This window comes from Enterobacter cloacae, assembly GCF_011078175.1.
Lineage (GTDB): Bacteria > Pseudomonadota > Gammaproteobacteria > Enterobacterales > Enterobacteriaceae > Enterobacter > Enterobacter cloacae_Q.
Genome location: NZ_JAALCJ010000003.1, coordinates 1 through 461,373, shown reverse-complemented (window position 1 = coordinate 461,373; position 461,373 = coordinate 1). Strand labels below are relative to the sequence as shown.

Sequence of the window (461,373 nt, the reverse complement as noted above, 5' to 3'; positions counted from 1 at the left end):
TATCCACACGGGGAGCCAGGGATCCTGCGTTCCCCGCTGATCTTTTTAGAGAGGTTTACGCTTGTTTGACCGTTATGACGCCGGTGAGCAGGCGGTGCTGGTACACATCTATTTTTCGCAAGACAAAGATATGGAAGACCTCCAGGAGTTTGAATCTCTGGTCTCTTCCGCCGGTGTCGAAGCAATGCAGGTGATTACCGGTAGCCGTAAAGCGCCGCACCCGAAGTACTTTGTTGGTGAAGGTAAAGCAGTTGAAATTGCGGATGCCGTAAAAGCAACCGGCGCATCCGTTGTGCTGTTTGATCATGCGCTGTCTCCGGCTCAGGAACGTAACCTGGAAGCTCTTTGCGAATGCCGTGTTATCGATCGCACGGGGTTGATCTTAGATATTTTTGCTCAGCGTGCGCGTACCCACGAGGGTAAGTTGCAGGTTGAGCTGGCGCAGCTGCGTCATCTGGCGACGCGTCTGGTGCGTGGCTGGACACACCTTGAAAGACAAAAAGGCGGGATTGGTTTGCGCGGCCCGGGTGAAACCCAGCTCGAAACCGACCGCCGTTTGCTGCGTGGGCGTATAACCCAGATCCTTTCACGTCTGGAACGTGTAGAGAAACAGCGCGAACAGGGGCGTCGGGCGCGAACGAAAGCCGATATCCCAACGGTGTCGCTGGTGGGCTATACCAACGCCGGTAAATCCACCCTGTTTAACCAGATAACCGAGGCCCAGGTGTATGCCGCAGACCAGCTGTTTGCGACCCTGGACCCAACCCTGCGCCGTATTGACGTCGCAGACGTCGGTGAAACGGTGCTGGCGGATACCGTAGGGTTTATCCGCCATCTGCCGCACGATCTGGTGGCGGCATTTAAAGCAACGTTGCAGGAGACGCGTCAGGCGACCCTGCTGCTGCATGTGATTGATGCGGCTGACGTACGCGTGCAGGAGAACATCGACGCGGTGAACGTGGTACTCGAAGAGATTGATGCCCACGAAATCCCAACGCTGTTGGTGATGAACAAGATCGATATGCTGGACGATTTCGAACCGCGTATTGATCGAGATGAAGAGAACAAACCGATTCGGGTCTGGCTGTCTGCTCAGGCCGGGATTGGTGTGCCACTGCTTTTCCAGGCTTTGACAGAACGTCTTTCCGGTGAGGTAGCTCAGCACACGCTGCGACTGCCGCCACAGGAAGGCAGGCTGCGCAGCCGGTTTTATCAGCTTCAGGCGATAGAAAAAGAGTGGATGGAGGATGACGGCAGCGTGGGGATGCAGGTGCGTATGCCGATCGTTGACTGGCGTCGCCTCTGTAAACAAGAACCTGCGCTGGCGGACTATATCGTCTGATCAGAAAGGGGAAGCCTGAAAAATTCGCCCTTGCATAACAAATATGGAGCATATACATGGCGTGGAATCAGCCCGGTAATAACGGACAAGACCGCGACCCGTGGGGAAGCAGCAATAATCAAGGCGGCAACTCTGGGGGAAATGGCAACAAAGGTGGTCGCGAGCAGGGGCCGCCGGATCTGGATGATATCTTCCGCAAGCTGAGCAAAAAGCTTGGTGGCCTTGGCGGAGGAAAAGGTTCTGGCTCGGGTGGCAATTCCACTCAGAGTCCGCGCCCGCCAATGGGTGGCCGCGTGGTGGGCATTGTCGCCGCTGCGGTGGTAATCATCTGGGCAGCCAGCGGGTTCTACACCATTAAAGAAGCAGAACGCGGCGTGGTCACCCGTTTCGGTAAGTTCAGCCATCTGGTTGAGCCCGGCCTGAACTGGAAGCCGACCTTCATTGATGACGTGACCGCGGTTAACGTGGAGTCCGTCCGTGAACTGGCCGCTTCTGGCGTGATGCTGACCTCTGACGAGAACGTGGTGCGCGTTGAGATGAACGTGCAGTACCGCGTGACCGATCCTGAACGTTATCTGTTTAGCGTGACCAGCGCCGATGACAGCCTGCGTCAGGCGACCGACAGCGCCCTGCGCGGTGTGATCGGCAAATACACCATGGACCGCATTCTGACCGAAGGTCGTACCGTTATTCGTAGCGATACCCAGCGTGAGCTGGAAGAGACCATCCGTCCGTACAACATGGGTATCACCCTGCTGGACGTCAACTTCCAGGCTGCACGTCCGCCGGAAGAGGTGAAAGCCGCGTTTGACGATGCGATTGCCGCGCGTGAAAACGAACAGCAGTACATCCGTGAAGCGGAAGCGTACACCAACGAAGTTCAGCCGCGTGCAAACGGTCAGGCGCAGCGTATTCTGGAAGAAGCGCGTGCGTATAAGACCCAGACCATCCTGGAAGCACAGGGTGAGGTGGCTCGCTTCGCGAAGATCCTGCCGGAATATAAAGCCGCGCCGGAAATTACCCGTGAGCGTCTTTATATCGAGACCATGGAAAAAGTGCTGAGCCATACGCGTAAAGTGCTGGTTAACGACAACAAAGGCGGAAACCTGATGGTTCTGCCGCTGGATCAGATGCTAAAAGGCGGTTCTGCACCGGCAGCAAAAGACAACAGCGGTGCGAATAACCTGCTGCGTCTGCCGCCAGCCTCGTCTGGCAGCGCCAGCGCGAACACAACGCCTTCTTCGAACGATGGTGACATTATGGACCAACGCCGTGCTAACGCGCAGCGTAACGACTACCAGCGTCAGGGGGAATAAGGATGCGTAAGTCAGTTATTGCGATCATCGTCATCGTACTGGTCGTGCTGTATACCTCGATCTTTGTGGTGAAAGAGGGTGAGCGTGGGATCAAGTTCCAGTTCAGCAGCGTCGTGCGTGACGGCGACAAGCGTCCGGTAATTTACGAGCCGGGCCTGCACTTCAAGATCCCATTCATTCAGTCAGTGAAAACGCTTGATGCGCGTATCCAGACTATGGATAACCAGGCCGATCGTTTCGTGACCAAAGAGAAAAAAGACCTGATCGTTGATTCTTATATCAAATGGCGCATCAGTGATTTCAGCCGCTACTTCCTGGCAACCGGGGGTGGCGATGTTTCTCAGGCAGAAGTGCTGCTGAAACGTAAGTTCTCTGACCGTCTGCGTTCTGAAATTGGTCGTCTGGATGTGAAAGACATCGTGACCGACTCCCGCGGTCGTTTGACGCTGGAAGTGCGTGATGCGCTGAACTCGGGTTCTGCGGGCACCGAGGATGAAGTTGAAACCCCGGCGGCAGACGATGCGATTGCCAAAGCGGCTGAACGTGTTCAGGCTGAAACCAACGGTAAAGTGCCGGTGATCAACCCGAACAGTATGGCGGCACTGGGTATCGAGGTGGTTGACGTGCGTATCAAGCAGATCAACCTGCCAGCGGAAGTGTCCGAGGCGATCTACAACCGTATGCGCGCCGAGCGTGAAGCGGTAGCCCGTCGTCACCGTTCACAGGGTCAGGAAGAAGCGGAAAAACTGCGTGCCGCAGCGGACTACGAAGTGACTAAGACTCTCGCAGAGTCTGAGCGTCAGGGGCGTATCCTGCGCGGTGAAGGTGATGCGGAAGCCGCGAAGCTGTTCGCCGATGCGTTCAGCCAGGATCCAGACTTCTACGCCTTTATCCGTAGCCTGCGTGCTTACGAGAATAGCTTCCAGAGCAACCAGGACGTGATGGTGCTCAGCCCGGACAGCGATTTCTTCCGTTATATGAAGACGCCGACCAACGCAACGCGATAAACTCAGGCTCGTTTGAGTATTCAAACCACCGCTCCCCACGGAGCGGTGGTTTTCTTTTATAAGGATGAAAAATGAATTCCACCATCTGGCTTGCACTGGCCCTGGTTCTGGTGCTGGAAGGCCTCGGCCCGATGCTCTATCCCCGCGCATGGCGTCGGATGATCGCCACGATGAGCCAACTGCCGGATAATATTTTGCGTCGTTTTGGCGGCGGTCTTGTGGTTGCCGGTATCGTTATCTACTACATGTTGAGGAAAACGATTGGCTGATCAAAAACTAACCGCAATTGGCATATTTTAGGGTCAAAAAGTGCTGTATATCTGAAAAAGCGATGGTAGAATCCATTTTTAAGCAAACGGTGATTTTGAAAAAAATGGGTAACAACGTCGTCGTACTGGGCACCCAATGGGGTGACGAAGGTAAAGGGAAGATTGTTGATCTTCTGACTGAACGGGCTAAATATGTTGTACGCTACCAGGGCGGTCACAACGCAGGCCATACTCTCGTAATCAACGGTGAAAAAACCGTCCTCCATCTTATTCCATCAGGCATTCTTCGCGAAAACGTCACCAGCATCATCGGTAACGGCGTTGTGCTGTCTCCTGCTGCGCTGATGAAAGAGATGAAAGGTCTGGAAGACCGTGGTATCCCTGTTCGTGAGCGTCTGCTGCTCTCCGAAGCTTGCCCGCTGATCCTGGATTATCACGTGGCGCTGGACGTGGCGCGTGAAAAAGCGCGTGGCGCGAAAGCGATCGGCACCACCGGTCGTGGTATCGGCCCGGCTTACGAAGATAAAGTTGCACGTCGCGGTCTTCGCGTGGGCGACCTCTTTGACAAAGCCACCTTCGCTGAAAAACTGAAAGAAGTGATGGAATATCACAACTTCCAGCTTGTGAACTTCTACAAAGCCGAAGCCGTTGACTACCAGAAAGTGCTGGATGACGTCATGGCGATTGCCGACATTCTGACCGGTATGGTTGTTGATGTGTCCGATCTGCTGGACCAGGCGCGCAAGCGTGGCGATTTCGTCATGTTTGAAGGTGCGCAGGGTACGCTGCTGGACATCGACCACGGTACCTATCCGTACGTAACGTCCTCTAACACCACCGCGGGTGGCGTGGCAACCGGCTCTGGCCTGGGCCCGCGTTATGTCGATTACGTTCTGGGCATCATCAAAGCGTACTCCACTCGCGTGGGTGCAGGTCCATTCCCGACCGAACTGTTTGATGAGACCGGCGAGTTCCTCTGCAAGCAGGGTAACGAGTTTGGCGCGACCACCGGTCGTCGTCGTCGTACCGGCTGGCTGGACGCGGTTGCCGTGCGTCGTGCCGTGCAGATCAACTCCCTGTCTGGCTTCTGCCTGACCAAGCTGGACGTACTGGACGGCCTGAAAGAAGTGAAAATCTGCGTAGGCTACCGTATGCCAGATGGCCGCGAAGTGACCACCACTCCGCTGGCTGCTGACGACTGGGAAGGCATTGAGCCAATCTACGAAACCATGCCGGGCTGGTCTGAGACCACCTTCGGTGTGAAAGAGCGTAGTGGCCTGCCAAAAGCCGCGCTGGACTACATTAAACGTATTGAAGAACTGACTGAAGTGCCGATCGATATTATTTCTACCGGCCCGGATCGTACTGAAACGATGATCCTGCGCGACCCGTTCGACGCATAATCTTCGTGACTGCTGGCCTGCGGGGAGACCCGTAGGCCGGATAAGCATAGCGCCACCCGGCGACCGCTCCTGGATCTCCGCTTTTTCGCCCCGTCTGTCAAATAAATTAGCCGCTAACTATCTGGCTGGTTTATCATCATTAATGAATATCTCTGCGGTTTGACCGCGTTTTCCCTTTTTCCTGAGGTTGATGTGCAGTTAACAAGTTTCACCGATTACGGCTTACGCGCGCTGATTTACATGGCGTCGTTACCCGATGGGAAGATGACCAGTATCTCTGAAGTTACAGAGGTGTACGGTGTGTCCCGTAATCATATGGTCAAAATAATCAATCAACTTAGCCGTGCCGGATACGTTGCTGCCGTCCGCGGGAAGAATGGAGGGATCCGTCTCGGTAAACCGGCACAGAGTATCCGTATTGGCGATGTGGTACGTGAACTGGAGCCGCTCTCTCTGGTGAACTGTAGCAGCGCGTTCTGCCACATTACGCCCGCCTGCCGCCTGAAACAGGCGCTTTCAAAGGCCGTGCAAAGTTTTCTCAAGGAACTGGATAACTACACGCTGGCCGATTTGGTTGAAGAGAATCAACCGCTTTATAAATTATTGCTGGTGGAATGAAGAAAATTTCCACCGGAGCTGACAACGGAGGAACCGACATGTCACACGATCCTTTCCAGGAACGCGAAGCCGAAAAATACGCGAATCCTATCCCCAGCCGCGAGTTCATCATCGAACACTTAACAAAACGCGAAAAACCCGCCAATCGTGAAGAACTTGCCGTTGAATTAAACATTGAAGGTGAAGAGCAAATTGAAGCCCTTCGCCGCCGCCTGCGCGCCATGGAGCGCGACGGGCAGCTGGTCTTTACCCGCCGTCAGTGCTACGCGCTGCCAGAACGCCTCGATCTGCTGAAAGGTACCGTTATAGGCCATCGTGATGGTTTTGGTTTCCTGCGCGTGGAAGGCCGTAAAGACGACCTGTACCTCTCATCCGAACAGATGAAAATGTGTATTCACGGCGACCAGATCCTGGCGCAGCCGCTGGGTGCAGACCGTAAAGGCCGCCGCGAAGCGCGCGTGGTACGCGTGCTGGTGCCGAAAACCAGCCAGATTGTTGGTCGTTACTTTACCGACGCGGGCGTTGGCTTCGTCGTGCCGGACGATAGCCGTCTGAGCTTCGACATCCTGATCCCACCTGAAGAGGTGATGGGCGCACGCATGGGCTTTGTGGTGGTGGTGGAACTTACCCAGCGCCCAACTCGTCGCACCAAAGCGGTGGGTAAAATCGTCGAAGTGCTGGGCGATAACATGGGCACCGGCATGGCCGTCGATATGGCGCTGCGCACCCATGAAATTCCGTACGTCTGGCCGAAAGCGGTTGACGATCAGATTGAAAACCTGCGTGAAGAAGTGCCGGAAGAGTCCAAAGCAGGCCGCGTGGATCTGCGCTCCCTGCCGCTGGTCACCATTGATGGTGAAGACGCCCGCGACTTCGATGATGCCGTATATTGTGAGAAAAAACGCGGAGGCGGCTGGCGTCTGTGGGTGGCCATCGCGGATGTGAGCTATTACGTGCGTCCACACACGCCGCTGGATAACGAAGCGCGCAGCCGCGGGACGTCGGTCTACTTCCCGTCGCAGGTTGTACCGATGCTGCCAGAAGTGCTCTCTAACGGCCTCTGTTCCCTCAATCCGCAGGTGGACCGCCTGTGTATGGTCTGCGAAATGACCATCTCCAGCAAGGGACGTCTGACGGGCTATAAGTTCTACGAAGCGGTAATGAGTTCCCATGCGCGCCTGACCTACACCAAGGTCTGGCATATGTTGCAGGGGGATCAGGATCTGCGCGAACAGTACGCGCCGCTGGTTAAACACATTGAAGAGCTGCACAACCTCTACAAAACGCTGGATCAGGCGCGAGAAGAGCGCGGTGGGATCTCGTTTGAGAGTGAAGAGGCGAAGTTTATCTTTAACGCTGAGCGTCGTATCGAGCGTATTGAGCAGACTCAGCGTAACGACGCGCACAAGCTAATTGAAGAGTGTATGATCCTGGCGAACATCTCGGCGGCACGTTTCGTTGAGAAAGCCAAAGAGCCTGCGCTGTTCCGTATTCACGACAAGCCAACCACGGAAGCCGTAACCTCGTTCCGCTCCGTGCTGGCTGAACTCGGCCTGGAGCTGCCGGGCGGTAATAAGCCTGAGCCACGCGATTACGCCGAGCTGCTGGAATCCATCAGCGATCGTCCTGACGCGGAAATGCTGCAAACCATGCTGCTGCGCTCCATGAAACAGGCGATTTACGATCCGGAAAATCGGGGCCACTTTGGTCTGGCGTTACAATCGTATGCCCACTTTACCTCGCCGATCCGCCGTTATCCGGACCTGTCCTTGCACCGTGCGATCAAGTATCTGCTGGCGCACGAGCAGGGTCATAAAGGCAACACGACCGAAACCGGAGGGTATCACTACTCCATGGAAGAGATGCTGCAACTGGGCCAGCACTGTTCCATGACCGAGCGTCGTGCGGATGAAGCGACGCGCGACGTGGCGGACTGGCTGAAGTGTGACTTTATGCTGGATCAGGTGGGTAATGTCTTTAAAGGCGTGATTGCCAGCGTCACCGGCTTTGGCTTCTTCGTGCGTCTGGACGAGCTGTTTATCGACGGCCTGGTGCACGTTTCCAGCCTCGATAACGACTACTACCGCTTCGATCAGGTCGGACAACGTCTGATCGGCGAATCCGGTGGTCAGACCTACCGTCTGGGCGATCGGGTGGAAGTGAAGGTTGAAGCCGTAAATATGGACGACCGTAAAATCGACTTCAGCCTCATCTCCAGCGAGCGTGCTCCGCGTAACGTCGGAAAAACCGAGCGTGAGAAAGCGAAAAAAGGCGGCAACGCGAAAGCGGGCGGCAAGCGACGTCAGGCAGGTAAAAGAGTAAACTTTGAGCCAGACAGCGCTTTCCGTGGCGAGAAGAAACAGAAGCCTAAGGCGGCAAAAAAAGACGCCCGTAAAGCGAAAAAACCGTCGACCAAGACCCAAAAAATAGCGGCCGCGACCAAAGCGAAGCGCGCGGCGAAGAAACAGCAGGCGGAGTAATTTCCCCTCACCCTGACCCTCTCCCTGACAGGGAGAGGGTAAATATTTATTACGAGAACCATCAATGAGTGAAATGATTTACGGCATCCACGCGGTGCAGGCCCTGCTGGAGCGCGCGCCGGAGCGTTTTCAGGAAGTTTTTATTCTGAAAGGGCGTGAAGACAAACGTCTGATGCCGCTGATCCACGCGCTCGAAGCGCAGGGCGTAGTGATCCAGCTGGCGAACCGCCAGTATCTGGATGAGAAAAGCGAAGGTGCTGTACACCAGGGCATTATTGCGCGCGTGAAGCCGGGCCGTCAGTATCAGGAGAACGATCTACCAGATCTGATCGCTGAGCTGGAGAATCCGTTCTTCCTGATCCTCGATGGCGTAACCGATCCACACAATCTGGGCGCGTGCCTGCGTAGCGCCGATGCAGCAGGCGTGCATGCGGTGATTGTGCCAAGAGATCGCTCCGCGCAGCTTAACGCTACCGCTAAAAAAGTCGCCTGCGGCGCGGCGGAAAACGTCCCGCTGATCCGCGTGACTAACCTGGCGCGCACCATGCGTCTGTTGCAGGAAGAGAATATCTGGATCGTCGGCACGGCCGGTGAAGCGGATCACACCCTGTATCAGAGCAAGATGACCGGACGTATGGCGCTGGTGATGGGCGCGGAAGGCGAAGGTATGCGTCGTCTGACGCGCGAGCACTGCGATGAGCTGATCAGCATCCCAATGGCGGGCAGCGTATCGTCCCTGAACGTTTCTGTTGCGACGGGTATCTGCCTGTTTGAAGCGGTGCGTCAGCGCGGAGAATAAACACTAAAGGCCGTCCAAAGGACGGCCTTTAGTGTTTTCTCCCTCTCCCCGTGGGAGAGGGCCGGGGTGAGGGCACCAGACGGTGACAACCTCACTCCTCTAACGACCGCAAATGGTCATCCTTTCTCAGCGTCATCAGCGCGAAAATACTCACCACCGCCGTTGCCATTACGTAGTACGCCGGAATATCCAGATTGCCCGTCTCTTTAATCAGCCCGGTAATAATCAGCCCCGCACAGCCGGAGAAGATCGCATTCGACAGAGAATAGGCCAGCCCCAGCCCGGTGTAACGTACGCGCGTCGGGAACATCTCTGACAGCATTGCCGGACCCGGCCCTGCCAGCATTCCCACCAGACCGCCTGCAATCAGCACCACAATCGCTTTGACCGCCAGCGTGCTGGACTCCGCTTGCAAAATTTTCAGCAGCGGCAGGGCGAGGAGCAACAGGAGCACGGTGGCGATAATCATCACCGTTCGCCGCCCGATCCTGTCGCTCAACATGCCCGACGGGATGATAGTGAGCGCAAACCCAATGTTAGAAATCACCGCAATCAGCAGCGCCTGGTTAAAACCGGTGTGCAGCGCAGATTGCAGATAGGTCGGCATAATCACCAGATAGGTATAACCCGCCGCAGACCAGACCATCACGCGGCCAATGCCCATCAGGATGGTTTTGAACGTGGCGGCGGTGCTGGCCTGAGTAACAACCGGCTTTTCCCGTTGCTGCACAAAGCTCGGCGTCTCTTCCATGCTCACCCGCAGCCATAGCGCGACCGCACCCATCGGTAACGCCAGGAAGAACGGAATACGCCAGCCCCAGTCGTGCAGGGCTTCAGGGGAAAGAAGAACAGAGAGCAACGCGACAATGCCTGCGCCCGCTAACAGCCCGAGCGCAACGGTGAAGGACTGCCATGCGCCGTAAAGGCCGCGCTTGCCGCGCGGGGCGAACTCCGTCATCAACGAGACCGCACCGCCATATTCACCGCCGGCAAACAGACCTTGCAGAATACGCAGGAGCGTCACGATCAGCGGCGCGGCAATCCCGACACTGGCATAGACCGGCACAATCCCGATGGCAGCGGTGGCGAGCGTCATCAATACCAGCACAATAATCAGCGTCGGTTTGCGACCAATCCTGTCGCCAATGCGGCCAAAGACCACCGCACCCAGCGGGCGGAAGAAGAAAGCAATGGCGAATGAGGCCCAGGTGAGGATCAGGCTGGTGAGCTCCGCTTCCCCCTCAAGCTGGAAGAAATTTCTGGCAATCACCGTTGCCAGAAAACCATAGACCGCAAATTCATACCACTCGATGAAATTACCGATGGAGCCTGCAATTAATGCACGCTTGTGCGCATCCTGTTGCATAACGAGCCTCACAAAAACGGGGTAAGAATAAATTATTCAGCATTAGCGAAGTAATGAAATAGTTTATTCTTATGTTCTGTGAGCTATTTCACGAATGATATCAACACGATCGTCATCGTGTGACCCCCCTCCCATGCAGCGTGTATGCCCTCTGTCCATACTTACCTTTATTGCCAATGAAAGGAGGGAGACAGCATGCACTGGCAGACACATACCGTTTTTAATCAACCTGCACCGCTATCGAACAGCAACCTTTTTCTCTCTGATTGCGCCCTGCGCGATGCGGTAGCGCGCGAAGGGGCTGAGTGGGACGTGGATCTTCTTGCCAGCATCGGACAGCAGTTGGGTACGGCGGAGTCGCTGGAGCTGGGCAGGCTGGCGAACGTTAATCCGCCGGAACTGCTGCGTTATGACGCCATGGGAGAGAGGCTGGATGACGTCCGCTTTCATCCGGCATGGCATCTTCTGATGCAGGGGCTTTGCGCCAACCGGGTGCACAATCTGGCGTGGGAGGAGGAGGCGCGGAAAGGATCGTTCGTCGCCCGGGCCGCGCGTTTTGTGCTTCATGCTCAGGTGGAGGCGGGAACGCTATGCCCGGTGACCATGACCTTCGCCGCCACGCCGCTGTTGCAACAGTCGCTGCCCAAACCGTTTCACGACTGGTTAACGCCGCTGATGAGCGATCGCTACGATCCCCATCTCGCACCGGGGGCGCAAAAGCGTGGTCTGCTGATCGGCATGGGGATGACGGAAAAGCAGGGCGGTTCAGACGTACTCAGTAATACCACCAAAGCAGAGAAATGCAGCGATGGCAGTTACCGGCTGGTTGGGCACAAATGGTTTTTCTCCGTGCCGCAGAGCGATGCGCATCTGGTGCTGGCGCAGGCGAAGGGCGGGTTGTCCTGCTTTTTTGTGCCGCGTTTCTTACCCGACGGGCAACGCAATGCCGTGCGCCTTGAGCGTCTGAAGGAGAAGCTCGGTAACCGTTCAAATGCCAGCAGTGAGGCTGAGTTTCTTGATGCTTCCGGCTGGCTGCTGGGCGAAGAGGGTGAAGGTGTCCGGCAAATTCTGAAGATGGGCGGGCTGACGCGCTTTGACTGCGCGCTTGGCAGCCACGGACTGATGCGCCGTGCGCTCTCGGTGGCGCTTTATCATGCCCATCAGCGGCAGACCTTCGGCAAAAACCTCATCGACCAGCCGTTAATGCGCGACGTGCTAAGCCGTATGGCGCTGGTGCTGGAGGGACACACGGCACTGCTGTTCCGACTCGCCCGGGCGTGGGACAACCGCACCGACCCGCAGGAGTCCGCATGGGCGCGGCTTTTCACTCCGGCGGCAAAATACAGCGTCTGCAAAGCGGGCATACCGTTTGTGGCAGAGGCAATGGAGGTGCTGGGCGGTGCAGGCTATTGCGAAGAGAGTGAGCTTCCGCGGTTGTACCGCGAAATGCCCGTCAACAGCATCTGGGAAGGCTCTGGCAATATTATGTGCCTGGATGTACTGCGCGTGCTGGCGAAGCAGTCGGGCATTCTCGACTTGCTCGCCGATGATTTCGCGCAGGTAAAAGGCCAGGACAGGCACTTCGATCGCAGCTGGCGGCAGCTACAGCAGAAGCTGCGTAAACCGCAGGAAGCGCAGGGCAGGGAGATCGCGCGGCAGCTCTTTTTACTCGGTGCTGGAAGTCAGATGCTGCGGCACGCAACGCCGCCCGTGGCGCAGGCGTGGTGCCGCATGATGCTGGATACCCGGGGCGGCACGCTGATGAGTGAACAGGTGCAAAACGACCTGCTGCTGCGCGCCACGGGCCGGGTCGGTTAAGCTTTCAGCTGGAACAGGCTCACCAGCCGGGTGAGATGTGAACCCTTCTCGCGCAGCGTCTGTGCCGTCTGCTCGCTGCGCGAGATGCGATCGGCATTGATGTGCGATGCCTCACCGATGTGCGTCATCGCCAGATTCACCTGACCAATCCCCGCAGACTGCTCGCGGGAGGCGTGGTTGATCTCGGTGACAAGCTGGCTGATGTTATCGATATGAATAATGATGGCATCCATCGCCAGGCGCGTCTGTTCAGACAGCGCATGACCTTCGCTCACCTTGTTCAGCGTGTCGCCAACCAGCTGTTCAATCTCTTTAACCGCGTTAGCGCTGCGTGCCGCCAGGGCGCGCACCTCTTGCGCCACCACGGCGAAACCTTTCCCGTGCTCGCCCGCCCGCGCCGCTTCAACCGCCGCATTAAGCGCCAGGATATTGGTCTGGAAAGCGATGGACTCAATCACGCGGGTGATGTCTTCAATGCGTTTCGATGCATCACGGATATCATCCATGGTGGAAACTGCGTGGATCACCGTCTCTCCACCCTGATGCACCGCGCGCGAGGTTTCACCCACCAGCTGCTGCGTTTGCTCCATGTTGGCGGCATTTTGCTGCACGGTGGCGGCTAATTGCTCCATGCTGGCGGAGGTCTCCTCAACGCTGCTGGCCTGCTTGTTGATCTGTTCAGAGATCTCGCCAGTGTCTGAAGCCAGCGCGTTAGTCCCCAGATGGATTTCGCTTGCGGCCTCGCGGACCTGCAACACAATTTTTTGCAGGCCGCCCCCGATCCCGTTGATGGCATGAATCAGCTGGCCGACTTCATCCTGGCAGGTTACCGGCAGGCTGGCGCGAAGATCGCCTGCGGCATACTGCCGGGCAAGCGCAATCACTGCGCGCAGTGGGCGGGTGAGCATCCGGCGAATGAGGAGAACGAACAGGCCCGCGAAGAGCGCGGATAGCACCACGCCCGCCATCAGGAATCGATCGCGCAGCGTGGTGACGCTTGATAGCAGTACGGCTTTGTCCACTTCACCCACGATGGTCCAGTTCCAGCCCGGCAGCGGCGTGTAGGCAATCTTGAGCGTACGGCCATCTGCGCTCACGCGTTCCAGCGTGCCGGCTTTATCACTCAGAAGCTGCTGCTGTGTCGCCGTGTCCCAGTTGGGCAGTTTGCCCTCTTCGCTGGCATGGAACAGATACTGCCCGCGCGTTTTGCCGTTGCTGCGGTCCAGCACGAAGAAGTGGCCGCTTTCGCCCAGACGACGGTTAAGGATTTTCTGGCGCATGACGTTCCATGAATGGGTGATGTCCACGCCGACAAAGATGATCCCGATAACCTGGCCTTCCGCATTTTTAACAGGCTGGTACTGCGTGATATAGCGCTTGCCGAACAGCAGCGCGAGGCCACGATAGACCTCCCCTTTGGTGACAGCCGCAAATGCCGGGCTGGTGGTATCAAGAACGGTTCCGATGGCGCGGTCGCCATTCTCTTTGCGCAGCGACGTGGCCACGCGGATAAAATCGTTACCGCTGCGGACAAACAGCGTCGAGATGGCTCCCGTTCGGCTCAGAAAGTCATCAGAAAGCGTATTGTTTTCATGCAACGCCGTTTCGCCGCCTTTCAGCAGAGGAACGGTAAGCCCATTTATGGTCCGGCTCTGGCTGCTGTCGCTGGCCAGCGGCTGGGGCAAAAAGGTGGTGAACAGGCGGGTATAGCTTTCAACTTCTTCGCTCAGGCTGGTATTGAACATTTGCACCATATCCACCATGCCGGTGGACTGATTATGCAGGTCTTCAACCGCAAGATTTTCAAGCTGCTGGCTTGCGTTGTGGCTCAACAGGAAAGTGAACAGCAAAAAAAGCGTGGCGACACTTGCACCTGTAAGCAGCGATAGCTTCGTGCCCAGTCCTGCCCGGCGGAAAAAGGTGATCATAAATTGCTCATTATTGAAAAGTGATGGCTGTTCAACGGCAGAGCGGAGAGAACGTTTATCCGTTTAATGTAAAAAATTGTTACCCGTTTGTTTTTATTGAGTTTATGAAGATATAAAAAATTTGCAAAAGTGAAAAGCCACTAAAATTAAGTGGCTTTTATCGACGGGGGTTATGCATAGAGAATAGCCTGCACGCGCCAGTGATTAACATGATGATCTTCCTGCATCTGGACGATGCGATACCAGGATGCACCCTGTTCATCGGCCTTCAGGGCCACGACACGCTCAACGTCTTGCGGACTCCCCGTGATATTATTAACGGAGATCTGACCAATCTCGTTCAGGCCCGTGACGCAATCCGCGCTGGCAAATTCGGCCGACTGCGCCGTGGTGCTCAGCAGGCCCGCTGAAAGCAATAGCGTCGTTAAAGCAAGGGTTCGTTTCATCGTCAGCTCCTTTTCACGTATCTCCGGTATCCGCCGGGCAATCCTTCGCGAATAAACTCATTTCCATTGTTGCTGGCATGGAGTTTATTGTGGACAGGAAAATGTCTACGGACGCAAAGCAGTGTAAAGGTCATTCAAATGATAATGCTTATTTACGGTACAAAATGCCCTGCGCGTACCACTGTCCCGTAATAATGGTTTCATCAATCATCGTGATGACGTAATAATCTGCTTTTGCGGCAACGGCCTGTGCTTCAATTGCGTCTTCTGCATCATCCGGGGAACCACGAACCATTGCGGATACGGTGCCCAGGCGTTGTAATCCTTCCGTCTGATTACGACGAATTTCCTGAGGATGATCGGTAACCGGCGGCGCCGGTTCTGGCGTACCCTGCAATATGGAACATCCGCTGAGCAGTGAGGCCAGCAATAAAGCCGTAAGCCTGCGCATAAACCTGTCTCTTTTCCTGATAGCCATAGTGTAGTTGTCTGCGAATTTAGTTTTGGGGGAATGTTCCCGAAGTGTTATCTGGGGCGTAGATTTCGAATGAAAATATCGTGAAACCGTAATCCAGCTCTCAACATTATGAATCATTCATCAGCACAGGATCGACAATGATTGAAATTGAAACTCGCCAGCTAAGTGAGCATGAAATCATCCATGCTTTTCCGGCTGGTAAAGGTGAACAGCCGCTGCCGACGGTAGTTTTCTATCATGGTTTTCTCTCCTCGAAGCTGGTCTACAGCTATTTTGCCGTCGCGCTGGCGCAGGCCGGTTTCCGGGTGGTCATGCCTGATGCGCCGAATCATGGGGCACGCTTTACGGGCGATGAGCAGGCGCGGCTGGGGCTGTTCTGGCAAACGCTGCACGGCAATCTGACCGAGTTCGCCGGGCTGCGTGACGCGCTCTTGCAGGCCGGGCTGGTGGAGGGGAAACGGCTGGCGGTCGCAGGGGCATCAATGGGGGGAATGACGGCGCTGGGGATCATGGCCAGGCATCCGGAGGTGACGTCCGTGGCTTGCCTGATGGGATCGGGCTACTTTACGTCACTGGCAATGACGCTGTTCCCGCCTCAGGCCCCTCAGGAGGTGGAGGCCCTGTTGTCTGAATGGGACGTCAGCCATGCGCTTTCGCAGCTGGCCGATCGTCCGCTGCTGCTGTGGCATGGCGATGCCGACGACGTAGTCCCCCCGGGCGAAACGTTCCGTCTGCAACAGGCGCTACAGCGCGAAGGGCTGGACAGCAATCTGACCTGCCTGTGGGGAGCCGGTGTCCGGCACCGTATTACCCCGGCAGCGCTGGAAGCAACCGTGGAGTTTTTCCGCCAGAACCTTTAAACGCGCAGCACCGTGACACCCTGATCCTCGAGCTTGCTGAGGATCTCGGGGTTGGCATTTTTGCCGGTGATCACCATGCTGATTTGCTCGGCGCGGCTGAAAAGCATGCCGGCGCGTTCACCGACCTTGCTGCTGTCGACCAGCACTACCAGCTTGCCCACCACGTTAAGCATGTTTTGTTCCGCCATTGCGGTGAGCATATCGGTTTTATACAGGCCATCCGCCGTCAGGCCTTTGCCGCTGGTAAACATCCAGTGCCCGGCGTAAAGGCTGTTTTCACTGTCCTGCGGGCTGAGGGTTATGGACTGGCTCTTGTTGTACTGGCCGCCCATGATCACCACGCTTTCATGTTCCTGGTCAATGAGATAGTTGGCTAGCGGTAAATAGTTGGTGATGATTTGGACCGGCTTGCCGCACATCTCACGACCCAGCAAGAAGGCTGTCGAACCGCAGTTGATCACCACACTTTCTCCAGGATTTACCAGCTGTGATGCCGCTCTGGCAATCCGCACCTTTTCGTCGTGATTCTGCGCCTGGTGAATGTTCATCGGCGTCCAGCGTGGACGCTGCTGGCTGATGGCCTCTGCGCCGTTGCGGACTTTTTTTAGCTTACCGCTCTCATCCAGCTTGTTGATATCCCGCCGCGCGGTGGCGGGGGAAATCCCTAAACGTTCGATCACTTTCTCGACGGTGATAAACCCTGTTTGCGCCAGGAGTTCCAGTAAAATTTGATGCCGTTGCGCTTCCGTCATGAGCTATTCCGATAAGAATTGATTTGAAAAGATAATATTTGAAATAGCGTGAAATTACTAAAATAAAAATGACATCGCCAGATGCAGGGTCTGGCGATGGGGACCAGGAATCAGAGGAAGGACTTGAAGGGCAGGTCTGGTTCAATCGTGAAGCAATCATCGAAACCACGCGGGTAGTGGTACTCAAGATTGTCTTTATCCAGCGGCCAGGTGAACTTGCCGCCAACCTGCCAGATGAACGGCTTGAAGCCATACTTGAGGCGATCTTTTTTCATCTCCCACAGAACGCGAATTTCTTGTGGATCGGCCTGGAAGTTTGACCAGATATCGTGGTGGAACGGGATCACCACTTTGGTGTTCAACGCTTCGGCCATACGCAGCATGTCCGCGCTGGTCATTTTGTCGGTGATCCCGCGCGGGTTTTCGCCGTAGGAGCCAAGCGCCACGTCAATCTGGTGCTCGTTACCGTGTTTCGCGTAGTAGTTGGAGTAGTGGGAGTCACCGCTGTGATACAGGGAACCGCCAGGCGTTTTGAACAGGTAGTTCACTGCGCGATCGTCCATCCCGTCAGGCAATACGCCTGCGGCTTTCTGGTCGGCTGGCAGGGTGATCAGCGCGGTACGGTCAAAGGCATCCAGTGCGTGAATCTCAATGTCTTTGATTTTCACTACGTCGCCAGGCTTCATCACGATGCAGCGCTCTTTTGGTACACCCCAGCCAATCCACAAATCCACGCAGGTCTGCGGCCCGATAAAGGGTACGTCGTCCGCGCAGTTTTGCATTACCGCTGCCGCCACGTTCACGTCGATATGATCGTTGTGATCGTGGGTAGAGAGAACGGCGTCGATCTGGCGAATGGCAAAAGGATCAAGCACAAAAGGCGTGGTGCGCAGGTTCGGCTGAAGTTTTTCCACGCCAGCCATACGCTGCATCTGGTGGCCTTTTTTCATCAGAGGATTGCCATGGCTCTGTTTGCCGGTGCCGCACCAGAAATCAACGCAAATATTGGCACCACCCTCAGATTTCAGCCAGATCCCGGTGCAGCCCAGCCACCACATCGCAAATGTGCCTGGAGCAACCTGTTCCTGCTCGATCTCTTCGTTCAGCCAGCTACCCCACTCCGGAAAGGTACTTAAAATCCATGATTCACGGGTGATGGTTTTCACTTTACTCATCGTTTGACTCCTGGTTTTAATCAAAAGTAATCATAGTGTGATTTGTTGTGATTAATGCTGGCACTATTTGAACCTATTTGCAATGGCTAACTTACGTAAAATTCCCGTCTTCACATCACATTAAAAACGTTATGACGTTGTTAAGATAACAATATTAAGTGGATAACATCATGAATTATAAAGTTTTAATTATGATTTTGGTTTGATGGTGAAAATCCTTACTCGCCACGAGGAAATAAATTGCGTGATGCGTCACAAATAATCAAATGCAATCTTGTGGTGATTATTTGTGATTAATAGAGTGATGGCACCAACCACACAGGGATTACCCCTCGTGTTCTCATTTTCTGGAGAGAGTTATGGAGATCCTCTACAACGTCTTTACCGTTTTCTTTAATCAGGTAATGACCAACGCCCCGCTGCTGCTGGGTATCGTGACGTGCCTGGGATACATCCTGTTGCGTAAAAGCGTCAGCGTGATTATCAAAGGCACCATCAAAACCATCATTGGTTTTATGCTGTTGCAGGCGGGGTCTGGCATTCTTACCAGCACGTTTAAGCCGGTCGTTGCCAAAATGTCTGAGGTGTACGGCATTAACGGTGCCATTTCTGACACTTACGCGTCTATGATGGCCACCATCGATCGCATGGGGGATGCGTACAGCTGGGTTGGGTATGCGGTGCTGCTTGCGCTGGCGCTGAACATCATTTACGTACTCCTGCGCCGCATCACCGGTATTCGCACTATCATGCTCACCGGGCACATCATGTTCCAGCAGGCGGGGCTGATTGCGGTTTCTCTCTATATCTTCGGCTACCCCATGTGGACCACAGTCATCTGCACGGCAGTGCTGGTCTCGCTCTATTGGGGCATCACCTCCAACATGATGTATAAGCCAACGCAGGACGTTACGGACGGCTGTGGCTTCTCCATTGGTCACCAGCAGCAGTTCGCCTCCTGGATCGCTTACAAAGTTGCGCCGTACCTGGGCAAAAAAGAGGAGAGTGTTGAAGATCTCAAATTGCCTGGCTGGCTGAATATCTTCCACGACAACATCGTCTCCACGGCGATTGTGATGACCATTTTCTTCGGTGCCATCCTGCTCTCCTTTGGCATTGACGTGGTGCAGGCGATGGCGGGTAAAACCCACTGGACGGTCTATATCCTGCAAACCGGTTTCTCCTTCGCCGTAGCGATTTTCATCATTACCCAGGGCGTGCGTATGTTTGTCGCCGAACTGTCGGAAGCGTTTAACGGCATCTCTCAGCGCCTGATCCCTGGCGCAGTGCTGGCGATTGACTGTGCGGCTATCTATAGCTTTGCGCCAAACGCCGTCGTCTGGGGATTTATGTGGGGCACCATCGGCCAGCTGATTGCGGTCGGCATCCTGGTCGGCTGCGGCTCCTCAATTCTGATTATTCCTGGCTTTATCCCGATGTTCTTCTCCAACGCCACTATCGGCGTGTTTGCTAACCACTTCGGCGGATGGCGCGCTGCGCTCAAGATCTGCCTGGTGATGGGGATGGTTGAAATCTTCGGGTGCGTGTGGGCGGTCAAGCTCACCGGCATGAGCGCCTGGATGGGCATGGCGGACTGGTCAATTCTGGCGCCGCCGATGATGCAAGGCTTTGCGTCCGTTGGGCTGGTCTTTATGTCCGTCATCATCCTGATTGCACTGACTTATATGTTCTTCGCTGGCCGTTCGCTGCGAGCTGAAGAAGACGCAGAAAAACAAACAGCAGAAGTTTCTGCTCACTAAGGAGTTCCGATTATGACCGTACGTATCCTGGCTGTGTGTGGCAATGGGCAAGGCAGCTCCATGATTATGAAGATGAAAGTGGACCAGTTTTTAACCCAGTCAAACATCGACCACACGGTGAACAGCTGCGCAGTGGGTGAATACAAAAGTGAACTGAACGGCGCGGACATCATCATCGCCTCTACGCACATTGCCGGCGAGATTAGCGTCTCAGGAAACAAATATGTTGTAGGCGTACGCAACATGCTGTCGCCTGCGGATTTCGGGCCAAAACTGCTGGAAGTGATCAAAGAACACTTCCCACAAGACGTGAAGTAAGGGCATCCCATGAAATTACGAGATTCGCTGGCGGAGAATGATTCCATCCTGTTGCAGGCTGAAGCCAGCACCTGGCAGGAAGCGGTGAAGCTGAGCGTGGATCTTCTGGTTAAGGCGGAGGTTGTCGAACCGCGTTACTACCAGGCCATTCTGGATGGCGTGGCGCAGCACGGCCCCTATTTTGTGATTGCCCCGGGGCTGGCCATGCCGCACGGCCGCCCGGAAGAGGGCGTGAAGAAAACCGGCTTTGCGCTGGTCACGCTGAAAACGCCGCTGGTGTTCAACCATGAAGATAACGACCCGGTCGATATCCTGATCACCATGGCGGCCGTCGATGCCAATACCCACCAGGAGGTGGGCATCATGCAGATCGTCAACCTGTTTGATGACGAAGCCAATTTTGACCGTTTACGCGCCTGCCGCACCGCGCAGGACGTGCTGGATTTAATTGATAACGCCACTGCGGCGGCCGTTTAAGAGGAATTGAAAATGTCATTACCAATGTTGCAGGTCGCGCTGGATAACCAGACGCTGTCTCACGCTTACGAAACCACCCGTCTGATCGCGGAAGAAGTGGATATCATCGAAGTGGGTACCATTCTGTGCGTGGGTGAGGGCGTGCGTGCGGTTCGTGACCTGAAGGCGCTCTACCCGCACAAAATCGTACTGGCAGATGCCAAAATCGCTGACGCGGGCAAAATTCTCTCCCGCATGTGTTTTGAAGCCAACGCCGACTGGGTGACCGTGATCTGCTGTGCGGATATCAACACCGCCAAAGGCGCGCTGGATGTGGCAAAAGAGTTCAACGGCGACGTGCAGATTGAACTGACCGGTTTCTGGACCTGGGAGCAGGCGCAGGCGTGGCGCGATGCGGGTATCCAGCAGGTGGTTTATCACCGCAGCCGTGATGCGCAGGCCGCAGGCGTGGCGTGGGGCGACGGGGACATCAGCGCGATTAAACGTCTGGCCGATATGGGCTTCAAAGTGACCGTGACCGGTGGCCTGGCGCTGGAAGATCTGCCGCTGTTCAAGGGCATCCCGATTCACGTCTTCATCGCGGGTCGTAGCATCCGTGACGCGGCGTCTCAGGTGGAAGCGGCGCGTCAGTTCAAACGCTCAATCGCTCAGCTTTGGGGCTAAGGAGCGGGTATGTTGTCAAAACAGGTTCCGCTAGGCATCTATGAAAAGGCACTCCCTGCGGGGGAGTGCTGGCTGGAGCGGTTACAGCTGGCGAAGCAGCTGGGTTTCGATTTTGTCGAAATGTCGGTGGATGAGACGGACGAACGTCTTGCACGCCTGGACTGGCGCCGCGACCAGCGTCTGGCACTGGTGAGCGCCATTGCCGAAACCGGCGTGCGCGTACCGTCCATGTGCCTGAGCGCTCATCGTCGTTTTCCGCTTGGCAGCGAAGATGATGCCGTACGCGCCGAAGGGCTGGAGATCATGCGTAAAGCCATTCGCTTTGCACAGGATGTCGGCATCCGCGTGATCCAGCTGGCGGGTTACGATGTTTACTATCAGGAAGCCAACGATGAAACGCGCCGTCGTTTCCGTGACGGACTGAAAGAGAGCGTTGAGATGGCAAGCCGCGCGCAGGTGACGCTGGCGATGGAGATCATGGATTATCCGTTGATGAACTCCATCAGCAAGGCGCTGGGCTACGCGCACTATCTGAATAACCCGTGGTTCCAGCTTTATCCGGATATCGGCAACCTGTCGGCATGGGATAACGACGTACAGATGGAGCTTCAGGCGGGCATCGGGCATATCGTGGCGGTGCACGTCAAAGATACCCGTCCTGGCGTGTTTAAAAACGTCCCGTTCGGTACCGGGGTGGTGGAGTTCGAACGGTGCTTCGAAACGCTCAAGCAGACAGGCTATTGCGGGCCTTACCTGATTGAAATGTGGAGCGAAGCGTCTGACGACCCGGCGGCGGAAGTCGCGAAGGCGCGGGACTGGGTGCGCGAGCGCATGGCGCGGGCAGGGCTGCTGGAGGTGGAACATGCTTAAGCTGAAACAGCAGGTCTTTGAGGCCAATATGGATCTGCCGCGCTATGGCCTGGTGACGTTCACCTGGGGCAACGTAAGCGCCATCGATCGCGAGCAGGGGCTGGTGGTGATTAAGCCGAGCGGCGTGGCCTATGACGCCATGAAAGTGGACGATATGGTGGTGGTTGACCTGGAAGGACACGTCGTTGAAGGCAAATGGCGCCCTTCTTCAGATACGGCAACTCACCTGGCACTGTATCAGCGTTACCCGTCTCTGGGGGGGGTTGTGCATACCCATTCCACGCACGCCACCGCCTGGGCACAGGCCGGACTGGCGATCCCTGCTTTGGGTACGACGCACGCAGATTACTTCTTCGGCGATATTCCCTGCACGCGCGCGTTAACGCAGGCAGAGGTCGAAGGCGAGTACGAGCTTAACACCGGCAGGGTCATTATCGAAACGCTGGGTGAGACGGACCCACTGCATACGCCGGGTATTGTGGTGTACCAGCATGGTCCGTTCTCCTGGGGTAAAGATGCGCATGATGCCGTGCATAACGCGGTGGTGATGGAAGAGGTGGCTCGAATGGCGTGGATTGCGCGCGGCATTAACCCACAGCTTCAGGGCATTGATGATTATCTGATGAACAAGCATTTCATGCGTAAGCACGGCCCGAATGCTTATTACGGGCAGAAGTGAATAAGTGCTCTGGAATACCGAAACAGTTGTAACCGGTGGTATTCCGGAGCCATTCATAAAAAAGCCCCCGGACAGGGGGCAAATTATATATGGCTTTGATTTTCATTGGCTTTCCTGGTGCTAGCGATAAAGCGTTACTGGTAAATATCTGCACTGGCGTGCATATTACCGTTGCTGCCGGGCTCACGCGTCAGCATGACGTGATAGTATTTTGCGCCCTGCGCATCGGTTTCTTCATTAAGCGCCCGATCTGCTACACTTTCAGTGGCGAAGTTATGATTGATGTAAATAACGCCTAAGCTCTGCACATCATCCATGTTTCTGGCCTGGTGGCTGTCTATTCTGATGGCTGCCATCGCGTTTGCACTGAGCAAAAGCGCAGCCAAAATGGCGATTGCGATTCTTTTCATGATATACGCTCCACGACTGCGTGCTGTGATACGAGGTAATGTTCTCCTTCTCTGTTCAGGGTTACTGATTAAAGTGTAATCGCTACTCGGGTTGCGATGGGTGACCATTTCTGATGGTGTTGTTCAAAAAAACAGCGCTTCTGATGAGTGCGATTTTAAATCACCCGCTTAGAACAGCTTTACCCTTTGTGCGAATTATTTGTGCAATCAGCTTGAGTTTCCTGGGGTGCGCAAGTATTATGACGCGTCAATTTTTCAGCCGACCTTTAACACGTTCCTTGCCTCCCCGGGCCTCGGCTGACCCAGACAGGAGGCTGAATAATCCGTAAGGAGCAATTCGATGCGTCATTACGAAATCGTTTTTATGGTCCACCCTGACCAGAGCGAACAGGTTCCGGGCATGATCGAGCGTTACTCTGCTGCCATCACTGGTGCAGAAGGCACGATCCACCGTCTGGAAGACTGGGGCCGCCGTCAGCTGGCTTACCCGATCAATAAACTGCACAAAGCTCACTACGTTCTGATGAACGTTGAAGCACCGCAGGAAGTGATCGATGAGCTGGAAACTACCTTCCGCTTCAACGATGCCGTTATCCGCAGCATGGTTATGCGTACCAAACACGCAGTGACCGAAGCATCTCCGATGGTTAAAGCGAAAGACGAGCGCCGTGAGCGTCGCGATGATTTCGCAAACGAAACCGCAGATGATTCTGATGCTGGGGATTCTGAAGAGTAATTTCTGATGACCAACCGTCTGGTGTTGTCCGGCACCGTGTGCAGGACCCCCCTTCGAAAGGTCAGCCCATCAGGAATTCCGCATTGCCAGTTCGTGCTTGAGCATCGTTCTGTGCAAGAGGAAGCCGGGTTTCACCGGCAGGCGTGGTGCCAAATGCCCGTGATTATTAGCGGACACGAAAACCAGGCCATTACTCACAGTTTAACGGTCGGTAGCGCAGTAATCGTTCAGGGGTTCATTTCTTGCCACAAGGCAAAGAACGGTCTGAGCAAAATGGTTCTGCATGCCGAGCAGATTGATTTGATAGATTCTGGAGACTAGCCATATGGCACGTTATTTCCGTCGTCGCAAGTTCTGCCGTTTCACCGCGGAAGGCGTTCAAGAGATCGACTATAAAGATATCGCAACGCTGAAAAACTACATCACCGAAAGCGGTAAGATTGTCCCAAGCCGTATCACCGGTACTCGTGCAAAATATCAGCGTCAGCTGGCTCGCGCTATCAAACGCGCTCGCTACCTGTCTCTGCTGCCGTACACTGATCGTCATCAGTAATCGGGCACGGTCCATTAATACGACTTTAAGAGGATAAGGTAATGCAAGTTATTCTGCTTGATAAAGTAGCAAACCTGGGCAGCCTGGGTGATCAGGTAAACGTTAAAGCGGGTTACGCTCGTAACTTCCTGGTTCCACAGGGTAAAGCTGTTCCAGCTACTAAGAAAAACGTAGAGTTTTTCGAAGCACGTCGTGCTGAACTGGAAGCCAAACTGGCTGACGTTCTGGCGGCTGCTAACGCTCGCGCTGAAGCAATCAACGCACTGGGCACCGTTACTATCGCGTCTAAAGCGGGCGACGAAGGTAAACTGTTCGGTTCCATCGGTACCCGCGATATCGCTGATGCAGTTACTGCGGCAGGCGTTAAAGTGGCTAAGAGCGAAGTTCGTCTGCCGAACGGCGTTCTGCGTACCACTGGTGAGCACGAAGTTGACTTCCAGGTTCACAGCGAAGTGTTCGCTAAACTGGTTGTTAACGTAGTAGCTGAGTAATTTTTTACTCTGCTCGCGTCGAAGCGCCGGCCTTGTGCCGGCGTTTTGCTTTTTAGCGTGACCCTTCGTCATCTTTTTCTCTTGTAAGGTCGCTATTCCTGACGCATTCTTTGATAATAAATTGAAACGCAATTTTATTTATGAGAATTGTCATGGATACCGCTCTGCCCACGCCCGTTTTTGCCCGTCGAAATGTGGCCTATGCCTGCGCCACGCTCTGCTGTCTGCTCTGGGGAAGCTCGTACCCTGCCATTAAAAGTGGCTACGAACTCTTTCAGATCGCGACCGATGATATCCCCTCCAAAGTCGTCTTTGCCGGATACCGTTTTCTGTTTGCCGGCGCGTTGCTGCTGCTTTTTGCCCTGGCCCAGCGAAAACCGATTGGCAGGCTCACGCCAGCGCAGTTTGGCCAGCTCACGATCCTCGGACTGACCCAGACCTCGCTCCAGTACACCTTCTTTTATATCGGCCTGGCCTACACGACCGGTGTCAACGGCTCCATCATGAATGCTACCGGGACCTTCTTCAGCGTGCTGTTGGCGCACTTTATCTACCACAACGACAAACTCAGCTATAACAAAACGCTGGGCTGTATTCTCGGCTTTGCCGGGGTGATGCTGGTGAACTTCCACAGCGGGTTAAGCGATTTCCAGTTTGTCTGGAAAGGTGACGGATTTGTGGTGCTGGCGGCCTTTGTTCTTTCTGCCGCCACGCTTTACGGGAAACGCATTTCCCAGACCGTGGACCCGACGGTGATGACCGGCTGGCAGCTGGGGATAGGCGGGGCGGTACTGGTGGCGGGAGGCTATGCCACGGGCGGGACGCTGGAAGTGCACAGCATGAAGGCCGTCGCCGTGCTGGGGTATCTGACGTTGCTCTCATCCGTGGCGTTCGCCCTGTGGAGCGCGCTGCTGAAAGTGAATCGCGTGAGCATGATTGCCCCGTTCAACTTTGTTATTCCTGTTGCAGGGACAGTGCTTTCCGCCATCTTTCTCGGCGAAAATATTATGGACATTAAATACGCGATAGCGCTGGTGCTGGTCTGCTCGGGCATCTGGTGGGTGAATAAGCGGAGTGCCTGAGAACAAAGTTGCCGGGTGGCGGCTTCGCCTTACCCGGCCTGCGTCATTAACGTGCTCTGATAAAACTGCCGTCCGGCTGACGGGTAAACAGCACCTGTTGGCCATTCCCCGTGTCAATCGTCAGTCCGGTTACCACGCCGCTGGCATTCTGGCGGATTTGCACCATCTGGCCATTTTGCAGATTGCTAAGCGGTTTGCCTGCCCCTTCAACCTGCGCCATGGCATAGACATCCGTGGCTGGCAGATTGTGATCGCGGAACAGTTGGGCAAGGGTTTTCCCCGGCTCTACGCGATATGAACGCCACTGCTGCTCAATGCCGGTGGGCTGTTGCGCCTGTGGCTCTGAAGGGGCGGCGGCCTGCTCCTGATCTTCCTGAACCGGTTCAGGTTCAACCGGCGCAACCTGGCCCGGATCGTTAGACGGCGTGACCAGCTGCGTCTGCATCGGCTGTGAATCTGGCTGCGGCTGGCTTTGCGACTGGATATCCAGCTCAGCATTCCGGCTGACCGGCGCGGTATCAACGTTGTCACTGCCGGAAGGAAGCAGGAAGCCGATGACGATCAGCAACGCGCCGATGATAATGCCTCTGCGGTGCAAAGGCGGCAGCGGGTCCATGATGCGAAAGTTATCCGGCGCATGCCAGATTTTCGCCAGGGTAGGTTTCAGTTCAAATCGCCCGGGCATGGCTCTCCTCCTGCTCCGCGTCTTTTTATCCTGTCCTGAGAAGTGTAGTTTGCTAACTGCCTGATGGGCGTAACAAAGCCAGCTTTCGTGACATAAATTTGGGAAAATCCTGACGGCTACTATTGTTTCCGTTTCGTCGCAGTTTGTCACCTTTACTTAAGACAAAGTTTTACCCATAAGGGCATGGCTGATATGCTGCCCGCTACTTTAAATGTGATGGAAGGAAAACCCATGACCACCCCGACTTTTGACACTATCGAAGCGCAGGCAAGCTACGGCATCGGCTTGCAGGTAGGACAGCAGCTGAGCGAATCCGGCCTGGAAGGTCTGTTACCGGAAGCGCTGGTGGCGGGTATCGCTGATGCGCTGGAAGGCAAGCAGCCCGCTGTGCCGGTTGACGTTGTGCATCGTGCGCTGCGTGAAATCCACGAACGTGCTGACGCCGTACGTCGCGCGCGTTTCGAAGAGATGGCGGCAGAAGGCGTGAAATATCTGGAAGAGAACCGTGAGCGTGAAGGCGTGAACAGCACCGAGTCCGGCTTGCAGTTCCGCGTAATCAATCAGGGCGATGGCGCAATCCCGGCGCGCACCGACCACGTTCGCGTACACTACACCGGTAAGCTGATCGACGGTACCGTCTTCGACAGCTCCGTCGCGCGTGGCGAACCGGCTGAATTCCCGGTCAACGGCGTTATTGCAGGCTGGATCGAAGCCCTGACCCTGATGCCAGTAGGTTCCAAATGGGAACTGACTATCCCGCACAACCTGGCTTACGGCGAGCGTGGCGCTGGCGCGTCCATTCCGCCATTCAGCACCCTGGTGTTTGAAGTCGAGCTGCTGGAAATCCTGTAATCGGTTTTTCTTATTTTCCTCTCTCCGATCGGGGAGAGGAAAATAGCGATAAAACCCGGAGTTACGCCGGAATCAACATTTTGTATTGCAAACGAAACTGTTACGTGTATTTTTGTGAGCTGTTTCGCGCTGTATGAGTGATATGACACTCACTTTCAACATATTATTAACATAATATTCAAATCATAGTATTCATCCCGCCGATTCTTACCTACTATCGATTAGTCCTTACACAGGGGCCGTCATTTATTTGGCGTATATAAAGGCCAGAAGAGCCTTAACAACACAGACAGGCATAAACAGGAAAATAACACATGGTAGATCAGGTCAAAGTCGCCGCCGCAGAAGAGGCGGCGTCTGAACAGTCGCTACGGCGAAATCTCACGAACCGTCACATTCAGCTTATTGCCATTGGCGGAGCCATCGGCACCGGGCTGTTTATGGGCTCGGGCAAAACCATCAGTCTGGCCGGGCCGTCGATCATCTTCGTTTATATGATCATCGGTTTTATGCTCTTTTTCGTGATGCGTGCAATGGGTGAATTGCTGCTCTCGAATCTCGAATACAAATCCTTCAGCGACTTCGCGTCAGACCTGCTCGGCCCGTGGGCGGGCTATTTTACCGGCTGGACCTACTGGTTCTGCTGGGTGGTCACCGGCATGGCGGACGTCGTGGCGATTACCGCCTACGCGCAGTTCTGGTTCCCAGGGCTATCGGACTGGGTGGCCTCGCTGGCGGTGATTGTCCTGCTGCTGAGCCTGAACCTCGCCACCGTTAAAATGTTCGGGGAGATGGAGTTCTGGTTCGCGATGATCAAAATCGTCGCCATCATCGCGCTGATTGTCGTCGGGCTGGTGATGGTGCTGACGCATTTCCAGTCGCCAACCGGCGTACAGGCGTCGTTTGCCCATCTGTGGAATGACGGCGGCTGGTTCCCGAAAGGGATCAGCGGCTTCTTTGCCGGCTTCCAGATTGCAGTGTTCGCCTTTGTCGGGATTGAGCTGGTGGGAACCACGGCGGCGGAAACCAAAGATCCGGAGAAATCCCTGCCCCGCGCGATCAACTCCATTCCGCTGCGTATTATCATGTTCTACGTCTTCGCGCTGATTATTATCATGTCCGTGACGCCATGGAGCTCGGTGGTGCCAACCAAGAGCCCGTTCGTCGAGCTGTTCGTGCTGGTGGGGCTGCCTGCTGCCGCGAGCCTGATTAACTTCGTGGTGCTGACCTCTGCGGCCTCTTCCGCGAACAGCGGCGTATTCTCAACCAGCCGTATGCTCTTCGGTCTGGCGCAGGAGGGCGTTGCTCCGAGCGCGTTTGCGAAACTGTCTAAACGCGCGGTACCGGCGAAAGGGCTCACCTTCTCCTGCATCTGCCTGCTGGGCGGTGTGGTGATGCTTTACGTCAATCCGAGCGTAATCGGCGCATTCACCATGATCACCACGGTGTCGGCGATCCTGTTCATGTTCGTCTGGACCATCATCCTCTGCTCATATCTGGTGTACCGCAAACAGCGTCCACATCTGCATGAGAAGTCGATCTACAAGATGCCGCTGGGCAAGCTAATGTGCTGGGTGTGCATGGCGTTCTTCGTCTTCGTGCTGGTGCTGCTGACGCTTGAAGAAGATACCCGACAGGCGCTGATCGTCACGCCGCTGTGGTTTATCGCACTGGGGCTGGGCTGGCTGTTTATCGGTAAGAAACGAATGGCTGGCATAAGGTAAAAGCAAAACGGCAACGTCGGTTGCCGTTTTTAGTTTTTGCACCCTCTCCCCGTGGGAGAGGGCATCAGGCCGCAGCGGCCTTTTTATTCCCCGGCCAATGCACGCGGGAACAGAACATTATTCTCAAGACTGATGTGTTCCATCAGATCGTCAATCATCTCGTTGATGCCGTTGTACATGGCTTTCCAGGTGGTGCACGCCTCTGGCGGCGGTGTGACGTTGTCGGTGGTGTGTTTGATCACTTCGAGCAGTTCGCCGGCATCATCATGTTCGCTTTCCATCACGCTGATGGGCCCCATTGCCTGGCTGCCCATGCCCTGTTTGATCATCGGGAAGAGGATCTGCTCCTCTTTCATCATGTGGCTGGAAAGTTCTTCGTGCAGCATGGTCAGATATTTCGCCAGGCCGCGCGGTACGGAAGGTTTATCGGCATGAACGCGTTCAACTTTGGTCGCCTGCAAAATCAGCTCCGGCAGCTGCTCGCGGTGACGGTCGTGGTAACGCACAATGATGTGGTCGATAATTTCAGCCAGCGGCGCGGTGCGCCAGTCCTTGTCGACAGGCTGTTCGGCCAGCTGAGCCAGCTCTGCTTCTATAGCCTCTACATTCAGCTCTTTACGCGACGCTGCGCGCGCCAGCGTTTGCTTACCGCCGCAGCAATAATCCATATCGTATTTACGGAACAGCGCAGAAGCGCGAGGGATGGAGAGCGCCAGCTCGCCTAAGGGTTGGTCGCGGAAGGCCATAGCAGTTACCTCATCATCAGGAATATAAGATGCATTTTAAATGCATCTTTACGTGGATACTATAACCCTTTAGAGGCAAGGGTAAAAATGGGATGACGATCGCGAAAAAAACGTGCTTTTAACTTGCTGATTGAATACGGAAAAGGGCTTTCGAAAGTTTTTAAAGGTGGAGAAACAGTAAACAACCTGCCGGGCGTGCCGATAGATACAGGTCAGACAATACCTGTATATAAAAAAGGCAACGCATGTTTAAACGTATAAAAGTCATTACTCTTTTGATTTCGGTGCTGCTTGTGCTCGGCATCATGCAGCTGATCTCCGCTGGCATTTTCATTAACGCGCTCAATAACGATAAAGAGAACTTCACCGTTTCTCAGCTTTCCAGCCAGAACGTGGCGGAGTTTACCGACGCGTGGATCAGCCTGAACCAGGCGCGCGTCACCCTCAACCGCGGCATGCTGCGCCTGCAAAGCAGCATGGCGTCGCAGATTAACGGCGGTCAGTTGAACGAGCTGGTCAATACCGCGAAAAACCTGCTGGCCGATGCTCAGACCCATTACGATAAATACTACGCGCTGCCGGAAACGCCGGGAATGGACGAGCACCTGGCCGATCGTCTGGAAGAGCAGTACCGCATTTACTCCGCCACGCTGACGCAAATGAACGTTCTGCTGGGGCAGGGTAATCTGGAAGATATGTTCAAACAAAATGCCGAACAGAAGCAGACTGCGATGCAAAAGGTCTATCGCGAATGGCGTGAGGCGCAGGCCGCGCTGACCGCCAAAGGGATCCAGGACAATGAAAGCGACTACAAACGCATTCTGTGGATCCTCTCTGCGATGATGCTGCTGGTGATCGCGGTGATTATTTCCAGCTGGATTGCGATGCGCCGCGTGCTGCTGCTGCCGCTGGAAGAGGTGATCAACCACATCCGCGCCATTGCCGCAGGGGATTTAACCCAGCCGATTCAGGCTGAGGGTAAAAATGAAATGGCGATCCTGGCGCGCAACGTTCAGGAGATGCAGACTGCGCTGTCCAACACGGTGGGCGTGGTGCGTGAAGGTGCAGACACGATTTACACCGGCGCGGGTGAAATTTCGGCGGGCAGCAACGATCTCTCTTCCCGCACCGAGCAGCAGGCCGCATCTCTGGAAGAGACGGCAGCCAGCATGGAACAGCTAACCGCCACCGTGAAGCAAAACGCCGATAACGCGCGTCAGGCGTCGCGTCTGGCGCTGGAGGCCTCCTCCACCGCGAAGAAGGGCGGTAACGTAGTGGAAGGCGTGGTTCGGACGATGGACGAAATCTCTACCAGCTCCGGCAAAATCGCGCAAATTACTAACGTGATCGACGGCATTGCCTTCCAGACCAATATTCTGGCGCTGAACGCGGCGGTGGAAGCGGCGCGTGCGGGCGAGCAGGGGCGTGGCTTCGCGGTTGTGGCGGGCGAGGTGCGTACCCTTGCCCAGCGCAGCGCACAGGCGGCGAAAGAGATCAAAGCGCTGATCGATGATTCCGGCGAGCGTGTTAACGCGGGTTCTCAGCTGGTAAATGAAGCGGGCGCGACGATGGCGGAGATCGTCAACGCGGTTACGCGCGTGACCGATATCATGGGTGAGATTGCCTCGGCCTCCGACGAACAGAGCCGCGGTATCGACCAGGTGGGTCAGGCGGTGGCGGAGATGGATCGCGTCACCCAGCAGAACGCCTCGCTGGTGGAAGAGTCTGCGGCGGCAGCGGCGGCGCTGGAAGATCAGGCTGCACGCCTGAACGACGCGGTGGCGGTGTTTAAGATCACCCGCAACCAGGCGGTGAAAGCCGCGCCGGTCAAGACCTATGTCCCTAAAGCGCAGCCCGTCGCGGCGGCGTCTGAAGCGAACTGGGAAACGTTCTAAAGGCTTGCCCGGAGGCGGCTACGCCTTACCGGGCCTACGAGGCGTTATTCTGTAGGCCGGGTAAGCGTCAGCGTCACCCGGCAAAAATCACCCCTCCGACGCCGGAACGACCATCGGTTTTTCCGGCTTCGCTCTCACCGCAATCACCACCCCAACGACCAGCAATGCGATCCCGCAGGCCGTTAGCAGCGGCGGCACGCTCTGACGCATCAGGAAGGTATAGAGCAGCCCGGCCAGGGTCTCAAAGACAATCAGCGGGCCTAATATCACCGTCGGCAGCTTCTGGCTGGCAATGTTCCAGCACAGCGCGCCCACCCACGAACAGAGCACGGCAATGGCGATCATTAACCCAACGAACAGCCACGGGCGAGGTCCAAAGGGCAGGGTAAATTCCGGTTGCTGGCTACCCAGCCAGACACACGCGCCCACATAGCCCAGCAACGAGACAGGGAGTGTGACCAGCGCCTGCGCCGTCGCCCACATCATCGGATGTTTATCCGGGTTTTCCCGCAGCCAGCGTGCGTTGCGCAGGGCATACCAGGCCCAACAGACAACCGAAATAAACGCCAGAAAGATCCCTGAACCGTAACGCCATAAGCTGACGTTTTCCAGGCCGTGGCGTAGCTCGTCAATATTCACGCACACCAGCCCCACGGCGATGCAGGCCAGCGCGGGCACCATTTTTGACCACGCCAGTTTGCCGTCACGCTGGCTGTAAAGCAGGTTCGCGAAAACCGGGATGACTACCGGCAGCGTGCCGATAATCATGGTCGACACCGGCGCACCGGTGCGCTGAATGGCGCTTGCCAGACAGACGTAGTAGATCAGATTACCCATCATGGTCAGCGCCAGCGCGGTGAGCCAGTCCTGGCGGCCCAGCTGACGCAGACGTGCGCGCCCCAGCCAGGCCAGCGGCACGGCGATCAGCCCCAGCGCCAGATAACGTCCGGTCGATTGCAATATTGCCGGGTACTCCGGCACAATCAATGGGCCAACGAAAATCAGCCCCCACATCAAACCCGCAAGCAGGGCATACAACACGCCGCTAATCATCTTTCCATCCATATTGATTCATTTTGCATCCAGTGTAGAAGGCGAAAATGGAGGGGTATTGTATGAGGTTGCGCATTAACGCGGCATAACCTGCTTCTGATAACGCACGGGCGTAATGCCGTAGCGGCGGGTAAAGGCGCGGGTCAAATGCGACTGATCGGTCAGTCCGGTTGCGGCAGCCACCGCGGCGGCGGGCATGCCGTGGGTGAGGAACGCTTTGGCCCGCCACAGGCGGATGGCCATCAGCATCTGGTGCGGCGTAACGTGAAAATGGGCTTTGAACTGACGCTGGAAATGGAACGGGCTGAGCGAGACGACGTTGGCCAGCTCGTCCAGCGTCAGGGAGTGCATATAGTTGTCGTGCAGATACTCGCGCACGCGTTCGAAGCGGTGCGAACCTTCGTGAACCACCGGCGCGTGATGAGCCAGGGGCTGAAAGGTCTCAATCAGATCCAACAAGAGTCCTTTTTGCGCCAGCGGATCGTCCGTATGCCACAGACCGTAGATAAGTCTGCCGATTTGCTGCGAGCGCTGTGGGTCAAAACGGGTCACGTCGCTGAACCACCAGTGCCGGAGGCCGGTGACCTCTTCCAGCAGGTCAGGTTCGATGTAAACCATCCGGTAGCGCCAGCCGCCTTCGGTGGCGGATTCCCCGGTGTGGATCTCGTCCGGATTCATGGTCACGACGGATTTTTCTGGCGCGAGGTGCTGGGTGCCGCGATAGCGAAAGCGTTCGGCGCCGGTTTCAATCGTACCGATGCCGAAGGCTTCGTGGGTATGAGGCTCAAAGGCGTAGTCAGAGATATGGGCGTGATAAAGCTCCAGGCCAGGCAGCTGCGCCAGATGGCGAAAGCGCGCGCTGTCTCTCTCATCAATAAACTGTTCCGGTACGCCTTGCACGGTAAGCCTCCTTGGGGGTCATTGCTTCATTATCAGAGATGACCCAAGGGGATGCCACAAAAAATAACCAATTCGTAACAATTACAGGATGGCGTTGACGCTCTCCGTTGTCGGAGGGATGCAGGTATAAAAAAGACAGCTATGGCTCTCGGGCCATAGCTGTCTGGAGATGACATTTATCTCAAGTATAAAGCCTTACAGACGCGTTGAAATAACCCCACTCCCGTTTTGTGTCGAACGTACATTTGTATGTAAGCCAATAATATTTTCCTGAACACGAGGTTCGTAGATCTGATGTCTTCTGAGAACCGTTCTGAACATAGACGTTACACCCATGGCCAGCCCCCCGGCAGTGAGGGCAAGGCCCGCGATGCCTAATTGGGAGGCGGTCTCTTCATCGACAAACTCAGCAGCAAACGAAACGCCAATATAAGCCGCACCCATAGTCATTTCGGACCCGAGCATAAACATATCCAGGGGAGAACTACCGCTGATAGAACTGGTAAACTTACCCAGGCTATAAGCGTGGGTCGAAGCAGGAAGTTGCGCAATTTGTCGAACATTGCTAACCACCGAACTCACTGTACTCGCCACTCCAACGCCAAACGTGAATATTGTTGCTCCGAGGCCAATCATACTGAGGACATGGGAAGCCTGCGGATTCGACTCGGATGTCGCCGACGAAGCGAGATAGGCAGTGTTCGTAACCACGCTTCCGACGGCAGAAACCGCGCCCATCTTAGAACTCACCGCTATTGAGGCAAGAGCAGCAGATTTGGCGGCTACAGCTGGGATCGCAGCACCGAGAGAGAGTATTGATAGCAATAATCCAATCGCACTTAACGTAATACCAATGATCGCTTCGGTACTTAAGTGGCCACTCGGGTCAATATTATTAATGGGGTCATTAAGAGCATAAATATAAGGATTGATACCCCCTTCGCCAAAAGGACTCCAGTTATCAGGGCTATGAAAACGCATCAATACTGGATTGAAGACACGATACCCGTTACCCAGGAAGTACCAGCCTGTGACGGGATCCACCTGCGCACCGGATAAGCCTGGAGAGGATGAAAGCAGGCTTCTGAAACCGAAAGGCGTATAGGCATGGTGGGTCGTTTGACTATCGCTCTGACTCAGGCATGGAGTATTGTCTAACATCAGCCCATAGCTATGGTATTTTTCCCCACTTGAGTCTTGCTCGCTGTGCCCATATCGACGACCAGAACCATCGCTAATCCAGGTTAACTGTTTACCATTGATGTCAGCATTAAGCGTATTTTCACCAGCATAATAATAGCGATTCATTCCGGCCGTGTTAGCCATTTCTTGAGCAATTAATATGTCTTGCGAATCATAATGATAACGACAAATTAATTGATTATTTGGACTTCTAACCTCACGTAAGCGATTTTTTGCATCGTAAATAAGATGTTGACCCTTTTCATCACGAGTCAGGTTTCCTTTACGATCGTATTGCAGCACGATTCTTTGATTGCCTTCTGAGATAGCGATAAGCTGGCAAGGATCGACACTGTCATATTCATACTGAGTTAACGTCGTTACGTTAGCATGAATACTTTCCATGGTTGCAATGTTGCCATAACGATCGTATGTAAAACGTTGCCCGGAGAGCGCGCGTCCTTTATGATCGACGGGAAGATCCACTCCTGAACAACGATAATTACTCAATCGCGAGTTAACGTCATACTCAAATTCTTCTTTCCGAATGAGGCGGTTATCCCGTAATTCACGTGTTTTGATTTTCCCCTCAGGCGTGTATGTCAGAGAAAGGGTTGTTGTTGCGGTGGATGTTTTAAATATCCTGCGCACTTCGCGTCCAAATGAGTCATAGCTGATTGTGGTGACTAAATTTGAAGATTGACCACGTTGACCCGTCGTCATCGTGACTACACGGCTCTGTTTGTCATATTCAAATGTGACCTCCTGGCGATCCTGTATAGACAGAATAATTCGTCCAAAGGAATCATACTCATATCGATGTTCTTTGTTTTTACTGTCCAGAACCGTTTGTGGGCGACCACGCATAGAATATCGGTACTGATTTTTAGATGTCAAAGACTGGATGCCAGTGGTGTTTTCTTCTCTCACAAGACCAGAAGGAAAATAACTAAACGATTTCCTCAGTGAGTCCTCAGTGGCCCCTAAGAGTTTACCGGTGTTATTATCATAATGATATTTTTGGAGCAGCGATTCCGACTCTGAATGATTAACAACCCTTCCGAGGTGATATTCATATTTACGAGTGTGGTTTTTATTGTCCGCGGTTAAGAAAGTTTCAGGGAACTGTTTGCCTCCGTTGTAAGAAAAAGTTGTTTTACGTCCACCACAAACCTCTTCATTACTACGCAAAATTCCGTCGTATTTCGCCGTTGCATACGTTTTTCCTTGAATAGAGATCGAAGCAATATTTTTCTGATCGCTGAATGAGGCATAGGTTTGAGTAAGAACCGTCCCTTCAGGTAACGTTTTTTGCACGAGACGATCAAAATTATCGTATTCAAATGACGTGACGGCGCCAACATGATTTGTTTCGGTAATTTTGCGACCAAAACCATCATAGCTATTTTTTAAGGTTGCGTAAACAGTATTATTCGTATTAAGCAGTGAAATACTTTCAGGTTCATCAAATGCATTTTTCTGGGTGAGAATGACCGATTCCCCCGTCAACCCCTGACGCGTGGTATTGGTAACAGGATCATCAATCTCAAATTCTTCACGTCCATTATTGTAGCGTGTGGTGGTACGGTTTCCCCAACCATCATAAGTATAGTTTTTTACAATTCGAACAGGGGTCGCCAAACGGCGAGGCGTTCCAGGATTCAAATCCCAAAGCCAATCAATCTCCGTTTCAGAAGAAAGTTGCCCAAGTGCATTATAAGTACTCGTTTGCACTTCTCTCATTGTTCCTGAATAATGAGATACGTTGTTTGGCGCGTCATCATCCTGTTCCAGAATACGACATACGCGGCCAAGTCCGTCATATTCATAAGTCCGTTTTACACCCCCTGAGTCTGTTTCAGTCATGGTAGGCCATGTTGTCGTTGAGGTGGCAGTAGGGTATGTATAACGATATTGATGCCTGTTTGTATTCGTGCTGCTGTCAGTAATATTTTTTACAGCGAGTTTACCTTCAGGATTATAAATATAGCTACTTAATACCCCATTTTCATCGGTGCTCGCCAGTAAATGTTGGGTAAAGCGGGAAGTATTAGAGGTTTTTGAACTTTTCGAACCGTCATGGCCGATTGTCGTTTCCGTCACTTCAAGGGTACTATTCGAAATTTTATAGCTTAATGAGGTTATCGTCGTAATATTGCTTTTGATGACGTCAATTCTACTAATAAGCGAGTGTGTCGTGGTGTTGATTGCATTATTATAGGTATAGCGACGCGTTAACTCTCCATTAATCTCTTCGCGAGAAAGACAGACGTATCGAAAGTTAAGATCATTGGGAATAGAAGGAAGGTCATGCCAGTAATAGTTTGTGACCTTCGCTTTTGCCTGACCATATGCAGGGGATTTTGTGCACGAACGGATAAATCGTGAGAATCCTAATGGGTCAGCAGGGCATTGTCCCGACTGTCCTGCGGCACTATAGTATTCATTACGTTCACGAATCCCATCTGGATGGGTGACACTCAACGTGTTGCCCCAATCATCGGTGATATACGTCGTCTTTTCTTGACGAGAACGTCCCGTTGCCATGTCTTGATAGGTAACCGTTATCTCTGCGGGTAAGGGCAGATTTAATGGTTGTTGATAATAGTTCAGTCCTGGCAGTTCATTATAGACATACTGCTTAGAGACTTTCTTACCATCGCAAACCGTATCTTCACTGACCAAAAGATGGAATCTGTTGAACTGTCGTGTTGTAGAGGACGCTGGAGCGGAGTTCAAAAGAAGCGTTTCAGTTGAAGAATAGAAATAGTTTCCGGTGACAAGATAGAGATTATCTTGCTCAGGGTCGATATGGGTACGACCGGAAGAGAAACCGGTGAAATTGGTATTCTGACTATATTGCCAGGATTTTACAATTGAGGGCTGGCCATTCCCCGGGTTAAGTGAGGTTGTGGTTACGCAAGGAAGTGTACCTTGCATTGTAACACGCAGGCCTGTCGCATTATATTGAATAACCTCAGTGGCACCGGCCGGCGTTTTAAACTCTTGTATGCAGAGAAATTCATTTTGCAGAGTAATATAGCTTAAGGTGAATGAGGCAACAGCCTGGGCTCCCTGGGCATAAGGCAAGCTAATTGAGGTAAGAAGATTATTACGGTGGACCAGATTAATCTGTAACATCGACCCATTATCATCAGGGTACTGAATAAGGTGACAGTTGACGCCTGAATAAGAAAGCCTTAGCATGAGAACATTTGATTGTCGGCGATGAATCTCGGTCAGACAAGGTTGCCCGGCAATAAGATGACGATAGCTAAAATCATAGACTTCACCATTTTGAAAGGCAACTGACGTGACAATAAACATGCCACTCGAAATGTTAACCTGTTGTAAGGTTTCTATAATGCCATTTTTATAATACACCCTCACGGTGTTATTATTAACATAAAGAACACGGAAATTCTTAATTTTTTTATCTAAAAAGACGACTTCCGTACCGATGATTAAATTTTGGCATTTATAACGCTCGCCCTGGCTATTAGTAAAAATACGTCGACGTAGATCCAGACTGGTTGGTAACATCTTCCAGCCCGTTCCGAAACCTAAATTAGACGCGTTGAACGTCGAAAAGCTGAGTGAAACCGGATACGTAGCTTCATCTTCATTGGTTGGTGAAAGTGAAATAACATTTAAATCAGCGTTATATTGGCCTGTGCGTGGGTCCACACCCGATGACAGGAAAGAAGAAAAGTTAAAAGCATTTGAGTGAATATCTTTCAAGCTCATGATGATTCCTTTCTTATAAATTAAAGAATATGCATCGGCTTACCCTGGCAAGCCGATGTCTTTTCAAGTTTAATTAATAAAGATGTTTAAAATAGATTAATAGATAAGGTTCGTCCTGCGTCTTCCGGTGCGAGCTGGAAACGATGCCACGTACCGAAATTATCAAGGAAGGTGATACTGTGTGTTCCGGTCGAGGGCGTTGAGGTCCAGGAACATCCAGTAACATGCAGTACCTCTGCTACAATTTGCGTATCGGGAACGTCAACTCGGTAAGCATGATCCCAGACGCAACCACCACTCATCGAGTCACGCGCATTTACTTCTGATGTTCCGCTCTGGAACACACGACCTCGCGTCAGAAAACGATTATCTTCCTGGGTATTTCCGAGCGCGAAGAAGTGTCGTGTATTATTTCCTGAGATATAGTTTCGAATGCGAAGCCGATGGGGCAGTGTCCACCGGAAAAGTGTAATTCGCTGATGAGTTACATCCCACTTTGACACATCTTCACGGCGATCCTGAATCGTTTGTTGCGAGAGAGATAAATTCTGGGGGTGAATCGCAATAGGAGTGATTGCATTGAGCGAAACCCTACTATTGAAAACATTAGAGCCACTGGACATATTGGTTGTGACTGTGATGGTACGGGTAGTCTCATTATGATTCGCATCAAAAACAGAGACGTCGAGTTGTGCTTTTGCCATTAAAACTTGCATACCCGTTGAGCCGGAAGTTACATAGAGATTGATGATTTCCGGAACATTGTTATACGCTTCTGGCATTTCGTTCGTTGGCTCTGGCGTTGCGATGAATTGTGATACCTTATCTTCCATACAGGGAATGCAAGGTTCATCACGAAACTCTTGTTTGCGAAGTTCAGAATGCTCCTCTTCAAAATTTGTTTTTTCCGATACCCACGCTTTCTCTTGACTGAAAGCATTAGGAGAGGCCAGACCTAAATCATATTGGTTACGGGTACGTGAAAATCCCCAACCAACTGGCATGAGTAACGTACTATTATCTAACGAAGAAGACAGCTGAGAAATGCCGACAGAATCTCTCTCCCGCTGTGTTAGTGGAACACGGACAAATTGCCCCTGTGCATTTAGACCCTGCTTCATCACCTGAACGCGAACGTGACATTGGTGATTTCCGTTAGCGTAAAAACGCTCGGAAACGGACTCAATACTAAAATGTGTAATTTGTACTTGTGTAAAAGACATAGTTTATTTCTCCAGGATTATTCTTCGTTTATTCAGTTTTTTGGCATGATTTCAAAATAAGAGTAAGCGTCAGAAAGTTGTGTGGAATTCTTCACTTCGAAATAGTCTGACAAATCATGATTCTCTTTGGTTAATGTATTTCTTACCAGTTGATTATGTTTTCCTTTCCCTTCGAAGATAAAGGCGTTAACGCCAGGGGTTGATTTGACAAATTTGCAAACCGCTTCCTGCACGCATGAAATATATAATGGCGCCATTTCAGGTTTAGAGAAGAGAAGATCATCATCTCGAATAATATCCATAAAACCCGAATCATTTACCTTGTTAATTTTTAACAAGCGGTAATCGCGAGGCATTAAGAAATGCTCATTGATTCCACCTACAAAGAAAACTGGGGATTGCTGTGGATCCAGAATATGTTCCGGGATAACAAACTCTACAACCAACTTATTCTCGTCAATAATAAATGGAACGATTTCAGAACCTTTGCTGAAATAGCAAGGTTTTCCAGTCCATGCAGGTTTTTCGGCATCCTTAAAAAGTGCGTTAAAATGGCCAACAGATAATAATTTCATAATGTTTCCTTGTTTGTTAGTAAACTATTAGTCTCATAAATATATTCAACAACATCACCAACCGTAACGTTGCGGGTAAGCGTGAAAAAGCTATCTGGAATTTTTACTGAATACTCCTCCTGTGCAAAGATTTGCAGTTCTATGTAATCTAAACTATCAAAGCCTAGGGTAGATAAAGGACAAGCGATATCTATGCTTGCTCCGCTGACATCTTTCATAAGTAAAATTCTAACTTTGGTTTTTTCAAATATTTCTTCTTTCAGAATCATTTCTAATATCCTTAATATCTTCAGAGATTTGAAGTGTCGTGCTATAACTTAAAATCACCTCATTGCCATGTACGACGTCACATGTGATTTGTCGGATGTATTTATTTGCAGCTACTGGTATTAAAATGTCGTCTTTAATCAGTACTGAAATATCTGTAGGCCTAAACGTCTCCATAATGAATTCTTTAGTAAAGGTATAGGTTTGTCCCAGCACAAGAGTATTGGACGAATTAAAATAATCCTCTGCTGATGTATACTTCTTTCCCTTCTGCCGCAGGAACGTTCGAGAATTCAATAATGCGAAAAAGCTCAAGCTTATAATGTAAATGTTTTTATTAGATAGCCATGGGAGCCTATTTGAGCATCGTAATTTGTATGCTTCTCTCTCTTTATTATTAAAATTAATTAATTCGAGTTGGCTACCTAAATTTAAATCTTTTTTTCTCTGCGTTACTGTTCTTTTCATGCTTATAAAGCATTGTGAGTCTAGGTCTTCTAGTACATAAGTTTCATCTTTATTGTTAAGGAGATAGTTTCGATCAGTAAACGTTTGTTTGTGAAAACGAATGTTGACTGATAAGGCATCTTCCCCAGTAATTTTGGCGTTTAACAATCGAGTGAATAAGTGACATATCACGAGCATCCCTGGTAATATGTATCCCCCAGTCGTTTTTATATAGTGAACAGGATTAGTATCACCCGTAATCTCTGACCATTTTAAAATGTCATTGAAATCAAATTTGATCATGACTTTTTGTACCGGGTAATCACTAATGCTGAATTGTGCCCTCCAAACCCAGAACTGAGATTTATGACGTTATCTACATTTGCATTGTATAAGTGGTCTTTAGCTAAATAATTAAGATCGCATTGGGGATCCGGGTTTTTAAGGTTAATCGTGGAGGGTAAGGTATTCTCATTTAACGCCTTAACGCAGACGATCGTTTCATAACTTCCCGCAGCCCCGATTAAATGTCCTGTATAGGATTTAGTACTTGATACTGGAATGTTATAAGCTTGTTTTCCAAATGCTTTTTTTAGTGCTTTGGTCTCATACAAGTCATTCAGCGGTGTCGACGTACCATGGGCATTGATATAGCCGATATCATTTGCACCTAATTTCGCCAGTTTCAATGCTTCTGTAATGGTTTCGACTCTGCATGCCACATCCTCCGCTGGCCGCGAAATATGATCGCCATCTGAAAAACTGGCATATGCTGTTATCTCTGCAAGAATATTGGCTCCCCGATTTACGGCACTGTTATATTCTTCCAGGCAAATGACCGCGCTGCCTTCTGCAAGTACAAATCCAGAACGATCCAGGCTAAAAGGACAAGAGGCACGGGCGGGGTCTTCGCTCTCCTTTGAAAGCGCTTTTAGAACATCAATGCTCCAGATGCCAAGCTCACTTGTTAATGATTCCGCGCCTCCGGCCACCATAAACTTAGCACGACCCATTTTGATCGCGTTGAAAGCTTCTCCAATCGCCATGTTTCCGGTAGCGCATGCTGCTGCAATTGTATTTTGATATCCTTGCAGACCATACATGATCGCACACGCGGCTGTCATAGAACTTGGCATCGTAATAAAATTACTTCGCGGATGTGTAATACCCATCTGATCATATTTGAGCGTTAACTTGCTAATATCATCAAAAGGTCCCCAGCCGCTTCCAAGAATAACGCCGCATTCAAAAGGGTGATAATGCTCTGTAGGGCTGTTATTTTCTCCAAACGCCTGACTGATAGCCTGTCGGCAGCTTTCCAGCGCCAGTTTTCCGTGCTTTGACAAAATATTAGTGATGCTGTTCGGAAGTTTTGAAAACATATCATCGGTGGTTTCGATAAAAGAATAGAATGTCGATGCCACATTTTCAGGTTTATGAGCGATAGTCGAAAAAGAATGATTTTTCCGTAAAATGTTATCCCATGCTTCTGCTACGTTTTTGCCACCGGCACTCATCAGGCCCATGCCAGTGATAACGACTTTATGTTCTTTCATAATGCACCTAAATTTTTCACCTGTTGAAAGGAGGGTATGCTAAGGCTGGCTGAATAACTGCTCTTCAGCTTTACGTCTGCGTAATAGCCCTGGCGCTTGTTTGCCATTTGCATAAATCCATCGTTTAAACTCTTGTGATGCTCCTGCGAAATCATTCTGATTTATCTTCTGAAGCAGAGTTGAACGCCGAAAATTACCCTCTCCTAAATTGAAAACAAAGGAGACTAAAGCATCAAACTGCTGCTGATTTAAAGATACCATTACAAATTTTTTTACTATTTGTTCTTTCTGTAAAATTGACTCATTGAAATAGTGCTCGGCAGTCTCTCGCGTCATGACATCACCACGTGACACGTTTTTGGTATGGCCATAGCCAATCGTCCAGATACCTGCCAGGCATTGGTATGATTGAAGTCTTAAACCTTCAAAACTTTTAATTAATTCTTTACCTCTTTCACTCGTGCGCATATCTCTCTCCCTGAGAGGAATTACCAATTCGTGTTTTTTTGTTGCCACATAAAGTTATGTCACTTTCAATCAAAGTTTATGAGTGTCTATAAAGTTAATTATTTTAATCATTACTGAGACTACAAGTGAGCTACATATAAATGCACCTATATAGCGACTCTCGATCAAGTTATAACCTATAATAAACTCCGTTAATGCTAATGTTGTTTCCGCACCGAAAATCCCTACTACAAAAGATACAACAAATATAATTATCTTCTTTTGACCATTAAATTTTCTTTGGGTCACGATGAATAAGGTCGCTCCTGATAGCGCAGAAAATGCTAATTGGATCGAATCATACATTTCTTCCTCCCAGACATTCGACATCAAATAATCTATCTGAACTGTTTGGCTATGCCGCGTTAAGTTGGAATTAACTTATATAGCTGTTGAGGATAATAATAATGGATTATTCCAATTGATATTTTTTCGAGTGATAGCTGTTCCCTATCTAAAGAAGAAATTAACTTTATTGAGATTTAACGTGTTGATTAGCAAGGAAAATTCTAAATCTTAATGAATGTGTAATAATTCATAATATGCAATTTAAGATCTTGATAATAAAATTTCACATTCATCTATTTGTAATATATGCGCCATGTCACAAATAATAATACCAGTAGTGGTTCATATATTTAGAGAAAAGACCTTGCTGACAACAATGTGTTAGGCGTGTTGGGGGCATTGTGCGACACGTGTTATGATTGTATTTGAGCTGGATAGGCACACTCTTGATCTTCAGAACAACATTTTCTGGTTGTTCCTTCGATTCTCATTGAGTCTGATGTAGCGCTTTCAGGGGAGATTCATGACTTCTGTTATTGATGGGAAAATGAGAATCCAGCAAAGGGTGGAGGAGTGAGCAGATAAGCCCGTGGGGTAGAGCGCAGCATGTAGAGAGTCTTTAATTCTTTACACCAGGGAAAATTCATACCGATTATTATGCCCGATTGATTCACTGTCACCCTAAAGGGCATACTGCTTTTTGAAAATGAGTTCCTGTAACAGAGGTTATTTTGGAGAACAATATAAAACGGGTCTGCTTCCTACAAAAAACAGATATCCATTATTAGCTTGTTTTCTAATGGTATACCTCAGTTTTTTCTCGGGAAAGATAAAGAAATCTGGGAGAATGTTTTTTAGTTCAGAATTGGTAATGGTGTTTATTGGTTCTATGATCTCTACTTCGGTAGATTTTAATATATAATCGTCATCATCTCTCATGTATGAGAAATAGACGTCACGACGAATTAGTTTATTCCTGTAACTACCCTCCACAGATATAACCCCTGTGTTTTCCCCATGGGAAAGATTGACATCCAGTAGCATATCATATGAATGTCCTTTTTCAATTATATAAGTGTCAGCGGTGCAGCCATTTTTGTGATCATTTATGACTTGATGAAAAAATAATACGGAACAGAATATGATGACCAGAAGCAAGAGACCGAATAAGATTTTATTTTTCATAATTTACTTTCCGCAGAATGTACAATGAAATACATTTGTTTTTGACGTCCGATGTAAAGGGCCTTGCGCATGTCACAATTGTATTACTTCGTGCAGAGGGTTTAACATCAATATAGACATAACGAAAACTTTTGCAGCTTAAATGAGACTTAACTTCTGAAAGGATTCTTTGCAGTGCAATTTCATTGTTTTCATTGTAATGAAGTTCACATTCCTGAAAGGCTTTCTCGTATTTATATCCTTGATAAAAATTTTCCGTGTTATTTATTTTAGAATATATTATTATGAATAGTAAAAGTGGTAACAATAAAGTCGCCAGAGATATAATGTATTTCTTAAGTTTTGATTTCCTGGGTTTCTGTATGATTAAAGGTTTCTGTTTATCATCATTGGGACCTGCAATATTGTAATCTTGTATATGAGATTTGATATTATCACTACTTATCACAAAACCTTTTCTGGATACGGTAGTAATAATTTTATTTTCACAACCTATGTTTCTCAATTCCCTGCGGATGATGGATATATTTTGGTAAAGTGTATTTTTTGGAATAATCATCCCTTCACTTCCCCAAACAAATTCAATTATTTCTTTTTGCGAGACAATGTTTGGTGCATTTTCTAACAAAAAGAGAAAGCAACGACTTGCAGGAGCTGACAGTGTGACTGTCTGAGAATCATCCTCTAAATTTTTTAAAGTTAAACTATTTGGTTTAAATTCAAACTTGTCATCGATTAGAAAGTACATTTCAAGGTATTGTTCCGAATGTCCAAAAATTAATTATGCATACAAGGAAACGCTCTCTTAATAATATTAAGAGATTCCTTTATGGATTCTTTAATGAGAGGGTATACAGAGATTGAGGTGTATTTTAACTAATTATAACTACCTTAATCCTTCACATCACTTAATGTTAACGGTAAACCACATAATCTGCAATCCTCTATCATAAATTTTCCTTAAGAATAAACGCACATCTCATTTGTCTACTTTATCTCATTGTTTTTATTATTATTTTTATTTGTGGCTATTATATGAATACAATATATTTTGGCCTTTTTTTATGTAAAAGGAGCATGTGGATACTATTATTTTTTATTAACATATTAGGCAACATCTTAATAACTGCATTGCAATATTTTTAAAGTAATAAGTTATACAGTGCAACTTGGGTTATATGAGATTATTCATTCACGAAGAAGGTTCTGTGCGTTAAACGCTTACAGAACGTTATTTTAAGCAGCACTCGCGCACTCTCTGATGCGGCGTCTGACACCATTGCTAGCTTTTAGTAAATACGTATAAAGAGGTAAGTATGAAAACAACGATGCCGACGCGCAGCGAACAAATGCGCGTTGACAATAGAGGTCAGCGAGAAAGTGACGCTGGCGGAATGGAATGAGATGAATACGCCGAAAGTGATGGCAAATGAGGAGGAGCGGGCGGCGTGATGCTCTCACCCTGGCCCTCTCCCACAGGGAGAGGGAACAAACACCAAAAACGGCAACGTGCGTTGCCGTTTTGCTTTTACTTATTCAAATCCACCTGATAAATCGCGAAGCCAATATCATCCGTCGCGACCTTTTTCATCGGATACTGCGCCTTATCTTTAATGAACGCGGCAGCCTTATCGGATGGGGAGGTTTCAAAACGAATATCCAGCGTCGTGTCGCTTTGTATCGGCGCCAGATGCCAGTTGTTATCCACGGCCGGGTGAATTTCACCCGACTTCTTTGATTCCGCACTGATCCACGCCGCCAGCACCGAGCGGTTTTCGTCCGGCGAAGCAAAAGCGATGTGGTTATCCCCCGTACCGGCAAACTTACCGCCATAGGCGCGATAATTATTGGTCACCACCAGGAAGGTGGCATTTGGATCGATCGCCTTGCCGTTAAAGGTCAGGTTTTTGATGCGCTCGGCCTGCGGGTTAATGGTCTGGCATTCGCCGTCATATTTCGCCGGTTGGGTGACGTCAATCTGATAATTCACGCCGTCGATCACGTCAAAGTTATAGGTGCGGAAGCCCTCCCAGTTAATCAGCGACTGTGGTTTACTGCTGTGCGGATCGATCTGGTTGAACTGCCCGGCAGAGCACTCCAGCCACTCCTTCACCTCTTTCCCGGTGGCTTTCACCACCACGAGCGTGTTGGGATAGAGATAAAGATCGGCGGCATTACGAAACGTCAGTTGGCCTTTTTCAACCTCTACATAGCTTGCCGGATCGTTCTTACGCCCGCCCACTTTAAATGGCGCCGCGGCAGACAGAACCGGCAGCTCTGCCAGGTCTGGATCGCCCTGAATATAGTGCTCCGCATAGGCTTTCTGCGCCATGTTGACCACCTGCACGGTCGGGTCATCCTGTACCAGGGCCAGGAAGCTGTACATGTTGTCGGCGGATTTCCCAATCGGCTTGCTGACAAATTCACGCGTCGCGTCGTGGTCATGCTTCAGGACGCCGATCAGCTTTTTATCTTCTTCAGCCAGCGATTTTTTGGCCGCTGCGTCGTAGATCGGACGCGCTTCCGCTTTCGACTGCGTGACTTTCCAGCTTCCGCTGTCGTTACTCAGTACCAGATCCACGACGCCAAGGTGGTCCCCCCACATGCCCGGCATCACCGATGGCACACCGTTGAGCGTTCCTTTTTCGATGTCCGCGCCTTTGATACCGGCGAAATCTTTACCCGGGAAGACGGCGTGGGCGTGACCAAACAGGATCGCATCCACGCCAGGTACCTGACTGAGATAGTACACTGAGTTCTCAGCCATCACCTGATACGGGTCGGCCGAGAGGCCAGAGTGCGCCACGACGACGACCACATCCGCCCCTTTCGCCCGTATCTCCGGCACGTATTTGCGCGCGGTTTCGGTAATATCGTTGACGGTCACTTTCCCGTCGAGGTTGGCTTTATCCCACGTCATGATCTGTGGCGGCACAAAACCGATATAGCCGATTTTCAGCGTCTGCTTTTTACCGTCCTGGTCGACAACCTCGGTCTCTTTAATCAGATAAGGGGTGAAGAGCGGCTTCTTCGTCTTAACGTCGATGATATTGGCGTTAACGTACGGGAATTTTGCCCCTGCCAGCGCGTCGTGCAGGTATTTCAGGCCGTAATTGAATTCGTGGTTGCCCAGGTTGCCAACCGCATAATCCAGGGTGTTCATCGCTTTATAGACAGGGTGGATCTCGCCTTTTTTCAGCCCCTTCGCCGCCATGTAGTCGCCGAGCGGACTGCCCTGAATTAGGTCCCCGTTATCGACCAGCACGCTGTTTTTCACTTCACCACGGGCGGCGTTGATCAAACTTGCCGTACGTACCAGTCCGAATTTTTCCGTAGGAGTATCTTTGTAGTAATCGAAGTCCATCATGTTGCTGTGCAGATCGGTGGTTTCCAGAATACGGAGATCCACCGTCGCCGCCTGAACGCTTGCTGCAATCAGCGTTGCCAGGAGCGTTGCGCTAAACTTAATCATCTGAGGAGTCCTTTTTACGATCCAAGCCACAAAAGAATATGTATGGAGTATTTGTTGCTTACAGAAGTGTGAATGCTGCCAGAAAAAAGGGCGCTGAAACCAGAATTGCTTCACAGATAGCGGAATTGTTCACATTACGATATAACTAAAACAATAAGTTATGCCCACTGTGTTAACGAAGAGGTGGAGAATGTTAGATAAAATTTGTCAGCTCGCACGGGATGCGGGTGATGCCATTATGCAGGTATACGACGGTGCCACACCGATGGATGTTGTCAGCAAAGCGGACGACTCCCCGGTGACGGCGGCGGATATCGCGGCGCATGCGGTGATCCTGAGAGGTTTGCAGGCCCTGACGCCGGACATTCCGGTCCTTTCTGAAGAAGCGCCCCAGAGCTGGGACGAACGTCAGCACTGGCAGCGTTACTGGCTGGTCGACCCGCTGGACGGCACGAAAGAGTTTATCAAGCGTAACGGTGAATTCACCGTCAACATCGCCCTGATTGAAAAAGGCAAAGCGGTGCTTGGCGTGGTTTACGCCCCGGTGATGAAAGTGATGTACAGCGCGGCGGAAGGTAAAGCCTGGAAGGAAGAGTGCGGCGTGCGTAAGCAGATCCAGGTGCGCGATGCCCATCCTCCGCTGGTGGTGATCAGCCGCTCGCACAGCGACAGCGAGCTGGAGGAGTACCTGCAACAGCTGGGTGAACATCAGACGACGTCGATTGGCTCGTCGCTGAAGTTCTGTCTGGTGGCGGAAGGGCAGGCGCAGCTGTACCCCCGTTTTGGGCCGACTAACGTCTGGGATACGGCGGCAGGGCATGCGGTAGCGGCCGCCGCTGGCGCGCATGTGCATGACTGGCAGGGTAAGCCGCTTGACTACACCCCGCGCGAGTCATTCCTGAATCCAGGCTTTCGGGTGTCACTTTACTGAGTCAGCAGCTTATGCAGCAGGGCAACCACCTGCTGCACCTCATCCTGCGTCAGCGCGCCGTCTTTAACCCACTGTACGCGACCGTTTTTATCCAGCACGACAATCGCTGAACTCTCTTCTTCCAGCTGCCACGCCTTACGCGTCACGCCGTTGCTGTCGACAATAAACTGCGACCACGGATAGAGCTTCTTATTGCTTTCAAGGCTTGAGCGCACAAACATCCCGGAGCCGGGAATCGCGTCGTCGGTGTTCACGATAGTGGTGGTCTGGTAACGATCGTGCGGGAGTTTTGCGGCCTTGATCGCTTCCACAAGGGTAGCGTTTTTCTCTTTAGCGGATGTACGTCCGGCAATATGTTGTACAACTCTCACTTTGCCCGCAAGCTGCGCGCTGTTCCAGGCTTTATAGCTAAACTTATCATTGTCGAGAATCAATTCCCCCCGGTCAGCAATGCCGACAGGCGGGACACGTTGCCCTTTTTCAATGTTGTGTGCGGAAGCCATTAACGGCAGCAACAGGCAAGCTGCTGCCAGGAGGTTACGTAGGGTCATGGTGTTTCCTTATTGTTAGCAGGTGATCCGACCACTTGGTCATGCGCTTTTAATCATAAGTGCGATCAATAGGCTTTTCCCGCAATCCCGATGCCAGTTTGCGGGCGAACGCACATAACTATGCAAAAACGACGGCATATACTGCGCTGTATCACGCTTTGCAAAGATTATTCTGAATAATTGTAATCAAACGGTAAATAAACTTATGCACACTGGGTAAGTACAAGGTTCTGGTCTATAGTCATTGGGCATCAAAATTTGCGCTCAGGACAGTCGGGCCGATTGTGGCACCGCAAGAGCGTATGATTCGCAGGAGATACAAGAATGAAAATTTTCCAACGCTACAACCCGCTTCAGGTGGCGAAGTACGTGAAGATCCTGTTCCGTGGACGGTTGTACATCAAGGATGTTGGCGCTTTTGAGTTCGATAAGGGCAAAATCCTTATCCCGAAAGTGAAGGACAAACAGCACTTGTCTGTGATGTCCGAAGTCAACCGTCAGGTTATGCGTCTGCAAACTGAGATGGCTTAACTAACGTGCTATGCAGTAGTAGTTAAAAAGACGGCTCCCGATGGGAGCCGTTGATGTTTGCGGCACGTATAACGGATTACGCCGACACCTTCTCTTCCGCATCTGGCAGTTTCGGCACCAGCACGGTCGGTTTGCTATCAATACGCGTTACCAGCAGCTGGTCGATGCGGTAGTTATCAATATCCACCACTTCAAACTTGAAGCCTGAGAACTTCACCGAGTCGGTACGTTTCGGGATTTTGCGCAGCATGAACATCATAAAGCCGCCAATGGTCTCGTAGTTGCCGGACTGTGGGAACTCGTCGATGTCGAGTACGCGCATGACGTCTTCAATCGGCGTACCGCCATCGATGAGCCATGAGTTCTCATCACGCTGCACAATTTGCTCTTCCAGCCCCTGGCCGACCAGATCGCCCATCAGCGTCGTCATGACATCGTTGAGGGTGATAATACCCACCACCAGCGCGTATTCGTTCATGATTACCGCGAAGTCTTCCCCGGCGGTTTTGAAACTTTCCAGCGCTTCGGAGAGCGTCAGGGTGTCCGGCACAATGAGGGTGTTGCGGATCTGCACGCCGCTGTTCAGCGCCAGGCTCTGGTTTGCCAGCACGCGGTTCAGCAGGTCTTTGGAGTCCACATAGCCGATGATATGGTCGATATCTTCGTTACAGACCAGAAACTTGGAGTGTGGATGCTGCGCCACTTTGGTCTTCAGGCTCTGCTCGTCTTCATGCAGATCGAACCAGATGATGTTTTCACGGCCGGTCATGGAGGACGGCACGGTACGGGATTCCAGTTCGAATACGTTCTCAATGAGCTCGTGTTCCTGCTTGCGCAGCACCCCTGCCAGCGCTCCGGCTTCCACCACCGCATAAATATCGTCGGAGGTGATGTCATCTTTACGCACCATTGGCAGCTTGAAGATGCGGAAGATTACGTTCGCCAGGCCGTTAAAGAACCACACCAGCGGGCGGAAGACGTACAGACAGAAGCGCATCGGGTTGATGATACGCAAAGCCACAGCTTCTGGCGCAATCATACCGATGCGTTTCGGGGTCAGGTCCGCGAATAAAATGAACAAGCCGGTCACCAGGGAGAAGGAGAGAATAAAGCTTAACTGCTCCGCCAGCTCCACGGACATGTACTTAACAAAGAGGCTATAAAACGCCGGAGAAAACGCTGCATCACCCACGATACCGCCAAGAATGGCGACCGCGTTCAGGCCAATCTGCACCACGGTAAAGAACATGCCGGGGTTTTCCTGCATTTTCAGAATGCGTGATGCGTTAATGTTGCCCTCGTCGGCGAGCAGCTTCAGTTTGATTTTACGAGAGGCAGCCAGCGAGATCTCTGATATCGAGAAAAATGCACTGACGGCAATGAGACAAAGTATTACTAAAATACTGTTTAACATAGTTTATCCGGCTTCTCGCCAGATCCTCAGAAGGGGAGTTGATACATTCGTGTGAAGACACATTGAACGTCGGCTCGTAGCGTTGAGCCGATGATTTCAGCGGTAGTATAGCGTAAAGGCGTGTAAATCTGCCAGAGGTCACGTTTTCGACAAAAAAAGCCGGACCGGCACAGGGCGGATCCGGCGAGAGGGGCTATTTCACGGTGGATAAGTGTACGCCCACAGTCAGGCGTGTGGCATCGCCGCCCCAGACCTGATCGTACTCATAGCCTGTTAGTTGTTTGATGACCACGCGGGTGTCGGTATCGCAGTCGCGATAGTCGCCACCGAGCTTCCGACGCGCGATCTCTTTAAGCAGCACTTTGTGCGTTTCGCGGGTCAGCTTAAACTTGTAGGTGGCGAAGAAGCTCACCGCCAGCAGCGCAGCGGTGGCAAAAATCATCAGACCCATTATCGCTCCCAGCGCGCTTTCAGGCTGTGCGCCACTGCCTTTCACAAAACCGGACTCCTGCAAGACCAGGCCGATCATCATGATCGCAATGGCAACGGTGCTTTTGCGAGTCAACACCATTACGCCGGCAAAAATGCCTTCACGACGCTGCTGCGTGACGATCTCGTCAATATCCGGAATAAAGCTATAAATATTCCACGGGATGTAATAGAGGCCTGAGCGGGCCGCACCCAAAAGAATAAAGACGGCGGAGAACAATAGCGTCGGCACCTCTGTTTTGGTGAGATAAACCGTAAACAGGAATGCCAGCACCAGGAAGATACAGCTATAGGAAAAGCGCAACGCGGCGGAAGGGGTCATGTTCAGCCTGTTGAGTAGCAGCATAAATCCGTACGTGCCCGGCACCGAGGCAAACGCCGCAATACTCAGCCAGCCAGAAACTGCCGCTGCATCCTGACTCAGGCAATAAACAACGTAATAGGTAAATACAGAACCAAATACGTCCATCGCGGTAAATGAAAAGATATAAATAATAATATGCAGGCGGAACGCGCGAATGCGGAAAGAGGAGAAAAGATCCAGCACCAGATATTTCAGATGATTGCCCAGCCCGCTGCTGCGCTTAGTATCGACTTTGAAGTTATACTCCTGATGCACATCTTTTGCTTCCCAGGTGCTGTACCAGGTTATAAATACCGCTATGCAAAAAACGCAGGAAAATATCAGTCCGGTAAGCGTGTAGGTAAATGAATTATCTTTACCGGTAAACTGCATAATCACTCCCGGCACCGACACCGCCAGAAAACCGCCCAGCTGCGAGCAGATCATTCGCACCCCGGACAGGCGGCTGCGCTCTTCATATCGGTTGGTCATCTCAGCAGCGAGGGTTTCCCACGGTACCAGCACCATCGCTGAAAGCAGTTCGATGGAGAGATAGGTGCCCAGGTAATACCAGTAACCCATATCAGTCACCCACAGCAGGGCATACAGGAACATTAAAGGAGAGCTAAGTAATAAGAAGAAGCGACGACGGCCAAATTTACGTCCAAGCCAGGTATCACCAAAGTTATCGGTGATATATCCCATTATTGGGCTTAATATCGCGTCAATAACGCGGGCGATTGCAAATATAGAGCCGGCTTCCACGACGGATAATCCGCAATAGGTGGTGTAAAAAAATAACAGCCAGGTGCCGATAATAGCGAAAGCGCCTCCGCCAAAGAGGTCGGTTATGCCGTAGCCAAGCGCCACGCCATAACCCACTCTGCGTTCAGTTGGTTTAACCATAATAATATCCAGTGTAGGGTAGATGTAGAGGTTGTATTTTTATTGCACTGCTGGACTACACGTGACGTTCTAATTGTTAATATCTATCCATTGTCTTAACTGAGATGACCGATAAAAAGCCTCCACAAGCTTGAGTGATTTTCCGGCGGTACGAATATCGGTAAAATCCGTACTCTCCGGGTGATGAATGGCATGATAAAAACGGCGGATCGCCTGCTGGTGTCCTAATCCCCAGTAACTTTTTGCCGTGCCATCGGGAGAGGCATCGCTTTCAAGGCGAAGCCGTTCGCCAGGCGTTATGCGCCAGAGCGTGTTGTCGTTGAGCAACAGCGAGCCGCGCTCGCAGTGGATCTCCAGCCAGAGGGGGGAATCCATGGTGTTGCAGTTGCTGGCATAAAACAGGCCGCGGGCGCCGTTGGTGAAGTGCAGCGTGGCCATCGCGCTGTCTTCTCCTTCCGTAACGTCGGCCAGTTCACCGCTGTCGACCACCCCCTTCAGCCGCGTGACGCCACCCCCGAACCACTGCATCAGATCGAGAGTATGGATCGCCTGGTTGATCAGCAGGCTTCCGCCTTCCGTAGACAGCTGACCCCGCCACGGGCTTTCCGTGTAGTACGTCCCCGATCGGGACCAGGTCAGAACCGCTTTGATACTCAGCATCTTGCCCAGCCCCCCCTGCGCCAGCTCTTTCTGAATGCGAAGGCTGCTGGGGTTGTGCCGGTTCTGGTAGCAAACGCCGAGCCTGCCGGACGCCTGCGCCGTGGCAGTGGTAATATCGGCAAGCTCGCTGCTGTTCATGCCCACCGGTTTCTCGCAAAAAACATGCTTTCCGGCGGCCAGCGCTGCCAGAATCATGTTTTTATGTTCGAAGTGTGGCGTGCAGATATGCACTACATCGATGCTGTCATCCAGCAGCATTTCCCGGTAATCCTGATAAAAGCGACATTGATAGTTCATCGCCAGCTTAAGGCCTTTGACGCTGTCGATATCGACCAGCGCGCGCAGCGCGACATTCGGGATTTGCCTCAGGGCGTTCACATGGCAACGGTGAATAGCCCCGGCACCGATAATCGCCGTGTTCAGGATATTCATGACGCCCCCTTAGTCAGCTGCGTTTGCGAGCATTTGTGCCTTCACGCATAATTCGGCCGCTTTAAAAGCATGCGCCTGAGTCATGGCATTTTCGGTGCGGTGCAGGCAGTCGAGGATCAGTTCGCCAAAGTAGGGGAATCCAACCTGCCCGGCCACCGAATAGCGGAACTCGCCCTCGTTATTGACGAGGTAGACGACATCCTGCTCCCCACGGGTGAGATCGACGTATTTACGGATCTCGATATACCCGTCCGTACCGAGCAGCGTCAGACGCCCATCGCCCCACGTTGAAAGCCCGTCAGGCGTAAACCAGTCGCAGCGGAAATAGCCGCTGGCACCGTTTTCTCCTTTGAGCATCGCGTCGCCAAAGTCTTCGAATGCGGGATACTGCGGGTGGTTAACGTTGCGCACCTGACTGGCGACCACGGTGGCGTCGCGGTTGCCGGTATAAAAGAGAAATTGCTCGATCTGGTGGCTGCCTATATCGCACAGGATGCCGCCGAAGTCGCGACGATCGTAGAACCACTCCGGGCGTCCAGTCCCTTCACGGTGCGGCCCCATGCCCAGGGTCTGCACCACGCGACCAATGGCACCCTGTTGCACCAGTTGCCCGGCAAAGACCGCACTTTCCACGTGCAGACGCTCGCTGTAGTAGACCGCGTACTTTCTCCCGGTTTTCTCTACCATCGCTTTGGCGTCGGCCAGCTGGTCAAGGGTGGTGAGCGGTGCTTTGTCCGTGAAGTAGTCTTTGCCAGCCGCCATCGCCTTCAGCCCCAGCGCGCAGCGTTCGGAGGGGATGGCCGCCCCGGCCACCAGGCGCACGTTATCATCGGCGAGAATAACGTCCAGGGAATCAGCCACCTTCACGTGCGGGTACCGCTGAACAAATGTCTCCACTTTTGCCGGATCGGGATCGCAAACCCACTTCAGCGTGGCGCCTGCTTCAATCAGGCCATTACACATTCCGTAGATATGGCCGTGGTCGAGTGCGGCGGCGGCAAATACAAATTCACCCGCCTGCACCACCGGCTGCGGTTTGCCCACCGGTGCGTAGTTCATTCCGTCATTCTTGTTCATGGTTACAGTCCTCGATCCAGATTTTTACCCAGAGGGATAGCGCCCACTTCGCTGAAGTTGGCGACGCTTGTGGATTTTTCATAAAAACGGGGGGCGAGGGCGTTCGTCCCGCCGGTACGGTAAAACGGATCGTCGCGGCCAATGGGCAGGGAGACGACGCTACGGGTAATGGCTGATTTATACATCGCGGTAATCAACTCCAGCGAGCGCTTTCCCTGCACGCCGTCCACCAGCGGGGCTGTACCGCGCTCAATGCTCTGGAGCAGGTCGTTAATCTGCCCGGTATGCAGGGTCCATTCGAGATTGGGTGTCGCCTGGAAAACGGCATTAAGTTGAGCTTCTCGCTCAAGGTCGCGGGTCTCCTGCGGGAAACCGTTATCAGCACTTACGCTGGCATAAGCCTGCCACGGGGCGGAGATACGGGCTTTATCACCCTGGATAATGATTTTCTGATCTTCCCCGTGGTGCACCACCGAGGCGGTAAGCTGCGTAAGCGCGCCGCTGGGGTATGTAAAGATAGCGGCGCTCAGGTCTTCCACTTCGGCATTGTCATGCGCCACGTTGGTCATCATCGCCACCACCTCAGACGGGAAGCCGAGCATCCACTGAATGGCGTCGATATGGTGCACCGCGTGGTTCAGCGTACAGCCGCCCCCTTCCTTTTCCCACGTGCCGCGCCACCACAGGTCGTAGTAGCAATGTCCGCGCCACCAGAAGGAATCCACCTGCGCATGGCATATTTTTCCGGCGAGGCCGGAATCCAGCGCCGCTTTTAAGCGCCAGAAGGCGTCGGTAAAACGGTTCTGGGCAATAATGGAAAGTGTTTTTCCGCTGGCCTGCTGGGCGGTAATCATCGCATCACACTCCTCCAGCGAGGCGGCCATCGGTTTTTCGCAGAGTACATGGCAGCCAGCATGAAGCGCATCAATGCCGATCTCCGCATGCACATAGGGCGGGGTGCAGACGTCAACAATATCGATGGGAAGCGCGTCCTCCAGCATCTCCTGGTGGCTGGCATATACGCGGGCGTCCGTCAGGCCATACCGCGCTTTTTTCTCTTCCGCTTTCTCCGGATAGATATCAACCAGTGCAACAATCCGGCAGCGCTGGCCAAACTGCAAATAGCCCTGAATATGGTTATGCGAGATATTCCCTGTTCCCACGATGGCGACATTTAACATCGTTTATCTCCGAAGTTACCAGGTGCCAGAGGCATCCAGCGTGATGCTGGTGCTCTCTTTAGCCACTGAGGTGCTGATACGTTGCTGGAGCAGGCGCAGGTACTGCTTTTCATTCAGCGGTAGCTCAACCCAGTCGTCAGTCCAGGTGGAGAGGTGCATGGCGTTAGAGAGGGTTAAACCGCGAATACCTTCCAGACCCGGCGCAATCAGCGGCTCGCCGCGCAGCACGGCGGCGCAGAAGTTGGCGGTGATGACGTGGTGTTCGCTGTATTCCGGGGCAACAGGGATAGAAACTTCCCAGCATTCCGGCTCACCGAAGCCATTCTGCCAGCGGGCGTTAAACTCGGTTTCTGATTCGCGCAGCCGCCAGTAGCGCAGTTTTCCTTCTTCAACGACGACTTTGCCGCGATCGCCCGCGATCTCCAGACGGTTGGTGCCCGGCGTTTCTGCAACGGTGGTGATAAACACGCCGGTTGCGCCGTTGGCGTACTCCGCATAGGCGGTGACCTCGTCTTCAACTTCAATGTCGCGATGCTTCCCGAACTGGCAAAACGCACGCAGACGAACCGGCATGCCCACCAGCCACTGCCAGAGATCGAGCTGATGCGGATCCTGATTGAGCAGCACGCCGCCGCCTTCCCCTTTCCAGGTTGCGCGCCAGCCGCCGGAATTGTAGTAACTCTGCGAGCGATACCAGTTAGTGATGATCCAGTTGGAACGGCGGATTTCGCCCAGCTCGCCGCTGTCGATCAGACATTTGACTTTCTGATACAGCGGATTGGGCCGCTGGTTATACATAATGCCGAAGACCACGTCGCACTCCCGGGCACAGGCGTTCATCTCCTGGACCTGTGCGGTATAGACGCCTGCCGGCTTCTCACACAGGGTATGGATGCCGTGGCGCATCGCCAGCATCGACAGGCGCGGGTGATCGTAATGCGGCGTGGCGACAATGACCGCATCGATAAGCCCGCTCTGGAGCATCTCCTGCGCATCACTGAACAGCGGAATGTCGCCAACCAGCTGCCGAATGGCCGGGTGCTTTTCCGTCGCGTTATCGCACACCGCCGTAAGGCAGGCGTCGCTGACGGTTCCGGCCAGTAAATAGCGCGCGTGGACCGTACCGATATTGCCTATACCAATAATGCCAAAACGTACCTTCTCCATGTCTCACCTTAATTTCAGTCAGAAAGCGTGATGACCGAAAAATAGGAAAGGCGAGCCGTAGCGACAATGTGTTTTTGTGAGAATACTCGCAAGGTCAATAAGTAAACTCCAATGCTTTTGAAATTTGGTTTTAAAATCAACGCGCTGTTTCTGCAAATATTTGCAAAAACTGATTGCGAGCGAGGTCACACTATGCCGGGCAAGTTAAAAATGGAGGAGATCGCGTCCCTGACGGGCTATTCCGTGAGCACGGTTTCCAGGGTGTTGAGCGGCAAGTCTTATACCAGCGAGAAGGCCCGGGAAGCGATTGTCCGCACCGCGCGGGAGCTTGGCGTGCTGGAGTCGATGGCGAGCGGACGACTGTTAATTAACGGAATCGCTGTATTTGCGCCTGAAAGAACGTTTCAGGGACGTGGGGATATTTTTTATCTGGAAGTAACCAAAGGCATTGCGGAAGCCAGCGCGCGCCACAATGTCTGGATCAGTTATTGCGGACTGGAAGAACAAAATGCGGACGTGAAGTTATTTATGGAAAAGGCCAGCCATAAAAATATAAACGCAATAATTATCATTGGTACGGATGATTCAACCATATTTAAACTAGCCAGCACCCTGAATAAACCCTGTGTATTAATTAATTCCGTAGACCGGGACCGGGTGCTGGATTCGGTTTCGCCCGATCACCGCGCGATTGGCTTTACCACAATGCAATATCTCTTCGAACAAGGCCATCGCCGCGTGCTGACCATTACCTGTCTTCGCCGCGACACGCTCTATGCCAGGCTGGACGGCATTAAAGAGGCGTACCGGCATTTTCACGTGGCGTTCGAGCCGCAGCGGGATTTACTGGTCACGGAGTGGTTTACCGCTGAAGAGGCTGAGCGCGAACTGGATGCGTGGCTGTTACGTCACGACAGAGTGCAGTGGCCTGAGGTCATTTTTCCCAACAGCACCAGTATGACCGAGGGCGTGCTGAAGGCGTTACAGCGGCATGGTCTACGCGTACCGGAAGACATCTCCATCATCACCACTGATTTTGCCTGGAATCTGGCAAATCGGCTTGAAAAGCCCATCACGGGGATCACGGTGCCGTGTCGTGATTTGGGTATAGAAGCGGTGCATTTGCTGCAAACGCGGCTGAACCGACCACAGGCACCGGTGTTTAACCTGCTGTTGCAGGGGAAAGTTATTGATTACGGTTCGGTGAGTAATGCCACGCGCCACGCGGCTCGCGTGGCGCTGCTGGAGTAATCAGGCCTGCTGTGGGGGCAGGCAAACGCCGATGCCGCCAATTCCGCAATAGCCGTACGGATTTTTATGCAGATACTGCTGGTGGTCGTCTTCAGCATAGTAGAACGGTTTCGCGGTAGCGATTTCCGTCGTGACCTGACGTTTATCACCGGCCGCCTGCATCGCTTCCTGGAAACGCGTCAGGCTGGCGTGCGCCGCGGCCTCCTGTTCAGGGGTGAGCGGATAGATGGCCGAACGGTATTGGGTGCCGTGATCGTTACCCTGACGCATGCCCTGCGCCGGGTCATGGTTTTCCCAGAATACCTGGAGCAGCTGTTCATAGCTGATGATGCTCGGGTCATACACCACACGCACCGCTTCGGCGTGACCGGTCTCACCGGAACAAACTTCGCGGTAGGTTGGGTTAGGCGTATATCCTCCGGTGTAGCCCGCAGCGGTGCTGTACACGCCCGGCAGTTGCCAGAAGAGACGTTCTACGCCCCAGAAGCAGCCCATGGCAAACAGGGCGATCTCCATGCCATCAGGAACGTTTGTCATTGAATGGTTGTTTACGGCGTGTAACGTTGCCACTGGCATAGGGGTGTTGCGTCCCGGTAATGCATCGGCTTGTGATACCAGATGCTTTTTATCGAATAAACTCACGGTGGGGCCTCCCGGGTAGCGTTGTTTCGGTTAAGGTTGTCACGAAGCGTTTAATTGAACACAATAAATGCGATGAATGAGTCTAGATTTAATCATAAGAAATATTTGGGTGTTGCACCCTTTTTCAACCCGTGATTTGGGTTTTTGGCTATCAGGCCGTATTTTGCCGCGGAGCGGCACTGCATTTGCTTCCAGGGTGGAAACAGGGATATTCAGGAGAAAACGTGACAAAGATCCGCCAGTTATGTTTAGTCAGTTTAATGCTGACCAGCGGGATTGCCAGCGCGGCGAATGTCCGTTTGCAGGTTGAGGGGTTATCCGGGGCGCTGGAAAAAAACGTGCGTGCGCAGCTTTCTACTATCCAGAGCGATGAGGTCACGCCGGACAGGCGTTTTCGCGCGCGCGTGGATGACGCCATTCGCGAAGGCCTAAAGGCGTTGGGGTACTACGAACCCACCATTGATTTCGATTTACGCCCGCCGCCGGCGAAAGGACGCCAGGTATTGATTGCCCGCGTCTCGCCGGGCGAACCCGTCCTGATTGGCGGCACAAACGTGGTGCTGCGCGGCGGTGCGCGCACGGATCGGGACTACCTGGATCTGCTCAGCACCCGCCCGAAAGTGGGCACCGTACTTAATCACGGGGATTACGATCGTTTTAAAAAATCCTTAACCAGCGTTTCGCTGCGCAAAGGCTACTTTGACAGCCAGTTCAACAAAAGCCAGCTGGGCGTTGCGCTTGAGCGACGTCAGGCATTCTGGGATATCGATTACGACAGCGGCGAGCGCTACCGGTTTGGCGATGTGACCTTCGAAGGATCGCAAATTCGTGACGAGTATCTGCAAAACCTGGTGCCGTTTAAAAAGGGCGACTACTACCAGTCCAGCGACCTGGGCGAGCTGAACCGTCGTTTGTCCGCAACGGGCTGGTTTAACTCCGTGGTGGTGGCGCCGGAATTTGATAAATCCCGTAAAACGAAAGTGTTACCGCTGCATGGCGTGGTCTCTCCGCGCACCGAGAACACCATTGAGACCGGTGTCGGCTACTCCACGGACGTCGGCCCGCGCGTGAAAGCCTCGTGGAAAAAACCGTGGATGAACTCCTACGGCCATAGCCTGACCACCAGCGTCAGCCTCTCTGCGCCCGAACAGCAGCTGGACTTCAGCTACAAAATGCCGCTGCTGAAAAATCCGCTTGAGCAATACTACCTCGTGCAGGGCGGCTTTAAGCGTACCGATTTGAACGATACCGAGCAGGATTCGACGACGCTTGCGGTATCACGCTTCTGGGATCTCTCCAGCGGCTGGCAGCGCGCCATTAACCTGCGCTGGAGCCTCGACCACTTTACCCAGGCAAACGTCACCAACACCACCATGCTGCTTTATCCGGGCGTGATGATCAGCCGTACCCGCTCGCGCGGTGGCCTGATGCCGACCTGGGGCGATTCTCAGCGCTACTCCATCGATTACTCCAACACTGCCTGGGGCTCCGACGTAGACTTCTCCGTCTTTCAGGCGCAAAACGTCTGGATCCGCACGCTGTACGACAAACACCGCTTTGTGATGCGCGGCAATCTTGGCTGGATCGAAACCGGTGATTTCGAACGCGTCCCGCCGGATCTGCGCTTCTTCGCCGGGGGCGACCGCAGCATTCGCGGGTATAAGTACAAATCGATCTCACCTGAAAACGACAAAGGCCAGTTGACCGGGGCCTCCAAACTGGCGACCGGCTCGCTGGAGTACCAGTACAACGTCAGCGGCAAATGGTGGGGCGCCATGTTTGTCGACGGCGGCGAAGCGGTGAACGACATCCGCCGCAGCGATTTCAAAACCGGCGCGGGTGTGGGCGTGCGCTGGCAGTCACCGGTCGGGCCGATCAAGCTCGATTTCGCCGTTCCGGTGGGCGACAAAGATGAACACGGTTTACAGTTTTACATCGGTCTGGGGCCTGAATTATGAGTTTATGGAAGAAGATAAGCCTCGGGGTGCTGATTTTTATCGTATTACTGCTCGGTACGGTGGCGTTTCTGGTGGGCACCACCACGGGCCTGCATCTGCTGTTTAACGCTGCGAACCGCTGGGTGCCGGGGCTGGAAATCGGCCAGGTGACGGGCGGCTGGCGCGATCTGCGCCTGAAAAATATCCGTTATGAACAGCCCGGCGTGGCGGTCAACGCGGGCGAGTTTCATCTGGCGGTCAAGCTCGGCTGCCTGCGGGACAGCCAGCTGTGCGTAAACGATCTGTCGCTAAAAGATGTGAACGTGGCGATAGACTCCAAAAAAATGCCGAAATCTGAGCCTGTCGAAGAAGAGGACAGCGGCCCGCTGAATCTCTCCACGCCGTACCCGATTGCGCTCTACCGGGTCGCGCTGGATAACGTCAATATCAAAATCGACGACACGACGGTATCCGTGATGGATTTCACCTCCGGCCTGCGCTGGCAGGAGAAAAATCTCACCCTGACCCCAACCTCCCTGCAAGGGCTGCTGATTGCGCTGCCGAAGGTGGCCGACGTGGCGCAGGAAGAGATCGTCGAGCCGAAGATCCAGAACCCGCAGCCGGAAGAAAAACCGCTGGGCGAAACGCTGAAAGATCTCTTCTCGAAACCGGTTCTGCCGGAGATGACCGACGTGCATCTGCCGCTGAACCTCAATATCGAAGAGTTTAAGGGCGAGCAGTTGCGTCTGACCGGCGATACCGATCTGACGGTCTTCAACATGCTGCTTAAAGTCAGCAGTATCGACGGCAACATGAAGCTCGACGCGCTGGATATTGATACTAACCAGGGGTCGGTCAACGCTTCCGGCAATGCGCTGCTGCGCGACAACTGGCCGGTAGATATTACGCTGAATAGTGCCCTGAACATCGATCCGCTGAAAGGCGAAAAGGTGAAGGTGAAAGTCGGCGGCGCGCTGCGCGAGAAGCTGGAGTTCGGCGTGAACCTCTCCGGACCGGTGGATATGGTGCTGCGCGGGCAAACCCAGCTGGCAGAGGCCGGTCTACCGCTCAACCTTGAGGTTGTCAGCAAGCAGCTTTACTGGCCGTTCACCGGCGAAAAACAGTTCCAGGCTGACGATCTGAAGCTGAAGCTGAGTGGCAAAATGACCGACTACACGCTGTCGTTCCGTACCGCAGTGAAGGGGCAGGGGGTACCGCCTGCCGATATCACCCTGGATGCGAAGGGTAACGAGTTGCAGGTTAACCTCGACAAGCTGACCGTGGCGGCGCTGGAAGGAAAAACCGAGCTGACCGCGCTGCTCGACTGGCAGCAGGCGATCAGCTGGCGCGGCGAGCTGAAGCTGACCGGGATCAACACCGCTAAAGAGGTCCCGGACTGGCCGTCAAAACTGGATGGCCTGATCAAAACCCGCGGTAGCCTGTACGGTGGCACCTGGCAGATGGACGTGCCGGAACTCAAGCTTACCGGCAACGTGAAGCAGAACAAAGTCAACGTAGAGGGCTCGCTTAAGGGCAATAGCTATCTCCAGTGGGTGATCCCGGGCCTGCACGTGGCGCTGGGTCGCAACACGGCGGATATTAAAGGCGAGCTGGGCGTGAAAGACCTCAATCTGGATGCCACCATCGACGCGCCAAATCTCGATAACGCCCTGCCGGGTCTTGGCGGCACGGCGAAGGGGTTACTGAAGATTCGCGGTACGGTGGAGGCGCCGCAGCTGCTGGCGGACATCACCGCCAATAACCTGCGCTGGCAGGAACTTTCCATTGCCCGCGTGCGCGTCGAGGGAGACGTGAAATCCACCGATCAGATCGGCGGAAACCTGGATCTGCGCGTGGAGCGTATCTCTCAGCCGGACGTGAACATCAGTCTGGTCACACTGGCAGCAAAAGGGAACGAAAAGCAGCACGATCTCCAGCTACGCGTGCAGGGCGAGCCGGTCTCCGGGCAGCTGCACCTGACGGGCAGTTTTGACCGTCAGGCGACGCGCTGGAAAGGCGTGCTGGATAATACCCGCTTCAGCACGCCGGTCGGCCCGCTGGTGCTGTCGCGGTCTGTCGCGCTGGATTACCGCAACGCGGAGCAAAAGATCAGCATTGGACCACACTGCTGGACCAACCCAAATGCTGAGCTGTGCGTGCCGCAGACCATTGATGCGGGTGCGGAAGGACGCGCGCAGATCAATCTCAACCGTTTCGATCTGGCGATGCTGAAACCGTTTATGCCGGAAGCCACGCAGGCCAGCGGTGTCTTTAGCGGTAAAGCGGATGTCGCGTGGGACACCACCAAAGAGGGGCTGCCGCAGGGCAGCGTTACGCTCTCCGGGCGTAACGTGAAGGTGGCGCAGGAGGTCAATGACGCGACGCTGCCGGTGGCGTTCGACACCCTGAATGTGAACGCTGACCTGCGTAACAATCGCGCAGAACTCGGGTGGCTGATCCGCCTGACCAACAACGGTCAGCTTGACGGACAGGTGCAAATTACCGATCCGCAAGGCCGGCGCAATCTCGGCGGCAACGTCAATATTCGCAACTTCAACCTGGCGATGGTGAATCCGATTTTCTCGCGGGGAGAAAAGGCGGCGGGGATGCTCAGCGCCAACCTGCGTCTGGCGGGGGATGCGCAAAGCCCGCAGCTGTTTGGCCAGATGCGGTTAAACGGCGTGGACATTGACGGTAACTTTATGCCGTTCGATATGCAGCCAAGCCAGCTGACGATGAACTTTAACGGCCAAAGCTCAACCCTCAGTGGCTCAGTGCTGACGCAGCAGGGACAAATCAACCTGAGCGGTGACGCAGACTGGAGCCAGCTCGACAACTGGCGCGCCCGTATTGCGGCCAAGGGCAGCAGGGTGCGTATCACGGTACCACCGATGGTGCGCCTGGACGTGTCGCCAGACGTGGTCTTTGAGGCAACGCCGAGTCTCTTCACCCTGGACGGTCGTGTCGACGTACCGTGGGCGCGCATCGTGGTTCACGAGGTGCCGGAAAGCGCGGTTGGCGTCTCCAGTGATGAAGTTATGCTCAATGAAAATCTGAAACCTGTTGAACAGAAGAGCGCTGGCATACCGATCAATAGTAATCTTATCGTGCACGTGGGGAATAACGTGCGTTTGGACGCGTTTGGGCTGAAGGCGAGACTGACGGGTGACCTGAAAGTGGCGCAGGATCAACAGGGGCTTGGCCTGAATGGACAAATCAATATTCCTGAAGGGCGCTTCCATGCCTACGGTCAGGATTTGATTGTGCGTAAAGGCGAACTGCTGTTCTCCGGTCCACCGGATCAGCCGGTGCTAAATATCGAAGCGATTCGTAACCCCGATGCCACCGAAGATGATGTGATTGCAGGCGTACGGGTAACCGGCTCCGCCGACGAACCTAAGGCAGAGATCTTCTCTGACCCGGCCATGTCGCAACAGGAAGCGCTCTCTTACCTGCTGCGCGGCCAGGGGCTGGATAGTCAACAGGGCGATGGTGCGGCAATGACATCGATGTTAGTCGGTCTGGGGGTTGCACAAAGTGGTCAGGTTGTGGGTAAAATCGGCGAGACGTTTGGCGTAAGCAATCTGGCGCTGGACACGCAGGGCGTGGGTGACTCTTCGCAGGTGGTGGTCAGCGGCTATGTACTGCCGGGTCTACAGGTAAAATATGGCGTGGGGATCTTTGACTCACTGGCTACACTCACGTTACGTTATCGCCTGATGCCTAAGCTATATCTGGAAGCAGTGTCCGGCGTAGACCAGGCACTTGATCTGCTCTATCAGTTTGAGTTTTAGCAATGCGAATATTTGTTTACGGCAGTTTACGAACCAAGCAAGGCAACAGCCACTGGATGACCAACGCCCAGTTGCTGGGAAATTACACAATCGAAAACTATCAGTTGTACAGTCTGGGCCACTATCCAGGCGCGGTTCCGGGGAACGGAACGGTACAGGGTGAGGTTTATCGTATTGATAATGCTACGCTGGCCGAACTTGATGCCTTGCGCACCAGGGGCGGTGAATATGCTCGCCAGTTGATCCAGACGCCTTACGGCAGTGCATGGATGTACGTGTACCAACGTTCGGTGGAAGGGTTAACGCTGATTGAAAGCGGTAACTGGTTAGACAGAGACCAGTTCTGAAAAACGACAACGCCACCGTAAGGTGGCGTTGTCGTTTTGCGCCTCTTACTGATTGCAGGCCCGAGCGGCGCATCGACAGCCACAAAAAAGCCCCGACGCGCGGGGCTTAGTACCAGCAGTAAGAATTACTTCTTAGCCGCGCGCTCGAAGGACGCGATGATTTCTGCTTTCGCCGCTTCGGCGTTATCCCAGCCTTCAACTTTAACCCATTTGCCTTTTTCGAGGTCTTTGTAGTGCTCGAAGAAGTGGGCGATCTGCGCTTTCAGCAGCTCTGGCAGGTCGTTCACATCTTTAATGTGATCGTACTCTTTGCTCAGCTTGGTGTGCGGTACGGCAACCAGTTTCGCATCTTCACCCGCTTCGTCAGTCATTTTCAGCACGCCAACAGGACGGCAGCGAATGACGGAGCCTGGCTGCAATGGGTATGGCGTTGGAACCAGTACGTCAACCGGGTCGCCGTCCAGAGACAGAGTGTGGTTGATGTAGCCGTAGTTGCATGGATAGAACATGGCGGTAGACATGAAACGGTCAACGAACAGCGCACCGGTGTCTTTGTCGATTTCGTATTTGATTGGATCTGCGTTGGCCGGGATTTCGATAACAACGTAGATGTCTTCTGGCAGTTCTTTACCCGCAGGGACGTTGAGTAAGCTCATGTCGGTGTCCTTTAAAATGGATGGTAAACAAGTGGCAGGTATTATAGCCAACTGACGCTGAAAGTCTCCGCCTGTTTTCGTCTTCTCTCCCTCGCCCCTTCATTTTTTAGACCGTTGCCATGACAGGATAATCCATAAACTTAGCCGCATTTTAAATGTTGAAATGAAAGCGATTACAAACTTGTGATTAACGTTTTATTCACTTTTCTGAAGTGTGATGTAACGCAATCCGTAACATATTTCATTGGCTATAGTTCATCCGCGGAACATCTTTTAACCAACAATAATCTACCCTACGAGGACGTTCATATGTGGAAGCGCTTACTTCTTGTTACAGCAGTTTCGGCAGCCATGTCGTCTATGGCGATGGCCGCACCCTTAACCGTTGGATTTTCGCAGGTCGGATCAGAATCCGGCTGGCGCGCCGCTGAAACGAATGTGGCGAAAAGTGAAGCCGAAAAGCGCGGTATTACGCTGAAAATCGCCGATGGTCAGCAAAAGCAAGAGAACCAGATTAAGGCAGTGCGCTCGTTTATCGCTCAGGGCGTGGATGCCATCTTTATTGCCCCGGTTGTCGCCACGGGCTGGGAGCCGGTGCTTAAGGAAGCCAAAGATGCTGAAATTCCGGTGTTCCTGCTCGATCGTTCCATCGACGTAAAAGACAAATCTCTCTATATGACCACCGTCACCGCCGATAACGTGCTGGAAGGCAAACTGATTGGTGACTGGCTGGTGAAGCAGGTGGATGGCAAGCCGTGTAACGTGGTGGAGTTGCAGGGAACGGTTGGTGCGAGCGTGGCAATCGACCGTAAGAAAGGTTTCGCGGAGGCCATCGCCAAAGCACCAAACATTAAGATCATTCGCTCGCAGTCCGGCGACTTCACCCGCAGCAAGGGTAAAGAGGTGATGGAAAGCTTCATCAAGGCTGAAAATAACGGCAAAAATATCTGTATGGTTTACGCCCACAACGACGACATGGTGATCGGTGCCATCCAGGCTATCAAAGAAGCGGGCCTTAAGCCGGGTAAAGATATCCTCACTGGCTCCATCGACGGCGTACCGGATATCTACAAAGCGATGATTGACGGCGACGCGAACGCCAGCGTAGAGCTGACACCAAACATGGCGGGCCCGGCATTCGATGCGCTGGAGAAATTCAAGAAAGACGGCACGATGCCTGAGAAAGTGACCGTCACCAAATCCACGCTCTACCTGCCGGACACGGCGAAAGAAGAGTTAGAGAAGAAGAAAAATATGGGCTACTAAGCCCCTCACCCCGCACCCTTTTCCCTCTCCCCGGAGGGGAGAGGGAAAAGGGCGGGTTGGGCAGAAAATTAAAGATGGGCACGACACAGTCCCCTCTCCCCTCAAGGGAGAGGGTCAGGGTGAGGGGGAAACCATGACCACTGAACAACACCAGGAAATCCTCCGCACAGAGGGCCTGAGTAAATTTTTCCCTGGCGTTAAGGCGCTGGATAACGTTGATTTCAGCCTGCGGCGTGGGGAGATCATGGCGTTGCTCGGCGAAAACGGGGCGGGGAAGTCGACGCTGATTAAAACCCTGACCGGGGTCTATCACGCCGATCGCGGCGCTATCTGGCTGGAAGGTAACGCCATTTCGCCCAAAAACACCGCGCATGCGCAGCAACTGGGGATCGGCACGGTCTACCAGGAAGTGAACCTGCTGCCAAACATGTCGGTAGCGGATAACCTGTTTATTGGCCGCGAACCCAGACGTTTTGGCCTGCTGCGCCGTAAAGAGATGGAAGCGCGCGCCGCGAAGCTGATGGAATCGTATGGCTTCTCTCTCGACGTGCGCGAACCGCTGAACCGTTTTTCCGTGGCGATGCAGCAGATCGTTGCCATCTGTCGCGCGATCGATCTCTCGGCGAAGGTGCTGATCCTCGATGAACCCACCGCCAGCCTCGACACCCAGGAAGTGGAAATGCTTTTTACCCTGATGCGCCAGCTGCGTAATCAGGGCGTCAGCCTGATTTTCGTGACGCATTTCCTCGATCAGGTTTATGAGGTGAGCGATCGTATTACGGTGCTGCGAAACGGCAGCTTTGTCGGCTGCCGGGAAACCCGCGAGCTGCCGCAGATAGAGCTGGTCAAAATGATGCTGGGCCGCGAGCTGGAGACCAACGCGCTCCAGCGCGCGGGCCGTACGCTGCTGAGCGACAAACCGATCGCCGCGTTTCACGATTATGGCAAAAAAGGGACCATCGCACCGTTTAACCTGGAGGTACGCCCCGGTGAAATTGTGGGTCTGGCGGGGCTGTTAGGCTCCGGGCGCACCGAAACCGCCGAAGTGATCTTCGGGATCAAACCTGCCGACAGCGGAACGGCGCTGATCAAAGGCAAACCGCAAACGCTACGTTCACCGCATCAGGCATCGTGCCTCGGCGTGGGCTTCTGCCCGGAGGACAGGAAAACGGACGGGATCATTGCCGCCGCTTCGGTGCGGGAAAACATCATTCTGGCGCTACAGGCCCAGCGCGGCTGGCTGCGTCCGATCCCGCGTAAAGAGCAGAACGCGATTGCCGAGCGCTTCATCCGCCAGCTCGGTATACGTACCCCGAGCGCGGAACAGCCCATCGAGTTCCTCTCGGGCGGTAACCAGCAGAAGGTGCTGCTCTCTCGCTGGCTGCTCACCAAACCGCAGTTCCTGATCCTCGACGAGCCCACGCGCGGTATCGACGTGGGTGCGCATGCCGAAATTATCCGGCTTATCGAAACGCTGTGCGCCGACGGGCTGGCGCTGATGGTGATCTCGTCTGAGCTGGAGGAGCTGGTCGGCTATGCCGATCGCGTCATCATCATGCGCGATCGCAGGCAGGTGGCAGAGATCCCGCTGGATAAACTGTCCGTTCCGGCGATCATGAATGCCATCGCGGCGTAAGGAGTCAAATGTGATGTCCCGTTCTCTTTCGCAAACTGGCGAAGCGAAGCGTCGCTTCAGCTGGCCGGCCGGCACGCCGCAAATCCTGGCGCTGCTGCTGGTGCTGCTGGTGGATAGCCTGGTGGCTCCGCATTTCTTCCAGATCGTCGTCCAGGATGGCCGCCTGTTTGGTAGCCCGATCGACATCTTAAACCGTGCCGCGCCCGTGGCGCTGCTGGCGATTGGTATGACGCTGGTTATTGCCACCGGCGGGATCGACCTCTCCGTCGGTGCGGTCATGGCGATTGCAGGCGCTACCGCCGCCTCAATGACCGTTGCCGGACACAGCCTGCCGGTGGTCCTGCTCGCCGCGCTGGGCTCCGGCGTGCTAGCCGGGCTGTGGAACGGCATTCTGGTCGCGGTGCTCAAGATCCAGCCGTTTGTTGCGACGTTGATTTTGATGGTGGCCGGGCGCGGTGTGGCGCAGCTTATCACCTCCGGTCAAATTGTCACCTTTACCTCCCCGAGCCTGGCGTGGATCGGCAGCGGCAATTTTCTGTTCTTCCCGACGCCGGCGATCGTCGCGCTGGTGACGCTGGTGGTGTTCTGGCTTTTCACCCGCAAAACGGCGCTCGGGATGTTCATCGAAGCGGTGGGGATTAACATCCGGGCCGCGAAAAACGCCGGGGTGAATACGCGGCTGATGGTGATGCTGACTTACGTGCTGAGCGGCGTCTGTGCCGCGATTGCCGGGGTGATTGTGGCCGCCGATATTCGCGGAGCGGATGCCAACAATGCCGGGCTCTGGCTGGAGCTGGATGCGATCCTCGCGGTGGTTATCGGCGGTGGGTCGCTGATGGGCGGACGTTTTAATCTGCTGCTCTCGGTGGTGGGGGCGTTGATTATTCAGGGTATGAATACCGGTATTTTGCTCTCCGGGTTCCAGCCGGAGCTTAATCAGGTCGTCAAAGCGGTCGTGGTGCTTATCGTGCTTATCGTGCAGTCGCCGCGCTTTATCACTCTCATTAAGGGGTTCCGCGGTCATGATAAAACGTAATTTGCCGTTAATGATCACGCTGGGCGTGTTCGTGCTGGGTTACCTCTACTGTCTGACCCAGTTCCCGGGCTTCGCCTCCACGCGGGTGATTTGCAACATCCTGACCGACAACGCGTTTCTCGGGATTATCGCCGTCGGCATGACGTTTGTGATCCTCTCCGGCGGGATAGATCTCTCCGTCGGGTCGGTGATCGCCTTTACCGGCGTATTCCTTGCTAAAGCGATTGGCGACTGGGGAATTTCGCCGCTGCTGGCTTTCCCGCTGGTGCTAATCATGGGCTGTGCGTTCGGTGCCTTTATGGGGCTTTTGATCGACGCGCTGAAACTCCCGGCGTTTATCATCACCCTCGCGGGAATGTTCTTCCTGCGCGGCGTAAGCTATCTGGTGTCGGAGGAGTCGATTCCGATTAATCACCCGATCTACGACACGCTCTCCAGCCTGGCGTGGAAAATCCCCGGTGGGGGGCGCCTGAGTGCAATGGGGCTGCTGATGCTGGGCGTGGTGGTGGTCGGGATCTTCCTCGCCCACCGTACCCGGTTTGGTAATCAGGTTTATGCCATTGGCGGCAGCGCCACGTCCGCGAACCTGATGGGAATTTCCACGCGCAGCACGACCATTCGCATCTACATGCTGTCGACCGGGCTGGCCACGCTGGCGGGAATTGTGTTCTCGGTTTATACCCAGGCAGGTTATGCCCTTGCAGGAGTAGGCGTTGAGCTGGACGCCATTGCCTCGGTGGTCATTGGGGGGACGTTGCTCAGCGGCGGAGTGGGGACGGTGCTCGGCACGCTGTTTGGCGTGGCGATCCAGGGGCTGATTCAGACCTATATCAACTTCGACGGCACGCTCAGCTCCTGGTGGACCAAGATCGCCATCGGCATTCTGCTGTTTATTTTTATCGCTCTCCAGCGCGGTCTGACGGTACTCTGGGAGAACCGCCAGAGCTCGCCTGTTACTCGTGTGAATACATCTGTAACAGAGCGATAACATACTGAAATTGCTTAAACTCTAAACATTTTCCGGTAGCGGCCGATACTCTTTTTTTATGCCCAGAAATATCTCGCTACCGGAAATAACATCATGCTTAAAACGCTATCGATTCGTACCGGCTTGCTCTCTTTACTGGCCGTTATGACCCTTCTGCTGCTGATTGTCAGCGGCATCGGCATTTATGCCCTTACCCAAAGTTCCGCTTCTCTCCAGCGCATCAATCACCTTCAGGGTGAACAGATGGTGCAATTGAATGCCGGCTATACGCTGATCCTGCGCGCGCGTAACGAAGCGGGGCAGGCCGTCCGCATGATGGAGGTCGGCCTGCTGGACGATGCGGCCAATGCGGTCAAAAACATTAACCAGGAAGTGGCGCTGGCACAGAAAACGCTGAAGGGCGTGATCGGCAGTGGCGTGGCAGATGAGCAGGGACAAAAGCTGCTGGATAACGTCGCCGCCAGCCTGGCGGTGTACAACCAGCAGGGTATCAGCCCGATGCTGAAAGCCCTGAACGAGCAAAGTGCGGACAGCTATTACGATCTGCTGGAAAACAAGCTGGTCCCGGTGGCGAAGCAGTTTGATAACGCTATGCAGGCGTTCCAGGCATGGAGCGAGGCGCGCGGCAAAGCGGAGGTGAGCGCCGTGCAGGCGAGTAAAACCCGCGTGCTGATCCTGATTATCGTCGCGGCGCTGCTGACGGCTGGCATTATCGTGCTGGCCTGGCGGGTGCTGCGCCATATGCTGCTCACGCCGCTTTCAGCCTCGATTGCCCAGCTGGAACACGTGGCGGCCGGGGATTTAACCCATACCCTGAACGCGCCGGCGAGCCAGGAATTTAATCGCCTCAACGCGGCGATCGAAGAGATGCGCCAGTCGCTGATGGACTCGGTTCTGCGGGTGCGTGACGCCAGCTCGCAGATTGATACCGGCAGTCGCGAGCTGACGGCCGGGAATATGAACCTGGCCCAGCGCACGGAATCCACCGCCACCTCGCTGGAGCAGACGGCCGCCAGCATGGAAGAGATCACCGCCACGGTGAAGCTTAACGCCGACAATGCCGAGCAGGCGCACCAGCTGGCCAAATCGGTCTCTGATACCGCCGATCACGGGAGCGAAATGGTCTGCTATGTTATTGAGAAGATGCGCGACATCTCCGGCAGCTCGGCGCGCATCGCCGATATCCTGAGCGTCATCGACGGCATTGCGTTCCAGACCAATATTCTGGCGCTGAACGCCTCTGTTGAAGCGGCGCGTGCGGGCGAGCAGGGACGGGGGTTTGCGGTCGTGGCGGGTGAGGTGCGTAATCTCGCCAGCCGCAGTGCCGATGCGGCGAAAGAGATCCGCTCCCTTATCAGCGATTCACAAACTCACGTGAGCGAAGGCAGCGAGCTGGCACAGCAGGCCGGTGAGACGATGGACGAGATCGCCACCGAAGTGCTGCGTATGACCAAACTGATGCGTGAAATTGCGACGGCGTCTCAGGAGCAGAGCCGCGGTATTGAGCAGGTGAATATCGCCGTCAATCAAATGGATGAAACGGCGCAGCAAAATGCGGCGCTGGTGCAGCAATCCTCTGCGGCAACACGTTCGCTGGAGGCGCAGTCGCGCGAGCTGATGGAAGCGATGGCTTCCTTCAAGCTGACGATGCAAACGGCCTGAAAAAAAGGGAGCCTGCCTGGCTCCCCTTTTCGTGCGTTACGCGTCCGGGAATTCGCGGATCATGCGTTCAACGTCATCCACCATATGGCGGTTGCCGACGAAGAATGAACGGCGCTGGTGCAGGCTTTCCGGCACGATATCCAGAATACGCTCTTTACCGTCGCTTGCCTTGCCGCCCGCCTGCTCGGCCAGGAACGCCATTGGGTTGCACTCGTACAGCAGACGCAGCTTCCCGTCCGGGTGGCTGGCGGTGCTAGGGTAGAGGTAAATACCGCCTTTCAGCAGGTTGCGGTGGAAATCCGCCACCAGCGAGCCGATATAGCGCGAGGTGTATGGGCGCTGCGTGGCTTTATCCTCTTCCTGACAGAATTTGATGTACTTCTTCACGCCGTTCGGGAATTTGATGTAGTTGCCTTCGTTGATGGAGTAGGTATTGCCCTTCTCCGGGAAGCGCATACGCTCCTGGCACAGGCAGAACACGCCCAGGGACGGATCGTAGGTAAAGGCGTGTACGCCGCAGCCGGTGGTGTACACCAGCATGGTTGACGAGCCATACACCACATAACCGGCTGCGACCTGTTTACTGCCCGGTTGCAGGAAGTCTTCTTCCGTCACCGGTGTGCCAACCGGCGTGACGCGGCGGTAGATGGAGAAAATGGTACCGACAGAAACGTTAACGTCGATGTTGGAGGAGCCGTCCAGCGGATCCATCAGAACAACGTATTTCGCGTGTTCACACCCTTCGAATACGACGATCTCATCTTCTTCTTCAGAGGCGATACCCGCAACGATGTCGCGCGCGCGCAGTGCTGCTTTCAGTTTTTCATTGGCGAACAAGTCGAGTTTCTGCTGAACCTCACCCTGAACGTTCTCGGCACCGCTGGCACCCAGGATATCGACCAGACCGGCCTTGTTGATATCGCGGTGGATGATCTTAGCGCCCAGCTTTATTGCCGACAGCAAAGCAGTGAGCTCACCCGTAGCATGAGAGAACTCGTGCTGCTTTTCGACAATAAATTCACCTAACGTTTTCATAACACTTTCCCTGCATCTTATGTTGAGTAAAGCGGTTGATGTCCAACAATCTTAACAAACATTCAAATATTAGCGCAGAGGTGAATCGCGCCAGCAAAATACGGATTTACCTGAAATGCGTTTCACAGCCGCTGACATGTGAGTAAAATGTGCGCCACATTGAAGAAGGATAGTGACGTATGCGCATTCATATATTGGGGATTTGTGGCACTTTCATGGGCGGACTGGCAATGCTGGCGCGCTCGCTGGGCCATGAAGTGACAGGTTCGGACGCCAATGTGTATCCGCCGATGAGCACGCTGCTGGAGAAGCAGGGAATTTCTCTGATTCAGGGATATGACGCCAGCCAGCTGGAGCCGCAGCCGGATCTGGTGATCGTGGGTAACGCCATGACCCGTGGGAATCCATGCGTTGAAGCGGTGCTGGAACGCAATATCCCGTACATGTCTGGCCCGCAGTGGCTGCATGATTTTGTCCTGCATGACCGCTGGGTTGTCGCCGTAGCCGGGACGCACGGCAAAACCACGACCGCCGGTATGGCGACCTGGATCCTCGAAGCCTGCGGCTACAAGCCGGGCTTCGTGATTGGCGGCGTACCGGGTAATTTCGACGTCTCCGCGCGTCTGGGCGACAGCCCGTTCTTTGTGATTGAAGCGGATGAGTACGACTGCGCATTCTTCGACAAGCGATCCAAGTTCGTGCATTACTGCCCACGTACGCTGATCCTCAACAACCTTGAGTTCGATCATGCGGATATCTTTGACGACCTGAAAGCGATTCAGAAACAGTTCCACCATCTGGTGCGCATTGTTCCGGGTCAGGGCCGCATTATCCTGCCGGAGAACGACATCAACCTGAAACAGACCCTGGCGATGGGGTGCTGGAGCGAGCAGGAGCTGGTGGGCGAGCAGGGCCACTGGCAGGCGAAAAAACTCAGTGCGGATGCTTCCGAATGGGAAGTGCTGCTCGACGGTCAGAAAGTGGGCGAGGTGAAGTGGGGCCTGGTGGGCGAGCACAACATGCACAATGGCCTGATGGCGATCGCCGCGGCGCGTCACGTGGGTGTACTGCCTGCGGATGCGGCCAATGCGCTGGGCACGTTTATCAATGCCCGTCGCCGCCTGGAGCTGCGCGGTGAAGCGAATGGCGTGACGGTGTATGACGATTTCGCGCACCACCCAACCGCTATTCTGGCGACGCTCGCCGCATTGCGTGGCAAAGTTGGCGGCACCGCGCGCATTCTGGCCGTGCTGGAACCGCGTTCGAACACCATGAAAATGGGTATTTGCAAAGACGATCTTGCGCCGTCCTTAGGACGTGCCGACGAAGTCTTCCTCCTGCAACCGCAGCATATTCCGTGGCAGGTGGCTGAAGTGGCCGAAGCATGCATCCAGCCGGCGCACTGGAGTGCGGACGTGGATGTTTTAGCGGATATGGTGGTGAAAGCCGCACAGCCTGGAGACCACATTCTGGTGATGAGCAACGGCGGATTTGGTGGGATCCATCAAAAGCTGCTGGACGGCCTGGCGAAGAAGGCCGAGGCCGCAGAGTAAAAAAAGCCCGGTGGCGTTAGCGCTTACCGGGCCTACATTTTGCACGACCTTGTAGGCCGGATAAGGCGTTTACGCCGCCATCCGGCGCAAAACCGCACAGATTACTCTTCGTTCTCAGACAGCTCGCGCAGATACTGGAAAATCAGGCGCGCAGACTTCGGCGGCTTATTCCCTTCTTTCTCTTTCTTCGCGTTGCGGATAAGCGATCGCAGCTGCTGGCGGTCGGCATTCGGCCACAGGTTCAGCACTTCAGGTACCGCGTCATCACCTTGCTCGATCAAACGATCGCGGATCTGCTCCAGCTTATGGAACAGCGCAACCTGCTGGTTGTGGCGGTTTTTCAGTTTGTCCAGCGCCTGACGGATCGGCTCCACGTCGCGCTGACGCAGCAGTTTCCCGATAAGCTGAAGCTGGCGGCGACGCCCTTCTTTCTTGATTTTCTGTGCCAGTTCAATGGCATCACGCAGATCCTGGTCGAGCGGGATCTTATCCAGCGCGTTTTTACCCAGTTCTACCATTTCCGCGCCAAGCTGTTTTAACTCTTCGGCGTCACGTTTAATTTCACTTTTACTGACCCAGATGATCTCATCATCTTCGTCTTCGATGTCATCACCGGGAACGTCGTCGAGCCAGTCTTCGGGCTGCTTAGTCATGTCAGGCTCCTTAAAAAAAGAGGCTAATGTTACCAGTTAAGACGCGCACTGAAAAACGGTTCTCTGTTAGACTTCACATAACTCTCTCTTACAGTATGGCATTTGCGATGAAAGTAACCTCACAAGTTGAAGCGCAGCGTAAGATCCTGGAAGAAGCCGTCTCTACCGCGCTGACGCTCGCTTCAGGTAAATCAGATGGCGCCGAAGTGGCGGTCAGCAAAACCACCGGCATTAGCGTGAGCACCCGCTATGGCGAAGTGGAGAATGTAGAATTTAACAGCGATGGCGCGCTGGGGATCACCGTGTATCACCAGAATCGCAAAGGCAGCGCGTCGTCTACCGATCTCAGCCCGGATGCCATCGCCCGTACGGTGCAGGCAGCGCTGGATATCGCGCGGTACACCTCCCCGGATCCTTACGCTGGCGTGGCCGATAAAGAGCTGCTGGCGTTTGACGCGCCGGATCTCGATCTGTTCCATCCGGCGGAAGTGACACCGGACGAAGCCATTGAGCTGGCCGCGCGAGCCGAGCAGGCCTCTTTGCAGGCTGACAAACGCATAACCAATACCGAAGGCGGCAGCTTTAACAGCCACTACGGCATCAAAGTGTTTGGTAACTCCCATGGCATGTTGCAGGGGTACTGCTCAACCCGCCACTCGCTTTCCAGCTGCGTCATCGCCGAAGAGAACGGCGATATGGAGCGTGATTACGCGTATACCATTAGCCGCGCGCTGGGGGATTTGCAGTCTCCGGAGTGGGTGGGAAAAGCGTGTGCCGAACGCACGCTGTCACGCCTTTCGCCGCGTAAACTCTCCACCATGAAAGCCCCGGTCATTTTTGCCAACGAAGTGGCAACCGGCCTGTTTGGTCATCTGGTGGGGGCGATTGCGGGCGGTTCGGTGTACCGTAAATCGACCTTCCTGCTCGACTCGCTGGGCAAGCAGATCCTGCCGGAATGGCTGACCATCGAAGAGCATCCGCATCTGTTGAAAGGGCTGGCCTCGACGCCGTTCGACAGCGAAGGCGTGCGCACGGAACGTCGTGATATCGTTAAAGACGGCATTCTGACCCAGTGGCTGCTGACCAACTACTCCGCGCGTAAGCTGGGGCTGAAAAGTACCGGGCACGCGGGTGGCATCCACAACTGGCGCATTGCCGGACAGGGCCTGAATTTTGAACAGATGCTCAAAGAGATGGGCACCGGCCTGGTGGTCACAGAGCTGATGGGGCAGGGTGTGAGCGGTATCACCGGCGACTACTCTCGCGGTGCGGCGGGCTTCTGGGTTGAAAACGGTGAAATTCAGTATCCGGTGAGCGAAATCACCATCGCCGGCAACCTCAAGGACATGTGGCGCAATATTGTCACGGTTGGTAACGATATTGAAACACGCAGCAATATTCAGTGTGGTTCTGTATTACTGCCGGAGATGAAAATCGCCGGGCAATAATCCTCGTAAGAGCGTGATTAATAATAAAAAAAGGAAGTGAGCAATGCGTAAACACCTGTTAGCGATCGTCGCGGCTTCAACGCTGGTTCTTGGCTCGTCTGCGTTTGCTGCCGATCTCGAAGACAACATGGACATCCTCAGTGAAAACCTGAAGGTGGTTCAGAAAACGGACAATGCGGCGGAAATGAAAGGCGCACTGACCAAAATGCGTGAAGCGGCGCTGGATGCGCAAAAAGCGACGCCGCCGAAGCTGGAAAGTAAAGCGGCGGACAGCGCCGAGATGAAAGACTACCGCCACGGCTTTGACGTGCTGGTCGGCCAGATTGACGGCGCGCTGAAGCTGGCGAACGAAGGCAAAGTGAAAGAAGCCCAGGCGGCAGCCGATCAGTTTGTCGCGACCCGCAACACGTACCACAAAAAGTATCGTTAATTGGGTGCCTGAGCTGTACGTCCTCTCTCCGTATGCGGAGGCGCATTATGCGCCCCCGCATCGTTGCTCCCTACTGGCCGGAGCGACAATCCATCCGCGCTGTCACTTCAAGCGAGCCGTTACGAAAACGGATCTCGCACAGTGTTTTCCTCGTCACCAGCGTTAAAATGATTATTGTCAAAGCAACAATCATCAAAACCCGGATAATTGGGGATTGGCGTTTCATGGATGCCTCCTTGCATTAAAGCGGGCGAGGTAGCGAACTCCACGGTCCGACGTGTCGTTTCGAGCCCCCGCCCTGATTTTTTATCAGGCGGGGCTTTCCACTTTCCGTCCCATGCCTGAGACGGTCAGTCTCAAGCACCCGGCGCCACTCTAACGGATCCCTATAAGAAAACCTTATCCACGTCACATTTCTACGAGCCTGCTCGTAATCTTTTCCACTCCGCTTACCTGTTTAGTGCCGCGTATTAGCGTGATATTCATCACGTAAATATCTCGATCTCTCCAGATTCACCGCATTTATGTGGCACAGATCACTGCCGCTGCTCGCCTTTCCACTTTGAAGTGGAAAACAACTCGCTACAAACAATTCCCCCTCGCCGTTAGTTTTATTCCAGAGCCAATAACGGGGTAAGACGAGTGATTAACGGAGCGGTAATGAACGACGTTGGGGAACAGGCGGTGCAAACAGAACAGCTCGCGAACACCATGCTACAGCAGGTCTATGCCCTGCTGGCCCGGCACAACATCATCCCCAATGCAGTACAAGAGCAAATGCTCACCTCCCACGTTCGTGCCATGGCGCACCGGTCCGTGACCGGCGAGCCGCTGCCGGAGGTAGAAGCAGAACTGTTCGACGAAATTTCACCAGATTCAATGCAGCTTGCCCGTGAAGTGGTAGCGCAGTTTGGCAATCTTCCTGATGAAGAGGCCTGGCTGCTCTCCGTTCACTTCGAAGTCGCAAAAGACAACCTTTAAGGAGCAACACATGGAACAGATTACAGTCGTGATTGGCGATCGCCTGGGTAAAGGTCAGAAAGTGGCGGCCGGGGTGGAAAAAGCCGGTGGACGCGCGGTGGTGGTGCCGGGCATGGCCGCGGATATGAAGCTCGGTGACGTGATGAAAGCAGAAAACGCCACCTTCGGCATCTCTTTCTGCGGCAGCGGCGGCGCGGGCGCGATTACCGCACAAACCAAATATGGCTACAAGGCCAAATACGGCATGCGTTCGGTGGATGAAGGCGTCACTGCCATCAACGAAGGCTGCAACGTGCTGGGCTTCGGCTTTATGGATAAAGAAGAGCTCGGCGAGCGTCTGGTGCAGGCGTGGCAGAAGAAACACGGCGCATAAGCATGAAAGAACAGTTCACAACCACGGTGAGGGTGAAGGGGAAGGGCGACGCCAAAGCGCGCGCCTTTGCCGACGCGCTCAACCACGTTCAGGCCGCGGTGATGAAAGCCTCACCGCATATCTTACTGCGTATTGAGCCACAGGATGTGCAGGTCGTTCAGGCGCTAGAAGCGGTGCGGAAAGAAGCGTTTCTGTTCTTCTTTCTGCGCCGGGAGAGACGCACCTACAGCGTGGAGCTGGATGTGACCGTCAACGTGACCGCCATCAATCTCGATCGGGTGGATTTCGTCACGCAACGCTGATTATTCATAAAAGGGCAGACTGATGTTCTTAATTATATTAATAAAATCGCTCATCATTGGCGGCCTGGTTGGCGTCGGTGTTGGAGCCGGGGCTGCACGCATGTTTCATGCGCCTACCACTCAGGGTATGGGCGCGTTTCGTACGTTGGGGGAACTGAACTCCTGCGAAGGGGATCCGGCTTCTCACTTCTCCTTTGGGTTAGGTTTCTTCTTTAACGCCTGGGCCTCTTCCGTGGCCGCAGGTGCTTTCACACAGGACGTTGACCACCGCATCATCCCGAACTGGGGTGCTGCTGCACTGATGATCAAAAACCGTAACGTCGGCGAAACGCTGCACGATCCGCGCAAAATGGCGATTGCCTGTGGCGTGATCGGCATGATCGTCGTGACTTTCCTTAACCTGACGGCCTCCTCCGTTCCGGCAGCGCTCCAGGTCACCGCCGTGAAGGTACTGGTGCCCGCCGCGAACCTGCTGGTCAACACCGTCATGCCGGTGATCTTCTGGCTGGCGGCCATCGACGCGGGTAAAAAATCGGGCTTCTGGGCCACCATCTTTGGCGGCGCGGCGCAGCTGATTATGGGTAACGCCGTACCGGGCCTGGTGCTGGGGATCCTGATCGGAAAAGGCGTGGAAGAGAGCGGCTGGAACCACGTCACCAAAGTGATGATGGCGGCGATCGTCCTGCTGTTCGTGCTGAGCGGCTTCTTCCGCGGCTTCGACATGAAGATGATCGAATCCTTCCATCTGACCGTGCCGAACTGGCTCGACATGATCCACAACTCGCTCAGCGGTAAATAACAGGAGCCTCTAAATGGAACAGAATAAAGGTTTTTGGTATGCCGACTGGTCGTTCCCGATCTTCGTTGGCCTGCTCTCCTCCGGCGTCTTTGCCGGGACGCACATGTACTACCTCTACGGCATCGGCGCGTTTAACGAAGTGGCCTTCGTGGCGATGCTGAAAGCGGGCATTGATACCGGCGTTTACGGCGCGGTGGCGGCATTCGGCGCAAGCTTCCTGTTCGCCCGCATCATTGAAGGCTCACTGGTGGGTATTTTGGATATCGGTGGGGCGATCCAGACCGGCGTAGGCCTCGGCGTACCGGCGCTGCTGCTGGGCGCGGGGATCATGTTCCCGGTGACCAACTTTATTGCCTCGCTGATTACCGGCCTGGTGATTGGTCTGGCGATTGGCTACGTCATCATCCTGGCGCGTAAGTTCACCATCAACCAGAGCAACTCTACCTACGGCGCTGACGTGATGATGGGCGCGGGTAACGCCTCAGGCCGCTTCCTCGGGCCGTTGATTATCCTCAGCGCCATGACCGCCTCCATTCCTATCGGCGTCGGTTCCCTGGTGGGGGCGCTGCTGTTCTACATCTGGCAGAAGCCAATTACCGGTGGCGCCATCCTCGGCGCAATGATTTTGGGCTGGCTGTTCCCGGTCGCCCTTTAATCCCTGCGGGCGCCGCTGCGCCCGCCTTATCAGGAGAACCCCATGTTTGATCTACTCCTGCGCCGTGCGCGCCTCGCCGACGATACCCTGACCGATATCGCCATTCAGGACGGGAAGATCGCCATGACAGGCGAAATTGACGCTCCCGCCCGTAAAACGGTTGAGCTTAACGGTGACGTGTTCGTCAGCGCGGGCTGGATTGACTCCCACGTCCACTGCTACCCGAATTCCCCGATTTACCACGACGAACCGGACAGCGTGGGCATTGCCACCGGCGTTACCACCGTGGTGGATGCAGGCAGTACCGGGGCCGACGACGTGGACGATTTTTACGCCATCACCCGCAATGCCGCGACGGAGGTCTACGCGCTGCTGAACATTTCCCGCGTCGGGCTGATCGCCCAGAACGAGCTGGCCAACATGGCCAATATTGATGCCGATGCGGTGAAGCAGGCGGTTAAACGCCATCCGGATTTTATCGTCGGCCTGAAAGCGCGCATGAGCAGCAGCGTGGTCGGTGAAAACGGCATTACGCCGCTGGAGCGGGCGAAAGCCATCCAGAGAGAGAACGGCGATCTGCCGCTGATGGTGCACATCGGCAACAACCCGCCGAACCTCGACGAAATCGCCGAACTGCTCAGTTCCGGCGACATCATCACCCACTGCTATAACGGCAAACCCAACCGCATTCTGACGCCATCCGGCGAGCTGCGCGCCTCCATCACCTCCGCCCTGAAGCGCGGCGTGCGGCTGGACGTCGGCCACGGCACGGCGAGCTTCAGCTTTGAGGTGGCGAAGCGCGCCATCGCGATGGGCATTCTGCCGCACACCATCAGCTCGGATATTTACTGCCGCAACCGCCTCAACGGCCCGGTTGGCTCGCTGGCGAGCGTGATGTCGAAGTTTCTCGCCATCGGCATGTCGTTGCCGCAGGTGATTGACTGCGTCACCGCCAACGCCGCCGACGGCTTGCGGCTGGCCCATAAAGGCCGCATTCAGCCTGGCCTCGACGCCGATCTGACGCTGTTTATCCTCAAACGCCAGCCGACGGTACTGACGGATGCCGAAAACGACAGCCTACAGGCTGAACACATTCTGGTGCCGCTTGCAGCGATCCGCGCGGGCAAGGGGTACATGACCGAACAAGGGAGCACGGAACATGCCTTCGATTTATGAGAAGTACAATTTAAAGCAGGTTATCAACACCTCTGGCCGCATGACGGCGCTGGGCGTCTCCACGCCGCGCCCGGAAGTGGTACAGGCGGCAATGGACGGTATGAATCAGTACTTTGAGATGAAGGATCTGGTCAACAAAACCGGGGAGTACATCGCGAAGCTGCTGGAGGTGGAAGGGGCGACGGTGGTTTCGTGCGCCTCGGCGGGTATCGCCCAGTCGGTGGCAGCGGTGCTGGTCAAAGACAGCGACTGGCTGCTGGAAAACCTGCACGTTACCCCGATTGAGAACAATGAGATTGTTCTGCCGAAAGGCCACAACGTGAACTTCGGCGCGCCGGTGGGCACCATGGTGGCGCTGGGCGGCGGCAAGCTGGTGGAGGCGGGCTACGCCAACGAATGCTCTGCCGATCAGCTGGCGGCGGCGATCACTCCGCGCACGGCGGCGATCCTCTACATCAAATCGCACCACTGCGTGCAGAAAAGCATGCTCAGCGTCGGGCAGGCGGCGGTCGTGGCGCGCAAGCACGATCTCCCGCTGATCGTCGATGCGGCGGCGGAAGAAGATCTGCATACCTATTACCGATCCGGCGCCGATCTGGTGATCTACAGCGGCGCGAAGGCGATCGAAGGGCCAACCAGCGGGCTGGTGATCGGCAAAACCCAGTACGTTGAGTGGGTGAAGCGCCAGACGGCGGGCATTGGCCGCGCGATGAAGGTGGGCAAAGAGGGCATTCTCGGCCTGACCTGCGCTATCGAACACTACCTGACGGCGACCAAAGAGAGCGGCGACGAGATGGTGGCGAAGATGACGCCGTTTATCGATGCCCTGAATACTCTGAACGGCGTTACCGCGCGCGTGGTCTGGGACAGCGCCGGTCGCGACATCGCCCGCACCGAGATTAAGTTTGACGAAGCGACCACCGGCGTTGGCACGGGTGAACTGGTAAATGCGCTCAAGCAGGGCGAATACGCCATTTACTTCCGGGGCTACAAGGCCAATGAAGGGATTATCGAAGCGGACGTGCGCAGCGTAAGTGCTGACCAGCTGAACATCGTGTACCGCCGCATTAGCGAAGTGTTAGGACAGGAGAAAAACGCATGAAACTGACCCCCAACTTTTATCGTGACCGCGTCTGCCTGAACGTGCTGGCCGGCTCGAAAGCCAACGCCAGCGCTATTTACGAGGCGGCTGAAGGTCATGTGCTGGTGGGCGTGCTCTCCAAAAATTACGCTGACGTGGCGAGCGCCGTTGCCGACATGCGCGAGTACGCCGCGCTGATTGATAACGCGCTCTCCGTGGGGCTGGGCGCAGGCGATCCGAACCAGTCGGCGATGGTGAGTGAAATCTCCCGCCAGGTACAGCCGCAGCACGTTAACCAGGTCTTCACCGGCGTGGCCACCAGCCGCGCGCTGCTGGGGCAGAATGAGTCGGTGGTCAACGGCCTCGTCTCCCCGACCGGCACCGTCGGCATGGTTAAAATTTCCACCGGCCCGCTGAGCAGCAACGCGCCGGACGGCATTGTGCCGGTTGAAACCGCCATCGCCCTGCTGAAAGATTTCGGCGGCAGCTCAATCAAGTACTTCCCGATGGGCGGCCTTAAATGCCGTGACGAATACCAGGCGGTGGCAGAAGCCTGCGCCCGTCACGACTTCTGGCTGGAGCCGACCGGGGGAATCGATCTGGAGAACTTCGAGGCGATCTTGCAGATCGCCCTTGACGCGGGCGTGAGCAAAATCATTCCCCATATCTACAGCTCAATTATCGACAAGGCCAGCGGTGATACGCGTCCGGAGGATGTGCGTACGCTGCTGGCGATGACGAAGAAGCTGGTGAAGTAATAAAAACCTTACCCCTCACCCTAACCCTAACCCTCTCCCCAGAGGGGAGAGAGAACGATTATTCCGTCGCCCCAAAGGGCAGAGGGCACGATTACCCCCTCGCCCTTTTGGGGAGAGGGCCGGGGTGAGGGGAAACAAACCGTACACACCTAAAGGAGCCACCATGCACACCCGTAACCTGCTTGTCGCTTCACTCTCTTTACTTGCCACCGCCGCCGTTGCCCAGACGCAGTACGCCTGGGTAGGCACCTACAACCCCAACGGCGAAGGGCTGTACCGCTTTACCGTCGACCCGCAAACCGGTGCGCTCGACAACAAAACGCTGGTGAGTACGCTGCCGAACGCCGCGCAGTTAACCGTTTCACACAACGGCAAAACGCTGTATCTGGCAAGCGAAGTGGAGCAGGGCGTGGTGCAGGCGCTGCGCATCGGCGATAACGGTGCCCTGAGCGAGCTGAATCAGGTGGCCTCCGGCGGCGCGGGGCCGGTGTATCTTTCGCTGACGCCGAGCGGTAAACATCTGCTGGTGGCGAACTACGTCAGCGGTTCGATTGCGGTTCTGCCGATCAACGCTGACGGCAGCCTGGGGGACGCTACGGACAAACATCAGGATCAGGGCGATCCGGGTGCAGCAAAACCCGAGGCGGCGGCTGAAGGAAGTTTTGCCATCAGCGATCATAACGGCCCGCATGCGCATATGATCGCCGCCGATCCGAGCGGGAAGTATGTGTTTTCTACCGATCTGGGGCTGGATCGCATCTATCAGTACCGTTTTGACGATCAAGCCGGGAAGCTGACCCCGAACGATCCACCGTTTATCAGCGCCTCCTCAAAAGGGGCCGGGCCGCGCCACTTCGTCTTTACGCCGAAAGGCGATGCCCTGTGGCTGATTAACGAAGAGGCCTCTACGCTGACCCATTACGTACTGGATAACAATGGCAGGCTGAAAGAGGGCAAAACGATCTCTTCTCTGCCAGCAGGTTATAAAGGCACCAGTTTTGCGGCCGGGCTGGCGCTAAGCGCCGACGGGAAACAGCTGTATGTCGCTAACCGTTTGCATAACAGCATCGGGCACTTTACCGTAACGGCGGAGGGTACGCTGACGCATCAGGACGATGTCTGGACGCGTGGCGACTACCCGCGCACCCTGACGCTCGATAAGCAGGGACGCTGGCTGTACGTTATGAACCAGCGCAGCGATAACATTACCCGTTTCCGCGTGGCGCAGGATGGGAAGTTGAGCTTCGAGCCGGACTATACCCCGGTCGGCAGCCCATCCCAGATGGTTATTTCACCCTAAGCCGTAAGAGGACAACGACGTGCGATTTCCGAACCAACGTTTAGCGCAACTTTTCGACCTGTTGCAAAACGAGACGCTGCCGCAGGACGAACTGGCGCAGCGGCTGTCGGTCTCCACGCGAACCGTCCGGGCGGATATCACCGCCCTGAACGCGCTGCTGGCCAGCCACGGCGCGCAGTTCATTTTGAGCCGGGGCAACGGCTATCAGCTCAAAATTTATGATGTGGTGCGCTATCAACAATTGCAGGCATCCCACCCGCGCGCGCTGCGCATTCCGCGAACCGGAGCGGAGCGCGTACACTATCTGGTTGTGCGTTTTCTGACATCCGCCTTTTCCCTCAAGCTGGAGGATCTGGCCGATGAGTGGTTCGTCAGCCGGGCCACGTTGCAGAGTGATATGGTGGAAGTGCGCGAGTGGTTTCACCGTTACAACCTGACGCTGGAAACCCGGCCACGCCACGGCATGAAGCTGTTTGGCAGCGAAATGTCGGTTCGCGCCTGCCTGACCGACCTCCTGTGGGAGCTGGCGCAGCAGGATAGCCTGAACCCGCTGGTGACCGACGTGGCGCTCAACGCAGGCGTGGCGGAAAAGATGGTGCCCGTTCTGCACGACGCGCTAACGCGCCATCACATTCGCCTGACCGACGAAGGCGAGCTGTTCCTGCGTCTGTACTGTGCGGTGTCGGTACGCCGTATCAGCGAGGGGTATCCGCTGCCGGAATTCCACGCGGAAGACGTGGAAGAGAACGTGCGCGAGGCGGCGAAAGATATCGCGGTGGCTATCCAGGAGCTGGCGGGCAAAGCGCTGTCGCCATCGGAAGAGAGCTGGCTGTGCGTGCACATTGCGGCGCGGCAGATCCAGGAGATCGCTCCCAGCGCGATTAACGCTGACGACGACGAAGCGCTGGTCCAGTACATTCTGCGCTACATCAATACCCACTATAACTATAATCTGCTCAGCGATAAGCAACTGCATGCGGATCTGCTCACGCACATCAAAACCATGATTACCCGCGTGCGGTATCAAATCATGATCCCCAATCCGCTGCTGGATAACATCAAGCAGCACTACCCGATGGCGTGGGATATGACCCTGGCGGCAGTGTCGAGCTGGGGCAAATACACGCCGTATGCGATCAGCGAAAACGAAATGGGTTTTCTGGTGCTGCATATTGGCGTCGGGCTTGAGCGCCATTATAACATCGGCTACCAGCGCCAGCCGCGCGTGCTGCTGGTATGCGACGCCGGTAACGCGATGGTGCGCATGATCGAGGCGGTGCTTCAGCGTAAATACCCGCAGATTGAGGTAACGCGCACGCTCACGCTGCGCGAGTATGAGCAGGTGGAATCGCTCAGCGAAGACTTTGTTATCGCCACCGCGCGCGTCAGTGAAAAATCCAAACCGGTGGTGATGATCGCACCGTTCCCGACCGATTATCAGTTAGAGCAGATCGGCAAGCTGGTGCTGGTGGACCGCACCCGCCCGTGGATGCTGGATAAATACTTTGACGCCGCCCACTTCCGTATTATCGACACGCCCATTGACCAGCAAACGTTGTTCCGCGAGCTGTGCGAACAGCTTGAAGAAGAAGGTTTTGTCGGCGGGGAGTTTCTGGATTCGGTTATCGAACGTGAAGCCATCGTCAGCACCATGCTTGGCGACGGCATTGCGCTGCCGCACTCCCTCGGCCTGCTGGCAAAGAAAACCGTGGTCTACACCGTACTCGCCCCGCAGGGAATTGCCTGGGGTGACGAAACCGCGCACGTGATTTTCCTGCTCGCCATCAGCAAAAGCGAGTATGAAGAGGCGATGGCGATCTACGATATTTTCGTCACCTTCCTGCGCGAGCGCGCCATGGCGCGGCTCTGTAGCTGCGGCGATTTTGCCGAATTTAAGACAGTGGCAATGGAGAGTTTGAGTCGGTTTTGAGAGGCGTTATCCAGAATTCGATGTAATGCGAATGTAATGCTAAACTGCATTACACATTCAATTCTACTGGAGGCATAATGGCCACGCTTAACGTCCGTCTGGATGACAAACTCAAAAATGAGGCTTATGCCGTGCTGGAAAAACTCAATATCACGCCAACGGAAGCCGTACGGTTACTGTTTCAGTATGTCGCGGAGACGGGACGTATGCCGGTGAAGACGGTCACCATTAGCGACAGTGAAGATGAACTGATACAGACAGTCCGGGAGCGACTGGCGAATCCGCAAAAGGGAATTAAGGTTAGTCTGGATGACATATGAACTGGCATTTGACCCGAGGGCGTTGAAGGAGTGGAGCAAGCTGGGCGATACCGTAAAAAACCAGTTTAAGAAGAAACTTGCGGACGTGTTGGTGAGCCCCAGGGTTGAATCGGCTCGCCTGCATGGCCTGCCTGATTGCTACAAAATAAAACTCAGCTCCCAGGGTTACCGTTTGGTCTATCAGGTTCAGGACGACGTTGTAACGGTAATTGTGATTGCTGTCGGTACGAGAGAGAAATCAGCCGTTTATCAGGACGCAAACAAACGGCTTTAGCGATTAACGCAAATGATGCACAACCTGGTTACTGCTGCCGCGCCAGATTAGCGCAGGGTCTTTTAAGTCCTGAACGAACTTGCCGTCGACCAGCACGTTAATTAACTCCACCACTTCCATCTGAGCAGCATTCAGTTCATCCAGCCTGTATCCCGTCCAGACCCAGATATCTTTTCCTGCGCACTCGCGGCGGATGCGTTTTACCAGTTTCAGGATCTCCGGCACGTTTTGCGGGTGCAGAGGATCGCCGCCAGAGAGCGAAATTCCCTGTCGTTTGATGCGCGTGTCGTTGAGATCGTTAATGATCCGGTCTGCCATCCCTTCGGTAAACGGCATGCCGGAATTTAAGCGCCAGGTGCTTTTGTTGTAGCAGCCTGGACACTCGTGGACGCAGCCTGACACGAACAGGGTGCAGCGGGTGCCGGGGCCGTTGACGATGTCGACGGGGTAGTACTGATGGTAATTCATAGCGTTAACCTGATGCCCTCACCCCGGCCCTCTCCCACAGGGAGAGGGAGAAAACCGGAGCCGGGCTCAACAATATGCTCGATCGGTTCCCTCTCCCTTGAGGGAGAGGGGTAGGGTGAGGGGGAAACCCTGCGCAGAACTTACCCGATCTGCCCATTCCCCAGATGCTTCACGCGGCGTTTCACCTCTTCCTGCTTGCCAGCGTTAAACGGACGCGCATCCGGGCTACCGAGATAGCCGCACACGCGGCGGGTTACCGACACACGTGCCGCGTCGTGGTTACCGCATTTCGGGCAGGTAAAGCCTTTGCTGGTACACTCGAATTCGCCGGTAAAGCCGCACTCGTAGCACTCGTCGATAGGCGTGTTGGTCCCGTAATACGGTACGTGCTGATAGCTGTAATCCCACACGTCTTCCAGCGCCTTCAGGTTGTGCTGAATGTTCGGGTACTCGCCGTAGCAGATAAAACCACCGTTCGCGACTGGCGGATAGGCCGCCTCGAAGTCGATCTTGTCGTACGGGTTCACCTTCTTCTCTACGTCGAGGTGGAAGCTGTTGGTGTAATACCCTTTGTCGGTGACCCCTTCCACGATGCCGAACTCGGCGGTATCCAGACGGCAGAAGCGATCGCACAGGTTTTCGCTCGGCGTGCTGTACAGACTGAAACCGTAGCCGGTTTCCTCTTTCCACTGGTCAACCGCGTTGCGGAGGCGCTGCACAATCGCGATGCCTTTTTCACGCAGGGTCTCGTTGTCATAGATGTGCTTGTCGCCAAACAGCGCGTTAATCGTTTCGTGAATGCCGATATAGCCAAGAGAGATCGACGCGCGCCCGTTTTTGAAGATCTCCGAAACGTCATCGTCCGCTTTCAGGCGGACGCCGCAGGCCCCTTCCATATAGAGTATTGGCGCGACGCGTGCTTTGACCCCTTCAAGGCGTGCGATGCGGGTCATCAGCGCTTTACGTGCCAGCTGGAGGCGCTCATCTAATAGCGTCCAGAAGGCCGTTTCATTACCTTTGGCTTCCAGGGCGATGCGCGGCAGGTTCAGGCTGATGACGCCCAGGTTGTTACGCCCGTCGTGGATCTGTTCACCGTTTTCATCCTCGTACACGCCGAGGAAGCTGCGGCAGCCCATCGGCGTCTTAAATGAACCGGTGACCTTCACTACCTGGTCGTAGTTCAGGATGTCCGGATACATACGCTTGCTCGCGCACTCCAGCGCCAGCTGTTTGATGTCGTAGTTCGGATCGCCCGCCTTGTGGTTCAGGCCGTCGCGGATGGCGAACACCAGTTTCGGGAACACCGCGGTTTTACGGTTTTTACCGAGGCCGGAGATACGGTTGCGCAGAATAGACTGCTGGATCAGACGCGATTCCCAGCTGGTGCCGAGGCCAAACCCGAAGGTTACAAACGGCGTCTGGCCGTTGGCGGTGTGCAGCGTGTTTACTTCATATTCCAGCGACTGGAACGCGTCGTAGCACTCTTTCTCGGTGCGGGAACGGGCATAGCCGTCGGCGTTCGGGATCTGCCACTCTTCCGCCGTTTTACGGTGCTTGTTGAAGCTCTCGGTCACGAACGGGGCCAGCACTTCATCGATGCGGTTAATGGTGGTGCCGCCATAGATGTGGCTCGCCACCTGAGCGATGATCTGCGCCGTGACGGCCGTCGCGGTGGAGATGGATTTCGGCGGCTCAATCTCCGCGTTACCCATTTTGAAACCCTGGGTCAGCATGCCTTTCAGGTCGATCAGCATGCAGTTAAACATCGGGAAGAATGGCGAGTAGTCGAGATCGTGATAGTGGATCTCACCACGCTCGTGCGCCGATACCACATCACGCGGCAGAAGGTGCTGGCGGGCATAGTGCTTGGCAACGATACCGGCCAACAGGTCGCGCTGGGTCGGGATCACTTTACTGTCTTTATTGGCATTTTCATTGAGCAGCGAAGAGTTGGTTTGCTCTACCAGGCCGCGGATCTCCTGGTTCAGGCGACCGCGTTTCTCACGCTGAACGTCACGGTCGTGACGATACTCAATGTAGGCGCGCGCCAGCTGCTTGTACGGACCAGACATCAGCTGGTTTTCAACCGCGGTCTGGATCTCGTTGATATCGACCTGGCTGCGTTCATGCATCTGGCTGCTAACGACTTCTGCGACGGTGGCGCAGTAATCTGCGTCATCGACTCCCGCTGCTTTAGCTGCACGCAGAATGGCTTCTTTGATGCGCTCTGATTTAAACGGCACTTTACAGCCATCACGTTTCATCACATGCGGTGTCATGATCACTCCATTTTAAAAACAGGTTATCCACAAAGGTGGAGAAATATTCACCGGGCGCATTCTTCGCCGCGGCAAAGACTTCCCGCGTGCCCAGCTCGTGTTATCCACAATTCCGGCCAGCGTAGGCGCCGTCTTGTTGTTGGAATAGTAGACGATAAATACAAGATGTTGGGTCGGCGAGCATTTTAAGTGCTACATATAGTGATTTGCATCAAACAAGTTTGCGATTTTTTTGATGCAGGACAAAGTAAAAAGACGAGAGTACAAACGGCGGGCACTGGAGCCTTTGTAAAGACGTTAATCAAAAATATGATTAATTATTCAACAAAAACAAGCGCTCAGCATAGCCTGTACTGAGCGCTACTCGATTAATTCACCTCGCTGACCCAGCTCAATCCTGCCTGCAAAAAGGCTGCGGTAGCGATACTGCCCAGTAACAACGGGATGAGAAGAGAGCGTTCGGGGGCATCGTCCTGTTTTTGAAATTCTTCATCACCCAGGGCAGCCATCGCCTCTTCCCGGGTGCGTGCCGCCAGCAGCTGCTCACGCACCCGATCTTCCATTAGTCTGCTGGTCAGCGTCGTCAGCAGCTGCATATGCGTACTGCCTGCTTCTGCTGGTGGAATGGCAAGCAGAAAAACCATTCTCACCTCTTCATCACCTTCCAGCCCCGGCCAGCTTATCGGCTCGTCAAAGAGCGCCAGACAAAATGCCGCCTGTTGCACCGCCTCGGTTTTGCCGTGCGGGACGGCGAGTGTTTCACCCAGCGCGGTAGGGCCTTCACTTTCACGTTGTAATACGCTTTCGATAAATGCCTCTCGATCGTTGATGACATTCCGCCTGGCGAGCGGCTCGGCGAGCCAGCGGATCAATGCGTCAGGCTTACGCTGGGGCGGGTTAATAAACACCAGGTCGGGATGCGTCAATGCAAGCAAGTTCATGTTAAGCCTCAATTAAAAAATCGCAGGTCGCGGAAGGAAGGATTGCCGTTACCGGCTGCATCGGCTCTTCCAGATAGTTGATCTGCCGCAGCACTGCCAGACTTTCCGGGACGGGAACCGGCTGTGTCCCGGCATTAAACAGGCGCACGACGGTGCCATGCAGATGCTGCGCGTGGGGCAGCGCGGAAAGGATGAGCGGCTCCGGCAGGGTGAATAGCGAGAATTCTGTCGGAAGCCTGCGTTCGGGCAGGCGCAATGCAAAGCGCTCAAGACGGTGATCGAGCGTGTGTAACGTTTGCCGTTGATAGGTGAAGGGCTGTCCTGCCGCCTGATTTTCCAGCTGGCGCAGCGTGAGGTGGTCGGCGTTATCGGCCAGCGCGACGGTGAATGAAAAGTGCAGCGGTTTCAGCAACTGGGCATCAGGCGTCTCAACCACTGTATTATTGATGCCGGAGGCCCGACCCGGGCGCCATTCGAGATCGCTACGTCCGAGCACGCCCGTCGATTTAAACATCGTCAGGGCAATCGCTGCTGGTTCGCTGCCGATAATTTGAAATTCTTTCATGCCACGGCTTGTCACAACCAGCGCCTTACCCGGTTCCGTGATAGCGATAATTCCGTCGCTGGTTTCGATGTCCACGGGCATCTCGCGATAGCGTTCCTGCCAGTTTTCACCGTCAAATCCCGTCTCGCGCTGGATTATTGCGAAGGGCTGTGAAGCGATAGCGTGACGGGTGTGAATATCGCTGCCGATCAGTAAACGTAGCCGGTGATCGCAGTGGCTGTTCTCCAGCGAAGCCTCGACATACAGGTTCGGGTCGTCGTGGCGTAATTCGCACACCAGACGAATCGAGAACGGCGTTCGGGCATTTTCCTGACGACTGCTCAGATCCCTCGGCAGAAGCAACGTGGCCTCGAGGATCAGCTTTTCGATGAGCGGCGTTTTCCGGCAGTCAATGAGCGTGAAATGCGAACAGCGGTTCGGTGTATCGTCCACAAGCGGTGAGAAATCATAGCTGTCGCCCGCGTCCGCCAGGTCTTCGAAGGTAAAGAAAGAGGGGATACGTCTGCCGCTGCGTTTGTCATGCAGGGTCAGCGTTCCGGCATCCAGCGTCAGTTGATAATACGTATTTTCTATCCCCTCGCCCTTAATCTGTTCAGGCTGCCTGAACAGTGCAGGGTTATCTTCAATATTGACGGTAAGGTAGCCGACTGACGGCAAAATTGGCGTTTGCAAAGCCACCTGCCAGCGGAAATAGGGGGGGAGGGGCGTTTCACATTCACCTTCAGCGGTAAGGGAGATCGCTGTTCCGCCAGGCAACACGTCTCTTTTCAAAACGTCAAAGGAGATCGGCTGCCCCTGATACGTCAGCGCAATATTTTCCGCGCGGCTATACAGGGTGGTTTTCACCACGCGCTGTGTTGGGGTGGTCAGCGGATTAAAAATCAGCAGATCGCCTTCCTGTGCACAGGCGGCGGCCAGGGTTTTCACCACCAGGTTCCAGAGGCTATGGCACAGCTGTTCGGTTTGCTCCAGACGATGCAGAATGTCGCGGTTGGTGGCATCGCTATTACAGCCACCGATGGAGTCGTGGGCATGGTTTCGCAGCAATTTTTTCCAGAGGGTGTCGACTACAGAGAGGTTAACCTGAATCCCCTGGTGACGCGCCATTGCGATTGTCGGCTCCAGCTGGCGCAGGATGAACTGTTCAACCTCATCATTTTTCTTTTTGATGTCGTAACGCACGGAGCCGATCGTTTTATGGATACGGGTGTAGCGCGGCGATTTCAGCTCCCCTTCCCAGAGTTCAAACCGATCGCGCTGCGCGCGAAGGATATCGACGTAATGCTCCAGCGAACTGATAACGTATCGGTCCTCATCAGGGGAGTGTGCGCTGGCGGCTTGCAGGATTTTCGGCAGCGCCGGGTCAATACTGACCTGATCGCCACCGCAGGGCAGGAGCAGATCGTTTATATCGGCCCTTGAACGCAAAAGCGTGACCATCGGGTAGATTTTTCCCTGTAGATGGCAGGTATCCGAACGCATGTTTTTCGCTGCGCCATAACCGAACGCCATCGCACAGGCGATGACGGTCGCGCCGGACGGTGCGCGCCAGAGGAACTGGCTGCTGTTGGCATGCCTGTCGTGATCGATACCGCGCCAGAAGACGATATTATCGATATTGCAGCCCTGCAATATCGTCGGCATTTGCGCATTGTGACCGAAGGTATCCGGAAGATACCCGACCTGCATGGCATGCCCCAGCTTTCGGGCAGCGAAAATACCGTACTTCAGGTTGCGGATAATGGATTCGCCATGCACGTTGTAGGTGTCCGTCTGGGTATACCACGGCCCGACGAAGATCCTTTTTTCTCTGACCAGGGTTTCCAGCCTGGTGCGATAATCAGGATTGATAGCGAGAAAGTCCTCCACTACCGCCATCTGTCCGTCAAGGTGATAGCAGGCATAAGCCGGGTCTTGCTCCAGCGTGTTGATAACCTCCGCAAAGTTATATGACGCCAGCACCATGCTGTCCTGACGGGTGAAATACCACTCCTGATCCCAGTGCGTGTGGGCAATAACGTGGATCTGACTCATGTCGTTTTCCTCACCTGACGTTTTTTGGGCTGACATAAAGCACGCCCAGGGCGCAAATCAGGGCGCCAATAAAGACGCTCGCCAGGTAACCCGCCACATTGGTCGCCAGCGGCCAGCCCCAGATGGCGGGCAGAGGCAGCGTCTGCTTCACGCCAAGTGCAATCGCGACCAGTGCGCCGGCGACGGCACCGGTCATGAACACCGGGATCAGGCGTGGGTTTTTCAGAATGAACGGGATAGCGCCTTCAGAGATCCCAATCACGCCCAGCAACAGCGAGGTGCTGCCAACGGTTTTCTCCTCCCGGCTAAAGACATCCGGCAGACCGAAGCGGCCGTTGAGAAATGCGGCAAAGCCGACGCCAATGGAGGGGATCACGATGGAGAGTTCACGGGCGGTTAAATCAAACGTCCCGCTCATACCATTCAGGCCGAGCGCGACCGAGCCAGCCGCCTTGTTGACCGGTCCCCCCAGGTCGAACGCGGTACCCGCGGCGATCATCGCGGAATAGAACCCGCGTCCGGTGTCACCTGCGGAGGTAAAAAAGACCACCATTAGCTGATTAAGCGAGCCAAAAATCGGGTTAATCAGATATTCCATGACCATCACCAGCGTAATGGCGGTGATCAGCGGGACAATTAGCATGGTTTTAATGGTGGTGAGCTGCTGGCGGACATGAATCGAATCGTTGAGCCAGCGCACCAGATACCCCACAAAGAAGCCAATCCCAATCGCGCCAAAAAAGCCGGAGGGCATAAAGCCTTCGATATCAAAGAAGCGCTTGTAGACTTCGTCTGACATGATGCCGCCGATAAGCCCGGGGATGAGCGCCGGTTTTCCGGCAATGGCAAACGCCAGATACATGGCGAAGACCGGATACATGAACTTAATGGTCATAAAGCCCACTTTATCCAGCACGCTGAACGGCGAATGTTCAATGTTAATAAACTGGCCGGTAATTTTGGCCGTCGCCATCATCAGTCCGCCCATCACCACCACCGGCAACATATAGCTGATGGCCGCCATAATATGGCCAATAAAAATTTGGTAAGCCGAACGCTGGAGCTCGTCTTCGTGTGCGACAGTGGTGACGTTTTTTTCCATGGCCAGCGCCTGACGCAGAAAGCGATCGGTGTGCTTGATCAGCTCCTGGGTACGGGTCTGAAGGTGAGGGATGTTTTCAAAACGCTCGGCATCCTGAATCGGAACGTCGGTTGCCAGAATAATCGCGGTAGCAGAGGCAATATCCTGTTTTGTTAAGCGATTTTTAACGCCATCGCTGCCCTGTGTTTCGACTTTTACTTCAATGTTATGTGCTTTAGCCCATGCGATAATTTTATTTGCCGCCATAAAGGTGTGTGCAATACCTGTCGGGCAGGCCGTCACCGCGACAACTTTTTGTCTCGTCATTGTCATAATTCCCTGAATGTGAAAACAAGGGAAGTATAAAGAGAACCTAAAACAGTTTTTAATGTTTGCTAATACTAATTACGTATCGTGATACGCGTATATGCAATGTGTGAAGCGCCTTCCAGAGACTATTTCCCTGTTGTGCTAAAATCATGGCGGGATTAAATGGGGCGTAAGAGATGAATTCATTCCAGGGAAGTGAACGTTTGATATTTGAATACATTCAGAATCACGCGTGTAATATTTCTAATATATCGGCAAAAGAGATTGCGCGTGATACCTTTACCACGACAACATCCGTTAATCGTGTGTGTAAAAAAATGGGGTATAAGAGCTATACCGAGCTTCGGTATCGTTTTTTACGCGATCATTTCATACCTGCACCAGCCGCCCCCGAGGTGGGTCCGCAGGCGGATGATATTGTGACAGATGTATCCAGGTTGCTCACGCATTCCAGCCATATCTATCTGTACGCACGGGGAGCCTCGCTCACCAGCCTCAACTACCTGTCGCGCTTTTTATCGCTGGCGAGCCTGCCGCACCTTATTTTAAATGACATGCACCAGCTAACACGGGTATCGAAGGGGACGCTGGTGTTGGTCAGTAAATCCGGGGAGACGCAGTCGCTGATTGAAATGGCGCGTAACGCGCTGCGCAAAGGGTTGAAGATTATTGCGATTACCCGTCAGGGGTCGACACTGGCGTCGATCTCAACGTTATGCTGGCCGTTACCGATCGACATTAACGCGGTTTCGCTGTATCAGCGGGAAGGGCAACTTGAACTGTTAAGCGCTGTAGACCGTATCGGCTGTAGGCTGCTACAGCACGATACGGTGTAGCCAGGCCGTCAGAGCTGCTTCACTATCCCCAGACGTACGGCATAATCATTTTCATGGTTGCCATCATCGTTGATATAGGTTTTATCCAGCGAAACCAGTTCTACGTAAGGCGTCCAGCCATCGTCGAGCTTGTAGTTGAAAGCGACGGTATGCTCCCAGTAGGTGTCATCCCCGGTTCCCTGATCGACACCATCCTGCCAGCGGAAGCGCGGGTTGTAGGACATACCGAATTTGCCAATGTTATACGCAAACCAAATGTCGAACTGGTGTGACTGACGGCGGGTGTAGCCGCTGCCATCTAACGCTTTGTCGCTGTGTGCGTCATTGACGGTGTTATAGCGGTAACGGGCAGACAGGTTTAGTCCGTTATCGAAGGTTTTCCAGCCCTGAATAAAAGGGCGGTAATGCGTATTGCTGGTGGTGAAGACAGTGACCATGCCTGGCGCAACGGCGAAACCATTTCCCAGATCGAAGCGCCAGCGCGTTTCGACCTCCTGTGCCGCTTCCGTTAACCCTTTGTCGTCTGGATTATATCTGTCGGTATCACCAAAAAAGGTATCGTTGTGGTTTTGCGCGGCTTCAACGGAGAAGTAAAAACCGTTTTCCGCCTGATGCATAACCTTAATACGGGAATCATTTACGTCTGAGTTTGTATTATGACCAAAGCGAAGGTCGACGGAGGTATTTCCGCACCATCCCTGTGCGCTCAATAATAATGCGCTTATACATGTTGCTTTAATAATTGTCTTTTTCATAATGTCCTGCCGAGGTTATTTAATTGGCAGGACTATTTTTATTTTTGGTGCGCCACGATGTAAAAGTTATCGTCGTACATTTAGCGTATCGCTAAACAGAAAAAAGAGATACAGCATGCTGTATCTCCTGATGTTTATTCCTGCATCCACCAGATAGCTTCAAACGGGCGCAGTAGCAGCGTATCAGGACGGGATGGGACATCGTCATAGTTGCTGAGTGCGACCCGCCAGGCGCCCTGTACCGGGTCTGGTTGCCACTGCTGGCGCTCGCGGCTCAGGTTCGCCACCACCATCATCATCTGCCCCTGCCACTGACGGCGATAGCACCACAAGGAAGGATGTTCCGGAAGCAGATCCTTGTAGTCGCCCCACGTCAGCACTGAAAGGGTCTTACGCAGGCGAATCAGCGACTGATAGGTGTAAAACACCGAGTCCGGATCGTCCAGCGCCGCGCGGGCGTTCACGGTTTCGTAGTTGTTGCAGACGCCAATCCACGGCTCGCCCTCGGTGAAGCCCGCATTGTGCGAAGCGTCCCACTGCATCGGCGTGCGGCCGTTGTCGCGGGATTTACTTGCCAGAATCGCCAGTAATTCATCGGTATCGCGACCCTTAGCCCGCTGTTCAGCGAACATGTTCAGGCTTTCCACATCGCGATAGTCGGTGATGCGGCTGAAATGCGGGTTGGTCATGCCCAGCTCTTCACCCTGATAGATATACGGCGTGCCCTGCATCCCGTGCAGCACCATGCCGAGCATTTTCGCCGCCGCCACGCGGTGTTCCCCTTCGTCGCCAAAGCGCGACACGATGCGCGGCTGATCGTGGTTACACCAGAACAGCGCGTTCCAGGCTTTATTGTGCATCCCCTGCTGCCAATAACTGAAGAGGGCTTTTAGCGCCACGAAGTCCGGCTTCGCCTTCGTCCATTTTTCGCCGCCGGGGTAATCCACCTTCAGGTGGTGGAAGTTAAAGGTCATCGACAGCTCGCGGCCATCGAGAGAGGCGTACTGCTGGCAGTTCTCCAGCGATGTGGAGGACATCTCGCCCACCGTCATCAGGTTACGCGGGGTAAAGACGTCGCGGCTCATCTCCTGAAGATACTCATGAATGCGCGGCCCGTCAGTGTAGAAGCGGCGACCGTCGCCGAGGGTATCGTCCGGGAAATCCTGATCTTTTGAAATCAGGTTAATCACGTCCAGACGCAAGCCGTCCACGCCGCGATCGGCCCAGAACTCGCACACTTTTTTCAGCTCGGCGCGCACCGCCGGGTTTTCCCAGTTGAGATCCGCCTGCTCCGGCGCAAACAGGTGCAGATAATACTGCTCGCTTTCGGCGTGCCAGCGCCAGGCGTTGCCGCCAAACTTGGAGCGCCAGTTGTTGGGAAGCGTATCTGGCGTACCGTCGCGCCAGATATAGAACTGGCGGTACGGACTCGCTTTATCCAGCGACTCGCGGAACCAGGCGTGCTGCGTGGAGGTGTGGTTAAAGACCATATCCAGTACGATGCGAATGCCGTGCGCGTGGGCTTCGGTAATCAGCTCGTCAAAGTCATCCAGCGTGCCAAAGGACGGGTCGATGGCGGTGTAATTCGCCACGTCGTAGCCGTTATCCACCTGCGGGGAGATATAAAACGGCGTCAGCCAGATGGCGTCAATGCCAAGGGTCTTAAGGTAGCCCAGGCGCTGCGTCACGCCGCGCAGATCGCCCGTGCCGCTGCCGGTGGTGTCCTGGAAACTCTTTGGGTAAATCTGATAGATGACACCGTTCTGCCACCAGTGAGGAAGGGTATTCATAGTACGTTCCTGCAAATGCGAAGGGGCGCAACTGCGCCCCGAAAGAGAAAATTAAACAATCTGCAACGTGCCCTGACGGAACTTACGCTGGTAAACCACGGTAGTCAGCGCCATTGGGATGATAATCGCCACCGCCATCGCCAGCGCAAATACCTGCCAGAACGCGGGCTGAATGGACAGGATACCCGGCAGGCCGCCGACGCCAATCCCGTTCGCCATCACGCTGTTCAGGCCGCACAGTAAGCCCGCCAGACCGGAGCCGATCATCGCGCAGAGCATCGGGAAGCGGTATTTCAGGTTGATTCCGTACATCGCCGGTTCAGTGACGCCGAGGTAAGCGGAGATGGCAGCCGGAACGGAGATCTCACGCTCATTGTGCTTACGGCTGACGATGATGATGCCGGTTACCGCCGAGGCTTGTGCGATGTTAGACAGGGCGATGATAGGCCAGACAGGTGTACCGCCGAGGCTCTGGATCATCTGCATATCGATCGCCAGCGTAGTCTGATGCACGCCGGTGATCACCAGCGGAGCGTACAGGAAGCCAAACAGCGCAGCACCGATTGGCGCGAAGCTGCCGGTCATCAGGTGACGCACCGCGAAGGCCACGCCGTCGCCAATCATGCGGCCAAACGGACCGATAAAGGCATGCGCCAGGAACACCGCCAGGATCAGCGAGCAGACCGGGACCACCACCAGATAGAGGTAGTCCGGCACGATGCGCTTCAGTCGCGTCTCAATAAAGCCCAGCGCCAGGCCCGCCAGCAGCGCCGGGATCACCTGCGCCTGATAGCCCACTTTCGCAATGGTAAACAGGCCGAAATTCCACACTTCTGGCGTTTGTTGACCAAGTAAGTAAGCGTTCATTAACTGTGGAGAGACCAGCGTCACGCCGAGCACGATACCGAGAATTGGCGTACCGCCCATCTTGCGCACCGCGGACCAGCAGATCCCGACGGGCAGATAGAAGAAGATGGCTTCGCCAATCAGCCACAGGAAGTCATAGATGCTTTGCAGCGCCGGGTACATCTGCGCCAGGGTTTTGCCGTCGCTCATTGGCACATCGCCGATGACGTTACGGAAGCCCAGAATTAAGCCCCCGCTGATCAGCGCCGGCAGCAGCGGGAAGAAGATCTCCGCGAAGTGGGAAATGAGCTGCTCATGCCATTTCATATTCTGGCGCGCGGCCTTCTTCGCCTGCTCTTTATCGGCAGAAGAGTGCCCGGTAGTCGCCAGCAGAGCCTGATAGTAATCGCCCACTTCGGTACCAATCACCACCTGGAACTGCCCGGCGTTGGTGAAGCAGCCTTTAACCATGGAAAGCGCTTCAATGGCCTTCGGGTTGGCTTTGGCCGGATCGTTCAGCACGAAGCGCAGGCGGGTAATGCAATGGCTGACGGTGGCGATGTTCTCGCGTCCGCCGACAAGGACGATCAGCTGATCGATATCTGCTTGTTTGACTTTACTCATCATGAAACCTCATGACAGATGGTGATAGGGGTTATGACCTGTGCGCAAGCCTACTCCTTCAACGTGACGGCGAAAATGGGAACGTTCCCGAAATCGGGCGAAGATCACAATAATCCGTTTAGCGGGGGCTATCTGGATGCGTTTCTTGATATGTGTTCAAGCGCGTGTATGCCCTATGAGATTTATGTCTGAAGCTTATGTGTCTGTGAGGGGAGTGTATAGAAATATTCTGAATTCATGAGGTTAATAGTTAATGTTTTTGAATAAATACCGGGTCAATGTCTTAAAAATACAGTTACCAGACCTAAACGTGATCTGGCTGGAACATTTATATCGCGTTCAGGCATAGGCTGCTTTCAAATTGTGATAAAAGTCTGGGGCGCGTATGTACGGAAACAACGAGATCATCAGTTATCTACAGGCCAATAAAATACTTGCGTTAAAGCTCGACCAAGCTATTACAGGTGTAAGTGAGCAAGTTAAAAATCAGGTAGATACGATAAGTAAAGGCGCGACTCGTCTGTTGTATTACACCTCATGTTTCACGGATGAATACAATGACGTTTGCCAGAGACAAAAGACAGAAGATATACGTTTCAGGGATGCCGTTTATAAGGTGCTCAGTGGCGTTGATGTTGCCCATAACATGCTACAAATCTATTTCGAAGAAATTTTCAAAAACAAAACCTCAGACCAATTAGAATACATCAAGCAGCGCCTGATGGCCGTAAATGTTCATGTTGCAGGAGTTACTCTCACAGGTGCTGGATTTACATTAGCTGTCGCCTCTTACGTTCGACTTGGTTTAAACCTCAGTCTCGAACTCAGCGCCATTGCAGGAACATGGGCATCCCGGGGTATTGCCCTTATAGGTTTTTATGGTGTCGTGCAGAAAGCCGCAGACAGTGCTTATCGACTGCATATTCAATTCCCTGCCTATTATTCTGCACTTTATGCGCAAGGGCTGGAAATGCTCTATTTTCTCATTGAGCCGATATTTCATCGGGCGGGCGCGATGAAAGTGCAATGGGCGTCGAATGATCAAATTGCAGACATCATTAGCAGGATGATCCAATAGTCATGCTGAACTACATAAAACGTTTTTTACGTTGGCAAGGGAGAACTTTCTTTTCAGTTTACGGCCCAACCGCGCTAACAATTATATTCGCCATTATTCAGGCTCATTTCTTTCCAGGAAGCCCTGTCTGGCCAATCGGTGTTTTCTTCATTGCCGTAATGATTATTTTTGGCCGTTATATAAAAGGCTGAACACTCCAATATTGATATCAACTAATAAGGAAATTATATGTCTACTCCCGCACACTTATGGCTTGAAGATGAGAACGGTTCGCCGGTTGTCGGTAGCTGCATGATACCGCTGCGCCTGGGCTCTATTGAATTAAAATCATTCTCTCACGGTGTGACCATCCCGGTTGACTCCCATTGGGGAAAACTCACTGGTACTCGTGTTCATCGCCCAATCACAATAATTAAAGAATTCGATCAGACAACCCCCCTTCTGTATCGCGCGGTGTGCGAAGGCCGAACAATGAAGAAAGCGACAATCAAAATGTACCGTATTTTGGACTCAGGGATCGAAGCCGAGTATTTTAACATCATTCTTGAAAACGTGAAGTTCACAACGGTAGCGCCATATCTGTCACCGAACGGCACGAGCAGTACTCACCTCGAAACGCTCGAATTGCGCTATGAGGCGATTACATGGAAGTATACGGAAGGCAATATCCTCTATCGTGATTCATGGAACGATCGCTGTTGTGCATAATATCGAAAGAAATGGCGCAGGAGACATTGATACGCTAAATGATTTTCTTCTCCCTTCGATTACTTTCCTTCCTGACACGTTCTACGACAGGTGGGCAGGAATAACGATCTGACGGGGTTCGGTACGCCCGGTAATCTGCTCGATCAGCTGCGCGGCAGCCTGCCGTCCAGACTCAGCATAGCCCGGATCGACGCTGATGATCTCCGGATGCAAAAACTTCATCAGCGGCGTGCTTCCCACGCTCGCTAATTGCAGCTCCCCGATGCGCTGCTCCTGCAAATATTTGCTCGCACCTAATGCAAGGGTATCCGTGGCGCACACCAGGGCGGTGGTTTGTGGCGTCAGCACGCTGGCGACCTGCTCATATCCCTGTTTCATACCCAGACCGGGCAGCGCGGCCACGGCGGGGAGGTTGTGTTTTTTACAAAACGCCAGGTACGCTTCATGGCGACGCTTACCGGTGGTGATGTCGGTATGCGGCACGCCCAGATAGCTAATATGCCGATGGCCCTGTTCATACAGGCGCTGCATCAGGATCACGATCGCCCCTTCGTCATCGTAACAGACAGAGGCAAACCCGCTGGCGTCGCGCGCCAGCAGCACCAGCGACGGCTGCCAGGGTTTAAGGACGTCCTCTTTAAGGCCGGTAAACCCGAACAGCACCACGCCATCGATGTTGCGGCGTTGAAGCAGGCCGAGATGTTCCTCCACCATTTGTGCAGAGAACTTGCTCTCCATCATGATCGGATCGTAGCCCTGCTCGTAGAACGCAGGCAGCATGGTCTGAACGGCGAGGTTTTCGGAGAGGGAATCCAGACGCGAGACAATAATAGCGACCACTTTATCGCTCTGACCGCGCATAGCGCGCGCGGAGCGGGAAGGGGAAAAACCGTGCTGATTCATCACCGCCTCGACGCGCTCGCGTGTGCGCTCGCTGACACCGCTTTCGTTGTTCAGCACGCGTGAGACAGTCGATTTCCCCACGCCGCTTAAACGCGCGATATCTTTAATCGTAAGGCGGTTCTGCATGCTGTATTCCCTGTAACAACGATAAAATAATCAATTGAGCCTAATGCTATCCTGCGAATTCGCTATGGGCAAAGTCTGGTTTACGTTCGGTTTATTTGCAGGGCGTTATAATACCGCCCGATTCGTCACAAACGGTATGGATAAATCTCTATACTGCGCGCCGATACCCAACTTTTTACTTACCGGAGGCCACATGGATCCCGATCCCACACCTCTCCTGACCCGGAGAAAACCTTCTTACCGGTAAGCCAGCTTTTTGCTGTCTCACCGGCGTGAGGCAGCAACGTTCATACGTTCCTGCTTGATAAATTAAGTGCCTGACAGGTACGGCTTTGCCACGCCTGCGGGAAAACTGCGTCCGCCTTTGCGGATGCGGGGGAATGACTATGCTGAAAAATATCACCCGGCAGCTGCAAGCGCTGCTGAGCCGCCACCTGCCACATCGCCTGATTGCGCGCGATCCGCTGCCAAATGCCAACACCACGGCGGGAGCGCCAATCCCCACTTCCTTGACCGAGCGCTGCCTGAACGTGGCGGCGATGGATGAAAACGAAGTCTGGCGCGCCTTTGGCGGCCACCCGGAAGGGCTGAACGCGCAAGAAGTGTCAAAAATCCGCGCGGAACATGGCGATAACCAGATCCCGGCGCAGAAGCCCTCTCCCTGGTGGGTCCACCTGTGGCTCTGCTACCGCAACCCGTTCAACCTGCTACTGACGGTGCTCGGTATTATCTCTTACGCCACTGAAGATCTGTTTGCCGCAGGCGTGATTGCCCTGATGGTAGGGATCTCTACGCTGCTGAACTTTATTCAGGAAGCGCGCTCCACCAAAGCGGCGGATGCGCTGAAAGCGATGGTCAGCAACACCGCTACCGTGTCGCGCGTAATTAACGATCTCGGCGAGAACGCCTGGATTGAGCTTCCCATTGACCAGCTGGTGCCGGGCGATCTGGTGAAGCTGGCGGCGGGGGACATGATCCCGGCGGATTTACGCATCATCCAGGCGCGGGATCTGTTTGTCGCGCAGGCGTCACTCACCGGTGAGTCCCTGCCCGTAGAGAAGGTAGCGCGGACCCGCGATCCGCAGCAGATGAACCCGCTGGAGTGCGATACCCTGTGCTTTATGGGCACCACGGTGGTCAGCGGTACGGCGCAGGCCATTGTTACCGCCACCGGCGGCAATACCTGGTTTGGACAGCTTGCCGGACGCGTCAGCGAGCAGGAGAGCGAGCCGAATGCCTTCCAGAAAGGCATTGGCCGCGTCAGCATGCTGCTGATCCGCTTTATGATGGTGATGACGCCGATTGTGCTGCTGATCAACGGCTACACCAAAGGCGACTGGTGGGAGGCGGCGCTGTTTGCGCTCTCCGTGGCCGTTGGCTTAACGCCGGAAATGCTGCCAATGATTGTCACTTCCACGCTGGCCCGCGGAGCGGTGAAACTCTCTAAACAAAAGGTGATCGTTAAACACCTCGACGCCATCCAGAACTTTGGCGCGATGGACATTCTCTGCACCGACAAAACCGGCACCCTGACCCAGGACAAAATCGTGCTGGAGAACCACACCGATATCGCCGGTAAACCCAGCGAGCGGGTGCTGTACAGCGCGTGGCTGAACAGCCATTATCAGACCGGATTGAAAAACTTGCTCGACGTGGCGGTGCTGGAAGGCGTGGACGAGGAGTCAGCCCGTATGCTCTCCGGTCGCTGGCAGAAGGTGGATGAGATCCCGTTTGATTTCGAGCGCCGCCGTATGTCGGTGGTGGTGAGCGAGCAGCCGCACGTGCATCAGCTGATCTGCAAGGGGGCGTTGCAGGAGATCCTGAACGTTTCAACGCAGGTGCGCCATAACGGGGAGATCGTGCCGCTGGACGACACCATGCTGCGCCGCATCAAGCGCGTCACCGATAACCTGAACCGTCAGGGACTGCGCGTGGTGGCGGTAGCAAGCAAATTCCTGCCTGCGCGGGAAGGGGACTATCAGCGTATCGACGAATCCGATTTGATCCTCGAAGGTTACATCGCATTCCTCGATCCGCCGAAAGAGACCACCGCACCTGCGCTAAAAGCGCTGAAGGCGAGCGGTATTACCGTCAAAATTCTCACCGGTGACAGCGAGCTGGTGGCGGCCAAAGTGTGCCACGAGGTGGGGCTGGACGCGGGCGACGTTGTGGTGGGGAGCGACATAGAGCACCTGTCCGACGACGAACTGGCGCAGCTTGCCCAGCGAACGACGCTGTTTGCCCGCCTGACGCCGATGCACAAAGAGCGCATCGTTACCCTGCTGCGACGTGAAGGACACGTGGTGGGCTTTATGGGCGATGGCATTAACGATGCGCCAGCCCTGCGTGCGGCGGACATTGGTATTTCCGTCGACGGCGCGGTGGATATTGCCCGTGAAGCGGCAGATATCATCCTGCTGGAGAAGAGCCTGATGGTGCTGGAGGAAGGCGTCATCGAAGGGCGTCGCACCTTCGCCAACATGCTCAAGTACATCAAAATGACCGCCAGCTCCAACTTCGGTAACGTTTTTAGCGTGCTTGTGGCGAGCGCCTTTCTGCCGTTCCTGCCGATGCTGCCGCTGCACCTGCTGATCCAGAACCTGATGTACGATGTCTCTCAGGTGGCGATCCCGTTTGATAACGTCGACGACGAGCAGATCCAGAAGCCGCAGCGCTGGAACCCCGCCGATCTGGGGCGCTTTATGCTGTTCTTTGGGCCGATCAGCTCTATCTTTGACATTCTGACCTTCTGCCTGATGTGGTTTGTGTTCCACGCCAACACCCCGGAACACCAGACGCTGTTCCAGTCCGGCTGGTTCGTCGTGGGGCTGCTGTCCCAGACGCTGATTGTGCACATGATCCGTACCCGCCGCATTCCGTTCATTCAGAGCCGTGCCGCGTGGCCGCTGATTGTGATGACGGGCATTGTGATGGCGCTCGGGATTGCGCTGCCGTTCTCGCCGCTGGCAAGCTACCTGCAACTTCAGGCGCTGCCGCTGAGCTACTTCCCATGGCTGGTGGCTATCCTCGCGGGCTACATGGTGCTGACGCAAATGGTGAAAGGGTTCTATGCGCGTCGGTATGGATGGCAGTAACGGCAAGCCCGGTGGCGCTGCGCTTACCGGGCCTACGTTCGGATCGTAGGCCGGGTAAGGCGAAGCCGCCACCCGGCAACTGGCTTTCCTCCCAAATTCAACAACCTGTGATCGCCGTCGGCGCATTCGCTTGACGACAATTTGTACGCATGTTAACAGAATGTTTTGCCATTATTTGGCCCGTCAGATAAGGAACATTCATGTTACGGTACAGTCTCTTAACCGCCGGGTTGCTGCTCGGCGCTTCTGCTTTTGCTGCTCCGGCAGGCGATCTCCCCTTAATGCCCTGGCCTGCGAAGGTCGAACGCCCGACCACCCAGGGCGCGCTGGTGCTCAGCAACAACGTATCCATTAGCGTCAGCGGCGACGATCTCGGCGACGCGGTCAACCGCCTGCGTCAGCGTATCGCCCTGCAAACCGGCTGGACGCTACAGCCACAGGCGGAGCAACCGGATAAACCGACCATCCGCATCGCCATCGCCAAAAAGGTGAAGCCGCAGCCGCTGCCGGACAGCGATGAGAGCTACAGGCTTACGGTGGATGCCAACGGCGTGAATATCTCCGCAAACTCCCGCTTTGGTGCATTGCGCGCCATGGAAACGCTGCTCCAGCTGATACAGAACGGCGCCGAAAACACCGCGATCCCGTGGGTGACTATTGAGGATTCACCACGCTTCCCGTGGCGCGGGCTGCTGCTCGATTCAGCACGTCATTTCATCCCGTTACCCGATATCAAACGCCAGATCGACGGCATGGCTGCGGCAAAACTTAACGTTCTGCACTGGCATTTGACGGACGATCAGGGCTGGCGCTTTACCTCGAAGCGTTATCCAAAATTAACCCAGCTTGCCAGCGACGGGCTGTTCTATACCCCTGAGCAGATGCGCGAGATTGTTCGCTATGCCACCGCGCGCGGCATACGGGTGGTGCCGGAGATCGACATGCCGGGCCACGCCTCGGCGATTGCCGTGGCCTATCCGGAACTGATGAGCGCGCCGGGGCCGTACGCCATGGAGCGCCACTGGGGCGTGCTCAAGCCGGTGCTGGATCCCACCAAAGAAGCAACCTATACCTTTGCCGACGCGATGGTCAGCGAACTGGCGGCGATCTTCCCCGATCCGTATCTGCATATTGGCGGTGATGAGGTTGACGACAGTCAGTGGAAAGCGAACCCGGCGATCCAGAGATTCATGCGCGACAACACGCTGGCGGACAGCCACGCGTTGCAGGCGTATTTCAACCGCAAGCTGGAGACGATCCTTGAGAAGCACCACCGGCAGATGGTTGGCTGGGATGAGATCTATCATCCCGATCTGCCGAAAAGCATTCTGATCCAGTCCTGGCAGGGGCAGGACGCGCTGGGGCAGGTGGCACAGAACGGCTATAAGGGCATTCTCTCAACCGGTTTCTACCTCGACCAGCCGCAATCCACCGCCTACCACTACCGCAACGAAATCGTGCCGCTGGGGCTGAACGGCGTGGATGTGATAGCGGACACCGACAGCGCCCAGAGCTGGGCTTTCTCCATGCCGCGTCTGAAAGGCAAGCCGGTGGAAGGCAGCTTTACGCTTGTGAAAGGCGAAGAAGGCTGGCGCGGGTTCATTGATTTTGCCGGTAAATCCCGGCGAGCGGTGGATAACATTCAGTGGCGGGACGACAATCAGGTAACGTTTACCGTCGACACCTGGATGGGCGAAACACGTCCGGTCGTCAACGTTAATAACGACAAGCTCACCGGCTATTTCCTGGTGGGAAACACGCGCTATCCGATTAGCGGCACGCGTCTGGACGAGGTGCCAAAAGGCATGCTGCCGGTGGTGCCGGACCCGGCGAACGAGGCCAATCTGCTCGGCGGTGAAGCCGCGCTGTGGGCGGAAAATGTGGCAGCGCCGGTGCTGGATATCCGTCTGTGGCCGCGCGCCTTTGCGGTGGCGGAGCGGCTGTGGTCGGCGAAGGACGTGAACGACATCGACAACATGTACACCCGGCTCCAGGCGATGGACAACTGGTCTACGGTGTCGGTTGGGCTACAGCAGCATACCCAGCAGCAGGTGCAGTTCACGCGCCTCGCCAACAATGCGGATACCTTGCCGCTGCAAATCCTCGCCCAGGCGCTCGAACCGGCGCAGTATTACACCCGCCAGCATCTTAAGTTCCAGGCTGGAAATTATCATCAGTTTGAACCGCTCAACCGGCTCGCTGACGCGCTAAACGCGGAAAGTGCGACCGTGCGTCAGATGAATAAATGGGCAGACCGCCTGGTGAGCGACGCGGAAGACGCGGAAAGCGCCGACGCGCTGCGCCACGTCTTTACCCGTTGGCAGAGCAACACCAGCGACGCGCTGGCGCTAAGTGAAAACAGCTATCAGCTGAAGGCGATCAAACCGGTAATTCAGGAGGTGGATAAGCTGGCCTCGATTGGCCTGAGGCTGACGGATATGGTGGCGCGTCAGGGCACGCTGGATGATAACGAATTAGCGTCGATCCAGAGCGAGCTGGATAACGCGGCGAAGGTGCAGGACGAAGTGGTGATTGCGGCGGTTTATCCGCTGGAGACGCTGCTGCGCGCGACGCGGAATCAGTAACAAAAGCGCCCCTCGCCCCAGAGGGGCGAGGGGCGCGATCGGTACCCTCTCCCTTTGGGAGAGGGTTAGGGTGAGGGAATCAAACCACTCAGTTCTTCAGCACCCACGCCTCTTTCCAGTGTGAACCCACGCCGGGCTCGAACTGGGTAGAGGTCGAACTGTACTGCTTGCAGTACCCGCTGTACGGGAATGGCTTGCACTCGTAGGTCCTACCGTCTTTAGGCTGCAACACCACGGTGCCCGCCTTATAAGAGGCCAGGTTATCCGGGAAGATAAAATCAGATTTACCGGTATCTCCGGAGGTTGCTTCACCTTCGAGCATCATATCCAGCACGTCCTGCGCGAACAGGGTGCCTGCTTTGTTGGTGGCGTAGTATTTCAGCATGTGGTGCCCTGGCGTGACGTTTGTCAGGTTCATGGTCACATCCTGGTTGCTGTTATTCATATCCTGCTTCAGGTAGCCTTTTTCCGCGCCGGGATGGTTCAATACGTGCGCTTCAACGTTCACGTCACCCTGCGTATTGACGTGGAATGTCACCGTCGCGGCACCGTGAGTCACTTTGCTGTAATGCAGGTCAGTCACGGCAATGGATTCATTAACCACCGCTTGTTGCTCTTCATAAGAGATAGCCACCGACTTCAGCGTACTGCCTTCTTGTACGAAGACGCTGTTTGCGCCGTGAACCGGGTTAACGTCTCCGCTTTCATCCTTCACGCCGACGCGCACGTCGTTATGAGCGTGGTTAATTTTCTGCGCCAGATCGTAGGCCCACTGGTTAGCATCACCCTGCTGAGCCGTGGCAATCGTCAGCGCGGTCGCCATGGAGGCGATTTCGCCGTTAGCATCGAAGAAACGAGCAATCACTTTATCGCCCACGTTGAGGTTGTTACCTGCAACCTGGCCGCTTAGCGTTTTGCTCCAGACGGAGGCGGCGGCCGGGGTCTCATCCGGCGTGACGTTGCCCCCGTTACCGAAGTCCACGTCAATGGCCTGATAAAAACTGTTTGCGGTATCCGCAATTTCCCACACGCCGTAAATCACCTGATAACCGGTACGTTCCGGCACGTTACAGTTCATCGACTGGGTCATTGCGGGTGCCTGGCCGTTGCCGTTTACCGTGCAAAACGGCGTTAAGTCGAACTGGTCGCGGGTCAGCGGTTTATTCGGGTTCCAGTTTTGTTTGGTGATGTAATAACGCCAGCTGGTGGTTTTGTGCGGCGCGGTGTGGTGCCAGACAAACTGATGTACCCCGGCGGTCATCGGCGTTTTGGTCCAGGCATTCTGGCTTTGTTTATCAAGCTGCGAGTAGTTGGCAATCCCGGCGCTGGCGAGTTCGCCATCCGGCGGCAGGCTCCCTGATGGAAAACCGGAGGCGCGTTCTACGCTCTGGGGCTCATATTCCACCAGGCCGCAGTCAATATTTTGTCCCTGTTTACACATATAAGCGCGGCTGGCAGGGGATTCGATATAGCCGTGTGCAAGCGCAGAAGAGGTTATCGTAAGAGTTGCAATAGCCAACGCAATTCTGGAGATTTTCATTTGTGTCCGAAGCGGGAAGTTATAAAAGGTGTGCGAGTGTATTTATTCCCGAACCGCTTCGTCATCGTATTAAGAAGGTAAAAATAGCCAAATAAAAAGGGCAGCCGCAGCTGCCCAGGCTTGCCTGAAATACATTAGCGACGTACGGCAATCGCTTCAATTTCAATTTTCACGTCTTTTGGCAGACGGGCCACTTCCACGCAAGAGCGCGCCGGGAAAGAGGCGTTGTGCTCGGTGAAGAAGGCTTCGTAAGTGGCGTTAACGGTCGCGAAGTCATTCAGATCTTTCACGAACACGGTGGTTTTGACAATATCGCCCACTTTCAGACCGGCAGATTCAACGATAGCCTGCACGTTTTCCAGCGACTGACGCGCCTGTGCCGCTACGTCGGCCGGCACTTCACCGGTTTTTGGGTTCACCGGGATCTGGCCAGAAGTGATGATCATGCTGCCCAGATCAACGCCCTGAACGTATGGGCCGATAGCCGCTGGTGCATTTTCCGTCGCGAGTACTTTGGTCATGATTTCTCCAGAATAACAGCTGATTAAATGTTCCCGGCCATTATAGGGAGGCCGGGATCCTTTACCAACCTCAATTAGTTGGCCAGCACCACATAATGAGAAAACTCTTTTTCGCAGTATTTGCATTTGAGCGCGATGTCATTGGCGCGCTTTTTCACTGCAAAACTGGAGGAAACCGGCTCTGCATGACTGATGCAGTTGCTGTTCGGGCAGACCAGCACGCTTTCGATGCGATCCGGCAGGCTCGGGCGGGATTTACCCACCACGTCGTAATCGTCGATGCGGTTAACGGTGGCGTCCGGCGCGTACAGCGACAGCTGGTTGACCTGCTCGTCGGTCAGGAAGGTGTTCTCGATTTTAATCAGGTCCTTGCGGCCCATCTCGCCGGAAGGCAGGTTCAGGCCGATGGTGATGCGCTGGTCGGTTTCAGTCAGTTTGAACAGCGTCAGCAGCTTAAAGCCAACCTGAGCAGGGATGTGGTCAATTACGGTGCCACGCTTGATGGCTTCAACCTGGAGTTTGTTATCGTGTGTCATGGTCGTTTCCCCTTACAGTGCCAATTCGCGATTCAGAACCAGTGCCAGTAACGCCTGGCGGGCGAAGATGCCGTTTCCGGCCTGCTGGAAGTACCAGGCGTGCGGCGTTTTATCCACGTCTGTTGTGATCTCATCGATGCGCGGCAGCGGGTGCAGCACCTTCATGTTGTCGCGCGCGCCGTCGAGGTCGCTGGCGCGCAGCACAAACTGCGCCTTCACGTTGGCGTACTCGGAAGGATCCAGACGCTCTTTCTGCACGCGGGTCATGTAGAGAATATCGACGTTGCCCATCACCTCTTCAATGCTGGCGTGCAGACTCCACGCAATGCCTTTTTCGTCCAGCATGTCGAGGATGTACTGCGGCATCGCCAGCGCGTCCGGGGCGATGAAGAAGAAGCGGTTGCCGTTAAATTTCGCCAGCGCCTGGGTCAGGGAGTGGACGGTGCGGCCATATTTCAGGTCGCCGACCATGGCGATGTTCAGGTTCTCAAGCGTGCCCTGCGTCTCCTGAATGGTGAACAGATCCAGCAGGGTCTGCGTCGGATGCTGGTTAGCACCATCCCCGGCGTTCAGCACCGGAATACCGCCGGAAAACTCGGTCGCCAGGCGCGCTGCGCCCTCCTGCGGGTGGCGCATTACAATCGCGTCGACGTAGGTGCTGATCACTGAAATGGTATCCGCCAGGGTCTCGCCTTTTTTACCCAGCGACGTGTTGCTGCTGTCCGAGAAGCCCACCACGCTCGCGCCCAGTCGATGCATGGAGGTTTCAAAGGAGAGGCGGGTGCGGGTTGAGGCTTCAAAGAAGCAGCTCGCAATCACCTTGTGCTTCAGCAGCTCCGGTTGCGGATTGGCCTTCAGTTTTGCCGCGGTTTCCAGAACCAGTTCCAGCTCTTCGCGGCTGAGGTCGTTTATGGAAATGATGTGTTTTTGATAAAGCGGATTCATGTTTATCTCCTGACGCCGGGCAAAAAAAAGCCCCTCAAATGAGGGGCTCTGGGAATAGGTTTAGCAACGGGAAGAAAAACGGCAGGCCAGCGTCTGATTTCAGACGCGGTGAAACGTTATGTCGTACACGCTTGACCATGCTTCCTCCCGGCAAATTGTCGGGCATTATACGCAGCTCGCTTTTGGGATCAAGCGATTTAATGCACGCTTTACTCAATGCAAACGGTTCTTTGTGAATATTAATGCGTTCTGAGTAAATAATTAATTTGCTTATGCACCAGCGCGGTGCGCTTCACCACGCGGGGCGCGACCCAGACAATACTGCTTCCGGCCACCACACCTAAAATTTCCGGTAACTGGTGATAATCCAGAATACGTGCCACCGCGCGGCCATATCCGGCGACGGTATGGATAAGGATAAATTCGCTGTTGTGCTCCACGCTCACCACCATTTCAGAGACGGTACGCGCCGCGTCGGGGGCCGGGCGCAGCTGGGGATTCAACGAATAAATCTTTAGCCCTTTGGCATTTCGAATTTTTATGACACCAAGCAACCTGAGCAGACGTGAAACGGTGGACTGGCTGATGGTCTCAAAACCCCGCTCCTGCAAATCGCGGCGGATCTCTTCCTGGGAGAGATAGCTTTTTTCCGCGATCAGACGCTGGCAGACCGTTAGCTGTAGTTGCTCTTTGGGAGAGTACTCTTCGTAATCCATCATAGTTCCCATATCAGTTCCCGAAATAACCGGTGACACTGCACCGATCCGTAGGCCGGATTAGCGCAGCGCCATCCGGCAAATCACAACAAAGCACCCAGGCTTAATGCCACCATAATCACCACCGTTAAAATCCCCAGCAGCGGCGCCACCCATTTCAGATAACGCACGTAGGGCACGCGGGCAATAGCCAGCCCGCCCATCACGACGGCAGAGGTGGGAGTGATCAGGTTAACGATGCCGGACGCCGACTGGTAAGCCGTGACCACCAGGTCGCGGTTGACGTTAGCGAAATCGGCAAGGGGTGCCATGATCGGCATCGTCAGAACGGCCAGGCCGGACGAAGAAGGCACAAGAAACGACAGCACCACTTCCAGCCAGTACATCACGTTGATGAACGCCACCGTCGACAATCCGGTGACCATTCCCTCGGCGCTGTGCAAAATGGTGTGGGTAATCATGCCCTTATCCATGATCACTACGATACCGCGCGCGATACCGATAATCAGCGCGACGCCCAGCAAATCTCGCGCGCCATTGATAAAGGTTGAGGTGAGTTCCTCTTCGCTCATGCGGGCGATCAGGCCGACGATAATCGCGCTGGCGAGGAACACCGCCGAGATCTCCGCCATCCACCAGCCCAGCACCGCCACGCCGTAGATCATCACCGCGAAGGCGAGGGCGAAAATCACCAGGATGAGTTTGCGCACCGGGGTGAATTCCAGCGACTGCTCGCCCTTGTTGCCGAGGAAGTGGGCGAGGTTCTCTTCCTGCTTATCCGCAACGATCGACAGCGACGGATCCTTGCGCACCTTGCGGGCGTAGCGCATTACCCACGCCACGCAGATGACCCAGCCGATGACCAGCAGCGCCAGGCGCAGGGCGATCCCGTTGGTGAAGGGGATCCCGGCGGCGTTGGCGGCGATCACCGTTGCAAACGGGTTGATGGTGGAACCCAGGGTGCCGATCCCGGCGCCGAGCAGCACGGTGGAGGCAGCAACCACAGGATCGAAACGTGCGGCCAGCATCACCGGTACCAGCAGGGTATAGAACGGCAGCGACTCTTCGGCCATGCCGTAAATGGTGCCGCCTGCGGCAAACAGCGCCATCAGGATCGGGATCATCCACTCTTCGCGACCGCGCAATCGGGTGGTGACGCGCTCGATCCCGGCGTCAATCGCGCCAGTTTTGGTGACGATCCCGAGGAAGCCCCCGATGATCAGAATAAACAGCGCCACGTCGATCGCCCCGGCCTGGCCGGACTCCGGATCGTACAGCCCGGCAATCGGTGCCATCAGCACCGAAACCAGCCCCTGCGGATGTGATGCCACTTGTGCATAGGTCCCGGCGACCGGCACCTCTTTGCCGAGCGCCTCGTTCATCGCCATATGGTACTGGCCGGCCGGAACAATCCACGTCAGCACGGCAACCACGGCAATCAGAAAAAAAAGAATGGTGTAAGCGGAGGGAAACTTGAACTTGCCCATGATGTTCTCCTGAAACCCGGCGCCCCCTGCGGTGCGCCGGGCGGTGATTAGTCGCCGAGTGTCGCCACCATGACCGCTTTAATGGTATGCATGCGGTTCTCTGCTTCGTCGAAGACGATAGAGTTCGGGGATTCGAAGACCTCTTCCGTCACCTCCAGCCCTTTCAGGCCATAGGCCATTTCGATTTCGCGGCCCACTTTGGTGTGTTCGTTGTGGAACGCCGGCAGGCAGTGCATGAACTTGACGTTCGGGTTGCCGGTGGCTTTCATGACGTCCGCGTTGATTTGATAGGGCTTCATCAGGCTGACGCGTTCGGCCCAGGCCTCTTTCGGCTCGCCCATGGAGACCCACACGTCGGTGTAGAGGAAATCCGTTCCCCGCACGCCTTCTTCCACGTCGTCGGTCAGGGTGATGCGCGCGCCGGTCTCTTTGGCGATGGCGCGGCACTGCTCAACCAGTCCCGCTTCCGGCCAGAAAGATTTTGGCGCCACGAGGCGGATGTCCATCCCCATCTTCGCCGCGCCGACCATCAGCGAGTTGCCCATGTTGTTGCGCGCGTCGCCGAGATAAGCAAAGCTCAGCTCCGGCAGGGTTTTGCCCGGCGCGTGCTCGAGCATGGTCATCAGGTCGGCAAGGATTTGCGTCGGGTGGAACTCGTCGGTCAGGCCGTTCCATACCGGTACGCCCGCGTATTCACCCAGCTCTTCAACAATCGACTGGCCGTAGCCGCGGTATTCGATACCGTCATACATGCGGCCCAACACGCGGGCGGTGTCCTTCATCGACTCTTTATGGCCGATCTGCGATCCGCTTGGGCCGAGGTAGGTCACCTGCGCGCCCTGGTCAAACGCGCCCACTTCAAAGGCGCAGCGGGTGCGGGTGGAGGTTTTTTCAAAAATCAGCGCGATATTTTTCCCGACCAGCGTTTGCTTTTCGCGTCCGGCTTTTTTGGCCGCTTTCAGCTCGATGGCGAGGTCGATCAGGTACTGGATCTCGGCGGGGGTGAAGTCCAGCAGTTTGAGGAAGTTGCGGTTTTTCAGGTTGATGGTCATGGGTAAATCCTTTTTAAAATTTGTGCTGTCTGATGCCCTCACCCCGGCCCTTTCCCACGGGGAGAGGGGGCTTACATTCCCTCTCCCTCCGGGAGAGGGTTAGGGTGAGGGGAGGGGGTTAGTTACGAATCAACGTGCCTTTCTCGCCCGCCAGGATCTCTGCTCCGTCGGCCAGCGCGCCGATCCCGGCAATGCCGTTGCAGGCTTCAACAAACTCGCGGCAGGCGGCCACTTTCGGCCCCATCGATCCGGCGTCAAACTGCATGCCTCTGAGCAGTTCCGGCGTCACCTGCGCCAGCGGACGCTGGGTCGGTGTGCCCCAGTCGAGGTAGACCGCGTCGGCATCGGTGAGGATCAGCAGGGCATCGGCCTCGATCTGGCGCGCCAGCAGGGCAGCGGAGAGGTCTTTGTCGATCACTGCCTCAATGCCGCGATAGCCGTTGGCGTTTTCCACCACCGGCACGCCGCCGCCGCCGTTGCAGATCACCAGGTGGTCGCGCTGGATCAGCGCCGTGATGGCGTCGCTCTCGACGATGCGCTTCGGCTGCGGAGAGGGCACTACGCGGCGGAAGGCGCTGCCGTCGGCCTTGAAGATCCAACCTTTCTCCGCGGCCAGCGCCTTCGCCTGCGCGTCGGTGTAGATCGGGCCGATGTACTTGGTTGGGCTGGTGAAGGCCGGATCGGCCGGGTCCACTTCAACCTGGGTAAGCAGGACGCTCACCTCACGCTGCGGCAGGCTGTTTTTCAGCGCCTGCTGGAGCATGTAGCCGATCATTCCCTGACTTTCGGCGCCGAGAACGTCCAGCGGATAGGGGGCGACTTTGTCGTAGGCGCTGTTTTGCAACGCCAGCAGCCCGACCTGCGGCCCGTTGCCGTGCACCAGCACCACGCGCCACTGCGCCGTGAGCCCGGCGATGATGCGGGCGGCCTGCTCGATGTTCTGGCGCTGGATATCCGCTTCCAGCGGCTCGCCGCGCCTGAGCAGCGCGTTGCCGCCCAGCGCCACAACCAGAGTGGGTTTTCGTTCCATGATGGCTCCTTTAAATTCCTTCGCGTTCCAGTGGGCAGCTCATGCAGCGCGCGCCGCCGCGCCCGCGTCCCAGCTCGTCGCCCGGGATCGGCAGCACGGTGATGCCCGCTTTGTCGTACTTCTCGTTGGTCCAGACGTTGCGCTCGTAGCCAATCACCACGCCGGGGCGGATGGTCAGCACGTTGTTGGCGTCGTTCCACTGCTCGCGCTCGGCTTCGAAGGCGTCGCCGCCGGTGGTGATCAGGCGGATGTGGTTAATGCCGAGGGCTTTCTCGATGGCGTGCAGCAGGTCGGTTTCCTGGGTGCGCAGCAGGCCGCCGCGTCCGTCCGGAGTGAGCGTCCAGCACTGGGCGTCCTTGCGCACTACTTCCGGGTAAACGGAGAACGTGTCCACGTCGATGTGGGTCATCACGGTGTCGAGGTGCATGCAGGAGCGGTGTTTTGGCAGTTCAACGGCAATCACGCGCTCGGCCTGGCGGTGTTTGAACAGGCTGTTGGCGAGGAACTCCACGCCCTGCGGCGTCGTGCGCTCGGACATGCCGATCAATACCGCCCCGCGACCAATCACTAATACGTCGCCGCCTTCCAGGGTGGCGTGGTCGTAATTAATATTTTCGTCGCCGAAATACTTAATAAAATCGCCGTCGGCAAATGCCGGATGCCAGCGATATATTGCCCGAAGGTTATTGGTTTCACGCTGACGGGCGGGTTTGGCCATCGGGTTAATGGAAACGCCGTTATAAATCCAGCAGGAGGTATCGCGGGTAAATAAATGGTTCGGCAGCGGCTTCATAATAAAGTCATTCGCCGTGTGGGTATCTACCACCATATTTTTGATGGCCGCCGGAATTTCGCCGTAGGTTAATCCGCCGCTTAATCTGCGCGCCAGTTCGCGGTGCGGCATATCCGCCAGCCAGCCGCGCACGTCGGCGGCAAAGGTTGGGCCAAGGCGATAGTCGGAGATTTGCGTTTCAAGAAGCCAGGCTTTCGCTTCAGCAATATCAAGGGTTTGCGTAAGAAGGTCGGTCAACAGCAGGACTTCCACACCCTGCTCGCGCAGCGTGTTTGCGAAAATGTCATGCTCTTCACCCGCCCGTTCAACCGAGAGCACGTCATCAAATAACAGCTCCTGACAGTTTGAGGGCGTTAACCGTTTCAGACTTAAGTTAGGGCGGTGCAGCATAACGCTACGCAATTGACCAATTTCAGAACCGACGTAATGCTTTTCCATAATTATTCCTTTAACTGTTTTTCAGAATAAAAAGGGCATGCGCCATGTGATGTGTTTAATTTCATGGCGGCTAAGCTCAATTGATTTCGTGGTTTATAGTAGGCGGTTAAATAATCATTATTGTGACGCGGTTCACGCGAAAATGGATATTAAGGTGTTTGTTTTTATTTGCATGATTCGCATCAGATAATGATTAATTTCATATTATTGGCACGTGAATAGCTAAGCAGCATTCTGTGGCAATATTTGTGATTGTTATTATTTTGTAGAATTAAATGTTTAGAAATAATTGGTTATGTCTTTGATTTTAAATACTAGAATTTAGCGTCTGGAATAGCTATGCAATAATGGCAGTTAACTATTTTTGACTTAAGGAAAATCCATAAATAATTATGAGTTTATAAAGGAAATTATCAAAGTGATAAAATGTGATACGGCAGCAGGTATTGTGATTTAAGCTTTCGATTCAGGAGGTTATGCTGTCGCTATCACGCGCATGAAATGAGGTTATGCATAACCACTGCATAAATGCCTGTGAGCAATTAACAATGGATTAACACATTTTCCGATAAACATGCGCTGATGCAAATCTTGTCTAAAAAGGGCTGGTATGGAAGATGCAATTCTCGTATAAAAGATTAAAATGAAACAATGTTTTAATTCGAGGGTTGCATCATGATTATTGGCAATATTCATCATCTTCAGTCCTGGCTGCCAGAAAAGCTGCGCCAGGCCATTGAGCACGTTAAGGCGCAGGTCACCGACGCGACGCCGACCGGCAAGCACGACATCAGTGGTAACAGCCTGTTTTATCTGGTCTCGGAAGACATGACCCAGCCGTTCGCCGAGCGTCGCGCTGAATACCATGCACGCTATCTGGATATTCAGATTGTGCTGAAGGGTCAGGAAGGGATGACCTTCAGCACCCTGCCGCACGGCACGCCGGATACCGACTGGCTGGCCGACAAAGACATCGCGTTCCTGCCCGAAGGCGAGCAGGAGAAAACCGTGGTGCTGAGCGAAGGGGATTTTGTGGTGTTCTGGCCGGGCGAAGTGCACAAGCCGCTGTGCGCGGTGGGGGCACCGGCGCAGGTGCGTAAGGTTGTGGTGAAGATGCTGGTAGAGTAATCCCTCACCCCGGCCCTCTCCCATGGGGAGAGGGTGTAAAAGTTCCCTCTCCCTGTGGGAGAGGGTTAGGGTGAGGGCATCAGGCCGCACCCTTCAATCTGTGATCCAGCTTAAATTTCCCGCACTCCCTCCTCATCTCCCATTTACCTGCGCTTTTTCTGCGTCATAGTATGATCGTCAAATTAATGAACGCTGTTCTATAATGTAGAACAAAATCATTCAGCAAGGAGATCGCATGCCGCAGTCCGCGTTGTTCACGGGAATCATTCCCCCTGTCTCCACCATTTTTACCGCCGATGGCCAGCTCGATAAGCAGGGCACCGCCGCGCTGATCGACGATCTGATCGCCGCAGGCGTTGATGGCCTGTTCTTCCTCGGCAGCGGCGGTGAGTTCTCCCAGCTCAGCGCCGAAGAGCGTAAAACCATTGCCCGCTTTGCTATCGATCATGTCGATCGTCGCGTGCCGGTCCTGATCGGCACCGGGGGCACCAACGCCCGGGAAACCATTGAACTGAGCCAGCACGCGCAGCAGGCGGGCGCGGACGGCATCGTGGTCATCAACCCCTACTACTGGAAAGTGTCGGAAGCGAACCTGATCCGCTATTTCGAACAGGTGGCCGACAGCGTCACGCTGCCGGTGATGCTCTATAACTTCCCGGCGCTGACCGGGCAGGATCTCACGCCAGCGCTGGTGAAAACCCTCGCCGACTCGCGCAGTAACATCGTAGGCATCAAAGACACCATCGACTCCGTCGCCCATCTGCGCAGCATGATCCACACCGTCAAAGGCGCTCATCCGCACTTCACCGTGCTGTGCGGCTACGACGACCATCTGTTTAATACTCTGCTGCTCGGCGGCGACGGGGCGATCTCGGCCAGCGGCAACTTTGCGCCGCAGGTGTCGGTAAATCTTCTGAAAGCCTGGCGCGATAAGGACGTGGCGAAAGCGGCTGAGTATCATCAGACCCTGCTGCAAATCCCGCAGCTGTATCAGCTGGATACGCCGTTCGTGAACGTTATTAAAGAGGCGATTGTGCTTTGCGGTCGCCCGATCTCCACGCACGTTCTGCCGCCAGCCTCGCCGCTGGACGAGCCGCGTAAGGCGCAGCTGAAAACCCTGCTGCAACAGCTCAAGCTCTGCTGAGCCGGACGATAACGATGACCATTGAGAAAATTTTCACCCCACAGGACGACGCGTTTTATGCGGTGATCACCCACGCGGCGGGGCCGCAGGGCGCGCTGCCGCTGACTCCACAGATGCTGATGGAATCCCCCAGCGGCAACCTGTTCGGCATGACGCAAAACGCCGGGATGGGCTGGGACGCCAACAGGCTGACCGGTAAAGAGGTGCTGATCATCGGCACCCAGGGCGGCATCCGCGCCGGGGACGGACGCCCGGTTGCGCTGGGCTACCACACCGGACACTGGGAAATCGGCATGCAGATGCAGGCGGCGGCGAAGGAGATCACCCGCAACGGCGGGATCCCGTTTGCGGCCTTCGTCAGCGATCCGTGCGACGGGCGCTCTCAGGGCACGCACGGTATGTTCGACTCCCTGCCGTACCGCAACGACGCGGCGATCGTGTTTCGTCGTCTGATCCGCTCCCTGCCGACGCGGCGGGCGGTGATTGGTGTGGCAACCTGCGATAAAGGGCTGCCTGCGACGATGATCGCGCTGGCCGCCATGCACGATCTGCCGACCATTCTGGTGCCGGGCGGCGCGACGCTGCCGCCGACCGTGGGTGAAGACGCGGGCAAGGTGCAGACCATCGGCGCGCGTTTTGCCAACCACGAACTTTCCTTGCAGGAGGCCGCCGAGCTGGGCTGTCGCGCCTGTGCCTCGCCGGGCGGCGGGTGTCAGTTCCTCGGCACGGCGGGCACCTCGCAGGTGGTGGCGGAAGCGCTGGGTCTGGCGCTGCCGCACTCCGCGCTGGCCCCGTCGGGGCAGGCGGTGTGGCTGGAGATCGCCCGACAGTCGGCGCGCGCGGTCAGCGAGCTGGATAACCGCGGCATCACCACGCGCGATATCCTCACCGATAAAGCCATCGAAAATGCGATGGTGATCCACGCGGCGTTCGGCGGTTCCACCAATTTACTGCTGCACATACCGGCCATCGCCCACGCGGCGGGATGCACCCTTCCTGACGTCGACCACTGGACGCGCGTCAACCGCAGGGTGCCGCGCCTGGTGAGCGTGCTGCCCAACGGTCCTGACTATCATCCGACCGTGCGCGCCTTCCTCGCGGGCGGCGTGCCGGAGGTGATGCTCCACCTGCGCGATCTCGGCCTGCTGCATCTGGACGCCATGACCGTCACCGGCCAGACGGTGGGCGAGAACCTCGACTGGTGGCAGGCATCCGAGCGCCGCAAGCGCTTCCGCCAGTGCCTGCGCGAGCAGGACGGCGTGGAGCCGGATGACGTGATCCTGCCGCCCGAAAAGGCCAAAGCGAAAGGGCTGACCTCAACGGTCTGCTTCCCGACGGGCAACATCGCGCCGGAAGGATCGGTGATCAAGGCCACGGCGATCGACCCGTCGGTGGTCGGTGACGATGGCGTTTACCGTCACACCGGCCGGGCGCGGGTGTTTGTCTCAGAAGCGCAGGCGATTAAGGCCATCAAGCGGGAAGAGATCCAGCAGGGCGATATCATGGTGGTGATCGGCGGCGGGCCGTCCGGCACCGGCATGGAAGAGACCTATCAGCTCACCTCCGCGCTGAAGCATATCTCGTGGGGCAAAACGGTGTCGCTGATTACCGATGCGCGCTTCTCGGGCGTGTCGACGGGCGCCTGCTTCGGCCACGTGTCGCCGGAGGCGCTGGCGGGCGGGCCGATCGGCAAGCTGCGCGATAACGACATCATTGAGATTGCGGTGGATCGTCTGACGCTGACGGGCAGCGTGAACTTTATCGGCACGGCGGACAACCCGCTGACGCCGGAAGAGGGGGCGCGCGAGCTGGCACGGCGGCGGACGCATCCGGACCTGCACGCCCACGACTTTTTGCCGGACGATACCCGGCTATGGGCAGCATTGCAGTCGGTGAGCGGCGGCACCTGGAAAGGCTGTATTTATGACACCGATAAAATCATTGAGGTAATTAACGCCGGTAAAAAAGCGCTCGGCATTTAATTATTTTTAGAAAAAAAACGTCTGCGGGAAATATTCCGCGGGCGGCTTTCGCGTTTCTGTTATTTATTAATATAAACAATGCGTTGATATATATCGTCGGCGTCACAAAAGCAAAATAACATAATTCAGAAATAAGATATGGCCATTGCTGGTTAATTGAGCAGCTCATTACACTCCATTAACACGACGTTGTTATTCAGCGCACGACATAAGGGTGTAATTCTGATGACGCAATTAACCATGAAAGACAAAATTGGCTACGGGCTGGGTGACACCGCCTGCGGCTTCGTCTGGCAGGCCACGATGTTCCTGCTGGCCTATTTCTATACCGACGTTTTCGGCCTGTCGGCGGGGATTATGGGGACGCTGTTTTTAGTCTCCCGCGTGCTCGACGCCGTGACTGACCCGCTGATGGGGCTGCTGGTTGACCGCACCCGCACGCGGCACGGCCAGTTCCGCCCGTTCCTGCTGTGGGGCGCCATTCCGTTCGGCATCGTCTGCGTGCTGACCTTCTACACGCCGGACTTCTCGGCGCAGGGGAAAATCATCTACGCCTGCGTGACCTACATTCTCCTGACCCTGGTCTACACCTTCGTTAACGTCCCGTACTGCGCCATGCCGGGGGTGATCACCGCCGATCCGAAAGAGCGCCACGCCCTTCAGTCCTGGCGTTTCTTCCTCGCCGCCGCGGGGTCGCTCGCCATCAGCGGTATCGCGCTGCCGCTGGTAAGCATCATCGGCAAAGGAGACGAGCAGGTGGGCTACTTCGGCGCCATGTGCGTGCTGGGGCTGAGCGGCGTGGTCCTGCTCTACGTCTGCTTCTTCACCACCAAAGAGCGCTACACCTTTGAGGTGCAGCCAGGCTCGTCGGTGGCGAAAGATCTTAAGCTGCTGCTGGGCAACGGCCAGTGGCGGATCATGTGCGCCTTCAAGATGATGGCGACCTGCTCTAACGTGGTGCGCGGCGGGGCGACGCTCTACTTCGTGAAATACGTGATGGATCACCCGGAGATGGCGACGCAGTTTTTGCTCTACGGCAGCCTCGCCACCATGTTCGGCTCGCTCTTCTCGTCCCGCCTGCTGGGCCGCTTCGACCGCGTCACCGCCTTTAAGTGGATAATTGTCGCTTACTCTCTGATTAGCCTGCTGATCTTCTTCACGCCGGCGGAGCATATTGCCCTGATTTTCGCCCTCAACATCCTGTTCCTGTTCGTCTTTAACACTACCACGCCGCTACAGTGGCTGATGGCCTCCGACGTGGTGGATTACGAGGAGAGCCGCAGCGGTCGCCGCCTCGACGGGCTGGTGTTCTCCACCTACCTGTTCAGCCTGAAGATTGGCCTGGCAATTGGCGGGGCGGTGGTGGGCTGGATCCTGGCCTGGGTGAACTACTCCGCCAGCAGCAGCGTGCAGCCGGTCGAGGTGCTCACCACCATCAAAATTCTGTTCTGCGTGGTGCCGGTGGTGCTCTACGCGGGCATGTTCATCATGCTGTCGTTCTACAAGCTCACCGACGCCCGCGTGGAGGCCATCAGCCAGCAGCTGATCAAGCACCGCGCGGCCCAGGGCGAGGCCGTTCCCGACGCCGCGACAGCCGCATCCCATTAACCGGAGGCAATATGGAAATCACTAACCCAATCCTGACCGGCTTCAACCCGGACCCGTCCCTGTGCCGCCAGGGTGAGGACTACTACATCGCCACTTCCACCTTCGAGTGGTTCCCGGGCGTACGCATCTACCACTCCCGCGACCTGAAAAACTGGTCGCTGGTCAGCACCCCGCTGGACCGCGTGTCGATGCTGGACATGAAGGGCAACCCGGACTCCGGCGGCATCTGGGCGCCGTGCCTGAGCTATGCCGACGGCAAATTCTGGCTGCTCTATACCGACGTGAAGATTGTTGATTCGCCGTGGAAAAACGGCCGCAATTTCCTCGTCACCGCGCCGTCCATTGAGGGACCGTGGAGCGAGCCGATCCCGATGGGCAACGGCGGGTTTGACCCGTCCCTGTTCCACGACGACGATGGCCGCAAATATTACCTCTACCGCCCGTGGGGGCCGCGCCATCACAGCAACCCGCATAACACCATCGTGATGCAGGAATTTGATCCGCAGACCGGCACCCTTTCGCCCGAGCGCAAAACCCTGTTTACCGGCACGCCGCTCTGCTACACCGAAGGGGCGCACCTGTATCGCCACGCGGGATGGTACTACCTGATGGTTGCCGAAGGCGGCACCGGCTACGAGCACGCCGTTGTGGTGCTGCGTGCAAAAACCATCGACGGGCCGTACGAGCTTCACCCGGACGTGACGATGATGACCAGCTGGCACCTGCCGGAGAACCCGCTGCAAAAGAGCGGCCACGGCTCGCTGCTGCAAACCCACACCGGGGAGTGGTATATGGCTTACCTCACCAGCCGCCCGCTGCGCCTGCCCGGCGTGCCGCTGCTGGCCTCCGGCGGACGCGGCTACTGTCCGCTGGGGCGCGAGACCGGCATCGCCCGCATTGAATGGCGCGACGGCTGGCCGTACGTGGAGGGCGGCAAGCACGCGCAGCTAACCGTGCCTGGCCCGCAAATGGTGGAGCAACCTGCGGCCGCTCAGAACAGCTGGCGGGATGATTTCGACGCCAGTTCGCTTTCCCCTGAATTGCAGACCCTGCGTATTCCGTTCGACGACACCCTCGGCTCGCTCACCGCGCGCCCCGGCTATTTACGGTTGTACGGCAACGACTCGCTCAACTCAACCTTCACCCAGTCGACCGTGGCGCGCCGCTGGCAGCACTTTACCTTCCGGGCGGAGACGCGGATGCAGTTCTCGCCGGTCCACTTCCAGCAGAGCGCGGGGCTGACCTGCTACTACAACAGCAAAAACTGGAGCTACTGCTTTGTGGACTACGAGGAGGGGCAGGGCAGAACGATCAAGGTTATCCAGCTTGACCACAACGTGCCGTCGTGGCCGCTGCACGAGCAGCCGATTCCGGTCCCGGAACAGGCGGAGAGCATCTGGCTGCGGGTAGACGTGGATACGCTGGTCTACCGCTACAGCTACTCGTTCGACGGCGAGACGTGGCACACCGTGCCGGTAACCTATGAGGCGTGGAAACTGTCGGACGACTACATCGGCGGGCGCGGCTTCTTCACCGGCGCGTTTGTGGGGCTGCACTGCGAGGACATCAGCGGCGACGGCTGCCACGCGGACTTCGACTACTTTACCTACGAGCCGCTATAGCGGCTCAGGCCGGGTAGCCCAGCGCGCGTGAGAGCTGGAGCCCGGCCTGCTGAAGCTGCTCGCGGAAATTAGCCAGCTCGGCATCGTCCACGCGCGAGGTCAGCGTCGACAGGCTCAGGGCGGCAATCACGCGGGATTCGTGGTTCCATACCGGCACCGCCACGCAGCGCACGCCCTGCTCGTTCTCTTCGCTGTCCAGGGCGTAGCCCTGCTCGCGGGTTTTTTTCAGCGCATCCAGCAACGCTTCGCGGGTGGCAAGAGTGGAAGGGGTAAAGGTAGTGTACTGATAGCCCTCCAGCAGGGCTTTTAGCTCGGCTTCGCCCAGCCAGGCAATCAACACCTTGCCGATGGCGGTGGCATGAACCGGCAGACGGCGGCCAATGCGTGAATAGGCGATGGCGGCCAGCTTGCCTTTAATCTTCTCGATATAGACCCCTTCACGCCCGTCCAGGATCCCCAGATGGGTGGTCTGCCCGGTTCGCCGGGACAGCTCCGTCAGCCAGCCTTTCGCCTTCTGCCGAATATCCATAGAGCCCACGACAAAATGCCCGCGCTCGACCAGCTTCATGCCGAGGCGATACTTACCGTTTTCCGGATTCTGATCGATATAGCCGTGAAGCTGGAGGGTTTTCAGCAGCGAGTGGAGGGTACTCTTGCTCAGCCCCATCAGTTTGCTGATGTCGGTGATCTTAAGCTCGGTGGCCTGCTCGTTGAACAGGTCGAGGATCTGCAACGCACGTTCAACAGACTGAATAATCGGCATAATGCTGGCATGTCCACGCTGGAATGAAGGCGAAAACGTACCTTTTTCGGGGTGAAAAATCAATGAAGCAGAGCCGGTGTTCTCCCTCTCCCTGTGGGAGAGGGCCGGGGTGAGGGCACCAGACCGCAGAGGACTCAATCACTCCCCAAGCGTCGCCACCATCACCGCCTTAATCGTATGCATCCGGTTTTCCGCCTGGTCGAACACGATGCTCGCCGCCGACTCAAACACCTCGTCCGTCACCTCCATCCCGCCGTACAGATCGAACTCCTTCGCCATCTGCTTGCCGAGCGTGGTCTGGTCGTCATGGAACGCGGGCAGACAGTGCAGGAACTTCACGTCCGGGTTGCCGGTCAGCGCCATCATCTGCGCGTTCACCTGATACCCGCGCAGCAGCGCAATCCGCTCCGCCCACTTCTCTTTAGCTTCGCCCATCGACACCCACACGTCGGTATAGATAAAGTCCGCGCCCTTCACGCCCGCCGCCACGTCTTCCGTCAGGGTGATTTTGCCGCCGTGCTTCTCCGCCAGCGCGCTGCACTCCGCCACCAGGCTCTCTTCCGGCCAGCAGGCTTTTGGAGCTACTAGTCGCAGATCCAGCCCCGTCAGCGCCGCCGCTTCCAGCATCGAGTTGCCCATGTTGTTGCGCGCGTCGCCCGCATAAACCAGCGTCATCTCGTTAAACGCCTTGCCCGGCAGGTGCTCCTGCATGGTCAGCAGGTCCGCCAGCAGCTGCGTCGGGTGGAACTCGTTGGTCAGCCCGTTCCACACCGGCACGCCCGCATACTGCGCCAGCGTTTCGACCACGTCCTGGCCGTGACCGCGATACTGAATGCCGTCGTACATCCGCCCGAGCACGCGCGCGGTGTCCTTAATTGACTCTTTATGCCCAATCTGGCTGCCGCTCGGCCCTAAATAGGTCACGCGCGCGCCCTGGTCAAATGCGGCAACTTCGAAAGAGCAACGGGTACGGGTCGAGTCTTTTTCGAAGATGAGCGCGATGTTTTTACCAGTAAGCTTTTGTACTTCCTTGCCCTTTTTTTTATCGGCTTTGAGCTGTGCGGCAAGAGTCAGCAGAGAAGTGAACTGTGCAGGGGTAAAGTCGAGCAATTTCAGAAAGTGTTTCTTGTACAAATCGGACATTTTATCCTCGCATGGCGAACGCCACTTATTGAATTAAAATTCACTTTATATGTGTAATTATTCATTTGCAACCCCGTTTCACAATTCTTTCTTACAAAGGTGGAGGCAAACCCGTCCGTGTGTGAAAATAGAAGTATCTGCCGCACTTTAAAGAGGATTGAGCCATGGCAAACCCGGAACACCTGGAAGAGCAACGCGAAGAGACGCGTCTGATTATTGAAGAGCTGCTGGAAGACGGTAGCGATCCGGACGCGCTGTACACCATCGAGCACCATTTCTCTGCGGATGATTTCGACGCGCTGGAAAAAATGGCGGTGGAAGCCTTCAAGCTGGGTTACGAAGTGACCGAGCCGGAAGAGCTGGAAGTGGAAGAGGGCGACACCGTCATCTGCTGCGACATCCTGAGCGAAGGCGCGCTGAAGGCGGAGCTGATCGACGCGCAGGTAGAGCAGCTGATGAACCTGGCCGAGAAGTTTGAGGTGGAGTACGACGGCTGGGGAACCTACTTCGAAGATCCGAACGGTGAAGACGGCGAAGAAGGCGACGACGAAGATTACGTCGACGAAGACGACGACGGCGTGCGTCACTAAGCGTTTCAGGCGGTGGCCCGCGCCACCGCTTTTTCAAGGCAGAACCATGGATTACCCGCAGATACTCGCCCCCGTACTCAACTTTCTCCCGTGCCCGACCCCGCAAGCATGGATTGATAAAGCCCGCGACCCGGCAAACCTGCCGCTGCTGCTCACCGACCACATGGTGTGCGAGCTCAAGGCCGCCCAGACCGCGCTGCTGCTGGTGCGCAAATACGTCGCCGACGAAAGCGGTGCCGACGCGCTGCTCGACTGGCTCAAGCCCTACGAACAGTTCACCTTCCGCGACGGCCCGGAGCCGGACTTTATCGCCCTGCACAGGCAGATTGGCAAAAGCGTGATGCCCAAAACCGACGACCCGTGGGGCCAGGCGCTCATCGACAGCATGGTGCTGCTGATCAAAGAGGAGCTGCACCACTTCTGGCAGGTACGCGAGGCGATGCTGGTCCGCGACATTCCGTACGTCAAAATCACCGCCAGCCGCTACGCCAAAGGGATGCTGAAGGAAGTGCGCACCCACGAACCGCTGACGCTGATCGACAAGCTCATCTGCGGCGCCTACATCGAAGCCCGCTCCTGCGAACGCTTCGCCGCGCTGGCCCCGTTCCTCGAGGACGACCTGCAAAAGTTTTATCTCTCGCTGCTGCGCTCGGAAGCGCGCCACTATCAGGACTATCTGACGCTGGCCCAGCAGGTGAGCGACGACGATATCTCACCGCGCATACAGCATTTTGGCGAAATTGAAGCCACACTTATCTCGACACCGGACAACGAGTTTCGCTTCCACAGCGGCGTGCCGGTGTAAACCGGCATAACGCAAGGATAAGGATGCGAGATGAATAAAACGTGGACCCGTAGCGTAATTGTTGTGGTGGTAGCCGCCGCCGTGGCGTTCTGGGTGTTTTTCGACAGGCAGCGCGCGCCGGAACAGCAGATGGATGCTGCCCTCAACGCGATGCCCGCCTGGCAGGTGATTAAGGAGCAGGAACCTGCGCTGCATCAGCGCATCCTCGACCAGATGGCCGCCCTGCAAAAAGCGGGCGAGCCGGAGCAGCAGATTATCGACACCATCCAGCCGCAGATCCTGCATTTGCAGATGTCGCGTCTGCAAAACGCCCCTGACGCCAACGTGGTGAACTACATGACCATCAACATGGAACAGACCGCCGCCATCCAGAAGGTGAGCGACGACGCATGCTTCCGCTTCCTCTATCCGGCGGTGAAGGGCGGCGTGAATCCGATGCGCATGCTGGATAAAGACCTGATGGCGCGGCGCATGCAGGCCGACGCTGACATGATGCGCGCGGCCTACGGCAAAAACCGCCACACCGTGACACCGGCCGAACGCGAGGCGGCCGTCGAAGATGTGCGGCCGATTATGAAGGCGCTTGCCGATAAGTACGGCGAGGACATCCAGCTGCTGCAAATGCCGGAGAAGGCGGCGGGCAAGGAGAAGCTCTCCTGCGACATGGTGCAGGACATGTGGGCGAAGGTGCTGGCGCTGCCGGAGCAGAAGGCGGCAGGCGTGATTCGGCTAGCGGTGTCTGAGCTGGAATGACGAAGGGCGCTGGTTTTTTGGGCACTTAGCGCGGGTTTAGCGCGTCGCCGCTTGCATGGCGGCGCGCGACAGGTATAATCCACAACGTTTCCGCATCCCCTTCAGTGCCGAAGTGGCGAAATCGGTAGACGCAGTTGATTCAAAATCAACCGTAGAAATACGTGCCGGTTCGAGTCCGGCCTTCGGCACCAAAAAATTTTTTCAGAATGAATTTCTCAGCATTTGCAAACTAAATCAAATAGTTATGCAAGGTATGAGTTTTACTTCGTCTGTATTCTTCTTAACAAATCTCCGAAAATACTAACTTATCATTAAATCTCTGGTGGTTATCCATGAGGTTTAAGCTGAGATGTATCTCAATTAAAAAAATAATCGAGTAAGGAATGAGGATTCAGTCAAAATTTTTATCATGTGTCGCATTTTTAGCTAATTTTGCTAGGATATAAAACTCGTCTAAAAATCGTATCGAGTGTTTCATGAACAAAGTGATTGTAGAACAGATTAAGCAGGCTCTAGCCTCTGCTCCACGTAACGGGTTTATGGCTGAACTTCACCTACAGTCAATCAAGTATGCTGACGAGTTAGCTAACATAACCGCAAGAGAATTCTGTGAAGAAGTAGGTCTTAAACCTAGCTATGGGACTGAGTTTAGTAAGATGAGAAATCTTACAACTCGACTCAAAGCTGCTGGTCTAGTTACGGAGAAAATCTAATCACCATGCTCATTGATAACGTAACGACCAAAGTTTCAGATACACTTACCGATGCGATTCAACAGAACGATAAGCTTTCCGTAATGACGGGGCTTTTTTCTATCTTTGCTTTTGATCATCTCAAAGACTCTTTAAACAAGTTAGATTCGGCACGCTTGCTATTCTCGCAAGCAAAAGGATTTGATGCTCTTGATAGCTCTTCACCTTTTGGCTCACTCAGTGGATCTGAGCTAGAAAATAAGTTTCGTAATCAGCTAAACCAAAAAGCAATAGCAAAAGAGTTTTCGCGTTGGTTAGAGGAAAAAGCTTCTGTACGTTTGGTTAAACAAGCCGGGGTTGTTCATCAACACATAACGCACGTTTCCTCAACTTCAAACTCATTGGCGATTAGCGGTGCTCAATTCAATGGACAAGGTATTGGTCTCACTGAAACTAATAGTTTCGATATAATCAGCCTTGCTAGTTCCGAACAAGCACAAGAATTGCTTGGTTTCTTCAATCGGGTGTGGAGTAGTAAAGGGCAAGTTAATGAAGCTAAAGAACAATTAAAGGCCGAACTATCTAAACTGACAGCAGATAACACACCGCAGTTTATCTACTTCCTTACCCTATATAACATTTTTAAAGACTTTGTTGGCGATCTCCAGAAAGATAGCATTTTAAAAACCAAAACTGGTTTTAAAGATACGACGGTCTGGAATAAGCTTTATAAGTTTCAAAGAGATGGTGTGTTGGGAGCAATAGATAAACTTGAACATTTTAACGGATGCATCATCGCTGATAGTGTCGGTCTGGGTAAGACGTTTGAAGCACTTGCCGTCATCAAATACTACGAATTACGCAATGATAAGGTTTTGGTGCTATGTCCTAAGAAGCTGCGTGATAACTGGCTCATCTACACTCAGAACGATAAGCGAAATTTGTTAGCAAATGATCGTTTCAACTACGATGTGTTAAATCATACTGATATGAGCCGCAATAATGGCTTTTCAGGAGAGATAAACTTAGAAACTATCAATTGGGGAAATTATGATCTAGTTGTGATTGATGAATCTCACAACTTCCGAAACAACAATCCTAAAAAAGATGGTCGAAATCGTTATCAACGACTTCTTGAAGATATTATCCAAGCAGGTGTAAAAACTAAGGTTTTAATGCTTTCTGCTACGCCTGTGAATAACCGCTTGAATGATATAAAGAACCAAGTGGCTTTCATCACAGAAGCCAATGACCAGGCATTAATCGACCATGGTATAAGCAGCATCGAGAGCACGTTAAGACAAGCACAATCACGCTTTTCAAGTTGGGCTGAACAAGAACCTGATGTTCGAACATCGAAAGACCTTTTGGACTCGATGAATTTCGACTATTTCAAATTACTGGATATTTATACAATAGCTCGTTCTCGTAAACATATAGACAAATATTATGGAACTGAGGATATTGGTAAATTCCCTACAAGGCTTTTACCAATCAACTTGAAGCCTTCTATAGACCTTAAAGACCAATTCCCACCGTTGGGAGAAATGAATAATACAATCCGTAGACTTTCATTAGCGTTTTACTCGCCTATGAAATATGTACGAATGGATAAGAAAGCGGAATATGCAAGACGTTATGACCAAGAGGTAAAGGGTGGTAAAAGCGTGTTCAAACAAGTTGACCGTGAAGAAAGTTTGATCCACCTTATCCGTATCAATCTCTTAAAACGAATGGAAAGTTCAATTCATTCGTTCACGCTCACGGCAGAAAAAGTATTAGATCAAGTTGAAGCTTTACTGTCAAAAATCCATAACTTTAACGTCAATATTCAGCCGACACTTACTAACGAACTGACAGAAGATTTTGTTGCACCGCCAATTGAAGAAATTGATGACCTTGAGTTTGACTCACCAGAACTTGCGCCTTATATAATAGGCAACAAAACTAAGGTAAGGATTCAAGATCTTGATTTGGTGCGGTTAGCACAAGATTTAGAAGCAGATAGAGTATTTTTGCAAGAGATTGTTCGTGTCTCGAAGAACATTGACTCTAAACGTGATGCAAAACTCGGTATGCTAAAACAGGCGTATCTTGAAAAATGCCAGAAACCGTTCAATGGCAATAACAAGAAAGTCATTATCTTTACCGCATTTGCTGATACCGCAGAGTATCTCTATGAAAATATTTCCAGTTGGGCTTATCAAAACCTGGGACTTCATACTGCGATAATCACAGGACAACGCACAGATACAACCTTACGTTGCAATGATGGTAAGAAGTTCAAAACTGATCTGAATAGTTTGCTGACGCATTTCTCTCCTATATCGAAAGAACGTGAGAAGGTTTATCCAGAGTTTAAAGAAGAAATAGACATTTTGATTGCTACTGACTGTATTTCAGAAGGTCAAAATTTACAGGACTGTGACTATCTCATTAATTACGATATTCACTGGAACCCAGTTCGTATTATACAACGTTTTGGACGTATAGATCGTTTAGGCTCAATTAACGACACAATTCAACTTGTGAACTTCTGGCCAAATATGGAGTTGGACGAGTATATCAACCTGGAGGCTAGGGTTAGTGGGCGTATGGTACTGCTCGATATTTCTGCAACGGGAGAAGAAAATGTTATCGAGCAAGATCCTAAGCTCAACACGGAAATGAATGACTTAGAGTACCGTAGAAAGCAACTTGAACAACTCCAAAATGCTGTAGTTGATTTAGAAGAAATCTCAGGTGGTGTGTCCATAACCGACTTAACGCTGAACGATTTTAGAATGGATCTCTCAAGTTTCCTCAGTGATAAATCAAATGGAAACAGAGATACCCTAGAGCAAGCTTCATTAGGATTGTTTGCACCTGTCATTATCAGCAAAGAATCGTTTGAATCAGAGTCTAGCCAATTTGCAGGTCTAGAAGATGAAATTCAATCAGGAGTCATCTTCTGTCTCAAAGACATTAAAGGAAAAGTGCAGGTGGAAGAAAGCTATTCACTCGCCCCTTACTATCTCGTTTATGTTTCGAATGAAGAAGAAATATTGCTTTCATTTACTCAATCAAAAAAGATTCTGGATCTCTGCAAGAAAATAGGTTCAGAGTTCAAATCTATTGAAGATTCTGCATACTCTTATCAAGAATTTGAGAAGAGAACTCACAACGGAAGGAAAATGGAGCATTACCAGAATCTACTCAGTAAAGCGGTTGAAAATATTGCAGGTAAAAGTGAAGAAATCGGTGCGGCAAGCTTATTTAGCCGAGGAGGTACTGTTTTATCTGCGTCAAGCTCTCAAGATGTGAATGATTTTGAAGTAGCGAGCTATATGGTCATTCTGTAGGAGCAATGCAATGAGCAAGATCATAGATTTTAACAGCGGAAATTTGTTCGACAAGGTATATGAGCATCTGGCTTTACCTGAATCGACATTGCTTGGCACTAGAATCACTAAGAAGATGATTTTAGATAACAATGATCTCTCAAGTAGTGAGAAGAAGCTGGTAAATGATGTTATTCATTCCGTTGAATGGCTGAATACTCTTAAGCCTGAAACATTGAACATACCGACTTATGTTTCCGAAACGGTAGAGTATATCGAAGTGGCTGTTCTTAAAGTCATTCTCAAAGCTGACACAACAAACCGTGGAAAGTTAAAGAGCACAGCAAAGCTCTTCCATACACTGATCCCCTACCCGGTTATCTTGCTGTTTGAGCTAAATGGAGAATTGGCGATCAGCCTGGCAGATAAGCGAATTAATCAGGCAGATTGTTCAAAGTTGGTCATTGAGTTTTATTACAACACCCAGTGGTTCAAAAGTGGATTCTTGAAGGTCAATGAGAAAGAATTCTTGAATGATTTTTCGCTGAAGAATGTATCAAGCATCAACTACTATGAACTGTATCAAGACTTTATCGCTAAGCTCATTGCTCTTCAAACGAGTTATATTTCATGTACTTATTATAAACATATCTATACGGAAAGAGAACGCTATTCATCACAAGCAAAAAAAGTCAATGCATTTGTTGAACCTTTATTCACAACGATGAATAACGAAGAAAAGACTAGACTTCTTAAAGAGTTAGCATCACTTGAAGGTGAATTGAGCAATATTAGAAACAAGTTAAAGAAAGAGCTGCAAATGAGTGAGAAAATGCGTCTCAATGTAAAAGCAAGCAAAGTAAAACAAGCAATTTCAGCAATCACTTCTCAGTTCGTATAAAAAGAGCTGAAAAGTAGATTTTAAGAAATTTTGCTTAAGACGATAGAGCAGATTTGCATCAACACTGATTGTTAATAGGTAATCAACGTAATGAGCCAAATGGAAAAAATTATGGGCACCAGCCCAGAAGCAAAAAGCCTGGACATAACTTCTTACAACATTGAGCAACTTAAGCAGCTTTTCCCTGATGTTTTTTCAGAAGGTAAGATTGACTTCGATGCACTCAAAGCAGTGCTAGGTGAAGAGATTGACGATTCGGAAGAGCGTTACAATTTCACTTGGAATGGCAAAAAAAAAGCTCGACAAATAGCTCAAACTCCATCAATAGGCACACTACGCCCTTGTAAAGAGGAGAGCATTAATTGGGATACGACTGAAAATATATTTATTGAGGGTGATAACCTTGAAGTATTAAAACTACTTCAAAAGTCTTACCATAAAAAGATAAAAATGATATACATTGATCCACCTTATAATACTGGTAAAGACTTTGTTTATAAAGACAAGTTTCATGATAATATAAATAATTATCTTCAACAAACTGGTCAGTTAGATAGTAATGGTAATAAATTTAGTACAAATTCTGATACGTCGGGACGTTACCATTCAGCTTGGTTGAATATGATATATCCAAGATTGAAATTAGCAAGAAACTTACTGAGTAGTGAGGGCCTTATCTTTATCTCGATAGATGATAATGAGATTGATAATCTCAAGAAAATATGCACTGAGATCTTTGGGGAAGATAATTTTGTTGCACAATTTGTATTGCAAAGTGACGGTCATACCGACAATCAGTTTGAAGTAAAAGTAAATCATGAATATATTTTAGTTTTCGCAAAAGATATTGATCTTGTACAAATCGGTCATGTCGTTGATCCGAATACGAGAGAAGATAGCAATTTATGGAAAGGATTTGCTGAAAACTCTATTACGAAAAATGGTCATGCTAACCCGCCTTCAGTAATTAATTTACCTGTTGGGTTTCCTTGTAAAGCGGATGCAGTAAAAATTCCTAAAAGTGATGTGAGTGAAAACTATTTTCATGAAATTGAAAGCATTGGTTTTATTACAAGAGATATAACACGGAAATATGGTGTTTCTTATCCTGTTTTATTGGATGATTTACATGTATCCAATGGAGTACTTAGTAGTCAATGCCGTGTCTTTTCTGGTTGGGCTAATGCAAATAAGCTTAGGGAATATATTTTGGGGGGATGTATTCCGATTCAAGAAGAAAATGGAATTTTAGAATTTTATTTATCCGAAAATGGTGTTATTTACTATCGGAGAACAAGGTCAAAAGCACGGAATATATTATCCGTACTTCAGGGTTTTAGTACTACTGAAAAAAATCGTGCTGATTTAGAAAGGCAGGGAGTACTATTTAAGTTTCCGAAACCTGTTGACTTAATCAAGTATTTGATAAAAATTGGAATAGAAGAAAATGGCATTGTGCTTGACTTTTTCGCTGGTTCAGGGACGATCTGTCAAGCCGTCGCTGAGATTAACATTGAGGATGATAAAAATATAAACTATATAATGGTGCAACTTCCAGAGGTTTTAAATCAAAATATTTCCTCTCAAAAATATGAATATGACCATCTAATTAAACTAGGGCTCCGTCCTGTTGTTTCTGAAATTACCAAGTTACGAATTAAAACTTTTAATAAAGAAATTGGGTGCAGAATGTTTAAACTTGATGAGACTAATATTCGCCCTTGGGAAGCAGACTTTGATAGCTTAGAAAAAGTACTTCAACAATCTACCACGTCAATTAAACATGGTCGTTCTAGTGAAGATATTTTATACGAAATTCTCCTAAAATATGGCTATGAATTAACTACGTCAGTAGAAACACAAACGGTAAATAGTAAAACTGTTTTTGTAGTTGGTGCTGGTGCTTTAATTGTTTGCTTGGATGATGAAATTACGACTGAAACAGTTGAAGGTATCGTCAAGCTAAAAGCTGAATTAGATCCTGAAACAACACAAGTAGTCTTTAAAGATGAAAGTTTTGCTGATGACCGAGTTAAGACAAACGCAATTCAGATCTTGAAACAAGCTAATATCAATGATGTCAAAAGTATTTAAGGGGGAGATATGTCTGAGATGAAGATAAAATTTAACCCTGATTTAGCTCATCAGAGAGATGCCATTAATTCTGTAGTTGGGGTTTTTGAAGGACAAGAAATATTCCAATCGAATTTTTCTGTTTCCTCTAATGCACTTGCGAGCGAACAATTAGGATTATTTTCCAAAAATAATGATATTGGTGTAGCAAATGCTCTTACCCTTCTACCTGAAGAGCTTTATGAAAATACACGAAACGTTCAGCTTATTAATGGATTGCCTCAAACTGAAACGTCAAAACAAGCTCTTCCAAGCCTCGATTTTACTATCGAAATGGAAACGGGGACAGGTAAAACCTACGTCTATCTTCGTAGTGTATTCGAGCTGAATCAGAAATATGGGCTAACCAAGTTCATCATTGTTGTTCCGTCAGTTGCGATTAAAGAGGGGGTCTATAAATCCCTGCAAATTACAGAAGAGCATTTTAGAAAAGAATTTAAGAACGTTCAGTATGACTACTTTGTATACGACTCTTCAAAGCGTGAGCAAGTAAGAAACTTCGCAACGAATGATTATATTCAGATTATGGTCATCAACATTGACGCTTTCAGTAAGTCTTTCACTGATCCAGAGAAAGAGACTACTGCAAACTTGATTCACCGAACCGATGATCGATTGAATGGTATGAAGCCGATTGAGTTCATTCAAGCGACTAATCCTGTTGTTTTGATTGATGAACCTCAATCTGTAACATCTACAGCTAATCGTAAAAATGCTATTGCCAGTTTAAATCCACTGTGCACATTTCGTTATTCGGCAACGTTGACAGAAAAATTTAACTTACTTTATAAACTTGACTCGATTGATGCTTATTCCCGTCAGCTTGTTAAACAGATTGAAGTTGCTTCACTCGAAGTTCAAGACAATCACAACCAGGCATATATCAAATTGATTAGTGTCGATAACAAGAAGACACCAATTACTGCAAAAGTTGAAATTGACGCTCAAACTAAAACTGGAAAATTGCAGCCACGTAAAACCATCACGGTTAGGAGTGGAACGGATTTGTTTGAAGCGTCTGGTGGTCGGGCTGTTTACGAAGGTTATGTGATTAATGACATCTACTGTGAAGAAGGAAGCGAGTACATTGACTTCACAAGCCGTAGCGACATTATCGGGTTAGGAGAGGCAATAGGTGAAGTAGATGAAGACACCTATAAGCGTTTACAACTCTCTAAAACCGTCGAAGAACATCTAGAGAAAGAGCTAAAATTTTTCAAGAAAATCACGACTGGTGTTGATCCTATGGATCATTCAAAGGTGTTGAGTCAAAAGGGAATTAAAGTTCTCAGTTTGTTTTTTATCGATAAAGTAGCGAACTACCGTGGCTATACTAAAGATGGTGTACCAATCCAAGGTAAATTCGCGCAATGGTTCGAAGAAGAATTCATTCAGCAATTAAGAAAACCAAAGTATGGTGTTTTATATCCAACAGTGTGGGATAAAGATAGCTCTGGTAGGCCTGTATTGAACGAGCAAGCTCTGAAGGAATTAGCAAGCTCAGTTCACAACGGCTATTTTGCTCAAGATAAAAAGAATGATGCCTCAGGAAACCCTCTTTTCGCTGAATCCAAGCTAACGGCAAATGGTGAAGGTGGTAAAACTGCGGCTGATGAATCCGCATATAACCTGATTATGAAAGATAAAGAAAGGTTACTTTCTATTGATGAGAAGTTACGCTTTATCTTTAGCCACTCAGCATTAAAGGAAGGCTGGGATAACCCTAATGTATTCCAGATATGTACGCTAAACGAAACCAACTCAGTCATAAAGAAACGGCAAGAAATCGGTCGAGGTTTGCGTTTGGCAGTGGATCAATCAGGTGAACGTGTTCCATATGGCTTTGAGGTGAATACTCTTACAGTAATGGCGAACGAGTCTTATGAGCAGTTTGTATCGGAACTTCAAAAAGAAATTGAAAGAGAAGAAGGTATTAAATTCGGGGTCATTGAGAAGCATCAATTCGCAAATATCCTTATTTCTAAGGAATTTGAAAAGAAAGAGTTCCTTGGAGCTAAAAAATCTGAAGAGATCTATCAGCATCTAACCGGCTATGGTTACATCGATAAGAACGGTAAGATCCAGGATTCCCTTAAGGCTGACCTTGCTAATAATACTGTAAGTCTTCCTGAAAGCGTAGAGAAATATTCAGATGCGATTTTAGCCGTTTTAACGAAAGTTTCTAAAGGCTTGAGTATTAAGAAACACGAAGAAAAAAAGACTGCGACTCTACGTGAAGATAATGGTAAGCTGGTCGTCCTTGGTGATGATTTCAAGGCTCTTTGGGATCGTATCAAGTATAAAACGACTTATAGAGTAGATTTTAGCATTGCTGAATTGGTTGAGAAATGTATCAACGAAATTCGTGCCTCAGTAGCCGTTGCAAGTACGAAATTTGAATACAAAAAAGTCAAAGTTGCAGTAACACAAGCGGAACTTGAAACATTTGATGAAAAGTCAAAGATTCAATACTATCGTAATAGAAACTTCCAATTGCCTGATATTGTGACTTATCTGGAGTCGAATACAAACCTAACTCGTAAAACTGTAGTTGAAATCTTGCTCGGTTTGGGCGATAAACTTGAAGCATTCAAAAACAACCCTCAACGATTCATCGAACTGGTCAGCGAAGTGATTCGAAAACAAATGCGACTTGCAATTGTCGATGGGATAACTTACCACCGTATCGGTGAAGATGATTATTATGCCCAAGAGTTGTTCCAGGAAGAAGAGCTGACGGGCTATCTCAAAAATATGGTTGAGGCGAGAAAGTCGGTTTACGACTATATTATTTGTGATTCAGACACAGAGAGTGACTTTTCTTCAAAACTTGAAGAGTCGAACGATGTTAAGCTTTATGCAAAGCTTCCCTCTTGGTTTAAAATTGATACCCCGCTAGGCAGTTATAACCCCGATTGGGCTGTTTTAATCGACAAAGACGATGGTATGGGTGATCAGCTGTACTTTGTAGTAGAGACGAAATCCAGTATCTTCTCTGATGATCTGAGAGCATCTGAGCAAGCAAAAATTAACTGTGGTATGGCTCACTTTGCAGCCTTGTCGAAAGATAATGAGGGTAATGCCCTTGAGAATCCAGCTAAATTCATCAAAGCAGATTCTTATGACACTTTCGCAACGCATTTAGAAAAGTAAAATAAATGGGTAGTTACATTGTAACTACCCATTTATATTAGATGCTATTTGCTTCTTTTTTTGGCATTAATCTGGTTCGTATGAATGGTAGCCTTATCGATTAATCTTTTTGGTGCGGTTTTAAAAGTAGCTGTTTACGGGCTGTCTTGGATAACCCATTAAATCAAGAGGTGAGCGATTTCCCCATCGCTCTTTCAATTAAACTCAGTAATTCCTTTTGTCGCTGCTTGTAGAATTCTTCAAAGTTATCTTGACGTAGCGCACTCACTGGCATGTGATGGCTACGGAGCAGGGCATCCATTGCATCATCATCCAGCTGAACCTGTGAATGTGACTGGAGCGCTGCCAGATATATTGATGGCGCTGAACCACCAATCATTCTGTTGGCCTTATAAGAAATTGGCGTTTTATTGATGATAGAATCGTACTGACGACGAGGAATGCCTTGTTTTTCGCACCAGTCTTTCGGGAATATATGGTGGATGTCCAGAGCGACTTCATCCGCTTCAAGATTACGAATCTGGGACTTCCAGAACAAATCATGAGCACCATCTCGCAGAACAAGCACATTAATACCCTTATACGCCGCACTCAAACGGGAAGTGAGGGATCCCAGACGGTCAATCTGGAAATTAGCATCATTGATTGTTCTGGGCAGGTCCCCACCAGCTTCAATCCATGAAAGCAGTTCCTCGACGTCGTTAGCAATACGGGTTTCAACGGCGCCACCATAAAGTTCACCTAACACACCACACCAGAACCAGCGAGCAAGTTTCTGATGGATCTGCGGTTCTCTCCAGCGTTCATCATCTTTGCTACAAATAATGGTCATTACTGCAGCCAGGGGGGCAATTTGTGTGCGGTACGGTAAATCACGCTGAGAGCTGAAGCATTCCTGACGCAAGAATTTTGCGGCACATTTAAACCCTTTCTCAACTGCTTCGGCCCAGTCTTGGTAAGCAGTTAAAGGCAGCTCAAGAACTGAAGCCCTTTTGGCGCTAACGGGAGATACCTGCTTTCCAGTCTTACCCACCGCAAGGTCGGCTTTACGTTTTTCCAGCGTATGGAGCATCGTTACAGCTTGAAGGAAGTCCGTATTTTCAACCCCTTTAAGGATTGGCTCTACTGAAAGACGCTGCTTGCGAGAATCTACTTTGCGGATATCACTGCCGTACCAGTCATCCCTAAGGTTATATCCGTCAGCAGCATAACTGGCCGTTACCAGCTCAAACACCGACAACGGTACACCGCCGGTATTCACTTTTTCAAAAACAAGGCAAACGGCTTCTTTTGACGTATCTTTTTTCAGGACAATTAGTGGGATTTGGTAATCATTATAGGCATCCAGAACCTTCGTCTTGAATTCGAAGAAGAGCTGCACTGCTTCGGAATTGTGGGTATAAAGATCTTGCAGCCAGGCCATCGCTTCGAGGATTTCGGAGCAAGGAAAATAGAGCTGCTGGCACTCACGTTTTCTGTCTGAGAGATCAAGTTCAATCTTGCGGCCAAAATCGCTGCGGATCTGGCGGCTACCATCCGTTGCGATAATTGCATCGTCCAGCCGGTCTGCACCTTCGAGCGCGGTAGGGATATGGATATAGTAATGACGATCTATCGGTTTACCTTTGTCGGTCGTCGTTTTTACCGGACCCGAGAGCTTAAGTACCTGGGTTAATGTCGTCAGACGCTGCTGACCGTCCAGTATTAATTTTTCCGGGGCAGGAAGACCAACGGGAGAGACATTTTCAACAGGGCGAACCTGAAAACGTACTTCGCCACCCGTTTCAAGAAGCATTACGGCACCGACAGGAAATGAACGACCGAGGCTTACCAACAGACTACGAACATGTTCATCATCCCATACCCATCCTCGCTGAAAGTCAGGGAGCTGGATTTTACCTTCAACGATATCCTTTAACAGATCCTTCAGCGGCAGTTTCGTACTATCAAATGTCGACATTTTATATCCTTGCTGTGCGGAGCATAATAAATTCTGCGAAATTAATGCGTTTATGAATTTCTACATTCTGTATAATTTATCTTTATCAAATATAGGAACGAAAAACTTCTTTTCTGTGCCATTCCACAAACCCTTCCCCTGGATAATTCCCTTTTACCATCGGCAGCGCAATCTGCTTCCCGGCAAAATCCCAGAACAGTTGCCCAACAATCCCGCCCCCATTCACCGCCTCAGACACCAGCACCCGCATACTCTCATCCAGCCCAATTGACCCCTTATCAAACGCCTTATGATGAATCGCACATAGCGCCAGTCCGTTCGGGATCTCACACGGCCCGCCAAACTGCTTCCACTTAATATGCGCGGCTTCAAGTCCAACGGAAGCGTTATCGTGCCGCATGTTGAACCCGCAGATTGCGCACTCATAGTTATACGCACGCAGTACCTGCTGGCGGAATAGCGGATCGCGAACCTTACGGATTTGCTGGATATCAAAATCCATCTCATCCGCGATCTCTTCCTGAATGCTTTCAGGAAAATGCGCTTCAAGGATCTGCTGCGCCAGCGAGCCGATCAGGTTTTTGTTCTTATTCAGCAGCGCAAAGTGTTCTTCATCAAACCCGCCTGCGACGTTATGTTCCACAAGTTCTTTAACGGGCGGCTGCTTACTGCCAGTGGTCGAACAAAACTCTGTATTCTTCAGATCCCAAAAACCGTCCCCTTTGAGCCGCCAGAAGGGCATATTTGGGTAATGCGCCTTCCTCTGCGGGCCAAAGCGTTCTAGCAGGCTAAGCAACTGTTCGTGAACCTCAGTTCCGTAATCAAACAGTCGCGCATGTCCATGCTGATAGTTCGCCAGCACGTACAAAAGCAATAAAGGCTTATGCGGCGCACGCTGTTCGCCTTTGCGCCAGATGGTGATGTCGGCAATTGCCTGTTCGAGAGTTTTGCTGGAAGCCATCGCGTTACGGAAGAAAGTAAATAATTGCGATGATGCTCGCAAAACCCAAACCAATCAACACGTAATCAACAAAAACATGACATTACTGCACACTCAACTATTTCCTGAATCCCCCTCGCAAATTCTAAATTTACCCCACACCAAACCGCTGTATTTATATTCAGCCCTGTATAATGAGCACCAGAAATTACGCCGAACGGCAAAGGAAGTATCAAAGAATATTTAAAGAGAGAATTCGCGATATGAAGGTGCTGCAACACCCCCATACCGCTAACCACAACCAACTATAAGGGAGTTGAAAATGGCTGCGACGAATTTTAAGCCAGAGTTTACTGTTTGCAAAACAGAATCAGACGCTTTCACCGGCATGATTGAAAACCGCGAGCTGGTACGCAAAAACAGCGCCCGCCGTCTGCACGGCAACCAGCCCAACGCAGCACCAATTCATCCGCGCGCGGAAACGCCGCAGGACAGTGCCGCCTGCTGCGAACTCTATGCGCGCATAGACATGAAATATCTTCTCCTGGGCGGTGACTGGTTAACCCGCGCGGGCTTTATCAACGGCATGCCGGTGAAAATCCGCGCCATGAAAGACTGCATCGTGATTACGCCACAGCATACAAGAGAATTATGGGGATGTCTGGAAGGTATGAGTGTGGTGAATATCAATAAACAGAAAGTCGCGCAGTGGCTGAAGACGTTTCCGGGAGCGCTGAATGATACTGGAGATATCCCGGTAGTTAAGCGCAATATAGGGCAGGAAAAATAATTTCACATTGGAATGCCCTCGATCATGAATCGGGGGCTTTTATATTAGTTGAAGAAGTAATATGTTTTTTTAAACATTGTTGAACTGAATGTTACATCTGTATTTTTATCATCATGTTTATATAAGAACATTTTTCAGAAGTATGTTGTAGATCTCAAATTTATTATTATCCAGCATTTATGATTCTTTCTGGAAAAACTCAATGGAATGAACTATGGATACAACAGAAGAGTTAAATGGAACATATTTCTATTCTGGCAAGTCAAATTTAACTGCGGCCGAACTTATTTTTATGATTTTTTGTGAAAACACTGCAAGTCAATTTGGTATTGGGGGCGCTGATTTTGGTGCTATAGTTGCAATAGTTGCCGGTAGAAATAACCTTGGTACTCGTGGGAAATTTGCGAATGCCACTAAAGGTACATCCTACGCCTCTAAGGGGGCTCGTGCAATTTTCAGGAAAACTAAGTTTCCTTTTGGTATATCTTTACCAACATGGGTAGGTGGATATACTCCATGGACAGCGAACAAAGTTATGGTTCGTAACATTGCACCGTTTGTTGGACGTTCAATTCCATTGCTTGGAGTGGTCATTCTCGGAGCTGATCTTTCAGCGATTACTTATCGAACCATTCGTGACTACAATACGATTGCGAAGGAAAAAGATAAATTATGGTAGACAATATTGAACAGAGAGTGTACGCGCATGTGCGGCCTTATGCAGGTAAGTATCTGTTTAATTATAAGAAAGTATTGTTGACTCCAGAAACAGATCTTGACACTGATCTCAATATAGATGAGCTAGAAGCAGAAGATCTCATGAATGATTTTTTTAAAATCTTCAATGTCGAAAGAGGAAATTTTAACATTGAAACTTATTTTCCAAATATTCCTTTTACTTGGAATATTTTCAAAAAAACCGAGCCTATACCTGTTCCAGATTTCACCATCGGAATGCTTATCGAATCCGCAAAAGCGGGCAAATGGTTATACGACTAAAATGCAAGGAGCAATAGAATGGCCGTACCTGTACATCTTTTTTTAACCAATGACGGCGGCACAATGATTTGCGGTTCCTGTGACGTTGCACATAGGGAAGGCAGTATTGAGTTAAGAGGATTACAACATAACCTCAGCCTGCCAACCGACTCGGCAACGGGAAAGGTCACCGGCACTCGCCAACATTCGCCGTTTCAGTTTACCAAGGAGCTGGACAGCTCTTCGCCCTATCTGTTCAAAGCGGCAGCGACGGGTCAGACGCTTAAAACGGCTGAATTCAGGTTTTACCATATTAACTATTCCGGGCAGGAGGAGGAGTATTACCGAATCACGCTCGAGAACGTTAAGGTCATTTCTGTGAGTCCAGTCATGTACGACACCCGAGGCTGTCCGGGGACGGGGCATATGGAGGAAGTGGCGTTTAATTATGAGAAGATTACCCATTTGTACAAGGACGGTAACTTGTTAGCACACGATGCGTGGAATGAACGCCCAACCTCTGGCACTGCTGCATAACGTTATATAAACTTGCCCGCCAGCGTTTCGTATGCGCGGGCAGGGATTATCATTACTAATCTCTTTTCGTCAATGATGGCCTAAACATCATAAAAACAACCCACGCAAACATCCCAATAATCTTCATCGGCCAGGGTTCTAACACATGCAGACACACAATTGCTCCAATCACTAATAGCGGACCCTCTACCAGTTCAGCTATCCCCTCTAAAATATGTAACTTATGAGGCAGTACCCGATTAAGTAATGTCGCAATAAGCTGTGCACTTCCTAATATGATTGTTATTGCGATTGTACGGTCCTCCCAGTTATCAAAACTAACCAAAGAAATGAGGCATGTCGCCAGTACATAACCACAAAATAATATATTCAGCATGTAAATAATAAACTTGCTCATAACATTTGCTACGACGTTCGAAAAATATAAAGAGTCTATGAATATAGCGCTCTCAAAAGAATCACAAACGACATCGGCTAATAATGCATTTCAGAATTTATTGCGCCTCGCTGAGTTCCGTAATTATCAAGTTAGCGGCTTCATGCTAATCTCCCGCACTCCACCGCTATATCGACTTTAACTAAACACCGGCACCCCCAGCCCAACCTTCACCTCCCTCAACGTCTCTTGCGTCACCCCCTGCGCCCGTTCCGTCCCGCGCTTCAGCATCGCCATCAGCTCGCCCCTGTCACGCATATACATCGCCCTGCGCTCCCGCATCGGCGCAATCAGCTCCTGCAAACACCCCTCCAGCTCGTTCTTGCACGCCCGGTCACCCAGTCCGCCCGCCTGATAATGCGCCTTCATCGCCGCCACTTTCTCCTTGTCCGGATGAAACGCGTCGAGGTAGGTAAACACCACGTTCCCCTCAGTCCGCCCCGGATCGCTCACCTTCAGATGGTTCGGGTCGGTGTACATGGCGCTGACCGCGCGGTGAATCGTCTCTTCGCTGGCCGAAAGGTGCAGCGTGTTGCCCAGCGATTTCGACATCTTGGCGCTGCCGTCGATGCCGGGCAGGCGGCTGGTGTCGCTCAGCATCGCCTTGCAGTGGCGCAGCACCGGAGCGGGCAGCAGGCTGTTCATCTTGTGCACAATCTCGTTGGTCTGCTCAATCATAGGCAGCTGGTCGTCGCCGACGGGCACGCACTCGGCCTTAAACGCGGTGATGTCCGCCGCCTGGCTGATGGGGTAGGCCATAAACCCGACCGGCAGCGAGCGGGCGAAGCCCTTCTGCGCAATCTCGTTTTTCACCGTCGGGTTACGCTCCACGCGGGCGACGGTGACGATGTTCATATACAGCATCGTCAGCTCGGCGAGGGCGGGCAGGGCGGATTGCAGGCAGATGGTGGTCAGGTTCGGGTCGATGCCGGCGGCGAGGTAGTCGGCCAGCACTTCGGGAATGTTGTCGCGAATTTTTTGCGGGTTGCTGCCGTTGTCGGTCAGCCCCTGGAGGTCGGCAATCAGCACAAACTGGTTGTGCGTCTGCTGGAGCGCCACGCGCTGGCGCAGCGAGCCGACGAAGTGGCCGAGGTGCAACGGGCCAGTTGGGCGGTCGCCGGTGAGGATAGTTGGTGCGTTCATAAAGACTCCTTAATGTGCAGTTGCCGAAAGGGGTCTTAGATGTGAGAAAGCCGCCTTTCGGCGGCTATCTGAAAATGGGGAAAACAACTCCGAGCCGCCTTTAAGAAGGCAGCCACCAGCGGTTTACGGTGAGCACGGCGTGGTTTATGTTCATCTCTTTACCGTATCACGTCCGGCGCGAAAAACAAAAGGGCACGTCATGCTGCAATCACTCAACCACCTGACCCTTGCGGTCAGCGACCTGCAAAAAAGCGTCACCTTCTGGCACGAGCTGCTGGGGCTGACCCTGCACGCCCGCTGGAATACCGGGGCCTATCTCACCTGCGGCGATCTGTGGGTCTGCCTGTCGTACGACGAGGCGCGCCAGTATGTGCCGCCGCAGGAGAGCGACTACACCCACTACGCGTTTACCGTCGCGGAGGCGGATTTTGAACCGTTCTCGCACAGGCTTGAGCAGGCGGGCGTCACCGTCTGGAAGCAGAACAAAAGCGAGGGGGCGTCGTTCTATTTTCTCGACCCGGACGGGCACAAGCTGGAGCTGCACGTGGGCAGCCTCGCCGCGCGGCTGGCGGCGTGTCGCGAGAAGCCCTATGCGGGCATGGTGTTTACCTCAGACGAGGCTTGAGGCGCGCACCTTCAGCCTGCCCGCCAGCGTCACGTGCGTGGCGGCATCTTCCTGATTGCACAGGTACTCCACCGCCAGCCGTCCCAGCTCGCTGTAGGGCAGCTGGATACTGGTCAGCGGCGGGGTGAGCTGCTCGGAGATCTTCTGGTCATCGTAGCCCGCCAGCAGCATGTCCTGCGGAATGCGCACGCCGTTCACCGCCAGCGCCTGATAGCAGCCAATCGCCAGCCAGTCGCTGGCGCAGAAGATAGCGTCCGGGCGCTCGGCCAGTTCCAGCAGGGACGTGGTGGCGGTAAAGGACTCGCTGAACTGCCAGTTGGTCTGACGCACCAGGCCGTCGTCACACGCGAGTCCGGCCTGTTCCAGCGCCGCCTGGTAGCCCGCCAGACGCTGGCGGGAGGCCTCCATCCAGCTCTCCCCGGTGATGTGGGCAATGCGCGTCGCACCGCAGGCAATCAGATGTTTAGTCACCTGAAAAGCGTTGGCGTAGTCGTCCGGAATAAACGACGGCAGCAGCGGCGAGCCGGGGTCGCGCTGGTTGAGCAGCACCAGCGGGATGCGGGTGCAGTCCTGGAAGGCCGTCATATCGACGACGTTCGTGACTGGAGACGCAAGAATAATCCCGATACAGTTGCGCTTGTCCAGCTGGCGGATGATGTTCAGCGCCAGCTCGATGTCGTCGCCGTAGTCGTAGACGGTGAGCAGGGTCTCGTTGCGCCACGCCGCTTCCCGCGCCTGGCTGATGGCGTCGATAAACGGGTCGAAGCTCTGCATGGAGCTGACCAGCAGGGCGATCTCTTCCTGGTTGCGCGGGGCGTGAACGGCGGGGAGGCGGTCGTAGCCGAGCTCGGTAGCCACGTTAATCACCCGCTGACGGGTGTCGTCGCTGAGCTTGATGTTGCGGGACTGGTTAAGCACCAGCGATACCGTCGCCTGCGACACCCCTGCCGCCCGCGCAATATCGTTCATCGTCACTTTCGTTTTTCGCTTCATCCGTCCTCTCCCTTTCGCGAATTCGCATCATACCCTAACCGCACGCTTACGCGCCGTCGATCACGTTTCTTATTCGCGCCGGCGTGAACTTTGTGAAGGCCGTCGCTTTTCGGCGTGCCGTGGTTTGCGCATTTATCCTGCAACTAATATTTATTAGCTAAATATTATCAGTAAGAGGATGCATAATGAAAGAGCAGTGGAGCAGGGAGCAGGCACAGGCGTGGTATCAGCAAAAAGGCTGGCTGTGCGGGTTTAACTATTTGCCGTCGACGGCGGTGAACTGGACCGATATCTGGCAGGAAGAGACCTTCGATGCCGAGACCATCGACCGCGAACTGGGCTGGGCGGCGGACGCGGGCTACAACACCCTGCGCATCAACCTGCCGTTTATCGTCTGGGAGCATGACCGCGACGGGCTGATGGCGCGTATTGACCGTTTTTTGACGATTGCCGACGGTCACGGGTTCAGCACCATGCTGACCCTGATGGACGACTGCGGCTTCTCCGGCGATGAGCCGTACCTCGGCCCGCAAAAGCCGCCCGTACCGGGCAAGCACAACAGCCAGGCGGCGGCGAGTCCGGGGCGGGATAAGGTGTGCGATCCCGACTGCTGGCCGCAGATTGAGCGCTATATTCGCGACGTTGTCTGCCAGTTCCGCGCGGACAAGCGCGTGCTGCTGTGGGATCTCTACAACGAGCCGGGTAACCGCGGCATTTTCGCGACGGGCACTCAGGAGGTGCAGTACGACGCGAAGCTGGAGACCTGCGCCCATGAACTGATGAAGCTGGCGTTCCGGTGGGTGCGTGAAGAAGACCCGACCCAGCCGCTCACCGTCTGCGCCTGGCGTCTGCCGCCGGAAGAGGAGGGCGAGACGTTCTTCCGGCATCCGCTGGACCAGACCGCGCTGGCGCTCTCGGACGTAGTGAGCTTTCACGCCTACACCCACACCGGGCGCATGACGGCGATTATCCAGCAGCTGCAAACGCTCGGTCGTCCACTGTTCTGCACCGAATGGCTGGCGCGCCACGTGGGCAGCACCATCGAAGAGCAGCTCCCGCTGATGTACGCGGCGAAGGTCGCGCCGTACCAGTGGGGGCTGGTGCGCGGTAAAACCCAGACGTGGCTGCCGTGGCCGGTGGTGATGAAGGAGTCCACGGACTACTGCCGCCTCTGGTTCCACGACGTGTTCGAGGAGAACGGCATTCCGTTCTCGCGCCGTGAAATCGCCCTGATGCAGCAGCTGCGTAAGATCGCCCCGAAGGCGCAGGACTAATAATATCGACCCGGCGGCCCACCGCCGGGCAACCAGGCAGGCATATAACAATGGCTACGATAAAGGCTACTTTATCGCGGCGCTGGTGATGATGCTGGTGTACCTGCCGCTGATGCTCAACGGCTTTATACCCGTCATACTTCAAGTTGCCTGTGCGTTGGCTTCCTCGCTCACCCCAGTCACGTACTTATGTACGCTCCCGGGGATTCGCTGCGTCGCCGCCTTCATGCAACTTGAATTATTTTGGGTATATGCAGATCAAAGAGCGCGTGCCGCCGAGCCCGGAAAAGGTGACCATCCGCGACACCTTCCACAACCTGCGCCAGAACAAGCCGCTGTTTATCGTCCTGCTGTCGTTCTTTTTCTGCGTGTTCCATAACGTGGCGGGCGGTCTTTATATCTACTTCTTTATCAACAATATGGGCGACGGCAGCCTGCAAATGGCGATTGGCGTGATGGGCATTGTGGCGGCGGTGCTGTGCCTGGTCGCCCCGATGCTGACGCGGCGGATGCAGAAGCGGAAGCTGTTTATGATCCTCTGCGGGCTGGACGTGGCGGTGCGCGTGGTGATGTGGTTCACGGGTTATCAGCACACGGCGCTGCTGTTTATCCTGCTCGGCCTGAGCACGCTGTTTGTGATGATGACCAACATCCTCACCTCGTCGATGATTGCCGATACCATCGAGTACGCGGAATACCACACCCACAAGCGCTGCGCGGCGATCACCTTCTCCGGGCAGACCTTTACCGGCAAGATGTCGGTGGCGGTGGGCGGCGGATTAATCGGCGTGTTTCTGACGTTGATTGGCTACGTGCCGCAGGCGCAGATCCAGAGTGAAGGCGTGCTGGCGGGGCTGTTCTTTGGGATTTGCCTGCTGCCGGCGATTGGGTCGCTGATCCGCATGGGCTTTATGTCGCGCTTCAACTTTACCGAGGAGAAGCATGCAGAGATTTGTCGGCTGCTGGCGGAGCGTCGGCATCATGTAGAAAATAGCCGCGCAGAGGATGAGCGGCTGGAGCGTCCGGCTCCGGCGAACTAAGAGAAATGGGCGCCTGTCATGCAGGCGTCCATTTCAGAACTTAATTCACGTCAGTTATCCCACAGCAATCACGCGCTAATTTCAATAACTGCTGAGCCATTGTGACGGCATCTGCTGCTAAATCTACGGTGGCAAAGTGGATTTTATGCCCCTGTACCTCAACGAATTCGAAGAGCATGACATCGACGGCTGGATGAAGTAATAATCCAGCTGAACGGAGAGATAATGGGTCTGTCCGGTTCTCCTGCGTCCGCAGATAGGTATACATCTGGTAGATATAACCGCTGCGCAAGCTCTGATCGCGATACCAGCCTTTAGTCAGAATGTTATTGAATTTGGTGTCGATGATGATGCGCTGTGCAGGTTGCTTGTGCTCAAGAATAATGTCCGAGTTCATGGTTGGGAAAATACTCTCGCTCCCTACACTGTGAGACGTTAATCCCCATTTCAACTCTTTTCCGGCAGCGACTGTCCAGTCTTTTTTGGGAAGATGGAAGTGATAGAAACCTGCCATACTTTTCTCGAACAGCTTGCGCATCCAGTAAGGGTCATCAGACGGCGTTGGCAACAGTTTTTGCCCCGCAGTTTGGGTTGGTAGCCATAATTCAAATGCCAGCTTCGCGGCATCTACCATAGCTTTATCCGCCGCATCGTGGCGGCCAAAACGTGTGATTGACGGCAGTTCACCTTTGCTGGGCATAACTCCCTCGATACCACGACGACGCAAATTGGTTGCCATTGCTCGACATTGTGCAGCCAGCGGGTCGTTGCTGAGCAGCGGAACAAGGTGCTCTAACGCAGAGCGAACATAGCGATTTCGTGGTGTGTCCAGCGTCATTTCCTGAAACTGGCAGGCTACCTGTGCCCGCTCAAGCAATTGTCGACTGGTTGTGCGCAGAACATCAATGCGTCCCCTTACCCTGTTAAGCGTGGCGCGGCGAGTTTGGTACCCCATACTTAAATGCCTTAACAGCCGCTGCTCCACTTCGTGAAGCAGGATCCTGGCCACCAGCGCCGGGATCTCCTCCGGGTTGTTTTCAGCGGCAACCATGCTGCGCCCGTGGTGGCGAAACAGACTGGAGGCGTACAGCATCAATAGCCAGATATTCCGCAAAGGAATACGCGATACAGCTGCCCGAGCCTGCGTATCGTCACGTTCAGCAAGATCGGTCATACGCTGAGAAGTTCCTTTCTGGAATCCTGGACTTTCTCCGGCGCATCAAACCAGTATTCGGCAAGTAAAGGGCAGATTTCGGTTTCGACAACCTGCTCGTACCAGGCCAACCCGTCGTCAATTTTCAACCCCGCAGGTGGGGTAACATAGCTATGCCCGATACAAAATTGAGGGCCCAGGGCCGCATCCCTGGACAATTTTTCATTTAACGCGGTTAATTTGGATTTGATAAGGGCTAATGTTTCCAGGCTCACATTAAACCGTTGGTTAACCCATTTTTTCCACGCGTCGTTAAACTCGGGCTTTAGATCAATAAACGCAAAGCGGCGCCGTAATGCCAGGTCTAGCAGGGCAAGCGAGCGGTCAGCGATATTCATCGTCCCGATGATATACAGGTTTTCAGGAATATAGGTTTTTTCATCCATATCAGATCGATATGAGAGCTCAAGCGCCTCATTCGGCGTACGTTTATCCGCCTCCATCAGCGTCAGCGTTTCGCCAAAAATTTGCGCAGGATTGCCCCGGTTAATCTCCTCAATAATGACCACGTACTTAGTTGTCGGATCGTTTACTGCTTTGTCGATTGCGTGTAGAAAAGGCCCGTCTACCAGTGCTAAACGTCCTTCATTGTTAGGACGCCAGCCGCGAATAAAGTCTTCGTAGGAGAGGGTAGGGTGGAACTGAACCGCGCTGATGCGCTTAGAGGTTTCCTCGCCCATCAGACAATACGCCAGACGGCGTGCAAGCCAGGTTTTACCGGTTCCCGGCGGGCCCTGAAGGATCAGGTTTTTTTTGGCCTGTAACCGCTGAAGGATGAATTGGATTTTTTCCTCTTCTAAAAAGCAGCCCTCATCGATCAAATTGCTTATCGTGTAAGGCTTGTGGGGGATTTCCGCGGGCACGTTCTCTTCAACCGTTTCCTCGGTGATGCTCTGCAATTCACCTTTATCGAAGTTGAGGTATTCATAATTGCCGGGGGTCTGAAACTCCAGTTCATCATCATCACGTAGTTTTTGCAGATAATATGAAATGGACGATTCAATAGTATTGTTATTGGGATAATCCGCCTTAATCTCATCCAGATAGGCCTCTTTTAACTCCCTTAAAGAGAAAAATGGGCTGTCTTTTCGTAGGCACAGCGCCTTGATCTTATTGAGCAAATATGCTTTCCATGTCAGCCGCTCGACTTCATCATTTGACTGTTGCAAATCGATATTCCATGCCGCCAGAGAGAGTTCGGGGAAGGTGTGAACCGGATAGTTAGGCTGGGTAAAAGCCTTTTTGAGCGCCAGGGCTACGGTCTGATAGTTGTGTCCGCTACAGCGCCCTTTGGCACCTTTTTTAATGATTTTAATGTTCAGGACTTTCTGGATGTAGTACTGAGACTGGCTATCCAGCGTGGGGTAGAACCAGGGGCGTAGCCAGTACAATCCCATCGTCAGGTTCCAGCCCACATTGCGCACGTTAGATGCGGCGTCATAAGAAAAGAGGAAGTCAGCGGGATCGGCGTTTGGGGTGTCGGCGAAGGAGATTGCCTGAGAAAACATTTCCCACAGCGTATCGATGTCTTCAGGCTTACGTGATTTCTCATAGCCAAAGAACCATGATTTTTGATTGTTCAGTAGCGGAATACCTTCGAACGATTCAGGAACCTTTTCGCGAACGCCTATCAGTTTTGCCAGGCTGGCTGCGATATTTCTTCGGTTGGTAACGGTAAGCGAGCGATTAAACAAGCCCATAGTGGTGAAAGGACAAATGTCTTTCAAAGGATGGGGTACGCCATTAGCGGGCTTGTCCTGTAGGTGTGACATACTACCAATGTCAGCAGCAATGCGGTGAATACCCGCCACCAACTCTTCTCTTCGATTTCGCCAGGTCAGTAGCTGAGAGGCAAAAGCCTGATAAAAGTCTGCCCATTCGAATCTGACGTCTTGCTCAACTGCGTCCATATGCTCTCCAGTAAAATTACAGGCTTCAGTAACCTGGCGAATGAATTTTACGGGATTGTAAGCCTGAGTGAATAACTACCTAAAACAGTGATCTATAAGGGCATGCCGGATCGACATGCCCCTGGACGACTTTACAGCGACTTCACAAACGCCAGCAGGTCTTCGTTGAGCTGGTCCTGGTGGGTCAGCGCGAAGCCGTGCGGCGCGTTGTCGTACACCTTCAGCGTGGCGTTTTTAATCATCTCCGCCGCCAGCTTGCCGGTGGTTTCAAACGGCACGATCTGGTCGTTGCTGCCGTGAATAACCAGCGTCGGTACGTCGATTTTCGCCATATCCGGGCGGAAGTCGGTTTCGGCGAAGGCGGTTACGCAGTCGATGGTGCCCTTCAGGGACGCCAGCAGGGCGATGTTCAGCGTCTGCGTCAGGGCACCGGCAGAAACGGTCTGCCCGGCGTTGGTGCCGTAGAACGGAGTGGCGAAATCGCTGATGAACTGGGCGCGATCTTTACGCAGTCCGTCGCGAATGCCGTCGAACACGCTCTGATCCACCCCTTCAGGGTAGCTATCGGATTTGCCGAAAATGGGCGTTACCGCGCCCAGTAGCGCAAGACCGGCCACACGTTCAGTGCCGTAGTTATTGATGTAGCGCGTCACGTCGCCGCCGCCCATGGAGAAGCCCACCAGCATCACGTCGCGCAGATCCAGCGTGGCGATCAGGTCGTTAATGTCGGACGCAAAGGTATCGTAGTCATAGCCGTTCCACGGCTGATCCGAACGCCCAAACCCGCGACGGTCAAAGGCGATGGCACGGAAGCCGCGCTCGGCCAGGAAGTTCAGCTGGCTGTCCCACATATCTCCATCCAGCGGCCAGCCGTGGCTGAAGAGAACCGGTTTTCCCGCGCCGCCTTCTTTGTAGTAAATCTGCGTGCCGTCTTTTGCCTTAAACGTTGCCATAGTGTGTTCCTGTACAGGTGATGGTTATACCGGCGCGACCAGATAGCGAATGGCCGGTGATGTTGTGCCCTGATGAAAAGCCAGAACGCGGCTCTGCAACAGGAGGTCATTCATGGTGTGGCGTTCCTGCTGGCGCAGATGCTCGATCCAGGAACCCATCAGGAAGGTCTCGATGAACAGACCCGGACGTTCAATATCCTCGTATACCGCCCAGCTCATCGCCCCGGCGCGGCGGCGCACCCGGCGTAGCTCGTGCACGGCCTGCAAAAACGCGTTCGCGTTCTGCGGGTCGATGATGTACTCATGCGAGACCAGCACCGGGCCACGCTCGTTCGGGAGTTCAATCTCCACCCCGTCCAGCGGCTGCCCGCTCAGGTCGAGGTTTAAATCCGGATCTTTCTCCAGTTTCCAGCGGAACACCGTCGTGCTCGCCAGCACCATGCCCAGCGTGGCGACAACCAGCGAAGCCGGGGTGCCGAACTGCGAGGCTATCTGGCCCCAGAGGGCGCTGCCTGCGGTCATCGAACCGAAAAAGACCGTCAGATACACCGCCAGCGCCCGGGCTTTAACCCAGCGTGCGGCGCTGCGCTGCGCGCCAAGGTTGAGGGTAGAAAGCACCGCAATCCACGCGAAGCCGGTAAAGAACTCAAACAAGTTTAGCAGCCAAAAGTGACGCACAAATGCCAGCGCCAGCATGGTGATCGCAAACGTCAGGCTGGCAGCCACCATAAGCCGATCGGCGTTAAGCCGCTGGCGCAGGCGCGGCAGCAGGATGGCCCCGGCAATGGCGCCCAGGCCGATACATGCCAGCATCACGCCGTAGCCCGCCGGGCCTAAGCCGAGCTCGCGGCGCGCCACCAGCGGCAGTAACGCCCAGCCCGCGCTGCCGAAAACAAAAAAGGCCACGGTGCGCACCAGCACGTTGCGCAGCACCGGCGCGGCGTGCACGTAGCGAATCCCGGAGCGCACCGCGGAGAAGAAGTGCTCCGGTGGCAAACGCTGCACTGACGGCGCCGGACGCCAGCGCCACAGCACCCACGCCACGCCCACCACGGAGAGCGCGTTCAGGGCAAACACCATCCACGGTCCGGCTAGCGACAGCAGAAAACCACCCAGCGCGGGGCCAATCGCCCGGCTGATGTTTACCCCGAGCGAGTTTAGCGCCACGGCGGAACCCAGCTCGGGCTTGCTCACCAGATCGGGCACTATCGCCTGGAACGGCGGCGAGCTCATCGCCGCGCCGACGCTCAGCAGAAATGTCGCCGCCAGGAGCACGGTGGGGGTAACGTGTCCGGTAAAAGAGAGCAGCGTCAGCCCGGCGGCGGCAATGAATACCCACAGCTGGGAGAAGAGCAGGTATTTACGTCGGTCAACGATGTCCGCCATCACCCCGGACGGCAGGGCGAAAAGGAACATCGGCAGGCTGCTGGCCGCCTGTACCAGCGCGATGTCCAAAGGATCGGCGCTGAGCGTCAGCATGCTCCAGTTGATGCCGACGTCGCTCATCCATGAGCCGACGTTGGAGACCACCGTGGCGATCCACAGCATGCGGAAAACCGGCTGGCTCAGCGGCTGCCAGGGCGAAACCGTGGGTGCGGGCGTCGTCTCGACGTGTGCGTCGCGAACGTCGTTAACCTGGGTCATGCGAACCTCTCCGCTGCCTTACGCTGCAATCGCCACTGGCCCGGTCCGGTGAGGGCAAGGGTGGTGAAGATAATCAGCAATAGCCAGCCAAACTGCCCTTCGGCAATCGACCAGGTCGGGTGGACCGCCAGCATCGCCACCAGCAGCACGGCGATAATCGGCAGGCACGCCAGACGGGTGTAAACCCCCGCAATGATAAACACCGGGCAAATCACCTCGGCGACGATGGCCGGGATCAGACTGGCATACGGCCCGAAGCCGAACGGATCTTCGATGCGCGTCAGCTCTTCGCTAAAGTGCAGCACCTTCGGCAGGCCGTGCACGTAAAGCAACAGCAGGCTGCCGGTCAGGCGCAGAAAGAACAGCCCCGGATCGATCCGGGGCGAAGCGTCATTTTGTTTCATCAGAATGCAAAGCAGCTGCAACCCAGCGCCCCCCAGAAAGCGTTATCGTCGGAGACCGGCATCGCTGACGTGCGGGCAAAATCATGCTGGTGGCGGTGAACCCCGCACGGGCCGCTACAGTGGTGAGCCACACTCATACCCACGCGTGCGGCCTGCGGCGGCGCGCTGCGGTAGTGGCCCGGCACCTTGACCACCGGGGACCACTCGGGCAGGACCGGAATGGCCGGTGGGGCGAGCGGGCCAAAGGCGCCTGCCGCGTAGACGATATCGCCGTTCACTACGGTGAGGACGGACTCGATGCCCTTGATCTCCTCTTCCGGCACGCGGAAGTAGTCTTTGCTGAGCACCGCCAGATCCGCGAGCTGGCCGACTTTAATCTGCCCCTTTTGATCCTGCTCGCTGGAGAACCACGCGCTGCCCTGGGTCCAGAGCATCAGGGCGGTATCGCGATCCAGACGGGCGCTGTGATCGTACATCTGCATCCCGCCGACGGTGCGGCCGGAGACCAGCCAGTAGAGCGCGGTCCACGGGTTATAGCTCGCCACGCGGGTGGCGTCGGTGCCTAAGCCCACCGGCACGCCGGTCTCGAGCATTTTCGCCACCGGCGGCGTGTGGCGGGTGGCTTCGATGCCGTAGCGTTCGGCAAAGTACTCGCCCTGGAAGGCCATACGGTGCTGGACGGCAATGCCGCCGCCGAGCGCTTTGATGCGGTCGATGTTGGCCTGGGTGACGGTTTCCGCGTGGTCGAAGAACCAGTGCAGGCCGTTGAACGGAATGTCGCGGTTCACCTTCTCGAACACGTCCAGCATGCGGCTGATGGACTCGTTGTAGGTGGCGTGCAGGCGGAACGGCCAACGGTGCTCCACCAGATGGCGCACCACGCGCTCAAGTTCGTCCTCCATGCCCGGCGCGAGGTCCGGGCGCGGCTCGAGGAAGTCTTCAAAATCGGCGGCGGAGAAGACCAGCATCTCGCCCGCGCCGTTATGGCGGAAGAAGTCGCTGCCCTGGCCCGGCGTGAGCATGTCGGTCCATTTCTCAAAGTCCTCCAGCTCGTGGCCCGGACGCTGGGTAAACAGGTTGTAGGCGATGCGGATGGTCATCTGCTTCTTCTCGTGCAGCTCGGCAATCACCTCGTAATCTTCCGGGTAGTTCTGGAAGCCGCCGCCCGCGTCGATGGCGCTGGTCAGCCCCAGACGGTTCAGCTCGCGCATAAACTGCCGCGTGGAGTTAACCTGCTGCTCCAGCGGCAGCTTCGGCCCTTTCGCCAGCGTGGCGTACAAAATCATGGCGTTCGGACGAGCAATCAGCATCCCGGTCGGGTTGCCGTTGGCGTCACGCTGGATCTCGCCGCCCGGCGGGTTCGGCGTGTCTTTGGTGTAGCCGACCACCTTCAGCGCGGCGCGGTTGAGCAGGGCGCGGTCGTAGAGGTGCAGGATGAAAACCGGGGTGTCCGGCGCGGCGGCGTTGATCTCGTCCAGCGTCGGCATGCGGCGTTCGGCAAACTGGAACTCGGTCCAGCCGCCCACCACCCGTACCCACTGCGGCGACGGCGTGCGCAGGGCCTGCTCTTTCAGCATCCGCAGGGCATCGGCGAGCGACGGCACGCCTTCCCAGCGCAGCTCGAGGTTGTAGTTCAGCCCGCCGCGAATGAGGTGCAGGTGCGAGTCGTTCAGCCCGGGGATGGCGGTGTGGCCTTTCAAATCGACCACTTTCGTACCGTCGCAGTGGTGTTGCATCACCTCGGCAGCGGTACCCACTTCCAGAAATTTTCCATCGCGCACGGCAACGGCTTCCGCGATGGGATTTTCGCGATCGACGGTATGAAACTGGCCGTTAACCAGAATGAGATCGGCTTTACCGAGGGTAACCATAACTGCTCCAGACTGAGAGGGGGAATGGTCAGGATTATGGGAACCGGTTTCGGCAAAGATCCAGTTATACAATAGGATAGGTATACCAAAGTATAACTATACCTAAGGTTAACTATACGAAGAGATAATTACGCCCAGGGGCGATAAACCGCAGGATGAGGGTGACTTTATCGCCGCGGCACTCGCGACGATTTCTCCCCTTAACCACTGGAAAATGCTATGACCTCTTCAAAGCTCGAAGTGTTAACCCCTGCGAACTGTCAGATTATCTTTATCGATCACCAGCCTCAGATGGCGTTTGGCGTGCAGTCGATTGACCGCCAGGTGCTGAAAAACAACACCGTGGCGCTGGCGAAAGCGGCAAAGGTGTTCAACATCCCAACCATCATCACCACCGTCGAGACCGAAAGCTTCTCCGGTAATACCTATCCGGAGCTGCTGGACGTGTTCCCGGGCCAGGACATTCTGGAGCGTACCTCCATGAACTCCTGGGACGACCAGAAGGTGCGTGACGCGCTGAAGGCCAACGGCAAGAAGAAGGTGGTGGTTGCCGGTCTGTGGACCGAAGTGTGCAACAACAGCTTTGCCCTGTGCGCGATGCTGGAAGGCGATTACGAAATTTACATGGTGGCGGACGCGTCCGGCGGTACCTCCAAAGAAGCCCACGATTTCGCGATGCAGCGCATGATCCAGGCGGGCGTGATCCCGGTGACCTGGCAGCAGGTGATGCTGGAGTGGCAGCGCGACTGGGCGCGTAAAGAGACCTACACCGCAGTGATGGACATCGTGCGCGAGCACTCCGGCGCCTACGGCATGGGCGTGGATTACGCCTACACGATGGTACACAAAGCACCGTCTCGCCAGAAGAGCGAGCACCGTACCTTAGCGCCGGTTCCGGCCCGCTAAATCCCGGCGGCGGGCTGGTCCCTCATCCGGCTCGCCGCTGATTCTTTCTCTGGAGTTCACGATGAGTACAGGGTTGATATCCCTCGCGGCTGGCGTGCTGATTGGCCTGATGTATGCCGTGTTAAAGGTTCGCTCCCCCGCGCCGCCCGCGCTGGCGCTGATTGGCCTGCTGGGGATGCTGGCAGGTGAACAGGCAATGCGTCATCTTTTATCCCGCGATAATCCCGCTGGCGTGCAGGTGACGGTTCCCCACGTTCAGCCCCCGAGCGGAGCGTCATCATGAAGGCCTGGATTATTTCGCTGGTGTGCGGTGTCGCGGCTGGGGTAATTTACGCTCTGCTCGACGTGCATTCCCCGGCGCCGCCGGTGGTCGCGCTGCTTGGCCTGTTCGGTATGCTGGTGGGTGAACAGCTGATCCCCATCGGACGTCGCCTGGTGAGCCGCGAACCGCTGACCCTGGCCTGGTTTCGTCATGAATGCGTACCGAAGATCAGCGGTACCACGCCCCCAGCGCGCGCGAAGGAAAGCCGCGACGCGTAACGATTTGTTTGAGGAAAGACAGCATGACGCTGCCGTGGCGCATTGCCATCATTGATGACGAACGCTCTGTTCGCAGCGGACTCAGTAATCTGCTGCAATCGGAAGGGTATGCTACCGATACCTTCGATTCGGCAGAGGTGTTTTTGAGCCACCCTCTCGCCCTGTCCGGCGCGTCGCTGGTGATCACCGACATCAAGCTGCGCGGCATGAACGGCATCGAGCTGTTTGAGAAGCTACGGTTGCTGGTTACGCCGCCGCCGCCAATACTGTTTATCTCCGGTCATGCTGATGAAAATATGCAGCGGTATGCACTCAGTCTGGGGGCCGCTGCATTTTTGCGTAAGCCGATTAACATCGATATTCTGCTGGATCATATTCAGCGGGAGCTGACCCGCCGACAATAAGGATCGCGGATGAACGAACATACGTCGCCTGCATTTTGGCCCGCCCGGGGAAGTCTCCATGAAGGGCGGGCTTTTGTTCTGAAAGAGGATGTCATTTTTACCGTGCTGGCGCAGGAGGGCGGCATCTCCTGGATGAACGGGCGGCATCCCCAGTCCGGCGGTTCGTTTATTATTGCCACCGCGGTCAGCGATGAAGAAGAGGAACGGGCCACCCGGCTGCTGAAAAACGAGTTTGCCCTGCGCGATCGGCTTCATGACGGCTGGGCTATCCGGCCCGTCGCCTCGACCCAGTATCGAGGACGTTTTGCGCTGGTCTACGCGCCGTTCTGCTTTGAACTGCTGGCGTGCCGGGCAGGTAAGGCGATTTCCGGGATCTCACGCTTTATTGAGATGGCGATCCGCATCTGCGGTCCCCTGCGGCAGATGCATCTGCACAACCTGATCCACGGCGATATCAAACCCGGGTCGATCTTCGTTCATCACGACGCCACCTGCCGTCTGTGCAGCTTTGGCCTCTCCTGCGACACTTCCGACGCGTTCTCCCGGACCCGGCTTGCCGCGTCTGGCGGCACGCCCGCCTACATGTCACCGGAACATACCACGCGTACCCAACGTGCCGTTGACAGCCGGAGCGATCTCTACAGTCTGGGTATCGTGCTTTATGAAATTCTGACCGGGCGATTGCCGTTTGAACTGAGTGCCGATGACCAGACTAACTGGGCGCATTACCACATTGCCTCTGAGCCGCTTGCGCCGGGGCGTGTGCGTCCGGATGTACCCGGCATGCTGTCGACCATTATCCTTAAGCTGCTGGAGAAGAATCCGGAGAGTCGCTATCAGACCGTCGACGGGCTGATTGCCGACCTCAGGCGTTGCCAGGCGACGCTGACCGCCGAAGGCGAGATCGTCGACTTTATTCCTGGCCAGCAGGATCGCTCTCCGGCGATCCAGCTGGCCGATTCGCTTTTCTCTGCGCATCCGCAGGCCAGTGACGTCATTGCCGCGTTTGAGCAGGTCAGCCAGAGCGGTACGCCGGCGCTGGTGAAGATTGGCGGTCCGTCGGGGATCGGCAAATCTTCCGTGATTGCCACCACGCTGAAATCGCTGCAACAGCGCAAGGTGCTGCTGGCGGTAGGCAAGGTCGATCAATATTCACCCACGCTGCCCTACGGCGTACTGAGTTCGGCGTTTCGGACGCTTGCTCTGCACCTGCTCGGGCTGCCGGGTGGGGAGGTGGCGACGTGGAAAATTCGCCTGTCGCGTGCACTGGATGGCTACGAGGAACTGGCCGTCAGCCTGGTGCCGGAGTTGAATTTGCTCCTGGAGAATAAACCGCGTTTCTCGGCGGATACGTTTTCCATCGACGCGCGGGCGCGCTTCAGCCATATGGTGCTGGCGCTGGTGAAAACCTTCGCCACGCAGGGCGTGCCGCTGGTGCTGGTGCTGGATGATGTGCAGTGGATTGATGCTGCCAGCCTGCAAACGCTCGATCACCTGCTGCGTACCTGTGGCGCTATCCCGCTGCTGGTGGTGGTGGCGCACCGCGATCTCAGTTCGCTTTCCGATCCCACCTTGCAGGCCGCGCTGGCGAGCCTGCCGGGGGCGGCGCAACATGCCTCAACGATCGTCCCGCAGCCGCTGTCGGTGAAGGCCGTGGCGCGCTGGCTCGGGGGAATTTTTCATGCCCGCAGCGCCGGCACCACCGATCTTGCCACGTTGATCCATGAAAAAACCGGCGGCAACCCGCTGTTCGTGCAGGAGTTCTTCCGCCGTGTCGTCGATGACGGACTGGTGGTGCATAACAAATACCAGGGCAAATGGCATTACGATCTCCAGGCGATCCGCGCCCGGCACTACACTGAAAACGTGGTGACGCTGGTGCTGGAGCAGCTTAAGGAGATGCCTGACGAGACGCGTCGTCTGCTGGGCAGCATCGCCTGCCTCGGCTGCACCGGCGAGCTGGAGATGCTGTGCCGCGTGGTGGGGCAGTCGGCGGCGGAAATCCGCTACGCGCTTCATCCGGCGGTTACCGCTCAGCTGATTGTGCTGACGGAGAAAGAGTATGCCTTTACCCACGATCGGGTGCAGGAAGCCGCCTTTGCCCTGCTTGATGAGGGCGAGAAAGGCCATCTGCACCTGACCACCGCCAGCCTGCTGGCGGATGCCGTGCGGCAGACGGCGGGCAACGAACTGTTGTTCCGCGCGGTTCACCACGTCAGCGCCGCGCTGGGCTGCATCCAGCCTGCGCCACAGCGGCAGCGATTCCGTGAGCTAAGCCTTCAGGCCGCGCGGCGTGCGAAGCGTACCGGTGATTACCTCTCCGCCTTAAGCTATATCCAGACCGCCAGAGCATTGGGTAACGCGGGCCCGGTCTCGGACTTTATGCTGGATATCGAGGAGGCGGGCTGTGAGTTTGCGCTCGGCCACCTGGAGCGCACGCGCGCGCTGTGCGATGCGATCCTCGGTTCACCGGGCGGGCTGACGGAAAAAGCGCTGGCCGCCAACCTGCTGGCGGAAGTGTATATGCGCCAGTCGGAGATCCGCCTGGCGCTGGAGGCGTCACTATGCTGGCTGGGCGTGTTCGGGATCCAGATCAGCCGCCACCCGGAAAATGCTGAATGTGACGAGGCCTGGCAGCAGTTCTGTCAACGCACCGCCGACGCGCCGCAGAACCCGTTTTCTCAGCTTCAACTGATGGAAAGCGCAGAGACCGAAGCGGTGATGAACCTGCTTTACAGCGCCAGTATATTCGCCAGCTTTACCTGCCCCCGTCTGCATTTTTTACTCCTGTGCCGGATGATGCACCTGACGCTCGATCATGGCATAACCGGCGCTTCCACCACGGCGATGGCCTGGTTTGGCGTGCTGATTGGCCACCGCTACGCCGAATACCGTCTCGGGTTTGAGTATGGCACGCTGGCTCGCGAGCTGGTGAACCGCCACGGCTATGACGCCTATGAAGCCAAAACCCTGCTGCCGCTCGACCAGCTCAGCGTCTGGACCCAGCCGCTGTCGTACACGATTGAGTGTGCGAAAGCCTGCTTTACCTCGGCGGTGACCCACGGCGACATGACGATGGCCTGCTTCGCGGCCTGTCATCAGATCATTAACTTCCTCTCCCGGGGCGATCATCTGGATGGCGTGCTGACCAGCATCGATCGCGGTCTGGCCTTTGTGCGCAAAACGGATTTTCAGGACATTGAAACCGTTCTGCACATTCAGCGCCGCTACGTGGAGTTTTTACGCACGCCGGTGACGGGCACATGGAGCGCTGTCCAGGCGCTGCCTGATGATTTGCTGCCCGCGCCGCCGGAGCAGGCGCCCGAGCAGACCTCGACCATGCTGTTCTGGTACTGGCTCTATCGCGGGATGGCGCACTTTACCTGCGGCGAATACGCCGACGCGCAGGCGGATTTAGAGATGGCGGGCTGGTATGCGTGGTCCGCGCCGGGTCATATTCACCTGCTCGATTACCATTTTTACAGCGCGCTGGCCCTCTCCCGTCAGCTCACACCGGAGACCTTTTCGGCGGATTATCGCCGCAGTATTCATCACCATTACGACAAAATTGCCCTCTGGGCGCGGGTCAATCCGGGTACGTTTGCCGATAAAGAGGCGCTGATTTATGCTGAAATTGTCCGTCTGGACGGCATGAACAGCATCGCGCTGGAGCAGTATGAAAAAGCGGTGCGGCTCTCGCGGGAGGGCGGGTTTAACCCAATCAATGCCCTGGCGCACGAGCTGGCAGGGCATTTCTCGCTGGCCTGCGGCTACCCGACCGCCTCCGACGCCCATTTCCGCGGCGCGATTGCCGCCTGGGGGCGCGTTGGGGCGCAGGCCAAGGTGCGCCAGCTGGAGCAGGATTTCCCGCATCTGCTGGCCTCCGGGCAGAGCCGCGTGTATGACACGGCGGCGTTCGCCCAGAACGAGGTGATTCGCGATTTACAAAGCGTCATCAAAGCCTCTCGCGCCTTGTCCGAAGAAATCAATCTTGAACGTTTAATCGAAAACCTGATGACGCTGCTGCTTGAACGGGCCGGGGCGCAGCGTGGTCTGCTGCTGCGCGTCAGCGATAATCACATCCCGGAGATTGAAGCCAGCGCCTGGACCAGTACCGACGGGGTGCGGGTGCGCATCCTGAAAGCGTTACCGATGGCAACGGACATGCCGCTGTCGGTGCTGGCCGCGGTGATCCGCACCGGTCAGGAGATCCGCACCGGCAAACCGGAGGCGTTTCACCCGTTCAGCCAGGATCCTTATCTGGTGACGTCCGGCGCCGCCGTGATGTGCGTGCCCATGTTCAAACAGGCGCGGCTGGTGGGGGTACTGTATCTGGAAAACCGCCTGATGCCGGAAGTGTTTACCGCCGAACATTCGCGCGTGGTCAGCCTGCTGGGCGCGCAGGCAGCGGTTTCGCTGGAGACAGCGCGGCTCTACGCCGAGTTGCTGGCGGAAAACATCCAGCGCCGACGGGTGGAGAAAGAGCTGCGCGCCAGCCAGACCTCGCTGATGCTGGGCGAGCAGATCAGCCACACCGGCAGCTGGCGCTGGGAGCTGGTGCAGGATCTGATGTTTATGTCCGAAGAGTACGCCCGTATTCTTGGCCTGCCGGAGCAGCAAAAGATGATCTCCATGGCGGAGTTTTTGACCTTCGTACATGAGGACGACTATGGCCGGATCAGTACCCTCGTTAATCAGAGCGTGCGTGACGGGCTGTCGATGCGCGCGGAGTTTCGCATTATTCGCACCGACGGTACCGTTCGCTACATTCTTGGGATTGGCGATCCGGTGGGCGTAGGCAGCGAGGTGAATGAGTATTACGGCATCATTACCGACATCACCAGCCAGCGGGCGGCGGAAGATGCGATGCGGGTGGCGCAGGCGGATCTGGCGCGGGTCTCCCGGGCCACTACCGTCGGACAACTGACCTCCTCGATCGCCCACGAGATCAACCAGCCGCTGATGTCGATTGTCTCGAATGCCGGGGCAAGCCTGCGCTGGCTCAACCGCGATCCGGCGCGGCTGGACAAAGTGCGTGAGGGGCTGGAGGAGATTGCCGCCGAGGGCGAGCGGGCAGGGGAGATCATTCGCAGCATTCAGTCCCTGACGCGCAAACAGGACCCCACCTTCTTGCGCATCGACATGCACTACCTTATCCACCATATCCTCACGCTCTCCCGCAGCGAGCTGGAGCAGCGACACATTAGCGTTGATTATCTGTTGAACGCCAGCAACAGCTTTATCACCGGGGACAGTGTGCAGATCCAGCAGGTGCTGCTGAATCTGGTGATGAATGCGGTAGAGGCAATGGCCGAGGTGAGAGATCGCCCGTGCAGTATTACGATCTCCACCGCGAACTGTACCGAGGGGAAAGTGAACGTCGAGATCGCCGATACCGGCAGCGGCATTGAGCCGGCGCTCACCGAGCGGATCTTTGACTCGTTCTACTCGACCAAAGCGCAGGGAATGGGGATGGGGCTGACCATCAGCGCCAGCATTATTGAACGGCACCGGGGGAAGCTGAGCGCGCGTCGCAGAGAGCCGTACGGCACGGTGTTTACCTTATCGTTGCCGCTTGCCGGACAGGATGAGTAACGGTTACTCCGCTGGCTGATGTTTGGTCAGACGTTCGACCGCCCTGACCAGCTCGGCCACGGAGCGGACCTGCATTTTCTCCATCACCCGGCGGCGGTGCACTTTCACCGTAATTTCACTGACGCCCAGCTCGGCGGCGATCTGCTTGTTGAGCTTGCCGCTGATGGCAAGCTCTAGCACCTCACGCTCGCGCGGCGTGAGGGACATGTGGCGCTGTTTCAGGGCAAAGTGCTCTTTGACGCGGGCAGCGTTGTGCTGTGCCAGCCTGAGCGCGGATTCGATGGAGCCGATTAGCGCGCTGGACTCAACGGGTTTAGTGAGAAACTCGTAGGCCCCGCCTTTGATCGCCCGGACGGACATAGGGATGGTGCCGTGACCGGTGAGAAAGATGATCGGTATTTCCCGCCCGCTGGCTTTCAGCGCATCTGCGACATCAAACCCGGTTATTGTCGGCATTTGCATATCAAGGATCACGCAGGAGGGCAGATCCTCAAAGGGATAACTGAGAAAGGCTTCTGCTGAGGAAAAGCCAAGGGCGTGTATATCCGCTGATTCGAGCAGCCTGACAACGGACTGCCTGACTGTGTCATCGTCATCAACCACATAAACAATGTGTTCCATTCACCGCCCCGGTGTTGATTTAAAGGTCGAGGATGTAAACAATCACTACGGCTACGTAAGAGACTGTTTATGCTGACTTTCATCTTAACACATTAAATATCATTATCATTTAACAATATGATAACGGTATGAAGTATAGCGAGCTGGGGCGGTGGACGTGAAGGAACGAAACGCTGTTTTTATGCACCGACAAGCTCAATGCGGTTGCCGTCCGGGTCCGCGATCACCGCTTCATAGAAACCGTCCCCGGTCATGCGCGGGGCGCTGAGCAGGGAGCCGCTTGCCTGGGCCTGCGCTGCCATACTGTCCACCTGCGCCTTGCTGCCGACGTTGATGGCGATGTGCGCCCAGCCGAGAAACTCCGGGTGCGAAGGGGCTGCGGGCAGGCCCGGCAGCGTCATCAGCTCGATGGTCGGCCCGTCATCCAGGGTAATAAAGTGGGATTCGAATCCCGGACGATTTTTACTGACGTAGCGGTCATTACTGCGGCCGCCAAACACCGTTTCCCAGAACTGAACCTGTGCGTCCAGGCTGCGGGTCCAGAGTGCGACATGCGCAATATTCATAAGATACCTCGTTATTTGTCTGTGAGGACTTTCAACGGTAAAACAGGCTACACTCTGGTTTTGAGCGCGACAAGCTGAGGAAACAACAATGCACTACACACTGAAAGAAAGCGACAAGGAAAAAGCGGAAGGAACAAACGGCGCGGGCGCTCTACAGCAAAAACTGCTGGAATCCCGTTCGATTGTCATCTCCGGAGAGATTAACCAGGAGCTGGCCCAGAAGGTCATCACTCAGATGATCCTGCTGCAAAGCGTTAGCAACGATCCGATCAAGCTGTACATCAACAGTCAGGGCGGCCACGTGGAAGCGGGCGATACCATCCACGACTTCATTAAGTTTATCCGTCCGGAAGTGCACGTGATCGGCACCGGCTGGGTGGCGAGCGCCGGGATAACCATCTTCCTGGCGGCGAAAAAAGAGCACCGCTACTCGCTGCCGAATACCCGCTTTATGATCCACCAGCCGCTGGGCGGCGTGCGCGGTCAGGCAACGGATATCGAGATCGAAGCGCGTGAGATCATCCGCATGCTGGAACGCGTGAACAAGCTGATTGCTGACGCCACCGGCCAGCCGCTGGAGAAAGTGAAGAAAGACACCGACCGTAACTTCTGGATGTCACCGGCGGAAGCGCTGGACTACGGCATCGTGGGTAAACTGATCGCCCATTATGACGAGCTGAACCTGGATTAAGGTTTAGCCCGCGTGTGCGTCGGGTGGAGGCTTCGCCTTACCCGACCTACACGCGCTCGATTGACCCATGACAAGTTCCCCCTTAGCCGTCTCTTCTATAATCGCGCCTGTTTCCCCTCTCACTGGTGCTAACCATGGCGTATCAACTGAACCTGAACTGGCCGGAATTTCTTGAAAAATACTGGCAAAAACAACCGGTTGTGCTGAAAAATGCCTTCCCGAATTTTGTCGACCCCATTACCCCTGATGAACTGGCAGGTCTGGCGATGGAGCCGGAAGTCGATAGCCGCCTGGTAAGCCATGCTAACGGCAAGTGGCAGGCGAGCAATGGCCCGTTTGAGCATTTCGATAATCTCGGTGAAACGGGCTGGTCGCTGCTGGCGCAGGCGGTGAACCACTGGCATATGCCCGCCGCAGAGCTGGTGCGTCCGTTCCGCGTGTTGCCGGACTGGCGTCTTGATGATCTGATGATCTCCTTCTCCGTGCCGGGCGGCGGCGTAGGGCCGCATATCGATCAGTATGATGTGTTTATTATCCAGGGAATGGGGAGCCGCCGCTGGCGCGTGGGTGACAAACTGCCGATGCGTCAGTTCTGTCCGCATCCGGCTCTGCTGCATGTTGATCCTTTTGAGCCGATCATCGACGAAGATCTGGCACCGGGTGATATCCTTTATATTCCGCCTGGATTCCCGCATGACGGCTTCACCCATGAAACGGCGCTCAATTACTCTGTCGGTTTCCGCGGGCCGAACGGTCGCGATCTGATCAGCAGCTTTGCTGACTACGCGCTGGAAAACGATCTGGGCGGCGAACACTACAGCGATCCGGATCTGGCCTGCCGCGAACACCCTGGTCGCGTGGAGCAGTACGAGCTCGAACGTATCCGCCAGATGATGATCGATATGATTAACAAACCGGATGATTTCACGAAATGGTTTGGCAGCTTCGTTTCCACGCCGCGTCACGAACTGGATATTGCCGCCGCCGAGCCGCCGTATTCCGCAGAAGAGGTGCTCGACGCGCTGCAAGGGGGCGAAACGCTTTCCCGCCTGAGCGGGTTGCGCGTGTTGAACATTAACGGCAGCTTCTTTATCAACAGCGAACAGCTTGAAACGGTGGATGCGAACGCGGCGGATGCGCTGTGCCGCTATACCGAGCTCGGTCAGGCTGAGCTGGGCGAGGCGCTGAATAATCCGGCGTTTGTGGAAGAACTGACCGGATTAATTAACCAGGGATACTGGTACTTCGACGAGTAACAGAAGGCGGCGTTTAGCCTGGCTAAACGCCGCTACGTTCAAACCAGCATATTACAGGCCTTCCAGTAGTTAAGAAGCCGCTCATCATCGCGCTCTTTCTCCGCTTTGATTTTCATCGCCTGGGCGAGATTTTCTCGCGATAGTTCATGGCCTTTTTGCACGATGTCTAAAACCGCTTCACCAAGAGCCAGCGAAATTTCTGCCCGATTGTTGCGAATCGTCATAAATACCTCCTCGTTGGTTGCGATAATTTAATTATGAACGGGAATTAATCAGCCGGTAATAATTCATCTCATTCTTATTTTTTTAATTCGGCGCTAAATAGACATAATATTCGATTCTGTCAATGATGTTTCAAAATGCTAATACGCCTTTTAAGCCTGAATTTATGCGCTACAGTTAATTTCGTGCAACAGGCAAATAACCGAAACAGGAGAATGATTATGGTAGATAAAAGCGCAATTAAGGATCACACTCAGGTTGTCGCCAGCTGCGGAACGCACGTCGGGGTTGTTGACCATCTTGATGGCGAGCGTATCAAGCTTGCGAAGAGCGATCCGGAATCGGGCGGGAAACACCATTTTATTCCTCTCGGCTGGGTCGATAAGGTCGAAGATAATAAAGTAGTCCTGACCAAAAACCATAAAGAGGTTTTTGCTGAGTGGCAGGAAGCATAAATATATTTCCCGCAAGGAAATATACGCCTTCGCTCCGGCTTTGTCCGGAGCGTAATAGTGTGTGCGCGCGATGATTGCTGCCCTTGCGAAGGGATGGTACTGTTTTGCCTGTCCTTTTAACGATGCAGGCTCCAACCTATGCTCCAGAATGAAAATACATCAGCGAAACGCATATTTTTTGTTGAAGATTTTCAGGTATTCGGCGAGCGCTACGGCATCGACTACCGTTTCCCCCAGTTAAACGATGCGCAGGTTAGCGGCAGCCCCGTGTTGCAGGGGAATGTTGAAGAGATGACGCTCTCGTCCGGCATTTCACTGACCCATTCCGACGTGCATGTTTTACAGCCCTATGAAACAACTTCTCGCCACAGCAGCCCGCTTTATATGCTGGTGGTGCTGGAAGGGTGCGTTACGCTCGTGCTCGATGGCATCGATTATCACGTTCGTTCCGGCATGGCGTTCAGCTCACGTCTGAGTGAAGATCGGGTGATGAGCGCGCGTCACGATGCCGACAGCTCGCTGAAAACGCTCTCGTTTGGCGTATACCCGCACGTTGCCGGAAGGGAAGCCCTGCTTGAGTCGTTGCTGCTGGAATGGCAAAACCTGAATACACTCGCGTTTGTCTGGCACGTTCCCGAGTTTGTTATGTCAGGTATTCTGCACGCGCAGCGACAGGGGGTAAGCGTGCTCTCGCGTAAGCTATTGCTGGAGGGGCTGATGTACCAGCTGCTCGGCCATGGCCTCAACCAGCGCCAGCAGCCTTGCCCGAGCCGCCCTGATCATGCGCGCCTGGAACGCGTGCGGAGCATGCTGGAACAGTCTCCTGAGCGGGATCATACTCTCGCGCAGCTGGCAGCCCTTGCTGCAATGAGCCCCAGCAGCCTGCGCAGCAAGTTTCGCCAGCGCTACGGCTGCACGCTCTTCGATTATCTCCGCGACTGTCGACTTGCGCTGGCGCGTCGCTATCTGCTGGAAGGCCACAGCGTACAGCAGGCGGCCTGGATGTGCGGGTATCAGCATGCCACCAACTTCGCCACCGCGTTTCGTCGTCATTACGGCGTTTCGCCGGGTGACGTGCGAAAACTCCGCTAACGTAATTTCGTCCATTGCGCGAACGTATCCCGTGCGGTTTAGCATCGCGCATACATAACCTGGCGGCGCGCATAGCTGTTTGCACTCTCAAAAAGGTAATAATTCTTATTAACAATAAGAAGTATCTCTGGAGAGGGTTATGTTTGCTAAATCGCGTCTGGCATTACTGGTAGGATGGGTTACCGGTAGCGTCGCTTTTCCTTTACTGGCGCAGGATGCCCAAAAAATTGACACCGTGGTGGTGACGTCGCAGATGCAGTCTGCGGCTACCAAGATTGAAACGCCGGATATTGAAACCCCGCAGTCGGTCTCTATCGTCACCCGCGAGCAGTTCGAAGAGCAGGGCGCAACCAGCGTGCGTCAGGCCGTGAGCTACACGCCGGGGGTCTACAGCAACCAGATTGGTGCATCTAATCGCTTTGACTACATAGTACTGCGCGGGTTCTCGGACGGCAGCCTGGACAACGTTTACCTCGACGGCCTGAAGATGATGGGCGACACCAACTCCCACAGCTCGCTGGTGGTTGATCCGTGGTTCCTGGACAGTATCGAAGTCGTGCGCGGACCGGCCTCCGTGCTCTATGGCCGTTCATCACCGGGCGGGATTGTGGCGCTCACCTCCCGTAAGCCGTCGTTCGATCCTGGTGGGGAGATCAAGCTCTTCGCCGGGAATAATAGCCAGCGTGGAGCGATGTTCGACGTCACCGGCCCGGTTGATGATAACGACCGTCTGGCGGTGCGTCTTAGTGGAATGACCCGCTATGCCGATTCCCAGTTCGATCCGCTGAAGGAAGAGCGTTACGCGCTGATGCCGAGCCTGACCTGGCGTATCACCGATAATACCCGTCTGGATCTGATGGCCTACCTGCACCGCGATCCGGAAGGCGGTAGCCACTCCGGCCTGCCGTATGACGGCACCGTTGTACCGCACGGCGGTAAGAAAATCTCCAATACCTTTTTTGAAGGTGAAGACGATTACGACAAGTACGATCGTCGGGAAAATATGGTCGGCTATAACATTGAGCACCTGTTTGACAGCGGCTGGTCCGTACGCCAGAAGCTGCGTTACCTGCACACCAAAGTCGAGCTGAACCAGGTGTATGCCGCAGGGTGGCTGAATGACACCGAGCTGAACCGCGGCTATTCCGGCTCCGACGAGAAGATGAACGCCATCACCCTGGATAACCAGGTCGACGGCAGCTTCGATACCGGGGCGGTGAATCACCGCGTGCTGATTGGCATGGACTATCAGGACCGCACCAACAACGTTACCGGCTACTACGGCGGCTTCCCGCCGATTGACGCTTTCCATCCTGTTTACGGCGCAAAGCCGGACGACATCACCCAGTACAGCAGGGAAAAACATAAGCTTCGCCAGACCGGCTACTACCTACAGGATCAGATGTCCATTGACCGCTGGCGCCTCACGCTGGGCGGGCGTTACGACCAGGTGAGCGTGTCGAACGTCGACAACTTCAACCATACCCGCAGCGATCTGGATAAAAACAACTTCAGCAGCCGCGCGGCGTTGCTGTATCTGTTTGATAATGGCGTCGCGCCGTACGTCAGCTACTCCACCGCCTTTACGCCGACCAGCTTTGCCGACGAGCAGGGCAACATTTTGGACCCGATGAAGGGCAAGCAGTGGGAAGCGGGCGTGAAGTATGAGCCGGAGGGGATGAACAGCCAGTTCAGCGCCTCGGTGTTCCGCATCAACCAGAAGAACATTGCCACCAAGGAGGAGCCGACCGATCCGTACCGTTCCATCGGTGAAATCGAATCCGAAGGCGTTGAGCTGGAGGCGATTGGTCAACTGACCGACAGCCTGCGGATGCAGGCGGCGTACACCTACACGGATATTCGCTACAAGAAGAGCAGCCCGGAAGAGGAGGGCAAGCGCGCCGTTTATGCGCCGCGTAACATGGCCAGCGCCTGGGTAAGCTACGACGTCAAAACCGGCCCGCTGGACGGCCTGACCATCGGCTCCGGCGTGCGCTATGTCAACGGGATCGCCAGCGATCGCCAAAACACCCATACGCTTCCGTCGTACACGCTGGTGGATATGACCGTGGGGTATGACCTGTCGAAAGTCGGGCTCACGGGCGTGAGCGCGCAGCTGAACGTCAATAACCTGACGGACAAAAGCTACGTCGCGGCGTGTAACTCGCTCTCTTACTGCTACTTCGGTGCAGAGCGCAGCATTGTGGGCAGCGTTTCATGGAAGTTCTGAGCCATTAGCCCATGCCCGGTGGCGCTACGTAAGCCGGGTAAGGCGCAGCCGCCACCCGGCGATGTTCAGCTCAACAGCTCAAACGTCTGCCGTTTCGGTCTTTCCAGTAAATCCACAGCCTCCTGATACGTCCGCACGTTGTTGTAGCCCATCACCAGCCCGTAGCGTTTGCCCGAGCCGTGATACCACGCCGAGAGGGCATTTACCTGGAGCTGGTGTTCCTGCCAGCAGCGGGCAATCTCCCGGTCCGCGCTTCCCTTTGTGAGGAACGCGACAATATGCATCCCGCCGTCGTTTTGTTCGGTGAAGAACAGGTCTCCATAGACCTCACGCAGGGCGGCAATCATCCAGTCGCGGCGGGTCTGATAGAGGGCGCGCATCTTCTTGAGGTGGCGAAAAAAATGCCCTTCGTTGAGAAACGCGGTGAGGATCTTTTGCGTCAGCACCGGCTGGCCGCTGGTGGTGATGTCTGCGCAGTCGGTAAACGCCCCGACGGTGCTGGCGGGCATGACCACGTAGCCCATGCGCAGCGACGGCATGATGGTTTTGCTGAAGGTGCCCATAAAGATCACCCGTTCGTGCTGGTCGAGGCTTTTCAGCGACGGCAATACCTTGCGGGTGTAGTGAAATTCCCCGTCGTAATCGTCTTCAATAATCCACGCGTCGTTCTGGGCGGCCCAGTCGAGCAGCTGCTGTTTACGCGGCAGGGAGAGCGTGACCGCCAGCGGGCTCTGGTGCGACGGCGTGACGATGGCAAAGCGGGCATCGCGGTGGTAACGGAGCAGGTATTCCGTATCCATACCAGAACGATCGACCGGCACCGTGTGCAGGCGCGGCACGATCCGCTTCAGGAGCTGCTGGCCCATAAAATAGCCCGGATCTTCAAACACCACTTTGTCGCTGCGGCTGGCGAGGGTGTCGAGGATCAGGCGCAGGCTACCGCTATAGCCGCTGGTGATGAGCACCTGCCCGGCGGTGCAGGACAAGCCGCGCGAGATATTAAGGTAGCTGGCGATGGCCTGGCGCAGCGGGTACCAGCCCAGGACGGGCGGGTTAAGCATTTCTTCCTGACGCATGGCACGCGTCGCCTGGCCCGCCAGCAGCAGCCATTTTTTATACGGAAAGCTGTCGAGGGCAGGGATGCCGGGTCGCAGATACCCCGCCCGCTCGCGCTGGCTGATAAGCGATGCCGGAAGCGTACCGGTAGATTGTTCCGCCGGGGCAGGACTGGCCGGCAACAGTAAATCCGGGTTGACCCGCGTGCCGCGCGCGCCCTGGCTGACCAGATACCCTTCACCCGTCAGAATGGCATACGCCGTTTCGACCGTTTTACGCGCCACCTTCAGCTCTTCGGCCAGCACGCGGATAGCGGGCACTTTGTCGCCCGGCTTCAGCACGCCGCGCGTAATATTGTCGCGATAGCGGGAATAGATCTCGTGATAGCCCGGCTTCATGTCCTACCTCATTTCACGATTTTTGTGTCTTTTTACTATGTCATGAACGGCGTAGATTTGCCTCATCGCATCACCGATGCCGCACAAAAAAGAGGAAAGACAATGAGCACTCGCGTCAACCATCATAAAGTTACACCTGCCCTCGCTAACGCGCTGTCTGCCCTGAGCATGGAGGTAGCGAAAACCTCTATCGACCCGGCGCTGAAGCACCTGATCGACATTCGCGTGTCGCAGCTGAACGGCTGTACCTTCTGCCTGGATATGCATTCGAAAGAGGCCAAAATTGCCGGCGAACGCGAGCTGCGCCTGTACCATCTGGCGGCCTGGCGTGAATCCCCGCTGTTCAGCGCCCGCGAAAAAGCCGCGCTGGCCTTTACCGAAGCGCTGACGCAGATTGGCGTGCATGGCGTGAGCGATGCCCTGTACCGCAGCGTGGCGGAGCACTTCTCGGACGTCGAAATTTCAGAGCTGAACTTCGCCATCGTGGCGATTAACGCCTGGAACCGTCTGGGTATCACCTCCCGCATGGCGCCGGGCTCGCTGGATGCGGCTTACGGGTTGAATAAAGCTAACCTGGAATAATGCCGCGCTCGCGGATCATCGCCACCAGCGCCCGTAATCCAGGCGGGACGTGGCGATGGCCCGGGTAATACAGGCGCAGCCCGGCAAACGGCTGCGTCCAGTCGTTTAGCACGCTCACCAGTTCCCCACTCTCAAGCTCTTCCCGTATATACAGTTCCGGCAAAAATCCCACACCTAATCCCGCTTTTACGGCGCGGATCGAGGCGAAAAGATCGGACGTCGCAAAGCGCGGCGGCACGGCAAGCGCGTACGTCTCCCCCCGACGGGCCAGCTCCCAGCGGTAGATCCCGCCGTGGGCCATGCGCATGCCGATCCCCTGATGTTGCAGCAGATCGTCCGGCGTTTGCGGGATGCCGTGACGTGCAAAGTAAACTGGCGTGGCGGTGACGAGCTGGCGGATCTCCCCGGTCAGCGGCACGGCGATCATGTCCTGCGGGACGGACTCTTCGAGGCGGATCCCCGCGTCATAGCCTTCGGCGACGATGTCGATCATGCGTGCTTCACTGACGATCTCCACGCGCATTTTCGGGTAGCGGATCATAAAGTCGATCAGCAGCTGGTCGAGAAAAAGCGAGCCGATATGATTCGGCACGTTCAGACGCAGCGTTCCGGCAGGTTCCCCGGTGTCGCTGTGGATCTCCTCACCCGCGAGGCGGATTTCCTGCAAGGCCGGACCCACGCGCGCCACGTAGCGCTGCCCGGCGTCCGTAAGCGCTACGCTGCGGGTGGTGCGGTTAAAGAGGCGAGTCTCAAGGCGGCTCTCCAGCCCGGCGATGGCATTACTCACCGCCGTCGCGGACATCCCGAGCTCCTGCGCTGCGCCGCGAAAACTGCCGCGCCGCACCACGGCCATCACCACTTCCAGCTCTGTCAGACCTGAACGATGCATAGATTATCCTGAAAATCGAAACAACCCTTGCAGCATAGCGTGGATTATCGCAATGGAGAAGCCGTGCCAGACTGTGCTCACACAGCCTGAGGAGGTTTATATGCACCAGATCGAACAGATTTTTATTAACGGCGAGTTTGTTACCCCGCACGGCACCGAACGTTTTGATTTGTATAACCCGGCGACGGCGCAGGTTATAGGCCAGGTTCGTCTGGCGGATGAGGTTGACGCCGGGCGTGCCATTGCGGCGGCGAAGGCGGCGTTTCCGGCGTGGTCGCAAACGTCGAAACAAGAGCGCATCGCCGCGCTGAAACGCATGCACGCGGCCGTGGCGGCTCGCCATGATGCACTGCTGAACGCTGTCATCGAGGAGTACGGCGCGCCTGCCTCGCGTTCGGCGTGGATGGCACGCTATCCGGCAGAGGTGATTGCTCAGGCCATAGAGGCGCTGGAGGCGTTTGAGTTCGAGACCACCGCAGGAGCTGCGACGGTACAGATGACGCCGCTCGGTGTGGCCGGGCTCATTACGCCGTGGAACAGCGACGCGGGTTTTATCTGCGGCAAGCTGGCGGTCGCGCTGGCGGCAGGCTGTACGGCAGTGATTAAGCCGAGCGAAATGAGTGCCCTGCAAACCCGGATTGTCACCGAAGCGCTGCGCGATGCCGCTCTGCCGCCGGGCGTGTTTAACATTGTCACCGGACGCGGTGACATCGTCGGGGACACCATCAGCCGCCATCCGGACGTGGCGAAAATCTCGTTTACCGGCTCGACGAATACTGGCAAGGCCATTCTGCGTAACGCGGCGGAAAGCTTTAAGCGCGTGACGCTGGAGCTGGGCGGTAAATCGCCGACGATCCTGCTGGATGATGTGGATGCAGCGCAGGCGGTCCCGCTTGTGATTCAGGCCGGGTTTATGAACAGCGGGCAGGCGTGCGTGGCCGGAACACGCATTCTGGTGCCGCAGTCGCGTAAAGCGGAAATCGAAACCGCGCTGGCGCAGGCCGTGGCGGCGGTGAAATCCGGTGACCCGCGCGACAGTGCCACGGACGTCGGCCCGATGGTCAGCGAGAAGCAGTGGCTACGGGTGCAGGGTTATATTCGTCAAGGGCTTGACGCGGGCGCTCGGCTGCTGGCAGGAGGCGAAGGGCGGCCAGCGGGCACGCAGGACGGCTGGTTTGTGCGCCCGACGCTGTTTGCTGACGTAAATAATGACATGACGATTGCCCGCGACGAGATTTTTGGCCCGGTGCTGTGCGTGATCCCCTATCGTGACGAGGCGGAGGCTGTCGCCATTGCCAATGACACCGAGTACGGGCTGAGCGCGATGGTGCTAGGCGGGGATGTGGACCGCGCGCGCCGCGTGGCACAGCAGATTGTCTCCGGTCGCGTGCTGGTGAATACCCTGGCCCATGAACCGAAAGCGCCGTTTGGCGGGTTTAAGCACTCCGGCGTGGGGCGCGAGATGGGCGAGTGGGGGATTCGGGCGTTTATGGAGCCGAGGTCGATTCTGGGTTAAAACCTGCCCGGTGGCGCGGCGCTTACCGGGCCTACTGGTGCCCGCAGGCCGGATAAGCGCCGCGCCATACGGCACAATACTTCGCTCCTTACCGAAGCATTCGGCTTTTCCATCCTGCATTCTCTCCTCACTATCACAACGGAGAGACACTTATGATCGCAGTCCTTTTCGAAGCCAAAGCGGAGCCTCATCATCAGGCCCGCTACCTGCAACTCGTAGCCGAACTCAAACCTTTGCTGGCCGACATTGATGGCTTTATTGATATCGAACGCTTTCAGAGTCTGACCACCGACGGCAAAATTCTTTCCCTTTCCTGGTGGCGGGATGAAGAGGCCATCCGCAGCTGGAAGCAAAACGTCTTTCACCGCGCGGCGCAGGCCGAAGGGCGGGGATCCATTTTTGCGTACTATCGCATTCGCGTGGCACAGGTCATGCGGGAATACAGTTCCGAAAACGGAGGGCATGCGAATGTATGACGTTCACGTGATTTTCAGCGACAGGCCCGGCGAGCTGGCGCGCTTTGGGCAAATGTTAGGCCGTCACGGCGTGGGGCTGGAGGGGGGCGGCGTATTTGGTACCGATGCCCATTTCCTGGTGGAGGACGGGGAAAAAGCCTGCCGCGTGCTGATGGAGGCCGGATTTACCGTTCAGGCTGCGCGCAAGCCGGTTATCAGAAAACTCAGGCAGGAGCGGCCAGGCGAGTTAGGTGACATCGCGGCGGTGCTGGCGGCACGCGGTGTGTCTATTCTTACCCAGTACAGCGACCATGCGAATCACCTTATTCTGCTGACGGATGATGATAAGCTGGCCGCAGAGATCACCGAACCTTGGGCGCCCCATGTTAAAAACGAACCAGCCTCCTGAGAACAGCGCGGCACTGGAACAGGCCATTGCGGCGGTGGCGGCGGCAATGGCCGATCCCTCGCGCGTGAAGATGCTCTGCGCGCTGATGGACGGGCGAGCGTGGACCGCTACCGAACTGAGCACTGCGGCAGATGTTGCGCCGTCGACCGCCAGCGGGCATCTCGCCCGGCTGGTGGAGGGAAAGTTGATTACGTGTTTATCGCAAGGGCGGCACCGCTATTATCACCTTGCCGGGCATGACGTCGCGGCGCTGGTCGAGCAGATGATGGGGCTCTCCTGGCACCGCATTACGCCGCCGGAAACGTCTGCGCCAAAAGCCCTGCGTGAAGCCCGCACCTGCTATAACCATCTTGCCGGAACGGTGGCGGTTCAGATCTATGATTTTATGCAGGCGGAAGGCTGGCTGGAGGCTGACGGTTCCGCGCTCACCCTGTATGGCCGTGAGCAGTTCCTGAAACTCGGTATTCCATTACGTGCTCATCCCCGTCGCAAGGCCTGCTGCGCCTGCCTCGACTGGAGCGAGCGACGGTTTCATCTTGGGGGAGACGCTGGCACGGCGCTGCTCACTTATCTGGAGAGTAAAGGCTGGATCCAGCGGGTGATGGGGTACAGGGAGGTGGTGGTGACGGCGTCGGGGAAAAGTGCCATTACCCGATATTTTAGCTTTAGCCGTTAAATTCCGCTGCGGGCTGATGCCCTCACCCCGGCCCTCTCCCACGGGGAGAGGGAGAACCTCGTTTTCGCAATTCCTGCGCTTTAACTTCTCGTTTCTTGATACTTACCCTGATAACTATTATCGTAATGGCGTACTACGAGAGGACTCCCCATGAGTGAAGAAGATCTGTTTAGCCGCAGGCCGATGGGCATGCGGATGGCGATGGTCGTGCGTCAGTGGCGTGCGGTGATCGACGATGCCATCCTCGATACCGGGTTAACCCAGTCGAGCTGGACGGTGATGATGCAGCTTCATCAACTCGGGGATAACGTCTCGGTCAGCGAGCTGGCGGAAGTGCAGGGGATTGAACTGCCGCCGCTGATGCGCACGCTCACACAGCTGGAAAAACAGGGTTACCTGCTGCGTACCGTCTCGCCATATGACAAGCGCATCCGGCTGCTGACGCTGACGCCTGAGGGCAAGGCCATTCTTGAAAGGCTCACTCAGGTGATCGAGACGTTCCAGGCGCGGGTATCGCAAAACATCCCGCCGGAACATATCGACATTTTCAGCGCCACACTCAATCAAATCGCCTGCAATTTGCGGACAATCCGCGAAGAAGATAATAAGACCGAAAAATAATGACTCCTGAACAAAAGTTTGCCCGCTGGGTAAGGGTGAGTATTGCCTCTTTCCTGCTGATGTTTGTCTACTTTATCGTCGCGGATATCTGGATCCCGCTGACGCCAGACTCCACCGTGATGCGCGTGGTGACCCCGGTGTCTGCGCGCGTCTCCGGCTATGTGGCGGCGGTACATGTCCACAACAACAGTCAGGTCAAGAAAGGCGATCTGCTGTTTGAACTCGACGCAACGCCGTTTCGCAATAAGGTCGAAGCGGCGCAAATCGCGCTGGAGCAGGCGCGTCTGTCAAACGATCGGCTGGATGCGCAGATAGCCGCGGCGCAGGCCAGCCTGAAAACCGCCGTGCTGACGGCGCGTAACGACAAGGTAACCTTCGAACGCTACCAGAAGCTGAGCACATTACAGAACGTGTCGCAGGCGGATCTGGATAAAGTCCGCACCACCTGGCAGAGCAGCGAGCAGTCCGTCAGTTCGATTCAGGCGAATATTCATAACCTGCGCATTCAGCGCGGCGAGCGGGACGAGCACCGCAACGTGACGCTGCAAAAATACCGCAACGCGCTGGATGAAGCGGAGCTGAATCTTGGCTGGACGAAAGTCTACGCCGAGGCGGACGGCACGGTCAGTAACCTGCAATTAAGCCCCGGTTTTTATGCCTCGTCCGGTTCGGCTGCGCTGGCGCTGGTGAACAATCAGACCGATATCGTGGCCGATTTTCGCGAGAAGAGCCTGCGCCATACCCACCAGGGCACCGATGCCGCCGTGGTTTTTGACGCCTTCCCGGGGCAGGTTTTCCGTGCCCATGTCACCAGCAGCGACGCGGGGATCCTCGCGGGTCAGGAGGCGGTGAACGGCCAACTTTCTGAACCGGAAACCTCCAACCGCTGGGTGCGTGATGCCCAGCGTATGCGCATTCACGTGGCGCTGGATGAAGCCTTACCGAAGCCGCTGCCGACCGGCGCGCGCGCCACCGTGCAGCTCTATAATAGCGAAGGGCCGTTTGCGCGCTTCTTCTCCGGAATGCAAATCCATCTGGTGAGCCTGCTTCACTATGTCTATTAATACGCTGGCGCGGGTGTTTACCCCGCACGGTAACATCGTCTACACGGCAAACGACTTTCGCCAGACTCTGCGCATCGTCTTTGCCGGGATGATTGCGCTGAGTATTTCGAGTTTCTACAACACCAGCTACGGCGTGTTTTTTGTGGTCTATCCGATCATGCTGCTGTCGCTGGTACCGGTGTTTAATCGCCACGTGGCGAAGCAGTTTATCTTCAGCGCATCGCTTAACTGCGTTGAAATGGTGATTATCATCGGCTATCTGTCCCAGTGGCCGATCGTCATGACGCTGGTGGTGTTTGCCCTGTACGTGATGCGCTTTCGCTTTATGAGTAAGGGACCGCTGTTCCTGTTCGGTTCGATGGGCGTAGTCTGCCAGAGCGTGATGCTCAACTTTATGAGCTACCCCACCACCAACTGGCACACGCTGCTGTTTTCCAACATCGAAGCGAGCGTGATGGCGGTGTGCCTGAGCGCGCTGATGAACTATCTTCTGCCGGACGTGGAACCCCGCAAGCCGCCGCCATTGATTGAGAAAGACGACGCCCGCGTGCGCCACGAGTCGCTGCTCTCCGGCAGCGTCGCGACGCTGATATTCGTGGTGTTCCAGATTAGCGATTTAAGCGATTCGCTTTCGGCTCTGATGGCGGGCATTCTGATCCTGTTCCCGATGCACTATCGCGGCGCGGTGATCAGCTCTATCTGGCGCGTGGTCGGTGTGGTGCTGGGGTGTCTCTATATTCTTGTCGTCCAGCTTATTCTCTACGACCACAGCAGCCACATGCTGCTGATGATGCCGCTTATCGGCCTTGGGCTGGCGTTTGGGGCACGTCTGCACGTGATGGAGAAGGTCGGCGCCGGGGTAGGCTTCGCCAGTATTACCACCATCGGCATCATGTTCGGGCAGAACATGCACCCGGACAGCGACCTGGTGTTCAGCGATCTGTACCGCATCACCTCCGTTACCTTCGCGCTGGTGGTCACGCTGACGATGGTCTTTCTGGTGCACCTGATCCTGAACCGCTTCGAGGCGACGCGCTACGTTATCGCGCCGCCAAAAGCGGATTAATGCCCCAGCACGGCGGGGAGCTGAGAAAGTAAAAACAGGATAAGGCCAATCGTTCCGCCCACCAGCGTGCCGTTGACGCGAATGAACTGAAGATCTTTACCGATATTGAGTTCTATCTGGCGCGACATGTCTTTGGCGTCCCAGCTTTTCACCGTGTCGCTGATATGTCGCGTCAGGAACGCGGCGAAATCCGGCGCCACGCGGTGCGCGGCCTGCTCCAGATGCTCATTCAGCGACGCCCGCAGGCTGGCGTCGTTGGTCAGCGTTTCGCCAAACCACAGCCCGGCGTTGGCGATACGCTGCTTCACGCGGGAATCGTCGCTCTGCATGTCATTTTTCAGCCACTGGCGCAGGTCAGCCCACATTTCCCCCAGATAGCGGTTAAAGGCCTCGTCATTCTTCAGGTAGTGTTTGATATTCTCGGCTTTCGCCGTCATCTCCGGATCGTTTTTCAGATTGTCGATGAACGCGATCGTGGCGCGGTCGAACGCCTGACGGATCTGGTGCGTACGGTCGTGGCTGATATCGTCCAGCAGCGTGTTCACCGCGTTCGACACCATCTCCGCGCTTTGATCGCCCAGCCACTCGGTGGGCAGCACCATTGCCTTGCGCGGATGCTCGGTCTTAAGCCAGTGGACGATCTGGTCGGAAATAAATTCCCGCGTGCTGTCCCGCTGAATTAGCGTAATCAGGCGGTTAATGATCGCGTCCAGCAGCACCTGGTGGCGGTTATTTTTGGTCATGCTTTCCAGCATAGCGGCGCTGGTCTCGGTTAAATCGACCTTGTCGATAGCCTTATGCACGGCGCGTTTGAGCAGGCGCTGAATGCGCCCGTCGTCCGTGAGTTCCAGAAAACCGCTCATTACCTGAATCAAATGCTGCCCGACCCGCTGAGCATTGTCGGGCTGGCTGAACCAGCTACCAATCATCCGGGCCGGCTCGTAGCGACGGATAAGATCGACAAGGGATTGCGTATCGAGAAACTTTTCCTGCACGAACTGGCCGAGATTGTCGCCGATACGATCTTTATTGCGCGGGATAATCGCCGTATGGCGCGAGATAAAGGGAATGGGCACCCGGCGGAACAGCGCGACGACGGCAAACCAGTCCGCCAGCGCGCCGACCATCGCCGCCTCGGCAATGGCTTTCACGCCGCGCACCCAGAAGGTTTGCGGCAGGAACAGGGTAGTGATAAACGCCGCGACGGCAACCAGCAGCAGCGACAGCGCCAGAAGCTTGGCGCGTTTGAGTTCGGTATGTTTTTCCATGGGTTAAGGATAGAGGTTTGTGGGAAGGAAGTGCAAAAATTGCCACAGCACCCACCCGCCAAACCCCATCAGCACCACGCCCGCCGTGCGCTCAATCCACCATAGCGAACGGCTAAGCTTCTGTTGAACCGCCGATAGCCCTATCATCGCCACCAGAGCCAGATCCCACACCAGCACCACCATCACCATCCAGACGCCGCACGTTGTCTGCTGGAGCAGCGTCACGTCCGGCCCGAGTAACGCCGTCATAAGCGCCAGGTAGAACAGCGCATTTTTCGGATTTAACAGCGCCGACCCCAGCCCCAGCAGGATCTGCTTCATCAGAGAAGGACACCGCTGTCGGGTTTCTGCAAGCGCCAGCGTCTGCGGTTGGCTGCGCACCAGGTGCGAGCCGATCCACAGCAGGTAAAGCGCCCCGCAAAGCGCGATAAGCGTAAACAGCCACGTAAACTGGCGTAGCGCACTCCAGCCGATAATCACCAGAAGAATATAGAGCGCATTGCCTGCGGCGATGCCGAGGCACAGCCCGGCGCTGCCGCGCAGTCGATAGCGCGCGGCGTAGCCCACCAGCAGGAAGAAGTCTGGACCCGGGCTTAACAGGGCGACAAAATGCGCCAGCGCCAGGGCGAGAAAAGCGGAAGGGAATAACAGTTCCATAGTGACCTCAATGTAAACATCTGAGGCCAGACTACGAGGATCTAAAATCTATTTATTGTCTGATATTGATCGGCCCGTGGCGTACTGGCGAGGCGTGGCGGCGGTATAGCGAACGAAGGTCTTATGAAAATGACTCTGATCGGCAAACCCGCTCTGGTAGCCCACATCGGCAATATCATCCCCCGCGCGCAGCCGCCCTTTGGCGTACTCCACGCGCGAAATGTTGAGGAAACTGCCAGGCGTCAGGCCGGTATCCTTCCTGAAGGTACGGATCAGCGTTTCCTTGCGCAGCGAGAATCGTTGGGCGAGTTCGTCAAGGGAAGGCGGTGCGGCAAGGTCGGAGAGTAACGCCTGCTGAATCTGCTGGCTGGTTGAGCGAGGCGCATTGATCTCACCCGCCCGATGGGGAAGAACAGAAAGCAGCGCGTCCACAGAGGCGGAGGACATCGTCCGGATAACAGTGAGAAAGTGCGTGAAGAGCATTGGTTCGCGAATAACCTGTAGCGCCAGCGGAAGATCGGTGTCGATATAGAGCATATGATAACTGCGCGGCTTCCCGGCAACGGGGTTGCAGCTGTGTGGCGCATAAGCGGGGATCACAATCAGATCCCCGGGACGAAGGATGTACTCCCTGTCATGGCACACGCAGCAGGTCTGGCCTTCCATAATCGCGCCAATAGAGAGCTGGGGATGACAATGACGTTTGTAGGCCTGAATACTCTGCCAGGTGCTGCGCAGCTCAAGGCCCGAGGCGCGGTGAAAGATCTGGCGGATGTGGCGGGTATCGCTCATAAGTACTCCGGTGATGAGTGTTTTTTATACCATGTCTGTGCAACGCCTGGCAGCGTCTGGTTAAGAACACTCCGTATATACCCAACTTTACCTTCATAGCCAGTCAGATTGACTACCCTTAATACCCTAAGCGGTAAAACAAGGAGATTCGATATGGCTTACCAGACAGTAAATCCTGCCACGAACCAGCTCATCAAAGAATATCCCTCCCACACTGACGCAGATGTTGAAGCGGCGCTGAAGACAGCCGATGCGCTCTATCACTCCGACTGGGCCAAAGGCGACATTAGCCAGCGCCTGCCGGTACTGCATAAGCTGGCGGACCTGATCGACGAACGCGTGGAGGACCTGGCAAAAATCGCCAGCCAGGAGATGGGTAAGCTCATCGAGCAAAGCCGCGGTGAGGTGAAGCTGTGCGCGCAAATCGCCCGCTACTATGCGGACAACGCGAAGCAGTTCCTGGCCCCGGTGAAGTATGAATCTGAACTCGGGGAAGCATGGGTTGAACATCATCCTGTCGGCGTGCTGATGGCCGTCGAGCCGTGGAACTTCCCGTACTATCAGCTGATGCGCGTTCTGGCGCCAAACCTGGCAGCGGGTAACCCGGTCATCGCCAAACACGCCAGCATCGTACCGCACTGTGCAGAGACGTTTGCACAGCTCGTACGTGAAGCGGGCGCGCCGGAAGGGGCGTGGACCAACCTGTTTATCTCCTCCGATCAAGTGGCGAATATCATCGCCGACGATCGGGTTCAGGGGGCGGCGCTGACCGGTTCAGAAAAAGCGGGTAGCGTGGTTGCGGCACAGGCTGCCAAGCACATCAAAAAATCGACCCTTGAGTTGGGCGGTAACGACGTGTTCGTGGTGCTGGATGATGCGGACCTGGATAAAGCCGTCAAGACAGGTGTGAATGCCCGACTTAACAACGCCGGGCAGGTCTGTACTGCGGCGAAGCGCTTTATCCTGCACGAAAGCATTGCTGACGCGTTCCTGAGCAAATTCACCGAGGCGTTTAAGCAGGTGAAGATTGGCGATCCGCTGGACGAAACTACCACGCTGGGGCCGCTTTCGTCTAAAGATGCGCTTGAAACGCTGACCAAACAGGTCGACGAGGCGGTGAAAAACGGTGCCACGCTGCACTATGGCGGTAAGCCCGTGCAGCGTGACGGGAGCTTCTTCGAACCGACGATCCTGACCAATATCTCGCGCGATAACCCGGCGTACTTCGAAGAGTTCTTCGGCCCGGTAGCGCAGATCTATGTGGTGAAAAACGACGACGAGGCCGTCGCCCTGGCGAACGATTCCCACTACGGTCTGGGCGGAGCGGTGTTCAGCCAGGATATCGAGCGCGCGAAGAAAATGGCCTCGCGCATTGAGACCGGGATGGTGTACATCAACTGGCTCACCGATACGGCGGCAGAGCTGCCGTTCGGCGGCGTAAAACGTTCGGGTTACGGACGCGAGCTGTCGGACCTGGGGATCAAAGAGTTTGTGAACCAGAAGCTGGTTGTTGTTCGCAAGTAATGTCCAAAATAAAAAAACCTGCCGGATGGCAGGTTTTTTTATTAACAGTCTCATCGCCCTTCCTGCCGGGTGGCGCTGCGCTTACCCGGCCTACAATGTGCAATAATTTTACTCTATTGCACCCTTCATTGTAGGCCCGTGCAAGCGTAGCGCCTCCGGGCGAAACGGGCAAGCAGGCTTAGAAGGACACGCCACCGCCAACATATGCGCCGTCAATCAGCGTATGGTTTGGACGACCGTCTTTGCCATCAACGCTCACGTGGCGGTAGCCCACTTTCAGCGTAACCGGTTTGACCGGGGTCCAGCTTACGCCACCGTTCGCTTCAACGTAGTTTTTCACGCTGTTGTTCAGGCCGTCTGGCGCAACGTAACCTTCACCGAAAACCTTGATGCTGTCGGTCAGGGAAACATTCACGCCGCCACCGACTGGGAACGCCACGCCGTTATCGCCTTTTTTCGGGCCGATGTAGATGGCTTTCGCGCCAGCGTTCAGCATTACCGGGCCCACTTCCAGGTTGTAGCCTGCCCCAACGCCACCGGTCTGGGTGCCGTCATCGGTGTTTTTCAGCCAGTTGCTCTCCGCATACAGGCCTGATGAGGATTTCCCCATTTCCAGATTGAGGTTAGTAAAGTTTTTACCCTGCTCAATGCTGCCCCCCATGGCCAGTGCGGAGCCTGATACGGCGGTCAGAGCGGAAAGAAGGAGAATGTTGAGCTTTTTCATGAGTATTTCCTCGTCATCAAATTAATCTGAGGGCACCTTAACAAGAGCTGTTTATCTCTGCAAATGTGATGCTTGTCGCGTTTTTATGCTGATTTTGTTGGTTTTTTGAAATTTAAAGGTTGGTTGAATGTTGGTGCAACAAGGAGTCAATAGGTTATGCATTCGCGTTTAGGAATGGTTCAGGGTTTTAATTAAACGTACGCTGAACGAGCCGGGGAATTTAGTTAGTGATGAATTAATTGAGTTTCTAATAATTTCCAAAAATGTTTCAGTTGTCACAGATAAAGACACAGGTTTACATTTCTGGAGGTGGTTATACGTCTCGCAACGCCGAGGCGCTTTCCGCGATGTCATTTTTCTGACACGTTTCGTCATTACGTTGTTGGCTTCACTTACTGGATGCTAACAATATGAAAAGAAAAATCATTCCTGTGCTAATCGGTTATGCGCTCTCTTTCTCTGCCCTGGCGGCACAGCCAACCGCGGAGCGCTACGTCGTCAGCTTCCCCGAAGGCTCGCATGTCAAATACAGCGGTGCGTTTGCCAGCGCGTTTCCGAACGGGCTCCCGGTGGGGATTGGTTCGGGTTTGTTGTTTACGGGCAAGCAGGGCGATGCGCTGACGTTTGCGACCGTGACTGACCGCGGTCCTAACGCGGATTCGCCAAAAATGGGGAAAAATGACGCAAAAATCTTTGTTACCCCGGATTTTGCCCCGCTGCTGATGACGATCCGTGTGCAAAACGGTAAAGCAGAGGCCATAGATGGGCGTCCTCTGCATGACGATAAAGGCGAGATCAACGGTCTCCCGCTGCAAAGCGGGGTGATTGGTTCTACGAATGAAATCGCGCTAAGCGACACGTTAAGAGTACTGAAAGGTGACAACCGCGGGCTGGATACGGAGGGCATCACGCCAGACGGGAAGGGCGGTTACTGGCTGTGCGATGAGTATGGTCCGTTCCTGATTAACATCGACAGTAAAGGGAAAATCCTTGCGATACACGGCCCGCAGGCGGCGGAAGGGGAGAAATCCATCGCGGGCGGTCTGCCAAACGTCATCAAATGGCGTCAGGCAAACCGGGGCTTTGAAGGGCTGACCCGCATGCCGGACGGACGAATTATCGCCGCCGTGCAAAGCACGCTGGATATCGACGGGAAGAGCAAAAAACAGGCGCTGTTTACGCGTCTGGTGAGCTTCGACCCGGCGACCGGCAAAACTACGATGTATGGCTACCCTGTCGACAGCGCCGCCTACAGCAAAAACAGCGACGCCAAAATCGGCGACATAGTGGCGCTGGATAACCACACTATCCTGCTGATTGAACAGGGTGAGGATAAAAACGACGCAATGCGTAACCTCATCTACAGGGTGGATCTGAGCAAGGCGAGCGATCTGGCCGCCTTCGACAAGCCGGGCGAATACCCGGAGTTTGATGATGAGAAAACGCTGGCGCAGCGCGGCATCACCCTTGCGGAAAAAACGCAGGTGGTCGATCTGCGTGCGCTGGGCTGGCAGCAGGAAAAGGCCGAAGGGCTGGCGCTGATCGACAGCAAACGGCTTGCGGTGGCGAACGATAACGACTTTGGCGTGAAGGTGGCGATGCAGAAGCCAGTCGAAGGCAAGAAGCTCAAGGATTATCGGGTGAACGCGCAAGGTACGCTGACGCTGGATGATAAACCGGTTGAAACCACGCTTAGCGTGAAGCCGTTGAAAAAGCCGGAGTCCGACAGCGAGCTGTGGATTGTGACGCTGCCGCAGGCGTTGAAATAATCTCCTCCTCCTTCACCCTAACCCTCTCCCCGCAGGGGAGAGGGGATGATCGGTGCGGTTATTTCTTAAGACCTGCAAACGCTGCCCGAATTTCCTCTTCCGGCAGCTGTATGCCAATAAATACCATCACGCTGTGCGGCGCTTCTTCGCCCCACGGGCGATCCCAGTCGGCGCTGTATAAGCGCTGCACGCCCTGGAACAGCAGGCGGTTCGGCTCGCCGTCGATCCACAGCATCCCTTTGTAGCGCAGCAGCTTGTCGGCAAATGACAGCAGCAGGTTCTCCATTACGCGGGAGACTTCGCTGATGTCTACCGGGTAGTCCAGTTCCACTACAATCGACGCCACGTCGTTTTGCTTGTCTCCCATAAAGTGGAAACGCGGCTTCGCGGTGACGTTTTCTTCCAGCATAAAGCCGTTGGTGTTGAACAGCTGTGAGAGGTCGATATCGCCGTGCGTCACCGTGTAAATTGGCGCACGCGAGTTGATGCGCGTCAGGCGCTCGCGCAGTTTTTCACTTTCACCCGCCACGTCGGTTTTGGTCAGCAGGATGCGGTCGGCGTAGCCAACCTGGGACTGGGCGATGGTGAACTGGTTCATCTGATCGTTGGCGTGAACCGCATCGACGAGGGCGATGACGCCGTCCAACAGGTAGCGCTGGCAAAGAATATCATGGGAGAAAAAGGTCTGAATAATCGGGCCGGGGTCGGCCATGCCGGTGCATTCAATGACCAGACGGTCGAAGTCAATTTCACCGCGATCGCGGCTGTCGAGAAGGTCCAGCAGGGCGTCTTCCAGCTCGTTTGATCGGGTGCAGCAAATGCAGCCGTTGGTCAGGGTTTTGATCTGCGTGGCGCGATCGCCAATCAATTGATCGTCAACGGAGACCTCGCCGAATTCGTTTTCGATGACGGCGATTTTGAAGCCGTGTTGCTCGTTCAGGATGTGGCGCAGCAGGGTGGTTTTACCGGCGCCGAGAAAACCGGTCAGCAGGGTAACGGCAATCGGGGTCATGGTTTCTCCTTTAGCAGCAACGTACGCCGCCTTCTCCACTTCCGCCATAGCGTGCTTCCTGACGCTCGCGGAAGAATTCAGTGTAGGTCATGTACGGCTTATCCGGATGGTTGATCTTCATATGCTCAACGTAATTGTCATAGTCCGGAATGCCAATCAGCATTTTCGCCGCCTGACCGAGGTATTTTTTTGCTTCGCCTAAGTTACCAAACATTGAGGGTTCCAGACAGGAAAAGCCCCTCACCCTAACCCTCTCCCCATAGAGGAGAGGGAACGTTTACACCCTCTCCCCTATGGGGAGAGGGCTGGGGTGAAGGGGTGTTTGTGGATTAATGGTGTGAAGAGGTCTTCACGCCGCCTTCCGGCACCGGTACATACGGCGTTTCTTTATCCGTACGACCTTCGGCGTTGCGCACTTTCATCCAGGTTTTGATACCGTAGAAGATGATGCTGTACACCACCACCAGGAACAGAATGCTCAGACCCGCGTTGGTGTAGTTGTTCACCACGATATGGTTCATGTTGGCAATCTGCTGCGCGGTCAGATCTGCGCCGCCTGCTGCAATCTTCTCTTTGTACTGGTTAGCCATAAAGAAGAAGCCTTCCAGTTGCGGATTGGTGCTGAACAGCTTCAGACCCAGCGCCCAGGTGGTGCAGAGCAGCAGCCATAGCGCAGGAATGACGGTTACCCAGATGTATTTGGTGCGTTTCATCTTCACGAGGACAACGGTACCCAGTACCAGGGCCACAGCCGCCAGCATCTGGTTAGAGATGCCGAACAGCGGCCACAGGCTCTTCACGCCGCCCAGCGGGTCAACAACGCCCTGATACAGCAGATAACCCCACAGGCCTACACAACCCGCAGTACCCAACACGCCCGCCACCAGAGAGTCGGTTTTCTTCAGGAATGGCACGAAGTTACCCAGCAGATCCTGCAACATGAAGCGGCCTGCACGCGTACCGGCATCCAGCGCGGTGAGGATGAACAGCGCTTCAAACAGAATACCGAAGTGGTACCAGAAGCCCATGTCGGCCCACGGCAGCACTTTGTGGAACACGTGTGCGATACCCACCGCCAGCGTCGGTGCGCCACCTGCGCGGTTCAACACGGACGGTTCGCCGATGTCTTTCGCGGTCTGCATGATCTGCTCAGGGGAGATCACGAAGCCCCAGGAGCTGACGGTCGCCGCCGCGTGTGCGCTGGCATCTTTCAGCTGCGCCATGATCAGCGCGGTATTTTCGCCGCCCATCTCATGCAGGTTTGGCATGGTGATGCCGAGACCCGCCGGCGGGGTGTTCATCGCGAAGTACAGGCCTGGCTCGATGATAGACGCTGCAACCAGCGCCATGATCGCCACGAAGGACTCCATCAGCATCGCGCCGTAACCAATGAAGCGCGCGTCGGTTTCGTTGGCCATCAGCTTCGGCGTGGTGCCCGAGGAGATCAGCGCGTGGAAGCCAGACACGGCGCCGCAGGCGATGGTGATAAACAGGAACGGGAACAGGGCGCCTTTCCACAGCGGACCGGTACCGTCAATGTACTGCGTCACCGCCGGCATTTTCAGCTCAGGGTTGATGATCACAATCCCGATTGCCAGCCCGACGATCACGCCGATTTTCAGGAAGGTCGCCAGGTAGTCACGCGGGGCCAGGATCAGCCACACCGGCAGCAGTGCAGAGATGAACGCGTAGCCGATCAGCGCGAAGGTGATGGTGGTGTCTTTAAAGGTCAGCGCCGGGCCCCAGTACGGGTCGTGCGCAATTACGCCGCCGAAGTAAATGGAGGCAACCAGCAGGACGATACCGATGACCGACACCTCGCCGACGCGGCCAGGGCGCAGGAAGCGCATGTATATGCCCATGAACAGCGCAATCGGTACGGTAGAGCAGACGGTGAAGACGCCCCACGGACTTTCGGCCAGCGCTTTCACCACGATCAGGGCCAGCACAGCCAGGATGATGATCATGATCAGGAAGCAGCCAAAGAGGGCGATGGTGCCCGGCACGCGGCCCATCTCTTCTTTGATCATCTCGCCCAGCGACGAACCGTTACGGCGCGAGGAGATAAACAGCACCATAAAGTCCTGCACCGCACCCGCGAGCACCACGCCCGCCAGCAGCCAGAGCGTACCCGGCAGGTAGCCCATCTGCGCGGCCAGCACCGGACCGACCAGCGGACCCGCGCCTGCAATGGCGGCGAAGTGGTGACCAAACAGCACGTAGCGGTTGGTTGGCACGTAGTTCAGGCCGTCATTGTTAATGACCGCCGGGGTGGCGCGCGTCGGGTCGAGCTTCATGACCTTCTGCGCGATGTACAAGCTGTAGTAGCGATAAGCCACAAGGTAGACGGAAACCGACGCGACCACGATCCACAGGGCGCTTACGTGTTCGCCCCGGCGTAATGCGACAACCGCCAGACAGAAAGCACCGATGATCCCGAGTATGGCCCAGGGCACGTGCTTAAGTAGTTTTTTAGTATCCATAATAAGACCTGGTTTTTTATGTAAAGAAAAAAGGGTCAGGGTTCGTTGTGAGGAGGTATTGATTAATGCTGGAGCGATCGTGCCAGATCCTCGCGCGTGTAAAGCGCGCTAAATGGGTGAGTGGTTGAAAGCGATGCGTGAGCGGTCAAAAGCGAGGGTAAGTGGTTAAGGCTCACCCCCGGGGGGAGAAAATATGTGATTGAGATCACTGAGAATAATCTAACCCTGCGGGGTTTTGTCATTCGCTTCAGGGCAATACATACAGCGGCAGGGCTGATACGCGGGCAACAGCTGATAGCGCCCTTTGCCGTCGTGTTCGATAATCGGCGAAAGCGCCTGTAAATCGCGGTACACCGTGCGTTCGGTAATGCCAAATTTTTGCATCAGATCGCGGCGATTCACGCTTCCGTTGCGGTGCAGGGCAATAATGATGTCAACCAGACGTTCAGCCGAGCGGCTTCGGGGAGAAGGGACCATAAGACTTTCCAGCGTTAAGGGGGCGGCTGACGACGTCGCCAGCCGCCCCGGAAAATTTATCTTATGGATAGTTAACGGCGCACCTTTGCGGAAACCTTAGCGTTTTTTTGTGCAACGGGATCACACCGCGGCTTCCATCTCCATCATCACCGGGTGGAAACGGCGCTTGAAGTAGATCAGGCCGTGCCCCTCGCTGCTGAGGATGATGTTCTTAATTTCCACAAGATAGACCAGATGGGTGCCGATGGTTTGCACCTGGGTTATCTCACCTTCCAGACTGGCCAGAGCGCCCTTCAGCACCGGCTGCGCCAGCGGTCCTTTCTGCCAGCAGGAGAGAGCAAACCGCTCCTCCATTGTCATACCGGTCATCCCGGCAAAGTGGCGGGCCATGATCTCCTGCTCGTGGTTCAGCACGTTTATGCACAGTCTGCCGTTGCCCTGGAATACCGGGTTCATGGCGCTGGTAGCGTTGATGCAGACCATGACCGAGGGCGGGGTGTCCGTCACCGAACAGACGGCGGTGGCGGTAATGCCGCAGCGACCCGCATCGCCCTCGGTGGTGACCACATTCACCGCCGCCGACAGGCTGGCCATCGCGTCGCGAAAACGCAGGCGTTCTTCTGATTGCATTGAAACCTCCCGCTGCGTTATTTCAGCAGCTTATCCAGCATGTTGATATCAGTGTTGTTGTGCAGGTGCGGTACGGTCCAGCCGTGCTGGTCGTACTCGGACATGCAGCGGTCGACCATCGCCATCATCTTGTCCATGTTGCCGGAACTTTGCGCCTGTCGCAGGCATTGCAGGCGGATCTCATCCTGGCTACCGGAGTAGTTGATTTCGTACAGCTCGTGACGTCCGCCAAACTCGCTGCCGATGGCATCCCACATCAGTTTCAATATTTTGATGCGTTCGACATGATCCATCCCGTTGGAGCCGCGCACGTACTTCGCCAGATACTGGTCGATCTGCGGGTTATTCAGGTCACGGGCGCTGGACGGCAGGTAGATCAGCCCGGAGGTCACGTTACGTTCGATGATGTTCTTGATTTTCGCGTAGGCCATGGGTGCCATCACGCGGTAGGTCTGTAACGCCGCGTGGTCAGGCAGGTACGCGCCGTTTACCCACGGGGTGGCTTCAGAGCACATGGAGTCGCTCAGCGCCCAGAACATGTTGCGCCACGCCACCACTTCGCCGAGATCCGCCTGTACGCCGCGAAACTCGAGGGTGCCGGTGCACTCCAGCGACTTCTTCAGCAGAGCGGTGATGAAGTCGAGCTTCACCGCCAGCCGCACGCAGGCCTGAAGCGGGTACATGCGTGCGAAGCCCCCTTCCATCGTCCAGCGACGACAGCGGTCGAAATCGCGGTAGATCAGCACGTTTTCCCACGGGATCAGCACATGATCCATCACCAGAATGGCATCGTTCTCGTCAAAGCGGCTGGAGAGTGGGTAATCGTACGGGGAGCCGGTCGCCCCCGCTACCATCTCGTAAGAGGCGCGGGAGATCAGCTTCACCCCTTCGGCATCCATCGGCGCGACGAACATCAGCGCGAAGTCCGGGTTTTCCCCCATCACCTGCGCAGAGCCGAAGCCGATCATGTTGTAATGGGTCAGGGCGGAGTTGGTGGCCACCACTTTTGCGCCGCTGACAATGATCCCGGCGTCGGTCTCTTTCTCCAGCTTGATGTAAACGTCTTTCACCTCGTCCGCCGGTTTATGGCGGTCGATCGGCGGGTTGACGATGGCGTGGTTAAAGTACAGGCCGGTTTCCTGAATGCGGGTGTACCAGTTGCGGGCGTTCTGCTCGAACTGACCGTAGAAGGCAGGGTTCGCCCCCAGCGCGCACCCGAACGCGGCTTTATAGTCCGGCGTACGCCCCATCCAGCCGTAGCTCAGGCGCGACCACTCGGCGATGGCGTCGCGCTGCTGGCGCAGATCGTCGGCGCTTTTCGCCACGCGGAAGAATTTATGCGTGTAGCCGCCGCTGCCGGTGTCGGTGCCCCAGCAGAGGGTATCCTGCATGTCCGGCTTGTGCAGGGCATCGTACATCTGGGCGATGGACGCGGCCGCATTGCGAAATGCCGGGTGGGTCGTGACGTCCTTGACGCGCTCGCCGTAGATATAAATCTCACGGCCATCTTGCAGGCTTTTTAAATACTCTTCACCGGTTAGCGGACGTTTGGCATCAGCGCGGAAATCTTCAGGCTTCATAGGGACCTCGTATCGGAAGATGGTTGTTAAATTTATGTTTTGTTTTTGTTGTTTAATTGAAGCGTGCGCGGAGGGGAACGTGAAGGGACGATTGGGACAACGGCAGGTACTTTTCGTGAGAGATTTGGTTTTGTGATCGTTGTCCCCTCACCCCGGTCCTCTCCCCAAAGGGGCGAGGGTGTCATCGTTCCCTCTCCCCTTTGGGGAGAGGGTTAGGGTGAGGGGAAATTACGACACCGGTACTTTCTGCGCCCGGTACGCGCTGGGTGAGCACCCCGTCAGGCGATTGAAAAACCGGGCGAAATAGGCCGGATCTTTAAACCCCAGTTGCCAGGCAATCTCGCTGACCGCACTGTCGGAAAACAGCAGCAGCCGTCTGGCCTCCCGCAGCTGTCTGTCGAAGATCAGCCGTTTCGGCGAGCGGTTGGCGAAGCGGCGGCAGATGTCCGTCAGGCGAGATTCGGTGAGGTGCAGTTCGCTGGCGTATTCCGGCACCGTCCAGTGCTCATGGTAATGAGCATCTATCAGTTGATTAAAGCGCTGGAACAGCTTCAGCTCGCCGCGCATACCGCCTGAAGCGTGGTCGTCGAGCTTCGCGTTACGCAACAGCAGGGTAAACACCGCCTGCGCCAGAAGGACCAGCGTATGCTCACGGCCCGGCAGCTGGTCCGTGGATTCCCGGGCAATGAGCTGCCAGTAGTGCTTCAGCGCCGCCAGCTCGTCAGGCCTGTCGGCAAGCGACAGGCAGATCCCCGGCAGGCCGAACGCTTCCCGCGTGCCGGGGTAGAGTACTTCTAACAGTGGCCAGATGAGATCCTCGCGTACCGTCAGCACGTGGCCGTCGCTGTCGGATTCGGTGATAAACGCGTGCGGCACCGATGGCGGCGTCAGGACGAACAGCGGTGCCTGCACCGAGTAGCGGTGGTCGTCGAGCTGGAGCTCAATCTGCCCGGTGTCGAGAAAATGCATCTGAAAATACTGGTCGTGACGGTGCGCCTGCATGTCGCGGCCAAAAAAGGCCGCCATGCGGGCAAACGACTGGTAGTGCACGTCGTCGGTGCCCAGACTTTCATCGTAATCTTTACTGATGTCGATGTTGGTGATGGGGCTCTGGCACATAGCGGCTCCTCAGTGGATCTTCTGCGCCGCGATGTCCGGCTCGCGCTCCAGGCTCTCCTGTCGCGTCATCGGGATGCGCGTGAGCACCAGCGCGCCGACCACCAGCAGACCCGCCACGAACCACAATCCCGAGCTGAAGCTGCCGGTCGCGTCGCGCAGAATACCAATCAGCAGCGGGCTGACGGCAGACCCGACGTTACCGATGGCGTTGATCACCGCCAGCGCCACCGCGCGGGATTGCAGGCTAATCACCTGATCCGGCGTGGTCCAGAATATCGCCATGGCGGTAAACGATCCGGTTGAGGCCATGATGATGCCAAGCAGCTGGATCAGGCTGTGATCGGTCGCCGACGCCAGCATCCATCCCGCTGCCGCAAACAGATATGGCAGAATGGTGTGCTTTTTTCGCTCTTTCATCCTGTCGGAGCGGCGGCTCCACCAGATCATCCCGAGTATGGTGCAAAACTGCGGGATCGCCGCCAGCAGGCCAATCACGATATTGCTGCTGCCGGTGTTGAAGCTTTGCAGGATCTGCGGCGTCCAGATGTTGATCGCACTTAGCGTATTTGTCAGGCAGAAGTAGGCCAGCGTGTAGAGCAGGACGGCGGGCGTCAGCACTTCGCGCAGCGTCGATCGCGGCGTGGCGGCGTGCGCAATGGCCATTTCCTGCTCGCGGGCGATCATGGTTTTCAGCGCCTGCTTCTCGTCATCATCCAGCCAGGTAGCCTGGTCCGGCGTGTCGTTAAGGTAAAACCAGGTCACTACGCCAAGCACTACCGACGGCAACCCTTCAAGCAAAAACAGCCACTGCCAGCCTTTCAGGTTCCACAGCCCGTCCATCGCCAGAATGTATCCGGAGAGGATTGAACCGAGCATCATGGTGACCGGCATGGCGATCATAAACAGCGCGTTAGCGCGGGCGCGGTGATAAGCGGGGAACCACCAGGTGAGATAGACCAGGATCCCCGGCAGGAAACCGGCTTCGGCGATGCCCACCAGCATACGCAGCACATAAAGCGTTTCCGGGCTGGTAGCGAACATGGTGCAGGTAGAGGCGATGCCCCACACCACCATGATCCCGGCGATCCAGCGGCGGGCGCCGATCTTCGCCAGCATGATGTTGCTTGGGATCCCGCACAGTACATAGGTGACGTAAAACAGGGTTGCGGCCAGGCCAAACATGGTGGAGGTGAGGCCCAGATCTTTACCCATCGTCAGACCGGCAAAGCCGATGTTGATACGGTCGAGAAACGAGAAAACAAACAGGATAAACAGAAACACGATCAAACGACGGAACAGCTTGTTGATTACGCGATGTTCTAGTGCTTTTGAGGTCGTCATGCTGCGCTCCAGATCTTACGTTTAGTAGACGGATTTATTGTTATCAACTGCTGTGGTGACGTCGGTAAAGCGGGCCGCCAGCGCTTCCGCACCGCGGGCGAGCAGGGTGGTATCCACGCCGACCGCGACAAAAAGCGCGCCGAGGCTGAGATAGCGTTTTGCCAGCTGCTCATTCGCCATCAGGATGCCGGGCGCTTTGCCCGCGCGGAGGATCTGCGCGATAGCCTGTTCAATAGCGGCCTGCACCTCCGGGTGCTGCGGGTTGCCGGCAAAGCCCATGTCGGCGCTGAGATCGGCCGGGCCGATAAACACGCCGTCAACGCCTTCCACGTCGAGGATTTGCGGCAGGTTTTTCAGCGCCTCACGGGTTTCGATTTGCACCAGTACGCACATGGCGTCGTTAGCCTGCTGCAAATAGTCAGGAATGCGGTTCCAGCGCGACGCTCTTGCCAGCGCGCTGCCGACGCCGCGAATGCCCGCCGGTGGGTAACGGGTGGCACGTACCGCCAGCCGCGCTTCTTCGGCGTTTTGCACCATCGGCACCAGCAGGGTTTGTGCGCCGACGTCCAGCAGCTGTTTGATCTGCACCGGATCGTTCCACGACGGGCGCACCACCGGCTGGCTGGGATAAGGGGCGATGGCCTGCAATTGGGTTAAGACGGTCTGCACGCTGTTCGGCGCGTGTTCGCCGTCGATCAGCAGCCAGTCGAAGCCTGCACCGGCCAGCAGTTCGGCGCTGTAGCTGCTGGTCAGCCCCAGCCATAAGCCGATTTGCGGACGGCCCGCTTTCAGCGCCGCTTTGAATGCATTTTGCATGATGGTCTCCTTACACAAAGCGGCAGCTGATGGAGCCCATGTTGCCGTAGTCAACGTGGAAAGTGTCGCCTCTGCTGGCGGGCACCGGGCGGGTAAACGAGCCGCCGAGAATGATCTGCCCCGGCTCCAGCTGCACGTCGTACGGCGCCAGCTTGTTCGCCAGCCACGCCACGCCGTTCGCCGGGTGGTTAAGCACGCCAGCGGCAACGCCGGTCTCTTCGATCACGCCGTTGCGGTAGAGCAGGGCGGAGATCCAGCGCAGATCCAGCTCGTCGGGCTTAATCGGGCGGCCGCCGAGGATCACCCCCGCGTTGGCAGCGTTATCGGAGATGGTGTCGAATACCTTGCGCGGGCGCTGGGTTTCCGGGTCAACGTTGTGGCAGCGGGCGTCGATCAGCTCCAGCGCGGGAATAACGTAATCCGTGGCGTTATAGACGTCGAAGATCGTGCAGTTCGGGCCGCGCAGCGGTTTTGCCAGCACGAACGCCAGCTCCACTTCGATGCGCGGGACGATAAAGCGATCCGCGGGGATGTCGCTGCCGTCGTGGAAGAACATATCGTCCAGCAGCGCGCCGTAGTCCGGTTCGCTGATCTGCGAGCTGGCCTGCATTGCTTTGGAGGTCAGGCCGATCTTATGGCCTTTCAGCACGCGGCCTTCGGCGATCTTCAGGCTGACCCATTCGCGCTGGACGGCGTAGGCGTCGTCAATGGTGATCTCCGGGTAGTCCAGCGAGATCGCGCGGATCTGCTCTCGGGTTTGTTCCGCCTGATGCAGACGGTGGGCGATCAGGGTGTGGGTGTGTTTGTCGAGCATGGCGATATCCTGTTGTAGTGTTTTCTCCCTCTCCCCGTGGGAGAGGGGCGGGGTGAGGGCATCAGGCCGCAGCGATTTCCCCTCACCCTAACCCTCTCCCAAAGGGAGAGGGGACAGACCGAGCGCGATGTGGTTTTCTCCCTCTCCCCGTGGGAGAGGGCTGGGGTGAGGGCATCAGGCCGCAGCGATTTCCCCTCACCCTGACCCTCTCCCAGAGGGAGAGGGGACCGATCCGCGCGCTATTTAAACAATGCGTGCACGTTGTTTTGCTTGTAGTTGAGCGTCGGATGCAGCTCGTCGAGCTCAAACGACAGCGCCAGATAGCGGTTTGCCATTAGCTCCGCGAAGTGCGCTTTGATAAGCCCAAACAGCATCTCCCCCACGGCTTCCCGGCTCTCCAGGCTGCGCCCGGAACCAATCTTCAGCGTCATATGCACAAAGGCGTAATCGTGCTTACCGTCGGCCATCTGCCAGGTATCCAGCCAGTGGGCGCGGCTGCGGATGCCGCCAATCGGGAAGATGCCCGTGGCGGCCAGCGCCTCGTTCACTTTGGCGAACAATCCAGGCAGGTCGGCCTGCTCGCGGATGTTGTCGGTACATTCAGCAATAAAGTGCGGCATGGTGGCTCCTCACGCGGGCAGGGGGAAAACGGCGTTAACCTGGCCGGTGCCGGAGCTGGCGAACAGCTCGGTGAGAAACTCCACCTTACCGTCGTATTTGTCCCAGCCGAGCATGCCCAGCAGCATCACCGTGTCGTGCATGTTGCCCTCGCCGTAGCAGTAGTCGGCGTACTCCGGCAGCATGCTGCAAAACTCCTTAAACTGGCCTTCGCGCCATAGCTTCACCACGCGCTCGTCCATCTGACGGTCGAACTCGCGGGTGTAGCTGTTCATCCCTTCCTCCGCGCGCTGGTCGTCGATAAAGCGGTGCGACAGCGAGCCGCTGGCAAGCACCGCCACGGTGCCGTCGTATTTCTTGATGGCGCTGACGATGGCCTCACCAAGTTTGCGGCTGTCGGCAAAGTCGTGAACGGTGCAGAACGCCGAGATGGAGACCACTTTGAAGTGCTTATCCGGGTTCATGTAGCGCATCGGCACCAGCGTGCCGTACTCCAGCTTGAGGCTCGGGATGTTGTGCGCTTTGGCGCGCACGCCAAGCTTCACCGCCTCGTCGGCAATCAGATGGCCGAGCGCCGGGTTGCCGTCGTAGTCGTAGGTCATGTCGCGGATAAAGTGCGGCAGCTCGTTGCTGGTGTAGACGCCTGAAAAATGGTCCGCGCAGTTGATGTGATAGGCGCTGTTCACCAGCCAGTGGGTATCGAAGACGATGATGGTATCCACGCCCAGCTCGCGGCAGCGCTTGCCGATCTCTTTGTGCCCGTCGATGGCGCCCTGACGGCAGCCGTGGTTTTTCCCCGGCAGCTCGGAGAGATACATTGACGGGACGTGGGTGATTTTTGCTGCTAACGCTAATGTACCCATGATCAGATCCCCCATTTTGGAATCGGATGGTCGCCCATGGAGATGCAGACGTTCTTCATCTCCGCGAACACCTCAAAGCTGTACTCGCCGCCCTCGCGCCCGGTGCCGGAGGCCTTCACGCCGCCAAACGGCTGGCGCAGGTCGCGCACGTTCTGGGTGTTGACGAACACCATGCCCGCTTCGATGTTGCGCGCCAGGCGCAGCACTTTGTTGACGTCCTGGGTCCAGATATACGACGCCAGGCCGTACTCCACGTCGTTCGCCAGGCGCAGGCCTTCCGCTTCATCCTTAAACGGCAGCAGGCAGGCCACCGGCCCGAAGATCTCCTCCTGCGCCACGCGCATGCGGTTATCGACATCCGCCAGCACGGTCGGGCGCAGGAAGTTGCCGCCCTTCAGATGCGCAGGCAGATCGGTCGGTTTGTCCGGGCCGCCCGCCAGCAGGGTCGCGCCTTCTTCAATGCCGAGACGGATATAGCCGGAGACTTTCTCCCAGTGTTGCTGGCTGATGAGCGCGCCAATCTGGGTGGTCGGATCGGTCGGGTCGCCCACGCGCAGGCGGTTGGCGCGTTCGGCAAAGCGTTTGACGAACTCCGGGTAGATGCTCTGCTGAATGAAGATGCGCGAGCCGGCGGTGCAGCGCTCGCCGTTGATGGAGAAGATGGTGAACAGAGCGGCATCAAGCGCGCGCTCGATGTCCGCGTCTTCGAAAATCAGCACCGGGGATTTGCCGCCCAGCTCCATGGAATACTTCTTCAGCCCGGCGTTTTTCATAATATTTCGCCCGGTGGCCGTGCCGCCGGTAAAGGAGACGGCGCGCACGTCGTGATGGCGCACCAGCGCATCGCCTGCCGTCGCGCCGTAGCCCTGCACCACGTTCAGCACGCCCGCCGGAATGCCCGCCTCCAGCGCCAGCTCGCCCAGACGATCGGCGGTCAGCGGGGAGAGTTCAGACATCTTCAGCACCGCGGTGTTACCCAGCGCGAGGCACGGCGCAACCTTCCAGGTGGCGGTCATAAACGGTACGTTCCACGGCGACACCAGCGCGCAGACGCCCACCGGCTGCACCAGGGTGTAGTTGAGCATTTTGTCGTCAACCGGGTAGGTTTTGCCGTTCATCTGCTGGCATACCTCGGCGAAGAACTCAAAGTTGTGCGAGGCGCGCGGAATGAGCACGTTTTTGGTCTGGTGGATCGGCAGGCCGGTGTCGGCGGTTTCCATCGCGGCAATGTCCGGCACGTTCTGGTCAATCAGATCGCCCAGGCGACGCATCAGGCGCGCGCGCTCTTTCATCGGCAGATTGGCCCATTTCGGAAACGCCTCTTTCGCGGCGGCAACGGCCTGATGGATTTCGGCTTCGCCGCCGGAGGCCACTTCTGCCAGCACCTCGCCGGAGGCTGGGTTAGTGGTGTGGAAGTACTCACTTCCGGCGACGTTTTTCCCGTTGATCCAGTGGTTAATCTTTTTCATTTTGCTGTCTCCTCACTGACAATTCGGTTTACCAGGCGTCCCACGCCTTCCACTTCCACCACCACCTCATCGCCCGGTACCACGTCGGACAGTCCCTTCGGCGTGCCGGTGGCAATCATGTCGCCCGGTTGCAGGGTCATAAAATCGCTCAGATACGCAATCAGGTAGGGGATGCTGAAGATCAGGTCTGCCGTGGTGCCTTCCTGACGCAGTTCACCGTTGACGTAGGTGCGAAGACGAAGGTTGTGCGGATCGGGGATGGCTGCTTTTGGCACCACGTTCGGGCTGATGGGAGTCAGTCCGTCGCGGCTTTTCACCCGCAGGTTCGGGCGATAGTAGTTTTCGAGATAGTCGCGGATAGCATAGTCGTTGCACACCGTGTAGCCCGCAACATAGTCCATCGCCTCGGCTTCGCTGACCTTACGCGCGGTTTTACCGATGACCACCACCAGCTCCGCTTCGTAGTGCATGTATTCAATGTTGTTTGGGCGCACCGAGGTCTGGTTGTCGCCATTAAAGGTGTTCGGCGCTTTGATAAACACCAGCGGCTCGGTGGGCGGCTTGAAGTCCAGCTCGCTGGCGTGGTCGGCGTAGTTCAGGCCGAGGGCGAACAGCGTGGCGTGCGGCGGCGTGCGGTGAGCGATAGCGATGTCGCGTTCATCCACCACCGGATTTTCCAGCGGCGGAAACCCTTTTGCCAGAATGCGTACCCGGTCTCCAGGGCGGAGCTCGACGCGGCTGTGCTGGGTGCCGAGCAATATCGCATCGCCGGGATTGAGGGTCGCGAACTCGCTCAGGGCGCTCAGCAGTTCGGCAGCGTTACGCTGTAGATCGGCGGTGTTCCAGTGGTCCGCTTCGCGACCGTTAATCTCGGTGATGAGGGTCAGGTTATCCACGTTATCCACCTTGACCAGCTCGCCCAGCGGGCAGAATCCGTCCCGGCATTTCGCCTTGATCGCCGGGCGGTAGAAGCTCTCTTCCGGCAGGCTCACCTCGTTGGCCAGCGCATATCCGGCAATATACGCTGCGGCGTCCTCCACGCGAACCTTGCTGGCGGTTTTGCCTACCACCAGCGCCACCGTTGCGCCGCTTAACACCGTTTCCCCCTGCGGGAAGGGAATCGGATCGCCTGTGCGGATCACGGTGTTATGCGGTTTGATGAACCACACTGCCGTTTTCGGCGGCGTGTTGTAGGGGGCCTTTTCAAACGCCTCAGCCCAGGCTGTGCGCTGGCTTTGGTGGTTTAGCGCCACGGCAAAAACGGTACCTTTCATTCACCTGCTCCTCACCCCGGCAGTCCGGGTTTTGGTTTCATTAATATGTTAATGATCTGGTTTTATGCTTTTGCTGTTTGTTTCGCAATCAGAAGTGAATAATTTGTGATATGAGTAACAATAAATTTACATGGTTAATGTAATTTGTATTTAAATCATATGATTATAAAAATAACATTGTTTCTGCTAGACTTTTCAGGTTAAAGCGGGTTGTTTATAAAAGCATCTTTTTGGGATTGTTTACTTGTTAATGATGTAAGGAGAAGGTGATGCATGATTCATTAACCATCGCGCTGTTGCAGGCGCGGGAAGCGGCGATGGGTTACTTCCGCCCGATAGTGAAGCGGCATAATCTGACCGAGCAGCAGTGGCGTATCGTCCGCGTGCTGGCCGAGCATCCTTCTATGGATTTTCACGATCTGGCGTTTCGCACCTGCATTTTACGCCCAAGCCTGACCGGTATTTTGACGCGGATGGAGCGCGATGGTCTGGTGCTGCGCTTAAAGCCGGTGAACGACCAGCGCAAGCTGTACGTATCGCTGACGAAAGAAGGCAACGCGCTGTACCAGCGTGCTCAGGCTCAGGTTGAAGAGGCGTACCAGCAAATTGAGGCGGAATATACGCCGGAGAAGATGAAGCAGCTCACGGCGCTGCTGGAAGAGTTTATTGAACTCGGAAACCGACATATTGCCGCGCGGGACGAAGAGTAAAAACCCTAAATTCCAGGATGATTTTCGTAAAGTTTTCCCTTTCCAGGCCGAAAATTCTGTATCTGTCTGAGGAAAGAGAAAACATGTTAAATCGTATCAAGATTGTCACCAGTCTAATGCTGGTTTTAGCGATATTTGGCCTTTTACAACTTACATCCGGTGGTCTTTTCTTCAATGCCCTGAAGCATGACAAAGAGAATTTCACCATCCTGCAAACCATTCGCCAGCAACAATCCACCCTGAACGGTAGCTGGGTGGCGCTGCTGCAAACCCGTAACACCCTGAACCGCGCGGGTATCCGCTACATGATGGATCAGAACAATATCGGCAGCGGCTCAACCGTCTCCGAGCTGATGCAGATTGCGTCTGCGTCTTTGAAACAGGCGGAAAAAAACTGGGCGGATTACGAAGCGCTGCCGCGCGATCCGCGTCAGAGCGACGCTGCGGCACTGGAAATCAAACGTAATTACGATATCTACCATGGCGCGCTGGCTGAGCTGATCCAGCTGCTGGGGGCCGGCAAAATCAATGAGTTCTTCGACCAGCCGACCCAGAGCTATCAGGATGGCTTTGAGAAGCAGTACGTCAACTACCTGCAACAGAACGACGCGCTGTATCAGACCGCGGTTGAAGACAGCAACAGCTCTTACCGTCAGGCGATCTGGGTGCTGATTAGCGTGCTGGCTGCTGTGCTGGTGGTGATTGTGGCCGTCTGGCTGGGCATTCGTCAGGCGCTGATTTCACCGATGAACCGTCTGATTGACAGCATTCGTCATATCGCCAGCGGCGACCTGGTGAAGCGCATCGACGTGGAAGGCTCCAACGAGATGGGCGAGCTGGCCGACTCCCTGCGCCACATGCAGGGCGAGCTGGTGCGTACCGTGGGTGACGTGCGTAACGGTGCGAACGCCATCTACAGCGGTGCGAGCGAAATCTCGATGGGTAATAACGATCTCTCATCCCGTACCGAACAGCAGGCTGCTTCTCTTGAAGAGACCGCCGCCAGCATGGAACAGCTGACTGCCACCGTGAAGCAGAACGCCGAGAATGCACGTCAGGCGAGTAATCTGGCCCTGAGCGCATCCGAAACCGCGCAGAAAGGCGGTAAAGTGGTGGATAACGTGGTGCAGACCATGCGTGACATCGCGGGGAGTTCGCAAAAAATCGCTGATATTATCAGCGTTATCGACGGTATTGCCTTCCAGACCAATATCCTGGCACTGAACGCAGCGGTAGAAGCGGCGCGTGCGGGTGAGCAGGGCCGCGGCTTTGCGGTGGTGGCAGGTGAAGTACGTAACCTGGCGCAGCGCAGCGCCCAGGCGGCGCGCGAGATCAAGAGCCTGATTGAAGACTCCGTTGGCCGTGTGGAAGTCGGTTCAACGCTGGTGGAAAGCGCCGGTGAAACCATGGGTGAGATCGTGAATGCGGTTACCCGCGTAACGGACATCATGGGCGAGATTGCATCTGCGTCTGACGAGCAGAGCCGCGGTATCGACCAGGTTGGGCTGGCGGTAGCGGAGATGGATCGCGTGACCCAGCAGAACGCCTCGCTGGTGGAAGAATCTGCTGCTGCGGCGGCGGCACTGGAAGAGCAGGCGAGCCGTCTGACGCAGGCCGTTGCGGTGTTCCGTATTCAGCAGGAGCAGATGAAGGCGCGCGAGTTTGCCTCCGCGAAAAGCGTTGCTGCACCGGTAGTGGCGCGTAAAGCGGCAACCGCTGATGCGGGTGATAATTGGGAAACCTTCTAATCGTGCGTGTTGTGCCGGGTGGCGGCTTCGCCTTACCCGGCCTACGGCTCTGGGTTTTGTAGGCCCGGAAAGCGCAGCGCCACCGGGCGATTTTACAGAGGCAGGCGCATGGCGCAGCGGGAACCATACGCTAAACCGTGCGCCGTCTCTTCCTCGCGTTTCTGACGCAGTTCCGGCGTCAGCGTCGTCATCATTTCAAACCCTAATCGCCTGTAGAAGGGCGCATTCCAGGGGACATCACGAAACGTTGTTAACGTCAGCGAGTTCAGGCCGAGACTGCGGGCATGCGCGGCGGCACGGGCGATTAACTGGCGTCCGAGACCTCGTCCCTGCCAGTCCAGGTGAACCGACAGTTCCACAATAAACAGCGACGATGGATGAGCTTCGGCGAGAATAAAGCCCACGGGCCGGTCGTCAGCCAGCGCCAGCCAGCTTAATCCGCGTCCGGCGTAACCGAGGTGATCTTCAACGGAAATAACCTCATTGTCTGCCAGCCAGGCCAGTTCAGGAACGTCGCGAAACCGTTGCCCCGCCGCGCGTTCAATGGCGGGCAGGGCAGCGACGTCGTCGATGCGCGTCGGGCGAAGGGTGAACGCCGTCATCAGCCAGCGCTACTCACAATTTTAATCTCCACCATGCCGATCCCCAGCTTGCGCGGAGAGTGACCGAGAATATTCCCTTCGTTAGTGGACTGCGGATCGGGCGGCACAATGACCAGCGTATTGCTACGCGTTGGGTTATCGAAGTGCAGCGTGCTGGTGGTGACGTTATTGCTCAGCGTCAGCGTCTGTTCTTTATCGCCGACGCGTACCGGTATAGGACGGTTTGCGTTGGGACCAAATGCCCGGGCGGTGATCACCAGATCGAATTTCTCCGGCAGCGGATGGGTATACTCAATTTTCACCTCATCGCCCAACTGGGCGTTAGACCAGCGCCCCCAGGATTCCGGCCGTGAAATACCGCTGAACTGCTTCACCTCTTCCGGCGCGCCGGCAACGTTAAAAATGAAGCTGTCTGCTTTATAACGAATGTCGTTGTCGACGATTTTCAGCAGGTCAACGTTGCGCTGATAGCGTGCGGTATCAATCACCGTATCTTTAAACGCGGTTTTTCCCTGCCACTGCGGTTTGTCAACGTGTTGCACGGTCTGTTCACCGCCGAGTTGCCCCTGAGAGACGCACCAGTCGGTAGACAGCGACAGCTGTTGCGACCAGAGCTGGCCCATTTTGTAGCATTTGTCGACCCAGACGAAATTATCGCGCGGGGCAAATTCCGCCAGCTGGAAGCGCAGTGGCGCGGAGTATTCGCTTTCCGGCAGCGGCTCGACGCGGTTATCCAACACGCGCAGCAGCAAGGGCAGGCGGAAATGGCTGCCGGAGAACGCGATCATTTTTTTATCCTGATCGATGGTGAAATCTTTAATCTCTTTCGGGAAGTTCCAAAGACGAATGATATCCGGCTTCCAGGCGAGGATTTTTTCCTTCATGTTGAGGAAGATTTCCGACAGGGACTGGCCCGACAGCGTGCTGCGGCCCAGGCCAATAAAGTTATCACCGCCCAGAATATCCAGCACGGTCGCGCCGTTATCCATCGAGTTACGCTTAGCGGCAATGACCTCCTGCTGCGGTTTATCGCCGCGGAGGACAAAGAACAGGTTGCTGCGATCCTGCTTACTCAGCTCATCCCAGGCGCTGTTTTTCATCGCCAGATGGTCAGATGAGACGACGATGACCGTATTTTTAAAATACGGAGACGCTTTGATTTTCTCTATTAACGCCGCGATATGCTCCTGGCTACAGGTCACGGCGCTGAACGACTTGTTGTTTTTACCGTCAATGTCGTAGCGCTGACGTTTACAGGTGCGCGAAACGAAACCATCCGGATGGTGGGTATCGACGGTCAGCGCAAATAACGAGAAGCGCTTACCGGCACGAGAAAGTTCTTCGAATTTCTTCCAGGTTTCATCCAGAACGGTGTCGTCGTAAAAGCCCCAGTCATTGCGGTAAGCCGGATCGGCGACGGTGGTTTTGAGCTCTTCGGAACCATACAGGTGATCGAAACCGTGGGATTTCAGGAACACATCTTTCCCGGCGAAGCGCAGGTTAGCGCCCTGCATGAAGTAGTTTTCATAGCCCGAGTTTTTCAGGATATCGCCGAGGCAAATGTTCTGCGGGAAGAAGCTCGACATCGAGGCGGAGGCGTTGCCTTCAAACGGGGCGAACAGGGGAATACCGCACTGGGAGGCCACCATCCCGGCGATGGTGTAATCCGTGCCGGGCAACTGCATGGTGTGGCTGAAGTCGAGCCCCTGGTTTTTCAGCGCGCCAAGCTCCGGCGTCAGGTTCGGGAACGCCTCGTTGTCAAAGTAGGTGCGCTCCAGGCTTTCACCATAGATGTAGACCAGGTTGAGTTTGGGTGTGTCGATTTTTTTCGCCGGCTCTTTGTAATAGGCCACGAAGTCCGGATCGCCATCGCGCGACTGGGATTTTACCAGCTCGGTAATTTGATGGAATGCCGGGCTGGCGTCCACTGAGGCCAGCGCCAGGCACAGTGCCAGCAGGCTGTAGCCATGATGGTGTGGTCGGTGACGGCGACGGCGCAAAACCCAGGCCAGCGCGGCGAAGATGCCAACCAGTGCGACCACCAGCCCCAGACCCGGAAGGATGTACTTACCCACGCCAGCGCCGGTCAGGCTGTTGGTCAGGGTGTAGAGCACCGCGTCGTTAATACCGTCGCCGGTAAAGTAATCGCTGGCATATAAGGTAATGTTTAAAACGATAAAAATGCCGAGCACCACCAGGGTGGCCACAAACCACCAGGTGTGACGACCGGCTTTCCAGGCATAAACGCCGATAGAAGCCAGGAAAAGGACAAGGGACATTAACTCTGACAACAGCAGATCCTCATCATACCGGACGCTTAGCCGGCTAATTGCTTATTTTTTGGGTAATACAATGTAATTGCGATGTCGCTTAGCTGCAATTTTAGTGTCACGAAAGTGTGCTGTTGTTAGGATTTGGTTTATAAAATCGGATTTTTGCATAAGGTCGCATCGTGGCATACGGACGCTGAGGTGGTGACAAGGGGTAAAAAAACGCACTTCACGCCGCGGTGTAAGCCTAACGTAATAAACCCGGCGTGTTGTGGCAGAAAATGGGGGACGATCAGGAGAGGAAATTAACGCCTTGTTTCAACACCAGATCGCAGGCTTTAGTTTTCACCTGTTTTGCCAGCGTTGAATTTCCAAGGGTGCTGAGGTTCAGCTGCTGGCCATTTTGCGCATTCAGCAGGCCCTGGATACCGTCCATATAGTTGGTATCCGCCTTCTGCTCCTGGGTGTCCAGACCCAGTTTACCCAGCACCTGATTCTTGATGTTTTCGGTATCGGTGACGGAAGCCAGTTTCTGCTTCGCACAGTATTCCAGAATACCCGCCGCGTTATTCATCGTTCCGGCGCTCAGGCTTTGGGAGCTGTTACCCAGCAGGCCGGTGAGGGACGAGGCTGACAGCCCGCCCTGGGAAGTGCCGCTCTCTTTGGTCAATTCACTTGCTGCGCTGGATAGCGACTCCTGCCATGATGCGGCCTGCGCTGCGCCAGTCACCAGCAGAGCGCCAGTTAGGATGCTGATAAGAAACTGTTTTTTCATAATGATTTACTCAACAAGGTCCGTTTTGGGCCGGAAGTGGGTTCAGTATATACCTCTGCTCTTCCGGCGCTCCCTGGAAATATCTTAATACTCTTTGCCGGTGACGCGGCTGCGGTAGCTATCCCAGTCAAAGATGACGTACAGGCTATTACCCAGCTTCATGCGATCCATAACCCGCTCGCCAAGAAGTCGGGTCATCTCGTCGATATTGTGGTTCGTCAGCATACCGGTTGGGCGTTTTGATGACGAACGACGATCGACAATCTGGTTGATGATCACTTTCTCGTAGCGGGATTCCGTCTGGACGCCGATCTCGTCGATGACCAGTAAATCCACGTTACTCAAATCATTCAGCAGCTGTTCTTCGCTGGTTTCGCGGTTGCTGAAGGTGTCCTTCATGGCGGACATAATATCGGCCACGGTGATAATCAGCACTGACTTCCCGCGCAGCAGCAGCTCGTTGCAGATAGCGGCCGCAAGGTGATTTTTCCCCGTGCCGGGTTTTCCGCTAAAGATGAAGCTGGCGATATTGCCGTCAAATTCATCCACATACTGGCGCGCCTGGTTGAGGGCGTTCATCTGCCCCTGTGACTCGACCTTATAATTCTCGAAGGAGCAGTTCTGGTGCAAAGGGCGAATGCCCGAGCGGTTAAAGGTGCGCTGCATTTTCATCGCGCGGTTCTCGCGGGCAAGGGCCGCCGCGCGGATTTCACCTTGCTCTTTTTGCCACGCCAGCAGTTCTTCACCGGTAGTGAAGGCGGGCTTCACGTTAGCGGGCATCATTTTCTGCAAACGTTTCATCAGGTCGCCGACGTTTTTCATTTTGCACCTCGGAATCCATCAGGAATTTTTTTATCCGGTTCTGAAAAGGCATTGATATCACGTTTTGGCTGGCCGTTGTTGCTGGCGCGGTTGATTTGCAGACTGCGCGCGAGCTTTTGCTGCCACTGAACATGATGGAATACTTTCCCTTCAGCCTGCCAGTAAGCGGTAAAGGCCGCCAGCTCTTCCGGCGTTGGGGGCTGCGAGAGGGCTATTCCCCATAATGCCGCCTGCCGTTGAAAATCGGCGTCCGGCTGCCAACCGGCGTACATGGGAAATTTTCCCATTGGGATGCCTGCCGGGGCACTGGTGGGCTCGTCAAAAAACTGATTATCCAGCATGACATCGCTTGCCGGGCGCGCCAGCTTCGCTTCTATCTCCAGAAGCTGCGCCAGACGTTCCGGCGTGACCGCATAAAAGGCCGGGGCGTTGTCGGCAAATACCGCAAGCGTGCCGCCTTCGGCGTGCGTTAACACACCGCGAGGATCGCGCAAAAAGGCATCAATGCCAGCAATGCTGGTGGTCAGGATTCTGGAGGACATAACACTTTCTCAACTGATTACTACGGGCGTGATTGAGGGTTATGGTAGCACAGAGAGAGGGGAGGAAAGGAGAGGATTTCCCCGGCGGCGTTACGCTTACCGGGGCTATAATCACAGGTGTTGCTTACGCGATGATGTTCAGCGTCACGTCGATATTGCCGCGCGTCGCGTTAGAGTACGGACAGACGATATGCGCCGCATCCACCAGTTTTTTGGCTTCCGCTGCGTCCATCCCTTCAACGTGGATGTTCAGCTTCGCTTCGATACCAAAACCGGTTGGCAGCGGACCAATCCCTACTTCGCCTTCAATAAAGGCGTCTTTTGGCAGCGCGAATTTGTCGCGTGCCGCAACGAACTTCATTGCGCCCAGGAAGCAAGCGGAGTAGCCCGCAGCGAACAGCTGCTCAGGGTTGGTTACTTCTCCACCCATGCCGCCCATCTCTTTTGGCACACCCAGTTTGACATCCAGAACGCCATCGGAGGACGTGGCGCGGCCATCACGGCCTCCGGTTGCTTTGGCTTTGGCAGTGTAGACAACTTTTTCTAAAGACATGGCAGGTTCCTCATTATGTGTTTTTATGTGCTATTAAATAGCGCGCGATGTATTTGGCTCAAAACAGGCGCGTAAAGTATAGTCTTACGCGCGATGAAGCTGTTGGCGCAAAAGTTCCAGCTGTTGCTTGAGCGCCAGCATGGTGTCGGTATCACATTGTGCTGCACAGCCCACGGCGTGTGGGATCGTTACAGCCCGCTGTTGCAGTTCGCGACCCGCATCGCTCAGGGTGACGGCGACCTGACGCTCATCCTGGCGGGAGCGCTGGCGAAAGATCAATCCTGCGCTTTCCAGACGTTTCAGCAGGGGGGTCAGCGTGGCGGAATCCAGGAACAGCCGCTCGCCAATGTCTGACACCGTAATATCGTCCTGCTCCCATAGCACCAGCATTACCAGGTATTGCGGGTAGGTCAGGTTAAGCGGCGCCAGCAGTTGCCGGTAAAGCTTGTTAAGCGCCAGATTTGCCGAATAGAGGGCAAAACAGAGCTGGTTATCCAGCAGAAGCGCGTTGGTGGTGTCGTTCGTTTTTGCGTCCATGAAATGAATATAGATAGTGCACGATACAATTGCAAGCGATTTTATTATACGCGTGGACGTTTGCGGTAAAGCCATAAGCCGGGGATCGACAGGCCGATGGAAAGCGCGCCCACAATCGACGAGGCTTTGAGGAAGTTGCTCAGGAGCAGAATCATTTGGGGTTCGCTGTAGCCAAAGTGGCTGATTTTTACAGCTGAGATCATCGCCGTATAGGCAGAAATTCCCGGAAACATCGGGATCACCGCCGCCACGGTGAACACTTTCGGGTGCGCCAGATACCAGCGGGACCACTGAATTCCGATGCTGCCGACCAGCATGGAGGCGATAAATGTCGACCACTCAATATTAAAGCCCGACGTCATCATGACCATACGTGAGCCGTGCCCAATGGCACCCAGCAGCGCACACCAGGGTAACGCACGCTGCGGGACGTTAAACACCATCGCAAATCCAACGGCGGGAAGGGCGGCCAGGAGCATGTCCTGCACCAGAGCAAGCAGAAAATCCATCACGCCCATCCGCGTAACCCCCAGAGCGTCATGGCCATTACAACCCCGATACAGGTCGCCAGAGTCAGCAGGCTGGCTATCGCCCAGCGCGCCAGACCAGTGTTGATGTGGCCTTTAAACATATCAGCGACGGCATTGATTAAGGGAAAACCGGGCACCAGCAGTAATACGCTGGCGGCCATTGCAACAGTAGACGTGCTGGCGAAAAAGGGCTGGCGCAGAAGCAGGCCGGATACGGTTGTCGCCACAAATGCCGTGATGCAGAAGTTAATTTGTGGATGTAATTGCCTGTGCGTCAACAATTGGCGGACATACATCGCAAGGCTGCTGGCGAAGAAGGTCACGACAGCACCGTCCCAGCCGCCCGCATTGAGCTTGCAGAAGCAGGCGCAGGACAGTCCCACCATCAGAACAACGAGCCAGCGTGGATACCGGAGTGGTTTAATGTGGTTGAAGCGTTTCTCTATCTCCCGGAGATCGAGCAGCTTGTGTTCGGCAAGGATCACGATGTGTTGCACTTCCGTCACGACGTGCATGTTAATGCCGCGGTCATGATTTTTACGGGTGGAGGTCAGGCACTGTCCATCTTTAATGGTGGTCAGCACAATGGCATTAGACGAGATAGAGCTCTCAACGCTGTCCATCCCCAGCGCCAGCCCCAGGCGTGTGGAAAGTTCTTCCACGAGGGCGCTTTCTGCCCCGTGTTGTAAAAGAAAGAGCCCGCACTGAATACATAGCCGTGTGGTAGCACGTTGCGTAGACCGATCTGCCTGCATGAAACGCCCTGAAGAAAAGAGAGATTGCGTACTTTTAACACAAAGTGCAGGGCCCTTTGCGCTGGGCCAGATCAACCTTTGTGCGAACAGTTGCGTGTCGGGCATGGCGAAAAGCCGCATTTTGTTTTTTTTATGAATGTGTGATGTGAATTTATAGGAACAATGTATTAAGTATTTCTAATTTCATATTTTCGATCTTTTCACGCAATCTGAATTAAATTCTTGTAGTCTTTGTGCGATATTAAGACTGTATTGGGCGTTTCATAACCCATATGACATTTATACTGGTTTACGAATATTCAGCCGTTTAGTACTAAGGAATACAAACGTGTTTAATTTCGTAGGGTTAGTTCGTTCTTAAATAATGAATTCATGACATGGAGGGTCTATGTTGCCATTGAATGGTAAACACGGAGTTGTGATTAGTAGAGTACCGGTTATGCAAAATGGGTTAGGTAGCGTCATGTCGCATCACTTTCCCGGTTTTGAAATAACGTATTGCCGTTCGATGCAGGAGTTGACGCTACTACAGTTGCGTCGCGCTGGGGTCGTTATTGCCGATATTTCGGGTGAGTATCGCAATCCTCGCGGTACGCTTGAGCAATATTATGGATTAATGAATCAGTATCGGGATATTCACTGGATATTCCTTGTCTCGCGTCCCCTTTATCCGCTTGCAGTAGAGCTTCTTATGCGTCCGGAAAGCACGCTGCTTTCGGATATGGAACCTATTGAAGGCGTTATTAACGCTATTCGTGCGGGCAGTGAACGTGCCGAGCGAATAAGCCAGACGTTATTAATACCGGAAACGCCAGACATTGAAGAAGAGAGTGAGCAAATGATTGCGCTCACCCACTCTGAACGCAAGGTGTTGCGTTTACTAGGTAAAGGTTGGGGGATCAACCAAATTGCCACGTTACTGAATAAAAGTAATAAAACGATCAGTGCACAGAAAAACAGTGCAATGCGCCGTTTATCACTTCGCAGTAACGCCGATATGTACGCGTGGATAAGCAGTACCCAGGGAATGCGAGAACTCAGTTTAATGTCGGCTTATGGAGAGTTTGAGGAATGGAAAAGACCACTGCACCAAGACATATCGCCGTCATCGAAAGCTGCTCAATGAGCGCAGTGGGGCTGAAGCATCTCTTTGCGATGCCCACCCTGAGCCATTACCAGGTGCACCTGTATAGCAGATTCGATAGTTTTAAAGTAGCGCTCTCGGATATCTCATTCTATGCGGTTATCTATTCATTGTCAGATGAGCGTGAGGAGCGAAGAAACTGTCTGGCCTGCTTACGGGATCTCACTTTCACCCATAGCGACGTCCAGCGTATCGTGCTAGCTTCAGATGAAATGGAGGCGAGGCTGGTCAGCCATCTTTCGCCTTCTCGCTTGCATGGAATAATCAGTAAATCGGTTCCGCTAAAGCAGTTAATGGAGGGGCTAGAGACATTACTCAGCGAAACGCATCAGGTGAATGACAACCTCTACAACCATTGGTGTGTGAGCCAGAATCGTATGCTTAGTCCGACCGAAAGAGCGATTCTGCGTTATATGTCATCGGGTTTTTCAATCCCTGAAATTGCGGCACAGCTTGAACGCAACATTAAAACCATCCGGGCGCATAAATTTAACGCCATGGTAAAGCTGGGCGTCAATTCTGACGTAGGATTACTGGATGCGGCGGACATCCTGGCACATCTTCCTGCCCGGGAAGTACGTCGTACCGCTCTCACCGTTCCTTCATTCTCTTAACGTTAAGTGGTGCGCCAGAGTTCTTCTGGCGCAACGCTCAAATGCAAACATCCACCCATTTTGCTGCGGTCAACTCCGCCATTCTGTCGGGCGATATACGCACCGCACTGTGGATGGCGCCCGCTGCGGGTAATACTTCCGCGTACTGTTTTAGTGTGATGTCACAGTAAACAGCGAGCGGATTTTCCAGCCCGAAAGGGCAGACGCCGCCAACAGGATGACCTGTCAGGGTTACGACCTCATCGCAGCTGAGCATGCGGGCTTTTGCGCCGAATGTCTCTTTGAGCTTTTTGTTATCCAGACGCGCATCGCCTTTTGCGACCACCAGAATCACATCATCTTTGATTTTCAGTGACAGCGTTTTGGCAATTTGGCCAGGTTCAACGTTGTGCGCGGCAGCAGCAAGGGTAACCGTCGCTGTGCTTTGGTTAAGCTCAATGATCTCTATATCCGGAGCGTGTTCGGCGAAAAACTGCTGTACAGACTGCAAACTCATTGATTCCTCCTGACAAATATCCTGCGTAATCTGTCATAAGAATTTAGTCACTGTAAATATCCCTTAAGTAACAAATCTCCGCTGGGGCGATTTCTGGATCGCCTTCACATTCACAGAAACCGGTTACAGTAACCGGTTGCAGAGCGTGATGCAGAGATTAATACTAAGTGTGTAACTTCCCCTGTATCTAATAATAAGAGCTAATTATGAAACCATTCCGTTTGAGCAGTACCACAGGTACACGATCCGGCAAGGTTGTGACGCTGATTTATGGAACAACGTGTGACGTGAGAGCGTCCGGAACGAACGTCTGACAGGAGATCTGCTATGTCTGCCAACCATGCTGCATTTAATCTGATTTTCCGCTTCGTTGAAAATTACGTCAGCCCTATTGCCGGGCGCATCTCTTCCCAGCGCCATGTAATGGCTATTCGTGACGGGTTTATCTCAGCGATGCCGTTTATGATTGTAGGCTCGTTTTTATTAGTGTTCGCTTACCCGCCTTTTTCGCCTGATACCACCTGGGGTTTTGCTCGCGCCTGGCTGGATATGGCGAAGCAGTTTGAAGGACAAATTCTGACGCCTTTTGATATGACAATGGGAGTGATGTCCCTTTATATCTGTGCGGCTATTGCCTACAACCTGGGCAAACATTACGTTAAAACCTATCAGCTGGATCCGTTCATGTGCGCCATGCTGTCGCTGATGGCGTTTCTGCTGGTAGCCGCCCCTAAAACCAAAGGCGCTTTGCCGGTCGATAGCCTTGGAGGGACCGGTATTTTCACTGCGATTCTGGTGGCTATCTATTGCGTTGAGATGATGCGTTTCCTGAAAGCACATAATATCGGTATCCGCCTGCCAGACCAGGTTCCGCCGATGATCAAAAACTCGTTCGACCTGCTGATCCCGGTGCTGGTGGTGGTGCTGACGCTTTATCCGCTGAGCCTGCTGATCCAGTCGCAGTTCGGTATGCTGATCCCACAGGCCATCATGTCGATATTCAAACCGCTGGTCTCTGCGGCTGACTCGTTGCCTGCGATCCTGCTGGCGGTGCTGATTGGCCACCTGCTGTGGTTTGCCGGTATCCACGGCGCAGCGATTGTCTCCGGGATGCTGCAAATGTTCTGGCTGACTAACCTGGGGGCAAACCAGACCGCACTGGCGGCGAGCCTGCCTTTGCCACACATCTTTATGGAAGCCTTCTGGACGTTCTTTATTGTTATCGGCGGGTCGGGGGCGACGATGGGGCTGGTATTCTGCTATCTCCGCAGTCGCTCCGCACACCTGCGCTCCATTGGACGTCTGAGCGTGGTGCCAAGCATTTTCAATATCAATGAACCGGTGATATTTGGTACCCCGATTGTGATGAACCCGGTGTTCTTTATTCCTTTCCTGCTGGCGCCGATGGTCAACGCCGTGCTGGCATGGGCAGCGATGAAGTTTGATCTGATTGGCCGCGTGATTTCCGTTGTGCCGTGGACGGCGCCGGCTCCGGTTGGTGCCGCCTGGGCGCTGGGGTGGGATTTCCGGGCAGCCATCCTGGTGCTGGTTTTAGCCTGCGTTTCCGCCATTTTCTATTTCCCGTTCTTTAAAGTGTATGAGAAACAGTTGCTTCAGCAGGAAGCGGAAGAAGCACAGCGTAATGGGGAAGAGGAAAATCAGCAGGTCGCCTAGGTAAAAGCTAAACGGCAACGCAGGTTGCCGTTTAAGGACTACCAGAGCCGTATGTTCCCCCTCACCCCAGTCCTCTGCCTCAAGGGAGAGGGGGACGCCTGTGCAGGCATTATTTTGTGGGAAATCCTCAGCCCTGCGGGAGAGGCCATCAGGCCGGGCCGGACTACTTAAGCGTGCAATCGCCGCACTGTTGGACATCCGGCAGACGATAGCGTTGACAGCAGGTACGACGTACCAGAAGTCCCTCACGCGGAACCACGGTGCGGTAAAGAGGGTTATCCCGTCCATCCGACAGCTGTCTGTTAAAGAAGCAGCTCTGGCGCAGGGCATCAACTTTATCGTCGCCAAGCAGCGGCTTCATCTCCGTTAAATACCAGTGGATAAGATAACCGGTATTACTCCAGATCAGCTTGCCGTTAATCTCTCCCGTCGCTTCCAGCGCATCAATAACCGGGATCAGCGCTCTTGTGATCAACCGTTCCATCCGCGCCTGGGCTGACAAATGCATTGCGCTCGGATCTACATGTACATCGATCCAGAAACAGGCGGCGCGCCCGGTCTCATGAAATTCGACGTGGAAATGTTCCGAGGAGAGATCGAGCATAGTTTCCTGAGTCAACAATGCCAGCATTACTGGCGGCACCATCAGCCCGATATACCACTGTGCCCAAAGAGAAAGCAGCGGTTTGTTTTCCCGCGTGAGCGTCGGTTGGTTACGATAAATGTGGTCGGAATAGGTTGCCAGCAGCGATCGCAGTTCGGCAGGACGTTGCCACTGAGTCAGCGTCATAGCATGATGCGGGGGGGCTTCATCCAGTTTGATGAAATCCAGCAGATGGGCGCGTGTGACGGCGATTTTTTCCCGAATGGCATCCGCAAGTGTCGTTTCCCCGGCGGAGAGTGGAGCTCGCCAGATTAAAGGCTCAACGATGTGTGCAGTACGAGTCGCCATAGTGTGGATTACAAATCTAAATGATAATGATTGCCAATCCTAACTATAGATAAAACCCAGCGCAAGCGTTTTATCCTGACGCTGTGACGGCGATTTCAGGCAGTGTGAAGCTCTTCGCTCAGCAGAATGCTGTTGCGTCCCATATGCTTGGCTTCATAAAGCGCTTTATCGGCTTTCGCCAGCGCGCCCTCAACGTCTTCACCTTCGAACATGGCGATGCCAATGCTGATAGTCACGTTAGTGGCGACGCTTTCGTTAAACATGTGGGGAATTTTAAGATCGTAAACCTTCTGACGTATGCGCTCTGCCGTCTGGCGCGCTTGCTCCAGCGGGATGTTGCTCAACAGAACCATAAATTCTTCTCCGCCAAACCGGGCGACGACATCGCGTGAGCGCACAGCGTCGCGGATCGCAGCCGAGACTCTGATTAAGGCCTGATCGCCCATCATATGGCCGTAATGGTCGTTGTAGGCTTTGAAATGGTCGATATCCATCAGCAGCACGAAGTGCTCGCCACTGTCAGGTCTGGGGAGATTCGCCAGCCGGCTTTGCAGGCCGCGACGGTTATATAAGCCGGTGAGCGGGTCCATCATGCTGAGATCGGTCAGGGTTTCACGCTCTTCCAGCAGTTCAGAAAGTAACTCCTGAGCAAAACGGTCATTGCGTCGCTGAAGTACATGGTGAATACCAATGGCGACTACCGGCAGCGCGAAAAAATAGACCATTCTCAGCCAGTTTTCGGACGGGCTGAGCCACAGGCAGGATATAAAAGCGGGAAAGGAATGTAACGTAAAGGCTTTAATATTACTGGCGAACGCCAGAGACCCTATAAAAAGCACTGTTAATAGCACCATCATTAAATAGGTCGCATGATCGTGTGTTATTAAGCGAAATTTTGAGACGATCTGCCAGGCCCATAAAAGCCCAAAAATAGCTGAAACAACAGGGATATTTATTTTTCGCGTGCTGTTTTTCCAGTGCCAGATGAGTAAGCCTGCGCTGATAGTCAGTACGGCAAACAGGGGGACTGATAACGCACGGACGGAATAAAGGGGATTTGTTATCGAGAACAGTGCTGATGCGGCGTTCAGTAATAAAAACAAACGTAAAGATAGCTGATATTTCTTGTTGACTAAAGACAGCCAGGATTGTGATGTCATATGCGTGCGTTTTTATTAAAACCCATTTAAAACAAGGAGCAAGGTGTTGTTATGTAATAGTGGGCGCTACAAAAATGAATTTTTATTATCAGAAAAACTTTATAGAAAGTTAACAGGTGGGCAATTTATCACCTTACACATTCTCTGTCATTATGGGAAAGCACATGCTGACGCAATTTCTTATGTCGCATACTGACAAGTGATAATTACTGTCATATGATAGTGCTTATCATTATCAATGCGAAAGGTGAAACCATGCTGAGCAAAGCGCTGGGAAGTGGTTGGGGGATATTGTTGCCTGGTTCCATCATCAGTGGACTGATGTTTGCCGATCTCCCCATTGATGTCTGGAAAGCAATGATTGTCTCAGGGTTGCTGGTGACGTCCGCGATGATCTGGCACAAACAATTACGGCACTACGTACTGCTGCCATCATGCGTTGCGTTAATCAGTGGATTGCTGGTGATTCTGATGAGCTTGAAATAAAAGAGAAAAACGAGAGGTACGGCTGAAGGAATGTAAGATAATTGGTGCGAGGGGGGGGACTTGAACCCCCACGTCCGTAAGGACACTAACACCTGAAGCTAGCGCGTCTACCAATTCCGCCACCTTCGCACAGTCATCTTACTGGTTTGATATCGCCTCGTTGGTGCGAGGGGGGGGACTCGAACCCCCACATCCTAAGGACACTAACACCTGAAGCTAGCGCGTCTACCAATTCCGCCACCTTCGCCCAGTGCGAGCAATATCAACGTGATTTATGGTGCGAGGGGGGGGACTTGAACCCCCACGTCCGTAAGGACACTAACACCTGAAGCTAGCGCGTCTACCAATTCCGCCACCTTCGCATACCATCGACACTGTAAAAGTATCGTAACCACGGAGGCGCATTCTAGATGTTTTCAGCTTTACGTCAACAGAAAATTGCGCACGTTGTTTTGATTGCTGCAAAAATGGGCGATGGCTGCGTCAGCCATCGCCGGACCGGAGGATTACTTTTTCGCCTGGCGCGTCATCACGGTGCGATAAACCTTAAAGCGGCCCGTCTGGGCGATCACCTCATGGAACCCAAAGGTTTCATCCAGCACTTTCGGGTACGCGAGGAAGGCGTTCGCCACGATACGCAGTTCGCCGCCGCTGTTGAGGTGACGGGTTGCGCCACGGATCAGCGTTTGCGCCGCTTCAAGGCTGGTCTCCATCCCGTCGTGGAACGGCGGGTTGGAGATGATCATGTCAAAGCGACCGGTCACGTCGGAGAAGACATTGCTGGCAAGCACCTCACCTTCAATGCCATTCGCAGCAAGCGTGGCGCGGCTGGCTTCCACCGCTGGGGCACTCACATCACACAGGGTTAAACGCACTTTGGGTGAGTGGCTGGCGAGAACCGTTGACAGCACGCCCGCGCCACAGCCGACGTCCAACACTTTGCCTTTAGTGTGAGGCGTCAGGGTGGACAGCAGCAGTTTACTGCCCGTATCAAGCGCGTCACGGCTGAATACGCCAGGCAGGGTTTTAATGGTCAGCCCATCAAGCTGATACTCGTCCCAGAAGGCGTTGGCATCAAATGTGGTCTGTTTTTCCAGACGGCCATGATACAGGCCGCAGCGACGGGCGCTGTCGATTTTCGTCAGCGGCGCCCAGGCTTCGAGCATCTGCTCTGCGCTACGCACCCCGCTGCGGTTCTCACCGACAACGAAAATATCGCAGCCGACCGGCAGCAGAGAAAGCAGGTTCATCAGCTGGAACTGGGCTTCCGGCTTGTTCTTCGGCCAGTAGTAAATAAGCGTATCGCAGTCAGCAATATCGCGCTGCTCCGCCACCAGACTAAAGCGCGCGCGCTCGCCCATATGACGGCTCAGCACCTGCCAGTGGTGATAGTACTGGGTGTGGGCACGGCTTTCAGCACAGTCGAAACGTGCGGGCAGGTCATCCTGCATATCTCCGGCAAACAGAATACGGCTTTCTTCGAAATCATCACTGTGACGCAGCAAGACTTCACTTGCCGGGGTAAATGCAGACATGAATTGTTCCTCAATAAACTCAGGCGGGGATTATAGTAGGTAGATGGCGCAGTTTCGACACATTTGCTATATTTGCGCGCCTGAGAGACAGGAGTTTTTGCTATGACATCCCGACGAGACTGGCAGTTGCAGCAGCTGGGCATCACCCAGTGGGCTTTGCGTCGCCCGACGGCGTTGCGGGGCGAAATAGCCATCTCCATCCCTGCGCATGTCCGCCTGGTGATGGTGGCAGAAGCGCCGCCTGCCCTGAACGAGCCCCTGATTGAGGATGTCCTTCGCAGCCTGAAGGTGACCCGCGATCAGGTATTACAGCTGGCGCCCGAAAGCGTCGCGATGCTTCCCCCTGACAGCCGCTGTAACAGCTGGCGAATCGGGGCGGTGGACGAGCTACCTCTTGAAGGAAGCCAGATCAGTTCGCCAGCGCTGGATGAACTGAAAGCCAACCCAAAAGCGCGTAGCGCGCTATGGCAACAAATTTGCGAATATGAACACGATTTCTTCCCTCACGACGGCTGACCTGACCACCGCGTTCGCGATTGAAACCCGCGCCCATGCCTTTCCGTGGAGCGAAAAGACGTTTGCCAGCAATCAGGGCGAACGTTATTTAAATTTCCGCCTGGACGTGGACGGTGCGATGGCCGCGTTCGCCATCACGCAGGTCGTTCTGGACGAAGCGACGCTGTTTAATATCGCGGTCGATCCCGCTTACCAGCGCCGCGGGCTGGGCAGGGAACTGCTTGAGCACCTCATCCGTGAGCTGGAAACCCGTGACGTTTTCACCCTGTGGCTGGAAGTGCGCGCATCTAATGTCGCCGCCATCGCGCTCTATGAAAGTTTAGGCTTCAACGAGGCGACTATCCGCCGTAACTACTACCCCACCGCAGAGGGACGTGAAGACGCCATTATCATGGCTCTGCCAATTGGATAACGAAAATAAGGTTGTAACGATGAAATGGGACTGGATTTTCTTTGATGCCGACGAAACGCTGTTTACGTTTGACTCGTTCGGCGGCCTACAGCGGATGTTTCTCGACTATAGCGTCACCTTCACCGCTGAAGATTTTCAGGACTATCAGGCGGTGAACAAACCGCTGTGGGTGGATTACCAGAACGGCGCCATCACCGCGTTACAGCTTCAGCATCAGCGTTTTGACGTGTGGGCTGAACGGTTAAACGTCAGTCCAGGGGTGCTGAACGAGGCCTTCCTGAATGCGATGGCGGACATCTGCGCGCCGCTGCCTGGCGCCATTTCTCTGCTGGATTCGCTGAAAGGGAAGGTGAAGCTTGGGATCATCACCAATGGCTTTACCGCGCTCCAGCAGATCCGCCTTGAACGCACCGGCCTGCGCGATCATTTCGACGCGCTGGTGATTTCCGAACAGGTGGGCGTACCGAAGCCGGATACGCGTATTTTCGATTATGCGCTGGCGCAAGCGGGTCATCCTGACCGCGAGCGTGTGTTGATGGTGGGGGATACGGCAGAATCTGATATTCTGGGTGGTATGAGAGCGGGTCTGTCCACCGTCTGGCTGAATGCGCATGGCCGCGCGCTGCCAGAAGGCATCGAGCCGACCTGGACCGTTACGTCATTGAACGAACTGGAGCAGCTCCTGTGTAAACAATGATTGCCTGCCCCCTGTTGATGGGTAAAATAGCCGCATTTTTCGTATTCCATGATGCGCGGCCTGCTGCCGCGCTTACCTAAGAAGAATTGATTATGACGTTGTCTCCTTATCTGCAAGAGGTGGCCAAACGCCGCACTTTTGCCATTATCTCGCACCCGGATGCCGGTAAAACGACCATCACCGAGAAGGTGCTGCTGTTCGGACAGGCGATCCAGACCGCGGGGACCGTTAAAGGCCGCGGCTCCAGCCAGCATGCAAAATCCGACTGGATGGAGATGGAAAAGCAGCGTGGTATTTCGATTACCACCTCTGTGATGCAGTTCCCGTATCACGACTGCCTGGTGAACCTGCTGGACACCCCGGGGCACGAAGACTTCTCCGAAGATACCTACCGTACCCTGACGGCGGTGGACTGCTGCCTGATGGTGATTGACGCCGCGAAAGGGGTTGAAGATCGTACCCGCAAGCTGATGGAAGTCACCCGTCTGCGCGATACGCCGATCCTCACCTTTATGAACAAACTCGACCGTGACATCCGTGACCCGATGGAGCTGATGGATGAAGTGGAAAACGAGCTGAAGATTGCCTGCGCACCAATCACCTGGCCAATTGGCTGCGGCAAGCTGTTTAAAGGGGTTTACCACCTCTATAAAGACGAAACCTATCTGTACCAGACCGGTAAAGGCCATACCATTCAGGAAGTCCGCATTGTGAAAGGTCTGGACAACCCGGAGCTGGATGCCGCTGTCGGTGAAGAGCTGGCTGCGCAGCTGCGCGATGAACTGGAGCTGGTTAAAGGCGCGTCGCACGAGTTCGACAGAGAGCTGTTCCTGAGCGGTGAAATTACTCCGGTCTTCTTCGGTACCGCGCTGGGTAACTTCGGCGTTGACCATATGCTTGACGGTCTGGTGGAGTGGGCTCCGCAGCCGATGCCGCGTAAAACCGACACCCGCGAAGTTGAAGCGAAGGAAGAGAAGTTTTCCGGCTTCGTCTTTAAAATTCAGGCCAACATGGACCCGAAACACCGCGACCGCGTCGCCTTTATGCGCGTGGTTTCCGGTAAGTACGAAAAGGGCATGAAGCTGCGTCAGGTCCGTATTGGTAAAGACGTGGTGATCTCCGACGCGCTGACCTTCATGGCGGGCGACCGTTCGCACGTGGAAGAAGCCTATCCGGGCGACATCATTGGTTTACACAACCACGGTACCATTCAGATTGGCGATACCTTCACGCAGGGCGAGATGATGAAGTTCACCGGTATTCCGAACTTCGCGCCGGAACTGTTCCGCCGTATTCGCCTGCGCGATCCGCTAAAGCAGAAGCAGCTGCTGAAAGGCCTGGTCCAGCTATCTGAAGAAGGGGCCGTACAGGTGTTCCGCCCGATCGCCAACAACGATTTGATCGTGGGCGCGGTAGGTGTGCTTCAGTTTGACGTGGTGGTTGCCCGTCTTAAGAGCGAGTACAACGTGGAAGCGATTTACGAATCGGTGAACGTGGCGACCGCCCGCTGGGTTGAATGTTCAGACGTGAAGAAATTCGAAGAATTTAAGCGTAAGAACGAAGTTCAGCTGGCGCTGGACGGTGGCGATAACCTGACCTATATCGCCCCAACCATGGTAAACCTGAACCTGACGCAGGAACGTTATCCTGATGTTCAGTTCCGCAAAACGCGCGAGCATTAATTTCCTTTCAGGGCACGGCAGCCGCCGTGCTCTTCTTTAATTCCTGTGTTATTAAACCCTTGCGGAATGTTCTTAATTCACCGCAATTTTTCGCTATTCGTTCGTTTTTTCCCCAATTCTGAATGCACCTCTCTGATTGTGATCTATATTTAACTCAGTGTTTAGCACCGGGCGTGGATGAATTAACTGTTCAATGCATGTCGATTGGTTCTCCATTTTGCCCGGATGTTAATTCGCAATATATAAAACCAAGATTTAGGGAAGTATGCCGCCCAAATAATGGGCAAAACACAGGAATAAATCGATGAATATGACAAGACTGAAGATTTCTAAAACTCTGCTGGCTGTAACGTTGGGTAGTGTCCTGGTAAGCGGTTCTGCTCTGGCGGAAACCAGCACCATGGATAAAGCACAAAATACTGCCGATACCGCAGGGGAAAAAATCGATAGCTCTATGAATAAAGTCGGTAATTTCATGGATGACAGCTCAATCACAGCAAAAGTGAAAGCCGCACTGGTGGATCATGACTCCATCAAGAGCACCGATATTTCAGTTAAAACCGACAACAAGGTTGTTACCCTGAGCGGTTTCGTTGAAAGCCAGACCCAGGCCGAAGAGGCCGTTAAAGTGGCGAAAGGCGTTGAGGGCGTAAGCTCCGTCAGCGACAAACTGCACGTACGTGACAGCAAAGAATCGTCCGTGAAGGGCTATGCCGGAGATGCAGCAACTACCAGCGAAATCAAAGCTAAACTGTTAGCTGACGACATCGTGCCATCCCGTATGGTGAAAGTTGAAACCACCGATGGTGTGGTCCAGCTGTCCGGTACGGTTGAGAATCAGGCACAAAGCGATCGTGCCGAGTCTATTGCGAAAGCTATTGATGGTGTGAAAAGCGTCAAAAACGATCTGAAAACGAAGTAAAGCAGTACCATTCGCCCGTCAGGCTCAAAACCGCGGGCGAAATAAAAACGATTCTGGAAAAGCCGGTGAGTGACCTGAGCGCTCACGTTTAGCGGCCGACATTAACTATGGTAAAGGAGAGGCTTATGTTTCGTTGGGGCATTATATTTCTGGTTATCGCGTTAATTGCCGCCGCATTGGGCTTTGGTGGACTGGCGGGTACCGCGGCATGGGCAGCTAAAATTGTCTTCGTCGTGGGTATTATTCTGTTCCTGGTCAGCCTGTTTACGGGTCGACGTCGCCCGTAGCAAACGCAATATTTATTAAACAAACTCAAGCCAGTCCTCGTGACTGGCTTTTCTCATTTGAGAACCACCGGGGAAGTGCGTTACTGTGTCTCATCAAAATAATGAAAACAGGAAGGCAGAGGTGGGGCAACGAATTCCCGTGACGCTCGGCAATATTGCGCCGCTGACGTTAAAACCGTTTCATGTAGGCCAGCTTGCGCTGGTCTGTGAAGGGGGCGGGCAGCGCGGTATTTTTACAGCCGGCGTGCTCGACGAATTTATGCGCGCGCAATTCAACCCGTTCGATCTCTATTTTGGCACCTCTGCCGGGGCGCAGAACCTCTCTGCCTATGTCTGCAACCAGCCCGGCTATGCGCGCAAAGTAATTATGCGCTACACCACCTCCAAAGAATTCTTCAACCCGGTACGCTTTGTGCGCGGCGGGAACCTGATCGATCTCGACTGGTTACTGGATGCCACCTCCAGCCAGATGCCGCTGGCCATGGATACCGCGTCACGACTGTTCGATACCGGCAAAGCGTTCTGGATGTGCGCCAGCCGTGGCGATGACTATTCGCCGGGTTATTTTTCGCCGCAGAAAGAGAACTGGCTGGATATCATTCGCGCGTCCAGCGCGATCCCTGGTTTCTACCGCACCGGCGCCCTGCTGGAGGGGATAAGCTATCTTGACGGGGGTATCAGCGACGCGGTGCCGGTACAGGAGGCGGCGCGGCGCGGGGCAAAAACCATTGTGGTGATCCGCACGGTGCCCTCGCAGATGTATTACACCCCACAGTGGTTTAAGCGGATGGAACGCTGGCTGGGCGACAGCAGCCTGCAACCGCTGGTGAATATTGCGAAGCAGCATGAAACGACCTACGGCGCGATGCAGCGTTTTATTGAAAAACCACCGGGCAAGCTGCGCATCTTTGAAATTTATCCGCCTAAGCCGCTGCTGAGCATGGCGTTGGGCAGTCGGCTGCCGGCGTTGCGTATGGATTACAAAACGGGGCGGCTCTGCGGGCGTTACTTCCTGGCGACCGTCGGAAAAATGCTGGCCGAGCAACCGCCTGTTCAACGGCATAAAAGCATCATTTTGCCGCCCGCTATTGTGGCCAATGATGCGGTGGCGATGCCGCTGGTGGACGCGCCCCAGGCCAACGATGGCTTACTCGATAACGAGGATCTGGCGTGACGCACTGCTTTATCGATACCCATTGTCACTTTGATTTCCCGCCGTTTAGCGGGGAGGAGAGATCAAGCATTGAGCGCGCGGCTCAGGCCGGTGTGAAAGCCATTATTGTGCCCGCTATTGAAGCGGCAAGATTCGAGAAAGTCCTGGCGCTTGCCCGGGGGCACAATGCGCTGTACGCCGCGCTGGGTCTGCATCCGATCGTTATTGAGCATCATCTTGATGAACATATCGACAGACTGGATGCCATGCTACAAAACGCGCATACCAGGCTGGTTGCCATCGGTGAGATCGGCCTCGATCTCTATCGCGAAGATCCGCAGTTTGAACGCCAGCAGACGATCCTGGATGCGCAGCTTCGGCTGGCAAAGCGCCACGATCTGCCGGTGATCCTCCACTCCAGGCGTACCCATGACAAGCTGGCTATGCACCTGAAGCGCATCGACGTTCCGCGCAGGGGCGTAGTCCACGGCTTCGCTGGAAGCCTTCAGCAGGCGCAGCGATTTATCGACCTGGGCTATAAAATTGGCGTTGGTGGCACCATCACCTATCCGCGTGCCAGCAAAACCCGTGATGTGATGGCGCAACTCCCGCTGACCTCGCTCCTGCTGGAAACGGATGCGCCTGACATGCCACTGAATGGTTTTCAGGGCCAGCCCAACCGCCCGGAGCAGGCGGCGCGCGTTTTTGAAGTGCTGTGTGAGCTGCGTCAGGAGCCTGAAGATGTGATTGCCAGCGCACTGCTGGAAAATACCCGTGCGGTCTTCGGCATCACGCTATAGATAAAGAGCCGGGCGGATCACCGTAATTTGCTGCTGTTCCAGGGCCAGCGCCAGCGGCTCGATGTCCTCCGGCGTGGCGCTCCGCCATCGCGATGCCTCCCCGTAAACCCCATGGGCATGAAACGCATTGATCCGCACCGGAACGTTCCCCAACGCACGGATAAAAGCAGTCAGCGATGGCAGATGTTGCAGATAATCACACCGATCGGGGATCACCAGCAGGCGCAGCTCCGTCAGGCGATGGCGATCGGCCAGCCAGCGGATGCTGTGCTTAATCTGCGGATTTTCGCGCCCGGTCAGATAACGGTGATGCTCATTGCCCCAGGCTTTCAGATCTACCATCGCGCCGTCAAACACCGGTAACAGCTTTTGCCAGCCGGTTTCGCTTAACAGGCCGTTGCTGTCCACCAGGCACGTCAGATGGCGCAGGGACGGATCGGCTTTGATCGCGGTGAACAGCGCAACCACAAACGGCAGCTGCGTGGTGGCCTCACCTCCGCTGACGGTCACGCCCTCAATAAACGGCGCGGACGTGCGAACCCGGGAGAGGATCTCCTCGACGCTGTAGCGCTGCGCCATCGGCGTCGCCTGCTGCTGACACAGGTGCAGACAGGTGTCGCACTGCTGACAGTGACTCTCCTGCCACCAGACGCGCCCGGCCTGAATTGCCAGCGCATCATGAGGGCAGTGGGGAACGCAGTCGCCGCAGTCATTGCAGCGCCCTATCGTCCACGGGTTGTGGCAGGTTTTGCAGCGCAGGTTACAGCCCTGAAGGAAAAGTGCCAGGCGGCTGCCCGGCCCGTCCACGCAGGAAAACGGAATGACCTGGCTAACTAAAGCGCATCTGCTGTTCATGGCTTATCACGCGAGGCCGTCGTTCCATGATACGGGTATTGCGCGCGGCCTCCTCGCCGAGCCAGGTGGTGTTAGTGCGCGAGCCAGCCTCCCGATATTTCTCCAGATCGGAGAGCCGCACCATATACCCGGTGACGCGCACCAGGTCGTTTCCGGCTACATTCGCGGTAAACTCACGCATACCGGCGTTGAACGCTCCCAGGCACAGCTGCACCACAGCCTGAGGATTGCGTTTGACCGTCTCATCCAGGGTGAGAATATCGCTGATCCCCGAATGATAGTGCTTATGGTGCGGCGCCACGGCCAGCAGGTGGCTGATAGGATCCGGCTCATCACCGTACGGCAGTCGCGCTCCCGGCGTGGTGCCAGAATCGGAACTGATCCCTGACTGGGCATGCAGTAACGCGCGGTGCTGCCAGCCGTGTTTCACCGGCGTATTTTCAACAAACGCCGCAAGCTGTTCACTGATGCGGTAGCCCAGCGCATTGGCCCGTTCGTTTTTACCGTAACGTTCCGCCATGCCTGCTTTCTCGCACAGCACGTTCACCGCTTCGGCCAGACCGTACATGCCAAACATCGGCACAAAGCGATCGGCATCAATCAGTCCTTCTTTCACCAGGAAGCTATTCTCAAAGAAGCCGGACTGTTCATATAAAAAATCGCAGCGCGCGTCGATTATTGCGATTTGCTGCTGACAGTAGTGGGGCAGGGTACGGGTGAAAAAGTCTTCCGGGGAGTGGCTGTGCTCCGCGATCGCTTTCAGGTTAAGGCGCACCAGCGTGCTGCCGCCGCCCGCGAGCGGCAGGGAGTTGTAACAGCTCACCACGCCATATCGACCTTTTGTGAAAATTTTATCATTCACCGGGCCGTTGGAAATATGCGGCTTGCTACACGCACAAATATTTTCCGCCACGCTCAGCAGCAGATCGCCGGGAGTGACATCCGGGTCGTAGATAAAGGTCAGGTTCGGTGCAACCTGCTTCAGTTCTGCATCCGCACGCAGGATGGCTCGGGTAACAGGCGTATCTGCCGGGCCGATATTGGCATGCATAAACGCATCGGGCAGGGTTCTGTCCAGGTAACGCCAGAAACGTTTTATTCGGCTATCGATTTCATCCTGTGTTAGAATTTTAACATAGGGATTGAGTATCTCATCGAGCTGGCCCAGATAAACCGGCATCGATGTGACGGACGGTACATGGTGATAAAGAATAGTGAGCAGCGAGAGGGCATCATCCAGATCTTTCGCCCCTTCCAGCTCCAGCCATTCTGAACCGTTAGTCAGGAATTTAGCGTAATCTGGTAGCACGTAACGCGGTTTGTATGGCGCATGGCCTTCGAACATATCGCAGATGAATCCCTCGTCCAGCGCGGCACGGGCCGCTTCTGGCAGACCGGGGTAGGACAAATTGTTCTCCGCTTCCAGCGCCAGAAAATGACGTTTTTGTTCCGGGGTTAACACCGGGCTGGTCACAATGTGCTGGCAACGTTGTTGCATGGCGTCGGGCATGATCGCTTCCTTGATTGTTCGGCGGACGGTGAACGAATTGTAGGAACTCCGTCTGGCGGCGCTTTTGATCCGACAGGGGATATCGTCGGTTTAGCCAGCAATTAACGCGCTAAAGTTTGAAGAAGATCTCATTCCATTAATGCAAATTTGCACGCAGTTTTCATTAACTGTGATGAATGTCGAAGTGCGGATGCGGGTGAATGTTAGAATACTCACAGACCCGCAAGGAAAAATTGATACGGCACTGCCGTTGGAGAATGTTATGAACGATTTAACTGCAAGCAGCCTGCGCGCGTTGAAACTGATGGACCTGACCACCCTCAACGATGACGACACCAATGAAAAAGTCATCGCCCTGTGCCATCAGGCGAAAACGCCAGTGGGTAACACCGCCGCCGTCTGTATCTACCCGCGCTTCATCCCGATTGCCCGTAAAACGCTGAAAGAGCAGGGCACGCCGGATGTGCGCATTGCAACCGTAACTAACTTCCCGCACGGCAATGACGACATCGAGATTGCGCTGGCAGAAACTCGCGCGGCGATTGCGTACGGCGCAGACGAAGTTGACGTGGTTTTCCCGTACCGCGCGCTGATCGCTGGCAACGAGCAGGTCGGTTTTGACCTGGTGAAAGCCTGTAAAGACGCCTGCGCGGCGGCAAACGTGCTGTTGAAAGTGATCATCGAAACCGGCGAGCTGAAGGAAGAGGCACTGATTCGTAAAGCCTCTGAAATCTCCATCAAAGCGGGCGCAGATTTCATTAAAACCTCAACCGGTAAAGTGCCGGTCAACGCTACGCCGGAAAGCGCGCGCATTATGATGGAAGTTATCCGTGATATGGGCGTGTCCAAAACCGTTGGCTTCAAACCGGCGGGCGGCGTGCGTACCGCGGAAGACGCGCAGCAGTTCCTGGCGATTGCCGACGAGCTGTTTGGCGCGGACTGGGCCGATTCCCGCCACTACCGCTTCGGCGCGTCCAGCCTGCTGGCCAGCCTGCTGAAGGCACTGGGACACGGCGACGGTAAGAGCGCAAGCAGCTACTAAGTTTGAATTGCCGGATGACGCTTCGCTTATCCGGCCTTCAGGATCGTAAGGCGGGTAAGCGTACCCGCCGCCATTCACCCGATTCCGCATGGGGGTTATCGTGTTTCTCGCACAAGAAATTATTCGTAAAAAACGTGATGGTCATGCATTAAGCGACGAAGAAATCCGCTTCTTTATCAACGGCATTCGAGATAACACCGTCTCAGAAGGGCAGATTGCGGCTCTGGCGATGACCATTTTCTTCCACGATATGTCGATGCCTGAGCGCGTGTCGCTGACCATGGCGATGCGAGATTCAGGAACCGTTCTGGACTGGAAAAGCCTCAACCTCAACGGCCCGATTGTGGACAAACACTCCACCGGTGGCGTGGGCGACGTGACTTCCCTGATGCTTGGCCCCATGGTGGCGGCCTGCGGCGGTTACATCCCGATGATTTCCGGGCGCGGCCTGGGCCACACCGGCGGTACGCTCGACAAACTGGAAGCCATTCCGGGCTTCGATATCTTCCCGGACGACAGCCGCTTCCGCGACATTATCAAAGACGTTGGCGTGGCGATTATCGGCCAGACCAGCTCTCTTGCCCCGGCGGATAAGCGTTTTTACGCCACGCGTGACATTACCGCGACCGTTGACTCCATCCCACTGATCACCGCCTCGATCCTCGCCAAAAAACTGGCTGAAGGGCTGGATGCACTGGTGATGGACGTGAAAGTGGGCAGCGGTGCCTTTATGCCGACCTATGAGCTCTCTGAGGCGCTGGCCGAAGCGATCGTTGGCGTCTCTAATGGCGCGGGCGTGCGCACCACCGCGCTGCTGACGGACATGAATCAGGTGCTCGCGTCCAGCGCCGGTAACGCCGTCGAAGTCCGCGAGGCCGTGCAGTTCCTGACAGGCGAATACCGTAATCCGCGCCTGTTTGACGTCACCATGGCGCTGTGCGTGGAGATGCTGATCTCCGGCAAGCTGGCGAAAGACGACGCGGAAGCCCGCGCGAAATTGCAGGCGGTGCTGGATAACGGCAAAGCGGCGGAGATTTTTGGTCGAATGGTGGCGGCGCAGAAAGGCCCGACCGACTTCGTGGAAAACTACACGAAATACCTGCCAACCGCGATGCTCAGCAAAGCCGTTTATGCGGACAGCGAAGGTTTTGTTTCGGCGATGGATACCCGTGCGCTCGGTATGGCTGTCGTCTCTATGGGCGGCGGTCGTCGTCAGGCATCGGACACCATTGATTACAGCGTCGGCTTTACCGATATGGCTCGTCTGGGCGACAGCGTTGACGGCCAACGTCCCTTGGCGGTGATCCACGCAAAAGATGAAGCCAGCTGGCAAGAGGCGGCGAAAGCGGTGAAGGCGGCAATATCTCTTGACGATAAAGCACCGGAAACCACACCGACGGTCTATCGTCGTATCACGGAATAGCGGTATACTGATCTGATCGCATTTTTATGAAGCACTAAGTACGGAGAACAATTATGAAACGTGCATTTATTATGGTGCTGGACTCATTCGGCATCGGCGCAACCGAAGATGCAGAACGTTTTGGTGACGTGGGTTCCGATACCCTGGGTCACATCGCGGAAGCCTGTGCAAAAGGCGAAGCGGACAACGGCCGTAAAGGCCCTCTGAACCTGCCAAACCTGACCCGTCTGGGGCTGGTAAAAGCGCATGAAGGCTCTACCGGTAAGATTGCAGCCGGTATGGACGGTAACGCGGAAGTGGTGGGCGCCTACGCGTGGGCACACGAGCTCTCTTCCGGTAAGGATACTCCGTCCGGTCACTGGGAAATTGCCGGCGTGCCGGTGCTGTTTGACTGGGGTTACTTCTCCGATCACGAGAACAGCTTCCCGCAGGAGCTGCTCGATAAGCTGGTGAAGCGCGCCAACCTGCCGGGCTACCTCGGCAACTGTCACTCTTCCGGTACCGTGATTCTGGACCAGCTCGGCGAAGAGCACATGAAAACCGGCAAGCCGATTTTCTATACCTCTGCTGACTCCGTGTTCCAGATCGCCTGCCATGAAGAGACGTTTGGCCTGGATAAACTGTACGAGCTGTGCGAGATCGCCCGTGAAGAGCTCACCGAAGGCGGCTATAACATTGGCCGCGTTATCGCGCGTCCATTTATCGGCGACAAAGCGGGTAACTTCCAGCGTACCGGCAACCGTCACGATCTGGCCGTGGAGCCACCGGCACCTACCGTGCTGCAAAAACTCGTCGACGAGAAAGATGGCCACGTGGTTTCTGTGGGTAAAATTGCGGACATTTACGCCAACTGCGGTATTACCAAAAAGGTCAAAGCGACCGGTCTGGATGCGCTGTTCGACGCCACCATCAAAGAGATGAAAGAAGCGGGCGATAAGACCATTGTCTTCACCAATTTCGTGGACTTCGACTCCTCCTGGGGCCACCGTCGCGACGTCGCCGGTTATGCTGCGGGTCTGGAGCTGTTCGACCGCCGTCTGCCAGAGCTGATGGAGCTGGTGGGTGAAGATGACATTCTGATCCTGACCGCCGACCATGGCTGTGACCCGACATGGACCGGTACCGACCACACCCGTGAGCACATTCCGGTGCTGGTGTACGGCCCGAAAGTCAAACCGGGCTCGCTGGGTCACCGTGAAACCTTCGCGGACATCGGCCAGACGATTGCGAAATACTTTGGTACGTCTGACATGGAATATGGCAAGGCTATGTTCTGAATCATTTTGGGTGCGGTCTGATGGCCTCACCCCGGCACTCTCCCACGAGAAACACGGGTGCGGTCTGATGCCCTCACCCCAACCCTCTCCCACAGGGAGAGGGCGAATTTAAAAATGAAAAGGAACTGAAGATGGCAACTCCTCACATTAATGCAGAAATGGGTGATTTCGCTGACGTCGTATTGATGCCGGGCGACCCGCTGCGCGCGAAGCACATTGCAGAAACTTTCCTCGAAGACGTGCGTGAAGTGAACAACGTGCGCGGCATGCTGGGCTTTACCGGTACCTATAAAGGCCGCAAAATCTCCGTAATGGGCCACGGCATGGGTATCCCATCCTGCTCCATCTACACCAAAGAGCTGATCACCGATTTCGGCGTGAAGAAAATCATCCGTGTCGGCTCCTGCGGTGCGGTACGCATGGACGTTAAGCTGCGTGACGTGGTGATCGGCATGGGCGCGTGCACCGACTCTAAAGTCAACCGCATTCGCTTTAAAGATCATGACTTCGCGGCCATCGCTGACTTTGACATGGTGCGTAACGCGGTTGACGCGGCAAAAGCGCTGGGCGTTGATGCGCGCGTGGGCAACCTGTTCTCTGCCGATCTGTTCTACTCGCCAGAAGGCGATATGTTCGACGTGATGGAAAAATACGGCATCCTGGGCGTGGAAATGGAAGCGGCGGGTATCTATGGCGTGGCGGCTGAATTCGGTGCGAAAGCGCTGACCATCTGCACCGTGTCCGATCACATCCGTACCCACGAGCAGACCACCGCTGCTGAACGTCAGACCACTTTCAACGATATGATCAAAATCGCGCTGGAATCCGTTCTGCTGGGCGATAAAGCGTAATGCTATTACTTAAAAAGCCTCCGTCGTTGTGACGGCGGCTTTTTTTATTTCTGCAAATTACAAATAAGAAAGACTGATGGTAGCCTGACCGTCTAACGGTGCATCATCAGTGATCGCCAGCTTATCGGTAGCCTCAACAGCCAGGACAACCTTCAGAGGAAACACGGCTTCGGTAAATGCGATAGGCTCTTTCTCATCTTTATTCGTAACCGATAAGGTATCAACACCGATGGTCGGGCGACCCGTGGTGCTTTTAGCCCAGGCTGCGCTATCGCCTGCGTGATAAAGAACATCAACAGAAACGCCATTCGCCGTTACGTTCGGCAGATCGGCATAGACGGCATAGGCACCGATGTTAACGCCACCCGGTGTTTTCCCAACGCCAAACGTGGACGATGCGCTTACGGCATCCTCACCGTTCGCGGCTGCATCATCAACGGTAATAAAAGGACTTGGTAAGCTATCCGCGCGGTTGTCAACAATGTTCCAGCCTACCTGGGTTTTGGTCTGGCAGTTAATTGTCAACGTAATGTCGCGTTTCCCGATCTGATTTGTTTGTGTCGCGCTTAATTCAGCTGCATGGATAGTACCAAAATCGACAATACCGCCATTGCTCAGTTCAGGTGTACAGGCAGAATTGGTTAACGTACCTGTTAATTTGAGAACGGAGGTTTCTGCTGCATGTGCCGTAGTGATAAAGGTCGCGCAAACAATGGCGGCGGCAATTGAGGACTTCTTCATATCTTTTCCTTGATAGTCATGATAAATAACGGGCTTTAGCACAAATCGTGCAAATCAGGATGATGATAATCAGAGCTGTCACTCTACTTTAATTATATTTTCTTCATTGATTATAAAGTTTAAATTGATATTGAGCTCAACCACCCGTGGATGCGCCCGGACAGGTTAGCGCACCGCGCCTGCTATCCATTCAGAAAGCGCCCGCAGCTCATTTTCCTGTTCCGGGAAATCAACCAGCAGCGCATCACACTCCTGCTGGAGTATATCTGCACGGTACAAACACCCCTGTAAACGCGCAGCCAACGCTTCCAGCGGCGCGGGATTGAGGCTATCGGTAAAAATCTGCGTACGAGTGATATGCCCTTTTTCAACGTCAAAGTGCAGCTCAACGCCGCCCCAGACGAACCGTTCGTCCAGCAGATGCGAAAAAGCGGGCGCCTGGCCGAAATTCCATTCCCAGCTGCTCTGGCGGGCGAAGGTTTCGGCGAAGTTGGGCAGGTCAGGGGTTTTGTCAGGAGAGATCGCTTCCGCCTCCACGCGTTCGCCGTAATGTGCAAAGAACGCTTCACGGATCGCATCGCAGATTTGATCGTGCGTAATCCCCGGCAGCAGATCCACCAGATTCGCCACGCGACCGCGCACGGAGGTAATGCCTTTCGCCTGAAGCTTTTTCTTGTCAGGATTGAGGTAGTTCGCCAGACGGCTCAGATCGGCATTTAGCAATAATGTGCCGTGGTGGAATCCGCGATCCATCGTTTCGCGGTAGGCTGAGCCTGACACTTTCCGGTCACCTTCAGGGGTTTTTACCACCAGGTCGTTACGTCCGGAAGCTTCGGCCGTCACGCCGAGCGCGTTAAGCGCGTTGAGCACAATGGAGGTCGAGATGGTTTTATCGTATTCCGGCTTGCCCGCCATAAAGGTAAAGCAGGTATTGCCCAGATCGTGGAATACCGCGCCGCCGCCGCTGCTGCGGCGCGCCAGACGAACGTTATCCTCTTCCATACGGCGGGTGTTACACTCTTTCCACGGATTTTGCGCGCGGCCAATGACGACAGTATCAGCGTTGCGCCAGAGGAACAGTACGCGCTGGGTGGCGGGCATCTGGCGGAAGATGCACTCTTCCACCGCCAGGTTAAACCAGGGATCGTAAGAGTCAGAGATTAGCAGGCGTAACGTCGACATGGCAGAGTTCCTTTTCCGAATCATCCGCCTACTTTACCACTATTCTTTCTTCTCGCTCTCTTCCTCTTCGGGAACCGACTTGCTGGCGGTTAACAGGAACGGTGACTGCTGCCAGCGAGTACGCTTTCCTTGCAGCAGCGTGCGCGCCAGTACCACGCCGATCGCCAGCGAGAGCAGGAGCATCAGGCGTAAAATATTGGTGGTGTTATCCACCTGTTTAGCTTCGGTTGGCAGGGTGTGGGTATCAAGTGTCAGGCGCAGGTACCCGAGCGGACCATTCTTGCCCTGCACAGGTTCGACGATCTGCTGGTTGAAATAACCCCCGGCTTTTTTGCCGTCCAGCGCCAGCCTGTCGCGCACGTCGACATGCTCACCCGCGCGGGCAATCAGGTCGCCCTGTTCATCGTACACCCCCGCATCCAGAATGCGGCTGTTTTCCGTAAGCTGGCGCAATACCTGGGCTATTCGCTTGTCATCCGGCGTTTCGGTGCGCATAGACGGCGCAACGTTGAGCGTCACCTGACGCGCCAGCGTACGGGCCAGCTCTTCAAACTGCGGGTTACGCTGCCGTTGGTGATTCTGGCTAAACCAGGATGCTCCCTGCATAAGCGCCACTAATAGTGCGAGACAGATCAGGACAATCACGGCGCGATGAAGCCGGAATTTCAGTTTTGCGCGAGCCATATTCCACCTGCTTAAAATTTACGGCTTAATGTTGCCAGAAGTGATGGTTACAGGGTAGCCTCATGCGTTATTTTCCCTCTGGAACCTTCCGGCGCGAACGAAATTACAGGAGCTTCAATGCCGAACATTACCTGGTGCGACCTGCCAACGGATGTCTCTTTATGGCCAGGATTGCCGCTCTCTTTAAGTGGCGATGAGGTGATGCCTCTCGATTACCACGCTGGCCGTAGCGGCTGGCTGCTGTACGGACGCGGCCTGGATAAGCAACGCCTGACCCAGTACCAAAGCAAACTGGGCGCAGCGATGGTCATCGTGGCAGCCTGGTGCGTGGAAGACTATCAGGTGATTCGCCTGGCGGGTTCCCTGACGCAGCGCGCCACGCGTCTGGCGCACGACGCCGGGCTGGACGTTGCCCCGCTCGGCAAAATTCCGCACCTGAAAACGCCGGGCCTGCTGGTGATGGACATGGACTCCACCGCCATTCAGATCGAGTGTATTGACGAGATTGCTAAACTGGCGGGCAGCGGCGAGCTGGTGGCGGAAGTCACCGAACGCGCGATGCGCGGCGAGCTGGATTTCACCGCCAGCCTGAGACAGCGCGTGGCGACCCTGAAGGGGGCCGATGCTAATATCTTGCGTCAGGTGCGCGACGAACTGCCCCTGATGCCGGGGCTGACGCAGCTGGTGCTCAAGCTGGAGACGCTCGGCTGGAAAGTGGCGATTGCCTCCGGTGGGTTCACCTTCTTTGCCGATTACCTGCGTGACAAGCTGCGTCTGACCTCCGTGGTGGCCAACGAGCTGGAGATCATGGACGGCAAGCTGACCGGGCAGGTCATCGGCGACATCGTGGATGCGCAGTACAAAGCCAATACGCTGACGCGTCTGGCGGAGAAATATGCTATTCCGGTTGAGCAGACCGTCGCCATCGGCGATGGCGCGAACGATCTGCCGATGATCAAAGTTGCCGGACTGGGTATTGCCTACCATGCCAAGCCGAAAGTGAATGAAAAGACGGAAGTCACCATCCGTCATGCTGACCTGATGGGGGTGTTCTGCATTCTCTCCGGCAGCATTAATCAAAAATAGCGCTCTCCTTTTGTACGCCGGGTAAGCGTCAGCGCCACCCGGCGCGAGACCGCACAGAAAGAATGAGGTAAACCGTGGCGAAAGCTCCAAAACGCGCATTTGTCTGTAATGAATGTGGTGCGGATTATCCGCGCTGGCAGGGGCAATGCAGCGCCTGTCATGCCTGGAACACCATCACCGAAGTGCGTGGTGTGGCGGCTTCGCCGAGCGTAGCCCGCAATGAACGGCTGAGCGGCTATGCGGGCAATGCAGGCGTATCGAAGGTCCAAAAACTTTCGGATATCAGCCTGGAAGCGCTGCCGCGCTTCTCTACCGGATTTAAAGAGTTTGACCGCGTGCTCGGCGGTGGCGTTGTGCCGGGCAGCGCCATTCTGATCGGCGGTAACCCGGGCGCGGGGAAATCGACCCTGCTGCTGCAAACGCTGTGCAAGCTCGCCGAACAGATGAAAACTCTCTACGTGACGGGCGAAGAGTCACTCCAGCAGGTGGCGATGCGTGCGCACCGCCTGGGTCTGCCAACCGGTAACCTGAATATGCTGTCGGAAACCAGCATCGAGCAGATCTGCATGATCGCCGAAGAAGAGCAGCCGAAGCTGATGGTGATCGACTCCATCCAGGTGATGCATATGGCTGACATTCAGTCCTCACCGGGGAGCGTAGCGCAGGTGCGTGAAACGGCTGCCTACCTGACGCGCTTTGCCAAAACGCGCGGCGTGGCGATTGTGATGGTCGGCCATGTGACTAAAGACGGTTCCCTTGCCGGACCAAAAGTGCTCGAACACTGTATCGACTGCTCGGTGATGCTCGACGGCGACGCGGATTCCCGCTTCCGCACCCTGCGCAGCCATAAAAACCGCTTTGGTGCAGTGAATGAGCTGGGCGTGTTTGCCATGACCGAGCAGGGGCTTCGCGAAGTCAGCAACCCGTCGGCCATCTTCCTGAGCCGTGGCGACGAGATTACGTCCGGTAGTTCGGTGATGGTGCTGTGGGAGGGGACGCGTCCGCTGCTCGTTGAAATTCAGGCGCTGGTGGATCACTCGATGATGGGCAACCCGCGGCGCGTGGCGGTTGGTCTGGAGCAGAACCGCCTGGCGATCCTGCTGGCGGTCCTGCACCGTCACGGCGGCCTGCAAATGGCGGATCAGGATGTGTTCGTCAACGTGGTTGGTGGGGTGAAGGTTACGGAAACCAGCGCGGACCTGGCGCTGCTGCTGGCGATGGTCTCCAGCCTGCGCGACAGACCGTTGCCGCAGGATCTGGTGGTATTTGGTGAGGTAGGGCTGGCCGGCGAGATCCGCCCGGTGCCGAGCGGTCAGGAGCGTATCTCCGAAGCGGCAAAACATGGCTTCCGCCGCGCGATTGTTCCGGCCGCCAACGTGCCGAAAAAAATTCCGGAAGGAATGCAGGTTTTTGGCGTTAAAAAACTCGCAGATGCGTTAAATGTCTTTGACGACTTATAATTACGTATTCGATTTTGCAGGAGGCACCGTAATTTATGTCATCATTTGACTATATCAAGACCGCTATCCGCCAGAAGGGCTGCACGTTGCAGCAGGTGGCGGACGCCAGCGGCATGACCAAGGGCTACCTCAGCCAACTGCTTAACGCCAAGATCAAAAGCCCCAGCGCGCAGAAGCTGGAAGCGCTGCACCGCTTTCTGGGGCTTGAATTTCCGCGGATGCAAAAGAACATTGGCGTGGTGTTCGGTAAGTTCTACCCGCTGCATACCGGCCACATCTATCTCATCCAGCGCGCCTGTAGTCAGGTCGACGAACTGCATATCATCATGGGTTATGATGAAACCCGCGATCGCCTGCTGTTTGAAGACAGCGCCATGTCGCAGCAGCCCACCGTGCCGGACCGCCTGCGCTGGCTGCTTCAGACGTTTAAGTATCAAAAAAATATTCGCATTCATGCTTTTAACGAAGAGGGCATGGAACCGTACCCGCACGGCTGGGACGTGTGGAGCAACGGTATCAAAGCGTTTATGGAAGAGAAGGGCATTGCGCCTAACTGGATCTACACCTCTGAAGAGTCCGACGCGCCGCAGTTCCGCGAGCATCTTGGCATTGAGACGGTGCTTATCGATCCTAAACGCACGTTCATGAACATCAGCGGAGCGCAGATCCGAGAGAACCCGTTCCGCTACTGGGACTATATCCCGACTGAGGTCAAGCCGTTCTTCGTGCGCACGGTGGCGATCCTCGGCGGCGAGTCGAGCGGGAAATCGACGCTGGTGAATAAGCTGGCTAACATTTTCAATACCACCAGCGCATGGGAGTATGGCCGCGATTACGTCTTCTCACACCTTGGCGGCGACGAGATGGCGTTGCAGTATTCCGACTACGATAAAATCGCGCTCGGTCATGCCCAGTACATTGATTTTGCTGTGAAATACGCCAATAAAGTCGCCTTTATTGATACCGATTTCGTCACCACGCAGGCGTTCTGTAAAAAATACGAGGGACGCGAGCACCCGTTTGTGCAGGCGCTGATTGACGAATACCGCTTTGACCTGGTGATCCTGCTGGAAAACAACACCCCATGGGTTGCCGACGGCATGCGCAGCCTCGGCAGCTCCGTGGACAGGCGCGAGTTCCAGTCTATGCTGGTGGAAATGCTTAACGAAAACAACGTTGAGTTTGTCCATGTGGAAGAGTCGGACTACGACTCCCGTTTCCTGCGCTGCGTCGAGCTGGTGAAGGAGATGATGGGGGAGCAGGGGTAAAAGATTTACCCTCACCCTAACCCTCTCGCCAGAGGGGAGAGGGGACTTTAATCGCCCTCTCCCTTTGGGAGAGGGCCGGGGTGAGGGTTCAATACTCAACCACCACCTTCCCGCGCATATGCCCCTCCAGCACCTTGCGGTGCGCTTCGGTAATGCTTTCCACGCTCAGCCCGCGCAGCGTTTCGCTGAGCGAGGTTTCTACCACGCCGTTATCCACCAGCTTCGCCACCTCATTTAAGATCTCGCCCTGACGCCCCATATCGGCGGTCTGGTACATGCTGCGGGTGTACATAAACTCCCAGTGCAGGGCGGCGGATTTCGATTTCAGCTTATCCTGGTTCAGCGGATGCGCGTTCTCAACGATAGAACAGATATGCCCCTGCGGCGCAATCAGCTCGCTGACGGCATCCCAGTGACCGTCGGTGTCATTGAGGATGAAAATGTAATCCACATAAGTGATGCCCTGTTTTGCCAGCTCACCTTTCAGATCGCGGTAGTTCACGACCCGATCCGCACCGCGATCGCGGCACCACTGGGCGGAATCTTCTCTTGACGCTGTCGCGATGATTTTCACCTTGCTGTTGTGCTTTGCAAATGGGATCGCCAGCGAGCCTACGCCGCCCGCGCCGCCAATAATCAACAGCGTTTTATCCGCGTCCGCATCCTGAATGTTCAGCCGTTCAAACAGGCCTTCCCACGCGGTGAGCGCGGTTAATGGCAATGCGGCGGCTGCGGCCCAGCCAAGGCTGGCAGGTTTATGTCCGACAATGCGCGCATCGATCAGCTGATGGGTAGTATTGCTGCCCGGACGAGTGATATCCCCTGCGTACCACACTTCGTCACCGGGTTTAAATCCCGTAACGGCCGCTCCTACGGCTTTAACGATACCGCTGGCATCCCACCCGAGAATGCGCGGCTCGTTCAGCCCGTTTTTGACAATACCTGCATGCACCTTGGTGTCGACCGGGTTAATAGACACGGCTTTCACTTCGACCAGCAGGTCGTGCTCGCCGGGCTGCGGCATCGGTGGGGTAATTTCAATAAAGGTGGAGGGATTTTCTGGACTAACGGCAATGGCTTTAACAGACATGGTGTGCTCCTCAATGAAATGCGTCTTGTTGAGGCTAGTCTAGTAAGGGGGCAGCTGCATGATAAGATGGACAATCAAGAACTCAGCGTTCGCACAGGGTGAACAATCATGTTTAAACAGCTTCAGGATATGGCGCTGTTTGCGCTGGTGGCAGAGATGGGCAGTTTTACCGCGGCGGCACAGAAAGCTGAACTGCCAAAATCCAGCGTCAGCCAGCGGATAAGCCAGCTGGAGCAGCAGGTAGGGATCCGCCTGCTCAACCGCACGACGCGCAGAATAAGCCTGACGTTTGCGGGCGAGCACTATCTGGTGCACTGCCGTGAAATGCTCGCGGCCAGCGAGCGCGCGGAGTATGCCATTCAGCGACTCCGCGAAAACCCGAGCGGGCGGCTGCGAATCACCTGTCCGGCGGGGATTGGCGCGACGCTGCTGGCGCATATGAATGCCGAGTTCCAGCTTCGCTATCCTGATGTGTCGCTGGATGTGTCAATTTCAGATGATGTGGTGGATCTGGTCGAGTCTGGCTTTGACGTGGCGCTGCGTACCGGCAAGCCGCAGGACTCCTCCCTGATTGGCCGCATGATCGGGCATTGCCCGCGCTACATGCTGGCCTCGCCTGACTATCTGGCGCGTCGGGCGCCATTGCTCCATCCGCGACAGCTGGTGGATCACCGCTGCATTACGCACCGGGCATGGTCGGAGTGGCTTCTGCGAAGCGAGAGTGAGGATTACCGCTACCTGCCGGATAACGCCCATATGACCGATAACCTGGTGTATGCCCGCGAATGCGCCGTTGCGGGGGCGGGGATCACGCTGTTACCCGCATTCCTGCTGGAAGATAAGATCGAAAAGGGTGCGCTGGTGAAGGTGCTGCCGGCGTGGAGCGTCGAGGGGAATGATTTGTGGCTGGCTTATCCGAGCCGCAAGCTGAACTCGCCTGCGCTGATGAGCTATATCGAGTTTGCGATACAGTTTGACGAGGTGAAGCGGTATTACGTGGGGAGGTGATTTTGTGCGGCCTGATGCCCTCACCCTGGCCCTCTCCCACGGGGAGAGGGAACAAACACCAAAAACGGCAACATGCGTTACCGTTTTGCTTTTACCTTGCCTCTCCCTGGCCCTCTCCCACGGGGAGAGGGAACAAACACCAAAAACGGCAACATGCGTTACCGTTTTGCTTTTACCTTGCCTCACCCCTGGCCCTCTCCCGCGGGGAGAGGGTACAAACACCAAAAACGGTAACATGCGTTATCGTTTTGCTTTTACCTTGCCTCACCCTGGCCCTCTCCCGCGGAGAGAGAGTACAAACATAAAAAACGGCAACCGAAGTTGCCGTTTTGCTTTTATTTCGAAATACGCTTGTACTTGATACGCTTCGGCTCCAGCGCGTCTGCGCCCAGCGTGCGTTTCTTGTACTCTTCGTATTCGGTAAAGTTACCCTCGAAGAACTCCACTTTACCTTCGTCCTGGTAGTCCAGGATGTGGGTCGCGATACGGTCAAGGAACCAACGGTCATGCGAGATAACCATCGCGCAGCCAGGGAATTCCAGCAGGGCGTTTTCCAGCGCGCGCAGGGTTTCGATGTCCAGGTCGTTGGTGGGTTCATCAAGCAGCAGAACGTTGCCGCCAACCTGGAGAAGTTTCGCCAGGTGCAGACGACCGCGCTCACCGCCGGATAGTTCGCCCACGCGTTTGCCCTGGTCGGTGCCCTTGAAGTTAAAGCGGCCAACGTAGGCGCGGCTTGGCATCTCGGTGTTGCCGATACGCATGATATCCAGACCGCCGGAAACCTCTTCCCACACGGTTTTGCTGTTATCCATTGCGTCGCGGAACTGGTCCACGGAGGCCAGCTTCACGGTCTCACCCAGAGTGATAGAGCCGCTGTCAGGCTGTTCCTGACCGGACATCATGCGGAACAGGGTCGATTTACCCGCGCCGTTCGGACCGATGATGCCGACGATAGCGCCTTTCGGTACGGAGAAGGTCAGGTCGTCGATCAGCAGACGGTCGCCGTAGGACTTACGCAGGTTGGTCACTTCAACCACTTTATCCCCCAGACGTGCTCCAGGTGGAATAAACAGTTCGTTGGTTTCGTTACGTTTCTGGTATTCGGTGTTGTTCAGCTCTTCGAAGCGTGCCAGACGGGCTTTGCCCTTAGACTGACGGCCTTTCGCGCCCTGACGCACCCACTCCAGCTCTTTCTCAATAGACTTACGGCGGGCGGCTTCCTGAGACGCTTCCTGCGCCAGACGCTGGTCTTTTTGCTCCAGCCAAGAGGAGTAGTTGCCTTCCCACGGAATACCTTCGCCGCGGTCCAGCTCCAGGATCCAGCCTGCCACGTTGTCGAGGAAGTAACGGTCGTGGGTAATCGCCACCACGGTGCCTTCGAAGTCGTGCAGGAAGCGCTCCAGCCATGCCACGGATTCCGCATCCAGGTGGTTGGTGGGTTCGTCAAGGAGCAGCATGTCTGGTTTTTCCAGCAGCAGGCGGCACAGCGCCACGCGGCGGCGTTCACCACCGGACAGGTTAGCGATTTTCGCATCCCAGTCTGGCAGACGCAGAGCATCAGCTGCGCGCTCCAGCTGCACGTTCAGGTTGTGACCGTCGTGCGCCTGGATAATCTCTTCATACTTGCCCTGTTGTGCAGCAAGCTTGTCGAAGTCCGCATCCGGTTCGGCGTATTTGGCATACACTTCATCCAGACCTTTCAGCGCGTTAACCACTTCGGATACCGCTTCTTCTACGGATTCGCGAACGGTGTGTTCCGGGTTCAGCTGAGGTTCCTGCGGCAGGTAGCCGATCTTGATGCCAGGCTGCGGACGGGCTTCACCTTCGATGTCTGTATCGATGCCGGCCATGATGCGCAGCAGGGTGGACTTACCGGCACCGTTGAGACCCAGAACACCGATTTTTGCGCCCGGGAAGAAGCTCAGCGAGATATTTTTAAGAATATGACGTTTCGGCGGGACAACTTTGCCGACACGATGCATGGTATAAACGAATTGAGCCACGTTGGACTTCGCCTCTTTTATCGTGATGAGAATGAATTTCAGCCTCGAAGTGTAGCCTTTTTCACGCCCTAATCCCAGCCAGGAACGTCGGGAGTGTTAAAACGCGCAAGAAAGGTAAAAAAGTGTTCATGACGTGGCGCGTTGTAGGATGCCTGGTTAGCATAAGTTGAGGTAACTTTTACGTGGCAAGACGCTGCAACTGACGAAAAACAATGAGGAAGAGCTTGTGGAAAAAGCCAAACGGGTGGTCTGGCGTCTGCTGGCTGCCAGCGTATGCGTAATGGCGGTAAGCCAGGCGGTACATGCCGATTCACTGGATGAACAACGTAACCGCTATGCCCAGATTAAACAGGCATGGGACAACAGGCAGATGGATACCGTGCAGGCGCTGATGCCGACGCTGAAGGATTATCCGCTGTATCCGTATCTGGAGTATCGCCAGATCACGGACGATCTCATGAATCAACCGACTGTCACCGTGAATAACTTCATTCAGGCGAACCCGACCCTGCCGCCTGCGCGCACCCTGAAGTCCCGGTTTGTGAACGAGCTGGCCCGTCGCGAAGACTGGCGCGGCCTGCTGGCCTTCAGCCCGGATAAACCAGGCGCGACGGAAGCGCAGTGTAATTACTATTATGCGAAATGGGCGACCGGGCAGCAGGAAGAAGCCTGGGCCGGCGCGAAAGATTTATGGTTGACGGGTAAAAGCCAGCCAAACGCCTGTGACCCGCTGTTCAGCGCCTGGCGCGCCTCGGGCAAGCAGGATCCGCTCTCTTACCTGGAACGTATTCGCCTGGCGATGAAGGCCGGAAACACCCGGCTGGTCACCGTGCTGGCGGGCCAGATGCCCGCGGATTATCAGACCATCGCCTCTGCCGTTATCAGTCTGGCAAACGATCCCAATACCGTGCTGACGTTTGCGCGTACCACCGGCGCGACCGATTTTACCCGTCAAATGGCGGCGGTGGCCTTTGCCAGCGTGGCGCGTGATGATGTGGAAAACGCCCGGCTGATGATCCCGCAGCTGGTGCAGGCTCAGCAGTTGGATGACGATCAAACCCAGGAGCTGCGAGATATTGTTGCGTGGCGACTGATGGGAACGGATGTCACCGACGAACAGGCACGCTGGCGTGACGATGCGGTGATGCGTTCAAACTCTGTCTCGCTGGTGGAGCGTCGCGTGCGTATGGCGCTGGGTACGGGCGACCGTCGCGGTCTTAATACCTGGCTGGCGCGTCTGCCGATGGATGCCAAAGAGAAAGATGAATGGCGTTACTGGCAGGCGGACCTGCTCCTTGAGCGTGGTCGTGAAGACGAAGCCAAAGAGATCCTCCACTCCCTGATGCAGCAGCGCGGCTTCTACCCGATGGCGGCGGCGCAGCGTCTGGGCGAGGAGTACACCCTGAAGATCGACAAAGCGCCAGCCAACGCGAACCCGGCGCTGACGCAGGGGCCGGAAATGGCGCGCGTGCGCGAGCTGATGTACTGGAATCTGGATAATACCGCGCGCAGCGAATGGGCGAATCTGGTCACCAGCCGTACCACCGATGAGAAAGCGCAGCTTGCCCGCTATGCGTTTGATAATCGCTGGTGGGATCTGAGCGTGCAGGCGACGATCGCCGGCAAGCTGTGGGATCATCTCGAAGAGCGTTTCCCGCTGGCTTATAAGGATCTGTTCGATCGCTACACCAGCGGCAAAGATATTTCGCAAAGCTACGCGATGGCCATTGCCCGTCAGGAGAGCGCCTGGAACCCCAAAGTACGTTCTCCGGTGGGTGCCAGCGGCCTGATGCAGATTATGCCGGGCACCGCGACGCACACGGTGAAGATGTTTAATATTCCAGGCTACAGCAGCCCGTCCCAGCTGCTGGATCCTGAGACCAACATCAACATCGGCACCAGCTACTTGCAGTATGTCTATCAGCAGTTCGGTAATAACCGTATCTTCGCGTCAGCGGCGTACAACGCCGGGCCAGGCCGCGTGCGGACATGGCTTGGCAACAGCGCAGGGCGCATCGACGCCGTGGCGTTTGTCGAGAGCATTCCGTTCTCGGAAACGCGCGGCTACGTGAAGAACGTGCTGGCGTATGATGCCTACTATCGTTACTTCATGGGGCAAAAAGATGCCCTGATGAGCGATGCCGAGTGGCAGAGACGTTACTGATCGGCGTGGGTTGTGTTATGCTGTACTCGCTAATGAGTACAAGAGGCAGCATAACATGACCCAGCATTCCCCGTATTCCTCGGCCATGGCCGAACAGCGTCATCAGGAGTGGCTTCGTTTTGTGGAGTTGCTCCGCCAGTCTTACGACAAAGATCTGCATTTACCGTTGCTACAGCTGATGCTGACGCCCGATGAACGCGAAGCGCTGGGCACGCGGGTACGCATTATTGAGGAACTGCTGCGCGGCGAAATGAGCCAGCGCGAGCTGAAAAATGAGCTGGGCGCGGGCATCGCAACCATTACCCGAGGTTCAAACAGCCTGAAATCGGCGCCAGTTGAACTGCGTCAGTGGCTGGAAGCGGTATTACTGAAAAACGCCGGATGACGGCTTCGCCTTATCCGGCTTACAAACTTAACGATAAATCGCGTTATGGAACGGACTTAACGCCAGAATAACGGCCTGGTGGTAAACACTCGAACGGGTGAGTCTACCCGCGGTAAAGACGCCAATCGCCCCCTCTTTACGACCAATTTCATCAATGCCGGTGTAGTGCGACATTACCGGCCCCAGCGCCTCACCCGCGCGGACTTTGTCCAAAATGACCTCCGGCAGCGGCAGCGTGGCTGAACGCGCTTCGCCGCGCTGCTGTCGGCTTTCGATCACAACCCAGCTGAAGGTCGCCCCTTCGTCGATGCCTGCTTCAATTGCAACCCAAAAGTCAGCGTCTGGCGCGGCGACTTTTGCATTGGCCACACGATTTCGTGCGCCAGCGCGCGTTTCCTCGCTGCCAAACGGCTGCTCAGGCACACCACTCTCGACGCCGACGGCGTCAATATGGCAGGATCCTTCGCCGAAGATCTCTTCAAATGCCCTTAGAATTGCCTGAATTTTGGCAGGATTGGTGGTAGCAGAGACAACATGGTGCATAATTAAGCTCGATTTTAAAAAATTCATCGCAGTATAACGGAAAAAAAGCATGTTACAGGTATACCTTGTTCGCCACGGTGAAACGCAGTGGAACGCCGAGCGACGTATTCAAGGCCAGTCAGACAGTCCTCTCACCGACAAGGGTGTGCAACAAGCGTGGCAGGTGGCGGAGCGCGCCAGAACGCTGGGTATCACTCACGTCATCTCAAGTGATTTAGGCCGTACGCAGCAGACGGCGCGCATCATCGCCGATGCCTGTGGCTGCGACGTCACCCTCGAACCGCGCCTGCGAGAGCTGAATATGGGGGTACTGGAAAAACGCCCTATCGATACGCTGACGGAAACCGAAGAAGGCTGGCGTCGCACGCTGGTGAACGGCACTGAAGATGGTCGCATCCCGGAGGGGGAATCCATGCAGGAGCTAAGCGTGCGCATGCATGCCGCGCTGGCCGAATGCCTGAAACTCCCTGCGGGTAGTCGACCGCTGCTGGTGAGCCACGGTATCGCGCTGGGTTGCCTGGTGAGCACCATTTTGGGGCTGCCGGCTTATGCCGAGCGTCGTTTACGTCTGCGCAACTGTTCTATTTCCCGCATCGACTATCAGGAAAGTGCCTGGCTGGCATCGGGCTGGGTAGTTGAGATGGCAGGGGACATTTCGCATCTTGATGCCCCTGCTCTGGACGAATTGCAGCGTTAACGACGTACCGGAATCAGGAATTCCATACGCAGATTGATTGGACCTTCTTCCGGTTTAGCATCTTGCGCAGGATAGTAGCGCTCAATGTCCTGACCTTTACGGCGATTCAGATTCAGCATCGGCATGCAGGTCCCGTAAACGGTCAGGATGAACTCCTGAACGCCCGTTCCTAAACCTTCGTATGAGAACATCACATACTCGCCGCCCTCCAGCACCACAGGCTTCGAGCCATGAATGTAACCGTTCGCCATGTCAGGCGTCAGCGCCGTAGTATAGAACACCTCCTGCTCGTCGTCTTTTTCCTGGCTTGGATGCGTTTCGTTCAGGCCATACAGAATCGGCGGGATGGCGGGTGCATGGCTCAGGAAGTCGCGCCAGAACTGGACGCGCATTTGATGACGGAACTCAGAAATCTGCTCAAGAGAACAGGAGTAGCTCTGGGTCGTACCGATCAAATGGGTTTCCGGCAGCGTGACAAACTCGTATTTCGGCATCGCGAACTCGCCCAGGCGTAGCGGCGGGCGCATTCCAAACGCGCTCCAGTCTGGTGAGCGGCGATAGAGCGCTGGCGTCAACGAGAACTGTTTTTTGAAGGCACGGGTGAAGGTTTGCTGTGAATCGAAGCGATATTGCAGGGCAATATCCAGGATTGGTCGCGCGGTCAGGCGCAACGCGACAGCAGACTTTGATAAACGACGTGCGCGAATATAGGCACCGATAGCATGACCGGTGACATCCTTGAACATCCTTTGCAGATGCCACTTGGAATAGCCTGCTTTTGCCGCCACATTATCCAGTGACAAAGGCTGGTCGAGATGACCTTCCAGCCAGGTGAGCAGGTCGCGAATAATTCCAGCCTGATCCATATACTATCCTCATCCTTAAAACTGCCGCAGGTGCCTGTTTACAGGTTAGCGGATAATAGCATTTTTTGACGTTTTAGCATTCAGTGTTTTTTTTGCGCATAAATGCTTTTTGTCGTGATTAATGTGCGGATATATTCTAATCCTGTGATCTTGCTACATTTTTATCTAACCTGTTGAATAATTGCTCAGCGAAATTTTTTATGAATGGTAACAATATGAAATACAAGGTTTTAGTATTTGCAGCACTGGCGTTGATGGCAGGGCGCGTGGCGCAGGCGGAGCAAATTGGCTCCGTGGATACCGTGTTTAAAATGTTTGGGCCGGACCACAAAATTGTGGTTGAGGCCTTTGACGATCCGGATGTTAAAAATGTCACCTGCTATGTCAGCAGAGCGAAGACGGGCGGGATTAAAGGCGGTCTGGGGCTGGCTGAAGACACCTCTGACGCGGCCATTTCCTGCCAGCAGGTTGGCCCGGTGGAATTGAGTGACAAAATCAAAAACGGCAAAGCGCAGGGCGATGTCGTATTCCAGAAAAGGACCTCGCTGGTGTTCAAAAAGCTACAGGTGGTGCGTTTTTATGACGCAAAACGCAACACCCTGGCTTATCTGGCTTATTCCGACAAAGTCGTGGAAGGCTCACCGAAAAACGCGATTAGCGCGGTACCCATTATGCCGTGGCATTGATAAAAAAAACGGCGCATATGCGCCGTTTTTTACTACGTGACGGGAGGATTACTCCTGGAGGTCACCGCAGAAACGATAGCCTTCACCATGGATCGTGGCGATGATTTCCGGCGTATCCGGCGTAGATTCGAAATGTTTACGAATACGACGGATAGTTACGTCAACGGTACGATCGTGTGGCTTTAACTCACGACCGGTCATTTTCTTCAGCAGTTCTGCACGGGACTGAATCTTGCCCGGGTTTTCGCAGAAGTGCAGCATCGCGCGGAATTCACTGCGCGGCAGTTTGTACTGCTCACCGTTTGGGCTAATCAGCGAACGGCTATTAATATCAAGTTCCCAGCCGTTGAATTTGTAGCTGTCGACGCTACGACGCTCTTCACTGACCGTACCCAGATTCATGGTGCGGGACAGCAGGTTGCGTGCACGAATGGTTAACTCGCGAGGGTTAAACGGCTTGGTGATGTAGTCATCCGCGCCGATTTCCAGACCAAGAATTTTATCAACCTCGTTGTCACGGCCAGTCAGGAACATCAACGCGACGTTCGCCTGCTCACGCAGTTCGCGCGCCAGAAGAAGCCCATTTTTTCCCGGCAGGTTGATATCCATAATCACCAGGTTGATATCATTTTCAGAAAGGATCTGATGCATCTCTGCGCCATCGGTCGCTTCAAAGACATCGTAGCCTTCTGCTTCGAAAATGCTCTTTAACGTGTTGCGTGTTACCAACTCGTCTTCAACGATAAGAATGTGCGGGGTCTGCATGTTTGCTACCTAAATTGCCAACTAAATCGAAACAGGAAGTACAAAAGTCCCTGACCTGCCTGATGCATGTCGCAAATTAACATGATCGGCCTAACGTGACTAAAGTACGTAATTGCGTTCTTGATGCACTTTCCATCAACGTCAACAACATCATTAGCTTGGTCGTGGGTACTTTCCCTTTGGACCCGACAGTGTCAAAAACGGCTGTCATCCTAACCATTTTAACAGCAACATAACAGGCTAAGTGACACCAGACACCCAATAAAACTACGCTTCGTTGACATATATCAAGTTCAATTGTAGCACGTTAACAGTTTGATGAAATCATCGTAGCTGAATGCTAGCCTTTGTCACAATTTTTCAATAAACCAACTAGTTGCGGGCATTGATTGATAAACAGTACGAATCCAATCGGAAAAGAGTATTCATATGGTCATTATCATTACAAAACATAAGGATAATGAACTTCTGTTAACATTCTAGCTGATTGTTCAGCCATAAAATAGTTTAGCGATTTTAATTTGTTATGAAACGCTATTTCGGTGATTTGTGTTGCAAGATTGTAAATTCGTGCCGCGTAATATGATGAGCTAACTCACATTTTGACCTGCTAACTGATTAAAAAGAGAGCATAAATGCATCTGTCGATTGTGCTGGTTGCGCCAGCGAGAGCCGAAAATATAGGCGCTGCGGCGCGGGCTATGAAGACCATGGGTTTTACCGATTTGCGTATTGTGGACAGCACAGCGCACCTGGAGCCAGCTGCACGCTGGGTAGCGCACGGTTCGGGTGAGATTCTCGATAATATAACCACTTACGCTACGCTTGCCGAGGCACTGCACGATATTTCATTTACCGTCGCGACGACTGCGCGCAGCCGGGCGAAGTTTCACTATTACGCCACGCCTGCTGAACTGGTGCCGATGCTGGAAGAGAAAAGCCAGTGGCTGGAGAAAGCCGCGCTGGTATTTGGGCGTGAAGATTCCGGGTTGACCAACGAAGAGCTGGAACTGGCTGACGTGCTTACGGGCGCGCCGATGGTGGCGGATTATCCTTCACTCAATCTGGGGCAGGCGGTGATGGTCTATTGCTATCAATTAGCATCCTTAATGCAAATTTCTCAGCCGCCCGCGCCAGTGTCGGATGAAAACCAGCTGGCGGCACTGCGTGTTCGTGCAAATAAGCTTCTTGTGAAGCTGGGCGTCGCTGACGATCAAAAAATGGTGGACTGGTTGCAGCAGCGCCTGGGGCGTCTTGAACAGCGGGACACGGCAATGCTGCACCGATTGCTCCATGATATTGAAAAAAAACTCGCCGAGTAAAATAGTGTCATAGGTTTTTATTATGGCCGATCCTGCTGATGTCTGGGGTTGCATCTGGGGTATTCCGATGAAAATAAATCTGCGCGCAGCGGGACGTGAGAATGTCCCGAATTGTGATCAAATTAAAAATTCATTGACTTAAAGGGCTCGATCCTTTAACCCTAAAAGAATAGAGCACAGACAGATAATAATGACAGAGTACACAACATCCATGAAACGCATCAGCATCACCACCATTACTACAACCATCATCATTACCACAGGTAACGATGCGGGCTGACGCGTACAGGAAAAACAGAAAAAAGCCCGCACCTGAACAGTGCGGGCTTTTTTTTCGGCTAAAGGAAATGAGGTAGAACCATGCGAGTGTTGAAGTTCGGCGGTACGTCAGTGGCAAATGCAGAACGTTTTCTGCGTGTTGCCGATATCCTGGAAAGCAACGCCAGGCAGGGGCAGGTTGCTACCGTGCTCTCTGCCCCGGCCAAAATCACGAACCACCTGGTGGCGATGATTGAAAAAACCATCGGTGGTCAGGATGCACTGCCGAACATCAGCGACGCCGAGCATATCTTCGCCGATCTGCTTCAGGGGCTGGCAGACGCCCAGCCTGGCTTCCCGCTGGCGCAGTTGAAAACCACCGTTGAACTTGAATTTGCCCAGATCAAACATGTTCTTCACGGAATCAGCCTGCTTGGTCAGTGCCCGGACAGCATCAACGCGGCGCTGATTTGCCGGGGTGAAAAACTCTCCATCGCCATCATGGCGGGGGTGCTGGAAGCGCGCGGTCACCACGTGACGGTCATCGATCCGGTTGAGAAACTGCTGGCAGTCGGCCACTACCTTGAATCCACTGTCGACATTGCCGAGTCGACACGCCGCATTGCGGCAAGCAAAATCCCGTCTGACCATATGATCCTGATGGCAGGCTTTACCGCCGGTAACGAGAAGGGCGAGCTGGTAGTGCTGGGCCGTAACGGCTCCGACTACTCTGCCGCCGTGCTGGCGGCCTGTTTACGCGCAGACTGTTGTGAGATCTGGACTGACGTTGACGGCGTTTATACCTGCGATCCACGCCAGGTGCCGGACGCCAGGCTGCTGAAGTCGATGTCATACCAGGAAGCGATGGAGCTTTCCTACTTCGGCGCCAAAGTACTTCACCCGCGTACCATCTCCCCGATTGCCCAGTTCCAAATCCCTTGCCTGATTAAAAATACCGGTAATCCGCAGGCGCCGGGTACGCTGATTGGCGCCAGCATCGATGAAGACGACCTGCCGGTGAAAGGCATCTCCAACCTGAATAACATGGCGATGTTCAGCGTCTCCGGCCCGGGGATGAAGGGGATGGTCGGCATGGCTGCGCGCGTGTTTGCCGCCATGTCCCGCAACGGTATCTCGGTGGTGCTGATCACCCAGTCCTCTTCTGAGTACAGCATCAGCTTCTGCGTGCCACAGGCCGACTGTCTTCGCGCGCGTCGTGCGCTGGAAGAAGAGTTCTATCTGGAGCTGAAAGAGGAGCTGCTGGAGCCGCTTTCCATTCAGGAACGTCTGGCGATTATCTCTGTGGTCGGCGACGGGATGCGCACCCTGCGCGGTATCTCCGCCAAATTCTTTGCCGCGCTGGCGCGGGCCAATATCAATATCGTGGCGATTGCCCAGGGCTCATCAGAGCGTTCCATTTCCGTTGTCGTGGATAACGATGACGCCACTACCGGCGTCCGCGTGGTGCATCAGATGCTGTTCAACACCGACCAGGTGATTGAGCTGTTCCTGGTGGGCGTCGGCGGCGTTGGCGGCGCGCTGCTGGAGCAGGTGAAGCGCCAGCAGGAGTGGCTTAAGAAGAAGCATATCGATCTGCGCGTTTGCGGCATTGCGAACTCAAAAGCGTTGCTGACTAACGTCCACGGTCTGAACCTGGAAAACTGGCAGGCGGAGCTGGAAGAGGCGAAAGAGCCATTTAACCTGGGCCGCCTGATCCGCCTGGTGAAAGAATATCACCTGCTTAACCCGGTGATCGTCGACTGTACCTCCAGCCAGGCGGTGGCCGATCAGTACGCGGATTTCCTGCGCGAAGGTTTCCACGTGGTGACGCCGAACAAAAAGGCCAACACCTCGTCGATGGATTACTATCACCAGCTGCGGCTGGCGGCGAGTAAGTCGCGCCGTAAGTTTCTGTATGACACCAACGTGGGCGCAGGCCTGCCGGTCATCGAGAACCTGCAAAACCTGCTGAACGCGGGCGACGAACTACAGCGTTTCTCCGGCATCCTCTCCGGCTCCCTGTCGTTTATCTTCGGCAAGCTGGACGAAGGGATGAGCCTGTCGGAAGCCACCCGCGCCGCGCGCGAGCTGGGCTACACCGAGCCGGATCCGCGCGACGACCTCTCCGGCATGGACGTGGCGCGCAAGCTGCTGATCCTGGTGCGCGAAACCGGTCGCGAGCTGGAGCTTTCGGATATCGTGATTGAGCCGGTGCTGCCAGCAGAATTTGATGACAGTGGCGACGTCAGCGCCTTTATGGCCAGGTTGCCGCAGCTTGACGATGCCTTTGCCGCACGCGTTGCGAAAGCCCGTGATGAAGGTAAGGTATTGCGCTATGTTGGCAACATTGAAGAGGACGGCGTCTGCCGGGTGAAGATTGCCGAAGTGGATGGCAACGATCCGCTGTACAAGGTGAAAAACGGCGAGAATGCCCTGGCGTTCTACAGCCACTATTATCAGCCACTGCCGCTGGTGCTTCGCGGCTATGGCGCAGGGAATGATGTAACGGCAGCGGGCGTGTTTGCCGATCTGCTGCGTACCCTGTCATGGAAGTTAGGAGTTTAAGATGGTTAAAGTATATGCCCCGGCTTCCAGCGCCAATATGAGCGTCGGATTTGACGTGCTGGGCGCGGCGGTAACGCCGGTGGATGGTTCACTGCTGGGCGATACGGTAACGGTTGAGGCGGCAGAGCGCTTCAGCCTGACTAACGTCGGCCGTTTCGCCAGTAAGCTGCCTTCTGAACCACGCGAGAATATCGTCTATCAGTGCTGGGAACGCTTCTGTCAGGAGATCGGCAAAAACGTGCCGGTCGCCATGACGCTGGAAAAAAGCATGCCAATTGGTTCGGGGCTGGGCTCGAGCGCCTGCTCGGTAGTCGCCGCGCTGGTGGCGATGAACGAGCACTGCGGCAAGCCGCTGAACATCAGCCGTCTGCTGGCGCTGATGGGCGAGCTGGAGGGGCGCATCTCCGGCAGCATTCATTATGATAACGTGGCGCCGTGCTTCCTCGGCGGCATGCAGCTGATGATTGAAGAAAATGGCATCATCAGCCAGCAGGTGCCAGGGTTTGATGAGTGGCTGTGGGTGCTGGCCTATCCGGGCATTAAAGTTTCTACCGCCGAAGCGCGTGCGATCCTGCCGGCGCAGTATCGTCGTCAGGACTGTATCGCCCACGGGCGTCATCTGGCAGGCTTTATTCACGCCTGCTACACCCGTCAGCCGCAGCTGGCGGCGAAACTGATGAAAGACGTCATTGCCGAGCCGTATCGCACGAAGCTGCTGCCGGGCTTTAACGACGCGCGACAGGCATCCATGGATATCGGGGCACAGGCGTGCGGCATCTCCGGCTCCGGCCCGACGCTGTTCGCTTTATGCGACAAGCCTGACACCGCGCAGCGCGTGGCGGACTGGCTCTCTAAACACTACCTGCAAAATCAGGAAGGCTTTGTTCATATTTGCCGTCTGGACACGGCTGGCGCACGAGTACTGGGATAACGAATGAAACTCTACAACCTTAAAGATCATAACGAGCAGGTCAGCTTCGCGCAGGCGGTAACTCAGGGTTTGGGCAAAAATCAGGGGCTGTTCTTCCCCCACGACCTGCCGGAATTTCAGCTGACCGACATTGATGAGCTGCTGAAACAGGACTTTGTCACCCGCAGCACCAAAATTTTGTCTGCGTTTATCGGCGACGAAATCCCTCAGGAGCTGCTCGAAGAGCGCGTGCGCGCGGCGTTTGCTTTCCCGGCGCCGGTGAAACAGGTGGAGCCTGACGTTGGCTGTCTGGAGCTGTTCCACGGCCCGACGCTGGCGTTCAAAGATTTCGGCGGTCGCTTTATGGCCCAGATGTTGACCCACATTAGCGGCGACAAACCGGTGACCATCCTGACTGCGACCTCGGGTGATACCGGTGCGGCGGTGGCCCATGCGTTCTACGGCCTGAAAAATGTCCGCGTAGTGATCCTCTATCCGAAAGGCAAAATCAGCCCGCTTCAGGAAAAACTGTTCTGTACGCTCGGCGGGAACATTGAGACCGTGGCGATCGACGGCGATTTCGATGCCTGCCAGGCGCTGGTCAAGCAGGCCTTCGATGATGAAGAGCTGAAGGTGGCTCTGGGGCTGAACTCCGCCAACTCCATCAACATCAGCCGTCTGCTGGCGCAGATTTGCTACTACTTCGAAGCGGTTGCGCAGCTGCCGCAGGAAGCGCGCAATCAGCTGGTGATTTCCGTACCGAGCGGTAACTTCGGTGACCTGACGGCGGGACTGCTGGCGAAATCGCTCGGTCTGCCGGTGAAGCGCTTTATCGCCGCCACCAACGCCAACGACACCGTGCCGCGCTTCCTGAAAGACGGCAAATGGGCACCGAACGCGACGCAGGCGACGCTCTCCAATGCGATGGATGTGTCACAGCCTAACAACTGGCCGCGCGTGGAAGAGCTGTTCCGCCGTAAGGTCTGGCGTCTGGGCGATCTGGGCTACGCCGCGGTGACGGACGAAACCACTAAAGCCACCATGCGCGAGCTGAAGGCGGTGGGGTATACCTCTGAACCGCACGCGGCAATTGCCTATCGCGCCCTGCGCGATCAGCTTCAACCGGGTGAGTATGGCCTGTTCCTCGGCACCGCCCATCCGGCGAAGTTTAAGGAGAGCGTGGAAGCGATTCTGGGCGAAACGCTGCCGCTGCCAAAAGAGCTGGCCGAGCGCGCCGATCTGCCGCTGCTGTCTCATGAGCTGCCGGCAGATTTTGCCGCGCTGCGTAAGCTGATGATGACCCGCGCGTGAGTTTGTTGCCCGGTGGCGGCGACGCCTGACCGGGCCTGCAAAATCCGCAATCGTAGGCCGGGTAAGGCGAAGTCGCCACCCGGCTTTTTTATGAAGAAATTAAGGAGAAAAACAGCAGGAAAAAAGCAGGAATTCCCATTAAATGCGGTCACTTAGCGTTTAGGATTGCAGAGAATAACATCCCCCGTTCCCATCGCGTACTCTCCTTACATCGGCCCACGCTGGGCAAGAAGAATAAGGAGTCACCTATGTCTACGCTGAAACCTGCACTTATCGCGCTTTCACTGATGCTGGTCGCTCCCATGGCGGTGCAGGCAGCTGAGATCACCCTCGTGCCAGCGGTAAAACTGCAAATTGGCGATCGGGATAATAACGGGCACTACTGGGATGGCGGCCGCTGGCGCGACCATGACTGGTGGAAAGCGCACTATGACTGGCGCGATAACCACTGGCGTCCGCACGATGAACATCACAATCGTGACGATCATCACCGACATGACGATCGTCGCCCGGGCCCGGACCGGAAGCACCATTAACACAAACCCCGCCAGCTGGCGGGGTTGTCTTTTATTGCTCGTGACGCTTAAACACCAGTTCGTTTTTTCCTGACGATGCCTCGTCGAAGAAATACCCTTCACTGTTAAAGCCGGTGAGCTGCTCCGGTTTCGTCAGGCGGTTCTGAATGATGAAGCGGCTCATCAACCCGCGCGCTTTCTTGGCGTAGAAGCTGATCACTTTAAATTTGCCGTTTTTCTCGTCGAGGAATACCGGCTTGATAATGTCCGCATCCAGCTTTTTCGGCTTCACCGATTTGAAGTACTCATCGGAGGCCAGGTTGATCACCACGTTGTCCCCCTGGGCTTGCAGCGCCGCGTTAAGCTTGTCGGTAATGACATCGCCCCAGAACTGGTACAGATCTTTACCTTTGGCGTTTTCCAGGCGGATACCCATCTCCAGACGATACGGCTGCATCAGATCCAGCGGGCGCAGCACCCCGTACAGGCCGGATAACATGCGCAGATGCTGCTGGGCAAAATCGAAATCGGCTTCGCTAAACGTTTCTGCTTGCAGGCCCGTGTAGACGTCACCTTTAAAGGCCAGCAGCGCCTGGCGGGCGTTAGCGGGCGTGAAGTCAGGCTGCCAGTCGTGGAAACGGGTAGCGTTGAGGTCGGCGAGTTTATCGCTGATGCTCATCAGCGAGGCGATCTGCGGAGCCGAAAGCTTACGCGCTTCGTGGATCAACTGTTGCGAGTAGTCCAGCAATTCCGGCTGGGTATAACGCTCAGTGGCGAGCGGGCTCTGGTAGTCGAGCGTTTTGGCAGGTGAAATCAGAATCAGCATATCCAGTCCTTGCAGGAAATTTAGAGCGACTTTAACAAAAAATCGCCCTGAATTGATCGATAGCTGTTATTGCCGCGGCAAATCATCCCAGGAGCCAGGGGCAATTTGTGACTCGATTTCGGGATAGCGTGAGGCTTCGAATACGGGCTGAACGCCAAGCTTGCGCTGACGCAGATAATCCCGCGCGATCAGTGCCACCACCGGTGAAAGGAGCAAAATTGCCGTCAGGTTAGTGATTGCCATCAACGCCATAATGACATCCGCTATTTGCCAGAGCATCGGCATGCTGAGCAGGGAGCCGACGATCACCATCGCCAGCATCCCCCCGCGAAGCATGTTGCGGGCCAGATGCGAATTAACCTTCAGGAAGATAAGGTTGTTTTCGGCATAGATATAGTTCACCGCAATAGAACTGAAGGCAAACAGCCCCACGACAAGTGCGACAAGGCCTGCGCCCCAGCCGCCGACGAGGGATACCAGCGCCTGTTGTACCCACTGAATACCTGTCGTACTGCCGGATGTATGTTCAGCAGCACCGGCCAACAGTACTATCATCGCGCTGGCGGAACAGATAACAATGGTGTCTGTGAAGACGCCAATCATCTGCACAATGCCCTGCGCGGCGGGATGCGGGGGCCAGGATGCGGCCGCGGCAGCGGCATTCGGCGTAGACCCCATCCCCGCTTCGTTAGAGAACATGCCCCGCTGAAACCCCGCGGCGAGTGCCTGACTAAGGGTGTAACCCAGCGCGCCGGAAGCTGCTTCGCGCCAGCCGAACGCGCTTTTGAAGATGGTGGCGATAACGTTCGGCACCTCGTCGATATGTATCGCGCATACCAGCAGGCTGGTGGACACCCACAGCAGCGCCATCAGCGGAACCAGCCACTGCATCAGGCGGGCAACTCCTTTGAGCCCGGTCACAATCGTCAACAGGGTGAGAAGGGCAAGCGCGCCGCCCGTCAGCCACTCCGGACAATTGAAGGCGAAACGTAGCGCGTGGGCGACGGAATTTGCCTGAACGGTATTGAAAATAAGGCCATAGGCAATCAGTAAAAAAATGGAGAACAGCACGCCCATCCAGCGCATTCCCAGCCCGCGAGCCATATACCAGGCAGGACCGCCGCGAAACTGACCTTTGCTGTCTTTTTCTTTGTAGAGTTGCGCAAGTGAGCACTCTGCAAAGGAGGTGGCCATGCCGATAATCGCCGTCACCCACATCCAGAATACCGCGCCCGGACCGCCCGCGCCGATCGCCAGTGCGACACCGGCCAGGTTACCGCTTCCGACGCGTGCGGCCAGGCTGGTACAGAGCGCCTGAAAAGAGGTCAGCCCGCCCGGTTGCGGGGTGACGCTATTTTTCAGACTTCTGCCAAATTTGCGAATATAGCGAAACTGAATCAGGCCGCTGCGCCAGGTAAACCAGATACCTGCTCCTGAAAGCAGGTATATCATGATCGAACCCCACAGGACTTCGTTAATAAAGAAAAAGAAATCAGGCACTAACGTCCCTCTTGTTGATGCCAACGTGAATATGTAAGCGCTACCACTGATTGTGCATGCCGTTACTTAGCAGCCTGTTAATATTCTGAGTTTATCATACTCTGCCTAAGCGCACTGTCTGCGGTTGCGCTGCCTCTCACTCGTGTTATCATCAGGGCAGACCGGTTACATCCCCCTAACAAGTAAACCTGTCATTTTTCCGCTGCTGGCAAGCTGTCGGTAGTGTGAATTATCCAGGGCACGTTAAAAGAGAAACACTATCATGACGGATAAATTGACCTCCCTTCGTCAGTTCACCACTGTCGTCGCTGACACCGGAGATATCGCGGCAATGAAGCTGTACCAGCCGCAGGATGCCACAACCAACCCTTCTCTGATCCTTAACGCCGCGCAGATCCCTGAGTATCGCAAACTGATCGACGAAGCGGTGACCTGGGCGAAAGCACAGAGCAATGACCGCGCGCAGCAGGTTGTGGACGCCACTGACAAACTGGCAGTGAATATCGGTCTGGAAATCCTGAAACTCGTTCCTGGCCGTATCTCTACCGAAGTTGATGCTCGTCTCTCCTACGACACCGAAGCCTCTATCGCCAAAGCAAAACGCCTGATCAAACTGTACAACGATGCGGGCATCAGCAACGATCGTATCCTGATCAAACTGGCCTCTACCTGGCAGGGCATTCGTGCCGCTGAGCAGCTGGAAAAAGAAGGCATCAACTGTAACCTGACCCTGCTGTTCTCCTTCGCGCAGGCGCGTGCATGTGCAGAAGCTGGCGTATACCTGATTTCTCCATTCGTGGGCCGTATTCTGGACTGGTACAAAGCCAACACCGATAAGAAAGAGTATGCGGCGTCTGAAGATCCGGGCGTGATTTCCGTGACTGAGATCTACGAGTATTACAAACAGCACGGCTATGAAACCGTTGTTATGGGCGCAAGCTTCCGTAACGTTGGTGAAATCATCGAGCTGGCTGGCTGTGACCGCCTGACCATCGCGCCTGCGCTGCTGAAAGAGCTGGCAGAAAGCGAAGGTGCTATCGAGCGTAAACTGTCCTACACCGGCGAAGTGAAGGCGCGCCCAGAGCGCATCACCGAATCCGAGTTCCTGTGGCAGCACAACCAGGATCCAATGGCGGTAGATAAACTGGCGGACGGTATCCGTAAGTTTGCTATCGACCAGGAAAAACTGGAAAAAATGATCGGCGACCTGCTGTAATCATTCAGCGTGACCGGGTCCCCGGTCACGCTACTTCTTTCACACTCTGTCTGAATTTCCCCTCTGCGTGTATCATTCCCTTTAATCAGTACTTTTTGAATGGAATGGATATGAATACCTTACGCATCGGCTTAGTGTCGATTTCTGACCGCGCCTCCAGCGGCGTTTACCAGGATAAAGGCATCCCTGCTCTGGAAGAGTGGCTGGGCAGTGCGCTAACCACCCCGTTTGAGATCCAGACTCGCCTGATCCCGGACGAACAGCCGATCATCGAGCAGACCCTGTGTGAGCTGGTGGATGAAATGAGCTGTCACCTTGTGCTGACGACGGGCGGAACCGGCCCTGCGCGCCGCGATGTAACGCCGGACGCGACGCTGGCTATCGCCGATCGTGAAATGCCGGGCTTCGGTGAGCAGATGCGTCAGATCAGTCTACACTTTGTCCCGACGGCCATTCTTTCCCGTCAGGTCGGGGTGATCCGCAAACAGGCGCTGATCCTGAACCTGCCGGGCCAGCCGAAATCCATCAAGGAGACGCTGGAAGGACTGAAAGCGGAGGATGGCAGCGTCATCGTCCACGGTATCTTTGCAAGCGTACCGTATTGTATACAGTTGCTTGACGGACCGTATGTCGAGACGGACGATAAAGTGGTAGCAGCATTTCGCCCCAAAAGCGCTCGCCGCAAAACAATCTCCTGAAAATGATTAAAATGTGACATTAGCGTCAGCCGCAGTAGCGTGTAAATGGATTTACGATATAGTAATTTTTTCTTTACGATTGCTGTAAAAAATAATCCACAATACATGCACAATGGTTCGCTATGTCACATAACACCCGACCTCTGAATCGCCAGGATTACAAAACCCTCACGCTCGCCGCTCTGGGCGGCGCGCTGGAGTTTTACGACTTCATCATCTTTGTTTTCTTCGCCGCCGTAGTAGGGGCGTTGTTCTTCCCGGCGGATATCCCGGAATGGCTGCGACAGGTGCAAACCTTCGGCATTTTCGCTGCCGGGTATCTGGCGCGTCCGCTGGGCGGCATTGTCATGGCGCACTTTGGCGATCTGGTTGGGCGCAAGAAGATGTTTACCCTCAGTATCCTGCTAATGGCTGTGCCGACGCTGGCGATTGGTCTTTTGCCTACCTATGAGTCGATGGGCATTATCGCCCCGTTGTTACTGCTTCTTATGCGTATTCTCCAGGGGGCGGCAATCGGTGGGGAAGTGCCGGGGGCGTGGGTGTTTGTTGCGGAACATGTTCCGGCGCGCCGCATTGGTATCGCCTGCGGCACCTTAACCGCGGGGTTAACGGTGGGAATTTTGCTCGGTTCCGTCGTTGCGACAATTGTAAACACCAGCATGACGCAGCAGGCCGTGCACGACTGGGGCTGGCGTTTACCGTTCCTGCTGGGCGGAGCGTTTGGTCTGGTGGCGATGTACCTGCGTCGCTGGTTGCAGGAGACGCCGATTTTCCTTGAGATGCAGCAGCGCAAAGCGCTGGCTCAGGAGCTGCCGGTCAAAGCCGTGGTGGTGCGCCACAAAAAAGCGGTGGTGGTGTCGATGTTGCTCACCTGGCTGCTCTCGGCGGGCATCGTAGTGGTGATTTTGATGTCGCCGGTCTGGCTGCAAAAACAGTACGGGTTCGCCCCGGCAGTGACGTTACAGGCGGACAGTATCGCGACCATTATGCTCTGCTTCGGCTGCCTGGCCGCCGGGCTGGCTGCGGATCGCTTCGGTGCCAGCGTAACCTTTATTGTTGGCAGTTTGCTGCTGGCCGCCTCAAGCTGGGCGTTTTATCATCTGGCGGGCAGCCATCCTGAACAGTTATTCCTGCTGTACGGCATCGTCGGGCTGTGCGTGGGCGTCGTTGGCGCCGTACCGTACGTGATGGTCCGCGCCTTCCCGCCGGAGGTACGTTTCACCGGGATCTCTTTCTCTTATAACGTCTCGTATGCCATTTTCGGGGGGCTGACCCCGATTGTGGTCACGGTGCTCATGGGGATGTCACCCCTCGCTCCCGCGTGGTACGTGCTGGCGTTATCGTTGATGGGGCTGGTATTAGGGATCTGGCTTCGCCAGTCAGAGGGACGTCGTGCCCGCGACGCGGGCACGACAGAGGGATCAGTGTTTTTCACCAATCGGTAGAATGGTGCGGCCGAACTGCTCGTTCAGCACTTCACCCATCGCCAGGTAGATTGCGCTTGCGCCGCACACCAGACCCACCCAGCCGGCAACGTGAACGATGCCTTCGTTATCCGCCAGGTGGCCGATGGCCAGCAGAGCGAACAGAACGGTCAGGCTCAGGAAGACGAATTGCAGCGCGCGGTTCGCCTTGAGAGTGCCGAAGAACATGAACAGGGTGAACACGCCCCACAGTCCCAGGTACACGCCCAGGAAATGGGCGTTTGCCGCCTCCGCCAGGCCCATTTTAGGCATCAGCAGAATCGCGACGAGGGTCAGCCAGAAGGAACCGTAAGAGGTAAAGGCGGTTAAGCCGAAGGTGTTGCCTTTCTTATATTCCAGCAGGCCCGCAAAGATTTGTGCGATACCGCCGTAAAAAATGCCCATCGCCAGGATAATGCCGTCCATCGGGAACATCCCGATATTGTGCAGGTTCAGCAGAATGGTGGTCATGCCAAAACCCATCAGGCCCAGCGGAGCCGGATTAGCCAACTTAGTGTTGCCCATAAGTCCTCAAAAAAATCATCATTAATATGGTGAAATGGTAAACCCGCGCCAGTTCTCCCTGGCGGGGCGCGGCATCATAATGGGCGGCATCGACGCCGTCTATGATCTCATCAGGGTGAAATTAAAATTTTTTTCATGCTTGCCCCTTGATGGATGCCGTAGCGACCCCATCTTGTAGTCAACCGCAGTGTGTGGACCTGAAAAAAATCAAATCTGGGCAGTTGAAAAAGCACGTTCTGCCCTTATTACAGGTACACAACCACATGTTGACTGAATTTTTAGTGGAGACGTTTAGATGGGTAAAATTATTGGTATCGACCTGGGTACTACCAACTCTTGTGTAGCGATTATGGACGGCACTACTGCACGTGTGCTGGAGAACGCCGAGGGCGATCGCACCACGCCTTCTATCATTGCTTATACCCAGGATGGTGAAACTCTGGTTGGTCAGCCGGCTAAACGTCAGGCAGTGACAAACCCGCAAAACACCCTGTTTGCGATCAAACGCCTGATTGGCCGCCGCTTCCAGGACGAAGAAGTTCAGCGTGACGTTTCCATCATGCCTTACAAAATCATCGCAGCCGATAACGGCGATGCATGGCTTGATGTGAAAGGCACCAAAACGGCACCTCCGCAGATCTCTGCTGAAGTGCTGAAGAAAATGAAGAAAACCGCGGAAGATTACCTGGGTGAACCGGTAACTGAAGCTGTTATCACCGTACCTGCTTACTTCAACGATGCTCAGCGTCAGGCAACCAAAGATGCTGGCCGTATCGCAGGTCTGGAAGTAAAACGTATCATCAACGAACCAACCGCAGCAGCACTGGCTTACGGTCTGGATAAAGAAGTTGGCAACCGTACTATCGCGGTTTACGACCTGGGTGGTGGTACTTTCGATATCTCTATTATCGAAATCGACGACGTTGACGGCGAAAAAACTTTCGAAGTTCTGGCAACCAACGGTGATACCCACCTGGGTGGTGAAGACTTCGATACCCGTCTTATCAACTACCTCGTTGACGAGTTCAAGAAAGATCAGGGCATTGACCTGCGTAACGACCCGCTGGCCATGCAGCGCCTGAAAGAAGCCGCTGAGAAAGCGAAGATCGAGCTGTCTTCCGCTCAGCAGACCGACGTGAACCTGCCGTACATCACCGCAGACGCGACCGGTCCAAAACACATGAACATCAAAGTGACCCGTGCGAAACTGGAAAGCCTGGTAGAAGACCTGGTGAACCGTTCTATCGAGCCACTGAAAGTTGCATTGCAGGACGCTGGCCTGTCCGTGTCTGACATCCAGGACGTTATCCTGGTAGGTGGTCAGACCCGTATGCCAATGGTTCAGAAGAAAGTCGCTGAGTTCTTTGGTAAAGAGCCACGTAAAGACGTGAACCCGGACGAAGCCGTTGCTATCGGTGCTGCGGTTCAGGGTGGTGTACTGACGGGTGAAGTGAAAGACGTACTGCTGCTGGACGTTACCCCACTGTCTCTGGGTATCGAAACCATGGGTGGCGTGATGACTCCGCTCATCAACAAAAACACCACTATCCCGACGAAACACAGCCAGGTGTTCTCTACCGCTGAAGACAACCAGTCTGCGGTAACCATCCATGTGATTCAGGGCGAGCGTAAGCGTGCGGCGGATAACAAATCTCTGGGTCAGTTCAACCTGGACGGTATTAACCCGGCACCACGCGGCATGCCACAGATCGAAGTCACCTTCGACATCGATGCTGACGGTATCCTGCACGTGTCTGCGAAAGACAAAAACAGCGGTAAAGAGCAGAAGATCACCATCAAGGCATCTTCTGGCCTGAACGAAGCGGAAATCGAAAAAATGGTTCGTGATGCCGAAGCTAACGCGGAATCCGACCGTAAGTTCGAAGAGCTGGTTCAGACCCGCAACCAGGGTGACCATCTGCTGCACAGCACCCGTAAGCAGGTTGAAGAAGCGGGCGATAAACTGCCAGCGGAAGACAAAACTGCAATCGACGCTGCACTGAGCGCGCTGGAAACGTCTCTGAAAGGCGAAGACAAAGCGGATATCGAAGCGAAGATGCAGGAGCTGGCACAGGTTTCTCAGAAGCTGATGGAAATCGCTCAGCAGCAGCACGCGCAGCAGCAGGCGGGCGCTGATGCTTCCCAGAACAACGCGAAAGACGACGATGTTGTCGACGCTGAGTTCGAAGAAGTGAAAGACAAAAAATAATCGCCCTGATGCAGGGTAAGTAATCGGCACGGGCGTAGGAGAATTCTCCACGCCCGTGCTCGCATGTTAAGGGGCTTAAAAAAACCAATGGCAAAGCAAGACTATTACGAGATTTTAGGCGTTCCGAAAACTGCGGAAGAGCGTGAAATTAAAAAGGCGTATAAGCGCCTGGCCATGAAATTCCACCCGGATCGCAATCAGGGGGATAAAGAGGCTGAAGCAAAATTTAAAGAGATCAAAGAAGCCTACGAAGTCCTGACCGATGCACAAAAACGTGCGGCCTATGACCAGTACGGCCACGCGGCCTTTGAACAGGGCGGCATGGGCGGCGGCGGATTCGGTGGCGGCGGCTTTGGCGGCGGTGCTGATTTCAGCGACATCTTTGGCGATGTGTTCGGCGATATCTTCGGCGGTGGTCGTGGTCGTCAACGTGCGGCGCGCGGCGCAGACCTGCGCTACAACATGGATCTGACGCTGGAAGAAGCGGTTCGCGGCGTAACCAAAGAGATCCGTATCCCGACGCTGGAAGAGTGTGACGTTTGCCACGGCAGCGGTGCGAAGGCGGGGACTCAGCCGCAGACCTGTCCGACCTGTCACGGTTCCGGTCAGGTTCAGATGCGTCAGGGCTTCTTCGCGGTGCAGCAGGCGTGTCCGCACTGTCACGGTCGCGGTACGCTGATTAAGGATCCGTGCACCAAATGTCACGGTCACGGTCGCGTTGAGAAAACCAAAACGCTGTCTGTTAAGATCCCGGCAGGCGTGGATACGGGAGACCGCATCCGTCTGGCAGGTGAGGGGGAAGCAGGTGAGCACGGCGCACCGGCAGGCGATCTGTACGTTCAGGTTCAGGTGAAGCAGCACGCCATCTTCGAGCGTGAAGGTAACAACCTGTACTGTGAAGTGCCGATCAACTTCGCGATGGCGGCACTCGGCGGTGAAATTGAAGTGCCGACGCTGGACGGTCGCGTTAACCTGAAAATCCCTGGCGAAACCCAGACCGGCAAACTGTTCCGCATGCGCGGCAAAGGCGTTAAATCCGTTCGCGGTGGCGCGCAGGGTGACCTGTTATGCCGCGTGGTCGTTGAAACGCCGGTCGGCCTGAACGACAAGCAGAAACAGCTCCTCAAAGAGTTGCAGGAAAGCTTTGGCGGCCCAACGGGTGAGAAAAATAGCCCGCGCTCCAAAAGCTTCTTCGATGGCGTCAAAAAATTCTTCGACGATTTAACCCGCTAGCCCGCCAGCTGGTTACTATCCTTTAAAGCCCGGAAGTGATTCCGGGCTTTTTGCTTTATAGCCTTATTGCTCGGTTTAACTGAATATATACCCAATATTAATCTGTTTTTACCGATCTTTTTGCGCTGATATTATGGTTTTAACGAGGTATTGTTGTAAAAGAGAGAGTAAACGTGAAATTACTACACCGTTTTTTTAGCAGTGAGGCATCCGGCGGCATTATTCTGATTATTGCTGCTGTGGTCGCCATGCTGCTCGCCAACATGGGCATGACGCGCGATCTCTATCACGCATTTCTGGAAACGCCCGTCGAGCTGAAGGTCGGGGCGCTGGAAATTAACAAGAACATGCTGCTGTGGATCAACGATGCGCTGATGGCGGTGTTCTTCCTGCTGGTGGGCCTGGAGGTTAAACGTGAGCTGGTGATCGGTTCGCTTGCCAGCCGTCAGCGCGCAGCGTTTCCGGTGATCGCCGCCATTGGCGGGATGATCGTTCCGGCGTTGCTCTTTCTCGCGTTTGCGTGGCAGGATCCGGTTGCGCGTGACGGCTGGGCGATCCCGGCCGCAACGGACATCGCGTTTGCGCTCGGCGTTTTAGCCCTGCTTGGCAGCCGTGTGCCGACAGCACTCAAAATTTTCCTGATGGCGCTGGCGATTATTGATGACCTGGGTGCTATCGTGATTATCGCGCTGTTCTACACCAGTGAACTGTCTGTTCTGTCGCTGAGCGTGGCGGCCGTAGCTATTGCGGTGCTGGCGTTGCTGAACATCTTCAACGTCCGACGCACGGGTATTTATATTCTGGTGGGAATGGTGCTGTGGACGGCGGTGCTGAAGTCTGGCGTGCATGCCACGCTGGCTGGCGTCATCGTTGGCTTCTTTATTCCGCTGAAGGAGCAGGACGGCAAATCGCCTGCTAAACAATTAGAGCATGTGTTGCACCCGTGGGTGGGCTTTATGATCCTGCCGCTGTTTGCGTTTGCCAACGCGGGTGTGTCCCTGGCAGGGGTTACCCTGGAGGGGCTCACCTCGGTGCTGCCGCTGGGCATCATCGCCGGTCTGTTTATCGGTAAGCCGCTGGGCATTAGCCTGTTCTGCTGGCTGGCGCTGAAGATGAAGCTGGCATCATTGCCAAATGGAACCACCTTTAGTCAGATTATGGCCGTCGGCGTGCTGTGCGGAATCGGATTTACCATGTCGATCTTTATCTCAACGCTGGCGTTTGGTGCAAGCGCGCCTGAGCTTATCGTCTGGGCAAAACTCGGCATTCTCATCGGGTCATTACTGGCCGCGGCTATTGGTTATACCTTGTTGAAAGTGAAGTTGTCCGGACAGGCTGTCCAGGCATAACAGGAAACCGGGAGAAGGGAAGCCTTCTCCCGATAACTATCAGGGAGTGAAAACGTGATGTCACATTTGAACTATAACCATCTCTATTACTTCTGGCATGTCTACAAGCAGGGCTCGGTCGTTGGAGCCGCAGAGGCGCTCTACCTGACGCCACAGACTATCACCGGTCAAATCAAAGCCCTGGAAGAGCGCTTGCAGGGGAAGCTTTTTAAGCGGAAAGGGCGGGGGATTGAGCCGAGCGAGCTGGGCGAACTGGTGTTCCGCTATGCGGACAAGATGTTCACCCTGAGCCAGGAGATGCTGGATATTGTTAACTATCGCAAAGAGTCTAACCTGCTCTTTGACGTGGGGGTGGCGGATGCGCTGTCCAAACGGCTGGTGAGCGGAGTGCTGGATGCGGCGGTGGTAGAAGATGAACAGATTCATTTACGCTGCTTTGAGTCCACTCACGAAATGCTGCTGGAACAGCTGAGCCAGCATAAGCTGGACATGATTATCTCGGATTGCCCTATCGACTCCACGCAGCAGGAGGGGCTGTTCTCGGTAAAAATTGGTGAATGCGGCGTGAGTTTCTGGTGCATCAATCCGCCACCGGAAAAACCGTTTCCGGCCTGCCTGGAAGAGCGCCGTTTGCTGGTACCGGGAAGACGCTCAATGCTCGGACGTAAGCTGCTTAACTGGTTTAACTCGCAGGGACTGAACGTAGAAATCCTCGGCGAGTTCGACGATGCGGCGCTGATGAAAGCCTTTGGCGAGGCGCACAACGCTATCTTCGTTGCCCCGACGCTGTATGCGCACGATCTCTATTCAGACGACAAGATTACCGAGATTGGCAGGGTGGATAACGTGATGGAAGAATACCACGCCATATTCGCCGAAAGGATGATTCAGCACCCGGCGGTGCAGCGGATCTGCAACCGCGACTACTCGGCGCTATTTACGCCACCGGCAATATGAAGACATAAAAAAACCCGCGTTAAGCGGGTTCTTTCAAACAAGCAACAACAAGTGGCGATTAAGCCAGTTTGTTGATCTGCGCGGTCAGGTTTGCTTTATGACGCGCTGCTTTGTTTTTGTGGATCAGACCTTTAGCAGCCTGACGATCCACGATTGGTTGCATTTCGTTAAATGCGTTCTGCGCTGCAGCTTTGTCGCCAGCTTCGATTGCTGCGTATACTTTCTTGATGAAAGTACGCATCATAGAGCGACGGCTTGCATTGTGCTTACGAGCCTTTTCAGACTGAACGGCACGTTTCTTAGCTGATTTGATATTAGCCAAGGTCCAACTCCCAAATATGATCTATGTGGACAATTCAAAGGCCGAGGAATATGCCCTCTATACCTTCTTTTGTCAATGGATTTGTGCAAATAAGCGCCGTTAATGTGGCGACGCTACGTTACGTAGTGATGGCGCAGGATTCTACCAGCTTGTCATTCGTGAATACAGCTTTTCGGCGTAAAAATCGCAGTTTGCGGGCAGATTTTTTTGCTGTGAAAGGTCAGCGTGATGAAATCATACAGCTTTCTGTTTAGCGTGAACAATCGCCGGTTAACCTTAACCGCTGTACAAGGTATACTTTGGCGATTTTCACTGTTTTGAGCCAGTCATGAAGCTGATACGCGGCATACATAATCTCAGTCAAGCCCCGCACGGGTGCGTGCTGACCATTGGTAATTTCGACGGCGTGCATCGTGGGCATCAGGCGCTGTTGCAGGGATTGCGTAAAGAAGGCGAGGCGCGAGGCCTGCCCGTCGTGGTGATGATTTTCGAGCCTCAGCCGCTGGAGCTGTTTGCAGGCGAGAAATCCCCCGCGCGGCTGACTCGTCTGCGAGAAAAGTTACGCTATCTGGCGGAGTCAGGAGTGGACTACGTCCTGTGCCTACGGTTCGACCGTCGCTTTGCCGCGCTGACCGCACAAAACTTTGTCAGCGACCTGTTGGTCAGGCAGCTTGGCGTACAGTTTCTCGCCGTGGGCGATGATTTCCGCTTTGGCGCTGGTCGTCAGGGCGATTTCTTGTTATTACAGAAGGCTGGCCTGGAGTACGGGTTTGACGTCACCAGTACGATGACCTTCTGCGAGGGCGGGGTGCGCGTCAGCAGCACGGCGGTACGTCAGGCGCTGGCGAACGATGATCTGGACACGGCAGAAACGCTGCTGGGCCATCCGTTCACGATTTCAGGTCGCGTGGTCCATGGCGATGCGCTGGGCCGCACGATAGGTTTCCCGACGGCGAATATCCCGCTGCGTCGTCAGGTCTCCCCGGTTAAAGGGGTTTATGCGGTGGAAGTGGCAGGACTGGGCGAGAAGCCGTTCTACGGTGTTGCCAACATTGGCACACGTCCAACCGTTGCCGGTGTGCGTCAACAGTTAGAAGTACACCTGCTGGACGTTGTGATGGACCTCTACGGTCGCCATATAGATGTGATACTGCGTAAAAAAATACGCAATGAACAGCGATTCGCTTCGCTGGATGAACTTAAGGCGCAAATCGCGCGAGATGAATTAACGGCCCGCGAGTTTTTTGGGCTTTAGAACCGGCTTAACTGCCTACGTGATAAATACGGAACCGAGAATCTGATGAGTGACTATAAATCAACCCTGAATTTGCCGGAAACAGGGTTCCCGATGCGCGGCGATCTCGCCAAGCGTGAACCGGGAATGCTGGCGCGTTGGACCGATGATGACCTGTACGGCATCATTCGTGCAGCCAAAAAAGGCAAAAAAACCTTCATTCTGCATGATGGCCCTCCCTATGCGAATGGCAGCATTCATATTGGTCACTCTGTAAACAAGATTCTGAAAGACATTATCGTGAAGTCCAAAGGACTCGCGGGATATGACTCGCCTTACGTTCCGGGCTGGGACTGCCACGGTCTGCCAATCGAGCTGAAAGTGGAGCAAGAGTTTGGCAAGCCAGGTGAGAAGTTCACCGCCGCTGAGTTTCGCGCAAAATGCCGCGAATACGCCGCCACGCAGGTTGACGGTCAGCGCGCTGACTTCATCCGTCTGGGCGTATTGGGCGACTGGTCGCACCCGTACCTGACCATGGACTTCAAAACTGAAGCCAACATCATCCGTGCGCTGGGCAAAATCATCGGTAACGGCCACCTGCACAAAGGCGCCAAGCCGGTGCACTGGTGCGTAGATTGCCGATCTGCGCTGGCTGAGGCGGAAGTTGAGTATTACGACAAAACTTCTCCATCCATCGATGTGGCTTTTGAAGGCGTCGATCAGGAAGCGCTGCAAGGCAAATTTGGTCTGCCAGGCGTCGAAGGCCCAATCTCGCTGGTAATCTGGACCACCACGCCATGGACCCTGCCAGCCAACCGCGCGATCTCCCTTTCTGCGGAGTTCGACTATGCACTGGTACAGGTTGAAGGCCGTGCGCTGATCCTGGCGAAAGACCTGGTGGAGAGCGTGCTGAAGCGCGCGAACATCACCGAGTACAGCATTCTGGGTACGGTTAAAGGTGCCGAGCTGGAGCATCTGCGCTTCAAACACCCGTTCCTGGACTTCGATGTTCCGGCAATCCTGGGCGACCACGTTACGCTGGAAGCCGGTACCGGTGCGGTACACACTGCCGGTGGCCACGGTCCTGACGATTACAATATCAGCCTGAAGTACGGTCTGGAAATCGCCAACCCGGTTGGCCCGGACGGCTCATACCTGCCGGGTACTTATCCAGCCCTGGACGGTATCAACGTCTTTAAAGCCAACGACATCATCGTGGACATGCTGCGCACCAGCGGCGCGCTGCTGCACGTTGAGAAAATGCAGCACAGCTATCCGTGCTGCTGGCGTCACAAGACGCCAATCATCTTCCGTGCGACCCCGCAGTGGTTCGTCAGCATGGATCAGAAAGGGTTGCGCGAGCAGTCTCTGAAAGAGATCAAAGGCGTGCAGTGGATCCCGGACTGGGGCCAGGCGCGTATCGAATCCATGGTCGCTAACCGTCCTGACTGGTGTATCTCCCGTCAGCGTACGTGGGGCGTACCGATGTCTCTGTTCGTCCATAAAGAGACCCAGGAACTGCACCCGAACACCCTGGAACTGATGGAAGAAGTGGCGAAGCGCGTCGAAGTTGACGGCATTCAGGCGTGGTGGGATCTCGATGCCCGCGACATCCTGGGCGCGGACGCGGACAGCTACGAGAAAGTGCCAGATACCCTGGACGTGTGGTTCGACTCCGGTTCAACCCACGCCTCGGTGGTTGACGTGCGTCCAGAGTTTGCCGGTCATGCTGCCGACATGTATCTGGAAGGGTCTGACCAACACCGCGGCTGGTTCATGTCATCCCTGATGATCTCCACCGCCATGAAAGGTAAAGCACCTTACCGCCAGGTACTGACTCACGGCTTCACCGTGGATGGTCAGGGTCGTAAGATGTCCAAATCCATCGGGAACACCGTTTCTCCGCAGGATGTGATGAACAAGCTGGGCGCAGACATCCTGCGTCTGTGGGTGGCTTCTACCGACTACACCGGTGAAATGGCGGTGTCTGACGAGATCCTGAAGCGTGCTGCCGACAGCTATCGTCGTATCCGTAACACCGCGCGCTTCCTGCTGGCGAACCTGAACGGCTTTGACCCAGTGAAAGACATGGTGAAACCGGAAGAGATGGTCGTGCTCGATCGCTGGGCGGTAGGCTGCGCGAAGGCGGCGCAGGAGGATATCCTGAAAGCCTATGAGTCTTATGACTTCCACGAAGTGGTGCAGCGCCTGATGCGCTTCTGCTCCATCGAAATGGGCTCGTTCTACCTCGACATCATCAAAGACCGCCAGTACACCGCGAAAGCGGACAGCGTGGCGCGTCGTAGCTGCCAGACCGCGCTGTTCCACATCGCAGAGGCGCTGGTACGCTGGATGGCGCCGATCATGTCCTTCACCGCGGATGAGATCTGGGGCTACCTGCCAGGGGATCGTGAGAAGTATGTCTTCACCGGCGAGTGGTACGAAGGTCTGTTTGGCCTGTCTGGGACCGAAGCCATGAACGACAGCTTCTGGGACGAGCTGCTGAAAGTGCGCGGCGAAGTGAACAAGGTTATCGAGCAGGCGCGTGCCGACAAGAAAGTGGGCGGCTCTCTGGAAGCGGCAGTAACCCTGTATGCGGAACCTGAGCTGGCGGCGAAGCTGACGGCGCTGGGCGATGAATTACGATTTGTCCTGTTGACCTCTGGTGCGAATGTTGCGGATTATGCCGACGCGAGCGCTGATGCCCAGCAGAGCGAACTGCTCAAAGGGCTGAAAGTGGCGCTGGCGAAAGCCGAGGGCGAGAAGTGCTCGCGCTGCTGGCATTACACGACCGATGTCGGCAAGGTGGCGGAACACGCAGAGATCTGCGGACGCTGTGTCAGCAACATCGCCGGTGATGGCGAAAAACGTAAGTTTGCCTGATGAGTAAATCACTCTCTTCAACAGGGCTGCGCTGGCTGTGGCTGGTGGTAGTCGTGCTGATTATTGATTTGGGCAGCAAATACCTGATCCTCCAGAACTTTGCTCTGGGGGATACGGTTTCGCTGTTCCCGTCGCTTAATCTGCACTATGCGCGCAACTACGGCGCGGCGTTTAGCTTCCTGGCTGACAGCGGCGGCTGGCAGCGCTGGTTCTTCGCAGGTATCGCTCTCGGTATCTGCGTTGTGCTGGCGGTGCTGATGTACCGCGGGAAAGCCACGCAAAAGCTGAATAACATCGCCTACGCGCTGATCATTGGCGGTGCGCTGGGCAACCTGTTTGACCGTCTGTGGCACGGCTTTGTGGTCGATATGATTGACTTCTATGTCGGCAACTGGCACTTCGCCACCTTTAACCTGGCCGATACTGCAATTTGTATTGGTGCGGCGTTAATCGTGCTGGAAGGCTTCTTGCCTAAACCGGCCGCGAAAGAGCAGGCGTAAGCATCAATGCCGGGTGGCGCTACGCTTACCCGGCCTACAGAATTTGTGGCCTCCCGTAGGCCCGGTAAGCTAAGCGCCACCGGGCAAACAGGTAACCCAAAACAAGCGAGCAATTTGCATGTCTAAATCCGTACAGAGCAACAGCGCGGTTCTCGTTCACTTCACCCTGAAGCTGGATGATGGCTCCACGGCTGAATCCACCCGTAACAACGGCAAACCGGCCCTGTTTCGCCTGGGCGATACCTCCCTGTCTGAAGGGCTTGAGCAGCAGCTTCTTGGCCTGAAAGAGGGCGAGAAAAAGGCATTTTCGCTGGAGCCGGATGCGGCGTTTGGCTTGCCAAGTCCGGACCTGGTGCAATACTTCTCGCGCCGTGAATTTATGGATGCGGGCGAACCGGAAGTAGGGGCGATTATGCTCTTTACCGCTATGGACGGCAGCGAAATGCCTGGCGTGATCCGCGAAATCAATGGCGACTCGATTACCGTTGATTTCAACCATCCGCTTGCCGGGCGTACCGTTCATTTTGATGTTGAAGTGCTGGAGATTGACCCAGCACTGGAGGCCTGAAATGCAGATCCTGTTGGCTAACCCGCGCGGCTTCTGCGCCGGTGTAGACCGCGCTATCAGCATTGTTGAAAACGCGCTGGAAATTTACGGCGCGCCGATTTATGTGCGTCATGAAGTGGTGCACAACCGCTACGTGGTCGACAGTCTGCGCGAGCGCGGGGCGATTTTCATTGAGCAGATCAGCGAAGTGCCGGACGGTGCAATCCTGATCTTCTCTGCCCACGGCGTCTCGCAGGCGGTGCGTAACGAAGCCAAAAGCCGCGATCTGACCGTATTCGATGCCACCTGCCCGCTGGTGACGAAAGTGCATATGGAAGTGGCGCGCGCCAGCCGTCGTGGTGAAGAATCGATTCTGATTGGTCACGCGGGCCACCCGGAAGTTGAAGGCACCATGGGCCAGTACAGTAACCCGGAAGGGGGCATGTACCTGGTGGAGTCGCCGGAAGATGTCCTGACGCTGAACGTCAAAAACGAAGCCCGTCTGTCGTTTATGACCCAGACGACGCTCTCCGTTGATGATACCTCAGACGTGATTGACGCCCTGCGTAAGCGCTTCCCGAAAATCGTCGGGCCGCGTAAGGATGATATCTGCTACGCCACGACTAACCGTCAGGAAGCGGTGCGCGCGCTGGCTGAACAGGCGGACGTGGTGCTGGTGGTCGGCTCCAAAAACTCCTCTAACTCCAACCGCCTGGCCGAACTGGCGCAGCGTATGGGAAAAGCGGCGTTCCTGATTGACGATGCAACGGACATTCAGGAAGCGTGGGTGAAAAACGCGGCCTGCGTCGGTGTGACGGCTGGCGCTTCCGCACCGGATATTCTGGTGCAGAACGTCATTGCTCGCCTGCAGGAGCTGGGCGGCGGCGAAGCGGTACCGCTGGAAGGCCGTGAAGAGAACATTGTCTTTGAAGTGCCGAAAGAGCTGCGAATCGACGCCCGCGAAGTGGAATAACCCCTTATCTGATGAAAGGCCAGCATCTCATGTGCTGGCCTTTTTTTTGCCCCGTACTTTATCGTGACGACAAAATCATGTCTTTTACTGATATTTAAGTCTGTTTCACGTTAAATTCTAATTATCGGTGTTTTCAGTTGGCAGCCTTTGCGAAGGCTGGTTAATCTGAAAACGATTTACATCATTTTAACGTAAGAGAATAACTATGCATGATGCACAGATCCGCGTCGCCATTGCGGGCGCGGGCGGACGTATGGGCCGTCAGCTGATTCAGGCGGCACTACAGATGGATGGCGTGGCGCTTGGCGCGGCGCTGGAGCGTGAAGGTTCATCGCTTTTGGGAGCCGATGCAGGCGAGCTGGCGGGCGCAGGTCAGACGGGCGTTACCGTGCAGAGCAGCCTTGAGGCGGTGAAAGAAGACTTTGACGTGTTTATCGATTTCACCCGCCCCGAAGGCACGTTGGCTCATCTGGCGTTTTGCCGTCAGCATAATAAAGGGATGGTGATTGGTACCACCGGTTTTGACGAGGCCGGTAAGCAGGCCATTCAGGATGCGTCCACTGAGATTGCGATTGTCTTTGCGGCAAACTTTAGCGTGGGGGTAAACGTCATGCTGAAACTGCTGGAGAAGGCGGCGAAGGTGATGGGCGACTACACCGATATCGAGATTGTTGAAGCGCACCACCGTTATAAAGTTGATGCGCCGTCAGGTACGGCGCTGGCGATGGGCGAAGCGATTGCTCATGCACTCGATAAAGAGTTAAAAGACTGCGCGGTCTATACCCGCGAAGGTCATACCGGCGAACGCGTGCCGGGCACCATTGGTTTCGCTACTGTGCGAGCGGGCGATATCGTCGGCGAACACACGGCGATGTTCGCCGATATTGGCGAACGTGTCGAAATTACACATAAGGCCTCCAGCCGAATGACGTTCGCTAACGGCGCCGTACGATCCGCTTTGTGGCTAAAAAACAAGAAAGACGGCCTTTTTGATATGCGAGATGTGCTCGATCTCAACAATTTGTAAGCATTATTACCCATCGTGATGTGGTTATTGCAGTCGTAATTGTTTGATTGCATAGGGCAATATTTTATTGCCCTTTTATTTTGACTGTTTCATTGGGTATTTTCGTTTAAATTTCTAAATGTCTATCTATCATTGCGTTTTATCGTTACTGAAATGTAAATTTTGACCATTTGGTCCACTTTATGGTGCAGTACTATCTCATTTTTCATTAAACCAGGCGCGCAAGCGTTTTCTACAGTGATTTACCTGATCTTTTTGTCGCTTAAGCTGCATTCACCACCCCAGGCTTGCAAAATACTAAACAAAATATCCGTTTTAAGTTGACTTTTACCCCTCAAATCCCCAGAATGCCGCCGTTTGCCAAAAATCCGCTGGCAACACATTTGCATTGATTCATGACATCGTTATGAATTAATATGCAAATAAAGTGAGTGAATATTCTCTGGAGGGTGTTTTGATTAAGTCAGCGCTATTGGTTCTGGAAGACGGAACCCAGTTTATCGGTCGGGCCATAGGGGCAACGGGTTCGGCGGTTGGGGAAGTCGTTTTCAATACTTCAATGACCGGTTATCAAGAAATCCTCACTGATCCTTCCTATTCTCGCCAAATCGTTACTCTTACTTATCCCCATATCGGCAATGTCGGCACCAATGCGGCTGACGAAGAATCCTCTCAGGTACATGCGCAAGGCCTGGTCATCCGCGACCTGCCGCTGATTGCCAGCAACTTCCGCAACACCGAGGACCTCTCTTCTTACCTGAAGCGCCACAACATTGTCGCGATTGCCGATATCGATACCCGTAAGCTGACGCGTCTGCTGCGCGAGAAGGGTGCACAAAACGGTTGTATCATCGCAGGGGATAACCTCGATGCAGCGCTGGCGCTGGAAAAAGCGAAAGCCTTCCCGGGACTGAACGGTATGGACCTGGCGAAAGAAGTGACCACCGCTGAAGCCTACAGCTGGACGCAGGGAAGCTGGACGCTGGAAGGCGACCTGCCGGAAGCGAAACCGGAAAGCGAGCTGCCGTTCCACGTGGTGGCCTACGATTTTGGCGCCAAGCGCAACATCCTGCGTATGCTGGTTGACCGTGGATGCCGCCTGACGGTCGTCCCGGCACAAACGTCTGCGGAAGATGTTCTGAAGATGAACCCGGACGGCATCTTCCTCTCTAACGGTCCCGGCGACCCGGCGCCGTGCGATTACGCTATTGACGCCATCAAGTCCTTCCTTGAAACCGATATCCCGGTATTCGGCATCTGTCTCGGCCATCAGCTTCTGGCGCTGGCGAGCGGTGCGAATACCGTCAAGATGAAGTTCGGCCACCACGGTGGTAACCACCCGGTGAAAGACATCGATAACAACACGGTGATGATCACCGCGCAGAACCACGGCTTCGCTGTGGATGAAGCGACGATGCCGGCCAACCTGCGCGTGACGCACAAATCACTTTTCGATGGCACCTTGCAGGGTATCCATCGCACCGATAAGCCTGCGTTCAGCTTCCAGGGCCACCCTGAAGCCAGCCCGGGCCCACATGATGCCGCGCCGCTGTTCGATCACTTCATCGAACTTATCGAGCAATACCGTAAGACCGCTAAATAATCAGGAGCTGAGAAAACCATGCCAAAACGTACAGACATAAAAAGCATCCTGATCCTTGGCGCTGGCCCGATTGTCATCGGCCAGGCCTGCGAATTCGACTATTCCGGCGCACAGGCATGTAAAGCCCTGCGCGAAGAGGGTTACCGCGTTATCCTGGTAAACTCTAACCCGGCGACCATCATGACCGACCCGGAAATGGCTGATGCGACCTACATCGAGCCGATTCACTGGGAAGTGGTACGTAAAATCATCGAAAAAGAGCGCCCGGATGCGGTGCTGCCGACCATGGGCGGTCAGACGGCGCTGAACTGCGCGCTGGAGCTGGAACGTCAGGGCGTACTGGCCGAGTTCGGCGTGACCATGATCGGCGCGACTGCCGACGCGATTGATAAAGCAGAAGACCGTCGTCGCTTCGACGTGGCAATGAAAAAAATTGGCCTTGATACCGCACGTTCCGGCATCGCGCACAATATGGAAGAAGCGCTGGCCGTGGCGGCTGAAGTGGGTTATCCGTGCATCATCCGTCCGTCCTTCACTATGGGCGGCACCGGCGGCGGTATCGCTTACAACCGCGAAGAGTTTGAAGAGATTTGCGAGCGCGGCCTGGATCTCTCCCCAACCAAAGAGCTGCTGATTGACGAGTCGCTGATTGGCTGGAAAGAGTACGAGATGGAAGTGGTGCGTGATAAAAACGATAACTGCATCATCGTCTGCTCCATCGAAAACTTCGATGCGATGGGGATCCACACCGGCGACTCCATCACCGTTGCGCCAGCTCAGACGCTGACCGACAAAGAGTACCAAATCATGCGTAACGCCTCGATGGCGGTACTGCGTGAAATCGGCGTGGAAACCGGCGGCTCTAACGTGCAGTTTTCGGTGAACCCGAAAACCGGCCGTCTGATTGTTATCGAAATGAACCCGCGCGTGTCCCGTTCCTCCGCGCTGGCCTCCAAAGCCACCGGCTTCCCGATTGCGAAAGTGGCGGCGAAACTGGCGGTGGGTTATACCCTTGACGAACTGATGAACGACATCACCGGTGGTCGCACGCCAGCGTCCTTCGAACCGTCCATCGACTACGTAGTGACCAAAATTCCACGCTTCAACTTCGAAAAATTCGCTGGCGCTAACGATCGTCTGACTACCCAGATGAAATCTGTTGGTGAAGTCATGGCGATTGGCCGCACGCAGCAGGAATCCCTGCAAAAAGCGCTGCGCGGCCTGGAAGTGGGCGCGACCGGGTTTGACCCGAAAGTCAGCCTGGACGACCCGGAAGCACTGACCAAAATCCGCCGTGAACTGAAAGACGCGGGTGCAGATCGCATCTGGTACATCGCCGATGCCTTCCGCGCGGGTCTGTCCGTCGACGGGGTATTTAACCTGACTAACATCGACCGCTGGTTCCTGGTGCAGATTGAAGAGCTGGTGCGCCTGGAAGAGAAAGTGGCGGAGCTGGGGATTAACGGCCTGGATGCAGACTTCCTGCGCATGCTGAAGCGTAAAGGCTTCGCCGATGCGCGTCTGGCTAAACTGGCAGGCGTGCGTGAAGCGGAGATCCGCAAGCTGCGTGACCAGTATGACCTGCACCCGGTTTACAAGCGCGTAGACACCTGTGCGGCAGAGTTCTCAACTGACACCGCGTACATGTACTCCACCTATGAAGACGAGTGCGAAGCGAATCCATCCGTTGACCGCGACAAGATCATGGTGCTGGGCGGCGGTCCAAACCGTATCGGTCAGGGCATCGAATTTGACTACTGTTGCGTACACGCCTCGCTGGCGCTGCGTGAAGACGGTTACGAGACCATCATGGTCAACTGTAACCCGGAAACTGTTTCTACCGACTACGACACCTCCGACCGCCTCTACTTTGAGCCGGTTACGCTGGAAGACGTGCTGGAAATCGTACGCATCGAGAAGCCAAAAGGCGTGATCGTACAGTACGGCGGCCAGACTCCGCTGAAGCTGGCGCGCGCGCTGGAAGCAGCAGGCGTGCCGGTAATCGGCACCAGCCCGGATGCAATTGACCGTGCGGAAGACCGTGAGCGTTTCCAGCAGGCGGTTGACCGTCTTAAGCTGAAACAGCCGGCGAACGCCACCGTGACCGCGATTGAAATGGCCGTTGAGAAAGCGAAAGAGATCGGCTACCCGCTGGTGGTGCGTCCATCCTACGTACTGGGCGGCCGCGCGATGGAAATCGTCTACGACGAAGCGGACCTGCGTCGCTACTTCCAGACGGCGGTGAGTGTTTCCAACGATGCGCCAGTGCTGCTCGACCGCTTCCTCGACGACGCGGTTGAAGTGGACGTGGATGCCATCTGCGACGGAGAAAGGGTGCTGATTGGCGGCATCATGGAGCACATCGAGCAGGCGGGCGTGCACTCCGGTGACTCCGCATGTTCTCTGCCGGCGTACACCCTGAGCCAGGAAATCCAGGACGTGATGCGCCAGCAGGTGCAGAAGCTGGCCTTCGAGCTCCAGGTTCGCGGCCTGATGAACGTTCAGTTCGCGGTAAAAGACAACGAAGTCTATCTGATTGAAGTCAACCCGCGTGCGGCGCGTACCGTACCGTTCGTCTCCAAAGCGACCGGTATTCCGCTGGCGAAAGTGGCGGCGCGCGTGATGGCTGGCCAGACGCTGGCTCAGCAGGGCGTCACGAAAGAAATCATCCCGCCGTACTACTCGGTGAAAGAGGTGGTGCTGCCGTTTAACAAATTCCCGGGCGTTGATCCGCTGTTAGGGCCAGAGATGCGCTCTACCGGGGAAGTGATGGGCGTTGGCCGTACCTTCGCAGAAGCGTTTGCGAAAGCGCAGCTGGGCAGTAGCTCCACCATGAGAAAATCAGGCCGTGCGCTGCTCTCCGTTCGCGAGGGTGATAAAGAGCGCGTGGTTGACCTGGCCGCCAAGCTGCTGAAGCAGGGATTCGAACTGGACGCCACTCACGGTACGGCAATTGTGCTGGGTGAGGCAGGCATCAACCCGCGTCTGGTGAACAAAGTGCATGAAGGTCGTCCGCATATTCAGGATCGCATTAAGAATGGCGAGTACACCTACATCATTAACACCACCGCAGGTCGCCAGGCGATTGAAGACTCCAAGCTGATTCGCCGCAGCGCGCTCCAGTACAAAGTGCACTACGACACCACCCTGAACGGCGGTTTCGCAACGGCGATGGCGCTGAACGCGGATGCCACCGAGAAGGTGATTTCGGTGCAGGAAATGCACGCGCAGATTACGAAGTAAGCTTCGGAATTCTCTCAAAACCCGCTTCGGCGGGTTTTTTTTTGTCTTTCCGACCATTTTTGGCGGTTGCGTCAACCCGCCACTGAACGCATGGTTAGCTCACAAACACAAAAAGGGGCTGCATGTGATTCGTTCCATTACGCTGGTATCTCTGGTGGCGCTGCTGTCTGGCTGCGCCGAATTTTCCTCATCCGTCACTAACACAATCGATAAAATGGGGATGACCCCGGACTACGCTAAGGGATTGCAGGACGATCTTGAGCCGCAAAAAAAACTCACCACCCCAGAAGTGAAGGTTGCCGATACGGTGCCGGAAGGAAAACTGGTCGAGAAATACGACAACGGGAATAAGAAGTTTGAAACCGTCGTGAAAGACCGCTGCTTCAATGAGTATATCGACGTTTACTACCCAAACGGCGTGTTAAGAAGCCATACCCCGCTGGTGAACTGTAAAGCCGAGGGCCTGTCGCAGGGCTATACCCAGGAGGGTAAGCTCCGCTCGACAATCACCTTCAAAGCGAGCGTGGCGAACGGCGAGGCGAAAACCTACGACGCAAGCGGCAAAGTTGTGCAGACGGTAATGTACAAAGACGGTTTCCCGACGAAAAGCTAAACCGCTTTCCACTATAACTTCAGAGTGTTCTGTATTTTTCCATGGCAGCAGTGTTTTCCGCTACAGTGTTAGTTCTGGTAATAAGAAATGACTCATAGCAGGGAGAATATGATGAAAAACAAACTTCTGATGACCTCTATTTTTGCCGCAGCAGCCATGTTTACCGTTGCCGGTTGTTCGTCTAACCAGGCGGTTAAAACCACCGATGGCAAAACGATTGTCACTGACGGGAAACCGCAGGTGGATGACGATACCGGTCTGGTCTCGTACAAAAACGCCGAAACAGGACAAACCGAGCAGATTAACCGCGATCAGGTTAAATCAATGGGTGAACTGGATAATTAAAAAAAAAGCAGTGGCGAATGCCACTGCTTTATTGCGTTATGCGTCAGATTACCAGCGATGGTTTAACAAAACATGACCGCCGTAGGCGGCATAGCTGTTTTCACCCCACTCGCCGCTGGCGCGCAGGGAGATCGTTGTTGTTTCGTTCAGGTTGCCGGTAACCCCCAATTCTAACTGACCACGATCGTCTGGCGTATTGTTGCTGACGGTCTCGTCGTTGAAAGCCAGATCGTTTTGACCTGCACCTTTTAACCAGTTAACCGCAACATACGGCTGCCAGGCCGTGACGTCTTTCTGCTGGAAGTAGCTGGATTTCACGCCCAGACGTCCAAAAACGCTGTCATTGTCCAGCGTGGTCACACGAACGCCGTCGCGATCGGTGTGGTTCTCCTGATCGAGATAGCTGTAGATCACCTGTGCCTGAGGTTCGATCTTCCAGGTACGTTCGTTTTCAGACTGGATAACCCACGCATGGCCGACTTCAACAGACGCGGCGAAACCTTCGCTATCGTAGTCTTCATCGTTGCGATTGCTGGTCACTTTGTTGTTGTACCAGCTGTAAGCGGCCCAGGTATCAATGTAGCTGCCAAGACGTAATTTCTGATCTTCCTGCCAGGTGGCGTACAGCCCAACATTGAAACCGTCCACTTTACCCTGTGCATCACGCACGTTGTGCTTCGCATCAGAATGGGTTTTCGCCTGGCCTGCACCGAACATACCACCGGCACGCAGGATACCGTTTTCCATTGGCTTGCTCATGAAATCACTGCCGACTTGCAGAACGGTGGTGGTGGTGTCATAGCTGACTTTATCACCACCGGCATCGTTCTCGTGATAGCGACCCTTAACGTACATCCAGGTGTTCAGATCCTCTTCATTGCGGAAGGTGATTTGGTCACGGTCGTCGCGCTTATGCAGGAACATGCTCTGTGCTGCGAGGTAGTTACCTAAGTAAGCACCAACTTCTGGTGCCATGACTTCTGGCGCGTTATTTCCACCATTGTCGGTGTTGCCGCCGTTGTCGGTGTTACCGCCGTTGTCGGTGTTACCGCCGTTGTCGGTGTTACCGCCGTTGTCGGTGTTACCGCCGTTGTCGGTGTTGCCGCCGTTGTCGGTGTTGCCGCCGTTGTCGGTGTTGCCGCCATTGTCGGTGTTGCCGCCGTTGTCGGTGTTGCCGCCGTTGTCAGTATTGCCGCCGTTGTCGGTATTGCCGCCGTCGTCGGTGTTGCCGCCGTTGTCGGTATTGCCGCCGTCGTCGGTGTTGCCGCCGTTGTCGGTATTGCCGCCGTTGTCGGTGTTATCGCCATCATCAGTATTGCCACCGTCATCGGTGTCGTCGGAAGGCTCATCAGAAGGCGTCGCCTTTGATTCCAGATACCAGTTGCCGTCACTGTGCTGGTAGAGGTTATATTCCCAGGCGCCTGCGACGACCGGTTTTGCCAGCGTCAGTTGGGCTTCGGAACTGCCGCCGATGCTGACAATTTCCATACCGTTAATGGTTTGCGCGCCTGCGCCGCCAATGTTGGTGATGCTGATGCCAGACTGACCGAAGCTGCTGCCTGTAATAGTGAGGTGATCAGTTGGTGAATTATCTTCACCCAGGGTGCTGTTCATCACGATCTGGCTACCGTCAGAGCCGGTGTAGTCGCCATTAATCGTAAAATTATTGCCAACGCTATTATTAGCCGCACTGAGTAACAGCGTGCCGCCATTAGTCACGTTGCCGTTGATGGTATCGACGCCGGAAGCGCTGAGCGTGGAGTTACCCTGGACTGCATTCCATGCCGCCAGCGTACCGCCGCTAAGAACCGCGATGTTGTTGTTCACTTCGCCTGCGGTGGCAAAGGTCGCGCCATTTTCAACGGTAACGGTGGCGTTACTGCCCTTGACGCCGAGCGTTGCGCCGGTGGAGACCAGCGTGGTGCCGCCGTGCAGAACCGTATCCCCTGTATAGCTATTTTTGCCCGTCAGGGTCAGGGTGTTGGAATCAACTTTTTCGACGTTACCGCTACCGGTCATGTCGGTGGCGAAAGTGAAATCGCTTCCCTGGTTAAAAATGACGGTACCGTTGTTGGTGAGCCCACCGCTGAGGGACGCGGTTTTTTCGCCATCGCCCAGTTGCAACGAAGCATCTTTGGCCACCCGTGTATTACCGGTATTCGATACCGCGCCTGACAGGGTTAACGTGCCCGTGTCTATCAGCAAGGAATCGCCAGAGCCAATAATATCGAGATCGCCCGACAGCGCCCAATTTTCGCCCATCATTTTTATACTGGCAAAACCGTCGCCTTCGTTCAGACCGACAAAGTTACTGTCCTCCGTACCGGTGCCGATCAGGGTGAGAGTGTTTCCCGTGGAATTGGTGGAAATAACGTCACCGATAAGAGTGGAACCGGTATCAAGAACCAGAGTGTTATTTTTATTGCTGGCAAACATAACAGCGGCTGTATCACCACTAATCGTTCCGCTATTCGTGATATCTACTTTTGCATTATTCGTTATATTAAAACCGTATTGTGCACCCTGCACGTTACCAGTATTTATGACCTTAGTGTTGCCCTCGCTCAGAGCGATTCCATCATTCGCTGTGCCAGTGATCGTACCCGCATTATTAATGGCAACGCCTGCAAGTGCGTTCAGGCCAGTTTTACCTTTAATAACTCCGGTTGTGCTATTTGAAATACTTACAGCCGATGAGTTTTCACTAACGAATATACCATCCTCAAAAGCGGTTATATTCCCACGGTTGCTAATTTCACCTTGCATTGATTCAATACTAATGGCTGTAGCCGATTTCGAGGTGATGGCGGCACCTTCCTCGTTATTCACCACAACACGTTGCGCGGCAGTATTAATATTCAGGCCATTACCCGTCCCAGAAATATTCCCATTATTAGTGGCGCTGTTGATTGTAAAACCTGAGACAGAAACGGCCGCCTCACTGTCAGCGGAGGAAATCGTGACATCTTGATTTATAACGTATTCAGTATCGGCGGAGAAATTTTGTGGGACAGAAGTTGATTGGTCAATGGTGGCAGAAAACGCAACTGCTGGCGTGCATATCAACAAGGCGGGAAATATCTTCCCGAGCGTTTTAGTGGTATTGTTTAAATTAAAGGGTTTATTGCTCATGTACACATCCATTTGAGTGAGAAGGAACAACAAGTTAACAGGTATGAAAACGTATATTGATCGCGTAAAGGAGTAAACTCAAAAAAGAGCATAAAATTATTATTTTTTCAAGGGGTTATGTACAGGTTGAATTATTACATAATGACTTAAGATATTCTAAAAATATCCGTTAAAAATATGAATAAGTAAAACAGCTTTATAATGTGAATTTATTATACGTCTCACTCGCTTTTTTTAGGCGCGGTAACGCGGGCACGATGGAGAAGATTGCCAATACTTGCGTTTTACCTGAAAGCGTTAGTTAGCCCCCTTTCAGTTGGAGTGGTAACTGTCTACACTCATTGCACAAGAAAAGTAGAAGACAGGCATATTCATGGTTCTGATAATTTATACGCACCCCTATCCGCAGCACTCGCATGCCAATAGGCGGATGCTTGAGCAGGCAAGGACGCTTGAAAACGTAGAGATACGTACCCTCTATCAGCTCTATCCAGACTTTAATATCGATGTTGCTGCCGAACAGGAGGCGCTCTCCCGTGCCGACCTGATCGTCTGGCAGCATCCAATGCAGTGGTACAGCATACCTCCGCTGATGAAGCTCTGGATCGACAAGGTCTTCTCCCACGGTTGGGCATACGGACACAACGGCAAGGCGCTTCAGGGAAAAAGCCTGATGTGGGCCGTCACCACCGGCGGAGGGCAAAGCCACTTTGAGATCGGCGATTTCCCCGGATTTGATGTGCTGGCGCAGCCGCTCCAGGCAACAGCCCTTTACTGTGGCCTGAACTGGCTTCCGCCTTTTGCGATGCACTGTACCTTTGTTTGCGACGATGAAACCTTGCAGGCGCAGGCTCGTCACTACAAACAACGCTTACTTGAGTGGCAGGAGGCGCACAATGGATAGCCATACGCTGATACAGGCGCTGATTTACCTCGGCGCGGCGGCATTAATTGTGCCCGTGGCGGTTCGTCTGGGGCTGGGATCGGTGCTCGGCTATCTGATTGCAGGGTGTATTATAGGCCCCTGGGGCTTCCGGCTGGTGACGGATGCCGAGTCGATCCTGCATTTTGCGGAAATCGGCGTGGTGCTGATGCTGTTTGTGATTGGTCTCGAGCTGGATCCGCAGCGGCTGTGGAAGCTGCGGGTCTCGGTGTTTGGCGGAGGCGCTCTGCAAATGCTGGCCTGCGGTCTGCTGTTAGGTGGATTCTGTATTTTGCTGGGGATGGAGTGGAAAGTCGCGGAGCTGATTGGCATGACGCTGGCGCTCTCCTCGACGGCGATAGCCATGCAGGCAATGAACGAGCGTAACCTGACGGTGTCGCAAATGGGGCGCAGCACCTTCTCCGTACTATTGTTCCAGGATATTGCCGCGATCCCGCTGGTGGCGATGATCCCGCTGCTGGCAACCAGCGGCGCATCCACGACGCTGGGGGCATTTGCTATGTCGGCGCTGAAGGTGGTCGGTGCGCTGGCGCTGGTTGTTCTGCTGGGTCGCTACGTAACGCGTCCGCTGCTGCGCTTTGTTGCTCGCTCTGGCCTGCGCGAAGTGTTCAGCGCCGTTGCGTTATTCCTGGTGTTTGGTTTTGGTTTGCTGCTGGAAGAGGCCGGGCTCTCGATGGCGATGGGTGCCTTCCTCGCGGGCGTTTTACTGGCAAGCTCCGAATACCGGCACGCGCTGGAAAGCGATATTGAGCCGTTTAAAGGGCTGCTGCTGGGGCTGTTTTTCATCGGCGTCGGGATGTCTATCGACTTTGGAACGCTGGTAACCCATCCGTTGCGCATTATCATTCTGCTGGTGGGCTTTCTGGTCATTAAAATGGCGATGCTGTGGCTGATTGCCCGCCCGTTAAACGTGCCAAAACCGCAGCGCCGCTGGTTTGCCGTGCTGCTGGGGCAGGGGAGTGAGTTTGCTTTTGTGGTCTTTGGCGCTGCGCAAATGGCAAATGTACTCGATCCCGAATGGGCAAAAGCGCTGACGCTGGCGGTCGCGCTGTCGATGGCTGCAACGCCGATCCTGCTGGTGCTGTTGACGCGCCTGGAAAAAGCAGGAAGCGAACAGGAGCGAGAAGCCGATGAGATCGACGAAGAACAACCGCGCGTCATCATCGCCGGATTTGGCCGCTTCGGGCAGATCGCCGGTCGCTTACTGCTCTCCAGCGGTGTAAAAATGGTTATCCTCGATCACGATCCTGATCATGTCGATACGCTGCGTAAATTCGATATGAAAGTGTTCTATGGTGATGCCACCCGGGTTGACCTGCTGGAATCCGCCGGAGCGGCGAAAGCAGAGGTGCTGATTAATGCCATTGACGATCCTGAGACCAGTATGCAGATGGTTGAGCTGGTTAAAGAACACTTTCCGCATTTGACCGTTATCTCCCGCGCGCGCGATGTCGACCATTATATCCAGCTGCGTCAGGCGGGTGTGGCAGCGCCTGAACGTGAAACGTTCGAGGGAGCACTCAAATCTGGCCGCATGGCGCTGGAAAGCCTGGGACTCGGTGCGTATGAAGCGCGTGAACGTGCAGATCTTTTTCGCCGTTTTAATCATGAGATGGTGGAAGAGATGGTAGCGATGGCGAGCAGTACGCCAACCGAACGCGCAGCGGTGTTTAAACGCACCAGCACCATGTTGACGGAGATCATCAACGAGGATCGTAATCATCTGTCGCTGGTTCAGCGCCACGGCTGGCAAGGAACGGAAGAGGGCAAGCATACCGGTGATCCTGCGGATGAACCGGAGAGTAAACCGACTGCGTGAAGTGGAGTTGCCAGCAATATTAAAAAATTTCTAATTCTTTACCCTGCCGCCAGTCGACGAAAGATTAAGCTTTCCGTATAGTGGCGGCAATTTTTTGCATCCGGGAAATTTTCAATGATCAGTCTGATTGCAGCGCTGGCGGTAGACCGCGTTATCGGCATGGAAAACGCCATGCCGTGGAACCTGCCTGCCGATCTCGCATGGTTTAAACGTACGACGTTAAACAAGCCGGTAGTGATGGGCCGCCTGACCTGGGAGTCTATTGGTCGTCCATTGCCGGGTCGTAAGAATATTGTGATCAGTAGCCAGCCAGGCACTGACGATCGCGTTCAGTGGGTTAAGTCCGTTGATGAGGCAATTTCTGCCTGCGGTGATGCCGAAGAGATCATGGTGATCGGCGGCGGCCGTGTGTATGAGCAGTTCCTGCCAAAAGCGCAGAAACTGTATCTGACTCACATTGATGCGGAAGTAGAAGGGGATACCCATTTCCCGGATTACGATCCGGATGAGTGGGAATCCGTATTCAGTGAATTTCACGATGCGGATGCGCAGAACTCTCACAGCTACTGCTTCGAAATTCTGGAACGTCGTTAACCGTATTATCCTCTCCCAAAAGGGAGAGGATAAACATCCTCAGGAGGCGACCGCCTCACCCTCGCCTAAGTCCAGCTGTCGGTTGGATGGCTGCACAAAGTAGGTTTTATCTTCCCAGCGCAGGCAAGTTAAATCTCCTCCCCAGCAGCATCCGGTATCCAGCGCATAGATATTTTCCGGTGTACCTTTTCCTTCCAGCGATGCCCAGTGCCCAAAGACCACGCTGTATTCGTTTGTCACGGGTCCCGGAATGGCGAACCAGGGCTTAAGCGGCGCAGGGGCATTTTCCGGCGTATCTTTGCAATACATATCTAACTGCCCGTTCGGGAAGCAGTAGCGCATCCGCGTAAATGCATTGGTGATAAAACGCAGCCGCGCCAGGCCGCTGAGGTCATCACTCCAGTTGTTTGGCATATCGCCGTACATTGCATCGAGGAAGAACGGATAGGAGTCGCTCGACAGCACCGCTTCAGCGTCGCGTGCGCAGGTTTTTGCCGTCTCAAGATCCCACTGAGGCGTAATGCCTGCATGGGCCATCACCAGCTTTCTCTCTTCATCAACCTGTAGCAGAGGCTGGCGGCGCAGCCAGTTGAGCAACTCATCGGCATCCGGTGCTTCCAGCAGGGGGGTAATGCGATCTTTCGGCTTATTACGGCTGATCCCGGCATATACGGCCAGCAGATGCAGATCGTGATTGCCCAACACCATACGCACGCTGTCGCCCAGCGATTTGACATAGCGGAGGACGTCCAGGGAGCCGGGGCCGCGGGCCACTAAGTCGCCAGTTAACCAGAGCGTGTCCCGCCCGGGGGTAAAGTCGACCTGTTTTAATAATGCGATCAGTTCATCGTAGCAACCGTGAACGTCGCCAATCAGATATGTAGACATTGGATTAATGAATAAGTGTAGGTACGGCGAGACGGAACACAGGAATAGCAATGCGGAAAGCATTACCGTCGGCGTCGACCATTTCGTAATGGCCTTGCATGGTACCCAGCGGCGTTTCAATTACCGCGCCGCTGGTGTATTGATACTCTTCGCCAGGGGCGATATGGGGTTGTTCACCGACCACACCTTCGCCCTGGACTTCGATTTCACGACCGTTGCCGTTGGTAATAAGCCAGTAGCGCCCGAGCAGTTGCACTGGCATCCGCCCCAGATTGCGAATAGTTACGGTATAAGCAAAAACAAAACGTTCTTCATCCGGTGTGGATTGGGACTCAATGTAGACGCTTTGAACCTGAACACAGACGCGGGGCGAATCAATCATGGCTTAGCTCTCCTTCGGCGGCGCATTGTCGCTGATGTAATTAGCCAGCTTGCAGTACTGCTCTACGGAAATATTTTCCGCACGCATTGCCGGGTCGATGCCCAACTCAGCTAACACCTCAACGGTAAACAGATTGCCAAGGCTGTTACGAATCGTTTTACGGCGCTGGTTAAAGGCTTCTGTCGTAATACGGCTCAGCACGCGCAGGTCTTTGACCGGGTACGGCATCGTTTTATGGGGTACCAGGCGCACAACCGCAGAATCTACTTTTGGCGGTGGCGTGAACGCGGAAGGCGGTACTTCTAATACCGGGATCACGTTGCAGTAATATTGCGCCATCACGCTTAAACGACCATACGCTTTACTGTTCGGCCCTGCAACCAGACGGTTAACGACCTCTTTTTGCAACATGAAGTGCATGTCGGCAATGGCATCAGTATAGCTAAACAGATGGAACATCAGCGGGGTGGAGATGTTGTAAGGCAGGTTACCGAACACGCGCAGCGGCTGTCCCATTTTTTCTGACAGTTCGCCGAAGTTCATGGTCATCGCATCTTGCTGATAAATCGTCAGCTTCGGCCCGAGGAACGGGTGCGTTTGCAGACGCGCGGCCAGATCGCGGTCGAGTTCGATAACGGTCAGTTCGTCAAGGCGTTCGCCTACCGGCTCGGTCAGCGCGGCAAGACCCGGGCCGATTTCGACCATGGCCTGACCTTTCTGCGGATTAATGGCAGAAACGATACTGTCGATCACAAACTGATCGTTGAGGAAGTTTTGCCCGAAGCGTTTACGGGCTAAGTGGCCCTGATGGACTCGATTAGTCATTGAGTATTAACAATCATTTTGATGGCGAGATTAAGCGCCGAAATAAAACTGCCGACATCCGCTTTCCCCTGGCCTGCCAGATCCAGCGCAGTACCGTGGTCAACGGACGTTCGAATAAAGGGTAAACCGAGGGTGATATTCACCCCGCGGCCAAATCCCTGGTATTTTAGCACGGGCAGGCCCTGATCGTGGTACATCGCGAGCACAGCGTCAGCATTATCCAGGTATTTGGGCTGGAAAAGGGTGTCGGCAGGCAGTGGTCCGCTGAGGTGCATCCCTTTCGCCCGCATTTCTTCCAGCACCGGAATGATAGTGTCGATCTCTTCGGTGCCCATATGTCCGCCTTCGCCCGCGTGTGGATTCAAACCACAGACCAGAACGTGCGGCTGCGGAATGCCGAATTTGGTTTGCAGATCGTGATGCAAAATGCCGATGATCTCACGCAGTAGGCCAGGCGTAATGGCATCAGGAATGGCTTTGATCGGCAGGTGCGTTGTTACCAGCGCAACGCGCATCGCTTCGGTTGCCAGCATCATCACCACTTTCGGACTTTGCGACCGCTCTTCGAAAAATTCGGTATGTCCGGTAAATGGAATGCCCGCATCGTTGATTACACCTTTATGCACAGGACCGGTTATCAGGGCGGCAAATTCGCCCTGAAGGCAACCGTCACAGGCGCGCGCCAGCGTCTCGACAACGTAGTGACCGTTTTCGGTGCGTAACTCACCGGGGACAACAGAGGCACGGAGCGGAACAGAAAGCAGAGTGAGAGTGCCAGCCTGCTGCGGTGCAGGCTGTTGGCCTTCAACGTAAGGAAGTAGCGTTAAAGGCAGACCGAGCAAGGTTGCCCGGTCTTGTAACAGTGTTGCATCTGCGCAGACTACCAGTTCTACCGGCCAGCTACGCTGGGCGAGCTGAACCACAAGGTCAGGCCCAATCCCGGCGGGTTCGCCGGGGGTGATCACAACACGATGCGGTTTCATCAGTTGCTCAACACTTTCACGTAAGCGCTGGCGCGCTGTTCCTGCATCCAGGTTGCGGCTTCTTCAGAGAACTTACGGTTAAACAGCATGCGATACGCGCGGTCTTTCTGGGCAGCGTCGGTTTTATCCACGTTGCGGGTGTCCATCAGCTGGATCAGATGCCAGCCGAAGGAAGAGTGCACCGGTGCGCTCATCTGGCCTTTATTCAGCTTCATTAACGCATCGCGGAAAGCCGGATCGTAAATATCGGCTGCCGCCCAACCCAGGTCACCGCCCTGGTTTGCAGAGCCAGGATCCTGAGAGAACTCTTTTGCCGCTTTATCGAAGGTGGTTTTACCGCTCTTGATGTCGGCGGCGATCTGTTCCAGCTTCGCACGGGCCTGATCGTCAGTCATGATCGGAGACGGTTTAAGCAGGATATGACGCGCATGAACTTCGGTAACCGAAATGTTCTGGCTCTGACCGCGCAGGTCATTCACTTTCAGAATATGGAAGCCCACACCGGAACGGATTGGACCGACGATGTCGCCTTTCTTCGCGGTGCTCAGCGCCTGGGCAAACAGAGACGGTAGCTCCTGAATACGGCCCCAGCCCATCTGGCCGCCTTTCAGGGCCTGCTGGTCAGCGGAGTACGTGATTGCCAGTTTGCCAAAGTCATCGCCATTACGCGCCTGCTCAACGATAGCGCGTGCCTGGCTTTCTGCTTCAGCCGCCTGATCGGAGGTTGGGTTTTCCGGCAGTGGGATCAGGATGTGGCTCAGGTTCAGCTCAGTGCTGGCATCATTCTGATTCCCGACCTGTTTTGCCAGGGCATCCACTTCCTGAGGCAGGATGGTGACGCGGCGACGGACTTCATTGTTACGCACTTCTGAAATCAGCATCTCTTTACGGATCTGATTACGGTAGGTGGCATAGCTGATGCCGTCATAGGCCAGGCGGCTACGCATCTGGTCCGGGGTAATGTTATTCTGTTTTGCAATGTTGGCGATCGCCTGATCGAGCTGTTCGTCAGAGATCTTCACACCCATTTTCTGGCCCATTTGCAGGACTATCTGATCCATGATCAGACGTTCCAGGATCTGGTGGCGCAGCGTAGCGTCATCCGGAAGTTGTTGACCTGCCTGGCCCGAGTTGAGCTTTACAGATTTCATCAAACCGTCAACGTCACTTTCAAGCACGACGCCGTTGTTAACCACAGCCGCGACTTTATCGACAACCTGTGGGGCCGCGAAGCTGGTATTCGCAACCATAGCGACACCGAGTAGCAGCGTTTTCCAGTTCTTCATACTTTTTCCATTTCAATTAACCGCAAAGCGGATTACGTTGTAAATCAAGCACATTACAATGAACTACGATACGGCAGAATGTTCGAGCGCAGCATCTGCTGTGTGCCCAGACCGTAGTTAGAGCTCAGGCCGCGTAGCTCGATATTAAAGCCAATCACGTTATCGTATTTGCCCTGACTGTTTTGCGTATCCCAGCCGTTAAGTTTCCGTTCGTAACCGACACGTATTGCGTAACAGCAGGAGTTATATTGCAGACCCAGCATCTGGTCAGCAGGTTTTTGGGCATTCGTGTCATAGTAGTAGGCGCCTACGACTGACCAACGATCGGCGATCGGCCAGCTCGCGGCGGTACCCACCTGTGAAATACCGTCTTTGTATGGGTCGGAAGTGGAATAATTAGGCAGTGTCGCCTGAATGTATTCCGGGCTGGCGTAACGGTATGTCAACTGCAACATACGGTCCTCATCACGACGATACTCGATGGCAGCGCTGCCCGTCGCGATATTGTCCAGTCGTGTATCGTACTGAACACCACCGCGCAGACCCCAACGATCCGTCATGCGCCAGTAGGTGTCGCCCGCCCATACCAGTGAGCCCGTTTTGTTTTCTTTCTCCCACTGAATTTTATCATCGCCAGTGCGTGATTCTGTGAAATAGTAGATTTGACCAACAGAAACGTTAAAACGTTCAACGGCAGCTTCATCATATACGCGCGTTGTGACGCCGGTCGTTAACTGGTTAGCAGACGCAATACGGTCAAGGCCACCGTATGAACGATCGCGGAACAGGCCGCTATAGTCAGATTGCAGTAAGGACGAGTCGTAGTTTTGGATTTTGCTCTGATCGCGATAAGGCACGTACAGATACTGCATACGTGGCTCAAGCGTCTGGGTATATCCATCCGCGAGCATGCCCATATCGCGTTCGAAAATCAGCTTGCCGTCCATTTTAAACTGAGGGAGGACACGGTTTACTGAATCGGCAAGATCGTTCGCGTTGTTCGGGTTCGCATTGTATTTATCAATATTTTTCTGCTGGTAGTGGGTGGCCAACATTTTGGCTTCAGTATTCAGGCTCGCCCAGTCGTTAGACCATGGCAGAGTGATCGTCGGCTCGATATGCAGACGCGTAGCTTCCGGCATATCCGAGTTGGTGTTGACGAAATGGACCGCCTGCGCGTATACGTGCGTGTCGAAAGGACCCACATCGTTCTGGTACCAGTTCACGTCCAGCTGCGGCTCTGCACCGTAGGTGCTGTTTGTTTGTGTATCAAACACCTGGAACTGTTTGGTCGACACCGTCGCGTCAAAGTTCTCATTGGCGTAGCCCACGCTGAATTTCTGCGTGGCGTAACCATCGGTACTGGACCCGTATTTAGAATCAAAGTCGTTGAAGTAATACGGATCGCTGACTTTGGTGTAGTCGATGTTGAAGCGCCACACCTCATCCAATACCCCGGCGTGCTTCCAGTAATACATCCAGCGGTGCTTATCACCTTCGCTCGGATGCTCGTCCTGGAAGACCTTATCTGATGGCAGATAATCAAATTCCATCAGACCCGTGCCCGCCTTGGTCAGGTAGCGGAATTCGTTCTCCCACATGATGTTACCGCGCTTATGGATATAGTGCGGCGTGATCGTGGCGTCCATGTTGGGCGCAATGTTCCAGTAGTACGGCAGGTAGAACTCAAAATAGTTCGACGTGCTGTACTTGGCGTTCGGGATCAGGAAACCTGAACGACGTTTGTCACCCACGGGCAGTTGCAGGTAAGGACTATAGAAAATGGGCACCGGGCCGAGTTTGAAACGAGCGTTCCAGATCTCTGCAACCTGTTCTTCACGGTCGTGGATCACTTCACTGCCCACAACGCTCCAGGTATTTGACCCTGGCAAACAGGAGGTAAACGTGCCGTTTTCGAGAATGGTGTAGCGGTTTTCGCCACGCTGCTTCATCAGGTCTGCGGTACCGCGCCCCTGACGGCCCACCATCTGGTAATCACCTTCCCAGACGTTGGTATCTTTAGTATTCAGATTCGACCAGGCTTTCGGACCTTTCAGGATGACCTGATTGTCGTCATAGTGCACATTACCCAGCGCATCCACGGTACGGACAGGCGCCTGTGCACCTTCCGATTGCTTCTGGTGCAATTGCACTTCATCAGCCAGCAGGCGGCTGTTTCCCTGGTTAATATCGACATTGCCCGTAAAGGTCGCATTGTCAGGATAATTACCTTTAGCGCTATCGGCATTAATGGTGACGGGTAAGTCATTCGTATCGCCTTTCACCAGTGGGCGATTATAACTTGGGACGCCAAGCATACACTGCGAGGCGAGATCGGCTGCGAGCCCCTGTTGGCTATACAGGGCGGTGCCAATCATTGTGGCCAGAAGGGTGGGGATACGTTTTTTCATACGTTGTATTTTATTGTTCCGTCATCAGTGGCTACGGCTTACAAACGCTCAGAGACTATCTTACTCATCAGCGCAGTACCAGCGTTAATCCTGCCCGTTTGCGCGCCAGAGTGTTAGGCTCGCTATCGAATGACGAGTATGATAATGCAAATTATAGGCGATGTCCCTCAATTGACCGTGGCGCGACCACTGTAATGATGGCGTTGCGTCGGCCAGGAACATGACCATTCGGGGAGTATATGCAGTATTGGGGTAAAATAATCGGCGTTGCGTTCGCAATTATTATGGGTGCCGGATTCTGGGGCGTTGTTCTTGGCCTCATTATCGGCCATATGTTTGATAAAGCACGTAGCCGCAAAATGGCCTGGTTTGCCAACCAGCGCGAGCGCCAGTCACTTTTTTTCTCCACCACGTTTGAGGTGATGGGGCATTTAACCAAATCAAAAGGGCGCGTAACGGAAGCCGATATTCAGGTTGCCAGCGTCTTTATGGATCGCATGAATCTGCACGGCGAATCTCGCATCGCGGCGCAGAATGCGTTCCGGATTGGTAAATCAGATAACTACCCGCTGCGTGAAAAAATGCGGCAGTTCCGTAGCATCTGTTTCGGGCGCTTTGATTTAATTCGGATGTTTCTGGAAATTCAAATTCAGGCCGCCTTTGCGGATGGTTCTCTGCATCCGAATGAACGGGACGTCCTGTACGTGATTGCCGAAGAGCTGGGTATTTCCCGCATGCAGTTCGACCAGTTCCTGCGCATGATGCAGGGGGGGGCGCACTTTGGCGGTGGTTATCAGCAGCAATCGTCCGGCGGCGGCTGGCAGCAGGCGCAGCGTGGCCCTACGCTTGAAGATGCCTGCAACGTCCTCGGCGTGAAGCCGTCTGACGATGTCACGACCATCAAACGCGCCTATCGTAAGCTGATGAGCGAGCACCATCCGGATAAGCTGGTGGCGAAAGGCCTGCCGCCAGAGATGATGGAGATGGCCAAACAGAAAGCGCAGGAAATTCAGAAAGCCTACGAGCTGATTAAAGAGCAGAAAGGTTTTAAATAAAAAATGGCCCGACACTGTCGGGCCATTTTTTCAGAAGTCCACCGGGGCGTTGAACGTCATGGCGTTGCCGAAAGCAGGGTGGGTGATGGTGAGCGTCTGCGCATGCAGTTGCAGGCGCGGCGCTAAGGCCAGCGCTTCAGGCGGCGCGTAAAAGCGGTCGCCCAGAATCGGATGACCCATCGCAAGCATATGCACACGCAGCTGGTGGGAGCGCCCGGTAATCGGCTTCAGCAGGACGCGCGCGGTGTTATCCGGCGCGTACTCCAGCACTTCATACTCGGTTTGCGCGGCCTTGCCGGTTTCGTAACACACTTTCTGCTTAGGCCGGTTCGGCCAGTCGCAAATCAGCGGTAAATCTACCAGCCCTTCCGCCTGCGCCGGATGACCCCAGACGCGCGCGACATACTGCTTCTTCGGCTCGCGCTCGCGGAACTGACGCTTCAGCTCACGTTCTGCCGCTTTATTCAGCGCCACCACAATCACCCCGCTGGTCGCCATATCCAGACGATGGACAGACTCGGCCTGGGGATGATCGCGCTGGATACGCGTCATCACGCTGTCTTTATGCTCTTCCAGACGCCCCGGCACGGATAACAAGCCGCTCGGCTTGTTAACCACCATAATGTGCTCGTCCTGATACAGAATGACCAGCCACGGATCCATTGGGGGATTGTAGGGCTCCATTACCATCTTGCGCTCCGCTTACTGATGCGTCACAACGATAAGACGCAGAGCGTCGAGACGCCATCCCGCCTGATTGAGACTTTCCAGCACCTGCTGGCGGTTGCTCTCAATTGCGGCCAGCTCATCGTCGCGAATGTTCGGGTTCACCGCTTTCAACGCTTCCAGACGCGACAGCTCGGCAGAAAGCTTCTCATCGGCTTCGCTACGCGCCGCATCGATCAGCACTCTGGCCGCTTTTTCGGCCTGGGCTTCACCCAGTTGCAGAATGGCATGTACGTCCTGCTGCACCGCATTCACCAGCTTGCTACCGGTATGACGGTTCACCGCGCTCAGCTGACGGTTGAAGCTTTCAAACTCCACCTGGCCGGCCAGGTTCGTACCGTTTTTATCCAGCAGCAGACGCACCGGGGTTGGCGGCAGGAAGCGGTTAAGCTGAAGCTGTTTCGGTGCCTGCGCTTCCACAACGTAGATCAGCTCCACCAGCAGCGTGCCCACGGGCAAGGCTTTGTTCTTCAACAGGGAGATGGTGCTGCTGCCGGTATCGCCGGAGAGGATCAGATCCAGACCGTTGCGGATCAGCGGGTGTTCCCAGGTGATGAACTGTGCGTCTTCGCGGGACAGCGCCACATCACGATCAAAGGTGATGGTGCAGCCGTCTTCCGGCAGACCCGGGAAGTCCGGCACCAGCATATGATCGGACGGGGTCAGCACGATCATGTTCTCGCCGCGATCGTCCTGGTTAATCCCGACGATGTCGAAAAGGTTCATGGAGAAGCTGATCAGGCTGGTATCGTCGTCCTGTTCTTCAATACTGTCGGCCAGCTGCTGCGCTTTTTCACCGCCGTTGGAGTGGATCTCCAGCAGGCGATCGCGCCCCTGCTCAAGCTGGGCTTTCAGCGCGTCATGCTTCTCGCGGCAGGACTTGATCAGCTCATCGAAACCCTCTGTATTTTCCGGGGCGGCGAGGTAACCGATCAGGTCCGCATGCACCTGATCGTAAATGGCGCGACCGGTCGGGCAGGTGTGTTCAAACGCATCCAGACCTTCGTGGTACCAGCGAACCAGAACGGACTGGGCGGTTTTCTCCAGATACGGCACGTGGATCTGAATATCATGTGCCTGACCGATACGATCCAGACGCCCGATACGCTGCTCCAGCAAATCCGGGTTAAACGGCAGATCGAACATCACCAGATTGCTGGCGAACTGGAAGTTACGGCCTTCTGAACCGATTTCGGAGCACAGCATCACCTGCGCGCCGCTGTCCTCTTCACTAAACCAGGCCGCGGCGCGGTCGCGCTCGACAATAGACATGCCTTCATGGAACACGGCGGCGCGAATACCTTCGCGCTCGCGCAGCACTTGTTCCAGTTGCAGGGCGGTGGCGGCTTTGGCGCAGATCACCAGCACCTTCTGGGAACGGTGTGCAGTCAGGTAGCCCATCAGCCACTCCACGCGCGGATCGAAGTTCCACCAGGTACCGGTGTCGCCTTCAAATTCCTGATAAATCTGCTCCGGGTAGAGCATGTCGCGCGCGCGGTCTTCCGCAGATTTACGGGTGCCCATAATGCCGGAGACTTTAATCGCCGTCTGGTACTGGGTCGGCAGCGGCAGTTTGATGGTGTGCAGCTCGCGTTTCGGGAACCCCTTCACGCCGTTTCGGGTGTTACGGAACAGCACGCGGCTGGTGCCGTGACGGTCCATCAGCATGTCGATCAGCTCTTTACGTGCGGATACCGTGTTATCGCTGTCGCTGTTCGCGGCCTGAAGCAGCGGCTCGATATCCTGCTCGCCAATCAGATCGCTGAGGGTGTTGAGTTCATCATTGGAGAGACGATGACCTGCCAGCAGCAGTGCGACGGCGTCTGCCACAGGACGGTAGTTTTTCTGCTCCTCAACAAACTGCTCAAAATCGTGGAAGCGGTTCGGGTCGAGAAGACGCAGACGGGCGAAGTGGCTCTCAAGACCCAGCTGCTCCGGGGTGGCGGTCAGCAGTAGAACGCCTGGTACGCGTTCGGCAAGCTGCTCAATCGCCATGTATTCACGGCTTGGCGCATCTTCGCTCCAGACGAGATGGTGTGCTTCGTCGACGACCATCAGATCCCATTCAGCGTCGCACAGATGCTCCAGGCGCTGCTTGCTGCGGCGTACGAAGTCCAGGGAGCAGATCACCAGTTGTTCAGTTTCAAACGGGTTGTCCGCGTCGTGCTGGGCTTCGGCATAGCGCTCGTCGTCGAACAGGGAGAAGCGCAGGTTAAAGCGGCGCAGCATTTCGACCAGCCACTGGTGTTGCAGTGTTTCAGGCACCACTATCAGTACGCGCTCGGCGGCACCAGAGAGCAGCTGCTGGTGCAGGATCATGCCTGCTTCGATGGTTTTACCCAGGCCCACTTCGTCAGCCAGCAGCACGCGAGGCGCATGGCGACGGCCTACATCATGGGCGATATTCAGCTGGTGGGGGATCAGGCTGGTACGCTGACCGCGCAGGCCGCTCCACGGCATGCGGTACTGTTCACTCTGGAACTTTCGCGCGCGGTAGCGCAGGGAGAAACGATCCATTCGGTCGATTTGCCCGGCAAACAGACGGTCCTGCGGCTTGCTGAAAACCAGTTTGCTGTCGAGCAACACTTCACGCAGGATGACATTTGTCTCGTCGGTATCAAGACGCGTTCCAATGTAAGCGAGCAGTCCATTCTCTTCTTTTACGTCTTCAACCTTTAGCTGCCAGCCCTCGTGGCTGGTCACGGTGTCACCCGGGTTGAACATTACGCGGGTAACAGGGGAGTCATTGCGCGCGTACAGGCGGTTTTCACCGGTAGCAGGGAAAAGGAGGGTAACCATGCGCGCATCGACGGCAACGACGGTTCCTAATCCAAGTTCGCTTTCTGTATCGCTGATCCAGCGTTGACCAAGTGTAAAAGGCATAGTTGTTCGGCTCTAATCTTTAATTGCAGGCAATAGTTCGACCCCGTCAAAAAAGACGGTCATCGAAAAATGGGTCCGGGAATGGAAAGGGCGCTATGGTACTGGATGGCAACGGTTTCGTCACGCGTCAAAATAGCCCAAGTTGTCCTGTCACTAGTGTAGCAAAATCGTCATCAATGAAGGGCAAAATTCCGTCGGCGACGGGCTGAAGCTGGCGCGTCAGGTAGTGATCGTAATCGAGCGGTGAGTGTTGATAATCCACAGGCTCCGGGCCGTTGATTGTCCAGACGTATTTGATCGTTCCCCGGTTCTGATACTGCGGTGCGCGGCCGCGCTTGACGTTCTCTTCATCCGCCAGGCACGCAGCGCGTACGTGGGGAGGCACATTACGTTGATACTCTGCCAGCGGGCGGCGCAGGCGCTTGCGATACACCAGCCGATCATCCAGTTCACCTGCCATCAGGCTGGCGATGGTTTCGCGCACGTAGTCCTGATACGGCTCATTGCGGAATACCCGCAGGTACAGCGTTTGCTGGAACTGCTGCGCCAGCGGCGTCCAGTCGGTGCGCACCGTCTCCAGCCCTTTAAACACCATCCGCTGCGTGTCACCTTCCTGGATCAGCCCGGCGTAGCGCTTCTTGCTGCCCTGGTCGGTACCGCGAATGGTGGGCATTAAAAAGCGGACGAAATGGGTTTCAAACTCCAGCTCTAACGCGCTGGTTAACCGCTCTTTTTGCAAACTTTCTCGCCACCAGTCGTTCACGAAGGCGACCAGTTCTTTACCGATTCGCGCGGCGTCCTCTTCAGAATGCGCGGCTTTCAGCCAGACAAAGGTGGAGTCGGTATCGCCATAAATGACGTCATAGCCCCGGGATTCAATTAGCGCTTTGGTTTGACGCATGATTTCATGCCCGCGCATGGTGATGGACGACGCCAGACGGGGATCAAAGAAGCGGCAGGCGCTGGTGCCCAGCACGCCGTAAAAGGCATTCATAATGATTTTCAGCGCCTGTGAGAGCGGCTTGTTGCCGTGACGTTTCGCCTCGTCCCGACCGTGCCAGATGTTTCCCACTATTTCAGGCAGGCAGTGCTTCTCGCGTGAAAAGCGTGCCCCGAGAAAACCTTCGGTGCTGTGCGCATCGTCTGGCTGCGCCATCCCCTCCACCAGCCCCACCGGGTCTATCAGGAACGTGCGTATAATCGACGGGTACAGGCTTTTATAATCCAGCACCAGCACCGAGTCATACAGCCCGGGCCGTGAATCCATCACGTAACCGCCGGGGCTAGCCTGCGGCGGCACGTCGCCGAGATTAGGGGCAACATAGCCCGCCCGATGCATCCGCGGGAAATAGAGGTGGCTGAAGGCCGCTACCGAGCCGCCGTGCCTGTCGACAGCGAGACCGTTCACCGTAGCGCGTTCCAGCAGGAAGGGCATGATCTCGGTTTTGTGGAAAATCTGCGTCACCAGCTCGCAATCTTTCAGGTTATAGGTAGCGAGCGCCGGCTTATCCTCGTTAAAGCGCCGGTCAATTTCGTCCATTCGGTCCCAGGGGTTGTCGATGGATTTACCTTCACCCAGCAACGCCTGCGCCACCGCTTCGAGAGAGAAAGAGGAGAAATTCCAGAAGGCGGATTTAAGCGCCTCGATGCCGTCGATAATCAGGCGACCGTTGGCCTGAGCGAAGAAAACGCCGTTCTTAAACCCGTGCTCGCGCCACTCCAGCTCGGTGTTACCGCGCCCAAGAATCAGCGGGATGCGGTAACGTTCGGCATGTTTTTGCAGCACGCGCAGGTCAAACTGGACGACGTTCCAGCCGATCATTACATCCGGATCGTGCACGGCAAACCACTGGTTAAGCTTCTCCAGCAACTGTGGTCGGCTGTTAACGTACTCCAGATGGAAATTCAGCGGAGATGCATCGCCGTTCGGCGGTCCGAGCATATAGACTACCCGCTGCCCACATCCTTCAAGTCCGATGCAGTACAGTTCACCGTGGCGGGTCGTTTCAATATCCAGCGAGACCCACTTCAGCGGTGGACGATAATTCGGGTTAGGCTTAAGACGCGCATTAATGAGACTGCCGTTCTGCGCGGTGCCGTCCACCCAGACGGGCGCGGTAATAAACCGCTCCATCAGAAAACGTTCCGGCGGACGGATATCGGCTTCGTAGAGCGTCACGCCCGCTTCGCGCAGCAGCTTTTCGTAGCGCATCAACTGGCGATGGGCGCGGCAGTAGAGGCCATGCACCGGCTGGCGGTGAAAATCTTTCAAATCCAGGGGAGTGAGGCGCCAGCCGTTTTCACCGCGCAGCAGCTGTTTGACCTTTTCGACGTGGTGTTCAGGAATAAAAGCTACGGACTCCTGAGGGGGCAGCGTAACGTGCAGCGGACCGTTGTCCGTTGCCAGCCAGAACGCAACCTCCGTACCCTGAGGGGTATCCCGCCAGTGTCGGGTCAGTAAAAAGCCTTCTTGCGCCTGTGCCACGCCGCTATCCCATAAAACAAAACCAGGCCTGATTATAGCCTGGTTAAGGTGGATTTGCTGGGGTTTTATACAGTTATTGCGCGTGGTTTCCCCTCACCCCGGCCCTCTCCCCAGAGGGGCGAGGGGGAAAGACGGCTCCGTTCGGTCCCCTCACCCTCTGGGGAGAGGGTGAGGGTAAGGTTTACTGCCCGTAGTAGGCCTTGGCACCGTGCTTGCGCAGGTAATGCTTATCCAGCAGAGTTTGCTGCATATCCGGCAGGTGCGGCGCCAGCTGGCGGCAGAAGATCCCCATGTAAGCGACTTCCTCCAGCACGATCGCGTTGTGCACCGCGTCTTCCGCGTTTTTTCCCCAGGCGAAGGGGCCATGGGAGTGCACCAGCACGCCGGGCATCTGAGCCGCGTCGATTCCCTGTTTTTCGAAGGTTTCGACAATTACGTTGCCGGTTTCCCACTCATACTCACCATTGATCTCCGCATCGGTCATCAGACGCGTACAGGGAATGGTGCCGTAGAAATAGTCCGCGTGGGTGGTACCTGTAGCCGGAATGGACTGACCCGCCTGCGCCCAGATAGTCGCGTGACGCGAATGGGTATGCACGATGCCGCCGATAGTCGGGAATGACTGATACAGCAGACGGTGGGTAGGCGTATCGGAGGAGGGTTTTTTGTTGCCTTCCACCACTTCACCCGTTTCGATGCTGACCACCACCATATCGTCTGCCGTCATCACCGTGTAATCCACGCCTGAAGGCTTAATGACAAACACGCCTTTTTCGCGGTCAACGGCGCTGACGTTGCCCCAGGTCAGGGTCACCAGGTTATGTTTCGGCAGCGCCAGGTTGGCTTCAAGTACCTGACGTTTGAGATCGTCTAACATTGCTGTCTCCCTGCCCGGTGAACACAGTGCCACCGGGCGTTCCGTACTTAGCGTTTCGAACCGTAATAGACTTCGTTCCAGCGCAGCGCGTCTTTAAAGGCTGGCAGACGGGTGTCGTTATCAATCACGGTCAGTTCGATGTCGTGCAGCTCGGCGAACTGACGCATGTCGTTCAGGTCAAGCGCGTGGCTGAACACCGTGTGGTGCGCGCCGCCGGCCAGGATCCAGGCTTCCGACGCGGTTGGCAGGTCAGGCTGCGCTTTCCACAAAGCGTTGGCGACCGGCAGCTTCGGCAGAGAATGCGGGGTTTCAACCGCATCGACGCAGTTCACCAGCAGGCGGAAACGATCGCCGAGGTCGATCAGGCTGGCGTTGATGGCCGGGCCGGTACGGGTGTTGAAGATCAGACGGGCCGGATCCGCTTTGCCGCCAATACCGAGGTACTGCACGTCCAGGATAGGTTTCTCTTCAACTGCGATGGATGGACATACTTCCAGCATGTGCGAGCCGAGCACCAGATCGTTGCCGTTCTCGAAGTGGTAGGTGTAGTCCTCCATAAAAGAGGTGCCGCCCTGTAGACCGGTCGACATCACCTTCATGATGCGAAGCAGAGCGGCAGTTTTCCAGTCGCCTTCGCCCGCAAAGCCGTAGCCCTGCTGCATCAGACGTTGTACCGCCAGTCCCGGAAGCTGTTTCAGGCCGTGGAGGTCTTCAAAGGTGGTGGTGAAGGCATGGAAACCGCCCTGTTCAAGAAAACGTTTCATGCCCAGCTCAATACGTGCGGCATCCAGCACGTTCTGACGCTTGTCGCCGTTGACCTGCGCCGCAGGCGTCAGGCGGTAGCTGCTCTCATACTCATCCACCAGCGCGTTCACGTCGCCATCGCTGATTTCATTCACCACCTGTACCAGATCGCCCACCGCCCAGGTATTGACGGAGAAGCCGAACTTGATTTGCGCCGCGACTTTATCGCCATCGGTGACCGCCACTTCGCGCATATTGTCACCGAAACGCACCACTTTCAGGTGACGGGTATCCTGCTTAGAGACCGCCTGACGCATCCAGGAGCCAATGCGCTGTTGTGCCTTGCCGTCCTGCCAGTGGCCGGTCACCACGGCATGCTGTTGACGCATGCGCGCGCCGATGAAGCCGAACTCACGGCCGCCGTGCGCGGTCTGGTTCAGGTTCATAAAGTCCATGTCGATGCTGTCCCACGGCAGGGAGGCGTTGAACTGCGTGTGGAATTGCAGCAGCGGTTTGTTGAGGATAGCCAGGCCGTTGATCCACATTTTGGCCGGTGAGAAAGTGTGCAACCACACCACCAGGCCGGCGCATTTGTCGTCGTAATTGGCATCACGGCAGATGTTGGTAATTTCGTCCGGGGTGGTTCCCAGCGGCTTCAGCACCAGTTTGCACGGCAGTTTAGCTTCAGCGTTCAGCGCATTCACAACGTGTTCCGCGTGTTTTGTCACCTGCTGCAACGCTTCCGGTCCGTACAAATGTTGGCTGCCAATCACAAACCACACTTCATAATTAGTAAAAATGGTCATTATCGTGTCCTTAATGTGTCAGGGTTGCCGTAGTGTCCGCGGTGCTTTTGGCCGGGGCGGCGACAGGGAGATAGTGAAGTTCGGCGCTTTTTGCCCATTGCTGGTAGCGCTGATAAAGCTGTTCAAAGCGTTGTGCCTGCTGAGTCTGTGGCTGGAGCGTATTTTCGACGGCGCTCGCCATATGCTGTTGCGCGGTCGGGATATCCGCATGGACGCCTGCGGCCACGGCAGCGAAAATCGCGGCACCCAGCGCACAGCACTGATCGGAGGCCACTATTTGCAGCGGCCGGTTCAGCACGTCGCAGCAGGCCTGCATAATCACCGGGTTTTTACGGGCGATGCCGCCCAGCGCCATCACGTTGTTCACGTCAATGCCCTGGTCGATGAAGCACTCCATAATGGCGCGGGCGCCGAACGCGGTGGCGGCGATCAGGCCGCCAAACAGCGCGGGTGCGTCGGTCGCCAGGTTGAGATCGGTAATCACCCCTTTCAGACGCTGGTTGGCAAACGGCGTACGACGGCCGTTGAACCAGTCCAGCACCACCGGCAGGTGGTCGAGAGACGGATTTTTTGCCCAGGCTTCTGTAAGCTGCGGCAGGAGCTGTTTTTTGCTTGCGGAAATCTGCGTTTTTAGTTCAGGATGCGCGGTAGCCAGCTGATCCAGCGGCCAGCCGAGCACGCGACCAAACCAGGCGTAGATATCGCCGAAGGCGGACTGACCCGCCTCAAGGCCGATAAAATCGGGTACCACGCTGCCGTCAACCTGACCGCAGATGCCTTTCACCGCGCGGTCGCCGACGCTGGCTTTATCCGCCGTCAGAATGTCACAGGTGGAGGTGCCGATAACTTTCACCAGCGTGTTGGGCTGCGCACCTGCGCCCACGGCACCCATATGACAGTCGAACGCGCCGCCGGAAATGGTCACGTTTTGCGGCAGGCCGAGACGCGTCGCCCACTCTTCACAGAGCGTGCCGACCGGAATCTCGGCAGTGAAGGTGTCGGTAAACAGCGGGTATGTCAGGTTTTTGTTGATGATTGGGTCGAGATCGTCGAAGAACGCTGCCGGAGGCAGACCGCCCCAGCTTTCATGCCACAGCGATTTATGCCCGGCGCTGCAACGGCCCCGGCGAATATCCTGCGGGCGGGTGGTGCCGGAGAGCAGGGCGGGAACCCAGTCGCAGAGCTCAATCCATGACGCCGCCGCCTGTGCGACCGACGCGTCCGCGCGGGTAACGTGCAGGATCTTGGCCCAGAACCACTCGCTGGAGTAAATCCCACCGATGTAGCGGGAATAATCAGTTTTACCCGGCTGATGGCATAAGCGGGTGATGGCTTCCGCCTCTTCCACGGCGGTATGGTCTTTCCACAGCACAAACATGGCGTTCGGGTTGTCGGCAAACTCCGGGCGCAGCGCCAGTACGCGGCCTTCGGCATCGACAGGGGCAGGCGTTGAGCCAGTGCTGTCGACGCCAATCCCTACCACCTCGGCCCGCTGAGCGTCCGTCAGCTCCGCCAGCACGGTTTTGATCGCCGCTTCCATTGATTCAATGTAATCACGCGGGTGGTGGCGGAACTGGTTGTTCGGCGCATCGCAGTAGCGCCCCTCTTGCCAGCGCGGGTACCACTCAACGCTGGTTGCTATTTCCAGGCCCGTCGTACAGTCCACTGCCAGCGCACGAACTGAGTCGCTGCCAAAATCAAGGCCAATTGCAATTGCCATGGTGTTGCTCCATCCAAAAAACAGGTATGGAAGAACATTAGAGACTGAGGATAAAAATCGTCAGGCAGGATCCGCTAATCTTATGGACTAAATTGCTGTAGCAACGGAAAGTGTGACGCCGTGCAAATATTCAATGTGGACATTTCTGCCGTACTTATAGACACTTTTGTTACTGCTTATCTGCCCGTACTGGCGGAGAAATCAGGGGGAAAGGCTGAAACATGGCGGACGTAAAAGAGGCGTGATGCTTTTTGGATCTTTTCGCGGGCCATTTTTATACTGCTTTTATCGATATGGACAATTGGTTTCCTTCAGGACCCTTGGGAGAACTGAATCTATGGCCGAACCGCAAAACGATCCCTTACTGCCGGGCTACTCATTTAACGCCCATCTGGTGGCGGGGCTGACGCCAATTGAGGCCGAGGGATATCTCGATTTTTACGTCGATCGACCGCTCGGAATGAAAGGGTATATATTGAACCTGACCGTCCGCGGAGAAGGGGTGATCAAAAACGGTGATCAACACTTTATCTGCCGCCCTGGCGATATGCTGCTGTTCCCTCCGGGGGAGATACACCACTACGGGCGCCACCCGGATGCCAAAGAGTGGTATCACCAGTGGGTCTATTTCCGTCCGCGCGCCTACTGGCAGGAGTGGCTCTCGTGGCCGGCCATTTTCGCCCATACCGGTTTTTATCGCCCGGATGAGGCGCATCTGGCACAGTTCCGTGAGCTGTTCGCACAGATTATTGAGGCAGGGCAGGCGGGCGGGCGCTACGCCGAACTGCTGGCCATCAACCTGCTTGAACAGGTGCTGCTGCGCCGCATGGAAGCCATCAACGAGTCGCTTAATCCGCCGCTGGACAACCGCGTCCGCGACGCCTGCCAGTACATCAGCGACCACCTTGCCGACAGCCAGTTTGATATTGCCAGCGTCGCCCAGCATGTGTGCCTGTCGCCGTCACGGCTCTCTCATCTGTTCCGCCAGCAGCTTGGAGTGAGCGTGCTCAGCTGGCGTGAGGATCAGCGTATCAGCCAGGCAAAGCTGCTGCTGAGCACCACGCGAATGCCTATCGCCACCGTCGGACGTAACGTGGGCTTTGAAGATCAGCTCTATTTCTCTCGCGTGTTTAAGAAGTGCACCGGGGCCAGCCCGAGCGAATTCCGTGCGGGATGTGAATAATAGGTAAACATTCAGGTGAACTTCAGGCGCATCCTGTAAACTATTCAGACAATTGATGCCTTGACGCGGTGCAGGGCGCTAAGCAGAATCGCTGATTCGTTTTCTGACCGGAATAGTTATGCAGGCATTGCTGGAACATTTTATTACCCAGTCCGTTATGTATTCGCTCATCGCCGTGGCGCTGGTGGCGTTTCTGGAGTCGCTGGCGCTGGTCGGGCTGATCCTGCCCGGCACCGTGATGATGGCGGGGCTTGGAGCGCTTATCGGCAGCGGCGAAGTCAATTTCTGGCAGGCGTGGATGGCCGGTATTATCGGCTGTTTGCTGGGGGACTGGATCTCCTTCTGGCTGGGCTGGCGCTTTAAAAAACCGCTGCATCGCTGGTCGTTTATGAAAAAGAACAAAGCGCTGCTGGATAAAACCGAGCATGCGCTGCACCAGCACAGCATGTTCACTATCCTCGTGGGGCGCTTCGTTGGCCCAACGCGTCCGCTGGTGCCAATGGTTGCCGGGATGCTGGATCTGCCCGTCGCGAAATTCGTGGTGCCGAACATCATCGGCTGCGTCTTCTGGCCGCCGTTTTACTTCCTGCCGGGGATTCTGGCGGGCGCGGCCATTGATATTCCTGACGGTATGCAAAGCGGTGAGTTTAAATGGCTGCTGCTGGGCACAGCGGTGCTGCTGTGGCTTGCGGTCTGGCTCTGCTGGCGCCTGTGGCGCAGCGCGAAAGCCAGTGTTGATCGTCTGACGCGCTATCTCCCGCGCACGCGCCTGCTCTGGCTGGCCCCACTTACGCTCGGCGTGGCGGTGGTCGCGCTGGTAGCGCTGATCCGTCACCCGCTGATGCCGGTGTACGGTGAGATCCTGTTGAAGGTGGTGAGCCGTTAAGGTGTTTTCCCTCTCCCTGTGGGAGAGGGCCAGGGTGAGGGCATCAGACCGCACAAATTAGAAGCAAAACGGCAACGGGTTGCCGTTTTTGATGTTTGTCCCCTCTCCCTGTGGGAGAGGGTCAGGGTGAGGGCATCAGACCGCACAAGGCAGAAGAAAAACGGCAACGGGATGCCGTTCTTGATGTCTGTCCCCTCTCCCTGTGGGAGAGGGCCAGGGTGAGGGCATCAGACCTTACGAATACCCAACAGTGAAGACGCCCCCGCCTTACCACTCATAAGTTCTTCAGTTTCACCATCCCACAGAATACGTCCCTCCGCGATCACCACCGATCGCGGCGCGATGCGTGCGGCATCTTCGATGCTATGCGAAACCATCAGCATCGTCAGTTGTTCGCGCTCGCAAACCTCCATAACCAGCGAGAGCATCTCCTGACGCAGGGCCGGGTCGAGCGCCGAAAAGGGTTCGTCGAGCAGCAGCAGCGGCTGCTTGCGCACCAGACAGCGTGCCAGCGCCACGCGCTGGCGCTGGCCGCCGGAAAGCTCACCCGGTAGTCTGTTGATAAACGCGGCCAGGCCCATTTGTTCGGCGATCGCCTCCAGCGTCTGACGCTGCGCAGCACTGAGCTTTAACCCCGGATCCATACCCAGCGCAATGTTCTGCCACACCGTAAGATGATTGAACAGATTGTTTTCCTGGAACAGCATCGAGACGGGGCGCTTAGCCGGCGGAGCGTAGGTATATTCGCCATTATCAATGACGATCGACCCACTGGCAGGCTGCAAAAAACCGGCAATCAAATTGAGCAGGGTACTTTTTCCGGCCCCGCTGGGGCCAAGCACTGCGATTCGCTCTCCCTGACGAACGGAGAGGGTAAAACGCATTGGCAGGTGCTCATAAAGCCAGGTTACATCAGTCAGTTTTAACATCACGCCCCGGAAGTTTTTCGATAACGGTAAATAAGGCAAAGCACAGCAGCAAAAGGAGCAGCGCCGTGACGGCGCCGTCCTGGCTACGATAGGAGCCAATTTGCTGATAAAGCCAGAACGGCAGCGTGCGGAAATCCTCGTTGCCGAAGAGGGCCACAACGCCAAAATCGCCAATCGACAGCACGCAGGCAAACGCCAGCGCCTGGGCCAGCGGACGTTTTAGCGCGCGCAATTCGACCACTTTCAGACGCTGCCAGCCCTGCATGCCCAGCGACTGACACAGCAAGCTGTAGCGGCTATTGACGTCGCGCATCGGGTTTTCCAGCACCTTGAGCGCGTAAGGGATGGCCATCAGTGCGTTGGTAAAAATGACGATGCCGTCGGCGCTTTCCGGCAGGCCGATGGTGCTGTTGAACAGTAAAAAGAATCCGGTCGCCAGCACAATGCCCGGCATCGCCAGAATCAGCATACCCGTCAGCTCCAGCGCGTGTCCGGCTTTACGGGCATGACGCGCGTACAGCTCGCGGCTGCTCCAGAGCAGCATCATGGTCAGGATCACGCACAGTAGCCCGGCTGCCAGCGCGATGCGCAATGAGGTCCACGTCGCCTGCCACAGGACAGGCTGTTGCAGTACCGCCAACACATTGCGATTCAGGCCGTCAGCCATAACGGCCAGCAGCGGGGGCAGCAGAAGCAGGAGCGCCAGCGCGATCAGCATAAAATCCGCGACGCGGCTGTGCAGGCTGTCCTGCGGATCGCGCCAGCCCGTCAAGTTGTTGCTGCCTGTGGGAACCGCTTTACTTAGCCGCTGGCTGAGTAACACCAGAGCCAGACAGCAGACCATCTGGACGATCGCCAGCAGCGCGGCGCGCCCCGGATCGTAGTCATAACTTAAGGCCTGATAGATCGCCAGCTCAATGGTGGTGGCCTGCGGCCCGCCGCCGAGAGAAAGCACGGTCGCGAAGCTGGCGAAGCAGAGCATAAAAATCAGCGCGGCAACCGGGGCGATCTGGCGTCGCAGCCATGGCCATTCGACAAAGCGGAAGAACGGCCAGCCGCGCATGCCAAGCTGGGCGGCAATCTGACGCTGCTCACCGGGAATGTTTTCCAGCGCCTGTAAAAAGAGGCGCGTCGCCATCGGCATATTGAAAAAAATATGCGCCAGCAGAATGCCTTTCAGGCCATATGGGGAGAAGGTCCATTCCAGACCAAGCAGGCTGAAGAGGGATGCCAGCCAGCCCTGCCGACCGTATACGCTCAGAATGCCGAACACCGCCACCAGCACGGGCAGGATCAGCGTCATCGCGCACAGCCGCAGCAGGGCAAGCCTGCCGGGGAAACGTCTGCGATAGAGGGCGCGCGCGAGGAAAATGGCCGGGATCGTCGACAGCAGCGCGGAGAGAAATGCCTGCCAGAAGGAGAAACGGATCACGTGCCAGAGATAGCCGTCGTGCCAGAGGGCGAGCAGATCGCTCTCGGGCGCGTTAAACCACAGCGCAAGGAATGCGCCCAGGCTGACGACCACCATCAGTATGGCGGCGAGCAGCCCGGGAATTAACCAGCCGGGGATCAACGGCTGACGGCGCGTTGCCATTCACTTATCCATGCGGCCCGCTGGGCGGCAACCTGCTGCGGCGTAAATTCCAGTGAGGTTTGCGGCTTGTTTAGCTGCTCAAAACCTGCCGGCAGCGCAACGTCAGTGACCGGGTACATCCAGTTGCCTGTCGGAATGGCATTCTGGAATGCCGGTGAAACCATAAATTTCAGGAATTTTTCAGCAAGCTCCGGCTGTTTGCTCGCGGCAGTACGGGCAGCCACTTCCACCTGCAAATAATGTCCTTCAGAAAAGTTCGCGGCGGCGTAGTTATCCTTCTTCTCGGCGATAATGTGGTAGGCCGGAGAGGTAGTGTAGCTCAGCACCAGGTCGCCTTCGCCTTTCAGGAACAGGCCGTAGGCTTCGCTCCAGCCTTTGGTGACGGTAACGGTTTTCGCGGCCAGCTTCTGCCATGCTTCCGGCGCTTTATCCCCGTAAACTTTCTGCATCCACAGCAGCAGCCCCAGCCCCGGCGTGCTGGTGCGCGGATCTTCGTAAATCACGCGCCATTTCTGGTCACTTTCGACCAGCTCTTTCAGGCTTTTGGGCGGATTCTTCAACCTGTTTTTATCATAGACAAACGCAAAGTAGCCGTAATCAAAGGGAACGAAGGTGTCGTTTTTCCTGCCGCCCGGCACGTTAACGGCATCTGCCGCCACGCCGCTTTTGGCGAACAGTCTGGTTTGGGTGGCGGCTTCCAGCAGGTTGTTATCCAGCCCGAGCACCACGTCGGCTTTGCTCTTTTTGCCTTCCATGCGCAGACGGTTGAGCAGCGAGACGCCATCTTCCAGCGCCACGAATTTCAGCTCGCAGTTGCAGTCCGCTTCAAAGGCTTTTTTTACCACCGGACCGGGGCCCCAGTCGGCGGAGAAGGAGTCGTAGGTGTAGACCGTCAGAACAGGCTTAGCAAAAACAGGCAGCGCAAACAGCGCCAGCAGAGGAAGAACGTTTTTTAACACTTTGCACCTCAGGGTTGAGTGGCAAAGGATTTTGAGAGACAGCCTCAAATCCCTTCGCCGGCGTTATCCGGATCAGGTTCGACGGGTATTATCTCAGCGCACATCAGTGATGCAGCACCCCGTTGAGAACGGCGCTATTGTAATGATTTGCTGAATATTACGAAAGCGTTATGGCTCCGGCGGCGCAAACCAGGCGGATTTAAAATCAAACCAGCCGAGGGTGTTCATCCGCAGGCCGCGCATGCTGCGCTGCCCCTGGATCAGCAGCCAGTGGTGAATCAACGGTACGATCGTCTGCCCAGCCAGTAATTCCTGACACCAGGCGGCCAGATCCATTTCTCCCGCCCGCCACCGCGCGGCGTCCTGCTGCCAGCCCCGGTTGATACAGTGCTGAATCAGGGGCACTTCATACAGGTGAGAGAAGAGCGAGAAATCAAGCGGCAGCGTAAAGTTTGCGCTGTTGAGCCAGATATCACTGATGACATCTCCGCGATGCCATTCATCATAATCGACTTCCTGTATCGCCAGCGTCACGCCTTCGGCTGCCAGTAACTTGCTCATGATCCTCGCCAGAAAACGATGCTCAATGTGATCGCGATAGTAGCTGAGGGTGATGGTCTCCAGTCCGGCAGGCTTTTCGCTGCGGACGGGCTGCGCATGGTGCCAGCGTGGAAGCAGGCCATAGGCCGGGAACCACCAGGTCTGGTATTGCTCCTCTGCGTGATAAATCAGGTTAGCGGGTGCCAAAATATGGCTTATCCACCTGCGGACGTCGTGGTTTGCCCCGCGATGGCTGCGGCTATCAAAGAGCAGGTAGTAGCAGCCCTCCTCCAGCCGGCTTTCGAACGCCTTTTCACCGGCTGTTGGCCCTTCCAGGGTGAGGCCTGCGCTCAGTTCTTCGTTGAGGTCCGGTAACACCCAGACGTTCACTTCGTCGATCAGCGCCCTGTAGCCAAAGTAATCATCAAAGGCGCGGATCTTCAGCTGATTACTGGTGTTCCGCGAAACGGAGTAGGGGCCCGTACCAATCGGCTGGCTGGAAAAATTGTTCAGGGATCGCCACTCGGCAGGCAGGATCATTGAGGGCACATAGCCCAGAAGCCACGGAAGCCATTTGTCCGGCTGCGATAGCTCAATATCCAGCGTCCAGGCCGTCGGGGAGTGGAGCCGCGCGATATGTGAATAGAGCGGCAGCGTGCGGGCGCGCTCTAAGGAATCGATAACATCGCGCATCTCCAGCTCGCGTCCATGGTGGAAATGAATGCCGGGGCGTAGGAAGAAGCGCCAGTGAAGCGGGGACACCTGCTGCCAGTGATGGGCAATATCCGCTTCCAGTTCCCCATTTTCCTCATTTATCCGCGTCAGACCGCTGAAAATCTGTCGGGCCATGTGGGTTTCAGAGCGACGTAACGCCGTACCGGGCAACAGATTTTTCATTGGGCGGTAGTACAGCACCCGCAGAATGTGGCGTCCCTGACGAAAGCTGCGTCCCAGATGCGAGACCAGCATCTGGCGTACGGCGGCCTTGTCGCCCACCAGCTGTACCAGTTGGTCGATGCGGTCCTGCTCCAGCAGATCCTCCGCCCGCTGTTGCTGCAACGCCAGGCCTGTATAAAGGAACGTTAGTCGCGAGCGCTTGCCGCGTCCGGCCTCGGCCTCCCAGTTTAGCCAGCCCTGCTGCTGCATGGTGTTAAGGAGGGTACGCATATGACGCCGGGAGCAGTTGAGGAGCTCAGCCAACTCGTTCAGCGTGGTCTCCTGCGATTGACCCTCGCAGCACTGCCACAGGCGGATGAATTGTTGTTGCAGTCGACCGGATGGCATAAAAGAGGAACTCCTGACAAAAAATCAGCAATTTATTAATCCCTATATTAAGCCAATAATTCTTCCCGATGAAGCGAGGAGGTAAATTATGAAGAGGTCTACCGCACGTCAGTTTTATCAGCAGTACTTTTCAGCGACAAAAGGATCGTCCTGGCTGGCCCGCCAGTGCGCAGAGCAGCGGCTGAAAATGTTAGAAGAATTGATGCAGTGGGATGTTACGAAACCGACCTCTTCTTGCTAACTCGCCTCGATCATGTGTGACTGAGTATTGGTGCTAATCACCCGCCAGCAAAATGTTTTTGCTGGCTTTTTTCGTTTACTATTCCACCCAATTCTATTTGCTTTCATAAGGACTTGTGCATGCTCTGGTTGATGACGATGGGGCGACGCCTGAACGGCGTGTACGCCGCTTTTATGCTGGTGGCCTTCATGATGGGCGTGGCCGGCGCGCTACAGGCACCGACGCTGAGCCTGTTTCTCAGCCGCGAGGTGGGCGCGCAGCCGTTTTGGGTGGGCCTGTTCTATACCGTCAACGCTATTGCCGGGATCCTCGTCAGCCTGGCGCTGGCGAAACGATCCGACAGCCAGGGCGATCGCCGTAAGCTGATCCTCTTTTGCTGTGCCATGGCCGTGGGTAACGCGCTGCTGTTTGCCTTCAACCGCCATTACCTGACACTTATCACCTGCGGCGTGCTGCTGGCCTCTCTCGCGAATACCGCCATGCCGCAGCTCTTCGCCCTGGCGCGGGAGTACGCCGACAACTCGGCGCGGGAAGTAGTCATGTTCAGCTCGGTAATGCGTGCGCAGCTCTCTCTGGCTTGGGTCATCGGCCCCCCGCTGGCATTCATGCTGGCGCTGAACTACGGCTTTACCGCCATGTTCACCATCGCGGCGGGTATTTTTGCCATCAGCCTGGCGCTGATAGCCTTTGCGCTGCCATCGGTGGCGCGCGTAGAGCAGACGACGGACAAACCCATCACGCAGGTGAGCGGCTGGCAGGATAAAAACGTTCGCATGTTGTTTATCGCTTCCACGCTGATGTGGACATGCAACACCATGTACATTATTGATATGCCGCTGTGGATCAGCAGCGATCTGGGGCTGCCGGATAAGCTCGCGGGTATCCTGATGGGCACCGCTGCCGGGCTAGAGATCCCGGCGATGATTCTGGCGGGTTACTATGTAAAACGTTTCGGAAAGCGTCGGATGATGGTCGTCGCCGTGGCGGCTGGGGTAGTGTTCTACGCGGGGCTGATCCTTTTCCATTCGCGTGAAGCCTTACTGGCGTTGCAGCTGTTTAACGCAGTGTTTATCGGTATCGTTGCCGGGATCGGCATGCTCTGGTTCCAGGATTTAATGCCGGGGCGCGCAGGCTCCGCGACCACGCTGTTTACCAACAGTATCTCTACCGGCGTGATTCTGGCAGGGGTGATTCAGGGGGCGCTGTCGCAAAGCTATGGGCATGCATCCGTGTACTGGGTGATCGCAGCGATTTCGCTTGTCACGCTGATGCTGACGTGCCGGGTAAAAGACGTTTGATTCTGGAAGGCGGCTTCACGAAATGAAACGATTTTCTGACAGGCGCAGAGAGGGCGCATAGAGTGCGTGACGGGTGCTTGAGGCTGTTTGCCTCAGGCTGTCGCAAGAGGCAAACAGTGGAGAGTCCCACATCAAAAAACTGATGGGGAGACCAACTTCACAACACACATTGCGAGGTTAGTCTCTTCATTGCCGAAAAGCAATAAGGAGGCTGGAATGCCAAAACGTACTCTGCTGTTAGGTTTGTTTCTGATCTGTACGACGCTGTTGATCTTCACCTGGATGGTGCGTGATTCGCTATGTGAATTGCATTTCAGACAGGAGAAAACAGAGCTGGCGGCAGTGTTGGCTTACGAAGCAAAACGTTAGCGGTATTGGCGGGGAAGAGTTCCCCGCCTCTCCAGAGTGGTTGAGCCTCAACGCACCCTTATCAATGGCCCGCTTTCTGCGGGCCATTGCCTTTAGCCCATAAACGCAGGCTGTTTTTTCTCGTACGCTGAGATGGCGTCTTCGTGCTGGAGCGTCAGACCAATACTGTCCAGACCGTTCAGCATGCAATGACGGCGAAACGCATCAATGCTGAAGCTGTAGGTCTTGTCACCGGCTTTCACCACTTCCGCTTCCAGATCCACTTCAAACGCCATGCCCGGATTCGCCTTAACCAGCGCGAACAATTCATCAACCTGTTCGTCACTCAGCGTCACCGGCAGCAGCTGGTTGTTGAAGCTGTTGCCGTAGAAGATATCCGCGAAGCTCGGGGCGATAACCACCTTAAAGCCGTAGTCGGTTAATGCCCACGGCGCATGTTCACGCGACGATCCGCAGCCAAAGTTTTCCCGCGCCAGCAGAATGGAAGCCCCTTTGTATTCCGGGAAGTTCAGGACAAACTCCGGATCAGGGACTTCGCCTTTATCGTCGAGGAAACGCCAGTCGTTGAACAGATGCGCACCAAAACCCGTGCGCGTCACTTTCTGCAAAAACTGCTTAGGAATGATCGCGTCGGTATCGACGTTCGCGGCGTCCAGAGGGACAACCCGGCCCGTATGTTGGGTAAATTTCTCTGCCATGATTGTCTCCTTATTTCAGGCTGCGAATATCGGCGAAATGACCGGTGACTGCCGCAGCGGCGGCCATTGCCGGGCTGACCAGATGGGTACGTCCCCCGCGGCCCTGACGGCCTTCAAAGTTACGGTTGCTGGTAGAGGCACAGCGCTCGCCCGGATTCAGGCGGTCGTTGTTCATCGCCAGACACATGGAGCAGCCGGGCAGGCGCCACTCGAAGCCTGCTTCAATAAAGATCTTATCCAGACCCTCCGCTTCCGCCTGGGCTTTCACCGGCCCGGAGCCCGGCACTACCAGCGCCTGCACGCCCGGCGCCACTTTACGGCCTTTGGCAATCTCTGCCGCCGCACGCAGGTCTTCGATACGGGAGTTGGTGCAGGAGCCGATGAACACTTTATCAATACTCACGTCGGTCAGCGGTACGCCGGGTTTCAGCCCCATGTAAGCCAGCGCTTTTTCCGCACTGGCGCGCTCGACCGGATCGGCGAAGGAAGCCGGGTCAGGAATGCTGTCGTTGACGGAAATCACCTGGCCCGGGTTGGTGCCCCAGGTGACCTGCGGGGCGATCTCTTCCGCCTGCAACGTCACAACGGTATCAAAAATTGCCCCCTCGTCCGTTTTCAGGGTTTTCCAGTACGCGACCGCGTCATCAAAATCCTGTCCTTTCGGCGCATGCAGACGCCCCTTCACATAGCTAAAGGTGGTTTCGTCTGGCGCAACCAGGCCTGCCTTGGCGCCCATCTCAATGGCCATGTTGCACAGGGTCATGCGGCCTTCCATGCTCAGCGCCTGGATGGCGTCCCCGCAGAATTCCACCACGTGACCGGTGCCGCCCGCGCTACCGGTTTTGCCGATAATCGCCAGCACGATATCTTTCGCGGTGATGCCCGGTGCGGCTTTACCCTTCACTTCAATCTTCATGGTTTTGGCGCGGCCCTGTTTCAGGGTCTGTGTGGCCAGAACATGCTCTACTTCTGATGTACCAATCCCGAACGCCAGTGCGCCAAACGCGCCGTGCGTTGCGGTGTGGGAGTCGCCGCAGACGATGGTCATGCCCGGCAGAGTAATACCCTGCTCAGGCCCCATTACGTGGACGATGCCCTGGTAGGGGTGGTTCAGATCGTACAGCTCAACGCCAAACTCGTTACAGTTCTTGATCAGCTCCTGCATCTGGATACGCGCCATCTCGCCAGAGGCATTGATGTCTTTAGTCTCTGTGGAGACGTTGTGATCCATCGTGGCAAAGGTTTTCCCCGGCTGACGCACCGGGCGCTTATGCGCGCGCAGGCCGTCAAATGCCTGAGGGGAGGTCACTTCGTGTACCAGATGGCGGTCAATGTAAAGCAACGGGGTCTCGTCTGGCGCCTCGTAAACAACGTGCGCATCAAACAACTTCTCATATAACGTCTTAGCCATGATTACACCCCTTCAGCGACATAGCGGGCAATAATGTCGCCCATTTCATCGGTACTGACTGCCGCCGTCCCGCGTGCTAAATCACCGGTACGGACGCCTTTTTCTAACGCCCGATTAATGGCGTTTTCAATTGCGGTTGCTGCATCGTCTGCATCCAGGCTGTAGCGCAGCAGCAGGGCCAAAGAGAGGATCTGCGCAATCGGGTTAGCGATGTTTTTACCTGCGATATCCGGTGCGGAGCCGCCCGCAGGCTCGTACAGACCAAAGCCTTCTTCGTTCAGGCTGGCGGATGGCAGCATCCCCATCGAGCCGGTAATCATTGCGCACTCGTCCGAGAGAATATCGCCGAACAGGTTGGAGCACAGCAGCACGTCAAACTGGGACGGATCTTTGATCAGCTGCATGGTGGCGTTGTCGATGTACATATGCGCGAGCTCAACGTCCGGATACTGCTTCGCGATTTCACTGACGATTTCGCGCCACAAAATAGACGACTGGAGGACGTTCGCTTTATCAATAGAGGTCACTTTACGGCGGCGCTTGCGCGCTGACTCAAACGCGATATGGGCGATACGTTCAATTTCAAAACGGTGATAGACCTCTGTATCAAACGCTTTCTCATGCTGACCGCTGCCTTCGCGACCTTTAGGCTGGCCAAAGTAGATGCCACCGGTCAGCTCACGCACGCACAGGATGTCGAAACCGTTGGCCGCGATATCCGCGCGCAGCGGGCAAAACTCTTCCAGCCCCGGATACAGCTTAGCCGGTCGCAGGTTGCTGAACAGTTTGAAATGTTTACGCAGCGGCAGCAGTGCGCCGCGCTCCGGCTGCTCGGCTGGCGGCAGGTGTTCCCATTTAGGACCACCCACGGAGCCGAACAGTACAGCGTCGGCATTCTCGCAGCCTTCCACAGTCCCTTTCGGCAGCGGTGTACCGTGGTTATCAATCGCAATGCCGCCAACGTCGTAGTGGCTGGTGGTAATTTTCATCGCAAAACGCGAACGAACGGCTTCCAGTACTTTCAGCGCCTGTGCCATCACTTCCGGGCCAATACCGTCCCCCGGCAAAACAGCAATATGGTAATTCTTCGACATCACACGGTTTCCTTGTTGTTCTCTTTATTCTGAGCTTTGCGTTGCAATTCTTTTTCGACTTCGGCGGCGCGCCAGATGTTGTTCAGGACATGCACCATCGCTTTCGCGGAGGATTCGACGATATCTGTCGCCAGACCTACACCGTGGAAGCGACGACCGTTGTAATTAACGACAATATCAACCTGGCCCAGGGCGTCTTTACCGTGCCCTTTTGCCGTCAGATCGTATTTCACCAGTTCTACGTCGTACTCAGTGACACGGTTAATCGCCTGGTAAATAGCATCCACAGGGCCGTTACCGTTGGCGGCTTCCGCTTTAATTTCTTCCCCGCAGACCAGCTTGACGGAGGCGGTAGCGATATCGCTTGAGCCTGACTGCACGGTGAAGTAGTCCAGACGGAAGTGCTCTGGCTCTTCCTGCTGTTTGTTGATGAAAGCCAGCGCTTCCAGGTCATAATCGAATACCTGGCCTTTCTTGTCAGCCAGCTTCAGGAAGGCGTCGTACAGATGATCCATGTTGTAGTCGGTATCTTTATAACCCATCTCTTCCATGCGGTGTTTTACCGCGGCACGACCAGAGCGGGAAGTGAGGTTCAACTGAACCTGGTTCAGACCGATGGATTCCGGGGTCATGATTTCGTAGTTTTCACGATTCTTCAGCACGCCATCTTGGTGAATACCGGAGGAGTGAGCAAACGCGCCAGTCCCAACAATCGCTTTATTCGCCGGAATCGGCATGTTGCAAATCTGGCTCACGGTCTGACTGGTGCGCCAGATTTCGTGATGATTAATGCGGGTGTGCACGTTCATGATGTCTTTGCGCACCTTGATCGCCATGATCACTTCTTCCAGCGAGCAGTTGCCGGCACGTTCGCCGATGCCGTTCATCGCGCCTTCTACCTGGCGTGCGCCAGCATGGACAGCGGCGATGGCGTTGCCTACGGCCAGACCCAAATCATCATGGGTGTGGACGGAGATAATGGCTTTATCAATATTTGGCACGCGATCGTACAGGCCGGTAATGATGTTGGAGAACTCAAACGGCATGGTGTAGCCGACAGTGTCCGGGATATTAATGGTTCTGGCACCGGCATTGATGGCGGCTTCTACCACACGGGCCAAATCTTCAATCGGCGTGCGTCCCGCATCTTCACAGGAGAATTCGACGTCATCAGTGTAGTTACGTGCGCGTTTGACCATATACACCGCACGTTCGATCACTTCATCCAGCGTACTGCGCAGCTTGGTCGCAATGTGCATGGGGGAGGTGGCAATGAAAGTATGGATACGGAAGGACTCTGCCACTTTCAGGGATTCCGCAGCCACATCGATATCTTTCTCAACGCAGCGTGCCAGACCGCACACGCGGCTGTTTTTAATGGTGCGGGCGATGGTCTGTACTGACTTGAAATCACCTGGCGAGGAGACAGGGAAACCGACTTCCATTACGTCTACACCCATGCGTTCGAGGGCCAGCGCAATTTGCAGTTTTTCTTTAACACTCAGGCTCGCCTGTAACGCCTGTTCACCGTCACGTAAAGTAGTATCGAAAATAACGACTTGCTGGCTCATGGGTTAGGTCCTTGTCTGTCTTAGGGCGCCTTGCTACGAGCATAAAAAAACCCGCGCAATGGCGCGGGTTTTTAGTTTTACTGTGGACGATTCAACGCTGAATTTCGCCCGCCAGTCTACCGCGCACAGTGGATGCGTTTAGTAGTAGTAGACCGGTGAAACGAAGGGTGCGAATCATGAATCGTGCTCCAGGTGAATGCGATATGCTTTTAGTGGTACTGGATACGCCGACACATGTCAACCCCTCTCAGGCAAAACGGTCACTCGTTACAGGCGCAACACATTAGCTAATTGTGCTGGTTTTTGCGTAGCTAACCGATTTAATTGTCTAATATTGGACTGGTGATTCATCTCTGGAATGATTTGAATATAATTGGTAGCAATTGGACACACTATTTTTACCGTCAGACTGTGATATGGAATGCGTTTTATTTCATTTAGTTATAATTTCCATGAATGCATCGCGGTTGGGAAAGTTATAAATTTTGATATCGTTTTGTTAATGAAATCGTTGTGCCTGCCCTTCATAGTTTAATAATACTTAAGTCATTATTAACGAGTGTGGTGATTGTATATTTGTCTAATTTATGGTTTCATGCTTGCATTAAATTTATAGATATCATTTGAACGTTTTTTAGCTTTTCATTAATGAGATACCTAATGTCATCTCTTGAATGAGAGTTCTTTATATATTCCGATTTTTAAATAATTTCCTTTCGCTTGTTGTATATGCATGGTAAATCATATATTTCGAAGTTATTACTGTACTTTGGCAAAGGGAATTTAGCGTGACAGTGGAGTCAAAAATGCCAGAAAATAATATTAATCAGCCACAGGCTTATGATGGCGTTAAGCCTCAGTTACGCACAGTGGATCTCAACTTGTTAACTGTGTTTGATGCAGTTATGCAGGAGCAGAATATTACGCGAGCAGCTCAATCTCTGGGAATGTCTCAACCTGCCGTAAGTAATGCCGTAGCCAGGCTTAAAGTGATGTTTAACGACGAGTTATTCGTCCGTTATGGCAGAGGAATTCAGCCCACGGCGCGTGCATTCCAGCTATTCGGCTCAATTCGTCAGGCGCTACAGCTTGTTCAAAATGAGCTTCCCGGCTCGGGTTTTGAACCTTTAAGCAGTGAGCGGGTTTTCCACCTCTGTGTATGCAGTCCGTTAGACAATTATTTGACATCTGTTATATATAATAAAGTTGAACAGATTGCCCCTAATATTCATCTCGTTTTTAAATCATCATTAAATCAAAACACTGAGCACCAGCTTCGTTATCAGGAAACGGAGTTCGTTATGGGCTACGAGGAGTTTCGCCGTCCAGAGTTTGCCTGTGTTCCATTGTTCAAAGATGAAATGGTATTAGTTGCCAGCAAAAAACATCCGCGCATGAATTCACCGCTGCGTGAAAGCGATGTTTACAGCGAGCAGCACGCCGTTGTCGCTCTTGACAGATATGCCTCATTCAGTCAGCCGTGGTATGACACGGTCGATAAACAAGCCAGCGTGGCCTATCAGGGAATGGCTATGGTCAGCGTATTAAATGTCGTTTCTCAGACGCAATTAGTCGCTATTGCACCGCGTTGGCTTGCTGAGGAGTTCTCCGATTCGCTGAGCCTGCAAATTTTACCCCTGCCGCTCAAGCTTAATAGCCGTACCTGTTATCTTTCCTGGCATGAAGCCGCGGGTCGGGATAAAGGTCATCAGTGGATGGAAGAGCTGCTGATCAATATTTGTCGTCGATAAGTCTGGGGGAATAAACCGCATGGAGGCATGCGGTTTATTCTATCTTTTTTTATACAGACAATATTTTGTGCTGTACGATTTTCTTCAATGCCGTGTGGGTGCTTAAAAATAGATGATTTCCTGATTCATCCGCTTTTTAAGAGACGAATTATTAGTGTCTCCACTCTCACCAGACGAATTGACTATATTCATGTCTGACGGCTGTTTTTTCTGCTTTTATAGCCTCTTCCTGCATTCCGTTTGCTAATTGCCTGCCTCATAACGAGCGGTTAAGGTATCCCTCACTCTGCACATTATAAGATGGGTTTACCCTGTCAGAAGACGGCGCGGAAATGAATTTCGTGGACCGTCTATAACAAAAGCCTGGAGGCAAAGCATGGAGATGTTGTCTGGCGCGGAAATGGTCGTCCGATCGCTTATCGATCAGGGCGTAAAACAAGTGTTTGGCTATCCCGGAGGCGCGGTACTCGATATTTATGACGCGCTGCATACGGTCGGCGGAATCGATCATGTTCTGGTTCGTCATGAACAAGCTGCTGTGCACATGGCTGACGGCCTGGCCCGCGCCACGGGCGAAGTGGGTGTTGTGCTGGTCACATCCGGCCCGGGGGCGACCAATGCCATTACCGGCATTGCGACGGCGTATATGGACTCCATTCCACTGGTCATTCTCTCCGGACAGGTAGCGACGTCACTGATTGGCTATGATGCGTTTCAGGAGTGCGACATGGTGGGGATCTCACGCCCCGTGGTGAAGCACAGCTTCCTGGTTAAGCAAACGGAAGACATCCCGGGTGTACTGAAAAAAGCCTTCTGGCTGGCCGCCAGCGGTCGTCCTGGACCAGTAGTCGTTGATCTGCCAAAGGATATTCTCAATCCGGCGAATAAACTCCCTTACCTGTGGCCTGAATCGGTGAGCATGCGTTCGTATAATCCGACGACCCAAGGGCACAAAGGCCAGATTAAGCGTGCCCTGCAAACGCTGCTGGCTGCGAAAAAACCCGTCGTCTACGTGGGGGGCGGCGCCATCAATGCAGCCTGTGAAACGCAACTACGCGAGCTGATTGAGAAGCTTAATCTTCCTGTCGCATCATCGCTGATGGGGCTGGGGGCATTCCCGGCCACCCATCGTCAGGCGCTGGGCATGCTGGGTATGCACGGCACCTATGAAGCCAATATGACGATGCACAATGCAGATGTGATTTTTGCCGTCGGCGTGCGTTTTGACGATCGCACCACCAACAATCTGGCGAAATACTGTCCAAATGCGACGGTGCTGCACATTGATATCGATCCTACCTCTATCTCTAAAACAGTGCCGGCGGATGTGCCGATCGTGGGGGACGCCCGACAGGTGCTGGATCAAATGTTGGATCTGCTGGCGCAGGAGACTGTATCTCAACCGTTGGATGAGATCCGCGACTGGTGGCAGCAAATCGAGCAATGGCGCGGCCGTCAGTGCCTTAAATACGATACGCAAAGTGAGAACATTAAGCCGCAGGCGGTGATCGAGACAATCTGGCGTCTGACCAATGGCGACGCGTATGTCACTTCTGACGTGGGCCAGCATCAGATGTTTGCTGCCCTGTATTACCCGTTTGATAAACCGCGTCGCTGGATCAACTCAGGCGGGCTGGGCACGATGGGCTTTGGTCTACCCGCCGCGCTGGGGGTGAAGCTGGCGTTGCCTGGCGAAACGGTCATCTGCGTGACGGGTGATGGCAGTATCCAGATGAATATTCAGGAACTTTCTACCGCACTGCAATATGAGCTGCCAGTGCTGATACTTAACCTGAATAACGGTTACCTCGGCATGGTGAAACAGTGGCAGGATATGATTTATTCCGGCCGTCACTCTCAGTCTTATATGACGTCACTTCCGGACTTTGTCCGCCTGGCTGAAGCTTATGGCCATATTGGCATGCGGGTAACCGATCCGTCAGAGCTGGAAGCGAAGCTCGGCGAAGCGCTTGAACACGTTAAAAACAATCGCCTCGTTTTCATGGACGTCATTGTTGATGGCACAGAACACGTTTATCCGATGCATATTCGTGGCGGCGGTATGGATGAAATGTGGTTAAGCAAAACGGAGAGAACCTGATATGCGCCGGATATTATCTGTATTACTGGAAAATGAGTCGGGCGCACTGTCGCGCGTCATTGGGCTTTTTGCGCAGCGCGGCTACAACATTGAAAGCCTGACCGTTGCGCCGACCGATGATCCCACGCTCTCCCGCATGACGATCCAGACTGTCGGCGATGCGAAGGTACTTGAGCAGATCGAAAAGCAATTGCATAAGCTGGTGGACGTGTTGCGCGTCAGCGAGCTGGGGCAGGGGGCTTACGTCGAACGTGAAGTGATGTTGGTGAAAATTCAGGCCAGCGGTTACGGCCGAGAAGAGGTCAAGCGCAACACGGATATATTCCGTGGGCAGATTATCGACGTCACGCCTTCTATATATACTGTTCAGCTTGCCGGAACGAGCGATAAACTGGATGCATTCCTGGCTTCTGTCAGGGATGTAGCAAAAATTGTTGAAGTTGCGCGCTCTGGCGTTGTTGGCCTCTCGCGCGGCGATAAAATCATGCGTGAGTAACGCAACAGGTTCGCCTCTTTCAGCCCGGTAGCCAAAGCCGGGCTTTTTTTTGCGTAATCCGCCGACAACGCGGATAAAAGCGGTTGCCGTAAAAGCCATTCTGCGTTTAGATGTTAAAATATTTAACCATAACCTTGACAGGGCCATGGACATTTTCTTTTTTGAGGGGCAATTGTGAAACTGGATGAAATCGCCCGGCTCGCCGGCGTGTCGAGAACCACGGCCAGCTATGTGATTAACGGTAAAGCAAAGCAGTACCGTGTCAGCGATAAGACCGTTGAGAAAGTAATGGCAGTCGTTCGTGAGCATAATTACCATCCGAATGCTGTCGCCGCAGGTTTACGTGCCGGGCGCACCCGCTCGATTGGCCTGGTGATCCCGGACCTGGAAAACACCAGCTATACCCGTATTGCCAACTATCTGGAACGTCAGGCTCGTCAGCGTGGCTATCAGCTATTGATTGCCTGCTCCGAAGATCAGCCCGACAACGAAATGCGCTGTATTGAGCATCTGCTGCAACGTCAGGTTGACGCCATCATCGTGTCGACCTCTTTACCTCCAGAGCATCCTTTCTATCAGCGCTGGGCGAACGATCCGTTCCCGATTGTGGCACTCGATCGTGCGCTTGACCGTGAACATTTCACCAGCGTCGTAGGTGCCGATCAGGACGATGCAGAAATGCTGGCTGCCGAGCTGCGTACCTTCCCGGCTGAAACGGTGCTGTATCTCGGCGCGTTACCTGAACTTTCCGTGAGCTTCCTGCGTGAACAAGGGTTCCGTACGGCGTGGAAAGACGATCCGCGTGACGTTCATTATCTGTATGCTAACAGCTATGAGCGGGAAGCGGCTGCCCAGCTGTTCGAGAAATGGCTGGAAACGCACCCAATGCCCCAGGCGTTGTTTACCACCTCGTTTGCCCTGTTACAGGGGGTGATGGACGTAACATTACGTCGTGACGGTAAACTGCCATCCGATCTGGCGATTGCTACCTTTGGCGATAACGAACTGCTCGACTTCCTGCAATGTCCGGTGCTTGCCGTGGCTCAGCGTCACCGCGACGTCGCCGAGCGCGTGCTTGAGATTGTTCTGGCCAGTCTGGATGAACCCCGCAAACCGAAACCCGGTCTTACGCGTATCAAACGTAATCTCTATCGGCGCGGAATTTTGAGCCGTCATTAGTTTTTTCTCAGGGGCGGTAAAACTGCCCCGTTACCGCGCCTTTATTGCGGCAAATAATTCCCGGATAAAAATTAGGATTAATCCCTAAGGTATATAGCCTGCTATTTTTCTGAATCCTTTTTGGCGTTAAAAAGCGCATTTATAAATTTTAATGGCTATTTCTTTGTATTGTTTTGTTACAAACAGACGTCAGCAGATGAATATTCAGCCATTTTTGACTCTCCCCCGCCAGACCTCAACGCACACGCATGGAACCCTATTGCCTTACGTTTAATCTGGTGCTGTTATCCCCCGGCGATATGCCTTAAAATGCTGCCCGCGTCGCAAACTGACACTTTATATTTCCCTGCGATGATATTGAGTGAGTCTTAACGCTCGTGTGTATATTCGGTTTTTTTCTTACAAATATTCATAACGTTAATTTTGCCTCGCCAGTTGTGTAGTTATTAGCCAGGTCACTCTTACTCTGTAAATAGGAAGGTTTCGGGTCCGTACGAAGAGAGTCCTGGCTTGACAAGCTTTTCCCTCGCTCCGTAAACTCCTTCAGGTGGGAATTTGTGGGTTAAAGTGGTGAGGAGGGATGAGGCTGGCATGTTCCGTGGAGCAACGTTAGTCAATCTCGACAGCAAGGGGCGTTTATCGGTACCAACCCGATACCGCGACCAGCTGATTGAGAACGCTTCGGGTCAACTGGTTTGCACCATTGACATCAACTCCCCCTGCCTGCTGCTTTATCCTTTGCCTGAATGGGAAATCATTGAGCAAAAGCTGTCGCGACTGTCGAGCATGAACCCGCAGGAACGCCGCGTACAGCGGCTGTTATTGGGACATGCCAGTGAATGTCAGATGGATAGCGCCGGGCGATTATTGATTGCGCCTGTGTTGCGGCAACATGCCGGTCTGACTAAAGAAGTGATGCTGGTCGGGCAGTTCAACAAGTTTGAACTGTGGGACGAAACGACCTGGTATCAACAGGTCAAGGAAGATATCGACGCTGAGCAGTCTGATTCCGCAACATTATCGGAACGGCTGCGGGACTTGTCTCTATAAATATGATGGAAAATTATAAACATACAACGGTGCTGCTGGATGAGGCCGTTAACGGCCTGAATATTCGTCCAGACGGCATCTATATTGATGGCACTTTTGGTCGCGGTGGTCACTCGCGTTTGATCCTCTCTCAACTTGGAGCGGAAGGACGCCTGCTGGCAATTGACCGCGATCCGCAGGCGATTGCCGTTGCGGAAACCATCGATGATCCTCGCTTTTCCATCGTGCATGGACCTTTCTCTGCGCTTGCGGATTACGTAGCCGAGCGCGGCCTGACGGGGAAGATCAACGGAATTCTCCTCGATCTTGGTGTCTCTTCTCCCCAGCTTGATGATGCAGAACGCGGCTTCTCCTTTATGCGTGATGGGCCGCTGGATATGCGTATGGACCCCACTCGCGGTCAGTCTGCCGCAGAATGGTTACAAACTGCTGACGAAGCGGATATCGCCTGGGTGATCAAAACCTTCGGCGAAGAGCGCTTTGGTAAACGCATTGCACGCGCCATTGTTGAGCGCAACCGCGTTGAACCCATGACCCGCACCAAAGAGCTGGCAGAAGTCATCGCGGCGGCAACGCCGGTGAAGGACAAGCACAAACATCCTGCGACCCGTACCTTCCAGGCGGTTCGTATCTGGGTAAACAGTGAACTGGAGGAAATAGAGCTGGCGCTAAAAAGCTCGCTCGACGTGCTGGCCCCGGGCGGGCGGTTATCCATCATCAGTTTCCATTCACTGGAAGATCGCATCGTAAAACGCTTTATGCGTGAACAGAGCCGCGGTCCACAGGTTCCAGCCGGGCTGCCGATGACGGAAGAACAACTCAGAAAGCTGGGAGGCCGTCAGTTGCGAGCATTAGGCAAGTTAATGCCGGGCGAAGAAGAGGTGGCAGAGAATCCACGTGCCCGTAGTTCAGTGCTGCGTATTGCAGAGAGGACGAACGCATGATCAGCAGAGTGACAGAGACCCTCAGCAAAGTTAAGGGATCGTTAGGAAGCAACGAGCGCCATGCCTTGCCTGGCGTGATCGGCGACGATCTTTTGCGGTTTGGGAAGCTGCCACTCTGCTTGTTCATTTGCATCATTGTGACGGCAGTCATGGTAGTCACGACCGCTCACCATACCCGTTTATTAACTGCGCAGCGCGAACAGATGGTACTGGAACGCGATGCGCTGGATATTGAATGGCGAAATCTGATCCTTGAAGAAAACGCGCTCGGCGATCACAGCCGGGTTGAAAGGATCGCAACGGAAAAACTGCAATTGCAGCATGTTGATCCTTCGCAGGAAAATATCGTAGTACAAAAATAAGGGAAAACGCGACGCATGAAAGCAGCGGCAAAAACGCTTAAACCAAAACGTCAGGAAGAACAGGCCAACTTTGTCAGTTGGCGTTTTGCGTTGCTTTGCGGCTGCATTTTACTGGCGCTGGGTTTCCTGCTGGGCCGCGTGGCGTGGCTACAAATCATCGCGCCTGACATGCTGGTGCGTCAGGGCGATATGCGTTCTTTGCGTGTCCAGGAAGTTTCTACCTCTCGTGGGATGATCACCGACCGCTCCGGCCGTCCGCTGGCGGTGAGCGTGCCGGTGAAGGCGATCTGGGCCGATCCTAAAGAGCTGCACGACGCAGGCGGGATCACCCTGGATAACCGCTGGAAGGCACTCTCAGACGCATTGAAAATGCCGCTGGATCAGCTGGCGTCTCGCGTTAACGCTAACCCGAAGGGGCGCTTCATCTATCTTGCCCGTCAGGTGAACCCTGACATGGCTGACTACATCAAGAAACTGAAGCTGCCAGGCATCCATCTGCGGGAAGAATCCCGCCGTTACTATCCTTCCGGCGAAGTCACCGCACACCTGATTGGTTTCACCAACGTGGATAGCCAGGGGATTGAGGGCGTAGAAAAAAGCTTCGATAAGTGGCTTACCGGCCAGCCTGGCGAGCGAATCGTGCGTAAAGACCGCTATGGTCGCGTCATTGAAGACATTTCCTCGACCGACAGCCAGGCCGCGCACAACCTGGCTCTGAGTATTGATGAGCGCTTGCAGGCGCTGGTCTATCGTGAGCTGAACAACGCCGTCGCGTTTAACAAGGCGGAATCGGGCAGCGCCGTGCTGGTGGATGTGGCGACAGGTGAAGTGCTGGCGATGGCCAGTAGCCCCTCATATAACCCGAACAATTTTGCCGGTACAGCAAAAGATGCGATGCGTAACCGCTCCATCACCGACGTGTTTGAACCCGGCTCGACGGTAAAACCTATGGTGGTGATGACGGCTCTACAGCGAGGCATCGTCAACGAAAATACCGTTTTGAATACGATCCCCTATCGAATTAACGGTCACGAAATTAAAGACGTGGCACGTTACAGCGAACTGACCCTGACCGGGGTCCTACAGAAGTCGAGTAACGTCGGTGTGTCAAAACTGGCGTTAGCGATGCCGTCCTCAGCGTTAGTAGATACTTACTCACGTTTTGGGCTGGGAAAGGCGACCAATTTGGGGTTGGTCGGAGAACGCAGTGGCTTATATCCTCAAAAACAACGGTGGTCTGACATAGAGAGGGCCACCTTCTCTTTCGGCTACGGGCTAATGGTAACCCCGTTACAGTTAGCGCGAGTCTACGCAACGATTGGCAGCTATGGCATTTATCGCCCGCTGTCGATCACCAAAGTTGATCCACCGGTTCCGGGTGAACGTGTTTTCCCGGAATCTATCGTACGTACCGTTGTGCATATGATGGAAAGCGTCGCATTGCCTGGTGGCGGCGGCGTGAAGGCCGCGATTAAGGGCTATCGTATCGCCATTAAAACCGGTACGGCGAAAAAGGTGGGGCCGGACGGCCGCTATATCAACAAATACATTGCCTATACCGCAGGCGTAGCGCCTGCAAGCAATCCGCGTTTTGCGCTGGTGGTCGTTATCAACGATCCACAGGCGGGTAAATACTACGGCGGCGCCGTCTCCGCGCCTGTGTTCGGGGCTATTATGGGCGGCGTGTTGCGCACCATGAACATTGAACCGGATGCGCTGGCGACGGGCGAAAAAAGTGAATTTGTAATTAATCAAGGCGAGGGAACAGGTGGCAGATCGTAATTTGCGCGACCTTCTTGCTCCGTGGGTGCCTATGCTACCTGCGCGAGCACTGCGAGAGATGGTACTGGACAGCCGCGTAGCGGCTTCTGGCGATCTTTTTGTGGCAGTGGTGGGTCATCAGGCGGACGGGCGTCGTTATATCCCGCAGGCGATTGCGCAAGGTGTTGCTGCCATTATTGCTGAGGCCAAAGATGAGGCAAGAGACGGTGAGATCCGTGAAATGCACGGCGTGCCGGTCATTTATCTTAGCCAACTGAATGAGCGTCTCTCCGCGCTGGCAGGACGTTTTTATAACGAACCTTCCGACCAGTTACAGCTGGTTGGCGTGACAGGAACTAACGGAAAAACCACCACCACTCAGCTGATGGCGCAGTGGGCGCAGCTGCTGGGCGAAACCGGTGCCGTTATGGGCACGGTGGGGAACGGTCTTCTGGGCAAAGTCAGCCCGACGGAAAACACCACTGGTTCGGCAGTTGACGTGCAGCGTGTGCTGGCGGGCCTTGCAGAGCAGGGGGCGACCTTTACGGCGATGGAAGTCTCCTCCCATGGGCTGGTACAACATCGCGTGGCGGCGCTGAAATTTGCTGCCTCCGTCTTTACCAACCTGAGCCGCGATCACCTTGATTATCACGGTGATATGGAACACTACGAAGCGGCGAAATGGTTGCTCTATTCTACTCACCACCACGGACAGGCGATCATTAACGCCGACGACGAAGTCGGTCGCCGCTGGCTGGAAAAACTGCCAGATGCGGTGGCGGTGTCGATGGAAGATCGCATTAACCCGAACTGCCGTGGCCGCTGGCTGAAGGCGGTCGAGGTGAACTACCACGATAGCGGGGCGACGATCCGCTTTGCTTCCACCTGGGGCGAAGGTGAAATTGAAAGCCGCCTGATGGGGGCCTTTAACGTCAGCAACCTGCTGCTGGCGCTGGCGACGCTGCTGGCGCTGGGTTACCCGATGTCGGATCTGCTGAAAACGGCTGAGCGTCTGCAACCGGTTTGTGGCCGCATGGAAGTGTTTAGCGCGCCGGGCAAGCCGACGGTGGTCGTGGATTATGCCCACACGCCGGATGCGCTGGAAAAAGCGCTGGAAGCGGCGCGCCTGCACTGTGCCGGTAAACTGTGGTGCGTCTTTGGCTGCGGCGGCGATCGCGATAAAGGCAAACGTCCATTGATGGGCGCCATTGCGGAACAGTTCGCGGATATTCCGGTAGTAACCGATGACAACCCGCGTACCGAAGAGCCGCGCGCCATTATCAATGACATTCTGGCGGGCATGCTGGATGCGGGCCGCGCGCGCGTGGTCGAAGGCCGTGCGGAGGCCGTGACTAACGCCATTATGCAGGCGCAGGAGAACGATGTGGTTCTGCTGGCCGGTAAAGGTCATGAAGATTATCAGATAGTTGGCAATCGTCGTCTGGATTACTCCGACCGCGTGACGGCAGCGCGTCTGCTGGGAGTGGTGGCATGATTAGCATTACGTTAAGCAAGGCCGCTGCGGTATTGCAGGGAATGTTGCATGGTCAGGATCTGACCATCGAGGCTGTGACCACCGACACCCGTAAGGTGACCGCGGGTTGTCTGTTTGTGGCGTTGAAGGGCGAGCGTTTTGACGCCCACGATTTTGCACAGCAGGCTAAAGATAACGGCGCGGGCGCGTTGCTGGTCAGCCGCAAGCTCGATATCGATCTACCGCAAATTGTGGTGAAAGATACGCGCCTGGCGTTTGGCGAGCTGGCGGCATGGGTTCGCCAGCAGGTACCGACTCGCGTCGTGGCGCTGACGGGCTCGTCGGGCAAAACCTCTGTTAAAGAGATGACGGCGGCGATCCTTAGCCAGTGCGGTAACACGCTTTATACGGCGGGCAATCTTAATAATGACATCGGTGTGCCGATGACGCTGCTGCGCCTGACCCACGAGCATGAATATGCGGTGATTGAGTTAGGGGCTAACCATCAGGGCGAAATCGCCTGGACCGTGAGCCTGACGCGTCCGGAAGCGGCGCTGGTGAATAACCTGGCGGCGGCACATCTTGAAGGTTTTGGTTCGCTGGCAGGCGTAGCGAAAGCGAAAGGTGAAATTTATACCGGCCTGCCGGATGACGGCATCGCCATTATGAATGCCGATAACAACGACTGGCTGAACTGGCAGAGCATCATTGGTTCACGCAAAACCTGGCGCTTCTCACCGAATGCGGCAAACAGTGATTTTTCGGCGACCAACATTCATGTGACATCACACGGCACCGAGTTCACCCTCACAACCCCAACGGGCGATATCGACGTGCTGCTGCCCCTGCCGGGTCGTCATAACATCGCCAATGCGCTTGCTGCGGCAGCGCTCTCAATGGCTGTGGGTGCCTCACACGCTGCGATCAAAACCGGGTTGGCGAATTTAAAAGCCGTGCCGGGGCGTCTGTTCCCGATCCGGCTGGCTGAAAACAAACTGCTTCTGGATGACTCCTACAACGCCAACGTTGGCTCCATGACGGCGGCCGTGCAGGTCTTGTCTGAAATGCCGGGGTATCGCGTGATGGTTGTGGGCGATATGGCTGAGCTGGGTGACGAAAGCGAAGCCTGCCATGTTCAGGTCGGCGAAGCGGCGAAAGCCGCCGGGCTTGACCGCGTATTGAGCGCAGGCACCCTGAGTAAGGCCATTTGTGATGCCAGTGAAGTTGGCGAACATTTTGCCGATAAATCTGCACTGATCGAACGCCTGAAGGCATTGATTGCAGAAAAAGAGATTGTGACTGTTTTAATCAAAGGTTCACGTAGTGCCGCCATGGAAGAGGTTGTGCACGCATTACAGGAGAACGGGACATGTTAGTTTGGCTGGCCGAACATTTGGTCAAATATTATTCAGGCTTTAACGTCTTTTCCTATCTGACGTTTCGCGCCATTGTCAGCCTGCTGACTGCGCTGTTCATCTCGCTGTGGATGGGCCCGCGCATGATCGCCCGTCTGCAAAAACTCTCTTTCGGCCAGGTTGTACGCAACGATGGTCCGGAATCGCACTTCAGCAAGCGCGGTACCCCGACCATGGGCGGGATCATGATCCTGACTGCGATTGTGGTTTCCGTTCTGCTGTGGGCGTATCCGTCTAACCCCTACGTCTGGTGCGTGCTGACCGTTCTGGTTGGCTACGGGATCATCGGTTTTGTTGATGACTACCGCAAAGTCGTGCGCAAAGACACCAAAGGTTTGATCGCCCGCTGGAAGTATTTCTGGATGTCGGTGATTGCGCTGGGCGTTGCGTTTGCGCTTTACCTGGCAGGAAAAGACACCCCGGCCACCGAGCTGGTGGTGCCGTTCTTCAAAGACGTGATGCCGCAGCTGGGGCTGTTCTACATCCTGCTGGCCTATTTTGTCATCGTCGGCACCGGTAACGCCGTCAACCTGACCGATGGTCTGGACGGCCTGGCCATCATGCCAACCGTGTTTGTCGCGGGCGGTTTCGCGCTGGTGGCGTGGGCGACCGGTAACATGAACTTTGCAAACTATCTGCACATCCCGTACCTGCGACACGCGGGTGAACTGGTGATCGTCTGTACGGCGATTGTCGGGGCGGGGCTGGGCTTCCTGTGGTTTAACACCTATCCGGCGCAGGTCTTTATGGGCGACGTCGGTTCACTGGCGCTGGGCGGCGCACTGGGTATTATCGCCGTGCTGCTGCGTCAGGAGTTCCTGCTGGTGATCATGGGCGGTGTGTTTGTGGTTGAGACGCTGTCGGTGATTTTGCAGGTCGGTTCCTTCAAGCTGCGCGGTCAGCGCATCTTCCGTATGGCACCGATTCACCACCACTACGAACTGAAAGGCTGGCCGGAGCCGCGCGTCATTGTGCGCTTCTGGATTATTTCGCTGATGCTGGTGCTGATTGGCCTGGCAACGCTGAAGGTACGTTAATCATGGCAGATTACCAGGGCAAAAAAGTCGTTATCATCGGGTTGGGCCTGACCGGCCTCTCCTGCGTGGACTTTTTCCTTGCGCGCGGCGTGACGCCGCGCGTGATGGATACGCGCATCTCTCCGCCGGGTCTGGACAAGCTGCCGGAGCAGGTTGAACGCCACCTGGGTGGTCTGAATGATGAGTGGCTGCTGGACGCGGATCTGATTGTTGCCAGCCCCGGTATGGCACTGGCGCATCCTTCCCTGAGCGCCGCCGCGGATGCAGGCGTTGAGATTGTCGGCGATATCGAACTGTTCTGCCGGGAGGCGCAGGCCCCGATCGTTGCCATTACCGGTTCAAACGGTAAAAGCACCGTCACCACGCTGGTGGGGGAAATGGCGAAGGCGGCGGGCAAAAATGTCGGCGTCGGCGGTAACATTGGTCTGCCCGCTCTGATGCTGCTTGATAAAGGGTGTGAGCTGTTTGTACTGGAGCTTTCCAGTTTCCAGCTGGAAACTACCTCAAGTCTACATGCGGCGGCGGCGACGATCCTAAACGTCACCGAAGATCATATGGACAGATACCCGTTCGGCTTGCAGCAGTACCGTGCGGCCAAACTGCGCGTTTATGAAAATGCCAAAGTTTGCGTAGTGAATGCCGATGATGCACTCACCATGCCGGTGCGCGGCGCAGACGAACGCTGCATTAGCTTCGGTATCAACATGGGTGACTATCACCTTAATCGTCAGCAGGGCGAAACCTGGCTACGCGTTAAAGGTGAGAAGGTGCTGAACGTGAAAGAGATGATGCTCTCCGGCCAGCATAACTACACCAATGCCCTGGCGGCGCTGGCGCTGGCGGATGCCGTTGGCCTGCCGCGTTCTTCAAGCCTGAAGGCGCTCACCACCTTTACCGGCCTGGCGCACCGCTTCCAGCTGGCGCTGGAGCATAATGGCGTACGCTGGATTAATGACTCCAAAGCGACCAACGTGGGGAGCACCGAGGCGGCACTGAACGGTCTGCACGTTGATGGCACGCTGCACCTGCTGCTGGGGGGCGACGGCAAATCGGCTGACTTCTCTTCGCTGAAGCAATACATCAACGGTGATCACGTGCGCCTGTATTGCTTTGGCCGCGATGGCAGCGAGCTGGCAGCGTTGCGTCCTGAGGTCGCCGAGCAAACCGAGACCATGGAGCAGGCGATGCGCCTCATCGCCCCACGCGTGAAGCCCGGCGATATGGTGCTGCTTTCGCCAGCCTGCGCCAGCCTCGATCAATTCAAGAATTTCGAACAGCGGGGGGATGTCTTTACCCGCCTGGCGAAGGAGTTAGGCTGATGCGTTTATCTCTCCCTCGCCTTAAAATGCCGCGCCTGCCAGGATTTGGTATCCTGGTATGGCTGTTTACGGCGCTGAAAGGCTGGGTGATGGCTTCACGGGATAAAGATTCCGACAGCCTGATCATGTATGACCGAATGCTGTTCTGGCTCACGCTGGGCCTGGCAGCGATTGGCTTTATTATGGTCACTTCGGCGTCAATGCCCGTTGGACAACGTCTGGCAAACGATCCGTTTCTGTTTGCCAAGCGTGACGGGCTGTACATCATTCTCGCGTTCTGCCTGGCGCTGATCACCTTACGCCTGCCGATGTCGTTCTGGCAGCGGCACAGTACGGCCATGCTCATCGCCTCAATCATCATGCTGTTGATCGTGCTGGTTGTCGGGAGCTCCGTTAACGGGGCATCGCGCTGGATTGCCTTTGGCCCACTGCGTATTCAGCCCGCGGAGTTCACCAAACTGTCGTTGTTCTGCTACCTGGCTAACTACCTGGTGCGTAAAGTTGACGAAGTCCGTAACAACCTTCGCGGCTTCTTAAAACCGATGGGCGTGATTCTGGTCCTCGCAATCCTGCTGCTGGCGCAGCCTGACCTCGGTACGGTAGTCGTACTGTTTGTCACTACGCTGGCGATGTTGTTCCTGGCGGGCGCAAAACTGTGGCAGTTCATTGCCATCATTGGGATGGGGATTTCGGCGGTGGTGCTGCTTATCCTCGCCGAACCATACCGTATCCGCCGTGTGACCTCGTTCTGGAACCCGTGGGAAGATCCGTTCGGCAGCGGTTATCAGCTGACGCAGTCGCTGATGGCGTTTGGCCGCGGCGAAGTCTGGGGCCAAGGCCTGGGCAACTCGGTGCAAAAACTGGAGTATTTACCGGAGGCGCATACCGACTTCATCTTCTCCATTATTGGGGAAGAACTGGGTTATATCGGTGTGGTATTGGCGTTATTAATGGTATTCTTCGTCGCTTTCCGCGCCATGTCGATTGGCCGGAAAGCGCTGGAGATCGATCACCGCTTCTCCGGTTTTCTGGCCTGTTCAATCGGTATCTGGTTTAGCTTCCAGGCGCTGGTAAACGTCGGGGCGGCGGCGGGTATGCTGCCGACCAAAGGTCTGACGTTGCCGTTGATCAGTTATGGTGGTTCGAGTCTGTTGATCATGTCGACGGCCATCATGTTTTTGTTACGTATAGATTATGAAACGCGTCTGGAGAAAGCTCAGGCGTTTACACGAGGTTCACGATGAATCAACCGAAGCGGTTAATGGTGATGGCAGGCGGTACCGGCGGACACGTGTTCCCGGGGCTGGCGGTTGCGCACCATTTAATGGAACAGGGCTGGCAGGTACGCTGGCTGGGAACCGCAGACCGCATGGAAGCCGACCTGGTACCTAAGCACGGTATCGAGATCGACTTTATTCGTATTTCTGGCCTTCGTGGCAAAGGGATCAAGGCGCTGCTGCTGGCGCCGGTGCGCATTTTCAATGCCTGGCGTCAGGCGCGCGACATTATGAAGCGCTTTAAGCCTGACGTCGTTCTGGGCATGGGCGGTTACGTTTCCGGTCCGGGTGGACTGGCGGCGTGGTCATTAGGGATCCCCGTTGTTCTGCATGAGCAGAATGGTATTGCCGGTTTGACCAACAAGTGGCTGGCAAAAATCGCCACCAAAGTTATGCAGGCGTTTCCTGGTGCGTTCCCGAAAGCGGACGTGGTGGGTAACCCGGTGCGTGTGGACGTGCTTGCGCTGCCGCTACCGGATGCGCGTCTGGCGGGTCGTGAAGGGCCGGTACGGGTGCTGGTCGTTGGCGGTTCCCAGGGCGCACGCATTTTAAACCAGACGATGCCGCAGGTTGCGGCAAAACTGGGTGATGCTGTGACCATCTGGCACCAGAGCGGGAAAGGCGCGCAACAGACCGTTGAGCAGGCTTACGCCGCTGAAGGCCAGCCGCAGCACAAAGTGACTGAATTTATTGATGATATGGCCGCAGCCTATGCCTGGGCCGATGTCGTAGTTTGTCGTTCGGGCGCGCTGACGGTGAGCGAAATCGCCGCCGCCGGTTTGCCGGCGCTGTTCGTGCCGTTCCAGCACAAAGACAGACAGCAGTACTGGAATGCGCTGCCGCTTGAGAAAGCGGGTGCCGCGAAGATTTTTGAGCAGCCACAGTTTACCGCTGAAGCGGTCGCCATTACCCTGGCGGGCTGGAACCGGGATGTATTACTGGAGATGGCGCAACGCGCGCGCGCGACCGCTATCCCGGATGCAACGGAACGGGTGGCAAAAGAAGTGAGCCTGGCAGCCCAGGCATAATTCTCGCAGCGCGTGTTGCGCTGCACGATTTTTTTGAAGTAGTCGATGGCGTTTTGAGAATGAATACACAACAACTGGCAAAACTGCGTTCAATCGTGCCCGAGATGCGTCGCGTCCGGCACATTCACTTTGTCGGCATCGGTGGTGCCGGCATGGGCGGTATTGCCGAAGTGTTAGCTAACGAAGGCTATCAGATCAGCGGGTCTGACCTGGCGCCAAACCCTGTTACGCAGCAGCTGGCGTCGCTGGGGGCGACTATCTATTTCAATCATCGCCCGGAAAACGTGAGCGATGCGAGCGTGGTTGTGGTGTCCAGCGCTATCTCTGCGGATAACCCGGAAATCGTTGCGGCACATGACGCACGTATTCCGGTGATCCGCCGCGCGGAAATGCTGGCGGAACTGATGCGTTTCCGTCACGGCATTGCGGTGGCCGGTACGCACGGCAAAACCACCACAACAGCGATGGTCTCCAGCATTTATGCGGAAGCGGGTCTCGATCCGACGTTCGTCAACGGTGGTCTCGTGAAAGCTGCTGGCGTACATGCGCGTCTGGGCCACAGCCGTTATCTGATTGCGGAAGCGGATGAGAGCGATGCGTCGTTCCTGCATCTGCAACCCATGGTGGCGATTGTCACCAATATCGAAGCTGACCATATGGACACCTATCAGGGCGACTTCGAGAACTTAAAGCAGACCTTTATTAATTTCCTGCACAACCTGCCGTTCTATGGCCGTGCGGTAATGTGCGTGGACGATCCGGTGATACGCGAGCTGCTGCCGCGCGTCGGGCGTCAAATCACCACCTATGGTTTCAGCGAAGACGCTGACGTACGCGTAGAAGATTACAAGCAGATTGGTGCGCAGGGGCATTTCACCCTGGCACGTCAGGACAAAGACCTGCTGCGTGTCACCCTGAACGCGCCGGGACGCCACAACGCCCTGAATGCGGCTGCGGCCGTGGCGGTTGCGACAGAGGAAGGTATTGACGATGAGGCGATCCTGCGCGCGCTGGAAAGCTTCCAGGGAACGGGCCGTCGCTTCGACTTCCTCGGTGAATTCCCACTGGAGCCCGTAAACGGTAAGTCAGGTTCTGCGATGCTGGTCGATGACTACGGTCACCATCCGACCGAAGTGGACGCCACCATCAAAGCGGCACGCGCGGGTTGGCCGGAAAAGAATCTGGTCATGATCTTCCAGCCGCACCGTTACACGCGTACCCGCGATCTGTACGACGATTTTGCCAACGTGCTTTCGCAGGTCGATACCCTGCTGATGCTGGACGTTTATGCCGCAGGCGAAAACCCGATTCCGGGCGCGGACAGTCGTTCTTTATGTCGTACCATCCGTGGACGCGGTAAAGTAGATCCTATTCTGGTTCCCGACCCGGCGCAGGTGGCTGAAATGCTTGCGCCAGTCCTGACGGGCAACGATCTGATCCTCATACAGGGCGCGGGAAATATCGGCAAAATCGCCCGTACCTTAGCTGAAATCAAACTGAAGCCGCAAACTCAGGAGGACGAGCGTCATGGCTGATAAGATTGCTGTCCTGTTTGGCGGCACTTCCGCCGAACGCGAGGTTTCTCTGAATTCGGGCGCTGCCGTGCTGGCGGGCCTGCGTGAAGGGGGCGTGGACGCGCATCCGGTTGATCCGAAAGAGGTGGACGTCACGCAGCTGAAAGCGATGGGCTTCGATAAAGCCTTCATCGCGTTGCACGGTCGCGGCGGTGAAGACGGCACGTTGCAGGGGCTGCTGGAGCTTATCGGTATGCCGTATACCGGCAGCGGCGTGATGGCATCAGCCATCTCCATGGATAAACTGCGCAGCAAACTGCTGTGGCAGGGCGCGGGCCTGCCCGTTGCGCCATGGGTTGCACTGACGCGTCGCGAATATGAATTAGGCCTGTCGGACGGCGTTAATACACGCATTGCCGCGCTGGGCTTACCGGTTATTGTTAAGCCGAGCCGTGAAGGGTCGAGCGTGGGAATGTCCAAAGTCGATAAAGCTGACGATTTAGCGTCCGCTTTAGCCTTGGCATTTCAACACGATGAAGAAGTATTGATTGAAAAATGGCTCAGCGGGCCGGAATTTACCGTCGCGATGCTCGGCGAAGAAATTTTACCGTCAATTCGCATCCAACCCGCCGGAGTCTTCTATGATTATGAGGCGAAGTATCTCTCTGATGAGACGCAATATTTCTGCCCAGCGGGTCTTGAAGCAGCACGTGAGGCCGAATTACAGTCTCTGGTGCTTAAAGCCTGGAATGTTCTGGGATGCCGTGGCTGGGGACGCATTGACGTGATGCTTGACGGCGACGGGCAATTTTATCTGCTGGAAGCGAACACGTCTCCGGGTATGACCAGCCATAGCCTTGTGCCGATGGCGGCGCGTCAGGCGGGAATGAGCTTCTCGCAATTAGTCGTACGTATTCTGGACCAGGCGGGCTGATATGTCTCAGGCTGCATTGAACACGCGCAACCGCGATGACGAAGAAGAATATTCCTCTTCGCGCCGGAGTAATGGAACGCGTCTTGCAGGGATCATCTTCCTGCTCGGGGTGCTGTGCACCGTGTTTATCAGCGGCTGGATGGTGCTGGGCTGGATGGAAGACGCGCAGCGGTTGCCGCTGTCGAAGCTGGTGGTGACCGGGGAGCGTCACTACACCCGTAACGATGATATTCGCCAGTCGATTCTGGCGCTTGGATCGCCCGGCACCTTTATGACGCAGGACGTCAACATTATTCAGAGTCAGATTGAACGTCTGCCCTGGATTAAACAGGCAAGTGTCAGAAAGCAATGGCCTGATGAATTGAAGATTCATCTGGTTGAATATGTGCCGATTGCACGTTGGAATGATCAGCATATGGTGGACGTGGACGGAAATTCCTTCAGCGTCCCGAGCGATCGTGTCAACAAGCAGAATTTACCGATGTTGTATGGCCCGGAAGGCAGCGAAAACGAAGTATTGCAGGGTTTTCGTGAAATGGGCCAGGTGCTGGCGAAGGACAGGTTTACGTTGAAAGATGCTGCGATGACGGCTCGCCGCTCCTGGCAGTTGACCTTAACGAATGGCATTAAGCTCAATCTTGGCCGCGGCGACACAATGAAACGTCTGGCGCGTTTTGTAGAACTTTACCCGGTTCTACAGCAGCAGGCGCAGACGGATGGCAAACGGATAAGCTACGTTGATTTGCGCTATGACTCAGGCGCAGCAGTCGGTTGGGAGCCGGCTCCGGTCGAGGAACCTAATCAGCAACAAAATCAGGCACAGGTACAGGCAGAACAACAATGATCAAGTCGACGGACAGAAAATTGGTAGTAGGACTGGAGATTGGCACCGCGAAGGTTGCCGCTTTGGTAGGGGAAGTTCTGCCCGACGGTATGGTCAATATCATTGGTGTGGGCAGCTGCCCCTCCCGTGGTATGGATAAAGGTGGGGTAAACGACCTTGAGTCGGTGGTGAAATGCGTACAGCGCGCCATCGACCAGGCTGAATTGATGGCAGATTGCCAGATTTCCTCTGTCTATCTGGCCCTGTCTGGTAAGCACATCAGCTGCCAGAATGAAATCGGGATGGTGCCGATTTCCGAAGAAGAAGTGACGCAGGAAGACGTTGAGAACGTTGTCCACACGGCGAAATCTGTGCGTGTTCGCGACGAGCACCGCGTGCTGCATGTGATCCCGCAGGAATACGCGATCGACTACCAGGAAGGCATAAAGAATCCGGTCGGTCTGTCGGGCGTGCGTATGCAGGCAAAAGTGCACCTGATCACATGTCACAACGATATGGCGAAGAACATTGTAAAAGCCGTTGAACGTTGTGGCCTGAAAGTTGACCAACTCATTTTCGCTGGTCTTGCCGCGAGCTACTCCGTACTGACCGAAGACGAACGTGAACTGGGCGTCTGTGTGGTTGATATTGGTGGTGGTACAATGGACATGGCTGTCTATACCGGCGGTGCGTTACGCCATACCAAAGTCATCCCTTACGCCGGGAATGTGGTGACCAGCGATATCGCTTATGCCTTTGGTACGCCACCGAGTGATGCAGAGGCGATTAAGGTGCGCCATGGTTGCGCGCTGGGCTCTATCGTCGGCAAAGACGAAAGCGTTGAAGTGCCGAGCGTCGGGGGACGACCGCCGCGCAGCCTGCAACGCCAGACGCTGGCAGAGGTGATTGAGCCGCGCTATACCGAGCTGCTCAACCTGGTCAACGAAGAGATTTTGCAGTTACAGGAACAGCTTCGCCAGCAGGGTGTGAAACATCATCTCGCGGCGGGGATTGTATTAACCGGCGGGGCAGCGCAAATTGAAGGTCTTGCGGCCTGCGCTCAGCGCGTGTTCCATACGCAGGTGCGTATCGGTGCGCCGCTGAATATCACCGGTTTAACGGATTATGCTCAGGAGCCGTACTATTCAACGGCGGTGGGCCTGCTGCACTACGGGAAAGAATCCCATTTAAGTGGTGAAGCAGAGGTGGAAAAACGCGTCTCGGTGGGGTCGTGGGTCAAACGACTTAACACCTGGTTGCGAAAAGAATTTTAATTTTTTAAGAGACCGGAGAGAATTAGCGGTCTCGGGCGACAGGCACAACGGAGAGAGAGATTATGTTTGAACCTATGGAATTAACCAACGACGCGGTGATTAAAGTCATCGGCGTCGGTGGCGGCGGCGGTAACGCCGTAGAGCACATGGTGCGTGAGCGCATCGAAGGTGTTGAATTCTTCGCGGTGAACACCGATGCGCAGGCGCTGCGTAAAACGGCCGTTGGCCAGACTATTCAGATCGGTGGTGGCATCACCAAAGGTCTGGGAGCAGGGGCTAACCCGGAAGTGGGCCGTAACGCGGCTGAAGAAGATCGTGAAGCGCTGCGCGCTGCACTGGACGGTGCAGACATGGTCTTCATCGCAGCGGGTATGGGCGGCGGTACAGGTACCGGTGCAGCACCCGTTGTGGCGGAAGTCGCTAAAGATTTAGGTATTCTGACCGTTGCCGTCGTGACCAAGCCTTTCAACTTTGAAGGCAAGAAGCGTATGGCTTTCGCGGAGCAGGGTATCACCGAGCTGTCCAAGCACGTGGACTCTCTGATTACCATCCCGAACGACAAGCTGCTGAAAGTGCTGGGTCGCGGTATTTCTCTGCTGGACGCCTTTGGCGCAGCAAACGACGTGCTGAAAGGTGCGGTTCAGGGGATCGCTGAACTGATTACCCGTCCAGGCCTGATGAACGTAGACTTTGCAGACGTTCGCACCGTGATGTCAGAAATGGGCTACGCGATGATGGGCTCTGGCGTGGCGAGCGGTGAAGACCGTGCGGAAGAAGCCGCTGAAATGGCGATCTCTTCTCCTCTGCTGGAAGATATCGATCTGTCTGGTGCGCGCGGCGTGCTGGTCAACATTACCGCTGGCTTTGACCTGCGTCTGGATGAGTTCGAAACCGTGGGTAATACCATCCGTGCATTCGCCTCTGACAACGCAACCGTCGTTATCGGTACGTCCCTTGACCCTGAAATGAACGACGAACTGCGTGTGACCGTTGTGGCCACCGGTATCGGTATGGACAAGCGTCCTGAGATCACCCTTGTGACCAATAAACAGACTCAGCAGCCGGTTATGGATCGTTACCAGCAGCACGGTATGGCGCCTCTGACTCAGGAGCAAAAACCTGCTGCGAAAGTGGTGAACGACCCGACTCCACAAACGGCAAAAGAGCCAGATTATCTGGATATCCCGGCGTTCCTGCGTAAGCAAGCTGACTAAGAATTGGCTGGAATTTGGGGATTTGCGCTCTTTGTGCTAAACTGGCCCACCGTTAGTGATATACACTCTCGGTTGGATAGTTAATTTGGCGAGATTATACGATGATCAAACAAAGGACACTTAAACGTATCGTTCAGGCGACGGGTGTCGGTTTACATACCGGCAAGAAAGTCACACTGACGTTACGCCCTGCGCCGGCCAATACCGGGGTCATCTATCGTCGCACCGACTTGAATCCACCGGTAGATTTTCCGGCCGATGCCAAATCTGTGCGTGATACTATGCTCTGTACTTGTCTGGTGAACGAGCATGACGTGCGGATTTCTACCGTAGAGCACCTGAACGCCGCCCTGGCGGGTCTGGGTATCGACAACATTATGGTTGAAGTCGATGCGCCAGAAATCCCGATTATGGATGGCAGTGCTGCTCCGTTCGTTTATCTGTTGCTGGATGCCGGCATCGAAGAACTGAACTGCGCGAAGAAATTTGTTCGCATTAAAGAGACCGTTCGCGTCGAAGATGGCGACAAATGGGCTGAATTCAAACCGTACAATGGTTTCTCGTTGGACTTCACCATCGATTTTAACCATCCGGCGATTGACTCCAGCACCCAGCGCTATGCGATGAACTTCTCTGCGGATGCGTTCATGCGTCAGATCAGCCGAGCACGTACCTTCGGCTTTATGCGTGATATCGAATATCTGCAATCCCGCGGCCTGTGCCTGGGCGGCAGCTTCGATTGTGCCATCGTTGTTGACGATTATCGCGTACTGAACGAAGACGGCCTGCGTTTTGAAGATGAATTTGTTCGTCACAAAATGCTGGACGCGATCGGCGATCTCTTCATGTGTGGTCACAACATCATTGGTGCCTTTACCGCGTTTAAATCCGGTCATGCACTGAACAACAAACTGTTGCAGGCCGTCCTGGCAAAACAGGAAGCCTGGGAATATGTGACCTTTGAAGACGAAGCTGAACTGCCGCTGGCGTTCAAAGCCCCGACTATGGTCCTGGCGTAACGGTTAAAGCCGTTTCGTAAGAAAAGCGACTGGTTCACCTGGTACTCTCTCCGACCAGGGAAGCCAGTCGTTTTTATTTCTCCCCTTCTTTAATTTGTCCCTCTCATCCTCGGCTTGTGTCAGGTGTCGAATAAGGGTGTGTTCGCTGCATTATTGACCGTTTTTACCTGCTGCAAGGTGTCATTCCTGCTGCTGTGTATTGGCTTTAGTGGTAATATCTGGGCGCTAAAAAAGAATAACTGAACTCAGCCTGCACCTGCGGGCGAATGTGGTGGAGCAAGTGAGCGGAATACTGACGCGCTGGCGACAATTTGGCAGACGTTACTTCTGGCCGCATCTCTTATTGGGGATGGTCGCGGCGAGTCTCGGCTTGCCTGTACTCAGCAACAGTGCAGACGCCGCAACACCCACCCGTTCCAGCACCACCAAACACGATCTTACTACGCGGGTTAATTTTACAAATCTCGCATGGCTTGAAGCCAGTCGCCGTCCTAATTTCTCCGTTGATTACTGGCAGCAACACGCTATTCGCACGGTTATTCGCCATCTGTCATTCGCGATGGCACCGCAGACAATGCCAGTTGCTGAAGAGACGCTGCCGGTTCAGGCTCATCATCTTGCCCTGCTGGATACGCTTAATGCGCTTCTGACGCAGGATAACCAGCCGCCTGTGACCGTGAGTCAGACGGCGCAAACTGATTTTGTTTCCCCTGCATCCTTCTCTGTTTCGACATGGATTAGCCAGGTTCACGGCATCCGTGCCGGGCCTCTACGCCTCAGCTAAATTAACCTTTTTCAATACCTTAATTTATCTGCCCGTTTGGGGCGTTTGAGAATTTATTATGCTAATCAAATTGTTAACCAAAGTTTTTGGTAGTCGTAACGATCGTACCCTGCGCCGTATGCGCAAAGCTGTGAACGTCATCAACGGTATGGAACCAGCGATGGAGAAGCTGTCTGATGATGAGCTGAAAGCGAAAACCGCGGAGTTCCGTGCGCGTCTGGAGAAAGGCGAAACCTTAGAAAGCCTGATCCCGGAAGCCTTCGCCGTAGTACGTGAGGCGAGTAAGCGCGTGTTCGGCATGCGTCACTTCGACGTGCAGCTGCTGGGCGGGATGGTACTCAACGAACGCTGCATTGCGGAAATGCGTACCGGTGAAGGTAAAACCCTGACCGCAACGCTGCCAGCCTACCTGAACGCGCTGACCGGTAAGGGCGTACACGTTGTGACCGTCAACGACTACCTGGCGCAGCGTGACGCCGAAAACAACCGGCCACTGTTCGAATTCCTGGGTATGACCGTGGGCATTAACATGTCTGGCCTGCCGGCACCTGCGAAACGTGAAGCCTACAACGCGGATATCACCTACGGCACCAACAACGAATACGGCTTCGACTACCTGCGTGACAACATGGCGTTCAGCCCGGAAGAGCGCGTTCAGCGTAAACTGCACTATGCGCTGGTGGATGAGGTTGACTCCATTCTGATCGATGAAGCGCGTACCCCGCTGATCATCTCCGGCCCGGCTGAAGACAGCTCCGAGATGTACCGTAAAGTCGACAAAATCATTCCTCACCTGCTGCGTCAGGAGAAAGAAGACTCTGATACCTTCCAGGGTGAAGGCCACTTCTCCGTGGATGAAAAAGCGCGTCAGGTCAACCTGACCGAACGCGGCCTGGTGAAAATCGAAGAGCTGCTGGTTGCTGAAGGTATTATGGAAGAGGGCGAGTCTCTGTACTCCCCGAGCAACATCATGCTGATGCACCACGTAACGGCAGCACTGCGCGCGCATGCGCTGTTTACCCGCGACGTTGACTACATCGTCAAAGACGGTGAAGTCATCATCGTCGATGAACACACCGGTCGTACCATGCAGGGACGTCGCTGGTCTGACGGTCTGCACCAGGCTGTCGAAGCCAAAGAAGGCGTGGACATTCAGAACGAAAACCAGACGTTGGCCTCCATCACCTTCCAGAACTACTTCCGTCTGTACGAGAAGCTGGCGGGGATGACCGGTACCGCAGATACCGAAGCGTTTGAATTCAGTTCCATCTACAAGCTGGATACCGTTGTCGTTCCAACCAACCGTCCGATGATCCGTAAGGATATGCCGGACCTGGTGTACATGACCGAAGCGGAAAAAATTCAGGCGATCATTGAAGATATTCGCGAACGTACCGCGAAGGGCCAGCCGGTACTGGTGGGGACCATCTCCATCGAGAAATCCGAAGTGGTGTCTAACGAGCTGACGAAAGCGGGCATCAAACACAACGTGCTGAACGCCAAGTTCCACGCTAAAGAAGCGGATATCGTTGCGCAGGCGGGTTATCCGGCAGCCGTGACCATCGCCACCAACATGGCGGGTCGTGGTACCGATATTATGCTCGGCGGTAGCTGGCAGGCCGAAGTGGCGGAGCTGGAAAACCCAACCCCAGAGCAAATTGCGCAGATCAAAGCCGACTGGCAGGTGCGTCACGACGCGGTGCTGGCATCCGGTGGTCTGCATATCATTGGTACCGAGCGTCACGAATCGCGTCGTATCGATAACCAGCTGCGTGGTCGTGCGGGTCGTCAGGGGGATGCCGGTTCTTCCCGCTTCTACCTGTCTATGGAAGATGCGCTGATGCGTATTTTCGCCTCTGACCGTGTGTCAGGCATGATGCGTAAACTGGGCATGAAACCAGGCGAAGCGATCGAGCACCCGTGGGTCACCAAAGCGATCGCTAACGCCCAGCGTAAAGTTGAAAGCCGCAACTTCGATATTCGTAAGCAGCTGCTGGAATATGATGACGTTGCCAACGACCAGCGTCGTGCAATCTACACCCAGCGTAACGAACTGCTGGACGTGTCCGACGTGAGCGAAACCATCAACAGCATTCGCGAAGATGTGTTCAAAGCCACTATCGACGCGCACATTCCGCCGCAGTCTCTGGAAGAGATGTGGGATATCGAAGGCTTGCAGGAACGTCTGAAAAACGACTTCGATCTCGAACTGCCAATCAAAGAGTGGCTGGACAAAGAGCCTGAACTGCACGAAGAGACCCTGCGCGAGCGTATCTACGAAACCGCGCTGGACGTCTACAAGCGTAAAGAAGAAGTGGTTGGCGCAGAGATGATGCGTCACTTCGAGAAAGGCGTAATGTTGCAGACCCTGGACTCCCTGTGGAAAGAGCACCTGGCGGCGATGGACTATCTGCGTCAGGGTATCCACCTGCGTGGTTATGCGCAGAAAGATCCGAAGCAGGAGTACAAGCGTGAATCCTTCTCCATGTTCGCTGCCATGCTGGAGTCGCTGAAGTATGAAGTCATCAGCACTCTGAGCAAGGTTCAGGTGCGTATGCCGGAAGAAGTGGAAGCGATGGAGCAGCAGCGTCGTGAAGAAGCTGAGCGCCTGGCTCAGATGCAGCAGCTTAGCCATCAGACCGATGAAAGCGAAGCCGCTGCGGCAATCGCAGCGCAGACGGGCGATCGTAAAGTCGGTCGTAACGATCCGTGCCCATGCGGTTCCGGCAAAAAATACAAGGCGTGCCACGGCCGTCTGAGCTAAGAACATAACAAACTGAAAAGGCGCAGATATCTGCGCCTTTTTTATGGAAGTGACATGATGAAAACACTGCAAATTGCTGTCGGGATCATTCGCAACCCGCAAAACCAGATCTTCATTACCCAACGTGCCGCCGATGCGCACATGGCCAACAAATGGGAATTCCCCGGCGGGAAAATCGAATCAGGTGAAACGCCGGAGCAGGCGCTGGTGCGTGAGCTTCAGGAAGAGGTAGGCATCACTCCGCTTGGCGCAGTGTTGTTCGATAAGCTGGCGTATCAGTTTCCGGATCGTCACATCACGCTGTGGTTCTGGCTGGTGGAGAACTGGGAAGGTGAGCCATGGGGAAAAGAGGGGCAGCCAGGTAGCTGGATTGAACTTCAGGCCAGCGATGCGGAAAAATTCCCGCCTGCCAATGAGCCTGTGATCCTCCGGCTGGTTGCCCAATCGTAGGCCTGCTAAGCGAAGCGCCCGCAGGCTGTGAACGTTATTGCTGGTTTTCGCTCCAGTCATCGCTATCCGAGAGATCGCCATCGCTCGGAATGCGTTTCTCTTCCGCCGCCCATTCGCCCAGGTCAATTAACTGGCAGCGCTTGCAGCAGAATGGGCGAAATGGACTCACTTCACCCCAGACGACAGTTTTCCCACAGGTTGGGCAGCTTACGGTAGTTACGTCAGACATTGGCACTCCTTAACAACAGGCCAGTTCAAAATCGAGGCGTTCCGGTACGGTGCCATGTTCACTGTCCAGTGGCATAAAGCGGATCGCGAAACGGCTTTTATGTCCGGAAATTTGCGGGTAAAGCTGCTCGCCAAGAGACAGATTCAGACGCAAAAGATCGGCGTCGTCGCCGTTATCCTGATAGAAACCGTTGAGACTGGTTTGCTTGCGGAACGGGGCAGAGTTACGCACTAGATCGAGGATCAGCGATAACGTCTGATTCATCGGCTCCAGACTGCCTAGCCAGTTGTTCACCTGGCGATCGCGCTGTGCCTGCGGCATGTGCAGCCACATATGCAACGTCGGCAGGTCAAAGCTACAGCACCCGCCCGGTATGCTCAGGCGCTGGCGCACCAGCGCAATCAGACGGTCCTCTCGTAAAAACTGTCCGATGCGCGGCGCGGCCATCAGCGTTGTGCTGCTGTTTTTCAGCTGCTGGCGTAAAGCGTCAATTCGACTTTGATCCACGCCCGGAACTTCTGCCCAGGCCTGTAACTTACGCTGCTGACGCTCCAGCTCTTTCAACAGCTCAGTGCGAACATCGCCGCGTTCAATTACATCAAGCAGATCGCCCACGTTGCGGAAAAAATGCAAGGCGGTGGCGTGATCGTTGACAGGCAGGTGTTGTGAAAGCTGTTGAATAAGAAATTCTATGCGTAGCCATGTACGCATTTTTTCGTTAAGCGGGTGCTCAAAAAGGATATGAGTCGACATTATGGTTTTTCCTGTGCAACGGCCTGCGCGGCGAAGGTCAGATACTGCGCGTGCAGACGAGCAACATCCGATGCAATGGCATCTGGTGCGCCGTTATTATCAATAACATCATCCGCAACGGCGAGGCGCGCTTCGCGCGAGGCCTGTGCGGCAAGAATTTGTTCAGCATGTTCACGCGAGACGTGGTCGCGAGCCATGGTTCGCTGGATTTGCGTTTCGGGTGCAACATCAATCACCAGTACCCGATCGGCTTTCTTATGCAGCTGATTTTCTACAAGGAGCGGAACCACCCACAATACATAGGGTGAACTGGCTGCGGCAATTTGACGCTGAGTTTCCTGATGGATAATGGGGTGGAGCAGGGCATTAAGCCAGGCCTTTTCCGAAGAATCAGAAAAAATGCATTCACGCAGCTGGCGACGATTCAGGGTGCCGTCAGCCTGTATCACACGGCGACCAAAATGCGCTTCGATGGCGTTTAAGGCGGGTGTATTTGGTTCTACCACCTGACGGGCAATGATATCGGCGTCGATAATCGTGATGCCGAAACGAGCAAACGCGTGCGCAACGGTGCTTTTACCACTACCGATGCCGCCGGTTAATGCGACGATATACCCCATTAAATCAGATCCTGGGAATTATTCATTTTTAAAATCAGTTGCTTAAAATTCAAACTTACAACAGCGAATGTTTAGCTCTCTTTACCCGCCTTTTACCAGGTAAATTTATAGGATTGTAGCGTAAAAAAAGAGAATTTCGCAGTCTTGCGGAGCAGGTATTAGTGCGTATGATAGCGTCACTGGAGTTGTGCTTTTACTCTATTTGCCTCTAACCCCAGGAATCCGCACATGCGTATCGAAGAAGATCTGAAGTTAGGTTTCAAAGACGTTCTAATCCGCCCTAAACGCTCTACACTGAAAAGTCGCTCAGACGTTGAACTCGAACGTCAATTCACCTTTAAGCATTCCGGTCAGACGTGGTCTGGCGTGCCGATTATCGCGGCCAACATGGACACCGTCGGGACCTTCGAGATGGCGACCGCACTGGCGCAATTCGACATCTTAACTGCGGTACACAAACATTACAGCGCTGAAGAGTGGGATGCGTTTGTCGCCTCCGCCTCGGCTGACGTGGTGAAGCATGTGATGGTCTCGACCGGTACGTCTGATGCAGACTTCGAGAAAACCAAACAGATCCTGAACGCAAATCCGGCGCTGAGTTTTGTCTGCATTGACGTGGCAAATGGTTATTCCGAGCATTTCGTTCAGTTCGTCAGCAAGGCGCGTGAAGCCTGGCCAACCAAAACCATCATCGCGGGCAACGTGGTGACGGGTGAAATGTGTGAGGAACTGATCCTCTCCGGGGCCGATATTGTGAAAGTGGGCATTGGCCCGGGCTCCGTTTGCACCACGCGCGTGAAAACCGGTGTAGGTTATCCGCAGCTGTCCGCGGTAATAGAATGCGCTGACGCTGCGCACGGTCTGGGCGGTCAGATCATCAGCGACGGTGGCTGCACTATGCCAGGCGATGTCGCAAAAGCCTTCGGCGGTGGCGCGGACTTCGTAATGCTCGGCGGCATGCTGGCAGGCCACGAAGAAAGCGGCGGTACCGTAGTGGAAGAGAACGGCGAAAAATTCATGCTGTTCTACGGAATGAGCTCTGAATCTGCGATGACCCGTCACGTAGGGGGTGTCGCGAAATACCGTGCGGCGGAAGGCAAAACCGTTAAGCTGCCACTGCGTGGTCCGGTTGAAAACACGGCGCGCGATATCCTCGGCGGTCTGCGTTCTGCCTGTACCTACGTTGGGGCTTCCCGCCTGAAAGAGCTGACGAAACGCACAACGTTTATCCGCGTTCAGGAGCAGGAAAACCGCGTATTCAATAGCCTCTGATGGCTACGGCTGGCGCGCGGTCGTGCGCCAGCATTACCCTGCACTCATTGCATCCCCCAGATGGAAAATAGGCAGATACATTGCCACCACCAGCGTGCCGATAATCAGTCCCGTCACGACCAGTAGCAAAGGCTCAAGGAGTGCCGCCAGGCTGTCTGCCTGCTGAAAAGTCTGTTCCGTATGGTGACGCGCCAGATTCGTTAGCATCACATCGAGTGAACCCGACACTTCTCCGGTGCGAATAAGCTGGATACACAATGGCGTAAAAACAGAGGCTTTCTGGAAGGAGCACCACACGGGCATGCCCTGTTCGATATCGCTGCGTATCCCGAGGATTTTGTCCTGCCAGTAGCCACGCTCAACGGTCTCCGCCACGCTCTCCAGGCCCTGTAAAAAGGCAATTCCCGCCTGCTGGGTTAGTGACAGCACGGTAAAAATGTGTCCCAGTTTTTGCCCGCGCGACAGCGTGCCTATTACCGGTACGTGCAACAGGACATATTGCCAGCGTGGATGTCGCCGCAGTTTACAGACGATGATGACTATCACTACAAGCAGAGCGAAAAGGGTCAGGATATGCGCCTGAACTAAGGCCGCCAGACCCATAACTGCCTGCGTGAGCAAAGGAAGCGGGGTGTTGAAGGTTTTGTAGATTGCAGCAAACTCAGGCAAAACCAGCGTCACCATCGCCAGCACAACGAAAAAGGCCAGCGTGAGGATGATCAGCGGGTACCGAAGCGCTTTCTTCACCTTTGAATTCAGCTGCTGCTGGGATTTTTGCTGCTGCGCAAGCTGACGACAGCACGCTTCGAGCTTTCCCGTCAGCTCACCTGTCTTTACCATCGAGACATAAAGAGGGCTGAACGCATCAGGCCATTTCTTCATGGCCTCTGACAGGGCACAGCCTTCGCTCAGGTCATCAGCAAGACTGTGCAGCAGCGCCTGCCATTGCTGCAAAGGATGCTGGTCCGCCAGCATGTAAAGGCTTTGGGACAGCGTGAGTCCGGCCTGTAGCAGCGTGGCGAGCTGGCGAAAAATATCGTAGCAGTGCCGGACTTGCCATCGGTAGCGCTGCTGGCAGCGCTTAATCGCCAGTGGGTGCAACTGTTTAAGCACCAGTGCTGTGTAAGCTGCGTTACGGTCGATGGCCCAGAGAGTACCAGTTTGCACGTCCCCCCCGGAGGTCAGGGCACGCCAGCGCCAGAGCGAATTAGCAGCCATCGGGCATTCCCAGGACGCGCAACAGCTCTTCGAGCGTAGTCAGCCCTTGCTCCACGGTCATGCAGCCATGTTCGAATAAAGAAGTCATTCCAGCCTGACGTGCGCTGGATGCAATCACCTCCGTACTGGCTCCGCTGGCAATGACCTGCCGAAGTGTGTCGTCAATGACAAGCACTTCAAAAATGGCTACGCGACCATAAAAACCGTGGTAACAGCGATCGCAGCCGGTAGGTTGCCAGCGAGGAAGCGGCCGGGGCCACAACGTACGGGGTAATTCGGTGTGGCGGCTGACTTCCTGTCGGCAGTACGGGCATAACCGGCGCACCAGCCGCTGGGCAATCACCATTGAGAGCGCCGAGGAGATCATCCAGCGTGCGACGCCCATCTGTTGCAGCCGTACCAGCGTTTCAGTCGTCGAGTTAGTATGAAGAGTGGACAGCACCAGATGTCCGGTTTGCGCCGCCTTAATGGCAATTTCTGCCGTTTCGCCGTCACGAATTTCACCTACCATAATAATGTCAGGATCCTGCCTGAGCAGGGCGCGCAGCACGCTCTGGAAAGTCAGCCCCGCACGCGGATTAATCTGCGTCTGGTTTAAGCCTGCTAGCGGGATTTCAACGGGATCTTCCACGCTGCAAATATTGACGTCAGGGGTATTTCGCGCCTGTAACGCGCTGTACAGCGTCACCGTTTTCCCGCTACCGGTCGGGCCGGTGACAAGAATCAACCCCTGAGGGCTGTTAAGCGCACCGGCAAAACGGGCCTGCTGATCTGCACTCATTCCCAACTGTTCAAGCTCCAGCGCTTGCTGTACCTGGTGAAGCAGACGAAGCACGATTTTTTCTCCACCGCTACAGGGAAGGGTAGCGATACGAAAAGAGACGGGGACGCTTGCCAGTTCCACCGTAAACTGACCGTCCTGTGGCAGGCGGCGTTCCGCAATATCCAGTTGACCCAGCACCTTCAGGCGCGCGCCAAGCGTCGTACCAAGGGCGGCGGAGATCGGCGGTTGCGGGTAAAGAACACCGTCGATTCGCAAACGGATCTGGTAGCCGTGCTCCGTCGGTTCAATATGGATGTCAGAAGCCCGCTGGTTTACTGCCTGCTGCAACGTTGCATTGAGCACATCAGCGGATGAGTTTGGCGCTACGCCCGGCAGATGTGATGATGAGGCGGACTGGAGTCGTTTTTCCAACCGTTCGGCCGTCCAGCATTCAATATCAATACGCTTTTGCGTGGCGAAGCGTAACGCTTCCATTAGCTCAGTGGCAGGGTTACCCACCACCGCAATACTGATCATGTCCCTGTCGCTTGCGAGCAGCAATGCGTGATGGCGCTGACAGAGCGTCATAAGCTGTTCGGTATTCATTGTCCATTCCTGTCAGTTGTTGTCGAAGCGGAAAACATCTTCGCAGGCTTGTCTGAGCGCAGTGTCGGATGCAATTTTGCAGTCACGTGTCCAGCCCGTCATACCGTTACCGTCGCTCCAGATCGGTGTCATGAGCACTTCAAGCCCGTTAAGGCTTTCCTGCCCTGTTAACGATACGGCCCCCTTCGCCACGCTCATTGCTGAAACGTAACGTGTGGTTGTGGGCGAGGGAATGCCATTGGTGCCTGCATCGCAGCGCTCCACGCCACCATGATCCAGGGCGCAAAGCTCAATGGCAGTGCGGTAGGGAATAAACGTTTGCAGCATATCGGTGAGTGCCGCTTTTCGCAGGTAGTTCTGATAGGCCGGGACGCCAATCGCGCTCAGAATGGCAATAATGCCAATGACGACCATTAGCTCAATCAGGGTAAATCCTTGTTGTCTGTTCATCTCTGCTCCTTACGTTACGTGGCGCTACTGTGGCAGTGCCAGCGCGCAGAAACGAGGGGCAAAAGCGTGATCGTGAAGGGGCTTTCAGGGAAATAATTCAGTGTTGCAGAGAAGAACAACGTAAATGCGAGCGGTTTCGTATTTTCCCTCTCCGGACGGAGAGGGGCGGACAAATTATTTGAAGCGCATCGAGAGATCGAGGGCGCGTACGTGCTTGGTCAAAGCGCCAACGGAGATATAATCGACGCCGGTTTCAGCAAATTCGCGAATGGTGTCAAACGTCACGTTGCCGGACACCTCAAGCTGTGCCTGACCATTTGTGCGTTTGACGGCTTCACGCATCTGCTCCGTGTCGAAGTTGTCGAGCATGATGATGTCAGCCCCCGCTTTAATGGCCTCGTCCAGCTCCTCCAGATTTTCCACTTCCACCTCAACTGGCACATCCGGATGCAGCCAGAAGGCTTTTTCCACGGCCTGACGCACCGAGCCAGAGGCAATAATGTGGTTCTCTTTAATCAGGAAGGCATCGGATAGCCCCAGACGATGGTTAGCGCCGCCGCCGCAGAGCACCGCGTATTTCAGCGCCGTACGCAGGCCCGGCAGGGTTTTACGGGTATCCAGCAGCTGGGTGCGGGTACCTGTCAGCAGATCAACGTAACGGCGAACCTCACTGGCGACACCGGAGAGCGTTTGCACAAAATTGAGCGCGGTGCGTTCGCCGGTCAGCAAGACGCGGGACGGGCCGTCCAGCTCGAACAGTGGCTGATTCGCCGTGACCGCATCACCGTCCTCAACGTGCCAGGTGACCTGCACTTCGTCGCCCGCCAGCTGAGTAAAGACCTCTTCAACCCAGCGTTTGCCGCAGAAAACCCCCGCTTCGCGAGTGATAATCACCGCGTGCGAGCGAGTCTCTTTTGGCAACAATTGGGCGGTAATATCGTTATCGGCGCTGACGTCACCGCCGAGATCTTCTTTCAGAGCATGGGCAACGCTTGCCGGGATATCACTATTAATACGTTCCAGAAGCGCGTCACGTCGGTGGTCGGGGTTATAGCGGCGAGGCGGCATGATAAAACTCCAAATTGGTAACGAATCATAATATTGAAACATGCTACTCTGAACCGAGTAACAGCACCATAGATAAGGAGTTCCAGCATGTTGTTAGAAGACGGATGGCTGGTGGAGGCGCGGCATGTACCGTCGCCGCACCACGACTGCCGCCCGGAGGATGAAAAGCCCACACTGCTGGTGGTTCACAATATTAGTCTCCCGCCGGGTGAGTTTGGCGGTCCGTGGATCGATGCGTTATTCACTGGAACGATAGATCCCGATGCCCACCCCTTCTTTGCTGAGATTGCGCATCTGCGCGTATCGGCGCACTGTCTGATCCGTCGTGATGGCGAAGTGGTTCAGTATGTTCCCTTTGATAAGCGTGCCTGGCACGCTGGCGTGTCGATGTATCAGGGGCGCGAGCGCTGCAACGATTTCTCCATCGGGATTGAGCTGGAAGGAACGGACACCATGCCTTACACCGACGCGCAATATGAGAAACTGGTTGTAGTGACCCAAACGCTGATCGAACGCTATCCCGCAATGGCCGAGAATATTACTGGGCACAGTGACATCGCCCCCGAAAGAAAAACCGACCCCGGCCCGGCGTTTGACTGGTCCCGGTTTCACGCCATGCTTACCACGTCGTCAGATAAGGAGATAACATGACGTTGTTTACCATGCTGCTGGTTATGATCGCTGAACGCCTGTTTAAGCTCGGCGAGCACTGGCATCTGGATCATCGGCTGGAAGTGTTATTCCGCCGCATCAGGCATTTTTCCATGTTGCGCACGCTGCTGATGACGGCAGGTGTGATGGCGATTACGTTCCTGCTCCTGCGCTCGCTGTATGGCCTCTTTTTCAACGTGCCGCTGCTGGTGGTGTGGATCCTGCTCGGCGTGTTGTGTATTGGTGCGGGCAAGGTGCGTTTGCACTATCACGCATACCTTAAGGCCGCCTCCAGGGATGATGCCCACGCGCGCGGCGCGATGGCGAGTGAGCTGACGATGATCCACGGTGTACCGCCGGACTGCGATGAACGCGAGTTCCTGCGCGAGCTGCAAAACGCGCTTCTGTGGATTAACTTCCGCTACTACCTGGCGCCGCTGTTCTGGTTTGTGGTGGGCGGCCCGTGGGGACCGGTACTGTTGATGGGCTATGCGTTTCTCCGCGCCTGGCAGACATGGCTTGCCCGCTACCTGACGCCGCATGAACGGCTCCAGTCCGGCATTGATGCCATCCTGCACGCACTCGACTGGCTTCCGGTGCGTCTGGTGGGTGTTGTTTATGCTCTTATCGGTCACGGTGAAAAAGCGTTGCCCGCATGGTTTGCTTCTCTGGCAGACCGCCATACCGCGCAGTATCAGGTGTTAACCCGACTGGCACAATTCTCGCTGGCGCGTGAGCCGCACACGGATAAAGTCGAAACGCCAAAAGCTGCCGTCTCGATGGCGAAGAAAACGTCGTTTGTGGTGGTGGTCATCGTGGCGCTACTGACCATTTACGGCACGCTGGTCTGAACCAGCGCGCCGAAGCTGTTACAGCCTATCCGCAGGCGGGATGCCGAAATCAGGCATCCCGTTTTCGTCCCAGCGGACGCGCTTCAGGCGAGTGTGACGATTCGGATCGTAAAGCGGATCGCCCTCTATTTCAGTATAGTTTCGCGCGTGGTAGACCAGCACATCTTCGCCTTCCGGCGTCTGCGTAAAGCTGTTATGGCCAGGACCGTACTGACGGTTTTCGTAGCTGGTGACGAACACCGGGCGCGGGGATTTATGCCAGTTGGCCGGGTTTTGCGGATCGGCGCTTATCTCTATCCACAGTAACCCCATGCAGTAGTTCTCGTCGGTGGCGCTGGCGGAGTAGCTGATAAACAGCTTATCGCCATGGAACAGCACCGCCGGGCCTTCATTGACCCAGAAACCGCGACACTCCCAGTCATATTCTGGTTTACTGAGCATCACTGGTTCGCCTTTAAGCGTCCACGGGTTTTCCATTTCACACAGGTAAAGATTGGAGTTACCGGAAATATTTGGGGCTTTTTGCGCCCACAGATACCAGCGTTTTCCTTGATGAACAAAGGTGGTGGCATCCAGCGCGAAGGTATCAAACGGCGTTTTGATTTGCCCTTTTTCCACCCATCTGCCGGTAAGCGGATCGCCATCAGCACATTCTATGGCAAACATGCGGTGCTGGAACATTCCCAGACCGTCCAGCGCCTGTGTGTGCGCCGCGGCAAAATAGATGTACCACCTGCCGTCAATATGATGCAGCTCCGGTGCCCAAATCAGCTGGCTCATCGGGCCGGTATCGGGCTTGCGCCAGACAACCACCTCTTTAGCATCGCGTAAACCTTCCAGCGAATCCGCGCGGCGGATCGCCAGCCGGTCATACTCCGGCACGGAGGCAATAAAGTAGTATTGCCCTTCATGGCGCAGGATATACGGGTCGGCGCGTTGTTCAATAAACGGGTTTGGCCAGGTTTGCATTCGGTTTTCCTTATTTCGTCTCAGCGGCTTTGAGTTCCTGATAATCGTTCAGTTCGCGATAGTTGGTGCGACGCTTTTCCAGATCGGACTGGATCATCTTCATGGTTTCGCGATCCACTTTCAGCAGACGTACTACGCCCGCGGTAATTAAGTATCCAATGCCGGGAATGACGGTAAACAGCAGCACGATGCCGTTAATGGCGTCCGCGCTCTGCGCTTTTGCGCCCGCATCGTAGCCGTACCAGGAGAGCAGGAAGCCGACCATTGCCCCGGCAATCGCCAGACCCAGCTTCAGGAAGAAGATGTTGCCGGAGAAGCTGATCCCGGTGATGCGTTTCCCGGTTTTCCATTCACCGTAGTCGTCCACGTCGGCCATCAGCGACCAGTGCAGCGGTGACGGGATCTGGTGCAGGATGTTCAGAAGGACGTAGAGCACCACAATGGTTGTCGTCGCTTTCGGATCGAAGAAGTAGAAGGCGCAGGAGAAAATCGCCAGCACGATGTTGGTCCAGAAGAATACCTTCAGCTTACACCAGCGGTCGGTCAGCACTTTCGCCAGCATACTGCCGAACATCATGCCGACCACGCCCAGGCTGATAAACAGCGTGGCGAAATGGGTGCTTTGACCCATGACCCAGGTGACGTAATACATGGTGGCCGCCATGCGGATAAAGCCAGGACAGACGTTGCACAGCGTTAACAGCAGGATCCTCACCCACTGGTCGTTCTTCCACACGTCTTTCAGGTCGTTTTTCAGTTCGTCATGAGTTTGCACCGCCGGACGCACGCGCTCGCGCACCGTGGCGAAGCAGAACAGGAACATGCAGGTACCTATCAGCGCCAGCACGGTCATCGCCATCTGGTAGCCTTTGGCTTTGTTATCCCCACCGAACCAGTCGGCCATTGGCAGGAGCGTCAGCGACAGCAGCAGCGTGGCGATACCGACCATAACAAAACGATAGGACTGACAGGCAACGCGCTCTTTCGGGTCGTTGGTGATCACGCCGCCGAGCGAGCAGTAAGGAATATTGATGGCGGTATAGGTTAATGACAGCAGGAAGTAGGTGACAAACGCATAGATAACTTTGCTGTTATAGCTCCACTCTGGCGTGGTGAACATCAGAATACTGAACAGCGCATAGGGGAAGGCAATCCACAGCAGCCATGGACGAAACCGGCCATATTTGCTGCGGGTCCGATCGGCAATCGCGCCCATGATCGGGTCCGTTACGGCATCAATGACGCGCACGGAAAGGAGTAAAACGCCAACCAGTGCAGGAGCAAGACCAAAAATATCCGTATAAAAATAGTTAACAAATAACATGATGGCGCCAAAGATAATGTTGCATCCGGCGTCACCCATGCCATAGCCGATCTTTTCTTTTACTGACAGTTTGTTGTTATTCATCGACAGCTCTCCGGGTTTCGGTATGGAGAGAATTATTCGCTGGCAAACGAATATATGCGTTGCAATATAAAGGCGGTGATATGGAGGATTTTGCTATTGGCGCGAATTTGTGAGGAAGATAACAAGACGCTGTACCCGCAACCGCGAGTACAGCGAGAAAACACTTAGTGCGCTTTCACCGTTTTGGCATTTTTCTGTTTCACCATATAACCCACGCCGAGGATCGCAATCCAGACCGGGATCAGGTAGACGGAAATCGCCATGCCTGGGGTGATGAGCATGATGATCAGCACTGCCGCCATGAACAGCAGGCAAACCCAGTTCCCCAGCGGATAGAGCAGGGCAGGGAAGCGGGTGGTTACGCCCTGCTGCTGCTTGGCGCGGCGGAACTTGATGTGCGCGAGGCTAATCATCGCCCAGTTAATCACCAGCGCGGAAACCACCAGCGCCATCAGCAGGCCGAAGGCCGATTCCGGGGCCAGGTAGTTAATGAGAACACACAGCGCCGTCACGACCGCCGACACGATGATGGTGTTAACCGGCACGCCACGTTTATCAACGGTAAGCAGCGCTTTCGGTGCGTTGCCCTGCTGCGCCAGGCCGAACAGCATACGGCTGTTGCAGTACACGCAGCTGTTATAAACGGAGAGCGCGGCGGTCAGCACCACGACGTTGAGCGCGTTCGCCACAAAGGTATCGCCGAGCTCGTGGAAGATGAGCACAAAGGGGCTGGTATCCGCCGTTACACGCGTCCATGGCAGCAGGGAGAGCAGGACCGCCAGTGAGCCCACATAGAAGATCAGAATGCGGTAGATAACCTGGTTTGTGGCTTTCGGGATGCTCTGCTCCGGGTTATCGGCTTCCGCGGCAGTGATGCCCACCAGCTCCAGACCGCCGAAGGAGAACATGATGATCGCCATCATCATCACCAGGCCAGTCATGCCGTGCGGCAGGAAGCCGCCCTGTTCCCAGAGGTTACGCACGGTTGCCTGCGGACCGCCGTTACCGCTGAACAGCAGCCAGCCGCCAAAAATGATCATCGCCACAACGGCAATCACTTTGATAATGGCAAACCAGAATTCCATCTCACCGAACACTTTTACGTTGGTCAGGTTAATGGCGTTGATAATGACGAAGAATGCCGCCGCAGACGCCCAGGTGGGGATCTCGGGATACCAGAACTGGATGTATTTCCCGACGGCGGTCAGTTCAGCCATGGCAACCAGAACGTACAGAACCCAGTAGTTCCAACCGGAGGCGAAGCCCGCGAAGCTGCCCCAGTATTTATAGGCGAAGTGGCTGAATGAGCCTGCGACCGGCTCCTCAACAACCATTTCACCTAACTGACGCATAATCAGAAACGCAATGAAACCCGCGATCGCGTAACCCAGAATAATGCCCGGACCGGCAGACTGGATAACCGATGCACTGCCCAGAAACAGGCCAGTACCAATAGCACCGCCCAGGGCGATGAGCTGAATATGGCGGTTTTTAAGGCCGCGCTTTAGCTGATCGCCATGCTGTTGAGCTTCCATTTGAAACCTCGTGTGTGGTTGTTATGTTCACGCTGTGCGTGTGTAATTATGAAAGTCCATATTCTGTATTTATTTCTTTACGGTTAACGGTACCGAAAAAAACGGAGGTGGCTTCCGTTAGCGCCAGAATAGTGGTAAGCGCCAGCGAATGCACCTGCTTTATGAAGGGATGATGACGACTTGAATAAAAAGAAACCAATTGTAAATCGGTACGTTAACCCCTCATACCCCAACCTATAGAATAGAAATGCGTCAGAAGAGGGCGAATTTTCATTTTTTGCCTTGTTGAATCGCTTCAGATTGCAAAATCCCTCGTTTCATTGTGGTTAAAAATGCCTCTTTGGTAGTAACCATTTCATTTGTGCAAAGTTACATTCCTGAAACGTTAGTTCTGTAAGGTTGTTAAAATGTGCCGGGTTTACTGATTTCAATCAAAACCAATATGGACAGAAGGTGAATACTTTGTTACTTTAGCGATACGAACATGAAATTGGTAAGACCAATTGACTCCGGGCAAAAAGGCGTAAGACAGGGAATATGGCCTACAGCAAAATTCGCCAACCAAAACTTTCCGATGTGATTGAGCAGCAGCTGGAGTTTTTAATTCTCGAAGGGACACTGCGTCCGGGCGAGAAACTCCCGCCAGAACGCGAGCTGGCAAAACAGTTCGACGTTTCACGTCCCTCTCTGCGTGAGGCGATTCAACGTCTCGAAGCAAAGGGCCTGTTGCTCCGTCGCCAGGGTGGCGGAACCTTTGTGCAAAACAGCCTGTGGCAGAGCTTCAGCGACCCGCTGGTAGAACTTCTCTCTGACCACCCAGAATCCCAGTTTGATCTGCTTGAGACCCGTCACGCGCTGGAAGGTATCGCGGCCTATTACGCCGCCCTTCGCAGCACTGATGAAGACCGCGTACGTATTCGCGAGCTGCATCAGGCCATTGAACGGGCACAGCAGTCCGGCGATTTAGACGCCGAGTCCAATGCCGTCGTCCAGTATCAAATTGCCGTCACCGAAGCGGCGCACAACGTGGTGCTCCTCCATCTGCTACGCTGCATGGAGCCGATGCTGGCCCAGAACGTTCGTCAGAATTTTGAATTGTTGTATGCCCGTCGGGAGATGCTCCCGCTGGTAAGCAACCATCGCACCCGAGTATTCGAGGCGATAATGGCCGGGGAACCGGAGCAGGCGCGCGAAGCGTCGCACCGCCATCTGGCTTTCATTGAGGAAATCTTGCTGGACCGCAGCCGTGAACAATCGCGTCGCGAACGTTCATTACGCCGCATACAGCAACGAAAGGATTAAGCGCCAGAGTTTTAGAGCGCGGCAACTAAACGCAGAACCTGTCTTATTGTGTTTTCTGGCGAAAATACAATGGGACAGGTTCCAGACAAATCAACGTATTAGATAGATAAGGAATACCCCCATGTCAGAACGTCTCCAAAATGACGTGGATCCGATCGAAACTCGCGACTGGCTACAGGCGATCGAATCGGTCATCCGTGAAGAAGGTGTTGAGCGTGCTCAGTATCTGATTGATCAGCTGCTTTCAGAAGCACGCAAAGGCGGCGTGAAAGTGGCTTCAGGTGCAGGGGCTAGCAACTACGTAAACACGATTGCCGTCGAAGACGAACCGGAATACCCGGGCAATCTGGATCTGGAACGCCGTATCCGTTCTGCTATCCGCTGGAACGCCATCATGACCGTTCTGCGCGCATCCAAGAAAGACCTGGAACTGGGTGGCCACATGGCGTCCTTCCAGTCTTCTGCGACCATTTACGAAGTGTGCTTCAACCACTTCTTCCGTGCAGCTAACGAGAAAGATGGCGGCGATCTGGTGTACTTCCAGGGCCACATCTCTCCGGGCATCTATGCACGCGCCTTCCTGGAAGGTCGTCTGACTGAAGAGCAGATGAACAACTTCCGCCAGGAAGTTCACGGTAAAGGTCTGTCTTCTTACCCGCACCCTAAACTGATGCCTGAATTCTGGCAGTTCCCGACCGTATCCATGGGTCTGGGTCCAATCGGTGCGATCTATCAGGCTAAATTCCTGAAATACCTGGAACACCGTGGTCTGAAAGATACCTCTGAGCAGACCGTTTACGCCTTCCTGGGCGACGGTGAAATGGATGAGCCAGAATCTAAAGGCGCGATCACCATCGCGACCCGTGAGAAGCTGGACAACCTGTGCTTCATCATCAACTGTAACCTCCAGCGTCTGGATGGTCCGGTAACCGGCAACGGCAAGATCATCAACGAACTGGAAGGCATCTTCGCAGGTGCTGGCTGGAACGTGATCAAAGTCATGTGGGGCGGTCGTTGGGATGAGCTGCTGCGTAAAGACACCAGCGGTAAACTGATCCAGCTGATGAACGAAACCGTTGACGGCGACTACCAGACCTTCAAATCCAAAGACGGTGCCTACGTTCGTGAGCACTTCTTCGGCAAATATCCTGAAACCGCAGCCCTGGTTGCAGACTGGACTGACGAGCAGATCTGGGCGCTGAACCGCGGCGGTCACGATCCGAAGAAAGTTTACGCTGCACTGAAAAAAGCGCGTGAAACCAAAGGTAAAGCGACTGTCATCCTGGCCCACACCATCAAAGGTTACGGCATGGGTGATACCGCAGAAGGTAAAAACATCGCTCACCAGGTTAAGAAAATGAACATGGACGGCGTGCGTTATATCCGCGACCGTTTCAACGTTCCAGTGACCGATGAGCAGGTAGAAAAACTGTCCTACATCACCTTCCCGGAAGGGTCTGAAGAGCACAAGTACCTGCACGAACGCCGTCAGGCGCTGAAAGGCTACCTGCCTGCTCGTCAGCCTAACTTCACCGAGAAGCTGGAACTGCCAGCGCTGGAAGACTTCTCTCAGCTGCTGGAAGAGCAGAACAAAGAGATCTCTACCACTATCGCTTTCGTGCGTGCCCTGAACGTGATGCTGAAGAATAAGTCGATCAAAGATCGTCTGGTTCCAATCATCGCCGACGAAGCGCGTACTTTCGGTATGGAAGGTCTGTTCCGTCAGATCGGTATCTACAGCCCGAACGGCCAGCAGTACACCCCGCAGGACCGTGAGCAGGTTGCATACTACAAAGAAGACGAGAAAGGTCAGATCCTTCAGGAAGGTATCAACGAACTGGGTGCAGGCGCATCCTGGCTGGCTGCTGCGACCTCTTACAGCACCAACAACCTGCCGATGATCCCGTTCTACATCTACTACTCCATGTTCGGGTTCCAGCGTATCGGTGACCTGTGCTGGCAGGCAGGCGACCAGCAGGCTCGTGGCTTCCTGATCGGTGGTACTTCTGGTCGTACGACCCTGAACGGTGAAGGTCTACAGCACGAAGATGGTCACAGCCACATTCAGTCTCTGACTATCCCTAACTGTATCTCTTATGACCCGTCTTACGCGTACGAAGTGGCAGTCATCATGCATGACGGCTTGCAGCGCATGTACGGTGAAGCGCAAGAGAACATTTATTACTACATCACCACCCTGAACGAAAACTACCACATGCCGGCAATGCCAGCAGGTGCCGAGGAAGGTATCCGTAAAGGTATCTACAAACTCGAAACCCTCGAAGGTAGCAAAGGTAAAGTTCAGCTGCTGGGCTCCGGTTCTATCCTGCGTCACGTGCGTGAAGCAGCGCAGATCCTGGCGAAAGACTACGGTGTGGGTTCCGATGTGTACTCTGTTACCTCCTTCACCGAACTGGCGCGTGATGGCCAGGATTGTGAGCGCTGGAACATGCTGCACCCAATGGAAACCCCACGCGTTCCGTACATCGCTCAGGTGATGAACGACGCGCCAGCTGTAGCTTCAACTGACTATATGAAACTGTTCGCTGAGCAGGTTCGTACTTACGTTCCAGCTGATGATTATCGCGTACTGGGTACTGACGGCTTCGGTCGTTCAGACAGCCGCGAAAACCTGCGTCACCACTTCGAAGTTGATGCTTCCTACGTGGTAGTAGCAGCACTGGGCGAACTGGCTAAACGTGGCGAAATCGATAAGAAAGTGGTTGCAGACGCAATCACCAAATTCAACATCGATGCAGATAAAGTTAACCCGCGTCTGGCGTAAGAGGTAAAAGAATAATGGCTATCGAAATCAATGTACCGGACATCGGGGCTGATGAAGTTGAAATCACCGAGATCCTGGTCAAAGTGGGCGACAAAGTTGAAGCTGAACAGTCGCTGATCACCGTAGAGGGCGACAAAGCCTCTATGGAAGTCCCGTCTCCTCAGGCTGGCATCGTTAAAGAGATCAAAGTCTCTGTTGGCGATAAAACCGAGACCGGTAAACTGATCATGATTTTCGATTCCGCCGACGGTGCAGCAGCTGCTGCACCTGCGCAGGAAGAGAAGAAAGAAGCCGCTCCGGCCGCCGCTGCTCCAGCAGCTGCCGCAGCAGCGAAAGAAGTTAACGTGCCTGACATCGGCGGTGACGAAGTTGAAGTGACCGAAATCCTGGTGAAAGTGGGCGACACCGTTGCGGCAGAGCAGTCACTGATCACCGTAGAAGGCGACAAAGCCTCTATGGAAGTGCCGGCACCGTTTGCGGGTACCGTTAAAGAGATCAAGATCAACACCGGTGACAAAGTGTCTACGGGTTCCCTGATCATGATTTTCGAAGTGGCGGGCGCTGAAGGCGCTGCGGCTCCAGCGAAAGCGGAAGCTGCACCGGCTCCGGCTGCTGCACCAGCGGCTGCTGGCGGCGTGAAAGACGTTAACGTACCGGACATCGGCGGTGACGAAGTTGAAGTGACCGAAGTGATGGTCAAAGTGGGCGACAAAGTTGCCGCGGAACAGTCACTGATCACCGTTGAAGGCGACAAGGCTTCCATGGAAGTGCCTGCGCCGTTCGCCGGTACCGTTAAAGAGATCAAAATCAGCACCGGCGACAAAGTGTCTACCGGCTCCCTGATCATGGTCTTCGAAGTGGAAGGCGCTGCGCCTGCGGCCGCTCCGGCTGCTGCGGCGGCACCAGCACCGGCAGCTGCACCGGCTCAGGCTGCTAAACCTGCTGCTGCCCCTGCTGCGAAAGCGGAAGGCAAATCTGAGTTCGCTGAGAACGACGCTTACGTTCACGCCACCCCGCTGATTCGTCGCCTGGCGCGCGAGTTCGGTGTGAACCTGGCGAAAGTGAAGGGCACCGGCCGTAAAGGTCGTATCCTGCGCGAAGACGTTCAGGCTTACGTGAAAGACGCGGTGAAACGCGCTGAAGCGGCACCTGCTGCTGCCACCGGTGGCGGTATCCCGGGCATGCTGCCATGGCCGAAAGTGGACTTCAGCAAGTTCGGTGAAATCGAAGAAGTGGAACTGGGCCGTATCCAGAAAATCTCTGGTGCTAACCTGAGCCGTAACTGGGTGATGATCCCGCACGTTACCCACTTCGATAAGACCGATATCACCGATCTGGAAGCGTTCCGTAAGCAGCAGAACGCCGAAGCTGAGAAGCGTAAGCTGGACGTGAAATTCACCCCAGTAGTCTTCATCATGAAAGCCGTTGCCGCTGCCCTTGAGCAGATGCCACGCTTCAACAGCTCCCTGTCCGAAGATGGCCAGAAGCTGACGCTGAAGAAATACATCAACATCGGTGTTGCGGTTGATACGCCAAATGGTCTGGTTGTTCCGGTCTTCAAAGACGTGAACAAGAAGAGCGTCACTGAGCTGTCCCGTGAACTGACCACCATCTCTAAAAAAGCGCGTGATGGTAAGCTGACTGCCGGCGAAATGCAGGGCGGCTGCTTCACTATCTCCAGCATCGGCGGCCTGGGTACTACCCACTTTGCGCCGATTGTGAACGCGCCGGAAGTGGCTATCCTCGGTGTGTCCAAGTCCGCGATGGAGCCGGTGTGGAATGGCAAAGAGTTCGTGCCGCGTCTGATGATGCCAATCTCTCTGTCCTTCGACCACCGCGTGATCGACGGGGCTGATGGTGCGCGTTTCATCACCATCATCAACAACATGCTGAGCGACATTCGCCGCCTGGTGATGTAATCGAAAAGCCGGCCAGTCGGCCGGCTTTTTTCTGATAATCTCATGGGGTTTTTGAGGTTATTGGTGAAAGCGATAATTCGTGAGCCGTTTGTTGTTTCAAAATTGTTAACAATTTTGTAAAATACGGGCGGATAGAACGACCCGGTGGACGACGGGTATACATTAAGAGGTCATGATGAGCACAGAAATCAAAACTCAGGTCGTAGTACTTGGGGCAGGCCCGGCAGGTTATTCCGCAGCATTTCGCGCCGCGGATTTAGGTCTGGAAACCGTCATCGTAGAACGTTACAGCACCCTCGGCGGTGTTTGTCTGAACGTCGGCTGTATCCCTTCAAAAGCGCTGCTGCACGTCGCGAAAGTGATCGAAGAAGCCAAAGCGCTGGCTGAACACGGTATCGTCTTCGGTGAGCCGAAAACCGATATCGACAAGATTCGTACCTGGAAAGAGAAAGTTATCACTCAGCTGACCGGTGGTCTGGCGGGTATGGCCAAAGGCCGTAAAGTGAAAGTGGTCAACGGTCTGGGTAAATTTACCGGGGCAAACACCCTGGAAGTGGAAGGTGAGAACGGCAAAACCGTGATCAACTTCGACAACGCGATCATCGCGGCGGGTTCCCGTCCGATCGAACTGCCGTTCATTCCACATGAAGATCCACGCGTGTGGGACTCCACCGATGCGCTGGAGCTGAAAACCGTTCCTGAACGCCTGCTGGTTATGGGCGGCGGTATCATCGGTCTGGAAATGGGCACCGTATACCATGCGCTGGGTTCACAGATTGACGTGGTTGAAATGTTCGATCAGGTTATCCCGGCTGCCGATAAAGACATTGTTAAAGTCTTCACCAAACGCATCAGCAAGAAATTCAACCTGATGCTGGAAACCAAAGTGACTGCCGTTGAAGCGAAAGAAGACGGTATTTACGTTTCCATGGAAGGCAAAAAAGCCCCGTCTGAACCACAGCGTTACGACGCCGTGCTGGTGGCGATTGGCCGTGTGCCGAACGGTAAAAACCTCGACGCGGGCAAAGCTGGCGTGGAAGTGGACGACCGTGGCTTCATCCGCGTTGACAAACAGCTGCGCACTAACGTGCCGCACATCTTTGCTATCGGCGATATCGTCGGTCAGCCAATGCTGGCGCACAAAGGTGTCCACGAAGGTCACGTTGCCGCTGAAGTTATCGCCGGCATGAAGCACTACTTCGATCCGAAAGTGATCCCATCTATCGCCTACACCGAGCCAGAAGTGGCATGGGTGGGTCTGACCGAGAAAGAAGCGAAAGAGAAAGGCATCAGCTACGAAACCGCCACCTTCCCGTGGGCTGCTTCTGGCCGTGCTATCGCTTCCGACTGCGCAGACGGTATGACCAAACTGATCTTCGACAAAGAGACTCACCGCGTGATCGGTGGTGCGATTGTCGGTACCAACGGCGGCGAGCTGCTGGGTGAAATCGGTCTGGCTATCGAAATGGGCTGTGACGCGGAAGACATCGCGCTGACCATCCACGCTCACCCAACTCTGCACGAGTCCGTGGGCCTGGCGGCAGAAGTGTTTGAAGGTAGCATCACCGACCTGCCAAACGCGAAAGCGAAGAAGAAATAAGTTTCTTCAGATGAAAAAAAGCGGCCTGAGGCCGCTTTTTTTATGCGCTGCGTTCAGGGTGCCACAGGCTGCCAGGTTTTATCCGGGCTATACGCGGATAGCGCCTGAGCTTTTTGCGCGGAATCGCTGCCGAGATCGGACTGGTACACCTTGTCGTCCTGGTTTATCACAAAACTCATGACGCCAGTTTGACCATAGCTGACTGGCCAGGCCACCATCGCGAAACCGTTATTCTCCGACAGAATGCGGAAGCGATAGCCGTGGTAGCCGGCCTCCGGCTCTTTCGGGCTAAATGCCGGACCAAGCGGACTTGGCGCTTCGCCAGGCGAGACGGGCCAGTAAAGACCGTCCTTTTTCCCTTCCGAGCTGACAATTTTCTGCGCGTATTTCTGGTTCAGCGCAAAATAGCTCTGCTGGGCATCCACATAGGCATGTAAAGCCGCGATGGCGGCAAGCTCGTTACGCCCAATCTCGCGGGTCAGAATCTCCTCGGCTCCTTCTTTGATGTCAAACTGCCAGCCGGAAGCGGTTTTGACCACCGGGATGGGAAGCTGCCAGCCGCTGTCTCCGACCACAAGATGCGCCTTATCACCGTCGACAACCGTGTTGTGCCGGACTTTCCAGTCGCGCAGGAAGCGATCGACCGCATCCGGGTCTACGCCTTCCGGTGGCAGAAAGTCGCGCCAGCTTTCACCGAGCAGATTGCTCATCGCACTTTCGTTTTGCTCGCTGATGGCGCTTGCCAGCGCATCGGTTGCTTGATCTGGCGAGCTGAATGATTGCTGCGCCATAACGGCCGCCGAGACCATGAACAACACCATTCCACTGAGTAATTGACGTTTCATGTCGGCTCCCTTAACGGTGACGGAATTCATGGCGTTCAGCGCGTTCGCCAGCGATCTGGCGCGGCTGATGTTGACGAGCAGCAAGCTGTCTGCTTTGCGCCCCGCGCTGCTGTTGCGCCTGCCAGTTGGCGGAGCGACTGTCGTTACCGCTCAGGGCATTGGCCCGATGCAGCCCGGCTGGCTCCTGTACCGTCTGTGAAACCCGCTTTTCCTGTCTGCGCATGGTTGTCTGATGATGTTCACGCTGCGGTGTATTCGCGCGTTTAACGGTCTGCGGTCTGGTGTCATAGCCACGGTAGTTACTGCGCTGAGAAATCTGCTTCAGCTGTTCACTTGAAGCCTGCCGCTGTGCATCTTTCATTCCCGGACGCGCAGTCTGTGGGAAGGTTTTGCCCGTCGATTTCTCCATCTGGCTGAGAGCGGCCTGGCGCTGGCTGTCCCGATTCATCGGTTTTTGCTGCGTTGCGCTGAGTCCGGTGGCGGTATTTGTGGAGTGGAAACGGTTAGCCAGTTGATTATTCGGGTACGGAACGCCCTCACGATAGGCCGGATTGTGCTGCCAGGTGCGATTGATATCGGTAAGATGCTGCCCACTAATTTTGTTGAAGTTATCAACGTTAATATTGATGTTGTTATCACCGTTGCGATTATAGCCGCCGCGATCCCAGTCATCATCACCATCCCAGTCGATATTGCTGAAAATGGCGTAGGTTGTCGCCACGCCCAGGCTGAAGCCTAAGCCTTTCACCAGGCTGTCGGTAAACTGCTCTCCAGGCGAGGGTGGGAGATAGGTTGGCGGATAGGCGGTATTTGGCCAGGTACCGTAAACCGTATTGGGGTTATAGGTGGGCACATAAACGACCTGCGGGTCAGCGGATTCAATTTTAATGACCGTGGGGGCTGGCGCGGTAGATGTGGTTGATTCGCTGGTGTTGGTTTTCGCGGGCGCGGGTTTTGTCACGGTGGTGACCGTCTGCTGCGGTGTCGATTGCAAGGTACCGGTCTTCTGGGCCAGCGCGCGCAGGCGTTGCACAGAATCCATCACGTCTTTCGGTTGCGCGAGAAACGCATCGCCGAGGTTTTGTACCCACGGCGGATTTCCGCCCATCAGCGACATTAACTGAGGAAACGCCACCAGCGATTTCACGCTGGGATCCCACGGCTGGCTTGCCACCGCCTGAATCGCGGCATCGCCCTGTATGTTGGGGTTGTCTTTTGACCACTGCGCGGCCTGGATAACGTTAGCCGGATAGGTCGATGCCATTAAAATTTGAGACAGCAGAGCGTCCGGGTAGAGCGCAATCGGGGCGATCCACTGATCGATTTGCGCGGCCGTGTAAGCTGGCGCGACGACGGGGGCGGGTTGGGCCGCAGGTGTTGCTATCGGTTGTTGGGCGACAGGCGCAGGGGCGACAGGCTCCGTTGCACGGCTTTTGACAAACATCACGCCAGAGGCGGCAAACAGCCCGGTACTGCACAGAAGGACGAGCAGATGCGGCTTAAAGGGCAACTTCATATAGTGACTCCAACGAGACAAGCGCTGTGCCGTGAGGCGTTACGGTTGGCGTGAGTATTATTCACCCGTCTTTTACGGTTTTGACTTTTCTTGGGAAGCGTCGGGTTTGTCCGGACAAAGAGTGTGAATATTTATTACACAATTATATCGGATGGTTGAAAAACCGCCGGGTTTTCAAAAGGCCGCTCTTGCGAGCGGCCAGCAGCAACGTGAAAGCACTACGCAAAAAGGTTCATTGGGCTTGAAAGCCTTTAGGGAGAAGTGCAAAATTCATTGCGTTGGGTTTTGCCGCAAATCTGCTAACCCGGTGTGCTACCACCGCAAGGCAACAAATTAACCGCTGTGAAGCGGTTTTTTTGTACCCCAAAATCGTCTCGCTTCCCCGCTACACCATGCTTAACGATTCAGCAAATTTTTTAATGTTGCTTTTTTGTAAACAGATTAACACTGTGCAGAAATCCTGCTATGCTGCCCGACGCGGTATCGGGCATTTACCCTACAAACTGCTGTCTCACAGGAGCGTGAAGAGAACGCCCGCCGCATATGACAATGAGAGCGAGGAGAACCGTCGTGCTAGAAGAATACCGTAAGCACGTAGCAGAACGTGCCGCCGAGGGAATTGTACCCAAACCTTTAGATGCAACCCAAATGGCCGCGCTCGTCGAGCTGCTGAAGAACCCGCCTAAGGGCGAAGAAGAATTCCTGTTAGATCTGCTGATCAACCGCGTACCGCCTGGCGTAGATGAAGCTGCCTACGTAAAAGCCGGATTCCTTGCTGCTATCGCCAAAGGCGAAGCCACCTCCCCACTGGTTACTCCTGAAAAAGCCATTGAACTGCTCGGCACCATGCAGGGTGGTTACAACATTCACCCGCTGATTGACGCGCTGGATAACGACACGCTGGCACCGATTGCCGCGAAAGCGCTCTCTTCAACGCTGCTGATGTTCGATAACTTCTACGATGTGGAAGAAAAAGCCAAAGCCGGCAACGTCTATGCGAAGCAGGTGATGCAGTCCTGGGCGGATGCCGAATGGTTCCTGAACCGTCCCGCTCTGGCTGACAAGATTACCGTGACCGTCTTCAAAGTGACGGGTGAAACCAACACCGATGACCTTTCTCCGGCGCCGGATGCATGGTCTCGCCCGGATATCCCACTGCACGCCCTGGCGATGCTGAAAAACGCCCGTGAAGGCATTGAGCCTGATCAGCCGGGCGTCGTCGGTCCGATCAAACAGATCGAAGCCCTGCAACAGAAAGGTTTCCCGCTGGCCTATGTGGGTGACGTTGTGGGTACCGGTTCTTCCCGTAAGTCTGCGACCAACTCCGTGCTGTGGTTCATGGGCGACGACATTCCGCACGTGCCGAACAAGCGCGGTGGCGGCCTGTGCCTCGGTGGCAAAATTGCCCCGATCTTCTTCAACACCATGGAAGATGCAGGCGCACTGCCAATTGAAGTGGATGTAAGCAACCTGAACATGGGCGACGTGATTGACGTTTACCCGTATAAAGGCGAAGTGCGTAACCACGATACGAATGAACTGCTGGCAAGCTTTGAGCTGAAAACCGACGTGCTGATCGACGAAGTACGCGCCGGTGGCCGTATCCCGCTGATCATCGGCCGTGGCCTGACCACCAAAGCGCGTGAAGCGCTGGGTCTGCCGCACTCTGACGTGTTCCGTCAGGCGAAAGACGTGGCGGAAAGCAACCGTGGTTTCTCGCTGGCACAGAAAATGGTAGGTCGTGCGTGCGGCGTCGCGGGTATCCGCCCTGGCGCATACTGCGAGCCGAAGATGACCTCCGTGGGGTCTCAGGACACCACTGGCCCAATGACCCGTGACGAACTGAAAGATCTGGCGTGCCTGGGCTTCTCTTCTGACCTGGTGATGCAGTCCTTCTGTCACACCGCAGCGTATCCGAAGCCGGTTGACGTCACCACGCACCACACGCTGCCAGACTTCATCATGAACCGCGGCGGCGTTTCCCTGCGTCCGGGCGACGGCGTTATCCACTCCTGGCTGAACCGTATGCTGCTGCCGGATACCGTGGGTACCGGCGGTGACTCCCACACCCGTTTCCCTATCGGTATCTCCTTCCCGGCGGGCTCCGGTCTGGTGGCGTTTGCGGCGGCGACCGGCGTGATGCCGCTGGACATGCCGGAATCCGTTCTGGTGCGCTTCAAAGGTAAAATGCAGCCGGGTATTACCCTGCGCGACCTGGTTCACGCCATTCCGCTGTATGCGATTAAACAGGGCCTGCTGACCGTAGAGAAGAAAGGGAAGAAAAACATCTTCTCTGGCCGCATTCTGGAAATCGAAGGTCTGCCGGATCTGAAAGTGGAGCAGGCGTTCGAGCTGACCGATGCCTCCGCCGAGCGTTCTGCGGCAGGCTGTACCATCAAGCTGAACAAAGCGCCAATCGAAGAGTACCTGACTTCCAACATCGTGCTGCTGAAGTGGATGATTGCAGAAGGCTACGGCGACCGTCGTACGCTGGAGCGTCGTATTCAGGGCATGGAGAAATGGCTGGCGGATCCGCAGCTGCTGGAAGCCGATGCTGACGCAGAGTACGCGGCGGTGATCGACATCGATCTGGCGGACATCAAAGAGCCAATCCTCTGTGCGCCGAACGATCCGGACGACGCACGCCCGCTGTCTGCGGTACAGGGCGAGAAGATCGACGAAGTGTTCATCGGCTCGTGCATGACCAACATCGGTCACTTCCGCGCGGCCGGCAAGCTGCTGGATACCCATAAAGGCCAGCTGCCAACCCGCCTGTGGGTGGCACCGCCAACCCGTATGGACGCGGCGCAGCTCACCGAAGAGGGTTACTACAGCGTGTTTGGCAAGAGCGGTGCGCGTATCGAAATCCCTGGCTGTTCCCTGTGTATGGGTAACCAGGCGCGCGTGGCCGACGGTGCGACGGTGGTTTCCACCTCTACCCGTAACTTCCCGAACCGTTTAGGTACCGGTGCGAACGTCTACCTGGCCTCTGCGGAGCTGGCGGCGGTTGCGGCGCTGATTGGTAAACTGCCTACGCCGGAAGAGTACCAGACCTTTGTGGCTCAGGTAGATAAGACGGCGGTGGATACCTATCGCTATCTGAACTTCGACCAGCTCTCTCAGTACACCGAGAAGGCTGACGGGGTGATCTTCCAGACCGCAGTATAAATGCTACCCTCTCCCGTGGGAGAGGGGCAGGGGGGTGAGGGCATCAGGCCGCAGGGTCTTGCTCTCACCTTTTTATTTTCATTCCTCCCACCTCTCCCGCTTTTTTTCTTCCTCTCTGCTGCGATAATTACCCTAGTGGCTTTGCAGAGGAAAATACTATGGATTACGAATTTCTGCGCGATATCACCGGTGTGGTGAAAGTGCGTATGTCGATGGGGCACGAAGCCGTTGGGCACTGGTTTAACGAAGAGGTGAAAGAGAACCTCGCGCTGCTGGATGAGGTGGAGCAGGCGGCGCTGACGGTAAAAGGCAGCGAGCGCTCCTGGCAGCGAGCCGGGCACGAATACACCCTGTGGATGGACGGCGAAGAGGTGATGGTACGCGCCAACCAGCTTGAGTTTTCAGGGGACGAGATGGAGGAGGGGATGAGCTACTACGACGAAGAGAGTCTTTCGCTGTGCGGCGTGGAAGACTTTCTACAGGTCGTGACTGCCTACCGTGAGTTCATGAAACAGAGGTAACTTCCCGAAGCATCCCTGCTCCGGGCAAAAATTACACGGTCGGAATATTGCGGCCGTAGTAGATTTCGCGCATCTCTTTCCAGAGCAGGTCGGTAATGACCTTACGCTCTTCCTCGCTTAAATCTTCCGGCTTCGTGTGGAACATATAGTGCTTAAGGTCGAACTCCTTGAGCAACATCTTGGTATGGAAGATATTTTCCTGATACACGTTCACGTCCATCATGTCATACAGCGATTTCATGTCGTCAGACATAAAGTTCTGGATGGAATTGATCTCGTGATCGATAAAATGTTTCATGCCGTTGATATCACGGGTAAAGCCGCGTACGCGATAATCAATGGTTACGATGTCCGATTCCAGCTGGTGGATTAAATAGTTCAGTGCGTTCAGCGGGGAAATCACGCCACAGGTTGACACTTCTATGTCAGCCCGGAACGTACACAGTCCACCTTCCGGGTGGCTCTCCGGATAGGTATGCACGCAGATATGGCTTTTATCAAGGTGCGCGACGACCACTTCCGGCAGCGGGCCAGGGTGCTCGGTTTTGTCGATAAGCTTCGGGTCAACCGGCTCTTCACTCACCAGAATGGTGACGCTCGCACCCTGCGGCTCATAATCCTGGCGCGCGATATTCAGGATGTTCGCGCCGATAATCGAGCAGGTTTCTGTCAGGATCTCGGTCAGACGATTGGCGTTGTAGAGTTCATCGATATAGGCGATGTAACCATCGCGCTCTTCTGCTGTTTTGGCGTAGCAGATATCGTAAATACAAAAACTCAGGCTTTTGGTCAGGTTGTTAAAGCCATGCAGTTTAAGCTTTTTCAATTAGCTCACCCCCTTAGTGGATAATGCGTCTTGCAGGTACTGCGGCAGCGCAAACGCTGCGGTATGAATTGCCGGATTGTAGTAGCGGCACGTGAGACCAGCCTGATGGAAGCGGGCCTGGATAATTTCAGTCGAGAGGTGGCGCAGCACGTCGTTATCCGTCGCCCAGGCAAAGGTCATGATCCCGCCGTAATAGGTAGGAATGGCCGCCTGATAGAAGCTGACGTCAGAAAAATAGGTGCTGAGCTTACGGTGGCTATCAAGCGCTTCATCCTGTTGCAGGAAGCAAACGCCGTTTTGCGCCACAAAAATTCCGCCAGGCTTCAGGCAGCGCTTGCAGCCTTCGTAAAACGACGAGGTAAACAGCGACGCGCCCGGACCGATAGGGTCGGTACAGTCAGAGATAATGACATCAAACGTTTGCGTGGTCTGGTTAACAAAATTGACGCCATCGTCGATAACCAGATTAAACCGCGGATCGTCATAGCTGCCGGCATTATGGTTGGGCAAATACTGGCGGCAGAACGACACCACCCCGGCGTCGATTTCCACCATAGTGATGGTTTCGACATTCTGATGGCGAGAGACTTCGCGCAACATCGCGCCGTCGCCGCCACCGATAATCAGCACGTGCTTCGCGTGGCCGTGGGCCAGCAGCGGGACGTGAGTCATCATTTCGTGATAGATAAACTCGTCGCGCTCGGTGGTTTGCACCACGCCGTCCAGCGCCATGACGCGGCCAAAGGCGGCGTTTTCAAAGATTATCAGATCCTGATGATCGGTTTTCTCATGATAGAGCACGTTATCCACGGCAAAATACTGACCAAACTGGTCATGCAGCGTTTCTTGCCATACCGTTTTTTCGGTCATGGGGAGCACCTCCTTCGTTAACATCCATTACATCCGGCAGATGGGCGCAACACAACACCGCCCTGAAGCGGTTAGCGGGTCAACAAGGGGCGTCGGGAAGGTTACTTCACGTAGGCGAGCAGGCTGAGTGAATCGCGAGCCAGCGCTTTGCATTTTTTAGCAGTGGGAATGCCAATACCGCTTAAATCACGGTAGCTGTCTTCACCGAGCGCCTTCATGTCGAAGCTGTCGTAGTTGCTGAGGTCCCATTGGTTCTGCTGGGCAAAAAAGACCAGTGCGCGACGAATTTGCCCATTGGGCAAATTCTGGTAACCACAATCGTTCTTCAGAAAAACAAACACTGCCGTCAGATCGGCCATATCTTCCGCTTCGTTTTCACTTAGCGCGTAACTGTTCGCACACATCGCCATCAGGCTGGCGAACAAAATTGTTCTGAAAAACGTCTTCATTGCCTTTACCACTGCATCACGGAAAATTAACGTTAGCATACTTGATGCCAGGCCGACGATCTTTATTATTGCCGCCGTGCTTGACCTTCCGGTAAGGGGAGGGTTTATGCTCAAAAGATCGCCTGCTGGAAATAAGGAAATGCACATGCAACGTCGTGATTTTTTGAAATATTCTGCCGCGCTGGGGGTTGCCAGCGCGTTACCGCTCTGGAGCCGCGCCGTTTTTGCCGCCGACAGACCGGCTTTACCCATTCCTGAATTACTCGCCGCAGACGCCCGTAGCCGCATTCAGCTTGTGGTGCAGGCCGGTAAAACCACGTTCGGTCAGCACGCCGCCACGACGTGGGGCTATAACGGCAATCTGCTCGGCCCGGCGTTGCAGTTACGCAAAGGGAAAGCGGTGACGGTAGACATTCATAACACGCTTGCGCAAGAGACGACGCTGCACTGGCACGGGCTGGAAGTCCCGGGCGAAGTGGATGGGGGGCCTCAGGGCGTCATCAGGCCTGGAGGTAAACGCAGCGTAACTTTTACCCCTGACCAGCGTGCGGCAACCTGCTGGTTCCACCCGCATCAGCATGGCAAGACGGGCCATCAGGTGGCGATGGGGCTGGCCGGCCTGGTGCTGATTGAAGACGATGAAAGCCGCCTGCTGCGCCTGCCCAAACAGTGGGGTATCGACGATGTCCCGGTGATTGTGCAGGACAAAAAATTCAGTGCTGACGGGCAAATTGACTATCAGCTGGACGTCATGAGCGCGGCGGTAGGCTGGTTCGGCGATACGCTGCTGACCAACGGCGCGATTTATCCTCAGCACGCTGCGCCAAAAGGCTGGCTGCGCTTGCGTCTGCTTAATGGTTGCAATGCGCGTTCCCTCAATTTTGCGACCAGTGATAAACGCCCTTTGTACGTGGTCGCCAGCGACGGGGGGCTTCTGCCGGAGCCGGTTAAAGTGGATGCGCTGCCGATGCTAATGGGGGAGCGCTTTGAGGTGCTGGTGGATATCAGCGACGGCAAGGCGTTTGACCTGGTGACCCTGCCGGTCAGCCAGATGGGGATGGCGGTTGCGCCATTTGATAAGCCGCACCCGGTGTTACGCATTCAGCCGCTACAAATTACCGCGTCGGGCACGCTGCCGGATACCTTAACCACGCTGCCTGCGCTCCCGTCGCTTGAGGCGCTTACGCAACGCAAGCTCCAGCTCTCTATGAACCCGATGCTCGACATGATGGGCATGCAGGCGCTGATGAAGAAGTATGGCAATCAGGCGATGTCGGGAATGCATCACGGTCAGATGATGGGTCATATGAATAGGGATCACGGCAAAATGGGCAGCATGGATCACGGCGGCCATGGCTTTGATTTCCACAACGCCAATATGATCAACGGTAAAGCGTTTGATATGAATACACCGATGTTTGCTGCCACAAAAGGGCAGTTTGAGCGCTGGGTGATTTCTGGCGAAGGCGACATGATGCTGCACCCGTTCCATATCCACGGCACGCAGTTCCGCATTCTTTCTGAGAACGGCAACGCGCCGGCTGCGCATCGCGCGGGCTGGAAAGATACGGTGAAAGTGGAAGGTGGCGTCAGCGAGGTGCTGGTGAAGTTTGACCACGAAGCTCCGAAGGAATTTGCCTACATGGCGCACTGCCATCTGCTGGAGCATGAAGATACGGGGATGATGCTCGGTTTTACCGTATAAAAAAAGCCGGGTGGCGGCTTCGCCTTACCCGGCCTGCTTTTCTTCGCTGGTGCGGCCTGATGCCCTCACCCTGACCCTCTCCCACGGGGAGAGGGAACAGACACTAAAAACGGCAACTTTCGTTGCCGTTTTGCTTTTACCTTGCGTCGTCAGGCAGCGCATACGCGACAATATAGTCGCCCATCTTCGTGCCAAACGAACCGTGACCACCCGCGGAGATGACAACGTACTGTTTGCCATTCACTTCATAGGTCATCGGCGTGGCCTGCCCACCGGCTGGCAGACGGCCCTGCCACAGTTTTTCACCGTTGGTCATGTTGTACGCGCGCAGGTAGTTATCTGCGGTTGCCGCGATGAACAGCACGTTACCGGCGGTGGAGATTGGGCCACCCAGCATTGGCATACCCATATTGAACGGCACCGGAACAGGCATCGGGAACGGCATGCTGTCCTGTGGCGTACCAATACGTTTCTTCCAGACGATCTTGTTGGTCTTCAGATCCAGACCGGAGATGTAACCCCAGGCAGGCTGTTTACACGGCAGACCGAACGGAGACAGGAACGGGTTCAGCGTCACGCCATACGGAACGCCATACTGCGGCTGGATACCGGCTTCGGTACCGCTGCCTTTCGCGTCTTTCGGCTGCTCCATTGGGTTACCCGGACCGCGTGGGATCAGACGGGAAACGAACGGCAGCGCCATTGGGTTAGCGATGGCGACCTGACGGTTAGGGTCAACGGAAATCCCACCCCATTCGAACATCCCCAGGTTGCCCGGGAAGACCAGCGTACCCTGCTCTGACGGCGGGGTGAAAATCCCTTCGTAGCGCAGCTGGTGGAACATCACGCGGCACACCAGCTGGTCAAACATGGTTGCACCCCACATGTCTGCACCGCTGAGATCTTTCTTCGGACGGAAGCTCAGGTCAGAGAACGGCTGAGTTTTGGTGACGTAGTCGCCTTTAGCCGCGCCCTGCGGAACCGGTTTTTCCGGCGCAGGAACAACCAGCTTACCGTTACTGCGATCCAGCACGAAGATGTTGCCGGTTTTGGCCGGGGCGTAAATCACCGGAACGGTTTTGCCGTTGACGGTAATATCCGCCAGCGTCGGCTGGGACGGCATATCCATATCCCACAGATCGTGGTGAACGGTCTGGTAGCTCCACGCCAGTTTACCGGTCGTTGCGTTCAGCGCCACGATGGAGCTGGCATAACGTTCCTGCTCCGGCGTACGGTTACCGCCCCAGATATCCGGCGTGGTCACGCCCATCGGCAGGTAAACCAGGTCCAGCTTCGCATCATACGCTGCCGGTGCCCAGGAGTTCGGCGAGTTGAAGGTAAAGGTGTGTTCATCCGATGGGATCGCGTTAGGATCTTTCGCGCCCGGGTCGAAGGCCCACAGCAGTTTACCGGTATTCACGTCGAAACCACGGATAACGCCGGAGGTTTCACGGGTAGAAAAGTTATCCGTTACCGAACCGGCAATCACGATGGTTTTATCGGTGATGATTGGCGGGGAGGTCGGCTCATACAGGCCCGGGGTAGTGTCCGGCATGTTGGTCTGAAGATTCAGGATGCCTTTGTTGGCGAAGGTTTCGCACAGCTTCCCGGTCTCAGCGTTAATGGCAAACAGGCGACCATCGTTCACCGGCAGCATAATGCGGCGAGGACAGTCGGCAATGACTTCCGGGCTGGCATTATCGGCGCGCGCTTCGTGGTAGGAAACGCCACGGCAGGTGATGTGCTGGAACGACGGGTTAGAGTTCAGCTGTGGATCAAAGTGCCATTTCTCTTTACCGGTGGCCGCGTCGAGCGCGAACAGACGCTGGTGCGCCGTACACAGGTAGAGCATGTTGCCCACTTTAATCGGGGTCACTTCGTTGGTCAGCTCACCCGGATCGTTTGGCATCTTCAGGTCGCCGGTACGGAATACCCAGGCTTCCTTCAGGTTTTTCACGTTGTCCGCGTTGATCTGCTTCAGCGGGGAGTAGCGTTGACCTTCCTGGTTACGACCGTAGGCAGGCCAGTCACCGTCAGCCACCTGCGAGATAGCCGCAGCCGGCGTGGCCTCTGTGTTCAGCGTACCGTGAATCTCCTGCGGATCGTTGAATCCGGCCCAGGTCAGGATACCGCCGCTAATCAGCAGGGCAACGAGCAGGCCGGCTACGGCACCGCTGGACGGAACGATCAGGCGACGCCAGACAAACGGCAGGATCAGCCAGATACCGAAGAAGACCAGAATGTCGCTGCGCGGCGTCAGCGCCCAGAAGTCGAACCCGACCTCCCAGACGCCCCAGATCATGGTTGCGAGCAGTAACGCTGCGTACAGCCACAAAGCAGATTGTTTTCTGCGTAAGAGCAGGATGGTTACGCCAACCATAACCAGACCCGCAATCGGGTAGTACCAGGAGCCGCCAATAGCGACCAGCCATACGCCACCGATCAACAAATACAGCGCGCAGAATGCGGCAAACGCGGCTGTTAATGTCACCAGTAGACGCGGCTGTTTAGTTTTTGTTTCAGCCATAGAAAAGTACTCGTCAGTTTTGTTAATTATTTGCTAGCAATTAATTATAGGTATTAACAACTGTGATCGGAATCACAAATATTGCTTTTATAACTCATACGCCAGGGTTATCCATTTACTGGTATAATGGCTGGCTTGCGTATCGATGCCGGAGCGAGAGTCATCCGCATTGAGAGATTTTCACTAAAATCATTTGGTTAGTAATATGAAACATACTGTTGAAGTGATGATCCCGGAAGCCGAGATCAAAGCGCGTATCGCCGAACTGGGTCGTCAAATCACCGAACATTACAAGGACAGCGGTAGCGAGATGGTGCTGGTCGGTCTGTTGCGTGGCTCTTTCATGTTCATGGCAGACCTGTGCCGTGAAGTGCAGGTGCCACACGAGGTCGATTTTATGACCGCCTCCAGCTACGGCAGCGGCATGTCCACAACCCGTGATGTGAAAATCCTGAAAGATCTGGATGAAGATATTCGTGGCAAAGATGTATTGATCGTTGAGGACATCATCGACTCCGGCAACACACTCTCAAAAGTGCGTGAGATCCTGAGCCTGCGTGAACCAAAATCGCTGGCGATTTGTACCTTGCTGGATAAGCCAGAGCGCCGTGAAGTGCAGGTGCCGGTGGAGTTCGTTGGTTTCTCTATCCCGGACGAATTCGTGGTGGGTTACGGCATCGACTACGCGCAGCGTTATCGTCATCTGCCGTATGTCGGGAAGGTTGTATTGCTGGACGAGTAAACGAGTTGGGTGCGGCCTGATGCCCTCACCCCGGCTCTCTCCCACAGGGAGAGGGAGCAAACCCAAAACGGCAACCTGGTTGCCGTTTTGCTTTTACCTCGGCGCTGCCCGGCTTTGTTTATTTATGGTTAACGTGCTTAAGCTTGAGGTTGGCAATTCCCGAGCGGTAACGCTGTTCCAGCGTTTCGCGGTTGGTGGCGGTCACTTCCAGATTGCGCAGCAGGCCGTCATGAATACCGTACGCCCAGCCGTGAATAGAGACCTTTTGCCCGCGTTTCCATGCCGACTGCATAATGGTAGAGTGGCCCAGGTTATACACCTGCTCCATCACATTCAGCTCACACAGCGTGTCGAGACGGCGCTCCTGCGGCATTTCACCCAGCAGTGAGCTATGTTTGAACCAGATATCACGGATGTGCAGCAGCCAGTTATCGATTAACCCCAGCTCTGTATTTTCGACCGCCGCCTGTACACCGCCGCAGCCGTAATGGCCACAAATAATGATGTGCTCAACCTCCAGAACGTCGACGGCATACTGAACAACTGAAAGGCAGTTGAGATCGGTATGAATAACCAGGTTAGCTACGTTGCGGTGAACAAACAGTTCGCCTGGTTCAAGGCCGGTGAGACGTTCGGCGGGGACGCGGCTGTCGGAACATCCAATCCAGAGAAAGCGCGGGTTCTGCGCCTGTGCGAGTTTTCCAAAAAATCCGGGGTCTTCCTCCACCAGCATTTTTGACCATAGTGCATTGTTGCTGATGAGTGTATCTATGTCGTTCATGGAGGTTAGCGACCTGTAACCAAGTGATTGCGTTGCGCTACTATAGGGTAACCCGACTTTTAATGAAACCACACAACGTGTGTCAGAACTTAAGGTAAGTTAAATTCATGGCGATTGCACTGGAGCTTGAACAGCTCAAAAAAACCTACCCGGGGGGCGTTCAGGCGCTGCGCGGAATAGATCTTAAAGTCGAAGCGGGAGATTTCTACGCGCTTCTGGGGCCGAACGGGGCGGGGAAATCCACCACCATCGGGATCATCAGCTCGCTGGTCAACAAAACGTCGGGCCGCGTCAGCGTGTTTGGCTACGATCTGCAAAAAGACGTGGTTAACGCCAAGCGCCAGCTGGGGCTGGTGCCGCAGGAGTTCAACTTCAACCCGTTTGAGACAGTGCAGCAGATTGTTGTTAACCAGGCGGGTTACTATGGCGTTGAGCGCAAAGAGGCGCTTGAGCGCAGCGAAAAATACCTGAAACAGCTTGATCTGTGGGAGAAGCGTAACGAGCGTGCGCGGATGTTGTCGGGGGGGATGAAACGCCGTCTGATGATTGCGCGTGCGCTAATGCATGAGCCAAAGCTGCTCATCCTCGATGAACCGACCGCGGGCGTGGATATTGAACTGCGTCGTTCCATGTGGGGCTTCCTGAAGGATCTGAACGACAAAGGCACCACAATCATTCTGACCACGCACTACCTGGAAGAGGCTGAAATGCTGTGTCGCAACATCGGCATCATTCAGCACGGCGAACTGGTGGAAAACACCTCGATGAAAAATCTGCTCTCCAAGCTGAAATCAGAGACTTTTATCCTCGATCTGGCGGCGAAAAGCGCCCTGCCGAAGCTGGAGGGGTATAACTATCGCCTGGTGGATACCTCGACGCTGGAGGTGGAAGTGCTGCGCGAGCAGGGGATCAACAGCGTGTTCTCTCAGCTGAGCGCGCAGGGCATTCAGGTATTAAGTATGCGTAACAAAGCGAACCGACTGGAAGAGCTGTTTGTCTCTCTGGTGCATGATAAACAAGGAGACAAGGCATGACGCATCTTTACTGGGTCGCGCTGAAAAGCATCTGGGCGAAAGAGATTAACCGCTTTATGCGTATCTGGGTGCAAACCCTGGTGCCGCCGGTGATCACCATGACGCTCTATTTCATTATCTTCGGTAATCTGATTGGATCCCGCATCGGTGAGATGCATGGTTTTACCTATATGCAGTTTATCGTACCGGGCCTGATTATGATGGCGGTGATCACCAACGCCTACGCGAACGTAGCGTCCTCATTCTTCAGCGCCAAGTTCCAGCGCAACATTGAAGAGCTGCTGGTGGCGCCCGTGCCGACGCACGTCATTATCGCCGGTTACGTGGGTGGCGGCGTAGCGCGCGGTCTGTGCGTGGGGATCCTGGTGACGGCGATTTCGCTGTTCTTCGTCCCGTTCCAGGTGCATTCGTGGCTGTTCGTGGCGCTTACGCTACTGTTAACGGCCATCCTCTTCTCGCTGGCCGGTCTGCTGAACGCGGTGTTTGCCAAAACGTTTGACGACATCAGCCTGATCCCGACCTTTGTGCTGACGCCGTTAACCTATCTGGGCGGGGTGTTTTACTCCCTGACGCTGCTGCCGCCGTTCTGGCAGGCGCTGTCGCACCTGAACCCGATCGTCTACATGATCAGCGGCTTCCGCTTTGGCTTCCTCGGCATTACCGATGTCCCGCTGTTCACCACCGTTGTGGTGCTGGCGGTATTTATCGTGGCGTTCTATCTGCTTTGCTGGTATCTGATCCAGCGTGGACGTGGGCTACGTAGCTAACCTTCTGCCCGGCGACGTTCTGTTTGCCGGGCACTTTATTTGATAGTTATCACCGTAAACTAACCTTCACCTGGATAAACTACTCGCCTGCTAAGGAGAGACGTTATGCTGGGATGGGTTATCACCTGCCACGATGAAGAGGCACAGGAAATGCTCCTGAAGCTGGAGGCGCGATTTGGCCCTCTGGCGCAATGTCGTGCGGTAAATTACTGGCGAGGGCTGAGCACCAATATGCTCAGCCGGATGATGTGCGATGCGCTGCATGAAACCGATACCGGCGAGGGCGTGATTTTTCTCACCGACAGATCGGGCGCAGCGCCTTACCGTTCAGCGGCGTTAATGAGCCATAAGCATGATAATTGTGAAGTGATCTCCGGTATCAGCTTGCCATTACTTGAAGCGATGCATCCGCTGCGCGCAACGTTAAGCAGCGCTGAATTTCGACACGCTATCGTGGCGCAGGGCTCGCCGGGCGTGAGCAGCCTGTGGCACCAGCAGCAGAAGAATCCGCCATTCGTTCTGCTTCACGATCTGTATAAGCATTAAACATTGGTATTGATGTCGCTTTTGCTACAATGGCGACTGATTTTCCGTGTCGATTTATATCCCATGCTCATGCGCGTTATCTTTATCCTTTTGCTACTGGTTTCCGGTGGTTCGTCTGCCAGCCTGACCAGTCAGCAGGGCCTTCCTGCTCAATATATGCAAACCACCGAAGATGCGGCCATCTGGGCGCAGGTGGGAAATGCCGTCGTGAACGTGGGCAATGTCCGCGCCGGGCAGATCCTCGCCGTTTTTCCGGCCGCGGCGGATTACTATGAGTTTCGCTTCGGGTTCGGTACCGGCTTTATTGATAAAGACCACCTTGAGAAAGTGCAGGGTAAGCAACGCGTTGAAGATAGTCTTGGCGATCTGAACAAGCCGCTCAGTAACCAAAATCTCATCACCTGGAAAGACACCCCGGTGTATAACGCCCCCAGCAGCGGAAGCGCGCCCTTTGGCACCTTAAGCGCCAATCTTCGCTATCCGATTCTGAATAAGCTGAAAGATCGCCTGAACCAGACCTGGTTTCAGATCCGCATCGGCAATCGTCTGGCGTGGATCAGCAGCCTGGATGCGCAGGAAGATAACGGCATTCCGGTGCTGACCTACCATCATATCCTGCGAGATGAAGAGAACACCCGGTTTCGTCATACCTCCACGACCACCAGCGTGCGCGCGTTCAGCAACCAGATGACCTGGCTTCGCGATCAGGGTTACACCACGCTGACGATGTACCAGTTGGAAGGATACGTGCGTAATAAGATGAACCTGCCCGCAAAGGCGGTAGTGATTACGTTTGACGACGGCCTTAAATCGGTGAGTCGCTACGCGTATCCGGTGCTGAAAGAGTATGGCTTTAATGCGACGGCGTTTATTATTTCGTCACGAATCAAAGGTCACCCTCAAAAATGGGACCCGAAATCGCTACAGTTCATGAGCGTTCAGGAAATCAAGGCCATTCAGGATGTGTTCGACATTCAGTCTCACACACATTTCCTGCATCGCGTGGATGGGTATAAACACCCCATCTTATTGAGCCGCAGCTATCACGTGATCCTGTTCGATTTTGAACGCTCGCGCCGGGCGCTGGCGCAGTTCAACCCGCGCGTGCTGTATGTTTCGTACCCGTTTGGCGGGTATGACAATAAAGCGATAAAGGCGGCCAATGATGCCGGTTTCCATCTGGCAGTGACGACGGTGAAGGGGAAGGTGAAGCCGGGGGATAATCCGTTCTTACTGAAACGCCTGTATATCTTAAGAACGGATTCCCTGGAGACCATGTCGCGGCTGATCAGCAATCAGCCGCAGGGGTAGATCGCTTTAATCGTATGACATAACGAAGACACTGGTTGCCTTAAACTGACCTGCTTTTAATGTCTTACCGTCTGCGACGAGGCGAGCAATTAAATTTATATTGGTTGAGCCAGGAACTGAAGCATCATTATAAATATAGGTGGAGTTAGTGTTATTTGGAACTAACTGCTGGTTGCCGTCATAAAGTATCTTGACGCCCATTCCCGATGCTTCACTGCTTCCAAGCGTATTTCCGAGTAAATTTTCGCTACCTGTAATGGTTGTCGAGGTCATTTTGGTCGAAAATTTAACCACGCTTGTACAGCCACTTACGTTAATAGTAAAGGGAATATCGCGAGACTTATTGTTTTTAATGTCAGAAATATAGTAATCCCCCATATCAACGGTGTTACCTCCATCAGACAGAGCCATGATGTCACAGGTGGGCAATACTATTGGGATCTGGAAACTTGATTCATTAACCATGAATTTCCAGGGCTTGTTATTACTGTCGTTATGGTCACCTAAACTCATATAGCCTAATGTCCCTGCCTTAGGACGAATGACGGTTTCTTTGTTAGGATTACCGCGGAAGGAATCGCTGATTCCGACTTCAATATGAGCGGTAAATTTTTGCCTGTCCCAGTTACCCTCTGCGCCATCATTATAGCTGACTATTTTATAATCGCTGGTGTTCCCTGAAAAGAATGCCCCACTGCCTCCAGGCGTAGTGTTTATACTAACCGTATAAACTACGCCTGGGATGTTTGTTTCAAATGCGGCATTCTGATATATGGTTCCCGCATAAACGGAAGTGTCAGTTTTTGCCCATAGATCTTCTCCATCGTTACCGGCGCTGCAATACGCGGCAAGCTCCGGGGATAAGCCAACCTCAAATCTGGCAATAGTAACGTACCAACCGGCATTAGGATCAGGGATTCGGACCGTTTCACCGCTATAGGCAGAGTTAGCTAGCGTTGTTGTACCACCATAGCCGTCTGCAAATCGACATTCTACGTATCCCCATGCGGTTCCTTGCTGGAGTAATAAGGAGAAAAAAAATAATTTCATTAAGAGCAAACAATTACTCTGCATGTTTATCAGTGATTTCATAACTGTCCATGTCCATTTTATTCATATGTTACATCAACCAGTACTTTACTGGTGATAGTTCCCCCAGCGACCGTGCCGATATTTTGGTACCTGGCATAGAACCGATAATCCGTTAAAAAGGCATTACCCTGAGCACTGACGTCATAAACGACCCTTGATGTGCCGTCACTGTTTAAAACATTGGTTTTATTTTTTTCAGAGAAAACGACAACGCCTACGTTTTTTGCGGCGCCTGCGGTACTTTCGTCACTTTTGAAGACCTGATTATGCCCCGGCCAGAAACCCGTCTGTGGGGAAAAGCTAAAGCTTAATGTTTTTGCCGTACTGGTATCACCATAGCAATCATCGATATGGATCCAGAAGGGAGTACCACCTGCATCATCCGTAGCAGTATAACGGTCGCTACCATCGCTGTTATAAAACCAACTACGCATGACGTTAGGGAGATATATTTCTCCGCTATTTTCAACGCTCAGTTTACAAGTGCTGTTAACAATATTCGCGGTCAGGTTTACTTCCATCCCCGAATCGGCCTGGCTTACGCCAGGCATGGTGCTACCAGCCAGACTGAAAAGCAACATCAGACCGGGCTGGCGAAAAATATACGGTGCTCGTTGCATGTTCATCCCTGGGTTATGGATATGCAATCGTGAACGTTACCGGTGCAGTGACGGATCCGGTTCCAACGTTTGCAATAGTTTTGCCATTTGCAACTACGATGCGTGAGTTCATTTGGAATTCGCCCGCGCCATCGGCAATAGTCACTTCCTGTGCTGCTGGAGGCTTTTTACAGCTTAGCATAACGCCAGTATCGACCGTGCCTGACCAGATTTCGAATCCGGTTTCTAAGCCTGCGGAATAAGAATCTCCGTCTTTATTCAGACCGGAGCATGTCCCGCCAGCACCGCTCGCAGCAGATACCGTTGCCTTTGTTACGCCAGAACAATTGGTGAAGGCAATTTTTAACGGTTCGACGCGCGTTTTGTTCACAATGTCGGATTTATATACGTCGCCAAACGCAATTTCACTGGACGCAGCGCCTGCACCGTTGAGTACTTTTGCGGTACATGTGCCTGAAACGACTTTGGTTTTTATTGTCATTGCGACACTGTCAGTTCCTGTAATTGCTGCACTTGCCATTCCGGAGGACAGAAGAGCAAAAACGGACAGGGAGATAAAAGTAGATTTCATTTTCATAATATTGCTCCGTTTTACTGCACCAATTACTCGTAGCTGAACTTGAAGGTTGCTATGGCCTGAAAATCACCGATGGTCATACTGTCGGTTTGGGTTTCACGCAGTGTCGCTACCAGCGGTACTTCTTTGTTTTGAATTTCTGTCGCCGTCCAGACCAGGCGTTCCGTATCCACTTCGGAGTTAATTTTAAAGGGAGCATTTGGCGCGGATGCTCTGGCAATTTCCACTGCGGCATAGTTTGCGCCTGTGGTGTCTTTCGATATTTGGTTAATAAGACCCGTATCCAGATATCCTGAAGGCGTTCCCTCTATCGTTGTTTTCAACGAGGCCAGAGAAGACGGACATTCAACCAACACGATTTTGAACGTTGCATTTGCGGTCCCGGCTTTAACATCATCAAGTCGCACCTGACCATTGTTCCCAATGGTGAGCGTTTGTGCCGTATCCGATCCCGTACCTCCGACCAATTTCATGTCACATGTGGTTTCGCGAATATTGGCCGTAAAATTAACATTGAGTTCGGCTGCCGTAGCAGAGCCAACTATCGCTAACATTGCGAATGCGATTAACGAATAACCGCCACGTTGTTTATTCATTTTTTTTTCCATGGGTGTAATTCCCTGTTGTCTATATCATTACATTTGACACTGTTGACCATTCAAAATGGTCGTTAGGCCCGCTTTTTTAGCATTAGCCGGGATTTGATAATGCACGGTACAGTTACTGGCACTGTCGTTACCCCAAACAACCCGAAGCGTTCCTTTTTCGTCTACTCCGCGTACGTAAGCCTGCCCTGCCTGGCCTACTGTTCCGATAGGTTCATTTTTCTCGTTCAGCACATCAGCACCTAACGGAATAAAGCCTTTATCAGAACGCTGTAATTCCAGGACAAGTGAACGACCTTCGTCCGTTTCAAAATTCACCAGTACAACGGAGCCATTGCGCGGTACGGCTACTGCGCTGGTACTTTTAATTTCGACATCAGTTTCGAGAGTGCTGATATCAAGTGATACGCGGTTTTCTCGATAAGCGGACATATACGGCATAATCCCGTAGCCAGAGCTATTAATTCGGCTCTGACCGTATCCCAGGCGAGCGCCCGTTGCGCCACTTGCTTTCACCAGGGCCAAAGAATCCGTTTCACCGATACTGCCAGGTGTAAACACTACCCCCCCTGTGTGAACAATCATTCCCCCGTTGTAACTGGCGGAATATTGTTTGCTATTGTCATCACCAAAGGATGCAGAGAGTCCAAGCGGACCGTAAGGGCTATTCCATGAACTGTAGCCACTGACCTGGTTCAGGTTGCCGTAGTTTCCTCCGTTCGAAGAGGCACTGACGGAGTAGCTCATATCGTTATTTTTGGCATTTCCGCTCGCCGTTGAGTTGAAGCTGGTTCCGCCTTTAAAATCTGAACGCAAGCTCATGTTAACGTTATTGAACCCACCGGCCTGCGCTCCCTCTTTATCGAACAGACTGAAGGGGATGCTGACGTTGACATAAACGCTATCGTCCTTTTCTCCAGACTCATCGTAGGTGCGTTGCACAGAAATGCTGTAGCTTCCGTAGGCAAAGCTGTTGTTGTAACCCACGCTGTAGTCGGACGTAGAACTGCTGTCGTTCCAGTAATCCTGCCAGGTACCGCTAACATAGAGTGAACCGTGATCATCGCCGTTAATCTGCAACGGCTGGTTAAGGCTAATCTGTACCTGATTTTTGGTTCGCTGATAGTCAGCGTAAAGCTGAGCGTTGCTGTCATAAGAGCGATTACCGTATTCCTGATGATGAATGCTGTCCTGTAAAGAGGCGGCATCATTCAGACTGAGGTAATCTTCGGTTGAGAAACGATAAGCAGCCACGTTTAAAGAGGTGTTTGTCGCTTCGAGCATTTTGCTGTAAGTCAGTCGATAACTCTGCCCTTTAAGCGTGTCCAGTCCCTCGATGTCGGCATAAGACTGGGTAACGTCTGCTGCAAATGCACCCATTTCAGTATTCATGGCCAACCCGAGCAAGCCGGCGTAGAAATCCATATCTGTATATTGCGCGCCAACGTAACCGGTGAAGGTATTACTCAGACCATACGAATAGGTTGCATAACCGACGTTGGGTTTGTCGCGTAATGAATCGTCATTAAGCTCACCTAAGCCAATATCCCAGCGGCTGGAGCCTGGACGCAGCATCTGTGTTACAGAGGAGAACGGAACGGTAAAAGTCCGTTTGCTGCCATCAGCTTCTTCAACGGTAACAATTAAATCGTTGCCATAGCCTGTCGTGCTGAGATCGTTGATCTCAAATGCGCCAGGTGGAACGGTTGTTTCATAAATTTTGTTGCCACTCTGGATTACGGTGACCTTAGCGTTGCTATTCGCGACACCTCGAATAACGGGGGCGTAGCCAGTAGAGCCTTGCGGGAGCATGCGATCGTCGTTGTACATGCGCGCACCGCTTAAGTTCACGGCATCAAAGATGTCACCTCGCGTGAAAGAATCACCCATGACCAGCTGGGCTCTCAGCGGGGTGATATCTCGCTGAAGGTAAATGTCCTGGCTTGAATAGTGTGAACCATTCTCACTGTCCCAGTTCAGACTCCCACGGGAACGTAAACGCCATGGCCCCATGTTCAGACCATAATGCAGGCCAGCATAGGCGGTATCGGTGTTAGCGCTGCCGGATTCGCTATGCCAGGTGTTAAGATCGTATGAGAGTATTCCGGCTGGAACACCGTTATCCCATAAAGAAGGGTCAACGTAGCCTGCCGGAAGCTTCAGGACATAAATTTGTGGGAAATGAAGATCCATTTCCTGCCTGTTACTATCAAAGTTAGCAGAGGCGTCGGGATAGTATTTCTTGATATCCACGCATGCATCTTCATTATCCTGATATTCGTCCACCAGTACGCGGGTATCTATACCTGATTGAGATAAAATCACTTTAGTCAGACACGCAGAGGCGCGTGGCGTCTTATTATCGATAAAGGTCATCTCAACCGTGGACTTGGGAGTGCCATTCAGGTTAACTTTTACGCGATAGGTGCCGGGCAGAACGGGGTTGCCGTAAGCATAACGCTCAACGTTGATACCTCCACCATTATCAATAAGGAATTGATCATTGAATTCAATTGCCGATTCTGATTCGGAAGGAGATTCTGCATTTTTTATCCCATTCTCGCTTGCATATAAAGGGAATGCTGCGCAGATTGCGATACATAAGAGTGAGCGTTGAAATAGCATGCTTCATCCAGACAAGTCGTTGTTCGAATGTCTTGTATCATTCAAACTACTGATAATTATTATTGGTAATGTTTTTGCTGTTATTTAACTTTTGCGTCAAAAGTATCAGAGCCACCATTATCATTAATGGTGTCGTAAATGACGGTACCCATCGTTATATTGCTTAAACCTTTTACCTGCATGGTTTGAGTGCTAAATGGTAAAATAGATTTATGCTCGACAGGATATGATTTTCCCGACGCTTTTAATGTCACGCTTGAAACAGATACGTTGTATGGTGAATCGTTATGGGCAATTAAGTTTACTGTCTTACCTTGTCTTTGCTGTGACCATGTTACTTTAGATGCAGCATCGCCCGGCGTGCCTTTCAGTCCGTCAGGTCGGAAGAAGAGTTTAATCCGCGTGCGGAAAGCAAGCTGAAGCTGGTTTGGACTTTCACCGTCTTTAAGTTTGGATTTAGGTGGGATCTCAAGAACGTTAAACCAAAATAGTGATTCGCGATCCTGAGGTAATGTCCCCCCCAACCATGAGATACGAACAGACTGACCTTTCTGAGGATCAATTCGAGAGACAGGAGGCGTAATAATAAAAGGCAGTTTTAATTCCTGTGGATTGATATTATCACGACCATCGTCGAGCCATGACTGGACCAGCAACGGTTTTTTACCACGATTGTCTAAAGAAACAATAACATCTTTCTGCGACTGCTGATAAACAATACGTGTCCCAGAAATTACGATATCTGCGCTAGCCTGAAATGAATAACAAGCAGCAGCAGCGAGACAAGCTGCTTTCAATCCCTTATAAAATGATGTAATTAACATTTTTCCACTTCCTGTTGGAATGATATCAATAATCCCCCGGCGGATGTCAGGGGATTAATCTTCTTTAATACTAAGAGCTTAGAATTATTCGTAGATCAGCGTAAAAGCGGCCTGCGCCTGAACAACACCGGCAGATACTGGGTTGTTCGCTGCATCCCAGCTCTGGCCCTGGGTGTAAGCTACACGGTAGTAAAGTGTACCTGCGCCAGCTGCATCAACAGTGGCTTTCTGGGTGTTGTTAGACTGGTCCAGTTTAATCTGATCGGTCGCAGAGTTACCGTCGTTCGACAGAACCAGGTTAACGTTTTTAGCAGCGCCCAGGGTGTTTGAGGCTGGAACCAGCAGACCGCCAGAAGTCGAAGAAGAACCCGCCCATGAATCAAACTGAGCAGATGCTTTTTTAACGGTAGCTGAATCGCAACCGGTCAGTGTCAGAGAGAATTTCTTTTCACCCAGCGTACTGGTGGTACCCAGGGCATTTGCGAAATCTTTTACAAATACGGTATCCAGGTTAACGTCGAAATCATTGCCTTCCTGGTCAATTTTCTGATCCAGGGAAACTTTACAGGTATTGTTAGAAACCATACCGTGGAAAGTAACAGTACCTGTATCTGAAGCTGCCATTGCAGAACCTGCGCTCATAACCATTGCTACGACCGTTGCCAGACCTAATTTATTAAAAACCATTTTGATATCCATATTATAAATACTAAAAATTAAACATATTTAAAATTTATACTTTTCCCGAAATAATATTCGGGATGTGAATTCTATGTGATTTTAGTGGGTTGTGAGAAGCCGTTTGTTATTAAAGATTCTTAAAAGCTTATTAAGATAATATTACTGGTTTTATGGGGGGTGTTAATGGGACGTCTAACGGAAGGGAATGAATGTAGGGCTGGAATTAAAAAAGCATACAAATTACTTTATTATATTTGCCTTGTTTATATTAATTACCCGATATACATCGGGTAATTAATACCAGGAGTCTTATGCCACCTGAACCGGAATCGCCTTAGCGGTGCGCTTCATGTCGTTATCGCCTTCGAAATAAGCGACCTTAGGCTGCCAGCGGCGCGCTTCTTCATCAGACATCATGACGAAGCTGGCGATGATCACGATATCACCCACGTCCGCACAGTGTGCAGCAGCGCCGTTAACAGAGATGATTTTCGATCCGCGCTCAGCGGCGATCGCATACGTTGAAAAGCGCTTGCCGTTGTTTACATTCCAGATATCAATAGCTTCGTTTTCGAGAATACCCGCCGCGTCGAGAAAATCCTGGTCGATCGCGCAGGAGCCTTCATAGTGCAGGTCGGCCTGGGTGACTTTCACACGGTGAAGCTTACCTTGCAGCATTTTGCGAATCATTACGTTTACCTTTCATCTTCCGGGTAGAAAAAACTACGCCAGCTCAACCACTTTGTTGTCAATCAGGCGAGCCTGGCCAAGCCATGCCGCCACCAGAATTACTGCACGTTTGCTGGTCTCCGTGAGTTCAAGCAGAGTATCAGCATCACGGATTTGAATATCATCAGCGCGGAAGCCGTTGTCGTTCAGCGACTGTTCAGCCAGAGCGACGATCTCTTCCGCGCTTAACGCTTTCGCCAGAAGCTGTTCGGCCATGGCGGACATCACCTTGCTTAAGCCCGGTGCGATCTTGCGCTGCTCGGCAGTGAGATAGCCGTTACGGGAGCTGAGCGCCAGACCGTCTTTTGCACGCACAATCGGCACACCGACGATCTCAATGTCGTAGCCCATGTCGGCAACCATTTTGCGGATCAGTGCCAGCTGCTGGAAATCTTTCTCGCCAAAGCAGGCGATGTCCGGTTGCACCAGGTTAAACAGCTTGCTGACGATGGTGGACACGCCGCGAAAATGGCCTGGACGGCTTGCTCCTTCCAGCATGGTGGAAATGCCCGGAACGTCAACGAAGGTCGCGTCGTCGGTGCCCTGCGGGTAGATATCCGCCGGGGCGGGTGCGAAGACGATATCCGCATGACGCTTTTTGAGCTTCTCGCAATCTTCCTGGAGAGTGCGCGGGTAACGTGCAAGGTCGTCGGCGCGGTCAAACTGCATTGGGTTAACGAAGATACTTACCACCACGATATCTGCCCGCGCACGCGCCTCATCGACCAGCTTCATATGGCCGTCATGCAGATTGCCCATGGTTGGAACCAGGGCGATACGTTTACCTTCCTGACGCGCGCGACGAATATGTTGGCGGAGCAACGGCAGGGTTTCAATGATTAGCACAACGAGACTCCTTAATGGAAACTGTGTTCTTCGCCCGGATAGACGCCGGACTCAACCTCGGCAATATACTGCCGCACAGCAGCACGCATGTCGCCTGCTTCTGTCAGGAAATTTTTGGCGAATTTTGGAATGTGCCCGCCGGTGATCCCGAAGGCGTCGTGCATGACCAGGATCTGGCCATCGGTGACGTTGCCCGCGCCGATGCCGATCACCGGAATCGACAGCGCCTCAGTGATACGCTTAGCCAGTTCAACCGGCACGCACTCCAGCACCAGCAGCTGCGCGCCTGCGGCTTCCAGCGCCACGGCATCATCAAACAGCGTCTGTGCCGCATCGCCGCGTCCCTGAACCTTGTAGCCACCAAAGATATTGACAGACTGCGGCGTCAGACCCAAATGACCACAAACGGGCACAGCGCGCTCGGTGAGCATTTTCACCGTATCGACCAGCCAGGCGCCGCCTTCAATTTTGACCATATTGGCGCCGGCGCGCATCACTGTCGCCGCATTTTCGAAGGCCTGTTCCGGGGTGGCGTAGGCCATAAACGGCAGATCGGAAAGCAGCAGGCAGGTGGGGGCACCCCGGCGCACGGCACGGGTATGGTAAGCAATATCCTCGACCGTGACCGGCAGAGTGGAATCATGTCCTTGTACCGTCATCCCTAATGAATCTCCGACCAGCATGACGTTGATCCCTTCTTCGGCAAATAGTTTTGCGAAGCTGTAGTCATACGCGGTGATCGTGGCGAAGCGTTTTTTTTCCTGTTTGCATTTCTGCAATAAGGAGATGGTGGTTGGTTTCATACTGTTTCCTGATGACCCAAAAGCGAATCTTTGCGCATTCTAACAGTAACATTCGAGGGAACAATGATTTTAGGCAATCGATTAACCACAAATAATAAATGGCTAATCGATGCGGAGATGGGGTTACCAGCGGGCCGGTTTATCCGCGTTGAGATTTTGCAGAACGGCTTGCAGAGATGTGCCGTCAGGGAAGGTGAGATGGGGAGCGACTTCAAACAGCGGCCAGAGCATAAACCCGCGATTTTTCATGTCGTAGTGCGGAACGATGAGACGTTCGGTACTCATCACCTCGTGGCCGAAAAGCATAATATCGAGGTCGAGCGTGCGCGGACCCCAGCGTTCGGCTTTGCGGACGCGACCCTGCTGTAGCTCAATACGCTGGGTATTATCCAGCAGTGTTTCAGCGTCAAGGGTCGTTTCCAGCACCACGGCGGCGTTCAGATAATCAGGCTGATCCTGCGGGCCGAGCGGGGGCGTGCGGTAAAATGAGGACAGCGCGACAATGCGGCTTTGGGGGATCTCCCCCAGGGCCTGCACGGCAGCGTTAACCTGCTCAAGCGGAGAGGCCAGATTGCTGCCGATAGCGATATAAGCAAGGGTCATGCCGTGCCTTCACGACGCGGTGCGCGCTTGCGCGGGCGACGGTGACGACGGCGCGGTGCCGGCTCATCATCCAGATCCGTGAGCATATCTTTTTGCTCCGGTGGTGCAGAGACCTGAAATTCTCCCCACCACTGCGCCAGGCGCTGTAGCTCCTGATTTCTTTCGACTTCAGCACGCAGAGAGAGCAAATCGAACGCAGCGCGGAACTTCGGATGCTCCATCAGCTTCCAGGCGCGTTTACCCTGACGGCGGGACATACGCAGCTGAAGCTGCCAGATATCACGCACCAGCGTGGTAATACGTTTCGGGATCGCCAGCGTGCGACAGCCTTCGTCCAGCACGTCGTTTGCTGCCAGCGCGAACGCATCATAATAGGCGAGACCGCTTTCCTGAGTGATGCGCTGCGCTGTTTCCAGCAGCGGATACCAGAACATGGCCGCGAACAGGAACGCCGGATTCACGCGCATATCGTTATGAATACGGGTATCCGTGTTCTTCAGCACCTGCGCAATTATCCGCTCCATTGCGCTGTCACCGTTTTCGGTGAAGTAGCGGGTGATGGTCGGGAACAGCGGCTGGAACAGGTTGTATTCGCGCAGCAGATTGTAGGTTTCGAACCCGTAGCCTGCCTGGAGCAGCTTTAACGACTCCTCAAACAGGCGGGCAGGGGGCACGTCGTTGATCAGCGTCGCCAGGCGCGGGATAGGCTCTGCGGTTTCCGGGCTGATACGCATGTTCAGCTTGGCGGCGAAACGCACGGCGCGCAGCATACGGACCGGATCTTCGCGATAGCGCGTTTCCGGCGTGCCGATCAGGCGAATCAGGCCCTCTTTCAGGTCCTGCATGCCGCCGACGTAATCGCGCACGGTAAAATCCGCCACGCTGTAGTAAAGGCTGTTGATGGTGAAATCGCGACGCTGGGCATCTTCTTCAATAGAGCCGAAAATGTTGTCGCGCAGCAGCATGCCGTTTTGTCCGCGCTGAGAAGTCGTGCGATCGTTGACGCCCGCTTCGTGGTGACCGCGGAAGGTCGCCACTTCAATAATTTCGGGCCCAAACATCACATGTGCCAGACGGAAACGGCGGCCAACCAGACGGCAGTTGCGGAAGAGTTTACGCACCTGTTCAGGCGTGGCGCTGGTCGTCACGTCGAAATCTTTTGGTTTTTTGCCCAGCAGTAAATCGCGAACCCCGCCGCCGACGAGATAGGCCTCGTAGCCTGCTTTATTCAGACGATAGAGCACCTTGAGGGCATTTTCACTGATATCTTTGCGGGAAATATTGTGCTGCTCACGCGGAATGACCGACATGTGTGGCTGTGCAATAGCGTCGTTCGCCATGCTCTCTTCGCGGCTCAGCACTTTACGGCAAAAATTAGCGACTCGGGTAAAAATAGTACACCTCGTAGTGTGTTTTGTTATCAAAAAAGCGGCTAATCATAGCTCAGCGCAACGCATTTGAGAATGCTGGATTTTTGGCACGGCCATAAGCGACCAGTCAGCAATTGCCCTTATCAGCAATTCATCCAGACTCAGATCCTGCCATTCCTGCGTTACATTCTGGTTGAGAAATCGCAGGGCGTCGATTAAAACCGGGCGCGGATCGCCGTCAGGCAGCGCCGGGGCATGGTTCTGTTTTGACAGCTTATTTCCCTGCTCATTGACCGCCAGCGGCAGATGGATGTAATCCGGCACCGTCCAACCAAACTGCTGGTAAAGCGAAATTTGCCGCACGGTAGGCTCAACCAGATCTGCCCCACGCACGATTTCCGTGACGCCCTGGAAATGGTCATCCACCACCACCGCCAGGTTATAGGCAAACAAACCATCACGACGGTGAATAATAAAATCTTCACGTGCCAGGCGTTCATCCGCCTGAATTGTTCCTGAGAGCACGTCGGTAAACTGTATTACCGGAGAACGCTGAATCAGCCGTACGGCGGCATTATCAGGGCCGTTGTGCCGCGTACGGCAGTGGCCGTCGTAAACGCCACCCACGCTCTGAATTCGCGCCCGCGTGCAGGTGCAGTTATAGGAAAGGCCCTGCTCAGCAAGCCACGCCAGACGTTCACGGTAGGCATCATGGCGTCGAGACTGCCAGAGAACCTCGCCGTCCCAGTGAAGACCGTAATGTTCCAGCTGACGCAGAATAGTTTCTGCTGCACCGGGAACTTCACGGGGAGGATCGATATCTTCAATGCGGACCAGCCATTTACCCTTGCGAGCGCGAGCCTGTAGGTAGCTGCCGAGCGCGGCAATTAATGAGCCGAAGTGTAATTCACCGGAGGGAGATGGCGCAAAGCGCCCAATATAGTGAGATTCAGACATATCAACGGTAACAAGGCGGGAGAAACTCCCGCCTTAGCAGAGTAGTGAGAGGGCAGGCGTTAGCCGGCCATCTGTTTTTCGCGGATTTCTGCCAGCGTTTTACAGTCGATGCACAGATCGGCTGTTGGACGCGCTTCCAGGCGACGAATACCGATCTCGACACCGCAGGATTCGCAGTAGCCAAAATCTTCGTCCTCGACCTTCTTCAGCGTTTTTTCGATCTTTTTGATCAGTTTGCGCTCGCGGTCACGGTTACGCAGTTCGAGGCTGAACTCTTCTTCCTGAGCGGCACGGTCGACCGGGTCCGGGAAGTTAGCAGCTTCATCCTGCATATGTGTAACGGTGCGATCGACTTCATCCCTGAGTTGATTACGCCATGCTTCAAGAATACGCTTGAAGTGCGACAGCTGGGCTTCGTTCATATACTCTTCGCCCGGCTTCTCTTGATACGGCTCCACCCCAGCGATGGCGAGAATACTCAGGGACGATGTTTTACGGTTTTGCCCTTCTTGCATGTTGCTTCTCCTTAACACGCACTATCGATCCCCGTGTTGGGGGAAAAATCAGGTCGCTATAAATAGCAGATGCTTTTCCGTATGGCAATTATCTAAACGTAACACTTGACAACCCTGTGAGGAAAAGCGTATTTGCGCACGCGGCCAGAACACTTATTAGTCAATCGTCTAATCCCTTATAAGACAATGGGAAGAGAGGATCTCAGAGTCATATTATCGGCAGAAAGTTCCGCTTTATAAGCGAAAATCTCTACCCCCTGCTTTTGTGCCTCATTCAACAATTGCGCGTATTTAGGATCAATATGACGGGCCGGGGAAAACCGTTCAATGGCTGAATGCAGAACCGCAAACAGCAATACGGCGCGCTTGCCCGCCGCCGCGACACTCATTAGCTCTCGCAGATGCTTCTGGCCACGTAGTGTTACCGCATCCGGAAAGAAGCCGTTTTCCTGTTCCGCTAACGTCACTGATTTCACTTCAATATAGCACTCAGGGCGGTCTTCCGCCTGTAACATAAAATCAATTCTGCTGCCTTCATCGCCATATTTCACTTCGCTTTTTTGCGTGCCGTAACCCACCAGTTCAGGCAGCATTCCATTTGTCAGGGCTTCCTTAACCAGCTGATTTGCGCGCAGGGTATTCACGCAAATAAATGCCCCGCTTTGCGTCTCGGTCATTTCCCAGGTATGGGGATATTTGCGTTTAGTATTTTCTGATGTGGAATACCAGACCGTGTCACCCGGCGTGGCGCAACCGGTCATGGCGCCGGTGTTGGGGCAGTGCAGCGTGAGCGTTTCGCCCTCAGGCGTGATCACGTCAGCGAGAAAGCGTTTGTAACGCTGGATCAGCGTGGCGGGTTGGAGTGCAGGGCTAAACTTCATCAGGATTCCTTAACGTGTCGCCCAGCGTCCAGCGCTGGAGCGGAGTATAGCGGGTGCGTCCTTGTACAAAGGCTGATTCGTACAGCGCAAACTCATTCACCTGAAAGGACCAGTGAAAGCCCGGTGGCGGGATGGCAACAGCCTGACCCGCATCGCGCAGCAGGGTAATATGGGGATGAAACGGCAGCGGGCTTTGATAACAGCCGCTGCGCGCGGCCTGCGCCCGCAGCATGTTTGCGAGCTGGAGCAGCCCTCGCGGGGGCTGACGCGTCCCCAGCCAGACCACCCGGGAGCGTAGCCATTGCCCGGCATCATCAAGATGCAGCGTAAACCCCGGCTGAGAAATGCGTCCGGCCACTGCGCTTAATGCGCGCTGCTTTTCAGCGCTTACCTCGCCGAGAAAAGCTAACGTCAGGTGCATATTGGCGGCGACGACGGGGCGGCCCGCTTCCGTGGGGAAGTGGCTGGCGCGCCAGCGAACAATCTGCCGTTGAAGCGTGGTGGGTAATTCAATGGCGAAGAATAGCCGTTTTGACTCAGACATGCGCAAGACTCGGTAATGATATGCGCCGATGCTACAATGTACGCCGATTAATGTTAACCCTCTGGAGCCGTAAGTGTCCTCTTTACCCGTTGCCGTCGTCCTTCCTGAGCTTCTCGCCGCCTTAGCACATGCGCCGCAGGTTTTGCTCAGCGCGCCCACGGGAGCGGGTAAATCCACCTGGCTGCCTCTGCAAATTCTGCACGCGGGGAACATCAGCGGGAAAATTATCCTGCTGGAGCCGCGCAGGCTGGCGGCGCGCAATGTGGCGCAGCGCCTGGCGGAACTGCTGAATGAAAAACCGGGCGAGACGGTAGGGTATCGGATGCGCAGCGAAACCTGCATTGGCCCGGCCACGCGGCTGGAGGTGGTCACCGAAGGCATTCTCACCCGTATGCTGCAAAACGATCCGGAGCTGACCGGCATCGGTCTGGTGATCCTTGATGAATTTCACGAGCGCAGCCTCCAGGCCGATCTGGCTCTTGCGCTGCTGCTCGACGTTCAGCAGGGGCTGCGCGACGACCTTCGGCTACTGATTATGTCGGCGACGCTGGATAACGAGCGACTCCGGCAGACGCTCCCTGACGCGCCGACGATCTCCTCTGAAGGGCGTGCATTCCCGGTCGAGCGCCGCTATCAGCCGCTTCCTGCCCATCAGCGTTTTGACGAAGCTGTTGCCACCTCCACCGCCGAATTGCTCCGCCAGGAGCCCGGCTCGCTGCTGCTATTTTTACCCGGTGTAGGCGAAATCCAGCGCGTACAGGAGCAGCTGGCATCCCGGGTGAACAGTGACGTTATGCTGTGCCCGCTCTACGGCGCGCTGCCGTTGGCTGACCAGCGCAAGGCGATCCTTCCCGCACCGGCGGGGCAGCGCAAAGTGGTGCTGGCGACCAATATCGCGGAAACCAGTTTGACCATCGAAGGTATTCGTCTGGTGGTGGACAGTACGCAGGAGAGGGTGGCCAGTTTTGATCCGCGTACCGGGCTGACCAGGCTGCTGACGCAGCGCATCAGCCAGGCCTCAATGGTGCAGCGTGCAGGGCGAGCAGGGCGTCTTGAGCCAGGTATCTGTCTGCATTTAACCAGCGCCGAGCAGGCGGAGCGTGCGGCATTGCAGAGCACGCCAGAGATTTTACAAAGCGATCTCTCCGGGCTGGTGATGGATCTGATGCAGTGGGGCTGCCCGGACCCGGACCAGCTCACCTGGCTTAATCCTCCGCCTGTTGTGAACCTCGCCGCCGCGCGCAGCCTGCTTACCCAGCTTGGCGCGCTGGAAGGCGAGCGTCTGACGGTGCGCGGTCAGAAAATGGCGGCACTGGGCAACGATCCGCGTCTGGCGGCGATGCTGGTGGCAGCGCAGGGCGAAGAGGAAATTGCCACGGCGGCAAAACTGGCGGCTATTCTTGAGGAGCCGCCGCGCGGTGGTAGCAGCGATTTGGGGCAGGCTTTTTCACGCCATCAGGGAAACTGGCAACAGCGGGCGCAGCAGCTGTGCAAACGCCTGAATTGTCGAGGTGGTTCACCTGACAGCGATAAAATTCCCCCTCTGCTGGCACAGGCTTTCCCGGACAGGATTGCACGCCGACGTGGGCTGGATGGTCGCTATCAGCTGGCAAATGGGATGGGCGCGATACTGGACAGCGACGATGCGCTGACGCGACATGAATGGCTGATCGCGCCGCTCTTACTCCAGAGCAGCCACTCCCCGGACGCGCGTATTTTGCAGGCGGTTGCCGTGGACATAGACCCCCTGACGCGCACCTGCCCGCAGCTGCTTCAGCAATCGGACATCGTGGAGTGGGATGATGTTCAGGGCACGCTGAAGGCGTTTCGTCGTCGCCAGATTGGCAAACTGACGCTCGGGGCGAAACCGCTGGCGAAGCCGTCGGAAGAAGAGTTACACCAGGCGATGCTGAACGGCATTCGGGAAAAAGGGCTGAGCGTACTGAACTGGACGCCGGAGGCCGAACAGTATCGTATACGTCTGCACTGCGCCGCGAAGTGGCTGCCGGAACTGGAGTGGCCGAAGGTGGATGATGAGACGCTGCTCGCGACGCTTGAACAGTGGTTACTGCCGCAGATGAGCGGCGTTCACTCGCTGCGCGCGCTTAAGGCGCTTGATGTTAAGGCAGCGTTACAGAATTTACTCGACTGGTCGTTACGTCAACGTCTGGATAGTGAACTCCCTGGGCATTACACTGTGCCAACCGGGAGCCGGATTGCCATTCGTTATCATGAGGATAATCCGCCGGCGCTGGCGGTTCGGATGCAGGAGATGTTTGGTGAGGCCACCACGCCGTCCATCGCTGAAGGGCGCGTGCCGTTAGTGCTTGAGCTGCTTTCGCCTGCGCATCGTCCCTTGCAGATCACCCGCGATCTGGGTGCGTTCTGGGCGGGGAGCTATCGTGAAGTGCAGAAAGAGATGAAGGGGCGATATCCCAAACACGTCTGGCCGGACGATCCGGCGAATACCGCGCCGACACGGCGTACGAAGAAATATTCGTAATGGGGAAAGTGCAGCCTGATGCCCTCACCCCGGCCCTCTCCTACAGGGAGAGGGAGAAAACACTAAAGACTTTCCTGTCAGGAAAGTCTTGCTATTTATTTTGAGAGATTTCTTCTTTCACTGACCTGTGCAAGATAAGAAAATCTGGCCTTTGCGCCTGAATGTTGCGGAGAAAAAGCATGGCGGGGAATGACCGCGAGCCAATAGGACGTAAGGGAAAGCCAACGCGTCCGGCGAAAGAAAAGGTAAGCCGTCGTCGCCTCAGAGATGAGGAGTATGACGATGACTATGAAGACGATTATGAGGAAGAAGAACCGATGCCGCGTAAAGGGAAAGGCAAAGGGCGTAAGCCTCGTGGGAAGCGCGGCTGGTTCTGGCTGCTGCTGAAGCTGTTTATTGTTTTTGTTGTCCTGATCGCGATTTACGGCGTTTATCTGGATCAGAAGATCCGCAGCCGTATCGACGGGAAAGTGTGGCAGTTGCCTGCGGCAGTGTACGGTCGCATGGTGAACCTTGAGCCGGACATGTCCATCAGCAAGAACGAGATGGTGAAACTGCTGCAAGCCACGCAGTATCGTCAGGTCACGAAAATGACCCGTCCGGGCGAATTTACCGTCCAGGCGAAAAGCATTGAGATGATCCGCCGTCCGTTCGACTTCCCGGACAGCAAAGAGGGGCAGGTGCGCGCGCGTCTGACCTTTGACGGCGATCGTCTGGAAACCATTGAGAACATGGATAACGATCGCCAGTTCGGTTTCTTCCGCCTCGATCCGCGTCTCATCACCATGCTGTCGTCCGCAAACGGCGAACAGCGCCTGTTCGTGGCGCGTAACGGTTTCCCGGATCTGCTGGTAGATACCCTGCTGGCAACCGAAGACCGCCACTTCTACGAGCACGACGGTATCAGCCTCTACTCCATTGGTCGTGCGGTGCTGGCGAACCTGACCGCCGGGCGTACGGTGCAGGGCGCGAGTACGCTCACCCAGCAGCTGGTGAAAAACCTGTTCCTCTCCAGCGAGCGCTCTTACTGGCGTAAAGCCAACGAAGCGTACATGGCCGTGCTGATGGATGCGCGCTACAGCAAGGATCGTATTCTTGAGCTGTACATGAACGAGGTGTACCTCGGTCAGAGCGGCGATAACGAGATCCGCGGCTTCCCGCTGGCGAGCCTGTACTACTTTGGCCGTCCGGTAGAAGAGCTGAGCCTTGACCAGCAGGCGCTGCTGGTGGGCATGGTAAAAGGCGCGTCGATCTACAACCCGTGGCGTAACCCGAAACTGGCGCTGGAGCGTCGTAACCTGGTGCTGCGTCTGCTGCAACAGCAGCAGGTGATTGACCAGGAGCTGTACGACATGCTGAGCGCGCGTCCGCTGGGCGTTCAGCCGCGCGGTGGGGTGATCTCTCCGCAGCCTGCGTTTATGCAGATGGTGCGTCAGGAGTTGCAGTCTAAGCTCGGAGATAAAGTGAAAGATCTCTCCGGCGTGAAGATCTTCACTACCTTTGATTCCGTGGCGCAGGATGCGGCAGAAAAAGCGGCGGTAGAAGGTATTCCGGCGCTGAAAAAACAGCGTAAGCTGAGCGATCTGGAAACCGCGATGGTAGTGGTTGACCGTAACACCGGCGAAGTTCGTGCCATGGTGGGCGGGGCCGAGCCGCAGTATGCGGGCTATAACCGCGCAATGCAGGCGCGTCGTTCAATTGGTTCACTGGCAAAACCGGCAACCTATCTGACCGCGCTGAGCCAGCCGAATCTTTATCGCCTGAATACCTGGATTGCCGATGCGCCAATTTCCCTGCGCCAGCCTAACGGCCAGGTATGGTCACCGCAGAACGATGACAGACAGTTCAGCGGTCAGGTGATGCTGGTGGATGCGTTAACTCGCTCGATGAACGTGCCAACGGTCAACCTCGGAATGGCGCTGGGCCTGCCGGCCATCACCGATACCTGGCAGAAGCTGGGCGTACCGAAAGATCAGCTGCACCCTGTGCCAGCGATGATCCTTGGGGCGCTTAACCTGACGCCAATCGAAGTGGCGCAGGCGTTCCAGACCATCGCCAGCGGCGGTAATCGTGCTCCGCTTTCCGCCCTGCGTTCGGTGATTGCCGAAGATGGCTCCGTGCTGTATCAGAGCTTCCCGCAGGCTGAGCGTGCTGTTCCGGCGCAGGCGGCCTATATGACGCTGTGGACCATGCAGCAGGTTGTTCAGCGTGGTACGGGCCGTCAGCTGGGGGCGAAATATCCTGGCCTGCATCTGGCGGGGAAAACCGGGACCACCAACAACAACGTCGATACCTGGTTTGCCGGTATTGACGGCCGTGAAGTGGTGATCACCTGGGTGGGGCGCGATAACAACCAGCCGACCAAACTGTATGGTGCAAGCGGGGCGATGTCGATTTACCAGCGCTACCTGGCGAATCAGTCTCCGGTGCCGCTCAACCTGGTTGCCCCGGAAGATATCGTTGATATGGGCGTGGACAGCTCGGGTAACTTCATTTGCGGCGGCGGCGTGCGTTCGCTGCCGGTTTGGACGACCAACCCGGATGCGCTGTGCCAGCAAAGCCAGCCAGAAGAACCGACAGGTAACCCGTTCGATCAGTCTTCTCAACCTCAGCAGCCGCAGCAGCAACAGCCGCAGCAGCAGGAAGAGAAGAAAGACAGCGACGGCGTCGCCGGCTGGATCAAGGATATGTTCGGCGGGAACTAACCCTACTGATACCCCCTTCTCAGGAAGGGGGTATTTTTTCACCTCAGTAACTCATTTCCTTAACCCTGTTTTCAATCCTTATTAACGACCCGTTTCCCGTTGATTATTTCTTAAACCCTCAATTCTTGTAGGGCCGCATATCGCTTGCTATGCCGTCAGCGTTTCGCATATTATTCTGCGGTCATAATAATAATTCTCGTTTACGTTATCATTCACCTTTTTCATCAGAGATCCATCATGGCGCTTTCCAATACTGCTCAGCCAATTAACACGTCGCTGCGTAAACTCGCAGTCGTCGTAGCCACAGCGGTTGCCGGCATGTCTGCTTACGCACAGGCCGCTGAAACCCCCAAGAAAGAAGAAACCATCACCGTGACTGCCGCACCGGCAGCGCAGGAAAGTGCCTGGGGTCCTGCTCCGACGATTGCGGCAAAACGCACTGCAACGGCGACGAAAACCGATACACCGATCGAGAAAACCCCGCAGTCTATTTCAGTGGTTACACGTGAAGAGATGGACATGAAACAGCCGGGAACGGTTAAACAGGCGCTGGCCTATACCCCAAGCGTTTTCGCAACGCGCGGCGCATCAACAACTTACGATGTGGTTTCGATTCGTGGTTTTACGACCTCCAGCACCGTGAATACCAACCAGTATCTGGATGGTATGAAGTTGCAGGGAGACAACTACTCTGAAGCGTCCATGGACCCGTACTTCCTTGAGCGCGTAGAGCTGCTGCGTGGCCCGACGTCTGTACTGTATGGCAAAAGCCATCCGGGCGGCGTAGTGAGTATGGTCAGCAAGCGTCCAACCACGGAACCGTTGAAAGAAATTCAGTTCAAAATGGGGACGGATAACCTCTGGCAGACCGGGTTTGATTTCAGCGACGCGATTGACGATGAAGGCGTGTGGTCCTACCGTCTGACCGGTCTGGGGCGCAGTGAAAATGCGCAGCAGGAAATGGTGAAGTCTACTCGTTACGCGATTGCGCCGTCTTTCAGCTGGCGCCCTGATGATAAAACCGATTTCACTTTCCTGAGCAACTTCCAGAGCGATCCGGATGCGGGTTACTACGGCTGGCTGCCGCGTGAAGGTACCGTTGTGCCGTACTATGATGCTAACGGAAAAGCGCACAAACTGCCGACCGACTTCAACGAAGGCGATGAAGACAATAAAATCTCCCGTCGTCAGAAAATGGTGGGTTACAGCTTCGCGCATGAATTCAACGACACCTTCACCGTGCGTCAGAACCTGCGTTATACCAAAATCAACACGCTTTACCGTTCAGTTTACGGTAACGGCTATATCGCCCCGGCCCAGATCAGCCGTGCGTACGTGCGCTCAGATGAAGACCTCAACTCGTTCACGGTTGATACCCAGCTCCAGTCGAAATTCGCGACCGGCGCCGTTGACCATACCCTGCTGACGGGTGTGGATTACCTTCGTATGCGCAATGACATTGATGCTGACTACGGTACCGCCGATCCGATCAGCATGAACAATCCGCAGCACGGCAATGCGAACGTTAATGTGAACTTCCCGTATGCCATGCTCAATCGCCAGGAGCAGACCGGGCTCTATGCGCAGGATCAGGCGGAATGGGATAAGTGGGTACTCACCCTGGGTGGCCGCTATGACTTTGCAAAAACGTCTGCCTTTAACCGTAATAACGGAACCACCGCGGAAATTAACGATCGGGCATTTACCTGGCGCGGGGGGATTAACTACCTGTTCGACAACGGGATTACACCATACTTCAGCTACAGTGAATCTTTCGAACCGCTCTCTGGCACTACTCAGGGTGGTAAACCGTTCGATCCGGCACGCGGCAAGCAATATGAAGCGGGCGTGAAGTATGTTCCGAAAGATCTGCCTGTTGTGGTGACGGCAGCGGTATATCAGCTGACCAAGAACAACAACCTGACCGCCGATCCGGCGAACCCGACCAGCGGCTTCAGCGTGCAGGGCGGTGAAATCCGCTCCCGTGGCTTTGAGCTGGAAGCGAAAGCGGCGGTGTCGGCTAACGTGAACGTGACGGCGGCCTACAGCTACACCGATGCGGAATACACCCACGATACCTGGTATGAAGGTCGTCGTCCGGCAGAAGTACCGCGCAACATGGCATCCCTGTGGGCGGATTACACCTTCCACGAGACGGCGCTGAGTGGCCTGACCGTCGGTGCAGGCGCGCGTTACATCGGTAACACGGTGACGTACTACTCCTCAGCGTCGCCTAAAGCCTATGAGTCCTTTAACGTTGCGGGTTATGCCCTGGCGGATGCGACCGTGAAATACGATCTGGCGCGCTTCGGTCTGCCGGGCTCTTCCGTCGGCGTCAACGTGAACAACATCTTTGACCGGGAATACGTCTCCAGCTGCTACAGCGAGTATGCATGCTACTGGGGAGCAGGACGCCAGGTTGTTGCCACGGCGACCTTCCGCTTCTAACCTCTTTATGGGCACGGTTCGCCGTGCCCTTTTTATTTAAGTTGGCTGACATGCAGGATAATAAAACGCAATCCGACTCCACCTTCACGCTCAACAATCTCTCCTTTCGCGTACCCGGGCGCACCTTGCTGCATCCGCTCTCTTTGACGTTTCCCGCAGGTAAAGTGACCGGTTTAATCGGGCACAATGGTTCTGGTAAATCGACGCTTTTGAAGATGCTGGGCCGTCATCAGCCGCCGTCCGAGGGCGACATTTTGCTGGATGACCAGCCGCTGGCGAGCTGGAGCAGTAAGGCCTTTGCCCGCAAAGTGGCCTATCTGCCGCAGCAGTTGCCGCAGGCGGAGGGGATGACGGTGCGCGAGCTGGTGGCGATTGGACGTTATCCGTGGCACGGTGCGCTCGGGCGTTTTGGCGTCGCTGACAGAGAAAAAGTGGAAGAGGCGATCGCGTTGGTTGGGTTAAAACCGCTGGCGCACCGTCTGGTGGATAGCCTGTCCGGTGGCGAGCGTCAGCGCGCGTGGATCGCGATGCTGGTGGCGCAGGACAGCCGCTGCCTGCTGCTCGACGAACCCACTTCGGCGCTGGATATTGCTCATCAGGTCGACGTCCTGGCGCTGGTGCATCGCTTAAGCCAGCAGCGCGGCCTGACGGTGATTGCCGTCCTGCATGATATCAACATGGCGGCACGCTATTGCGACTACCTGGTGGCGCTGCGCGGCGGTGAAATGATCGCTCAGGGTACGCCTGCCGAACTGATGCGCAGCGAAACGCTGGAACATATTTACGGCATTCCTATGGGCATCCTGCCTCACCCAGCCGGGGCTGCACCCGTGAGCTTTGTCTACTGATGCTGGATTCAACATTCATTAGCCGCCGTCGCCTGCTGACGGTCATGGCGCTGTCACCGCTGCTGTTGAAGATGGGCCCGGCTCGCGCTTCCGCTATCGACCCGCACCGCATTGTGGCGCTGGAGTGGTTGCCCGTCGAACTGATGATGGCGCTGGGCGTGACGCCTTACGGCGTAGCCGATATTCCCAACTACACCCTCTGGGTGAATGAGCCCAAACTGCCGGATTCCGTCATCGACATCGGTCTGCGTACGGAGCCGAACCTTGAGCTTCTCACACAGATGAAACCGTCTTATTTATTCTGGTCTGCGGGGTATGGCCCGTCGGAAGAGACCATGGCGAAGATTGCGCCCGGACGGGGCTTTTCCTTTAGCGACGGTAAAAAGCCGCTAACTATGGCCAAAAACTCCATTCACGAGATGGCCCAGTTCCTTAACCGTGAAGCAGAAGCGAAAAAACATCTTGATGAATTTGATGCGCTGATTGACTCCTTAAAGCCGCGCTTTGCCCACCGCGGCGATCGGCCTTTGCTGATGGTGACCCTGCTGGATGCCCGCCATATGCTGGTTTTTGGAAATAACTGTTTGTTCCAGGAAGTGCTCGACAGCTTTGGCATTCGTAATGCCTGGGAAGGCGAGATGACGTTCTGGGGCAGTACCGCCGTGGGTATTGACCGTCTGGCGGCGTTTCGTGATGTGGACGTGCTGTGCTTCGATCACGGCAATGAGCGCGAAATGCAGAGCCTGATGGCCACGCCGCTCTGGCAGGCAATGCCGTTTGTACGCGAGCGGCGATTCTTGCGTGCGCCTGCGGTATGGTTTTACGGCGCGACGCTGTCGGCAATGCATTTTGCCCGCGTACTGGACAATGCGCTGGGAGGCAAGGCATGAGCACGCGTCTGGCCCGTTTCCCAATATTATTGTTGGCGCTTATTTTTCTGGCTGCCCTGGCGTTGACCGGCTTTAACCTGACCACGGCGTTACCGCGCGATCGGTGGGCAGCCGCGTTTGCCGCGCCGGATATCGATAATATTCAGGAAATGCTATTCCACTACAGCCTGCTGCCGCGTCTGGCTATCTCTCTGCTGGTCGGAGCGGGGCTGGGACTGGTGGGCGTACTGTTTCAGCAGGTGCTGCGAAACCCGCTGGCGGAGCCGACCACGCTGGGCGTGGCGACAGGGGCTCAGTTGGGGATCACCGTCACCACTCTCTGGACCCTGCCGGGAGCATTAACCTCGCAGTTCGCCGCGCTGGCAGGTGCGTGCGTGGTGGGTGCGCTGGTCTTTGGTGTGGCATGGGGAAAACGTCTCTCGCCGGTCACGCTGATCCTCGCGGGGCTGGTCGTCAGCCTCTACTGCGGGGCGATCAACCAGCTGCTGGTGCTGTTTCACCACGACCAGCTGCAAAGTATGTTTATGTGGAGTACCGGCACGCTCACCCAGACCGACTGGAGTATCGTCCAGCGCCTGTGGCCGCAGCTGTTTGGTGGCGTGGTGCTAACGCTACTGCTGCTGCGTCCGCTCACGCTGATGGGCCTGGACGACGGCGTTGCGCGTAATCTGGGGCTGGCGCTGTCGCTGGCTCGTCTGGCGGCCCTGACCCTGGCGATTGTGCTGAGCGCGTTACTGGTCAACGCCGTCGGCATTATCGGTTTTATCGGTCTGTTTGCGCCGCTGCTGGCAAAAATGCTCGGCGCGCGCCGTCTGCTGGCGCGCCTGATGCTGGCGCCGCTGATTGGTGCGCTGATCCTCTGGCTTTCCGATCAGCTCATTCTCTGGCTGGCGCGCGTCTGGATGGAAGTGTCCACGGGATCGGTAACGGCCCTGATCGGCGCGCCGCTGCTGCTGTGGCTGCTGCCGCGCCTGCGCAGCATTAGCGCTCCGGCCATGGATGCCGGCGATAAAGTACATGCTGAACGTCAGTCGGTGATGTGGTTCAGCCTTGCCGGGCTGGCGGTGCTGGTTATCGCCTCGTTTGCCGCACTCTCGCTGGGACGCGACGCCACGGGCTGGCACTGGGCGACGGGAGATTTGCTGCATGAACTCATGCAGTGGCGCTGGCCGCGGATCTTCTCCGCGCTGATTGCGGGCGTCATGCTGGCGGTGGCGGGATGTATTATCCAGCGTCTCACCGGCAACCCGATGGCAAGCCCGGAAGTCTTAGGGATCAGCTCCGGGGCCGCGTTTGGCGTGGTGTTGATGCTGTTCCTCGTGCCGGGAAACGCGTTCGGCTGGCTGATGCCTGCCGGCAGTATCGGTGCAGCAGTCACGCTGATGATTATTCTGATCGCCTCCGGACGAGGGGGGTTCTCACCTCACCGTATGCTGCTGGCCGGGATGGCGCTCAGCACCGCGTTTACTATGCTGCTGATGATGTTGCAGGCGAGCGGCGATCCGCGCATGGCGCAGATCCTGACCTGGATTTCTGGTTCAACGTACAACGCCACCGGCAGTCAGGTGATGCATACCGGGATTGTGATGATCGTGCTGCTGGCGATTGTGCCGCTGTGCCGTCGCTGGATGACTATTCTGCCGCTGGGTGGGGACACCGCACGTGCGGTTGGGGTGGCGCTGACGCCAACGCGTATTGCCCTGTTACTGCTGGCCGCGTGCCTGACGGCGACAGCCACCATGACTATCGGCCCGCTCAGTTTCGTCGGGTTAATGGCGCCGCATATCGCCCGTATGATGGGTTTCCGCCGGACTTTGCCGCATATCGCGATCTCTGCGCTGACGGGCGGGGTAATCCTGGTCTTCGCTGACTGGTGCGGAAGGATGGTGCTGTTCCCGTATCAGATCCCGGCGGGCCTCCTGTCGACCTTTATCGGCGCGCCGTACTTTATATATCTGTTGAGAAAGCAGAGTCGGTAATAAAAGTAAACGGCAATCCTTAGATTGCCGTTTTAGTGTTTGCTCCCTCTCCCTGTGGGAGAGGGTTGGGGTGAGGCCATCAGCCGCACATTTTACAGCTTCGCAAACACCTTACGCGCTGCGTCAATGGTGTTATTGATATCTTCTTCGCTGTGCGCCACGGACATAAAGCCCGCTTCAAACGCTGACGGCGCAAGATAAACGCCTTCTTCCAGCATCAGGTGGAAGAAGCGTTTGAAGCGTTCCACGTCGCACTTCACCACGTCCTGATAGCAGGTTACGGTTTTCGCATCGGTGAAGAAAATCCCGAACATCCCGCCGACGTGGTTTACCACCAGCGGAATACCCGCTTCTTCTGCGGCTTCCAGCAGTCCGTTTGCCAGCTGCGTCGTCCGGTCAGTCAGGGTTTCGTGGATGCCCGGCTGCGCCACTTCGGTCAGACAGGCAAAACCTGCCGCCATCGCAATCGGGTTACCGGAGAGCGTACCCGCCTGGTAGACCGGACCGGTTGGCGCCAGCGCGTCCATCACGTCCTTACGGCCGCCAAATGCGCCGACAGGCATGCCGCCGCCGATGATTTTGCCGAGGCAGGTCAGATCCGGCTCGACGCCGTAGTATGACTGCGCTCCCGCCAGCGCGACGCGGAAACCGGTCATCACTTCGTCGATGATCAGCAGCGCGCCGAACTCATCGCAAAACGCGCGCAGGCCCGGCAGGAAATCCGGCTGCGGTGGAATACAGTTCATGTTGCCCGCCACCGGTTCAACGATGATGCAGGCGATCTCCTGCGGATACTGCTCGAACGCCGCACGAACGGTGTCAAGATCGTTATAGGTGCAGGTCAGCGTATGTTTCGCGAAATCAGCCGGCACCCCCGGGGAGTTTGGCTGACCGAGGGTCAGCGCGCCCGAACCGGCTTTTACCAGCAGGCAGTCGGCGTGGCCGTGATAACAACCTTCGAACTTGATAATCTTGTCACGGCCGGTAAAACCGCGCGCCAGACGAATAGCGCTCATGGTCGCTTCCGTACCGGAGTTAACCATACGCACCATATCCATCGTTGGCACCAGCTCGGTGACCAGCTCCGCCATTTTGACTTCCATCTCGGTTGGCGCACCGAAGCTCAGGCCGCGCTGAGCGGCTTCAATCACCGCATTGCGGATTGCCGGGTGGTTATGCCCCAGTACCATCGGGCCCCAGGAGCCGACGTAATCGACATAGGCTTTGCCATCCACATCATACAGATATGCGCCATCCGCACGTTCGATAAACAGCGGGGTGCCCCCCACGCCGGTAAAGGCGCGCACGGGTGAGTTCACGCCGCCTGGGATAAGCTCGCGGGCTGCGCTGTAGAGGTTTTCAGACTTGCTCATGGCGTCGTTCCTGGTTCGTAGAAATAAGTTAAGGCAACTATTCTAAGTGATTCGGAAGAGGTTATAAAATTTTTGCCCCTCAGAAGGCTTAACAATTGTTAAGTATTTTTCAGGGGACGAGGGGATTGTCTCTGGTAGAATCCCTGCGGCCTTTTGTATGACGAAACAGAACAGGTAATGAACGAGAACACGCCTTCTTTTGAACAACAACAATTTACGCGCGCGAAGCACCGGGTCAGCATCCGGCGGCTGCTCAACCGTGACAAAACCCCGTTAGCCATTCTACTGGCAGCCGCCGTGGTCGGTACGCTGGCCGGGCTGGTGGGTGTCGCGTTCGAGAAAGCGGTCAACGCGGTACTCAACTGGCGCATAGGCACCGTCGCCAGCTTTGCCGATCGGGAATGGCTGGTCTGGGTGTGGGCCTTTGGCCTTTCGGCGCTGTTTGCCATGGTGGGGTATTTTCTGGTGCGTAAATTCGCACCTGAAGCTGGCGGCTCGGGGATCCCTGAAATTGAGGGGGCGCTGGAGGAGTTGCGTCCTGTCCGCTGGTGGCGGGTGCTCCCGGTGAAATTTATCGGCGGACTGGGGACGCTCGGGGCAGGCATGGTGCTCGGGCGGGAAGGGCCAACAGTACAACTGGGCGGCAATGTGGGACGCATGGTGAGCGATCTGTTCCGCATGCGCAGCGCTGAAGCGCGCCATACGCTGCTGGCAACGGGGGCGGCGGCGGGTCTGTCTGCGGCATTTAACGCGCCGCTGGCGGGGATCTTGTTTATCATCGAAGAGATGCGCGCCCAGTTTCGCTACAACCTGATATCCATTAAAGCGGTGTTTACCGGCGTGATTATGTCGAGCATTGTTTTTCGCATCGTCAACGGCGAAGGCGCGGTGATTGAGGTCGGCAAGCTGACCAACGCGCCGGTCAATACCCTGTGGCTGTATCTGGTGCTGGGGATGATATTTGGCATCGTCGGTCCGCTGTTCAATACCCTGATTTTGCGTGCGCAGGACATGTTTCAGCGCATCCACGGCGGCAATACCGCCAAATGGGTGCTGGTGGGAGGCATGCTTGGCGGCATGTGCGGGATCCTCGGCTTTATCGAACCGAATGCGGCGGGCGGCGGTTTCGGCCTGATTCCCATTGCCGCGGCGGGGAATTTCAGCGTAGGCCTGCTGCTGTTTATGTTTATTTCACGCGTCATCACCACGGTATTGTGCTTCTCCTCCGGCGCACCGGGCGGCATTTTCGCCCCGATGCTGGCGCTGGGGACGCTGCTGGGTACGGCGTTCGGGATGGCGGCGGCGGCAGGGTTCCCGGCCTACCATCTGGATGCGGGGACGTTTGCGGTTGCGGGAATGGGGGCGCTGCTGGCGGCCTCCCTGCGCGCGCCGCTGACCGGGATCGTACTGGTGCTGGAAATGACCGACAATTACCAGCTCATTTTGCCAATGATCATTACCTGTCTCGGCGCGACACTATTAGCCCAATTCCTGGGTGGAAAACCGCTATACTCCACCATTCTTGCCCGTACCCTGGCGAAACAGGAAGCTGAACAGGCCCTGAAGCAGAATACTTGAATGAATTACCAGGGTATTAGATAATGACAAAAAGAATTGGGTGATTTTTACCCAATAGCAGTCGCAGTATTCATGGGAGCATAAGATGAGTGATGACGTAGCGTTGCCGCTGGAATTTACCGAAGCAGCAGCGAAAAAAGTGAAAACCCTGATTGCCGACGAGGACAATCCGGATCTGAAACTGCGTGTTTATATTACCGGCGGCGGCTGTAGTGGCTTCCAGTATGGTTTTACCTTTGACGACCAGGTTAACGATGGTGATATGACTATCGAGAAACAGGGCGTCGCGCTGGTGGTTGACCCGATGAGCCTGCAATATCTGGTGGGCGGTTCAGTGGACTACACTGAAGGTCTGGAAGGTTCGCGCTTTGTGGTGACTAACCCGAATGCGACCAGCACCTGCGGGTGTGGCTCTTCGTTCAGTATTTAAGCCTGAACGCAGATTGTAGGCCCGGTAAGCGAAGCGCCACCGGGTCTACAAACGACACCTATCGTGAATTTTCATCCAGCGCAAACGTCGGCAGCTTCAGGTGCCAGCGTATGGCCGCTAAACGGATCACCAGCGTGACTACCATCCCCAGCATCGCCGCGTTTTCCAGCGGGACAGCAAAGGTGTAATACGCCGTGGCGTGAACGATCCCCCCGATGATACAGGCCGTCGCGTAGATTTCCGTTCGCAGGATCATCGGGACTTCTCGCGCCAGTATGTCGCGAATGATCCCTCCGCCCACGCCGGTTAACACGCCCATGCAGATCGCCACCAGCGGGCCAGTCCCGGCAATAAAGGCTTTATTCACACCTATCCCCACAAATACCGCCAGACCGACGGCATCCAGCACCGGCAATATCCATTTTGGTAGTCTGCGAGGCTGACGAACCAGCACGATGGTTAACAGGCAGGTGACCATCGCCACCACCAGATCCGTTGGATCTTTTACCCAGAATACCGGGCCGTTTGCCAGCGCCATATCGCGAATCGTTCCGCCGCCCACCGCCGTAACGACGCCGAGCACCAGTACGCCAAACGGATCCATGCGTAGTTTTCCGGCAAGCAAAACGCCGGAGATAGCAAAAACGGCTGTGCCAAGAATATCCAGCCAATACACGAGCATCGTTAAATCCTCGAAGGGGGTATTTATCTGTTTGAGTGACTCTTTGCCAGTTCGGCGCAGAGTTGTTTTGCGGCGAGGATAATACGCGGGCTGGCGCGTTCAAACCAGTCGCTGTTGAGTGTGATAACCGGAATTTTAAGCTGCCGATGCCAGAATTGTTCTATTTTAGGAATCTCGCTCGCATTTCCGACCACCACAATGGCCTGCGGCTGTCGCGCCAGAACCTGCTCACGACTGACCTGCGGCCACGGGACCCGGCTATCGGCAAAGATATTTTCACCTCCACAGGTCTCAAGCACCTGGTTCTGGATTGAACCTTTCCCGGTAGTGAACAGCGGCTGGCTGCCAAATTGCAGAAAAACGCGTTGTTTCGGTTGCGTGCCGTATCGGGCTTTTAGCGCGGCATAGTCGTTGAGCATCTGCTGTGCAGCCTGCCCGGCGCGTTGGGGGGTAGGGCTGAAGGGCGCGAGGTCACGGAGGGTTTGCGCCACCTGTTCGATGCTCACCGCGTCCACCCATTTAACCGTTATTCCCAGCGAAGAGAGCTGATTGACCTGCCGTTCGGCATTACCGCCGCGCCAGGCGAGGACCAGATCGGGCTTTAGCGCCACGATGCGTTCCAGATTCATTCCCTGCCAGGTGGCAACCTGTTCGATATGGGCGGCCTGCGGTGGATAATCGGAAAAGCTGCTCACCGCAACGGGCGTGATCCCGGCGGCAAACGCCAGTTCCGTATTGGCAGGGGAGAGAGCGATCACCCGCGGCGCGGCGATGAGCCAGGCCGGAGCGAGCAGAAGCAGGGCGGCCAGCGCCCTGAAGGACAACTTACCCACGCGCCAGTTTCTGCACCAGGGTTTCCACCATCACGGTGGACTGTTTGGCCGCCACGGCCAGGAACTCGTCGAAGCTAATGTGGGACTGCTGGTCAGCTACGTCAGAAATCGCGCGAACGACCACGAACGGCACGTTGAAGTTATGGCACACGTGCGCAATGGCCGTGGCTTCCATCTCAACGGCGACGGCCTGCGGGAAGTTATGACGGATTTTCGCCAGACCGACAGAGCCGTTGATAAAGGCATCGCCGCTCACGATCAGACCACGTACCGCATTGAGATTCAGCTCGTTTATGCAGCTTTCAGCGGCGGCAATCAGCTTATCATCCGCTTTAAACCCGGCTGGGCAGCCCGGAAGCTGACCATATTCGTAGCCGAATGCGGTGACGTCTGCATCGTGGTAACGCGCTTCGTCGGAAACCACAATATCACCCACTTTCAGCGTCGCCGCCAGACCGCCGGCAGACCCCGTATTAATGATAACGTCAGGCTTGCAGCGCTCAAGCAGCAGGGTCGCGCCCAGTGCCGCTGCAACTTTACCGATGCCTGATTTCAGCAGAGCCACGTCAACACCATTCAACTGGCCGGAGTAGATCTCACAGCCACCGAGGGAGAGGGTCTGACGGTTCTCAATTTTGTCACGCAGCAGCGTAACTTCTTCTTCCATTGCACCAATAATGCCGATTTTCATAGATTTACTCGCGATGTGCCTTGTTAAGATGCATAGTCTATCATGCGGTTAAGGGGAAACGCATTCTCACGCGGGGGAGCACATGTCACCAATCGATTTTCGCACCAAAATTAACTGGCACCGACGTTACCGTTCGCCGCAGGGCGAAAAGAATGAACATGAAATCCTGCGCATTTTCGAGAGCGATCGCGGACGCATCATCAACTCGCCTGCCATCCGCCGGTTACAGCAGAAAACCCAGGTGTTCCCGCTGGAGCGTAACGCCGCGGTGCGTACGCGGTTAACGCACTCCATGGAAGTGCAGCAGGTGGGGCGCTATATTGCAAAAGAGATCCTCAGCCGCCTTAAAGAGCAACGTCTGTTGGAAACCTACGGGCTGGATGAACTGACCGGGCCGTTCGAAAGCATTGTTGAGATGGCCTGCCTGATGCACGATATCGGCAATCCTCCCTTTGGCCACTTCGGCGAGGCCGCCATCAACGACTGGTTTAAACAGCGGCTTTTTCCCTCTGACGCCATAAGCCAGCCGCTCAGCGATGATCGCTGTGTGGTACGCGATTTATGCCTGCGTGAAGGTGAAGATAGCCTGAACGAGCTGCGCCGTAAGGTGCGTCAGGATCTGTGTCATTTCGAAGGTAACGCACAGGGGATCCGCCTGGTGCACTCCCTGATGCGCATGAATCTGACCTGGGCACAGGTGGGCTGTATTCTTAAATACACGCGTCCCGCATGGTGGACAGGAGAACCGCCCGCCACCCATAGCTACCTGATGAAAAAACCTGGCTATTACTTGTCAGAAGAAGCATACGTCGCGCGGTTGCGTAAAGAACTGTCTCTGACCCCCAATGGCCGCTTTCCATTGACGTGGATTATGGAAGCAGCTGACGACATTTCTTATTGCGTGGCCGATCTGGAAGACGCGGTGGAAAAAAGAATATTCAGCGTCGAGGAGCTGTATCAGCATCTTTATGATGCCTGGGGAGAGCATGAAAAAGGTTCTCTGTTTGCGCAGGTCGTCGAGAATGCCTGGGATAAATCGCGTTCAAATTCGCTGAGCCGTAGTACCGAAGATCAGTTCTTTATGTATTTGCGGGTTAACACGCTGAATAAACTGGTACCGTATGCGGCCGCCCGTTTCATTGATAATTTGCCGATGATATTTAGCGGGGAATTTAATCATGCGCTGCTGGAAGATGAGAGCAGTTTTAGTCAGCTTCTTGAATTATATAAAAACGTGGCCGTTCGCCATGTTTTCAGCCACCCGGATGTCGAACAGCTGGAACTGCAAGGATATCGGGTGATCAGCGGGTTGCTGGAGATTTATGGCCCGCTGCTCCAGCTGACGGTCGACGAGTTCAGCGGGCTGGTCGAAAATGAACGTGTTCGCCGCCTGCCGATTGAATCTCGTCTCTATCAGAAGCTTTCGACCCGCCACCGGCTGGCATACATTGAAGCCGTCAGTAAAATAGATCGCCATTCTTCCCAATGGCCAGTTCTGGAATATTATTATCGCTGTCGTCTTATACAGGACTATATCAGCGGAATGACAGATTTGTATGCCTGGGATGAATACCGCAAGCTGATGGCCGTTGAATAAGCCACGAGTTTTGTAAAGACGACCAATAATTTTTTACTTTTTCCATAAACTTATTCCCGGAACTAAGCGGTATAAAACGAATCTGAGTTACACAGCAATTTTGCGTTATCTGGTAAATCGAGATAGAGAAACATGAAAAAAACCACATTAGCAATGAGTGCACTGGCTCTGAGTTTAGGTTTAGCGCTGTCCCCTCTGGCGACGGCGGCCGAGACAGCTTCCTCGGCAGCGACTGCGCAGCAGATGCCAAGCCTGGCCCCGATGCTCGAAAAAGTGATGCCATCGGTGGTGAGTATTAACGTTGAGGGCAGCACAACCGTCAATACGCCGCGTATGCCGCGTAATTTCCAGCAGTTCTTCGGCGATAATTCGCCATTCTGCCAGGACGGTTCGCCATTCCAGAGCTCCCCGTTCTGTCAGGGCGGCGGCGCAGGGGATGACGGTCAGGGCGGCGGCCAGCAGCAGAAATTCATGGCACTCGGCTCGGGCGTTATTATTGATGCAGCGAAAGGCTACGTGGTGACCAATAACCACGTGGTAGATAATGCTAACTCCATTAAGGTGCAGATGAGCGATGGCCGTAAATTCGATGCCAAAGTGGTCGGTAAAGACCCGCGCTCCGATATCGCGCTGATTCAAATCCAGGATCCGAAAAACCTGACGGCGATAAAGCTTGCCGACTCTGACGCGCTGCGCGTGGGTGACTACACCGTCGCCATCGGTAACCCGTTTGGTCTGGGCGAAACCGTGACCTCGGGTATCGTCTCTGCGCTGGGACGTAGCGGCCTGAACGCAGAAAACTATGAAAACTTCATCCAGACGGATGCGGCTATTAACCGCGGTAACTCCGGCGGGGCGCTGGTTAACCTGAACGGTGAACTGATCGGTATTAACACCGCTATCCTGGCACCGGACGGTGGCAACATCGGTATCGGCTTTGCTATCCCGAGCAATATGGTGAAAAACCTGACCGCGCAGATGGTGCAATATGGACAGGTTAAACGCGGTGAGCTGGGTATCATGGGTACCGAGCTGAACTCCGAGCTGGCGAAAGCGATGAAAGTAGACGCTCAGCGCGGCGCATTCGTCAGCCAGGTCATGCCGAACTCCTCGGCGGCGAAAGCCGGCATTAAAGCGGGTGACGTGATCACCTCGCTGAACGGTAAACCGATCAGCAGCTTTGCCGCCCTGCGTGCGGAAGTGGGTTCTATGCCAATCGGCAGTAAAGTGACCCTCGGCCTGCTGCGTGAAGGTAAGCCGGTTAACGTGAGCCTGGAACTGCAACAGAGCAGCCAGAATCAGGTCGATTCCAGCACCATCTTCAGCGGTATTGAAGGTGCAGAGATGAGCAACAAAGGGGCAGATAAAGGCGTGGTGGTGAACAACGTGAAGGCGAACTCACCTGCTGCCCGTATCGGCCTGAAAAAAGGTGATGTGATCATGGGCGCTAACCAGCAGCCGGTGAAAAACATCGCTGAACTGCGCAAAATTCTCGACAGCAAGCCGTCCGTGCTGGCGCTGAATATTCAGCGTGGTGATACTTCTATTTATCTCCTGATGCAGTAATTTTCTTAAGCCCCTGTTCGCAGGGGCTTTCTCGTTTCTGTGACCTTTCCCACAACTCCATACATCTCTCTCTGCCTTTGGGCATCTGCACAGTGCAGCCCTGGCTGAACTTCCCTATGCTTGAGCTCTGCTCACGGGAGGGTTATATGGCTGGCTGGCATCTTGATACCAAAATGGCGCAGGATATCGTGGCGCGAACCATGCGCATCATTGATACCAATATCAACGTAATGGACGCCCGAGGGCGCATTATCGGCAGCGGCGATCGTGAGCGTATTGGGGAGTTGCACGAAGGGGCATTGCTGGTGCTCTCTCAGGGGCGCGTGGTCGATATCGATGACGCCGTGGCGAAACATCTGCACGGAGTGCGTCAGGGGATCAACCTGCCGCTGCGTCTGGAAGGAGAAATTGTTGGCGTTATCGGTCTGACCGGCGATCCTGAATCGCTGCGTAAATACGGTGAGCTGGTCTGCATGACGGCGGAGATGATGCTGGAGCAGTCGCGTCTGATGCACCTGCTCGCCCAGGACAGCCGCCTGCGTGAAGAGCTGGTGATGAATTTGATTCAGGCGGAGGAGCACACGCCTGCCCTGAGCGAATGGGCGCAGCGTCTGGGTATCGACCTGAATCAGCCGCGCGTGGTCGCCGTTATTGAGGTGGATAGCGGCCAGCTTGGCGTGGACAGCGCCATGGTGGAGCTTCAGCAGCTACAAAACATGCTGGCGACGCCGGAGCGTAACAACCTGGTGGCGATCGTCTCTTTGACGGAAATGGTGGTACTTAAGCCTGCGCTTAATCAGTTTGGCCGCTGGGACGCGGAAGATCATCGTCGCCGCGTTGAGCTGCTCATCGAGCGCATGAAGGAGAACGGGCAGCTCCGTTTTCGCGTCGCGCTGGGAAATTACTTTACCGGGCCGGGAAGTATTGCCCGTTCATGGCGAACGGCGCGCACCACCATGATGGTGGGTAAACAGCGCATGCCGGAGAGCCGCAGTTATTTCTATCAGGATCTGATGCTGCCGGTCCTGCTCGACAGCCTGCGCGGTGGCTGGCAGGCCAACGAGCTGGCGCGCCCGCTTGTACGTCTGAAAGCGATGGACAACAACGGGCTGCTGCGCCGCACGTTGCAGGCATGGTTCCGGCATAACGTGCAGCCGCTGGCAACGTCAAAAGCGCTGTTTATTCACCGTAATACGCTGGAGTATAGGTTAAACCGGATCTCGGAACTGACGGGGCTGGATTTAGGGAATTTTGACGACCGGCTACTGCTGTATGTGGCGTTGCAGCTGGATGAACAGAGATAACTGAGTGCGGTTTTCACCCTCTCCCTGTGGGAGAGGGCCGGGGTGAGGGCATCAGACCGCACCGGAATAACTTATTTCCGCGTCAATTTCTCAAGATCTGCTTCAATCTCGCTGATCTTATTGGTGACTACGCTTTCCAGGTGACGCAGGTCGTCGAGGATCTTACGTTTCAGATCGACCTCGCTGCGATCGCGCTGGCAGATTTGATCGAGTTCGTCGATCACGTAGCGCAGGTTAGGGCTGATTTCCTGTACTTCTTTATATCCCTGACCGATACCGTCAGCGACTACGGTCTTACGCTGGCGAGGGTATTTAAACTTCACGCTTTTGGCGAAGAACTCTCCTTTGTCCTTGTGAAAATAGATTTTCAAAATATCGTTATTCGCTTCCTGGCGGAGACTATAACGATCAATTTCATCAGGATTGGTAATGCCCAGACTTTTCAGATTATCGTACATAGCGGTACCCTTGATCTCAACATAACCTATGAATAATTAACGAAAAAATCTATTTTCGCCACCTTCGGATATAAAAAAAGCGGGGTTGCCCCCGCTTTTTGTTATACCCGATTAATCGATGGTGCGCAGCAGTTCATTGATGCCCACTTTACCGCGGGTTTTCGCGTCCACTTTTTTCACGATAACCGCACAGTACAGGCTGTATTTGCCATCTTTAGACGGCAGGTTGCCGGAAACCACAACGGAACCGGCTGGAACGCGGCCGTAGTGAATTTCACCGGTTTCGCGATCGTAAATACGGGTGCTCTGACCAATGTAGACGCCCATGGAGATCACAGACCCTTCTTCGACGATCACGCCTTCCACCACTTCGGAACGTGCGCCGATGAAGCAGTTGTCTTCGATGATGGTTGGGTTAGCCTGAAGTGGCTCCAGAACGCCACCGATGCCCACGCCGCCGGACAGGTGAACGTTTTTACCGATCTGCGCGCAGGAGCCGACGGTAGCCCAGGTGTCCACCATAGTGCCTTCGTCAACGTAGGCGCCGATGTTTACGTAGGATGGCATCAGCACGGTATTGCGTGCGATGAAGGCACCCTGACGAACTGCCGCCGGTGGCACCACGCGGAAGCCCTCTTTCTGGAAGCGCGCTTCGTCGTACTCGGCAAATTTCATTGGCACTTTATCGAAGTAGCGGCTTTCTGCGCCGTCGATAACCTGGTTATCGTTGATGCGGAAAGAGAGCAGCACAGCTTTCTTCAGCCATTGATGAGTAACCCACTGACCGTCGATTTTTTCTGCCACGCGCAGCGCGCCGGAATCCAGCAGGGAAATAACCTGGTTAACCGCTTCACGGGTCACGGTATCCACATTTGCCGGAGTGATGTCGGCGCGACGCTCAAAAGCGGACTCAATAACGTTCTGTAACTGCTGCATTGTTTACTCTTTCCATTTCACTAAAAAACACGTCACCCTTTATCGTTTGGATTGAGGGCTGCTGTCAACCGTTGTTGCACTTCAAGTTGCAGGTCATTATTAAGGGCACGCCGGTCGGCAGTGGCGATTATAAATAAATCTTCTACTCGCTCGCCAATGGTTGTAATTCGGGCGCCGTGAAGCGAAATTCCCAGATCGGCAAAAACCTGACCGACGCGGGCGAGCAGCCCTGGCTGGTCGAGCGCGATCAGCTCAAGGAACGATTTACGATCCGTATGGGTCGGCAGGAAATTGACTTCGGTATCGACGGTAAAGTGGCGCAGTTTTGCCGGCTGGCGGCGCGGCTGTGGGGGCTGCCAGCTGCGCTGGGTGATAGCCTGCTCCAGACCAAAGCGTATTCCTTCGTGACGATCCGACGACAGCGGGCTACCGTCTGGCTCCAGCACGATAAAGGTATCCATCGCCATGCCGTCGCGGGTGGTAAAAATCTGCGCGTCGTGAACGCTCAGGTTACGCCTGTCCAGCTCGGCACAGACCGCTGCAAACAAATAAGGCCGGTCCGGGCTCCAGATAAAGATCTCCGTCCCGCCGCGCGTGGCCTGCGGGCTGAGCAGAATCATCGGTTTCGTCAGGTCATGCTTCAGCAGATGCCGGGCGTGCCAGGCAAGCTGGTTTGGGCTGTGGCGCACAAAGTAGTTAGCGCGACAGCGCGCCCAAATCTGATGCAGCGCCTCTTCGTTGATGTTATCCATGCGCAGCAGGGCCAGCGCCTGCAACTGGTGGTGGCGCACACGCTCGCGCATGTCCGGGATGTTTTGCATTCCGCGACGCAGCTGTTTTTCGGTGGCGAAATAGAGCTCGCGCAGCAGGCTCTGCTTCCAGCTGTTCCACAGGGTTTCGTTGGTGGCGCAGATATCGGCCACCGTCAGACAGACCAGGTAGCGCAGGCGGTTCTCCGTTTGCACCTCTTCGGCGAACTGCTTGATCACTTCCGGATCCTGAATATCACGACGCTGAGCGGTAACCGACATCAGCAGATGATGGCGAACCAGCCAGGCGATAAGCTGCGTCTCACGCGAGTTAAGGCCGTGCAGCTCGGCAAATTTCAGCACGTCCTGTGCGCCCAGCACCGAGTGGTCGCCGCCGCGTCCTTTGGCGATATCATGGAACAGGGCGGCCATCAGGATCAGTTCCGGGTGCGTCAGACGTGGCCAGAGATCAACGCACAGCGGATGGCGGGATCGCGTCTCTTCTTTAGCAAAGCTTTCCAGCTTGAGCATGACGCGGATCGTGTGCTCATCTACCGTATAGGCGTGAAACAGGTCGAACTGCATCTGCCCGACAATATGCGACCACTGCGGCATATAGGCCCACAATACGCTGTGGCGGTGCATCGGCAACAGACCGCGGCTGACGGCGCCCGGATGACGGAGCATGCTCAGGAACAGCGAGCGCGCCTCCGGGATATAGCACAGCGGCTGCTTCAGATGACGCCGTGCATGGCGTAAATGGCGCAGGGTGGTGGAGTAGATCCCGGTGATCGTGCTGTTGCGCACCATGGTGTAGAACATGCGCAGGATTGCTTCCGGTTCGCGAATGAACAGCGTTTCGTCGCGCAGATCGATCAGCGTGCCGCGCAGTTGAAATTCATCATCAATCGGACGTGGTTTTTCGTCTGCCGTCAGCGCGAGGATCGCCTCATCGAACAGCTGTAATAGCATCTGGTTCAGCTCAGAGACGCGGCGGGTGACGCGGAAGAAATCTTTCATCATCTGCTCGACCGGCTCGTTGCCTTCGCCCTGATAATTCAGGCGCTGCGCCACGCTGAGCTGCCGATCAAACAGCAGACGGTTATCGTAGCGGGTGACTTCCAGGTGCAGGGCAAAACGGATGCGCCACAGCAGATGCAGACACTCATTGAGTTCGTTACGTTCGGCTTCGGTCAGAAAACCAAAACCGACCATTTCGTCCAGTGATGTTGCCCCAAAATGGCGGCGGGCGACCCATTGCAGGGTGTGGATATCGCGCAGGCCGCCGGGGCTGCTTTTGATATCCGGTTCAAGATTATAGCTGGTGCCGTGATAGCGCTGGTGGCGCTGGTCTTGTTCTTCGACCTTCGCGGCGAAGAATTTTTCCGAGGGCCAGAAGCCATCGCTAAAGATGTGCTTTTGCAGTTCGAGGAACAGCGCTACGTCGCCAATCAGCAGGCGGGTTTCAATCAGGTTAGTGGCGACAGTCAGGTCAGATAACCCTTCCAGCAGACACTCTTCCAGGGTGCGTACGCTGTGGCCCACTTCCAGTTTTACGTCCCAGAGCAGGGTCAGCAGTTCACCGATTTTCTGTGCCCGGTCGTCCGGCAACTTCTTACGGCTTAAGATCAGCAGGTCGATATCCGAGAGCGGATGCAGTTCACCCCGGCCATAGCCGCCGACCGCAACCAGCGCGACGTCGCTCACCTGGCCGAAACCGTAGTCGATCCACAGACGTTGCAGAAGCTGGTCGATAAATTCGGTACGCGCTTCAATGAGCTGCTCGGCAGACACCCCTGCGTCGAACGCGCTCCCCAGCCAGCGATGGAAAACCGCCATGTGGGCTTTGATATGCGCACAGGTCAGCTCATGCGGCGGCCAGACGCCTGGGTTATCAGGCTGGTCGGGGAGGGTGGGAAGTGCTGTGTTAGCATACTGTTCGGGTAAGAGATTACTCATCGTGCGCCACCCATAAGAAAAAGCTATCGCCATTAAAAAAGCCGGCTTTCGCCGGCTTCTTATCACTCAATGTTGGTCAGTATCGCCGGGATAGTGTCATCCTTGCGCAACGTCATAATTTCGCAGCCGTTGTCTGTTACCACAATAGTATGCTCGTACTGGGCAGACAAGCTTCTGTCTTTGGTTTTTACCGTCCAGCCATCTTTCATGGTACGGATGCGGTAATCACCCGCGTTGACCATGGGTTCGATAGTGAAAGTCATGCCCTGTTGCAGCACCACGCCACCGTCGTCTGCATCGTAGTGCAGAACCTGTGGCTCCTCATGGAACACACGACCAATACCGTGACCGCAGTATTCGCGCACCACGGAGAAACCTTCCGCTTCCACAAATTTCTGAATAGCAGCACCGATGGTACGCAGGCGGATGCCCGGCTTAACCATCTTCAGCGCCAGGTAGAGGCTCTCCTGGGTGACTTTACACAGGCGCTCTCCAAGGATTGTTGGTTTGCCAACGATGAACATCTTAGAGGTATCACCGTGGTAGTCGTCTTTAATGACGGTCACGTCGATATTGACGATGTCGCCATCTTTCAGCAGCTTCTCGTCATCCGGAATGCCGTGGCACACCACTTCATTAATAGAGATGCAGACGGATTTTGGGAAGCCGTGATAGCCGAGGCAGGCGGAAACCGCGTGCTGCTCGTTGACGATATAGTCGTTACAGATGCGATCCAGCTCGCCAGTGCTGACGCCCGGTTTCACAAACGGTTCGATCATTTCCAGCACATCCGCGGCCAGACGACCGGCGACGCGCATCTTTTCAATTTCTTCAGGTGTCTTAATAGAGATAGCCATGTAATCTGTCCATCGGTGTCGATTTTTTCGACAATACTAGTGTAAGTGTTGTCAATGGTATCAGTCAGGCGCACCCCGTGCCAAATTGAGAATCATTAACAGCACACTCCGCCAACAATTATTGGTTTCTGGTCGTGTTTTGTGATATAAAGCGCGCCGGACTTCCGATCCATCTCAGATACACAGGCTGGACGGGAGCGACAAATCTCACTTTGTGTAACAACACACACGTATCGGCACATATTCCGGGGTGCCCTTCGGGGTCGGTAATATGGGATACGTGGAGGCATAACCCCAACTTTTAATATAGAGGTTTTAAACATGGCAACTGTTTCCATGCGCGACATGCTCAAGGCTGGTGTTCACTTCGGTCACCAGACCCGTTACTGGAACCCGAAAATGAAGCCTTTCATCTTCGGCGCACGTAACAAAGTTCACATCATCAACCTTGAGAAGACTGTACCAATGTTCAACGAAGCCCTGGCTGAGCTGAACAAGATCTCTTCCCGTAAAGGTAAGATTCTGTTCGTTGGTACTAAGCGCGCTGCAAGCGAAGCTGTGAAAGATGCTGCTAACAGCTGCGACCAGTTCTTCGTGAACCATCGCTGGTTGGGCGGCATGCTGACCAACTGGAAAACTGTTCGTCAGTCCATCAAGCGCCTGAAAGATCTGGAAACCCAGTCTCAGGACGGTACTTTCGATAAGCTGACTAAGAAAGAAGCGCTGATGCGCACTCGTGAGCTGGACAAGCTGGAAAACAGCCTGGGCGGTATCAAAGATATGGGCGGCCTGCCAGACGCGCTGTTCGTAATCGATGCAGACCACGAGCACATCGCAATCAAAGAAGCTAACAACCTGGGTATCCCGGTATTCGCTATCGTTGATACCAACTCCGATCCGGACGGTGTTGACTTCGTTATCCCGGGTAACGACGACGCAATCCGTGCTGTTAGCCTGTACCTGAGCGCTGTAGCTGCTACCGTTCGTGAAGGCCGTTCCCAGGATCTGGCTTCTCAGGCGGAAGAAAGCTTCGTAGAAGCTGAATAATAAGGTTTTACCCCTTATTAGTACCGTGTATGAATAGGGGCCCATTATCGGCCCCTTTTTTCAATTTATACTGTTTGGCTCCCGGCCGGGCAGTTCACATCTCCCGAGGATTTAAGAATGGCTGAAATTACCGCATCCCTGGTAAAAGAGCTGCGTGAGCGTACTGGCGCAGGCATGATGGATTGCAAAAAAGCGCTGACCGAAGCGAACGGCGACATCGAGCTGGCAATCGAAAACATGCGTAAATCCGGTGCGATCAAAGCAGCTAAGAAAGCAGGCAACGTTGCTGCTGACGGCGTGATCATCACCAAAATCGACGGCACCTACGGCATCATTCTGGAAGTTAACTGCCAGACTGACTTCGTTGCTAAAGATGCTGGTTTCCAGGCATTTGCTAACAAAGTTCTGGACGCAGCGGTTGCAGGCAAAATCACTGACGTTGAAGTTCTGAAAGCACAGTTCGAAGAAGAGCGTGTTGCGCTGGTTGCTAAAATCGGTGAGAACATCAACATCCGTCGCGTTGCTTCCCTGGAAGGTGACGTTCTGGGCTCTTACCAGCACGGCGCACGTATCGGTGTTCTGGTTGCGGCTAAAGGCGCTGACGAAGAGCTGGTTAAACAGCTGGCTATGCACATTGCTGCAAGCAAACCAGAATTCGTTAAGCCAGAAGACGTGTCTGCTGAAGTGGTAGAAAAAGAGTACCAGGTTCAGCTGGACATCGCGATGCAGTCTGGTAAGCCAAAAGAAATCGCAGAGAAAATGGTTGAAGGCCGCATGAAGAAATTCACCGGCGAAGTTTCTCTGACTGGCCAGCCTTTCGTAATGGATCCAAGCAAATCTGTTGCTCAGCTGCTGAAAGAGCACAACGCTGACGTGACTGGCTTCATCCGCTTCGAAGTGGGCGAAGGCATCGAGAAAGTTGAGACTGACTTCGCAGCAGAAGTTGCTGCAATGTCCAAGCAGTCTTAATGATGGAAAAGGAGCCGCCTGAGGGCGGCTTCTTTTTGTCACCCATCTCACGAAATCAGAAAGGCTCCAGTATCGCTTGGCTGATATGCGACATATCATGTCGCCAGAATTAACCCCATCTTAATCGTTGACAGTCTCAGGAAAGAAACATGGCTACCAATGCAAAACCCGTGTACAAACGCATTCTGCTTAAGCTGAGTGGCGAAGCGCTGCAAGGATCGGAAGGCTTCGGTATTGACGCAAGCATCCTTGATCGCATGGCACAGGAAATCAAAGAACTGGTCGAACTGGGTATTCAGGTTGGCGTGGTCATTGGCGGTGGCAACCTTTTCCGTGGTGCTGGTCTGGCGAAAGCGGGGATGAACCGCGTAGTGGGCGACCACATGGGTATGCTGGCAACCGTGATGAATGGCCTGGCCATGCGTGATGCGCTTCATCGCGCCTATGTGAACGCTCGTCTGATGTCCGCTATTCCCTTGAATGGCGTTTGTGATAACTACAGCTGGGCAGAGGCTATCAGCCTGCTGCGTAACAACCGCGTGGTGATCCTCTCCGCCGGTACGGGTAACCCGTTCTTTACCACTGATTCCGCAGCCTGCCTGCGCGGTATCGAAATCGAAGCCGATGTGGTGCTGAAAGCGACCAAAGTGGACGGCGTGTTTACTGCCGATCCGGCAAAAGATCCGTCTGCAACCATGTACGATCAGCTGAGCTACAGCGAAGTGCTGGAAAAAGAGCTGAAAGTAATGGATCTTGCCGCCTTCACGCTGGCTCGCGACCACAAATTGCCGATCCGTGTCTTCAACATGAACAAGCCTGGCGCGCTGCGTCGCGTGGTCATGGGCGAAAAAGAAGGCACTTTGATCACGGAATAATTTCCGTCGACGATAAATACAGGTAAGATTCCGCTTTATTTCGACGTGGTATCTTACCCGGGCGCGCCTTTGGCGTTGTCATGAATTAAACGCGACTATACTTAGCACACCTGTAGCGCTGTGCTGGCGGATAGTCTGCCTGAGACAAGTTTTCAAGGATTCGTAACGTGATTAACGACATCAGAAAAGATGCTGAAGTACGCATGGACAAATGCGTAGAAGCGTTCAAAAACCAAATCAGCAAAATCCGTACTGGCCGTGCTTCCCCAAGCCTGCTGGATGGCATCATCGTAGAATATTACGGTACGCCAACGCCTCTGCGTCAGCTGGCGAGCGTGACGGTAGAAGATACCCGTACGCTGAAAATCAACGTGTTCGACCGCTCAATGAGCCCGGCCGTTGAAAAAGCGATCATGGCATCTGACCTGGGTCTGAACCCAAGCTCTGCGGGTGCTGACATCCGCGTTCCACTGCCTCCGCTGACGGAAGAACGCCGTAAAGACCTGATCAAAGTGGTTCGCGGTGAAGCTGAGCAGGGCCGCGTTTCCGTGCGTAACGTCCGTCGCGACGCGAACGATAAAGTGAAAGCACTGCTGAAAGAAAAAGAGATCAGCGAAGATGACGATCGTCGTTCTCAGGACGACATTCAGAAAATGACCGACGCTGCTATCAAGAAAATTGATGCGGCGCTGGCAGAAAAAGAAGCAGAACTGATGCAGTTCTGATTTTCGCTGTACACTGATAAACGCCGTTCAGAAGGACTTTAAGTCTTGCTGGCGGCGTTTTGCTTTTATCTGGTCAAACTTTTGGGCATCTCATGAAGCATCTCACTCTCCTCGGCTCGACCGGCTCTATCGGTTGCAGCACTCTCGACGTTGTACGTCATAATCCTGACCGCTACACCGTGGCCGCGCTTGTGGCCGGAAAAAACGTGCAGCGAATGGTCGAACAGTGTCTGGAGTTTACCCCCCGCTTTGCGGTGATGGATGATGAAGAGAGCGCCCGCCAGGTCAAAGCGCTGTTGCAGGAGAAGGGCTGTCGTACCGAGGTGCTCAGCGGGCAACAGGCGGCGTGCGATATGGCCGCGCTTGATGAAGTTGATCAGGTTATGGCGGCAATCGTCGGGGCGGCGGGTCTTCTGCCGACGCTTGCCGCTATTGATGCGGGGAAAGATGTCCTGCTTGCGAACAAAGAGTCGCTGGTCACCTGCGGACGTCTCTTTATGGAGGCGGTAAAACAGCGTGGGGCGCGTCTTTTGCCGGTCGATAGCGAGCACAACGCGATTTTTCAGAGTTTACCTCAACCTTTTCAACAAAACCTGGGGTACGCTGACCTGGAGCAGAATGGCGTTGTGTCGATTCTGCTTACCGGGTCTGGTGGCCCGTTCCGTGAAACGCCACTGTCTGAATTGAGCGCAATGACGCCGGATCAGGCGTGTCGCCATCCGAACTGGTCAATGGGGCGTAAGATCTCCGTCGATTCGGCCACCATGATGAACAAAGGTCTGGAATACATTGAAGCTCGCTGGCTGTTTAATGCGTCGGCGAAACAGATGGAAGTGCTGATCCACCCGCAATCGGTGATTCATTCGATGGTGCGCTATCAGGACGGCAGCGTATTGGCACAGCTGGGCGAACCGGATATGCGTACGCCTATTGCTCATACGATGGCGTGGCCAAACCGCGTAAAATCAGGCGTCAAGCCTCTCGATTTCTGCAAACTGAGTTCACTGACGTTTAGCGAGCCTGATTACGACCGTTATCCGTGTCTTAAACTGGCGATGACGGCCTTCGATCAGGGGCAGGCAGCGACAACAGCGCTTAATGCAGCCAATGAAGTGACCGTTGAAGCATTCCTGAATCAGCAGATCCGCTTTACCGACATCGCTGCGTTGAATTTATCCGTGCTGGAGTCGATGGACTTGCGTGAGCCGCAGAGCGTGGAAGAGGTGCTGGCCGTGGATGAACAGGCACGTATTGTTGCGCGTAAACAGGTGACGCGTCTCGCAAGCTGGTGATAAAGCAAGCACTAGTCGTCGTGCCATTTGTTAGCGTTGGGCTTCAGTGATATAGTCTGCGCCACCTGATCGCAGGTATTTGGCTTTAAGTGGTCAGGTAAGCCGTGGCTTGACACGGCTTTTTTATGTATAGGCTTCAGTATTCCTGTGTACCGTTAAATCCTTTCAGGGACTAAAAACGCGTTATGTTGTCTGCGAATCAACCAATAAGCGAAAACTTGCCAGCACATGGCTGTCGCCATGTTGCAATCATCATGGATGGCAATGGCCGCTGGGCGAAAAGACAAGGGAAGATACGAGCCTTTGGGCATAAAGCTGGGGCGAAATCTGTTCGTCGCGCCGTTTCTTTTGCCGCCAATAACGGCATTGATGCGTTAACGCTCTATGCTTTTAGCAGTGAAAACTGGAATCGACCTGCGCAGGAAGTGACTGCGTTGATGGAACTGTTTGTGTGGGCGCTCGATAGCGAAGTAAAAAGCCTGCACCGCCATAACGTCCGCTTGCGTATTATTGGCGAAACCAGTCGTTTTAACTCACGTCTACAGGAACGGATTCGCAAAGCGGAAGCGTTGACGGAAAATAATACCGGCCTGACGCTCAATATCGCGGCGAATTACGGCGGACGCTGGGATATTATCCAGGGGGTTCGGCATTTGGCTGAGCAGGTTCAGGAAGGGCTGTTAAGACCCGACCAGATTGATGAAGAGGCGCTGAGTCAGCAAATCTGCATGAATGAACTGGCACCCGTGGATTTGGTTATAAGGACAGGGGGGGAACATCGCATAAGTAACTTTTTGCTGTGGCAAATTGCCTACGCCGAACTTTACTTTACGGATGTTCTTTGGCCAGATTTTGATGAACAAGACTTTGAAGGTGCGCTGCATGCCTTTGCCAATCGAGAGCGTCGTTTCGGCGGCACCGAGCCTGGTGGCGATAACGCCTGATGGGGGTAGCTTTTGCTGAAGTATCGCCTGATTTCCGCTTTTGTATTAATACCCGTCGTCATCGCAGCGCTGTTTTTACTGCCACCGGTGGGATTCGCTATTGTTACGCTGGTGGTGTGTATGCTCGCCGCGTGGGAATGGGGTCAGCTTAGCGGCTTTACCTCGCGCACTCAGCGGGTATGGCTGGCGGTACTCTGTGGTTTTTTACTGGCCCTGATGCTGTACACCTTGCCTGAGTATCATCACGATGTTCACCAGCCGCTGGTTGCAGGATCCTTATGGATATCGCTGGCCTGGTGGATTGCGGCGCTTGTTTTAGTGCTTTTCTATCCGGGCTCTGCGGCGATATGGCGTAACTCTAAAGTGTTGCGCCTTATTTTTGGTCTGCTCACCATTGTGCCGTTTTTCTGGGGGATGGTTGCATTGCGCGCCTGGCACTACGACGAAAACCACTACAGCGGGGCGATATGGCTGCTTTATGTGATGATTCTCGTCTGGGGGGCTGACTCCGGGGCCTATATGTTTGGTAAACTGTTCGGCAAACATAAACTGGCGCCAAAGGTTTCTCCGGGCAAAACCTGGCAAGGCTTTATCGGCGGCCTGTTTACGGCAGCGATCATCTCCTGGGGCTATGGCGTCTGGGCGAATCTTGAGGTTGCCCCTTCAACGCTGCTGGTATGTTCGATTTTCGCGGCGCTGGCATCGGTACTGGGTGATTTAACCGAGAGTATGTTCAAGCGTGAAGCAGGGATTAAGGACAGCGGTCACCTGATTCCAGGACATGGCGGAATACTGGATCGCATTGACAGCCTTACCGCGGCTGTTCCAGTGTTTGCTTGCCTGCTTTTACTGGTGTTTGGGACGATATAACGGAAGGTTTTATGCTGAGCATTCTCTGGAATCTGGCGGCGTTCATTGTTGCACTGGGTGTACTGATTACCGTGCATGAATTTGGCCATTTCTGGGTTGCCCGGCGCTGTGGTGTGCGGGTAGAGCGATTCTCAATTGGCTTTGGTAAATCACTCTGGACGCGCACCGACAAGCATGGCACCGAGTTTGTCATTGCTCTGATTCCCCTGGGCGGCTACGTCAAAATGCTCGACGAACGTGTTGAGCCTGTGGCGCCTGAACTTCGACATAGCGCGTTTAACAACAAAACCGTTGGACAACGTGCTGCCATCATCGCTGCCGGTCCGGTAGCCAATTTCATCTTCGCTATCTTCGCCTACTGGCTGGTGTTCATCATCGGCGTGCCAGGCGTGCGCCCGGTTGTGGGCGAAATCACCACGGGTTCTGTGGCGGCAACGGCGCAAATTACACCGGGAATGGAACTTAAAGCGATTGATGGTATCGAAACCCCTGATTGGGATGCCGTGAGGTTACAACTGGTTGCCAAAATCGGTGATGAGCAGACAACCGTCAGCGTATCGCCTTTTGGTTCCGACCAGCGGCAGGAAAAAGTGCTGGATTTACGCCACTGGCGCTTTGAGCCAGACAAAGAGGATCCCGTCGCCGCACTGGGCATTCGACCGCGCGGCGCGCAGATCGAGCCGGTATTAGCCGAAGTACAGGCCAATTCGGCGGCAAGTAAAGCAGGTTTACAAGCGGGTGACAGGATCGTTAAAGTCGATGGTCAGCCATTAACACAATGGATGACCTTTGTTACTCTGGTGCGCGATAATCCAGGCACGCCGCTTGCGCTGGAGGTGGAAAGGCAGGGGAGTCCGCTCTCGCTGACCCTCACCCCGGATACTAAATCGGGCGGCAGTAAGGCGGAAGGGTTTGCGGGCGTTGTGCCGAAAGTGATCCCGCTGCCAGACGAGTACAAAACAATACGCCAGTATGGGCCGTTTAGCGCCATCGTTGAGGCCACGGATAAAACTTGGCAGCTGATGAAGCTAACGGTCAACATGTTGGGGAAATTGATAACCGGTGATGTGAAACTGAACAACCTCAGTGGGCCAATTTCGATTGCTCAGGGGGCTGGGATGTCAGCGGAGTTCGGGGTGATTTACTATCTCATGTTCCTTGCGCTGATTAGCGTGAACCTGGGGATAATCAACCTGTTCCCGCTTCCCGTATTAGATGGGGGCCATTTGCTGTTTTTAGCGATTGAAAAGCTAAAAGGCGGACCGGTATCCGAGCGAGTTCAAGACTTTAGTTATCGCATTGGCTCGATTTTGCTGGTGCTGTTAATGGGGCTTGCACTTTTCAATGATTTCTCTCGGTTGTAAGAGAGTTAGTTAGGAAGAACGCATAATAACGATGGCGATGAAAAAGTTGCTCATAGCGTCGCTGCTGTTTAGCAGCGCGACCGTATACGGTGCTGACGGGTTCGTAGTGAAAGATATTCATTTCGAAGGCCTTCAGCGTGTCGCCGTTGGTGCGGCCCTCCTCAGTATGCCTGTGCGCCCCGGCGATACGGTTAATGATGAAGATATCAGTAACACCATCCGTGCTCTGTTTGCCACTGGCAACTTTGAGGACGTCCGCGTCCTGCGCGATGGTGATACGCTGGTGGTTCAGGTAAAAGAACGTCCAACGATTGCCAGTATCACTTTCTCCGGCAACAAGTCGGTGAAAGACGACATGCTCAAGCAGAACCTTGAGGCATCGGGTGTTCGTGTGGGGGAATCTCTGGACCGCACAACCCTTGCAGACATTGAAAAAGGTCTGGAAGATTTCTACTACAGCGTCGGTAAATACAGCGCGAGCGTTAAAGCGGTTGTTACACCGCTGCCACGCAACCGTGTTGACCTGAAACTGGTCTTCCAGGAAGGTGTTTCTGCGAAGATCCAGCAGATCAACATCGTGGGTAACCACGCGTTCAGCACCGACGAACTGATCTCCAATTTCCAGCTGCGTGACGAAGTGCCGTGGTGGAACGTGGTGGGCGATCGTAAATACCAGAAACAGAAACTGGCGGGTGACCTTGAAACCCTGCGCAGCTACTATCTGGATCGCGGTTACGCCCGTTTCAACATCGATTCAACTCAGGTGAGTCTGACTCCGGACAAGAAAGGTATCTATATTACCGTTAACATCACCGAAGGCGATAAGTACACGCTTTCGGGTGTTGAAGTCAGCGGCAACCTGGCAGGACACTCTGCTGAAATTGAATCTCTGACCAAAATTCAGCCGGGCGATCTGTATAGCGGATCTAAAGTCACCAAAATGGAAGACAGCATTAAGAAGCTGCTCGGCCGTTATGGTTATGCGTATCCGCGTGTGCAAACGCAGCCGGAAATTAACGACACGGATAAAACCGTTAAGCTTCACGTTAATGTTGATGCGGGCAACCGCTTCTACGTGCGTAAGATCCGCTTCGAAGGTAACGACACCTCAAAAGATTCCGTTCTGCGCCGTGAAATGCGCCAGATGGAAGGGGCATGGCTGGGAAGCGATCTGGTAGACCAGGGTAAAGAGCGTCTTAACCGTCTGGGCTACTTCGAAACGGTCGATACCGATACTCAGCGTGTACCGGGTCGTCCGGATCAGGTTGATGTTGTTTATAAAGTTAAAGAACGTAATACCGGTAGCTTCAACTTCGGTATTGGTTACGGTACTGAAAGTGGTGTGAGCTTCCAGGTCGGTGTTCAGCAGGATAACTGGCTGGGTACAGGTTACTCTGTCGGTATCAACGGGACGAAAAACGACTACCAAACCTACTCTGAGTTCTCCGTTACTAACCCATACTTCACCGTTGACGGTGTCAGCCTGGGCGGTCGTATCTTCTATAACGACTTTAAAGCGGACGACGCGGACCTCTCTTCGTATACCAACAAGAGTTATGGTCTGGATGGTACGCTCGGCTTCCCGGTTAACGAATACAACACGCTGCGTGCAGGTTTAGGGTACGTGCATAACGACCTGTCTAACATGCAACCGCAGGTGGCGATGTGGCGTTATCTGGACTCCATCGGTCAGTCGGCGAGCACGTCCAGCGATGACAACGGTTTCGCCGCGGATGACTTCACTTTCAACTATGGATGGACCTACAACCGTCTTGACCGTGGCTTTTTCCCAACGCAAGGTTCACGCGTCAACCTGAACGGTAAAGTAACGATCCCGGGCTCCGATAACGAGTTCTATAAAGTCACGCTGGATACGGCGTCCTACTTCCCAATTGATGACGACCACAAGTGGGTTGTTCTGGGTCGTACCCGTTGGGGTTATGGTGACGGTATTGGAAGCAAAGAGCTGCCGTTCTATGAAAACTTCTATGCCGGTGGTTCAAGCACCGTTCGTGGCTTCCAGTCCAATAACATTGGTCCGAAAGCGGTTTATTACGGCGGTAATGACGAAGATAACTGCAACAAACCGGCTACGGATGGCACAGGCAATAAAAACGTATGTAGTTCCGATGACGCAGTAGGCGGTAACGCTATGGCCGTGGCGAGCCTCGAGTTCATCACACCTACGCCGTTTATCAGTGATAAGTATGCGAACTCTGTGCGTACCTCCTTCTTTATGGATGCAGGTACGGTGTGGGACACCAACTGGCAGAACACGACTGAAACGCGCCTTGCTGGTGTGCCGGACTACAGCGATCCGAGCAACATTCGCATGTCCGCAGGTATCGCATTACAATGGATGTCACCGCTGGGGCCGTTGGTCTTCTCTTACGCCCAGCCGTTTAAGAAATACGATGGAGACAAAGCGGAGCAGTTCCAGTTTAACATTGGTAAAACCTGGTAATAATCCGCTGCAATGGAATGCGTTGGCAGTGTAGCGCTGACAACCGGCGATCGGTAACACGGTCGCCTTGCCACGCAAAGAACGGTACCCCTCGGGTGCCAATGGGATGGTAAGGAGTTAATTGTGAAAAAGTGGTTATTAGCTGCAGGTCTCGGTTTAGCGATGGCAACTTCTGCTCAGGCAGCGGATAAAATTGCAATCGTCAACATGGGTAATTTGTTCCAGCAGGTTGCACAGAAAACCGGTGTTTCTGCAACGCTGGAAAACGAATTCAAAGGCCGTGCGAGCGAACTGCAACGTATGGAAGGTGATCTTCAGTCCAAGATGCAGCGTCTTCAGCGTGATGGTTCTACCATGAAAGCGAGCGAGCGCAGCAAACTGGAAAAAGACGTCATGTCTCAGCGCCAGACCTTCTCTCAGAAAGCGCAGGCTTTCGAGCAGGATCGTCAGCGTCGTTCTAACGAAGAGCGTGGCAAACTGGTGACGCGTATTCAGTCTGCCGTTAAAGCAGTCGCAGCCGATCAGAGCATCGATCTGGTTGTTGATTCGAACGCCGTTGCATTCAACAGCAGCGATGTTAAAGACATCACCGCTGATGTTCTGAAACAGGTTAAATAAGTAATGCCTTCAATTCGACTGGCTGATTTAGCTCAGCAGTTGGATGCAGAATTACACGGTGATGGCGATATCGTCATCACCGCTGTTGCGTCCATGCAATCTGCTAAAGCAGGCACAATTACCTTCATGGTAAGCCCTAAGTACCGTGAACACCTGGCCCAGTGCCAGGCGTCTGCCGTTGTTCTGACGCAGGACGATCTTCCGTTTGCCACTGGCGCTGCACTGGTAGTGAAAAATCCCTACCTGACCTATGCGCGCATGGCCCAAATTCTTGATACCACGCCGCAGCCGGCACAGAACATTGCAGCCAGTGCTGCGATTGATCCGACGGCTCAGCTGGGTAATAACGTAGCAATCGGCGCAAACGCCGTTATCGAGTCCGGCGTTGTGCTGGGGGATAACGTGGTGATTGGTCCAGGCTGCTTTGTTGGAAAAAATACGAAAATTGGCGCAGGGACTCGTCTGTGGGCCAATGTCTCTGTCTACCATGAGGTTGAGATTGGCGAGAATTGTCTCGTACAGTCCAGCACGGTGATTGGTTCTGACGGATTTGGTTACGCTAACGATCGGGGTAACTGGGTTAAGATCCCTCAGCTGGGTCGCGTGATTATCGGCGATCGCGTGGAGATCGGCGCTTGCACCACCATCGACCGCGGTGCGCTTGACGACACCATTATTGGTAACGGTGTTATCATAGATAACCAGTGCCAGATTGCACATAACGTTGTGATTGGCGACAATACCGCAGTTGCAGGTGGTGTTATCATGGCAGGCAGCCTGAAAATTGGCCGTTACTGCATGATTGGCGGTGCCAGCGTGATCAATGGCCATATGGAAATATGCGACAAGGTCACGGTGACGGGGATGGGCATGGTGATGCGTCCAATCACTGAGCCTGGCGTTTATTCCTCCGGTATTCCGCTGCAACCGAACAAGGTATGGCGTAAAACAGCTGCACTGGTGATGAATATTGATGATATGAGCAAGCGACTCAAAGCGATTGAGCGCAAAATCGATCAACAAGACTAAGCGTTCATCCGTTTAACGCTAAATTTCCCGGCCTGTCGGCTTTGTTTATAAACCGGCAGGCCGTGTTATTATTGCTACTTAGTACATTTGACAGGAAGAGTATTTTGACTACTGACACTCATACTCTGCATATTGAAGAGATTTTAGAACTTCTGCCGCACCGCTATCCGTTTTTACTGGTAGACCGAGTGCTGGATTTTGAAGAAGGTCGTTTTCTGCGCGCAGTGAAAAATGTCTCCGTAAACGAGCCGTTCTTCCAGGGGCACTTCCCTGGTAAGCCTATCTTCCCGGGTGTATTGATCCTGGAAGCGATGGCACAGGCTACCGGTATTCTGGCGTTTAAAAGCGTAGGTAAACTGGAGCCGGGTGAACTCTATTACTTCGCGGGTATCGATGAAGCGCGCTTTAAGCGTCCGGTCGTGCCTGGTGATCAAATGATCATGGAAGTCACTTTTGAAAAAACGCGTCGCGGCCTGACTCGCTTCAAAGGCGTAGCTATGGTTGACGGCAAAGTTGTTTGCGAAGCGACAATGATGTGTGCGCGTAGCCGGGAGGCCTGATACGTGATTGATAAATCCGCCTTTATTCATCCTACTGCCATTGTGGAAACGGGTGCCATCATTGGCGCTAATGTCCACATTGGCCCGTTTTGTATTGTTGGACCCCATGTCGAAATTGGTGAGGGTACAGTACTGAAATCTCATGTTGTCGTGAATGGTCATACCACCATTGGCTGCAACAATGAGATCTATCAGTTCGCCTCCATCGGCGAAGTTAACCAGGATCTTAAGTATGCTGGCGAACCGACCCGCGTGGAAATCGGCGATCGTAACCGCATTCGCGAAAGCGTCACCATTCATCGTGGTACAACGCAAGGCGGTGGATTGACGAAGGTGGGCAGCGACAACCTGTTTATGGTTAATGCGCATATTGCGCACGACTGTACCGTGGGTAGCCGCTGTATTCTCGCCAATAACGCAACGCTGGCGGGACACGTATCGGTCGATGATTTCGCTATTATTGGCGGCATGACCGCAGTCCATCAGTTCTGCATCATTGGTGCGCACGTGATGGTCGGCGGATGCTCCGGTGTGGCGCAGGACGTCCCACCGTTTGTGATTGCGCAGGGTAACCATGCCACGCCGTTTGGCGTGAACATTGAAGGCCTTAAGCGTCGTGGCTTCAGCCGCGAAGCGATTACCGCGATCCGCAACGCATACAAATTACTGTACCGTAGCGGTAAAACGCTGGAAGAGGCTAAGCCGGAAATTGCCGAGCTGGCGAATAAGCACCCTGAAGTGAAAACGTTCATGGAATTCTTTGAGCGTTCAACCCGTGGTCTGATTCGTTAATGGTCGACAGTCGTCCACTTACCATCGCCCTGGTCGCCGGAGAAACCTCCGGCGATATTCTTGGTGCAGGTCTTATCCGCGCGCTTAAAGCCCGTGTGCCCAATGCCCGCTTTGTGGGCGTGGCTGGGCCGCTGATGCAGGCCGAAGGCTGTGAAGCCTGGTACGAAATGGAAGAGCTGGCCGTGATGGGCATCGTCGAGGTGTTGGGCCGCCTGCGTCGCCTGCTGCATATTCGCGCCGATCTTACCCGCCGTTTTACCGACCTCAAGCCCGATGTGTTTGTCGGCATTGATGCGCCTGATTTCAATATTACCCTTGAAGGGAACCTGAAAAAGCAGGGGATCAAAACTATCCATTACGTCAGTCCGTCCGTTTGGGCGTGGCGACAGAAACGCGTTTTCAAAATCGGACGGTCTACTAACCTGGTGCTGGCTTTTCTGCCTTTCGAAAAAGCGTTTTACGACAAATTTAATGTCCCGTGCCGTTTTATCGGTCATACCATGGCGGATGCCATGCCGCTGGATCCGGATAAAAACGCCGCGCGTGACGCACTGGGCATCCCGCACGACGTGCACTGTCTGGCGCTGCTGCCGGGAAGCCGGGGGGCGGAAGTTGAAATGCTCAGTGCCGATTTCCTGAAAACGGCACAAATTCTTCGCAAGACGTACCCCGACCTTGAAGTGGTGGTGCCGCTGGTAAATGCCAAACGCCGCGAGCAGTTTGAGCGTATTAAGGCCGACATCGCGCCAGATCTTCACGTTCGCCTGCTGGACGGGAAAGGGCGGGAAGCCATGTTTGCGAGCGATGCCGCACTTCTGGCCTCTGGTACGGCTGCGCTGGAGTGTATGCTGGCGAAATGCCCGATGGTGGTTGGTTATCGCATGAAGCCGTTTACCTTCTGGCTGGCAAAACGTCTGGTGAAAACAGATTACGTATCCCTGCCTAACCTGCTTGCGGGTCGCGAGCTGGTGAAAGAGCTCTTGCAGGATGAATGCCAGCCGCAGGCGCTGGCGGAGGCATTACTGCCCCTCCTCGCCGACGGTAAAACCAGCCACCAGATGCACGATACCTTCCGTGAACTGCATCAACTGATCCGCTGTAATGCTGATGAGCAGGCGGCCGATGCGGTGCTGGAGTTAACACAATGATGGAATTTATTTATCCCCATACCCACCTCGTTGCCGGTGTGGATGAAGTCGGTCGTGGCCCGTTAGTGGGTGCCGTTGTGACCGCGGCGGTGATCCTCGATCCAGCCCGCCCGATCGTTGGCCTGAACGATTCGAAAAAACTGAGCGAAAAGCGTCGCCTGGCGCTGTTCGATGAAATTAAAGAGAAGGCGCTGGCCTGGAGTCTTGGGCGCGCAGAGCCGGAAGAGATTGACAATCTGAATATTCTGCATGCCACCATGCTGGCGATGCAGCGTGCCGTTGCAGGCCTGAAGATTGTACCTGAGTATGTACTGATCGACGGTAACCGTTGCCCGGTGCTGCCGATGCCTTCAATGGCTGTTGTTAAAGGCGATAGCCGCGTCGCAGAAATCAGTGCGGCATCAATCATTGCCAAAGTGACGCGCGACGCTGAAATGGCCGCGCTGGACCTCACTTATCCCGCGTATGGTTTCGCCCAGCATAAGGGATATCCAACGGCTTTCCATCTGGAAAAGCTGGCTGAACATGGCGCAACTGAACATCATCGGCGCAGTTTTGGCCCGGTGAAACGCGCGCTGGGACTGGTGTCCTGAATCAAGACGCAAGCAACTGAGTAACGCGGGATCTGAAGATGGCTGAACCACGTTTCGTACACCTGCGGGTGCATAGCGACTACTCCATGATCGATGGGCTGGCAAAGACCGGGCCGCTGGTAAAAAAGGCGGCCTCGCTTGGCATGCCTGCGCTGGCGATCACCGATTTTACCAACCTGTGTGGCCTGGTGAAGTTCTACGGAACGGCGCATGGCGCAGGATTAAAGCCCATCGTCGGCGCGGATTTTCACGTGCAGAGCGACCTGCTCGGCGATGAGATGACGCAAATATCCGTGTTAGCTATGAATAACACGGGTTATCAGAACCTCACTCTGCTGATTTCAAAAGCGTACCAGCGCGGCTACGGTGCGCTGGGTCCGTGGATTGACCGCGACTGGCTGGCGGAGCTGAACGAAGGTCTGCTGCTGATCTCCGGTGGTCGTATGGGGGATGTCGGCAAAAGCCTGCTGCGCGGTAACAGCGCGCTGGTGGATCAGTGTGTCTCGTTCTACGAAGAGTATTTCCCGGATCGCTATTATCTGGAGCTGATCCGTACCGGGCGCGCAGACGAAGAGAGCTATCTGCATGCGGCAGTCGCCCTCGCGGAAGAGCGTGGCCTGCCTGTGGTGGCTACCAACGATGTGCGCTTCCTCGAGTCGGGCGATTTTGACGCGCACGAAATTCGCGTCGCTATCCACGACGGCTTCACCCTCGACGATCCGAAACGCCCGCGCAACTATTCATCGCAGCAGTACATGCGCAGCGAAGAGGAGATGTGCGAGCTCTTCTCCGACATCCCGGAAGCGCTGGAAAACAGCGTAGAGATTGCCAAGCGCTGTAACGTTACCGTGCGTCTCGGGGAGTATTTCCTGCCGCAGTTCCCGACGGGCGACATGACCACGGAAGATTTCCTGGTCATGAAATCGAAAGAGGGCCTTGAAGAGCGTCTGGAATTCCTTTTCCCGGACGAGGCGGTCCGTAAAGAGAAACGTCCTGAATATGACGAGCGCCTGGATATTGAACTCCAGGTGATCAACCAGATGGGGTTCCCGGGCTACTTCCTGATCGTGATGGAGTTCATCCAGTGGTCGAAGGATAACGGCGTACCGGTTGGTCCGGGGCGTGGTTCCGGCGCCGGCTCGCTGGTGGCGTACGCATTGAAAATCACCGACCTCGATCCGCTGGAATTCGACCTGCTGTTCGAACGTTTCCTTAACCCGGAACGTGTCTCCATGCCCGACTTCGACGTCGACTTCTGCATGGAAAAACGCGACCAGGTGATTGAGCACGTGGCCGATATGTACGGTCGTGATGCGGTTTCGCAGATCATTACCTTTGGTACGATGGCGGCGAAAGCGGTTATCCGCGACGTGGGCCGCGTTCTGGGCCATCCGTACGGTTTTGTCGATCGAATCTCTAAGCTGGTGCCGCCCGATCCGGGCATGACTCTGGCGAAAGCCTTTGAAGCTGAACCTCAACTGCCGGAAATCTACGAAGCCGACGAAGAGGTGAAAGCGCTAATCGACATGGCGCGCAAGCTGGAAGGCGTCACGCGTAACGCCGGTAAGCATGCGGGGGGCGTGGTAATCGCCCCGACCAAAATCACCGACTTTGCGCCGCTGTACTGCGATGAAGCGGGTCAGCATCCGGTCACCCAGTTCGACAAGAACGACGTAGAATACGCCGGGCTGGTGAAGTTCGACTTCCTCGGCCTGCGTACGCTGACCATCATCAACTGGGCGCTGGAGATGATCAACGCCCGCCGTGAGAAGAACGGCGAACCGCCGCTGGATATCGCCGCTATCCCGCTTGATGACAAGAAAAGTTTCGACATGCTGCAACGCTCGGAGACGACAGCCGTCTTCCAGCTTGAATCCCGCGGCATGAAAGACTTGATTAAGCGTCTGCAACCAGACTGTTTCGAAGATATGATCGCACTGGTGGCCCTGTTCCGTCCGGGGCCGTTGCAGTCGGGGATGGTAGATAACTTTATCGACCGTAAGCACGGGCGCGAAGAGATTTCCTATCCGGACGTGCAGTGGCAGCATGAAAGCCTGAAACCGGTACTGGAGCCAACCTATGGCATCATCCTGTATCAGGAACAGGTCATGCAGATCGCCCAGGTGCTTTCGGGTTATACCCTGGGCGGCGCAGACATGCTGCGTCGTGCGATGGGTAAGAAAAAGCCGGAAGAGATGGCCAAGCAGCGTTCTATCTTTGAAGATGGGGCGAAGAAAAACGGCGTCGATGGCGAACTGGCGATGAAAATCTTCGACCTGGTGGAGAAATTCGCCGGGTACGGATTTAACAAATCCCACTCCGCCGCCTATGCTTTGGTTTCGTATCAAACGCTGTGGCTGAAGGCTCATTATCCCGCTGAGTTTATGGCGGCGGTCATGACCGCCGATATGGACAACACCGAGAAGGTGGTAGGACTGGTGGACGAGTGCTGGCGCATGGGCCTGAAGATCCTGCCACCGGATATTAACTCGGGCCTGTACCATTTCCACGTTAACGATGACGGGGAAATCGTCTATGGGATCGGCGCGATCAAGGGCGTGGGTGAGGGGCCGATCGAGGCGATCATCGAAGCGCGTAACAACGGCGGCTATTTCCGCGAGCTGTTCGATCTCTGTGCCCGCACCGATACCAAAAAACTGAACCGCCGTGTGCTGGAAAAACTGATCATGTCCGGCGCGTTTGACAGGCTGGGGCCACACCGCGCCGCGCTGATGAACTCGCTCGGCGATGCGCTGAAAGCGGCCGATCAGCACGCGAAAGCGGAAGCCATTGGTCAGGCGGATATGTTCGGCGTGCTGGCGGAAGAGCCAGAGCAGATCGAACAGTCTTATTCCAACTGCCAGCCCTGGCCAGAACAGGTGGTGCTGGATGGGGAGCGTGAGACGTTAGGCCTGTACCTGACGGGGCACCCGATCAACCAGTATCTCAAAGAAATTGAGCGCTATGTCGGCGGCCACAGGCTTAAAGACATGCATCCGACAGAACGTGGTAAAATCACCACGGCTGCGGGGCTCGTGATTGCTGCAAGGGTAATGGTCACCAAGCGCGGCAATCGTATCGGCATCTGTACCCTGGATGACCGTTCCGGGCGTCTGGAGGTGATGTTGTTCACCGACGCGCTGGATAAATACCAGCAATTGCTGGAAAAAGACCGCATACTTATCGTCAGCGGACAGGTCAGCTTTGATGACTTCAGCGGGGGGCTTAAAATGACCGCCCGCGAAGTGATGGACATTGACGAAGCCCGGGAAAAATATGCTCGCGGGCTTGCTATCTCGCTGACGGACAGGCAAATTGATGACCAGCTTTTAAACCGACTCCGTCAGTCTCTGGAACCCCACCGCTCGGGGACCATTCCAGTACATCTCTACTATCAGAGGGCGGATGCACGCGCGCGGTTGCGCTTTGGTGCAACGTGGCGTGTCTCTCCGAGCGATCGTTTACTGAACGATCTCCGTGGCCTCATTGGTTCGGAGCAGGTGGAACTGGAGTTTGACTAATACAGGAATACTATGAGTCTGAATTTCCTTGATTTCGAACAGCCGATTGCAGAGCTGGAAGCGAAAATCGATTCTCTGACAGCCGTAAGCCGTCAGGATGAAAAACTGGATATTAACATCGACGAAGAAGTGCATCGTCTGCGCGAAAAAAGCGTAGAACTGACGCGCAAAATCTTTGCCGATCTCGGCGCATGGCAGATCGCCCAGCTGGCGCGTCATCCACAGCGTCCGTACACCCTGGATTATGTCCGCCTGGCGTTTGACGAATTTGACGAACTGGCAGGCGACCGCGCATACGCTGACGATAAAGCAATCGTCGGTGGGATCGCGCGTCTGGATGGACGTCCGGTGATGATCATTGGTCACCAGAAAGGCCGTGAAACCAAAGAAAAAATCCGTCGTAACTTCGGTATGCCAGCACCAGAAGGCTACCGTAAGGCCCTGCGTCTGATGGAGATGGCTGAGCGTTTCAATATGCCAATCATCACCTTCATCGACACGCCGGGTGCTTACCCGGGTGTTGGCGCGGAAGAGCGCGGTCAGTCTGAAGCCATCGCACGCAACCTGCGTGAGATGTCTCGCCTGAGCGTACCGGTCATCTGTACCGTTATCGGTGAGGGTGGTTCCGGCGGTGCGCTGGCCATTGGCGTGGGCGATAAAGTGAATATGCTACAGTACAGCACCTATTCCGTTATCTCTCCGGAAGGCTGTGCTTCCATTCTGTGGAAAAGCGCCGACAAAGCGCCGCTGGCTGCGGAAGCGATGGGCATCATTGCCCCGCGTCTGAAAGAGCTGAAGCTGATCGACACCGTCATCCCTGAACCGCTGGGTGGCGCACACCGTAAGCCGGAAGTAATGGCGGCTTCCCTGAAAGCGCAGCTGCTGGCAGACCTGGCGGACCTGGACGTGCTGAGCAAAGAAGATCTGCTCAACCGTCGTTACCAGCGTCTGATGACCTACGGTTACGCATAAGCCTCACAATTATCCTAAAAGCCGCACATTGTTGCGGCTTTTTTTATACCTGCCGTTTACCTTAACTATGCTTATCTGATGTTTTTCAAGGAGGTAAACCATGAACATCATCGCCATCATGGGGCCACACGGCGTCTTTTATAAAGACGAACCCATCAAGGAGCTGGAGCAAGCCCTTAAGGCACGCGGTTATCAGCTGATCTGGCCGCAAAACAGCGCCGACCTGCTGAAATTCATCGAACATAATCCGCGCATCTGTGGCGTGATATTCGACTGGGACGAATACGACATGGAGTTGTGCAGCGATATCAATAAGCTCAACGAATATCTTCCGCTGTACGCGTTTATCAATACCCACTCGACCATGGACGTGAGCGCGCATGATATGCGTATGGCGCTGTGGTTCTTCGAATACTCACTCGGCGTAGCCGAGGATATTGCGACCCGCATTCAGCAATACACCGGTGAATACCTCGATAACATCACACCGCCGTTTACGCGTGCGCTGTTCACCTATGTGAATGAAGGGAAGTACACCTTCTGTACACCAGGCCATATGGCGGGAACGGCCTATCAAAAAAGCCCGGTGGGGTGTCTGTTCTACGATTTCTTCGGCGGTAACACGCTGAAGGCGGACGTGTCGATTTCAGTCACCGAGTTAGGCTCTCTGCTGGATCATACCGGCCCGCATCTGGAAGCTGAAGAGTACATCGCCCGAACCTTTGGCGCTGAGCAGAGCTATATGGTGACCAACGGCACCTCGACCTCGAACAAAATCGTCGGAATGTACGCTGCGCCTGCCGGCAGTACGCTGCTGATTGACCGGAACTGCCACAAATCACTGGCGCATTTGCTGATGATGAGCGACGTGGTGCCGCTCTGGCTGTCACCCACGCGTAATGCGCTGGGGATCCTCGGTGGTATTCCTCGCCGTGAGTTCGCGCGTGAAACCATTGAAAATAAGATCGCAGCGATCCCCGAGGCAAACTGGCCCGTCCATGCGGTGATCACCAACTCTACCTATGACGGCCTGCTGTACAACACGAACTGGATCAAGCAGACGCTGGACGTGCCGTCGATTCACTTTGACTCTGCATGGGTGCCTTATACCAACTTCCATCCAATTTATTCCGGTAAAAGCGGGATGAGCGGCGAGCGGGTGCCCGGCAAAGTGTTCTTCGAAACGCAGTCGACGCACAAAATGCTGGCCGCGTTCTCTCAGGCGTCCCTTATTCACATCAAAGGTGAGTACGACGAGGACACCTTTAACGAAGCCTTTATGATGCACACCACCACATCGCCGAGCTACCCGCTAGTGGCTTCCATCGAAACAGCGGCGGCGATGCTGCGCGGTAATCCGGGTAAACGCCTGATTAACCGCTCGGTGGAGCGGGCGCTGCATTTCCGTAAAGAAGTTCAGCGGCTTAAAGATGAGGCGGACGGCTGGTTCTTTGATATCTGGCAGCCGGAAGAGATTGATGAGGCGGAATGTTGGCCCGTCGCGCCGGGGGAAAGCTGGCACGGCTTCCGCGATGCCGATGCGGATCATATGTTCCTCGATCCCGTTAAGGTGACGATCCTGACGCCGGGCATGGACGAGCAGGGCGTGATGGGCGATGAAGGTATTCCCGCCGCGCTGGTGGCGAAGTTCCTCGATGAGCGCGGCGTGGTGGTGGAGAAAACCGGCCCTTATAATTTACTGTTCCTGTTCAGTATCGGGATCGATAAAACCCGCGCGATGGGGCTGCTGCGCGGGCTGATGGAGTTTAAGCGCGCCTACGATCTCAACCTGCGGGTGAAGAATATGCTGCCGGATCTCTATGCGGAAGATCCTGACTTCTACCGCAATATGCGTATTCAGGATCTGGCCCAGGGGATCCACAGGCTGATCCGCCAGCACGATCTGCCGCGCCTGATGTTGCAGGCATTTGATGTTCTGCCGGAAATGAAGCTGACGCCACACAGGGCGTGGCAACGCCAGGTGAAAGGGGAGGTTGAAACCGTTGAGCTGGAGAACTTGGTCGGGCGGGTATCGGCCAACATGATCCTGCCTTATCCGCCGGGCGTGCCGCTGCTGATGCCGGGTGAAATGATCACTGAGGAGAGCCGGGCGGTGCTCGATTTCCTGCTGATGCTCTGTTCGGTGGGGCGCCACTATCCGGGCTTTGAAACGGATATTCATGGCGCGAAACGCGATGATAACGGCGTGTACTGGGTGAGAGTCCTAAAATAAAAGGGTCTGCTTGCCAGGGGCGGGTTGTCGGTTGTAACGTTCAGGGCATCATAAAAAGGAGAAACTATGCTGGGTTTAAAAGCGGTTCATCATATTGCGATCATTGCCACCGATTACGCGAAAAGTAAGGCGTTCTACTGCGACGTTCTCGGCTTTACGCTGTTAAGCGAGGCCTACCGTGAGGAGCGTGACTCCTGGAAAGGCGATCTGGCGTTAAACGGACAATATGTGATTGAACTGTTCTCTTTTCCTTTCCCGCCAGCGCGCCCGTCCCGCCCGGAAGCCTGCGGCCTGCGCCACCTGGCCTTCAGCGTCGATGACCTGGACAGCGCGGTAAAACATCTGGAAGCCCACGGCGTGGCTTGCGAAGCGATTCGTGTCGATCCCTTTACCGATAAATGTTTCACTTTTTTCAACGATCCGGACGGCCTGCCGCTGGAGCTTTACCAGCAGTAACCGCCGTCTTGTGTGATAATGCCCGTTCAGTTCGGGCATTTTTTATGTGTAATTTCCTATGACCTTACCCGCTATCGCGCACGCCGTTTCACCCTACCGCCAGCTGCTGGTGGGGTTCAGCGGTGGCCTGGATTCAACCGTGTTGCTGCACCGCCTTAAGCTCTGGCGCGACCGCGAGCCTGACGTTCAGCTGCGGGCGATGCATATCCATCACGGCTTAAGCCCCCATGCCGACGACTGGGTGGCGCACTGCGAAGCGGTGTGCGCAGCGTGGGCGATCCCGCTGAACGTGGAGCGGGTCACGCTGGAGGAGGAAGGGCTGGGTACTGAGGCTCAGGCGCGGAAAGCCCGCTATGCCGCGTTTTCCGGTGCATTGCAGCCTGGAGAAGCGTTGGTTACCGCCCAGCATCTGGACGACCAGTGCGAGACGTTTTTACTGGCGCTCAAGCGGGGCAGCGGGCCTGCGGGTTTATCCGCCATGCCTGAGCGCGCTAATTTTGCTGAAACAGAGCTCATCCGTCCGCTGCTCAACGAGACGCGCGCGTCACTGGAAGCCTGGGCCCATCGCTATCATCTGCGCTGGATAGAAGACGAAAGCAATCAGGATGACAGCTATGACCGTAACTTCCTGCGCCTGCGCGTCTTACCGCTTCTGACCGAGCGCTGGGCGCATTTTTCCGAAGCGGCGGCCAGAAGTGCCATGCTTTGTGCTGAACAGGAAAGCTTGCTGGATGAGCTGCTGAGCGAGGAGCTGGCTACACTGATTACGGCTGACGGCGCGCTGGATATTGCGCCTTTAAAGATGATGAGTCCCGCGCGTCGGGCTGCCCTGCTCCGTCGCTGGCTGGCTTTTCACCGTGCGGCTATGCCCTCCCGGGCGATGCTCAACCGTATCTGGGACGAGGTCGCCCAGGCAAGGGAAGATGCCGCACCGTGTATACACCTGAATGGTTATGACGTCAGGCGCTATAAAGGGCTGCTCTGGTGGGTGAAATCTGTGCCGTCGCTGGCTGACGTTGTGCTCGACTGGCCGTCGCCGGAAAAAGCATTAACGCTACCGATGAATGCCGGTGTCGTTGCGTTAAGCCATTCGGGCAATGTGCGTCTGCCTGAGCCGGACGAGAACGTCACCATACGCTTCAGGACCAGCGGCATGCTGCATATCGTCGGGCGTAACGGCGGACGTAAGCTGAAGAAAATCTGGCAGGAACAGAACGTTCCGCCCTGGCGACGTGATACCACGCCGCTTCTGTTTTACGGCGACACGCTCATCACGGCGGCAGGGGTTTTTATCACTCAGGAAGGGTGGGCTGAAGCCGGTGTGAATTTTGAATGGAAAGCATAACGGGCAGCCTGGCTGCCCGTTTGTTATCAGGATTCGCTCACCACAACGGTGCCGATTTCCGGATGGCTGAAACTGGCAATTTTGTCGAGGCGTAGCTCACGCGTAGCACCTGCATCTTCCACAACCAGGTATTCCACATTTTTACGGGAAACCAGATCGCTGGCCTTTGCCTTTAGCACTTCGCCATCTTTTAGCTCCAGCGTCAGTATTAAATGATGCTGGCAGGCGAGTTCGAGGTTGTCATAGTCATCACAATTGATGGGTTGATAGGTATCATTCATCGACATAATCGCTCACCAGTAAATTCGCCGCAGCATACGCTGCTTTTTCCCTGACCGATTCAGAAAGGCTCTCATCAGAGGCCACTTCATTTAGCACCTTCAATACACAGCCCAACGCATCCGGGATGTACCCCAGATCTCCGCTGGCGATTTCCGCATACCGTCTGCGAATCAACTCACAATAATTATTCACATCACCTCCTGCCAGCGTACTGACTTACTGTGAGATATCATTAAGCCTACGAAGTTAAACACGGTTTAGCAAGGTGACTATACCATACTCATTTAAGCAATATCAGCGCCTTGATGAGGGGACTCCCCAACCTCGTAACAGCCTTTTGCCGCGGTTTTCGCTACAATGTACGCCTGATTCGAAAGGAGTTCTCTCATGGCGCTGAAAGCGACAATTTATAAAGCTGTGGTCAATGTGGCGGATCTTGACCGTAACCAGTTTCTGGATGCGTCATTGACGCTGGCGCGTCACCCTTCTGAAACCCAGGAGCGCATGATGCTGCGCCTGCTGGCGTGGATTAAGTATGCCGACGACCGTCTGCATTTTACCCGTGGCTTAAGTGCGGAAGATGAACCGGAAGCCTGGCTGCGCAACGATCATCTGGGTATCGATTTATGGATTGAGCTTGGCCTGCCGGATGAACGCCGGATCAAAAGGGCATGCACCCAGTCTGCTGAAGTGGCGTTGTTTGCCTACAATCAGCGCGCCGCGGAGATCTGGTGGCAACAAAACAAAAATAAATGTGCGCAGTTCAAAAATCTTACCGTCTGGTATTCGGATGATGAACAACTGGCGCAGCTGAGTGCGTTCGCCAGCCGGACGATGGCGCTACAGGCAACCATTCAGGACGGTGCTATCTGGCTTTCTGATTCTCAGAATAATCTGGAAATACATCTTACGGCCTGGCAGCCTGCATCATGATTGTATTGTCCCGAAACGTCAGCATCCCAGATAACGAGCTGGAGATCACCGCCATCCGTGCTCAGGGTGCAGGGGGGCAGCACGTTAACAAGGCCTCAACGGCTATCCATTTGCGCTTTGACATTCGGGCCTCCAGCCTGCCAGAGTATTATAAAGAAAGCCTGCTTGCCGCCAGCCATCACCTGATCACCAGTGAGGGTGTAATGGTGATAAAAGCGCAGGAGTATCGCAGCCAGGAACTTAACCGGGAAGCGGCAATAGCCCGGCTGGTCGCGGTCATCAAAGAGCTGACGGCTGTACAAAAAAGTCGCCGGGCAACACGTCCAACACGGGCATCGAAAGAACGTCGGTTGTCATCAAAGGCGCAGAAATCCACTGTAAAATCTCTGCGTGGCAAAGTCCGTCACCCGTAATGTGACGAAAGGGACACCCTTTTTCATAAGGAAAGTATTGTGAAAAAAGCATTATTATCAGCGCTGGCCGTGACAAGCCTGTTCGCGCTTTTTGGCTGTAACAACCGTTCAGAAACACAGGTATTACAGCCTACGCAAAACGAAGAATTAAAGCCGATGCAGCAGAGCTGGCGCGGCGTATTGCCATGTGCAGATTGCGAGGGCATCGAAACTTCTCTGTTCCTGCAAAAAGATGGCACCTGGGTTATGAACCAGCGATATCAGGGGGCGAAAGAACCCTCTTCTTTTGCATCTTACGGCACATGGGCGCGTACGGCTGAGAAGCTGGTATTGACGGATACTTCGGGCGATAAAACCTATTTCCGCGCCAAAGGCGAGGGGATGGAAATGCTCGATCGCGAAGGCAATCCGATTGAATCCCAGTTCAACTACACCTTGGCCCCGGTAAAAGCGACCCTGCCAGCCACCCCAATGGAGATGCGAGGGATGTATTTCTACATGGCGGATGCGGCAATCTTCACGGACTGTGCAACCGGGAAGAAAGTCAGCGTGGCGAATAATGCCCAACTGGAGCGTGATTATGCGGTCGCGCGCGGCAATGACAGTAAACCCGTGTTGCTGACGGTTGAAGGGCATTTTACGCTGGAGCCAAACCCGGATAGCGGCGAACTGGTCAAAACGCTGGTGGCAGATAAAGACGCGAAGTTTGCTGCGGGGAAAGACTGCGAAAGCAAATAAGATATAGCCATTAAAAAACCCCGCACTGGCGGGGTTTTTTGTTTCTTAACCTTTGATGGCTTTCACCAGGTAATCAAGAATCTCGCCCGTCTTGATCATCTGTTTTTCGCCGTTGCGACGGTATTTGTATTCAATTTCGTCGCTGTCGAGGTTACGGTCGCCAATGACGATGGTGTGTGGAATACCGATCAGCTCCATGTCAGCAAACATCACGCCAGGACGCTCTTTACGATCGTCCATCAGCACGTCGATACCTTTCGCGCTCAGCTCAGCGTAGAGTTTCTCAGCCAGCTCCTGCACGCGGTAAGACTTGTGCATGTTCATTGGCAGGATCGCCACCTGGAACGGTGCGATGTTATCCGGCCAGACGATTCCGCGCTCGTCATAGTTCTGCTCTATAGCGGCAGCAACAACGCGCGTTACGCCAATCCCATAGCAGCCCATGGTCAGAACCTGGTTACGGCCATCTTCGCCCTGAACGGCCGCGTTCATTGCGCGTGAGTACTTATCGCCCAGCTGGAAGATGTGGCCTACTTCGATACCGCGTTTGATCATCAGGGTACCCTTGCCGTCCGGGCTTGGATCGCCTGCGACCACGTTGCGGATGTCAGCTACTTCCGGCGTCGCCACGTCACGATCCCAGTTGATGCCGAAGTAGTGTTTACCGTCGATGTTTGCGCCCGCAGAGAAGTCACTCATCGCCGCAACGGTGCGGTCAATGACCACCGGAACAGGCAGATTCACCGGACCCAGAGAACCAGGACCTGCATTCACCACGGCGCGGATCTCCGCTTCCGTTGCAAAGGTCAGCGGGCTGGCAACCTGCGGCAGCTTCTCGGCTTTCACTTCGTTCAGCTCGTGATCGCCTCGCACCAGCAGGGCAACCAGCGGATAAGCGCTACCTTCGGTGGATTTCACCAGCAGGGTTTTCACGGTTTTTTCGATTGGTAGATCAAACTGCTCAACCAGCTCGGCAATGGTTTTCGCGTTTGGCGTATCAACCAGCGTCATCTCTTGCGTTGCCGCGCCGCGTGGCTCTTTTGGTGCCAGCGCTTCTGCAAATTCGATGTTCGCGGCGTAATCAGAGGAGTCAGAGAAGATCACATCGTCTTCACCGCTCTGTGCCAGAACCTGGAACTCATGGGAGGCGCTACCGCCGATTGAACCGGTATCAGCCTGTACAGCGCGGAAATCCAGCCCCATGCGGGAGAAGATTTTGCTGTAGGCCGCGTACATTTTGTCGTAGGTCTCTTGCAGAGATTCCTGAGAAGTATGGAAAGAGTAAGCATCTTTCATCAGGAACTCGCGAGAGCGCATGACGCCAAAGCGTGGACGCACTTCGTCACGGAACTTGGTCTGGATCTGGAAGAAGTTCAGCGGCAGCTGTTTGTAAGAGCTCAGCTCGTTACGAATCAGGTCGGTAATGACTTCTTCATGCGTTGGGCCGAGAACGAATGGACGATCGCCCCGATCGGCAATACGCAGCAGTTCAGGACCGTACTGCTCCCAGCGACCGCTCTCCTGCCACAGTTCAGAGGGCTGAACGACCGGCATTAACACCTCGATAGCACCCGCGTTGTTCATCTCTTCACGCACGATGTTTTCGACTTTTTTCAGGACGCGCACGCCGGTCGGCAGCCAGGTGTATAACCCGGAGGCCAGCTTGCGGATCATCCCGGCGCGCAGCATCAGCTGGTGGCTGATCACTTCGGCGTCGGCAGGTGTCTCCTTCAGAGTGGAGAGCAGATATTGGCTAGTACGCATGTTGTTACGGTTCCATTTCGACGATTGGAACAGGCTGAAACACCAGCCTGACACAAAAAAAGTGGTTTAGTTTACCAGTGTGGCAAAGATGCCAAAAGAGAGGAGAACAAAATTACCTGGGTTCCAGGGCAAACACTTCAAAACCCGCCGCAGTCACGCGCCAGCGCACGTTAAAGTCCAGCAACCAGACGGCGTATGTTTTTCCGGCTTCCTCTTCTTTACGGTAGGCGGGACGGGGGTCCTGCGCCAGCACTTCAACGATAAAGTCACGCAGACGGGGATAGCGTTTGTCCAGCTCGCTGATTTGCGTTGTAATTTCAGCCGTGAAGTGAACCGGCATATCTGCCTGCGGTGCATCCTGAGCATAGCTTGCCCGGGCATCCGGCAGCGCCTCGGCGAAGGGCAGGTAAGGCTTAATATCTATGACCGGCGTGCCATCAACCAGGTCAAGGCTACCTAACTCCAGGATCACCTGATCTCTCTGACAGCGTATGCCTTTCAGCTCGACCAGCGACATCCCGATGGGGTTGGGACGAAAGGTTGAGCGGGTGGCAAAGACACCCATTCTGGCATTTCCGCCCAAACGAGGAGGACGCACGGTGGGACGCCAGCCGCCTTCCATGGTCTGGTGAAACACAAAGACCACCCATAAATGGCTGAACGCCTCAAGCCCGCGCACCGCATCGGCCTGATTATATGGCGCGACAAGGTGAAGCTCGCCACCGCCGTTAATGACCAGACCCGGCTGACGCGGCACGGCGAACTTTTCTTTATAAGGGGAGCGGATAACGCCTATCTGCTCGAACTGAAATGAACTCATTTCGCCGTAATGTTAAGCGCAGAACCGATACATACCGCCTGGCGATAGCAACCTGGCGTACCGCTGGTCACTTCGCAGCTGTGCAGCAGCACCGCGTTGGCTTTCATTTTCGACGCGTTAATTTGCATGCGCTTGCGGGCTGTCGGAATATTTGGAGGGGAGTCCTGATTCGTTGCCTGGCAGGATTCGCCGCTCACTTCGCCCAGTTCACGGAATGGCTTCCCGACCAGTTCGTCGGCTTTGGTAATGATACGTACCGGCGCCGCACGAGGCGCTTTCGGTTTTGCTGGCTCCGCTTTTGGCGGGGTTGCAGTGCTTTGAACAGGTTCAACAGGAGATCTGCTTAGCATAGAACAGCCGCTCAGCATCAGTGCTAAAAAACAGATCGGTAAAGCACGCATAATAATTCCTCAGTGGATAATCAAAACGTCAGATATTGAAGCAGTTGACCGCACAAATGACAAGACGGGCAAAGGCCCGTCTTGATGATATTACACTGAGGAGAGATTACCAGCCTTTAACAGCGCCGCCGTTAAACACCTTGTTGGCTTCCTGGTACACTTCTTCAGACTGATATGCCTGTAGGAATTTCTTCACATTCTCCGCGTCTTTGTTGTCTTCGCGAGTCACGATCAGGTTGACGTACGGGGAATCTTTGTCTTCAACGAAGATGCCATCTTTCGCTGGGGTCAGGCCGATCTGGCTGGCGTAAGTGGTGTTGATAACGGCCAGCGCGATCTGTGCATCGTCCAGAGAACGTGGCAGCTGAGGGGCTTCCAGTTCAACAATTTTCAGATTTTTCGGGTTTTCGGTTACGTCCAGAACCGTCGGCAACAGACCGACACCTTCTTTCAGTTTGATCAGGCCCACTTTCTGTAACAGAAGCAGGGAACGGCCCAGGTTGGTTGGGTCGTTAGGGACGGCAACCTGTGAACCCGGCTGGAGTTCATCCAGAGATTTAATTTTCTTGGAGTAACCGGCAATCGGGTAAACGAAGGTGTTACCGACAGCAACCAGCTTGTACCCGCGATCTTTGATCTGCTGATCCAGATAGGGTTTATGCTGGAAGGCGTTAGCGTCAATGTCGCCTTTGCTCAGCGCTTCGTTCGGCAGAACGTAATCGTTGAAGGTCACCAGTTCAACGTCCAGGCCATATTTCTCTTTAGCGATTTTCTGCGCGGCCTCAGCAACCTGCTGCTCTGCACCGACGATAACGCCTACTTTGATGTGGTTTGGATCTTTTTCATCCTGACCGCAACCCACCAGTGCCAGCGAACCAATCAGTGCGCCTACTGCTGCGAAGGTCTTAAATTTAAACGCCATGTTATGTCCTTAACTCGTCGAGTTTGTGTTGTTTGTAACGTTATTTATGCGTAACAGCCCGGACGATACGATCGCCAGAGAATTGAATTAAGTAAACCAGCACAACCAGCAATACCAGAACGGTATTCATTACGGTAGCGTTATAGCCAATATAGCCGTACTGATATCCAATCTGGCCTAAACCGCCAGCCCCTACGGCGCCGCCCATCGCGGAATAACCGACCAGGGTGATAAGCGTGATGGTTGCTGCATTCACCAACCCAGGCAGCGCCTCAGGCAGCAGAACTTTACGAACGATCTGCATTGGGGTCGCGCCCATAGCGCGGGAAGCTTCAATCAGGCCTGTTGGGATTTCCAGCAGGGCGTTTTCCACCATACGGGCGATAAACGGTGCAGCGCCTACGGTCAGCGGGACAATTGCCGCCTGCAAACCAATCGACGTCCCGACGATCACGCGAGTAAACGGAATCATCCACACCAGAAGAATAATGAACGGAATAGAACGGAAAATGTTCACCAGCGCAGAGAGCGTGCGATAAAGCTTCGCGTTTTCAATAATTTGACCCGGGCGCGTGACGTACAGCAACACGCCGACCGGCAGCCCAATCACAAAACCAAAGAAGCCCGATACGAAGGTCATTGCCAGCGTTTCCCAAACGCCGCGAACCAGTAGCCACATCATCGGCTCAGACATAACCCAGTACCTCTACTTTTACGTGATGTTCTTGCAGCCAGGCAATTGCCGCCTGGGTTTCTTCCTGTGTGCCGTGCATTTCCGTCAGCATAATGCCGAACTTCACGCCGCCGGCGTAGTCCATCTGCGCGCTAATAATGTTGTTATTCACGTTAAAGCGACGCGCGGTTTCGGACAGCAGCGGTGCGTCAACGGATTGACCCGTGAACTCCATGCGCAGCATCGGGACGCTGTCAGGCGTTGCGTCTGTTTTTAACCGTTCCAGATAATCTTCCGGAATATCCAGATGCAGCGTGGACTGGATGAACTGCTGAGCCAGCGGCGTTTTCGGGTGCGAGAAAACTTCGCTCACCGTGTCCTGCTCAATCAGCTCACCGTTACTGATGACTGCCACACAGTCACAGATACGTTTCACAACATCCATTTCGTGCGTAATAAGGAGGATAGTCAGACCCAGACGACGATTAATGTCTTTCAGCAGTTCCAGAATAGAACGTGTGGTCGCCGGATCAAGTGCGCTGGTGGCTTCGTCGCACAGCAGCACTTTTGGGTTGCTGGCCAGCGCGCGCGCGATTGCTACACGCTGCTTTTGTCCGCCTGACAGGTTTGCCGGGTAGCTGTCATGCTTATCACCCAGACCCACGAGGTCGAGCAATTCGGTGACGCGACGCGTTACTTCTTCTTTTGGCGTGTTATCCAGTTCCAGCGGTAACGCAACGTTACCGAAAACGGTGCGTGAGGCCAGCAGGTTAAAGTGCTGAAAAATCATGCCAATCTGGCGACGTGCTTTGGTAAGTTCTTTTTCTGAGAGGGCAGTAAGCTCCTGGCCGCCAACTTCTACGCTACCCTGGGTTGGGCGCTCAAGCAGGTTAACACAACGGATCAGCGTACTTTTACCCGCACCCGATGCGCCAATGACGCCATAAATCTGACCAGCAGGCACATGCAGGCTTACATTATTCAGCGCCTGTATGGTTCGGTTCGCCTGCTGGAACACTTTGGTGATATTGGAAAGTTTAATCATTAGATTATTTTTATCGTAAGTAAGTTAGCCGTGGCATTTTCTTCTGCCAGATACGGGGAATGACCGTAAACAAAATGGATGTTAAGGCATCCAGACGTCTAAATCAATCCACCTCTGTGCGATGAGCACTTTATTGCGCTGCGATTCATGAGATACTAGCTGAACAAGCCTTTTTCAGGAGCAAACCGGTGGCAAAATCTGTACCCGCAATTTTTCTCGATCGTGATGGCACTATTAATGTGGATCACGGTTACGTCCATGAGATTGATGAGTTCGAGTTTATCGAGGGCGTAATAGATGCCCTGCGCCAGTTGAAAGAGATGGGCTATGCGCTGGTGGTGGTAACTAACCAGTCCGGTATCGCCCGGGGTAAATTCACTGAAGCGCAGTTCGAGACGCTGACGGAATGGATGGACTGGTCTCTCGCTGACCGCGGCATCGATCTTGATGGTATCTATTATTGTCCGCATCACCCGCAGGGGAGTGTAGAGGCGTATCGTCAGACCTGTGATTGCCGTAAGCCACACCCGGGCATGTTTATCTCTGCCCAGGAATTCCTGCACATTGATATGGCCGCATCTTATATGGTGGGCGATAAACTGGAAGATATGCAGGCAGCAGCGGCGGCTGGTGTAGGTACCAAAGTATTAGTGCGTACCGGTAAACCTGTCACCCCAGAAGCAGAAAATGCCGCCGACTGGGTGATAAATAGTCTGGCAGAACTGCCAAACGAGATTAAAAAGCACCAAAAATAGACATTTTGGTGAAAAGGTGAGCGGTTGGAATAAAAATGCATTTTTCCGCTTGTCATTCCTCGGCGGCTCCCTATAATGCGCCTCCATCGACACGGCGGATGTGAATCACTTCACAAACAACCCGGTCGGTTGAAGAGAAAAAATCCTGAAAATCGGGGTTGACTCTGAAAGAGGAAAGCGTAATATACGCCACCTCGCGACAGAGCGCCGAAGCGCGTCGCAACTGCTCTTTAACAATTTATCAGACAATCTGTGTGGGCACTCAAAGTGACATGGATTCTTAACGTCGCAAGACGAAAAATGAATACCAAGTCTCAACGAGTGAACACGTAATTCATTACGAAGTTTAATTCATTGAGCATCAAACTTTTAAATTGAAGAGTTTGATCATGGCTCA

414 protein-coding genes, 4 tRNA genes, 4 pseudogenes, 1 riboswitch and 1 other annotated feature are annotated in these 461,373 nt (G+C 54.8%); of the genes and pseudogenes, 232 read left to right on the top strand and 190 right to left on the bottom strand.

Annotated features, from left to right (window positions below; translation table 11 throughout):
• The first annotated feature begins 61 nt into the window (after positions 1–61).
• From hflX to rlmB, 8 genes are all read left to right on the top strand, one after another.
• A complete protein-coding gene (gene hflX / locus G6Q29_RS09345) occupies positions 62–1,342 on the top strand; it encodes a ribosome rescue GTPase HflX (RefSeq protein ID WP_003855991.1) in 1,281 nt (426 codons plus the stop codon).
• A gap of 56 nt (positions 1,343–1,398) precedes the next feature.
• Positions 1,399–2,658: an FtsH protease activity modulator HflK gene (hflK, locus tag G6Q29_RS09340; RefSeq protein ID WP_003855992.1), complete on the top strand. Its 1,260-nt coding sequence runs from the start codon at positions 1,399–1,401 to the stop codon at positions 2,656–2,658.
• A 2-nt stretch (positions 2,659–2,660) separates the two neighbouring features.
• Positions 2,661–3,665 carry a protease modulator HflC gene (gene hflC / locus G6Q29_RS09335; RefSeq protein ID WP_165465376.1) on the top strand — a complete coding sequence of 335 codons (1,005 nt, stop codon included), beginning with the start codon at positions 2,661–2,663 and terminating at the stop codon, positions 3,663–3,665.
• A gap of 71 nt (positions 3,666–3,736) precedes the next feature.
• Positions 3,737–3,934, top strand: coding sequence for a DUF2065 domain-containing protein (locus G6Q29_RS09330; protein ID WP_003855996.1), 198 nt, complete (start codon positions 3,737–3,739; stop codon positions 3,932–3,934).
• 104 nt (positions 3,935–4,038) lie between these two features.
• The gene (locus tag G6Q29_RS09325; protein WP_003855997.1) at positions 4,039–5,337 is read left to right on the top strand and encodes an adenylosuccinate synthase; all 1,299 of its coding nucleotides are present in this window, start codon (positions 4,039–4,041) and stop codon (positions 5,335–5,337) included.
• 192 nt (positions 5,338–5,529) lie between these two features.
• On the top strand, positions 5,530–5,955 hold the full coding sequence (gene nsrR / locus G6Q29_RS09320) for a nitric oxide-sensing transcriptional repressor NsrR (RefSeq protein ID WP_003855998.1): 426 nt from the start codon (positions 5,530–5,532) through the stop codon (positions 5,953–5,955).
• Between the two features lie 38 nt (positions 5,956–5,993).
• Entirely contained in the window at positions 5,994–8,435 is a 2,442-nt protein-coding gene (gene rnr / locus G6Q29_RS09315) for a ribonuclease R (protein ID WP_165465375.1), read from the top strand.
• A 64-nt stretch (positions 8,436–8,499) separates the two neighbouring features.
• Positions 8,500–9,234: a 23S rRNA (guanosine(2251)-2'-O)-methyltransferase RlmB gene (gene rlmB, locus G6Q29_RS09310; protein WP_165465374.1), complete on the top strand. Its 735-nt coding sequence runs from the start codon at positions 8,500–8,502 to the stop codon at positions 9,232–9,234.
• A gap of 91 nt (positions 9,235–9,325) precedes the next feature.
• Here the strand turns inward: rlmB and G6Q29_RS09305 are convergent, their stop codons facing one another.
• A complete protein-coding gene (locus tag G6Q29_RS09305) occupies positions 9,326–10,600 on the bottom strand; it encodes an MFS transporter (RefSeq protein ID WP_165465373.1) in 1,275 nt (424 codons plus the stop codon).
• Positions 10,601–10,795: 195 nt separating this feature from the next.
• On the opposite strand from G6Q29_RS09305, the gene G6Q29_RS09300 reads away from it, so the two are divergent.
• A complete protein-coding gene (locus G6Q29_RS09300) occupies positions 10,796–12,418 on the top strand; it encodes an isovaleryl-CoA dehydrogenase (RefSeq protein ID WP_165465372.1) in 1,623 nt (540 codons plus the stop codon).
• Here G6Q29_RS09300 and G6Q29_RS09295 read toward each other — a convergent pair.
• The 3 genes from G6Q29_RS09295 to bsmA form a co-directional block, all read right to left on the bottom strand.
• Positions 12,415–14,346 (bottom strand): methyl-accepting chemotaxis protein, encoded by a 1,932-nt coding sequence (locus tag G6Q29_RS09295; protein ID WP_165465371.1) that lies wholly within the window; start codon positions 14,344–14,346, stop codon positions 12,415–12,417. The genes G6Q29_RS09300 and G6Q29_RS09295 overlap by 4 nt on opposite strands.
• Before the next feature lie 170 nt (positions 14,347–14,516).
• The gene (yjfN, locus tag G6Q29_RS09290; RefSeq protein ID WP_003856009.1) at positions 14,517–14,792 is read right to left on the bottom strand and encodes a DUF1471 family protease activator YjfN; all 276 of its coding nucleotides are present in this window, start codon (positions 14,790–14,792) and stop codon (positions 14,517–14,519) included.
• 148 nt (positions 14,793–14,940) lie between these two features.
• Positions 14,941–15,270, bottom strand: a complete 330-nt coding sequence (gene bsmA, locus G6Q29_RS09285; protein ID WP_063151302.1) for a biofilm peroxide resistance protein BsmA — start codon at positions 15,268–15,270, stop codon at positions 14,941–14,943.
• Positions 15,271–15,407: 137 nt separating this feature from the next.
• Between bsmA and yjfP the strand changes: the two genes are divergently transcribed.
• Positions 15,408–16,130, top strand: coding sequence for an esterase (gene yjfP / locus G6Q29_RS09280; RefSeq protein ID WP_165465370.1), 723 nt, complete (start codon positions 15,408–15,410; stop codon positions 16,128–16,130).
• Here the strand turns inward: yjfP and ulaR are convergent.
• Together ulaR and ulaG are read right to left on the bottom strand one after the other, a co-directional pair.
• The gene (gene ulaR / locus G6Q29_RS09275) at positions 16,127–16,882 is read right to left on the bottom strand and encodes an HTH-type transcriptional regulator UlaR (RefSeq protein WP_003856014.1); all 756 of its coding nucleotides are present in this window, start codon (positions 16,880–16,882) and stop codon (positions 16,127–16,129) included. The genes yjfP and ulaR overlap by 4 nt on opposite strands.
• A gap of 110 nt (positions 16,883–16,992) precedes the next feature.
• Positions 16,993–18,057: an L-ascorbate 6-phosphate lactonase gene (ulaG, locus tag G6Q29_RS09270; protein ID WP_165465369.1), complete on the bottom strand. Its 1,065-nt coding sequence runs from the start codon at positions 18,055–18,057 to the stop codon at positions 16,993–16,995.
• Between the two features lie 359 nt (positions 18,058–18,416).
• On the opposite strand from ulaG, the gene ulaA reads away from it, so the two are divergent.
• The 6 genes from ulaA to G6Q29_RS09240 are packed head-to-tail and all read left to right on the top strand — an operon-like array spanning position 18,417 to position 22,824.
• Positions 18,417–19,817 (top strand): PTS ascorbate transporter subunit IIC, encoded by a 1,401-nt coding sequence (ulaA, locus tag G6Q29_RS09265; RefSeq protein ID WP_165465368.1) that lies wholly within the window; start codon positions 18,417–18,419, stop codon positions 19,815–19,817.
• A 12-nt stretch (positions 19,818–19,829) separates the two neighbouring features.
• On the top strand, positions 19,830–20,135 hold the full coding sequence (ulaB, locus tag G6Q29_RS09260; RefSeq protein WP_003856022.1) for a PTS ascorbate transporter subunit IIB: 306 nt from the start codon (positions 19,830–19,832) through the stop codon (positions 20,133–20,135).
• A 9-nt stretch (positions 20,136–20,144) separates the two neighbouring features.
• Positions 20,145–20,612, top strand: a complete 468-nt coding sequence (gene ulaC / locus G6Q29_RS09255; protein WP_165465367.1) for a PTS ascorbate transporter subunit IIA — start codon at positions 20,145–20,147, stop codon at positions 20,610–20,612.
• Between the two features lie 12 nt (positions 20,613–20,624).
• A complete protein-coding gene (ulaD, locus tag G6Q29_RS09250; RefSeq protein ID WP_165465366.1) occupies positions 20,625–21,275 on the top strand; it encodes a 3-keto-L-gulonate-6-phosphate decarboxylase UlaD in 651 nt (216 codons plus the stop codon).
• A 9-nt stretch (positions 21,276–21,284) separates the two neighbouring features.
• Positions 21,285–22,145 (top strand): L-ribulose-5-phosphate 3-epimerase, encoded by an 861-nt coding sequence (locus G6Q29_RS09245; protein ID WP_165465365.1) that lies wholly within the window; start codon positions 21,285–21,287, stop codon positions 22,143–22,145.
• On the top strand, positions 22,138–22,824 hold the full coding sequence (locus G6Q29_RS09240) for an L-ribulose-5-phosphate 4-epimerase (protein ID WP_165465364.1): 687 nt from the start codon (positions 22,138–22,140) through the stop codon (positions 22,822–22,824). Before G6Q29_RS09245 ends, G6Q29_RS09240 begins: the two co-directional genes overlap by 8 nt.
• Positions 22,825–22,958: 134 nt before the next feature.
• Here the strand turns inward: G6Q29_RS09240 and yjfY are convergent, their stop codons facing one another.
• On the bottom strand, positions 22,959–23,234 hold the full coding sequence (gene yjfY / locus G6Q29_RS09235; protein WP_165465363.1) for a DUF1471 family protein YjfY: 276 nt from the start codon (positions 23,232–23,234) through the stop codon (positions 22,959–22,961).
• A 340-nt stretch (positions 23,235–23,574) separates the two neighbouring features.
• On the opposite strand from yjfY, the gene rpsF reads away from it, so the two are divergent.
• The 5 genes from rpsF to G6Q29_RS09210 all read left to right on the top strand — a co-directional run bounded on the left by rpsF (position 23,575) and on the right by G6Q29_RS09210 (position 26,096).
• Positions 23,575–23,970: a 30S ribosomal protein S6 gene (rpsF, locus tag G6Q29_RS09230; RefSeq protein WP_003856034.1), complete on the top strand. Its 396-nt coding sequence runs from the start codon at positions 23,575–23,577 to the stop codon at positions 23,968–23,970.
• 6 nt (positions 23,971–23,976) lie between these two features.
• Positions 23,977–24,291, top strand: coding sequence for a primosomal replication protein N (priB, locus tag G6Q29_RS09225; protein ID WP_003856035.1), 315 nt, complete (start codon positions 23,977–23,979; stop codon positions 24,289–24,291).
• A 4-nt stretch (positions 24,292–24,295) separates the two neighbouring features.
• Complete coding sequence (gene rpsR, locus G6Q29_RS09220) at positions 24,296–24,523, top strand: 30S ribosomal protein S18 (protein WP_000135199.1); 228 nt, start codon at positions 24,296–24,298, stop codon at positions 24,521–24,523.
• 41 nt (positions 24,524–24,564) lie between these two features.
• Positions 24,565–25,014 carry a 50S ribosomal protein L9 gene (rplI, locus tag G6Q29_RS09215; RefSeq protein WP_003856039.1) on the top strand — a complete coding sequence of 150 codons (450 nt, stop codon included), beginning with the start codon at positions 24,565–24,567 and terminating at the stop codon, positions 25,012–25,014.
• A gap of 152 nt (positions 25,015–25,166) precedes the next feature.
• Positions 25,167–26,096 carry a DMT family transporter gene (locus G6Q29_RS09210; RefSeq protein ID WP_165465362.1) on the top strand — a complete coding sequence of 310 codons (930 nt, stop codon included), beginning with the start codon at positions 25,167–25,169 and terminating at the stop codon, positions 26,094–26,096.
• Positions 26,097–26,142: 46 nt separating this feature from the next.
• Here G6Q29_RS09210 and G6Q29_RS09205 read toward each other — a convergent pair whose 3' ends face one another.
• Positions 26,143–26,781: an OapA family protein gene (locus G6Q29_RS09205; protein ID WP_015572481.1), complete on the bottom strand. Its 639-nt coding sequence runs from the start codon at positions 26,779–26,781 to the stop codon at positions 26,143–26,145.
• A gap of 231 nt (positions 26,782–27,012) precedes the next feature.
• Between G6Q29_RS09205 and fklB the strand changes: the two genes are divergently transcribed.
• Together fklB and cycA are read left to right on the top strand one after the other, a co-directional pair.
• Positions 27,013–27,633, top strand: a complete 621-nt coding sequence (fklB, locus tag G6Q29_RS09200; RefSeq protein ID WP_008502892.1) for an FKBP-type peptidyl-prolyl cis-trans isomerase — start codon at positions 27,013–27,015, stop codon at positions 27,631–27,633.
• A gap of 314 nt (positions 27,634–27,947) precedes the next feature.
• Complete coding sequence (gene cycA / locus G6Q29_RS09195; protein WP_165465361.1) at positions 27,948–29,357, top strand: D-serine/D-alanine/glycine transporter; 1,410 nt, start codon at positions 27,948–27,950, stop codon at positions 29,355–29,357.
• An 83-nt stretch (positions 29,358–29,440) separates the two neighbouring features.
• Here the strand turns inward: cycA and ytfE are convergent, their stop codons facing one another.
• Entirely contained in the window at positions 29,441–30,103 is a 663-nt protein-coding gene (ytfE, locus tag G6Q29_RS09190) for an iron-sulfur cluster repair protein YtfE (protein ID WP_165465360.1), read from the bottom strand.
• A gap of 245 nt (positions 30,104–30,348) precedes the next feature.
• Here ytfE and G6Q29_RS09185 point away from each other — a divergent pair, with 245 nt between their 5' ends.
• Positions 30,349–31,998 (top strand): methyl-accepting chemotaxis protein, encoded by a 1,650-nt coding sequence (locus G6Q29_RS09185; RefSeq protein ID WP_165465359.1) that lies wholly within the window; start codon positions 30,349–30,351, stop codon positions 31,996–31,998.
• 87 nt (positions 31,999–32,085) lie between these two features.
• On the opposite strand, the gene G6Q29_RS09180 is transcribed toward G6Q29_RS09185, so the two are convergent.
• The 13 genes from G6Q29_RS09180 to cpdB all read right to left on the bottom strand — a co-directional run bounded on the left by G6Q29_RS09180 (position 32,086) and on the right by cpdB (position 48,400).
• Positions 32,086–33,051, bottom strand: coding sequence for a DMT family transporter (locus tag G6Q29_RS09180; protein WP_165465419.1), 966 nt, complete (start codon positions 33,049–33,051; stop codon positions 32,086–32,088).
• A 75-nt stretch (positions 33,052–33,126) separates the two neighbouring features.
• Positions 33,127–33,951, bottom strand: coding sequence for an AraC family transcriptional regulator (locus G6Q29_RS09175; RefSeq protein WP_165465358.1), 825 nt, complete (start codon positions 33,949–33,951; stop codon positions 33,127–33,129).
• Positions 33,952–34,146: 195 nt separating this feature from the next.
• Positions 34,147–38,880 (bottom strand): RHS repeat domain-containing protein, encoded by a 4,734-nt coding sequence (locus tag G6Q29_RS09170; protein WP_165465357.1) that lies wholly within the window; start codon positions 38,878–38,880, stop codon positions 34,147–34,149.
• Between the two features lie 86 nt (positions 38,881–38,966).
• The gene (locus tag G6Q29_RS09165; RefSeq protein WP_165465356.1) at positions 38,967–40,103 is read right to left on the bottom strand and encodes a hypothetical protein; all 1,137 of its coding nucleotides are present in this window, start codon (positions 40,101–40,103) and stop codon (positions 38,967–38,969) included.
• A 32-nt stretch (positions 40,104–40,135) separates the two neighbouring features.
• The gene (locus G6Q29_RS09160; protein WP_165465355.1) at positions 40,136–40,678 is read right to left on the bottom strand and encodes a hypothetical protein; all 543 of its coding nucleotides are present in this window, start codon (positions 40,676–40,678) and stop codon (positions 40,136–40,138) included.
• Positions 40,675–40,947: an acyl carrier protein gene (locus tag G6Q29_RS09155; RefSeq protein ID WP_165465354.1), complete on the bottom strand. Its 273-nt coding sequence runs from the start codon at positions 40,945–40,947 to the stop codon at positions 40,675–40,677. Before G6Q29_RS09155 ends, G6Q29_RS09160 begins: the two co-directional genes overlap by 4 nt.
• Positions 40,922–41,695, bottom strand: coding sequence for a hypothetical protein (locus G6Q29_RS09150; RefSeq protein ID WP_165465353.1), 774 nt, complete (start codon positions 41,693–41,695; stop codon positions 40,922–40,924). Before G6Q29_RS09150 ends, G6Q29_RS09155 begins: the two co-directional genes overlap by 26 nt.
• The gene (locus G6Q29_RS09145) at positions 41,692–42,948 is read right to left on the bottom strand and encodes a beta-ketoacyl-[acyl-carrier-protein] synthase family protein (protein ID WP_165465352.1); all 1,257 of its coding nucleotides are present in this window, start codon (positions 42,946–42,948) and stop codon (positions 41,692–41,694) included. Before G6Q29_RS09145 ends, G6Q29_RS09150 begins: the two co-directional genes overlap by 4 nt.
• A gap of 39 nt (positions 42,949–42,987) precedes the next feature.
• Positions 42,988–43,416: a lysozyme gene (locus G6Q29_RS09140; protein ID WP_165465351.1), complete on the bottom strand. Its 429-nt coding sequence runs from the start codon at positions 43,414–43,416 to the stop codon at positions 42,988–42,990.
• Positions 43,417–43,485: 69 nt separating this feature from the next.
• The gene (locus G6Q29_RS09135; RefSeq protein ID WP_165465350.1) at positions 43,486–43,785 is read right to left on the bottom strand and encodes a putative holin; all 300 of its coding nucleotides are present in this window, start codon (positions 43,783–43,785) and stop codon (positions 43,486–43,488) included.
• 684 nt (positions 43,786–44,469) lie between these two features.
• On the bottom strand, positions 44,470–44,928 hold the full coding sequence (locus G6Q29_RS09130; protein WP_165465349.1) for a hypothetical protein: 459 nt from the start codon (positions 44,926–44,928) through the stop codon (positions 44,470–44,472).
• The gene (locus G6Q29_RS09125) at positions 44,918–45,676 is read right to left on the bottom strand and encodes a winged helix-turn-helix domain-containing protein (RefSeq protein WP_165465348.1); all 759 of its coding nucleotides are present in this window, start codon (positions 45,674–45,676) and stop codon (positions 44,918–44,920) included. Before G6Q29_RS09125 ends, G6Q29_RS09130 begins: the two co-directional genes overlap by 11 nt.
• Before the next feature lie 780 nt (positions 45,677–46,456).
• Positions 46,457–48,400: a 2',3'-cyclic-nucleotide 2'-phosphodiesterase gene (gene cpdB, locus G6Q29_RS09115; RefSeq protein WP_165465347.1), complete on the bottom strand. Its 1,944-nt coding sequence runs from the start codon at positions 48,398–48,400 to the stop codon at positions 46,457–46,459.
• Between the two features lie 190 nt (positions 48,401–48,590).
• Between cpdB and cysQ the strand changes: the two genes are divergently transcribed.
• On the top strand, positions 48,591–49,331 hold the full coding sequence (gene cysQ, locus G6Q29_RS09110) for a 3'(2'),5'-bisphosphate nucleotidase CysQ (protein WP_165465346.1): 741 nt from the start codon (positions 48,591–48,593) through the stop codon (positions 49,329–49,331).
• Here the strand turns inward: cysQ and G6Q29_RS09105 are convergent.
• Positions 49,325–49,882 (bottom strand): YtfJ family protein, encoded by a 558-nt coding sequence (locus G6Q29_RS09105; protein ID WP_017383934.1) that lies wholly within the window; start codon positions 49,880–49,882, stop codon positions 49,325–49,327. The two genes, cysQ and G6Q29_RS09105, sit on opposite strands and share 7 nt — an antisense overlap.
• Before the next feature lie 324 nt (positions 49,883–50,206).
• On the opposite strand from G6Q29_RS09105, the gene G6Q29_RS09100 reads away from it, so the two are divergent.
• The gene (locus tag G6Q29_RS09100; protein ID WP_003856054.1) at positions 50,207–50,413 is read left to right on the top strand and encodes a DUF1107 domain-containing protein; all 207 of its coding nucleotides are present in this window, start codon (positions 50,207–50,209) and stop codon (positions 50,411–50,413) included.
• Positions 50,414–50,489: 76 nt separating this feature from the next.
• Here the strand turns inward: G6Q29_RS09100 and G6Q29_RS09095 are convergent, their stop codons facing one another.
• The 6 genes from G6Q29_RS09095 to G6Q29_RS09070 all read right to left on the bottom strand — a co-directional run bounded on the left by G6Q29_RS09095 (position 50,490) and on the right by G6Q29_RS09070 (position 58,082).
• Positions 50,490–51,827, bottom strand: a complete 1,338-nt coding sequence (locus tag G6Q29_RS09095) for a hemolysin family protein (RefSeq protein WP_006810357.1) — start codon at positions 51,825–51,827, stop codon at positions 50,490–50,492.
• 193 nt (positions 51,828–52,020) lie between these two features.
• Positions 52,021–53,565, bottom strand: a complete 1,545-nt coding sequence (locus tag G6Q29_RS09090; RefSeq protein ID WP_165465345.1) for an MFS transporter — start codon at positions 53,563–53,565, stop codon at positions 52,021–52,023.
• Between the two features lie 69 nt (positions 53,566–53,634).
• Positions 53,635–54,657: a Gfo/Idh/MocA family protein gene (locus G6Q29_RS09085; protein ID WP_165465344.1), complete on the bottom strand. Its 1,023-nt coding sequence runs from the start codon at positions 54,655–54,657 to the stop codon at positions 53,635–53,637.
• Between the two features lie 9 nt (positions 54,658–54,666).
• Positions 54,667–55,734, bottom strand: a complete 1,068-nt coding sequence (locus tag G6Q29_RS09080) for a Gfo/Idh/MocA family protein (protein ID WP_165465343.1) — start codon at positions 55,732–55,734, stop codon at positions 54,667–54,669.
• A gap of 2 nt (positions 55,735–55,736) precedes the next feature.
• A complete protein-coding gene (locus tag G6Q29_RS09075; RefSeq protein ID WP_165465342.1) occupies positions 55,737–56,915 on the bottom strand; it encodes a Gfo/Idh/MocA family protein in 1,179 nt (392 codons plus the stop codon).
• A 15-nt stretch (positions 56,916–56,930) separates the two neighbouring features.
• Complete coding sequence (locus G6Q29_RS09070) at positions 56,931–58,082, bottom strand: Gfo/Idh/MocA family protein (protein ID WP_165465341.1); 1,152 nt, start codon at positions 58,080–58,082, stop codon at positions 56,931–56,933.
• Positions 58,083–58,274: 192 nt separating this feature from the next.
• On the opposite strand from G6Q29_RS09070, the gene G6Q29_RS09065 reads away from it, so the two are divergent.
• Positions 58,275–59,333, top strand: coding sequence for a LacI family DNA-binding transcriptional regulator (locus tag G6Q29_RS09065; RefSeq protein ID WP_165465340.1), 1,059 nt, complete (start codon positions 58,275–58,277; stop codon positions 59,331–59,333).
• On the opposite strand, the gene msrA is transcribed toward G6Q29_RS09065, so the two are convergent.
• Positions 59,334–59,975 (bottom strand): peptide-methionine (S)-S-oxide reductase MsrA, encoded by a 642-nt coding sequence (msrA, locus tag G6Q29_RS09060; RefSeq protein ID WP_165465339.1) that lies wholly within the window; start codon positions 59,973–59,975, stop codon positions 59,334–59,336.
• Between the two features lie 224 nt (positions 59,976–60,199).
• Between msrA and tamA the strand changes: the two genes are divergently transcribed.
• Genes tamA through G6Q29_RS09045 form a run of 3 tightly spaced genes read left to right on the top strand, consistent with a single transcriptional unit; the run spans position 60,200 to position 66,053 of the window.
• Positions 60,200–61,933, top strand: a complete 1,734-nt coding sequence (gene tamA / locus G6Q29_RS09055; protein WP_047052606.1) for an autotransporter assembly complex protein TamA — start codon at positions 60,200–60,202, stop codon at positions 61,931–61,933.
• Positions 61,930–65,706: an autotransporter assembly complex protein TamB gene (tamB, locus tag G6Q29_RS09050; protein ID WP_165465338.1), complete on the top strand. Its 3,777-nt coding sequence runs from the start codon at positions 61,930–61,932 to the stop codon at positions 65,704–65,706. The genes tamA and tamB overlap by 4 nt, the downstream gene beginning before the upstream one ends.
• A gap of 2 nt (positions 65,707–65,708) precedes the next feature.
• Positions 65,709–66,053, top strand: coding sequence for a gamma-glutamylcyclotransferase family protein (locus tag G6Q29_RS09045; RefSeq protein ID WP_165465337.1), 345 nt, complete (start codon positions 65,709–65,711; stop codon positions 66,051–66,053).
• 125 nt (positions 66,054–66,178) lie between these two features.
• On the opposite strand, the gene ppa is transcribed toward G6Q29_RS09045, so the two are convergent.
• Positions 66,179–66,709, bottom strand: coding sequence for an inorganic diphosphatase (gene ppa / locus G6Q29_RS09040; RefSeq protein WP_006810347.1), 531 nt, complete (start codon positions 66,707–66,709; stop codon positions 66,179–66,181).
• A 309-nt stretch (positions 66,710–67,018) separates the two neighbouring features.
• On the opposite strand from ppa, the gene ytfQ reads away from it, so the two are divergent.
• The 5 genes from ytfQ to G6Q29_RS09015 all read left to right on the top strand — a co-directional run bounded on the left by ytfQ (position 67,019) and on the right by G6Q29_RS09015 (position 73,297).
• Positions 67,019–67,975, top strand: a complete 957-nt coding sequence (gene ytfQ, locus G6Q29_RS09035) for a galactofuranose ABC transporter substrate-binding protein YtfQ (protein WP_165465336.1) — start codon at positions 67,019–67,021, stop codon at positions 67,973–67,975.
• 133 nt (positions 67,976–68,108) lie between these two features.
• A complete protein-coding gene (gene ytfR, locus G6Q29_RS09030; RefSeq protein ID WP_165465335.1) occupies positions 68,109–69,611 on the top strand; it encodes a galactofuranose ABC transporter, ATP-binding protein YtfR in 1,503 nt (500 codons plus the stop codon).
• Between the two features lie 10 nt (positions 69,612–69,621).
• A complete protein-coding gene (ytfT, locus tag G6Q29_RS09025; RefSeq protein WP_165465334.1) occupies positions 69,622–70,647 on the top strand; it encodes a galactofuranose ABC transporter, ATP-binding protein YtfT in 1,026 nt (341 codons plus the stop codon).
• Positions 70,634–71,635 carry a galactofuranose ABC transporter, permease protein YjfF gene (gene yjfF / locus G6Q29_RS09020; RefSeq protein WP_165465333.1) on the top strand — a complete coding sequence of 334 codons (1,002 nt, stop codon included), beginning with the start codon at positions 70,634–70,636 and terminating at the stop codon, positions 71,633–71,635. Before ytfT ends, yjfF begins: the two co-directional genes overlap by 14 nt.
• Positions 71,636–71,728: 93 nt before the next feature.
• Positions 71,729–73,297 carry a methyl-accepting chemotaxis protein gene (locus G6Q29_RS09015; protein WP_165465332.1) on the top strand — a complete coding sequence of 523 codons (1,569 nt, stop codon included), beginning with the start codon at positions 71,729–71,731 and terminating at the stop codon, positions 73,295–73,297.
• A gap of 36 nt (positions 73,298–73,333) precedes the next feature.
• Here the strand turns inward: G6Q29_RS09015 and fbp are convergent, their stop codons facing one another.
• Entirely contained in the window at positions 73,334–74,332 is a 999-nt protein-coding gene (gene fbp / locus G6Q29_RS09010) for a class 1 fructose-bisphosphatase (RefSeq protein ID WP_003856070.1), read from the bottom strand.
• A gap of 179 nt (positions 74,333–74,511) precedes the next feature.
• Between fbp and mpl the strand changes: the two genes are divergently transcribed.
• A complete protein-coding gene (gene mpl / locus G6Q29_RS09005) occupies positions 74,512–75,885 on the top strand; it encodes a UDP-N-acetylmuramate:L-alanyl-gamma-D-glutamyl-meso-diaminopimelate ligase (protein ID WP_165465331.1) in 1,374 nt (457 codons plus the stop codon).
• A 101-nt stretch (positions 75,886–75,986) separates the two neighbouring features.
• Here the strand turns inward: mpl and yjgA are convergent, their stop codons facing one another.
• The gene (yjgA, locus tag G6Q29_RS09000) at positions 75,987–76,538 is read right to left on the bottom strand and encodes a ribosome biogenesis factor YjgA (protein ID WP_003856072.1); all 552 of its coding nucleotides are present in this window, start codon (positions 76,536–76,538) and stop codon (positions 75,987–75,989) included.
• A gap of 95 nt (positions 76,539–76,633) precedes the next feature.
• On the opposite strand from yjgA, the gene pmbA reads away from it, so the two are divergent.
• Together pmbA and cybC are read left to right on the top strand one after the other, a co-directional pair.
• Positions 76,634–77,986, top strand: a complete 1,353-nt coding sequence (gene pmbA, locus G6Q29_RS08995; protein WP_165465330.1) for a metalloprotease PmbA — start codon at positions 76,634–76,636, stop codon at positions 77,984–77,986.
• Between the two features lie 43 nt (positions 77,987–78,029).
• Positions 78,030–78,416 (top strand): cytochrome b562, encoded by a 387-nt coding sequence (gene cybC, locus G6Q29_RS08990; protein WP_014830441.1) that lies wholly within the window; start codon positions 78,030–78,032, stop codon positions 78,414–78,416.
• Between the two features lie 70 nt (positions 78,417–78,486).
• On the opposite strand, the gene G6Q29_RS08985 is transcribed toward cybC, so the two are convergent.
• Positions 78,487–78,642 (bottom strand): Hok/Gef family protein, encoded by a 156-nt coding sequence (locus G6Q29_RS08985; protein ID WP_045908049.1) that lies wholly within the window; start codon positions 78,640–78,642, stop codon positions 78,487–78,489.
• Between the two features lie 416 nt (positions 78,643–79,058).
• On the opposite strand from G6Q29_RS08985, the gene G6Q29_RS08980 reads away from it, so the two are divergent.
• The 12 genes from G6Q29_RS08980 to G6Q29_RS08925 all read left to right on the top strand — a co-directional run bounded on the left by G6Q29_RS08980 (position 79,059) and on the right by G6Q29_RS08925 (position 88,365).
• On the top strand, positions 79,059–79,397 hold the full coding sequence (locus tag G6Q29_RS08980; RefSeq protein ID WP_026080657.1) for a PRD domain-containing protein: 339 nt from the start codon (positions 79,059–79,061) through the stop codon (positions 79,395–79,397).
• Positions 79,398–79,407: 10 nt separating this feature from the next.
• Entirely contained in the window at positions 79,408–79,770 is a 363-nt protein-coding gene (locus G6Q29_RS08975) for an SFCGS family glycine-rich protein (protein ID WP_006179053.1), read from the top strand.
• 2 nt (positions 79,771–79,772) lie between these two features.
• Positions 79,773–80,072, top strand: coding sequence for a DUF4312 family protein (locus G6Q29_RS08970; RefSeq protein WP_165465329.1), 300 nt, complete (start codon positions 79,773–79,775; stop codon positions 80,070–80,072).
• A gap of 22 nt (positions 80,073–80,094) precedes the next feature.
• Entirely contained in the window at positions 80,095–80,871 is a 777-nt protein-coding gene (locus tag G6Q29_RS08965) for a DUF4311 domain-containing protein (protein WP_008501408.1), read from the top strand.
• 13 nt (positions 80,872–80,884) lie between these two features.
• On the top strand, positions 80,885–81,526 hold the full coding sequence (locus G6Q29_RS08960; protein ID WP_003856081.1) for a DUF4310 family protein: 642 nt from the start codon (positions 80,885–80,887) through the stop codon (positions 81,524–81,526).
• Between the two features lie 42 nt (positions 81,527–81,568).
• Positions 81,569–82,702: an amidohydrolase/deacetylase family metallohydrolase gene (locus G6Q29_RS08955; protein ID WP_165465328.1), complete on the top strand. Its 1,134-nt coding sequence runs from the start codon at positions 81,569–81,571 to the stop codon at positions 82,700–82,702.
• Entirely contained in the window at positions 82,686–83,804 is a 1,119-nt protein-coding gene (locus G6Q29_RS08950) for a DgaE family pyridoxal phosphate-dependent ammonia lyase (protein WP_165465327.1), read from the top strand. The genes G6Q29_RS08955 and G6Q29_RS08950 overlap by 17 nt, the downstream gene beginning before the upstream one ends.
• Positions 83,801–84,541 (top strand): 2-dehydro-3-deoxy-phosphogluconate aldolase, encoded by a 741-nt coding sequence (dagF, locus tag G6Q29_RS08945; RefSeq protein WP_165465326.1) that lies wholly within the window; start codon positions 83,801–83,803, stop codon positions 84,539–84,541. The genes G6Q29_RS08950 and dagF overlap by 4 nt, the downstream gene beginning before the upstream one ends.
• A 163-nt stretch (positions 84,542–84,704) precedes the next feature.
• On the top strand, positions 84,705–85,841 hold the full coding sequence (locus tag G6Q29_RS08940) for a lactonase family protein (RefSeq protein ID WP_165465325.1): 1,137 nt from the start codon (positions 84,705–84,707) through the stop codon (positions 85,839–85,841).
• 19 nt (positions 85,842–85,860) lie between these two features.
• On the top strand, positions 85,861–87,771 hold the full coding sequence (locus tag G6Q29_RS08935) for a BglG family transcription antiterminator (RefSeq protein ID WP_165465324.1): 1,911 nt from the start codon (positions 85,861–85,863) through the stop codon (positions 87,769–87,771).
• A 77-nt stretch (positions 87,772–87,848) separates the two neighbouring features.
• Positions 87,849–88,091, top strand: coding sequence for a type II toxin-antitoxin system RelB/DinJ family antitoxin (locus tag G6Q29_RS08930; RefSeq protein ID WP_165465323.1), 243 nt, complete (start codon positions 87,849–87,851; stop codon positions 88,089–88,091).
• Entirely contained in the window at positions 88,081–88,365 is a 285-nt protein-coding gene (locus G6Q29_RS08925; protein WP_165465322.1) for a type II toxin-antitoxin system RelE family toxin, read from the top strand. Before G6Q29_RS08930 ends, G6Q29_RS08925 begins: the two co-directional genes overlap by 11 nt.
• Before the next feature lie 3 nt (positions 88,366–88,368).
• Here the strand turns inward: G6Q29_RS08925 and nrdG are convergent, their stop codons facing one another.
• The 5 genes from nrdG to G6Q29_RS08900 all read right to left on the bottom strand — a co-directional run bounded on the left by nrdG (position 88,369) and on the right by G6Q29_RS08900 (position 96,060).
• Positions 88,369–88,833 carry an anaerobic ribonucleoside-triphosphate reductase-activating protein gene (gene nrdG / locus G6Q29_RS08920; RefSeq protein ID WP_165465321.1) on the bottom strand — a complete coding sequence of 155 codons (465 nt, stop codon included), beginning with the start codon at positions 88,831–88,833 and terminating at the stop codon, positions 88,369–88,371.
• Between the two features lie 140 nt (positions 88,834–88,973).
• A complete protein-coding gene (gene nrdD / locus G6Q29_RS08915) occupies positions 88,974–91,112 on the bottom strand; it encodes an anaerobic ribonucleoside-triphosphate reductase (RefSeq protein WP_165465320.1) in 2,139 nt (712 codons plus the stop codon).
• A 368-nt stretch (positions 91,113–91,480) separates the two neighbouring features.
• Positions 91,481–92,053: a fructose PTS transporter subunit IIA gene (locus tag G6Q29_RS08910; protein WP_165465319.1), complete on the bottom strand. Its 573-nt coding sequence runs from the start codon at positions 92,051–92,053 to the stop codon at positions 91,481–91,483.
• A 1-nt stretch (position 92,054) separates the two neighbouring features.
• Positions 92,055–94,652: a glycoside hydrolase family 38 C-terminal domain-containing protein gene (locus tag G6Q29_RS08905; RefSeq protein WP_165465318.1), complete on the bottom strand. Its 2,598-nt coding sequence runs from the start codon at positions 94,650–94,652 to the stop codon at positions 92,055–92,057.
• A gap of 10 nt (positions 94,653–94,662) precedes the next feature.
• Positions 94,663–96,060 (bottom strand): PTS fructose transporter subunit IIC, encoded by a 1,398-nt coding sequence (locus G6Q29_RS08900; RefSeq protein ID WP_165465317.1) that lies wholly within the window; start codon positions 96,058–96,060, stop codon positions 94,663–94,665.
• 179 nt (positions 96,061–96,239) lie between these two features.
• On the opposite strand from G6Q29_RS08900, the gene G6Q29_RS08895 reads away from it, so the two are divergent.
• Positions 96,240–96,899, top strand: a complete 660-nt coding sequence (locus tag G6Q29_RS08895) for a MurR/RpiR family transcriptional regulator (RefSeq protein WP_165465316.1) — start codon at positions 96,240–96,242, stop codon at positions 96,897–96,899.
• Positions 96,900–96,907: 8 nt separating this feature from the next.
• Here the strand turns inward: G6Q29_RS08895 and G6Q29_RS08890 are convergent, their stop codons facing one another.
• The 3 genes from G6Q29_RS08890 to treB all read right to left on the bottom strand — a co-directional run bounded on the left by G6Q29_RS08890 (position 96,908) and on the right by treB (position 100,914).
• Positions 96,908–97,654 carry an oligogalacturonate-specific porin KdgM family protein gene (locus G6Q29_RS08890; RefSeq protein WP_165465315.1) on the bottom strand — a complete coding sequence of 249 codons (747 nt, stop codon included), beginning with the start codon at positions 97,652–97,654 and terminating at the stop codon, positions 96,908–96,910.
• Positions 97,655–97,788: 134 nt separating this feature from the next.
• On the bottom strand, positions 97,789–99,444 hold the full coding sequence (gene treC, locus G6Q29_RS08885; protein ID WP_165465314.1) for an alpha,alpha-phosphotrehalase: 1,656 nt from the start codon (positions 99,442–99,444) through the stop codon (positions 97,789–97,791).
• Between the two features lie 51 nt (positions 99,445–99,495).
• The gene (gene treB / locus G6Q29_RS08880; protein ID WP_207309787.1) at positions 99,496–100,914 is read right to left on the bottom strand and encodes a PTS trehalose transporter subunit IIBC; all 1,419 of its coding nucleotides are present in this window, start codon (positions 100,912–100,914) and stop codon (positions 99,496–99,498) included.
• Positions 100,915–100,947: 33 nt separating this feature from the next.
• Here treB and G6Q29_RS08875 point away from each other — a divergent pair, with 33 nt between their 5' ends.
• The 4 genes from G6Q29_RS08875 (at position 100,948) to G6Q29_RS08860 (ending at position 102,700) form a co-directional block, all read left to right on the top strand.
• Positions 100,948–101,106, top strand: coding sequence for a hypothetical protein (locus G6Q29_RS08875; protein WP_165465312.1), 159 nt, complete (start codon positions 100,948–100,950; stop codon positions 101,104–101,106).
• Positions 101,107–101,299: 193 nt separating this feature from the next.
• Positions 101,300–101,992 carry a hypothetical protein gene (locus G6Q29_RS08870; protein ID WP_165465311.1) on the top strand — a complete coding sequence of 231 codons (693 nt, stop codon included), beginning with the start codon at positions 101,300–101,302 and terminating at the stop codon, positions 101,990–101,992.
• Positions 101,993–101,994: 2 nt separating this feature from the next.
• Positions 101,995–102,183, top strand: a complete 189-nt coding sequence (locus G6Q29_RS08865; RefSeq protein WP_165465310.1) for a hypothetical protein — start codon at positions 101,995–101,997, stop codon at positions 102,181–102,183.
• A 37-nt stretch (positions 102,184–102,220) separates the two neighbouring features.
• Positions 102,221–102,700 carry an Hcp family type VI secretion system effector gene (locus G6Q29_RS08860; protein WP_165465309.1) on the top strand — a complete coding sequence of 160 codons (480 nt, stop codon included), beginning with the start codon at positions 102,221–102,223 and terminating at the stop codon, positions 102,698–102,700.
• 81 nt (positions 102,701–102,781) lie between these two features.
• On the opposite strand, the gene treR is transcribed toward G6Q29_RS08860, so the two are convergent.
• Positions 102,782–103,729, bottom strand: a complete 948-nt coding sequence (treR, locus tag G6Q29_RS08855) for a trehalose operon repressor TreR (protein WP_165465308.1) — start codon at positions 103,727–103,729, stop codon at positions 102,782–102,784.
• Positions 103,730–104,115: 386 nt separating this feature from the next.
• On the opposite strand from treR, the gene mgtA reads away from it, so the two are divergent.
• Together mgtA and G6Q29_RS08845 are read left to right on the top strand one after the other, a co-directional pair.
• Positions 104,116–106,824: a magnesium-translocating P-type ATPase gene (gene mgtA / locus G6Q29_RS08850; protein ID WP_165465307.1), complete on the top strand. Its 2,709-nt coding sequence runs from the start codon at positions 104,116–104,118 to the stop codon at positions 106,822–106,824.
• A 200-nt stretch (positions 106,825–107,024) separates the two neighbouring features.
• Positions 107,025–109,409, top strand: a complete 2,385-nt coding sequence (locus tag G6Q29_RS08845; RefSeq protein WP_165465306.1) for a beta-N-acetylhexosaminidase — start codon at positions 107,025–107,027, stop codon at positions 109,407–109,409.
• Positions 109,410–109,497: 88 nt separating this feature from the next.
• Here G6Q29_RS08845 and gbpA read toward each other — a convergent pair whose 3' ends face one another.
• From gbpA to G6Q29_RS08820, 5 genes are all read right to left on the bottom strand, one after another.
• The gene (gene gbpA, locus G6Q29_RS08840) at positions 109,498–110,949 is read right to left on the bottom strand and encodes an N-acetylglucosamine-binding protein GbpA (RefSeq protein WP_165465305.1); all 1,452 of its coding nucleotides are present in this window, start codon (positions 110,947–110,949) and stop codon (positions 109,498–109,500) included.
• A 134-nt stretch (positions 110,950–111,083) separates the two neighbouring features.
• Positions 111,084–111,470: a 2-iminobutanoate/2-iminopropanoate deaminase gene (gene ridA / locus G6Q29_RS08835; protein ID WP_006810315.1), complete on the bottom strand. Its 387-nt coding sequence runs from the start codon at positions 111,468–111,470 to the stop codon at positions 111,084–111,086.
• A 74-nt stretch (positions 111,471–111,544) separates the two neighbouring features.
• Complete coding sequence (gene pyrI / locus G6Q29_RS08830) at positions 111,545–112,006, bottom strand: aspartate carbamoyltransferase regulatory subunit (protein ID WP_003863370.1); 462 nt, start codon at positions 112,004–112,006, stop codon at positions 111,545–111,547.
• Positions 112,007–112,018: 12 nt separating this feature from the next.
• Complete coding sequence (gene pyrB, locus G6Q29_RS08825) at positions 112,019–112,951, bottom strand: aspartate carbamoyltransferase (RefSeq protein ID WP_165465304.1); 933 nt, start codon at positions 112,949–112,951, stop codon at positions 112,019–112,021.
• Between the two features lie 34 nt (positions 112,952–112,985).
• On the bottom strand, positions 112,986–113,090 hold the full coding sequence (locus tag G6Q29_RS08820) for a pyrBI operon leader peptide (RefSeq protein WP_207309783.1): 105 nt from the start codon (positions 113,088–113,090) through the stop codon (positions 112,986–112,988).
• On the opposite strand from G6Q29_RS08820, the pseudogene G6Q29_RS08815 reads away from it, so the two are divergent.
• A pseudogene (locus G6Q29_RS08815) lies at positions 113,070–113,187 on the top strand (hypothetical protein). The gene G6Q29_RS08820 and the pseudogene G6Q29_RS08815 sit on opposite strands and share 21 nt — an antisense overlap.
• 3 nt (positions 113,188–113,190) lie before the next feature.
• Here the strand turns inward: G6Q29_RS08815 and G6Q29_RS08810 are convergent.
• The 5 genes from G6Q29_RS08810 to arcA (G6Q29_RS08790) form a co-directional block, all read right to left on the bottom strand.
• Positions 113,191–113,670 (bottom strand): arginine repressor, encoded by a 480-nt coding sequence (locus G6Q29_RS08810; RefSeq protein ID WP_165465418.1) that lies wholly within the window; start codon positions 113,668–113,670, stop codon positions 113,191–113,193.
• A gap of 80 nt (positions 113,671–113,750) precedes the next feature.
• Positions 113,751–115,154 (bottom strand): YfcC family protein, encoded by a 1,404-nt coding sequence (locus G6Q29_RS08805; protein WP_165465302.1) that lies wholly within the window; start codon positions 115,152–115,154, stop codon positions 113,751–113,753.
• A 47-nt stretch (positions 115,155–115,201) separates the two neighbouring features.
• Complete coding sequence (gene argF, locus G6Q29_RS08800) at positions 115,202–116,206, bottom strand: ornithine carbamoyltransferase (protein ID WP_165465301.1); 1,005 nt, start codon at positions 116,204–116,206, stop codon at positions 115,202–115,204.
• 118 nt (positions 116,207–116,324) lie between these two features.
• On the bottom strand, positions 116,325–117,236 hold the full coding sequence (gene arcC / locus G6Q29_RS08795) for a carbamate kinase (RefSeq protein ID WP_165465300.1): 912 nt from the start codon (positions 117,234–117,236) through the stop codon (positions 116,325–116,327).
• 10 nt (positions 117,237–117,246) lie between these two features.
• A complete protein-coding gene (gene arcA / locus G6Q29_RS08790) occupies positions 117,247–118,467 on the bottom strand; it encodes an arginine deiminase (protein WP_165465299.1) in 1,221 nt (406 codons plus the stop codon).
• Positions 118,468–119,142: 675 nt separating this feature from the next.
• Between arcA (G6Q29_RS08790) and G6Q29_RS08785 the strand changes: the two genes are divergently transcribed.
• The 5 genes from G6Q29_RS08785 (at position 119,143) to G6Q29_RS08765 (ending at position 125,951) form a co-directional block, all read left to right on the top strand.
• On the top strand, positions 119,143–119,595 hold the full coding sequence (locus G6Q29_RS08785) for a YhcH/YjgK/YiaL family protein (protein ID WP_165465298.1): 453 nt from the start codon (positions 119,143–119,145) through the stop codon (positions 119,593–119,595).
• Positions 119,596–119,830: 235 nt separating this feature from the next.
• Positions 119,831–120,739: a 2-keto-3-deoxygluconate aldolase gene (gene yagE / locus G6Q29_RS08780; RefSeq protein WP_165465297.1), complete on the top strand. Its 909-nt coding sequence runs from the start codon at positions 119,831–119,833 to the stop codon at positions 120,737–120,739.
• Positions 120,740–120,753: 14 nt separating this feature from the next.
• A complete protein-coding gene (gene yagF / locus G6Q29_RS08775; protein WP_165465296.1) occupies positions 120,754–122,721 on the top strand; it encodes a xylonate dehydratase YagF in 1,968 nt (655 codons plus the stop codon).
• A gap of 225 nt (positions 122,722–122,946) precedes the next feature.
• Complete coding sequence (locus G6Q29_RS08770) at positions 122,947–124,329, top strand: MFS transporter (RefSeq protein ID WP_165465295.1); 1,383 nt, start codon at positions 122,947–122,949, stop codon at positions 124,327–124,329.
• A gap of 11 nt (positions 124,330–124,340) precedes the next feature.
• On the top strand, positions 124,341–125,951 hold the full coding sequence (locus G6Q29_RS08765) for a glycoside hydrolase family 43 protein (RefSeq protein WP_165465294.1): 1,611 nt from the start codon (positions 124,341–124,343) through the stop codon (positions 125,949–125,951).
• A gap of 4 nt (positions 125,952–125,955) precedes the next feature.
• Here G6Q29_RS08765 and xynR read toward each other — a convergent pair whose 3' ends face one another.
• From xynR to argL, 3 genes are all read right to left on the bottom strand, one after another.
• On the bottom strand, positions 125,956–126,714 hold the full coding sequence (gene xynR / locus G6Q29_RS08760) for a DNA-binding transcriptional repressor XynR (RefSeq protein ID WP_165465293.1): 759 nt from the start codon (positions 126,712–126,714) through the stop codon (positions 125,956–125,958).
• A gap of 138 nt (positions 126,715–126,852) precedes the next feature.
• Positions 126,853–127,857, bottom strand: coding sequence for an ornithine carbamoyltransferase (gene argF / locus G6Q29_RS08755; RefSeq protein WP_165465292.1), 1,005 nt, complete (start codon positions 127,855–127,857; stop codon positions 126,853–126,855).
• Positions 127,827–127,922: a putative translational regulatory protein ArgL gene (gene argL, locus G6Q29_RS21705; protein ID WP_242637208.1), complete on the bottom strand. Its 96-nt coding sequence runs from the start codon at positions 127,920–127,922 to the stop codon at positions 127,827–127,829. Before argL ends, argF (G6Q29_RS08755) begins: the two co-directional genes overlap by 31 nt.
• A gap of 99 nt (positions 127,923–128,021) precedes the next feature.
• On the opposite strand from argL, the gene rraB reads away from it, so the two are divergent.
• The 9 genes from rraB to G6Q29_RS08710 all read left to right on the top strand — a co-directional run bounded on the left by rraB (position 128,022) and on the right by G6Q29_RS08710 (position 140,204).
• Positions 128,022–128,447: a ribonuclease E inhibitor RraB gene (gene rraB / locus G6Q29_RS08750; RefSeq protein WP_014882320.1), complete on the top strand. Its 426-nt coding sequence runs from the start codon at positions 128,022–128,024 to the stop codon at positions 128,445–128,447.
• A gap of 46 nt (positions 128,448–128,493) precedes the next feature.
• Positions 128,494–129,252, top strand: a complete 759-nt coding sequence (gene miaE / locus G6Q29_RS08745) for a tRNA isopentenyl-2-thiomethyl-A-37 hydroxylase MiaE (RefSeq protein WP_165465291.1) — start codon at positions 128,494–128,496, stop codon at positions 129,250–129,252.
• 30 nt (positions 129,253–129,282) lie between these two features.
• Positions 129,283–130,005, top strand: a complete 723-nt coding sequence (locus tag G6Q29_RS08740) for a topoisomerase II (protein ID WP_165465290.1) — start codon at positions 129,283–129,285, stop codon at positions 130,003–130,005.
• Positions 130,006–130,111: 106 nt separating this feature from the next.
• Positions 130,112–130,196, top strand: a tRNA-Leu gene (locus G6Q29_RS08735).
• Between the two features lie 285 nt (positions 130,197–130,481).
• A complete protein-coding gene (locus G6Q29_RS21700) occupies positions 130,482–130,718 on the top strand; it encodes an HTH-like domain-containing protein (protein WP_148386786.1) in 237 nt (78 codons plus the stop codon).
• 5 nt (positions 130,719–130,723) lie between these two features.
• Entirely contained in the window at positions 130,724–134,038 is a 3,315-nt protein-coding gene (locus tag G6Q29_RS08725) for a helicase-related protein (protein ID WP_165465289.1), read from the top strand.
• Positions 134,039–134,048: 10 nt separating this feature from the next.
• On the top strand, positions 134,049–134,918 hold the full coding sequence (locus tag G6Q29_RS08720; RefSeq protein WP_165465288.1) for a DUF4391 domain-containing protein: 870 nt from the start codon (positions 134,049–134,051) through the stop codon (positions 134,916–134,918).
• A gap of 99 nt (positions 134,919–135,017) precedes the next feature.
• The gene (locus G6Q29_RS08715) at positions 135,018–137,012 is read left to right on the top strand and encodes a site-specific DNA-methyltransferase (RefSeq protein WP_165465287.1); all 1,995 of its coding nucleotides are present in this window, start codon (positions 135,018–135,020) and stop codon (positions 137,010–137,012) included.
• A 9-nt stretch (positions 137,013–137,021) separates the two neighbouring features.
• Positions 137,022–140,204 (top strand): type III restriction-modification system endonuclease, encoded by a 3,183-nt coding sequence (locus G6Q29_RS08710; protein WP_165465286.1) that lies wholly within the window; start codon positions 137,022–137,024, stop codon positions 140,202–140,204.
• Between the two features lie 163 nt (positions 140,205–140,367).
• Here the strand turns inward: G6Q29_RS08710 and G6Q29_RS08705 are convergent, their stop codons facing one another.
• Both G6Q29_RS08705 and G6Q29_RS08700 read right to left on the bottom strand, forming a co-directional pair.
• Complete coding sequence (locus G6Q29_RS08705; protein WP_165465285.1) at positions 140,368–142,164, bottom strand: GmrSD restriction endonuclease domain-containing protein; 1,797 nt, start codon at positions 142,162–142,164, stop codon at positions 140,368–140,370.
• Positions 142,165–142,249: 85 nt separating this feature from the next.
• Positions 142,250–143,125: a phosphorothioated DNA-binding restriction endonuclease gene (locus G6Q29_RS08700; protein ID WP_165465284.1), complete on the bottom strand. Its 876-nt coding sequence runs from the start codon at positions 143,123–143,125 to the stop codon at positions 142,250–142,252.
• A 301-nt stretch (positions 143,126–143,426) separates the two neighbouring features.
• Here G6Q29_RS08700 and G6Q29_RS08695 point away from each other — a divergent pair, with 301 nt between their 5' ends.
• From G6Q29_RS08695 to G6Q29_RS08680, 4 genes are all read left to right on the top strand, one after another.
• Positions 143,427–143,894, top strand: a complete 468-nt coding sequence (locus G6Q29_RS08695) for a SymE family type I addiction module toxin (RefSeq protein ID WP_165465283.1) — start codon at positions 143,427–143,429, stop codon at positions 143,892–143,894.
• Positions 143,895–144,108: 214 nt separating this feature from the next.
• Complete coding sequence (locus tag G6Q29_RS08690; RefSeq protein WP_165465282.1) at positions 144,109–144,573, top strand: STM2901 family protein; 465 nt, start codon at positions 144,109–144,111, stop codon at positions 144,571–144,573.
• Entirely contained in the window at positions 144,567–144,893 is a 327-nt protein-coding gene (locus G6Q29_RS08685; protein ID WP_137849679.1) for a DUF1493 family protein, read from the top strand. Before G6Q29_RS08690 ends, G6Q29_RS08685 begins: the two co-directional genes overlap by 7 nt.
• A gap of 18 nt (positions 144,894–144,911) precedes the next feature.
• Complete coding sequence (locus G6Q29_RS08680) at positions 144,912–145,409, top strand: Hcp family type VI secretion system effector (RefSeq protein WP_165465281.1); 498 nt, start codon at positions 144,912–144,914, stop codon at positions 145,407–145,409.
• A 574-nt stretch (positions 145,410–145,983) separates the two neighbouring features.
• Here the strand turns inward: G6Q29_RS08680 and trpS are convergent.
• Positions 145,984–146,988 (bottom strand): tryptophan--tRNA ligase, encoded by a 1,005-nt coding sequence (gene trpS, locus G6Q29_RS08675; RefSeq protein ID WP_165465280.1) that lies wholly within the window; start codon positions 146,986–146,988, stop codon positions 145,984–145,986.
• Positions 146,989–147,187: 199 nt separating this feature from the next.
• On the opposite strand from trpS, the gene fosA reads away from it, so the two are divergent.
• Entirely contained in the window at positions 147,188–147,613 is a 426-nt protein-coding gene (fosA, locus tag G6Q29_RS08670) for a FosA/FosA2 family fosfomycin resistance glutathione transferase (RefSeq protein WP_047173263.1), read from the top strand.
• On the opposite strand, the gene G6Q29_RS08665 is transcribed toward fosA, so the two are convergent.
• Positions 147,599–148,606, bottom strand: a complete 1,008-nt coding sequence (locus G6Q29_RS08665; RefSeq protein ID WP_165465279.1) for a LacI family DNA-binding transcriptional regulator — start codon at positions 148,604–148,606, stop codon at positions 147,599–147,601. The two genes, fosA and G6Q29_RS08665, sit on opposite strands and share 15 nt — an antisense overlap.
• 185 nt (positions 148,607–148,791) lie before the next feature.
• On the opposite strand from G6Q29_RS08665, the gene G6Q29_RS08660 reads away from it, so the two are divergent.
• Both G6Q29_RS08660 and G6Q29_RS08655 read left to right on the top strand, forming a co-directional pair.
• Positions 148,792–149,880: a cellulase family glycosylhydrolase gene (locus G6Q29_RS08660; RefSeq protein ID WP_165465278.1), complete on the top strand. Its 1,089-nt coding sequence runs from the start codon at positions 148,792–148,794 to the stop codon at positions 149,878–149,880.
• Between the two features lie 251 nt (positions 149,881–150,131).
• Positions 150,132–150,920: pseudogene (locus G6Q29_RS08655) on the top strand (MFS transporter); the annotation flags it as partial.
• Between the two features lie 40 nt (positions 150,921–150,960).
• Here G6Q29_RS08655 and mcrC read toward each other — a convergent pair.
• The 6 genes from mcrC to G6Q29_RS08625 form a co-directional block, all read right to left on the bottom strand.
• Entirely contained in the window at positions 150,961–152,094 is a 1,134-nt protein-coding gene (mcrC, locus tag G6Q29_RS08650; protein ID WP_165465277.1) for a 5-methylcytosine-specific restriction endonuclease system specificity protein McrC, read from the bottom strand.
• Positions 152,091–154,043, bottom strand: coding sequence for an AAA family ATPase (locus tag G6Q29_RS08645; protein ID WP_165465276.1), 1,953 nt, complete (start codon positions 154,041–154,043; stop codon positions 152,091–152,093). Before G6Q29_RS08645 ends, mcrC begins: the two co-directional genes overlap by 4 nt.
• Positions 154,044–154,174: 131 nt before the next feature.
• Positions 154,175–154,996 (bottom strand): alpha/beta fold hydrolase, encoded by an 822-nt coding sequence (locus G6Q29_RS08640; protein WP_165465275.1) that lies wholly within the window; start codon positions 154,994–154,996, stop codon positions 154,175–154,177.
• A gap of 24 nt (positions 154,997–155,020) precedes the next feature.
• Positions 155,021–156,640, bottom strand: coding sequence for an MFS transporter (locus G6Q29_RS08635; protein WP_165465274.1), 1,620 nt, complete (start codon positions 156,638–156,640; stop codon positions 155,021–155,023).
• Complete coding sequence (locus G6Q29_RS08630; protein WP_165465273.1) at positions 156,637–157,044, bottom strand: DoxX family protein; 408 nt, start codon at positions 157,042–157,044, stop codon at positions 156,637–156,639. Before G6Q29_RS08630 ends, G6Q29_RS08635 begins: the two co-directional genes overlap by 4 nt.
• Positions 157,044–158,915 (bottom strand): amidohydrolase, encoded by a 1,872-nt coding sequence (locus G6Q29_RS08625; RefSeq protein ID WP_165465272.1) that lies wholly within the window; start codon positions 158,913–158,915, stop codon positions 157,044–157,046. Before G6Q29_RS08625 ends, G6Q29_RS08630 begins: the two co-directional genes overlap by 1 nt.
• A gap of 219 nt (positions 158,916–159,134) precedes the next feature.
• Here G6Q29_RS08625 and G6Q29_RS08620 point away from each other — a divergent pair, with 219 nt between their 5' ends.
• The 5 genes from G6Q29_RS08620 (at position 159,135) to G6Q29_RS08600 (ending at position 166,360) form a co-directional block, all read left to right on the top strand.
• A complete protein-coding gene (locus tag G6Q29_RS08620) occupies positions 159,135–159,821 on the top strand; it encodes a hydrolase (RefSeq protein ID WP_023331928.1) in 687 nt (228 codons plus the stop codon).
• A gap of 61 nt (positions 159,822–159,882) precedes the next feature.
• A complete protein-coding gene (locus tag G6Q29_RS08615) occupies positions 159,883–160,104 on the top strand; it encodes a DUF1427 family protein (RefSeq protein ID WP_165465271.1) in 222 nt (73 codons plus the stop codon).
• Positions 160,101–160,361 (top strand): XapX domain-containing protein, encoded by a 261-nt coding sequence (locus tag G6Q29_RS08610; protein ID WP_165465270.1) that lies wholly within the window; start codon positions 160,101–160,103, stop codon positions 160,359–160,361. The genes G6Q29_RS08615 and G6Q29_RS08610 overlap by 4 nt, the downstream gene beginning before the upstream one ends.
• 23 nt (positions 160,362–160,384) lie before the next feature.
• The gene (locus G6Q29_RS08605) at positions 160,385–160,765 is read left to right on the top strand and encodes a response regulator transcription factor (protein WP_165465269.1); all 381 of its coding nucleotides are present in this window, start codon (positions 160,385–160,387) and stop codon (positions 160,763–160,765) included.
• Between the two features lie 9 nt (positions 160,766–160,774).
• On the top strand, positions 160,775–166,360 hold the full coding sequence (locus G6Q29_RS08600; protein ID WP_165465268.1) for a trifunctional serine/threonine-protein kinase/ATP-binding protein/sensor histidine kinase: 5,586 nt from the start codon (positions 160,775–160,777) through the stop codon (positions 166,358–166,360).
• A gap of 3 nt (positions 166,361–166,363) precedes the next feature.
• Here the strand turns inward: G6Q29_RS08600 and G6Q29_RS08595 are convergent, their stop codons facing one another.
• Entirely contained in the window at positions 166,364–166,981 is a 618-nt protein-coding gene (locus G6Q29_RS08595; RefSeq protein WP_165465267.1) for a response regulator transcription factor, read from the bottom strand.
• Between the two features lie 179 nt (positions 166,982–167,160).
• On the bottom strand, positions 167,161–167,547 hold the full coding sequence (locus G6Q29_RS08590; protein ID WP_165465266.1) for a VOC family protein: 387 nt from the start codon (positions 167,545–167,547) through the stop codon (positions 167,161–167,163).
• A gap of 85 nt (positions 167,548–167,632) precedes the next feature.
• On the opposite strand from G6Q29_RS08590, the pseudogene G6Q29_RS08585 reads away from it, so the two are divergent.
• Both G6Q29_RS08585 and G6Q29_RS08580 read left to right on the top strand, forming a co-directional pair.
• Positions 167,633–168,238: pseudogene (locus tag G6Q29_RS08585) on the top strand (ATP-dependent Clp protease proteolytic subunit); the annotation flags it as partial.
• A gap of 134 nt (positions 168,239–168,372) precedes the next feature.
• Positions 168,373–169,494, top strand: coding sequence for a JmjC domain-containing protein (locus G6Q29_RS08580; RefSeq protein WP_165465264.1), 1,122 nt, complete (start codon positions 168,373–168,375; stop codon positions 169,492–169,494).
• A gap of 38 nt (positions 169,495–169,532) precedes the next feature.
• On the opposite strand, the gene G6Q29_RS08575 is transcribed toward G6Q29_RS08580, so the two are convergent.
• Positions 169,533–169,718: a hypothetical protein gene (locus G6Q29_RS08575; protein ID WP_048957611.1), complete on the bottom strand. Its 186-nt coding sequence runs from the start codon at positions 169,716–169,718 to the stop codon at positions 169,533–169,535.
• Positions 169,719–169,937: 219 nt separating this feature from the next.
• On the opposite strand from G6Q29_RS08575, the gene G6Q29_RS08570 reads away from it, so the two are divergent.
• From G6Q29_RS08570 to foxA, 3 genes are all read left to right on the top strand, one after another.
• Entirely contained in the window at positions 169,938–170,171 is a 234-nt protein-coding gene (locus tag G6Q29_RS08570) for a DUF2171 domain-containing protein (protein ID WP_003863067.1), read from the top strand.
• 138 nt (positions 170,172–170,309) lie between these two features.
• Positions 170,310–171,263, top strand: a complete 954-nt coding sequence (locus tag G6Q29_RS08565; RefSeq protein ID WP_165465263.1) for a helix-turn-helix transcriptional regulator — start codon at positions 170,310–170,312, stop codon at positions 171,261–171,263.
• 139 nt (positions 171,264–171,402) lie between these two features.
• Positions 171,403–173,493: a ferrioxamine B receptor FoxA gene (gene foxA / locus G6Q29_RS08560; RefSeq protein ID WP_165465262.1), complete on the top strand. Its 2,091-nt coding sequence runs from the start codon at positions 171,403–171,405 to the stop codon at positions 173,491–173,493.
• A 65-nt stretch (positions 173,494–173,558) separates the two neighbouring features.
• Here the strand turns inward: foxA and G6Q29_RS08555 are convergent, their stop codons facing one another.
• Entirely contained in the window at positions 173,559–174,947 is a 1,389-nt protein-coding gene (locus G6Q29_RS08555) for a PLP-dependent aminotransferase family protein (RefSeq protein WP_165465261.1), read from the bottom strand.
• 102 nt (positions 174,948–175,049) lie between these two features.
• Between G6Q29_RS08555 and G6Q29_RS08550 the strand changes: the two genes are divergently transcribed.
• A complete protein-coding gene (locus tag G6Q29_RS08550; protein WP_014882392.1) occupies positions 175,050–175,529 on the top strand; it encodes a carboxymuconolactone decarboxylase family protein in 480 nt (159 codons plus the stop codon).
• On the opposite strand, the gene G6Q29_RS08545 is transcribed toward G6Q29_RS08550, so the two are convergent.
• Positions 175,516–176,418 (bottom strand): LysR family transcriptional regulator, encoded by a 903-nt coding sequence (locus tag G6Q29_RS08545; protein WP_165465260.1) that lies wholly within the window; start codon positions 176,416–176,418, stop codon positions 175,516–175,518. The two genes, G6Q29_RS08550 and G6Q29_RS08545, sit on opposite strands and share 14 nt — an antisense overlap.
• A gap of 100 nt (positions 176,419–176,518) precedes the next feature.
• Here G6Q29_RS08545 and G6Q29_RS08540 point away from each other — a divergent pair, with 100 nt between their 5' ends.
• From G6Q29_RS08540 to G6Q29_RS08510, 7 genes are all read left to right on the top strand, one after another.
• Positions 176,519–177,934 carry an aldehyde dehydrogenase family protein gene (locus G6Q29_RS08540; RefSeq protein ID WP_165465259.1) on the top strand — a complete coding sequence of 472 codons (1,416 nt, stop codon included), beginning with the start codon at positions 176,519–176,521 and terminating at the stop codon, positions 177,932–177,934.
• A gap of 152 nt (positions 177,935–178,086) precedes the next feature.
• Positions 178,087–178,410 carry an antibiotic biosynthesis monooxygenase family protein gene (locus tag G6Q29_RS08535; protein WP_165465258.1) on the top strand — a complete coding sequence of 108 codons (324 nt, stop codon included), beginning with the start codon at positions 178,087–178,089 and terminating at the stop codon, positions 178,408–178,410.
• On the top strand, positions 178,403–178,798 hold the full coding sequence (locus G6Q29_RS08530) for an amino acid-binding protein (protein ID WP_165465417.1): 396 nt from the start codon (positions 178,403–178,405) through the stop codon (positions 178,796–178,798). The genes G6Q29_RS08535 and G6Q29_RS08530 overlap by 8 nt, the downstream gene beginning before the upstream one ends.
• A complete protein-coding gene (locus tag G6Q29_RS08525; protein WP_165465257.1) occupies positions 178,773–179,474 on the top strand; it encodes an ArsR/SmtB family transcription factor in 702 nt (233 codons plus the stop codon). Before G6Q29_RS08530 ends, G6Q29_RS08525 begins: the two co-directional genes overlap by 26 nt.
• A gap of 150 nt (positions 179,475–179,624) precedes the next feature.
• The gene (locus G6Q29_RS08520) at positions 179,625–180,095 is read left to right on the top strand and encodes a MarR family winged helix-turn-helix transcriptional regulator (RefSeq protein ID WP_165465256.1); all 471 of its coding nucleotides are present in this window, start codon (positions 179,625–179,627) and stop codon (positions 180,093–180,095) included.
• Entirely contained in the window at positions 180,092–181,159 is a 1,068-nt protein-coding gene (locus G6Q29_RS08515) for an HlyD family secretion protein (protein ID WP_165465416.1), read from the top strand. The genes G6Q29_RS08520 and G6Q29_RS08515 overlap by 4 nt, the downstream gene beginning before the upstream one ends.
• Complete coding sequence (locus G6Q29_RS08510; protein WP_165465255.1) at positions 181,149–182,225, top strand: DUF2955 domain-containing protein; 1,077 nt, start codon at positions 181,149–181,151, stop codon at positions 182,223–182,225. Before G6Q29_RS08515 ends, G6Q29_RS08510 begins: the two co-directional genes overlap by 11 nt.
• Here the strand turns inward: G6Q29_RS08510 and G6Q29_RS08505 are convergent.
• From G6Q29_RS08505 to G6Q29_RS08495, 3 genes are read right to left on the bottom strand one after another with little or no spacing between them, the layout of a single operon-like run.
• The gene (locus G6Q29_RS08505) at positions 182,222–183,493 is read right to left on the bottom strand and encodes a DUF445 domain-containing protein (RefSeq protein ID WP_165465254.1); all 1,272 of its coding nucleotides are present in this window, start codon (positions 183,491–183,493) and stop codon (positions 182,222–182,224) included. The genes G6Q29_RS08510 and G6Q29_RS08505 overlap by 4 nt on opposite strands.
• A 3-nt stretch (positions 183,494–183,496) precedes the next feature.
• On the bottom strand, positions 183,497–184,150 hold the full coding sequence (locus G6Q29_RS08500) for a LysE family translocator (protein ID WP_165465253.1): 654 nt from the start codon (positions 184,148–184,150) through the stop codon (positions 183,497–183,499).
• Between the two features lie 48 nt (positions 184,151–184,198).
• Positions 184,199–184,942, bottom strand: coding sequence for an AraC family transcriptional regulator (locus G6Q29_RS08495; protein ID WP_165465252.1), 744 nt, complete (start codon positions 184,940–184,942; stop codon positions 184,199–184,201).
• A 153-nt stretch (positions 184,943–185,095) separates the two neighbouring features.
• Between G6Q29_RS08495 and G6Q29_RS08490 the strand changes: the two genes are divergently transcribed.
• A complete protein-coding gene (locus G6Q29_RS08490; RefSeq protein ID WP_165465251.1) occupies positions 185,096–186,466 on the top strand; it encodes an NAD-dependent succinate-semialdehyde dehydrogenase in 1,371 nt (456 codons plus the stop codon).
• 178 nt (positions 186,467–186,644) lie between these two features.
• Here G6Q29_RS08490 and G6Q29_RS08485 read toward each other — a convergent pair whose 3' ends face one another.
• The gene (locus tag G6Q29_RS08485) at positions 186,645–187,190 is read right to left on the bottom strand and encodes a YfaZ family outer membrane protein (protein ID WP_165465250.1); all 546 of its coding nucleotides are present in this window, start codon (positions 187,188–187,190) and stop codon (positions 186,645–186,647) included.
• Positions 187,191–187,600: 410 nt separating this feature from the next.
• On the opposite strand from G6Q29_RS08485, the gene G6Q29_RS08480 reads away from it, so the two are divergent.
• Positions 187,601–188,959 carry an esterase-like activity of phytase family protein gene (locus G6Q29_RS08480; RefSeq protein ID WP_165465249.1) on the top strand — a complete coding sequence of 453 codons (1,359 nt, stop codon included), beginning with the start codon at positions 187,601–187,603 and terminating at the stop codon, positions 188,957–188,959.
• Positions 188,960–189,017: 58 nt separating this feature from the next.
• Here the strand turns inward: G6Q29_RS08480 and yjiA are convergent, their stop codons facing one another.
• From yjiA to hpaG, 14 genes are all read right to left on the bottom strand, one after another.
• Positions 189,018–189,971 carry a GTPase gene (gene yjiA / locus G6Q29_RS08475; protein ID WP_165465415.1) on the bottom strand — a complete coding sequence of 318 codons (954 nt, stop codon included), beginning with the start codon at positions 189,969–189,971 and terminating at the stop codon, positions 189,018–189,020.
• Between the two features lie 10 nt (positions 189,972–189,981).
• Positions 189,982–190,185 carry a YbdD/YjiX family protein gene (locus tag G6Q29_RS08470; protein ID WP_059312667.1) on the bottom strand — a complete coding sequence of 68 codons (204 nt, stop codon included), beginning with the start codon at positions 190,183–190,185 and terminating at the stop codon, positions 189,982–189,984.
• Positions 190,186–190,300: 115 nt separating this feature from the next.
• The gene (locus tag G6Q29_RS08465; RefSeq protein WP_165465248.1) at positions 190,301–192,454 is read right to left on the bottom strand and encodes a carbon starvation CstA family protein; all 2,154 of its coding nucleotides are present in this window, start codon (positions 192,452–192,454) and stop codon (positions 190,301–190,303) included.
• Between the two features lie 219 nt (positions 192,455–192,673).
• Entirely contained in the window at positions 192,674–192,931 is a 258-nt protein-coding gene (locus tag G6Q29_RS08460) for an HTH domain-containing protein (protein WP_165465247.1), read from the bottom strand.
• A 120-nt stretch (positions 192,932–193,051) separates the two neighbouring features.
• A complete protein-coding gene (locus tag G6Q29_RS08455; protein ID WP_165465246.1) occupies positions 193,052–193,561 on the bottom strand; it encodes a 4-hydroxyphenylacetate 3-monooxygenase reductase subunit in 510 nt (169 codons plus the stop codon).
• Positions 193,562–193,578: 17 nt separating this feature from the next.
• Positions 193,579–195,141: a 4-hydroxyphenylacetate 3-monooxygenase, oxygenase component gene (gene hpaB / locus G6Q29_RS08450; protein ID WP_010427196.1), complete on the bottom strand. Its 1,563-nt coding sequence runs from the start codon at positions 195,139–195,141 to the stop codon at positions 193,579–193,581.
• A 228-nt stretch (positions 195,142–195,369) separates the two neighbouring features.
• Positions 195,370–196,260, bottom strand: a complete 891-nt coding sequence (gene hpaA, locus G6Q29_RS08445; RefSeq protein ID WP_165465245.1) for a 4-hydroxyphenylacetate catabolism regulatory protein HpaA — start codon at positions 196,258–196,260, stop codon at positions 195,370–195,372.
• A gap of 9 nt (positions 196,261–196,269) precedes the next feature.
• Positions 196,270–197,601, bottom strand: coding sequence for a 4-hydroxyphenylacetate permease (gene hpaX, locus G6Q29_RS08440; RefSeq protein ID WP_165465244.1), 1,332 nt, complete (start codon positions 197,599–197,601; stop codon positions 196,270–196,272).
• Between the two features lie 21 nt (positions 197,602–197,622).
• A complete protein-coding gene (gene hpaI, locus G6Q29_RS08435; RefSeq protein WP_165465243.1) occupies positions 197,623–198,417 on the bottom strand; it encodes a 4-hydroxy-2-oxoheptanedioate aldolase in 795 nt (264 codons plus the stop codon).
• A 10-nt stretch (positions 198,418–198,427) separates the two neighbouring features.
• Complete coding sequence (hpaH, locus tag G6Q29_RS08430) at positions 198,428–199,231, bottom strand: 2-oxo-hept-4-ene-1,7-dioate hydratase (RefSeq protein WP_165465242.1); 804 nt, start codon at positions 199,229–199,231, stop codon at positions 198,428–198,430.
• Positions 199,232–199,470: 239 nt separating this feature from the next.
• Entirely contained in the window at positions 199,471–199,851 is a 381-nt protein-coding gene (locus tag G6Q29_RS08425) for a 5-carboxymethyl-2-hydroxymuconate Delta-isomerase (protein ID WP_165465241.1), read from the bottom strand.
• A 9-nt stretch (positions 199,852–199,860) separates the two neighbouring features.
• Entirely contained in the window at positions 199,861–200,712 is an 852-nt protein-coding gene (hpaD, locus tag G6Q29_RS08420; RefSeq protein ID WP_165465240.1) for a 3,4-dihydroxyphenylacetate 2,3-dioxygenase, read from the bottom strand.
• A gap of 2 nt (positions 200,713–200,714) precedes the next feature.
• Positions 200,715–202,181: a 5-carboxymethyl-2-hydroxymuconate semialdehyde dehydrogenase gene (hpaE, locus tag G6Q29_RS08415; RefSeq protein ID WP_165465239.1), complete on the bottom strand. Its 1,467-nt coding sequence runs from the start codon at positions 202,179–202,181 to the stop codon at positions 200,715–200,717.
• Positions 202,178–203,455, bottom strand: a complete 1,278-nt coding sequence (gene hpaG, locus G6Q29_RS08410) for a 4-hydroxyphenylacetate degradation bifunctional isomerase/decarboxylase (RefSeq protein ID WP_165465238.1) — start codon at positions 203,453–203,455, stop codon at positions 202,178–202,180. Before hpaG ends, hpaE begins: the two co-directional genes overlap by 4 nt.
• Before the next feature lie 269 nt (positions 203,456–203,724).
• Between hpaG and hpaR the strand changes: the two genes are divergently transcribed.
• Together hpaR and tsr are read left to right on the top strand one after the other, a co-directional pair.
• Positions 203,725–204,165, top strand: a complete 441-nt coding sequence (hpaR, locus tag G6Q29_RS08405) for a homoprotocatechuate degradation operon regulator HpaR (RefSeq protein ID WP_006810239.1) — start codon at positions 203,725–203,727, stop codon at positions 204,163–204,165.
• Positions 204,166–204,248: 83 nt separating this feature from the next.
• Positions 204,249–205,913 carry a methyl-accepting chemotaxis protein gene (gene tsr / locus G6Q29_RS08400; protein ID WP_165465237.1) on the top strand — a complete coding sequence of 555 codons (1,665 nt, stop codon included), beginning with the start codon at positions 204,249–204,251 and terminating at the stop codon, positions 205,911–205,913.
• A 92-nt stretch (positions 205,914–206,005) separates the two neighbouring features.
• Here tsr and G6Q29_RS08395 read toward each other — a convergent pair whose 3' ends face one another.
• The 9 genes from G6Q29_RS08395 to G6Q29_RS08355 all read right to left on the bottom strand — a co-directional run bounded on the left by G6Q29_RS08395 (position 206,006) and on the right by G6Q29_RS08355 (position 213,299).
• A complete protein-coding gene (locus G6Q29_RS08395) occupies positions 206,006–206,515 on the bottom strand; it encodes a GNAT family N-acetyltransferase (RefSeq protein WP_032103061.1) in 510 nt (169 codons plus the stop codon).
• Positions 206,515–208,806 carry a phosphatidylglycerol--membrane-oligosaccharide glycerophosphotransferase gene (gene opgB / locus G6Q29_RS08390; RefSeq protein ID WP_165465236.1) on the bottom strand — a complete coding sequence of 764 codons (2,292 nt, stop codon included), beginning with the start codon at positions 208,804–208,806 and terminating at the stop codon, positions 206,515–206,517. The genes G6Q29_RS08395 and opgB overlap by 1 nt, the downstream gene beginning before the upstream one ends.
• 271 nt (positions 208,807–209,077) lie before the next feature.
• Complete coding sequence (locus tag G6Q29_RS08385; RefSeq protein ID WP_165465235.1) at positions 209,078–209,560, bottom strand: DUF2501 domain-containing protein; 483 nt, start codon at positions 209,558–209,560, stop codon at positions 209,078–209,080.
• Between the two features lie 84 nt (positions 209,561–209,644).
• Positions 209,645–210,382, bottom strand: coding sequence for a DNA replication protein DnaC (dnaC, locus tag G6Q29_RS08380; RefSeq protein WP_006810226.1), 738 nt, complete (start codon positions 210,380–210,382; stop codon positions 209,645–209,647).
• Complete coding sequence (gene dnaT, locus G6Q29_RS08375) at positions 210,379–210,924, bottom strand: primosomal protein DnaT (RefSeq protein ID WP_165465234.1); 546 nt, start codon at positions 210,922–210,924, stop codon at positions 210,379–210,381. Before dnaT ends, dnaC begins: the two co-directional genes overlap by 4 nt.
• Positions 210,925–211,048: 124 nt before the next feature.
• A complete protein-coding gene (locus G6Q29_RS08370; protein ID WP_003856578.1) occupies positions 211,049–211,477 on the bottom strand; it encodes an organic hydroperoxide resistance protein in 429 nt (142 codons plus the stop codon).
• 84 nt (positions 211,478–211,561) lie between these two features.
• The gene (locus G6Q29_RS08365; RefSeq protein ID WP_165465233.1) at positions 211,562–212,014 is read right to left on the bottom strand and encodes a MarR family winged helix-turn-helix transcriptional regulator; all 453 of its coding nucleotides are present in this window, start codon (positions 212,012–212,014) and stop codon (positions 211,562–211,564) included.
• Positions 212,015–212,058: 44 nt separating this feature from the next.
• On the bottom strand, positions 212,059–212,532 hold the full coding sequence (locus G6Q29_RS08360; RefSeq protein WP_165465232.1) for a threonine/serine exporter: 474 nt from the start codon (positions 212,530–212,532) through the stop codon (positions 212,059–212,061).
• A complete protein-coding gene (locus tag G6Q29_RS08355; protein WP_165465231.1) occupies positions 212,523–213,299 on the bottom strand; it encodes a threonine/serine ThrE exporter family protein in 777 nt (258 codons plus the stop codon). The genes G6Q29_RS08360 and G6Q29_RS08355 overlap by 10 nt, the downstream gene beginning before the upstream one ends.
• A 388-nt stretch (positions 213,300–213,687) precedes the next feature.
• On the opposite strand from G6Q29_RS08355, the gene G6Q29_RS08350 reads away from it, so the two are divergent.
• Both G6Q29_RS08350 and bglJ read left to right on the top strand, forming a co-directional pair.
• Positions 213,688–214,425: a helix-turn-helix transcriptional regulator gene (locus G6Q29_RS08350; protein WP_165465230.1), complete on the top strand. Its 738-nt coding sequence runs from the start codon at positions 213,688–213,690 to the stop codon at positions 214,423–214,425.
• Positions 214,422–215,057 (top strand): DNA-binding transcriptional activator BglJ, encoded by a 636-nt coding sequence (gene bglJ / locus G6Q29_RS08345; RefSeq protein ID WP_165465414.1) that lies wholly within the window; start codon positions 214,422–214,424, stop codon positions 215,055–215,057. Before G6Q29_RS08350 ends, bglJ begins: the two co-directional genes overlap by 4 nt.
• A gap of 37 nt (positions 215,058–215,094) precedes the next feature.
• On the opposite strand, the gene G6Q29_RS08340 is transcribed toward bglJ, so the two are convergent.
• Complete coding sequence (locus tag G6Q29_RS08340; protein ID WP_165465229.1) at positions 215,095–215,553, bottom strand: YbaK/EbsC family protein; 459 nt, start codon at positions 215,551–215,553, stop codon at positions 215,095–215,097.
• 327 nt (positions 215,554–215,880) lie between these two features.
• Between G6Q29_RS08340 and G6Q29_RS08335 the strand changes: the two genes are divergently transcribed.
• Positions 215,881–217,227, top strand: a complete 1,347-nt coding sequence (locus tag G6Q29_RS08335) for a PTS sugar transporter subunit IIC (RefSeq protein ID WP_165465228.1) — start codon at positions 215,881–215,883, stop codon at positions 217,225–217,227.
• A gap of 163 nt (positions 217,228–217,390) precedes the next feature.
• Here G6Q29_RS08335 and fhuF read toward each other — a convergent pair whose 3' ends face one another.
• Together fhuF and G6Q29_RS08325 are read right to left on the bottom strand one after the other, a co-directional pair.
• Positions 217,391–218,179 carry a siderophore-iron reductase FhuF gene (fhuF, locus tag G6Q29_RS08330; RefSeq protein ID WP_165465227.1) on the bottom strand — a complete coding sequence of 263 codons (789 nt, stop codon included), beginning with the start codon at positions 218,177–218,179 and terminating at the stop codon, positions 217,391–217,393.
• 95 nt (positions 218,180–218,274) lie between these two features.
• On the bottom strand, positions 218,275–219,339 hold the full coding sequence (locus tag G6Q29_RS08325) for a GGDEF domain-containing protein (RefSeq protein WP_165465226.1): 1,065 nt from the start codon (positions 219,337–219,339) through the stop codon (positions 218,275–218,277).
• Between the two features lie 216 nt (positions 219,340–219,555).
• Here G6Q29_RS08325 and G6Q29_RS08320 point away from each other — a divergent pair, with 216 nt between their 5' ends.
• Positions 219,556–219,825 carry a DUF1435 domain-containing protein gene (locus G6Q29_RS08320; RefSeq protein ID WP_207309782.1) on the top strand — a complete coding sequence of 90 codons (270 nt, stop codon included), beginning with the start codon at positions 219,556–219,558 and terminating at the stop codon, positions 219,823–219,825.
• 42 nt (positions 219,826–219,867) lie between these two features.
• Here the strand turns inward: G6Q29_RS08320 and G6Q29_RS08315 are convergent.
• From G6Q29_RS08315 to rsmC, 4 genes are all read right to left on the bottom strand, one after another.
• Positions 219,868–219,954 (bottom strand) — tRNA-Leu (locus G6Q29_RS08315).
• A 32-nt stretch (positions 219,955–219,986) separates the two neighbouring features.
• Positions 219,987–220,072, bottom strand: a tRNA-Leu gene (locus tag G6Q29_RS08310).
• A 28-nt stretch (positions 220,073–220,100) separates the two neighbouring features.
• Positions 220,101–220,187: transfer RNA gene (locus tag G6Q29_RS08305), tRNA-Leu, on the bottom strand.
• A gap of 144 nt (positions 220,188–220,331) precedes the next feature.
• Positions 220,332–221,360: a 16S rRNA (guanine(1207)-N(2))-methyltransferase RsmC gene (gene rsmC, locus G6Q29_RS08300; RefSeq protein ID WP_165465225.1), complete on the bottom strand. Its 1,029-nt coding sequence runs from the start codon at positions 221,358–221,360 to the stop codon at positions 220,332–220,334.
• A 102-nt stretch (positions 221,361–221,462) separates the two neighbouring features.
• On the opposite strand from rsmC, the gene G6Q29_RS08295 reads away from it, so the two are divergent.
• From G6Q29_RS08295 to G6Q29_RS08260, 8 genes are all read left to right on the top strand, one after another.
• The gene (locus G6Q29_RS08295) at positions 221,463–221,876 is read left to right on the top strand and encodes a DNA polymerase III subunit psi (RefSeq protein WP_125358550.1); all 414 of its coding nucleotides are present in this window, start codon (positions 221,463–221,465) and stop codon (positions 221,874–221,876) included.
• Complete coding sequence (gene rimI / locus G6Q29_RS08290; protein WP_165465224.1) at positions 221,845–222,288, top strand: ribosomal protein S18-alanine N-acetyltransferase; 444 nt, start codon at positions 221,845–221,847, stop codon at positions 222,286–222,288. The genes G6Q29_RS08295 and rimI overlap by 32 nt, the downstream gene beginning before the upstream one ends.
• A 19-nt stretch (positions 222,289–222,307) precedes the next feature.
• Entirely contained in the window at positions 222,308–222,985 is a 678-nt protein-coding gene (gene yjjG / locus G6Q29_RS08285) for a pyrimidine 5'-nucleotidase (RefSeq protein WP_165465223.1), read from the top strand.
• A gap of 92 nt (positions 222,986–223,077) precedes the next feature.
• Positions 223,078–224,667, top strand: a complete 1,590-nt coding sequence (prfC, locus tag G6Q29_RS08280; RefSeq protein WP_006810210.1) for a peptide chain release factor 3 — start codon at positions 223,078–223,080, stop codon at positions 224,665–224,667.
• Between the two features lie 304 nt (positions 224,668–224,971).
• On the top strand, positions 224,972–225,589 hold the full coding sequence (gene osmY / locus G6Q29_RS08275) for a molecular chaperone OsmY (protein ID WP_165465222.1): 618 nt from the start codon (positions 224,972–224,974) through the stop codon (positions 225,587–225,589).
• Positions 225,590–225,714: 125 nt separating this feature from the next.
• Entirely contained in the window at positions 225,715–225,876 is a 162-nt protein-coding gene (locus G6Q29_RS08270; RefSeq protein ID WP_003856556.1) for a DUF1328 domain-containing protein, read from the top strand.
• Between the two features lie 121 nt (positions 225,877–225,997).
• A complete protein-coding gene (locus G6Q29_RS08265; RefSeq protein ID WP_165465221.1) occupies positions 225,998–227,050 on the top strand; it encodes a patatin-like phospholipase family protein in 1,053 nt (350 codons plus the stop codon).
• The gene (locus G6Q29_RS08260; RefSeq protein WP_165465220.1) at positions 227,047–227,829 is read left to right on the top strand and encodes a TatD family hydrolase; all 783 of its coding nucleotides are present in this window, start codon (positions 227,047–227,049) and stop codon (positions 227,827–227,829) included. The genes G6Q29_RS08265 and G6Q29_RS08260 overlap by 4 nt, the downstream gene beginning before the upstream one ends.
• Here G6Q29_RS08260 and G6Q29_RS08255 read toward each other — a convergent pair.
• The gene (locus G6Q29_RS08255) at positions 227,824–228,684 is read right to left on the bottom strand and encodes a YjjW family glycine radical enzyme activase (protein ID WP_165465219.1); all 861 of its coding nucleotides are present in this window, start codon (positions 228,682–228,684) and stop codon (positions 227,824–227,826) included. The two genes, G6Q29_RS08260 and G6Q29_RS08255, sit on opposite strands and share 6 nt — an antisense overlap.
• Positions 228,659–230,194, bottom strand: coding sequence for a YjjI family glycine radical enzyme (locus G6Q29_RS08250; RefSeq protein ID WP_165465218.1), 1,536 nt, complete (start codon positions 230,192–230,194; stop codon positions 228,659–228,661). Before G6Q29_RS08250 ends, G6Q29_RS08255 begins: the two co-directional genes overlap by 26 nt.
• A 262-nt stretch (positions 230,195–230,456) precedes the next feature.
• Between G6Q29_RS08250 and deoC the strand changes: the two genes are divergently transcribed.
• The 4 genes from deoC to deoD all read left to right on the top strand — a co-directional run bounded on the left by deoC (position 230,457) and on the right by deoD (position 234,787).
• Positions 230,457–231,236 carry a deoxyribose-phosphate aldolase gene (gene deoC, locus G6Q29_RS08245; protein ID WP_207309781.1) on the top strand — a complete coding sequence of 260 codons (780 nt, stop codon included), beginning with the start codon at positions 230,457–230,459 and terminating at the stop codon, positions 231,234–231,236.
• A 100-nt stretch (positions 231,237–231,336) separates the two neighbouring features.
• Positions 231,337–232,659, top strand: a complete 1,323-nt coding sequence (gene deoA, locus G6Q29_RS08240; protein ID WP_165465217.1) for a thymidine phosphorylase — start codon at positions 231,337–231,339, stop codon at positions 232,657–232,659.
• Positions 232,660–232,712: 53 nt separating this feature from the next.
• A complete protein-coding gene (gene deoB / locus G6Q29_RS08235) occupies positions 232,713–233,936 on the top strand; it encodes a phosphopentomutase (RefSeq protein WP_003856540.1) in 1,224 nt (407 codons plus the stop codon).
• 131 nt (positions 233,937–234,067) lie between these two features.
• Entirely contained in the window at positions 234,068–234,787 is a 720-nt protein-coding gene (gene deoD / locus G6Q29_RS08230) for a purine-nucleoside phosphorylase (protein ID WP_006810199.1), read from the top strand.
• A gap of 57 nt (positions 234,788–234,844) precedes the next feature.
• On the opposite strand, the gene G6Q29_RS08225 is transcribed toward deoD, so the two are convergent.
• The 3 genes from G6Q29_RS08225 to G6Q29_RS08215 all read right to left on the bottom strand — a co-directional run bounded on the left by G6Q29_RS08225 (position 234,845) and on the right by G6Q29_RS08215 (position 237,394).
• Entirely contained in the window at positions 234,845–235,528 is a 684-nt protein-coding gene (locus tag G6Q29_RS08225) for a DUF1120 domain-containing protein (RefSeq protein ID WP_165465216.1), read from the bottom strand.
• A gap of 165 nt (positions 235,529–235,693) precedes the next feature.
• Positions 235,694–236,710 carry a lipoate--protein ligase LplA gene (gene lplA, locus G6Q29_RS08220; RefSeq protein WP_165465215.1) on the bottom strand — a complete coding sequence of 339 codons (1,017 nt, stop codon included), beginning with the start codon at positions 236,708–236,710 and terminating at the stop codon, positions 235,694–235,696.
• 39 nt (positions 236,711–236,749) lie between these two features.
• Positions 236,750–237,394 (bottom strand): YtjB family periplasmic protein, encoded by a 645-nt coding sequence (locus G6Q29_RS08215; protein WP_165465214.1) that lies wholly within the window; start codon positions 237,392–237,394, stop codon positions 236,750–236,752.
• Positions 237,395–237,511: 117 nt separating this feature from the next.
• On the opposite strand from G6Q29_RS08215, the gene serB reads away from it, so the two are divergent.
• From serB to nadR, 3 genes are all read left to right on the top strand, one after another.
• Positions 237,512–238,480: a phosphoserine phosphatase gene (serB, locus tag G6Q29_RS08210; protein WP_165465213.1), complete on the top strand. Its 969-nt coding sequence runs from the start codon at positions 237,512–237,514 to the stop codon at positions 238,478–238,480.
• 74 nt (positions 238,481–238,554) lie between these two features.
• Positions 238,555–239,940 (top strand): DNA repair protein RadA, encoded by a 1,386-nt coding sequence (gene radA, locus G6Q29_RS08205; protein ID WP_003856523.1) that lies wholly within the window; start codon positions 238,555–238,557, stop codon positions 239,938–239,940.
• 35 nt (positions 239,941–239,975) lie between these two features.
• Complete coding sequence (gene nadR / locus G6Q29_RS08200) at positions 239,976–241,208, top strand: multifunctional transcriptional regulator/nicotinamide-nucleotide adenylyltransferase/ribosylnicotinamide kinase NadR (RefSeq protein ID WP_047626595.1); 1,233 nt, start codon at positions 239,976–239,978, stop codon at positions 241,206–241,208.
• Between the two features lie 88 nt (positions 241,209–241,296).
• On the opposite strand, the gene G6Q29_RS08195 is transcribed toward nadR, so the two are convergent.
• Positions 241,297–242,298, bottom strand: a complete 1,002-nt coding sequence (locus tag G6Q29_RS08195) for a zinc-binding alcohol dehydrogenase family protein (RefSeq protein WP_165465212.1) — start codon at positions 242,296–242,298, stop codon at positions 241,297–241,299.
• Between the two features lie 108 nt (positions 242,299–242,406).
• On the opposite strand from G6Q29_RS08195, the gene G6Q29_RS08190 reads away from it, so the two are divergent.
• Positions 242,407–243,306, top strand: a complete 900-nt coding sequence (locus G6Q29_RS08190) for a LysR family transcriptional regulator (RefSeq protein ID WP_165465211.1) — start codon at positions 242,407–242,409, stop codon at positions 243,304–243,306.
• A gap of 335 nt (positions 243,307–243,641) precedes the next feature.
• On the opposite strand, the gene ettA is transcribed toward G6Q29_RS08190, so the two are convergent.
• Positions 243,642–245,309 (bottom strand): energy-dependent translational throttle protein EttA, encoded by a 1,668-nt coding sequence (ettA, locus tag G6Q29_RS08185; protein WP_047060206.1) that lies wholly within the window; start codon positions 245,307–245,309, stop codon positions 243,642–243,644.
• 226 nt (positions 245,310–245,535) lie between these two features.
• On the opposite strand from ettA, the gene sltY reads away from it, so the two are divergent.
• Both sltY and trpR read left to right on the top strand, forming a co-directional pair.
• Positions 245,536–247,473: a murein transglycosylase gene (gene sltY / locus G6Q29_RS08180; RefSeq protein WP_165465210.1), complete on the top strand. Its 1,938-nt coding sequence runs from the start codon at positions 245,536–245,538 to the stop codon at positions 247,471–247,473.
• Between the two features lie 55 nt (positions 247,474–247,528).
• On the top strand, positions 247,529–247,858 hold the full coding sequence (trpR, locus tag G6Q29_RS08175; protein WP_003856511.1) for a trp operon repressor: 330 nt from the start codon (positions 247,529–247,531) through the stop codon (positions 247,856–247,858).
• Between the two features lie 27 nt (positions 247,859–247,885).
• On the opposite strand, the gene yjjX is transcribed toward trpR, so the two are convergent.
• Positions 247,886–248,401 carry an inosine/xanthosine triphosphatase gene (yjjX, locus tag G6Q29_RS08170; RefSeq protein ID WP_165465209.1) on the bottom strand — a complete coding sequence of 172 codons (516 nt, stop codon included), beginning with the start codon at positions 248,399–248,401 and terminating at the stop codon, positions 247,886–247,888.
• Between the two features lie 49 nt (positions 248,402–248,450).
• On the opposite strand from yjjX, the gene gpmB reads away from it, so the two are divergent.
• Entirely contained in the window at positions 248,451–249,098 is a 648-nt protein-coding gene (gpmB, locus tag G6Q29_RS08165; RefSeq protein ID WP_032671448.1) for a 2,3-diphosphoglycerate-dependent phosphoglycerate mutase GpmB, read from the top strand.
• Here the strand turns inward: gpmB and robA are convergent.
• Positions 249,095–249,964, bottom strand: coding sequence for an MDR efflux pump AcrAB transcriptional activator RobA (gene robA / locus G6Q29_RS08160; RefSeq protein ID WP_165465208.1), 870 nt, complete (start codon positions 249,962–249,964; stop codon positions 249,095–249,097). The genes gpmB and robA overlap by 4 nt on opposite strands.
• Before the next feature lie 215 nt (positions 249,965–250,179).
• Between robA and creA the strand changes: the two genes are divergently transcribed.
• Complete coding sequence (gene creA, locus G6Q29_RS08155) at positions 250,180–250,650, top strand: protein CreA (protein ID WP_003856503.1); 471 nt, start codon at positions 250,180–250,182, stop codon at positions 250,648–250,650.
• Between the two features lie 48 nt (positions 250,651–250,698).
• On the opposite strand, the gene arcA (G6Q29_RS08150) is transcribed toward creA, so the two are convergent.
• Entirely contained in the window at positions 250,699–251,415 is a 717-nt protein-coding gene (gene arcA / locus G6Q29_RS08150; RefSeq protein ID WP_003856501.1) for a two-component system response regulator ArcA, read from the bottom strand.
• A 95-nt stretch (positions 251,416–251,510) separates the two neighbouring features.
• Here arcA (G6Q29_RS08150) and yjjY point away from each other — a divergent pair, with 95 nt between their 5' ends.
• The 7 genes from yjjY (at position 251,511) to G6Q29_RS08115 (ending at position 258,317) form a co-directional block, all read left to right on the top strand.
• The gene (gene yjjY, locus G6Q29_RS08145) at positions 251,511–251,651 is read left to right on the top strand and encodes a protein YjjY (RefSeq protein WP_001541509.1); all 141 of its coding nucleotides are present in this window, start codon (positions 251,511–251,513) and stop codon (positions 251,649–251,651) included.
• A gap of 399 nt (positions 251,652–252,050) precedes the next feature.
• On the top strand, positions 252,051–252,737 hold the full coding sequence (locus G6Q29_RS08140; protein WP_165465207.1) for a tRNA/rRNA methyltransferase: 687 nt from the start codon (positions 252,051–252,053) through the stop codon (positions 252,735–252,737).
• Positions 252,738–252,948: 211 nt separating this feature from the next.
• The gene (thrL, locus tag G6Q29_RS08135) at positions 252,949–253,017 is read left to right on the top strand and encodes a thr operon leader peptide (RefSeq protein ID WP_015572623.1); all 69 of its coding nucleotides are present in this window, start codon (positions 252,949–252,951) and stop codon (positions 253,015–253,017) included.
• Positions 252,956–253,073: a sequence feature (Thr leader region), on the top strand. Its footprint overlaps the gene before it by 62 nt.
• 24 nt (positions 253,074–253,097) lie before the next feature.
• The gene (gene thrA, locus G6Q29_RS08130) at positions 253,098–255,560 is read left to right on the top strand and encodes a bifunctional aspartate kinase/homoserine dehydrogenase I (RefSeq protein WP_165465206.1); all 2,463 of its coding nucleotides are present in this window, start codon (positions 253,098–253,100) and stop codon (positions 255,558–255,560) included.
• A 1-nt stretch (position 255,561) separates the two neighbouring features.
• On the top strand, positions 255,562–256,491 hold the full coding sequence (gene thrB, locus G6Q29_RS08125; protein WP_165465205.1) for a homoserine kinase: 930 nt from the start codon (positions 255,562–255,564) through the stop codon (positions 256,489–256,491).
• 3 nt (positions 256,492–256,494) lie between these two features.
• Entirely contained in the window at positions 256,495–257,781 is a 1,287-nt protein-coding gene (thrC, locus tag G6Q29_RS08120) for a threonine synthase (protein ID WP_165465204.1), read from the top strand.
• A gap of 248 nt (positions 257,782–258,029) precedes the next feature.
• Positions 258,030–258,317 (top strand): DUF2502 domain-containing protein, encoded by a 288-nt coding sequence (locus G6Q29_RS08115; RefSeq protein WP_165465203.1) that lies wholly within the window; start codon positions 258,030–258,032, stop codon positions 258,315–258,317.
• A gap of 31 nt (positions 258,318–258,348) precedes the next feature.
• Here G6Q29_RS08115 and yaaA read toward each other — a convergent pair whose 3' ends face one another.
• Together yaaA and G6Q29_RS08105 are read right to left on the bottom strand one after the other, a co-directional pair.
• Positions 258,349–259,122, bottom strand: coding sequence for a peroxide stress protein YaaA (gene yaaA / locus G6Q29_RS08110; RefSeq protein ID WP_165465202.1), 774 nt, complete (start codon positions 259,120–259,122; stop codon positions 258,349–258,351).
• A gap of 66 nt (positions 259,123–259,188) precedes the next feature.
• On the bottom strand, positions 259,189–260,622 hold the full coding sequence (locus G6Q29_RS08105; protein WP_165465201.1) for an alanine/glycine:cation symporter family protein: 1,434 nt from the start codon (positions 260,620–260,622) through the stop codon (positions 259,189–259,191).
• A gap of 262 nt (positions 260,623–260,884) precedes the next feature.
• On the opposite strand from G6Q29_RS08105, the gene tal reads away from it, so the two are divergent.
• The 3 genes from tal (at position 260,885) to G6Q29_RS08090 (ending at position 263,981) form a co-directional block, all read left to right on the top strand.
• Positions 260,885–261,838, top strand: a complete 954-nt coding sequence (gene tal / locus G6Q29_RS08100; protein ID WP_003856481.1) for a transaldolase — start codon at positions 260,885–260,887, stop codon at positions 261,836–261,838.
• 110 nt (positions 261,839–261,948) lie between these two features.
• Positions 261,949–262,536 (top strand): molybdopterin adenylyltransferase, encoded by a 588-nt coding sequence (mog, locus tag G6Q29_RS08095; protein WP_165465200.1) that lies wholly within the window; start codon positions 261,949–261,951, stop codon positions 262,534–262,536.
• 122 nt (positions 262,537–262,658) lie between these two features.
• Positions 262,659–263,981 carry an MFS transporter gene (locus tag G6Q29_RS08090; RefSeq protein WP_165465199.1) on the top strand — a complete coding sequence of 441 codons (1,323 nt, stop codon included), beginning with the start codon at positions 262,659–262,661 and terminating at the stop codon, positions 263,979–263,981.
• Here G6Q29_RS08090 and satP read toward each other — a convergent pair.
• On the bottom strand, positions 263,958–264,524 hold the full coding sequence (gene satP, locus G6Q29_RS08085) for an acetate uptake transporter (RefSeq protein ID WP_165465198.1): 567 nt from the start codon (positions 264,522–264,524) through the stop codon (positions 263,958–263,960). The genes G6Q29_RS08090 and satP overlap by 24 nt on opposite strands.
• A 295-nt stretch (positions 264,525–264,819) precedes the next feature.
• Between satP and dnaK the strand changes: the two genes are divergently transcribed.
• The 4 genes from dnaK to nhaR all read left to right on the top strand — a co-directional run bounded on the left by dnaK (position 264,820) and on the right by nhaR (position 270,272).
• The gene (gene dnaK, locus G6Q29_RS08080) at positions 264,820–266,733 is read left to right on the top strand and encodes a molecular chaperone DnaK (protein WP_165465197.1); all 1,914 of its coding nucleotides are present in this window, start codon (positions 264,820–264,822) and stop codon (positions 266,731–266,733) included.
• A gap of 87 nt (positions 266,734–266,820) precedes the next feature.
• Complete coding sequence (gene dnaJ, locus G6Q29_RS08075) at positions 266,821–267,966, top strand: molecular chaperone DnaJ (RefSeq protein ID WP_008502040.1); 1,146 nt, start codon at positions 266,821–266,823, stop codon at positions 267,964–267,966.
• Between the two features lie 173 nt (positions 267,967–268,139).
• The gene (gene nhaA, locus G6Q29_RS08070; protein WP_165465196.1) at positions 268,140–269,315 is read left to right on the top strand and encodes a Na+/H+ antiporter NhaA; all 1,176 of its coding nucleotides are present in this window, start codon (positions 268,140–268,142) and stop codon (positions 269,313–269,315) included.
• A gap of 57 nt (positions 269,316–269,372) precedes the next feature.
• Positions 269,373–270,272 (top strand): transcriptional activator NhaR, encoded by a 900-nt coding sequence (gene nhaR, locus G6Q29_RS08065; RefSeq protein ID WP_003856462.1) that lies wholly within the window; start codon positions 269,373–269,375, stop codon positions 270,270–270,272.
• Positions 270,273–270,330: 58 nt separating this feature from the next.
• Here the strand turns inward: nhaR and rpsT are convergent, their stop codons facing one another.
• On the bottom strand, positions 270,331–270,594 hold the full coding sequence (gene rpsT / locus G6Q29_RS08060; protein ID WP_003856458.1) for a 30S ribosomal protein S20: 264 nt from the start codon (positions 270,592–270,594) through the stop codon (positions 270,331–270,333).
• A gap of 154 nt (positions 270,595–270,748) precedes the next feature.
• On the opposite strand from rpsT, the pseudogene G6Q29_RS21825 reads away from it, so the two are divergent.
• From G6Q29_RS21825 to G6Q29_RS08005, 11 genes and pseudogenes are all read left to right on the top strand, one after another.
• Positions 270,749–270,915, top strand: a pseudogene (locus tag G6Q29_RS21825) (DUF2575 domain-containing protein).
• 7 nt (positions 270,916–270,922) lie between these two features.
• A complete protein-coding gene (ribF, locus tag G6Q29_RS08050; protein ID WP_165465195.1) occupies positions 270,923–271,849 on the top strand; it encodes a bifunctional riboflavin kinase/FAD synthetase in 927 nt (308 codons plus the stop codon).
• 45 nt (positions 271,850–271,894) lie between these two features.
• Entirely contained in the window at positions 271,895–274,711 is a 2,817-nt protein-coding gene (ileS, locus tag G6Q29_RS08045; RefSeq protein ID WP_165465194.1) for an isoleucine--tRNA ligase, read from the top strand.
• Positions 274,711–275,211: a signal peptidase II gene (gene lspA / locus G6Q29_RS08040; protein ID WP_165465193.1), complete on the top strand. Its 501-nt coding sequence runs from the start codon at positions 274,711–274,713 to the stop codon at positions 275,209–275,211. Before ileS ends, lspA begins: the two co-directional genes overlap by 1 nt.
• A 118-nt stretch (positions 275,212–275,329) precedes the next feature.
• Entirely contained in the window at positions 275,330–275,779 is a 450-nt protein-coding gene (gene fkpB, locus G6Q29_RS08035; protein ID WP_165465192.1) for an FKBP-type peptidyl-prolyl cis-trans isomerase, read from the top strand.
• A gap of 1 nt (position 275,780) precedes the next feature.
• Positions 275,781–276,731 (top strand): 4-hydroxy-3-methylbut-2-enyl diphosphate reductase, encoded by a 951-nt coding sequence (gene ispH / locus G6Q29_RS08030; RefSeq protein WP_165465191.1) that lies wholly within the window; start codon positions 275,781–275,783, stop codon positions 276,729–276,731.
• A 205-nt stretch (positions 276,732–276,936) separates the two neighbouring features.
• Positions 276,937–277,758, top strand: a complete 822-nt coding sequence (gene dapB, locus G6Q29_RS08025; protein WP_165465190.1) for a 4-hydroxy-tetrahydrodipicolinate reductase — start codon at positions 276,937–276,939, stop codon at positions 277,756–277,758.
• A 454-nt stretch (positions 277,759–278,212) separates the two neighbouring features.
• Entirely contained in the window at positions 278,213–279,361 is a 1,149-nt protein-coding gene (carA, locus tag G6Q29_RS08020) for a glutamine-hydrolyzing carbamoyl-phosphate synthase small subunit (protein ID WP_165465189.1), read from the top strand.
• A gap of 18 nt (positions 279,362–279,379) precedes the next feature.
• Positions 279,380–282,604, top strand: coding sequence for a carbamoyl-phosphate synthase large subunit (gene carB / locus G6Q29_RS08015; RefSeq protein WP_165465188.1), 3,225 nt, complete (start codon positions 279,380–279,382; stop codon positions 282,602–282,604).
• A 124-nt stretch (positions 282,605–282,728) separates the two neighbouring features.
• The gene (locus G6Q29_RS08010) at positions 282,729–283,217 is read left to right on the top strand and encodes a toxin-antitoxin system YwqK family antitoxin (protein WP_242637206.1); all 489 of its coding nucleotides are present in this window, start codon (positions 282,729–282,731) and stop codon (positions 283,215–283,217) included.
• A gap of 111 nt (positions 283,218–283,328) precedes the next feature.
• Positions 283,329–283,562: a YgdI/YgdR family lipoprotein gene (locus G6Q29_RS08005; RefSeq protein WP_165465187.1), complete on the top strand. Its 234-nt coding sequence runs from the start codon at positions 283,329–283,331 to the stop codon at positions 283,560–283,562.
• Positions 283,563–283,610: 48 nt separating this feature from the next.
• Here G6Q29_RS08005 and G6Q29_RS08000 read toward each other — a convergent pair whose 3' ends face one another.
• Positions 283,611–286,694, bottom strand: coding sequence for an autotransporter outer membrane beta-barrel domain-containing protein (locus tag G6Q29_RS08000; protein ID WP_207309780.1), 3,084 nt, complete (start codon positions 286,692–286,694; stop codon positions 283,611–283,613).
• A gap of 373 nt (positions 286,695–287,067) precedes the next feature.
• Here G6Q29_RS08000 and kefF point away from each other — a divergent pair, with 373 nt between their 5' ends.
• The 3 genes from kefF to folA all read left to right on the top strand — a co-directional run bounded on the left by kefF (position 287,068) and on the right by folA (position 290,050).
• Entirely contained in the window at positions 287,068–287,598 is a 531-nt protein-coding gene (gene kefF, locus G6Q29_RS07995) for a glutathione-regulated potassium-efflux system oxidoreductase KefF (protein WP_165465186.1), read from the top strand.
• Positions 287,591–289,456, top strand: coding sequence for a glutathione-regulated potassium-efflux system protein KefC (gene kefC / locus G6Q29_RS07990; protein WP_165465185.1), 1,866 nt, complete (start codon positions 287,591–287,593; stop codon positions 289,454–289,456). The genes kefF and kefC overlap by 8 nt, the downstream gene beginning before the upstream one ends.
• Positions 289,457–289,570: 114 nt before the next feature.
• Positions 289,571–290,050: a type 3 dihydrofolate reductase gene (folA, locus tag G6Q29_RS07985; RefSeq protein ID WP_165465184.1), complete on the top strand. Its 480-nt coding sequence runs from the start codon at positions 289,571–289,573 to the stop codon at positions 290,048–290,050.
• A gap of 39 nt (positions 290,051–290,089) precedes the next feature.
• Here the strand turns inward: folA and apaH are convergent, their stop codons facing one another.
• The 6 genes from apaH to lptD are packed head-to-tail and all read right to left on the bottom strand — an operon-like array spanning position 290,090 to position 296,825.
• On the bottom strand, positions 290,090–290,938 hold the full coding sequence (apaH, locus tag G6Q29_RS07980) for a bis(5'-nucleosyl)-tetraphosphatase (symmetrical) ApaH (RefSeq protein ID WP_165465183.1): 849 nt from the start codon (positions 290,936–290,938) through the stop codon (positions 290,090–290,092).
• Between the two features lie 4 nt (positions 290,939–290,942).
• The gene (gene apaG / locus G6Q29_RS07975) at positions 290,943–291,320 is read right to left on the bottom strand and encodes a Co2+/Mg2+ efflux protein ApaG (protein WP_003856425.1); all 378 of its coding nucleotides are present in this window, start codon (positions 291,318–291,320) and stop codon (positions 290,943–290,945) included.
• Between the two features lie 3 nt (positions 291,321–291,323).
• A complete protein-coding gene (gene rsmA / locus G6Q29_RS07970; RefSeq protein WP_148420050.1) occupies positions 291,324–292,145 on the bottom strand; it encodes a 16S rRNA (adenine(1518)-N(6)/adenine(1519)-N(6))-dimethyltransferase RsmA in 822 nt (273 codons plus the stop codon).
• Positions 292,142–293,131, bottom strand: coding sequence for a 4-hydroxythreonine-4-phosphate dehydrogenase PdxA (gene pdxA / locus G6Q29_RS07965; RefSeq protein ID WP_165465409.1), 990 nt, complete (start codon positions 293,129–293,131; stop codon positions 292,142–292,144). The genes rsmA and pdxA overlap by 4 nt, the downstream gene beginning before the upstream one ends.
• Positions 293,128–294,414 (bottom strand): peptidylprolyl isomerase SurA, encoded by a 1,287-nt coding sequence (surA, locus tag G6Q29_RS07960; RefSeq protein WP_003856417.1) that lies wholly within the window; start codon positions 294,412–294,414, stop codon positions 293,128–293,130. The genes pdxA and surA overlap by 4 nt, the downstream gene beginning before the upstream one ends.
• Positions 294,415–294,467: 53 nt before the next feature.
• A complete protein-coding gene (gene lptD, locus G6Q29_RS07955; RefSeq protein WP_165465182.1) occupies positions 294,468–296,825 on the bottom strand; it encodes an LPS assembly protein LptD in 2,358 nt (785 codons plus the stop codon).
• Positions 296,826–297,064: 239 nt separating this feature from the next.
• Between lptD and djlA the strand changes: the two genes are divergently transcribed.
• Positions 297,065–297,880 (top strand): co-chaperone DjlA, encoded by an 816-nt coding sequence (djlA, locus tag G6Q29_RS07950; protein ID WP_102750036.1) that lies wholly within the window; start codon positions 297,065–297,067, stop codon positions 297,878–297,880.
• A 30-nt stretch (positions 297,881–297,910) separates the two neighbouring features.
• On the opposite strand, the gene rluA is transcribed toward djlA, so the two are convergent.
• The 6 genes from rluA to araB all read right to left on the bottom strand — a co-directional run bounded on the left by rluA (position 297,911) and on the right by araB (position 308,121).
• Positions 297,911–298,570: a bifunctional tRNA pseudouridine(32) synthase/23S rRNA pseudouridine(746) synthase RluA gene (rluA, locus tag G6Q29_RS07945; RefSeq protein ID WP_165465181.1), complete on the bottom strand. Its 660-nt coding sequence runs from the start codon at positions 298,568–298,570 to the stop codon at positions 297,911–297,913.
• A 12-nt stretch (positions 298,571–298,582) separates the two neighbouring features.
• Complete coding sequence (gene rapA, locus G6Q29_RS07940; RefSeq protein WP_165465180.1) at positions 298,583–301,489, bottom strand: RNA polymerase-associated protein RapA; 2,907 nt, start codon at positions 301,487–301,489, stop codon at positions 298,583–298,585.
• A 127-nt stretch (positions 301,490–301,616) separates the two neighbouring features.
• Positions 301,617–303,974, bottom strand: coding sequence for a DNA polymerase II (gene polB, locus G6Q29_RS07935; RefSeq protein WP_165465179.1), 2,358 nt, complete (start codon positions 303,972–303,974; stop codon positions 301,617–301,619).
• Positions 303,975–304,155: 181 nt separating this feature from the next.
• Entirely contained in the window at positions 304,156–304,851 is a 696-nt protein-coding gene (araD, locus tag G6Q29_RS07930; protein ID WP_165465178.1) for an L-ribulose-5-phosphate 4-epimerase, read from the bottom strand.
• Between the two features lie 47 nt (positions 304,852–304,898).
• Complete coding sequence (araA, locus tag G6Q29_RS07925) at positions 304,899–306,401, bottom strand: L-arabinose isomerase (RefSeq protein WP_165465177.1); 1,503 nt, start codon at positions 306,399–306,401, stop codon at positions 304,899–304,901.
• 10 nt (positions 306,402–306,411) lie between these two features.
• Positions 306,412–308,121, bottom strand: a complete 1,710-nt coding sequence (araB, locus tag G6Q29_RS07920; RefSeq protein ID WP_165465176.1) for a ribulokinase — start codon at positions 308,119–308,121, stop codon at positions 306,412–306,414.
• A 337-nt stretch (positions 308,122–308,458) separates the two neighbouring features.
• Between araB and araC the strand changes: the two genes are divergently transcribed.
• Positions 308,459–309,304, top strand: a complete 846-nt coding sequence (gene araC / locus G6Q29_RS07915; RefSeq protein ID WP_165465175.1) for an arabinose operon transcriptional regulator AraC — start codon at positions 308,459–308,461, stop codon at positions 309,302–309,304.
• A 118-nt stretch (positions 309,305–309,422) separates the two neighbouring features.
• Complete coding sequence (locus G6Q29_RS07910) at positions 309,423–310,190, top strand: DedA family protein (RefSeq protein WP_017383796.1); 768 nt, start codon at positions 309,423–309,425, stop codon at positions 310,188–310,190.
• A 227-nt stretch (positions 310,191–310,417) separates the two neighbouring features.
• On the opposite strand, the gene thiQ is transcribed toward G6Q29_RS07910, so the two are convergent.
• The 4 genes from thiQ to sgrR form a co-directional block, all read right to left on the bottom strand.
• Positions 310,418–311,119 carry a thiamine ABC transporter ATP-binding protein ThiQ gene (gene thiQ / locus G6Q29_RS07905; RefSeq protein ID WP_165465174.1) on the bottom strand — a complete coding sequence of 234 codons (702 nt, stop codon included), beginning with the start codon at positions 311,117–311,119 and terminating at the stop codon, positions 310,418–310,420.
• Positions 311,103–312,713 carry a thiamine/thiamine pyrophosphate ABC transporter permease ThiP gene (thiP, locus tag G6Q29_RS07900; protein WP_165465173.1) on the bottom strand — a complete coding sequence of 537 codons (1,611 nt, stop codon included), beginning with the start codon at positions 312,711–312,713 and terminating at the stop codon, positions 311,103–311,105. Before thiP ends, thiQ begins: the two co-directional genes overlap by 17 nt.
• A complete protein-coding gene (gene thiB, locus G6Q29_RS07895) occupies positions 312,689–313,672 on the bottom strand; it encodes a thiamine ABC transporter substrate binding subunit (protein ID WP_165465172.1) in 984 nt (327 codons plus the stop codon). The genes thiP and thiB overlap by 25 nt, the downstream gene beginning before the upstream one ends.
• Positions 313,673–313,703: 31 nt before the next feature.
• A riboswitch (TPP riboswitch) is annotated at positions 313,704–313,804 on the bottom strand.
• Between the two features lie 36 nt (positions 313,805–313,840).
• Positions 313,841–315,496, bottom strand: coding sequence for an HTH-type transcriptional regulator SgrR (gene sgrR / locus G6Q29_RS07890; RefSeq protein ID WP_165465171.1), 1,656 nt, complete (start codon positions 315,494–315,496; stop codon positions 313,841–313,843).
• A gap of 88 nt (positions 315,497–315,584) precedes the next feature.
• Between sgrR and sgrT the strand changes: the two genes are divergently transcribed.
• The 3 genes from sgrT (at position 315,585) to G6Q29_RS07875 (ending at position 317,404) form a co-directional block, all read left to right on the top strand.
• On the top strand, positions 315,585–315,737 hold the full coding sequence (gene sgrT, locus G6Q29_RS07885; protein ID WP_165465170.1) for a glucose uptake inhibitor SgrT: 153 nt from the start codon (positions 315,585–315,587) through the stop codon (positions 315,735–315,737).
• Positions 315,738–315,856: 119 nt separating this feature from the next.
• Complete coding sequence (locus G6Q29_RS07880; protein WP_165465169.1) at positions 315,857–317,035, top strand: sugar efflux transporter; 1,179 nt, start codon at positions 315,857–315,859, stop codon at positions 317,033–317,035.
• A gap of 216 nt (positions 317,036–317,251) precedes the next feature.
• A complete protein-coding gene (locus G6Q29_RS07875; protein ID WP_010427008.1) occupies positions 317,252–317,404 on the top strand; it encodes a Hok/Gef family protein in 153 nt (50 codons plus the stop codon).
• 92 nt (positions 317,405–317,496) lie between these two features.
• Here the strand turns inward: G6Q29_RS07875 and leuD are convergent, their stop codons facing one another.
• The 5 genes from leuD to leuL all read right to left on the bottom strand — a co-directional run bounded on the left by leuD (position 317,497) and on the right by leuL (position 322,356).
• On the bottom strand, positions 317,497–318,102 hold the full coding sequence (leuD, locus tag G6Q29_RS07870) for a 3-isopropylmalate dehydratase small subunit (protein ID WP_165465168.1): 606 nt from the start codon (positions 318,100–318,102) through the stop codon (positions 317,497–317,499).
• A gap of 10 nt (positions 318,103–318,112) precedes the next feature.
• Entirely contained in the window at positions 318,113–319,513 is a 1,401-nt protein-coding gene (gene leuC, locus G6Q29_RS07865) for a 3-isopropylmalate dehydratase large subunit (RefSeq protein ID WP_165465167.1), read from the bottom strand.
• Positions 319,514–319,515: 2 nt separating this feature from the next.
• The gene (leuB, locus tag G6Q29_RS07860) at positions 319,516–320,607 is read right to left on the bottom strand and encodes a 3-isopropylmalate dehydrogenase (protein WP_165465166.1); all 1,092 of its coding nucleotides are present in this window, start codon (positions 320,605–320,607) and stop codon (positions 319,516–319,518) included.
• Positions 320,607–322,178, bottom strand: coding sequence for a 2-isopropylmalate synthase (leuA, locus tag G6Q29_RS07855; RefSeq protein WP_165465165.1), 1,572 nt, complete (start codon positions 322,176–322,178; stop codon positions 320,607–320,609). Before leuA ends, leuB begins: the two co-directional genes overlap by 1 nt.
• Positions 322,179–322,269: 91 nt before the next feature.
• Positions 322,270–322,356, bottom strand: a complete 87-nt coding sequence (leuL, locus tag G6Q29_RS21865; protein ID WP_057979999.1) for a leu operon leader peptide — start codon at positions 322,354–322,356, stop codon at positions 322,270–322,272.
• Positions 322,357–322,984: 628 nt separating this feature from the next.
• Between leuL and leuO the strand changes: the two genes are divergently transcribed.
• The 23 genes from leuO (at position 322,985) to mutT (ending at position 350,148) form a co-directional block, all read left to right on the top strand.
• The gene (gene leuO / locus G6Q29_RS07845; RefSeq protein ID WP_165465164.1) at positions 322,985–323,929 is read left to right on the top strand and encodes a transcriptional regulator LeuO; all 945 of its coding nucleotides are present in this window, start codon (positions 322,985–322,987) and stop codon (positions 323,927–323,929) included.
• A gap of 376 nt (positions 323,930–324,305) precedes the next feature.
• Positions 324,306–326,030, top strand: a complete 1,725-nt coding sequence (gene ilvI, locus G6Q29_RS07840) for an acetolactate synthase 3 large subunit (protein ID WP_165465163.1) — start codon at positions 324,306–324,308, stop codon at positions 326,028–326,030.
• Between the two features lies 1 nt (position 326,031).
• Complete coding sequence (gene ilvN, locus G6Q29_RS07835; RefSeq protein WP_001252742.1) at positions 326,032–326,526, top strand: acetolactate synthase small subunit; 495 nt, start codon at positions 326,032–326,034, stop codon at positions 326,524–326,526.
• A 174-nt stretch (positions 326,527–326,700) separates the two neighbouring features.
• Complete coding sequence (gene cra / locus G6Q29_RS07830) at positions 326,701–327,705, top strand: catabolite repressor/activator (protein ID WP_003856369.1); 1,005 nt, start codon at positions 326,701–326,703, stop codon at positions 327,703–327,705.
• A 591-nt stretch (positions 327,706–328,296) separates the two neighbouring features.
• The gene (gene mraZ, locus G6Q29_RS07825; protein WP_006810119.1) at positions 328,297–328,755 is read left to right on the top strand and encodes a division/cell wall cluster transcriptional repressor MraZ; all 459 of its coding nucleotides are present in this window, start codon (positions 328,297–328,299) and stop codon (positions 328,753–328,755) included.
• 2 nt (positions 328,756–328,757) lie between these two features.
• Complete coding sequence (gene rsmH, locus G6Q29_RS07820; protein WP_165465162.1) at positions 328,758–329,699, top strand: 16S rRNA (cytosine(1402)-N(4))-methyltransferase RsmH; 942 nt, start codon at positions 328,758–328,760, stop codon at positions 329,697–329,699.
• Complete coding sequence (ftsL, locus tag G6Q29_RS07815) at positions 329,696–330,061, top strand: cell division protein FtsL (protein WP_003856363.1); 366 nt, start codon at positions 329,696–329,698, stop codon at positions 330,059–330,061. Before rsmH ends, ftsL begins: the two co-directional genes overlap by 4 nt.
• A gap of 15 nt (positions 330,062–330,076) precedes the next feature.
• Positions 330,077–331,843, top strand: coding sequence for a peptidoglycan glycosyltransferase FtsI (gene ftsI / locus G6Q29_RS07810; RefSeq protein WP_003856361.1), 1,767 nt, complete (start codon positions 330,077–330,079; stop codon positions 331,841–331,843).
• Positions 331,830–333,317: a UDP-N-acetylmuramoyl-L-alanyl-D-glutamate--2,6-diaminopimelate ligase gene (gene murE, locus G6Q29_RS07805; protein WP_165465161.1), complete on the top strand. Its 1,488-nt coding sequence runs from the start codon at positions 331,830–331,832 to the stop codon at positions 333,315–333,317. The genes ftsI and murE overlap by 14 nt, the downstream gene beginning before the upstream one ends.
• Complete coding sequence (gene murF / locus G6Q29_RS07800; protein WP_165465160.1) at positions 333,314–334,672, top strand: UDP-N-acetylmuramoyl-tripeptide--D-alanyl-D-alanine ligase; 1,359 nt, start codon at positions 333,314–333,316, stop codon at positions 334,670–334,672. The genes murE and murF overlap by 4 nt, the downstream gene beginning before the upstream one ends.
• Positions 334,666–335,748 carry a phospho-N-acetylmuramoyl-pentapeptide-transferase gene (mraY, locus tag G6Q29_RS07795; protein WP_003856353.1) on the top strand — a complete coding sequence of 361 codons (1,083 nt, stop codon included), beginning with the start codon at positions 334,666–334,668 and terminating at the stop codon, positions 335,746–335,748. The genes murF and mraY overlap by 7 nt, the downstream gene beginning before the upstream one ends.
• Positions 335,749–335,750: 2 nt before the next feature.
• Positions 335,751–337,067, top strand: coding sequence for a UDP-N-acetylmuramoyl-L-alanine--D-glutamate ligase (gene murD / locus G6Q29_RS07790; RefSeq protein WP_165465159.1), 1,317 nt, complete (start codon positions 335,751–335,753; stop codon positions 337,065–337,067).
• Complete coding sequence (gene ftsW / locus G6Q29_RS07785; protein ID WP_165465158.1) at positions 337,067–338,311, top strand: cell division protein FtsW; 1,245 nt, start codon at positions 337,067–337,069, stop codon at positions 338,309–338,311. Before murD ends, ftsW begins: the two co-directional genes overlap by 1 nt.
• Positions 338,308–339,372 carry an undecaprenyldiphospho-muramoylpentapeptide beta-N-acetylglucosaminyltransferase gene (gene murG, locus G6Q29_RS07780; RefSeq protein ID WP_165465157.1) on the top strand — a complete coding sequence of 355 codons (1,065 nt, stop codon included), beginning with the start codon at positions 338,308–338,310 and terminating at the stop codon, positions 339,370–339,372. Before ftsW ends, murG begins: the two co-directional genes overlap by 4 nt.
• Positions 339,373–339,431: 59 nt before the next feature.
• Positions 339,432–340,907 carry a UDP-N-acetylmuramate--L-alanine ligase gene (murC, locus tag G6Q29_RS07775; protein ID WP_165465156.1) on the top strand — a complete coding sequence of 492 codons (1,476 nt, stop codon included), beginning with the start codon at positions 339,432–339,434 and terminating at the stop codon, positions 340,905–340,907.
• Entirely contained in the window at positions 340,900–341,820 is a 921-nt protein-coding gene (locus G6Q29_RS07770) for a D-alanine--D-alanine ligase (protein ID WP_165465155.1), read from the top strand. The genes murC and G6Q29_RS07770 overlap by 8 nt, the downstream gene beginning before the upstream one ends.
• 1 nt (position 341,821) lies before the next feature.
• Complete coding sequence (gene ftsQ, locus G6Q29_RS07765; RefSeq protein WP_003856342.1) at positions 341,822–342,664, top strand: cell division protein FtsQ; 843 nt, start codon at positions 341,822–341,824, stop codon at positions 342,662–342,664.
• Complete coding sequence (gene ftsA / locus G6Q29_RS07760) at positions 342,661–343,917, top strand: cell division protein FtsA (RefSeq protein WP_003856340.1); 1,257 nt, start codon at positions 342,661–342,663, stop codon at positions 343,915–343,917. The genes ftsQ and ftsA overlap by 4 nt, the downstream gene beginning before the upstream one ends.
• Positions 343,918–343,979: 62 nt before the next feature.
• Positions 343,980–345,131, top strand: coding sequence for a cell division protein FtsZ (ftsZ, locus tag G6Q29_RS07755; protein ID WP_003856338.1), 1,152 nt, complete (start codon positions 343,980–343,982; stop codon positions 345,129–345,131).
• Positions 345,132–345,232: 101 nt separating this feature from the next.
• Complete coding sequence (gene lpxC / locus G6Q29_RS07750; protein ID WP_003856337.1) at positions 345,233–346,150, top strand: UDP-3-O-acyl-N-acetylglucosamine deacetylase; 918 nt, start codon at positions 345,233–345,235, stop codon at positions 346,148–346,150.
• 280 nt (positions 346,151–346,430) lie between these two features.
• Entirely contained in the window at positions 346,431–346,934 is a 504-nt protein-coding gene (gene secM / locus G6Q29_RS07745) for a secA translation cis-regulator SecM (protein WP_165465154.1), read from the top strand.
• Positions 346,935–346,992: 58 nt separating this feature from the next.
• A complete protein-coding gene (secA, locus tag G6Q29_RS07740) occupies positions 346,993–349,698 on the top strand; it encodes a preprotein translocase subunit SecA (RefSeq protein WP_003856335.1) in 2,706 nt (901 codons plus the stop codon).
• Positions 349,699–349,755: 57 nt separating this feature from the next.
• Positions 349,756–350,148 carry an 8-oxo-dGTP diphosphatase MutT gene (gene mutT, locus G6Q29_RS07735; RefSeq protein WP_165465408.1) on the top strand — a complete coding sequence of 131 codons (393 nt, stop codon included), beginning with the start codon at positions 349,756–349,758 and terminating at the stop codon, positions 350,146–350,148.
• 34 nt (positions 350,149–350,182) lie between these two features.
• Here the strand turns inward: mutT and yacG are convergent, their stop codons facing one another.
• Genes yacG through coaE form a run of 3 tightly spaced genes read right to left on the bottom strand, consistent with a single transcriptional unit; the run spans position 350,183 to position 351,750 of the window.
• Positions 350,183–350,377, bottom strand: coding sequence for a DNA gyrase inhibitor YacG (gene yacG / locus G6Q29_RS07730; protein WP_165465153.1), 195 nt, complete (start codon positions 350,375–350,377; stop codon positions 350,183–350,185).
• Positions 350,378–350,386: 9 nt separating this feature from the next.
• Entirely contained in the window at positions 350,387–351,130 is a 744-nt protein-coding gene (gene zapD / locus G6Q29_RS07725; protein ID WP_165465152.1) for a cell division protein ZapD, read from the bottom strand.
• Positions 351,130–351,750, bottom strand: coding sequence for a dephospho-CoA kinase (coaE, locus tag G6Q29_RS07720; protein WP_165465151.1), 621 nt, complete (start codon positions 351,748–351,750; stop codon positions 351,130–351,132). Before coaE ends, zapD begins: the two co-directional genes overlap by 1 nt.
• A gap of 228 nt (positions 351,751–351,978) precedes the next feature.
• On the opposite strand from coaE, the gene G6Q29_RS07715 reads away from it, so the two are divergent.
• The gene (locus tag G6Q29_RS07715) at positions 351,979–353,022 is read left to right on the top strand and encodes a GMP reductase (protein WP_165465150.1); all 1,044 of its coding nucleotides are present in this window, start codon (positions 351,979–351,981) and stop codon (positions 353,020–353,022) included.
• Between the two features lie 33 nt (positions 353,023–353,055).
• Here G6Q29_RS07715 and hofC read toward each other — a convergent pair whose 3' ends face one another.
• The 4 genes from hofC to nadC all read right to left on the bottom strand — a co-directional run bounded on the left by hofC (position 353,056) and on the right by nadC (position 357,127).
• Positions 353,056–354,240: a protein transport protein HofC gene (gene hofC / locus G6Q29_RS07710; RefSeq protein WP_165465149.1), complete on the bottom strand. Its 1,185-nt coding sequence runs from the start codon at positions 354,238–354,240 to the stop codon at positions 353,056–353,058.
• Positions 354,230–355,609, bottom strand: a complete 1,380-nt coding sequence (gene gspE, locus G6Q29_RS07705) for a type II secretion system protein GspE (protein ID WP_165465148.1) — start codon at positions 355,607–355,609, stop codon at positions 354,230–354,232. The genes hofC and gspE overlap by 11 nt, the downstream gene beginning before the upstream one ends.
• A gap of 12 nt (positions 355,610–355,621) precedes the next feature.
• Positions 355,622–356,059 (bottom strand): prepilin peptidase-dependent pilin, encoded by a 438-nt coding sequence (ppdD, locus tag G6Q29_RS07700; protein ID WP_165465147.1) that lies wholly within the window; start codon positions 356,057–356,059, stop codon positions 355,622–355,624.
• 174 nt (positions 356,060–356,233) lie between these two features.
• Complete coding sequence (nadC, locus tag G6Q29_RS07695; protein WP_165465146.1) at positions 356,234–357,127, bottom strand: carboxylating nicotinate-nucleotide diphosphorylase; 894 nt, start codon at positions 357,125–357,127, stop codon at positions 356,234–356,236.
• 87 nt (positions 357,128–357,214) lie between these two features.
• Here nadC and ampD point away from each other — a divergent pair, with 87 nt between their 5' ends.
• Both ampD and ampE read left to right on the top strand, forming a co-directional pair.
• Complete coding sequence (gene ampD / locus G6Q29_RS07690; RefSeq protein ID WP_165465145.1) at positions 357,215–357,778, top strand: 1,6-anhydro-N-acetylmuramyl-L-alanine amidase AmpD; 564 nt, start codon at positions 357,215–357,217, stop codon at positions 357,776–357,778.
• The gene (gene ampE / locus G6Q29_RS07685; protein WP_165465144.1) at positions 357,775–358,629 is read left to right on the top strand and encodes a beta-lactamase regulator AmpE; all 855 of its coding nucleotides are present in this window, start codon (positions 357,775–357,777) and stop codon (positions 358,627–358,629) included. Before ampD ends, ampE begins: the two co-directional genes overlap by 4 nt.
• An 18-nt stretch (positions 358,630–358,647) precedes the next feature.
• Here the strand turns inward: ampE and G6Q29_RS07680 are convergent, their stop codons facing one another.
• The 3 genes from G6Q29_RS07680 to aroP all read right to left on the bottom strand — a co-directional run bounded on the left by G6Q29_RS07680 (position 358,648) and on the right by aroP (position 362,541).
• The gene (locus G6Q29_RS07680; RefSeq protein WP_165465143.1) at positions 358,648–359,598 is read right to left on the bottom strand and encodes a glycoside hydrolase family 43 protein; all 951 of its coding nucleotides are present in this window, start codon (positions 359,596–359,598) and stop codon (positions 358,648–358,650) included.
• A 10-nt stretch (positions 359,599–359,608) separates the two neighbouring features.
• Positions 359,609–361,006, bottom strand: coding sequence for a glycoside-pentoside-hexuronide (GPH):cation symporter (locus G6Q29_RS07675; protein WP_165465142.1), 1,398 nt, complete (start codon positions 361,004–361,006; stop codon positions 359,609–359,611).
• Positions 361,007–361,170: 164 nt separating this feature from the next.
• Positions 361,171–362,541, bottom strand: coding sequence for an aromatic amino acid transporter AroP (aroP, locus tag G6Q29_RS07670; RefSeq protein ID WP_165465141.1), 1,371 nt, complete (start codon positions 362,539–362,541; stop codon positions 361,171–361,173).
• A 537-nt stretch (positions 362,542–363,078) separates the two neighbouring features.
• Between aroP and pdhR the strand changes: the two genes are divergently transcribed.
• The 4 genes from pdhR (at position 363,079) to lpdA (ending at position 370,147) form a co-directional block, all read left to right on the top strand.
• Entirely contained in the window at positions 363,079–363,843 is a 765-nt protein-coding gene (gene pdhR / locus G6Q29_RS07665; RefSeq protein ID WP_015572686.1) for a pyruvate dehydrogenase complex transcriptional repressor PdhR, read from the top strand.
• Between the two features lie 121 nt (positions 363,844–363,964).
• A complete protein-coding gene (aceE, locus tag G6Q29_RS07660) occupies positions 363,965–366,628 on the top strand; it encodes a pyruvate dehydrogenase (acetyl-transferring), homodimeric type (RefSeq protein WP_165465140.1) in 2,664 nt (887 codons plus the stop codon).
• 14 nt (positions 366,629–366,642) lie between these two features.
• Positions 366,643–368,547: a pyruvate dehydrogenase complex dihydrolipoyllysine-residue acetyltransferase gene (gene aceF / locus G6Q29_RS07655; protein ID WP_165465139.1), complete on the top strand. Its 1,905-nt coding sequence runs from the start codon at positions 366,643–366,645 to the stop codon at positions 368,545–368,547.
• A 175-nt stretch (positions 368,548–368,722) separates the two neighbouring features.
• Positions 368,723–370,147, top strand: a complete 1,425-nt coding sequence (gene lpdA / locus G6Q29_RS07650; protein WP_165465407.1) for a dihydrolipoyl dehydrogenase — start codon at positions 368,723–368,725, stop codon at positions 370,145–370,147.
• A gap of 53 nt (positions 370,148–370,200) precedes the next feature.
• Here lpdA and G6Q29_RS07645 read toward each other — a convergent pair whose 3' ends face one another.
• Positions 370,201–370,992 carry a DUF2950 family protein gene (locus G6Q29_RS07645; protein WP_165465138.1) on the bottom strand — a complete coding sequence of 264 codons (792 nt, stop codon included), beginning with the start codon at positions 370,990–370,992 and terminating at the stop codon, positions 370,201–370,203.
• 10 nt (positions 370,993–371,002) lie between these two features.
• Positions 371,003–372,508, bottom strand: coding sequence for a DUF3300 domain-containing protein (locus G6Q29_RS07640; RefSeq protein ID WP_165465137.1), 1,506 nt, complete (start codon positions 372,506–372,508; stop codon positions 371,003–371,005).
• 570 nt (positions 372,509–373,078) lie between these two features.
• On the opposite strand from G6Q29_RS07640, the gene acnB reads away from it, so the two are divergent.
• Both acnB and yacL read left to right on the top strand, forming a co-directional pair.
• Positions 373,079–375,676 (top strand): bifunctional aconitate hydratase 2/2-methylisocitrate dehydratase, encoded by a 2,598-nt coding sequence (gene acnB, locus G6Q29_RS07635; protein ID WP_165465136.1) that lies wholly within the window; start codon positions 373,079–373,081, stop codon positions 375,674–375,676.
• Positions 375,677–375,834: 158 nt separating this feature from the next.
• A complete protein-coding gene (gene yacL / locus G6Q29_RS07630; RefSeq protein ID WP_165465135.1) occupies positions 375,835–376,197 on the top strand; it encodes a protein YacL in 363 nt (120 codons plus the stop codon).
• Between the two features lie 31 nt (positions 376,198–376,228).
• Here the strand turns inward: yacL and speD are convergent, their stop codons facing one another.
• The 3 genes from speD to G6Q29_RS07615 form a co-directional block, all read right to left on the bottom strand.
• The gene (gene speD, locus G6Q29_RS07625; RefSeq protein ID WP_165465134.1) at positions 376,229–377,023 is read right to left on the bottom strand and encodes an adenosylmethionine decarboxylase; all 795 of its coding nucleotides are present in this window, start codon (positions 377,021–377,023) and stop codon (positions 376,229–376,231) included.
• On the bottom strand, positions 377,024–377,893 hold the full coding sequence (gene speE / locus G6Q29_RS07620; RefSeq protein ID WP_165465133.1) for a polyamine aminopropyltransferase: 870 nt from the start codon (positions 377,891–377,893) through the stop codon (positions 377,024–377,026).
• A gap of 101 nt (positions 377,894–377,994) precedes the next feature.
• Positions 377,995–378,342, bottom strand: coding sequence for a YacC family pilotin-like protein (locus G6Q29_RS07615; protein ID WP_003856306.1), 348 nt, complete (start codon positions 378,340–378,342; stop codon positions 377,995–377,997).
• 145 nt (positions 378,343–378,487) lie between these two features.
• On the opposite strand from G6Q29_RS07615, the gene cueO reads away from it, so the two are divergent.
• On the top strand, positions 378,488–380,047 hold the full coding sequence (cueO, locus tag G6Q29_RS07610; RefSeq protein ID WP_165465132.1) for a multicopper oxidase CueO: 1,560 nt from the start codon (positions 378,488–378,490) through the stop codon (positions 380,045–380,047).
• A gap of 136 nt (positions 380,048–380,183) precedes the next feature.
• On the opposite strand, the gene G6Q29_RS07605 is transcribed toward cueO, so the two are convergent.
• Complete coding sequence (locus tag G6Q29_RS07605) at positions 380,184–382,574, bottom strand: glucose/quinate/shikimate family membrane-bound PQQ-dependent dehydrogenase (protein WP_165465131.1); 2,391 nt, start codon at positions 382,572–382,574, stop codon at positions 380,184–380,186.
• A gap of 205 nt (positions 382,575–382,779) precedes the next feature.
• On the opposite strand from G6Q29_RS07605, the gene hpt reads away from it, so the two are divergent.
• Positions 382,780–383,316: a hypoxanthine phosphoribosyltransferase gene (gene hpt / locus G6Q29_RS07600; protein WP_032644976.1), complete on the top strand. Its 537-nt coding sequence runs from the start codon at positions 382,780–382,782 to the stop codon at positions 383,314–383,316.
• Between the two features lie 118 nt (positions 383,317–383,434).
• Here hpt and can read toward each other — a convergent pair whose 3' ends face one another.
• Positions 383,435–384,097: a carbonate dehydratase gene (gene can / locus G6Q29_RS07595; RefSeq protein WP_003856301.1), complete on the bottom strand. Its 663-nt coding sequence runs from the start codon at positions 384,095–384,097 to the stop codon at positions 383,435–383,437.
• A gap of 107 nt (positions 384,098–384,204) precedes the next feature.
• On the opposite strand from can, the gene G6Q29_RS07590 reads away from it, so the two are divergent.
• The 4 genes from G6Q29_RS07590 (at position 384,205) to G6Q29_RS07575 (ending at position 387,755) form a co-directional block, all read left to right on the top strand.
• Positions 384,205–385,131 carry an ABC transporter ATP-binding protein gene (locus G6Q29_RS07590; RefSeq protein WP_003856300.1) on the top strand — a complete coding sequence of 309 codons (927 nt, stop codon included), beginning with the start codon at positions 384,205–384,207 and terminating at the stop codon, positions 385,129–385,131.
• On the top strand, positions 385,128–385,898 hold the full coding sequence (locus G6Q29_RS07585) for an ABC transporter permease (protein WP_006810078.1): 771 nt from the start codon (positions 385,128–385,130) through the stop codon (positions 385,896–385,898). Before G6Q29_RS07590 ends, G6Q29_RS07585 begins: the two co-directional genes overlap by 4 nt.
• Before the next feature lie 105 nt (positions 385,899–386,003).
• Positions 386,004–386,444, top strand: a complete 441-nt coding sequence (locus tag G6Q29_RS07580; RefSeq protein ID WP_165465130.1) for a PTS sugar transporter subunit IIA — start codon at positions 386,004–386,006, stop codon at positions 386,442–386,444.
• A gap of 63 nt (positions 386,445–386,507) precedes the next feature.
• Positions 386,508–387,755, top strand: coding sequence for a polysaccharide deacetylase family protein (locus G6Q29_RS07575; protein ID WP_165465129.1), 1,248 nt, complete (start codon positions 386,508–386,510; stop codon positions 387,753–387,755).
• Between the two features lie 6 nt (positions 387,756–387,761).
• On the opposite strand, the gene G6Q29_RS07570 is transcribed toward G6Q29_RS07575, so the two are convergent.
• The 16 genes from G6Q29_RS07570 to thpR all read right to left on the bottom strand — a co-directional run bounded on the left by G6Q29_RS07570 (position 387,762) and on the right by thpR (position 402,027).
• Complete coding sequence (locus tag G6Q29_RS07570) at positions 387,762–388,847, bottom strand: fimbrial protein (RefSeq protein ID WP_242637205.1); 1,086 nt, start codon at positions 388,845–388,847, stop codon at positions 387,762–387,764.
• 17 nt (positions 388,848–388,864) lie between these two features.
• The gene (locus G6Q29_RS07565; protein WP_165465128.1) at positions 388,865–389,467 is read right to left on the bottom strand and encodes a fimbrial-like protein; all 603 of its coding nucleotides are present in this window, start codon (positions 389,465–389,467) and stop codon (positions 388,865–388,867) included.
• Between the two features lie 13 nt (positions 389,468–389,480).
• Positions 389,481–390,044 carry a fimbrial protein gene (locus G6Q29_RS07560; RefSeq protein WP_165465127.1) on the bottom strand — a complete coding sequence of 188 codons (564 nt, stop codon included), beginning with the start codon at positions 390,042–390,044 and terminating at the stop codon, positions 389,481–389,483.
• Positions 390,045–390,070: 26 nt separating this feature from the next.
• Positions 390,071–390,652 (bottom strand): fimbrial protein, encoded by a 582-nt coding sequence (locus tag G6Q29_RS07555; protein WP_242637204.1) that lies wholly within the window; start codon positions 390,650–390,652, stop codon positions 390,071–390,073.
• 27 nt (positions 390,653–390,679) lie between these two features.
• The gene (locus G6Q29_RS07550; RefSeq protein ID WP_165465126.1) at positions 390,680–393,274 is read right to left on the bottom strand and encodes an outer membrane usher protein; all 2,595 of its coding nucleotides are present in this window, start codon (positions 393,272–393,274) and stop codon (positions 390,680–390,682) included.
• Positions 393,275–393,354: 80 nt separating this feature from the next.
• Positions 393,355–394,098 (bottom strand): fimbrial chaperone, encoded by a 744-nt coding sequence (locus G6Q29_RS07545; RefSeq protein ID WP_165465125.1) that lies wholly within the window; start codon positions 394,096–394,098, stop codon positions 393,355–393,357.
• A gap of 84 nt (positions 394,099–394,182) precedes the next feature.
• Positions 394,183–394,785 carry a fimbrial protein gene (locus tag G6Q29_RS07540; protein WP_165465124.1) on the bottom strand — a complete coding sequence of 201 codons (603 nt, stop codon included), beginning with the start codon at positions 394,783–394,785 and terminating at the stop codon, positions 394,183–394,185.
• 303 nt (positions 394,786–395,088) lie between these two features.
• Positions 395,089–395,469 (bottom strand): aspartate 1-decarboxylase, encoded by a 381-nt coding sequence (gene panD / locus G6Q29_RS07535; protein WP_006810068.1) that lies wholly within the window; start codon positions 395,467–395,469, stop codon positions 395,089–395,091.
• A 33-nt stretch (positions 395,470–395,502) separates the two neighbouring features.
• On the bottom strand, positions 395,503–396,354 hold the full coding sequence (panC, locus tag G6Q29_RS07530) for a pantoate--beta-alanine ligase (protein ID WP_165465123.1): 852 nt from the start codon (positions 396,352–396,354) through the stop codon (positions 395,503–395,505).
• Between the two features lie 11 nt (positions 396,355–396,365).
• Positions 396,366–397,157, bottom strand: a complete 792-nt coding sequence (gene panB / locus G6Q29_RS07525) for a 3-methyl-2-oxobutanoate hydroxymethyltransferase (protein WP_165465122.1) — start codon at positions 397,155–397,157, stop codon at positions 396,366–396,368.
• A 123-nt stretch (positions 397,158–397,280) separates the two neighbouring features.
• The gene (folK, locus tag G6Q29_RS07520; RefSeq protein WP_165465121.1) at positions 397,281–397,760 is read right to left on the bottom strand and encodes a 2-amino-4-hydroxy-6-hydroxymethyldihydropteridine diphosphokinase; all 480 of its coding nucleotides are present in this window, start codon (positions 397,758–397,760) and stop codon (positions 397,281–397,283) included.
• Complete coding sequence (gene pcnB / locus G6Q29_RS07515) at positions 397,757–399,154, bottom strand: polynucleotide adenylyltransferase PcnB (protein ID WP_207309785.1); 1,398 nt, start codon at positions 399,152–399,154, stop codon at positions 397,757–397,759. Before pcnB ends, folK begins: the two co-directional genes overlap by 4 nt.
• Positions 399,155–399,196: 42 nt before the next feature.
• Positions 399,197–400,087 (bottom strand): tRNA glutamyl-Q(34) synthetase GluQRS, encoded by an 891-nt coding sequence (gene gluQRS, locus G6Q29_RS07510; protein ID WP_165465120.1) that lies wholly within the window; start codon positions 400,085–400,087, stop codon positions 399,197–399,199.
• Between the two features lie 59 nt (positions 400,088–400,146).
• Positions 400,147–400,602, bottom strand: coding sequence for an RNA polymerase-binding protein DksA (gene dksA / locus G6Q29_RS07505; RefSeq protein ID WP_001155232.1), 456 nt, complete (start codon positions 400,600–400,602; stop codon positions 400,147–400,149).
• 176 nt (positions 400,603–400,778) lie between these two features.
• Positions 400,779–401,483: a DNA/RNA nuclease SfsA gene (gene sfsA / locus G6Q29_RS07500; protein WP_017694492.1), complete on the bottom strand. Its 705-nt coding sequence runs from the start codon at positions 401,481–401,483 to the stop codon at positions 400,779–400,781.
• Entirely contained in the window at positions 401,473–402,027 is a 555-nt protein-coding gene (gene thpR / locus G6Q29_RS07495) for an RNA 2',3'-cyclic phosphodiesterase (RefSeq protein WP_165465119.1), read from the bottom strand. The genes sfsA and thpR overlap by 11 nt, the downstream gene beginning before the upstream one ends.
• A 73-nt stretch (positions 402,028–402,100) precedes the next feature.
• On the opposite strand from thpR, the gene hrpB reads away from it, so the two are divergent.
• From hrpB to fhuB, 6 genes are all read left to right on the top strand, one after another.
• A complete protein-coding gene (gene hrpB / locus G6Q29_RS07490; protein WP_165465118.1) occupies positions 402,101–404,530 on the top strand; it encodes an ATP-dependent helicase HrpB in 2,430 nt (809 codons plus the stop codon).
• A 179-nt stretch (positions 404,531–404,709) separates the two neighbouring features.
• Positions 404,710–407,235 carry a bifunctional glycosyl transferase/transpeptidase gene (gene mrcB, locus G6Q29_RS07485; protein ID WP_165465117.1) on the top strand — a complete coding sequence of 842 codons (2,526 nt, stop codon included), beginning with the start codon at positions 404,710–404,712 and terminating at the stop codon, positions 407,233–407,235.
• A gap of 237 nt (positions 407,236–407,472) precedes the next feature.
• Positions 407,473–409,683 carry a ferrichrome porin FhuA gene (gene fhuA / locus G6Q29_RS07480; protein ID WP_165465116.1) on the top strand — a complete coding sequence of 737 codons (2,211 nt, stop codon included), beginning with the start codon at positions 407,473–407,475 and terminating at the stop codon, positions 409,681–409,683.
• 50 nt (positions 409,684–409,733) lie between these two features.
• Positions 409,734–410,531, top strand: a complete 798-nt coding sequence (gene fhuC / locus G6Q29_RS07475; RefSeq protein ID WP_003856242.1) for a Fe3+-hydroxamate ABC transporter ATP-binding protein FhuC — start codon at positions 409,734–409,736, stop codon at positions 410,529–410,531.
• Positions 410,531–411,421: a Fe(3+)-hydroxamate ABC transporter substrate-binding protein FhuD gene (gene fhuD, locus G6Q29_RS07470; RefSeq protein WP_165465115.1), complete on the top strand. Its 891-nt coding sequence runs from the start codon at positions 410,531–410,533 to the stop codon at positions 411,419–411,421. Before fhuC ends, fhuD begins: the two co-directional genes overlap by 1 nt.
• Positions 411,418–413,400 carry a Fe(3+)-hydroxamate ABC transporter permease FhuB gene (fhuB, locus tag G6Q29_RS07465; protein WP_165465114.1) on the top strand — a complete coding sequence of 661 codons (1,983 nt, stop codon included), beginning with the start codon at positions 411,418–411,420 and terminating at the stop codon, positions 413,398–413,400. Before fhuD ends, fhuB begins: the two co-directional genes overlap by 4 nt.
• Positions 413,401–413,492: 92 nt before the next feature.
• On the opposite strand, the gene hemL is transcribed toward fhuB, so the two are convergent.
• Positions 413,493–414,773, bottom strand: a complete 1,281-nt coding sequence (gene hemL / locus G6Q29_RS07460) for a glutamate-1-semialdehyde 2,1-aminomutase (protein WP_165465113.1) — start codon at positions 414,771–414,773, stop codon at positions 413,493–413,495.
• Between the two features lie 177 nt (positions 414,774–414,950).
• Between hemL and clcA the strand changes: the two genes are divergently transcribed.
• Both clcA and erpA read left to right on the top strand, forming a co-directional pair.
• Complete coding sequence (clcA, locus tag G6Q29_RS07455; protein ID WP_165465112.1) at positions 414,951–416,351, top strand: H(+)/Cl(-) exchange transporter ClcA; 1,401 nt, start codon at positions 414,951–414,953, stop codon at positions 416,349–416,351.
• A gap of 85 nt (positions 416,352–416,436) precedes the next feature.
• On the top strand, positions 416,437–416,781 hold the full coding sequence (gene erpA / locus G6Q29_RS07450) for an iron-sulfur cluster insertion protein ErpA (RefSeq protein WP_003856230.1): 345 nt from the start codon (positions 416,437–416,439) through the stop codon (positions 416,779–416,781).
• Between the two features lie 58 nt (positions 416,782–416,839).
• On the opposite strand, the gene G6Q29_RS07445 is transcribed toward erpA, so the two are convergent.
• Genes G6Q29_RS07445 through mtnN form a run of 3 tightly spaced genes read right to left on the bottom strand, consistent with a single transcriptional unit; the run spans position 416,840 to position 418,987 of the window.
• A complete protein-coding gene (locus G6Q29_RS07445) occupies positions 416,840–417,463 on the bottom strand; it encodes a TRIC cation channel family protein (protein WP_003856227.1) in 624 nt (207 codons plus the stop codon).
• A 23-nt stretch (positions 417,464–417,486) separates the two neighbouring features.
• A complete protein-coding gene (btuF, locus tag G6Q29_RS07440; RefSeq protein WP_165465111.1) occupies positions 417,487–418,296 on the bottom strand; it encodes a vitamin B12 ABC transporter substrate-binding protein BtuF in 810 nt (269 codons plus the stop codon).
• The gene (gene mtnN / locus G6Q29_RS07435) at positions 418,289–418,987 is read right to left on the bottom strand and encodes a 5'-methylthioadenosine/S-adenosylhomocysteine nucleosidase (protein WP_165465110.1); all 699 of its coding nucleotides are present in this window, start codon (positions 418,985–418,987) and stop codon (positions 418,289–418,291) included. Before mtnN ends, btuF begins: the two co-directional genes overlap by 8 nt.
• Positions 418,988–419,069: 82 nt before the next feature.
• Between mtnN and dgt the strand changes: the two genes are divergently transcribed.
• The 3 genes from dgt to G6Q29_RS07420 all read left to right on the top strand — a co-directional run bounded on the left by dgt (position 419,070) and on the right by G6Q29_RS07420 (position 423,454).
• Complete coding sequence (gene dgt, locus G6Q29_RS07430) at positions 419,070–420,584, top strand: dGTPase (protein ID WP_165465109.1); 1,515 nt, start codon at positions 419,070–419,072, stop codon at positions 420,582–420,584.
• A 132-nt stretch (positions 420,585–420,716) separates the two neighbouring features.
• Positions 420,717–422,150, top strand: a complete 1,434-nt coding sequence (gene degP, locus G6Q29_RS07425; RefSeq protein ID WP_165465108.1) for a serine endoprotease DegP — start codon at positions 420,717–420,719, stop codon at positions 422,148–422,150.
• 146 nt (positions 422,151–422,296) lie between these two features.
• The gene (locus tag G6Q29_RS07420; protein WP_003856217.1) at positions 422,297–423,454 is read left to right on the top strand and encodes a CdaR family transcriptional regulator; all 1,158 of its coding nucleotides are present in this window, start codon (positions 422,297–422,299) and stop codon (positions 423,452–423,454) included.
• Positions 423,455–423,525: 71 nt separating this feature from the next.
• Here G6Q29_RS07420 and G6Q29_RS07415 read toward each other — a convergent pair whose 3' ends face one another.
• The 4 genes from G6Q29_RS07415 to map all read right to left on the bottom strand — a co-directional run bounded on the left by G6Q29_RS07415 (position 423,526) and on the right by map (position 428,413).
• Positions 423,526–423,912 (bottom strand): DUF3461 family protein, encoded by a 387-nt coding sequence (locus G6Q29_RS07415; protein WP_003856216.1) that lies wholly within the window; start codon positions 423,910–423,912, stop codon positions 423,526–423,528.
• Between the two features lie 111 nt (positions 423,913–424,023).
• On the bottom strand, positions 424,024–424,848 hold the full coding sequence (gene dapD / locus G6Q29_RS07410) for a 2,3,4,5-tetrahydropyridine-2,6-dicarboxylate N-succinyltransferase (protein ID WP_006810047.1): 825 nt from the start codon (positions 424,846–424,848) through the stop codon (positions 424,024–424,026).
• 32 nt (positions 424,849–424,880) lie between these two features.
• Positions 424,881–427,556 (bottom strand): bifunctional uridylyltransferase/uridylyl-removing protein GlnD, encoded by a 2,676-nt coding sequence (gene glnD / locus G6Q29_RS07405; RefSeq protein WP_165465107.1) that lies wholly within the window; start codon positions 427,554–427,556, stop codon positions 424,881–424,883.
• A 62-nt stretch (positions 427,557–427,618) separates the two neighbouring features.
• Positions 427,619–428,413 carry a type I methionyl aminopeptidase gene (map, locus tag G6Q29_RS07400; protein WP_165465106.1) on the bottom strand — a complete coding sequence of 265 codons (795 nt, stop codon included), beginning with the start codon at positions 428,411–428,413 and terminating at the stop codon, positions 427,619–427,621.
• A 321-nt stretch (positions 428,414–428,734) separates the two neighbouring features.
• On the opposite strand from map, the gene rpsB reads away from it, so the two are divergent.
• From rpsB to tilS, 20 genes are all read left to right on the top strand, one after another.
• A complete protein-coding gene (gene rpsB, locus G6Q29_RS07395) occupies positions 428,735–429,460 on the top strand; it encodes a 30S ribosomal protein S2 (protein ID WP_003856207.1) in 726 nt (241 codons plus the stop codon).
• Positions 429,461–429,577: 117 nt separating this feature from the next.
• Entirely contained in the window at positions 429,578–430,429 is an 852-nt protein-coding gene (gene tsf, locus G6Q29_RS07390) for a translation elongation factor Ts (protein WP_006810044.1), read from the top strand.
• Positions 430,430–430,578: 149 nt separating this feature from the next.
• Complete coding sequence (pyrH, locus tag G6Q29_RS07385) at positions 430,579–431,304, top strand: UMP kinase (protein WP_003856194.1); 726 nt, start codon at positions 430,579–430,581, stop codon at positions 431,302–431,304.
• Positions 431,305–431,471: 167 nt separating this feature from the next.
• The gene (gene frr / locus G6Q29_RS07380; RefSeq protein WP_003856180.1) at positions 431,472–432,029 is read left to right on the top strand and encodes a ribosome recycling factor; all 558 of its coding nucleotides are present in this window, start codon (positions 431,472–431,474) and stop codon (positions 432,027–432,029) included.
• 92 nt (positions 432,030–432,121) lie between these two features.
• Positions 432,122–433,321, top strand: a complete 1,200-nt coding sequence (ispC, locus tag G6Q29_RS07375) for a 1-deoxy-D-xylulose-5-phosphate reductoisomerase (RefSeq protein ID WP_165465105.1) — start codon at positions 432,122–432,124, stop codon at positions 433,319–433,321.
• A gap of 185 nt (positions 433,322–433,506) precedes the next feature.
• Positions 433,507–434,265 (top strand): (2E,6E)-farnesyl-diphosphate-specific ditrans,polycis-undecaprenyl-diphosphate synthase, encoded by a 759-nt coding sequence (gene ispU, locus G6Q29_RS07370; RefSeq protein ID WP_003856176.1) that lies wholly within the window; start codon positions 433,507–433,509, stop codon positions 434,263–434,265.
• 12 nt (positions 434,266–434,277) lie between these two features.
• Positions 434,278–435,135 carry a phosphatidate cytidylyltransferase gene (cdsA, locus tag G6Q29_RS07365; protein ID WP_003856175.1) on the top strand — a complete coding sequence of 286 codons (858 nt, stop codon included), beginning with the start codon at positions 434,278–434,280 and terminating at the stop codon, positions 435,133–435,135.
• Between the two features lie 11 nt (positions 435,136–435,146).
• Positions 435,147–436,499, top strand: a complete 1,353-nt coding sequence (gene rseP / locus G6Q29_RS07360; RefSeq protein ID WP_165465104.1) for a sigma E protease regulator RseP — start codon at positions 435,147–435,149, stop codon at positions 436,497–436,499.
• A 31-nt stretch (positions 436,500–436,530) separates the two neighbouring features.
• Positions 436,531–438,963, top strand: a complete 2,433-nt coding sequence (gene bamA, locus G6Q29_RS07355; protein WP_165465103.1) for an outer membrane protein assembly factor BamA — start codon at positions 436,531–436,533, stop codon at positions 438,961–438,963.
• 123 nt (positions 438,964–439,086) lie between these two features.
• On the top strand, positions 439,087–439,581 hold the full coding sequence (skp, locus tag G6Q29_RS07350; protein WP_003856169.1) for a molecular chaperone Skp: 495 nt from the start codon (positions 439,087–439,089) through the stop codon (positions 439,579–439,581).
• 3 nt (positions 439,582–439,584) lie between these two features.
• On the top strand, positions 439,585–440,610 hold the full coding sequence (lpxD, locus tag G6Q29_RS07345; RefSeq protein ID WP_165465102.1) for a UDP-3-O-(3-hydroxymyristoyl)glucosamine N-acyltransferase: 1,026 nt from the start codon (positions 439,585–439,587) through the stop codon (positions 440,608–440,610).
• Between the two features lie 104 nt (positions 440,611–440,714).
• Positions 440,715–441,170 (top strand): 3-hydroxyacyl-ACP dehydratase FabZ, encoded by a 456-nt coding sequence (fabZ, locus tag G6Q29_RS07340; RefSeq protein ID WP_003856165.1) that lies wholly within the window; start codon positions 440,715–440,717, stop codon positions 441,168–441,170.
• Between the two features lie 3 nt (positions 441,171–441,173).
• Complete coding sequence (gene lpxA / locus G6Q29_RS07335) at positions 441,174–441,962, top strand: acyl-ACP--UDP-N-acetylglucosamine O-acyltransferase (RefSeq protein WP_003856164.1); 789 nt, start codon at positions 441,174–441,176, stop codon at positions 441,960–441,962.
• Positions 441,962–443,110, top strand: coding sequence for a lipid-A-disaccharide synthase (gene lpxB / locus G6Q29_RS07330; protein ID WP_165465101.1), 1,149 nt, complete (start codon positions 441,962–441,964; stop codon positions 443,108–443,110). Before lpxA ends, lpxB begins: the two co-directional genes overlap by 1 nt.
• On the top strand, positions 443,107–443,703 hold the full coding sequence (gene rnhB / locus G6Q29_RS07325) for a ribonuclease HII (protein WP_165465100.1): 597 nt from the start codon (positions 443,107–443,109) through the stop codon (positions 443,701–443,703). The genes lpxB and rnhB overlap by 4 nt, the downstream gene beginning before the upstream one ends.
• Positions 443,704–443,741: 38 nt before the next feature.
• Positions 443,742–447,224: a DNA polymerase III subunit alpha gene (gene dnaE / locus G6Q29_RS07320; protein ID WP_165465099.1), complete on the top strand. Its 3,483-nt coding sequence runs from the start codon at positions 443,742–443,744 to the stop codon at positions 447,222–447,224.
• A gap of 12 nt (positions 447,225–447,236) precedes the next feature.
• Positions 447,237–448,196 carry an acetyl-CoA carboxylase carboxyl transferase subunit alpha gene (gene accA / locus G6Q29_RS07315; RefSeq protein WP_006810033.1) on the top strand — a complete coding sequence of 320 codons (960 nt, stop codon included), beginning with the start codon at positions 447,237–447,239 and terminating at the stop codon, positions 448,194–448,196.
• 100 nt (positions 448,197–448,296) lie between these two features.
• A complete protein-coding gene (locus G6Q29_RS07310; RefSeq protein ID WP_165465098.1) occupies positions 448,297–450,429 on the top strand; it encodes a lysine decarboxylase LdcC in 2,133 nt (710 codons plus the stop codon).
• Between the two features lie 66 nt (positions 450,430–450,495).
• Entirely contained in the window at positions 450,496–450,885 is a 390-nt protein-coding gene (locus G6Q29_RS07305; protein ID WP_047062364.1) for a VOC family protein, read from the top strand.
• 58 nt (positions 450,886–450,943) lie between these two features.
• Positions 450,944–452,230, top strand: a complete 1,287-nt coding sequence (gene tilS / locus G6Q29_RS07300; protein ID WP_165465097.1) for a tRNA lysidine(34) synthetase TilS — start codon at positions 450,944–450,946, stop codon at positions 452,228–452,230.
• A 26-nt stretch (positions 452,231–452,256) separates the two neighbouring features.
• Here tilS and rof read toward each other — a convergent pair whose 3' ends face one another.
• Positions 452,257–452,517, bottom strand: coding sequence for a Rho-binding antiterminator (rof, locus tag G6Q29_RS07295; protein ID WP_003856148.1), 261 nt, complete (start codon positions 452,515–452,517; stop codon positions 452,257–452,259).
• The gene (locus tag G6Q29_RS07290) at positions 452,504–452,704 is read right to left on the bottom strand and encodes a YaeP family protein (protein ID WP_165465096.1); all 201 of its coding nucleotides are present in this window, start codon (positions 452,702–452,704) and stop codon (positions 452,504–452,506) included. The genes rof and G6Q29_RS07290 overlap by 14 nt, the downstream gene beginning before the upstream one ends.
• A 195-nt stretch (positions 452,705–452,899) precedes the next feature.
• Between G6Q29_RS07290 and G6Q29_RS07285 the strand changes: the two genes are divergently transcribed.
• From G6Q29_RS07285 to nlpE, 3 genes are read left to right on the top strand one after another with little or no spacing between them, the layout of a single operon-like run.
• Positions 452,900–453,445, top strand: coding sequence for a YaeQ family protein (locus G6Q29_RS07285; protein WP_165465095.1), 546 nt, complete (start codon positions 452,900–452,902; stop codon positions 453,443–453,445).
• Positions 453,442–453,858, top strand: a complete 417-nt coding sequence (gene arfB, locus G6Q29_RS07280) for an alternative ribosome rescue aminoacyl-tRNA hydrolase ArfB (protein WP_006810027.1) — start codon at positions 453,442–453,444, stop codon at positions 453,856–453,858. The genes G6Q29_RS07285 and arfB overlap by 4 nt, the downstream gene beginning before the upstream one ends.
• A gap of 39 nt (positions 453,859–453,897) precedes the next feature.
• Positions 453,898–454,596 carry an envelope stress response activation lipoprotein NlpE gene (gene nlpE, locus G6Q29_RS07275; RefSeq protein WP_165465094.1) on the top strand — a complete coding sequence of 233 codons (699 nt, stop codon included), beginning with the start codon at positions 453,898–453,900 and terminating at the stop codon, positions 454,594–454,596.
• A gap of 45 nt (positions 454,597–454,641) precedes the next feature.
• On the opposite strand, the gene proS is transcribed toward nlpE, so the two are convergent.
• The 6 genes from proS to metN form a co-directional block, all read right to left on the bottom strand.
• Positions 454,642–456,360 carry a proline--tRNA ligase gene (proS, locus tag G6Q29_RS07270; protein WP_165465093.1) on the bottom strand — a complete coding sequence of 573 codons (1,719 nt, stop codon included), beginning with the start codon at positions 456,358–456,360 and terminating at the stop codon, positions 454,642–454,644.
• A gap of 112 nt (positions 456,361–456,472) precedes the next feature.
• Positions 456,473–457,180: a tRNA (N6-threonylcarbamoyladenosine(37)-N6)-methyltransferase TrmO gene (tsaA, locus tag G6Q29_RS07265; protein ID WP_165465092.1), complete on the bottom strand. Its 708-nt coding sequence runs from the start codon at positions 457,178–457,180 to the stop codon at positions 456,473–456,475.
• A complete protein-coding gene (gene rcsF / locus G6Q29_RS07260; protein WP_015572735.1) occupies positions 457,177–457,581 on the bottom strand; it encodes an Rcs stress response system protein RcsF in 405 nt (134 codons plus the stop codon). Before rcsF ends, tsaA begins: the two co-directional genes overlap by 4 nt.
• A gap of 106 nt (positions 457,582–457,687) precedes the next feature.
• A complete protein-coding gene (metQ, locus tag G6Q29_RS07255) occupies positions 457,688–458,503 on the bottom strand; it encodes a methionine ABC transporter substrate-binding lipoprotein MetQ (RefSeq protein ID WP_006810023.1) in 816 nt (271 codons plus the stop codon).
• 40 nt (positions 458,504–458,543) lie between these two features.
• Positions 458,544–459,197 carry a methionine ABC transporter permease MetI gene (locus G6Q29_RS07250; protein WP_003856130.1) on the bottom strand — a complete coding sequence of 218 codons (654 nt, stop codon included), beginning with the start codon at positions 459,195–459,197 and terminating at the stop codon, positions 458,544–458,546.
• Entirely contained in the window at positions 459,190–460,221 is a 1,032-nt protein-coding gene (gene metN / locus G6Q29_RS07245) for a methionine ABC transporter ATP-binding protein MetN (RefSeq protein ID WP_165465091.1), read from the bottom strand. The genes G6Q29_RS07250 and metN overlap by 8 nt, the downstream gene beginning before the upstream one ends.
• Before the next feature lie 188 nt (positions 460,222–460,409).
• Here metN and gmhB point away from each other — a divergent pair, with 188 nt between their 5' ends.
• Complete coding sequence (gene gmhB, locus G6Q29_RS07240; protein ID WP_165465090.1) at positions 460,410–460,976, top strand: D-glycero-beta-D-manno-heptose 1,7-bisphosphate 7-phosphatase; 567 nt, start codon at positions 460,410–460,412, stop codon at positions 460,974–460,976.
• Positions 460,977–461,373: the final 397 nt, after the last annotated feature.

Bases quoted from the DNA above. Each gene is read 5' to 3' on its own strand.
- hflK (WP_003855992.1), top strand. From the start codon at position 1,399: ATGGCGTGGAATCAGCCCGGTAATAACGGACAAGACCGCGACCCGTGG.
- hflC (WP_165465376.1), top strand. From the start codon at position 2,661: ATGCGTAAGTCAGTTATTGCGATCATCGTCATCGTACTGGTCGTGCTG.
- G6Q29_RS09330 (WP_003855996.1), top strand. From the start codon at position 3,737: ATGAATTCCACCATCTGGCTTGCACTGGCCCTGGTTCTGGTGCTGGAA.
- G6Q29_RS09325 (WP_003855997.1), top strand. From the start codon at position 4,039: ATGGGTAACAACGTCGTCGTACTGGGCACCCAATGGGGTGACGAAGGT.
- rnr (WP_165465375.1), top strand. From the start codon at position 5,994: ATGTCACACGATCCTTTCCAGGAACGCGAAGCCGAAAAATACGCGAAT.
- rlmB (WP_165465374.1), top strand. From the start codon at position 8,500: ATGAGTGAAATGATTTACGGCATCCACGCGGTGCAGGCCCTGCTGGAG.
- G6Q29_RS09305 (WP_165465373.1), bottom strand. From the start codon at position 10,600: ATGCAACAGGATGCGCACAAGCGTGCATTAATTGCAGGCTCCATCGGT.
- G6Q29_RS09300 (WP_165465372.1), top strand. From the start codon at position 10,796: ATGCACTGGCAGACACATACCGTTTTTAATCAACCTGCACCGCTATCG.
- G6Q29_RS09295 (WP_165465371.1), bottom strand. From the start codon at position 14,346: ATGATCACCTTTTTCCGCCGGGCAGGACTGGGCACGAAGCTATCGCTG.
- yjfN (WP_003856009.1), bottom strand. From the start codon at position 14,792: ATGAAACGAACCCTTGCTTTAACGACGCTATTGCTTTCAGCGGGCCTG.
- bsmA (WP_063151302.1), bottom strand. From the start codon at position 15,270: ATGGCTATCAGGAAAAGAGACAGGTTTATGCGCAGGCTTACGGCTTTA.
- yjfP (WP_165465370.1), top strand. From the start codon at position 15,408: ATGATTGAAATTGAAACTCGCCAGCTAAGTGAGCATGAAATCATCCAT.
- ulaR (WP_003856014.1), bottom strand. From the start codon at position 16,882: ATGACGGAAGCGCAACGGCATCAAATTTTACTGGAACTCCTGGCGCAA.
- ulaG (WP_165465369.1), bottom strand. From the start codon at position 18,057: ATGAGTAAAGTGAAAACCATCACCCGTGAATCATGGATTTTAAGTACC.
- ulaA (WP_165465368.1), top strand. From the start codon at position 18,417: ATGGAGATCCTCTACAACGTCTTTACCGTTTTCTTTAATCAGGTAATG.
- ulaB (WP_003856022.1), top strand. From the start codon at position 19,830: ATGACCGTACGTATCCTGGCTGTGTGTGGCAATGGGCAAGGCAGCTCC.
- ulaC (WP_165465367.1), top strand. From the start codon at position 20,145: ATGAAATTACGAGATTCGCTGGCGGAGAATGATTCCATCCTGTTGCAG.
- ulaD (WP_165465366.1), top strand. From the start codon at position 20,625: ATGTCATTACCAATGTTGCAGGTCGCGCTGGATAACCAGACGCTGTCT.
- G6Q29_RS09245 (WP_165465365.1), top strand. From the start codon at position 21,285: ATGTTGTCAAAACAGGTTCCGCTAGGCATCTATGAAAAGGCACTCCCT.
- G6Q29_RS09240 (WP_165465364.1), top strand. From the start codon at position 22,138: ATGCTTAAGCTGAAACAGCAGGTCTTTGAGGCCAATATGGATCTGCCG.
- yjfY (WP_165465363.1), bottom strand. From the start codon at position 23,234: ATGAAAAGAATCGCAATCGCCATTTTGGCTGCGCTTTTGCTCAGTGCA.
- rpsF (WP_003856034.1), top strand. From the start codon at position 23,575: ATGCGTCATTACGAAATCGTTTTTATGGTCCACCCTGACCAGAGCGAA.
- priB (WP_003856035.1), top strand. From the start codon at position 23,977: ATGACCAACCGTCTGGTGTTGTCCGGCACCGTGTGCAGGACCCCCCTT.
- rpsR (WP_000135199.1), top strand. From the start codon at position 24,296: ATGGCACGTTATTTCCGTCGTCGCAAGTTCTGCCGTTTCACCGCGGAA.
- rplI (WP_003856039.1), top strand. From the start codon at position 24,565: ATGCAAGTTATTCTGCTTGATAAAGTAGCAAACCTGGGCAGCCTGGGT.
- G6Q29_RS09210 (WP_165465362.1), top strand. From the start codon at position 25,167: ATGGATACCGCTCTGCCCACGCCCGTTTTTGCCCGTCGAAATGTGGCC.
- G6Q29_RS09205 (WP_015572481.1), bottom strand. From the start codon at position 26,781: ATGCCCGGGCGATTTGAACTGAAACCTACCCTGGCGAAAATCTGGCAT.
- fklB (WP_008502892.1), top strand. From the start codon at position 27,013: ATGACCACCCCGACTTTTGACACTATCGAAGCGCAGGCAAGCTACGGC.
- cycA (WP_165465361.1), top strand. From the start codon at position 27,948: ATGGTAGATCAGGTCAAAGTCGCCGCCGCAGAAGAGGCGGCGTCTGAA.
- ytfE (WP_165465360.1), bottom strand. From the start codon at position 30,103: ATGGCCTTCCGCGACCAACCCTTAGGCGAGCTGGCGCTCTCCATCCCT.
- G6Q29_RS09185 (WP_165465359.1), top strand. From the start codon at position 30,349: ATGTTTAAACGTATAAAAGTCATTACTCTTTTGATTTCGGTGCTGCTT.
- G6Q29_RS09180 (WP_165465419.1), bottom strand. From the start codon at position 33,051: ATGATTAGCGGCGTGTTGTATGCCCTGCTTGCGGGTTTGATGTGGGGG.
- G6Q29_RS09170 (WP_165465357.1), bottom strand. From the start codon at position 38,880: ATGAGCTTGAAAGATATTCACTCAAATGCTTTTAACTTTTCTTCTTTC.
- G6Q29_RS09165 (WP_165465356.1), bottom strand. From the start codon at position 40,103: ATGTCTTTTACACAAGTACAAATTACACATTTTAGTATTGAGTCCGTT.
- G6Q29_RS09160 (WP_165465355.1), bottom strand. From the start codon at position 40,678: ATGAAATTATTATCTGTTGGCCATTTTAACGCACTTTTTAAGGATGCC.
- G6Q29_RS09155 (WP_165465354.1), bottom strand. From the start codon at position 40,947: ATGATTCTGAAAGAAGAAATATTTGAAAAAACCAAAGTTAGAATTTTA.
- G6Q29_RS09150 (WP_165465353.1), bottom strand. From the start codon at position 41,695: ATGATCAAATTTGATTTCAATGACATTTTAAAATGGTCAGAGATTACG.
- G6Q29_RS09145 (WP_165465352.1), bottom strand. From the start codon at position 42,948: ATGAAAGAACATAAAGTCGTTATCACTGGCATGGGCCTGATGAGTGCC.
- G6Q29_RS09140 (WP_165465351.1), bottom strand. From the start codon at position 43,416: ATGCGCACGAGTGAAAGAGGTAAAGAATTAATTAAAAGTTTTGAAGGT.
- G6Q29_RS09135 (WP_165465350.1), bottom strand. From the start codon at position 43,785: ATGTCGAATGTCTGGGAGGAAGAAATGTATGATTCGATCCAATTAGCA.
- G6Q29_RS09130 (WP_165465349.1), bottom strand. From the start codon at position 44,928: ATGAAAAATAAAATCTTATTCGGTCTCTTGCTTCTGGTCATCATATTC.
- G6Q29_RS09125 (WP_165465348.1), bottom strand. From the start codon at position 45,676: ATGTACTTTCTAATCGATGACAAGTTTGAATTTAAACCAAATAGTTTA.
- cpdB (WP_165465347.1), bottom strand. From the start codon at position 48,400: ATGATTAAGTTTAGCGCAACGCTCCTGGCAACGCTGATTGCAGCAAGC.
- cysQ (WP_165465346.1), top strand. From the start codon at position 48,591: ATGTTAGATAAAATTTGTCAGCTCGCACGGGATGCGGGTGATGCCATT.
- G6Q29_RS09105 (WP_017383934.1), bottom strand. From the start codon at position 49,882: ATGACCCTACGTAACCTCCTGGCAGCAGCTTGCCTGTTGCTGCCGTTA.
- G6Q29_RS09100 (WP_003856054.1), top strand. From the start codon at position 50,207: ATGAAAATTTTCCAACGCTACAACCCGCTTCAGGTGGCGAAGTACGTG.
- G6Q29_RS09095 (WP_006810357.1), bottom strand. From the start codon at position 51,827: ATGTTAAACAGTATTTTAGTAATACTTTGTCTCATTGCCGTCAGTGCA.
- G6Q29_RS09090 (WP_165465345.1), bottom strand. From the start codon at position 53,565: ATGGTTAAACCAACTGAACGCAGAGTGGGTTATGGCGTGGCGCTTGGC.
- G6Q29_RS09085 (WP_165465344.1), bottom strand. From the start codon at position 54,657: ATGAATATCCTGAACACGGCGATTATCGGTGCCGGGGCTATTCACCGT.
- G6Q29_RS09080 (WP_165465343.1), bottom strand. From the start codon at position 55,734: ATGAACAAGAATGACGGAATGAACTACGCACCGGTGGGCAAACCGCAG.
- G6Q29_RS09075 (WP_165465342.1), bottom strand. From the start codon at position 56,915: ATGTTAAATGTCGCCATCGTGGGAACAGGGAATATCTCGCATAACCAT.
- G6Q29_RS09070 (WP_165465341.1), bottom strand. From the start codon at position 58,082: ATGGAGAAGGTACGTTTTGGCATTATTGGTATAGGCAATATCGGTACG.
- G6Q29_RS09065 (WP_165465340.1), top strand. From the start codon at position 58,275: ATGCCGGGCAAGTTAAAAATGGAGGAGATCGCGTCCCTGACGGGCTAT.
- tamB (WP_165465338.1), top strand. From the start codon at position 61,930: ATGAGTTTATGGAAGAAGATAAGCCTCGGGGTGCTGATTTTTATCGTA.
- G6Q29_RS09045 (WP_165465337.1), top strand. From the start codon at position 65,709: ATGCGAATATTTGTTTACGGCAGTTTACGAACCAAGCAAGGCAACAGC.
- ppa (WP_006810347.1), bottom strand. From the start codon at position 66,709: ATGAGCTTACTCAACGTCCCTGCGGGTAAAGAACTGCCAGAAGACATC.
- ytfQ (WP_165465336.1), top strand. From the start codon at position 67,019: ATGTGGAAGCGCTTACTTCTTGTTACAGCAGTTTCGGCAGCCATGTCG.
- ytfR (WP_165465335.1), top strand. From the start codon at position 68,109: ATGACCACTGAACAACACCAGGAAATCCTCCGCACAGAGGGCCTGAGT.
- yjfF (WP_165465333.1), top strand. From the start codon at position 70,634: ATGATAAAACGTAATTTGCCGTTAATGATCACGCTGGGCGTGTTCGTG.
- G6Q29_RS09015 (WP_165465332.1), top strand. From the start codon at position 71,729: ATGCTTAAAACGCTATCGATTCGTACCGGCTTGCTCTCTTTACTGGCC.
- fbp (WP_003856070.1), bottom strand. From the start codon at position 74,332: ATGAAAACGTTAGGTGAATTTATTGTCGAAAAGCAGCACGAGTTCTCT.
- mpl (WP_165465331.1), top strand. From the start codon at position 74,512: ATGCGCATTCATATATTGGGGATTTGTGGCACTTTCATGGGCGGACTG.
- yjgA (WP_003856072.1), bottom strand. From the start codon at position 76,538: ATGACTAAGCAGCCCGAAGACTGGCTCGACGACGTTCCCGGTGATGAC.
- pmbA (WP_165465330.1), top strand. From the start codon at position 76,634: ATGGCATTTGCGATGAAAGTAACCTCACAAGTTGAAGCGCAGCGTAAG.
- cybC (WP_014830441.1), top strand. From the start codon at position 78,030: ATGCGTAAACACCTGTTAGCGATCGTCGCGGCTTCAACGCTGGTTCTT.
- G6Q29_RS08985 (WP_045908049.1), bottom strand. From the start codon at position 78,642: ATGAAACGCCAATCCCCAATTATCCGGGTTTTGATGATTGTTGCTTTG.
- G6Q29_RS08975 (WP_006179053.1), top strand. From the start codon at position 79,408: ATGGAACAGATTACAGTCGTGATTGGCGATCGCCTGGGTAAAGGTCAG.
- G6Q29_RS08970 (WP_165465329.1), top strand. From the start codon at position 79,773: ATGAAAGAACAGTTCACAACCACGGTGAGGGTGAAGGGGAAGGGCGAC.
- G6Q29_RS08965 (WP_008501408.1), top strand. From the start codon at position 80,095: ATGTTCTTAATTATATTAATAAAATCGCTCATCATTGGCGGCCTGGTT.
- G6Q29_RS08960 (WP_003856081.1), top strand. From the start codon at position 80,885: ATGGAACAGAATAAAGGTTTTTGGTATGCCGACTGGTCGTTCCCGATC.
- G6Q29_RS08955 (WP_165465328.1), top strand. From the start codon at position 81,569: ATGTTTGATCTACTCCTGCGCCGTGCGCGCCTCGCCGACGATACCCTG.
- G6Q29_RS08950 (WP_165465327.1), top strand. From the start codon at position 82,686: ATGCCTTCGATTTATGAGAAGTACAATTTAAAGCAGGTTATCAACACC.
- dagF (WP_165465326.1), top strand. From the start codon at position 83,801: ATGAAACTGACCCCCAACTTTTATCGTGACCGCGTCTGCCTGAACGTG.
- G6Q29_RS08940 (WP_165465325.1), top strand. From the start codon at position 84,705: ATGCACACCCGTAACCTGCTTGTCGCTTCACTCTCTTTACTTGCCACC.
- G6Q29_RS08930 (WP_165465323.1), top strand. From the start codon at position 87,849: ATGGCCACGCTTAACGTCCGTCTGGATGACAAACTCAAAAATGAGGCT.
- G6Q29_RS08925 (WP_165465322.1), top strand. From the start codon at position 88,081: ATGACATATGAACTGGCATTTGACCCGAGGGCGTTGAAGGAGTGGAGC.
- nrdG (WP_165465321.1), bottom strand. From the start codon at position 88,833: ATGAATTACCATCAGTACTACCCCGTCGACATCGTCAACGGCCCCGGC.
- nrdD (WP_165465320.1), bottom strand. From the start codon at position 91,112: ATGACACCGCATGTGATGAAACGTGATGGCTGTAAAGTGCCGTTTAAA.
- G6Q29_RS08910 (WP_165465319.1), bottom strand. From the start codon at position 92,053: ATGAACTTGCTTGCATTGACGCATCCCGACCTGGTGTTTATTAACCCG.
- G6Q29_RS08905 (WP_165465318.1), bottom strand. From the start codon at position 94,652: ATGAGTCAGATCCACGTTATTGCCCACACGCACTGGGATCAGGAGTGG.
- G6Q29_RS08900 (WP_165465317.1), bottom strand. From the start codon at position 96,060: ATGACGAGACAAAAAGTTGTCGCGGTGACGGCCTGCCCGACAGGTATT.
- G6Q29_RS08895 (WP_165465316.1), top strand. From the start codon at position 96,240: ATGAATTCATTCCAGGGAAGTGAACGTTTGATATTTGAATACATTCAG.
- G6Q29_RS08890 (WP_165465315.1), bottom strand. From the start codon at position 97,654: ATGAAAAAGACAATTATTAAAGCAACATGTATAAGCGCATTATTATTG.
- treC (WP_165465314.1), bottom strand. From the start codon at position 99,444: ATGAATACCCTTCCTCACTGGTGGCAGAACGGTGTCATCTATCAGATT.
- treB (WP_207309787.1), bottom strand. From the start codon at position 100,914: ATGAGTAAAGTCAAACAAGCAGATATCGATCAGCTGATCGTCCTTGTC.
- G6Q29_RS08875 (WP_165465312.1), top strand. From the start codon at position 100,948: ATGACCTGTGCGCAAGCCTACTCCTTCAACGTGACGGCGAAAATGGGA.
- G6Q29_RS08870 (WP_165465311.1), top strand. From the start codon at position 101,300: ATGTACGGAAACAACGAGATCATCAGTTATCTACAGGCCAATAAAATA.
- G6Q29_RS08865 (WP_165465310.1), top strand. From the start codon at position 101,995: ATGCTGAACTACATAAAACGTTTTTTACGTTGGCAAGGGAGAACTTTC.
- G6Q29_RS08860 (WP_165465309.1), top strand. From the start codon at position 102,221: ATGTCTACTCCCGCACACTTATGGCTTGAAGATGAGAACGGTTCGCCG.
- treR (WP_165465308.1), bottom strand. From the start codon at position 103,729: ATGCAGAACCGCCTTACGATTAAAGATATCGCGCGTTTAAGCGGCGTG.
- mgtA (WP_165465307.1), top strand. From the start codon at position 104,116: ATGCTGAAAAATATCACCCGGCAGCTGCAAGCGCTGCTGAGCCGCCAC.
- G6Q29_RS08845 (WP_165465306.1), top strand. From the start codon at position 107,025: ATGTTACGGTACAGTCTCTTAACCGCCGGGTTGCTGCTCGGCGCTTCT.
- gbpA (WP_165465305.1), bottom strand. From the start codon at position 110,949: ATGAAAATCTCCAGAATTGCGTTGGCTATTGCAACTCTTACGATAACC.
- ridA (WP_006810315.1), bottom strand. From the start codon at position 111,470: ATGACCAAAGTACTCGCGACGGAAAATGCACCAGCGGCTATCGGCCCA.
- pyrI (WP_003863370.1), bottom strand. From the start codon at position 112,006: ATGACACACGATAACAAACTCCAGGTTGAAGCCATCAAGCGTGGCACC.
- pyrB (WP_165465304.1), bottom strand. From the start codon at position 112,951: ATGAATCCGCTTTATCAAAAACACATCATTTCCATAAACGACCTCAGC.
- G6Q29_RS08820 (WP_207309783.1), bottom strand. From the start codon at position 113,090: ATGGTCAAGCGTGTACGACATAACGTTTCACCGCGTCTGAAATCAGAC.
- G6Q29_RS08810 (WP_165465418.1), bottom strand. From the start codon at position 113,670: ATGATGGATTACGAAGAGTACTCTCCCAAAGAGCAACTACAGCTAACG.
- G6Q29_RS08805 (WP_165465302.1), bottom strand. From the start codon at position 115,154: ATGGGCAAGTTCAAGTTTCCCTCCGCTTACACCATTCTTTTTTTTCTG.
- argF (WP_165465301.1), bottom strand. From the start codon at position 116,206: ATGACCATCAACCTGAAAAACCGCAACTTCCTCAAACTGCTGGACTTC.
- arcC (WP_165465300.1), bottom strand. From the start codon at position 117,236: ATGGAACGAAAACCCACTCTGGTTGTGGCGCTGGGCGGCAACGCGCTG.
- arcA (WP_165465299.1), bottom strand. From the start codon at position 118,467: ATGGAAAAGCATTACGTCGGTTCTGAAATTGGTCAATTGCGTAGCGTT.
- G6Q29_RS08785 (WP_165465298.1), top strand. From the start codon at position 119,143: ATGATTATTGGCAATATTCATCATCTTCAGTCCTGGCTGCCAGAAAAG.
- yagE (WP_165465297.1), top strand. From the start codon at position 119,831: ATGCCGCAGTCCGCGTTGTTCACGGGAATCATTCCCCCTGTCTCCACC.
- yagF (WP_165465296.1), top strand. From the start codon at position 120,754: ATGACCATTGAGAAAATTTTCACCCCACAGGACGACGCGTTTTATGCG.
- G6Q29_RS08770 (WP_165465295.1), top strand. From the start codon at position 122,947: ATGACGCAATTAACCATGAAAGACAAAATTGGCTACGGGCTGGGTGAC.
- G6Q29_RS08765 (WP_165465294.1), top strand. From the start codon at position 124,341: ATGGAAATCACTAACCCAATCCTGACCGGCTTCAACCCGGACCCGTCC.
- xynR (WP_165465293.1), bottom strand. From the start codon at position 126,714: ATGCCGATTATTCAGTCTGTTGAACGTGCGTTGCAGATCCTCGACCTG.
- argF (WP_165465292.1), bottom strand. From the start codon at position 127,857: ATGTCCGATTTGTACAAGAAACACTTTCTGAAATTGCTCGACTTTACC.
- argL (WP_242637208.1), bottom strand. From the start codon at position 127,922: ATGAATAATTACACATATAAAGTGAATTTTAATTCAATAAGTGGCGTT.
- rraB (WP_014882320.1), top strand. From the start codon at position 128,022: ATGGCAAACCCGGAACACCTGGAAGAGCAACGCGAAGAGACGCGTCTG.
- miaE (WP_165465291.1), top strand. From the start codon at position 128,494: ATGGATTACCCGCAGATACTCGCCCCCGTACTCAACTTTCTCCCGTGC.
- G6Q29_RS08740 (WP_165465290.1), top strand. From the start codon at position 129,283: ATGAATAAAACGTGGACCCGTAGCGTAATTGTTGTGGTGGTAGCCGCC.
- G6Q29_RS21700 (WP_148386786.1), top strand. From the start codon at position 130,482: ATGAACAAAGTGATTGTAGAACAGATTAAGCAGGCTCTAGCCTCTGCT.
- G6Q29_RS08725 (WP_165465289.1), top strand. From the start codon at position 130,724: ATGCTCATTGATAACGTAACGACCAAAGTTTCAGATACACTTACCGAT.
- G6Q29_RS08720 (WP_165465288.1), top strand. From the start codon at position 134,049: ATGAGCAAGATCATAGATTTTAACAGCGGAAATTTGTTCGACAAGGTA.
- G6Q29_RS08715 (WP_165465287.1), top strand. From the start codon at position 135,018: ATGGAAAAAATTATGGGCACCAGCCCAGAAGCAAAAAGCCTGGACATA.
- G6Q29_RS08710 (WP_165465286.1), top strand. From the start codon at position 137,022: ATGTCTGAGATGAAGATAAAATTTAACCCTGATTTAGCTCATCAGAGA.
- G6Q29_RS08705 (WP_165465285.1), bottom strand. From the start codon at position 142,164: ATGTCGACATTTGATAGTACGAAACTGCCGCTGAAGGATCTGTTAAAG.
- G6Q29_RS08700 (WP_165465284.1), bottom strand. From the start codon at position 143,125: ATGGCTTCCAGCAAAACTCTCGAACAGGCAATTGCCGACATCACCATC.
- G6Q29_RS08695 (WP_165465283.1), top strand. From the start codon at position 143,427: ATGGCTGCGACGAATTTTAAGCCAGAGTTTACTGTTTGCAAAACAGAA.
- G6Q29_RS08690 (WP_165465282.1), top strand. From the start codon at position 144,109: ATGGATACAACAGAAGAGTTAAATGGAACATATTTCTATTCTGGCAAG.
- G6Q29_RS08685 (WP_137849679.1), top strand. From the start codon at position 144,567: ATGGTAGACAATATTGAACAGAGAGTGTACGCGCATGTGCGGCCTTAT.
- G6Q29_RS08680 (WP_165465281.1), top strand. From the start codon at position 144,912: ATGGCCGTACCTGTACATCTTTTTTTAACCAATGACGGCGGCACAATG.
- trpS (WP_165465280.1), bottom strand. From the start codon at position 146,988: ATGAACGCACCAACTATCCTCACCGGCGACCGCCCAACTGGCCCGTTG.
- fosA (WP_047173263.1), top strand. From the start codon at position 147,188: ATGCTGCAATCACTCAACCACCTGACCCTTGCGGTCAGCGACCTGCAA.
- G6Q29_RS08665 (WP_165465279.1), bottom strand. From the start codon at position 148,606: ATGAAGCGAAAAACGAAAGTGACGATGAACGATATTGCGCGGGCGGCA.
- G6Q29_RS08660 (WP_165465278.1), top strand. From the start codon at position 148,792: ATGAAAGAGCAGTGGAGCAGGGAGCAGGCACAGGCGTGGTATCAGCAA.
- mcrC (WP_165465277.1), bottom strand. From the start codon at position 152,094: ATGACCGATCTTGCTGAACGTGACGATACGCAGGCTCGGGCAGCTGTA.
- G6Q29_RS08645 (WP_165465276.1), bottom strand. From the start codon at position 154,043: ATGGACGCAGTTGAGCAAGACGTCAGATTCGAATGGGCAGACTTTTAT.
- G6Q29_RS08640 (WP_165465275.1), bottom strand. From the start codon at position 154,996: ATGGCAACGTTTAAGGCAAAAGACGGCACGCAGATTTACTACAAAGAA.
- G6Q29_RS08635 (WP_165465274.1), bottom strand. From the start codon at position 156,640: ATGACCCAGGTTAACGACGTTCGCGACGCACACGTCGAGACGACGCCC.
- G6Q29_RS08630 (WP_165465273.1), bottom strand. From the start codon at position 157,044: ATGAAACAAAATGACGCTTCGCCCCGGATCGATCCGGGGCTGTTCTTT.
- G6Q29_RS08625 (WP_165465272.1), bottom strand. From the start codon at position 158,915: ATGGTTACCCTCGGTAAAGCCGATCTCATTCTGGTTAACGGCCAGTTT.
- G6Q29_RS08620 (WP_023331928.1), top strand. From the start codon at position 159,135: ATGACCTCTTCAAAGCTCGAAGTGTTAACCCCTGCGAACTGTCAGATT.
- G6Q29_RS08615 (WP_165465271.1), top strand. From the start codon at position 159,883: ATGAGTACAGGGTTGATATCCCTCGCGGCTGGCGTGCTGATTGGCCTG.
- G6Q29_RS08610 (WP_165465270.1), top strand. From the start codon at position 160,101: ATGAAGGCCTGGATTATTTCGCTGGTGTGCGGTGTCGCGGCTGGGGTA.
- G6Q29_RS08605 (WP_165465269.1), top strand. From the start codon at position 160,385: ATGACGCTGCCGTGGCGCATTGCCATCATTGATGACGAACGCTCTGTT.
- G6Q29_RS08600 (WP_165465268.1), top strand. From the start codon at position 160,775: ATGAACGAACATACGTCGCCTGCATTTTGGCCCGCCCGGGGAAGTCTC.
- G6Q29_RS08595 (WP_165465267.1), bottom strand. From the start codon at position 166,981: ATGGAACACATTGTTTATGTGGTTGATGACGATGACACAGTCAGGCAG.
- G6Q29_RS08590 (WP_165465266.1), bottom strand. From the start codon at position 167,547: ATGAATATTGCGCATGTCGCACTCTGGACCCGCAGCCTGGACGCACAG.
- G6Q29_RS08580 (WP_165465264.1), top strand. From the start codon at position 168,373: ATGGCGTATCAACTGAACCTGAACTGGCCGGAATTTCTTGAAAAATAC.
- G6Q29_RS08575 (WP_048957611.1), bottom strand. From the start codon at position 169,718: ATGACGATTCGCAACAATCGGGCAGAAATTTCGCTGGCTCTTGGTGAA.
- G6Q29_RS08570 (WP_003863067.1), top strand. From the start codon at position 169,938: ATGGTAGATAAAAGCGCAATTAAGGATCACACTCAGGTTGTCGCCAGC.
- G6Q29_RS08565 (WP_165465263.1), top strand. From the start codon at position 170,310: ATGCTCCAGAATGAAAATACATCAGCGAAACGCATATTTTTTGTTGAA.
- foxA (WP_165465262.1), top strand. From the start codon at position 171,403: ATGTTTGCTAAATCGCGTCTGGCATTACTGGTAGGATGGGTTACCGGT.
- G6Q29_RS08555 (WP_165465261.1), bottom strand. From the start codon at position 174,947: ATGAAGCCGGGCTATCACGAGATCTATTCCCGCTATCGCGACAATATT.
- G6Q29_RS08550 (WP_014882392.1), top strand. From the start codon at position 175,050: ATGAGCACTCGCGTCAACCATCATAAAGTTACACCTGCCCTCGCTAAC.
- G6Q29_RS08545 (WP_165465260.1), bottom strand. From the start codon at position 176,418: ATGCATCGTTCAGGTCTGACAGAGCTGGAAGTGGTGATGGCCGTGGTG.
- G6Q29_RS08540 (WP_165465259.1), top strand. From the start codon at position 176,519: ATGCACCAGATCGAACAGATTTTTATTAACGGCGAGTTTGTTACCCCG.
- G6Q29_RS08535 (WP_165465258.1), top strand. From the start codon at position 178,087: ATGATCGCAGTCCTTTTCGAAGCCAAAGCGGAGCCTCATCATCAGGCC.
- G6Q29_RS08530 (WP_165465417.1), top strand. From the start codon at position 178,403: ATGTATGACGTTCACGTGATTTTCAGCGACAGGCCCGGCGAGCTGGCG.
- G6Q29_RS08525 (WP_165465257.1), top strand. From the start codon at position 178,773: ATGTTAAAAACGAACCAGCCTCCTGAGAACAGCGCGGCACTGGAACAG.
- G6Q29_RS08520 (WP_165465256.1), top strand. From the start codon at position 179,625: ATGAGTGAAGAAGATCTGTTTAGCCGCAGGCCGATGGGCATGCGGATG.
- G6Q29_RS08510 (WP_165465255.1), top strand. From the start codon at position 181,149: ATGTCTATTAATACGCTGGCGCGGGTGTTTACCCCGCACGGTAACATC.
- G6Q29_RS08505 (WP_165465254.1), bottom strand. From the start codon at position 183,493: ATGGAAAAACATACCGAACTCAAACGCGCCAAGCTTCTGGCGCTGTCG.
- G6Q29_RS08500 (WP_165465253.1), bottom strand. From the start codon at position 184,150: ATGGAACTGTTATTCCCTTCCGCTTTTCTCGCCCTGGCGCTGGCGCAT.
- G6Q29_RS08495 (WP_165465252.1), bottom strand. From the start codon at position 184,942: ATGAGCGATACCCGCCACATCCGCCAGATCTTTCACCGCGCCTCGGGC.
- G6Q29_RS08490 (WP_165465251.1), top strand. From the start codon at position 185,096: ATGGCTTACCAGACAGTAAATCCTGCCACGAACCAGCTCATCAAAGAA.
- G6Q29_RS08485 (WP_165465250.1), bottom strand. From the start codon at position 187,190: ATGAAAAAGCTCAACATTCTCCTTCTTTCCGCTCTGACCGCCGTATCA.
- G6Q29_RS08480 (WP_165465249.1), top strand. From the start codon at position 187,601: ATGAAAAGAAAAATCATTCCTGTGCTAATCGGTTATGCGCTCTCTTTC.
- yjiA (WP_165465415.1), bottom strand. From the start codon at position 189,971: ATGACCCCGATTGCCGTTACCCTGCTGACCGGTTTTCTCGGCGCCGGT.
- G6Q29_RS08470 (WP_059312667.1), bottom strand. From the start codon at position 190,185: ATGTTTGGTAACTTAGGCGAAGCAAAAAAATACCTCGGTCAGGCGGCG.
- G6Q29_RS08465 (WP_165465248.1), bottom strand. From the start codon at position 192,454: ATGGATACTAAAAAACTACTTAAGCACGTGCCCTGGGCCATACTCGGG.
- G6Q29_RS08460 (WP_165465247.1), bottom strand. From the start codon at position 192,931: ATGGTCCCTTCTCCCCGAAGCCGCTCGGCTGAACGTCTGGTTGACATC.
- G6Q29_RS08455 (WP_165465246.1), bottom strand. From the start codon at position 193,561: ATGCAATCAGAAGAACGCCTGCGTTTTCGCGACGCGATGGCCAGCCTG.
- hpaB (WP_010427196.1), bottom strand. From the start codon at position 195,141: ATGAAGCCTGAAGATTTCCGCGCTGATGCCAAACGTCCGCTAACCGGT.
- hpaA (WP_165465245.1), bottom strand. From the start codon at position 196,260: ATGTGCCAGAGCCCCATCACCAACATCGACATCAGTAAAGATTACGAT.
- hpaX (WP_165465244.1), bottom strand. From the start codon at position 197,601: ATGACGACCTCAAAAGCACTAGAACATCGCGTAATCAACAAGCTGTTC.
- hpaI (WP_165465243.1), bottom strand. From the start codon at position 198,417: ATGCAAAATGCATTCAAAGCGGCGCTGAAAGCGGGCCGTCCGCAAATC.
- hpaH (WP_165465242.1), bottom strand. From the start codon at position 199,231: ATGCTCGACAAACACACCCACACCCTGATCGCCCACCGTCTGCATCAG.
- G6Q29_RS08425 (WP_165465241.1), bottom strand. From the start codon at position 199,851: ATGCCGCACTTTATTGCTGAATGTACCGACAACATCCGCGAGCAGGCC.
- hpaD (WP_165465240.1), bottom strand. From the start codon at position 200,712: ATGGGTACATTAGCGTTAGCAGCAAAAATCACCCACGTCCCGTCAATG.
- hpaE (WP_165465239.1), bottom strand. From the start codon at position 202,181: ATGAAAAAGATTAACCACTGGATCAACGGGAAAAACGTCGCCGGAAGT.
- hpaG (WP_165465238.1), bottom strand. From the start codon at position 203,455: ATGAAAGGTACCGTTTTTGCCGTGGCGCTAAACCACCAAAGCCAGCGC.
- hpaR (WP_006810239.1), top strand. From the start codon at position 203,725: ATGCATGATTCATTAACCATCGCGCTGTTGCAGGCGCGGGAAGCGGCG.
- tsr (WP_165465237.1), top strand. From the start codon at position 204,249: ATGTTAAATCGTATCAAGATTGTCACCAGTCTAATGCTGGTTTTAGCG.
- G6Q29_RS08395 (WP_032103061.1), bottom strand. From the start codon at position 206,515: ATGACGGCGTTCACCCTTCGCCCGACGCGCATCGACGACGTCGCTGCC.
- G6Q29_RS08385 (WP_165465235.1), bottom strand. From the start codon at position 209,560: ATGAAAAAACAGTTTCTTATCAGCATCCTAACTGGCGCTCTGCTGGTG.
- dnaC (WP_006810226.1), bottom strand. From the start codon at position 210,382: ATGAAAAACGTCGGCGACCTGATGAAACGTTTGCAGAAAATGATGCCC.
- dnaT (WP_165465234.1), bottom strand. From the start codon at position 210,924: ATGTCCTCCAGAATCCTGACCACCAGCATTGCTGGCATTGATGCCTTT.
- G6Q29_RS08370 (WP_003856578.1), bottom strand. From the start codon at position 211,477: ATGTCTTTAGAAAAAGTTGTCTACACTGCCAAAGCCAAAGCAACCGGA.
- G6Q29_RS08365 (WP_165465233.1), bottom strand. From the start codon at position 212,014: ATGGACGCAAAAACGAACGACACCACCAACGCGCTTCTGCTGGATAAC.
- G6Q29_RS08360 (WP_165465232.1), bottom strand. From the start codon at position 212,532: ATGGGCGTGATGGATTTTCTGCTTGCTCTGGTGCAGGACATGCTCCTG.
- G6Q29_RS08355 (WP_165465231.1), bottom strand. From the start codon at position 213,299: ATGCAGGCAGATCGGTCTACGCAACGTGCTACCACACGGCTATGTATT.
- G6Q29_RS08350 (WP_165465230.1), top strand. From the start codon at position 213,688: ATGTTGCCATTGAATGGTAAACACGGAGTTGTGATTAGTAGAGTACCG.
- bglJ (WP_165465414.1), top strand. From the start codon at position 214,422: ATGAGCGCAGTGGGGCTGAAGCATCTCTTTGCGATGCCCACCCTGAGC.
- G6Q29_RS08340 (WP_165465229.1), bottom strand. From the start codon at position 215,553: ATGAGTTTGCAGTCTGTACAGCAGTTTTTCGCCGAACACGCTCCGGAT.
- G6Q29_RS08335 (WP_165465228.1), top strand. From the start codon at position 215,881: ATGTCTGCCAACCATGCTGCATTTAATCTGATTTTCCGCTTCGTTGAA.
- fhuF (WP_165465227.1), bottom strand. From the start codon at position 218,179: ATGGCGACTCGTACTGCACACATCGTTGAGCCTTTAATCTGGCGAGCT.
- G6Q29_RS08325 (WP_165465226.1), bottom strand. From the start codon at position 219,339: ATGACATCACAATCCTGGCTGTCTTTAGTCAACAAGAAATATCAGCTA.
- G6Q29_RS08320 (WP_207309782.1), top strand. From the start codon at position 219,556: ATGATAGTGCTTATCATTATCAATGCGAAAGGTGAAACCATGCTGAGC.
- rsmC (WP_165465225.1), bottom strand. From the start codon at position 221,360: ATGTCTGCATTTACCCCGGCAAGTGAAGTCTTGCTGCGTCACAGTGAT.
- G6Q29_RS08295 (WP_125358550.1), top strand. From the start codon at position 221,463: ATGACATCCCGACGAGACTGGCAGTTGCAGCAGCTGGGCATCACCCAG.
- rimI (WP_165465224.1), top strand. From the start codon at position 221,845: ATGAACACGATTTCTTCCCTCACGACGGCTGACCTGACCACCGCGTTC.
- yjjG (WP_165465223.1), top strand. From the start codon at position 222,308: ATGAAATGGGACTGGATTTTCTTTGATGCCGACGAAACGCTGTTTACG.
- prfC (WP_006810210.1), top strand. From the start codon at position 223,078: ATGACGTTGTCTCCTTATCTGCAAGAGGTGGCCAAACGCCGCACTTTT.
- osmY (WP_165465222.1), top strand. From the start codon at position 224,972: ATGAATATGACAAGACTGAAGATTTCTAAAACTCTGCTGGCTGTAACG.
- G6Q29_RS08270 (WP_003856556.1), top strand. From the start codon at position 225,715: ATGTTTCGTTGGGGCATTATATTTCTGGTTATCGCGTTAATTGCCGCC.
- G6Q29_RS08255 (WP_165465219.1), bottom strand. From the start codon at position 228,684: ATGAACAGCAGATGCGCTTTAGTTAGCCAGGTCATTCCGTTTTCCTGC.
- G6Q29_RS08250 (WP_165465218.1), bottom strand. From the start codon at position 230,194: ATGCCCGACGCCATGCAACAACGTTGCCAGCACATTGTGACCAGCCCG.
- deoC (WP_207309781.1), top strand. From the start codon at position 230,457: ATGAACGATTTAACTGCAAGCAGCCTGCGCGCGTTGAAACTGATGGAC.
- deoB (WP_003856540.1), top strand. From the start codon at position 232,713: ATGAAACGTGCATTTATTATGGTGCTGGACTCATTCGGCATCGGCGCA.
- deoD (WP_006810199.1), top strand. From the start codon at position 234,068: ATGGCAACTCCTCACATTAATGCAGAAATGGGTGATTTCGCTGACGTC.
- G6Q29_RS08225 (WP_165465216.1), bottom strand. From the start codon at position 235,528: ATGAAGAAGTCCTCAATTGCCGCCGCCATTGTTTGCGCGACCTTTATC.
- lplA (WP_165465215.1), bottom strand. From the start codon at position 236,710: ATGTCGACGTTACGCCTGCTAATCTCTGACTCTTACGATCCCTGGTTT.
- G6Q29_RS08215 (WP_165465214.1), bottom strand. From the start codon at position 237,394: ATGGCTCGCGCAAAACTGAAATTCCGGCTTCATCGCGCCGTGATTGTC.
- serB (WP_165465213.1), top strand. From the start codon at position 237,512: ATGCCGAACATTACCTGGTGCGACCTGCCAACGGATGTCTCTTTATGG.
- nadR (WP_047626595.1), top strand. From the start codon at position 239,976: ATGTCATCATTTGACTATATCAAGACCGCTATCCGCCAGAAGGGCTGC.
- G6Q29_RS08195 (WP_165465212.1), bottom strand. From the start codon at position 242,298: ATGTCTGTTAAAGCCATTGCCGTTAGTCCAGAAAATCCCTCCACCTTT.
- G6Q29_RS08190 (WP_165465211.1), top strand. From the start codon at position 242,407: ATGTTTAAACAGCTTCAGGATATGGCGCTGTTTGCGCTGGTGGCAGAG.
- trpR (WP_003856511.1), top strand. From the start codon at position 247,529: ATGACCCAGCATTCCCCGTATTCCTCGGCCATGGCCGAACAGCGTCAT.
- yjjX (WP_165465209.1), bottom strand. From the start codon at position 248,401: ATGCACCATGTTGTCTCTGCTACCACCAATCCTGCCAAAATTCAGGCA.
- gpmB (WP_032671448.1), top strand. From the start codon at position 248,451: ATGTTACAGGTATACCTTGTTCGCCACGGTGAAACGCAGTGGAACGCC.
- robA (WP_165465208.1), bottom strand. From the start codon at position 249,964: ATGGATCAGGCTGGAATTATTCGCGACCTGCTCACCTGGCTGGAAGGT.
- creA (WP_003856503.1), top strand. From the start codon at position 250,180: ATGAAATACAAGGTTTTAGTATTTGCAGCACTGGCGTTGATGGCAGGG.
- arcA (WP_003856501.1), bottom strand. From the start codon at position 251,415: ATGCAGACCCCGCACATTCTTATCGTTGAAGACGAGTTGGTAACACGC.
- G6Q29_RS08140 (WP_165465207.1), top strand. From the start codon at position 252,051: ATGCATCTGTCGATTGTGCTGGTTGCGCCAGCGAGAGCCGAAAATATA.
- thrA (WP_165465206.1), top strand. From the start codon at position 253,098: ATGCGAGTGTTGAAGTTCGGCGGTACGTCAGTGGCAAATGCAGAACGT.
- thrB (WP_165465205.1), top strand. From the start codon at position 255,562: ATGGTTAAAGTATATGCCCCGGCTTCCAGCGCCAATATGAGCGTCGGA.
- thrC (WP_165465204.1), top strand. From the start codon at position 256,495: ATGAAACTCTACAACCTTAAAGATCATAACGAGCAGGTCAGCTTCGCG.
- G6Q29_RS08115 (WP_165465203.1), top strand. From the start codon at position 258,030: ATGTCTACGCTGAAACCTGCACTTATCGCGCTTTCACTGATGCTGGTC.
- yaaA (WP_165465202.1), bottom strand. From the start codon at position 259,122: ATGCTGATTCTGATTTCACCTGCCAAAACGCTCGACTACCAGAGCCCG.
- tal (WP_003856481.1), top strand. From the start codon at position 260,885: ATGACGGATAAATTGACCTCCCTTCGTCAGTTCACCACTGTCGTCGCT.
- mog (WP_165465200.1), top strand. From the start codon at position 261,949: ATGAATACCTTACGCATCGGCTTAGTGTCGATTTCTGACCGCGCCTCC.
- G6Q29_RS08090 (WP_165465199.1), top strand. From the start codon at position 262,659: ATGTCACATAACACCCGACCTCTGAATCGCCAGGATTACAAAACCCTC.
- satP (WP_165465198.1), bottom strand. From the start codon at position 264,524: ATGGGCAACACTAAGTTGGCTAATCCGGCTCCGCTGGGCCTGATGGGT.
- dnaK (WP_165465197.1), top strand. From the start codon at position 264,820: ATGGGTAAAATTATTGGTATCGACCTGGGTACTACCAACTCTTGTGTA.
- dnaJ (WP_008502040.1), top strand. From the start codon at position 266,821: ATGGCAAAGCAAGACTATTACGAGATTTTAGGCGTTCCGAAAACTGCG.
- nhaR (WP_003856462.1), top strand. From the start codon at position 269,373: ATGTCACATTTGAACTATAACCATCTCTATTACTTCTGGCATGTCTAC.
- ribF (WP_165465195.1), top strand. From the start codon at position 270,923: ATGAAGCTGATACGCGGCATACATAATCTCAGTCAAGCCCCGCACGGG.
- ileS (WP_165465194.1), top strand. From the start codon at position 271,895: ATGAGTGACTATAAATCAACCCTGAATTTGCCGGAAACAGGGTTCCCG.
- lspA (WP_165465193.1), top strand. From the start codon at position 274,711: ATGAGTAAATCACTCTCTTCAACAGGGCTGCGCTGGCTGTGGCTGGTG.
- fkpB (WP_165465192.1), top strand. From the start codon at position 275,330: ATGTCTAAATCCGTACAGAGCAACAGCGCGGTTCTCGTTCACTTCACC.
- ispH (WP_165465191.1), top strand. From the start codon at position 275,781: ATGCAGATCCTGTTGGCTAACCCGCGCGGCTTCTGCGCCGGTGTAGAC.
- dapB (WP_165465190.1), top strand. From the start codon at position 276,937: ATGCATGATGCACAGATCCGCGTCGCCATTGCGGGCGCGGGCGGACGT.
- carB (WP_165465188.1), top strand. From the start codon at position 279,380: ATGCCAAAACGTACAGACATAAAAAGCATCCTGATCCTTGGCGCTGGC.
- G6Q29_RS08005 (WP_165465187.1), top strand. From the start codon at position 283,329: ATGAAAAACAAACTTCTGATGACCTCTATTTTTGCCGCAGCAGCCATG.
- G6Q29_RS08000 (WP_207309780.1), bottom strand. From the start codon at position 286,694: ATGAGCAATAAACCCTTTAATTTAAACAATACCACTAAAACGCTCGGG.
- kefF (WP_165465186.1), top strand. From the start codon at position 287,068: ATGGTTCTGATAATTTATACGCACCCCTATCCGCAGCACTCGCATGCC.
- kefC (WP_165465185.1), top strand. From the start codon at position 287,591: ATGGATAGCCATACGCTGATACAGGCGCTGATTTACCTCGGCGCGGCG.
- folA (WP_165465184.1), top strand. From the start codon at position 289,571: ATGATCAGTCTGATTGCAGCGCTGGCGGTAGACCGCGTTATCGGCATG.
- apaH (WP_165465183.1), bottom strand. From the start codon at position 290,938: ATGTCTACATATCTGATTGGCGACGTTCACGGTTGCTACGATGAACTG.
- apaG (WP_003856425.1), bottom strand. From the start codon at position 291,320: ATGATTGATTCGCCCCGCGTCTGTGTTCAGGTTCAAAGCGTCTACATT.
- rsmA (WP_148420050.1), bottom strand. From the start codon at position 292,145: ATGACTAATCGAGTCCATCAGGGCCACTTAGCCCGTAAACGCTTCGGG.
- surA (WP_003856417.1), bottom strand. From the start codon at position 294,414: ATGAAGAACTGGAAAACGCTGCTACTCGGTGTCGCTATGGTTGCGAAT.
- lptD (WP_165465182.1), bottom strand. From the start codon at position 296,825: ATGAAAAAACGTATCCCCACCCTTCTGGCCACAATGATTGGCACCGCC.
- djlA (WP_102750036.1), top strand. From the start codon at position 297,065: ATGCAGTATTGGGGTAAAATAATCGGCGTTGCGTTCGCAATTATTATG.
- rluA (WP_165465181.1), bottom strand. From the start codon at position 298,570: ATGGTAATGGAGCCCTACAATCCCCCAATGGATCCGTGGCTGGTCATT.
- rapA (WP_165465180.1), bottom strand. From the start codon at position 301,489: ATGCCTTTTACACTTGGTCAACGCTGGATCAGCGATACAGAAAGCGAA.
- araD (WP_165465178.1), bottom strand. From the start codon at position 304,851: ATGTTAGACGATCTCAAACGTCAGGTACTTGAAGCCAACCTGGCGCTG.
- araA (WP_165465177.1), bottom strand. From the start codon at position 306,401: ATGACCATTTTTACTAATTATGAAGTGTGGTTTGTGATTGGCAGCCAA.
- araB (WP_165465176.1), bottom strand. From the start codon at position 308,121: ATGGCAATTGCAATTGGCCTTGATTTTGGCAGCGACTCAGTTCGTGCG.
- araC (WP_165465175.1), top strand. From the start codon at position 308,459: ATGGCCGAACCGCAAAACGATCCCTTACTGCCGGGCTACTCATTTAAC.
- G6Q29_RS07910 (WP_017383796.1), top strand. From the start codon at position 309,423: ATGCAGGCATTGCTGGAACATTTTATTACCCAGTCCGTTATGTATTCG.
- thiQ (WP_165465174.1), bottom strand. From the start codon at position 311,119: ATGTTAAAACTGACTGATGTAACCTGGCTTTATGAGCACCTGCCAATG.
- thiP (WP_165465173.1), bottom strand. From the start codon at position 312,713: ATGGCAACGCGCCGTCAGCCGTTGATCCCCGGCTGGTTAATTCCCGGG.
- sgrR (WP_165465171.1), bottom strand. From the start codon at position 315,496: ATGCCATCCGGTCGACTGCAACAACAATTCATCCGCCTGTGGCAGTGC.
- sgrT (WP_165465170.1), top strand. From the start codon at position 315,585: ATGAAGAGGTCTACCGCACGTCAGTTTTATCAGCAGTACTTTTCAGCG.
- G6Q29_RS07880 (WP_165465169.1), top strand. From the start codon at position 315,857: ATGCTCTGGTTGATGACGATGGGGCGACGCCTGAACGGCGTGTACGCC.
- G6Q29_RS07875 (WP_010427008.1), top strand. From the start codon at position 317,252: ATGCCAAAACGTACTCTGCTGTTAGGTTTGTTTCTGATCTGTACGACG.
- leuD (WP_165465168.1), bottom strand. From the start codon at position 318,102: ATGGCAGAGAAATTTACCCAACATACGGGCCGGGTTGTCCCTCTGGAC.
- leuC (WP_165465167.1), bottom strand. From the start codon at position 319,513: ATGGCTAAGACGTTATATGAGAAGTTGTTTGATGCGCACGTTGTTTAC.
- leuB (WP_165465166.1), bottom strand. From the start codon at position 320,607: ATGTCGAAGAATTACCATATTGCTGTTTTGCCGGGGGACGGTATTGGC.
- leuA (WP_165465165.1), bottom strand. From the start codon at position 322,178: ATGAGCCAGCAAGTCGTTATTTTCGATACTACTTTACGTGACGGTGAA.
- leuL (WP_057979999.1), bottom strand. From the start codon at position 322,356: ATGATTCGCACCCTTCGTTTCACCGGTCTACTACTACTAAACGCATCC.
- leuO (WP_165465164.1), top strand. From the start codon at position 322,985: ATGCCAGAAAATAATATTAATCAGCCACAGGCTTATGATGGCGTTAAG.
- ilvI (WP_165465163.1), top strand. From the start codon at position 324,306: ATGGAGATGTTGTCTGGCGCGGAAATGGTCGTCCGATCGCTTATCGAT.
- ilvN (WP_001252742.1), top strand. From the start codon at position 326,032: ATGCGCCGGATATTATCTGTATTACTGGAAAATGAGTCGGGCGCACTG.
- mraZ (WP_006810119.1), top strand. From the start codon at position 328,297: ATGTTCCGTGGAGCAACGTTAGTCAATCTCGACAGCAAGGGGCGTTTA.
- rsmH (WP_165465162.1), top strand. From the start codon at position 328,758: ATGATGGAAAATTATAAACATACAACGGTGCTGCTGGATGAGGCCGTT.
- ftsL (WP_003856363.1), top strand. From the start codon at position 329,696: ATGATCAGCAGAGTGACAGAGACCCTCAGCAAAGTTAAGGGATCGTTA.
- ftsI (WP_003856361.1), top strand. From the start codon at position 330,077: ATGAAAGCAGCGGCAAAAACGCTTAAACCAAAACGTCAGGAAGAACAG.
- murF (WP_165465160.1), top strand. From the start codon at position 333,314: ATGATTAGCATTACGTTAAGCAAGGCCGCTGCGGTATTGCAGGGAATG.
- mraY (WP_003856353.1), top strand. From the start codon at position 334,666: ATGTTAGTTTGGCTGGCCGAACATTTGGTCAAATATTATTCAGGCTTT.
- murD (WP_165465159.1), top strand. From the start codon at position 335,751: ATGGCAGATTACCAGGGCAAAAAAGTCGTTATCATCGGGTTGGGCCTG.
- ftsW (WP_165465158.1), top strand. From the start codon at position 337,067: ATGCGTTTATCTCTCCCTCGCCTTAAAATGCCGCGCCTGCCAGGATTT.
- murG (WP_165465157.1), top strand. From the start codon at position 338,308: ATGAATCAACCGAAGCGGTTAATGGTGATGGCAGGCGGTACCGGCGGA.
- murC (WP_165465156.1), top strand. From the start codon at position 339,432: ATGAATACACAACAACTGGCAAAACTGCGTTCAATCGTGCCCGAGATG.
- G6Q29_RS07770 (WP_165465155.1), top strand. From the start codon at position 340,900: ATGGCTGATAAGATTGCTGTCCTGTTTGGCGGCACTTCCGCCGAACGC.
- ftsQ (WP_003856342.1), top strand. From the start codon at position 341,822: ATGTCTCAGGCTGCATTGAACACGCGCAACCGCGATGACGAAGAAGAA.
- ftsA (WP_003856340.1), top strand. From the start codon at position 342,661: ATGATCAAGTCGACGGACAGAAAATTGGTAGTAGGACTGGAGATTGGC.
- ftsZ (WP_003856338.1), top strand. From the start codon at position 343,980: ATGTTTGAACCTATGGAATTAACCAACGACGCGGTGATTAAAGTCATC.
- lpxC (WP_003856337.1), top strand. From the start codon at position 345,233: ATGATCAAACAAAGGACACTTAAACGTATCGTTCAGGCGACGGGTGTC.
- secA (WP_003856335.1), top strand. From the start codon at position 346,993: ATGCTAATCAAATTGTTAACCAAAGTTTTTGGTAGTCGTAACGATCGT.
- mutT (WP_165465408.1), top strand. From the start codon at position 349,756: ATGAAAACACTGCAAATTGCTGTCGGGATCATTCGCAACCCGCAAAAC.
- yacG (WP_165465153.1), bottom strand. From the start codon at position 350,377: ATGTCTGACGTAACTACCGTAAGCTGCCCAACCTGTGGGAAAACTGTC.
- zapD (WP_165465152.1), bottom strand. From the start codon at position 351,130: ATGTCGACTCATATCCTTTTTGAGCACCCGCTTAACGAAAAAATGCGT.
- coaE (WP_165465151.1), bottom strand. From the start codon at position 351,750: ATGGGGTATATCGTCGCATTAACCGGCGGCATCGGTAGTGGTAAAAGC.
- G6Q29_RS07715 (WP_165465150.1), top strand. From the start codon at position 351,979: ATGCGTATCGAAGAAGATCTGAAGTTAGGTTTCAAAGACGTTCTAATC.
- hofC (WP_165465149.1), bottom strand. From the start codon at position 354,240: ATGGCTGCTAATTCGCTCTGGCGCTGGCGTGCCCTGACCTCCGGGGGG.
- gspE (WP_165465148.1), bottom strand. From the start codon at position 355,609: ATGAATACCGAACAGCTTATGACGCTCTGTCAGCGCCATCACGCATTG.
- ppdD (WP_165465147.1), bottom strand. From the start codon at position 356,059: ATGAACAGACAACAAGGATTTACCCTGATTGAGCTAATGGTCGTCATT.
- nadC (WP_165465146.1), bottom strand. From the start codon at position 357,127: ATGCCGCCTCGCCGCTATAACCCCGACCACCGACGTGACGCGCTTCTG.
- ampD (WP_165465145.1), top strand. From the start codon at position 357,215: ATGTTGTTAGAAGACGGATGGCTGGTGGAGGCGCGGCATGTACCGTCG.
- ampE (WP_165465144.1), top strand. From the start codon at position 357,775: ATGACGTTGTTTACCATGCTGCTGGTTATGATCGCTGAACGCCTGTTT.
- G6Q29_RS07680 (WP_165465143.1), bottom strand. From the start codon at position 359,598: ATGCAAACCTGGCCAAACCCGTTTATTGAACAACGCGCCGACCCGTAT.
- G6Q29_RS07675 (WP_165465142.1), bottom strand. From the start codon at position 361,006: ATGAATAACAACAAACTGTCAGTAAAAGAAAAGATCGGCTATGGCATG.
- aroP (WP_165465141.1), bottom strand. From the start codon at position 362,541: ATGGAAGCTCAACAGCATGGCGATCAGCTAAAGCGCGGCCTTAAAAAC.
- pdhR (WP_015572686.1), top strand. From the start codon at position 363,079: ATGGCCTACAGCAAAATTCGCCAACCAAAACTTTCCGATGTGATTGAG.
- aceE (WP_165465140.1), top strand. From the start codon at position 363,965: ATGTCAGAACGTCTCCAAAATGACGTGGATCCGATCGAAACTCGCGAC.
- aceF (WP_165465139.1), top strand. From the start codon at position 366,643: ATGGCTATCGAAATCAATGTACCGGACATCGGGGCTGATGAAGTTGAA.
- lpdA (WP_165465407.1), top strand. From the start codon at position 368,723: ATGAGCACAGAAATCAAAACTCAGGTCGTAGTACTTGGGGCAGGCCCG.
- G6Q29_RS07645 (WP_165465138.1), bottom strand. From the start codon at position 370,992: ATGAAACGTCAATTACTCAGTGGAATGGTGTTGTTCATGGTCTCGGCG.
- G6Q29_RS07640 (WP_165465137.1), bottom strand. From the start codon at position 372,508: ATGAAGTTGCCCTTTAAGCCGCATCTGCTCGTCCTTCTGTGCAGTACC.
- yacL (WP_165465135.1), top strand. From the start codon at position 375,835: ATGGATTACGAATTTCTGCGCGATATCACCGGTGTGGTGAAAGTGCGT.
- speE (WP_165465133.1), bottom strand. From the start codon at position 377,893: ATGACCGAAAAAACGGTATGGCAAGAAACGCTGCATGACCAGTTTGGT.
- G6Q29_RS07615 (WP_003856306.1), bottom strand. From the start codon at position 378,342: ATGAAGACGTTTTTCAGAACAATTTTGTTCGCCAGCCTGATGGCGATG.
- cueO (WP_165465132.1), top strand. From the start codon at position 378,488: ATGCAACGTCGTGATTTTTTGAAATATTCTGCCGCGCTGGGGGTTGCC.
- G6Q29_RS07605 (WP_165465131.1), bottom strand. From the start codon at position 382,574: ATGGCTGAAACAAAAACTAAACAGCCGCGTCTACTGGTGACATTAACA.
- hpt (WP_032644976.1), top strand. From the start codon at position 382,780: ATGAAACATACTGTTGAAGTGATGATCCCGGAAGCCGAGATCAAAGCG.
- can (WP_003856301.1), bottom strand. From the start codon at position 384,097: ATGAACGACATAGATACACTCATCAGCAACAATGCACTATGGTCAAAA.
- G6Q29_RS07590 (WP_003856300.1), top strand. From the start codon at position 384,205: ATGGCGATTGCACTGGAGCTTGAACAGCTCAAAAAAACCTACCCGGGG.
- G6Q29_RS07585 (WP_006810078.1), top strand. From the start codon at position 385,128: ATGACGCATCTTTACTGGGTCGCGCTGAAAAGCATCTGGGCGAAAGAG.
- G6Q29_RS07580 (WP_165465130.1), top strand. From the start codon at position 386,004: ATGCTGGGATGGGTTATCACCTGCCACGATGAAGAGGCACAGGAAATG.
- G6Q29_RS07575 (WP_165465129.1), top strand. From the start codon at position 386,508: ATGCTCATGCGCGTTATCTTTATCCTTTTGCTACTGGTTTCCGGTGGT.
- G6Q29_RS07570 (WP_242637205.1), bottom strand. From the start codon at position 388,847: ATGAAATCACTGATAAACATGCAGAGTAATTGTTTGCTCTTAATGAAA.
- G6Q29_RS07565 (WP_165465128.1), bottom strand. From the start codon at position 389,467: ATGCAACGAGCACCGTATATTTTTCGCCAGCCCGGTCTGATGTTGCTT.
- G6Q29_RS07560 (WP_165465127.1), bottom strand. From the start codon at position 390,044: ATGAAAATGAAATCTACTTTTATCTCCCTGTCCGTTTTTGCTCTTCTG.
- G6Q29_RS07555 (WP_242637204.1), bottom strand. From the start codon at position 390,652: ATGGAAAAAAAAATGAATAAACAACGTGGCGGTTATTCGTTAATCGCA.
- G6Q29_RS07550 (WP_165465126.1), bottom strand. From the start codon at position 393,274: ATGCTATTTCAACGCTCACTCTTATGTATCGCAATCTGCGCAGCATTC.
- G6Q29_RS07545 (WP_165465125.1), bottom strand. From the start codon at position 394,098: ATGTTAATTACATCATTTTATAAGGGATTGAAAGCAGCTTGTCTCGCT.
- G6Q29_RS07540 (WP_165465124.1), bottom strand. From the start codon at position 394,785: ATGGTTTTTAATAAATTAGGTCTGGCAACGGTCGTAGCAATGGTTATG.
- panD (WP_006810068.1), bottom strand. From the start codon at position 395,469: ATGATTCGCAAAATGCTGCAAGGTAAGCTTCACCGTGTGAAAGTCACC.
- panB (WP_165465122.1), bottom strand. From the start codon at position 397,157: ATGAAACCAACCACCATCTCCTTATTGCAGAAATGCAAACAGGAAAAA.
- folK (WP_165465121.1), bottom strand. From the start codon at position 397,760: ATGACCCTTGCTTATATCGCTATCGGCAGCAATCTGGCCTCTCCGCTT.
- gluQRS (WP_165465120.1), bottom strand. From the start codon at position 400,087: ATGTCTGAATCTCACTATATTGGGCGCTTTGCGCCATCTCCCTCCGGT.
- dksA (WP_001155232.1), bottom strand. From the start codon at position 400,602: ATGCAAGAAGGGCAAAACCGTAAAACATCGTCCCTGAGTATTCTCGCC.
- sfsA (WP_017694492.1), bottom strand. From the start codon at position 401,483: ATGAAGTTTAGCCCTGCACTCCAACCCGCCACGCTGATCCAGCGTTAC.
- thpR (WP_165465119.1), bottom strand. From the start codon at position 402,027: ATGTCTGAGTCAAAACGGCTATTCTTCGCCATTGAATTACCCACCACG.
- mrcB (WP_165465117.1), top strand. From the start codon at position 404,710: ATGGCGGGGAATGACCGCGAGCCAATAGGACGTAAGGGAAAGCCAACG.
- fhuA (WP_165465116.1), top strand. From the start codon at position 407,473: ATGGCGCTTTCCAATACTGCTCAGCCAATTAACACGTCGCTGCGTAAA.
- fhuC (WP_003856242.1), top strand. From the start codon at position 409,734: ATGCAGGATAATAAAACGCAATCCGACTCCACCTTCACGCTCAACAAT.
- fhuD (WP_165465115.1), top strand. From the start codon at position 410,531: ATGCTGGATTCAACATTCATTAGCCGCCGTCGCCTGCTGACGGTCATG.
- fhuB (WP_165465114.1), top strand. From the start codon at position 411,418: ATGAGCACGCGTCTGGCCCGTTTCCCAATATTATTGTTGGCGCTTATT.
- hemL (WP_165465113.1), bottom strand. From the start codon at position 414,773: ATGAGCAAGTCTGAAAACCTCTACAGCGCAGCCCGCGAGCTTATCCCA.
- clcA (WP_165465112.1), top strand. From the start codon at position 414,951: ATGAACGAGAACACGCCTTCTTTTGAACAACAACAATTTACGCGCGCG.
- erpA (WP_003856230.1), top strand. From the start codon at position 416,437: ATGAGTGATGACGTAGCGTTGCCGCTGGAATTTACCGAAGCAGCAGCG.
- G6Q29_RS07445 (WP_003856227.1), bottom strand. From the start codon at position 417,463: ATGCTCGTGTATTGGCTGGATATTCTTGGCACAGCCGTTTTTGCTATC.
- mtnN (WP_165465110.1), bottom strand. From the start codon at position 418,987: ATGAAAATCGGCATTATTGGTGCAATGGAAGAAGAAGTTACGCTGCTG.
- dgt (WP_165465109.1), top strand. From the start codon at position 419,070: ATGTCACCAATCGATTTTCGCACCAAAATTAACTGGCACCGACGTTAC.
- degP (WP_165465108.1), top strand. From the start codon at position 420,717: ATGAAAAAAACCACATTAGCAATGAGTGCACTGGCTCTGAGTTTAGGT.
- G6Q29_RS07420 (WP_003856217.1), top strand. From the start codon at position 422,297: ATGGCTGGCTGGCATCTTGATACCAAAATGGCGCAGGATATCGTGGCG.
- G6Q29_RS07415 (WP_003856216.1), bottom strand. From the start codon at position 423,912: ATGTACGATAATCTGAAAAGTCTGGGCATTACCAATCCTGATGAAATT.
- dapD (WP_006810047.1), bottom strand. From the start codon at position 424,848: ATGCAGCAGTTACAGAACGTTATTGAGTCCGCTTTTGAGCGTCGCGCC.
- glnD (WP_165465107.1), bottom strand. From the start codon at position 427,556: ATGAGTAATCTCTTACCCGAACAGTATGCTAACACAGCACTTCCCACC.
- map (WP_165465106.1), bottom strand. From the start codon at position 428,413: ATGGCTATCTCTATTAAGACACCTGAAGAAATTGAAAAGATGCGCGTC.
- rpsB (WP_003856207.1), top strand. From the start codon at position 428,735: ATGGCAACTGTTTCCATGCGCGACATGCTCAAGGCTGGTGTTCACTTC.
- tsf (WP_006810044.1), top strand. From the start codon at position 429,578: ATGGCTGAAATTACCGCATCCCTGGTAAAAGAGCTGCGTGAGCGTACT.
- pyrH (WP_003856194.1), top strand. From the start codon at position 430,579: ATGGCTACCAATGCAAAACCCGTGTACAAACGCATTCTGCTTAAGCTG.
- ispC (WP_165465105.1), top strand. From the start codon at position 432,122: ATGAAGCATCTCACTCTCCTCGGCTCGACCGGCTCTATCGGTTGCAGC.
- ispU (WP_003856176.1), top strand. From the start codon at position 433,507: ATGTTGTCTGCGAATCAACCAATAAGCGAAAACTTGCCAGCACATGGC.
- rseP (WP_165465104.1), top strand. From the start codon at position 435,147: ATGCTGAGCATTCTCTGGAATCTGGCGGCGTTCATTGTTGCACTGGGT.
- bamA (WP_165465103.1), top strand. From the start codon at position 436,531: ATGGCGATGAAAAAGTTGCTCATAGCGTCGCTGCTGTTTAGCAGCGCG.
- lpxD (WP_165465102.1), top strand. From the start codon at position 439,585: ATGCCTTCAATTCGACTGGCTGATTTAGCTCAGCAGTTGGATGCAGAA.
- lpxB (WP_165465101.1), top strand. From the start codon at position 441,962: ATGGTCGACAGTCGTCCACTTACCATCGCCCTGGTCGCCGGAGAAACC.
- rnhB (WP_165465100.1), top strand. From the start codon at position 443,107: ATGATGGAATTTATTTATCCCCATACCCACCTCGTTGCCGGTGTGGAT.
- dnaE (WP_165465099.1), top strand. From the start codon at position 443,742: ATGGCTGAACCACGTTTCGTACACCTGCGGGTGCATAGCGACTACTCC.
- accA (WP_006810033.1), top strand. From the start codon at position 447,237: ATGAGTCTGAATTTCCTTGATTTCGAACAGCCGATTGCAGAGCTGGAA.
- G6Q29_RS07310 (WP_165465098.1), top strand. From the start codon at position 448,297: ATGAACATCATCGCCATCATGGGGCCACACGGCGTCTTTTATAAAGAC.
- G6Q29_RS07305 (WP_047062364.1), top strand. From the start codon at position 450,496: ATGCTGGGTTTAAAAGCGGTTCATCATATTGCGATCATTGCCACCGAT.
- tilS (WP_165465097.1), top strand. From the start codon at position 450,944: ATGACCTTACCCGCTATCGCGCACGCCGTTTCACCCTACCGCCAGCTG.
- rof (WP_003856148.1), bottom strand. From the start codon at position 452,517: ATGTCGATGAATGATACCTATCAACCCATCAATTGTGATGACTATGAC.
- G6Q29_RS07285 (WP_165465095.1), top strand. From the start codon at position 452,900: ATGGCGCTGAAAGCGACAATTTATAAAGCTGTGGTCAATGTGGCGGAT.
- arfB (WP_006810027.1), top strand. From the start codon at position 453,442: ATGATTGTATTGTCCCGAAACGTCAGCATCCCAGATAACGAGCTGGAG.
- proS (WP_165465093.1), bottom strand. From the start codon at position 456,360: ATGCGTACTAGCCAATATCTGCTCTCCACTCTGAAGGAGACACCTGCC.
- tsaA (WP_165465092.1), bottom strand. From the start codon at position 457,180: ATGAGTTCATTTCAGTTCGAGCAGATAGGCGTTATCCGCTCCCCTTAT.
- rcsF (WP_015572735.1), bottom strand. From the start codon at position 457,581: ATGCGTGCTTTACCGATCTGTTTTTTAGCACTGATGCTGAGCGGCTGT.
- metQ (WP_006810023.1), bottom strand. From the start codon at position 458,503: ATGGCGTTTAAATTTAAGACCTTCGCAGCAGTAGGCGCACTGATTGGT.
- G6Q29_RS07250 (WP_003856130.1), bottom strand. From the start codon at position 459,197: ATGTCTGAGCCGATGATGTGGCTACTGGTTCGCGGCGTTTGGGAAACG.
- metN (WP_165465091.1), bottom strand. From the start codon at position 460,221: ATGATTAAACTTTCCAATATCACCAAAGTGTTCCAGCAGGCGAACCGA.